The organism is Polaromonas sp. P1_F1 (genome assembly GCF_056405795.1).
Genome location: NZ_JBFUBJ010000002.1, coordinates 341,526 through 694,580 on the forward strand (window position 1 = coordinate 341,526; position 353,055 = coordinate 694,580).

The 353,055-nt window shown below is 62.0% G+C and carries 308 protein-coding genes, 2 tRNA genes, 1 other RNA gene, 1 pseudogene and 1 riboswitch (1 of these 313 cut by a window edge); of the genes and pseudogenes, 188 read left to right on the forward strand and 124 right to left on the reverse strand.

Translation table 11 applies throughout. The features are described 5' to 3' along the window. The 5 genes from AC1DZE_RS07745 to moaD all read left to right on the forward strand — a co-directional run. Nucleotides 1-169: the 3' portion of a homoserine dehydrogenase gene (locus tag AC1DZE_RS07745; RefSeq protein WP_477669608.1), read on the forward strand. The gene continues 1,154 nt to the left of window position 1, outside the view; the window shows 169 of its 1,323 coding nt (coding positions 1,155-1,323); the start codon falls outside the window, past its left edge; it ends in the stop codon at nucleotides 167-169. Beyond that, nucleotides 169-1,584, forward strand: a complete 1,416-nt coding sequence (gene thrC, locus AC1DZE_RS07750; protein WP_477699927.1) for a threonine synthase — start codon at nucleotides 169-171, stop codon at nucleotides 1,582-1,584. Before AC1DZE_RS07745 ends, thrC begins: the two co-directional genes overlap by 1 nt. A gap of 95 nt (nucleotides 1,585-1,679) precedes the next feature. Beyond that, nucleotides 1,680-2,228 carry a molybdopterin-guanine dinucleotide biosynthesis protein B gene (gene mobB / locus AC1DZE_RS07755; RefSeq protein WP_457280427.1) on the forward strand — a complete coding sequence of 183 codons (549 nt, stop codon included), beginning with the start codon at nucleotides 1,680-1,682 and terminating at the stop codon, nucleotides 2,226-2,228. A 60-nt stretch (nucleotides 2,229-2,288) separates the two neighbouring features. Then, nucleotides 2,289-3,572 carry a molybdopterin molybdotransferase MoeA gene (locus AC1DZE_RS07760; protein WP_477673997.1) on the forward strand — a complete coding sequence of 428 codons (1,284 nt, stop codon included), beginning with the start codon at nucleotides 2,289-2,291 and terminating at the stop codon, nucleotides 3,570-3,572. Between the two features lie 22 nt (nucleotides 3,573-3,594). Next, a complete protein-coding gene (gene moaD / locus AC1DZE_RS07765; protein ID WP_457280429.1) occupies nucleotides 3,595-3,846 on the forward strand; it encodes a molybdopterin converting factor subunit 1 in 252 nt (83 codons plus the stop codon). A gap of 19 nt (nucleotides 3,847-3,865) precedes the next feature. Here moaD and dapA read toward each other — a convergent pair whose 3' ends face one another. Continuing rightward, nucleotides 3,866-4,777: a 4-hydroxy-tetrahydrodipicolinate synthase gene (gene dapA / locus AC1DZE_RS07770; protein ID WP_477673996.1), complete on the reverse strand. Its 912-nt coding sequence runs from the start codon at nucleotides 4,775-4,777 to the stop codon at nucleotides 3,866-3,868. A 318-nt stretch (nucleotides 4,778-5,095) separates the two neighbouring features. Here dapA and AC1DZE_RS07775 point away from each other — a divergent pair, with 318 nt between their 5' ends. The 4 genes from AC1DZE_RS07775 to AC1DZE_RS07790 all read left to right on the forward strand — a co-directional run bounded on the left by AC1DZE_RS07775 (nucleotide 5,096) and on the right by AC1DZE_RS07790 (nucleotide 10,368). Continuing rightward, nucleotides 5,096-5,668, forward strand: a complete 573-nt coding sequence (locus AC1DZE_RS07775; protein ID WP_477699928.1) for a molybdenum cofactor biosynthesis protein MoaE — start codon at nucleotides 5,096-5,098, stop codon at nucleotides 5,666-5,668. A 184-nt stretch (nucleotides 5,669-5,852) separates the two neighbouring features. Further along, nucleotides 5,853-6,254 (forward strand): hypothetical protein, encoded by a 402-nt coding sequence (locus tag AC1DZE_RS07780; RefSeq protein ID WP_457280432.1) that lies wholly within the window; start codon nucleotides 5,853-5,855, stop codon nucleotides 6,252-6,254. A 305-nt stretch (nucleotides 6,255-6,559) separates the two neighbouring features. Continuing rightward, complete coding sequence (clpB, locus tag AC1DZE_RS07785) at nucleotides 6,560-9,160, forward strand: ATP-dependent chaperone ClpB (protein WP_477699929.1); 2,601 nt, start codon at nucleotides 6,560-6,562, stop codon at nucleotides 9,158-9,160. Nucleotides 9,161-9,435: 275 nt separating this feature from the next. Next, the gene (locus AC1DZE_RS07790; RefSeq protein WP_477699930.1) at nucleotides 9,436-10,368 is read left to right on the forward strand and encodes a histone deacetylase family protein; all 933 of its coding nucleotides are present in this window, start codon (nucleotides 9,436-9,438) and stop codon (nucleotides 10,366-10,368) included. A 36-nt stretch (nucleotides 10,369-10,404) separates the two neighbouring features. Here the strand turns inward: AC1DZE_RS07790 and AC1DZE_RS07795 are convergent, their stop codons facing one another. The 7 genes from AC1DZE_RS07795 to AC1DZE_RS07825 all read right to left on the reverse strand — a co-directional run bounded on the left by AC1DZE_RS07795 (nucleotide 10,405) and on the right by AC1DZE_RS07825 (nucleotide 17,357). Beyond that, nucleotides 10,405-11,118: a YebC/PmpR family DNA-binding transcriptional regulator gene (locus AC1DZE_RS07795; RefSeq protein ID WP_457280435.1), complete on the reverse strand. Its 714-nt coding sequence runs from the start codon at nucleotides 11,116-11,118 to the stop codon at nucleotides 10,405-10,407. Nucleotides 11,119-11,406: 288 nt separating this feature from the next. Continuing rightward, nucleotides 11,407-13,326 (reverse strand): PAS domain-containing hybrid sensor histidine kinase/response regulator, encoded by a 1,920-nt coding sequence (locus AC1DZE_RS07800; RefSeq protein WP_477672979.1) that lies wholly within the window; start codon nucleotides 13,324-13,326, stop codon nucleotides 11,407-11,409. Nucleotides 13,327-13,357: 31 nt separating this feature from the next. Further along, on the reverse strand, nucleotides 13,358-14,077 hold the full coding sequence (locus AC1DZE_RS07805; RefSeq protein ID WP_477672978.1) for a glutathione S-transferase N-terminal domain-containing protein: 720 nt from the start codon (nucleotides 14,075-14,077) through the stop codon (nucleotides 13,358-13,360). Nucleotides 14,078-14,187: 110 nt separating this feature from the next. Then, a complete protein-coding gene (locus AC1DZE_RS07810) occupies nucleotides 14,188-14,694 on the reverse strand; it encodes a CreA family protein (RefSeq protein ID WP_457280437.1) in 507 nt (168 codons plus the stop codon). A gap of 178 nt (nucleotides 14,695-14,872) precedes the next feature. Beyond that, nucleotides 14,873-15,973 (reverse strand): DNA alkylation repair protein, encoded by a 1,101-nt coding sequence (locus tag AC1DZE_RS07815; RefSeq protein WP_477672977.1) that lies wholly within the window; start codon nucleotides 15,971-15,973, stop codon nucleotides 14,873-14,875. Nucleotides 15,974-16,050: 77 nt separating this feature from the next. Continuing rightward, a complete protein-coding gene (locus tag AC1DZE_RS07820; protein ID WP_477699931.1) occupies nucleotides 16,051-16,365 on the reverse strand; it encodes a chaperone modulator CbpM in 315 nt (104 codons plus the stop codon). Continuing rightward, nucleotides 16,362-17,357 (reverse strand): DnaJ C-terminal domain-containing protein, encoded by a 996-nt coding sequence (locus tag AC1DZE_RS07825; protein ID WP_477672204.1) that lies wholly within the window; start codon nucleotides 17,355-17,357, stop codon nucleotides 16,362-16,364. Before AC1DZE_RS07825 ends, AC1DZE_RS07820 begins: the two co-directional genes overlap by 4 nt. A 211-nt stretch (nucleotides 17,358-17,568) precedes the next feature. Between AC1DZE_RS07825 and AC1DZE_RS07830 the strand changes: the two genes are divergently transcribed. From AC1DZE_RS07830 to AC1DZE_RS07845, 4 genes are all read left to right on the forward strand, one after another. Then, nucleotides 17,569-18,993: a coniferyl aldehyde dehydrogenase gene (locus AC1DZE_RS07830; RefSeq protein ID WP_477699932.1), complete on the forward strand. Its 1,425-nt coding sequence runs from the start codon at nucleotides 17,569-17,571 to the stop codon at nucleotides 18,991-18,993. Nucleotides 18,994-19,195: 202 nt separating this feature from the next. Beyond that, complete coding sequence (locus AC1DZE_RS07835; protein WP_477669152.1) at nucleotides 19,196-19,420, forward strand: hypothetical protein; 225 nt, start codon at nucleotides 19,196-19,198, stop codon at nucleotides 19,418-19,420. Continuing rightward, nucleotides 19,417-19,779: a carboxymuconolactone decarboxylase family protein gene (locus AC1DZE_RS07840; RefSeq protein WP_477669153.1), complete on the forward strand. Its 363-nt coding sequence runs from the start codon at nucleotides 19,417-19,419 to the stop codon at nucleotides 19,777-19,779. The genes AC1DZE_RS07835 and AC1DZE_RS07840 overlap by 4 nt, the downstream gene beginning before the upstream one ends. Before the next feature lie 63 nt (nucleotides 19,780-19,842). Next, a complete protein-coding gene (locus tag AC1DZE_RS07845; RefSeq protein ID WP_477672202.1) occupies nucleotides 19,843-20,589 on the forward strand; it encodes a hypothetical protein in 747 nt (248 codons plus the stop codon). 27 nt (nucleotides 20,590-20,616) lie between these two features. Here the strand turns inward: AC1DZE_RS07845 and AC1DZE_RS07850 are convergent, their stop codons facing one another. Next, nucleotides 20,617-21,432, reverse strand: a complete 816-nt coding sequence (locus AC1DZE_RS07850) for a CAP domain-containing protein (RefSeq protein ID WP_477669155.1) — start codon at nucleotides 21,430-21,432, stop codon at nucleotides 20,617-20,619. 330 nt (nucleotides 21,433-21,762) lie between these two features. On the opposite strand from AC1DZE_RS07850, the gene AC1DZE_RS07855 reads away from it, so the two are divergent. After that, nucleotides 21,763-22,341, forward strand: a complete 579-nt coding sequence (locus AC1DZE_RS07855; protein ID WP_477672201.1) for a hypothetical protein — start codon at nucleotides 21,763-21,765, stop codon at nucleotides 22,339-22,341. A 75-nt stretch (nucleotides 22,342-22,416) separates the two neighbouring features. Here the strand turns inward: AC1DZE_RS07855 and AC1DZE_RS07860 are convergent, their stop codons facing one another. Then, a complete protein-coding gene (locus AC1DZE_RS07860; RefSeq protein ID WP_477669157.1) occupies nucleotides 22,417-23,262 on the reverse strand; it encodes an AraC family transcriptional regulator in 846 nt (281 codons plus the stop codon). 141 nt (nucleotides 23,263-23,403) lie between these two features. Between AC1DZE_RS07860 and AC1DZE_RS07865 the strand changes: the two genes are divergently transcribed. The 10 genes from AC1DZE_RS07865 to phnD all read left to right on the forward strand — a co-directional run bounded on the left by AC1DZE_RS07865 (nucleotide 23,404) and on the right by phnD (nucleotide 34,935). Further along, nucleotides 23,404-24,639 (forward strand): MFS transporter, encoded by a 1,236-nt coding sequence (locus AC1DZE_RS07865; RefSeq protein WP_477672200.1) that lies wholly within the window; start codon nucleotides 23,404-23,406, stop codon nucleotides 24,637-24,639. A 112-nt stretch (nucleotides 24,640-24,751) separates the two neighbouring features. Further along, nucleotides 24,752-25,537: a MipA/OmpV family protein gene (locus tag AC1DZE_RS07870; protein WP_477669159.1), complete on the forward strand. Its 786-nt coding sequence runs from the start codon at nucleotides 24,752-24,754 to the stop codon at nucleotides 25,535-25,537. A gap of 216 nt (nucleotides 25,538-25,753) precedes the next feature. Continuing rightward, nucleotides 25,754-26,440: a response regulator transcription factor gene (locus tag AC1DZE_RS07875; protein WP_477669160.1), complete on the forward strand. Its 687-nt coding sequence runs from the start codon at nucleotides 25,754-25,756 to the stop codon at nucleotides 26,438-26,440. Continuing rightward, entirely contained in the window at nucleotides 26,437-27,492 is a 1,056-nt protein-coding gene (locus AC1DZE_RS07880) for a sensor histidine kinase (RefSeq protein WP_477669161.1), read from the forward strand. Before AC1DZE_RS07875 ends, AC1DZE_RS07880 begins: the two co-directional genes overlap by 4 nt. Beyond that, nucleotides 27,485-28,528 carry an ABC transporter ATP-binding protein gene (locus AC1DZE_RS07885; protein WP_477672198.1) on the forward strand — a complete coding sequence of 348 codons (1,044 nt, stop codon included), beginning with the start codon at nucleotides 27,485-27,487 and terminating at the stop codon, nucleotides 28,526-28,528. The genes AC1DZE_RS07880 and AC1DZE_RS07885 overlap by 8 nt, the downstream gene beginning before the upstream one ends. A 61-nt stretch (nucleotides 28,529-28,589) precedes the next feature. After that, nucleotides 28,590-29,612 carry an ABC transporter substrate-binding protein gene (locus AC1DZE_RS07890; RefSeq protein WP_477669163.1) on the forward strand — a complete coding sequence of 341 codons (1,023 nt, stop codon included), beginning with the start codon at nucleotides 28,590-28,592 and terminating at the stop codon, nucleotides 29,610-29,612. Nucleotides 29,613-29,701: 89 nt separating this feature from the next. Beyond that, nucleotides 29,702-31,906 (forward strand): ABC transporter permease, encoded by a 2,205-nt coding sequence (locus AC1DZE_RS07895; RefSeq protein ID WP_477669164.1) that lies wholly within the window; start codon nucleotides 29,702-29,704, stop codon nucleotides 31,904-31,906. 154 nt (nucleotides 31,907-32,060) lie between these two features. After that, a complete protein-coding gene (locus tag AC1DZE_RS07900; RefSeq protein ID WP_477669165.1) occupies nucleotides 32,061-32,762 on the forward strand; it encodes an HAD family hydrolase in 702 nt (233 codons plus the stop codon). Between the two features lie 108 nt (nucleotides 32,763-32,870). Beyond that, the gene (locus AC1DZE_RS07905) at nucleotides 32,871-33,917 is read left to right on the forward strand and encodes an ABC transporter ATP-binding protein (protein WP_477669166.1); all 1,047 of its coding nucleotides are present in this window, start codon (nucleotides 32,871-32,873) and stop codon (nucleotides 33,915-33,917) included. A 13-nt stretch (nucleotides 33,918-33,930) separates the two neighbouring features. Beyond that, entirely contained in the window at nucleotides 33,931-34,935 is a 1,005-nt protein-coding gene (gene phnD, locus AC1DZE_RS07910; protein ID WP_477669167.1) for a phosphate/phosphite/phosphonate ABC transporter substrate-binding protein, read from the forward strand. Nucleotides 34,936-34,968: 33 nt separating this feature from the next. On the opposite strand, the gene AC1DZE_RS07915 is transcribed toward phnD, so the two are convergent. From AC1DZE_RS07915 to AC1DZE_RS07950, 8 genes are all read right to left on the reverse strand, one after another. Beyond that, nucleotides 34,969-35,847 carry a sugar phosphate isomerase/epimerase family protein gene (locus AC1DZE_RS07915; protein WP_477671854.1) on the reverse strand — a complete coding sequence of 293 codons (879 nt, stop codon included), beginning with the start codon at nucleotides 35,845-35,847 and terminating at the stop codon, nucleotides 34,969-34,971. A gap of 32 nt (nucleotides 35,848-35,879) precedes the next feature. Continuing rightward, nucleotides 35,880-36,770 (reverse strand): NAD(P)-dependent oxidoreductase, encoded by an 891-nt coding sequence (locus tag AC1DZE_RS07920; RefSeq protein WP_477669169.1) that lies wholly within the window; start codon nucleotides 36,768-36,770, stop codon nucleotides 35,880-35,882. 4 nt (nucleotides 36,771-36,774) lie between these two features. Continuing rightward, the gene (locus AC1DZE_RS07925; protein WP_477671855.1) at nucleotides 36,775-37,476 is read right to left on the reverse strand and encodes an SDR family NAD(P)-dependent oxidoreductase; all 702 of its coding nucleotides are present in this window, start codon (nucleotides 37,474-37,476) and stop codon (nucleotides 36,775-36,777) included. 11 nt (nucleotides 37,477-37,487) lie between these two features. Continuing rightward, a complete protein-coding gene (locus AC1DZE_RS07930; RefSeq protein ID WP_477699933.1) occupies nucleotides 37,488-38,453 on the reverse strand; it encodes a Bug family tripartite tricarboxylate transporter substrate binding protein in 966 nt (321 codons plus the stop codon). A gap of 153 nt (nucleotides 38,454-38,606) precedes the next feature. Next, complete coding sequence (locus tag AC1DZE_RS07935) at nucleotides 38,607-39,788, reverse strand: dihydrodipicolinate synthase family protein (RefSeq protein ID WP_477671857.1); 1,182 nt, start codon at nucleotides 39,786-39,788, stop codon at nucleotides 38,607-38,609. 63 nt (nucleotides 39,789-39,851) lie between these two features. Continuing rightward, nucleotides 39,852-41,015: a Gfo/Idh/MocA family protein gene (locus AC1DZE_RS07940; RefSeq protein WP_477671858.1), complete on the reverse strand. Its 1,164-nt coding sequence runs from the start codon at nucleotides 41,013-41,015 to the stop codon at nucleotides 39,852-39,854. Between the two features lie 93 nt (nucleotides 41,016-41,108). Next, a complete protein-coding gene (locus AC1DZE_RS07945; protein WP_477699934.1) occupies nucleotides 41,109-42,089 on the reverse strand; it encodes a Bug family tripartite tricarboxylate transporter substrate binding protein in 981 nt (326 codons plus the stop codon). 160 nt (nucleotides 42,090-42,249) lie between these two features. Next, nucleotides 42,250-42,900 carry a TetR/AcrR family transcriptional regulator gene (locus tag AC1DZE_RS07950; protein ID WP_477669175.1) on the reverse strand — a complete coding sequence of 217 codons (651 nt, stop codon included), beginning with the start codon at nucleotides 42,898-42,900 and terminating at the stop codon, nucleotides 42,250-42,252. 145 nt (nucleotides 42,901-43,045) lie between these two features. Here AC1DZE_RS07950 and AC1DZE_RS07955 point away from each other — a divergent pair, with 145 nt between their 5' ends. Beyond that, nucleotides 43,046-43,354: a hypothetical protein gene (locus AC1DZE_RS07955; protein WP_477669176.1), complete on the forward strand. Its 309-nt coding sequence runs from the start codon at nucleotides 43,046-43,048 to the stop codon at nucleotides 43,352-43,354. 161 nt (nucleotides 43,355-43,515) lie between these two features. Further along, nucleotides 43,516-45,219: a thiamine pyrophosphate-binding protein gene (locus AC1DZE_RS07960; protein ID WP_477669177.1), complete on the forward strand. Its 1,704-nt coding sequence runs from the start codon at nucleotides 43,516-43,518 to the stop codon at nucleotides 45,217-45,219. A gap of 32 nt (nucleotides 45,220-45,251) precedes the next feature. Here the strand turns inward: AC1DZE_RS07960 and AC1DZE_RS07965 are convergent, their stop codons facing one another. The 8 genes from AC1DZE_RS07965 to yedA form a co-directional block, all read right to left on the reverse strand. Next, nucleotides 45,252-47,477, reverse strand: coding sequence for a DNA/RNA non-specific endonuclease (locus AC1DZE_RS07965; RefSeq protein WP_477669178.1), 2,226 nt, complete (start codon nucleotides 47,475-47,477; stop codon nucleotides 45,252-45,254). Between the two features lie 239 nt (nucleotides 47,478-47,716). Beyond that, nucleotides 47,717-49,354 (reverse strand): ABC transporter substrate-binding protein, encoded by a 1,638-nt coding sequence (locus tag AC1DZE_RS07970; protein WP_477669179.1) that lies wholly within the window; start codon nucleotides 49,352-49,354, stop codon nucleotides 47,717-47,719. Nucleotides 49,355-49,490: 136 nt separating this feature from the next. Next, nucleotides 49,491-50,498: a peptide ABC transporter ATP-binding protein gene (locus AC1DZE_RS07975; RefSeq protein WP_477671861.1), complete on the reverse strand. Its 1,008-nt coding sequence runs from the start codon at nucleotides 50,496-50,498 to the stop codon at nucleotides 49,491-49,493. Beyond that, nucleotides 50,495-51,511, reverse strand: a complete 1,017-nt coding sequence (locus AC1DZE_RS07980) for an ABC transporter ATP-binding protein (protein ID WP_477671862.1) — start codon at nucleotides 51,509-51,511, stop codon at nucleotides 50,495-50,497. The genes AC1DZE_RS07975 and AC1DZE_RS07980 overlap by 4 nt, the downstream gene beginning before the upstream one ends. A gap of 10 nt (nucleotides 51,512-51,521) precedes the next feature. Next, complete coding sequence (locus AC1DZE_RS07985; RefSeq protein WP_477671863.1) at nucleotides 51,522-52,436, reverse strand: ABC transporter permease subunit; 915 nt, start codon at nucleotides 52,434-52,436, stop codon at nucleotides 51,522-51,524. After that, complete coding sequence (locus AC1DZE_RS07990; protein WP_477646562.1) at nucleotides 52,433-53,443, reverse strand: ABC transporter permease subunit; 1,011 nt, start codon at nucleotides 53,441-53,443, stop codon at nucleotides 52,433-52,435. The genes AC1DZE_RS07985 and AC1DZE_RS07990 overlap by 4 nt, the downstream gene beginning before the upstream one ends. 424 nt (nucleotides 53,444-53,867) lie before the next feature. Beyond that, a complete protein-coding gene (locus AC1DZE_RS07995) occupies nucleotides 53,868-54,326 on the reverse strand; it encodes an SWIB/MDM2 domain-containing protein (protein WP_122956824.1) in 459 nt (152 codons plus the stop codon). A gap of 110 nt (nucleotides 54,327-54,436) precedes the next feature. Then, entirely contained in the window at nucleotides 54,437-55,360 is a 924-nt protein-coding gene (yedA, locus tag AC1DZE_RS08000; RefSeq protein ID WP_477669183.1) for a drug/metabolite exporter YedA, read from the reverse strand. 92 nt (nucleotides 55,361-55,452) lie between these two features. Here yedA and AC1DZE_RS08005 point away from each other — a divergent pair, with 92 nt between their 5' ends. Both AC1DZE_RS08005 and rraA read left to right on the forward strand, forming a co-directional pair. Further along, nucleotides 55,453-55,944, forward strand: a complete 492-nt coding sequence (locus AC1DZE_RS08005; protein ID WP_007873193.1) for an Lrp/AsnC family transcriptional regulator — start codon at nucleotides 55,453-55,455, stop codon at nucleotides 55,942-55,944. Continuing rightward, nucleotides 55,941-56,453 (forward strand): ribonuclease E activity regulator RraA, encoded by a 513-nt coding sequence (gene rraA, locus AC1DZE_RS08010; protein WP_477669184.1) that lies wholly within the window; start codon nucleotides 55,941-55,943, stop codon nucleotides 56,451-56,453. The genes AC1DZE_RS08005 and rraA overlap by 4 nt, the downstream gene beginning before the upstream one ends. Before the next feature lie 201 nt (nucleotides 56,454-56,654). Here rraA and fdhF read toward each other — a convergent pair whose 3' ends face one another. The 6 genes from fdhF to oxc all read right to left on the reverse strand — a co-directional run bounded on the left by fdhF (nucleotide 56,655) and on the right by oxc (nucleotide 66,224). Beyond that, entirely contained in the window at nucleotides 56,655-59,492 is a 2,838-nt protein-coding gene (gene fdhF, locus AC1DZE_RS08015; RefSeq protein ID WP_477699935.1) for a formate dehydrogenase subunit alpha, read from the reverse strand. A 31-nt stretch (nucleotides 59,493-59,523) separates the two neighbouring features. After that, a complete protein-coding gene (locus tag AC1DZE_RS08020; RefSeq protein ID WP_477673442.1) occupies nucleotides 59,524-61,221 on the reverse strand; it encodes an NADH-ubiquinone oxidoreductase-F iron-sulfur binding region domain-containing protein in 1,698 nt (565 codons plus the stop codon). 52 nt (nucleotides 61,222-61,273) lie between these two features. Further along, nucleotides 61,274-62,521: a formyl-CoA transferase gene (gene frc / locus AC1DZE_RS08025; RefSeq protein WP_477669187.1), complete on the reverse strand. Its 1,248-nt coding sequence runs from the start codon at nucleotides 62,519-62,521 to the stop codon at nucleotides 61,274-61,276. A gap of 126 nt (nucleotides 62,522-62,647) precedes the next feature. Beyond that, the gene (locus AC1DZE_RS08030) at nucleotides 62,648-63,094 is read right to left on the reverse strand and encodes a PAS domain-containing protein (protein WP_477673967.1); all 447 of its coding nucleotides are present in this window, start codon (nucleotides 63,092-63,094) and stop codon (nucleotides 62,648-62,650) included. 111 nt (nucleotides 63,095-63,205) lie between these two features. Then, the gene (frc, locus tag AC1DZE_RS08035; RefSeq protein ID WP_477673966.1) at nucleotides 63,206-64,477 is read right to left on the reverse strand and encodes a formyl-CoA transferase; all 1,272 of its coding nucleotides are present in this window, start codon (nucleotides 64,475-64,477) and stop codon (nucleotides 63,206-63,208) included. A gap of 28 nt (nucleotides 64,478-64,505) precedes the next feature. Continuing rightward, nucleotides 64,506-66,224, reverse strand: a complete 1,719-nt coding sequence (gene oxc, locus AC1DZE_RS08040) for an oxalyl-CoA decarboxylase (protein WP_477669188.1) — start codon at nucleotides 66,222-66,224, stop codon at nucleotides 64,506-64,508. A gap of 184 nt (nucleotides 66,225-66,408) precedes the next feature. On the opposite strand from oxc, the gene AC1DZE_RS08045 reads away from it, so the two are divergent. Then, nucleotides 66,409-67,017, forward strand: coding sequence for a Crp/Fnr family transcriptional regulator (locus AC1DZE_RS08045; protein ID WP_477646571.1), 609 nt, complete (start codon nucleotides 66,409-66,411; stop codon nucleotides 67,015-67,017). A gap of 68 nt (nucleotides 67,018-67,085) precedes the next feature. On the opposite strand, the gene AC1DZE_RS08050 is transcribed toward AC1DZE_RS08045, so the two are convergent. From AC1DZE_RS08050 to AC1DZE_RS08060, 3 genes are all read right to left on the reverse strand, one after another. Continuing rightward, on the reverse strand, nucleotides 67,086-68,615 hold the full coding sequence (locus AC1DZE_RS08050; protein WP_477669189.1) for a tripartite tricarboxylate transporter permease: 1,530 nt from the start codon (nucleotides 68,613-68,615) through the stop codon (nucleotides 67,086-67,088). Between the two features lie 48 nt (nucleotides 68,616-68,663). Further along, complete coding sequence (locus tag AC1DZE_RS08055) at nucleotides 68,664-69,185, reverse strand: tripartite tricarboxylate transporter TctB family protein (RefSeq protein ID WP_477669190.1); 522 nt, start codon at nucleotides 69,183-69,185, stop codon at nucleotides 68,664-68,666. A gap of 111 nt (nucleotides 69,186-69,296) precedes the next feature. Next, nucleotides 69,297-70,319, reverse strand: coding sequence for a Bug family tripartite tricarboxylate transporter substrate binding protein (locus AC1DZE_RS08060; RefSeq protein WP_477669191.1), 1,023 nt, complete (start codon nucleotides 70,317-70,319; stop codon nucleotides 69,297-69,299). 308 nt (nucleotides 70,320-70,627) lie between these two features. On the opposite strand from AC1DZE_RS08060, the gene AC1DZE_RS08065 reads away from it, so the two are divergent. Further along, nucleotides 70,628-71,524, forward strand: coding sequence for a hypothetical protein (locus tag AC1DZE_RS08065; protein WP_477669192.1), 897 nt, complete (start codon nucleotides 70,628-70,630; stop codon nucleotides 71,522-71,524). 136 nt (nucleotides 71,525-71,660) lie between these two features. On the opposite strand, the gene AC1DZE_RS08070 is transcribed toward AC1DZE_RS08065, so the two are convergent. The 6 genes from AC1DZE_RS08070 to gcl all read right to left on the reverse strand — a co-directional run bounded on the left by AC1DZE_RS08070 (nucleotide 71,661) and on the right by gcl (nucleotide 77,875). Continuing rightward, nucleotides 71,661-72,671 (reverse strand): 2-dehydropantoate 2-reductase, encoded by a 1,011-nt coding sequence (locus AC1DZE_RS08070; RefSeq protein ID WP_477669193.1) that lies wholly within the window; start codon nucleotides 72,669-72,671, stop codon nucleotides 71,661-71,663. A gap of 23 nt (nucleotides 72,672-72,694) precedes the next feature. Beyond that, nucleotides 72,695-73,462: a fumarylacetoacetate hydrolase family protein gene (locus AC1DZE_RS08075; RefSeq protein WP_477669194.1), complete on the reverse strand. Its 768-nt coding sequence runs from the start codon at nucleotides 73,460-73,462 to the stop codon at nucleotides 72,695-72,697. A 9-nt stretch (nucleotides 73,463-73,471) separates the two neighbouring features. Then, nucleotides 73,472-73,852, reverse strand: a complete 381-nt coding sequence (locus AC1DZE_RS08080; protein ID WP_477669195.1) for an HAD family hydrolase — start codon at nucleotides 73,850-73,852, stop codon at nucleotides 73,472-73,474. A gap of 450 nt (nucleotides 73,853-74,302) precedes the next feature. After that, nucleotides 74,303-75,229 carry a 2-hydroxy-3-oxopropionate reductase gene (gene glxR / locus AC1DZE_RS08085; protein WP_477669196.1) on the reverse strand — a complete coding sequence of 309 codons (927 nt, stop codon included), beginning with the start codon at nucleotides 75,227-75,229 and terminating at the stop codon, nucleotides 74,303-74,305. Nucleotides 75,230-75,259: 30 nt separating this feature from the next. After that, on the reverse strand, nucleotides 75,260-76,039 hold the full coding sequence (gene hyi / locus AC1DZE_RS08090) for a hydroxypyruvate isomerase (protein ID WP_477669197.1): 780 nt from the start codon (nucleotides 76,037-76,039) through the stop codon (nucleotides 75,260-75,262). 39 nt (nucleotides 76,040-76,078) lie between these two features. Then, nucleotides 76,079-77,875: a glyoxylate carboligase gene (gcl, locus tag AC1DZE_RS08095; protein ID WP_477669198.1), complete on the reverse strand. Its 1,797-nt coding sequence runs from the start codon at nucleotides 77,873-77,875 to the stop codon at nucleotides 76,079-76,081. A gap of 144 nt (nucleotides 77,876-78,019) precedes the next feature. Between gcl and AC1DZE_RS08100 the strand changes: the two genes are divergently transcribed. Together AC1DZE_RS08100 and AC1DZE_RS08105 are read left to right on the forward strand one after the other, a co-directional pair. Then, nucleotides 78,020-78,928 (forward strand): LysR family transcriptional regulator, encoded by a 909-nt coding sequence (locus AC1DZE_RS08100; protein ID WP_477672765.1) that lies wholly within the window; start codon nucleotides 78,020-78,022, stop codon nucleotides 78,926-78,928. Between the two features lie 109 nt (nucleotides 78,929-79,037). Beyond that, nucleotides 79,038-79,997, forward strand: a complete 960-nt coding sequence (locus AC1DZE_RS08105) for a LysR family transcriptional regulator (protein WP_477699936.1) — start codon at nucleotides 79,038-79,040, stop codon at nucleotides 79,995-79,997. A gap of 11 nt (nucleotides 79,998-80,008) precedes the next feature. On the opposite strand, the gene AC1DZE_RS08110 is transcribed toward AC1DZE_RS08105, so the two are convergent. The 4 genes from AC1DZE_RS08110 to AC1DZE_RS08125 form a co-directional block, all read right to left on the reverse strand. Further along, a complete protein-coding gene (locus AC1DZE_RS08110; RefSeq protein ID WP_457280493.1) occupies nucleotides 80,009-80,809 on the reverse strand; it encodes a sulfite exporter TauE/SafE family protein in 801 nt (266 codons plus the stop codon). Nucleotides 80,810-80,901: 92 nt separating this feature from the next. Continuing rightward, a non-coding RNA gene (ssrS, locus tag AC1DZE_RS08115) (6S RNA) lies at nucleotides 80,902-81,081 on the reverse strand. Nucleotides 81,082-81,147: 66 nt separating this feature from the next. Continuing rightward, entirely contained in the window at nucleotides 81,148-81,483 is a 336-nt protein-coding gene (locus tag AC1DZE_RS08120; protein WP_477674747.1) for a cell division protein ZapA, read from the reverse strand. Further along, nucleotides 81,480-81,719 (reverse strand): DUF904 domain-containing protein, encoded by a 240-nt coding sequence (locus AC1DZE_RS08125; protein ID WP_477646586.1) that lies wholly within the window; start codon nucleotides 81,717-81,719, stop codon nucleotides 81,480-81,482. Before AC1DZE_RS08125 ends, AC1DZE_RS08120 begins: the two co-directional genes overlap by 4 nt. A gap of 46 nt (nucleotides 81,720-81,765) precedes the next feature. After that, a riboswitch (cobalamin riboswitch) is annotated at nucleotides 81,766-82,051 on the forward strand. An 84-nt stretch (nucleotides 82,052-82,135) separates the two neighbouring features. Here AC1DZE_RS08125 and AC1DZE_RS08130 point away from each other — a divergent pair. From AC1DZE_RS08130 to AC1DZE_RS08225, 20 genes and pseudogenes are all read left to right on the forward strand, one after another. Continuing rightward, nucleotides 82,136-84,046 carry a TonB-dependent receptor domain-containing protein gene (locus tag AC1DZE_RS08130; RefSeq protein WP_477673723.1) on the forward strand — a complete coding sequence of 637 codons (1,911 nt, stop codon included), beginning with the start codon at nucleotides 82,136-82,138 and terminating at the stop codon, nucleotides 84,044-84,046. A 22-nt stretch (nucleotides 84,047-84,068) separates the two neighbouring features. After that, complete coding sequence (locus AC1DZE_RS08135; RefSeq protein WP_477673724.1) at nucleotides 84,069-85,409, forward strand: cobyrinate a,c-diamide synthase; 1,341 nt, start codon at nucleotides 84,069-84,071, stop codon at nucleotides 85,407-85,409. Continuing rightward, complete coding sequence (locus tag AC1DZE_RS08140) at nucleotides 85,406-86,254, forward strand: ABC transporter substrate-binding protein (protein WP_477669203.1); 849 nt, start codon at nucleotides 85,406-85,408, stop codon at nucleotides 86,252-86,254. The genes AC1DZE_RS08135 and AC1DZE_RS08140 overlap by 4 nt, the downstream gene beginning before the upstream one ends. Continuing rightward, nucleotides 86,251-86,835, forward strand: coding sequence for a bifunctional adenosylcobinamide kinase/adenosylcobinamide-phosphate guanylyltransferase (locus AC1DZE_RS08145; protein WP_477699937.1), 585 nt, complete (start codon nucleotides 86,251-86,253; stop codon nucleotides 86,833-86,835). Before AC1DZE_RS08140 ends, AC1DZE_RS08145 begins: the two co-directional genes overlap by 4 nt. A gap of 140 nt (nucleotides 86,836-86,975) precedes the next feature. Beyond that, nucleotides 86,976-87,845 (forward strand): ABC transporter substrate-binding protein, encoded by an 870-nt coding sequence (locus AC1DZE_RS08150; protein WP_477669205.1) that lies wholly within the window; start codon nucleotides 86,976-86,978, stop codon nucleotides 87,843-87,845. Then, entirely contained in the window at nucleotides 87,842-88,921 is a 1,080-nt protein-coding gene (locus AC1DZE_RS08155; RefSeq protein WP_477689412.1) for a FecCD family ABC transporter permease, read from the forward strand. The genes AC1DZE_RS08150 and AC1DZE_RS08155 overlap by 4 nt, the downstream gene beginning before the upstream one ends. Nucleotides 88,922-89,013: 92 nt before the next feature. After that, nucleotides 89,014-89,436 (forward strand): annotated as a pseudogene (locus AC1DZE_RS08160) (ABC transporter ATP-binding protein); the annotation flags it as partial. Nucleotides 89,437-89,730: 294 nt separating this feature from the next. Then, nucleotides 89,731-90,300 (forward strand): cob(I)yrinic acid a,c-diamide adenosyltransferase, encoded by a 570-nt coding sequence (gene cobO, locus AC1DZE_RS08165; protein WP_457280977.1) that lies wholly within the window; start codon nucleotides 89,731-89,733, stop codon nucleotides 90,298-90,300. Nucleotides 90,301-90,445: 145 nt separating this feature from the next. Then, complete coding sequence (locus AC1DZE_RS08170; RefSeq protein WP_477669207.1) at nucleotides 90,446-91,300, forward strand: ABC transporter substrate-binding protein; 855 nt, start codon at nucleotides 90,446-90,448, stop codon at nucleotides 91,298-91,300. A 23-nt stretch (nucleotides 91,301-91,323) separates the two neighbouring features. Further along, complete coding sequence (gene cobW, locus AC1DZE_RS08175) at nucleotides 91,324-92,385, forward strand: cobalamin biosynthesis protein CobW (protein ID WP_477674321.1); 1,062 nt, start codon at nucleotides 91,324-91,326, stop codon at nucleotides 92,383-92,385. A gap of 168 nt (nucleotides 92,386-92,553) precedes the next feature. Then, nucleotides 92,554-96,372 carry a cobaltochelatase subunit CobN gene (gene cobN / locus AC1DZE_RS08180; RefSeq protein WP_477699938.1) on the forward strand — a complete coding sequence of 1,273 codons (3,819 nt, stop codon included), beginning with the start codon at nucleotides 92,554-92,556 and terminating at the stop codon, nucleotides 96,370-96,372. After that, a complete protein-coding gene (locus AC1DZE_RS08185) occupies nucleotides 96,369-97,457 on the forward strand; it encodes a magnesium chelatase ATPase subunit I (protein ID WP_477699939.1) in 1,089 nt (362 codons plus the stop codon). The genes cobN and AC1DZE_RS08185 overlap by 4 nt, the downstream gene beginning before the upstream one ends. 80 nt (nucleotides 97,458-97,537) lie before the next feature. Continuing rightward, a complete protein-coding gene (locus AC1DZE_RS08190) occupies nucleotides 97,538-98,149 on the forward strand; it encodes a vWA domain-containing protein (RefSeq protein WP_477673817.1) in 612 nt (203 codons plus the stop codon). Between the two features lie 9 nt (nucleotides 98,150-98,158). Continuing rightward, on the forward strand, nucleotides 98,159-98,563 hold the full coding sequence (locus AC1DZE_RS08195) for a DUF1636 family protein (protein WP_477673816.1): 405 nt from the start codon (nucleotides 98,159-98,161) through the stop codon (nucleotides 98,561-98,563). Nucleotides 98,564-98,629: 66 nt separating this feature from the next. Continuing rightward, complete coding sequence (locus AC1DZE_RS08200) at nucleotides 98,630-98,821, forward strand: CbtB domain-containing protein (RefSeq protein WP_457280507.1); 192 nt, start codon at nucleotides 98,630-98,632, stop codon at nucleotides 98,819-98,821. A gap of 25 nt (nucleotides 98,822-98,846) precedes the next feature. After that, nucleotides 98,847-99,686: a CbtA family protein gene (locus AC1DZE_RS08205; protein WP_477669213.1), complete on the forward strand. Its 840-nt coding sequence runs from the start codon at nucleotides 98,847-98,849 to the stop codon at nucleotides 99,684-99,686. A gap of 104 nt (nucleotides 99,687-99,790) precedes the next feature. Beyond that, nucleotides 99,791-100,411 (forward strand): 5,6-dimethylbenzimidazole synthase, encoded by a 621-nt coding sequence (gene bluB / locus AC1DZE_RS08210; RefSeq protein WP_477699969.1) that lies wholly within the window; start codon nucleotides 99,791-99,793, stop codon nucleotides 100,409-100,411. A gap of 49 nt (nucleotides 100,412-100,460) precedes the next feature. Further along, nucleotides 100,461-101,450 (forward strand): adenosylcobinamide-phosphate synthase CbiB, encoded by a 990-nt coding sequence (gene cbiB, locus AC1DZE_RS08215; protein ID WP_477699970.1) that lies wholly within the window; start codon nucleotides 100,461-100,463, stop codon nucleotides 101,448-101,450. Beyond that, nucleotides 101,447-102,478 (forward strand): aminotransferase class I/II-fold pyridoxal phosphate-dependent enzyme, encoded by a 1,032-nt coding sequence (locus tag AC1DZE_RS08220; RefSeq protein WP_477672609.1) that lies wholly within the window; start codon nucleotides 101,447-101,449, stop codon nucleotides 102,476-102,478. The genes cbiB and AC1DZE_RS08220 overlap by 4 nt, the downstream gene beginning before the upstream one ends. Then, a complete protein-coding gene (locus AC1DZE_RS08225) occupies nucleotides 102,475-104,013 on the forward strand; it encodes a cobyric acid synthase (RefSeq protein ID WP_477699940.1) in 1,539 nt (512 codons plus the stop codon). Before AC1DZE_RS08220 ends, AC1DZE_RS08225 begins: the two co-directional genes overlap by 4 nt. Nucleotides 104,014-104,027: 14 nt before the next feature. Here AC1DZE_RS08225 and AC1DZE_RS08230 read toward each other — a convergent pair whose 3' ends face one another. The 4 genes from AC1DZE_RS08230 to AC1DZE_RS08245 all read right to left on the reverse strand — a co-directional run bounded on the left by AC1DZE_RS08230 (nucleotide 104,028) and on the right by AC1DZE_RS08245 (nucleotide 109,432). Continuing rightward, nucleotides 104,028-104,522: a hypothetical protein gene (locus tag AC1DZE_RS08230; protein WP_477672607.1), complete on the reverse strand. Its 495-nt coding sequence runs from the start codon at nucleotides 104,520-104,522 to the stop codon at nucleotides 104,028-104,030. Nucleotides 104,523-104,681: 159 nt separating this feature from the next. Further along, a complete protein-coding gene (locus tag AC1DZE_RS08235) occupies nucleotides 104,682-106,610 on the reverse strand; it encodes a sensor histidine kinase (RefSeq protein ID WP_477672606.1) in 1,929 nt (642 codons plus the stop codon). Beyond that, complete coding sequence (locus AC1DZE_RS08240) at nucleotides 106,576-107,277, reverse strand: response regulator (protein WP_477672605.1); 702 nt, start codon at nucleotides 107,275-107,277, stop codon at nucleotides 106,576-106,578. Before AC1DZE_RS08240 ends, AC1DZE_RS08235 begins: the two co-directional genes overlap by 35 nt. A gap of 157 nt (nucleotides 107,278-107,434) precedes the next feature. Next, nucleotides 107,435-109,432, reverse strand: a complete 1,998-nt coding sequence (locus AC1DZE_RS08245; protein ID WP_477672604.1) for a sensor histidine kinase — start codon at nucleotides 109,430-109,432, stop codon at nucleotides 107,435-107,437. Between the two features lie 449 nt (nucleotides 109,433-109,881). On the opposite strand from AC1DZE_RS08245, the gene AC1DZE_RS08250 reads away from it, so the two are divergent. The 3 genes from AC1DZE_RS08250 (at nucleotide 109,882) to AC1DZE_RS08260 (ending at nucleotide 130,272) form a co-directional block, all read left to right on the forward strand. Then, the gene (locus AC1DZE_RS08250) at nucleotides 109,882-118,689 is read left to right on the forward strand and encodes a YDG domain-containing protein (protein ID WP_477699941.1); all 8,808 of its coding nucleotides are present in this window, start codon (nucleotides 109,882-109,884) and stop codon (nucleotides 118,687-118,689) included. Between the two features lie 423 nt (nucleotides 118,690-119,112). Further along, a complete protein-coding gene (locus AC1DZE_RS08255) occupies nucleotides 119,113-121,674 on the forward strand; it encodes a two-partner secretion domain-containing protein (RefSeq protein ID WP_477672666.1) in 2,562 nt (853 codons plus the stop codon). Between the two features lie 591 nt (nucleotides 121,675-122,265). Further along, nucleotides 122,266-130,272, forward strand: coding sequence for a YDG domain-containing protein (locus tag AC1DZE_RS08260; RefSeq protein ID WP_477699942.1), 8,007 nt, complete (start codon nucleotides 122,266-122,268; stop codon nucleotides 130,270-130,272). 180 nt (nucleotides 130,273-130,452) lie between these two features. On the opposite strand, the gene AC1DZE_RS08265 is transcribed toward AC1DZE_RS08260, so the two are convergent. Continuing rightward, the gene (locus tag AC1DZE_RS08265; RefSeq protein ID WP_477672914.1) at nucleotides 130,453-132,384 is read right to left on the reverse strand and encodes a sensor histidine kinase; all 1,932 of its coding nucleotides are present in this window, start codon (nucleotides 132,382-132,384) and stop codon (nucleotides 130,453-130,455) included. A gap of 54 nt (nucleotides 132,385-132,438) precedes the next feature. Next, nucleotides 132,439-133,134, reverse strand: a complete 696-nt coding sequence (locus tag AC1DZE_RS08270) for a response regulator (protein WP_477672913.1) — start codon at nucleotides 133,132-133,134, stop codon at nucleotides 132,439-132,441. A 393-nt stretch (nucleotides 133,135-133,527) separates the two neighbouring features. Here AC1DZE_RS08270 and AC1DZE_RS08275 point away from each other — a divergent pair, with 393 nt between their 5' ends. The 4 genes from AC1DZE_RS08275 (at nucleotide 133,528) to AC1DZE_RS08290 (ending at nucleotide 141,972) form a co-directional block, all read left to right on the forward strand. Further along, complete coding sequence (locus tag AC1DZE_RS08275) at nucleotides 133,528-138,678, forward strand: two-partner secretion domain-containing protein (protein WP_477699943.1); 5,151 nt, start codon at nucleotides 133,528-133,530, stop codon at nucleotides 138,676-138,678. Between the two features lie 114 nt (nucleotides 138,679-138,792). Further along, nucleotides 138,793-139,074 carry a hypothetical protein gene (locus AC1DZE_RS08280; RefSeq protein ID WP_477671895.1) on the forward strand — a complete coding sequence of 94 codons (282 nt, stop codon included), beginning with the start codon at nucleotides 138,793-138,795 and terminating at the stop codon, nucleotides 139,072-139,074. Nucleotides 139,075-139,593: 519 nt separating this feature from the next. Beyond that, entirely contained in the window at nucleotides 139,594-141,279 is a 1,686-nt protein-coding gene (locus tag AC1DZE_RS08285; RefSeq protein WP_477671896.1) for a ShlB/FhaC/HecB family hemolysin secretion/activation protein, read from the forward strand. A gap of 495 nt (nucleotides 141,280-141,774) precedes the next feature. Further along, complete coding sequence (locus AC1DZE_RS08290) at nucleotides 141,775-141,972, forward strand: hypothetical protein (protein ID WP_477665830.1); 198 nt, start codon at nucleotides 141,775-141,777, stop codon at nucleotides 141,970-141,972. A gap of 35 nt (nucleotides 141,973-142,007) precedes the next feature. Here AC1DZE_RS08290 and AC1DZE_RS08295 read toward each other — a convergent pair whose 3' ends face one another. The 3 genes from AC1DZE_RS08295 to AC1DZE_RS08305 all read right to left on the reverse strand — a co-directional run bounded on the left by AC1DZE_RS08295 (nucleotide 142,008) and on the right by AC1DZE_RS08305 (nucleotide 143,823). Next, nucleotides 142,008-142,295, reverse strand: a complete 288-nt coding sequence (locus AC1DZE_RS08295) for a pentapeptide MXKDX repeat protein (protein WP_477671897.1) — start codon at nucleotides 142,293-142,295, stop codon at nucleotides 142,008-142,010. A gap of 96 nt (nucleotides 142,296-142,391) precedes the next feature. Continuing rightward, nucleotides 142,392-143,183 carry a molybdopterin-dependent oxidoreductase gene (locus tag AC1DZE_RS08300; RefSeq protein ID WP_477671898.1) on the reverse strand — a complete coding sequence of 264 codons (792 nt, stop codon included), beginning with the start codon at nucleotides 143,181-143,183 and terminating at the stop codon, nucleotides 142,392-142,394. 43 nt (nucleotides 143,184-143,226) lie between these two features. Beyond that, nucleotides 143,227-143,823: a cytochrome b/b6 domain-containing protein gene (locus AC1DZE_RS08305; RefSeq protein WP_477669225.1), complete on the reverse strand. Its 597-nt coding sequence runs from the start codon at nucleotides 143,821-143,823 to the stop codon at nucleotides 143,227-143,229. Nucleotides 143,824-144,048: 225 nt separating this feature from the next. On the opposite strand from AC1DZE_RS08305, the gene AC1DZE_RS08310 reads away from it, so the two are divergent. Then, complete coding sequence (locus tag AC1DZE_RS08310) at nucleotides 144,049-144,615, forward strand: TVP38/TMEM64 family protein (RefSeq protein ID WP_457280523.1); 567 nt, start codon at nucleotides 144,049-144,051, stop codon at nucleotides 144,613-144,615. Nucleotides 144,616-144,617: 2 nt separating this feature from the next. On the opposite strand, the gene AC1DZE_RS08315 is transcribed toward AC1DZE_RS08310, so the two are convergent. From AC1DZE_RS08315 to AC1DZE_RS08340, 6 genes are all read right to left on the reverse strand, one after another. Next, nucleotides 144,618-145,034, reverse strand: coding sequence for a hypothetical protein (locus AC1DZE_RS08315; RefSeq protein ID WP_477665833.1), 417 nt, complete (start codon nucleotides 145,032-145,034; stop codon nucleotides 144,618-144,620). Nucleotides 145,035-145,037: 3 nt separating this feature from the next. Continuing rightward, nucleotides 145,038-145,565, reverse strand: a complete 528-nt coding sequence (locus AC1DZE_RS08320) for an O-acetyl-ADP-ribose deacetylase (RefSeq protein ID WP_457280525.1) — start codon at nucleotides 145,563-145,565, stop codon at nucleotides 145,038-145,040. Nucleotides 145,566-145,634: 69 nt separating this feature from the next. Continuing rightward, complete coding sequence (locus AC1DZE_RS08325; protein WP_457280526.1) at nucleotides 145,635-146,366, reverse strand: amino acid ABC transporter ATP-binding protein; 732 nt, start codon at nucleotides 146,364-146,366, stop codon at nucleotides 145,635-145,637. Then, entirely contained in the window at nucleotides 146,344-147,111 is a 768-nt protein-coding gene (locus AC1DZE_RS08330) for an amino acid ABC transporter permease (protein WP_457280527.1), read from the reverse strand. Before AC1DZE_RS08330 ends, AC1DZE_RS08325 begins: the two co-directional genes overlap by 23 nt. A gap of 18 nt (nucleotides 147,112-147,129) precedes the next feature. After that, a complete protein-coding gene (locus tag AC1DZE_RS08335; protein WP_477671900.1) occupies nucleotides 147,130-147,897 on the reverse strand; it encodes a basic amino acid ABC transporter substrate-binding protein in 768 nt (255 codons plus the stop codon). 177 nt (nucleotides 147,898-148,074) lie between these two features. After that, entirely contained in the window at nucleotides 148,075-148,965 is an 891-nt protein-coding gene (locus AC1DZE_RS08340) for a dienelactone hydrolase family protein (RefSeq protein ID WP_477699944.1), read from the reverse strand. Between the two features lie 311 nt (nucleotides 148,966-149,276). Here AC1DZE_RS08340 and AC1DZE_RS08345 point away from each other — a divergent pair, with 311 nt between their 5' ends. The 4 genes from AC1DZE_RS08345 to AC1DZE_RS08360 all read left to right on the forward strand — a co-directional run bounded on the left by AC1DZE_RS08345 (nucleotide 149,277) and on the right by AC1DZE_RS08360 (nucleotide 154,802). After that, on the forward strand, nucleotides 149,277-150,083 hold the full coding sequence (locus AC1DZE_RS08345) for a DUF2726 domain-containing protein (protein WP_477671902.1): 807 nt from the start codon (nucleotides 149,277-149,279) through the stop codon (nucleotides 150,081-150,083). A 67-nt stretch (nucleotides 150,084-150,150) separates the two neighbouring features. After that, a complete protein-coding gene (locus tag AC1DZE_RS08350) occupies nucleotides 150,151-150,438 on the forward strand; it encodes an HNH endonuclease (protein WP_477671903.1) in 288 nt (95 codons plus the stop codon). Next, a complete protein-coding gene (locus AC1DZE_RS08355) occupies nucleotides 150,435-153,206 on the forward strand; it encodes a 7TM diverse intracellular signaling domain-containing protein (protein ID WP_477699945.1) in 2,772 nt (923 codons plus the stop codon). The genes AC1DZE_RS08350 and AC1DZE_RS08355 overlap by 4 nt, the downstream gene beginning before the upstream one ends. 9 nt (nucleotides 153,207-153,215) lie before the next feature. Continuing rightward, nucleotides 153,216-154,802, forward strand: a complete 1,587-nt coding sequence (locus AC1DZE_RS08360; RefSeq protein WP_477671905.1) for an alkaline phosphatase D family protein — start codon at nucleotides 153,216-153,218, stop codon at nucleotides 154,800-154,802. Nucleotides 154,803-154,973: 171 nt separating this feature from the next. Here the strand turns inward: AC1DZE_RS08360 and AC1DZE_RS08365 are convergent, their stop codons facing one another. From AC1DZE_RS08365 to mfd, 3 genes are all read right to left on the reverse strand, one after another. Further along, nucleotides 154,974-156,830 (reverse strand): ABC transporter ATP-binding protein, encoded by a 1,857-nt coding sequence (locus AC1DZE_RS08365; RefSeq protein ID WP_477671906.1) that lies wholly within the window; start codon nucleotides 156,828-156,830, stop codon nucleotides 154,974-154,976. Nucleotides 156,831-156,945: 115 nt separating this feature from the next. Then, nucleotides 156,946-157,656 (reverse strand): phosphoserine phosphatase SerB, encoded by a 711-nt coding sequence (gene serB, locus AC1DZE_RS08370; RefSeq protein ID WP_477671907.1) that lies wholly within the window; start codon nucleotides 157,654-157,656, stop codon nucleotides 156,946-156,948. Further along, complete coding sequence (mfd, locus tag AC1DZE_RS08375; RefSeq protein WP_477699946.1) at nucleotides 157,653-161,153, reverse strand: transcription-repair coupling factor; 3,501 nt, start codon at nucleotides 161,151-161,153, stop codon at nucleotides 157,653-157,655. The genes serB and mfd overlap by 4 nt, the downstream gene beginning before the upstream one ends. Nucleotides 161,154-161,310: 157 nt before the next feature. Between mfd and ispD the strand changes: the two genes are divergently transcribed. Further along, the gene (gene ispD, locus AC1DZE_RS08380; protein ID WP_477673854.1) at nucleotides 161,311-162,078 is read left to right on the forward strand and encodes a 2-C-methyl-D-erythritol 4-phosphate cytidylyltransferase; all 768 of its coding nucleotides are present in this window, start codon (nucleotides 161,311-161,313) and stop codon (nucleotides 162,076-162,078) included. A gap of 43 nt (nucleotides 162,079-162,121) precedes the next feature. Next, complete coding sequence (ispF, locus tag AC1DZE_RS08385) at nucleotides 162,122-162,604, forward strand: 2-C-methyl-D-erythritol 2,4-cyclodiphosphate synthase (RefSeq protein WP_477669234.1); 483 nt, start codon at nucleotides 162,122-162,124, stop codon at nucleotides 162,602-162,604. 101 nt (nucleotides 162,605-162,705) lie between these two features. On the opposite strand, the gene AC1DZE_RS08390 is transcribed toward ispF, so the two are convergent. Together AC1DZE_RS08390 and ompR are read right to left on the reverse strand one after the other, a co-directional pair. Further along, on the reverse strand, nucleotides 162,706-164,082 hold the full coding sequence (locus AC1DZE_RS08390) for a sensor histidine kinase (RefSeq protein WP_477669235.1): 1,377 nt from the start codon (nucleotides 164,080-164,082) through the stop codon (nucleotides 162,706-162,708). A gap of 348 nt (nucleotides 164,083-164,430) precedes the next feature. Continuing rightward, nucleotides 164,431-165,168, reverse strand: coding sequence for an osmolarity response regulator transcription factor OmpR (gene ompR / locus AC1DZE_RS08395; protein WP_007866319.1), 738 nt, complete (start codon nucleotides 165,166-165,168; stop codon nucleotides 164,431-164,433). Between the two features lie 362 nt (nucleotides 165,169-165,530). On the opposite strand from ompR, the gene AC1DZE_RS08400 reads away from it, so the two are divergent. Then, on the forward strand, nucleotides 165,531-166,247 hold the full coding sequence (locus AC1DZE_RS08400) for an SIMPL domain-containing protein (RefSeq protein WP_477669236.1): 717 nt from the start codon (nucleotides 165,531-165,533) through the stop codon (nucleotides 166,245-166,247). Here the strand turns inward: AC1DZE_RS08400 and AC1DZE_RS08405 are convergent. After that, a complete protein-coding gene (locus tag AC1DZE_RS08405; RefSeq protein ID WP_477669613.1) occupies nucleotides 166,216-166,764 on the reverse strand; it encodes a multidrug/biocide efflux PACE transporter in 549 nt (182 codons plus the stop codon). The genes AC1DZE_RS08400 and AC1DZE_RS08405 overlap by 32 nt on opposite strands. A gap of 122 nt (nucleotides 166,765-166,886) precedes the next feature. On the opposite strand from AC1DZE_RS08405, the gene AC1DZE_RS08410 reads away from it, so the two are divergent. Further along, a complete protein-coding gene (locus AC1DZE_RS08410) occupies nucleotides 166,887-167,795 on the forward strand; it encodes a LysR family transcriptional regulator (RefSeq protein ID WP_477673617.1) in 909 nt (302 codons plus the stop codon). A gap of 143 nt (nucleotides 167,796-167,938) precedes the next feature. Here the strand turns inward: AC1DZE_RS08410 and AC1DZE_RS08415 are convergent, their stop codons facing one another. Further along, nucleotides 167,939-168,562 carry an outer membrane beta-barrel protein gene (locus AC1DZE_RS08415; RefSeq protein ID WP_477673618.1) on the reverse strand — a complete coding sequence of 208 codons (624 nt, stop codon included), beginning with the start codon at nucleotides 168,560-168,562 and terminating at the stop codon, nucleotides 167,939-167,941. A 214-nt stretch (nucleotides 168,563-168,776) separates the two neighbouring features. Between AC1DZE_RS08415 and AC1DZE_RS08420 the strand changes: the two genes are divergently transcribed. From AC1DZE_RS08420 to AC1DZE_RS08430, 3 genes are all read left to right on the forward strand, one after another. Next, nucleotides 168,777-169,622 (forward strand): N-formylglutamate amidohydrolase, encoded by an 846-nt coding sequence (locus tag AC1DZE_RS08420; RefSeq protein ID WP_477669239.1) that lies wholly within the window; start codon nucleotides 168,777-168,779, stop codon nucleotides 169,620-169,622. Between the two features lie 72 nt (nucleotides 169,623-169,694). Next, nucleotides 169,695-170,741, forward strand: coding sequence for a histone deacetylase family protein (locus AC1DZE_RS08425; RefSeq protein ID WP_477669240.1), 1,047 nt, complete (start codon nucleotides 169,695-169,697; stop codon nucleotides 170,739-170,741). Between the two features lies 1 nt (nucleotide 170,742). Then, on the forward strand, nucleotides 170,743-171,837 hold the full coding sequence (locus AC1DZE_RS08430) for an NAD(P)/FAD-dependent oxidoreductase (protein ID WP_477672700.1): 1,095 nt from the start codon (nucleotides 170,743-170,745) through the stop codon (nucleotides 171,835-171,837). Between the two features lie 6 nt (nucleotides 171,838-171,843). Here the strand turns inward: AC1DZE_RS08430 and AC1DZE_RS08435 are convergent, their stop codons facing one another. After that, the gene (locus tag AC1DZE_RS08435) at nucleotides 171,844-172,626 is read right to left on the reverse strand and encodes a 3-hydroxybutyrate dehydrogenase (protein ID WP_477649166.1); all 783 of its coding nucleotides are present in this window, start codon (nucleotides 172,624-172,626) and stop codon (nucleotides 171,844-171,846) included. A 118-nt stretch (nucleotides 172,627-172,744) separates the two neighbouring features. Here AC1DZE_RS08435 and AC1DZE_RS08440 point away from each other — a divergent pair, with 118 nt between their 5' ends. The 5 genes from AC1DZE_RS08440 (at nucleotide 172,745) to rimO (ending at nucleotide 178,517) form a co-directional block, all read left to right on the forward strand. Further along, the gene (locus tag AC1DZE_RS08440; RefSeq protein WP_477669242.1) at nucleotides 172,745-173,656 is read left to right on the forward strand and encodes an alpha/beta fold hydrolase; all 912 of its coding nucleotides are present in this window, start codon (nucleotides 172,745-172,747) and stop codon (nucleotides 173,654-173,656) included. An 82-nt stretch (nucleotides 173,657-173,738) separates the two neighbouring features. Then, nucleotides 173,739-175,997, forward strand: a complete 2,259-nt coding sequence (locus AC1DZE_RS08445; RefSeq protein WP_477672699.1) for a RelA/SpoT family protein — start codon at nucleotides 173,739-173,741, stop codon at nucleotides 175,995-175,997. 90 nt (nucleotides 175,998-176,087) lie between these two features. Further along, nucleotides 176,088-176,164, forward strand: a tRNA-Val gene (locus AC1DZE_RS08450). A 273-nt stretch (nucleotides 176,165-176,437) separates the two neighbouring features. Next, the gene (gene phaR, locus AC1DZE_RS08455; RefSeq protein WP_477649198.1) at nucleotides 176,438-176,929 is read left to right on the forward strand and encodes a polyhydroxyalkanoate synthesis repressor PhaR; all 492 of its coding nucleotides are present in this window, start codon (nucleotides 176,438-176,440) and stop codon (nucleotides 176,927-176,929) included. 178 nt (nucleotides 176,930-177,107) lie between these two features. After that, the gene (gene rimO / locus AC1DZE_RS08460) at nucleotides 177,108-178,517 is read left to right on the forward strand and encodes a 30S ribosomal protein S12 methylthiotransferase RimO (RefSeq protein WP_477672698.1); all 1,410 of its coding nucleotides are present in this window, start codon (nucleotides 177,108-177,110) and stop codon (nucleotides 178,515-178,517) included. A 130-nt stretch (nucleotides 178,518-178,647) separates the two neighbouring features. Here rimO and AC1DZE_RS08465 read toward each other — a convergent pair. Then, nucleotides 178,648-178,732 (reverse strand) — tRNA-Leu (locus tag AC1DZE_RS08465). A 167-nt stretch (nucleotides 178,733-178,899) separates the two neighbouring features. On the opposite strand from AC1DZE_RS08465, the gene rnr reads away from it, so the two are divergent. Both rnr and AC1DZE_RS08475 read left to right on the forward strand, forming a co-directional pair. Beyond that, nucleotides 178,900-181,224 (forward strand): ribonuclease R, encoded by a 2,325-nt coding sequence (gene rnr, locus AC1DZE_RS08470; RefSeq protein ID WP_477672150.1) that lies wholly within the window; start codon nucleotides 178,900-178,902, stop codon nucleotides 181,222-181,224. 75 nt (nucleotides 181,225-181,299) lie between these two features. Then, nucleotides 181,300-181,869, forward strand: a complete 570-nt coding sequence (locus AC1DZE_RS08475) for a YggT family protein (protein WP_477672142.1) — start codon at nucleotides 181,300-181,302, stop codon at nucleotides 181,867-181,869. A gap of 20 nt (nucleotides 181,870-181,889) precedes the next feature. Here AC1DZE_RS08475 and AC1DZE_RS08480 read toward each other — a convergent pair whose 3' ends face one another. The 3 genes from AC1DZE_RS08480 to AC1DZE_RS08490 all read right to left on the reverse strand — a co-directional run bounded on the left by AC1DZE_RS08480 (nucleotide 181,890) and on the right by AC1DZE_RS08490 (nucleotide 186,218). Further along, nucleotides 181,890-183,419: an NAD(P)H-hydrate dehydratase gene (locus tag AC1DZE_RS08480; RefSeq protein WP_477699947.1), complete on the reverse strand. Its 1,530-nt coding sequence runs from the start codon at nucleotides 183,417-183,419 to the stop codon at nucleotides 181,890-181,892. A 71-nt stretch (nucleotides 183,420-183,490) separates the two neighbouring features. Then, nucleotides 183,491-184,750 (reverse strand): D-amino acid dehydrogenase, encoded by a 1,260-nt coding sequence (locus tag AC1DZE_RS08485; protein WP_477699948.1) that lies wholly within the window; start codon nucleotides 184,748-184,750, stop codon nucleotides 183,491-183,493. Between the two features lie 121 nt (nucleotides 184,751-184,871). Next, a complete protein-coding gene (locus AC1DZE_RS08490; RefSeq protein ID WP_477672145.1) occupies nucleotides 184,872-186,218 on the reverse strand; it encodes an amidase in 1,347 nt (448 codons plus the stop codon). A 162-nt stretch (nucleotides 186,219-186,380) separates the two neighbouring features. On the opposite strand from AC1DZE_RS08490, the gene rpsB reads away from it, so the two are divergent. From rpsB to AC1DZE_RS08590, 20 genes are all read left to right on the forward strand, one after another. Beyond that, a complete protein-coding gene (gene rpsB, locus AC1DZE_RS08495; protein WP_457280556.1) occupies nucleotides 186,381-187,133 on the forward strand; it encodes a 30S ribosomal protein S2 in 753 nt (250 codons plus the stop codon). A gap of 127 nt (nucleotides 187,134-187,260) precedes the next feature. Further along, complete coding sequence (tsf, locus tag AC1DZE_RS08500) at nucleotides 187,261-188,175, forward strand: translation elongation factor Ts (protein WP_457280557.1); 915 nt, start codon at nucleotides 187,261-187,263, stop codon at nucleotides 188,173-188,175. A gap of 61 nt (nucleotides 188,176-188,236) precedes the next feature. Continuing rightward, nucleotides 188,237-188,947, forward strand: a complete 711-nt coding sequence (gene pyrH / locus AC1DZE_RS08505) for a UMP kinase (protein WP_036838012.1) — start codon at nucleotides 188,237-188,239, stop codon at nucleotides 188,945-188,947. Nucleotides 188,948-188,999: 52 nt separating this feature from the next. Continuing rightward, nucleotides 189,000-189,560, forward strand: coding sequence for a ribosome recycling factor (gene frr / locus AC1DZE_RS08510; RefSeq protein ID WP_457280558.1), 561 nt, complete (start codon nucleotides 189,000-189,002; stop codon nucleotides 189,558-189,560). 26 nt (nucleotides 189,561-189,586) lie between these two features. Continuing rightward, nucleotides 189,587-190,327, forward strand: a complete 741-nt coding sequence (uppS, locus tag AC1DZE_RS08515; protein WP_477669250.1) for a polyprenyl diphosphate synthase — start codon at nucleotides 189,587-189,589, stop codon at nucleotides 190,325-190,327. Continuing rightward, entirely contained in the window at nucleotides 190,327-191,187 is an 861-nt protein-coding gene (locus AC1DZE_RS08520) for a phosphatidate cytidylyltransferase (RefSeq protein WP_477669251.1), read from the forward strand. Before uppS ends, AC1DZE_RS08520 begins: the two co-directional genes overlap by 1 nt. 13 nt (nucleotides 191,188-191,200) lie before the next feature. Then, nucleotides 191,201-192,388, forward strand: a complete 1,188-nt coding sequence (ispC, locus tag AC1DZE_RS08525) for a 1-deoxy-D-xylulose-5-phosphate reductoisomerase (RefSeq protein WP_477672148.1) — start codon at nucleotides 191,201-191,203, stop codon at nucleotides 192,386-192,388. 1 nt (nucleotide 192,389) lies between these two features. Continuing rightward, a complete protein-coding gene (gene rseP, locus AC1DZE_RS08530; RefSeq protein ID WP_477699949.1) occupies nucleotides 192,390-193,763 on the forward strand; it encodes an RIP metalloprotease RseP in 1,374 nt (457 codons plus the stop codon). A 13-nt stretch (nucleotides 193,764-193,776) separates the two neighbouring features. Beyond that, on the forward strand, nucleotides 193,777-196,074 hold the full coding sequence (bamA, locus tag AC1DZE_RS08535) for an outer membrane protein assembly factor BamA (RefSeq protein ID WP_477698992.1): 2,298 nt from the start codon (nucleotides 193,777-193,779) through the stop codon (nucleotides 196,072-196,074). Further along, a complete protein-coding gene (locus tag AC1DZE_RS08540; protein ID WP_477669255.1) occupies nucleotides 196,074-196,580 on the forward strand; it encodes an OmpH/Skp family outer membrane protein in 507 nt (168 codons plus the stop codon). Before bamA ends, AC1DZE_RS08540 begins: the two co-directional genes overlap by 1 nt. Before the next feature lie 48 nt (nucleotides 196,581-196,628). After that, nucleotides 196,629-197,693 carry a UDP-3-O-(3-hydroxymyristoyl)glucosamine N-acyltransferase gene (gene lpxD, locus AC1DZE_RS08545; RefSeq protein ID WP_477669256.1) on the forward strand — a complete coding sequence of 355 codons (1,065 nt, stop codon included), beginning with the start codon at nucleotides 196,629-196,631 and terminating at the stop codon, nucleotides 197,691-197,693. Beyond that, complete coding sequence (gene fabZ / locus AC1DZE_RS08550; protein WP_477669257.1) at nucleotides 197,690-198,130, forward strand: 3-hydroxyacyl-ACP dehydratase FabZ; 441 nt, start codon at nucleotides 197,690-197,692, stop codon at nucleotides 198,128-198,130. The genes lpxD and fabZ overlap by 4 nt, the downstream gene beginning before the upstream one ends. Nucleotides 198,131-198,285: 155 nt before the next feature. Beyond that, nucleotides 198,286-199,080: an acyl-ACP--UDP-N-acetylglucosamine O-acyltransferase gene (gene lpxA / locus AC1DZE_RS08555; RefSeq protein WP_477669258.1), complete on the forward strand. Its 795-nt coding sequence runs from the start codon at nucleotides 198,286-198,288 to the stop codon at nucleotides 199,078-199,080. A 92-nt stretch (nucleotides 199,081-199,172) separates the two neighbouring features. Next, on the forward strand, nucleotides 199,173-200,309 hold the full coding sequence (gene lpxB, locus AC1DZE_RS08560) for a lipid-A-disaccharide synthase (protein WP_477669259.1): 1,137 nt from the start codon (nucleotides 199,173-199,175) through the stop codon (nucleotides 200,307-200,309). Further along, nucleotides 200,281-200,898: a ribonuclease HII gene (gene rnhB / locus AC1DZE_RS08565; RefSeq protein WP_477669260.1), complete on the forward strand. Its 618-nt coding sequence runs from the start codon at nucleotides 200,281-200,283 to the stop codon at nucleotides 200,896-200,898. The genes lpxB and rnhB overlap by 29 nt, the downstream gene beginning before the upstream one ends. Next, nucleotides 200,895-201,686, forward strand: a complete 792-nt coding sequence (locus AC1DZE_RS08570) for a TrmH family RNA methyltransferase (protein WP_477669261.1) — start codon at nucleotides 200,895-200,897, stop codon at nucleotides 201,684-201,686. The genes rnhB and AC1DZE_RS08570 overlap by 4 nt, the downstream gene beginning before the upstream one ends. A gap of 391 nt (nucleotides 201,687-202,077) precedes the next feature. Continuing rightward, nucleotides 202,078-203,262 carry a glutamine-hydrolyzing carbamoyl-phosphate synthase small subunit gene (gene carA / locus AC1DZE_RS08575; RefSeq protein ID WP_477669262.1) on the forward strand — a complete coding sequence of 395 codons (1,185 nt, stop codon included), beginning with the start codon at nucleotides 202,078-202,080 and terminating at the stop codon, nucleotides 203,260-203,262. Next, complete coding sequence (carB, locus tag AC1DZE_RS08580; protein ID WP_477685610.1) at nucleotides 203,262-206,492, forward strand: carbamoyl-phosphate synthase large subunit; 3,231 nt, start codon at nucleotides 203,262-203,264, stop codon at nucleotides 206,490-206,492. The genes carA and carB overlap by 1 nt, the downstream gene beginning before the upstream one ends. A gap of 133 nt (nucleotides 206,493-206,625) precedes the next feature. Continuing rightward, entirely contained in the window at nucleotides 206,626-207,102 is a 477-nt protein-coding gene (greA, locus tag AC1DZE_RS08585) for a transcription elongation factor GreA (RefSeq protein WP_477649842.1), read from the forward strand. 92 nt (nucleotides 207,103-207,194) lie between these two features. Further along, complete coding sequence (locus AC1DZE_RS08590; RefSeq protein WP_477669264.1) at nucleotides 207,195-207,632, forward strand: DUF4149 domain-containing protein; 438 nt, start codon at nucleotides 207,195-207,197, stop codon at nucleotides 207,630-207,632. A gap of 77 nt (nucleotides 207,633-207,709) precedes the next feature. Here AC1DZE_RS08590 and folD read toward each other — a convergent pair whose 3' ends face one another. The 3 genes from folD to AC1DZE_RS08605 all read right to left on the reverse strand — a co-directional run bounded on the left by folD (nucleotide 207,710) and on the right by AC1DZE_RS08605 (nucleotide 211,903). Then, nucleotides 207,710-208,576, reverse strand: a complete 867-nt coding sequence (folD, locus tag AC1DZE_RS08595; protein ID WP_477699950.1) for a bifunctional methylenetetrahydrofolate dehydrogenase/methenyltetrahydrofolate cyclohydrolase FolD — start codon at nucleotides 208,574-208,576, stop codon at nucleotides 207,710-207,712. A gap of 83 nt (nucleotides 208,577-208,659) precedes the next feature. After that, complete coding sequence (locus AC1DZE_RS08600; protein WP_348047552.1) at nucleotides 208,660-209,286, reverse strand: response regulator transcription factor; 627 nt, start codon at nucleotides 209,284-209,286, stop codon at nucleotides 208,660-208,662. A 49-nt stretch (nucleotides 209,287-209,335) separates the two neighbouring features. Beyond that, the gene (locus AC1DZE_RS08605) at nucleotides 209,336-211,903 is read right to left on the reverse strand and encodes a PAS domain S-box protein (protein WP_477649845.1); all 2,568 of its coding nucleotides are present in this window, start codon (nucleotides 211,901-211,903) and stop codon (nucleotides 209,336-209,338) included. Between the two features lie 352 nt (nucleotides 211,904-212,255). Here AC1DZE_RS08605 and aceE point away from each other — a divergent pair, with 352 nt between their 5' ends. The 5 genes from aceE (at nucleotide 212,256) to AC1DZE_RS08630 (ending at nucleotide 221,136) form a co-directional block, all read left to right on the forward strand. Next, nucleotides 212,256-214,979 (forward strand): pyruvate dehydrogenase (acetyl-transferring), homodimeric type, encoded by a 2,724-nt coding sequence (gene aceE, locus AC1DZE_RS08610; RefSeq protein ID WP_477672814.1) that lies wholly within the window; start codon nucleotides 212,256-212,258, stop codon nucleotides 214,977-214,979. 44 nt (nucleotides 214,980-215,023) lie between these two features. Next, nucleotides 215,024-216,691 carry a dihydrolipoyllysine-residue acetyltransferase gene (aceF, locus tag AC1DZE_RS08615; protein WP_477669267.1) on the forward strand — a complete coding sequence of 556 codons (1,668 nt, stop codon included), beginning with the start codon at nucleotides 215,024-215,026 and terminating at the stop codon, nucleotides 216,689-216,691. A 13-nt stretch (nucleotides 216,692-216,704) separates the two neighbouring features. Next, nucleotides 216,705-217,295 carry an MFS transporter gene (locus tag AC1DZE_RS08620; protein ID WP_477649687.1) on the forward strand — a complete coding sequence of 197 codons (591 nt, stop codon included), beginning with the start codon at nucleotides 216,705-216,707 and terminating at the stop codon, nucleotides 217,293-217,295. After that, complete coding sequence (lpdA, locus tag AC1DZE_RS08625) at nucleotides 217,292-219,160, forward strand: dihydrolipoyl dehydrogenase (RefSeq protein ID WP_477669268.1); 1,869 nt, start codon at nucleotides 217,292-217,294, stop codon at nucleotides 219,158-219,160. Before AC1DZE_RS08620 ends, lpdA (AC1DZE_RS08625) begins: the two co-directional genes overlap by 4 nt. Nucleotides 219,161-219,714: 554 nt before the next feature. Beyond that, nucleotides 219,715-221,136: a reverse transcriptase family protein gene (locus tag AC1DZE_RS08630; protein ID WP_477669269.1), complete on the forward strand. Its 1,422-nt coding sequence runs from the start codon at nucleotides 219,715-219,717 to the stop codon at nucleotides 221,134-221,136. 60 nt (nucleotides 221,137-221,196) lie between these two features. On the opposite strand, the gene AC1DZE_RS08635 is transcribed toward AC1DZE_RS08630, so the two are convergent. The 12 genes from AC1DZE_RS08635 to AC1DZE_RS08690 all read right to left on the reverse strand — a co-directional run bounded on the left by AC1DZE_RS08635 (nucleotide 221,197) and on the right by AC1DZE_RS08690 (nucleotide 232,181). After that, nucleotides 221,197-221,991 (reverse strand): bestrophin-like domain, encoded by a 795-nt coding sequence (locus AC1DZE_RS08635; RefSeq protein ID WP_477669270.1) that lies wholly within the window; start codon nucleotides 221,989-221,991, stop codon nucleotides 221,197-221,199. Nucleotides 221,992-222,349: 358 nt separating this feature from the next. Next, nucleotides 222,350-223,261, reverse strand: coding sequence for a polysaccharide deacetylase family protein (locus AC1DZE_RS08640; protein ID WP_477669271.1), 912 nt, complete (start codon nucleotides 223,259-223,261; stop codon nucleotides 222,350-222,352). Between the two features lie 7 nt (nucleotides 223,262-223,268). Then, complete coding sequence (locus AC1DZE_RS08645; RefSeq protein ID WP_477669614.1) at nucleotides 223,269-223,634, reverse strand: nuclear transport factor 2 family protein; 366 nt, start codon at nucleotides 223,632-223,634, stop codon at nucleotides 223,269-223,271. A 110-nt stretch (nucleotides 223,635-223,744) separates the two neighbouring features. Beyond that, entirely contained in the window at nucleotides 223,745-224,725 is a 981-nt protein-coding gene (locus AC1DZE_RS08650) for a Bug family tripartite tricarboxylate transporter substrate binding protein (RefSeq protein WP_477699951.1), read from the reverse strand. A 346-nt stretch (nucleotides 224,726-225,071) separates the two neighbouring features. Continuing rightward, nucleotides 225,072-225,743: a sulfur oxidation c-type cytochrome SoxA gene (gene soxA, locus AC1DZE_RS08655; RefSeq protein ID WP_477669273.1), complete on the reverse strand. Its 672-nt coding sequence runs from the start codon at nucleotides 225,741-225,743 to the stop codon at nucleotides 225,072-225,074. 98 nt (nucleotides 225,744-225,841) lie between these two features. Beyond that, entirely contained in the window at nucleotides 225,842-226,165 is a 324-nt protein-coding gene (gene soxZ / locus AC1DZE_RS08660; RefSeq protein WP_477669274.1) for a thiosulfate oxidation carrier complex protein SoxZ, read from the reverse strand. A gap of 183 nt (nucleotides 226,166-226,348) precedes the next feature. Then, nucleotides 226,349-226,822 (reverse strand): SoxY-related AACIE arm protein, encoded by a 474-nt coding sequence (locus AC1DZE_RS08665; protein WP_477669275.1) that lies wholly within the window; start codon nucleotides 226,820-226,822, stop codon nucleotides 226,349-226,351. A 4-nt stretch (nucleotides 226,823-226,826) separates the two neighbouring features. Next, nucleotides 226,827-227,273 (reverse strand): sulfur oxidation c-type cytochrome SoxX, encoded by a 447-nt coding sequence (gene soxX, locus AC1DZE_RS08670; RefSeq protein ID WP_477699952.1) that lies wholly within the window; start codon nucleotides 227,271-227,273, stop codon nucleotides 226,827-226,829. Beyond that, nucleotides 227,270-229,477, reverse strand: coding sequence for a xanthine dehydrogenase family protein molybdopterin-binding subunit (locus AC1DZE_RS08675; protein WP_477699953.1), 2,208 nt, complete (start codon nucleotides 229,475-229,477; stop codon nucleotides 227,270-227,272). The genes soxX (AC1DZE_RS08670) and AC1DZE_RS08675 overlap by 4 nt, the downstream gene beginning before the upstream one ends. Then, a complete protein-coding gene (locus tag AC1DZE_RS08680; RefSeq protein ID WP_457280590.1) occupies nucleotides 229,474-229,977 on the reverse strand; it encodes a (2Fe-2S)-binding protein in 504 nt (167 codons plus the stop codon). Before AC1DZE_RS08680 ends, AC1DZE_RS08675 begins: the two co-directional genes overlap by 4 nt. Before the next feature lie 165 nt (nucleotides 229,978-230,142). Continuing rightward, complete coding sequence (locus AC1DZE_RS08685; RefSeq protein WP_477673938.1) at nucleotides 230,143-231,267, reverse strand: winged helix DNA-binding domain-containing protein; 1,125 nt, start codon at nucleotides 231,265-231,267, stop codon at nucleotides 230,143-230,145. A 2-nt stretch (nucleotides 231,268-231,269) separates the two neighbouring features. Further along, nucleotides 231,270-232,181, reverse strand: coding sequence for a glycosyltransferase family protein (locus AC1DZE_RS08690; RefSeq protein WP_477699954.1), 912 nt, complete (start codon nucleotides 232,179-232,181; stop codon nucleotides 231,270-231,272). Between the two features lie 531 nt (nucleotides 232,182-232,712). Between AC1DZE_RS08690 and AC1DZE_RS08695 the strand changes: the two genes are divergently transcribed. Together AC1DZE_RS08695 and AC1DZE_RS08700 are read left to right on the forward strand one after the other, a co-directional pair. Further along, nucleotides 232,713-234,416, forward strand: coding sequence for a ShlB/FhaC/HecB family hemolysin secretion/activation protein (locus AC1DZE_RS08695; protein ID WP_477669281.1), 1,704 nt, complete (start codon nucleotides 232,713-232,715; stop codon nucleotides 234,414-234,416). 41 nt (nucleotides 234,417-234,457) lie between these two features. Then, a complete protein-coding gene (locus tag AC1DZE_RS08700) occupies nucleotides 234,458-239,377 on the forward strand; it encodes a beta strand repeat-containing protein (RefSeq protein ID WP_477699955.1) in 4,920 nt (1,639 codons plus the stop codon). Between the two features lie 101 nt (nucleotides 239,378-239,478). Here the strand turns inward: AC1DZE_RS08700 and AC1DZE_RS08705 are convergent, their stop codons facing one another. Further along, on the reverse strand, nucleotides 239,479-240,198 hold the full coding sequence (locus AC1DZE_RS08705) for a C40 family peptidase (RefSeq protein ID WP_477669283.1): 720 nt from the start codon (nucleotides 240,196-240,198) through the stop codon (nucleotides 239,479-239,481). 222 nt (nucleotides 240,199-240,420) lie between these two features. Here AC1DZE_RS08705 and AC1DZE_RS08710 point away from each other — a divergent pair, with 222 nt between their 5' ends. Continuing rightward, complete coding sequence (locus AC1DZE_RS08710) at nucleotides 240,421-241,581, forward strand: PQQ-dependent sugar dehydrogenase (protein ID WP_477672640.1); 1,161 nt, start codon at nucleotides 240,421-240,423, stop codon at nucleotides 241,579-241,581. Nucleotides 241,582-241,589: 8 nt separating this feature from the next. On the opposite strand, the gene AC1DZE_RS08715 is transcribed toward AC1DZE_RS08710, so the two are convergent. Genes AC1DZE_RS08715 through AC1DZE_RS08725 form a run of 3 tightly spaced genes read right to left on the reverse strand, consistent with a single transcriptional unit; the run spans nucleotide 241,590 to nucleotide 243,168 of the window. Beyond that, nucleotides 241,590-242,066 carry a RidA family protein gene (locus AC1DZE_RS08715; protein ID WP_477669284.1) on the reverse strand — a complete coding sequence of 159 codons (477 nt, stop codon included), beginning with the start codon at nucleotides 242,064-242,066 and terminating at the stop codon, nucleotides 241,590-241,592. 49 nt (nucleotides 242,067-242,115) lie between these two features. After that, nucleotides 242,116-242,763: a LysE family translocator gene (locus tag AC1DZE_RS08720; protein WP_477669285.1), complete on the reverse strand. Its 648-nt coding sequence runs from the start codon at nucleotides 242,761-242,763 to the stop codon at nucleotides 242,116-242,118. Between the two features lie 48 nt (nucleotides 242,764-242,811). Further along, entirely contained in the window at nucleotides 242,812-243,168 is a 357-nt protein-coding gene (locus AC1DZE_RS08725) for a hypothetical protein (RefSeq protein WP_477669286.1), read from the reverse strand. Between the two features lie 198 nt (nucleotides 243,169-243,366). Here AC1DZE_RS08725 and AC1DZE_RS08730 point away from each other — a divergent pair, with 198 nt between their 5' ends. Further along, on the forward strand, nucleotides 243,367-244,836 hold the full coding sequence (locus AC1DZE_RS08730; RefSeq protein WP_477699956.1) for an aminotransferase-like domain-containing protein: 1,470 nt from the start codon (nucleotides 243,367-243,369) through the stop codon (nucleotides 244,834-244,836). Nucleotides 244,837-244,926: 90 nt separating this feature from the next. Here the strand turns inward: AC1DZE_RS08730 and AC1DZE_RS08735 are convergent, their stop codons facing one another. Continuing rightward, entirely contained in the window at nucleotides 244,927-245,577 is a 651-nt protein-coding gene (locus AC1DZE_RS08735) for a LysE family transporter (protein ID WP_477669288.1), read from the reverse strand. 124 nt (nucleotides 245,578-245,701) lie between these two features. Here AC1DZE_RS08735 and AC1DZE_RS08740 point away from each other — a divergent pair, with 124 nt between their 5' ends. From AC1DZE_RS08740 to AC1DZE_RS08755, 4 genes are read left to right on the forward strand one after another with little or no spacing between them, the layout of a single operon-like run. Next, a complete protein-coding gene (locus AC1DZE_RS08740) occupies nucleotides 245,702-246,508 on the forward strand; it encodes an MlaE family ABC transporter permease (RefSeq protein ID WP_477669289.1) in 807 nt (268 codons plus the stop codon). A 29-nt stretch (nucleotides 246,509-246,537) separates the two neighbouring features. Then, on the forward strand, nucleotides 246,538-247,563 hold the full coding sequence (locus AC1DZE_RS08745) for an MlaD family protein (protein WP_477669290.1): 1,026 nt from the start codon (nucleotides 246,538-246,540) through the stop codon (nucleotides 247,561-247,563). Then, nucleotides 247,560-248,243 (forward strand): hypothetical protein, encoded by a 684-nt coding sequence (locus AC1DZE_RS08750; protein ID WP_477669291.1) that lies wholly within the window; start codon nucleotides 247,560-247,562, stop codon nucleotides 248,241-248,243. Before AC1DZE_RS08745 ends, AC1DZE_RS08750 begins: the two co-directional genes overlap by 4 nt. Nucleotides 248,244-248,276: 33 nt before the next feature. Continuing rightward, entirely contained in the window at nucleotides 248,277-248,582 is a 306-nt protein-coding gene (locus AC1DZE_RS08755) for a hypothetical protein (RefSeq protein ID WP_477669292.1), read from the forward strand. 21 nt (nucleotides 248,583-248,603) lie between these two features. Here AC1DZE_RS08755 and AC1DZE_RS08760 read toward each other — a convergent pair whose 3' ends face one another. Then, entirely contained in the window at nucleotides 248,604-248,843 is a 240-nt protein-coding gene (locus AC1DZE_RS08760) for a hypothetical protein (RefSeq protein WP_477669293.1), read from the reverse strand. 224 nt (nucleotides 248,844-249,067) lie between these two features. On the opposite strand from AC1DZE_RS08760, the gene AC1DZE_RS08765 reads away from it, so the two are divergent. After that, nucleotides 249,068-249,502, forward strand: coding sequence for a nuclear transport factor 2 family protein (locus AC1DZE_RS08765; protein ID WP_477669294.1), 435 nt, complete (start codon nucleotides 249,068-249,070; stop codon nucleotides 249,500-249,502). 18 nt (nucleotides 249,503-249,520) lie between these two features. Beyond that, nucleotides 249,521-249,979, forward strand: a complete 459-nt coding sequence (locus AC1DZE_RS08770) for a MerR family transcriptional regulator (RefSeq protein WP_477669295.1) — start codon at nucleotides 249,521-249,523, stop codon at nucleotides 249,977-249,979. Here the strand turns inward: AC1DZE_RS08770 and AC1DZE_RS08775 are convergent. Then, on the reverse strand, nucleotides 249,976-250,554 hold the full coding sequence (locus AC1DZE_RS08775; RefSeq protein WP_477673909.1) for a TetR/AcrR family transcriptional regulator: 579 nt from the start codon (nucleotides 250,552-250,554) through the stop codon (nucleotides 249,976-249,978). The two genes, AC1DZE_RS08770 and AC1DZE_RS08775, sit on opposite strands and share 4 nt — an antisense overlap. Nucleotides 250,555-250,682: 128 nt before the next feature. Here AC1DZE_RS08775 and AC1DZE_RS08780 point away from each other — a divergent pair, with 128 nt between their 5' ends. From AC1DZE_RS08780 to AC1DZE_RS08790, 3 genes are all read left to right on the forward strand, one after another. Beyond that, complete coding sequence (locus tag AC1DZE_RS08780; protein ID WP_477673910.1) at nucleotides 250,683-251,150, forward strand: nuclear transport factor 2 family protein; 468 nt, start codon at nucleotides 250,683-250,685, stop codon at nucleotides 251,148-251,150. 121 nt (nucleotides 251,151-251,271) lie between these two features. Then, on the forward strand, nucleotides 251,272-251,790 hold the full coding sequence (locus AC1DZE_RS08785) for a hypothetical protein (RefSeq protein WP_477673911.1): 519 nt from the start codon (nucleotides 251,272-251,274) through the stop codon (nucleotides 251,788-251,790). Further along, nucleotides 251,751-253,046 (forward strand): Hsp70 family protein, encoded by a 1,296-nt coding sequence (locus tag AC1DZE_RS08790; RefSeq protein ID WP_477699957.1) that lies wholly within the window; start codon nucleotides 251,751-251,753, stop codon nucleotides 253,044-253,046. The genes AC1DZE_RS08785 and AC1DZE_RS08790 overlap by 40 nt, the downstream gene beginning before the upstream one ends. 29 nt (nucleotides 253,047-253,075) lie before the next feature. On the opposite strand, the gene AC1DZE_RS08795 is transcribed toward AC1DZE_RS08790, so the two are convergent. Then, the gene (locus tag AC1DZE_RS08795) at nucleotides 253,076-253,936 is read right to left on the reverse strand and encodes a LysR substrate-binding domain-containing protein (protein WP_477699958.1); all 861 of its coding nucleotides are present in this window, start codon (nucleotides 253,934-253,936) and stop codon (nucleotides 253,076-253,078) included. Nucleotides 253,937-254,056: 120 nt separating this feature from the next. Between AC1DZE_RS08795 and AC1DZE_RS08800 the strand changes: the two genes are divergently transcribed. The 4 genes from AC1DZE_RS08800 (at nucleotide 254,057) to AC1DZE_RS08815 (ending at nucleotide 258,238) form a co-directional block, all read left to right on the forward strand. Then, nucleotides 254,057-255,406, forward strand: a complete 1,350-nt coding sequence (locus AC1DZE_RS08800; RefSeq protein WP_477669301.1) for a class-II fumarase/aspartase family protein — start codon at nucleotides 254,057-254,059, stop codon at nucleotides 255,404-255,406. Between the two features lie 18 nt (nucleotides 255,407-255,424). Beyond that, nucleotides 255,425-256,399, forward strand: a complete 975-nt coding sequence (locus tag AC1DZE_RS08805; RefSeq protein ID WP_477669302.1) for a tripartite tricarboxylate transporter substrate-binding protein — start codon at nucleotides 255,425-255,427, stop codon at nucleotides 256,397-256,399. Between the two features lie 168 nt (nucleotides 256,400-256,567). After that, a complete protein-coding gene (locus AC1DZE_RS08810) occupies nucleotides 256,568-256,894 on the forward strand; it encodes a helix-turn-helix domain-containing protein (RefSeq protein WP_477669303.1) in 327 nt (108 codons plus the stop codon). A 3-nt stretch (nucleotides 256,895-256,897) separates the two neighbouring features. After that, nucleotides 256,898-258,238, forward strand: coding sequence for a type II toxin-antitoxin system HipA family toxin (locus AC1DZE_RS08815; protein ID WP_477669304.1), 1,341 nt, complete (start codon nucleotides 256,898-256,900; stop codon nucleotides 258,236-258,238). Here AC1DZE_RS08815 and AC1DZE_RS08820 read toward each other — a convergent pair. Beyond that, nucleotides 258,231-258,998 (reverse strand): glutathione peroxidase, encoded by a 768-nt coding sequence (locus tag AC1DZE_RS08820; protein WP_477669305.1) that lies wholly within the window; start codon nucleotides 258,996-258,998, stop codon nucleotides 258,231-258,233. The two genes, AC1DZE_RS08815 and AC1DZE_RS08820, sit on opposite strands and share 8 nt — an antisense overlap. A 231-nt stretch (nucleotides 258,999-259,229) precedes the next feature. Here AC1DZE_RS08820 and AC1DZE_RS08825 point away from each other — a divergent pair, with 231 nt between their 5' ends. Then, nucleotides 259,230-259,682: a DUF2721 domain-containing protein gene (locus tag AC1DZE_RS08825; protein WP_457280618.1), complete on the forward strand. Its 453-nt coding sequence runs from the start codon at nucleotides 259,230-259,232 to the stop codon at nucleotides 259,680-259,682. Nucleotides 259,683-260,066: 384 nt separating this feature from the next. After that, on the forward strand, nucleotides 260,067-260,618 hold the full coding sequence (locus tag AC1DZE_RS08830; protein ID WP_477669306.1) for a hypothetical protein: 552 nt from the start codon (nucleotides 260,067-260,069) through the stop codon (nucleotides 260,616-260,618). Here AC1DZE_RS08830 and AC1DZE_RS08835 read toward each other — a convergent pair. Beyond that, nucleotides 260,615-261,598, reverse strand: a complete 984-nt coding sequence (locus tag AC1DZE_RS08835; protein ID WP_477669616.1) for a LysR family transcriptional regulator — start codon at nucleotides 261,596-261,598, stop codon at nucleotides 260,615-260,617. The genes AC1DZE_RS08830 and AC1DZE_RS08835 overlap by 4 nt on opposite strands. 91 nt (nucleotides 261,599-261,689) lie before the next feature. On the opposite strand from AC1DZE_RS08835, the gene AC1DZE_RS08840 reads away from it, so the two are divergent. The 18 genes from AC1DZE_RS08840 (at nucleotide 261,690) to AC1DZE_RS08925 (ending at nucleotide 275,634) form a co-directional block, all read left to right on the forward strand. After that, the gene (locus AC1DZE_RS08840; protein ID WP_477669617.1) at nucleotides 261,690-263,102 is read left to right on the forward strand and encodes an acyclic terpene utilization AtuA family protein; all 1,413 of its coding nucleotides are present in this window, start codon (nucleotides 261,690-261,692) and stop codon (nucleotides 263,100-263,102) included. Then, complete coding sequence (locus tag AC1DZE_RS08845) at nucleotides 263,099-263,470, forward strand: AtuA-related protein (RefSeq protein WP_477669307.1); 372 nt, start codon at nucleotides 263,099-263,101, stop codon at nucleotides 263,468-263,470. The genes AC1DZE_RS08840 and AC1DZE_RS08845 overlap by 4 nt, the downstream gene beginning before the upstream one ends. Nucleotides 263,471-263,553: 83 nt before the next feature. Then, on the forward strand, nucleotides 263,554-264,561 hold the full coding sequence (locus AC1DZE_RS08850) for a Bug family tripartite tricarboxylate transporter substrate binding protein (RefSeq protein ID WP_477669308.1): 1,008 nt from the start codon (nucleotides 263,554-263,556) through the stop codon (nucleotides 264,559-264,561). 266 nt (nucleotides 264,562-264,827) lie between these two features. Further along, entirely contained in the window at nucleotides 264,828-265,451 is a 624-nt protein-coding gene (locus AC1DZE_RS08855) for a TetR/AcrR family transcriptional regulator (protein WP_477674572.1), read from the forward strand. Between the two features lie 42 nt (nucleotides 265,452-265,493). Further along, nucleotides 265,494-266,117 (forward strand): isochorismatase family protein, encoded by a 624-nt coding sequence (locus AC1DZE_RS08860; RefSeq protein WP_477669310.1) that lies wholly within the window; start codon nucleotides 265,494-265,496, stop codon nucleotides 266,115-266,117. A gap of 103 nt (nucleotides 266,118-266,220) precedes the next feature. Further along, on the forward strand, nucleotides 266,221-266,637 hold the full coding sequence (locus tag AC1DZE_RS08865; protein WP_457280626.1) for a hypothetical protein: 417 nt from the start codon (nucleotides 266,221-266,223) through the stop codon (nucleotides 266,635-266,637). A gap of 62 nt (nucleotides 266,638-266,699) precedes the next feature. Then, a complete protein-coding gene (locus AC1DZE_RS08870; protein ID WP_477669312.1) occupies nucleotides 266,700-267,062 on the forward strand; it encodes an energy transducer TonB in 363 nt (120 codons plus the stop codon). Between the two features lie 354 nt (nucleotides 267,063-267,416). Then, a complete protein-coding gene (locus AC1DZE_RS08875) occupies nucleotides 267,417-267,632 on the forward strand; it encodes a hypothetical protein (protein WP_477669313.1) in 216 nt (71 codons plus the stop codon). A gap of 365 nt (nucleotides 267,633-267,997) precedes the next feature. Continuing rightward, the gene (locus AC1DZE_RS08880; RefSeq protein WP_477669314.1) at nucleotides 267,998-268,306 is read left to right on the forward strand and encodes a hypothetical protein; all 309 of its coding nucleotides are present in this window, start codon (nucleotides 267,998-268,000) and stop codon (nucleotides 268,304-268,306) included. A gap of 129 nt (nucleotides 268,307-268,435) precedes the next feature. Beyond that, nucleotides 268,436-268,636 carry a hypothetical protein gene (locus tag AC1DZE_RS08885; RefSeq protein ID WP_477669315.1) on the forward strand — a complete coding sequence of 67 codons (201 nt, stop codon included), beginning with the start codon at nucleotides 268,436-268,438 and terminating at the stop codon, nucleotides 268,634-268,636. A gap of 122 nt (nucleotides 268,637-268,758) precedes the next feature. After that, nucleotides 268,759-269,277 carry a DUF2199 domain-containing protein gene (locus AC1DZE_RS08890; protein WP_477669316.1) on the forward strand — a complete coding sequence of 173 codons (519 nt, stop codon included), beginning with the start codon at nucleotides 268,759-268,761 and terminating at the stop codon, nucleotides 269,275-269,277. 200 nt (nucleotides 269,278-269,477) lie between these two features. Continuing rightward, nucleotides 269,478-269,825, forward strand: a complete 348-nt coding sequence (locus tag AC1DZE_RS08895) for a hypothetical protein (protein ID WP_477669317.1) — start codon at nucleotides 269,478-269,480, stop codon at nucleotides 269,823-269,825. Between the two features lie 175 nt (nucleotides 269,826-270,000). Next, complete coding sequence (locus AC1DZE_RS08900; RefSeq protein WP_477672564.1) at nucleotides 270,001-270,513, forward strand: DinB family protein; 513 nt, start codon at nucleotides 270,001-270,003, stop codon at nucleotides 270,511-270,513. 91 nt (nucleotides 270,514-270,604) lie between these two features. Continuing rightward, entirely contained in the window at nucleotides 270,605-271,000 is a 396-nt protein-coding gene (gene arr / locus AC1DZE_RS08905; RefSeq protein WP_477669319.1) for an NAD(+)--rifampin ADP-ribosyltransferase, read from the forward strand. A gap of 119 nt (nucleotides 271,001-271,119) precedes the next feature. Beyond that, complete coding sequence (locus AC1DZE_RS08910) at nucleotides 271,120-271,791, forward strand: glutathione S-transferase family protein (protein WP_477669320.1); 672 nt, start codon at nucleotides 271,120-271,122, stop codon at nucleotides 271,789-271,791. A 105-nt stretch (nucleotides 271,792-271,896) separates the two neighbouring features. Continuing rightward, the gene (locus AC1DZE_RS08915) at nucleotides 271,897-272,319 is read left to right on the forward strand and encodes an SgcJ/EcaC family oxidoreductase (RefSeq protein WP_477672563.1); all 423 of its coding nucleotides are present in this window, start codon (nucleotides 271,897-271,899) and stop codon (nucleotides 272,317-272,319) included. A gap of 392 nt (nucleotides 272,320-272,711) precedes the next feature. Beyond that, nucleotides 272,712-273,689, forward strand: a complete 978-nt coding sequence (gene acuI / locus AC1DZE_RS08920; RefSeq protein ID WP_477672562.1) for an acrylyl-CoA reductase (NADPH) — start codon at nucleotides 272,712-272,714, stop codon at nucleotides 273,687-273,689. Beyond that, a complete protein-coding gene (locus AC1DZE_RS08925) occupies nucleotides 273,676-275,634 on the forward strand; it encodes a propionate--CoA ligase (protein WP_477672561.1) in 1,959 nt (652 codons plus the stop codon). Before acuI ends, AC1DZE_RS08925 begins: the two co-directional genes overlap by 14 nt. Nucleotides 275,635-275,675: 41 nt before the next feature. Here the strand turns inward: AC1DZE_RS08925 and AC1DZE_RS08930 are convergent, their stop codons facing one another. The 5 genes from AC1DZE_RS08930 to AC1DZE_RS08950 all read right to left on the reverse strand — a co-directional run bounded on the left by AC1DZE_RS08930 (nucleotide 275,676) and on the right by AC1DZE_RS08950 (nucleotide 279,150). Then, the gene (locus tag AC1DZE_RS08930; protein ID WP_477669324.1) at nucleotides 275,676-276,236 is read right to left on the reverse strand and encodes a DUF3885 domain-containing protein; all 561 of its coding nucleotides are present in this window, start codon (nucleotides 276,234-276,236) and stop codon (nucleotides 275,676-275,678) included. Nucleotides 276,237-276,318: 82 nt separating this feature from the next. After that, nucleotides 276,319-276,882 carry a hypothetical protein gene (locus tag AC1DZE_RS08935; RefSeq protein ID WP_477699959.1) on the reverse strand — a complete coding sequence of 188 codons (564 nt, stop codon included), beginning with the start codon at nucleotides 276,880-276,882 and terminating at the stop codon, nucleotides 276,319-276,321. A gap of 258 nt (nucleotides 276,883-277,140) precedes the next feature. Continuing rightward, complete coding sequence (locus tag AC1DZE_RS08940) at nucleotides 277,141-277,617, reverse strand: hypothetical protein (RefSeq protein WP_477674543.1); 477 nt, start codon at nucleotides 277,615-277,617, stop codon at nucleotides 277,141-277,143. Beyond that, the gene (locus AC1DZE_RS08945) at nucleotides 277,601-278,014 is read right to left on the reverse strand and encodes a hypothetical protein (protein WP_477669327.1); all 414 of its coding nucleotides are present in this window, start codon (nucleotides 278,012-278,014) and stop codon (nucleotides 277,601-277,603) included. Before AC1DZE_RS08945 ends, AC1DZE_RS08940 begins: the two co-directional genes overlap by 17 nt. A 260-nt stretch (nucleotides 278,015-278,274) precedes the next feature. Beyond that, on the reverse strand, nucleotides 278,275-279,150 hold the full coding sequence (locus tag AC1DZE_RS08950) for a lysostaphin resistance A-like protein (protein WP_477669328.1): 876 nt from the start codon (nucleotides 279,148-279,150) through the stop codon (nucleotides 278,275-278,277). Nucleotides 279,151-279,370: 220 nt separating this feature from the next. Between AC1DZE_RS08950 and AC1DZE_RS08955 the strand changes: the two genes are divergently transcribed. The 3 genes from AC1DZE_RS08955 to AC1DZE_RS08965 all read left to right on the forward strand — a co-directional run bounded on the left by AC1DZE_RS08955 (nucleotide 279,371) and on the right by AC1DZE_RS08965 (nucleotide 283,088). Continuing rightward, nucleotides 279,371-279,835, forward strand: a complete 465-nt coding sequence (locus AC1DZE_RS08955) for a (2Fe-2S)-binding protein (RefSeq protein WP_477669329.1) — start codon at nucleotides 279,371-279,373, stop codon at nucleotides 279,833-279,835. Nucleotides 279,836-279,846: 11 nt separating this feature from the next. Further along, nucleotides 279,847-281,997 carry a xanthine dehydrogenase family protein molybdopterin-binding subunit gene (locus AC1DZE_RS08960; protein ID WP_477669330.1) on the forward strand — a complete coding sequence of 717 codons (2,151 nt, stop codon included), beginning with the start codon at nucleotides 279,847-279,849 and terminating at the stop codon, nucleotides 281,995-281,997. A 62-nt stretch (nucleotides 281,998-282,059) separates the two neighbouring features. Next, nucleotides 282,060-283,088, forward strand: coding sequence for an XdhC family protein (locus tag AC1DZE_RS08965; RefSeq protein ID WP_477669331.1), 1,029 nt, complete (start codon nucleotides 282,060-282,062; stop codon nucleotides 283,086-283,088). A gap of 102 nt (nucleotides 283,089-283,190) precedes the next feature. On the opposite strand, the gene AC1DZE_RS08970 is transcribed toward AC1DZE_RS08965, so the two are convergent. Next, nucleotides 283,191-285,356: an O-linked N-acetylglucosamine transferase family protein gene (locus AC1DZE_RS08970; protein ID WP_477699960.1), complete on the reverse strand. Its 2,166-nt coding sequence runs from the start codon at nucleotides 285,354-285,356 to the stop codon at nucleotides 283,191-283,193. 86 nt (nucleotides 285,357-285,442) lie between these two features. Here AC1DZE_RS08970 and AC1DZE_RS08975 point away from each other — a divergent pair, with 86 nt between their 5' ends. Continuing rightward, entirely contained in the window at nucleotides 285,443-286,459 is a 1,017-nt protein-coding gene (locus AC1DZE_RS08975; RefSeq protein WP_477669333.1) for a glycosyltransferase, read from the forward strand. 20 nt (nucleotides 286,460-286,479) lie between these two features. Here AC1DZE_RS08975 and AC1DZE_RS08980 read toward each other — a convergent pair whose 3' ends face one another. The 3 genes from AC1DZE_RS08980 to AC1DZE_RS08990 form a co-directional block, all read right to left on the reverse strand. Beyond that, nucleotides 286,480-287,799, reverse strand: coding sequence for a FecR family protein (locus AC1DZE_RS08980; protein ID WP_477669334.1), 1,320 nt, complete (start codon nucleotides 287,797-287,799; stop codon nucleotides 286,480-286,482). A gap of 65 nt (nucleotides 287,800-287,864) precedes the next feature. Beyond that, a complete protein-coding gene (locus AC1DZE_RS08985) occupies nucleotides 287,865-289,289 on the reverse strand; it encodes a FecR family protein (RefSeq protein WP_477674423.1) in 1,425 nt (474 codons plus the stop codon). A 39-nt stretch (nucleotides 289,290-289,328) separates the two neighbouring features. After that, the gene (locus AC1DZE_RS08990) at nucleotides 289,329-290,660 is read right to left on the reverse strand and encodes a surface lipoprotein assembly modifier (protein WP_477699961.1); all 1,332 of its coding nucleotides are present in this window, start codon (nucleotides 290,658-290,660) and stop codon (nucleotides 289,329-289,331) included. Between the two features lie 254 nt (nucleotides 290,661-290,914). Between AC1DZE_RS08990 and AC1DZE_RS08995 the strand changes: the two genes are divergently transcribed. From AC1DZE_RS08995 to AC1DZE_RS09060, 14 genes are all read left to right on the forward strand, one after another. Beyond that, nucleotides 290,915-291,298 carry an ArsR/SmtB family transcription factor gene (locus AC1DZE_RS08995; protein ID WP_477669337.1) on the forward strand — a complete coding sequence of 128 codons (384 nt, stop codon included), beginning with the start codon at nucleotides 290,915-290,917 and terminating at the stop codon, nucleotides 291,296-291,298. An 18-nt stretch (nucleotides 291,299-291,316) separates the two neighbouring features. After that, entirely contained in the window at nucleotides 291,317-292,651 is a 1,335-nt protein-coding gene (gene soxC, locus AC1DZE_RS09000; protein WP_477669338.1) for a sulfite dehydrogenase, read from the forward strand. Beyond that, nucleotides 292,638-293,825: a c-type cytochrome gene (locus AC1DZE_RS09005; RefSeq protein WP_477669339.1), complete on the forward strand. Its 1,188-nt coding sequence runs from the start codon at nucleotides 292,638-292,640 to the stop codon at nucleotides 293,823-293,825. The genes soxC and AC1DZE_RS09005 overlap by 14 nt, the downstream gene beginning before the upstream one ends. A gap of 148 nt (nucleotides 293,826-293,973) precedes the next feature. After that, nucleotides 293,974-294,441, forward strand: a complete 468-nt coding sequence (gene soxY / locus AC1DZE_RS09010; RefSeq protein WP_477669340.1) for a thiosulfate oxidation carrier protein SoxY — start codon at nucleotides 293,974-293,976, stop codon at nucleotides 294,439-294,441. 50 nt (nucleotides 294,442-294,491) lie between these two features. Beyond that, complete coding sequence (gene soxZ / locus AC1DZE_RS09015) at nucleotides 294,492-294,803, forward strand: thiosulfate oxidation carrier complex protein SoxZ (RefSeq protein ID WP_457280652.1); 312 nt, start codon at nucleotides 294,492-294,494, stop codon at nucleotides 294,801-294,803. A gap of 62 nt (nucleotides 294,804-294,865) precedes the next feature. Further along, nucleotides 294,866-295,672 carry a sulfur oxidation c-type cytochrome SoxA gene (gene soxA / locus AC1DZE_RS09020; RefSeq protein WP_477669341.1) on the forward strand — a complete coding sequence of 269 codons (807 nt, stop codon included), beginning with the start codon at nucleotides 294,866-294,868 and terminating at the stop codon, nucleotides 295,670-295,672. An 18-nt stretch (nucleotides 295,673-295,690) separates the two neighbouring features. Further along, complete coding sequence (gene soxX / locus AC1DZE_RS09025; RefSeq protein WP_477669342.1) at nucleotides 295,691-296,350, forward strand: sulfur oxidation c-type cytochrome SoxX; 660 nt, start codon at nucleotides 295,691-295,693, stop codon at nucleotides 296,348-296,350. 106 nt (nucleotides 296,351-296,456) lie between these two features. Beyond that, the gene (soxB, locus tag AC1DZE_RS09030) at nucleotides 296,457-298,175 is read left to right on the forward strand and encodes a thiosulfohydrolase SoxB (RefSeq protein WP_477669343.1); all 1,719 of its coding nucleotides are present in this window, start codon (nucleotides 296,457-296,459) and stop codon (nucleotides 298,173-298,175) included. Between the two features lie 276 nt (nucleotides 298,176-298,451). Beyond that, nucleotides 298,452-301,340 (forward strand): 2-oxoglutarate dehydrogenase E1 component, encoded by a 2,889-nt coding sequence (locus tag AC1DZE_RS09035; protein ID WP_477669344.1) that lies wholly within the window; start codon nucleotides 298,452-298,454, stop codon nucleotides 301,338-301,340. A 57-nt stretch (nucleotides 301,341-301,397) separates the two neighbouring features. Then, on the forward strand, nucleotides 301,398-302,666 hold the full coding sequence (gene odhB, locus AC1DZE_RS09040; RefSeq protein WP_477651148.1) for a 2-oxoglutarate dehydrogenase complex dihydrolipoyllysine-residue succinyltransferase: 1,269 nt from the start codon (nucleotides 301,398-301,400) through the stop codon (nucleotides 302,664-302,666). Nucleotides 302,667-302,674: 8 nt separating this feature from the next. Beyond that, complete coding sequence (locus AC1DZE_RS09045; RefSeq protein WP_477669345.1) at nucleotides 302,675-303,148, forward strand: hypothetical protein; 474 nt, start codon at nucleotides 302,675-302,677, stop codon at nucleotides 303,146-303,148. A 6-nt stretch (nucleotides 303,149-303,154) separates the two neighbouring features. Continuing rightward, nucleotides 303,155-304,582 carry a dihydrolipoyl dehydrogenase gene (gene lpdA / locus AC1DZE_RS09050; RefSeq protein ID WP_477673927.1) on the forward strand — a complete coding sequence of 476 codons (1,428 nt, stop codon included), beginning with the start codon at nucleotides 303,155-303,157 and terminating at the stop codon, nucleotides 304,580-304,582. A 19-nt stretch (nucleotides 304,583-304,601) separates the two neighbouring features. Then, complete coding sequence (gene zapE / locus AC1DZE_RS09055; RefSeq protein ID WP_477665908.1) at nucleotides 304,602-305,705, forward strand: cell division protein ZapE; 1,104 nt, start codon at nucleotides 304,602-304,604, stop codon at nucleotides 305,703-305,705. Then, entirely contained in the window at nucleotides 305,702-306,361 is a 660-nt protein-coding gene (locus AC1DZE_RS09060) for a hypothetical protein (protein ID WP_477669347.1), read from the forward strand. Before zapE ends, AC1DZE_RS09060 begins: the two co-directional genes overlap by 4 nt. Here AC1DZE_RS09060 and AC1DZE_RS09065 read toward each other — a convergent pair. Then, nucleotides 306,350-307,135, reverse strand: coding sequence for a PP2C family protein-serine/threonine phosphatase (locus AC1DZE_RS09065; RefSeq protein WP_477669618.1), 786 nt, complete (start codon nucleotides 307,133-307,135; stop codon nucleotides 306,350-306,352). The genes AC1DZE_RS09060 and AC1DZE_RS09065 overlap by 12 nt on opposite strands. 83 nt (nucleotides 307,136-307,218) lie before the next feature. On the opposite strand from AC1DZE_RS09065, the gene AC1DZE_RS09070 reads away from it, so the two are divergent. Both AC1DZE_RS09070 and AC1DZE_RS09075 read left to right on the forward strand, forming a co-directional pair. Further along, a complete protein-coding gene (locus tag AC1DZE_RS09070; protein ID WP_457280662.1) occupies nucleotides 307,219-307,422 on the forward strand; it encodes a DUF465 domain-containing protein in 204 nt (67 codons plus the stop codon). Next, entirely contained in the window at nucleotides 307,422-309,428 is a 2,007-nt protein-coding gene (locus AC1DZE_RS09075) for an ATP-dependent DNA helicase (RefSeq protein WP_477669348.1), read from the forward strand. Before AC1DZE_RS09070 ends, AC1DZE_RS09075 begins: the two co-directional genes overlap by 1 nt. Here the strand turns inward: AC1DZE_RS09075 and AC1DZE_RS09080 are convergent. Continuing rightward, a complete protein-coding gene (locus AC1DZE_RS09080; protein ID WP_477669349.1) occupies nucleotides 309,391-310,215 on the reverse strand; it encodes an outer membrane protein assembly factor BamD in 825 nt (274 codons plus the stop codon). The two genes, AC1DZE_RS09075 and AC1DZE_RS09080, sit on opposite strands and share 38 nt — an antisense overlap. Before the next feature lie 17 nt (nucleotides 310,216-310,232). Here AC1DZE_RS09080 and AC1DZE_RS09085 point away from each other — a divergent pair, with 17 nt between their 5' ends. From AC1DZE_RS09085 to AC1DZE_RS09195, 23 genes are all read left to right on the forward strand, one after another. After that, nucleotides 310,233-311,267 (forward strand): RluA family pseudouridine synthase, encoded by a 1,035-nt coding sequence (locus tag AC1DZE_RS09085; RefSeq protein ID WP_477669350.1) that lies wholly within the window; start codon nucleotides 310,233-310,235, stop codon nucleotides 311,265-311,267. Between the two features lie 124 nt (nucleotides 311,268-311,391). Next, a complete protein-coding gene (scpB, locus tag AC1DZE_RS09090) occupies nucleotides 311,392-312,165 on the forward strand; it encodes an SMC-Scp complex subunit ScpB (protein ID WP_477669351.1) in 774 nt (257 codons plus the stop codon). Between the two features lie 3 nt (nucleotides 312,166-312,168). Beyond that, nucleotides 312,169-313,779 carry a pseudouridine synthase gene (locus AC1DZE_RS09095; RefSeq protein WP_477669352.1) on the forward strand — a complete coding sequence of 537 codons (1,611 nt, stop codon included), beginning with the start codon at nucleotides 312,169-312,171 and terminating at the stop codon, nucleotides 313,777-313,779. A 124-nt stretch (nucleotides 313,780-313,903) separates the two neighbouring features. Continuing rightward, nucleotides 313,904-314,329 carry a nucleoside-diphosphate kinase gene (gene ndk, locus AC1DZE_RS09100; protein ID WP_477669353.1) on the forward strand — a complete coding sequence of 142 codons (426 nt, stop codon included), beginning with the start codon at nucleotides 313,904-313,906 and terminating at the stop codon, nucleotides 314,327-314,329. A 79-nt stretch (nucleotides 314,330-314,408) separates the two neighbouring features. Further along, on the forward strand, nucleotides 314,409-315,557 hold the full coding sequence (rlmN, locus tag AC1DZE_RS09105; RefSeq protein ID WP_457280669.1) for a dual-specificity RNA methyltransferase RlmN: 1,149 nt from the start codon (nucleotides 314,409-314,411) through the stop codon (nucleotides 315,555-315,557). Then, entirely contained in the window at nucleotides 315,554-316,363 is an 810-nt protein-coding gene (gene pilW / locus AC1DZE_RS09110) for a type IV pilus biogenesis/stability protein PilW (RefSeq protein WP_457280670.1), read from the forward strand. Before rlmN ends, pilW begins: the two co-directional genes overlap by 4 nt. Beyond that, nucleotides 316,356-317,366 (forward strand): RodZ domain-containing protein, encoded by a 1,011-nt coding sequence (locus AC1DZE_RS09115; protein WP_477669354.1) that lies wholly within the window; start codon nucleotides 316,356-316,358, stop codon nucleotides 317,364-317,366. The genes pilW and AC1DZE_RS09115 overlap by 8 nt, the downstream gene beginning before the upstream one ends. Continuing rightward, a complete protein-coding gene (ispG, locus tag AC1DZE_RS09120) occupies nucleotides 317,366-318,643 on the forward strand; it encodes a flavodoxin-dependent (E)-4-hydroxy-3-methylbut-2-enyl-diphosphate synthase (RefSeq protein ID WP_477669355.1) in 1,278 nt (425 codons plus the stop codon). The genes AC1DZE_RS09115 and ispG overlap by 1 nt, the downstream gene beginning before the upstream one ends. 5 nt (nucleotides 318,644-318,648) lie before the next feature. Further along, nucleotides 318,649-319,998 carry a histidine--tRNA ligase gene (gene hisS, locus AC1DZE_RS09125; RefSeq protein ID WP_477699962.1) on the forward strand — a complete coding sequence of 450 codons (1,350 nt, stop codon included), beginning with the start codon at nucleotides 318,649-318,651 and terminating at the stop codon, nucleotides 319,996-319,998. A gap of 92 nt (nucleotides 319,999-320,090) precedes the next feature. Then, nucleotides 320,091-320,783: a YfgM family protein gene (locus AC1DZE_RS09130; protein ID WP_477669357.1), complete on the forward strand. Its 693-nt coding sequence runs from the start codon at nucleotides 320,091-320,093 to the stop codon at nucleotides 320,781-320,783. Then, nucleotides 320,780-321,934: an outer membrane protein assembly factor BamB gene (gene bamB, locus AC1DZE_RS09135; protein WP_477669358.1), complete on the forward strand. Its 1,155-nt coding sequence runs from the start codon at nucleotides 320,780-320,782 to the stop codon at nucleotides 321,932-321,934. Before AC1DZE_RS09130 ends, bamB begins: the two co-directional genes overlap by 4 nt. A 29-nt stretch (nucleotides 321,935-321,963) precedes the next feature. Continuing rightward, nucleotides 321,964-323,307, forward strand: a complete 1,344-nt coding sequence (der, locus tag AC1DZE_RS09140) for a ribosome biogenesis GTPase Der (protein ID WP_477699963.1) — start codon at nucleotides 321,964-321,966, stop codon at nucleotides 323,305-323,307. Between the two features lie 51 nt (nucleotides 323,308-323,358). Beyond that, nucleotides 323,359-323,628 carry an RNA chaperone Hfq gene (gene hfq / locus AC1DZE_RS09145; protein WP_411883131.1) on the forward strand — a complete coding sequence of 90 codons (270 nt, stop codon included), beginning with the start codon at nucleotides 323,359-323,361 and terminating at the stop codon, nucleotides 323,626-323,628. Beyond that, nucleotides 323,625-324,806, forward strand: coding sequence for a GTPase HflX (gene hflX, locus AC1DZE_RS09150; protein WP_457280985.1), 1,182 nt, complete (start codon nucleotides 323,625-323,627; stop codon nucleotides 324,804-324,806). The genes hfq and hflX overlap by 4 nt, the downstream gene beginning before the upstream one ends. Nucleotides 324,807-324,863: 57 nt before the next feature. Further along, the gene (hflK, locus tag AC1DZE_RS09155; RefSeq protein WP_477669360.1) at nucleotides 324,864-326,288 is read left to right on the forward strand and encodes an FtsH protease activity modulator HflK; all 1,425 of its coding nucleotides are present in this window, start codon (nucleotides 324,864-324,866) and stop codon (nucleotides 326,286-326,288) included. 11 nt (nucleotides 326,289-326,299) lie between these two features. Then, the gene (gene hflC, locus AC1DZE_RS09160) at nucleotides 326,300-327,202 is read left to right on the forward strand and encodes a protease modulator HflC (protein WP_457280677.1); all 903 of its coding nucleotides are present in this window, start codon (nucleotides 326,300-326,302) and stop codon (nucleotides 327,200-327,202) included. A gap of 6 nt (nucleotides 327,203-327,208) precedes the next feature. After that, nucleotides 327,209-327,397, forward strand: a complete 189-nt coding sequence (locus AC1DZE_RS09165; RefSeq protein WP_457280678.1) for a DUF2065 domain-containing protein — start codon at nucleotides 327,209-327,211, stop codon at nucleotides 327,395-327,397. Nucleotides 327,398-327,526: 129 nt separating this feature from the next. Further along, a complete protein-coding gene (locus tag AC1DZE_RS09170; RefSeq protein WP_477669361.1) occupies nucleotides 327,527-328,717 on the forward strand; it encodes an ATP phosphoribosyltransferase regulatory subunit in 1,191 nt (396 codons plus the stop codon). A 45-nt stretch (nucleotides 328,718-328,762) separates the two neighbouring features. Then, nucleotides 328,763-330,103: an adenylosuccinate synthase gene (locus AC1DZE_RS09175; protein ID WP_457280680.1), complete on the forward strand. Its 1,341-nt coding sequence runs from the start codon at nucleotides 328,763-328,765 to the stop codon at nucleotides 330,101-330,103. Nucleotides 330,104-330,178: 75 nt separating this feature from the next. Beyond that, nucleotides 330,179-330,703 (forward strand): phosphoribosyltransferase, encoded by a 525-nt coding sequence (locus AC1DZE_RS09180; protein ID WP_411877599.1) that lies wholly within the window; start codon nucleotides 330,179-330,181, stop codon nucleotides 330,701-330,703. Between the two features lie 39 nt (nucleotides 330,704-330,742). Next, nucleotides 330,743-331,360 (forward strand): hypothetical protein, encoded by a 618-nt coding sequence (locus AC1DZE_RS09185; RefSeq protein WP_477669362.1) that lies wholly within the window; start codon nucleotides 330,743-330,745, stop codon nucleotides 331,358-331,360. A 120-nt stretch (nucleotides 331,361-331,480) separates the two neighbouring features. After that, on the forward strand, nucleotides 331,481-332,671 hold the full coding sequence (locus AC1DZE_RS09190) for a PLP-dependent transferase (RefSeq protein WP_477669363.1): 1,191 nt from the start codon (nucleotides 331,481-331,483) through the stop codon (nucleotides 332,669-332,671). Between the two features lie 67 nt (nucleotides 332,672-332,738). Further along, nucleotides 332,739-332,924 (forward strand): hypothetical protein, encoded by a 186-nt coding sequence (locus AC1DZE_RS09195; protein ID WP_477669364.1) that lies wholly within the window; start codon nucleotides 332,739-332,741, stop codon nucleotides 332,922-332,924. Between the two features lie 147 nt (nucleotides 332,925-333,071). On the opposite strand, the gene mnmH is transcribed toward AC1DZE_RS09195, so the two are convergent. Continuing rightward, nucleotides 333,072-334,139: a tRNA 2-selenouridine(34) synthase MnmH gene (mnmH, locus tag AC1DZE_RS09200; RefSeq protein WP_477669365.1), complete on the reverse strand. Its 1,068-nt coding sequence runs from the start codon at nucleotides 334,137-334,139 to the stop codon at nucleotides 333,072-333,074. Further along, complete coding sequence (locus AC1DZE_RS09205) at nucleotides 334,136-334,741, reverse strand: arylesterase (RefSeq protein ID WP_477673677.1); 606 nt, start codon at nucleotides 334,739-334,741, stop codon at nucleotides 334,136-334,138. Before AC1DZE_RS09205 ends, mnmH begins: the two co-directional genes overlap by 4 nt. A 103-nt stretch (nucleotides 334,742-334,844) precedes the next feature. Here AC1DZE_RS09205 and AC1DZE_RS09210 point away from each other — a divergent pair, with 103 nt between their 5' ends. Then, nucleotides 334,845-335,591, forward strand: a complete 747-nt coding sequence (locus AC1DZE_RS09210) for an ABC transporter ATP-binding protein (RefSeq protein ID WP_477669366.1) — start codon at nucleotides 334,845-334,847, stop codon at nucleotides 335,589-335,591. Between the two features lie 113 nt (nucleotides 335,592-335,704). Here AC1DZE_RS09210 and AC1DZE_RS09215 read toward each other — a convergent pair whose 3' ends face one another. Both AC1DZE_RS09215 and AC1DZE_RS09220 read right to left on the reverse strand, forming a co-directional pair. Next, complete coding sequence (locus AC1DZE_RS09215; protein ID WP_477699964.1) at nucleotides 335,705-337,984, reverse strand: protein kinase domain-containing protein; 2,280 nt, start codon at nucleotides 337,982-337,984, stop codon at nucleotides 335,705-335,707. Nucleotides 337,985-338,043: 59 nt separating this feature from the next. Next, nucleotides 338,044-338,922, reverse strand: coding sequence for a c-type heme family protein (locus AC1DZE_RS09220; protein ID WP_477669368.1), 879 nt, complete (start codon nucleotides 338,920-338,922; stop codon nucleotides 338,044-338,046). A 159-nt stretch (nucleotides 338,923-339,081) separates the two neighbouring features. Between AC1DZE_RS09220 and rlmB the strand changes: the two genes are divergently transcribed. Both rlmB and AC1DZE_RS09230 read left to right on the forward strand, forming a co-directional pair. After that, the gene (gene rlmB, locus AC1DZE_RS09225) at nucleotides 339,082-339,834 is read left to right on the forward strand and encodes a 23S rRNA (guanosine(2251)-2'-O)-methyltransferase RlmB (protein WP_477649216.1); all 753 of its coding nucleotides are present in this window, start codon (nucleotides 339,082-339,084) and stop codon (nucleotides 339,832-339,834) included. Further along, nucleotides 339,831-340,982 (forward strand): NAD(P)/FAD-dependent oxidoreductase, encoded by a 1,152-nt coding sequence (locus AC1DZE_RS09230; RefSeq protein WP_477699965.1) that lies wholly within the window; start codon nucleotides 339,831-339,833, stop codon nucleotides 340,980-340,982. The genes rlmB and AC1DZE_RS09230 overlap by 4 nt, the downstream gene beginning before the upstream one ends. Nucleotides 340,983-341,000: 18 nt before the next feature. On the opposite strand, the gene AC1DZE_RS09235 is transcribed toward AC1DZE_RS09230, so the two are convergent. From AC1DZE_RS09235 to AC1DZE_RS09250, 4 genes are all read right to left on the reverse strand, one after another. Further along, a complete protein-coding gene (locus AC1DZE_RS09235) occupies nucleotides 341,001-341,585 on the reverse strand; it encodes a chromate transporter (protein ID WP_477649214.1) in 585 nt (194 codons plus the stop codon). Beyond that, nucleotides 341,582-342,157, reverse strand: a complete 576-nt coding sequence (locus AC1DZE_RS09240) for a chromate transporter (RefSeq protein WP_457280691.1) — start codon at nucleotides 342,155-342,157, stop codon at nucleotides 341,582-341,584. Before AC1DZE_RS09240 ends, AC1DZE_RS09235 begins: the two co-directional genes overlap by 4 nt. Before the next feature lie 164 nt (nucleotides 342,158-342,321). Continuing rightward, nucleotides 342,322-343,311, reverse strand: a complete 990-nt coding sequence (locus tag AC1DZE_RS09245) for a bifunctional helix-turn-helix transcriptional regulator/GNAT family N-acetyltransferase (protein WP_477669370.1) — start codon at nucleotides 343,309-343,311, stop codon at nucleotides 342,322-342,324. Nucleotides 343,312-343,392: 81 nt separating this feature from the next. After that, on the reverse strand, nucleotides 343,393-343,749 hold the full coding sequence (locus tag AC1DZE_RS09250) for a cupin domain-containing protein (RefSeq protein WP_457280693.1): 357 nt from the start codon (nucleotides 343,747-343,749) through the stop codon (nucleotides 343,393-343,395). Nucleotides 343,750-343,848: 99 nt separating this feature from the next. Between AC1DZE_RS09250 and AC1DZE_RS09255 the strand changes: the two genes are divergently transcribed. Further along, nucleotides 343,849-344,706 (forward strand): AraC family transcriptional regulator, encoded by an 858-nt coding sequence (locus tag AC1DZE_RS09255; RefSeq protein WP_477669371.1) that lies wholly within the window; start codon nucleotides 343,849-343,851, stop codon nucleotides 344,704-344,706. Nucleotides 344,707-344,708: 2 nt separating this feature from the next. Here the strand turns inward: AC1DZE_RS09255 and AC1DZE_RS09260 are convergent, their stop codons facing one another. The 5 genes from AC1DZE_RS09260 to AC1DZE_RS09280 all read right to left on the reverse strand — a co-directional run bounded on the left by AC1DZE_RS09260 (nucleotide 344,709) and on the right by AC1DZE_RS09280 (nucleotide 350,078). Further along, nucleotides 344,709-345,059, reverse strand: a complete 351-nt coding sequence (locus tag AC1DZE_RS09260; protein ID WP_477698099.1) for a hypothetical protein — start codon at nucleotides 345,057-345,059, stop codon at nucleotides 344,709-344,711. Nucleotides 345,060-345,194: 135 nt separating this feature from the next. Next, nucleotides 345,195-345,938 carry a 3-oxoacyl-ACP reductase FabG gene (gene fabG, locus AC1DZE_RS09265; RefSeq protein ID WP_477669373.1) on the reverse strand — a complete coding sequence of 248 codons (744 nt, stop codon included), beginning with the start codon at nucleotides 345,936-345,938 and terminating at the stop codon, nucleotides 345,195-345,197. A 64-nt stretch (nucleotides 345,939-346,002) separates the two neighbouring features. Continuing rightward, the gene (locus AC1DZE_RS09270; RefSeq protein WP_477669374.1) at nucleotides 346,003-348,150 is read right to left on the reverse strand and encodes a 3-hydroxyacyl-CoA dehydrogenase NAD-binding domain-containing protein; all 2,148 of its coding nucleotides are present in this window, start codon (nucleotides 348,148-348,150) and stop codon (nucleotides 346,003-346,005) included. A 118-nt stretch (nucleotides 348,151-348,268) separates the two neighbouring features. Next, on the reverse strand, nucleotides 348,269-349,477 hold the full coding sequence (locus tag AC1DZE_RS09275; protein WP_477669375.1) for an acetyl-CoA C-acetyltransferase: 1,209 nt from the start codon (nucleotides 349,475-349,477) through the stop codon (nucleotides 348,269-348,271). Nucleotides 349,478-349,673: 196 nt separating this feature from the next. Next, nucleotides 349,674-350,078: a GFA family protein gene (locus tag AC1DZE_RS09280; RefSeq protein WP_477669376.1), complete on the reverse strand. Its 405-nt coding sequence runs from the start codon at nucleotides 350,076-350,078 to the stop codon at nucleotides 349,674-349,676. A 60-nt stretch (nucleotides 350,079-350,138) separates the two neighbouring features. On the opposite strand from AC1DZE_RS09280, the gene AC1DZE_RS09285 reads away from it, so the two are divergent. Next, nucleotides 350,139-350,654: a MarR family winged helix-turn-helix transcriptional regulator gene (locus AC1DZE_RS09285; protein ID WP_477669377.1), complete on the forward strand. Its 516-nt coding sequence runs from the start codon at nucleotides 350,139-350,141 to the stop codon at nucleotides 350,652-350,654. A 22-nt stretch (nucleotides 350,655-350,676) separates the two neighbouring features. Here the strand turns inward: AC1DZE_RS09285 and AC1DZE_RS09290 are convergent, their stop codons facing one another. The 3 genes from AC1DZE_RS09290 to AC1DZE_RS09300 form a co-directional block, all read right to left on the reverse strand. Beyond that, nucleotides 350,677-350,847 carry a hypothetical protein gene (locus AC1DZE_RS09290; RefSeq protein WP_457280702.1) on the reverse strand — a complete coding sequence of 57 codons (171 nt, stop codon included), beginning with the start codon at nucleotides 350,845-350,847 and terminating at the stop codon, nucleotides 350,677-350,679. A 103-nt stretch (nucleotides 350,848-350,950) separates the two neighbouring features. Further along, a complete protein-coding gene (locus AC1DZE_RS09295; protein WP_477669378.1) occupies nucleotides 350,951-352,129 on the reverse strand; it encodes an ROK family protein in 1,179 nt (392 codons plus the stop codon). A gap of 15 nt (nucleotides 352,130-352,144) precedes the next feature. After that, entirely contained in the window at nucleotides 352,145-352,924 is a 780-nt protein-coding gene (locus AC1DZE_RS09300; protein WP_477669379.1) for an ATP-binding cassette domain-containing protein, read from the reverse strand. Nucleotides 352,925-353,055: the final 131 nt, after the last annotated feature.

The following is a 353,055-nucleotide window of genomic DNA, read 5'->3' on the forward strand; positions in this document are numbered from 1 at the left end:
GCAGCGCGAAGCTGATGAAGTGGGCGGTGAGGGTTCCACGCACACCGACCTCATCATCCTCACGCACGAGTGCGTGGAAGCAAAGATGAACGAAGCCCTGGCGCAAATGCAGGCGCTGCCCACGGTGCTGGCGCCCATCACGCGCATCCGCAAGGAGGAGCTGGCCTGATGTTGTACATCTCCACTCGCGGCCACGCCGACCGCAAGCGTTTTTGTGAAATCCTGCTCGAAGGTCTCGCGCCTGATGGCGGCCTCTACTTGCCCGAGCAATATCCGCAGGTGGATGCTGCCACGCTGCAGAAGTGGCGCAGCCTGTCTTACGCTGAACTGGCGTTCGAGGTTCTTTCGCTCTACGTCGACGACATTCCCGCCGCCGACCTCAAAGCCATCTGCAACAAGACCTACACCGAAGAGGTGTTCGGCACAAAAGCCATCGTTCCGCTGAAAAAGCTTGAAGACGGCCTCTACCTCGAAGCCCTGTCCAACGGCCCCACGCTGGCCTTCAAGGACATGGCCATGCAGCTGCTGGGCAACCTGTTCGAATACGAACTGGCACGCCGCGGTGAAGAGCTCAACATCCTGGGCGCCACCAGCGGCGACACCGGCAGCGCGGCCGAATACGCCATGCGCGGCAAAAAGGGCGTGCGCGTTTTCATGACTTCGCCCAACGGCCGCATGAGCCCTTTCCAGCAGGCGCAAATGTTCAGCCTGCAGGATGAAAACATCCACAATATCGCGGTTGACGGCGTGTTCGATGACTGCCAGGACATCGTCAAGGCCGTGTCCAACGACCTGGCGTTCAAGCGCCAGTACAAGATCGGCACGGTCAACTCGATCAACTGGGCGCGGCTGATGGCGCAGGTTGTGTACTACTTCGCCGGTTATTTCCAGGCCACGAGCAACAACACCGAGAAGGTCAACTTCACGGTCCCTTCAGGCAACTTCGGCAATGTCTGCGCTGGCCACGTCGCCCGCATGATGGGCCTGCCCATAGCCAAGCTGGTGGTGGCCACCAACGAAAACGACGTGCTCGACGAGTTCTTCCGCACCGGCGTTTACCGCGTGCGCAGCAGCGCCGACACACACGAAACCTCCAGCCCGTCCATGGACATTTCCAAGGCTTCGAACTTCGAGCGCTTTGTGTTTGACCTGCTGGGCCGTGACGGCGCCAAGACCAAAGCCTTGTTCCATGACCAGCTCGGCAGCCAGGGCTACTTTGACCTGAGCGCGGAGGCAGCCTTCAAGTCGGCCGCGCAGCGCTACGGTTTTGTGAGCGGCAAGAGCACCCATGCCGACCGGCTGGCCACCATCCGCGACACCTACAAACGCTTCGGCACCATGATCGACACCCACACCGCCGACGGCGTGAAGGTGGCGCGCGAGCAGTTGCAACCCGGTGTGCCCATGATCGTGCTGGAGACTGCGCTTCCCATCAAGTTCGCGGCGACCATTGAAGAAGCCCTGGGCCAATTGCCCACGCGGCCGGCGAAGTTCGAAGGCATTGAGGCCTTGCCGAAACGCGTCAAGGTGCTGCCGGCCGATGCAGCCGTGATCAAACGCTACATTGCCGACAATGTGCATTAAATCGGGCTGTAGCCCATATCTGACTTGCGCAAGCAGCTATATTTTTAATAGCGGCCTGGGCGTCTTCCGGCCTTTCTTTCTGTGAGAGCGACATCATGAACGTGGTCGGATTTGCCGGGTATTCCGGTTCGGGCAAGACGACACTGGTCGAAAAGCTGATCCCGGCACTGAAGGCCAGAGGCCTGCGCGTGTCGGTGGTCAAGCATGCGCACCACAAGTTCGACATTGACCATCCCGGCAAAGACACTTTCCGGCATCGCCAGGCCGGTGCCTTTGAAGTGGTCGTGGCCTCGCCAAACCGGCTTGCGCTGATGCGTGAATTTGAAAAGCCGTCCGAGCTCACCGTTCACCAGCTGATCGCCGAGCTGTATGGCGGCGTGGACTGGGTGCTGGTAGAGGGCTTCAAGAGCAGCGACCTGCTCAAGATCGAAGTCTGGCGTGCGCCTTCGGCCGACTACGCCGGCAAGCCCCCGCTCTACCCGGACGACGACTTCATCGTCGCCGTCGCCACGGATGCACCCGGCAAGCTGCCCCAAGCAACCTTGCGCCCGGTGCTGGATTTGGACGACGCCGACGCCGTGGCGGAGTACCTGGTCAACAATCAGGAACGCTTCGCCTATTCGTTTGAAGACCGTTTCGGTTAAACATTCGCCAAAGCAGGCTTTTTTCGTTCCGTTCATGTTTTTGTTCCGGACACCCCGACCATGAGTTCTGTTTCCTCCGCGCCCGCCGGCCCGGCGCTTGCGCCGCAGCCCGGCCGGGCCCCCTTGAAGCCGCTGGACCAGGCGCTGGCCGAGTTGCTGGGCCGCGCGGCATTGCTGCCCGGTGCCGAGACGGTTTCCACCTTCGATGCCGACGGCCGGGTGCTGGCCCAGGACCTGGTGTCCAGCCTCGATGTGCCGGCACACGACAACAGTTCCATGGACGGCTATGCGGTGCGTGTTGCCGACTGGTCGGCCGATGCGGTGCTGCAGGTCAACCAGCGCATTCCGGCCGGCAGCAGCGGCCACATGCTCGCGCCAGCCTCTGCGGCGCGCATTTTCACCGGCGCCCCCATTCCGCCGGGCGCCGACGCGGTGGTCATGCAGGAAGACTGCGAGACGGTCAACGCCGGCAGCGAAAGCCAGGCCGGCGTGCGCATTCAGACAACGCCCAGGGCTGGCCAGTGGATTCGCCGTCGGGGCGAAGACGTCGCTGCCGGCGCCGTGGTGCTGCACCGTGGCGAGCGCCTGACGCCGGCCTCGCTTGGTCTTGCCGCCAGCATCGGCTTCGACAGATTGCAGGTGGCGCCCCGGGTGCGCGTCGCCCTGTTTTCCACGGGCGACGAACTTGTCATGCCTGGCGAGGTTGCACCCGCCGACATGAAGCCCGGCGCCATCTACAACTCCAACCGTTTCTTTTTGCGTGCGCTGCTGCTGCGCCTGGGCTGTACGGTCACTGACCTGGGCATCGTGCCCGACCGCCTGGACGCCACCATCGCCGCGCTCAAGGGCGCCAGCGAGCAGCACGACCTGATCCTCACCAGCGGTGGCGTGTCGGTGGGCGAAGAAGACCATATCAAGCCTGCCGTGCAGGCGCTGGGCGAACTGGCGCTCTGGCAGATCGCCATGAAGCCGGGCAAGCCCTTCGCCTACGGCAAGATTGCAGGCTCCCACTTCATCGGCCTGCCTGGCAACCCGGTGTCCAGTTTTGTGACCTTCCTGGTCCTGGTGCGGCCCTTCCTGCTCAAGTTGCAAGGGGCTGTGCAAACCGCCGTCAGCCCGATTGCGGCGCCGGCCCATTTCAATTGGCCCAAAGCCGACAAGCGCCGTGAATTCCTGCGCGTCAAGCGCAACGCGTCCGGCGGGCTGGAACTGTTCACCAACCAGAGTTCCGGCGTGCTGACCTCGGCGGTCTGGGGCGACGGCGTGATCGACAACCCGGCAGGCCAGACCATCGCGCACGGGGACGTGGTGCAGTTCCTTCCGTTTTCAGCCTTGATGTCGTGAGGGCATTCCCGGTAAGACCTTTATGAAAATCACCGTCAAATACTTTGCCTCGATCCGCGAAGCCATAGGGCAGGGCAGCGAGTTGCGCGACACTTCTGCCGCTACGCTGGCCGCGCTGCGCGATGAGTTGCTGGCGGCCACGCCCGCGCACGCTGCAGCGCTTGCGCGCGGCAAATCGGTGCGCATGGCGCTCAACCAGGTCATGAGCGATGAGTCGGCTGTACTCAGCGAGGGCTGCGAAGTCGCCTTCTTTCCCCCCGTCACCGGCGGTTGATTCACTCACTCTCGGCGGCTCAAACCACCAGCGCATCCAGCTTCACAAGCCGCTCCACCAGCGCCGCAGACGCGCGCGTCATCGGGCTGCGCAACTCGTCACTCAGCAAACTCTGTCGCGCCAGCAATGCCTTGAGCGGGCCCGGATTGGGTTCTGCAAACAGGGCTTCAATCAGCGGCGGCAGCGGTCTCCACAAAGCCTCGGCCCCAGCTACGTCACCCGCTCGAAGGCACTGAACAATTTCCGCAAATCGCGACGTATGCAAATGCGCCGCTGCCGCGATAGCGCCCCGGCCGCCTGCTGCCACAGTCGCGAAGATGTTCGCATCCTCACCGGCCAACACCTGCAATTGCCCATCGGCGATCAGTGCCCGCGTTTTTGCCGGGTCACCCCCGCAATCCTTGACGGCCTGTATGCGCGGGTGCGCCGCCAGCGCCCGGATGGTCTCAAGCGCCATCTGGCTGCCCGTGCGGTAGGGGATGTCGTAAAGCACCACCGGCACCGCGCTGGCATCGGCCAGGGTGGTAAACCACTCGACCAGGCCCGCCTGCGAGGGCCGGATATAGCTGGGCGCCGGCAGCAAGATGCCCGCGAGGTTCAGTGGGCTCAAAGCACGAACGCGCGCCACTGTTTTGCCCAGGTGATAGCCCGACAAGCCCATGATCACCGGCAGGTCGGGGGCTTCTGCCATCACGGTTTGCAGCACCTCTAGTTGCTCTTCATCGCTGAGCGCGGCAGCTTCACCCGTAGAGCCGCATACCACCAGCCCGGCGATGCCGCTGGCCCGGTAATGCGCCACCAGGCGTTTTAAAGCGGGGTAGTCGACCTTGTCCTGGTCAAACGGGGTAACAAGCGGGATCCACAGTCCCGAGAAATCGTGAGTTGCCTGAGTGGCTTGATTTGCCTGATCGGCATTGAGCACTGTTTGCATGAATACACATCCCAAAAAACTGACCGGCTAAAAAGGCCGTCATCAGAACAAGAGAAGGTGTCCGCAAAAGACTCTGAAAAAGTAACCGGCGGCTCCATCGCTCATTCGACGACGGAACCGCAGCCCCGGTCAAATGAGCAACGGTTTTTTCGATTTGCTGGCGCACGCCTCAAAGCCGCGGGCGCTGTCGTGCGTCCGGTTGGCAAGAAGGTGAATGTGGCCAGTCATGCAGCCATATTACTTGAGGGGCCGGGCTGTGGCACTGTTTCGGCGTTGAATATGCACCGGCCTGGTTGGCCCAGTGGCAAAATTGCCACTATGGCCCAGTCTCCCCCCCGCGTCCTCATCACCACCGACGACTTCAACCTCGCCGATGAAGTTGCCGCGCTGCGCGCAAACGACAAGCGCGTCGGCGCCGTCTGCACCTTCACCGGCACGGTTCGGGACCGCAATATGGCCCCCACGCCCGGCACTGGCGTGTCCTCGCTGCCCCCCGAGGGGGCTGAACTTGCTCGGGGCGGCCCTTCGCTGCGTTCGTCGGCCGGCGCGGGAGAAGTACTTTCCATGGAGCTCGAACACTACCCCGGCATGACCGAAAAAGCCATCGAAGCCATGATCGATGAGGCGATGTCGCGTTTTGATATTTTTGGCGCCCGCGTCATCCACCGCGTCGGCCTGCTGCAGCCGCTGGACCAGGTGGTGATGGTGGCCGTAGTGTCAGCCCATCGCGGCGAAAGCTTTAAGGCCTGCGAATTCCTGATGGACTACCTGAAAACACAGGCGCCGTTCTGGAAGAAAGAAGAAACGCCGGAAGGCGCCCGCTGGGTGGATGCCCGCGTCACCGACGATGCGGCGCTGGCCAAATGGGGAATTTCGGCCCGAAACGCTTAGCCCCGCAATTTTCTGATTTCTCTGGAAGGTATTTATGTTTCGTTGTTACAGAGTTCTATCGCTGTTTATCTGCTTCATAGGCTTGGCTGGTTGTGCAAGCAATATCACGCGACAAACACCCGATGTGCAGACCAGGCGGGTAAGCAGCGCCGAAGTTGTGTGGGTCAATCCTGGCGCCATACCCATGGCCGTCACCGTTTCCACTTACGGCTATTCCCCTCCGCCTGTCAGCGGCGCATATGTCGTATCTGCCAGGAAAGAGGTCGAAGAGCTGCTGACTGAAATCCGGGGGCAAATGACTGCCCAGATTGAAACAGCGCTAAAAGACGGCGGTGCAACGCGCGGCGATGATGCGCAGATTCGTATCCGGGTCACTGGGACTCACCACACCATAACGGGTCCAGGGGCTGTTCTGGTTGTTTCCGTTCACTTCAAGGAATCACCGCCAGGCACAAAGCCTTGGTCCGTTGAAATCAAGGGAGGTACGCCCATCGGCAGTGACAGCAAAAGCGTGGCGGGCAAATTTGCAAGAACGGCTGTTGCGGAGCTGGCTGCGGCAGGAATTATCAAGGTCAGGGCGCAGTAGTTTGGCGGTTTTCAAGTTCAGGTAGCAGGCCGTTGCGCTTCACGCAAGCAAAAACACCTTGATCTCTGTGACCGGCAGTGGCTCTTTTCCCAAGGGCAGCGAGGCGTCTTTGGCTGGTGGATCCCGAAGCCGCTGGACAAGGTGGTCCGGCAACGCCTGAACCGGGCGGGCTTGACGCACATCAAACGCGGCCCAATGGCTTGCCTTGCTTGCTGCTAGATGACTTGAAAAGGGGCGTAAAAGCCCCAAACTCGGCAATAACCGCTCCTTTGTGAGCCCGGAGCCCCTTTGCGGAGTCAAATTCAATGCGACAAGACAAACTAACCACCAAATTCCAGGAAGCCCTGAGCGATGCGCAGTCCCTCGCGCTGGGTAACGACAACGGCTATATCGAGCCGGTTCACCTGTTGGCCGCCATGCTGCGCCAGGAAGACGGTCCGCGTGCCCTGCTTGAAAAAGCCGGCGTCAACGTGGGCGGCCTCACGCAGGCAGCTGATGCGGCCGTTAAAAAACTGCCGCAGGTGCAGGGCCAGGACCAGATCCAGGTCAGCCCCGACCTCGCCAGGCTGCTGCAGGCCACTGAAAAAGAAGCCATCAAGCGCAACGACCAGTTCATTGCAGGTGAACTCTTTTTGCTGGCTGTGGCCGACAGCAAGAGCGACGTGGGCCGGCTGGCCAAAGAAAACGGCCTGACCCGCAAGGCGCTGGAAGCGGCGATCGACGCCGTGCGCGGCGGGCAGGGCGTGAACAGCGCCGACGCCGAAGGCCAGCGCGAAGCCCTCAAGAAATACTGCATGGACCTGACCGAGCGCGCCCGCCTGGGCAAGCTCGACCCGGTGATCGGCCGCGACGATGAAATCCGCCGCGCGATCCAGGTGCTGCAGCGCCGAACCAAAAACAACCCGGTGCTGATCGGCGAGCCCGGCGTCGGCAAGACCGCCATCGTAGAAGGCCTGGCCCAGCGCATCGTGGCCGGTGAGGTGCCGGATTCGCTCAAGGGCAAGCGTGTGCTGAGCCTGGACATGGCCGCACTGCTGGCCGGCGCCAAGTTCCGCGGTGAGTTTGAAGAGCGCCTGAAAACCGTGCTCAACGAACTCGCCAAGGACGAAGGCCAGACCATCGTCTTCATTGACGAGTTGCACACCATGGTGGGCGCCGGCAAGGCAGAAGGCGCCATGGACGCGGGCAATATGCTCAAACCTGCGCTGGCACGCGGCGAGTTACATTGCGTCGGCGCCACTACGCTCGACGAATACCGCAAGTACATCGAAAAAGACGCCGCACTGGAGCGCCGCTTCCAGAAGATTCTGGTGGGCGAGCCGAGCGTGGAGGCGACGATTGCCATCCTGCGTGGCCTGCAAGAGAAATACGAAGAGCACCACGGCGTGCAGATCACCGACCCGGCCATCGTGGCCGCGGCCGAGCTGAGCCATCGCTACATCACCGACCGGTTCCTGCCCGACAAGGCCATCGACCTGATCGATGAAGCCGCGGCCAAGATCAAGATAGAGATGGACTCCAAGCCCGAGGTCATGGACAAGCTCGACCGCCGCCTGATCCAGCTACAGATCGAGCGCGAAGCCGTGCGCCGCGAAAAAGACGAGTCTTCGAAAAAGCGCTTCGACCTGATTGAAGAGGAGATCGCCAAGCTGCAAAAGGAGATATCCGACCTCGATGAAATCTGGCAGGCCGAAAAAGCCCAGGCGCTCGGCTCCAAGGACGTGATGGAAGAAGTCGGCCGCATCCGCTTCCAGATCGAGGAATTCACCCGCAAGGGCGACTTCAACAAAGTCGCCGAGCTGCAATACGGCAAGCTGCCCGAGCTGGAAAAGCGCCTCAAAGAAGCGCAGGCTAGCGAAGCCAGCAAGGGAAAGTCCAGTGCGCCTACCTTGCTGCGCACCCAGGTCGGCGCTGAAGAGATCGCCGAGGTCGTGGCGCGCGCCACCGGCATCCCCGTCAGCAAGCTGATGCAGGGCGAGCGCGACAAGCTGCTGCTCATGGAAGGCAAGCTGCACGAGCGCGTGGTCGGCCAGGACGAAGCCATCGGCGCCGTGGCCAACGCCATCCGCCGCTCGCGTTCGGGTCTTTCCGACCCGAACCGGCCTACGGGGTCTTTCCTGTTCCTCGGCCCCACCGGTGTCGGCAAGACCGAGCTGTGCAAGGCGCTGGCGGGTTTCCTGTTCGACAGCGAAGACCACCTGGTCCGCATCGACATGAGTGAGTTCATGGAAAAGCATTCCGTGGCCCGCCTGATCGGCGCGCCTCCGGGCTACGTGGGCTACGAGGAGGGTGGCTATCTGACCGAAGCCGTGCGCCGCAAGCCCTACAGCGTGCTGCTGCTCGATGAGGTGGAAAAAGCCCACCCCGACGTCTTCAATGTGTTGCTGCAGGTGCTGGACGATGGCCGCCTGACCGACGGCCAGGGCCGCACCGTGGACTTCAAGAACACCGTGATCGTGATGACCAGCAACATCGGCTCGCCCATCATCCAGTCCATGGTGGGGCAGCCCTATGAGGATGTGAAAGAGGCGGTAGAGGGCGAGCTGAAGAACTACTTCCGGCCCGAGTTCCTGAACCGTATCGACGAGACCGTGGTGTTCCATTCGCTCGACGCGAAAAACATCGAGTCCATCGCCCGCATCCAGCTGCGTACGCTGATAGCGCGTCTGCAGAAGATGGACCTCAACATGGAGGTGTCGGAAGCGGCGATTGCCGAGCTCGCCAAGGTCGGGTTCGACCCGGTGTTTGGCGCGCGCCCGCTCAAGCGTGCGATTCAGCAGCGCATTGAAAACCCGCTGTCGAAGTTATTGCTTGAGGGCAAGTTCCCGCCCAAGAGCACCATCCCGGTGGATGTGGACCCGATCCAGAATCCGGGGGTGTTCAGCTTCGAAGCGGCGGCCGGGTGAGGCCGGGCTGAGCGGCGCCTGCAGCTTGCTATCGGATTGATAGCTGCTCGCGCTTACCAGCGGGGGCTGGTGGCCATTATTGATGTGAAAAAGACAAAAACCCGTTCCTGCGCACGCAGGCAACGGGTTTTTTCTTGCTCGCCGTCTGGGGCGGCAGGCAGAGCCGCTTGCGGCCATGATCCGTTAAAGTCATTCACGAGACCGCACAAAAACCCGCAGCCATCAAAACCATCGACTGCATGGCGGCGCCGGCGCTGCAAAGGAGACAAACGCCCATGAGCACCCTGATCTACACCCACGAAGCCTGTTTCGACCATCGTCCCGGCCCGCACCACCCGGAGTCGCCCGAGCGTCTCGAAGCCGTGCTGCGGGCACTGAAGACGCCGGAGTTTGCGAAGGCGCTCTGGCGCGATGCGCCGCTGGGCTCGTTCGATCAGGTACTCCACGTGCACACACCCGGCTATGTGGAGCAAGTGCAGGCTGTGTCGCCGGCCGAGGGTTACCGCGCGCTCGATGCCGGTGACACCATCCTGTCGCCGGGCTCGCTGGAGGCGGTGATGCGTTGCGTGGGTGCGGCCTGTGCCGGCGTGGACGATGTGGTGACAAGGGAGGCGAGCAACGTTTTTTGCGCTACCCGCCCCTGCGGCCACCATGCCGAGGCCGACCAGGCCATGGGTTTTTGCGTGTTCAACCAGGCGGCCATTGCAGCGCTGCATGCCCGCGAGCGGCACGGCATCCAGCGTGTTGCGGTGGTGGACTTCGACGTGCACCACGGCAACGGCACGCAGAACTCGTTCTACGACGACCCGGACCTGTTCTACGGTTCCTGCCACCAGTCCCAGTTTTACCCCGGCACCGGCGCGCGCCATGAAACCGGCGTGGCTGGAAACATCGTGAATGTGCCGTTTCCGCGGGGCACCGGGTCTGCCGCCTTCCGCGCCGCGATGACCGACCAGTTGTTGCCGGCCCTGCGCAAGTTTGCGCCCGGGCTGCTGATCATCTCCGCGGGCTTCGATGCCCATCATCTGGATCCGCTGGGTGGCCTGAAGTTCACAGACGACGATTACCACTGGATCACCCGGGAGCTGATGAAGGTGGCCGATGAAACCGCCGACGGCCGCGTGGTTTCCGTCCTCGAGGGAGGCTACAGCATGGAAGGCCTGGCCAGCGGCACGGCGGCGCATGTGCGCGCGCTGATGGGCTACTGATCCGGGACGCGCCCGGGGAACGCAAACAGACAGGCCCTAGCTGCCCAGGCCCGCATAAATGGTCTGCACATCGTCATTGGCATCGATGGCGGCCAGGAAGGCTTCGACTTCCTCGAGTTCGGCGGCGCTGAGGGTTGCCGGATCGACCGGGTTTTTCGGCTTGTAGCCCAGCTTGGCCGACAGCACGCTGAAACCCTGGGCCGGCAGTGCGCGGCTCACCAGGTCCAGGTCGACTGCGTCGGTCAGGAACAGGGTGGTGCCTTCTTCTTCGCCCGGCTCAAAGTCCTGGGCGCCTGCTTCAATGGCGGCCAGCTCGGGGTCGGCGCCTGCTGCGGCAGGTTCGGCTTCAATCATGCCCACGTGGTCAAAATCCCAGGACACCGAGCCGGAAGTGCCCAGCTGCCCCTTGCGAAACAGCACACGCACTTCGGATGCGGTGCGGTTCAGGTTGTCGGTCAGGCATTCGACCATGACCGGTACGCGGTGGGGGGCAAAACCTTCGTAGATCACGTGTTCAAAATGAACCGCATCGCCCGTGAGGCCCGCACCTTTTTTGATGGCGCGCTCCAGTGTGTCCTTGGGCATGGAGACCTTGCGGGCCTGCTCCACCACCAGCCGCAGGCGGGCGTTCAATGACGGGTCGGCACCGCTGCGCGCGGCCACCATGATTTCCTTGGCCAGTTTTCCAAATACCTTGCCCTTGGCATTTGCGGCCAGTTCCTTGCCTTTTGCTTTCCACTGCGCGCCCATGTTTGATCTTCCTTGGTGTGTCGTGGCGCCCGATGCGCCCGGCTTGATGCTTATTGATGTGAGGTGAGCGGCCACGCGCGGGATGAGGAAAAAGCGCGGGACCGGGGGCTCTGGTTATACACCCATGGCCGCGGCGGCCTGCCGGCGGGCCTTGCGGGCGAGCTACACACATTGGCATTCCTGAAATTGCTATCTATTTGATAGCTGCTGGCGCACGATGTTATTAGGCTGCAGACATTTTTGATGCCTGAAAAGGGGCAGAAACAGCCTTCCTGGCCGCCCAAACGCTCAAACCACCACGCCGGCGGTCTGTAGAAATGCCTGCAGGGCGGTGAAGTCCAGCGGCTTGGTGAGGTGCTCGTCGAACCCGGCGGCCAGCGCGCGGCTTTTGTCTTCGTCCGTGCCAAAGCCGGTGAGGGCCGCGACCGTCACCTGCTCGCCGCCGTGCAGGGCGCGCAGGGCTGCCAGCACCTCGTAGCCGTTCATTCCCGGCATGCCGAGGTCCAGCAAAACGGCCTGGGGTGCCTGCTGGCGAAACATCTCCAGCGCTGCGGGGCCGTCATAGGCCACTTTCACCTGGCAGTCCATCAGCCTGAGAATCTCCGCCAGGCTATTGGCTGCGTCGCGGTTGTCGTCCACCACCAGGATGGCCGCGCCCGGACCGCTTGCGTCATCGGTGCCGTGCACGCCTGTCTGCGCATTGGGCAGGAAAAAAGTGAATGTGCTGCCGCGGCCGGGGCCCTCGCTTTCAGCATGCAGTGCGCCGCCGTGCATTTCCACCAGGGAGCGTGCCAGCGTCAGGCCGATGCCCAGCCCGCTTTCCCGCGCGGCTGTCTGCGCGTCGCCCTGGGAGAACAGCTCGAAGATCTGGCTGAGCGCCTGGGACGACAGACCCAGCCCGTTGTCGCGGACCGAGGTGTAGAGCTGCGAGCCCTCTTGCCAGACTTTCAGCTCGATCAGGCCCGCCTCGGGGGTGTACTTTGCGGCATTGACCAGCAGGTTCTGCAGGACCTGGGCAAGCCGTGTGGCGTCTCCCTGCACCAGCGGCGACGCGGCCGGGATGTCTGCCTTCAGGCGGTGGCGCCGCGCATCAAACAACGGGCGCACGGCCTCAATGGAGCGGGCCACCACCTGGTTGTAGGAAACCTGCTCCGCCTTGAACCGGATTTTTCCGGTGGTCAGGCGCCCGACATCGAGCAGGTCGTCGACCAGGCGTGTCATGTGCGTGAGCTGCCGGTCAATCATGTCGCGGCTGCTTCGAACCAGCGGGCTGGGGGAGGGTTCCAGTTGCAGGATGGTGATGGCGTTGCGGATGGGGGCCAGCGGGTTGCGCAGCTCGTGCGCCAGCATGGCCAGGAACTCGCTCATGCGCTTGCTGGATTTTTCCAGCTCGTGCAGGCGCCGCCTTTCGGTCATGTCGCGTGTGACTTTGACAAAGCCGCGCAGTTGCCGGCCCGTGTCATACACCGGGGCGATCACCACATTGGCCCAAAACACCGAGCCGTCCCGCCGAACGCGCCAGCCTTCTTCTTCAGCCCGGCCATGCTCCAGGGCCGCCTTCAGTTCGGCTTGGGGTTTGCCGGCCTCCAGGTCTTCAGGACGGTAAAACAGGCTGAAATGTTTGCCGATGACTTCGCTCGGACTGTAGCCCTTGATGAGCTGCGCGCCGCTGTTCCAGCTCTCGATCACGCCGTCGGGGCTGAGCATGAAGATCGCGTAGTCCCGCACCCCTTCGATCATGAACCTGAAGCGTTCCTCGCTCTCGCGCAGCGCTTCCTCGTGAGCCCGGCGTTCCGTGAGGTCGCGTGTGACCTTGCCGAAACCGGCGAGTTGTCCGTTCTCGTCCCTGAGCGCGGTAATGACGACATTGGCCCAAAAACGGCTGCCGTCCTTGCGGATGCGCCAGCCTTCTTCCTCGAAGCGCCCATCTCTTTCCGCGCGGCGCAATTCCTCGGCGGGCCATCCGGCGGCGACGGCCTCAGGGGGGTAAAAGGTGGAGAAATTGCGGCCGATGATCTCGTCGGCCCGGTACTGTTTGATGCGCTGGGCGCCGATATTCCAGGACATCACGTTGCCCGCGGTGTCGAGCATGAAGATGCCGTAGTCCTGCACCGCATCCACCAGCAGGCGAAAGCGATCCGTTGTAATCTGTTCCGGGCTAGGAGCTGGCTTGGCGGACATGCCCGCCATGATAGCCAATTTGACCATCCGGCCTGTCCGCCGTATTCGCGTGGGGGTGTCAGCCGCGCGCGGGTATGCCCAGCCCCTTGACGACCGCAGGGCGCGCCACAAATGCGTCAAGCACGCGCGTCACGTTGGGAAATTTCTGGATTTCCACCAGATCACCGGCGCCATAAAACCCGATCAGGTTGCGCACCCAGCCGAAGGTGGCGATGTCGGCAATGGTGTAGTCGTCGCCCATGATCCAGCTGCGGCCTTCGAGCCGCTGGTTCAGCACACCCAGCAGGCGGCTGGATTCGGCAACGTAGCGGTCGCGCGGGCGCTTGTCTTCATAGTCCTTGCCGGCAAACTTGTGGAAAAAGCCGAGCTGGCCAAACATCGGGCCGATGCCGCCCATCTGGAACATCAGCCACTGGATGGTTTCGTAACGGGCAGCTGCGTCCGTTGGCAGGAATTTACCGGTCTTCTCGGCAAGGTAGATCAGGATCGCGCCGGACTCGAATAGGCCCAGCGGTTTACCGCCAGGACCGTTCGGATCGAGGATGGCCGGGATCTTGTTGTTCGGGTTGAGCGACAGAAATGCCGGCGACATCTGGTCGTTGCTGCCAAAGTCGACGAGGTGCGGCTCGTAGGGCAGGCCGCACTCTTCCAGCATGATCGATACCTTGACGCCATTGGGCGTGGGCAGCGAATACAGCTGGATGCGGTCAGGGTGCTGGGCGGGCCATTTCCGGGTGATGGGGAAATCGCTCAGGGAGGTGGCGGTGGTTTGGGTCATGGGTCGGAATTCTGTTGTCAAAAGCGAAAACGCCGATGGCACAGTACGCTAGTCCCGCTGGCCAGCGGGGGTATTCAGACCCGCCAGCCGCGAAGACCGTAGCCGGGCCTTTACTTCACCGGAATCACCGTGCCCGCCGGCACCGGAACCGCTGTCACGCTGTTCTGCGGCGAACCTTCGATCACGCGGTCGGAATAGGTGAGGTAGACGAGGGTGTTGCGTTTGGTGTCCACCATGCGCACCACACGCAGCTTTTTGAAGACCAGCGAAATGCGTTCGCTGAACATTTCTTCCTGCTTCTCGATCGGTTTGCCTCCCGGGAAACTGATCACGCTGGTCTGCCGGCAGGCTATCGAGGCTTCGGCCTTGTCTTCGGCCACGCCGAATGCGCCCTTGATACCGCCCGTCTTGGCGCGCGAGACATAACAGGTGACGCCGCTCACCTTGGGGTCGTCATAGGCTTCCACCACGATCTTGTGGTCCGGCCCGATGAATTTGAAGACCGTGTCGACCGCGCCGATCTCTTCACCGCCGGCGCCTCCGCAGGCGGACAGAAGCAGCACCAGGCTGAGGGCGCAATAGGCGGGGCTGAATCGTTGCAGGGTGAGTTGGCGCATGAACATGTCCTTGGTGCTTGGTATGGGAATCGGAAGGGCGGCGGGAGGGCGTCAGGTAGCTACTGTACAAAGCCCGCCGCCAGGTGCCTGGGCTGCGCGGCCCTGCGACAAGGTAGTATATTGGATTGCTATATATTTGATAGCTGCTTGCGCTTGTCTTTATTGGGCTGTAGCCATTTCAGGTCTTCACCAGGTCAAAATGCCCGCTCGCAAGGCGTTCCCCATTGACCATGATGTCCACCGCGTGCCGCCCGGCATGGTGCACACGGGTGGTGAAGTCGCGCACGACCTGGCTGCGCGACAGCTGCACGCTTTCGCCGGCGGCCAGCGTCAACTCCTTGAGTTTGAATACCTTGGCCGAGCTGCTGCCCGATTTCTTGACGTAGTGCACCGCGTAGTCCACCACCAGCCGCTGGCTTTGGCGCGAGGTGGATTGCAGTGTGAACGACAGTGACATCCGCTCGCCCAGGGTGAGTTTCTTGGGGGTGATGGACAAACCGGTGATGCCGACGTCCGCCTTTTTACCGGCGCCGATCACACCCAGCGCCTGCCTGTCGCCCTGCTTGATCAGTGTGCGCAGCGCGTGCCGGGCAATCCACGCGGTGTGCGGGTTGTCCAGTGGCCAGCTCTTCAGGCGCTCCAGCACCCAGTCGGGGTGCAGCTTGGTGACGTCGTTGAGGTGGTTGGCCACCGACTTGCGTACGTAGAGGCTGCTGTCGGACTTCAGCGATTCCAGGATGGGCGCGGCAAGTTCGGGGTCGGCCATCAGCGCATCCAGCCTGAAAGACCAGGGCAGGCGAGGGCGGCTGCCTTCGCTGGCCAGGCGCCGCACGTGCTCGCTTTCGTCCCTGGCCCAGGTCTTCATCACGGCCAGCGTGCGCGCAGGATCCTGGCGGACGAATTCGCGGATCGCGAACTCCGAGGTCCCGAAGGCGGTGAAAAACTTCAGCGCCTCCATGGAGGTGTCGAAATCATCGCGCCCATACAGGCCCACATAGTCAGGCAGCACCAGGGTGACAAAGCCGCTGTTGATGCGCGGGGCCAGCTTGCGCAGGATGGCAATGGTTTTCGGGTAGTCGTCGGGCAGCGTGGCGTGCAGGCATTCGCTGGTGCGGCGCAGGCGCTGCATCAGCGAAAGGTCGTCCAGGCCGGGCAGCGCGAGCGAGAGAAACTTTTTGCTGTCAAAACGTGGGTAGACCACGGCGGTTTCTGCCGCGATGTGGCGATAGCGCGCCTTGTCAAAGATGTTTTTCAGGGCGGGCGCTGCTTCGGTGGACATGGCGCGAATTCTCCCATGCTGCTTTGGCAGCGAGCGCCATGATCTGTCCTATATAAAAGATTGCCCGCGCCGATGAGTCAGTTGTCCTGCAGCCGGTGCAGCTGTCGGCGCAGACTGTCCAGCTCGTCCATCAGTTCCATTGCCAGCGCCGCACCTGCTGGGTTAACCCCCAGGTCGCGCTGCAGGCGCACAGCCACGGTGGCCCGGTGCAAGTGCACGCCGGTGAAGCGCCAGACCTCAGGAGCCTCTCCCATAGGCGCCAGCAGGCCTTCGTGTACCAGGTCCACGATGAGCTCCGACTGCGCGGAGCAGGCCCGGCAGAGATCGTCAAGGGTGAGTTCATCCTGGTCTTCCAGGATGAAGCCGGCGAGGTAGCGGGTGGGGGTGTTCATGCCTTGGCTCCCGAGGTTTGCAGGGCGGTGCGCGGCCTGAAGGCCTTGAATGCCGCCGCCATGTCTTCGTACGCTTTCTTTGCCGCATCCGTGTCCGCGGCCGGCAGGACCACCTGCAGCACAAAATAAAAATCTCCCGGGGTCTTGCCCGGCAGCCCGCGCCCCTTGAGCCTGAGCTTGCGCCCGCCGGCAGAGCCCGCCGGGATTTTCAGCTCCACCTCGCCGGTGGGCGTGGGCACTTCCACCTCGGCGCCCAGCGCGGCTTCCCATGGCGCGACGGGCAGATTCATGTACACGTCATGGCCCTCGGCACGGTACAGGGCATGCGGCAGAAATTCAACATCCAGGTAAAGGTCGCCCGGGCTGCCTTGACCCATGCCAGGAGAGCCCTGGCCCGCCAGGCGAATGTGCTGGCCTGCGCGTATGCCCTTGGGGATGACGAACTCGATGCTGCGGTCCTGCATCGTCACGCCGGCTTCACTCTCCATCGGCATGCGCAATTGCAGTTTGCGCGTGGCGCCGCTGTAGGAGTCGCCGATGTCTATCTGGATTTTGGCGTGCTGGTCCTGGCCATGCATGTCAAAGCTGCGGCCGCCGCGCATATCGTCAAAACCAGCCCGGCCTTGTGGCCCTCCGCCCATGCCGCGGAAGATCGCGTCGAAAAAGTCGCTGTGGTCAAAACCTTCGGCTCCGCCAAAATGGGGAGCGCCGGTGGCACCCCCCGAGGCCTGCCCCGGGTTCCAGCCCGGCGGCGGGCGGAAGTCCTGCCCGGCCTGGTAATTGGCGCCCAGCTGGTCGTAAGCGGTGCGTTTCTCAGGATCGCGCAACACCTCGTAGGCTTCGGCGATTTCCTTGAAGCGTGCCTCGGCGTTTTTTTCCTTGCTGACGTCGGGATGGTATTTGCGTGCCAGCTTGCGGTGTGCCTTTTTGATCTCGTCGGGCGTGGCGCTGCGCTCTACGCCCATGACCTTGTAGTAATCCTTGAATTCCATGAAACACTTTCATCAGGGATGGTTTACCTGCCAACCACCATAGCGGATAAGTGCCGGCGCGATTGTCAGCCAAATGCCTGAGAACCCGTTTAGACCGTCAACAGGTTCTGCATCAGGTCTGTAAATGGGGTCAAGTGCCTCAGGGTCAACCCGCAGTGCTGCTGGAGTTGCGTCCCTACTGCTCTGCCCCTGTGGCCCCTATCATGGCCGCATGAGTTCCAGCACACCTCCGTCCGTCCTTCGCACATTGTTCGAAGCCCAGCACCAGGCCAGCCGGGCACAGACAGAGGTTCCGCTGGCCTTGCGCCGTGACCGACTGCTGCGTATTCGTGCTTTGCTGGATGAGCACGGCAGCGCGCTGGCACAGGCCGTCAACGCAGACTTTGGCGTGCGGTCGCCCCAGCTCACCGAAATCGCCGACATCTTTGTGCTGCGCTCGCTGCTGTCCAGTACCCTGCGGCATTTGCCAAAGTGGATGAAACCCGTGAAAGTGCGCACGCCGCTGTACCTGCAGCCCGCGCGGGCCTACCTGCAGCGCCAGCCCTTGGGCGTGGTGGGCGTGGTGTCGCCGTGGAACTACCCGGTGCAGCTGTCGCTCGGGCCGGTCATCACCGCGCTGGCGGCCGGCAACCGCGTCATGCTCAAGCCCAGTGAGCTGACGCCGAAAACTTCGGCCTTGCTGGCGGCCCTGATTGAGCGATCCTTCGCACCTGATGAGCTCTGCGTGGTGCAGGGCGACGGCGCCCTGGCCGCCGAATTTGCCGGGCTGCCGTTTGACCACCTGTTTTTTACCGGCTCCACCGCCGTGGGCCGCAAGGTCGCCGAAGCGGCGGCCGCCAACCTCACGCCCACCACGCTGGAGTTGGGCGGCAAATCGCCCTGCATCATCGACGCGTCCTGCGACATCGACAAGGCTGCCATCAAGATTGCCCACGGCAAATTGCTGAACGCCGGCCAGACCTGCATCGCACCCGATTACGTGCTGCTGCCGAAAGGCAGCGAGACGGCCTTTGGCGAAGCCTTTGCGCGCGCCGTGTCCACGCTGTTCCCCACCATTGCTGGCAACCCCGATTACGCCGCCATCATCAGCCCGCGCCACCATGAACGCCTGCAGGCGCTGCTGGCCCAGGCCGAAGGCGAGGGCGCGCGGCTGCAAACCCTCCAGGCTGGTGCACCCGGCGTGGGCGTGGCATCGCGGCAGATGGCGCCGGTGCTGGTGTTCGATGTACCCGCCGGCTCGAAACTGCTCAGCGAGGAAATCTTCGGCCCCATCCTGCCGGTGATTCCCTATGCGTCGATCGATGACGCGATTGGCTATGTCAACGCCCGCCCCAGGCCGCTGGCGCTGTACTGGTTCGGCACCGACACCGGTTCTCGCGACCATGTGCTGGCGCGCACCGTGAGCGGCGGCGTCACTGTCAACGACACGCTGATGCACATCGCGCACGAGAACCTGCCTTTCGGCGGCGTGGGCGACAGCGGCTGGGGCAGCTACCACGGCGAAACCGGTTTTCTGCGGCTGACGCAGCAAAAGCCGGTGCTGGTGCAGTCAAAGTGGGCGAGGGGAGACCTGTTTTATCCGCCTTATGGAAAACGGTTTGACCAGGTGATGGGCTTGCTCAAGCGCCTGATCTGAGGTTTGACCTGAAGGGATTGGCGTTCTGGTGACGGCGCCGTTCAAATTTCTTTGAGGAAACCCGAATCCTTTTGCCGAATGCGGGCCTCTTTGCCGGTATCAACCACCGACAAGGAGCTCCTGATGTTTTTTCCGCAACGAAATCTTTCCGCCTGTGCGCGGGGCGGCACCATGGGTGGCACCGCATCCACCGGAGGCGCCCGTGTTCTGTAGCACTTCGGTCACCCAGCATGTGTTGCGCGGGATAGGCGCGCTGGCCCTGCTCGCATGTGCCGCCCTGGTTTTCCAGGTGCATCCCCTGTGGGCGGTGCTTCCTCTGGCGGGTGCGCTGGTGTTGATGCGCGGCTGCCCCATGTGCTGGCTTGTTGGCCTGTTTGAAACCATCGCACGGCGCCACAGGCCAGCGGACAGCAAAGGCCAGCCATGAGCGCCGGTTACCAGTCACCCCAAGACCTGCAACTGGCGCCAGCCTTCGTGCGGCTGGCACCTGTGGAAGCCCAGGCTTTCCTCGCGTTTGACCATGCGGCCAAGCGCGAAGGCGGCCATCTTGAGCCACGTGTGCGGGAGCTGATTTCGTTGGCCGTGGCGCTTACCACCCAATGTGGCTATTGCCTGGACGTGCACACCCGTGCGGCCAGGCGGTTGGGCGTGACCCGCGAGGAGCTGGCGGAAGTGGTTCTGATTGCGGCGGCTGTGCGGGCAGGCGCCAGCGTGGGGCACGGCCTGCTCGCCTTGCGCCTGTTCGATGGCGACGGGGACGAGACAGTGCTTCCTGCTGGTAACTGAAAGGTCTGGCCCATTCCTTGACGCCCCTTTAGAATCCCCCAAAAATAACTGGAGGGATGGGCCATGCCTTTTGTTGGACTGGGACTTCATTTCATTGTGGCGGTGTTCTTTGCCGTCCATGCCTTGCGCAGCGGCCAGCAGATGTACTGGCTGATCATCCTGTTTTCGTTTCCCATGCTGGGCAGCCTCGTTTACTTCCTGGCGGTCTACCTGCCCGACTCGCGGCTGGAGCGCGGCGCGCGCAAGGTCGTGGCCGCAGCCGCAAAAACACTGGACCCGACGCGCGAGCTGCGGGAAGCACACGCCGCGTTTGACTACACGCCCACCGCGCAGAACCAGATGCGGCTTGCCTCCGCGCTGCTCGAAGCCGGCCAGGCGCTGGAGGCTGCGCAGAGTTACGACGCATGCCTCAAGGGCCCGTTCGCCTCCGACCTGGAAATCCGGCTGGGCGCCTCAAGGGCCTATTTCGCCTGCGAGCGTTATCCCGAGGCGATTACCCACCTTGAATTCATCCGCAAGACCGACCCCGCCTTTCGCGCGGAGCTGGTGTCGCTGCTGCTTGCCCAGGCGCTGGGCGGCGTCGGCAGGGGTGTGGACGCGAAAGCGGAGTTTGAATCCGCCGTGGACCGTTTCGGCAGCTTTGAAAGCCGCGCTGAATACGCCATCTGGGCCGCGATGAACGGGGATACCGCCACCAGCGCACGCCTGCAGATTGAGCTGCAGCGGTCCATGGAGCGCTGGAACAGGCACACGCGCGAGCTGAACAAGCCCTTGCTGCGCCGCCTTAACGCGGCGTTTGAAAAACGCTGAAAGCTGCGGGCCCCGGGCAAGGGCGACTTACCGCTGCGCCCCGAATACCTGCACCCAGTAAATACCGGCGCTGCTTTGGATGTTGACCGCAAAGGCCGTGCCCATCTCGGTATACGCCGGCGCCATGATGTTGGCGCAATGGCCGGGGCTGTTCAACCAGCCCTGCACGGCGGTGTCGGCCTGCATCTGCCCCGCGGCGATGTTCTCGCCGATGGCTTTCCAGCCGTAGCCTGCGCGTGTTGCGCGGCTGGCCACATCGCTGCCATCGCGCCCGGTGTGGCTGAAGTAGCTGTAACGCGCCATGTCTGCGGCATGCCCCCCGGCGATGCTGTACAACACGGGGCTGTATTGCAGCGGCCCTGCGGCCGCGAAGGCCTGCGTACCGCAACGGCGTGGCCTGGAGCGCGCTTCATTGACCAGTGCCAGCACCCGTGCCTGTACATCGCCGGCCTGGGCCGCAGCCGGGGGCGAGAAGGGCGCGGCCAGCACCACCCAGGTTTGCGCCCCGCGCTGGTAGAAGCCGGCTTCAGCGAGCTCGGCGTGCATCACCGCGCTGCATGATTTGCCCAGGGTCCTGCGCGCGAGCGCTGAGGGGCCCGTTGCGCCGCGTACGGCAATCTGCGCGGCCCGCACCGCGCGGTAGTCGACAGCTTTCAGTGCCTCGTCCATCGTGCGGCCGCTGGCCATGAGCTGCGCCGCCCGCGACAGGACGCTGTTTTCACGCAGCAGGGAAACCTTGGCGCCGCGCCCGTCGCAACCGTCCTCCCGTACCCGGTTCAGTTCGCGCAGCAGCGTGGGGTGCGGCTCGGCAGGCGCCTGGGCATGGCCTGTGGTTGCAAACATGACAACAGCCATTGAAGCCGTCGCGTGACCCCATCTCCTGCCGGTTTTTCTTGCTGCGCTGAGGAAGTTCATCGGGCCATGATAACCAGCCGGGCCCGGTGGCGTGCTGTTGTACGGCTGACGTGGAGTGCTATTGTTTTGATAGCCGCTTGCGCTCATCTCCAAGGGCCGGAAGGTGAATTTAGTTCGCAATTGGGAGGATGACTTTTCACCGCTGAACGGGCCGCTAAACTTCGGTCACCTGACGCCGGTCAGGATTTGCGAAACATCCTGACTGCCTGTACTCAACGCCTGCCCAATGCCTCAAACCTGCCGCTTGACCTGCTTCGCATGCGCCTGAGTCGTCCTTCCTTCAAAGTTCGCCTGCTGGCCATGCTGGCGCTTGTACCGGTAGTGGCGTGGTTTGCCGTCAGGCCCGTGCGGGTGATCGCGCCGGAACTGTCCGGTGTTTCATGCTTCAGCACCTCGGTGTGTGTGGACGACAAAGCCCGATTTGAAGAGGCTGCCCGGCTGCATGCGGAGGGCATGGCCTTCGTGTCTGCCAGGGTCGGTGCGATCCAGGGTATGCCGAAGATGGTCTTTTGCTCAACACAGGCGTGCGCCGATGCTTTCGGCCTGGGGATGCGTTCGGCCGTCACCCTGGGTACTTTCGGCACCGTTGTGGGGCCGCGCGCCTGGAAGCCGTTTTACGTTCGGCATGAGCTGATCCACTATTTGCAGGCCGAGCGTCTTGGCACGCTCTATCTGCTGCTCAAACCTCAATGGTTTGTCGAAGGCATGGCTTACGCGCTGAGCGAGGATCCGCGGTCGCCGCTGGGTGAGCCTTTCGAAAGCCACCGCCAGAAGTTCCTCCTGTGGCTTCCCACGATCGGCTCGCTAACCCTCTGGCAGGCGGCCGGGGATCTGTAGGTTGCGAGCCAACGCACTGTCGGTTACTTGAAGGTGCTACTTTTTTGATAGCTGCTTGCGCTTGCCCTCATTGCCTTACAGCCTGTTTTTACTTTGAAAATGACTGGGTGGCTGGCCCATGGCGGCTTTGAACATCGCGGTGAAGGCGCTGTCACTGGCATAACCGCTGGCCGCCGCCACGGTGCTGACCGATTGCCCGCGTGTGAGCAGGGGCAGGGCGTGGGCAAGGATGGCCTGCTGGCGCCATTGCTGGTAGCTCAGGCCCAGTTCGTCGCGAAAAAGCCTGGCCACCGTGCGTTCGCTGGCGCCAGTATCGGCGGCCCATTCGGCCAGCGTGGCCCGCTCTGATGGTGCGCGCAGCACGGCTTCACACAGGGCGCGCAGCCGCTTGTCCCCGGTTTGCGGATGCGGCATGGGCACGCCGAGCGCCTGGGTGTCGGCGCCTGCGAGCTCGTCCAGCACCAGGCTGGAAAGAAGTTGTTCGCGAGTGGCCGGCAGCGGCCGCTCCGGGGTGGCCGCGTCGAGCGCGTGGATGGACTCACGCAGTAACGGCGAAACCACCAATACGCGGCAACCGGTCCAGCCCTTCGGGGTGGCGCTTGCGTCGAGGTACAGCGTGCGGAATTCGGCGGCCTCCAGCACGGTCACGTGATGTTGCGCGCCAGGGGCGATCCACACCGCGCGGGAGGGCGGCACGATGTAGGTGATTTCGCCGCCCGCATGGCCCGACTGCTCAGCCGTGACCTGCAGCACCCCCGTGGAGCAGTAGGCCAGTTGCGCCCAGGCGTGGGAATGGGGCTTGAAATGCGTGTCTGCTTCCAGCGTCCGCGCCCGCACGCGCACTGGCCGCTGGCGGCTGGGCGTGAAGTTGTCGGTGTCGCCCACCGGCACGAAATGAAGCGGGGCTTTACGTTGCGGCATCTGGCGTGTCGGAAGGTCTATCCACCTGAATCAGATGATGTGATCGCAGGGACGAAGGTCATTAAGCGGTTTGTCCGAAATTCGATGAAACATGGCTTTATGTCGCATTTCAGAAGGCTTGGCCAATACTACGATAGCGCCATGAATACTTCAAGTACGACCCTGAACGCGCCCGCTGCAGTCCCTTTTCGCACCGACGCCAGCGTGATCGGCCTGGTGGGCCTGGCGCACATGATCAGCCATTTCAGCCAGCTGCTGCTGGCGCCCCTGTTTCCCTGGCTCAAGGACGAGTTCAGCGTCAGCTATGCGGAGCTGGGGTTTTTGATGACGATCTTTTTTGTGGTGTCGTGCGCGGTGCAGGCGCTCTCGGGTTTTGTCGTCGACCGCTTCGGCCCGCGCCCCATATTGTTCGCCGGCCTGAGTTTGCTGGGCGTGGCGGCTTTTGGTTATTCCATCAGCACCAGCTACTGGATGCTGGCCGGCTTTGCTGTAATTGCCGGTGTCGGCAATGGTGTGTTTCACCCGGTGGACTACACGCTACTGAACCGCAAGGTCAGTGCGCCGCGCCTGGGCCACGCCTACAGCGTGCACGGCATCACCGGCAGCCTGGGCTGGGCGCTGGCCCCCGCAGTGGTGGTGACGCTGACGTTTGCTTATTCGTGGCGTGTGGCATTGGCTGCCGCCGGTGTGCTGGCTTTTGCCGTGCTGGCGGTGCTGGTGATGAACCGCGACAAGCTCACCCTCACGATGGCGGCGCCGGTCAAGGGCGCGCCCGCGGCCGACAGCAGTCTGGGTTTTCTGAAGATACCGGCCGTCTGGATGTGTTTTTCTTTCTTCTTCTGGTATGCCATCGTTCTCAGCGTGGTGCAGGCTTTTGCACCTGAAGCTGCGCGCCACCTGCATAACGTGCCGCTCGCACTGGTGGCTATCTGCCTGACGGTTTATATGGTGTGCAGCGCGGGCGGCATGGTTTTTGGCGGCTTCCTGGCATCGGATCCCGCGCGCTGCGAGCGCATTGTGGGCATCGGGTTTGGTGCGGCGGCTGCCGTGGCGGTGCTGCTGGCCGCAGGCAGCTATCCCGCATGGGTCGTGCCTGTGCTGTTCGGCATCATGGGCTTCGCCACCGGCATCGCCGGGCCGTCGCGTGACCTGCTGGTCAAGCGCTCAACCCCCGAAAACGCCTCGGGCCGGGTTTACGGCGTGGTGTATGCAGGCCTGGACATCGGCCAGGCCGTGTCGCCGCTGATCTTCGGCGCGATGATGGACCATGGCTATTACCGCGGCGTCCTGCTGGGCCTGGCGCTGATGCAGGCGGTGCTGATCGCCAGCGCCTTCAATGTGCGCCGGGTGCGCCGCACGGTACTCGCCACGGCCTGAGCATTCCGGGCTCGATGTGTCGCGGCCCCGCGACGCGCCTGCAGGACGGATGCGCAGTTTTTCCTGCCCGGTCCTATACTGGATCGCATCATCTCCGGAAAGAAGGCATGCGATGAAACGTCTTACCCGGGCTTCTTCTCCTGCTTCCCAGGCTGTGGTCCTCATTGCGTTGGCTGGGTTGGCATTTATGGGCATGGTGCAGGCACAACCCGCCCCGTTCAAATACCAGCTGACGGGCGACATCGGCGGCGCCGTGTATGGCACACAAAGCGTGATTCGCAGCAAGAGCAACGACACCGTCTTGCTGCCCTATGCTTATGCGGACTATGGCCGCTTCTTTGCGCGTGTCGACACGCTGGGCATCAAAACCGCAAGGATGGGCTACGGCTACCTGGAATTTTCCGGCCGCATCAGCCAGGACGGCTGGCGCGCCGATACCGCCGCGCTGTCGGGACTCAAGGACCGCAAGCGACCGATTCCGCTGGGCATAGGCACCTTTCAGGAAACGCCTTACGGCGGGTTTTTCGTGAACGCGTTTGTGGACGCCAACAAATCGCACGGTGCATTGCTGGAAGCCACATACGCGGCGGAGTTCAAGGTCGGCAGCTGGTCGTTCTTTCCGCAGGTGGGGCTGGAACACACCAGCGCCAAATACAACAACTACCTCTACGGTGTGACCCCGGCCGAGTCAGCCGCCAGCGGGTTTACAAACTACAACGCCGGCGCCTCGACAGCGCCCACGCTGGGCCTGGGGGTCGATGTGCCGCTCGGTGATCCCTGGATGCTGACGATGCAACTGCGTCGCAAGTGGTTGGGGTCTTCGGTTCAGGGCAGTCCCCTGGTCAGCCGCCGGACGCAGGACACCGGGTTTATCGCCGTGTCGTATCGGTTCCGCTAGCCCGGCGTCCGGAGTCATCCGGCCGCAGACGTGAAAAGCTGGCGCCTGTTTCCCCTGTAGGGCGTGTTTTTAGCGGCGCAGCTTGCCGGTGCATGCTGCCGGGAGTGCCGGCGCACCGCATTTTTGCGTTTTGCCTCCCAGCTTTCACCGAGCTTTCACCAGGTGTCGGCGTTTCCTCGGTGGTTTAGCCGTCCGTCCTCCCGCATTATTCGTTCCATGAATATCCTGCTGGTTGAAGACGACCTGAATCTGGTGGACGCCCTCAGCCGCATGCTGGTTGCCCGCGGGTTCCACGTCGTTTGCTGTGCCGACGGGAAAGAGGCGCTGGTGATGGCACGGCATCGTCCGTTTGATGCGGCCCTGCTCGACCTGAGCCTGCCCGGCATGGATGGCCTGGATTTGCTGCAGCACCTGAGGGACGAAGGTTCCCGGCTTCCCGTACTGGTCATGACGGCGCGTACCGCGGTCGAGGACCGGGTGCTGGGATTGAACTCCGGCGCGGACGACTACCTGATCAAGCCTTTTGATGTGGAAGAACTGGTGGCCCGCCTGAAGGCGCTGGTGCGCCGCAGCCTGGGCGTGGAAGATTTCCGCTGTGGCACCCTGCGCTTGGACCTGGACAACGGACAGGTATTTCGCGGCGCACTGCCGCTTGAAATGTCGGGGCGTGAACTAGCCCTTCTCAAGGCGCTGATGATGCATCCCGGCAAGGCTGTGGCCAAGGATGACCTGCTCCAGACCGTCTTTGGTGACGAAGGCTCGGCTGGTGCGGATGCCATTGAGGTGCTGGTGCACCGGTTACGCAAACGCATCCTGGGGTCCGGAGCCAGTCTTGTCACCCTGCGGGGGGTTGGCTACTACCTGATGGATGATGCCCTGGCTGAAAGGCAGGATCAGCCGTGAAAACAGTGAGCCTGTTGCGGGGAAAGTCATGGACGGTCTGGCGCCCATGGCGGGCCCGGCGATCAATCCGGTTGTTTGTCTGGGCCTGGTCGCTGGGGCTGCTGTTGGCCTGGTGCTTTTTGAACTGGATGGGCGCGGCGTATCCCCAGACACTCTTTGGATTGCCTGCAGGACTTTGGTGGCTGTTCAAGGTATTGGCGTTTGCTGCCGGCCTGTGGTGGGTTTTGCGCCAGGCCTTCAAACCCGTTGTGGTGTTGGGGCAAGAGCTCGACAGCCGCCGCACGGAAGACTTGCGGCCGGTCACGAATCAGCAGCCGGTTGAGCTGCAGCAATTGGCCAGGACGGTCAATTGGCTGATGCAGCAGCAGCAGGAATCGCTGGATCAGCAAAAGAAGTTTCTGGCCGATGCCTCCCACCAGTTGCGTACGCCCTTTGCGGTGCTGCGCACCCAGCTGCAGGGCGCCATGTCCGGGCAGCTGGACGTGCGGGAAACGCTGCCCAAGATGCTCAATACCGTGGACCGTTCCAGTGAGCTGGTCCGCCAGTTGCTGTCCGTCGCCAAGATGGAACAGTTGGTACGCCGGGCCAACTGGGTTGAAGTGGACCTGGCCACAACCGCACGTGATGTGGTCATGGAATTTGCGCCCTTGCTGGCCCGCAAGAAACTTGATTTCTCGATGCAGGCCATTCCGGTGCGCCTGATCACCGATCCCTGGTTGTTGGGAGAGTTGATCCGTAACCTGATGTCCAACGCTATTCAGCACACGCCCAAGGGCGGCGCTCTGGGCCTGGTGATTCGGGCTTTGCCCAGCGAAACCGAACTGCTGATCTGGGACAACGGTGGCGGCATGGATGAAGCAGTCCAGGCCCGCCTGTTCGAGCCTTTCCAGTCATCGTCGGGAACCTCTGGCGTCGGCCTGGGGTTGTCAATTTGCCGCCAGATTGCACTGTCGATGAACGCCGGAGTGGATTTGTTCAACCGCGTGCAAGACAACCATGTGGTGGGGGTGGATGCTGTCGTCCGGTGGCCCCAGGAAGTGCCCCATGAGTAGCGCCGTCCAGTTCCAGTCCATCAGCAAGACCTTTCCCAATGGGGTCCGTGCCCTGTGCAATATCCACTTGCGCATACCGTCCAGGCAACTGACGACCTTGCTGGGGCCGTCCGGTTGTGGCAAGACGACCCTGTTGCGAATGGTGGCGGGACTGGCACGGCCCACCTCGGGCCGGGTCCTGCTCGACGGGGTGGATGTGACCGACATGGGCGTCGAACAACGTCCCATCAGCATGGTGTTCCAGAGCTACGCCTTGTTTCCGCATCTCAACGTACTGGACAACGTGCGTTACGGGCTGCGCATGCTGGGACTGCACCCGCGCGAGCGTGACGAGCGCGCGCGGGCTGCGCTGGGCATGGTGGGGCTGCAGACCAGCGCCGGGAGCAACACCGCTGTGTTGTCCGGGGGGCAGCAGCAGCGTGTGGCCCTGGCCCGGGCGCTTGCGTTGCAGCCGAAGGTGTTGCTGCTGGATGAACCGCTGTCCAATCTGGATGCGGGTTTGCGGCGCCAGATTCGGGAGGACATACGCGCCCTTCAGCAAAACCTGGGGCTGACCGTGCTGTACGTGACGCATGACCACGGCGAAGCCATGGCGGTCAGCGACACCGTGGTGGTGATGCATGAAGGACAGGTCATGCAGGTGGGCACACCGCAGGAAGTCTATGAGACGCCGCACAGCGAATTCGTTGCGGCCTTCATGGGAGACGCCGTGATGTTTGACGCCCAGGCTGATGCATCCGGCGCGATTCAGCTGGGGCCCCTGCGCATCGCGCCCGGACTGACGCGGCGGCAGGGAAAAGTCCGCCTCGTGGTGCGCCCGCATGCCTGGCGGCTGGCACCCGCCAGCGGAGAAGGCCTGCCCGGAAAAGTTCTCTCACACGCCTACCTGGGGCGCAACACCGAGTACCACGTGCTGACCGCACTGGGGACATTGATGGTCCTGGTGCAAAGCGAGACACTGGTCCGCCAGGTGGGCTCGCCGGTCAGCGTGCATCTGGGCGCACAAGGGGTGAGTGTGGTGATGCCCTTTGACTGAACACATCAACACATTGCACGCATTCAATCGGGCCTCGCCGCCCATCCTTCAGGAGATTAACGTGAAAAAGACAGCACTCTTCGCAGCTCCCTTGCTGCTGGCCCTCGGACTTCCGGTGTTTGCCCAGGAAGGGGAGGTCAATATCATCTGCGCCGCCCAGGCGGACTGGTGCAACCTGATGCAAACCACCTTTGGCAAGACCAGCGGCATCAAGGTCAACATGACGCTGAAAGGATCGGGTGAAGCGCTGGCGCAGATCACCGCCGAGCGTGCCAACCCCAAGACCGATCTCTGGTTTGGTGGCACGGGTGACCCGCATATGCTGGCCGCGGAACAGAACCTGACGCTGGAATACAAGTCCCCGTCATTGCCCCAGTTGCATGCCTGGGCGCAAAAACAGGCGGAGCAATCAGGCTTCAAGACCGTCGGCGTTTACTCCGGGCCACTGGGCTTCGGCTACAACACCGAACTTCTGGCCAAAAGAAAACTGCCGGCTCCCAAGGTTTGGGCGGATCTTCTCAAGCCGGAATACAAAGGCGAGATTCTGGTCGCGGACCCCCGTGCCAGCGGAACGGCCTACACCATGATCGCCACGCTGGTGCAAATGATGGGGGAGGAAAAAGCATTCGAATATCTCTCGGCACTGCATAAAAACGTGAGCACTTATCCACGCTCGGGCGTGGGGCCCATCAAGGCGGTTGCCCGTGGCGAGGCATCGGTTTCCATCAGTTTTGTCCATGACGTCACCGGTGAAAAGGCGCAGGGCTTTCCGGTGGATGCCGTCACGCCCGCCGATGGCACCGGCGTCGAGGTAGGCTCCATGTCCATCATCAAGGGCGCGCGCAATCTGGCGAATGCCAGGAAATTTTACGAATGGGCTCTCACGCCGGGCGCGCAGCAATTTGGTGCCGCAGTCAAGCAGTTCCAGTTGCCCTCCAACAAGGCAACTCCCATGGACCCCCGTGTTCCCGACTTCAAGAAAATCAAGCTGATTGATTACGACTACGCCAAGTACGGGCAAGCGGCGGTTCGCCGGCAACTGATCCTCAACTGGGAACGCAAGGTCTTCAACCAGGCCAAGTGATCTACGCGGCAGCGACGTGACGCTGACAACCTTCAATCTAAAGAGCTGCCGATCCAGCTCGAATCTTTGCCACTATTTTTGCCACTCCCATGCCAGTCCAATTCACTGAACGAACCCAGCGGACGATTTACGTCTGGGTGCTCATCGGCTTAGCCGCTTACCTGGCGCTGCCGTGGTACTACCTGCAAAGTGGCTCGCTGCTCTTTGCCTTGCCCAGGCTTTTTACCGAACCTGTGACGGCCAACGGGCTGACGCAGGCTGCCATGCATGGCCGGGACTGGCTCTGGACCGGCGTGGCCGGTCTGCTGGTGGCGGGATGCGGCGCCTTGATGCCTGCCAGCAGGCGCCAGGGCGCTGTGCTGGTGGCAGGCGCCGTAACCGGCCTGCTGGGTTTGGGTGTGAGCGGTTTCATGATCGGGGCCACGGGGTGGTCGTATGAATGGCTCAATGCGGCTCTGGGCACGCTCCCGCAGGGGCAATTTGGCATCGGCTGGGGCGGTTTTGTGGTCCTGGTCTGTCTTGTCATGCTGCTGGGATCCGGCATCGCGCGTCTGGGCTATTTCCGTGGCGACGTGTTTGTGGCCGCCGCGGTCGTGGGATGCGCGGCACTGCTGTGCCTGTTTGTGGTGTTTCCGGTCGCCAAGTCCTTGTCCGCTGCCTTCTATGCCGAAGACGGAGGCTTTGCCTTGGGGGCCTTGTGGGAGCGGGTCGGTACTGCGCGCGTGTGGGGTGTCGGGTGCCTGGGTGGCGGGACCAGTTGCGGCGTGGCATGGAACACCTTGTACCTGGCGCTGCTGACCGCGGCTGGCACGACCGTGCTGGGAACCATGATCGCGCTCATCGCCGAGCGCAGCGCCGGCAAGCGACTGCAAAAACCACTGAACGCCCTGGCCATGCTGCCCATCATCACGCCACCGTTTGTCGTGGGCCTGGGTTTGATCCTGCTGTTTGGCCGCGCCGGCATCGTCAACCAGTTGATGGAGTGGTCTTTCGGCGTTACGCCCACCCGCTGGTTCTATGGTGTATTTGGCGTCTGGCTCGCGCAGCTGTTTGCTTTCACACCCATTGCCTTCATGATCATGCGTGGCGTGGTGCAGGGCATCAGCCCATCCCTGGAAGAGGCGGCGCAGACCCTCCGCGCAAGCCGGATGAAAACCTTCCTGACCGTCACGCTGCCGCTTCTGGCGCCTGGCCTGGCCAATGCGTTTCTGGTGGGGTTTATCGAAAGCATTTCCGATTTCGGCAACCCCATCATTCTGGGTAGCGGCTATGCAGTCCTTTCAACGGAAATCTTTTTTGCCATTGTGGGTGCGTCACTGGACCAGGGTATGGCCGCGGCCCTGGCCCTGGTGCTGACGACGTTTGCGTTGACGGTCTTCTTCGTGCAGCGGCGCATCCTGGGTAAAACCAGCTTCACCACCGTTTCCGGCAAAGGCGACGCCGGCGTGCCCATGGCACTGCCGACAGGGGTGCGCCGCCTGTGCACCTGGGTCGCAGGCCCCTGGCTCGCCTTCACGATGGTGGTCTATTTCTTCGCCTTCGCGGGTGGGTTCGTCAAAGTCTGGGGGCGCGATTACACGCTAACCCTGATGCACTTCAAAACTGCGTTTGACATGCAATGGGGTGAGCATGGCCTGCTTTGGGCAGGAACTGCCTGGGCGTCCCTGTTCAATACCATCACGCTTTCGGCCATTGCGGCCCCGGTTTGCGCGAGCATCGGCTTGCTGATCGCCTGGTTGCTGGCGCGGACCGAATTCAGGGGCAAGGCCCTGTTTGAATTTTCCGCCTTGTTGACGTTTGCCATTCCCGGCACGGTGCTGGGTGTCAGCTACATCCTGGCTTTCAACGTGCCGCCGGTGGAGCTGACGGGTACCGGCCTGGTCATTGTCCTGTGCTTTGTGTTTCGCAATCTGCCGGTCGGGGTTCGGGCCGGAACGGCATCGTTCAAGCAGCTGGACCGGTCCCTCGACGAAGCCTCTGTCATGCTGCGGGCCAGCAGCCTGACCACCTTGCGCCGCGTGGTGCTGCCTTTGCTCAAGCCGGCCCTTGTTGCCGCACTGGTCTACAGCTTCGTGCGCTCGATGACCACGGTTTCCGCCGTCATTTTTCTGGTGACGGCCGAGTACGAGCTGGCCACCACTTACATCATTGGCAGGGTAGGAACTGGCGACTATGGCGTGGCGCTGGCGTACTGCACTGTGCTGATCGTCCTGATGTCTATGGCCACGGCATTGATCCAGTTCCTTGTTGGCGAACGCAAGCTGGGGCGGCGCACGGTAGGTGCCAACCGGTAGTCCACCGTCAATGACATTCCAGACCGCCTCCTTTTGCGTACAACAAGGATATTTACCAATGACTCAGGCAGGCACTGATTTCAAAAGCATAGCCAGGCGTTATGGCGGATTCAACGTTTCATTGATCAAAGCGTCTTTGAGACAGGAGTAACTGATGACCCTACAAGCCCCGCTCGGTGCATCTGGAACTGACGCACTGATCTTTGACATGGATGGAACCATGATCGACTCCATGCCGTGGCATGCCAGGTCGTGGAGCGAGTTCGCGAGGCGGCACGGCGTCCAGATGGCGCTGGCTGACATCCTCAGGCGCACCACCGGGCGCACCGGCACCGAGTCCATGAACCAGTTATTCCAGCGTGACATTGAACTTTCAGAGGCGCGGCTGCTGGTTGCGGAAAAGGAAGCCATTTATCGAGAACTCTTCGCGCCGGTGTTTGCCGAGGTTGCGGGCTTCAAGGCCTTTGCCGGGCTGGCGATGGCGCGGGGGTTCAAAGTGGGTGTGGGAACTGCGGGTGACCAGCACAACATCGCGTTTGCGATGGCCGGGCTTGCCATGGTGTCCCCGCCTCATGCTGTTGTAGGTGGCGACGAAGGCCTGGCAGGGAAACCCGAGCCCGCCATATTTCTGGAGGCTGCACGACGCATGGAGGTTGCGGCCGCCGCCTGCGTCGTGTTTGAAGATGCGCCCTTTGGCATAGAAGCCGCGCGGCGGGCCGGCATGCGGGCTGTGGCGGTTTGCACCAGCCATAGCGCTGAAGAGCTCTCGGGGCCGCACGTGATTGCCAGCGTGCGCGACTACAACGAACTTATCGCGAGTGATTTTTTGGGAAAGCTCCATGCGGCGGTTGCGTGATGGGCAGAAGCCGTCAGCGGAACAGCTGTCCGCCGGCATCGCTTTCACCTTGCTATTTTTATCCTCTTTGTCTTCTTTTTCTTTCACATCAACAAAGAAAGTCTGCACATGAGCCAACTCGGCATTGAATTCAAGAACGTGCAAAAACGTTATGGGAGCGATCCATCGCCCTTGGTGGTCAAAGGAATCAGTTTTACCGTTCCCAAAGGCACGCTGACGACGATTCTGGGACCTTCGGGCTGCGGAAAAACCACGACCCTGCGCATGATTGCCGGGCTTGAGACGCCCAGTGTGGGCCAAATCCTGATCGACGGCCGTGACGTGACCCATCTCGGACCCGCCGAACGCAACGTCAGCATGGTGTTCCAGAGCTATGCCTTGTTCCCGCATATGAGCGTGCTGGAGAACGTGGGTTATGGCTTGAGCGTCAGTGGTGTCCATGCCAAAGAGCTGCTTGAGCGCGCGCAGGTCGCCATGTCCGCGGTCGGTTTGTCCGGCTATGACGATCGGCTGCCCAGTGAGCTGTCCGGCGGGCAGCAGCAGCGTGTAGCCGTCGCCCGTGCCTTGGTGCTGGAGCCGTCCGTACTGCTGTTTGACGAGCCGCTCTCGAATCTGGATGCACGGCTGAGGCGCTCCATGCGTGAAGAAATCCGCGGGTTGCAGCAGCGCCTCGGACTGACCGTTGCTTACGTCACCCACGACCAAAGTGAGGCCCTCGCTGTAAGCGACCAGATCATTGTCATGGACCAGGGGGTGATTGCCCAGGCAGGATCCCCGTCGGAGCTTTACGAGCGTCCCAACAGCGAATTTGTTGCTGGATTCATGGGTGAGGCCATGCTGTTTCCCGGCGAGGCATTTGCGGACGGCCGGATCCAGGTGGGAGCGCTGCGTGTGAAAGCCCTGCATCCCGTCGAGCCTGGTGCGGTGAAAGCGGCCATTCGTCCTGAAGCCTGGACGATTGCACCGCCCGGAGATGAAGGTTTGCCCGGTGTGGTTTCCAAGAAAGCCTATTTGGGTAGTGTCCGCGAGTTCACTGTCGACACCAGCTTGGGCCCCATCTTCGTCGTGTCCCCGGACGCGGCATCCGACTGGTTCCAGGGTGATGCCGTAACCCTTCACCTGCCCGAACGGGGTGTTTCTGTTGTTTCAGCCTGATGGAGAAAATGATATGAGCCTTCAACGTCGAATTGTCCTCCACGGCCTTGCCGGGCTGTGCGCCGGGCCACTGCTTGCTTCACCAGTGATGGCGCAGCCTGCTGCAGAGCCGATGCTGACATTTGGTTTGATCTCGCCCAGGGCGGCTGCGGAGACCCGCGCGAGCTGGGAGCCCTTCGTCAAACTCCTGGGCGCGGCCATCCGCCGTCCGATCGATCTGCGTGTCTATGAGTCGCAGGGCGCGCTGGTAACCGCCTTCATTGGTGGGGAAATAGATCTGGCCTGGATGGGCAATGTTCCTGCTCTGGATGTGGTGGCCTCCGGCGCGGGTGGTGTTTTTGCGCAGATGGTCACGGGGGACGGCAGCGTGGGCTACAAATCGATCCTGGTGACCCATCGCAGTTCGCAAATCGAGGCGCTCAAGCCGCTGATTGAAAATGCTTCCGGCCTGCGCTTTGGCGATGGCGATCCCAAGAGTACGTCCGGGCATCTGGTGCCGCTGTATTTTGCTTTCTCCAAGAATGGCGTGAGCAAGCCCGCGGAAATTTTCAAGTCAGTGGAGACTGGGAGCCACCAGCAAAACCTGCTGAAGGTATCGAAAAAGCAAATTGATGTGGCGACGGCCAACAATGAAGAGCTTGCATTCTTTCAGCGCGACTTTGCGGACCTTGCCAGGGAGGTAAAAGTCATCTGGGAATCACCCCTCATACCGCAATCCCCATTGCTCTGGAAGGCAACGCTGCCGGACCCGTTGAAGGCGTCCATCCGGAAGTTCGTCGTCGGGTTTGCAGAGAGCGATCCTGGCGAAAAGCGCATCCTCCTGGCTGTCAACGGCTTGTCCCGGTTCCGGTCTTCCAGTAACCGGCAACTGATCCCTATTGCCGACCTGGAAATGTTCAAGACCCGCCAGGCCATCAACGACGACAAGACACTTTCTGCAACTGAACGGCAGGCCCGGATTGCGCAGGCCATAGAGCGAGGTTCGCGTCTGGAGCTCCGCCTCAAGATGGTCGTTTAGCAGCCCGTCTGCCAGCAGAATGAAGAGGCCTGTTTACACTGCGCTGCGGTGCCGGGCAATGCAGGTGTCCAGCACCTCGCCGGTTTCGCGCTGCCACCAGTTGCTGGTGGAAAAGATCTCCACCTCGCTGTAACCCGCGAACCCTTGCGCTTCCATCCAGCCGCGGATTTTCGGGATGTCAATCACACCGTCTCCCATCATGCCGCGGTCGTTCAGCAAATCGGCCGTGGGCGTCAGCCAGTCACAGGTATGGAAGGCGAGCAGGCGCTCCTTGCCTGCCCGTTCGATTTGCGGCTGCAGTTTGGGGTCCCACCACACGTGGTACACGTCCACCGCCACACCGAGCGCGCCGCTCTTTGAGGGGTCGAGCGCGTCGCAGACGTCGAGTGCGTGCTCCATGGTGTTGATGCAGGCGCGGTCTGCCGCATACATGGGGTGCAGCGGTTCGATGGCCAGCGGCATGTTGCAGCTTCTGGCGTATTCGAGCAATTGGGCAATGCCGTCGCTCACCTGGCTGCGCGACAGCGCCAGGTCCTTGTGTGCCGCCTTCCCTGCCAATGCGCCGGGTAAACCGCCCACCACCAGCACCAGGCAAGCGGCCTTGAGCTCGCAGGCTTCATCGACGGCGCGGCGGTTGTCGTCGTGGGCAGCCTGCAGGCCGGCGGCGTCGGCTGCGGGGAACATGCCACCGCGGCAGTAGCCGGAGAGTTCAAGCCCGTGGTTTTTGACGAGTTTCGAAACAGCGGGCAGGCCGGCGGCCGCGACCTGGTCGCGCCACGGCGAAATCGCCTTGATGCCGCGCTGCACGCAGGCTTCGATGATGGTGGTCAGCGGCTGCTCGACGCCGCGGCTTTTGCGCACGGTTGCGGTGTTGATGGAGAGCCAGCGGTGGTCCTGGGAAAAATTACGCATGCGGTAAAGGTAGGGGTGTAGTTTTAGTGAAGTCAGTTGGACGGTGGCGCGGTTTTCTGCCGGCGCAGTTCGCGGATGATGGCCGCGTTGTCGAGCTCGCCATCGCCGGCGGCAATCGCTGCGCGCATCAGCGCTGCATGGGCTTCGGACAAGGGCAGTTTCTGGCCTTGGGCCGCGGCACTGTCAATCATCAGCCTGACGTCCTTGAGATGCTGGTGGATGCGCGACTGCGGCGTAAAGTCCCCGTCCACCATCATCCGGCCCTTGGCCTCGGCCGCGCCTGACGTGGCCGGGCTGGCCAGCACCAGCGCCAGGAATTGCTCGGGGGGAATGCCCATGTTTTCGGCGAAGACCATGCCTTCGGCCAGTACTGCGCGGTTCAGGCCTAGCACCAGGTTGGTGGCCAGCTTGGCTTTGGCACCCATGCCGGCGCCACCGACGTGGATGCGTTGGTCTGAAATGGCGGCCAGAACGGATTCGCACGCCTGCAATGCCCCGGCCTCGCCACCCAGCAGCAGGGTGGCTTCACCGGCGGCGATCTGCTGGCTGGAGCCCGAGAGCGGCGCTTCGATGAAGTTGATGCCGCGTGCTGCGAGCCGCGCGGCCAGGGCTTCGAGTTCGTGAGGTGTGCCGGTGGAGCAGTCGATGATGCTGCGAACGCCGAAAACGGACAGCAGGCCACCCGGCCCTTCGACCACCTTGAGCACATCGTCGGTATTGAAGACGGCCAGAACCATGCAGGAAGCCGCATTGGCAACTTCGGCCAGGGTGCCGGCAGCGCGGCCGCCTTGGGCGGTGAGGGCCGCGCGGGCTTCTTCGCGCAGGTCGAAGCCGGTGACCTGGAAGCCGGCGGCCATCAGGCGCTGCGCCAGCGCGGTGCCGACGAGGCCCAGACCGACAATGCCGACAGCGTTTGCGGCCATGCCTTCACGCCGCAAGCGACGCGCCTCCGCAGATCTGGATCTCCTGGCCGGTGATGGCCGCGGCGTCGGGTGAGAGCAGGAAGGTGACCAGCGCGGCGATCTCCCGCGGCTGGATCAGCCGGCCCAGCGGCGGCAGCTTCGGCGGGACCGTCGTTCGCGCCGGGTCGGCAAGCATGGCTGTTTCGGTGGCGGCCGGGGACACCACATTGACGGTGACACCCGAAGCCACGGTTTCAGCAGCCCAGCTGCGCGCCAGCGCCACCAGCGCGGCCTTGGTGGCCGCATACTGGCTGCGGCCCGCCATGCCGCGCGCCACGCGGCTTCCGACCAGCACCACACGGCCTGCGCCAGCCTGCGCCATGGCGGGAACCACGAGGTTGGCGATGCGCGTGACAGCATCCACGTGAAGCTGCCACATCAGCGCTGAATCTTCGTTGCGCAGCGCACCAAGCTGGCCCACGCGCAGCACGCCGGCGGCGTGGATGAGCGCCTGCACCCCACCAGCCGCACGCACGGCGCGCTCCGTGGTTTCGGTATTGCACAGATTGACTTCGGTGGACGAAAACGCCGGATGCACAATGCGCGCAGGCGCCAGGTCCAGGCCGACCACGTCCCAACCCTGGTCCAGCAGGGCTTGCGCAATGGCCAGGCCGATGCCTGAGCTGCTGCCCGTGACCAGGGCGCGTTTCACATCTTCAGTGACCATGGTTGTGCATGTTATTCGACACGGATGTTGCCGTCCGTGATGATCTTCTGCGAGCGAGCCATGTCACTGCTCTGGAACTTCGCGAAGTCTTCGGGCGTGCCGGGTGTCAGCACCAGGCCTTGCTGGAGGAGCTTTTCACGCATGTCGCTGGCGAGCGCCTTGTTGGTTTCGGCGTTGAGTTTCTGCGTGATGTCTGCCGGCAATTTTGCCGGGCCCCACAGTCCGTACCAGCTGTAAAACTCGTAGCCGGGAATCGTCTCGGCCACGGTTGGCACATCAGGCAGGTTGGGCACGCGCTTGTCGCCGGTGATGGCAACGACGCGCAACAGGCCGCTCTTGTGGTACTGCAGCGAGCCAAGGATGGGGTCGATGAAGCCGTCGATCTGGCCGCCGATCAAATCCTGGAAAGCCGGCGCCGTGCCCTTGTAGGGCACCACGGTGTATTCGATGCCGCCGGCGCGTTTGAGCAGTTCGGTTGACAGGTGGCCGGCCGACCCGATGGAGCCGACCGCAAACGTCATCTTGCCGGGGTTGGCCTTGGCGTGGGCAATCAGCGACTTCACGTCGGTGATCGGCAGGTTCTTGTTGATGGCAATCGACAAGGGCGCCTTGGCAACCAGCGAGACGGGCGTAAAGTCTTTCACCACACCGTAAGGCACCGACTTCATCGTCATGGGTGCGGTGGTGAAAGTAGAGGCATTGAAGAGCAGGGTATAGCCGTCTGCTGGCGCCTGCGCGACCACGTGCGCACCGATGGTGCCGTTGCCGCCCGCACGGTTTTCCACCACAAAGGGCTGGCCCATCTGCTCACCGAGTTTTTGCGCCAGCTGCCGGCCCACCGCATCCAGCGTGCCGCCGGGCGGGAAGGGAATGATGACCTTGACCGGGCGGCTGGGATAAGCCTGCGCTGCGGCGCCGAAGGCGACGGCTGCGAGGCCGGCGGCCAGGCTGGCCTTGAGGAAAGTGCGTGTCTTCATGTTGTCTCCTGTTAAATTTATTCAGCGATTTGAGTGGAAGCGCTCGGTAACATTTCAAGCGGGCGCCGCGGAACCGGCTTTGCCGGGCCGCCAGCGCCGCCCCCTTGAGGGGGGAGGCCGCTACACGCAGTGAGCCGGCAACGGGGGGAGCCATTACATGCCGTGTAGCGCCAGTAGCGTCTTCATGCGCTGGGTCGCCAAGTCCGGTTGTTCAAGCAGGTTGGCGGCATCGGCCAAGCGGAACAGTTCGGCGAAGTGCTGCAGCGAACGCGTGCTCTGTTGCCCGCCGACCATCGTGAAGTGCTTCTGGTGGCCGTTAAGCCAGGCCATGAAGACGACGCCAGTTTTGTAAAAACGCGTGGGCGCGGCAAAAATGTGTCGCGACAGCGGCACCGTGGGGCCGAGGATGGCGTGGAATTTCTCGACATTGCCTTGCGCGAGCTCGCCCAGCGCGGCGCTGGCGGCCGGTGCGATGGCGTCGAAGATGCCCAGCAGCGCATCACTCTGGCCGTGCATCGCTTCCTTCCCGAAACCGTCACCGGCAATCAGCTCGGCATAGTTGAAGTCGTCGCCTGTGTACATGCGAACGCCCGTGGGCAATCTGCGGCGCATCGCGATTTCCTTGTCCTTGTCGAGCAGCGAGATCTTGATGCCGTCGACCTTGTCGGGGTGGGCGTTGATGATGCCAAGGGCCGTGTCCATGGCTTTTTCGACATTGCCGCTGCCCCAGTAGCCAGCCAGTGCAGGGTCGAACATGTCTCCCAGCCAGTGCAGCACCACCGGTTGTTTTGCCTGCCTCAGGATGCGGTCGTAGACGCGCTCATAGTCGGCCGGCGATTTGGCGACGCGCGCTAGCGCGCGGCTGGCCATCACGATCAGCTTGCCGCCGAGCTTTTCAATCGCGGCCATCTGCTCTTCGTAGCCGGCGATGACTTCATCGACGCTCTTGACGTTTTCCAGCACCAGGTGGTCGGTGCCGCAGCCTGAAGCCACCAGTGCGCCCGGCACGTCTTTGGCGGCATCGAGCGAACGGTGGATCAGCTCCAGCGAGGTCGGCCAGTCCAGGCCCATGCCGCGCTGCGCCGTGTCCATCGCTTCGGCCACACCCAGGCCCAGCGACCACAGGTGACGGCGGTAGGCGATGGTCGTGTCCCAGTCGATCGCGCAGTTGACCCAGGGATCCACTGCGGCCAATGGGTCGGCCACCACGTGAGCTGCCGAATAGGCGATGCGGTTGAATTTGACGCCCGGTGCGGGCTTCACCGGTGTGCGGCCTTGCAGCGTGTAAGGCCGCAGGCCGCCCGCGGCGACAGGCAGGGAAAGGGTTAAAGCCATGAATCTACCTTTTCTGTATGAAAAATGTGCCTGTAGCCCTTATCTGATGGGCGCGAGCAGCTATCAAACTTGTAGCGCTGGAACGTCCACCCAGCGGCGTTCTTTCCAGCTTTCGAGCGCGGCTTCGACCAGCTGCACGCCTTTGGCGCCTTCGGGCAGCGTCCATTTGTAGGGCTCGTTTTCCACCACATGGCGGATGAAGTGCTCCCACTGGATCTTGAAGCCGTTGTCGTAGGTCTGGGTGTCCGGCACTTCCTGCCACTGGTCAGAGAAATTCATCGTCTGCTTCTCGTCCGGGTTCCAGACCGGGCGCGGCGTGTTGACGCGCGACTGGGCCTTGCAGGAGGAGAGGCCCGCAACGGCCGAGCCATGCGTGCCGTCGACGTGGAAGGTGACCAGGTCTCCGCGGTTCACGCGGGTGGCCCAGGACATGTTCATCTGGGCAATCACCGGCTCGCCGCTGTGGCCGATGAGTTCGGCGGTGGCGTAAGCCGCGTCGTCGGCGGTCGCCTTGTAGGGCTTGCCAGCCTCGTCCCAGCGCTCGGGAATGTGGGTGGCACCAATACAGGAGATCGACTTGACCTCGCCGAACAGGTTGTCCAACACGTAGCGCCAGTGGCACATCATGTCCAGGATCATGCCGCCGCCGTCTTCGGTGCGGTAGTTCCAGCTCGGGCGCTGGATAGGCTGCAGGTCGCCTTCGAAGACCCAGTAGCCGAACTCAAGCCGCACCGACAGCATCTTGCCGAAGAAACCGGCGCGGCGCAGCATGTCGAGCTTGCGCAGGCCGGGCAGGAAGAGCTTGTCTTGCACGGCGCCGTGTTTCAGACCCGATTTTTCAGCCAGGCGGGCGATCTCGACGGCCTCGTTGAGGTTGGTGGCAATCGGCTTTTCGCAGTAGACGTGCTTGCCGGTGCGAATGGCCTTGGCCAGCAGGGTCGGGCGCATCTGTGTGGTGCCGGCGTCGAAGAAGATGGTGTCGTCCTTGTTCTTCAGCGCCTCGTCGAGGTCGGTGCCCCAACGCGCGAGGCCATGGGCTTTGGCCAGGGCTTCGATTTTTTCGGCGTTGCGGCCGATCAGGATCGGGTCGGGCATCACCTTGTCGCCGTTGGAGAGCGTGACGCCGCCCTGTTTGCGGATCGCGACGATGGAGCGGATCAGATGCTGGTTCATGCCCATGCGTCCGGTGACGCCGTGCATGATGATTCCTAGTCGTTGAGTAGCCATGGGATCCTTTGAGGAGGTGAAAAATGCGGCGGCCTCACCTTGGCCCGGCCACGGGTATTGGAAGGAGGGACGCTGCGGGGAACTGGGCGGAAGTTACTGGGTGGGCTGAAGGCCGGCAGCTTTGACCAGTACGGCATTGCTCTTGATCTCGTCCTTGATGTAGGCGTCGAACTGCTCGGGCGAGAGTGTCCAGGCGTCGGCGCCCAGGGCGGCGAAGCGTTCCTTGACTTCGGACGTGTTCAGGGCTTTGATCACTTCGTCGTGCAGGCGGTTGACGATGTCGCGCGGTGTTTTCGCGGGGGCCATCATGCCGATCCAGAAGTTGAACTCTGAACCCGGAACGCCGGCTTCCGCCGTGGTGGGAACCTGGGGCAGGGCGCTGGCGCGTTTGGGTGAACCGACCGCGAGAGCCACGAGCTGGCCGTTCTTGATCTGGCCGATGACAGGTGCGATCGGCGAGAAGTAGTAGTCGACGCGGCCGGACATGACTTCGGTCACCGCTTCGCCAGATCCCTTGAAGGGAATGTTGGTGGCTTCGATTTTGGCGGCGAGCTTGAATTTTTCGGCATTCAAGTGGGTGGCGCTGCCCTGGCCGGCCGAGGCGAAGTTCATGCTGCCGGGTTTGGCGCGCGCCGCGGCCAGCAGTTCCTGCAGCGTCTTGATGTTTTTCGACGGCGACATGACCAGCACATTGGGCGTGCTCGAGATCGGCGTCACACCCGTGAAGTCACCCATGGTGTCGAAAGGCAGCTTGGCGAAGGTCGAGGGGCTGACCGTGTGCGAGGACGAGTGGATCATGATGGTGTAGCCGTCCGGCGCGGCCGTGGCCACGGCCTGCTGGCCGATGGTGCCGCTGGCGCCGCCGCGGTTGTCGATCACGAGCGTCTGGCCCATGCTCTGGCTCATCTTGTCGGTGATGGCGCGGGCAATGATGTCGGTGGTGCTGCCTGCGGCAAAAGGCACGATGACACGAATGGGCTTGTTGGGGTAGGCGCCCTGGGCGCTGGCCACCAGGGGTGACAGCGCCGCCATGCAGGTGAGGCTGGCCAGTGCTGCGCGACGTGTGAATTTCATGTGCTTTGTCTCCTGAAAGGGGTCATTGAAGGACTGCGAAAGACCTGTGCATGCCGCCGGTGTTATTGGGGTACCGGAATGCAGTTTACTCGTAATTCACCATTAAGTGAATTACGAATTGTAAAAATGGCCTCGTCGCTGCGTCAATGACCGCTCAGGATCAGTTTCTAAGGACATACCCTAGGATGACTTCGCACATGTGCGAGAGCCGCTCATGGCGGGCTTTGGGCGTCATGAGATCGCGCCCGAAGATGGCCGACAACGTGTGGTTGTTCGACAGGTAGAAATACGACATTCCGGCGATGGATACGTAAAGCTGTACCGGGTCGATGCCGCCGCGAAACAGCCCGTCTGCGCGCCCGCGCTCCAGGATTTCCGCCAGCGTCTGGACCAGCGGCGAGTTCATTTCCTGCACGCGGCTGGACATGGCCAGATGCCGCCCCTGATGCAGGTTTTCACTGTTAAGAAGCGTCAAAAACTCCGGATGGGCAATGTAGTATTCCCAGGTGAATTCCGTGAGCCGGCGGATGGCTTGCGCCGGATCCATGTCGCGCAGATGCAGTTCTGTTTCCGCGGCGCGGATGTCGGCATAGGCGTTTTCCAGCACCGCCAGGAAGAGTTCGTCCTTGCTCTTGAAGTAGTAGTAAATCAGGCGTTTGTTGACGTCGGCGCGCTCGGCTATCCTGTCTACCCGCGCACCGCCCAGGCCGTGTTGCGCGAACTCGTCGCGGGCCGCCAGCAGGATGGCCAGTTGGGAGCGGTCGGCATCGCGTGAACGGGGTTCGGCGGGCTTTGTTTTAGGGGTCGGCATGGCGAGAATTTAACTATTTGGTGAATTAAAGCAAGAATACCCGAACGGCATCGTTATTGGATGACAGACAGCGGCCAAGGGTACCTCCATAATGAAGCAGGTACCGGCCGCCCGCGCCGGTGCCCTTGAGGCAAAGGAGATGGCCATGAACAATTCAGACACGCCGAAAGATGGCGACTTCGCAAACTGGGTAGACCAGAAGGCCGAGGCGCTCAAATTTGAACTGGGCGAAAAATTTCCGGTACCGCCATCCGAACTGCATTCTCCCTCGGTGCATATAGAGACCGGCCGGCAGAAGCTCGAAGAGGTGCTGCTCGAACACGAGCAGCCCACGGAAGAGTTTCTCGAAGAACTCAGGGCCCTTGAAGGAGCGCCACCGCTGAGTGACGAAGAGCTGGCGCGACAAGCCCTCGAGGCTGGCGGCGGCGATGGCGACGCGGCTACGCCTGAATAATTGTTCCACCCCCGTCCAGGCTCACTGCGTGTAGCCTGTTCCCCCCTCAAGGGGGCGGCGCCTGCGGCCCGGCAAAAGCCGGTTCCGCGGCCCCTGCTTGATTGAAGAGCCCCATATTCAGTCGCTGCGCCAGTGTCTGTTCCAGCGGCACAATAGGCTTCATGAATTCCCAACTCGCTGGCCACCTTCTCGTCGATTGCCTTCTGGCCCAAGGCGTTACCCATGCGTTTGGCGTTCCCGGTGAAAGCTACCTGGCGGTGCTTGACGGCCTGCATGCGCGTCAGGACAAGATTCAGTTCGTCACTTGCCGGCAAGAGGGCGGCGCGGCCTTCATGGCCGAGGCGCACGGCAAGCTGACAGGGCGGCCGGGCGTGTGCATGGTCACGCGCGGGCCGGGCGCCACCAATGCGTCCATCGGCGTGCACACGGCCTTCCAGGATTCAACCCCCATGGTGCTGCTGGTGGGGGACGTGGCCAGCGACTGCCGCGACCGTGAAGCCTTCCAGGAGGTGGACTACGCCAGTTTCTTCGGGCCCAGCACCAAGGGCTTTGCCAAGAGGGTGGAGCGCATCGATGAGGCCGACCGCATCCCCGAATATGTGGCGCGTGCCTTCGCTACCGCCATGAACGGCCGGCCTGGCCCCGTGGTGCTGGTCTTGCCTGAAGACATGCTGACGCGCATGACGGCCGCGCAGCCGCTGCCGCGTGTGGAGGCCGTGCAGGCCTGGAGCGACCCGGGCTCACTGCGTACGCTGCGCGAGATGCTGCTCAAGTCCGAGCGCCCGCTCGTTATCGCCGGTGGCGGCGGCTGGACGCCGCAGTCGGCGCAGGCGCTGCAACGCTTTGCCGAAAACTGGAAGTTGCCGGTGGGCAATGCCTTTCGCTTCCAGGACACCTTTGACAACCACCATCCGCTCTACGCGGGCGACGTGGGTATCGGCCTGAACCCGAAGCTGGCCGCACGCGTGAAGGCCAGCGACCTGATCATCGCCATCGGCCCGCGCCTGGGTGAGATGACGACCGGTACTTACACGTTGCTGGAGGCGCCCCGGCCCAAGCAAAAGCTGGTGCATATCCATTCGAGCGCCGAGGAGCTCAACCGCGTCTACCAGGCCGATCTGGCCATCAATGCCACCATGAACGCGGCTGCGCGATCGCTGGAGGTCCTCACGGCGCCGGTGTCTGTGGCCTGGGAAGCCTGGACCACATCCGCGAACGAGGACTACCTGGAAAACCTCAAGCCGACACCTTCCGCGAACCTGCCGGGTGATATCGACATGCCCGCCATCGTCGGCATGCTGCAAAAGCACCTGCCGGCGGATGCAGTGCTGACCAACGGCGCCGGCAACTTTGCCAGCTGGGTGCATCGTTTCTTTCGGCATCACGGTCTCGTCAAAGGCCACAAGACGCAGCTGGCGCCCACCGTGGGCGCGATGGGTTATGGCGTGCCGGCCGGTATTGCTGCGGCCATCACGACAGGACGGATGGCTTTCACCATCGCGGGTGACGGCGACTTTTTGATGAACGGCCAGGAGCTGGCCACTGCCGTGCAGCACGGCGCCAAAAGCATCATCGTGCTGCTCAACAACGGCATGTACGGCACGATCCGCATGCACCAGGAGCGGGAGTATCCAACACACCAAAGTGGTTCAAGCCTGAACAATCCGGATTTTGCGGCGCTGGCGCGAGCCTACGGTTACGCCGGCGTGCGCATCACGCGCACCGCGGAGTTTGAGGCGGAATTGCTTGCGGCGCTGGCTCGCAAGGAGGGCACGGTGATTGAGGTCACGCTGGATCCGGAAGTCATCACCACGCGTGGCACCTTGTCGGCGATTACGCAAAACGCTCTGGCCAAGGCGCCGTAACCATTGCAGCAATGCGGGCCGCTGCCGGATAGCTACTGGCCTGCGTACTGATCCGCGGCGACGATTTTGGGGTCGAACTTCAAGCCGGCCAGTTCCTCGATATCCGCGATGGCGACCTGGTTGCGTTCGAAGGCCGGCATGTCTATCGACTCATAGGTGTCGCCGAACTGCCTGATCGGTTTTTCCTGACTGAAGACGAAACCATAGGCCAGCAGCTTCGCGCCGCGTTTTTGCGATTCGGGCACGACCACGACCTTCCAGAATTTTTTGGGGATTTTGACCTTGCCGGTTCCCCAGTTTTTGGACTCGAAAAATTCGGTGAGCACCGGCCCCGCGAACAGCACGGCGCGCCCGCCCGACTCCTGAACCTGGTCGGTGAGCAGGCGCTCAAACTGGCCCCAGATACCGACCACCCCGCCTTCATAGACGCGCTGGCCGCTGCGGTCATTGGGGTTCTCCTGGTTGAAGGCCTCATGCTGCGGCGTGCAGTTGGGCCAGTGGTAGCTGTCGGCGTTCGCGAATTCGGTTTCGTCCGCGTCGGCGCCCCAGCAGTTGTCTTCGCGGCGGACAATGTGCCCGCGGTCAATCCGTTTGGCCGGGCCGTAGACGTCCTTGTTGAGCAGCTGGTATTCCAGCGGCAGCCGCGGGTCTTCTCGCCAGTTTTCCCCTCCGAAATCCGCCCGCTTCCGCGGGTCCGTGCGCGATTTGGGGCGGTAGTCGTAGTTTGAGGCGGTCCACAGACACATGCGTGTCGGCTTGTGCATTACGAGGGAAAAGTGGTGGTAGTCAAGCGGTAGCGGATCGGCCGGCGCCAGGTGGCCTGTCTTCACTGCGGGCACGTCGTCCACACCGGCATTGAATTCCTCATAATCGGCAACCGAATAGAGGGCACCATCCCATCGCGACTGGGCCACAGGGGCAGGAACCTCCTGGCCGAGGAATTTCGGGTTGTATCCCTTGCGGCCCGCGTAGTTCTCGTCGAAAACCAGGGATTTTTCCTGAAAGGCGGTGAAGAGGCCATCCGCCGAAGGCGCACCGGAACCATCAGGCAAACGAACTTGCGCGGGCGCCGCGGGTGCAGGCACCGACACGGGTGCAGCGGCGGCAGGCACGCCGGGCTGAAGCGCCTGCCCGCCATAGACGTGCAGGGTTACTGGCCCCGAGAAATTGAAGGTGTTGCCGCCTCCGGGCCGTGAGGCGAGAGGTAAGAGGGATGACGAGGCGGTGCCGGCCGGCACGCTCTCTGTGCCGGTGAGCGGGTCTGCCGTGGTCGCCAGCAATTGCCGGGCGATCATGCGCATGGATTCTGGAATCGACATGGATTTAAGCCTTTCAACGATGAAACTGACGCGCGCGCCCTCATTGGCGATCCACTGGATGTCGTCGTCGCTTTGCGACTCCGGGTCCCAGGGGGCGCCCCGTTTGTCCAGGATCCGGCCGTCCCGCATCGCCGGCACGCCGCAGTGGTGCAGCGCCACCAGTTCCCAGTCTGTGTTGTAGACCGGGGAGCCGGAGGAGCCCGGCCGCGTGTCCGTCTCATAGTGAAGAAAGCCGGTGGGCAGGATGTCCATCAACTTGTTGTCGCTGATGGCGAAGGCCCGCGGCCCGCCGGCGGGGTGCTGGATGATATTGACCGGAGCGCCCGTCAACACCTTGCCCGTTGCCTCGATCAGCCGCGTCCAGCCGCATGAGGCAATCTGGTCGCTCTCGCGGCTGCGGGGCTGCACCGCCACGATGGTGAAGTCGAGGGCCGGGTCGGTAACAAAGAAACGGTCTGGATCGAAGTCGTAGTACTTGCCGTTGTTGATGCCGTACTCATCGCGCACGTAGAAAAAATTCGCCGCGTGGCCGTCGACGTCAATCTTTGAAGGAAACACGTGATGATTCGTCAGTAGCAGGTCGAACCCGATCAACAGGCCCGTGGCCACGCCGATGGGCGTATGGCTGGCGCTGCGCTGCTGGACGATGCGGGCCACGGGTTTCGCGGCGTCCGAGGCCTGGACGCTGGGCGCGTATTCCACGGGATTCCACGCACCAATGACACGCTCGGGGAAAAGGGGAAAGCCGCCCGCGGCCCTGGTCAATTGGCGGGCTGTCCATTCCGCTTGGCGCTTGGGTGTGTCGGCGGCGCCCGGGCCCTGGTTCCGGATTTTTTCAAGGCCGGTTTCGCGCTGCTTCATGCGTTCTTCCCAACGCCGGGCCGCATCCGTCAGGATGCCCTGTTGCCTCGTCTTGACCGCTCCGAGTGTCTGTCCCATTTCTTGTTCCTTCGCCGGCCTTCGGCCTGCAGAATTCGGGGAAATGGATATTCCTCCATTCCACGGAAAAATGCACCCTCCAGTCGGAGGAGACTTCACAAGCCGGTTTAGTGCAGACCTGTAAAGACGTACAGCGGCCCGCGAAAAAACAAGGCGCCACAATGAAAAAACCCTCCTTGAAGAAGGAGGGTTTTGAATGGAGGCGGCTTTATGACAAAGCCGCTTCAAGCCATGAAGGATTATTCCTTGATGTCGACAGCGTAGAAGTTGTGGCGGCCGAACGGGCTGTTCTTGTAGCCGATCACGCTCTTGCGGATGGGCTTGAGCTGCACCGCGTGGGCGATGGTGAACCAGGGAGCCTGTTCCTTGAAGATGACCTGGGCCTGCTGGTAGAGCTTGATGCGCTCCGCAGGATTGGTCACGGTCTTGGCTTTCAGAACCAGGTCTTCATACGGCTGGTAGCAGAACTTGGCGATGTTGGAACCGCTGGCGGACTGGGCTGAAGCGCAGCCGAGCAGGGTGTACATGAAGTTGTCAGGATCGCCGTTGTCGCCGGTCCAGCCCAGCATCCCCATCTGGTGTTCGCCAGCCTGCAAACGCTTGCGGTACTCGCCCCATTCGAAGCTCTTGATCTCGGCGGTCACGCCGACCTTGACCAGGTCAGCCTGCATCAACTCGGCGATGCGCTTGGCATTCGGGTTGTATGGGCGCTGCACGGGCATTGCCCACAGGTCGGTGGTGAAACCGTTGGGGAAACCGGCCTGGGCCAGCAATTTCTTGGCGGCTTCGGGGTTGTACTCGTCGTCCTTGATGGCGTTGTTGTACGCGGCCATGGTTGGCGGGATCGGGTTCTTGGCGGCAACACCGGTGCTCAGGTACACGCCGTCAACAATGGCTTTCTTGTTGATCGCCATGTTGATGGCCTTGCGCACGCGCACGTCGTCAAACGGCTTCTTGGTCGTGTTGTAGGCGAGGTAGCCCACGTTCAGGCCGGCCTGCTCGACGATCGTCACGTTGGCGTCCTTGCGGATCGCGTCGAGGTCGGCGGGGTTGGGGTAGGGCATGACGTGGCATTCGTTCTTCTGCAGCTTGGCCCAGCGGACCGAAGCGTCAGGCGTGATCGAGTACACAAGGTCGTCGATCTTGGCCTTGCCGCCCCAATATTGCGGGAAGGCCTTGTAACGGATGACCGCGTCTTTCTGGTACTGCACCAGGTAGAAGGGGCCGGTGCCGACCGGGTCCTGGTCGATTTTTTCCGGCGTGCCGGCTTTCAGCATGGCGTCGGCGTATTCCTTGGACTGCACGGCCGCGTAAGGCATGGCCAGGTTGGCGAGGAATGGCGCTTCAGGCTTGTCCAGCGTGATCTTGACGGTGAGGTCGTTGACCTTTTCCACCGATTTCAGCAGCTTGGGCATGCCCATGTCGCTGAAGTAGGAGTGGTTGGGGCTGGTGACCTTGAAGAAGGCGTTGTCTTCTTTCCACTGGCGTTCGAACATGAACAGCACGTCGTCGGCGTTGAAGTCGCGCGTTGGCTTGAAGGCCTTGTTGCTGGCATGCCATTTCACGCCCTTGCGCAGGTGGAAGGTGTAGGTCAGGCCGTCGGCGGAAATGTCCCATTTTTCGGCCAGGCCGGGAACGACCTTGGTGCCACCGTATTCGAATTCGACGAGGCGGTTGTAGACGGGTTCGTTGGCATCAAACGACGTACCCGTGGTGTTGACGCCAGGGTAGAAGTTTTCGGGGCTGCCTTCAGAGCAGAACACCAGCGTCTTCGCGGAGACGGGTGAAAGTGCCAGCAGCGCTGGCAGGGCAATAGCGCACAGCAATGCGCGCTGGACCGGGCGCAGCCGGTTTGCACTTGGTTTGGTCTGAATCATTTGACGATCCCTTTGGAGGTTAATGCTGCTTTTGCAGCGGGGGCTTGCGGCCAGATTGCACAACATTTGTGACGTTGTGCGCCCTGGTCATTGAAAAACGTGGCCTGAAACCGGTGCTTGAGCGCATGGTTTCAGGTCACGCAGTGAGAAAGTTTTCAGCATAGTGGCACGCAACCTGCCGCTCTGCAACTTCGCGCAGCTGCGGCCTTTCGGCGCGGCAGCGGTCGGTGACGTGCGGGCAACGGGTAGAGAACACGCAGCCGGTGGGCGGGTTAAGCGGCGAGGGCAGCTCGCCCTTCAGGACGATGCGCTGCTTGACGCCGGTGCCGGCCAAGCCGGGTGTCGAGGCCAGCAGGGCCTGGGTGTAAGGGTGCAAGGGGCGGTTGAACAGGGCGTTCTTTTCGCCTTGCTCGACCGCATGGCCCAGGTACATCACCAGCACGTCGTGGGCGATGTGGCGCACCACACCCAGGTCATGCGAGATGAAAAGATAGGCCAGACCCATGGACTGCTGCAGGTCGGCCAGCAGGTTGAGCACCTGGGCCTGGATGGAGACGTCAAGGGCCGATACCGGCTCGTCAGCTACCACCACCGTGGGGTTGAGCATCAACGCGCGTGCAATGGCAATGCGCTGGCGCTGGCCGCCCGAGAACATGTGGGGATAGCGGTCGTAGTGCTCGGGGCGCAGGCCCACCATGGCCAGCATGGCGCGGGCCTTGGCGGCGCGCTCTTCAGCTGTCAGGCTGGTGTTGATTTCCAGTGGCGCCTCAAGGATGGCGCCGATTTTCTTGCGCGGGTTGAGCGAGCCGTAGGGGTTCTGGAATACCAGCTGCACGGCCTTGCGAAGGCCCTGGCGCTCTTCCTGACCGCCGTTCACCGCGTCGATTCCGGTGATACGCAACTCGCCGCCCGTAGGCGTTTCAATGAGCGAGACCATGCGGGCCAGGGTGGATTTGCCGCAGCCCGACTCGCCGACGACGGCCAGTGTCTTGCCGGCATGAACCGAGAAAGAGACGCCGCCGACGGCCTGCAGGTGGTCGGACTTGCGCATGAAACCGCGGCGGATTTCATAGACCTGCTTGAGATTTTTTGCTTCAACGACGGGCTCGGTCGGCAGGGTGGTGGAAGTGGTGGCGGTGCTCATTGCGTGGCCTCCACCAGTGGGGTGTCGTGCTCGATGTTGGCCTCGCGGCTGGGATCACCCAGCGGGTAGTGGCAGCGAACCATGCCGTCCTTCCAGGCGCGCAGCAGCGGACGTTCGTTGCGGGAATGTTCGGTGGCATAGGCGCAGCGTGGGGCAAACAGGCATCCGGCAGGGCGGTCATAGAGGCCGGGCACCATGCCGGGGATGGTCGCCAGGCGGGAGCTGCCGTCGCTGCGCTCAGGCAGGGCCGAAAGCAGGGCTTCGGTGTAGGGGTGCTGGGGCGTGTTGAAAAGGGCGTGTGCGCTTTGCTCTTCCATGATCTGGCCGGCGTACATCACCGCGATGCGCTGTGCCATTTCGGACACCACGCCCATGTTGTGTGTGATCAGCACCAGGGCCATGCCACGCTCCTTTTGCAGGCTGCGCAGCAGGTCCAGGATTTGCGCCTGGATGGTCACGTCAAGCGCCGTGGTGGGCTCGTCGGCGATCAGCAGGCGCGGGTTGCAGGCGATCGCCATGGCGATCATCACGCGCTGGTTCATGCCACCGGAGAGCTGGTGGGGATAGGCCTTCAGGCGGCTTTCGGGTGAATTGATGCCGACCTGCTCGAGCAGTTCGATGGCCTTGCGTGTGGCGGCCTTTTTATCCATGCCCAGGTGCAGACGCAGGGTTTCGGTGATCTGGAAGCCGACGGTGAAGCAGGGGTTCAGGCTGGTCGTGGGTTCCTGGAAGATCATCGCCACGTCTTTGCCGATGAGCTTGTTGCGCTCGCCTTGCGACAGCTTGAGGAGGTCGTGTCCGGCAAACCGCAGTTTGTCGGCTTTCACGCGGCCGGGGTAAGCCACCAGGCCCATCAAGGCCATCATGGTGACGCTTTTGCCGGAGCCAGATTCGCCGACGATACCGAGGACTTCGCCTTCTTCCAGCGACAGGCTGATGCCGTCAACGGCGTGCATGATGCCGTTTTGCGAGGGGAACTCGACGGAGAGGTTTTCTATTTCTAACAAAGCCATACGGAATCTTTCAGCGCTTCAGCTTGGGGTCGAATGCGTCACGCAGTCCGTCGCCGAGCAAGTTGAAGGCCAGCACAGTGATCAAAATTGCGAGGCCGGGGAAGGTGACCACCCACCAGGCGCGCAAGACAAATTCGCGGGCATCGGCCAGCATGGTGCCCCATTCGGGTGAGGGTGGCTGGGCGCCCAGGCCCAGGAAGCCCAGGGCGGCGGCGTCCAGGATGGCGGTCGACACGCCCAGTGAGGCCTGGACGATCAGCGGCGCCGTGCAGTTGGGCAGGATTTCGCTGAACATCAGGCGGATACGGCTGGCGCCGCTCATGCGCGCGGCCGTCACATAGTCGCGCGAGGTTTCGGCGATCACCGCAGCGCGGGTGATGCGCACGTAATGCGGCAGCACGACGATGGCAACAGCCAGCATGGCGTTCATCAGCCCGGGGCCGAGGATGGCGACGATGACGATGGCCAGCAGCAGGCTGGGCAGGGTCAGGATGATGTCCATGAGGCGCATCACGGCGATCTCGAAGATGCCGCGGAAAAAGCCTGCCAGCAGGCCCAGCACCGTGCCGACAACCACCGACAGCGCCACCACGGCCAGGCCGATGACCAGCGACAGGCGGGCGCCGTACATCAGGCGCGAGAGGATGTCCCGGCCGATGGCGTCGGTGCCCAAGGGGTAGGTCCAGGAGCCGCCCGTCTGCCAGGCCGGTGGCTTGAGGAACACGGCGTTGTTGGTGATGTTGGGTGCGTGCGGCGCCAGCAGGGGCGCAAAGAGCGCCAGCAGCAGCACGCCAATCACGATGACCAGGCCGATCACGGCGCCGTTGTTGGCGCTGAAGTAGTTCCAGAACTCGCGCAGAGGGTGCGGTGGCGCCGGGGGCGTGCCCGGTTTCGGGGTGGCGGATTTCAAGGTGGCCGTGCTCATCGCTGGTGCCTGATGCGTGGGTTAATGATGCCGTAGGTGATGTCCACCAGCAGGTTGACGGCCATGACGATGGCGCCCAGCAGCAGGATGCCGCCCTGCAGAACGGGGTAGTCGCGGCGGCTGATGGCTTCGATCAGCCATTTGCCGACGCCCGGCCAGGAAAAGATGGTTTCGGTGAGGATGGCGCCCGTGAACAGTACGCCGACCTGCAGGCCGATCACGGTGACCACCGGGATCAACGCATTGCGCAGCGCATGCAGGGCCACCACGCGCAGGTTGGAAAGGCCTTTGGCGCGTGCGGTGCGGATGTAGTCTTCGCCCAGCACTTCCAGCATGGCCGAACGCGTCATGCGCGCGATCACCGCCAGCGGGTTGGTGCCCAGCACAATCATGGGCAATATCAGGTGGGAAGCGGCCGACCAGAAAGCACCCTTGTCTTCCGAGAGAAGTGAGTCGATCAACAGAAAGCCTGTGGTGGGCTCAATGAAGTACTGCACCGACAGTCGGCCCGATACGGGGGTCCAGCCGAGCTGCACCGAGAACAGCAGAATCAGCAGCAATCCCCACCAGAAAATCGGCATGGAATACCCCGTGAGGGACACCCCCATGACGCCATGGTCGAGTATGGAGTTTCGCTTGACCGCCGCCAGAATGCCCGCGGGGATGCCGATCAGCAGTGCAAACAAAATGGCGCACACGGCGAGTTCGATGGTGGCCGGAAACAGCGTGAGGAATTCGCGCAGTACAGGCTCCTGTGTGATCAGGGACTTGCCCAGGTCGCCTTTCAGGACCCGGCCGATGTAGATGCCGTACTGCACCATGACGGGTCGGTCCAGGCCGTATTCCTTGAGCAATTGCGCGTGGCGCACCGGATCGATGCCGCGCTCGCCCGCCATGGTTTCGATCGGGTCGCCGGGCACCATGCGGATCAGGAAGAAAGCCAGCAGAGTCATCCCCAAAAAGGTGGGAATGATCAGACTCAGTCGGGTAAAAATAAAGCGCAGCATTATCGCGGGATGCTAAGGCAGGACTTGACGCGGGCTGGCGAGTGCCCGTCGCGGTGGCGACAGGCAGGGCACGCGGGGTTTTCCGCCGCCCCGGTTTTTGAATGCAGTAGCTGCAATGGCATCAACATGGGTCTGTTCTATCTGGTCTGGTGCGGGCGGTGCCGCAAGGGGGATTTTTATCTTAGCAACAATAGCGTCGTTTTTCGACTGTGCCGCTGGTGGCGGGCTACCGAGTAACCCTATGGCATTAGCATACGTTTCAGGAGGCTTTGGACGTTAATGGAAGAGGGTGGCATGGCGCGGGAGCATGCGAGTGCAACGCAGGAAGCGTGCCAGCGGTTGGGGGTGCGGTAGGTGCCCTCTTACCAGCCGCGCATAAAAAAAGGCCGGTGCAAACCGGCCTTTTGATATCGGCGGGAGCCGATTACTTGACGTGCTTGCCGATAAGGCCAGCCATCTCGAACATCGACACTTGCGCCTTGCCGAAAACGGCACGCAATTTTTCGTCGGCGTTGATCATGCGCTTGTTGACCTTGTCCTGCAGGCCCTTGGATTTGATGTAAACCCACAGCTTGCTGACGATCTCGGTACGTGGCAGAGGCTTGTCGCCCACCACAGCTGCCAGTGCCGGGCTCAAGGTCAGTGCCTTCATGAACGCTGCATTGGGCGTGCGCTTTTTGGCAGGCGCTTTTTTCGCTGCTGGCTTTTTGGCCGCAACTTTTTTGGCGGGAGCTGCCTTCTTCGCGGCTACCTTTTTCGCAGGAGCTGCTTTTTTCGCAGGAGCCTTCTTTGCAGGAGCTGCTTTCTTCGCAGCTACTTTCTTTGCCGGAGCAGCCTTTTTTGCAGGCGCTTTTTTAGCCGGTGCTTTTTTTGCAGTTGCCATGATTGATTTTCCTTCTAGAAGTTGATAAATCACCACACGGATAACTACTCTTCCTTGTGGCAATGCGGATGCTACTGGAGAAAAACGCAGTTTCCTAGTGCAAACGCACTTTATTTGCGCCTGGATGTTGCAGATTTACCTCTGAAAATCAGGAAAACGCCCATGAGAATCACGCCGCAAGCGGCCCATTCGCCCCCAGTGACGTGCTCTCCGGCGAAGAATGCACCCAGAAAAATCGCGATCAAGGGGTTCACAAAGGCATAGCTCGTGGCTACTGCAGGTGAGGCATTGGCCAGCAGATAGAGGTAGGCGCTGAAGGCGATGAGCGAGCCAAACACCACGAGATAGAGCCACGCAAGCACGGCTTCAGGCTGCGCGGGCCAGTTGGCAGCGGCTTCGCGGTGCTCACCCAATGCAAGAGAAATCGCCATCAACACCGCGCCGCCACACAACATTTCGCTGGCAAAACCCGCGGGGCCATTCGCCAGCGGCAGCCGGGTGGTGGACAGCACCGAGCCGAGTGACCACAGCAAGGTCGCCCCCGCAATGCACGCCATGCCGACGGGAGCAGCGCTAAAGCTGGCGCCTTGCACCAGCATCAGCACACCTGCCAGCCCTACCACCATGCCCAGGAACTCCAGCCTGCTGGGCCGCTGGCCCAGCAGGAGGCCCCAGGCCGACACCATCATGGGAACCACCGCGATGAAGGTGGCGATCAGTCCGGAGCCGATGTGAAGTTCAGCCGATGCTGTCAGCCCCATCCCGCCGCCCAGCATCAGGGTGCCGATGACGGCGGCGCTGGCCCACTCGCGCCTGCTGGGCAGCTTGTGCCCGCGTATCAGCACCCAAGCCATCATCAGAAGGCCGGCCGCCAGGAAACGCGTGCCCATCTGGAAGAAAGGCGGAAAACTGATCAGAGCAAAGCGGATTGCCAGGTAAGTGGAGCCCCACACCAGGTAACAGGCGAGCAGGGCAGGGATCAAAAGCGCCGGCGCTTTGCCGGTGGCGGAGGATGAAATGAATGTGGAGGTCATGCCTGCATGGTAGGTTGCCAAACGCCCTCAGACTATGCAAAACTAACGGCAAAACTGCAGCTGGCCTTTAAATTTAAAGCTTGAAAAGCGATATGACCGAAACCACCGAATGGGACCATTACGACAGCCGCATCCTCGGCGAGCTGCAGCGCGATGCGCGGATCACCATGGCCGAGCTGGGTCGCCGCGTTCACCTGAGCCAGCCGGCAGTCACGGAGCGTGTGCGCAAGCTCGAACTGGGCGGCGTGATCAAAGGTTACCGGGCCGAGGTTGACCTGGCGCGGCTGGGTTACGGCATACGCGCTATCGCGCGGGTAGGGCGGGTCGAGTACGCCCGGGTGGTCAAGCTGATCGAGCAGACGCCCGAAGTGATCAATGCCTACAACGTCACCGGCGAGGACAGCTGGGTGCTGGAAATCGCGGTGATCGACGTGGCGCACCTGGACGCGGTGGTGACCAAGTTCTGCATCCTCACCGAGACCTCGACCTCCATCGTGCTGAACGCCCCCCGCGAGAATGCGGTGGTCTTGCCCGCCCGGCGCGAAGACATCAAACCCGTCATCAAGAAAGTCACCGGAAAATGAGCCAAGACAATCTCGCCTCCTTCGCCACCTGCGATCTCTGCGACCTCCACAAAGGCGACACCTCGGGTCATTTCAGGGTGCTCCCGCCTGTTTTCAGGAGCTATGGCGGCCTTCAGAAGTTCAGCGGTCCCGTCGTCACGGTGAAATGCTTTGAAGACAACACGCCGGTCAAGGCGGCGGTGGAGTCGCCCGGAGAGGCGCGCGTGCTGGTGGTGGACGGGGGCGCCTCGCTGCGCCGCGCGCTGCTGGGCGGCAATCTGGGCGCCGCCGCCGCCAAAAACGGCTGGGCAGGGGTGCTGATTGACGGTTGCGTGCGCGACGTGGCGGAGCTGGCGCAATGCCAGACCGGAATCCGCGCCCTGGCAAGCATGCCGCTGCCCACGGAAAGGCGCCAGGCGGGCCTGCGTGACATCGCTGTGCAGATACAGGGCGTCTGGGTGCGGCCGGGCGACTGGCTCTACGCCGACGAGGATGGGGTGGTGGTGATGCCGGCGCCTGCGCAAGCGTAGACGCAGGGCGCTTGTAATCCAGGCGCTCTATCGCCGGGCACAGAGGTTTGCAGCGGGGGCTGGATGGAATATTGGAAAAATCGGCCTCAACCCCAATAAAAAAGGGCGTAAGCAGCTATAAATTTAATAGCACTCACGCGCTGTCTTTGAGCAGCAGAGGCGGCCGCTCATGCCCTGCTTCTCATTGCTGCCAAAAAATACTCAGAACCCCGCAAGAGCGATCGAGTTCTTCAGCGCCTGTCCGCCACCGTAGCTGTCCTGCTCGGGTGGCACGCCACCCAGCGACACGCGGATCGCGCAGTATTTGAACTCCGGGATCTTCGCAAACGGGTCTAGCGCGGCATTGGTCAGCTTGTTGATGGCTGCCTCGTAGTAACAGAAAGGTACAAAAACTGCGCCGCGTGGCGAGCTTTCGTCGGCGCGGGCGTACAGCTCCACCTTGCCGCGGCGTGACTCGATGGTCACCACGTCGCCGGGCTTGCCGCCCATGGCGGCAAGGTCGAGTGGGTGTACCAGGGCGACAGGATCAGGCTCGATCGCATCGAGCACCGTCGCGCGCCGTGTCATGCTGCCGGTGTGCCAATGCTCCAGCTGGCGCCCGGTAATCAGCACCATCGGATATTCGGTGTCCGGGCGCTCGTCGGCCGGGATGATGTCGGCCGGCACGAACTTCGCGCGGCCGCCTTCGCGGGGGAAGTCATCCACAAACACGACCGACTGGCCGGGATCGCCTTCTTTCATGCAGGGGTAGGTGACCGAATGCTCGCGGTCAAGCCGGTCCCAGGTGATGCCGCCAATGCTCGGCATGGTGTGGCGCATCTCGTCGAAGACTTCGCTGACATGGTTGTAGTGCCAGCCACAACCCATGCGGTTGGCGATCTGCGTAATGATCCAGAGGTCCTGGCGTGCATCGCCGGGCGGGTTGATCGCCTTGCGGCCCATCTGCACGAGGCGGTCGGTGTTGGTAAAGCTGCCGTCTTTTTCCGGGAAGGCACTGGCCGGCAAAATCACGTCCGCCAGATAGGCGGTTTCGGTCAGGAAGATGTCCTGCACCACGAGGTGCTCGAGCGCAGCCAGGGCTTCGCGCGCGTGGTTGGCGTCCGGGTCGGACATGGCCGGGTTCTCGCCCTGCACATACATCCCCTTGATGCCGCCCTTCTTGATGGCGTGCATCACTTCGACCACCGTCAGGCCGACCTGGTCGTCCAGGGAGCCGGGAGCGACGTTCCAGGCCTTCTCGAAGCTGGCGCGGACCTCGGGCTTGGACACATGCTGGTAGTCTGGCAGCATCATGGGGATCAGGCCCGCGTCGGATGCGCCCTGCACGTTGTTCTGGCCGCGCAGAGGATGCAGGCCGGTACCGGGGCGGCCGATCTGGCCGGTCATCAGCGAAAGGGCGATCAGGCAGCGTGCGTTGTCAGTGCCGTGCACGTGCTGCGAAACGCCCATACCCCACAGAATCATCGAGCCTTTGGAGGTGGCGAACAGGCGGGCGACATAGCGCAGCGTCTCGGCGTCGATACCGCAGATGGGTGCCATCAATTCGGGCGTGTAGCCTTCGACGTTCTTGCGCAGTTCTTCGTAGCCGATGGTGCGGCTGTCGATAAAGGCCTGGTCCACCAGGCCTTCGTTCACGATGACGTTCATCATCGCGTTGAGCATAGGCACATCGGTGTCGGGCTTGAACTGCAGATGGCGGTGCGCCACGCGGGTGAGGTCGGAGCGGCGCGGATCCATCACGATCAGCTTGGTGCCGTTCTTCACGGCGTTCTTGATCCAGGTGGCGGCCACCGGGTGGTTCACCGTCGGGTTGGCGCCGATGATCACAACGACGTCGGCCTTGGTGACATCCATGACGGGGTTGGATACCGCGCCGGAGCCTATGCCTTCCAGCAGGGCGACGACCGAGGACGCATGGCACAGGCGCGTGCAGTGGTCCACATTGTTGCTGCCGAAACCGGTGCGCACCAGCTTCTGGAACAGGTAGGCTTCCTCGTTGCTGCCCTTGGCCGAGCCAAAGCCGGCCAGCGATTTCTTGCCGTGCTGGTCGCGGATGGCCGCGAGTTTGCCGCCGGCGAATTCCAGCGCTTCTTCCCAGCTGGCTTCGCGGAAAACATCCATCACGCGGTCTGGGTCCATCGTGAAGTCGCCGGTTTTCGGCATGCCTTCGCGGCGAATCAGCGGCTTGGTCAGGCGCTGCGGATGGTGGGCGTAGTCAAAACCGTAGCGGCCCTTGACGCACAGGCGCTCGTGGTTGGCGGGGCCGTCGCGGCCTTCCACAAAAAGAATCTTGTCGTCCTTGACGTTGTAGGTCAGCTGGCAGCCGACGCCGCAATACGGGCAGACCGACTCGACCTGCTTGTCCGGCACGGTGAGCGCGGCCTCGCGGGCCGGCATCAACGCGCCGGTGGGGCAGGCCTGCACGCATTCGCCGCAAGCCACGCAGGTGGACGCACCCATCGGGTCGTCCATATCGAAGACGATCTTGGCCTGGTCACCGCGGAAGGCCAGCCCGATCACGTCATTGACCTGCTCGTCACGGCAAGCGCGCAGGCAGCGTGTGCACTGGATGCAGGCGTCCAGGTTCACGGCGATGGCGGGGTGCGATACATCCTGGCGCACCTGTTGGCGTGCCTTGAAACGGGGTTTGCCGACGCCGATCTTGGCCGCCCATTGGTCTACCTCGTTGTTACGGGTGTATTCCTTTTCGGGCATGTCTGACAGCAGCAGCTCGAGCACCAGCTTTTGCGAGGCCACGGCGCGTTCGCTGTCGGTGACGACCTTCATGCCGGCTGCAGGTGCCCGGCAGCATGAGGGAGCGAGTACGCGCTCACCGTTGATTTCAACCATGCACGATCGGCAGTTACCGACAGCTTCCATGCCTTCCTTGAAGCACAGGTGCGGGATCTCCACGCCTTCGCGCTTGGCGACCTGGAGCAGTGATTCGGTGGCGCGGCCCTGGACCTCACGGCCGTTGAGGCTGAAGCTCACAAGCGGTGCGTCGAGTTCGGCGAGTTCCTGGCGGGTAATTGCATTCATCGTGGTGCCTCTTGTCTTGTTGACGCGGTGCTCAAGCCAGCTCGTGTGGGAAGTACTTGATGACGCAGTCCATGGGATTGGGAGCCGCCTGGCCGAGGCCGCAGATCGATGCGTCGCGCATGACCAGGGACAGGTCTGCCAGCAGGGCGAGGTCCCACTTCGGCTGTTCCATAAGGTGTGCTGCTTTGGCTGTGCCCACACGGCACGGCGTGCACTGGCCGCAGGACTCATGGTGAAAGAAACGCATCATGTTGCGCGCGGCATCAGTGGCCGTGTCCTTGTCGGAGAGGATCATCACCGCAGCCGAGCCGATAAAGCAGCCATAGGGTTGCAGCGTGTCGAAGTCCAGCGGAATGGTGTTCATCGTGGCCGGCAGGATGCCGCCCGACGCGCCACCGGGCAGGTAGGCGTAAAACTTCTGGCCTTCCAGCATGCCGCCGCAGTATTCGTCGATCAGTTCCTGGATGGTGATGCCGGCCGGCGCCAGCTTGACGCCGGGCTCTTTGACCCGTCCGGACACCGAGAATGAGCGCAAGCCTTTGCGGCCGTTGCGGCCGTGCGAAGCGAACCACTCACCGCCTTTTTCCAGGATGTCGCGCACCCAATACAGCGTCTCGAAGTTGTGCTCAAGCGTCGGCCGGCCGAACAAGCCCACTTGTGCGACGTAGGGGGGGCGCAGGCGGGGCATGCCGCGTTTGCCTTCGATGGATTCGATCATGGCCGACTCTTCGCCGCAGATGTAGGCACCGGCGCCACGGCGCAATTCGATCTCCGGCATGCCGATCATCAATGGGTCCAGCCGCAATCTGGCCAGTTCGGCCTCCAGCATGCTGCGGCAGCCGTGGTATTCATCGCGCAGGTAAACGTAAACCTTCTCGATGCCGACAGCCCAGGCGGCGATCAGCATGCCCTCGAGGAAACGGTGCGGGTCACGCTCCAGGTAGACGCGGTCCTTGAAGGTGCCGGGCTCGCCTTCGTCGATATTCACCGCCATCAGGCGTGGGCCTTTTTCGGCACGCACGATGCGCCACTTGCGGCCTGAAGGAAAGCCGGCGCCACCCAGTCCACGAAGGCCGGAGTCTTCCATGGTCTTGAGAACCGATTCGACATCGCGTTCGCCCGAAATGCAGTGCTTGAGCAAAGCGTAACCACCGGCTGACTGGTAAGTGGGCAGGTCGATAAAGCCCTCAGGAACGTGCTGCACAGCTGCTGCTGCGACGGTCGCCATTACGGTCTCGCAGCTGGCATTGGGTACCGGGTTTTGTCCCACCACGACTGCTGGCGCCTGCTCGCAGCGGCCTATGCAAGGTGCGGCAATGATCCGGACTTCGCGGCCGAGCAGGGCAGGGAGCTTGGCCAGCAGGTCCCTGGCGCCAGCCATCTCGCAAGAAAGGCCATCGCAGACCCGCACCGTGAGTGCGGCTGGAGCGGCTTCACCTTCCTTGACCACGTCGAAGTGATGATAGAAGGTTGCCACCTCATAGACCTCGGTCTGGGCCAGCCGCATCTCCTGGGCCAGCGCGGCCAGGTGCGCTGCCGACAGGTGGCCGAACTCGTCCTGGATCTTGTGCAGGTGTTCGATCAGCAAGTCTGGCCTGCGCGACTCGGAGCCCAACAGGCGTTGCACGTCGGCCAGCGCCTGCGGGTCAACGCGGCGACCCTTGGGCGCCTGGCGTTTACGCTGCTTGGAGGCGTCGATGACGGCGATGGGAATGATGGGATGGTTCATGAAGCGTAGTGGCTCGCTGTATGGCTGGCGTGGGTGGCGTGGGCTGCCCGACCTAGATGACGCGCTCGGCGCGTAATTCGGCGATGTAGTCGGCGCCGTAACCCAGTTGCGTCAACACTTCGTCGGTGTGCTCGCCCAGCAGGGGGGAGCGCGTGACTTCAGTGGTGCTGTCGGACATCTTGATCGGATTGCCCACGGTCAGGTACTTGCCGCGTGTGGGGTGGTCGACTTCAACAATGGTGCCCGTTTCGCGGAGCCCGGGTTCTTCCGAGATCTCTTTCATCGACAGGATGGGACCGCAGGGAATGTCGTACTTGTTCAGGATTTCCATGGCCTCGAACTTGGTCTTGGTCATGGTCCATTTCTCGATGCGCGCGAAGATGGGCTTCAAATGCAGCAGCCGGGCTGCCGGCGTCGCGAAAGCTTCGTCGTCAATCCAGCCTTCTTCGCCGATCACTTTGCACACGGCTGGCCACACGGCGCCCTGGGTGATGAAGTAGATATACGCGTTGGGGTCGGTCTCCCAGCCCTTGCATTTCAGGATGGAGCCCGGCTGGCCGCCGCCGGACGCATTGCCGGCGCGCGGCACGGCCTCACCGAACTTGCCGTCAGGGTACTGCGGGTATTCGTGCATGGTGCCGGTGCGCTCCAGGCGCTGCTGGTCGCGCAGCTTGACGCGGCACAGGTTCAGCACGGCATCCTGCATGGGGGCCAGCACTTTCTGGCCGCGTCCCGTGGTGTTGCGTTGATAGAGGGCCGCGACGATGCCCAGTGCCAGGTGCAGACCGGTTCCGCTGTCGCCAATTTGTGCGCCGGTGACCATGGGTGGGCCGTCATCAAAGCCGGAGGTGGAGGCTGAGCCGCCCGCACACTGGGCAACGTTCTCGTAAACCTTGCAGTCTTCGTAGCGGCCGGGGCCGAAACCCTTCACCGAGGCGACGATCATCCGGGGATTGAGCTTCTGGATGTGCTCCCAGGTGATGCCCATCCGATCGAGTGCGCCAGGGGCAAAATTCTCGACCAGCACATCGCACTCCTTGATCAGGGTATCCAGAACCTCTTTGCCTTTCGGCTTTTTGGTGTCCAGCGTGATCGAGCGCTTGTTGTGGTTGAGCATCGTGAAGTACAGGCTGTCCACACCGGGAATGTCGCGCAGCTGCCCGCGTGTCGCATCGCCTTCGCCGGCACGCTCGACCTTGATGACGTCGGCGCCGAACCAGGCCAGCAATTGGGTGCACGTCGGCCCCGATTGAACGTGGGTGAAATCAAGAATGCGGACACCGTCTAACGCTTTGCTCATGAAAGTTCCTGCCGGGAAGTTGAAAAGTGGTTGTTACACACGGTTTGATCCGTGCTCAGGGCTTACTCTGCCCTGTTCAACCTCTATGGTAATCACTGCTCCAGTGGTGTGTCTGTACGGTTTGGGTTAGGGTGTATTACCCTGAGGAGCAAGCTGCATTTCAAGCTCGGTCAGGCGTTTCTTCAGATTTCGTTCTTCGGCAAAGCGGGCGGTTTCGTCGCGGATCACCGCGACGATGGCCGAAACCTTGTTGTCCGGGGTATGTAACAGGGCGACGGTAAAGGCGATAGACAGCCCATGCCCGTCCTTGTGCACGGCCGGCACACGCAGAACGTCGTTGCCATACCGCGTTTTTCCGGTTTCCATGGTCTTGTGGTAGCCGTCCCAGTGGCGCTGCTGCTGGCGCTGCGGAATGATGATGTCCAGCGACTTGCCCAGGGCTTCCTCTTCCGTGAAACCGAACATCCGCGTAGCGGCCGGGTTCCACAAGACGATCGCCCCGCCGGCATCAGAGGCAACAATCGCGTCGCCAACGGCTTGCACGAGCTGTTTCAGGTCGGTTGTTGTTTGCATAGGTCCACTCCTGGTGCTGGCAATAGGCTGGCTGAGGCTTAAAAAAAACGGCGCTCAAACTGAACGCCGTTTTTTGCGGGCCATCAAGGCCGGTAAGGCAGAAAACTGCGTTTAAACCGCTTTTGCCGTGTGCATGGCTGCGATCTGGTCCTTGCTGTAACCGAGTTCAGACAAAACTTCATCGGTGTGCTCGCCCAGCAGGGGCGATGCCGTTACTTCGGGCTTGGTGTCAGAGAACTTGATCGGGCTGCCCACGGTGAAGTAGCTACCGCGCACTTTATGCGGGACTTCAACGATGGAGCCACTGGCGCGCAAGGATTTGTCATGTAACAACTCCTTCATCGACAACACGGGCGCGCAAGGAATATCAAATTTGCGGAAGACGTCCACGGCTTCGAACTTGGTCTTGTCGGCGATGAATGCTTCAATCGTCGCGAAGATGTCCATGATGTGCGGCTGGCGTGCCTTGGCCGTGGTGTAGGCCGGGTCGGTTTTCCACTCGGGTTTACCCAAGGCGTCGCAGATCGGCTCCCAGGCATGCCCCTGGACCGTGAAATAGATGTAGGCGTTGGGGTCGGTTTCCCAACCCTTGCATTTCAAAATCCAGCCGGGTTGTCCGCCACCGCCGGCATTGGCGCCGCGCGGTACCACGCCGTCTTTGAAGGCTTCCATTTCATGCGGGTATTGCGGGTACTCTTCCAGGTAGCCGAGGTTGTCCAGGCGTAACTGGTCGCGCATTTTGACGCGGCACAGGTTGAGCACACTGTCCTGCATGGACACGGCGACTTTTTGGCCCTTGCCAGTCTTCTGGCGGCCGATATAGGCCGTCAAAATACCGATGGCCAGGTGCATGCCGGTATTGCTGTCGCCCAAAGCAGCAGACGAAATGGTGGGGCCTGAGTTCTCGCCTTTCCAGTAGCCGGTGGTGGACGCTGCTCCGCCTGCGCACTGGGCCACGTTTTCGTAAACCTTCAGGTCTTCGTAATGGTGGCCGTCAGAGAAACCCTTGACGGATGCCAGAATCATTTTCGGGTTGAGTGACTGGATGTGTTCCCAGGTGAATCCCATACGGTCCAGCGCACCGGGACCAAAATTCTCGACCATCACATCTGATTCCTTGATGAGCCTCTCCAGCACTTCCTTGCCTTCAGGCTTTTTGGTATCCAGCGTCAGGCCGCGCTTGTTGCTGTTGAGCATGGTGAAGTACAGCGCGTCAGCGCCTTCGATGTCTCGCAACTGGCTTCGGGTGACGTCGCCAGAGCCAGGACGCTCGACCTTGATCACGTCAGCGCCGAACCAGGCGAGCATCTGAGTGCAGGCAGGGCCTGCCTGCACGTGCGTGAAGTCGATGATTTTGATGCCTGCGAGTGGTTTGTTGCTCATTTTGATTTCTCCTTGGGATGGCTTTGGATTACTTCTTTGCTGCAGCACTCTGCGGATTCAGGCTGGTGATTCGACCACTTTCGGTCCCTGCGGTTTCGTCGATGATGGCGTTGATCAGGGTCGGCTTGCCAGATTTAACGGCTTCGTCCAGCGCCTTCGCCAATTCGGCTGGGGTGTTGGCCAAAACGCCCACCCCGCCGAAAGCCTGCATCATCATCTCGTATCGCGCATTCTTGACGAACACGGTGGGTGCTACGTCGCCGCCCAGCGGATTCACGTCGGTCCCCTTGTAAATGCCGTTGTTGTTAAAGACGATAACGCAGACGGGGAGGTTGTAGCGGCAAATCGTCTCGACTTCCATACCGCTGAAACCGAAGGCGCTATCGCCTTCGATCGCGATTACGGGTTTACCCGTAGTGACGGCGGCGGCAACGGCAAAGCCCATGCCAATGCCCATGATGCCCCAGGTGCCGACGTCAAGGCGTTTGCGCGGCTCGTACATATCGATAATGCTGCGCGCGAAATCCAGCGTATTCGCGCCTTCGTTGACAACGATGGCATCGGGGCGTGCTTTAACCGCATTGCGGATGACGTTCAGCGCGCTATGGAAGTTCATTGTCGGCGGGTTCAGCGCCAGGGTTGCCGCCATCTTGGACAGGTTCTTGTCCTTGCGCTCAGCGATCCCCTGAGTCCATTCGGCCGGTGGTTTTGCCCACTTTGAGCCCAAACCTTCCAGCAATGCCGAGACGCACGAGCCGATGTCGCCGACCAGCGGTGCGGCGATCGGTACGTTGCTGTCCATCTCGGTCGGCGAGATGTCGATCTGGATGAACTGCCGGGTGTCGGCGTTCGGGCCGCCCCAGGTCTTGCCTTTGCCGTGCGACAGCAGCCAGTTCAGGCGCGCGCCGACCAGCATCACCACGTCGGCTTCTGCCAGTACATGGGAACGGGTGGCGGATGCCGACTGGGCGTGCGTATCGGGTAGCAGGCCTTTGGCCATCGACATGGGCAGGTAGGGAATGCCGGTTTTTTCGATCAGGGCACGGATTTCGGCGTCGCACTGTGCGTAGGCTGCGCCTTTGCCCAGCACGATCAGCGGCCGTTTGGCACCTTTGAGCAGGTCGAGCGCGCGTTTGACCGAATCGGGCGCCGGGATCTGGCGGGGAGCGGGGTCCACAACTTCGATGAGCGACTTTTTGCCGGCTGCAGCATCCATGGTCTGCCCGAACAGTTTGGCCGGCAGGTCGAGGTAGACACCGCCAGGGCGGCCGGACAGCGCCGAGCGGATGGCGCGCGCGATACCGACGCCAATGTCTTCGGCGTGGAGGACGCGAAATGCTGCTTTGCACAATGGCTTGGCAATTGCCAGCTGGTCCATTTCTTCGTAGTCGCCCTGCTGAAGATCCACAATCTCGCGCTCGCTTGAGCCGCTGATCAGGATCATCGGGAAGCAGTTGGTCGTTGCGTTCGCCAATGCTGTGAGCCCGTTGAGGAAACCGGGCGCCGACACCGTCAGGCAAATGCCGGGCTTTTGCGTCAGGAAGCCGGCAGCCGCGGCGGCATTACCGGCATGCTGCTCGTGGCGGAACGAAATCATGCGGATGCCCTCAGCCTGCGCCTTGCGCGTCAGGTCAGTGATGGGAATGCCGGGCAAGCCGAAGATCGTGTCAATGCCGTTGAGCTTGAGCGCGTCGATCAGCAGGTGAAATCCATCTGTCTGCTCTCCGGATTGGGTGTCTTTTGTCATTTGAAATGTCTCTTCGTTTGACTTGGGTAAAAATTGAGCAGGCCTGGCTGTCCATTGGCATGCACGAGGGTCATTTGCATCGTCGGGTTATCATAGGAATTGATTCAGGTTTCACCCTTGACCGAGGTCAACTTTCTCTGTATTTGGACCGCACAAACGTGTCAGTTCCGCACCCTCCCAACCCATGTTGTCCATACAAAACCATCCAGATAGAAATGTCATTCGTGTTCAGCTGGCACAGAACATAGTTCTGAAGGGAATTACGACGGAGCAAAGCGCTGAACTGGAGCCGCATCTGGTGATTGTTGATGGTCAAAAGGGTGACTCGCTCCTGCATCAGGGTGTTCATGAAATGGAACAGTATTTCATCCTCGAAGGCATCCTGAAGCGGGTGGTAACCAATGAGCAGGCCAAGGAGATGATTCTTCGTTTTGCCGACGAACGCGACATGGAAACCAGTTATGCCGCGTGGCGCCTCGGTACGCCCACGCCTTACAGCACCGTTTGCGTGACCAAGGTCCGGGTGGCAAAGCTGCCGCTGCAGGAGTGGGTGGCATTTCTGGAGCGTCACCACGAAATCAAGCAGTCTTTCGAGTATTACGTAATGCGCTTGATGAGCGAAATCATGGCCCATACCATTACGCTGCATTTGCTGGATGCACCGGGCCGTGTCAAGCGGTTTCAGCGCAAGCATCCCGAACTGTTTGACCGTATTCCCAAGAAAGAATTAGCGTCCTACCTGAACCTGTCGGCAGAAACCCTAAGTCGACTCAAGCAGCGTGGCAAGATCTGACGGAAGACCGAAGCGGAAATAAAAAGGCCGGGTGATATACCCGGCTTTTTTATTATGGGCTCGAAGGTTCAGTCCACAGGCTGTTCCGCTGCAAATTCAGTCTTCTTGGGCGGACGAATTTTGGCCAGAACACGGGAGATCAGTGGCCACAGCAACAAAACCAGGGCAAGTGTCGTGATGCCACCCACCAGCGGGTTCGACCACATGATGGACATTTCGCCTTGCGACACGAGCATCGCCTGGCGGAACGAGTCTTCGGCCTTGTCTCCAAGGACCAGCGCGAGCACCAGCGGTGCGAGTGGATAGTCCAGTTTCTTGAAGAGGTAGCCCACCACGCCGAACAGCATCATGAACCAGATGTCCAACATGGCGTTGTGGACGGTGTAGGCGCCGATGGCACAGATGACCACAATGATGGGAGCAATGATTGAGAACGGGATGCGCAGGATGGATGCAAACAGCGGGACCGTGGTCAGCACAACGATCAGTCCTACGAGATTGCCCAGGTACATGCTGGCAATCAGTCCCCAGACAAAGTCTTTTTGCTCAACAAACAGCAGTGGCCCGGGCTGCAGGCCCCAGATCAGCAAGCCGCCCAGCAAAACGGCTGCGGTGGGCGAACCCGGAATCCCCAGTGCCAGCATGGGCAGCAGGGCGCTAGTGCCGGCAGCGTGCGCTGCGGTTTCGGGAGCAATGACACCTTCGATCTCACCGGTGCCGAACTTCGGGCCGTTCTTCGACATTTTCTTGGCAAGGCCGTAACTCATGAATGAGGCCGGTGTTGCGCCGCCAGGGGTGATACCCATCCAGATGCCGATCAGCGAGCTGCGAACCGACGTCATCCAATACTTCGGCAGCTTTTTCCATGTCTCCAGCACGACCTTGGGGTCGATCTTGGCGCTTTTGCCCGAGAACGCCAGTCCTTCTTCCATGGACAGAAGAATCTCGCCGATGCCGAACAGGCCGATTACCGCGATCAGGAAATCGAAACCGCGCATAAGGTCCGGGATACCGAAGGTCAGGCGCAGCTGGCCGGTTACGGTGTCCATGCCGACGGACGCCAATGCAAAGCCGAGCGTCATGGACGCGAGGATCTTGAACGGAGAGCCTTTGCCCATGCCCACGAAACTGCAGAAGGTCAGAAGGTAGACCGCAAAGAACTCAGGTGGACCGAACTTGAGTGCGAACTTGGCCACCAGGGGTGCCAGAAAGGTGATCATCACGACGGCAACAAAGGCACCGACGAAAGATGAAGTGAACGCAGCTGTCAGCGCGGCGCCCGCCTTGCCTTGTTGAGCCATCGGGTAGCCGTCAAAGGTGGTTGCTACCGACCAGGGCTCTCCCGGTATGTTGAACAGGATGGAGGTGATCGCACCACCAAAAAGCGCACCCCAATAGATGCAGGACAGCATGATGATTGCCGAGGTGGGCGACATCGTGAACGTGAGGGGCAGCAAAATGGCGACCCCGTTGGCGCCGCCCAGGCCGGGCAGCACGCCGATCAGCACGCCCAGAATGATGCCCACGAACATCAAGACGATGTTCATCGGCGTCAGGATGACGCTGAATCCGTGAAAAAGCGAGTTTAGTTCTTCCATTTCGATATCCGGTAAAAGTTCAGTGGGCTCGATGCGGGTATAGATGACTCAGTAGCCGAGGAAGCTCAGCAAGTCGAACTGGCCTTTGAACAAGGGAACCTTGAACCAGACCTCGAACATGAAGAAAAACAGCGCGATCACAACGAAGGAGGTGATCACGCTTTTGATCGGGGAGAATTTCCCCAGGATGATCATGAACAGCGCGATGTATACAGCGGACGCCACGTAGAGGCCAAAAAACTGGACAGCCAGCACATAAACAATGGCAGGAAGCAAAACGGCAAGTACCCGCTTGAGTTGCTCTCTGTCGACAAATACCTCGGTATTCCTGTTCTTGCCGAACAAGGCTTGGTAGAGGGTGCCGAGGCCTGAAATACACAGGATGATGCCGATATAAAACGGGAAGTAGCCTGAACCGGGGCCATCGGTGGTCCAGCCGGACCCCAGGGCCCAACTGCCCTGGATGACCACGGCACCCAGGATGACAATACAGGTGGCTACGATCGCTTCAACAACATAGGTCGCGACGCCCGAGCGGGCTTGCGCGCCGGATTCTTGGTTTGGCTCCATGAGCAACTCCGTTGGATTGAGTGCCCTGTACCAGGGCGAACTTGATTGATTGTGGGGCTGACACTTGGCCAGCCCGCAGGAGAAAACCCGTCGAACGGGTTTTCTTTATCGTTACTTCGCGATGAAGCCGGCTTCCTTCATCAACTCACGATGGCGCTGCTCTGCGCCGCCCAGCCATTTTCCGAACTCGTCGCCGGACATCGACGTCTGGTTGAACGCACCTTTTTCCATGTAGTCTTTCCACTCGGGGGTCTCGCGGACTTTCTTGAGCAGGTTGACATAGAACTCGAGCTGGTCTTTCGATACGCCAGGCGCCATGAATATGCCGCGCAGCATGGTGTAGTCGGTGGGCACGCCAGCTTCCTTGCACGTCGGGATGTCGGCCCATGACAGGGTGTCGGTGACTTTGGTCTTGTAGGGCATGCGTTTGTCGTCGAAGACGCACAGAGCCCGAAGCTGGTTGGCGCGCCACTGGGCGACGGCCTCGATCGGGTTGTTGACGGAAGAGTCGACGTGCTTACCGACGAGCTGGACCGCGACTTCACCGCCTCCCTTGAATGGGACATAGATGAATTTTGTGCCTGTGGCCTGCTCAATGCCGACAGTGATGATCTGGTCTTCCTGTTTGGAACCCGTGCCGCCCATCTTGATTTTGCTGGGGCCTGCGGCTTTTACGGCTGCCAGGTAGTCCTTGGCGGTCTTGGCGGGGTTTTCTGCGTTGACCCATAGCACGAACTGGTCGAGCGCCATCATGGACACGGGCGTCATGTCGCGCCAGTTGAAGGGAACACCTGTCGCCAGAGGTGTGGTGAAGAGGTTGGACAGCGTGATAATGATCTTGTGTGGGTCACCTTTGGCGCCCTTGACTTCGAGGAAGCCCTCCGCGCCAGCACCGCCGGATTTGTTGACGACGATCAGCGGTTCTTTCATCAGCTTGTGCTTGATGATGATGCCTTGCATCAGTCGGGCCATCTGATCGGCCCCGCCGCCGGTACCCGCAGGGACCACGAACTCCACTGGCTTGGTGGGCTCCCAGGCTGCATGGGCGGGGAAGGCCGTCAGCGCCGCTGCCGCGATGGCGCATGTCCCCGCTGCAGTCAATTTATTCCTGATGCTCGCAAATCTGGTTTTCATCACGTTGTCTCCTGTATTGGGTAACTCTGTTTGGGCTTGGAACTTCTTTACTGATTCCCTGGCCGGAGCATATTGCACGCGTATGGTCTTACCAAGTGGACGAAAAACTCTTGACAGGGGTCAAGTTTGTGGGATTTTCGATGCCCTCTAGGGTTTGTCCCGAGCTGTTTTGCTCCATGGCGGGCGCTTGATAGCGTATCTCCCTAGGAGGAAAGTGTCACATCGCCGATACCATGAATTTCAAAAGGGCTGGCGCTTCGTTCCGTGGCGATGACTGGGACACAAAAATGTTTTGAAAGGTAATAGCCATGAAAAACTCATTGTTGCTGATGGCTTTGTTTTTTTTTGGTTTGACCGCGCAGGCGCAGCAGTGCGAGGGCGGTCTTTACCTTAATCCGCAAGTGATCCGGGGCGAGGGAGCCTCGCAAACCGAAAGTGCCCTGAAAGAACTCGTTGACTTTATCCGCCCCACGGGGCTGTCGGTCACGCCGGTGCTCAACATCCGGGAGACGCAGGATGTTTTGACAGCCGTCAAGAAACCGGCGCCACCATGCTGGGTCTATGGCAACCCCGTGGTCGGTCTTGCCTCGGGCTATAAGCCGGTGGCTGTCAACATGGACCCGATCCAGTCGGCTGTACTGATTCTGGCTGACATCGGAACGGTCAAGGACGGCAAACCGGTCGAGTTGAAGACGCTCCCTCCCGCTGATCAAGCTAAAGTGCTCGCCAAGCTCAAGACGACCAGTTGCTTTGGCATGAAAAGCGGTGTGACCACATCGCTCGTAAAAGCCGAGAATTTTTGCGGCACGGTGGTCGAAATATTGCCTCAACAAGGGCTGGGGCAAAGCTACTTGCCGACCAAAGCGGCATTTCATTGGCAAGCGGACCGGTGGGCCGGTCTGATTACCCGGCTACAGAGCGCACAGGCTGCCACCATGAAAAGCCACCACGGTACCGATGAGCGCATCCATATGGCGCAACTGGTCATTGTGCCGACCGCCAACGCGAGTTGGGGCTACGGGCTGTATGTTCACCCTGGCGCTCCAGCAGATGTGACTAAAAAAGCGGCTACTCTGTTCGACTCCCTCAAGAACGCAAACCCACTCCTGTTAAAGGCGTTGGACCTTGGGGCCAAGTTCGATTTCGACACTCCTTCGGACGCGGTGGTTGAGGCCATGAAGAAATCGTTGGCCTTTGGACCTTGAGTCGGATCGTTTTTTAGGCTTGCCGCAGCTCGCGGCACCAGGAAAAGCCGTTGTGCGCCGCAGCAATTAGATGAGGCCTGATTGGCTGTCACAGTCCTGTCGGTGCCAAACCCAAAGCCCGGCCGTTACCGGGCAATCAGGCCGCGAGCTGAAGGCGCACCTGTCCGCGCTCTTCGTCCATGGTTTTTGCGAGCAGCTTGACCAGGGCATATACCGTGTCGATGTGCGGCGTTGGTGTTTGCGTAAGACGTCCCAGTTCGACTACTGAACCCACCAGGGCATCGATTTCCGGGGCTCGGCCGGCTTCGATGTCCTGCAGCATGGATGTTTTGTGCTTGCCTACTTTCTCAGCGCCGGCGATACGCTTGTCCAGCGTGACGCGAAACTCGATGCCCAGCTTGTGCGCGACTTCCTGCGCCTCGCGCATCATGTTGGCGGCCAGGTCGCGCGTCAGCGGATACTGGCAGATGTCCACCAGTGTGGAATGGGCCAGGCTGCTGATGGGGTTGAAAGTGAGATTGCCCCAAAGCTTGAGCCAGATCTCCGATCGGATGTTGTCCAGAACGGGCGCCTTGAACCCCGCGTTGCCAAAACATTCTGAAATTCGCGTGACACGTTCGCTGATTGAGCCGTCAAGCTCGCCGACCGGAAAGCGGTCGCCTTCGATATGTTTCACGACACCTGGCGCCACAAGTTCAGAGGCCGGGTAGACGACACAGCCGATGACGCGCTGCGGAGGGATCATTTTTGACAGCGTACCGCTGGGGTCCACGCTATGGACCTGGCCTCCTTCAAACGGGCCACCATGATTATGGAAGTACCAGTAGGGGATGCCGTTTTGCATGGTGACGACTGTGGTGTCACGCCCAAACAGCTTGGGAAGATCGTTGGCTACAGCCTCTACCTGATGTGCCTTCATGGCCAGGATCACCAGATCCTGCGGGCCGGCTTCTGTGTAATTGTTGGTCGCCTTGACATTTTCCGCAACGTGTTCGGTGCCATCGTGCATGATCAGCTTCATGCCCTTTTTACGAATAGCATCCAGGTTGGCGCCCCGTACGATGAAGGTCACGTCCTCACCGGCCAAAGCCAATTTCACACCCACATAACCGCCGATGGCCCCGGCCCCAATGATCGCAATCTTCACACCCGTACTCCTGGTAAAAAACGTTATTCGAATCGGTTGCTGAGCCTGCCGATACCGGCAATCTCCACTTCGATCGTGCTTCCCGGTTTCATGGATCCCACGCCGATTGACGTACCGCACAGGATGATATCGCCTGCATAGAGTGTCATGTCCTGGGATATCAAGCTCACCAGCTGCTTCACTGAAAAGCGCATGTCGCTGATGGGATAGTCCTGGCGGATCTCGCCGTTGAGGATGGTTTTAACTACCAGTTTGTCTGGATCAAGACCTGTGGCCACGACGGGACCGAAGGGGCAGAAGGTATCCAGCCCCTTGGCGCGTACCCACTGGGCAAACGAGGCATCACGGTTCAGTATGTCGGCGACCGTTACGTCGTTGGCGCAGGTGTAGCCGAACACATGATCCATCGCATCGTGCTCGGGAACCTGCTTGCATGTTTTGCCGATCACGATGCCCAGTTCGCCTTCAAAAACTACTTTGCCATTGCATGGGGGCTTGAGGATGGTTCCGTTTGGATCCAGGTAGGAGTTCGGCGCCTTGATCAGGTAGAGCGGCTCGGCTGGCACAGCCAGGTTGAGTTTTTGACCCAGGGCGTGGAAGTTGTTCCACATCGCGATGACTTTGCTTGGCCGTACCGGCATCAAGAGCTCGACGCTGGTCAGCGGCAGCACCCGGTCCGTGGGTGTCGCACCGGAGAATATGTCGCCCTGGCAAACCCGGATGTTCTCTCCCTCGAGAGTTCCGAAGCCGGTTGAATTGCCTTCCCTGAAACGTAGCCAACGGTTAGACATTCCGGCCCTTCACGTGTACAGCGCACTCGGCGTGAACCGGGGTGCTGGCGTGGTGTTTTTTGGCCGGCTATTGGCTGGCGTGAGTGAATGGCTGGACCAGCCGGCATAAGGAGCCGGGTTTGCCCGGCTGGCGACCATGCTGGCATGGCAGCGGGCCTTGGCCGCTTCGATGGCCTCAACCAGGAAATCTGCTTCGTAGGCTCGCAGCAGATGCGCCTGCTCGGTCTCCAGATAGGTACGCACGGCATCGCGGCCTTGGGCCTGCAATCGGGCATAAGTGGGTGCATCCCAGTGCCAGGTCAAGCCGAGCTCTTCGAATGCGGCGTTGTAGGCGTGGCGGGTCTGATCGGTCCGGTCGGCGGCAGTGTTGTCAAGCGAGGCGTTGAGCATGGAGGTCTCCTTTGATGGGTGGATGCTCTGGGGGCACTTTTCGATGCGTGATGCACCGGGCTTGAGACAACTGTAGAAAGAATGAATGATTAATGATAGTTAAAGTATTTCATATAAATGATTATCTATGAGTTATATATAAATAATGCCCGGCGCGAAGGGTACGGTTCACGCAGGTGGGTAAGAGTGCAGTGACTTTCCGGCGCGCCTGCGTGCGCACGCCAATCCCGAACAAGTGGGGGTGAGAAATGGAGGCTGGAGTTTTTTCGGCAGTTCCATCACGGAATGCGATCCGGCCGCATGGGATTTTTTCTTCGGCTGGACCAATAACAGGCCCAATGCCGGCTGCATGAGCGGTGCGGTGCGACTTTGGGGACTGTTAACTCCCGGTGCAAACGGACGCAACGCAAAGACGCCGGATCCACGCTTGTGCGCGCGTTCCGGCAACGATCACCCGGCCTGCTGGCCAATCTCGAAGTTGGCCAGTTTCTCCAATGCGCGCACCATTGCGGAGTGGTCCCAGGTTTTGCCGCCGTGTGCGACGCAGGAGTTGAACAGCTCCTGCGCGGTGGCCGTGTTGGGCAGCGAGATGCCGAGCAGGCGCGCAGTCGAGAGCGCCAGGTTCAAGTCCTTCTGGTGAAGCTCGATGCGAAAACCCGGGTCAAACGTGCGCTTGACCATGCGTTCACCATGCACCTCCAGAATCTTCGATGACGCGAAGCCGCCCATCAAGGCCTGGCGTACACGCGCCGGGTCAGCGCCGGCGCGGGCGGCAAACAGCAGCGCCTCGGCCACCGCTTCGATGTTGAGCGCCACGATGATCTGGTTTGCCACCTTGGCGGTCTGGCCGTCACCGTTACCGCCAACCAGCGTGATGTTCTTGCCCATCAATTCAAACAGCGGCTTGATGCGTTCAAACACGGCTTGTGGGCCGCCGACCATGATGGACAGCGTCGCATTTTTGGCACCGACTTCGCCGCCGGAAACCGGTGCGTCAAGGTAGTCGCAGCCCAGTGTGTTGATTTTCTGCGCAAAGGTTTTGGTGGCTATGGGCGAGATGGAGCTCATGTCGACGACAACCTTGCGTTCACCTGCGTCTGCGGCCGAACCCTTCAGACCGGCTGCGATACCGCCTTCGCTGAACAGCGCAGCCTCCACGTCAGGGGTATCGGGCACCATGATGAAGATGATGTCCGCGCGCTCAGCTACGCCACGGGAATTCACGCATTGCGTGGCGCTGCCACTGGCAATTGCATCGGGCATCTTGCCGAGGGTATGGACAAACAGCTGATGCCCAGCCTTGATCAGATGGCCGGCCATGGGAGCGCCCATGATGCCGAGGCCGACGAAGCCGATTTTCAGGGCGTTGGAGGTCATGTAAACGTAGTCCTTGTGAGATGGTGCGGGTCAGCTTGTCAGGCGCTGGCGCCAGCCCAGTCCTGCGTCCGTCGTGCTGGCAGGTTTGTATTCGCAGCCTATCCAGCCGCCATAGCCAAGGCGGTCCAGGTGCGTGAACAAAAATGCGTAGTTGATCTCGCCGGTGCCCGGCTCGTTGCGGCCGGGGTTGTCGGCCAGCTGGATGTGGGCGATGCGTGCCAGATGTTTTTGTATCGTCGCCGCCACTTCGCCTTCCATGCGCTGCGCGTGGTAGATGTCGTACTGCACGAAGGCGTTGTTGGCACCGACCTCGTCCAGAATGTCCAGTGCCTGAGCCGTGCGGTTCAGGTAGAAGCCCGGAATGTCAAAGGTGTTGATCGGTTCGATCAGTAATTTGAGGCCGGCCTTTTTCAGTTCGATGGATGCATAGCGCAGGTTATTGACAAAAGTCGTGCGCAGAACGGCATCACTGGCACCCACTGGTGTTTTGCCGGCCAGGCAGTTGAGTTGACCTACACCGAGCACCTGGGCATACGTGATGGCTTGGGTCACACCGGCACGGAATTCCTCCACACGATCAGGGTGACAGGCAATGCCGCGTTCGCCGGCCTCCCAGTCGCCGGCGGGCAGATTGTGCAGCACCAGCTGCAGACCGTTGCTGTTGAGCCTGGCCTTGATATCGGCGGCACTGAAGGCGTAGGGGAAAAGAAACTCTACCGCCTTGAAGCCGGCCTTCGCAGCCGGTTCAAAGCGGTCGAGGAACGCATGCTCGGTATAGAGCATGCTGAGATTGGCGGAAAATTTAGGCATGATTTCTTTGCTGGTGGGGCGTTGGCCGTTGCTAGGGGCTTACTCAAGCAAGCCGGCCAGTTCCAGGCCTTCACGGCCCTTGGGGTGGCGGCAGTCGATGTCTTCGAACTCGTTGACCTTGTCGATCTCCGTGCCCATGGCGATATTGGTGACCTTTTCGAGGATGACTTCCACAACCACCGGCACCCGGTATTTGCGTGCCATCACCTGCGCCTCGACCATGGCGTCATTGATCTTTTCAGGATCGGTCACGCGCAATGACTTGCAGCCCAGGCCTTGCACCACAGCCTGGTGATCCACGCCGTAACTGCGCAGATCACCTTCGCCTGCCGGTACGTTCTGGTTTTCGAAAGCAAGCTGTACGCAGTAGTCCATCTCAAAACCTCGCTGGGCCTGGCGGATCAGGCCCAGATAGCTGTTGTTGACCAGCACCTGCACATAAGGCAGGTTGAACTGCGCACCCACGGCCAGCTCTTCCATCAGGAACTGAAAGTCGTAGTCGCCGGACAGCCCGACAACGGTACGTGTCGGGTCGGCGGCCACTACACCGAGGGCCGCGGGGATGGTCCAACCCAGCGGCCCCGCCTGGCCGCAGTTGATCCACTGGCGTGGCCCGTACACATTGAGAAACTGCGCGCCGGCAATCTGGCTCAGGCCAATGGTTGTCACGTAAATGGTGTCGCGCGGGAACACCTTGTTCATTTCTTCATACACGCGCATCGGTTTGATGGGGGTCTCGGTAAAGTGGGACTTGCGGTGCATGAGCTTTTTCCGCTCAGCACAGCGGGTGGCCCAGTTGCCATAGTCGGGCAGGCTCTTCGCCATCTTGCGTTCGCGGGCGACCTGCACCAGCAGTTCCAGTGCGGCTTTGGCGTCGCTGACAATGCCAAAGTCCGGATTGAACACCCGGCCAATCTGCGTCGGCTCGATATCGACGTGCACAAAGGTGCGGCCTTTGCAATACACCTCGGGCGAACCGGTGTGGCGGTTGGCCCAGCGGTTGCCGATGCCGATGACGAAGTCGCTGGCCAGCATGGTGGCGTTGCCGTAGCGGTGGCTGGTTTGCAGTCCGCACATGCCGGCCATCAGGGGGTGATCGTCGGGAATGGTGCCCCAGCCCATCAGCGTGGGGATCACCGGCACACCGGTGAGTTCGGCAAACTCGACCAACAAATCGGAGGCGTCGGCATTGATGATGCCGCCGCCGGCGACGATCAAAGGCTTGCTGGAAGCAGCAAGCATGTCGAGTGCTTTTTCGATCTGTTTGCGGCTTGCAGCCGGCTTGTAGACCGGTAGCGGCTCATAGGTGTCAATGTCGAATTCAATTTCGGCCATCTGCACATCAAAAGGCAGGTCGATCAGCACCGGGCCGGGTCGTCCCGAGCGCATCAGGTGAAAGGCCTGCTGGAAGGAACGCGGCACCAAGGCCGGCTCACGCACAGTCACGCTCCATTTAGTGACCGGCTTGGAGATGGATTCAATGTCTACTGCCTGGAAATCCTCCTTGTACAGGCGCGCACGGGGCGCCTGCCCGGTGATGCACAAAATGGGGATGCTGTCGGCAATTGCCGAGTACAGCCCGGTGATCATGTCGGTACCGGCTGGGCCGCTGGTGCCTATGCACACCCCGATGTTTCCGGCCTTGGCGCGTGTGTAGCCTTCGGCCATGTGCGATGCGGCCTCGACGTGCCGCGCCAGGATATGCGTGATTGACTGGCGCTCACGCAGTGCGGAGTAAAACGGGTTGATGGCTGCGCCGGGCACACCAAAAGCTTGCGTGATGCCTTCTTTTTCCATCACCAGAACGGCGGCCATGGCGGCCTTCATTTTTGCCATTGAAGTCTCCTAGAGGGTTGCTGATCGTTGGACGGATGGTCGCGGCGTTGATGGCTGCGGGGAAGCCCCATCCCGTGCATTACGCTTATTCCAATTTGGAATAAATGATTGCCTGGCCGATGTCGCCGTGGTCTACTTGCGGCCATGGACCGCATTCAAGCCATCCGGCTTTTCATTCGCGTGGTTGACCTCGGCTCTTTCAGCAAGGCTGCTGCCGATATGGGTATGGGCCAGCCGTCGGCCACCAAGCTGGTGGTGCAACTGGAAAAGCAGCTGGGTTCACGGCTGCTCCATCGTTCGACCCGTGGCGTGACGCCCACCGAGATCGGCGCACTGTATTACGCCAAGTGCAAGCTGATCGCGCACCATGTCGAAGAGGCCGAGACGGTGGCGGCGCTATTGCAGTCGCAGGTCCAGGGCGGCCTGCGAATCACTACCTCCGTAGCTTTCGGACGGCGCGTGCTGGTGCCGCTGGTCATGCGTTTCATGCAGATGCACCCCAAATTGCAAATCGAGCTGAACTTTGAAGACCGTTATGTCAACCTGGTTGAGCAAGGCATTGACGTGGCGATCCGGATGGGGCCGCTCGCTGACTCGACGTTAGGGGCGCGTTACCTGGGTATCAACCCGTGGGTGGTCGTGGCCTCGCCCGATTACATCAAGAAGCGCGGTGCGCCGGCCGATCCTGCGGATCTTGTCACGCACGATGCGCTGATCTACAGCACGGTGCAAGGCGATGCGCGCTGGCATTTCAACGGAGCCGAAGGCCAAGCGCGTCAGGTCTCGGTCAGTGGGCCGCTGCGCTCGAACAATCTCTCGGCGCTGCTGGTGGCAGCGCGCGGCGGTATGGGCGTGGCTGCCTTGCCCCGGTATGTGGCGCATGAGTCGGTGCGCAGCGGTACTCTGGTGCCCCTCCTGAGCGGCTGGGTGCTGCCATCGCAGGAAATCCATGCTGTTTATCCTTCGCCCCAATTGGTGCCGGCCAAGGTCAACGGCTTTGTCGGCTGGCTGCAAGGCCAGTTCGGCGAGTCCTGGTGGGCGGACCAGAAATAGCTACGGGCGAAAGCTTGCCCAGGTCGACCGGCCTGTAATGAATGATTATTCATTGCTAACCCATTTGATACCATGAATTACTTATGAGTTATGGATTAAAGGGGCCGAGATGAAGAATGCGACGTTGCGCCAGCTTAAGGTGTTCGAGGCTGTGGCCCGCAACTTGAGCTTTTCGCGAGCCGCCGAAGAGCTGCACTTGACACAGCCGGCGGTGTCCATCCAGGTCAACAAACTGGAAGACCACGCAGGCCTTCCACTGTTTGAGCAGCTCGGAAAAAAAATTCATCTCACGCCGGCGGGCATTGAGATGCTTCACTCCAGCCGGATCATCATCCAGCAGTTCAAGGAGGTGGAAGAAGCCATGGCGCAGTTCAAGGGCATCTCCGGCGGCAAGCTGAATGTTGCGGTGATCAGCGCCGGCGATTATTTTTTTCCGCGCCTGCTCGTCGAGTTCGCACGGCGCCACTCGGGCGTGACGCTGGACTTCGGCGTCTGCAATCGCGAGGAACTCTTGAGCCAGCTGACCGATAACCTGACGGATCTGGCCGTCATGGTGCGCCCGCCGCTGGATATGGACACAGTGAGCGAACCTTTCGCCCCGCACCCTTATGTTGTTGTGGCGGCGCCCAACCATCCGCTGGCAGCCAAAAAGCGCATTCCGCTATCGCGCCTGGCCAGCGAACCCTTTGTTGTGCGTGAAAAGGGTTCCGATACCTGGAATTCGATGGAGGAGGGCTTCGGCGCGCACCTGGCCGACCTCAACATCGCGATGGAGATCAAGAGCACGGAAACCATCAAACAGGCCGTGATCGCGGGCATGGGGGTGAGTTTTCTGTCGGCGCATACCATCAGCCGCGAACTTCAGGTGGGCAGCCTGACCGTGCTCGACGTGCAGGGTTTTCCGTTGATGCTGAATTGGTATGTCGTGCACCGCCGCAACAAGCGGCTGACGCCGGTAGCGCAGGCGTTCAAGACTTTTTTGATGACGGATGGCGGGGTGTTGATCGAGCAGACGATTGGTTTTCGCCCCAAAACGGCACAGCCCCGGCGTGCTGTCACCCGCCGTTAGCACAACAAGGGTTAGCGCAGCAGGAAATAGGCTGCCAGGATATACAGCACGACCGCGAAGACTTTCTTTAGCGGCTGGATGTCCATGCGATGCGCCGTGCGTGCGCCCAGCGGCGCTGTGCAAATACTGGCCACCGAGATGATGACCAGCCCTGGCAGGTACAGAAAGCCGATGGAGCCGGGCGGCATTTGCGGGAGATTCTGGCCGGCCCAGATGTAGCCCAGGGTGCCGGCCAGCGCGATTGGAAAACCAAGGGCTGCCGAGGTTCCCACGGCGTCATGGATTTTCACGTTGCACCAGGTCATGAAGGGCACCGAAACGAAGGCGCCGCCTGCACCCACCAGTGAAGACAGCATGCCGATGACACCACCCATGCCAAAGGTGCCCAGGCGGCCGGGCAGGGTGCGGCTGGGTTTGGGTTTACGGCCCAGAAACATCTGGGTGGCTGAAAACGCCACAAAAACGGCAAACAGGATGCTGAGGATCTTGCCCGGCAAGGCCACTGCCAGTTGGGCGCCAATCAATGACCCCAGCAAAATGCCGGGCGCCAGCAGCCGAACGATGGGCCACAGCACGGCCCCGCGCCGGTGATGCGCACGCACTGATGACAACGAGGTGAAGCAGATGGTGGCCAGCGAGGTGGCGACCGCCATTTTCACGGTGTATTCCTGCGGGTAGCCCTTTGCCGTAAGGATGAAGGTGATGAACGGCACCATCAGCATCCCGCCGCCGATGCCCAGCAGGCCTGCAAGAAAACCGGTGCACAGACCCAACAAGAGAAGTTCGGCAATAAGTTGGGGTTCGAGAGACATCAGATCTGCTGTGGCACGGCGGGCTGGGCCCACAACCGGCTATTGTTTTTGTTCGCGGCCTGGATTCCGTTCGGATCCGGGACAAGAAAAGAAAGGTGTCTGCGAGTGCCACTGGACCGTCATCCTGAACCGGGGTTCAGGTGGGCGAGGKCAGTCAGGTTTCGGGTTCGTCTGACGCGAGACGATCACACCTGCCGGACAATTTACCAAGCCCGTGCTCGAAGAGCATTGGTTCAAGGAAATATAAAGCCCAATGCGCATCGCAGACATGTTCATTGTAGGCCTTTGCGGCCCTCGCGCGCGAAGTAGGGAGTGATTTACCGCAGGGGTGCGCGGGCTTAAAGCAGGCGGCCGTCAACGCCCAGGGCCGTGTCAAGCCGCTGTAGCAAGGCTGTGAGTTGCGGATGCGTTGTTTCGCCAGCACTGGCGGTTGTTTCCGCTGTTGCCGCGGCGGGTGTGGGCGTAGCGTTTGGCGTGCGCTCGGGGAGCTCAAAGGCGAGATTGAGCGCCGCCAGAACGGCAATGCGGTCACGTGCCTTGATTTTCCCGGCATCGCGAATCCTGCACATGGCCATGTCAACACGGTTCACGGCGTCCAGCATTCGGGCGTCGCCATTTTCGGGGCAGCCCAGCAAATAGCTTTGGCCCATGATCTGCACTTCGAGCTGTTTCATGACTCGGTTCCCACAGTGTTTTTGACGGCGTGCCCGTTGGTTTCGGGCAGGCGCTCCAGCAGTGCATCCACACGGGCGCGTGCCGCGCCCAGCCGCGATTTGAGGGAGTCGCGTTCGTGCGTCAGAACGCCGACCTGCTCCACCAGGAGCTCGTTGGTACGCTGCAGCTCCTCATAGCGCAGCAGGAGCCGCTCAACGCGTTCGACGATCTGGTCGATTTGGGTTTGGTTCGACATGGCAGCTCCGATTGTAGGGTTTGCGGCCGGACATGGGGAAGGCCCGCGTAGAATCTGCCCTGTTGGTGCCCGCAGTGTGGTTCGCACGCTGCAGTTCAACGGGAAGCAGGAGGGGGTCAAAGCCATGCATCAGGTCAACCTGATTCGCTGGCGCCGAGACCTTTAACCTGCGCTGCCCCCGCAACGGTAATACGGACGAATGGGCTCCTGACGTCAAGTCAGAAGCCCATTCAGCTTTCATCACTAGCCACTGAGCGTTTTGAACACACGCTTGGGAAGGCGATGGAGGCAGTTCCGTCAGCCCGGATACCGGCCAACAAGGTGAACGCGCACGTCCATGAACTGGCATGAGCGTTTGTAACGCTCATGCACTGGCGGGGAAGCCAGTGAGGGTATTTTGTTGATTGTCTGATTCCATGAAAACCTGTGTTTTCCACACACGCCTTGCCGTGCTTCCGCTGGCTGTGGCCGCTGCATTTCCCGCCTTGTCCCAGACTGCCCCGGCGGCTCAGGCCGGCGCGGCGCCACAACTCAAGGAAATGGTGGTAACCGCTACGCGCAGCGCCCAACCCATCGGCGATGTCATTGCTGATGTCACGGTCATTGACCGTGAAACCATAGAGCGCGCCGGCCCGGTGGGGCTGGCTGACGTTCTGGTTCGCGTGCCAGGCATACAGATCACCCGTAACGGCGGTATCGGCAGCAATACAAGCGTTTTTGTGCGTGGCGGTGAAACCCGCCACACCCCGGTTTTTGTAGACGGCGTGAGGGTGGAGTCGCAGACGACGGCTGGAGCCGCCTCCTGGAACAACATTCCCCTCTCGCTGATTGATCGCATTGAGATCGTGCGCGGCCCCAGCAGCGCAGTCTATGGCTCCGACGCCGTGGCCGGCGTGATCCAGATTTTCACCAAGCGCGGCCAAGGCCGTTTTTCGCCTTCCGTGACGGTCGGCTACGGCTCCTACAACACCAGCCGGGTCGAGCTCGCCGCCAGCGGTTCAGCGGGCGGCTTTGACTATTCGCTGGGCTTGACGCAGGGACAAAGCGATGGCTTCAATGCCCGGACCATCCCGGCTCAAAACCCCGATGCCGACGGCTACAAAAGCCAGAGCGCCAATGCCAAACTGGGTTTGCAGATCAACCCTGACCACCGCATTGAAGCCAATGTGTTGCAGAGCCATATGGATGCGCAGTACGACGGCGGCCTCACACGCGACTTTCGCCGCATCAGCGACCTGCAGACCCTGGGCCTGCAGTGGGAAGCCAAATGGTCTGGCCAATACAGCACCAAGCTGACGATCACGCAAGGTACCGATTCAGGTGAAGAAGGCCTGAACGGCTCGACCCCGCAGATTTCTTACGACAAGAGCACCATCAGCACGTTGTTGTTCCAGAACGAATACCGCATTGGCGCGCATCTCCTGAGCGCCACACTGGAAAGCCGTCGCGATGTGTTCCTCCTGGTTGGCTCCTCGGCCGTGCCGGCTGGCATGAGCACCCTCAACGGGAACCGTTCGCTGGATGGCGTGAGCCTGGGCTACGGCTGGAGCGGCGGCGCGCACACGGTGCAGTTCAACGCCCGCCATGACACGGACAGCGAATTCGGCGGAAAGACCACCGGCTCCGCCGCCTATGCCTTTGCGCTCACGCCACAGTGGAAAGTGTCCGCATCCGCCGGCACCTCCTTCCGGGTCCCCACGCTGTACCAGCGTTTCAGCATTTACGGCACCTCGACCTTGAAGCCCGAATCCGGCCGCAGCGTGGAAATGGCGCTCAAATACAGCCAGGGGACTGCCCAGTACGGTGTCACCGCTTATCGCAACCGCCTGACCAACCTGCTGAGCTTCGTCACGGGCAACGGTCCCTGCATCAATGGCGGCCCGCCGACGGTGCAGAGCAATCGTTCCTGTTATGCCAATACGGCCCAGGCGCAGTACACAGGGCTGACATTCACGGCTGCCGAGACGCTGGGCAATGTTCACATCCACGGCTCGCTGGATCTGCAGAATCCCAAGAACCTGGTCACCAACCGAACCCTGCAGCGCCGCTCCCGCCAATATGGCACGCTGGGCGCCGAGATGCCGGTGGGCGGCTGGCAACTGGCGACCGACCTGGTGATGGCCTCGCACACCTTCGACAGCGACACCAGCAACGTCGTGCTGCCAGGCTACTCGCTCGTGAACCTGAGCGCCACGACGGCGCTGTCGCGCGACTGGAAACTGGTCGCCAAGCTGGACAATGTGACCGACAAGGCCTACCAGACTGCCGGCACTTACGCCAATGGCCGGCGCTCTGTGTACGTCGGCCTGACCTGGGCGCCCCAGTAAGTAAGCCTCATCCACACCAGCCATGCAAACCTCCGTCCGTTGCCCTGCCATCCTCATCGCCGCCCCGGCTTCCGGCCAGGGCAAGACGACGGTGACCTGCGCGCTGGCGCGCCTGCATGCGCGGCAGGGCCGCCGGGTTCGGGTTTTCAAGTGCGGGCCGGATTTTCTGGACCCGTGCTGGCACGCCCTGGCCAGCGGCACGCCGGTGTACCAGATGGATCTGTGGATGACGGGCGAGGACGATTGCCGCGCGCGTCTCCATGCGGCGGCGCTGGAGGCCGACCTGGTCATTGTGGAAGGCGTGATGGGCCTGTTTGACGGTGAGCCCAGCGCGGCCGACCTGGCGCAGCGCTTTGGCTTGCCGGTGCTGGCGGTGGTGGATGCATCGGGCATGGTGGCTACCTTTGGCGCGCTGGCCTTTGGCCTGCAGCACTATCGCCCCGACATGCCCTGGGCCGGGGTGCTGGCCAATCGCGTGGCCAATGTGCGCCATGCGGGCATGCTGCAGGCCAGCGTGGCGCCGGACCAATGGTTGGGTGCAGTGCTGCGCAATCCCGCCATGAGCCTGCCCAAGCGCCACCTGGGCCTGACCGTGGCGACCGAAGTGGCAGATGCCATGGAAAGGCTGGACGCCGCAGCCGATACGCTGGCCACCACGCCGCTGGGTCAGATGACCCTGGACGACTTACAGCGATGGGCGGTGGACTTCGCGGCGCCGGAAGCCTCTGCGCCCACTGCTCCCATGCTGAAAGGCAGAACCATCGCTGTTGCGCACGATGCCGCTTTCTGTTTTATCTACGCGGCCAACCTCGATACCCTGCGCGCGCTGGGTGCTGAGCTGGTGTTTTTTTCGCCGCTGTCTGGCGCGGCGCTGCCTGCATGCGACGCGCTGTGGATTCCCGGCGGCTACCCTGAGCTGCACGCAGAGGCGATTGCCGCTAACACCCCTATGCGGGAAAGCCTGGCCGCACACATTTCCGCAGGCAAACCTGTATGGGCCGAGTGCGGCGGCATGATGGCTCTGTTTGAGACGCTGGTCACGCTGGATGGCCAACACCATGTGCAATGGGGTGTGCTGCCTGGCGAAGTGACCATGCAAAAGCTGCTGGCTGGCCTGGGCCCGCAGCAGCTGGCCCTGGAAAGCGGTACCTTGCGCGGCCACACTTTCCATTACTCGACCACGGCCACGCCGCTACAGCCCGCGGCACGCACCTCGCGGCCGGGCACCGCGCCTGCGCCGGATGCGGGCGAGGCCGTATGGCAGCAAGGTGCGGTGCGCGCCAGTTACTTCCACGCCTGGTTCCCGTCTTGCCCCGAAGCGGTGGCGGAGCTGTTCACGGCACCTGTAGAGGTGACTGCATGACGGACTTGCTGCACTACCAACCCGGCCCGCAGCGCATCGTCTGCCTGACCGAGGAGACCACCGAATGGCTTTACCTGCTGGGCCAGCAGCAGCGCATTGTGGGCATCTCGGGCTACACCGTGCGGCCCAAACGCGCGCGCGATGAGAAGCCGCGCGTCAGCGCCTTCTTGAGCGCGAAGATCGAGAAGATCATGGAACTGCAGCCCGACTGCGTGCTGGGCTTTTCGGACCTGCAGGCCGATATTGCGTCTGACCTGGTCAAGCGCGGCGTGCAGGTCACGATCTTCAACCAGCGCAGCGTGGCCGAGATTTTCTCCATGCTGTTCCAGCTGGCCGCCATGGTGGGTGAGGCGGAGCAGGGCGCGCAGCGCATTGCACAGTTGCAGGCCGATTTGCGTGCCATGCAGGCGGCCGTCGCGGCCAGGGTCGCCAAGGGTGCGCGCCGCCCCAAGGTGTATTTTGAAGAATGGGACAGCCCGCACATCAGCGCGATCCGCTGGGTGTCGGAGCTCATCGGCATCGCGGGAGGTGACGATTGCTTTCCTGAGCTCGCCGCCGAATCGCTGGGCAAGAACCGCATCATCGCCGACGGGGCCGAGATCGTCCGCCGTAACCCGGATCTCATACTGGGCTCCTGGTGCGGCAAGAAATTCCGGCCCGAGAACGTGGTGGCACGCGAGGGCTGGGGTGCGGTGAATGCGGTGCGTCACAACCAGCTGTTTGAGATCAAGTCCCCCGACATCCTGCAGCCCGGCCCCGCTGCGCTGACCGACGGCGTGGCCAGGATGCACCAGATCATCCTGCAGTGGATGGACGCTGACCAAGCCGGAGCATTCCGATCATGAGCACGATGACGATTGCCAAAAGCGAATTGATTCTGGGTGGCCAGAAAAGTGGCAAGTCACGCCGCGCCGAACTGCTGGCGTGCCAGTGGCTGGACCAGAGACTCGGCCACCGCGCCGCGCTGATTGCCACCGCACTGCCTTGGGACGAGGAGATGCGCCAGCGCATCGCCCGCCATCAGGCGGATCGCGCCGAGCGCGTGCCCGGCATGACCACGGTGGAAGAGCCGTTGGCGCTGGCGGAGGCGATTCAAAAACACAGCCAGCCCGACACCTTGGTGGTGGTGGACTGTCTGACGCTGTGGCTCACTAACCGGCTGATGCCCGTGGATTTTGAGTCAAATAAGCCTGTAGCCCTCATGGACAGTGCGCCAGCAGCTTCTCTTTTGATAGCAATTTCCAAAGCCCCTGGCCCTGTGGTGTTGGTGGGCAATGAGATTGGCCTGGGCGTGATTCCGATGGGGCGCGAGGTTCGCGCCTTTGTGGATGCCTTGGGCAAACTGAACCAGGATGTGGCCGCTGCGTGCCAGCGCGTGACGCTGATGGCGGCAGGGTTGCCGCTGACTTTGAAGGATGCGGCATGAAGATGGACCTCCGCCGCTTTCATAGACTTTTCCCGTTGCACAGACGCGGGGTGGCAGAGCGTTTTGCTCCGTGTCCCCCGCCCGCTTTGCAGGCTCCTCCTTTACCTGCGCAAAACGCTCTGCCGCCCCGCGTCTTGGTAATGCTCGTTTTTGCGTTTGCCTTTACCTTTGGTCTGGCGGGTGTCGCTCGTGCCTTGCAGGTCACCGATGACCGAGGGGTCACCGTCACCTTGCCCGCCGCGCCGCAGCGTATTGTCAGCCTGCTACCTTCGCTGACGGAGACCGTGTGCGAGCTGGGCCAATGCCAGCGTCTGGTGGGGGTAGACCGCTATTCCAACTTCCCGGCCAGCGTGCAAAAGCTGCCTCAGGTCGGTGGCGGGCTGGACCCGAATATCGAGATGATCGTGGCACTCAAGCCCGATGTGGTGCTGATGGCCACCTCGTCGCGCGCGGGCGAAAGGCTACAGGCGTTGGGCATCAAGGTAGTGGCCCTGGAGCCCAAGCGCCATGCCGATGTGCAGCGTGTGATGCTCAAGCTGGGCCAGTTGCTCGATGTGCCCGATGCCGCGCGCATCTGGCGTGCGATTGACGTCGGTGTCTCCGCGGCGGCCCAGTCGCTGCCGGTCAGCGTGCGCAATGTGAAGGTCTACTTTGAGGTCAACCAGGGCCCGTATGCGGCGGGCGAGTCGTCCTTTATTGGTGAAACGCTCACGCGCCTGGGTGCCAAAAACATCGTGCCGGCCAAGCTCGGGCCGTTCCCCAAGCTCAACCCCGAATACATCGTTCGCGCCAACCCTGACCTGATCATGATCGGCCAGCGCAGCGCCGGCGGTTTGACAGCCAGGCCCGGCTGGCAAAGCATCCGCGCACTGCGCGAGCAGCGGGTCTGCATCTTTCCACCCGACGAGGCTGACATGCTGGTACGCCCCGGTCCGCGCATGGCTGAAGGTGCGCGCCTGATGGCCCAATGTCTGCTGAAAAATGCGCCCGCCCCGGGAGCCAAACCATGATGCAAGCTCGCGTTTTCTGGCTGGTCTGGGCCGGTGTGCTGGGGGCATTGGCTTTGGTGGCGTTGGGCATCTGTGTGGGCAGCGCGGGGCTGGAGAACCTCATTCGTCCGCTGCTCAACCCCGCACAGGACCCGCAGCAAACCGCCATGGCACAGCAAATCATCTGGCAGATCCGCCTGCCGCGCACCTTGGGTGCCTGGGCCGCCGGCGCCTTGCTGGGCCTGGCCGGTGCCGTAGCCCAGGGCCTGTTTCGCAACCCGCTGGCGGATCCGTATTTGCTGGGCAGCGCCTCGGGTGCTTCGCTGGGCGTGGCGCTGGCATTGGCCGCTTTGGGTGGGGGCGCCGGCATGTTGGGCGGCAGCATGATGAGTGGCGGCATGGCCGTCAGCGTGTTCTCCAGCAGCTTGTGGGTGCGTCTGGGGCTGACCGGTGCGGCGTTTCTGGGCGCGGTGTTCGCGGTGATGCTCACGCTGGTGCTGTCGCGCGGTGTGGGCCACACGCTGCGCCTGCTGCTGGCCGGTGTGGTGGTGGGCGTGGTGCTGGGTGCCATGACGCACCTGGTGCTGCTGTTCTCGCCCGAATCGTTGCAGGCCATGCAGGCCTTCATGCTGGGCTCGACCGCCTTTGTCGGTTGGACCTCGTGCGTGCTCATGGCCAGTGTCTGGGGCGTGTGTGTGCTGGCGGCGTGGCTGTTGGCGCGCGTGCTTGATGGTTTGAGTTTGGGTGACGCTACGGCGATCAGCCTGGGCCTGCCGGTGGCGCCTATGCGCGCGGCGCTGGTGGCGGTACTGGCGCTGGCTACGGGTACCGCGGTGGCTCAAACCGGGTTGATCGCTTTTGTAGGCCTGGCCGCACCGCACCTGGTGCGCTCGGTGGTGAAGACTACCCATGCGCACCTGATGCTGCTCTCCAGCCTGATGGGCGGCGTGCTGCTGATGGCGGCCGACACGTTGGCACGCTGGCTGATCGCGCCGCAGGAGCTGCCCGTGGGCATGCTCACCGCGGTGCTGGGCGGCGGCTATTTGTTGTGGCTGATGCACCGCAGCAGCAGCCTGGGCGGAGGGCGTGCAGCATGAGAAATGCTATGAATTCAATAGCTATCGGCGCAGACTCCATAGGGGCCAGCCTCGGAAATGGCTTGCAAAAGCAACACGTGCTGCACGGCATCAGCCTGGACATTGCTGCGGGTCGGTGGACCAGCATCGTCGGCCCCAACGGCGCAGGCAAGTCCACCTTGCTCAGGGCGCTGGCCGGTGTGCTGCCGCACAGCGGCAGTGTCACGCTGCTGGGCCAGCCGATGCAAAACCTGCCGCATCGTGAACGTGCCCGCCAGCTGGCCTGGCTGGGCCAGAACGAAACCTCTGCCGATGATTTGACGGTGTGGGACGTGGCCATGCTGGGCCGCCTGCCGCACCAGGCCTGGCTGGCGCCGCCCAGCGCCGCCGACCGTGCTGCGGTGGAGCAGGCTCTGCGCGCCACCCGCGCCTGGGACTGGCGCGAGCGCGCCCTGGGGCAGCTGTCGGGCGGCGAGCGCCAGCGTGTGCTGCTGGCCCGCGCGCTGGCAGTGCAAGCTCAGGTGCTGCTGATGGACGAACCCCTGGCCAACCTCGACCCGCCGCACCAGGCCGACTGGCTGGACGTGGTGCGTGCCCTGGTGGCTGAAGGAAAAACCGTGGTGAGCGTGCTGCATGAGATCACCATGGCGCTGCAAGCCGACACCATGGTCGTGATGGCTGAAGGCCGCATCACCCACCAAGGCGCCTGCGCCGATCTGGCCACCCACCGCGCACTGGAAGACGTATTTGACGGACGCATTGCCGTCCACCCCTTGCAAGGGCAGTGGATTGCGCTGCCCAAAGTGAACCATCCTGCAAAGAGAGCCCCCATGCAAATTGAAACCCCACCCGTCGATTACGAACGTGTCGTTCCCACGGCCGAGCGTCGTGGCCTGATCATGATCAATACCGGCCACGGCAAGGGCAAGAGCACGGCGGCCTTTGGTCTGGCCCTGCGTGCCCACGGCCGGGGCAAGGCCGTCAAGGTCTACCAGTTCATGAAGGTGCCTACGGCGCGCTTTGGTGAGCACCGCTTGTTCGAGCAGTTGGGTATTCCTATTGAAGGCCTGGGCGACGGCTTCAGCTGGAAGAGCCGCGACCTGGACCATTCGGCGCAACTGGCGCTCGACGGCTGGGCCAAGGCAGAAGCCACCATTCGCGCCGGCGAGCACTTCATGGTGGTGCTGGACGAAATCATGTACCCGCTGCGCTACGGCTGGATTCCGCTGGAAACCATCCTGACCTGCCTGCGCGAGCGCCCGCCGCATGTGCACGTGGTGTTGACGGGCCGCAATGCACCGGGTGAGCTGGTGGACCTGGCGGATACGGTGACGGAGATGACTTTGATCAAGCACCACTTCAAGGCGGGCGTGCCCGCGCAACGTGGCATTGAAGATTAGAAATATGGCCCCCACGCTTTTCACTTCGCCTTCGGCTCCGTGTAATGCGCTGCCCCCCGAGGGGGCGCTGCGCCTGCGGCCCGGCAAAGCCGGTTCCGCGGCCCCGGCTGGTGAAGAGGAATTCCGCTCACGTTTTGCTGCACGTATGGCATTGCGCCTGCTGCCCACGGTCTCGTTGCTGGCAGTTCTCGGGCTGCTCTGCAGCTTCGCGATGGCGCAGAGCTCGCAGCCGGTGTCGCGCATCGTCACGCTCGCGCCCTCGCTGACCGAAGCCGTGTGTGCGCTGGGCCGCTGCGCGCAGCTGGTGGGCACCGATCGCCACTCCACCTGGCCCGTTCCGGTACTGGCGCTGCCCAAGGTGGGCGGGCTGGAAGACGCGCAGGTCGAGCGCATTGTGACCTTGCGTCCCAATCTGGTCTTGCTGGGTCCGCGCAGCCGCGCGGGGGAACGCCTGCAGGCGCTGGGCGTGCCGGTGATGATGCTGGATGCCCGCACCCATTCGGATCTGAAACGCATGCTGGTGAAGCTGGGCGACACCTTGGGTGAACCGGCCCGCGCCAACGAACTGATAGTCCGTATCGACACCGAACTCGACATCGCCGCGGGCCGCATGCCCGCCGCATTGCGCGGGCGCAGCGTGTATGTGGAAGTGGGGGCAGGGTCGTCTGCCGCCAGCGAAAAAAGCTTTATTGGCGAGACCGTGGCCAGGCTGGGCCTGGTCAATGTGGTGAGCGGCGACCTGGGCCTGTTCCCCAGGATCAACCCCGAGCTGCTGCTGCGCCGCCCCCCCGATCTCATCATTGGCCCGCGCGCCACGCTGGCCAATCTGTCAGACCGCCCCGGCTGGAGTGCACTGCCGGCAGTGCGCCAGCAGCAGCTGTGCCTGCTGGATACTGAACGCATGGACCTGCTGTCACGCCCTGGCCCCCGCCTGGGCGAGGCCGCCCAGATGCTGGTGGAGTGCCTCAAGGCCCTGCCTCCCCGTGACGCGCCCCGTTAATTTTCTTTACCCGAGAGACTCTTATGCAAACCCGAAAAATTCCCGCCACCATCGTCACCGGCTTTCTGGGCAGCGGCAAGACCACGCTCTTGCGCCACCTGCTGGCCAACGCGCAGGGCCGCCGCATCGCGGTCATCGTCAACGAGTTTGGCGAACTCGGCATCGACGGCGAACTGCTGCGCGGCTGTGGCATTGGCTGCGACGAGAACGGCGAGGAAAACGGGCAGCTGTATGAGTTGGCCAACGGCTGCCTGTGCTGCACGGTGCAGGAAGAGTTCGCGCCCGTGATGGAGCAGTTGGCCAAGCGCCGCGACCAGATCGACCACCTGATCATCGAGACCTCTGGCCTGGCACTGCCCAAGCCGCTGGTGCAGGCCTTCCAGTGGCCCGCACTGCGCAATACCTTCACCGTGGATGCCGTAGTGACCGTGGTGGACGCGCCTGCGGTTGCCGCGGGAGACTTTGCCGACGACCCCGTGGCCGTGGACGCCCAGCGCCGCGCCGACGACAACCTGGACCATGACTCGCCCTTGCACGAGCTGTTTGAAGACCAACTGGCAACGGCCGACCTGGTGATCGTGCACAAGACGGATGGGTTGACGGCCGAAGAATTGGTGGGTGTGGAAGCCGCCATCCGCGCCGAAACCTTGCCCGGTGTGAAGCTGGTGCATGCGCAGCATGGCCGCATCGATATTGGCGTGTTGCTGGGCCTGGAGCGCGCAGTGGAAGACCAGATCGACCAGCGCAAGACGCATCACGACGAGGAAGAAGACCACGACCATGATGCGTTTGCCTCGGTGCAGGTGGCGCTGGACGTGACCGGCCGCGAAGCATTGCTGGCCGCGCTGCGCGATGTGGTGGGCCGCCACGAGATTTACCGCGCCAAGGGTTTTGTGGCCTTGCCCGGTGTGGCCATGCGCCTGGTGGTGCAGGGCGTAGGAACGCGTTTCGATAGCTACTTTGACCGCCCCTGGCGTGCGGATGAGGTGCGCCAGTCGCGCCTGGTGCTGATTGGTTCCGAGCTCAATGCGGCTGTGTTGCAGGCTGAGTTGAGTGCGGCGCTGGCGGTACCCGTCGCGGCTTGAATCCAAATGCACGCTGAAGCTTTAGTTTTGTGGCGGGCACAGCCCGACGGGGCACTCCGCTCCGCGGCTGTCCTCCGCCCTGCGGGCTCCTCCTTTATGCCGCTGCGCAGAGCGCCCCATCGACCTGCGCCAGGATGGGCTGTTCAACCTTACCTTGTGAAATAAAACATGCATTTGCTCTCCACCCGCCCCGGCGGCCACGTTGAAGACGGTGGCCAGGGCGTGGTGCGCGTGGAGCAAACGCCGGGCGACATCGTGGTGCTCAGCGCGGCGGATACCACGCTGTCGCTACTGGCCGATGCAGCGGGGGCGTTGCCCGAAGGCTTTCCCGCGGTGCGCCTGGCTAACCTGATGTGGTTGCGGCAGCCCGCGTCGGCGGACATGTATGTAGACGAGGTGTTGCAACATGCGCGCGTGGTGGTGATTGACCACCTGGGCGCTGCCAGCGACTGGGCCTATGTGGTGGAACGCGTGCGCGAACTCGCACGCGAACGCGGCCAGTGGCTGGCGCTCTTCTCGGGTGACGCGAGTGAAGACTTGCAACTGTTGTTGCGCAGCACCGCCCCGCATGAAGACTGCCGCCAGCTCTGGCGCTGCCTGCGCGAAGGCGGCCGCGACAACGCCCGTAACTTTTTTGAATTGATAGGCCATTCCGTGTTTGGCCTGGGGACTCGGCCCACACCGCCTACGGTGTTGCCACCGGCCATAATTTACGAATCGCTGGGTGCCCAAGCGTGGCAAGACGGCGCGCCAGTGGCATTGCTGCTGTTCTACCGTGCCCATGTGCAGGCCGGCAACACTGCGGTGTTTGATGCGATGCTGGCCGCATTGCACGATCAAGGGCTGAACACTGTGGCCGTGGCCGTGGATTCGCTCAAGAACCCTGCTAGCCTGGAGCTGTTGCAGTCGCTGGCCGCGCAACACGGCGTAGGCGTGGTGCTCAACGCGACCAGCTTTGCCATCACCGCACTCGATGGCGACGATGTGGACAGTGTGGACGGCGCGCAGATGGCACCATTGGCTGGTGATGCACCGGTACTACAGCTCATCACCGCGGGCTGTTCCCAAGAGCAGTGGCAAGAAGACCCGCATGGCCTGGCCCCGCGCGACCTGGCGATGCAGGTGGTGCTGCCCGAGGTGGACGGCCGCATCGGCACGCGCGCCATCAGCTTCAAGGGCCTGGCCTGGCGCGATGAACGCACCGAGGTGGACGTGGTGCGTTACCAGCCCGAACCCGAACGCATGGCCTTTGTGGCTGAGCTGGCGCGCCGGTGGTGCGTACTTCGCGACAAGCCAAATTCTGACAAACGCGTCGCGCTGATCCTGGCCAACTACCCCAACGATGACGCGCGCCTGGCCAATGGCGTGGGTCTGGACACCCCGGCCTCCACGGTGGCCCTGCTGCGCGCCATGCAGGACGCAGGTTATGTCACAGGTGCCTTGCCCGAAGGCGGTGACGCACTGATCGCCGCGCTGATGGCAGGCGTGACCAACAACCTGGACGCGAACGATATCCGGCCGGCAGGCCAGAGTCTTGCCATGGCCGACTACCTGCAGGACTTCAACCAACTGGACGCTGCCAGCCGCGACGCAGTGAACGCGCTGTGGGGCTCCCCCGAACAGGACCCCATGGTGCGCAGCGGCCGCTTCATGGTCTCCGGCCTGCGCCTGGGGAATGTGTTTGTCGGCATCCAGCCCGCGCGCGGGCGAGACCTGGATTTGGTTGCCACGTATCACGACGCCGACCTGGTGCCCACGCACAACTACCTGGCGGTTTACTTCTGGCTACGCCGCCAGTTTGCGGTCGACGCGGTGGTGCATGTGGGCAAACACGGCAATCTGGAATGGTTGCCCGGCAAAAGCGTGGCGCTAGGCGCCAACTGCTGGCCCGACGCCATCCTGGGCCCGCTGCCGCACCTGTATCCCTTCATCGTCAACGATCCCGGCGAGGGCAGCCAGGCCAAGCGCCGCACGCAGGCCGTCATCATCGACCACCTGATGCCGGCCCTGACCCGCGCCGAAACCTACGGCCCGCTGCAAAAGCTGGAGCGGCAGATGGACGAGTATTACGAGGCCCTGTCACTGGACCCACGCCGCGCCCAACGCCTGCGCGTCGACATCCTGGAGCGCGTGCTCAGTGAAGGCCTGCATGCGGAGCTGGGTTTTGCCAAACCCACTGATGACGCCAGCCGTGAGGCGCTGCTGCTGCGGCTGGACGCCTACCTGTGCGAGATCAAGGAATCTCAAATCCGCGATGGGCTGCACATCCTGGGCACATCACCACAGGGCCGCCAGCAAATCGACACGCTGGTGGCGCTGGCGCGTTTTCCAGGTGGTACGGCCGCCGGCCAGCGCAGCTTGCTGATGGCATTGGCTCAGGATTTGAAGCTGGATAGTGTGGGCGGCTTCAGCGTGTTGAGCCCCGAATGGGCCGCACCTTGGGGCGGCCCATTCCCTCCGGTGTTGCAAGACATGAGTACCGAAGCCTGGCGTCACGCCGGCCATACACGCGAGCGGCTGGAGCTGCTGGCCCGCCAGCTTGTCGCTGACTACGTGGTGGCCCATGCACCCTGGGATGCCACTGCCTGGCCGCACACCGCCCCGGTGCTGCAACGGATGCGCCAGGTGCTGCGTCCGCGGCTGGACGCCTGCGGCCCGCAAGAGATTGCTCAATGCCTGCGCGGCCTGTCAGGCAAGTTTGTGTCTGCCGGCCCCAGCGGTGCACCCTCGCGTGGCCGGCCTGACGTGCTGCCCACCGGCCGCAACTTCTATTCGGTGGACACGCGCGCCGTGCCCACACAGACCGCCTACGCCATGGGCGCCGCGGCGGCTGAGCGCGTGATTGAGCGCCACCTGCAAGACCATGGCGAGATGCTGCGCTGCCTGGGCCTGTCGGTGTGGGGCACCAGCACCATGCGCACGGGCGGCGAAGATATTGCACAAGCCTTTGCGTTGTTGGGTGTACGGCCCAAGTGGGCCGACGGCAGCAGCCGGGTGGTGGACATTGAAGTGCTGCCCATGGCCATCAGGAACCGTCCGCGCGTGGATGTGACTTTGCGCGTGTCGGGTTTCTTTCGCGATGCCTTTCCCAATGTGATTGACTTGTTCGACACTGCGGTGCGTGCCGTGGCCGCGATCAGCGAAGAGGACGAGCCCGACGACGTGAACCCCATCCGCGCCCGTGTGCAGCGCGAAGCCGCTGAGGCAGAAGCCAAGGGATTGAGTGCGGAAGACGCCCAGCGCGAAGCCACCTGGCGCGTATTTGGCCCGCGCCCCGGCGGTTATGGCGCTGGTCTGCAGGAGGTCATGGCCAGCGGCCGCTGGAACGACGGCGCCGACCTGGCCCAGGCTTATCTGCGCGCCGGTGCCTTTGCCTACGGGCAGGGCGAGCATGGCGCACCAGCGCGCGGCAGCTTTGAGCAGCGCCTTACCGGTCTGGACGCAGTACTTCACAACCAGGATAACCGCGAGCACGACGTGCTCGATTCGGACGACTACTACCAGTTCCAGGGCGGCATGGCGGTGGCAGTCGAACACCTGGCGGGCGCACCGGCCACGCTGTACCACGGCGACTTCAGCGTGCCCGGTGCGCCGCGTATCCGCACGTTGGGCGAAGAAGTGGCGCGCGTGGTGCGTTCGCGCGCCGTCAACCCCAAGTGGCTGGAGGGCGTGCGCCGCCATGGCTACAAGGGGGCTTTTGAGATGGCCGCCACGGTGGACTACCTGTTTGCATTTGACGCCACCACAGGCGTGGTGGGCGACCATCAGTACGCGCTGGTGGCCGATGCTTATTTGCACGACGACACCAACCGCGCGTTTTTGCAGCAGCACAACCCCGGCGCACTGCGCAGCATTGGTGAGCGCCTGCTGGAGGCCATGCAGCGCGGCCTGTGGGAGGCGCCAGGCGAGCACCGCGAACGCATCGAAGACCATTTGCTGGCGCTGGAGCGCCGGCTAGAAGAACACGGAGAAGGACCCTTGCCATGAACACGACCATGAATATTCCTGAACTGAATATATCCGTTGAGCCCGCCACCCGTGCGGCCTTTCCCTTCACCGCGCTGGTGGGCCAGCCGCAGTTGCAGCGCGCGCTGCAACTGGCCGCCATTGACCCCGGCATTGGCGGTGTGCTGATCAGCGGCCCACGCGGCACAGCCAAGTCCACCGCGGCCCGTGCGCTGGCCGCGCTGCTGCCCGGTGCGCCCTTTGTCACCTTGCCGCTGGCCGCCAGCCTGGAGCAACTGGTGGGCACGCTGAATGTGGAAGACGTGCTGCGCGACGGCCAGGTGCGCCTGGCGCCCGGGCTGTTGGCGCGCGCCCACAACGGCGTGCTCTATGTAGACGAAGTCAACCTGCTGCCCGACGCGCTGGTGGATGCGCTGCTGGACGTGGCCGCAAGCGGTGTCAACACGGTAGAGCGCGACGGCATTTCACAGCAGCATGCCGCACGTTTTGTGCTGGTGGGCACCATGAACCCGGAGGAGGGCGAGCTGCGCCCGCAACTGCTGGACCGCTTTGGTCTGTCGGTGGCGCTGGCCAATCCGGTGGATGCTGCAGAGCGCACCGCCATCCTGCGCGCGCGCCTGGGTTTTGATGAAACCCCCGGGGCCTTGGGCGCGCAGCATGCGGAAGAACAACGCGCGCTCAGTGCCGCGCTGGTGGCGGCCCGTGCTGCGTTGCCAAGCTTGGCCTGGCCTGACGCGGTGCTGCACCATGCAGCGGCCTGCGCCATGGCGGCAGGCGTGGACGGCATGCGTGCCGACCTGGTGATGCTGCGCGCCGCGCGTGCGCTGGCAGCGCTGGAAGGGCGCAGCGAAGTGACCGTGGACGATGTGGACGCGGTGGCCGAGCTGGCGCTGGCACATCGCCGGCCCGAGGGCAGTGCGGGGCAGGCACCGCGAAATAGCAACGGATCATCCCAACCAACAAACAATCCAGAGCGCTTGCAAGACCAGCCGTCTGCGTCATCTTTACCGCCTGCGCCCCAAGGCGACTGGGGCGCGTTGCCTGCCCAGCCCGAAGGCACCACCAAGGTCCACGCGATAGCCGGGTGGCCGCCAAAAAAAGCCTAGGCCACCCCAGCCGCCGCCCGCGCAACGGGCCTGGCAGCTGGCGGTGGCCTCCACCCCAACGCATTCCTTCATCAGGCGCCATGGCACGTGCCCACAGCGCGCCGCAGCGCAGCACGGCCATTGCCTGGCTGCCTACGGTGGTGGCCAAGGGGCCTGCGCCGCTTCAACGCGAACACCTGCGCCACCAGCCCGTGGCGCTGCGCAGCAGTCGCCTGCATTGCATCGTGCTCGACACTTCGGGCTCCATGCGCCAGCGCGGCCGCTTGGCGCTGGCCAAGGGCCATGCGGCCTTCATGATTGAGCAGGCCGCGCGGCAGGGCGACGATGTGGCGCTGTTGCGCTTTGGCGGGCAGGGTGTGGAGCTGCTGCTGCCCCCTGGCCGCGCGCGTGCCGCCGGCAGCCAGCGCCTGCGCCCAGTGGGCGGTGGCGGTGGCACGCCGCTGGCCGAGGCGCTGTTTCAGGCTGACCGCCTGCTGCAACGCACGCTGCGCAAGAACGGCCTCACGGAGTGCTGGCTGTGGCTGCTGACCGACGGCCGCACGCTGGAGCAACCGCAGGCGCCGTTGACCCCGCAGCATCTGGTGATTGTCGATTTTGACGATCCGAAAAAGAACCTGGGCCGCTGTGCCGCCTGGGCCATGCGCTGGGGCGCGGAGCACCGCCTGGCCATGGCTCCGGATTACCAACCGTAAAAGATCGTCATGTCCGACACCGAAATCATTGTCTGCACCACCTGCCGCCCGCCGGGCGCATCGCGTGAGCTGCCCGCCCATGGCCTGGCCTTGTTCGAAGCGGTTCAGGAAGCGCTGCTGGTGTGTGAGCTGGACACCGGGCTGCACAAGGGCCTGCAGGTGCGCGGCCAGGCGTGCATGAGCGGCTGCACCCGCGCCTGCACCGTGACCTTGCAAGCCCGGGGCAAATTCAGCTACTACTTTGGCGACCTGGCCCCCGATGCCGAGACCGCAGCCCAGGTGATTGCCTGCGCGCAACTGCACGTGCAGAGTGCCGACGGCAACCTGGCCCGCAACGCACGGCCCGATCGCCTGCGCAGCGGTATCCTTGCCCGATTGCCCCCTGTTGGTTTGAACGGCCTGGGCTCGACATGAGCGGCCAAATGCACTAAGTTTGTTTTTTTCACCACCCACCTTCCCACTTACCCCAAGGAGAACGCCATGACTGAACCAACGACGCTGACCCACAACCCTTCTCACACCCTGAATCCCGGCCTGGCCGTGCTGCGCCCGCTGCTGGGCGCCGCCGCGCTGGGCCTGGTGGTGCTGTACGGCGTGGCTTTTGCCGAGAGCCCGCTGGCCCACAACGCCGCGCACGATGTGCGCCACATCACCGTTAAACCCTGCCACTGAGCAGCACTTTCACCGGGAGACAGCTATGGTTTTTCAACGATTGATCTGGGCGGCGCTGGCCACTGCCGTGGTGGTGGGTAGCGTGCAAACCGGCGTGCAGCGCTGGCAAGCCGCCCCGCTGATTCTGGCTGCCGAGGTGTACGAGGAGCAAAAGGCAGAGGCTCCGGCGCCCGCCGCCGCTCCCGCTGCCCACGTGCATGCCGAAGGTACGGCGCCGCATGCGCATGAGCACGGCGTTGCCAAGGAATGGGAACCCGCGAACGGCGCCGAGCGCATTGGCTGGACCTGGGTGGCCAACATGCTGCACGCCTTCAGCATGGCGCTGCTGGTGTTTGCGGTGATGGGCGTGTGGCTTTACAAACGTGACGCACAACGCGGTGGCGTGGTGGCTTCACTGCGCCTGGCCGGCGTGGTGGCTGCAGCTGGCTGGTTGAGCTTTCACCTCTGGCCTTCGCTGGGTTTGCATGCGGAAGTACCCGGCATGGAAGCCGCGCCGCTGCAGGCCCGCCAGGTCTGGTGGGTGCTGGCAGTGAGCAGTGCGGCGGGTGCCTGCGCCATAGCCGGTTTTGTGCGCGCATCCTGGCGCTGGCTGGTGTCCGCAGCCTTGCTGGCGTTGCCATTTGTGGTGGGTGCGCCCAAGCTTCAAGGTGATGCCCTGGCCGGTTTTGGCCCCGAAGCCCATGCCGCTCTGGAACAACTCGGCACGCAGTTCATCTGGGCCACAACCTGGGTGTCTTTGTCGTTCTGGGTGAGCCTGGGTCTGGTCAGTGGTTTGGCCTTCCAGCGCTGGGTGCGTCCGGCTTTGCTGGTGGTACTGCAGCGTGCAGACGTACCCGTAGCGGGTGCGGTGCAAGCTCCTCAGTGAATGGTGTGACGGGCTTTGTCTCCGCCGTCGGGGCGGGCCCGGCCGATGCGGCCCGACCCGGCCACGCCTTCAGCGACACCGAGCAACAGGCGGTCTACCGTGCCATCTTCGAGCGGCGCGACATGCGCCACTTCAGCGGCGGCACGGTGGCGGACGATGTGATGCAGCGCCTGCTCTCGGCCGCGCACCACGCGCCTAGTGTGGGCTTCATGCAGCCCTGGCGCTTTATTCGCGTGCGCAATCGGCCCTTGCGCGAAGGTATTCATGGGCTGATTGAGCAGGAACGTGTGCTCACGGCCCAGGCCTTGGGCGAGCGCGAAGACGAGTTCATGAAGCTCAAGGTGCAGGGCGTGCTCGATGCTGCCGAGGTGTTGGTCGTGGCCTTGCCACCGGGGCGCGAACAGCATGTCTTTGGCCGTCGCACCCTGCCCGAAATGGACCTGGCCTCGGCGGCCTGCGCCATCCAGAACCTCTGGCTGGCCGCCCGTGCCGAGGGCCTTGGCATGGGTTGGGTCTCGATTTTTGACCCGCAGCAGCTGGGCGGGCTATTGCAGATGCCTGAAGGCAGCAAGCCGATTGCGGTGTTGTGTCTGGGCCCGGTCCAGGCCTTTTATGACCAGCCCATGCTGCAGGCTGAAAAGTGGGCGCGCCGTGCCCCGCTGGCCGACATGGTGTTTGAAGACTGCTGGGGCCAGATTGCCCGGCATGAGCCGGGAGCTGGCTGAGATGTTCGCGCATTGGGCCAGCTTTCATGCCTTTGCCGTTCCTGCGTCCATGGCCGGGCACACGGCGTGCGTGCTCGGTGTAGTGCTGTTGCTGGCTTTGTGGGTAGACAAATCTTTCGGTGAGCCACCCACAGGTGTGCATCCGGTGGTCTGGATGGGCAACTACCTTCGGGCCTGCGGAAGTATTACCGTGCGCTGCCCGCCCGGGCCGGCTTTTTTCCTCGGCACACTGGCCTGGTGGATGGGTGTGGCGCTGGTGGGTGCAGCGGCTTGGGGTGTGCAGGCACTGGTGTTCTGGCAGCTCGCCGGCTACATCAAGGCGCCGGCCTGGGGCGCCGCCATCGACACTGCGCTGCTGGCCGTGCCGATGGCCTGGTTGCTCAAATGCATGCTGTCATGGCGCATGCTGCGCGAAGAAGTCGGCGCGGTCGAACTGGCGTTGGGCCAGTCGCTGGAAGCAGGGCGGGAGCGCCTCTCCTGGCTGGTCAGCCGCGACACCGCCCAGCTCACTGAAAGCCAGGTGCGGGAAAGCGCGATCGAATCGCTGGCCGAAAACCTCAATGACTCTGTGGTAGCCCCGGTTTTCTGGTTTGCGTTGCTGGGTTTGCCGGGTGCGGCCATTTACCGCTTTGCCAATACGGCAGACGCCATGTGGGGTTACCGCGGCATCTACCGCGACAAAAATTGGGAATGGGCGGGCAAGTGGGCGGCACGCGCGGACGACGTGCTCTCCTGGCTGCCGGCGCGCCTGACGGCGCTGTTGCTGGCACTGGCGGCAAAGGGCCTGCAGCTCAAGGCATTGCGCGAAGAAGCCCGCAAGACCCCGTCGCCCAACAGCGGCTGGCCCATGGCGGCCATGGCGTTGGCGCTGGGTATCTCGCTCGGCAAGCCGGGCGTATATACCTTGAACCCCCAAGGGCGGCCACCTGAAGCATCGGACACGGCCCTGGCCCAAACCCTGGCCTCGAAGGCGGTGTTCTCCCAGACCCTGGTTGCCGCCCTGGCGATGCTGTTGATGGCGCTGGCGGTATCGGCATGAGCACCAGCCTCGTCACCACGCGCATTCACGGCGGACCCGACGCGCTGGGTGTGCCGCTGTACGACTTTTCCACCAACAGCAATGCCTGCGGGCCTTGTCCTGCAGCGCTGGCTGCCGTCCGCCAGGCTGACGCTACCCGTTACCCCGACGCCGGCTACACACAGTTGCGCAGGCAGCTGGCGGTCTTTCACCGTGTCGATGAGGCGCGTGTATTGCTGGCGGCCAGCGCCAGCGAATTCATCTTTCGCATGACCACGCTGGCTGTGCTGCAGGGCGCACGCGCGGTGTGGCTGCCGCCGCATAGCTACGGTGACTATGCGCAGGCGGCTGTTGCGCAAGGCCTGGTGGCGGCAAGCCGGCCGCACGATGCGCAGCTGCTCTGGGCCTGCGAACCTTCCAGCCCGTTGGGTGCTGCACATCGCGGCCTGGGTGAGCTGGTTGACGGCCGGAAAGTGGTGGAAGTGTCAGCCCTTGTCGTGCTGGACCGCGCTTACGAGCCCTTGCGGCTCAGCGCTGCGCCTACGCTCACGCCGCAGCAGCTGCAAAACACCTGGCAGCTCTGGACGCCGAACAAGGTGCTGGGGCTGACCGGCGTGCGTGCAGCCTATGCGATTGCACCGATGGAGCAAACGGACAACGCTGCTGCGCTGGAGCGACTCTGCCCCTCATGGCCGCTGGGGGCGCATGGCGAGGCCATGCTGCAAGCCTGGGTAAGCAAAGAGGCGCAGGACTGGCTCGCCGGCAGCCTCAACACCTTGCGTGAATGGAAAGCCCGGCAGATCAGTTTGTGCGAATCAATGGGGTGGCGCTGCCAGCCCAGCGACGCCAATTTCTTCTGCGCTCAACCGGCCTTGCCCGAAGACCTGAGCTTGCAGCAGGCGCTGTCCGCACTGCGCACCCAGGGCATCAAGCTGCGCGACACGACATCATTCGGTTTGCCCGGCCATGTGCGCCTGGGCGTGCAGCCGCCAGCCGCGCAGGATGCCCTGCACAACGCGTGGCAACAACTCTCCAGGACAAGTTCATGAGTGCAAAAAGTGTCATGGTGCTGGGCACTACCAGCGGCGCCGGTAAAAGCTGGCTGACGACAGCGCTGTGCCGTTACTACGCGCGCCAGGGTTTGAAAGTCGCGCCCTTCAAGGCGCAGAACATGAGCAACAACGCAAGGGTTGTAGCCCCCACGCTCCGCACTGGCGTGTCGTCGCTTTCCCCCGAGGGGGTTAATTTTCCTTGGGGCGGCCCGGCGGAAAATTGGGTGCCCGGCGGCGAAATCGGCAGTGCCCAATACTTCCAGGCCCTCGCCGCCAGAGCCGTACCCGACGTGCGCATGAACCCGCTGCTGCTCAAGCCCGAAAAAGACACACAAAGCCAGGTCGTGTTGATGGGCCAGGTCAATGCCGAACTCTCCCGCATGGAATGGCGCGGCCGCAGTGCCTCGGTCTGGCCGGTGGTGTCGCAGGCGCTCGATGAGTTGATCGCCGAAAACGACGTGGTGGTGATGGAGGGTGCGGGCTCGCCCGCCGAAATCAACCTCAAGTCCAGCGACATCGTCAACATGCGCTCGGCGCAGCATGCCAACGCGGCCTGCCTGCTGGTGACCGACATTGACCGCGGCGGCGCCTTTGCCCACCTGTATGGCACCTGGGCCATGCTGGACGAAGCCGAGCGCAAACTCATCAAGGGCTTTGTGCTCAACAAATTCAGGGGCGACGCCAAACTGCTGGCGCCCGGCCCGCAAATGCTGCAGGACATGACAGGCATCCCCACGGTGGCCACGCTGCCGATGTGGTGGCAGCATGGCTTGCCCGAAGAAGACGGTGTCTTTGACGACCGCAGCACCGCAGCAGGGGAAGTCTCTACCACCGTTGCCGTGATCGCCTATCCGCGCATCAGCAACCTCGACGAATTCCAGCCCCTGAAAAATGTGCCCGGCGTACGCTTGAAGTGGGTGCGCAGCCCGGTTGACCTGGCCGGCGCCGACTGGATTGTCCTGCCTGGCTCCAAGCACACCAGCGGCGACCTGGCCTGGCTGCGCGCGCAGGGGCTGGACCTGGCCATTGCCGCCCACGCAGGGCAGGGCGGTGCGGTGCTGGGCATTTGCGGTGGGCTGCAGATGCTGGGGGAGGCGCTGATTGACCCGCATGGCATAGACGGCAACGCGCCGGGGCTGGGCCTGCTGCCGGTGGTCACCGTGTTTGAAGAAGATAAAACGGTGCGGCAGCGGCAAGCCCGCTTCGGTGAGGTAGATGGCGCCTGGGCAGCCTTGTCAGGCGTGGCTCTGCAGGGTTATGAAATTCACCATGGACAAACCGCGCAGCACCCGGCGCTGGCCGCTGCGGGCGATACGGCCAGCGCGGTGATGGCAGAAGGCCTGGCCTGGCAGAACATTCGCGGCAATGTGCTGGGGCTGTACCTGCACGGCATGTTTGAAGATCCGGCGGTGCTGCAGGCGCTGTTCGGCGCCACGGTGCCCACGCTCGACTCGGTGTTTGACGGCCTGGCCGACTACATCGGCGAGCATTTCGCGCCCGGTGTTTTGCAGTCGCTGATCAGCGGCCGCTGAGCGCCCACAAGACGCTAGCCCGGCATCCGCTTCAAAGGCCCGAAGCAGGCCTGCAGCGACTCGGCCTTGCACACAATGAACTGGTCCTGCCTGGGGCTGAACTGGATGAAGCGCACCACCGGCGGGTCCGACGCTTCATGCAGGTCGCCTGAGCAGTCCCGCTTGCCATTGCTGTCGGTCACGGTGTCGGTGAGCCGGTAAAACCCCTGCGCACTCGGCGCTGCGGATATTTCGTAGTCGCCTCGCGTGACTTCTTCGCCGCTGGTGTTAAGCCGGGTGCCCTTGGCGCTGTATTGCCAGGTTTCGGTGCAGGCTTTTCCTGCCAGCGTCCAGCTCCAGGTGCCCACGAGAGGTTGGGGCGAGGGTACTGACGCTGGGGCGGGTGGTGTGGGCTTGGCCGTCTGCGCAGCGGCAAGGCCGCAGAACAAGGTGGCAAGGGCCAAACCCGTCAGCTTGCGCAAGGGGTGGCTCCTGGCCATGGAGTGGGGATAGCGGTGTGAAAACGTCATGGGGTGATTATGAAGAGGCCGCAGCGCGGCTTCCCGCGCGCCGGGTCGCCTCTTTGTCGCCAGGTGTTATTTCTTGAGGAAAACAAACCCTGAGCCCAATGGGGACGAGTGCAAGCAGCTATAAAAATCATAGCAAAAAAAGGGGCTTACGCCCCGCCGTCAACCCGGCGGGCGTTTCTCCGGCAGCCACAAGGTGACACGGGTGCCGCGGCCATCAGAGTGCCAGTGGATCTCGCCGCCGATTGACCGCGCCCGGCGCTGCTGGTTTTGCAGGCCCTTGCCGCCTTTTTGCAAGGCGCTTTCCAGCGAAAATCCCTGCCCGTTGTCGCTGATGACGACACTGACCCCACCGTTTTCAATACCGGTGCCGACGCGGATTTCGCTGGCCTGGGTGTGCTTGAGAGTGTTGGTGAAGGCCTCCTGCAGGATGCGCAGGATGTGCAGCGCGTTGCGCGGGTTCAGCCAGTCCAGTGGCGGCACGTCGGAAACCTCCCAGCGCAGCGACACACCGGCACCCGCCAGCCGCGGGCCCAGGCGAAAGCGCAGGGTGGCCAGCAGCAACAGCAAATCGGCCTCCACCGGCTCCATAGAATCGATGGTCAGCTTCAGGTCGTCGATGCAGCCCTTGAGAACTTCCGCCACATCGGCCTCGCTGAGCTGGCCTCCTTCAACCACGCGCAGCGCACTGACCAGCGAGGAGCCCAGGCCGTCGTGCATGTCCTGGGTCAGGCGCTGGCGTTCCTGGCTCAGCGTTTCGCGTTGCTCGATCTCGCGGAGCTTGTCGTAGCTCACCGCCAGTTCGGCTTCACGGCTTTGCAGCCGCTCTTCCAGGCTGGCGTTCAGCTGCTCCATTCCGTCAAGGGCGCCCACATACTGCCGGAACATGATCACGACGAACACGCCGAACAGCGCCATGGCTGCATAAGGTGTGAGGTAATAGCTTTCCAGGTCCAGCACGTACTTGAGCCGGGCCCAATCGTAGATGCCGAACACATAGTTGAGCAAAAAGGCGATTGACAGCATTTTGGCGTCCAGTGACCGGCTGCGCCATGAATGCCACAGCCCGACCGCCAGGATCACCGTGGCCATGCCGATCAGCAGCAGGTGGGCGTAGGGCCGCAGTGCCAGCAAGCTGGGGAAGACAGAAGCAAAGGGCAGCGTGACGACTGAGAAAACCACCGCCATTCCCAGCATCACCCGGCTCAGCCAGCGCATGACCCGGCCGTGCAGGAGCTGCATGAAGTAGTGCAGGGCCAGTGATTGCCACATCAGGGCGTTGAGGGTGAGCCAGATAAACCAGGCGTCGCTGACGATCAGTTTTTCCGGTCCCAGCTGGAAATGCCAGCGCCGGGTCGCACTCAGCACGGCAATCGCAAACAGGTAGAGGCTGGCGGGCTGGCGGCGTACCACCCACACGGCCAGCGAGAAAATCCCCACCGCCAGGAAAGCCGCGCTGCACATGAAGGGCAGTTGGTAAGCCAGCCATTCCCGCCTGGCGGCCATCTCGATCAGGCTGTTGGAGTCGCCCGCGTAGAAGGACGAGATCGCAGCCTCGGGCGAAGGCAGGCTGTCCAGGCGTATCAGGAGGGTCTGCGGCGGTGGGCTGTCGGCGGCCAGATTCAGTGGCAGCAACAGCGCGGGGTGGTTGAACAGATTCCAGACCGGGCTGCCCGTGGAGCGAAAGCGTAGTTGGCCATCGGCATACACCGCGATCTGGCCGGCTGCCAGCCAGCGGGTCAGGTAGAAGTGCGTAGGGCTTTTCATGCCCTGCAGTTCATCGAGCCGTATGCGCAGCCAGATTGTGACGACAGGGGGCTTGCCGCCGTTTGAAGCCACCGGTTTTTGAATGACAGAAGGCAACTTCACCTTTGTCCAGGGGCCCGGCAAGGCGGCTTCGTCCACCGCAGCAGCCAGCGGCTTGAAGCTGGCCGCCTCTTCGCGGATCATCTCGGCTTCGGTGTAATGCACAACCGGCCCCGCGGCCCAGGCGGAGGCACCGCAGGCCAGCAGCCAGGCACCCAGCAGCAGCCAGCGCGCCAGGCCCTTGCGCACCTCAGGCCGCCAGAATGCCCTGGTGCCTGGCTTCATAAATCGCTTCGGCCCGCGAATTCACATTGAGCTTGCTGTAGATGCGCCGCACATAGGTCTGCACGGTGTGCTGCGAGACCTGCATCAGCCGGGCGATTTCGTCGGCGGTAAACCCTTTGGTGATCAGCTCCAGCACTTCCTTTTCGCGGCTGGACAGCGCGGGCTGTTCATTGGCAGCCGCAACCAGTGCCACTGCGGGCGCGGCAGCCGGCGCCACCGAAGGTGTGGCGCGAAAGCGCATCAGGATCTGCCGGGCAATCAGCGGGCTGATGGGGCTGCCGCCGCCGTGCAGGCTGCGGATCTCGTGCAGCATGTTCTCGGGCTCGCTGTCTTTCAGCAGGTAGCCCGAGGCGCCGGCCTCGATGGATTGCAGCACATGCGCTTCATCACCAAATGCCGTGCACACCATCACGGCGCAGGTGGGCCACTGCACATGCGCGGCGCGGATCACGTCAATGCCCGAGCCGTCGGGCAGGCCCAAATCCACCAGCAGCACGTCGGCCGGTGCACTTTGCAGCGACTGCAGGCCCTGCGCGCGTGTGCTGGCCAGGCTCATCAGCCGGATGTCGGGCGAGGCCGCGATGGCGGTCACGATGGCGTTCTGGAAGTGAACGTCGTCTTCGACAAGCGCCACATGGATGGGCGGCGGGTTTGAACTGGACTGCATGTCGGTTCCTGCGTTGGTGCCTGCGCGGTTTTCGCGTGGGCTTTTTTGCGGCCACCTTGTATGGGCTATACGTAGCCGAAATATGCCATTGTGCGTCAATGTACGGCTTGTGCGTGTCCCCATATTTAGCGACATGGCGACGCTTCGGCCGCCCGGTTCAGGCTGCCGTGGGGCGGCTTCGCGGCAAGCGCAGGGTCAGCCGGGTGCCGGCCGCCGAAGATTCAAACGTCACGTCGCCGCCTATGGCCTGCGCGCGGCGCTGCTGGTTCGACAACCCCTTGCCACCGCTGCCCAGCGCTCGCTCCACGGCGAAGCCCCTGCCGTTGTCGGTGATGCCGACGCAGACCCAGCCATCAGCCGCGCCGGTGGTCACACGTATCTCACTGGCCTGGGCGTGCTTGAGGATGTTGGCAAAGGCCTCCTGCAGTATGCGCAGGATGTGCAGCGCGTTGCGCGGGTCCAGCCATTCCAGCGTGGGCACGTCGCTGATCTCCCAGCGCAGCGTGATGCCGGTGCTCTCCAGCCGGCTGCCCAGGCGAAAGCGCAGCGTGGCCAGCAACAGTAACAGGTCGGCTTCGATGGGCTCCATCGAATCGATGGCCAGCTTGAGGTCGTCGATGCAGCTCTTCAGAACCTCGGCCACCTGCACGTCCTGCAGCCGCCCGCCCTCGACCACGCGCAGGGCGCTGACCAGCGACGAGCCCAGGCCGTCGTGCATGTCCTGCATCAGGCGCTGGCGCTCCTGGCTCAGCATCTGCCGCTGCTCGACCTCACGCAGCAGGGCATGGCTCCGGTTCAGCTCGGCCTCGCGCGCCTGCAGGCGTTGCTCCAGACCGGCGTTGACCTGGCGGGCGTCCTCGATGGCGCGTGTGTAGCGCTGGAACATGATGTACACGAAGATAAAAAAGGCGCCCACATTGGCATAAGAGCCGAGAAAGCTGCCTTCCACGCTGACGTGGTTGTTCTGCAGCAGCCAGTCATAGGCGCCCATCGCCAGGCCCAGCAGGCTCCAGCCGGCCAGCAGCATGCCGTCGCGCGACCGTGCGCGCCGGGCATTCGCCAGGCCGCAGCCGAAGGCCGTGATGCCCATGGCCAGCAGGAAGAGGTAAACCAGCGGCGCCAGCACCGTGGCGCCCGGCCAGCCGCTCGCGAACACCGGCAGCGTCAGGATGCCGATCACCGCCGCGAGAGCCAGGACGGCGCGGTTCAGCCACTGCTGCGGCCGTCCGTGCAGCCGGACCAGGAAGAAGTGCGCCGCAGCGATCAGCCAGACGAGCGAGTTGACGGTGAACCAGCCAAACCATTCATCGGACACCGGCAACCGGTGCTGGCCCACGTAGTAGTGCAGGCAACGAATATAGGAGACCACCGAGATGATGAAGAACAGCAGGTACAGCGAACCTCCTTCGGGCGAAGCACCCTCTGAAACCCGCCTTTGCCGCAGCCATACCGACAGCGCGAACATACCCACGGCCAGAAAGGCCGCGCTGGTCATCAGCGGCAGCTGTATCTGCAATGCATCGCGCACCCGATAGCGCCAGCCGATGGCGGCCTCGTCACCCAGCCACAGGCTGGAAATGGCGCCGCCGGTGGCGCGCAGCCGTTCGATGCGCAGAGCTATGGTTTGCGGCGGCGCCGCACCGGCGGTTTCGTCGAGCGCAATCCACAGCGGATGATTGGAACCGTTCCACAGCGCGTTGGCGTGCGATTGATAGAGCAGCCGGCCGTCGCCATACACCGCGATCTGGCCGTCGGTCTTCCAGCGTGGGATGTAGAGGTAGCGCGGCCCGGGTGAAGGTGCAAGCGGTGGCACCTGCACGCGGTACCAGGTCACCACGGTTTGGGGGCCTTGTGACTCCTCCTCCATGCCTGCTTCGCTCGCCTGGTTCAGGGGAATCAGCTGGGGCGGCAAGGCATGCGGAAGCGCCACCGTGGTCCACCGGCCCTGCGGCATGCCGGGCTCAAGAGCATAGGGCGGCGGTGAAAAGCCGCGGCCATCTACCGCCAGCAGTTCTGCCGCGGTGAAGTGCAACGCCGTGGCGGCACGCGCTTGCAGCGGCCATAACGCGGCCAGCGCCACAACCGCCAGACACCCTGCCAGCAATCCCGCCCGCCATCGGCACTGAAGCCTTCCGCGCAATGAAATGAGGGGCAAATCGGTCTCCAGCCCAGTATCAACGGGCGCAAGCAGCTATCAAAAACGTAGCGAAAGGTTGGTCCACGTCAACCTGCTGACGTCTATTGCCGATTTTGCGGTGAGTGGTCTTGCAGGCGTGTCCCCAAAACTGGGGACAGACAGCCGCCTGTTTCGCCGCTCTGCATTGGGCGTATTGCCATGCAACGAGCCGCGACGCGGCCTTGCTTCCTCGTACATGCATCTCTTCACGTCCTGGGACGTTGTATGGCAGCGCTTGTGCGGTGACCGGAAGTGCGCTTCAGAGGGGATTATTCCCCTCGGCGTTACAGCCCTGTCCCTAGAACTGGGGACATACAGGTGCCCGCACCGACCCTACGATTTGCACGTTTTGTAACCATTGCGCGCGCCACCTTTGGGGTGCGCGCAGGCGCTCCCAAACCGCCCGTTTTTTCCAGAAAGTCACTGCCATGAAAAGCCACGCCAGCATGAACCGCATTTACCGTCTTGTCTGGAACGCCGCCTTGAGCCTGTGGGTGGCCGTGGCGGAAAACGCCAAGGGCAGAAGCAAAGGCGGCTCGTCGCGCAGCAGCGTGCTGTTCGGGTCGGCCCCTGGCGGAGGGGCTGAAGGCGGAAGTGAAGGGGCAGGCTTTACGCTCAATACGGCCTGCCGTGCTGCGCTGGTGCTGCTAACTTCCCTGGCCGTGGTTACGCACGAGGCTCGCGCGGCCGATGCGGCCAACGCCAGCGTAACTGCCGGCGCGGGCAATGTCTCCACGCTCGGCAACACCACCACCATCAACCAGGCCAGCCAGCGCCTGGCGATCGACTGGACCAGCCTCTCCACGCGGGCCAACGAGGCGCTGGTGTTCAGCCAGCCCAATGCTTCAGCGATAGCCCTGAACCGCATCATCGGCAGCAGCCCCAGCGAATTCCTCGGCAGCCTGACGGCGAATGGCCAGGTGTTTATCCTGAACCCGAACGGCGTTCTGTTTGGCGCCGGGTCGCAAGTGAACGTCGGTGGTCTCGTCGCCTCGACGCTCAATATGAGCAACGCCGACTTCATGGCCGGCAATAACGTTTTCACGAATTCGGGCGGCAGCGGTTCGGTGGTCAACCAAGGGACGATGACGGCGGCGAACGGCGGCTATCTCGCCCTGCTGGCCCCGGAAGTGCACAACGAAGGCGTGATGACTGCGTCGCTGGGAACAGCCCTGCTGGCTGCCGGCAACAAGGTCACCCTGAATCTAGATAACGGGTCTTTGCTGGGCTACAGCATCGACCAGGGGGCCATCAATGCGCTGGCCGAGAACAAACACCTGATACAGGCCAACGGCGGGCAAGTGTTGCTTTCGGCCAAGGCCATGGACAGCCTGACGACGGCCACGGTGAACAACACCGGCGTGATTGAAGCGAAGACGCTGCAGAACAAATCAGGCCGCATCCTGCTGATGGGCGACATGGAAACCGGTACCGTCAACGTGGGCGGAACGCTGGACGCGAGCGCACCGGATGGAGGCGACGGCGGTTTTGTTGAAACCAGCGCAGCGCATGTCAAGGTGGCCGACAGCGCCCGGGTCACCACGCTGGCTTCCGCCGGCAACACCGGGAAATGGCTGATAGACCCCAATGACTTCACCATCTCCGCCACGGGCGACATGACGGCAGCCGACGTCGCGAGCGCCCTGACAAGCACCAATTTCGAAATCGCCACCGCCACCATGGGCACGGCCGGCGGCAACGGCGACATCCACGTCAACCAGGCGATCAACCGGACGGACAACAACACCTTCACGCTGACTGCCGAGCGCGACATCAACATCAATACCGGCGCGAACATCACCAAAACCAATGCAGGCGCGGCCGGTATGACCATGACCGCCGGGCGCAACATCCTCCTCAACGGCAATATCGGTGTGGGCGGGCCTTCCACAACTCTTTCTGTGACGGCCAACGCTGCCGGCGATATTACCGGCACGGGAACCCTGAATCTGAATGGCGGCGCGCTGGACATGACGGCCGGCGGCAGCATCGGCGGCACCGACGGCCTGGGGCAGGTCTTTGCCGGCAGCTTGAAGATGAAAGCCACCACGGGTGACGTGATCGTGAATAGCGGCGTCAGCTGGATGGCCAGCTCCTTTGACCTGTACGCGGGCACCAATATCCGGGGTAGCAACCCCGGCTCCGCCGTCGAGGCCAGCATGAGTGCCCCCGGCGGCAGCTTCACTGCTTCCGCGGGCAACGCAGGCAACGGCAGGATACGCGTGAACACCTACGGCTACGCCATAGGCACGCTCAACCTGACCACCCAGGGCACGGGCGGCGGTGGCCAGATCGACTTCATCAGTAACGCAGCAGTGAGCAATGCGACCATCACTGCTGCGCACGACGTGAATGCCTCAACAACGGGCAATTTCAATGTGGCCAGCCTCAACTTGACGGGCTCCTACCAGTCGGTCAGCCTGGCTGCCAACGGCGGTACGCTGAGCCTGCCGACGATCAATATTGCAGATATGACGCTGACGGGCTCCGGTGCCAATGTCGCCCTCAATGGTGCCTTGACAGCGGCAAACGTGACATTCAACGCCATCGGCAACATCGCCCTGGCATCAGATATCAACACCACGGGCTCACAAACCTACAACGGCAACCTGAATATCACTGGCCCCGTCACTCTCGCCGCCGGCGGTGACATCGGGCTGGGCGGACTCACAGGCGTGGGTCAGAGCGTGACGCTGAATTCCAGCGGCACCATCACCAATACCGGCGCCACCAACGTTGGCACCTTCACCCTGGCGGGCGGCACCTGGCGCCAGATGGGCAGCGTGCCGGCATTTTCTGCGACGGATTTCCGCATCAGCGGCGGCACTTTCATTCGCGCGCTGGGCGGTGACGGCCTGAGCGCCGGAACGGCTTACCAGCTCACCGACGCTTACGGCCTGCAAGGCGCGGGTTCCGCCGGCATGGTGGACAAGAGCTACACCCTGGCCAACGACATTGACGCCAGCGGCACGGCAAACTGGAATAGCAACGCAGGATTCGACCCAATCGGCAATGCGTCCAGTCACTTCACCGGCCGTTTCGACGGCCTCGGCCATGCCGTGTCCAGCCTCACCATCAACCGGATCGGGATAGCCCCCATCGGTCTGTTTGGTGTTGCCAGCGGTGCGCAAATCAGCAACGTAGGGGTGGTTGGCGGCAGCGTCAGCGGCGGCGACATAGTCGGTGGACTGGTGGGATCAGCCGATAACGTCACGATCATCAATAGCTACGCCACAGGCAGCATTAACGGCGACAACTTTGTCGGTGGGTTGGTGGGATCTGCCGGCAACAGCACGATCAGCGACAGCTACGCCACAGGCAACGTTACCGCTACCGCCGACATGGTCGGAGGTTTGGTGGGGGATGCCACCAACAGCACGATCAGTTACAGCCACGCCGGCACGGGTAGCGTCAGCGGCCGCAACTATGTCGGCGGCCTGGTGGGACGAAACTCTGTCATGGGCGGCTATAGCAGTGTCATTAACCGTAGCTTTGCCACTGGCGGCGTCACCGGGTTCGACCGTGTCGGTGGGCTGGTGGGATCCAGCGTCAACAACGGCGGCGCGTCCAACGCCATCACGATCAGCGACAGCTACGCCACGGGCAATGTCAGCGGCGGCGACAACAATATCGGTGGGTTGGTGGGGGAGGCCAACAACAGCACGATCAGCAACAGCTACGCCACGGGCAATGTCAGCGGCGGCAACAACAATATCGGTGGGTTGGTGGGGTACGCCTACAACAGCACGATCAGTGACAGCCACGCGGGCACAGGCAGCGTCAGCGGCCTCATCCGTGTCGGCGGCCTGGTGGGAGTGAACAACGCAAGCACGATCACCGGCAGCTACGCCACGGGTGATGTCAGCGGCAATAGATCCGTCGGCGGATTGGTGGGGGAGAACAGCGGCGGCGCGATCACCGGCAGCTACGCCACGGGTGATGTCAGCGGCACTGACTATGTCGGCGGGCTGGTGGGGTACAACAACTTCGGCAGCGTGATCAGTAACAGCTATGCCACGGGCAATGTCAACGGCCTCGATCAATATGTCGGCGGGCTGGCGGGGTACAACAACAACGGCGGCGCGATCAGCAACAGCTACGCCACGGGCAATGCCAGCACCGGCGGCTTAGATGCCGATGGATTGGTGGGACTGAACATCGGCACGGTCAGCAACAGCTTCCACAGTGCCACCGCCAACCCGGGGCTGCCAGACGCCCTCGGCAGCGGCAAGACCGATGGCGAGTTGAAGCAGGCCAGCACCTTTGTTGGTTGGGACATTGCCAGCACCGGCGGCAGCACGGCGGTGTGGCGCATTTACGAAGGTCAAAGCATGCCGCTGCTGCGCAGCTTCCTGAGTGGGCTGACGGTGGCCGACACCGTGCTCACCTACAACGGTGTGGTGCAAACCGGCGCCAGCACGGCGGCGGTTGGTGTTCTGGGGGCGGCTTCCAGTGGGCGCAATGCCGGTACCTACAACGGCTATTATTCCGGCCAGCAGGGTTACGACATCAGCGGCGGTACCCTCACTGTTACGCCGGCCAACCTGGTGCTGACTACCACCAACGTCAGCAAAACCTACAACGGCCAGCTCGACGCTGCCGGCACGTTCACCGCCACCGGCGGCACCCAACTGCTTGACACCGACACCACCACCGGCGGCAGCTTTGCCTTCCTCGACAAAAACGCAGGCACCGGCAAGACGGTGACAGTGGGCGGCGCCACGCTGAACGACGGCAACGGTGGCGGCAACTATGTGCTCAGTTATGTCGACAACACCAGCAGCACCATCAACCAGGCCAACCTGACGGTAACGGCCACGGGTGTGACCAAGACCTACGACGGCACACTGGGCGCGACAGGCGCGGGCTCGGTCGGTACGCTGGCAGGAGCGGCAGCCGGCGAAGTGGTCAATGCCGCCGGCAGCCAGGCCTTCCTGGACAAGAACTTTAGCATCGGCAACAAGACGGTGCAGGCCAGCGGAGTGACCATCAAGGACGCAGGCAACGCTGATGTGACGGGCAACTACAACATYRSCTAYGTCGACAACACSRCCAGCACCATCAACCAGGCCAACCTGACGGTGACGGCGACTGGTGTGACCAAAACTTACGACGGCACGACCAGCGCAACGGGAACGGGCACCGTCGGTGCGCTGGCAGGCGCCGGAGCGGGAGAATCGGTCAACACCGCTGCCACACAGCTCTTTACCGACAAGAACTTCGGCATCGGCAACAAGACGGTGCAAGCCAGCGGCCTGACCATCAAGGACAGCGGCAACGCCGACGTCACAGGCAACTACAACATTGCCTATGTCGACAACACCACCAGCACCATCAACAAGGCCGACCTGACGGTGACGGCCAATGCGGTGACCAAGACCTACGACGGAACCTTGGGCGCCAGCGGTACGGGTACCGTTGCCGCGCTGGCTGGCGCGGCAGCGGGCGAGGTAGTCGATGTCGCTGGCAACCAGGCTTTCCTCGACAAGAATTTCGGTATCGGCAACAAGACGGTGCGCGCCGGCGGCGTAACGATCAAGGACAGCGGTAATGCCGACGTGACGGGCAACTACAACGTCAGCTACGTCGACAACACCACCAGCACCATCAACAAGGCCAACTTGAGCCTGTCGACCACCGACGTCACCAAGACCTACGACGGCACGACCAGCGCAGCCGGCACGGTCACGGTGACAGCGGGCACGGTGTTTGCGGGTGACAACACCACGGGCGGCACATTCGCCTTCACCAACAAGAATGCCGGTAGCGGCAACAAGACGGTCACGACGACCGGCGTGACGGTGGGCGACGGCGTGAACAACGCCAACTACAACGTCAGCTATGCGGACAACACCACAAGCACCATCAACCAGGCCAACCTGACCTTGTCCACTTCGAGCGTCACCAAGACCTACGACGGCGGCCTCTCGGCGGCTGGTACTGTGGTCGTGACGGCGGGCACGGTGTTCGCGGGTGACGGCACCACGGGCGGCACATTCGCCTTCACCGACAAGAATGCCGGCAACGGCAACAAGACAGTAACGGCGGCGGGCGTGACGGTAGGCGACGGGGTGAACAACGCCAACTACAACGTCACTTACGCCGACAACACCAGCAGCACCATCAACAGGGCCAACCTGACGGTCACCGCGACCGGTGTGATCAAGACCTATGACGGTACGCTCAGCGCCACAGGCACGGGCTCGGTCGGCGCGCTGGCCGGCGCCGGTGCAGGTGAGTCGGTCAACACCGCCGCCACGCAGGTCTTTACCGACAAGAACTTCGGTGTCGGCAACAAGACGGTGCAGGCCAGTGGGCTGACCATCAAGGACAGCGGTAACGCTGACGTGACCGGCAACTACAACGTCAGCTACGTCGACAACACCAGCAGCACGATCAACAAGGCCAGCCTGACGGTCACGGCAACGGGTGTGACCAAGACCTACGACGGCACGCTGAACGCCACCGGAACGGGCACCGTCGCGGCGCTCGCGGGTGCGGGCGCAGGCGAGCTGGTCAATGCCGCCGGCAGCCAGGCCTTCCTGGACAAGAACGCCGGTACCGGCAACAAGATGGTGCGCGCCAGCGGCGTGACCATCAAGGACAGCGGCAATGCCGACGTGTCGGGCAACTACAACATTGCCTATGTGGACAACGGCACCAGCACCATCAACCAGGCCAACCTGACGGTGACGGCCACGGGTGTGACCAAGACTTACGACGGCACGCTGAGCGCCACGGGCACGGGCTCCGTGGGTACGCTGGCCGGTGCCGGTGCAGGCGAAGTCGTCAACGCCGCCGCCACCCAGCTCTTTACCGACAAGAACTTCGGCATCGGGAACAAGACGGTGCAAGCCAGCGGCCTGACCATCAAGGACGCAGGTAACGCTGACGTCACCGGCAACTACAACATTGCCTATGTCGACAACACAGCCAGCACCATTAACCAGGCCAGCTTGACGGTCACCGCCAACGCGGTGACCAAAACCTACGACGGAACACTCAATGCCACAGGCACAGGCTCTGTTGGCGCACTGGCCGGTGCAGGCGCGGGTGAGTCGGTCAACACCGCTGCCACACAGCTCTTTACCGATAAGAACTTCGGCATCGGCAACAAGACGGTGCAAGCCAGCGGCCTGACCATCAAGGACAGCGGTAACGCCGACGTGACGGGCAACTACAACATTGCCTACGTGGACAACACGACCAGCACCATCAATAAGGCTAACTTGACAGTCACCGCCACGGGCGTGACCAAGACCTACGACAGCACACTCAATGCCACAGGCACGGGCTCTGTTGGCGCACTGGCAGGCGCCGGTGCGGGCGAAGTGGTCAACACCGCCGCGACGCAGGCCTTCACCGACAAGAACTTCGGTATCGGCAACAAGACGGTTCAGGCCAGCGGCCTGACCATCAAGGACAGCGGCAATGCCGACGTGACCGGCAACTACAACATCGCTTACGTCGACAACACCAGCAGCACCATCAACAAAGCCAATCTGAGCCTGTCGACCACCGACGTCACCAAGACCTACGACGGTGGTTTATCCGCCAGCGGTACGGTGGTGGGGACGGCGGGCACGGTGTTCGCAGGCGACAACACCACAGGCGGTACGTTTGCCTTTACCGACAAGAACGTCGGCAGTGGCAACAAAACGGTGACGACTGCGGGCGTGACAGTGGGCGACGGCGTGAACAACGCCAACTACAACATCGCTTACGTGGACAACAGCACCAGCACCATCAACCAGGCCAACCTGACCTTGTCCACGGCCAATGTGACCAAGACCTACGATGGCACCTTGGCCGCATCGGGCACGGCCACTGTCGCGGCGGGTACGGTATTCAGCGGTGACGGTTTGAGCGGCGGCACGTTCGCCTTTACAGACAAGAACGCCGGGGCGGGCAACAAGACGGTGACTGCGGCCGGTGTGACGGTGGGCGACGGCGTGAACAACGCCAATTACAACGTCAGCTATGTGGACAACACCACCAGCACCATCAACAGGGCCAACCTGACGGTGACGGCCACAGGCGTGACCAAGACCTACGACAGCACGACCAGCGCTACGGGTACGGGCTCTGTCGGCACGCTGGCCGGCGCCGGCGCGGGCGAATCGGTCAACGCCGCCGCCACGCAGGCCTTCACCGACAAAAACTTCGGCGTCGGCAACAAGACGGTGCAAGTCAGCGGCCTGACGATCAAGGACAGCGGCAACGCCGACGTGACCGGCAACTACAACATCGCCTATGTTGACAACACCACCAGCACCATCAACAAGGCCAACTTGAGCCTGTCGACTTCCGATGTCACCAAGACCTACGACGGTGGCCTCTCGGCTGCTGGCGCGGTGGTGGTAACGGCCGGCACGGTGTTCGCAGGCGACAACGCCACCGGTGGCAGCTTCGCCTTCACCGACAAGAATGCCGGCACAGGCAACAAGACCGTCACGACTTCGGGCGTCACGGTGGGCGATGGCGTGAACAACGCCAACTACAACGTCAGCTACGCTAACAACACGACCAGCACCATCAACAAGGCCGACCTGGCAGTGACAGCCGCTGGCGTGAACAAGGTGTATGACGGTACAACGGCAGCCACCGTGGGTTACGCCGACAACCGCCTGGGCAGCGATGTACTCAGCGTCACGGGTGCCGCATCCTTCGCCGACAAGAACGCCGGCACGGGCAAGGCGGTCGGCGTGAACGGCATCGCTATAGGCGGCACCGACGCCAGCAACTACAACCTGCTGAACACCACGGCAACGACCACGGCCAGCATCACACCCAAGGCGCTGACGGTGACGGCCAACAACGACAGCAAGAACTATGACGGCACGGCTTACAGCGGTGGCAACGGCGTGAGCTACAGCGGTTTTGTGGCGGGTGATACGTCGGCGGATATCGGCGGAACCGTGGGCTATGGCGGATCTTCTCAGGGGGCCGTGGCCGCTGGCAGCTATGTGATCACGCCTGGCGGGCTGAACTCGATCTCCGGCAACTACGCACTGGGCTTTGCCAACGGCGCGCTCAGCATCAAGACCTCCGACGCCGGCACCGTGGCGCTTGGCAGTGAAGCACTGGTCGGCGCCTATGACAGCGCGCTGCAGGCTGTGGCCGGCCTGGGCGGTTCGTCCGGCGGTGGCGTAGGTGGTGGTGGATTCGGCGGCAGCGCTGCAGCCGACGCGCTGGCGGCCGCCGCAGCAGAAGCGGGCAATACCGACGAAAACTAGACTCACCCCCGTTCAGACTCACTGCGTGTAGTCTGCTCCCCCTCAAAGGGGGCGGCGCCTGGGGCCGGCGAAGCCGGACCCTCGGCCCCTGCCTGGCTCGTCGGGCGGTGGTGGTTTTGGCGGCAACGCCCGCGGCTGATGCGCTCGCAGCAGTCGTTTGGGCTCCTGCACCAGGATTGATGGCGAAATCAGGCTGCAGCGCAATAAAGACAGGCGCAAGCAGCTATCAAAACTGTAGCAAACAAGGGGCGCAAGGCTGCGTCGTGCGTGAAACCCAGGCTATCGCGTCGGTCCGGGGCGTCGTAATATGGCACTTGTCATGCGCGGCGCATGGGCCTGTGGCCCCAGATGACAGGCCATCGCCGGCAGGAAAAGAGAGATCTTTGGGGGCTTCGCCGCCCGTCCTGTCCCGAAAGGCTACACATGAAAAGCCATGCCGGCATCAACCGCATTTACCGCCTGGCCCGACGCGGCGCCAGTGCAACGGGCGGGTTCACACTCAACGCTGCCTGCAGCGCTGCATTGCTCTTGCTTGCCGGAGGTGCCCAGCAGGCCGAGGCCGCAGACGCCGCCAGCGCCAGCGTGTCTGCGGGCGCCGCCAGCCTGGCCACGGTGGGCAACACCACCACCATCAACCAGTCCAGCCAGCGTGTGGCGATTGACTGGACCAGCCTGTCTACCCGTGCCAATGAAGCGCTGGTGTTCAACCAGCCCAACGCCCAGGCCATTGCGCTGAACCGCATCACCGGCAGCAGCCCGAGCGAACTGCTTGGCAGCCTCACGGCCAACGGCCAGGTGTTCATCCTCAACCCGAACGGCGTGCTGTTTGGTGCGGGCAGCCAGGTCAACGTGGGCGGACTGGTGGCTTCAACCTTGGGCATGAGCAATGCCGACTTCATGTCCGGCAACCATGTGTTCACAGGCTCGGTCGGCTCGGTTGTCAACCAGGGCACGCTGAACGCGGGGCAGGGTGGCTACCTCGCCTTGCTGGCGCCCGAAGTACGCAATGAAGGCGTGATGACGGCATCGCTGGGCACGGCGCTGCTGGCCGCCGGCAACAAGGTCACCCTGAACATCGATAACGGCAGCCTGCTGGGTTACAGCATTGACCAGGGTGCGATCAGGGCGCTGGCGGAGAACAGGCATTTGATCCAGGCGAACGGCGGGCAAGTACTGCTTTCCGCGAAAGCCATGGACAGCTTGACCACGGCCACGGTGAACAACACCGGAATCATCGAAGCCAAAACCCTGCAGAACAAGGCCGGCCGTATCCTGCTGATGGGCGACATGGACACCGGCACGGTGAACGCAGGTGGCACGCTGGATGCATCGGCGCCCACTGGCGGTGATGGCGGCTTTGTCGAAACGTCCGCGGCACACGTCAAGGTGGCCGACGGCGCTGTCATCACCACGCTGGCCTCTGCAGGCGGTGGCGGCAACCACGGCACATGGCTGATAGACCCGACCGACTTCACCATCGCCGCGGGCAGCGGTGCGCTGACCGGCAGTGGCATAGGCGCGGGCACGCTGGCCGCCAGCCTCAACCTGGGCAATGTCGCACTGGCGACCAACAATGCCGGCGGTACGGATAACGGCGACATCCACGTCAACGCGGCCTTCACCTGGAACGCGGGCACCACGCTGACCTTGAGCGCCTGGCGCAATATCAACATCAACGCGTCCATCACCTCGCAGCACGCCAATGGCAAGCTGGCACTGGAATACGGACTGGGCGCCATCAATGCGGGGAACACTGCAACGTACAACGTCAGGGCCCCGGTCAACCTGCGGGCCGGCGACAACTTCAGCACCCGGCTGGGCAGCGACGGCGTCACGGACCCGTACAAAGTCATCACCAGCCTGGGCGTGGCAGGCAGCACCACCGGCACCGACCTGCAGGGCATCAACGGCAATCCCACCGGCAACTACGTGCTGGGCGCCGACATCGACGCGAGCGACACGGTGAACTGGAACGCCGGCGCGGGTTTCGATACCCTGGGTGGCGTTGGCGCACCAGGTATTTTTGAGGGCCGCTTCGACGGCCTCAACCACAAGATCCGCAATCTCTTCATCAACCGTCCGGGCGACAACTTCGTGGGCCTGTTCGGCCTTACGCAGAGCACCAGCATCCAGAACCTCGGGCTGGTGGGCGGCAGCATCACCGGCGCCGACTTTGTGGGCGCCATCGCGGGGCAGGGCTGCTGCACCACCTTCAGCAATGTCTACAGCACGGCAACGGTGCAGGGCATTGACGAGGTTGGCGGCCTGGTGGGCGAACTCAGCCAGGGCGGCATCACCGACGCGTACGCCAGCGGCGCCGTGAGTGGCGACGACAAGGTGGGCGGGCTGGTCGGCAGCTCGCTGGACGGCATCATCACGCGCGCCTACAGCACCGGCCGCGTCACTGCTACCGGTATGGCAGGCGGGCTGGTGGCCGAACAGGTCGGAACGGCCGCGACAAACAACAGCTATTGGGACGTCAACACGTCCGGCCAGGGCAGCAGCGCAGGCGGCACCGGCAAGACCACCGCACAGATGATGCAGGCGGCCACCTTCACCGGCTGGGACATCACCACCCAAGGCGGCTCCACGGCCTCGTGGCGCATTTATGAAGGCCAGACCGGCCCGCTGCTGCGCAGCTTTCTGCAGCCGCTCACGCTGCCCGACACCAGCGTGGCCTACAACGGTGCGCAGCAGTCGGGCGCCGGTGCGCCGGGCGTCACGGCCGCCAGCGGCACCAACCCCGGCAGCTACTTCGCCTGGTCGGGCCAGGAAGGCTATGACATCACGGGTGGCACGCTGACGATCAGGTCGGCCGGCTCGGGTGGCAACTTCCTGATCGACGAGGCCTACCGCAGCGCGATGATCTACCTGGCCGGCGTGAACCGCTCCGCGAACCCCCGCATCGGCCCCAGCCCCGATGCGCAGGTCGATGCCCTGAGGGCAGCCGCTGCCGAAGCCGGCAGCACGGGCGAGAACGAGTAACTCTCAAGCGCATGCAGCGGCTTCCTTGGCTTCAGACCAGCAGGGGCCGCAGGCGCAGCGCCCCATTGGGAGGGGCAGTGCATTACACAAAGTGAAAAGCGTGGGGCTTTTCAGGTACAGGCGCTGACTGCCAGGCCGCCGTGCCGTCGAGCGCTGTACGCATAGCTCTGAATGCTATTGTTTTGATAGCTGCTTGCGCCCGTCTGTATTGCCTGAAGTCCTGGTTTCATGCTTAAAAATCGACCAAAAAATGCCTTTTTTGCATCTAACGAACCCAATGGGGCCGGAAAAACGGTGAAAAACTGCTTTTCAGGCAATTTTGGCTATTTTTTTTAGCATTAAAAGTGCCTGTAAGGCAATGCAGATGGGCGCAAGCAGCTATTAAAAGCATAGCAAAATTTTTTGCCAGTGGGGCCCTGTGCCCGCATGGCCAGGCCGGTGTTCCGAAATGCCACACGCCGCCTTTTAACCATACATCCGGACGTTCAATTGGTGGATACTTATGGTTACATGCGCGAGCTGGCTGCTCGTCTTTTTTCCACCGCTCGCCCAGGCGGTAGCCGGATTTCCTGACCTTCCGAAAAGACTCTCATGAAAAGTCACGCCAGCATCAACCGCATCTACCGCCTTGTCTGGAACGCAGCGCTGGGCCTGTGGGTGGCCGTGGCTGAAACCGCCAAAGGCCGAAGCATGGGCGGCTCAGCACGCAGCGGTGTTGAAGTTGCTTCCGCCGGTTCCCGTGGGGGCCTCGTTTTTGTCCTGCATGCACGGTGCCGCGCCGCCGTGGTCATGCTGCTGGCGATGTCCGTCTTTAACTTGCAGGTGCACGCCGCAGACGCGCTGAATTCCACCGTGGTGGTGGGCAGCGGCAGCGTCAGCACCAGCGGCGCCACCACTACGATCAACCAGACCAGCCAGCGTCTGGCGATCGACTGGACATCGCTGTCCACGGCAGCCAATGAAGCGCTGAAATTCAACCAGCCCAATGCGCAGGCCATCGCGCTGAACCGCATCACCGGCAGCAGCCCCAGCGAATTCCTGGGAAGCCTCACGGCCAACGGCCAGGTGTTTATCCTCAACCCCAACGGCGTGCTGTTTGGCGCCGGGTCTCAGGTCAACGTAGGCGGACTGGTGGCTTCGACGCTGTCCATGAGCAACGCCGACTTCCAGGCCGGCAACCATGTTTTCAGCAACAACGGCACGAGTGGCTCTGTCGTGAACAAGGGCACGTTGACGGCTGCGAATGGCGGCTATGTAGCTTTGCTGGCGCCCGAGGTACGCAACGAAGGCGTGATCGCCGCCAGCCTGGGAACCGCATTGCTCGCGGCCGGCAACAAGATCACCCTGAACCTGGATAACGGCAATTTGCTGGGCTACAGCATCGACCAGGGCGCGATCAATGCCTTGGCCGAAAACAAGCTGCTGATCCAGGCGAATGGCGGGCAGGTGCTGCTGTCCGCAAAAGCCATGGACCAGCTGACCACGGCGACGGTGAACAACACCGGTGTCATTGAAGCGAAGACGATTGCCAACAAGGCCGGCCGCATCCTGCTGATGGGCGATATGGAAACGGGTACGGTCAATGTCGGCGGCACGCTCGATGCTTCGGCCCCCGATGGCGGCAATGGCGGCTTTGTCGAAACCAGCGCCGCGCATGTCAAGGTGGCCGACAGCGCCCGGGTCACCACGCTGGCTTCCGCCGGCAACACCGGGAAATGGCTGATAGACCCCAATGACTTCACCATCTCCGCCACGGGCGACATGACGGCCGCAGCCGTCGCGGCCGCTTTGACTGGTGGCAACTTTGAAATCCAGACCGCCACCATGGGCACGGCCGGCGGCAACGGCGACATCCACGTCAACCAGGCGATCAACCGGACGGACAACAACACCTTCACGCTGACTGCCGAGCGCGACATCAACATCAATACCGGCGCGAACATCACCAAAACCAATGCAGGCGCGGCCGGTATGACCATGACCGCCGGGCGCAACATCCTCCTCAACGGCAATATCGGTGTCGGCGGGCCTTCCACAAATCTTACTGTGACGGCCAACGCTGCCGGCGATATTACCGGCACGGGAACCCTGAACCTGAATGGCGGCGCGCTGGACATGACGGCCGACGGCACCATCGGCGGCACCGACGGCCTGGGGCAAATCTTTGCCGGCAGTTTGAAGCTGAAAGCCACCACGGGTGAAGTGGTCATGAATAGCGGCGTGGACTGGCAGGCCAGCTCCTTTGACCTGTACGCGGGTACCAACATTCGGGGAAATGCCGGCGCCGTCAATGCCACCATGACTGCGCCCGGCGGCAGCTTCACCGCATCTGCGGGCAACACGGGCAATGGGCGAATACGCATCAACAGCTTCTCCAATGCCATAGGCACGCTCAACCTGACCGCCCTGGGGACAGGCGGAGGTGGCCAGGTCGACTTTTTGAGTGCCTCAGCCATTGGCAACGCTTCCATTACGGCAGCCCAGGACGTGAACGTCAGCGCGACTGGCAGCCTCAACCTCAATGCCCTGACCCTGACGGGCGCCAACCAGAACGTCAGCCTGGCGGCCAGTGGCGGCACGCTAACGACGCTGGGCGCCCTGAACACCGGCCCAAGCAACCTGACCTTGTCGGGCGGCTCTCTCTCCCTGGGCGGCGCCTTGAGCGCCAACAACCTCAGCCTGACTGCAACGAGCGGCCTGAACATCAACCGGGACCTCACGGCGACGGGCAACCTGACGCTCATTGCAAACAATACCGGCGTTCAGCAAACCGCCGGCGTCCTGATCGCGGGCGGCACGACGACCGTCAATGCCGGCGTGGGCCAGGTCAGCCTGACAGGCGCCAACAATTTCACCGGTGCGGTCAGCGTTACCAATTCCGGTGCAAGCAACGTCGCGATCAACAATGCGGGCGGTGCGCTGACCCTGGGCACTGTGTCTGTCGGCAGCGGCACGCTGAGCCTGAGCGGCAACAACATCGCGCAGACGGGCGCGATCACGCAGGCCGCCGGCGCGGGTGCGGTGACCATCAACGGCGGCGCCGGCGTGATAAACCTGAGCAACGCGGGCAACAATTTCACGGGTGCGGTTGGGCTCAATAATTCCGGCGTCAATGCAGTGACCATCCGGAATGTGAACGACCTGGTGCTGGGCCCATCCACCGTGGGCGGCAGCCTGACGGCGACTTCCAGCACCGGCTCCATTTCGCAGGCCGGCGCATTGAATGTGACGGGTGCTTCCACGTTCACGCTCAACGGCAGCAGCAAGGACGTGCTGCTGGGCACTTCGGCCAACACCTTCGTCGGTGGCGTGACGGTGAACGGCAGTGGCAGCGTCAGAGACATGGCCTTCCGTTATGGCAGCGGTTTTGCCTTTCCCACCACGCCCAGCTACTCCGGCACCCTGACGCTGATCAAAGACACCGGGATCATCAACCTGGGCACACAAACCTTCAGCGGCGGACTCGCGCTGACGGCGGGCGGCGGCATCAACCTGTTCGGCGGTACGCTGCAGACGGGCGGCGCACAAACCTTCAACAGCGCGGTAACGGTTGCCGGCACCGTCAGCCTGGTCAGCACCGCCGGCGGTATCACATTCGCCAACACGGTCGATGGCGCGAACGCACTGAGCACCACGAGCGCCGGGGCCACCAATTTCAATGCGTCGGTGGGCGCCACCACGGCGCTGACCAGCTTGAGCGTCACTTCGGGCGGCGCCATCAACGTGCAGACCGGCGCCACGCTGCGAACGGGTGACCTGATGCTGACGGCGGCAGGCGGCATAGGCAATGGCATCGGCGGTGCAGCGGCTATTGATGCGGCGCGCCTGAGCGCCATCAATTCAGTCGGCGGCCATATTGCACTGTCGCACACCGGCACGGGCACGCTGGTGGTAACAGACCTGGGGCAGGGCGATGGCATACAGAACAGCGTCGTGGGCGGCAACGTCAGCCTGGCAGCGGCCAATGGCAGCATCCAGGTGCTGGGCAGCAAGGTCAGTGCGGCCGGCGGCAACGTCGTGCTCAGCGCGGCAGGCGCCAGCACTACGCATTCGCTGGAGATCGTGAACAACGGCGCTACCCAATCGAACGTTACTACCACCGGCACAGGCAACATCACCATCAACGGCGACTTGACGAGCGGCGGCGCCAGCGCCACCGGCGGCTCGGCGGGCGGCGTGGTCATTACCAATTCCAACATCACCGCAGGCAACGGAACGATCACCATTTCGGGCAACGCGGGCGTGCCGTCCGGTTTGGCGCAGGTTTCACGCGGCGTGCGCCTGGATTCGGGCGCGAAAGTTACCGGGGCCGGCAACATCAGCATCACGGGCCGGGTCGGCACCAGTTCACTGGCCACCAGCGAGGGTTTGCAGTTGGCTGGCGGGGCGGAGGTCTCTAGCACAGGTGGAGACATTGCGTTCACCGGCACGCTGAACAATCCATCCATCTTTGCCGGAACGGGCCTGCATGTCAGCGGCAAGGTGCAGTCCGGCGCCAGCAAGAAAATCACGCTCACCGGTACGGCGACCGTGGGCGGTTCCTCGGGCACCGGTATATTGATCGATGGGGCAGCAGAGCTGCTCGCCGGCACGGGTGGTTTGACCATTGTGGGCACCGTCAACTCTTCGACGACTGCCACCAACGTCATTGGCACATCCATCGTCGCCTCCAGCCCCGGTGCCAGCCCCATCATCAGCTCTACAGGCGCAATAGATATTACTGGCGCCATGAGTGCCAACTCCGCTTCAGGCAACAGCGCTTTACGCATGGAGGGCGGCACCATCAACTCCAATGGCGCGAACATCGTCTTGCGTGGCTCCGGCGTGCCTGCGCCAGCGCCTGTGGCTGCCCGTGATGTCTATCTCGGCGGTACGACGGTCGCCAGCAGTGGCGGCGAAATCCAGATTATTGGCAACCGGGTCGAGATTCTCAGTGCGGTCAATGCAGGGGCCGGCCGGGTGGTGATTGCACCTTTTACCTCCAACCGGGAGATCAAGCTCGAGTCAGGTGTGGGGGGTATTGAAGCCATGACACTGAATTTGGCGGCCTCTGAGTTGGGCTTAATCACGGCCGGTGTGTTGCAGATTGGCACCCTGACGAGCACAGGCGGTATTGAGATCGCTGGCCCCATCACGGCTGCGCCAGGGCCTTTGCCGGTCATCAGCCTGCTCAATGCCGGCAGCATCAGCCAGACGGGAGCAATCAGTGTGGGCAAGCTCAACGCGGTAGGTTCCTCCGTGACCCTGACCAACGCCGGCAACCAGATCGACGAAATCAGCGGGCGCTCTATCACCGGCGCATTCGCCGTTACCAGCAGCAAGGCTGCGCCGCTCACGGTTGGCACGGTTGACGGGTACGCCGGCATCAACTCGGGCGGCAACCCCACCGCGCTCACCAACCTGAACGGCGCCATCGCGCAGACCCAGGCCATTGTGGCCAGCAGCTTCACCGGCAGCGGTGCAGGTGGCGCCAATCTCAACCTGGCTGCCAACCAGATCGGCGCCTTTAATGTCGACAACAGCGGCGCGGGCGATATCGTGCTGCGCAACGGCATCAACACCACACTCACGTCCCTCACCAATACCGGCGCTGGCCGCATCGACGTCGACAACATCGGCACGGTCACGCTGGCGTCAAGCGGCATCACCAGCAGCGGCACGGCCACGGGTACTGCCGCCGGCACAGCGGCGGTGCGCATCAAAGGCTCGCAGGGCATTGTGGCCAGCGGTGCGGCCCCGCACATCAGCAATTCTGCGGGCGGCTCGGTTTACCTCGACGGCGGCGCAGGCAGTGTGGGCACCAGCCCCGCCGGCGCGGTGGGTATTTCCGCTGCGTCCGTCAGTGCGGTGGCGGCAGGCGGCGCCTCGCAAATCAACCTGAGCCTGGCCAACGGCGGCACGCTGGAAAACATCTTCGCGGCGGGCAGCGTCAATGTCACGGCCACTGCCGGTAGCCTGGCGGTCAAGACGGTGTCAAGCAACTCGGTCAGCCTCAGCGCCGCAGCCGGTGCCATCACCGACGCCAACGGCGCGGCGAACAACGTCAGCGGGACGTCGCTGACTGCTTCCTCACAAAACGGCATCACGCTGGGCACCAACGTGAGCGGTGCGCAGGTGCTGAGTACCACGGGCGCAGCCGGTGACATCAGCATCACCGCCGCCAATGCCATCGACACCAGCAACTTCAGCGCGAGCACCAATGCGGGTTCCGCCCAAACGGTCAGCCTGGCTTCGAATGCCGGCATCACGGTGGGCGGCGCGTTCGGCAACAGCCAGGACAAGCTCAAGCTGATCGCGACCGGCGGCAACATCGCCATCAACGGCGCGCTGACGGCCAGCGAACTCACGCTGAACACCGCCGGTACCAGCACACAGAGCGCGGCGATCACTGCCACGGGCCTGGAACTGCTGGGCACCGGCAGCCATACGCTGAACAATGCAGGCAACGCGGTGACCACGCTGGCAGGCAATACCGGCAGCGTCGACTACTCGCAGGCCGGCGCGCTGGCCGTCGGCACCGTCAACACGGCAGGGTTGACTGCCAGCGGCAAGGTGCTGGTGCGCGCCACCGGCGCTGCGGGTGACATCACGCTGAACAACACCGTGACTTCCGGCAGTGCCGCCAATGATTCGCTGGTGCTGGCCGCCGGGCGCAACTTCATCAACAACGCCGGCGCCACGCCGCTGAACCCGGGCGCGGGCCGCTTCCTGGTGTATTCGACCGACCCGACGGCCAACACCTTTGGCGGCTTTGCCTCCACCGGCAACGCTTTCAGCCGTACCTACGCCGCCAATGCTCCCACCGATGCGTCCATGACCTCGCTCAGCGGCAACCGCATGGTCTACAGCGTCACGCCGGTTCTGAACGTGAGCGGCGACAACAAGACCAAGGTCTACGGCGCAACCGATCCGGCGCTGAGCTATACCCTGAACTCCGGCCTGGTGGCGGGCGACACGGCAGGCAGCGCGCTGGCCGGCTTGCTTGCCGCGCCGACCGGCTTCTCAGCATCCGCAGGTACACACGCCATCACGCAGGGCACGCTGGCGGCGGCCCTGGGTTACGGCATCGCCTATACCAACGGCACGCTGACGGTGGACAAAGCCACGCTGACCGTGACCGGCATGGCGGCCAATAACAAGACCTACGATGGCACCGCGACAGCGGCCTTGGGCAACATAGGCACCCTCGCGGGGCTGGCCTACAGCGAGGCACTGACCCTGAGCTCCACGGGCGCCAGCTTCAGTGATGCCAACGCAGCCGCCGGCAAAACCGTCACGGCCACCTACAGCCTGGCCAACGGGGCAGGGGGGCTCGCCAGCAACTACCAGCTGGCTGCGGCTCCCGTCACGGCGACGGCCGACATCGGCAAGGCCACGCTGACTGTCACCGGCATGGTGGCTGACAACAAGACCTACAACGGCAGCACCGCGGCAACCCTGAGCAACATCGGCACGCTGACGGGCCTGGTCAGCGGCGAGGCATTGACCTTGAGCTCCACGGGCGCGAGCTTCGCTGACGCGAATGCCGGCACAGGCAAAACCGCGACGGCTACCTACAGCCTGGCCAACGGCGCGGGCGGGCTGGCCGGCAACTATCAGCTGGCGGCGGCGCCTGTCACGGCAACGGCCAACATCGACAAGGCCACGCTCACCGTGACCGGCGTGGCAGCCAACAACAAAACCTATGATGGCAACGCGACGGCCACACTGAGCAACGCAGGAGCCCTGAGCGGCCTGGTCAGCGGTGAAGCCCTGACCTTGAACTCCACCGGCGCGAGCTTTGCCGACAAGAATGCCGCCACGGGGAAAACCGTAACGGCCACCTACAGCCTGGCCAACGGGGCAGGTGGTTTGGCCAGCAACTATCAGCTCGCGGCCGCGCCCGTTACCACGACCGCCAACATTGCCCAGCTCGGCATCACCGTCAACGCCACGACCGCCAACAAAACCTATGACGGCACCACCGCCAGCAGCAGCACGTTGGCCAGCAGCGGCGTTCTGAGTGGGGATGTCGTCAGCTTCAGCGGCAGCGCGCTGTTTGCGGACCAGAACGCGGGCACGGGCAAGACCGTCAACGTCACCGGTATCGGCGCCGGCGGCATCGATGGAGGCAACTACAACCTGCTGAACACCACGGCCAGCAGCACCGCCGACATTGCCAAGGCCAGCCTGAGCGTTACCGCCAACAACGACAGCAGAACTGTCGGCGCCGCAGCCTATGCCGGCGGCAACGGTGTGAGCTACAGCGGTTTTGTGGCCGGTGAAACAGCCGCCGTGTTGGGCGGCACGCTGACTTACGGCGGCAATTCACAGGGTGCCAGCACCGCAGGCAGCTACGCCATCACGCCTGGCGGCTACAGCGCCGGCAACTATGCGCTGACGTACCTGGACGGCGCACTGACCATCAACCCTGTAGCAACGCTGGTGCCGGTATTGCCGGGCGGCAGCCCGGCAAGCGACGCCTACCTGAGTGCGCTGCGGAACATCGCGAGCCTTGGCGCTTCAGGTGACGGTGGCGGCGCGCAGGGAGGTGGTGCAGACCCCAGTGACGCCCTGAAAGCTGCCGCTGCCGAAGCCGGAAACACGAACGAGGAATAAGCCCACCCCCGTCCAGCCTCACTTCGTGTAGCCTGTTCCCCCCTCAGGGGGCGGCGCCTGCGGTCTGGCAAAGCCAGTCCCGCGGCCCCCGTTTGTGCGCACAGAACTCTTCAACCGGCATGAGCCGTGGAACCGGCTTTGCCGGGCCACAGGCGGGCGGCCCCCTCGGGGGGCAAGGAACTACACGGAGTGAGTGACTGTGGGGGCCAATGGAAGCCACAAGGTAAAGCGCGTGCCCGCCGGCCCCGATTGCCAGTTGACCGTGCCGTCAATGGTTTGCGCGCGGCGCCGCTGGTTTTGCAGGCCTTTCCCCGCGGCGTCGCCAAAGGCTTGGTCGACATCAAAGCCCTGGCCGTTGTCTTCGATGATGACCTGCACCCCGGCGCCTTCGATGGCAGTGCTAAAGCGGATCTCGGTCGCATGCGTATGGCGCAGGATGTTGGCCACGCTTTCCTGGATGATGCGCAGGATGTGCAGCGCGCTGGAAGGGTTCAGCCAGTCCAGCGTGGGGAGTACCTGCACTTCCCACAGCAGCGTGACGCCGGTGCCTTCCAGCCGGGGTTCGAGCCGGAAACGCAGTGTGGCCAGCAGCAGCAACAGGTCGGCCTCCACCGGCTCCATCGAGTCGATGGCGAGCTTCAGGTCGTCCATACAGTCCTTGAGGGTCTGCGTCACGCGTTCGTCGCTCATGCCGCCGCCTTCGATGGAGCGGATGGCGCTGATCAGCGTCGAGCCCAAGCCGTCGTGCATGTCCTGCATCATGCGCTGGCGTTCATCGCTCAGCATCTGCTGCTGGGCAATCTCGCGCAGGCTGCGGTGGCTGGCTTCAAGTTCGGCTTCGCGTGCCCGCAGGCGCTCGGCCAGGCTGGCGTTGACCTGCTCGACTTCCGCAATGGCGCCGGTGTAACGGCGGTACATCACGTAACCGAAGACGCTGAAGGTGATCGCGTTGGTATGCGGGCCCAGATACCAGTTTTCGGGGCTGATGAAATTGTTCTGTACCAGCCAGTCGGTCGCGCTAAAGAGCGTGGCCAGCACCGTCCCGATGGCCACCACCATGGCGCTGCGAGAGCGCCCCCAGGCGTTGATGACGCCCGCCGCGCTGACGCTCACGCCCATCAGTGCGGCCACCACATACAGCACTGGTGTGGTCCTCGGCGTGTTGGGCAGGGCCGACCACAGGGGCAGGGTCAGCAGGGCCATCAGCACGGACGCGGTGATCAGTGCCCGCGTCAGCCACAGTTGCTGGCGCCGGTGCAGCAGGCCGATTGAAAAGTGCACCACCGTGACCAGCCAGAACAGCGAGTTGACGGTGAACCAGGCAAACCAGTCATTGGCAATCGGGAAGCTCACATAAAAATGCAGGCCCCGCATGAAGGACATGGCCGCCAGCACAAAAAACAGCAGATAGCCCGGCTCATGCCGGCGCCGCAACCACACCAGCAAGGCGAAGATGCCGACCGCGAGGAAAGCCGAGCTGAACATCCCCGGCAATTCCTGCTGCAGCCATTGGCGGCCGTGGTAGCGCCAGCTGATGGCATCCACCGGGCCCAGCCACAGTGATGACAGCGCCACCTGCGTCGCAGCCGTGTGCTCGATGCGCAGCGTGATCTCGTGCGGCGGCCGGCCATCGGCTGATTTCTCCAGCAGCACCCACATCGGCGTGTGCGGGCTGTTCCATAACGGGCCTTGCTGCTGTGCGGTGTGTACCAGGTGACCGTCGGCATACACCGCGAGGGTGCCGTCGGTGCGCACGCGGGCCGCATACAGCGCCAGTGGCGTGGATGATGCCGGGGCTTGCGGCACGGTCAGTCGAAACCAGCTGGTGCGTGTGACGGGGGCCTCGCCGGCGGATGCTGCAGCCCGGGCCTGTCCCAGCAACGCTATGGGCAGGGCATGCGGCAGCGTAACGGGTTGCCAGCGGTCCAGCAGGATTTGGCCGTCGAGGGTGAGCGGTGGCGAGGTGAAGCCCGCATCGGTTTGCACCTGCCAGTCAGCCTGGGTGAGATGCAGGGCCGCTGCGCTGGCGGAGCCACCCGCGCGGGTGCCTGCAGAGTCACAGGCGACAAGACCCGTCAGCACCGCAGCCGCTGCCAGCAGCGCTACGGCCATGCGGGGCGAAAAACGCAGGAGGCGGTGGTGATGAAAAGGCATTCGCGCGGGCAACTACTGCGCCAAAATGCCCTGGTTCCTGGCTTCGTAGATCGCTTCAGCCTTGGAGGTAACCTTGAGTTTGCTGTAGATGCGCCGCACAAAAGTGCGCACCGTGAAGTGCGACAACTCCATCAGCCTGGCGATTTCCACGGCGGTGAAGCCTTTGGTGATGTAGTCCAGCACTTCCTTTTCACGCGCCGACAGCAGCGATGGTGCGTCGATATCGGCGGGCGTCGTGCCGGCGCCGGCTGCGGTGCTGCGGCGAAAGCGTGCCAGCACCTGCCGGGCGATGATGGGGCTGATCGGGCTGCCGCCGCTGGCCAGGCTGCGGATCTCGGCCGCCATCTTCAGCGGTGAGCTGTCTTTCAGCAGGTAGCCGGCAGCGCCGGACTCGATCGACTGCATCACATGCGTCTCGTCGCCAAAATTGGTGCTCACCATGATGCTGCAGGCCGGCCACTGTCGGGAAGCCGCGCGGATCACGTCGATGCCCGAGCCGTCGGGCAGGCCCAAATCAACCAGCAGCACATCGGCCGGCGGCTGCATCAGCATCTGCAAGCCTTCGGCACGGGTGCCTGCCGCGCCCACCAGGCGCATGTCAGAAGCGCCTTGCACCACGCGACTCAGGGCTCCGCGAAAGCCCGGATCGTCCTCGACGATGGCGACATGGATCACGGGCAGATCTTGTTCAGCGGGAGGTGCATTCATCAGGCAGACATTTTGCGACGGTTTCGGGCGCGCGACTCGCTATTTGTGTAGATCGTTTGTTCTACATGCAATCCGGTAACGGGTGTCTGGTCACCGGCAGGGCCTGTTTGCTGCCCGTCGGTGCTGATCGTCATGCCACCCGAACAGCCGGTTCGCTATATTTTTGATAGCTGTTCGTGCCCATTCCTTTTGGTCTGCAGCCCGACATCCTGTCCAGGACGCGGCCCCTCAAGGTATCTGGCGTAGCGCATATGTGCTACAGACAGCGGCTTTCGTGATTCGTACGATGACGGCCAGTCGGCCAGAGCGTTCCATAACAGCCGGGGCGCGGGCCCGGCTGATTGGCGAACCGCCTGGTCCGCTGCAAGTTCCGCCCGTCAACGAAAGTCTTCCATGAAAAGCCACGCCAGCATGAACCGTATTTACCGCCTCGTCTGGAACGCGGCTTTAGGGTTGTGGGTGGCTGTGGCTGAGAACGCCAGAGGCAAAAGCAAGGGCGGCTCTGCGCGTAGCAGCGTGCTGTTCGGCTCGGCACCGGCCGAATCGGCTGAAGGGGGTGGCGAAGGCGCGGGCTTCAGGCTCAATACCGCCTGCCGCGCAGCGCTGGTATTGCTCACTTCTCTTGCCGTGGTCACGCACCAGGCGCGTGCTGCCGATGCGGCCAATGCCAGCGTGACCGCGGGTGCGGCTGGCATCACCACGGTCGGCAACACCACCACGATCAACCAAAGCTCCCAGCGGGTAGCCATCGACTGGACATCCCTGTCTACCGCAGCGAACGAGGCGCTGAGATTCAACCAGCCCAATGCGCAGGCGATTGCGCTGAACCGCATCACCGGCAGCAGCCCGAGCGAGCTGCTGGGTAGCCTCACGGCCAACGGCCAGGTCTTCATTCTCAATCCCAACGGTGTGTTGTTTGGTGCGGGTTCTCAGGTCAACGTCGGCGGCCTGGTGGCTTCTACCCTTTCCATGAGCAATGCCGACTTCATGGCCGGCAACAACGTGTTCACGGGTTCCGGTGGCTCAGTGGTGAATCAGGGCACGCTGAACGCCGCGCCCGGTGGTTACCTGGCGTTGCTGGCCCCCGAAGTGCGCAACGAAGGCGTGATGACCGCGAGCCTTGGAACAGCGCTGCTGGCTGCGGGCAACAAAGTCACCTTGAACCTCGACAACGGTAGTTTGCTCGGCTACAGCATCGACCAGGGTGCGATCAACGCACTGGCAGAGAACAAACACCTCATCCAGGCCGATGGCGGGCAGGTGCTGCTCTCGGCCAAAGCCCTGGACAGCCTGACCATGGGCACCGTCAACAACACCGGCATCATTGAAGCGAAGACCATCGCCAACAAGGCCGGCCGCATCATGCTGATCGGCGACATGGAACACGGCATGGTCAACATCGGCGGCACGCTGGATGCCAGCGCCCCCGATGGCGGTGACGGCGGCTTTATCGAGACAAGCGCCGCGCACTTCAAAATCCTGCCGGGCCTCAGGGTGAACACGCTGGCGCCGCGAGGCAAGACCGGCACCTGGCTGCTGGACCCGGCCACGATGACCATCGCGGGCGGCACAGGCGGGGCCGCCGACACCATTTACGAAGACACGATTGAAGCGATGGGTTCCGACGTGGTTATCGAGGCCACGGATTCGATCAACGTCGCGGGCACCTTCGGCAATGCCGATGTGGAGCTCCTCAGTGGCCGCAATCTCACCATCAGAACCACAGGCCCCACCGGTACCGGCATCGACCTCACGGGCAGCACGCATGGCGCCGGCCTGACGTTCAAGGTTTCCGGCGGGGGCTCGGCGAGCGTGACCACAGCCGCGGCCAGCCAGGCCATCAAGACCTCCGCAATTTCCGTGACCGGCGGCGCCGGAACGATCAATATCAACTCCGCCGGCGCGCTGGATATCAGCAACACGGTCCTGCAGACCAGCGGAGGCGCGATCACGCTGTCCGGGGCGGGCCAGGCCGGGAGCTCGGGCGTTCTGGTGTCCCAGAGCACCGTGAACGCCGGCACCGGCGCCCTCACCATCAACGGCACCACGACAGACCAGTCGCAGTATGGCGTGTTGCTGGACCGCTCCACGCTTACCAGCGGCAATGCCAACATCAACAGCGTCGATAGCGCCGTGAAGCTGGCGGGCACCAGCGTGGCAAGCACCGGAAACATCACCGTCGAAGCGTCGGGTGCCAGGACGAGCCACCACGCGCTCGAGCTCGTCAATGAAGGCGCCACGCAAACCAACATCGGCGTCAGCGGGGGCGGAACGATAAACATCACCGGCAGACTGGTGAATGGCGGTGGCAGCGCCACGGGCGGCTCTTCGGGCGGCGTGGTCGTCACCAATTCCAGCGTGACCGGCGGCACCGGCACCGTCACCATCGCCGGTGACGTAGGCATGACCGGGGTCATCGCTCAGGTGGCCCGCGGCGTACGGCTGGATTCTCTGGCCAGGATCACAGGTGCGGGCAATATCGACATCACCGGGCGTACAGGGTTGTTTTCCCTGGCAGGTACTGCCGGCGTGGAACTCGGCACCGGCTCGGAGGTATCCAGCACCGGCGGCTATATCACCGCTACCGGCCGGGCCGGTGTCAGTAGTGCCGCCACCGAGGTCAAGGGCCTGATAGCAAGAGGAAAAGTGCAGTCCGGCACCTTGCGCAGCATCACGCTGGACGGATCGTCCTCGTTAAATGCTGCCGGGATCAGCGGCTCCGGCGTCCTCATCGATGCCGGCRCAGACATCGTCGCGGGCAGGCTTGGTTTTAACAGTACGGGTTTGTTCAGTAGTTCGAACGGGGGAACGGCGAACATTACCGGCATCTCCATGGTGGGCGGCAGCATCAACTCGACCGGCGAGATCACCATGATCGGCAACCTCGGTGGGACAAGCTCTATGGGCGGGGGTCATGCCGTGAGCCTGACCGGCGGCAGCATCAACTCCAACACGGCGGCCATGACGCTGCGCGGAATGAATTTTCCTACGGGTGCAATTGCGCCGGCCGGCAGCTACGCCCTGAACATCGACGGCGCCAGCATCACCAGCGGAGGCGGTGCGATCACGCTGCTGGGCGACCGCATCAACATCGGCTCCGCCGTCAACGCGGGCGCGGGCAAGGTGCTGGTCAACACGGACATCTTCAGCGCCAACCAGCCGATCACACTCGGCGGCGCATCAGAAACCGCCGCCATGAACCTGAGCAACGCCGAGCTTAACCGGATCACCGCGTCGGTGATCGCGATCGGCAGCACTTCCAATACAGGCGGCATAGTCATCGGCAACACCGGCGGCGCGATCAACCTGGCCAGCGCACCCAGCTTGAGCCTGATAAACAGCAACGCTGCAGGTTCGGGCATCTCGCAAACAGCGGCATTCACGGTTGCCAACCTGAAGGCCGATGCACAAACCGTCATCCTGGACAACTCACTCAACCAGATCAGCCAGGTCAGCGGTCGCGCCTACGGAACGAACAATTTCGAGGTTAGCTCCTACTCTGCCTTGTCGGTGGGGACGGTGGACGGAACGGCCGGCATCACCCAGTCCGGCACCGGTCTTGTTGCGCTGCTAAGCCGCGGCGCGCTGTCGCAAACCCAGGCCATCGTCGCGAACACCTTGCAGGCCACCAGTTTCGGGGGCATGACGCTGGCCAACGCAGGCAACCAGATCCAGAATTTCGGCAGACTTAACAACAGTACATCGGGCGACATCACCCTTCGCAACACCGCCGCCACCGCCAGCTTCCAGGGCAGCTTCAACAGCGCCGGCCGCGTCGATATCGCCAACACGGGCAATATCTTGATGGTGGGCTCCTACATGCCTTTTTTGAGCAACGCCACGGGTACGACTGCGGGCACCGCCGGCTTCAGCATGGTGGCCACGGGCGGCATCAGTACGCAAACTGTCCAGACCAACATCAATCCCCTCTCGGGTGGCTCGGTCTACCTGGAGGCGGGCAACGGCAGCATAGGCGCCAGCACCGCCCGCCCCATCACCATTTACACGACCGGCCCGGTCGTTGCGGTGGCGAGCGGCGCCGGTTCACAGGTCAACCTGGACCTGGCCAACGGCGGCACCCTGGAAAACGTCAGTGCAACGGGCGCGGTGAACGTCACCGCTGCCTTCGCCCTGGCGGTCAAGACGGTGTCCGGCAGCTCGGTCACTCTCAGCTCCTCGCTCGGAGCCATCCTTGACGCCAATGGCGCGGCCAACAACATCACCAGCACCACGCTTAACGCGACCGCACGGGAAAGCATCACGCTGGGCACCAATGTGACCGGCCTGCAAACGCTGGCGACCACAGAACCTGGCGCTGCGGGCGACATCAGCCTCACTGCCGCCAATGCGCTGAGTACCAGCAATCTCGCCATCAGCACTAACGCCGGGTCTGCGCAGACAGTCAGCGTGTCATCCGCGGCCGGCATCACGGTCGACAACGCCTTCGGCAATGCGCAGGACAAGTTCAAGCTGATCACGACCGGTGGCAACATCGCCATCAACGGCGCGCTGACGGCCAGCGAACTCACGCTGAGCACCGCCGGTACCAGCACACAAACCGCGGGCATCACGGCCACCGGCCTGGAGCTGCTGGGCACGGGCAGCCACGCACTGACCAACGCCGCCAATGCGGTGACCACGCTGGCCGGCAACACAGGCAACGCCAGCTACTCGCAGGCCGGTGCGCTGGCCATTGGCACCGTCAACACAGCAGGGCTGACTGCCAGCGGCAAGGTGTTGGTGCGCACCACAGGGGCGGCCAGCGACCTCACTTTGAACAACACCGTCACCTCCGGCAGCGCGGCCAATGATTCCCTGGTGTTGGCCGCCGGGCGCAACCTTGTGAACAACGCCGGGGCTGGCGCGCTCAATCCTGGCGCGGGCGGCCGTTTCCTCGTGTATTCGACCGATCCGGCTGCCAGCACCCTGGGCGGCCTGGTTTCCACCGGCAACGCCTTTGGCCGCACCTATGCCGCCAATGCGCCCAGCGATGCGTCAATGGCCTCTCTCACCGGTAACCGCTTTGTCTACAGCGTTGTGCCGACGCTCAACGTGAGCGGCGACAACGTGAGCAAGGCATACGGCGGCGCCGACCCGGCCCTCACCTACACCGTCAACAGCGGCCTGGTGGCGGGCGACACCGCGGCAACTGCGCTGAACGGTGCGCTGTCGGCGCCCACAGGCGCTGCCACGACCAGCCCCACACATGCCATCACGCAGGGCACGCTGGCATCGGCCCTGGGTTACAACGTCGTCTATACCAACGGCACGCTGACGATGACCGGTACGCCGCCTTTGCCTGCATCCCTTTTCGGCGTGACGGCAGCGCTGGATGGGCCTTATGTGACCGCGCTCAACACCATTGCCGGCACGGGCAATGCCATGGGTGGCGTCACGGGTGGCGCCGATAGCGCCAATGGAGATGGCACAGGCAGCATATCGAGCGCGGTGGACGACGATCCGTTCAACATACTGGATGATGGCGCGCGCATGAAGGCGTTGAATGCCGCCGCAGAGGCAGCCCGCCAGGACAGAGGCGAATAGGCGGCAGCTTGGGGAGGAGGCGGGGTAGGCGAGGCCCTGGTGGGCCTGCGGTGAGACTCTGCGCAGGCAGCCTGCACGGGTGTGGTTACCTTGCTGGCCACTGGCTTGCCTTTGGTGACTGCCAGTAAAGGCAGTACTACGCCCGGCACGCCAGACACAGTGCAGTACAGGATCGCGCTGCAAACCATCTACCAAACCAGCCGCGAGACGGTCAACAGCGGCCCCGCCAGCTTCATTGAGCCCGACAACCGCGACGATGAGGCGGGCGGGAATGGCAACGGCAGTAACGGCAACAGCGGTGACAGCGGCAACGCCAGGCTGTCGAACTCGCTGGTCAGTATCGTCAGCTGCGGTTTATTGATGCCCAAAAGCGTTAGCCGTGCCACTTGTGAATAAACCATTTTCATGGCTCTTCATTAGCTCAGTCGGGCTGTAGCCATTTATGGGCGGGCGCAAGCAGCTATTAAAAATGTAGCAATGACTCCGCGAAAGCCAAGTCGTCCCCCAACGATGGCAAGCTGGACGCGCGGCCTGGCCATTTCGGAGCCTGCAGGGAATCCCTGGTTGGGCTGAGCGCTTACATCAATTGGGGCGCCGTTGGGCGACGGATTAGGGTGGGCCTCATAGCGCATTTGTGCTACAGGCAAAACCGGCAGATATAGTTACGATTGGTTTCATGTCCCTAAAAATGGGGACATACAGGATGAGCGGTCTCTGCGACATTGCCGGAGCGGTCACGCTGGACGTACTGCATCCGCAGTATGGCTGCATGAGAGTCGGGTACACACAATTGCAGGATGTCGCCCGGGGCATCGAAGCCATGGCCCGGGGGGCGATGGGGTGTATGGATGGTCAGCTGCCATGAAGGAGCAGTGGCTTGTGTTGGATGAGTATTAAGAAAAGTAGAGCGAAAAAATGAAACAGGATTCGTTACCCCTTTCCGCGCTGGCTTCAGCCCTGTTGGTAGCTTTGCATACCGGCGCCTGGGCGCAGACTGCCCCAGCCCCTGACGCCGGTCAGGTGCTGCGCGACCTGCAGCAGGCGCCCGCCTTGCCGCCGCCACAGAGCGTTCCGCTGCAGCGCATCGAAGAGTCAGCCGACCTCAGCCAGAAGGGCGAGGCGAAGGTGCTCGTCAAGTCCATCACCATCACCGGCAACCAGGAGATCCCCAGCGCGCAGCTGCAACCCCTGGTGGCCGGCCTCATAGGTGCCGAGCAGTCCTTGAGCCAGCTCAGTGCCGCCGCCCGCCGCATCACCGCGTATTACCGCCGCCAGGGTTTTGCCGTGGCTCGCGCTTATTTGCCCGCGCAGGACATCACCGATGGCGCTGTCACCATCAGCGTGATTGAAGGGCGCATTTCCAGCCACAAGATCAACAACCAGTCATTGCTGAGTGACGAGCGCGCGCAGGCCTACCTTGGCCAGGTCAAAGACGGCGACGTCATCAAGTCCGACCAGATTGACCGCGGCCTGCTGCTGCTGCAAGACACGCCCGGCGTGAGCAGCTCGCGCGCCACGCTGCAGCCCGGCGCCAGCGTGGGCACGTCCGAGCTGCTGATTGAGGTCAACCCGGCCAAGCCCTACAGCGGCAATGTCGTGGTCGACAACTACGGCAGCCGCTACACCGGCGAATACCGCGTGGCCGGTACGTTCAATCTTGTCAGCCCGCTGAAGATCGGTGACCAGCTCACCGTCAATGCGCTGACCAGCGGCCGCAACCTGAACTTCACGCGGCTGGCCTATCAGTTGCCTGTCGGTAGCGACGGCCTCAAGGTAGGCGCCGCCTACTTCGACACCCGCTACAAGCTGGGCCAGGAGTTTGAAACCCTGCAGGCCCATGGCACGGCCACCTCCGCCAGTGTGTTTGCCGCTTACCCCTTCATCCGCAGCCAGCTTAAAAACCTGAACGGCACCGTGTCGGTGGAAGACAAGCAGCTCAAAGACTATGTAGACGCCACCTCTACCTTCACACCCAAGAAAGTCCTGGTCACCACCTTCGGCCTTTCAGGCAACCTGCAAGATGCCCTGGGCGGCGGGGGCATCACCGGCCTGGACCTGTCGGTGGCGATGGGCAACCTGCGCATCAACTCGCCCACCGCATTGGCCATTGACGCGGCCTCGGCCCAGTCCAGCGGCAGTTACACCCGTGTTTCTTATGGCGCCAACCGTCTGCAGCGCTTTACCGACAGCACCTTCCTGGCCGTGTCAATGACGGGCCAGCTGGCCAGCAAAAACCTGGATTCGTCCGAGAAGTTCTCATTGGGCGGCGTCAACGGCGTACGCGCCTATCCGCAGGGTGAGGCTGGCGGCGACGAAGGTTACCGCGGCACGGTTGAGTTGCGCCACAACGTGATGGCCAATGTGCAGGCTACCGTGTTCTATGACTGGGGCAAGGTCACCATCAACCGCAACCCTTTCGGCGCGGCGGCTTCCAACAGCCGCCAGCTGGCCGGCGCGGGTTTTGGCCTGAATGCCAGACTGGCGGGTGTGCAGCTGCGTTCTTCGCTGGCCTGGCGCACCGACGGCGGCCTGCCGACTTCCATCCCGGCCTCATCGGCCAAACGGCCCACGCTGTGGCTGCAGGCGTCCATGGCGTTCTGATGGGCCTGGTATCTGAAGCCTGCCGGCGGTTCTCAAATCTCCCAAGTAAATCGGGTTTTTGGCTAATAAGGACGGGCGCAAGCAGCTATCAAAAACATAGCGCCATCGTGGCGCCGCCTTGCAAGTTGCTGTGTGAAAGCATCGCGGCCTGGCGATCTGGGACGCGGTGGAACAAGGGGCGCAAACTATCGCGCGCTGGACGCGCTGAAAAAATAGCGCGCCGAGGTTTCCAGGACGCGCAAGGCGTTTGCCCGGACATCGCTTGAGAGCTGCTTCGGGGCTTGTACGTAAAACGGCCAGTTTGCAGAGGTGCGGCCCTGTGTTGGCCGGGTGACCGGAGTGACTGGCGTGGCCAGGGTGACAGGGGTGAAGGGTGGCCTGGTGGGCGGGTCATGTAGAAGCTGCATGTCAGTCTCTGGGTTGGGTTGTTCTATGGAATCACTTTGAAGAACAATGGTACTGTACATATATACAGTCTTCAACTATGATTTACCCATGGACACAAACACCCCACCCGAATGGATTGCCCGCTGCGCTGAAAGGCTGCACCAGCGATGGCACACCGTCGGGCCTGACCAGCTTGAAGAGGTCGCAGCAGTCATCTGGCAGGACGTGAACCTGCGGCGCATGGCGCCCGCTGACGCCGCGGCGCTGTGGCTCAAGCCGGTTGTGCCGGCCCCAGATGGGACATAGCGGGCCGGCCGCAAGCGGCGCGGCGCGCAGCGGCCTTACTTTTTCATTTCGTCCTTGCCCATGGCGTCCTTGGCCATGGGGTCTTTTTTCATCTTGTCCTTCTTCGCCATCTTGTCGCCTTTCTTCATGCCATCTTTTGCCATGGCGTCCTTCGCCATGGCATCTTTCGCCATCGGGTCCTTGGCCATCGCATCTTTTTTCATGCCGTCCTTGGCCATGGCGTCTTTGCCCATGGCATCCTTTTTCATCGCGTCTTGCGCCATGGCGCTGCCGCCGGCGAAGAGCATGCAGGCAGACAGGAGGGAAGCAGTCAATTTGTTCATGGTGTTGTCCTTGAGTGGTAGTGAATGAATGGATGGGTTGAATGAAAAAGGCAATCGTTAAATGATTGCCCGCGTTGCAGGGTCTCTGAGCGGTGCTCAGCTACCTCCGAACCAGTTGTAGCCCTGGTCTTCCCAGTAGCCTCCAGGGTAGGTGTTGGTGACAAAAATCGCCTGGATGTGTTTGGGGTTCTTGTAGCCCAGCTTGGTGGGCATGCGCAGCTTCATCGGGAAGCCGTATTTGGGCGGCAGCGGCTGCCCGTCGTAAGTCAGCGCCAGCAGGGTTTGCGGGTGTAGCGCGGTGGGCATGTCGATGCTGGTGAAGTAGTCGTCGGCGCATTTGAAGCCGACGTACTTCGCGCTCAGGTCGGCGCCCACATGACGCAGGAAACTGCCGAAGTGCACGCCGCCCCATTTGCCGATCGCACTCCAGCCTTCCACGCAGATGTGGCGGGTGACCTGGTCCACCTGTGCCATGGCGCGCAGCTCGGGCAGGGCCCATTTGCGCCTGTCGGCCACCATGCCCGTGACTTCCAGCCGGTAGCTGCTTTCCTCGATTTCCCGGATTTCGTCCTCGCCGTAGTAGGCGTTAAAGGGGAAAGGCCGGGTGATCATGGATTCGGGGTAGGTCGGCGCCAGGCGGTTGGGATCAAACAGCAAGCCCTGCACTTCGTCGTTGATGCGCGAGATCTTGCCGAGAGCGGTGTTGACGCTTTCGCTGTCGTCCAGCATGCAGCCGGTCAGCATGGAAAGGCCACCCAGCGTGAGCGAGGTGCGTAAAAAATTGCGGCGTGCCGTGCCGAGCTTGCGGGTGTGGGCAATGCGTGCAACGGCTTCGCCCAGCACGGCGGCGCTGTCGATGTCCATACGGGGAGGGGGCTTGATGATCATGGGTAATCCTTGCGGCTTTGCGGCGATTAGGCAGTTCGTCGGGTCAGCGGCCGCGAACCATGTAGACGAGGGTGCGCGGCACCAGCGCCACCATCACCAGGTGAACCGCGACGAATGCGGCCAGCGCGGCCATGGCGAAAAAGTGAACCAGGCGCGCACCTTCGTAGCCGCCCATCAGTTCGCGCAGGAGCGGAAACTGCACAGACTTCCAGAGCACCAGGCCCGAAACGACGAGCAGGACACTGTCCACCATGACGAAGAGATAGGCCAGGCGCTGAACGGTGTTGTAGTGGCTGGGGTCGGCATGGGCCAGCTTGCCCTTGAGGGCCGCCAGCAAGTCGGCGACCAGTGCCCTGGGTGAAAGCGGAAAGAATTTGTGAAAGAGCCGGCGCGTGACGATGTTGAACGCCAGGTAGAGCAGGCCATTAAAGAACAGCAGCCACATGGCCGCAAAGTGCCACTGCAGCGCGCCGCCCAGCCAGCCGCCCAGCGTGAGGTCTTTGGGAATGCTGAAGCCCAGGAAGGCCGTGGCGTTGTAGATGCGCCAGCCGCTCATCATCAATACCACCACGGCCAGCGCGTTGAGCCAGTGCATGGCGCGCAACCAGCCGGGGTGGATGATCTGCCGGGACGTGTTCATGAAATGCTCCTCTTGTGCTGGCCGCAACGCCCGGATTTCCAGTGGATTGCCGGGATTTCCGCCGCAGTCTTGCTGCGTGTTGCTGTTTGGTCGGGCCGGGCGGGCGCTTCTTACAGGCTGATGGCATTTATTTGCAAAAAGGGCCCCGGGCTGGCTGGATGGCCATGGGTTGGCTGGCGCCTAAAATCGGCCGGTGTCCCTGCCCAAACCCGCAATAGAGTCAAGATGCACCGCTACAAAAGACTGATCGCCGTGGTCGCGTTTCTGGGGCTGCTGCTGGCGGTGTTCCAGCTTTCCGGTTTGCGCGACAACTTCAGCCTGGTCTTCTTGCACCAGAAATTCCTGGACAACGAAGTCAGCGGCTTGCTGATTTTTATCGCGCTGTTTGCGCTGGGCAACCTGATCCAGATCCCCGGCTGGATTTTTCTGGCCGCGGCTGTGCTGGCGCTCGGCGAGATGTGGGGTGGCCTGGCAACTTACCTCGCAGCCGTGATCTCATGCGCCTTCACCTTCTGGCTGATTCGCCTGATGGGCGGGGACGCTTTGCGGCAGATCAAGGGTCGGTGGGCTCAACGCACGCTGGCTCAGCTGGACGCGAGGCCGGTGGCGAGCATTGTGGTGCTGCGCACGCTGCTGCAGACCGTACCGGCGCTGAACTATGCGCTGGCAATGTCTGGCGTGAAGTTTCGTGACTATCTGGTGGGCACCCTGCTGGGCCTGCCGCTGCCGATTGCGCTGTACTGCGTGTTTTTTGATTACCTGGCGCGGGTGTTGAAGGTGCCGGGGTACTGAACCTAAACGGCGTTGCCTGCCATGCGGGCAAAGAAGGGCAGCGCAATCGCTGCCGCAAGAGAGAAGAAAAAAACCAGCCCATAGGTCATCAGGGCGAGCAAGGCTCCGCCTTTCAATTCAAGGGGTGCACCCGCCCTTGTTCTGGCTCGCGAGCCGAGCCACCATGCACCCAGACCCAGTTGTGCCGCCAGTCCGGTGGCCAGGTCCACAAGGGATTGGCGTATGGGGTCCGAGCCGGCGCCCAGCGACCTGACAACAGCACCGACGGCGAACAGAACCATGAACAGGACAACACCGAAAATGAATGCGTGTTTCCAGCTCAGTTGCGTACGGCGATAAAGCCAGGCCGCCAGTTTGACGCAGACAACATACGAAAAAATGGTGAATGCAATCGGGACAAGGCCGGGAAGTTCTGGCATGCGTCAATCTCCGCAGTCAAGGGCCTTGCCCAGCACATGCTGGTAGACCGCCAGGTCTTGCGCCGAAAAGCAGCAGAACACCACTTCCGTCAAGGAAGAGGGTTGCTGCAGAGCCTGGCGCACGCTGGCCACTGCGACCTGGGCAGCCAACTCAATCGGGTAGCCGTAAATGCCGGTGCTGATGCTGGGGAAGGCCATCGACGTAACGCCTTTGGCTGCCGCGATTTCCATGGCGCGCCTGTAGCAGGAGGCCAGCAACTCAGGCTCGCCGTTGCCGCCACCGCGCCAGACCGGACCCACCGTGTGGATGATGAACTTCGCCGGGAGCCGGTAGCCTTTGGTGGCTTTGGCCTCGCCGGTTTTACAGCCGCCCAGCAGGCGGCATTCATGGACCAGTTCAGGCCCTGCAGCGCGATGAATGGCACCGTCGACACCGCCGCCGCCCAGCAGCGATGAATTGGCAGCGTTGACGATGGCGTCAAGCTGCAGTTTCGTGATGTCGGCCTGGACGGCCCGGAGGGTTGCAGGCATGGCGACCTCTCTGGATGGCTGAACCTTGTTGGGAGAAACGCGTGCCCGCAGGAGCGGGCGCGCGCTGTCTCACAACACCTTGCTCAAAAAGCGCTTGGTACGCTCTTCCTTGGGGTTGTCAAAGATCTCCGCCGGTGAGCCCTCTTCGATCACCAGGCCTTCGTCGATGAACATCACGCGGTCGGCCACCTGGCGGGCAAAACCCATTTCGTGGGTGACGACCACCATGGTCATGCCTTCTTCGGCCAGGGCCTGCATCACGGCCAGCACTTCGCCGACCATTTCAGGGTCGAGCGCTGAGGTGGGTTCATCAAACAGCATGATGCGCGGCTGCATCGCCAGCGCACGGGCAATTGCCACGCGCTGCTGCTGCCCGCCCGAAAGCTGGTTGGGGTAGGCGTCGATCTTTTCGAGCAGCCCGACCTTGACCAGCAGTTCACTGGCACGGTTGCGCGCCTCCAGTGCCGTCAGCTTGCGCACCTTGGTGGGCGCCAGCGTGATGTTTTCCAGCACGGTTTTGTGTGGAAACAAATTGAAGCGCTGGAACACCATGCCGATTTCCGAGCGCAGGGCATCGACGTCGGTCTTGGGTTCGTGCACCGACACGCCGTGCACCAGAACCTCGCCGCCGCTGGCGTCTTCCAGTCCGTTCAGGCAGCGCAAAAAAGTGCTTTTGCCCGAGCCGGAAGGGCCGATGACGCAGACGACTTCGGTGGCCTTGATGGCGCAGTCGATGCCGCGCAATACCGGCGTGTGGCCAAACTGCTTGGTCAGCCGCTTAACGCGAATCACCTCGTCCATAACGAGCCTCCAGTTTTTTGACAAGGTAAGCCAGGCCCAGCGTCAGCACCCAGTACATGAGGGAGATGGTGAGGTAGGGCTCCCAGTAGCGTGAATAGGCGCCGGCGACGGTGCGCGCGGCGTAGGCCAGTTCGGCCAGACCAATCGCCGAGATCAGCGACGAGTCTTTCAGCAGCGAGATCGCGTTGTTGCCCAGCGGCGGCAGCATGCGGCGAAAAGCCTGCGGCAGCACGACGTGGTACATGGTGCGCGGAAAAGACATGCCCAGCGAACGCGAGGCTTCGACCTGGCCCTTGTCGATGGACTGGATGCCGGCGCGGAAGATCTCGGAAATGTAGGCGCCGGCATTGAGCGTGAGCGCCACGATACCGGACAGGAAGGCGCCGTAGTTCTGCTTGATGTCGCGCGCTGTCTCGCCCGAGATGATCAGGCCGTCAGTCGGGTTGATGAACAGCGGCAGCACTGCGAAGTGGATCAGCAGGATCTGCACGAACAACGGCGTGCCGCGGAAAAAGCTGACGTAGACGGTAGAGGGCCAGCGCAGGGCGTATTTGCAGATCGCGCGCGCGGGCGAGTGGCGCGATTCGGCCACGCGCGCCATGCCGACCGCCAGGCCCAGCAAGGTGCCCTGCACGATGCAGATCAGTGTCACCATGATGGTCATCTGCAGGCCGCGCCAGAACAGCACGCTGTACTCGGCAATGATGTCGGCCCGGAACCAGCCGAACCAGAGGACGTGTTCCATAAGGAGGTGTCCTGGTGGTTACTGGGCGGGCAACGCGGGAGCGTCGGCCTGGAACCATTTCTTGTAGATGGCGGCGTAGCTGCCGTCGGCCTTGACGGCGGCCAGGCCTGCGTTGAGTTTGTCCTGCAGCGCCTTGTTGCCCTGTTTCACGACGATGCCGAAGTATTCCTTGGGAAAGCTCGCGTCGCTGACGGTCTTGAGCTGTTTGTGTTCCTGGGCGCGAAAGGCGATCACGCCGTTGTCGCCGATGGCGGCGTCCAGGCCGTTGTTGGCCAGCTCGGAGATCACGACCGGGGTGCTTTCAAAGCGGCGGATGTCGGGGTTGGTCTTGCCGAATTCGCGCGAGGCCATGTCGTCGCCGGTGCTGCCGGTGACCACGCCGATTTTTTTGCCGGCAAGGTCTTTCAGGCTCTTGGCCGTGCTGTTGCTGTGCACGGCGATCAACTGGCGGGCTTCGAAGTAGGGGGCGGTGAAGTCGTAGGACTGCTTGCGCTTGTCGTTGATGGTGACGCCCGAGATGACCAGGTCCACGTCGCCGTTGTTGAGGGCCGCAAAGATGCCGGTCCAGGGGGTGTTGACGATCTTGATCTGCAGGCCGGCTTTCTGGGCGATGGCTTTGATCATGTCCACGTCGTAGCCGACAATTTCCTTGGTCGGGCTCTCATAGGCAAAGGGACGGTAGGTGGCGCTGGAGCCGACGACCAGCTCCCTGTTTTGGGCCTGGGTTGCGCCCAGCGCACAGGTCAGCAAGCCGGCTGTCGCGGCAATTTTTTGCAGAATGTTCATGGTTGTGTCCAGAGGATCTGAGTGAGGGAAACGCTCGCCGGCTCACGGACAGGCCGAAAAGCGAAAGTAGCCAATGGTAACGCGTGCAAAAGCCGTGCCTGGTGCGTTCCGGGCAGGGTTTTCGCGGGGGACGATGCTGGGATGGGCGGGCAGCGGGCCCGCGATGCCTGCCCGGTTCTAGGCCCTGAGCTGTTTGTTGAAAAACGCCAGGGTGCGCTCCCACGCCAGCTTTGCCGCGGCGGCGTCATAACGCGGCGTGGTGTCGTTGTTGAAGCCGTGTTGCGTGCCCGGGTACTGGTAGGCGGTGTAGTTCGCACCTGCCGCCTTGAGTGCCGCCTCGTAGGTGGGCCATGCGGCATTGATGCGCTCATCCACCGCGGCGAAATGGATCAGCAGCGGCGTCTTGACTTTGGCGGCATCTTCCGCTGCCGGCAGGTTTCCGTAGAAGGGAACGGCTGCGCTGAGCTCCGGCAGGCGCGTGGTGAGGGTGTGCGACATACCTCCGCCATAGCAGAACCCGACCACACCCTGCTTGCCGGTGCAGTCGTCCCGGCTCTTGAGCCAGGTGGTGGCCGCCACGAAATCCTCCACGCACTTTCGCTGGTCCAGTTTGGCGAACAACTCGCGCGCCTTGTCTTCGTCGCCGGGGTAGCCGCCCAGGGGGGTGAGTGCGTCGGGTGCGAAGGCGATGAAGTTGTCCAGCGCCAGTCGGCGGGTGATGTCTTCAATATGCGGGTTGAGGCCGCGGTTTTCATGAATGACGAGCACGCCGGGCAGTTTTCCCGTGGCATTGGCGGGCCTGGCCAGATAGCCTTTGACTGTGCCTGAGCCGGCGGACGACGGATAGCTGACCATGTCGGTCTTGATGCGTTTGTCATCCCGGGCAATTTGCTGCCCCGCGGCAAAATCGGGGCTGAGGGCGGCCAGCAGGGCTGTCGCGGTCAGGCCGGCGGTGGCGAATTTCTGGGCGCGCTCCAGAAAGCCTCGCCTGTCGATCGTGCCATGGACATAGGCATCAAACAGAATCAGCAGTTCCTGGTCAAAATCCTGGGCGGTCTTGCGTGGCATGTTGGGCTCCTGCAAAAAATCGAGCATACCGATTCGTGGCCTGCGTGGCAAAGGTCATCGTCAACCCGCAGGGCCGCGTGTTTTGCAGCGCCATCCGGATGCTATGAAAAATATAGCTGCTTGCGCACGTCGGGGTTGGGCTGGAAGCTCTTTTGTGCCCCAGATTCCTGGAAAACCGGTAAAACCTGTTTTAATAACGCACCGGGACGCTGGCCTGAATTGACAGGGCGTCCGTTCTGTGACTCACTGGGGTCGCTGTTCGTACTGCCTGGCTTCGGCGGCATCCCCAATCGATAGAGGAGAACTACATCTTGAACCTGATTTCATGGCTGATGACGTTGCTGGGCGTCGCTGTGGGCGCGCTTGCAGGTGTTTTGCTGTATGCCGCCTGGCTGCGCAAAAGCGCGAGTGCGAAGCTGCGGATACCCCACAAATGGCCGCTGCGTGCCCGTGGGGTGGTGACCAACGATGAATACGAGGTATGGAAATGGCTGCGAAGCACTTTCCATGACCATGCGGTGATGGTCAAGCTGCCGGTGCTGCGCTTTACCATTCCGCTGGAAAAAGACAAGGAAAAGGAAAAAGACAAGGAAAAAACCGAACGCCTGCTTGAGCTGCTCAATGGCGTCTATACGACTTTCACCATCTGCACCCTGGATGGCAAAGTCGTCGGTTGCGTGGATTTGCGCGGCAAGCGTGATGTGAGCAAGGCCACCCGCCAGCTCAAGGAGACACTGTTGTCGGATTGCGGCATTGCCTACACCTCCATCAAGGCCGGCCGTCCGCCCACGGTCAGCGCCATGCGTGCCGCCTTCCTGGGGGAAATTCCGGAGGAGCTGGTGCAGGAGCACCAGGAAACCCGCGGCGGCGACAGCAGTTTCCACGCCGACCTGGAATCTTTCACCCGGGAACGTGTCAAGGCCGCCAAGGACGCCGCGCTCAAGGAACTCAACAAGGACAACCAGCCCGAATCCCCGCGAGCCACGGCTACCCGCAATGTCGGTTTCAACCCCGATGGCACCGGCGGCATTCGCATAGACAAGAACGACCGTTTTGCCACGCAGTGGGAAGACTCCTTCACCCAACCCGCCGACGCGCGGCCGGCCAGGATCGAATAGGGAGCGCGGCAATGAGCGCTGCGCAAAGGCAGCTGCCCGCGAGCGGCGGTCAGAGGAAAACGCTGCCGTGAGCAGGCTGGGGCATACCCGGGACAAGATCTACAAAACTGTGGCACGGCAGCTCCACGGGGTGGTGCCGTGCTGGGTGTGCGGCGAACATGTCACGCCCCAGGCCGCCACCCTGGAGCACATCCTGCCCCTGAGCGAAGGGGGCAACAGCCATGCAGAAAACCTGGCGATCAGCCATGAAGTCTGCAACGGCCAGCGGCACGCTGCAGGCGCCGTTCCGGCTTCTGCCGCCTCGCCGGGGCAGGTGCAAAGGCGCAAGTCCCTGCTTCTTGCCGCCAACCCATGACGTCTTGCTTCCGGTACCTGTTTCGGGTTGTGCTTGCCCTGCTGCTGGTGGGTGCCGGGCCATTGGTTCGGGCGCAGCCGCAGGAGCCCGCGCAGGAGCGCACCGAAGCGGGTGAGATCACCATCGGCAGTGACGGCAGATATGTACTGTCGCAGTCGTTTACCTACCTTGAAGACGCCGGCGGCGAGCTGACGCTGGCCGACCTTTTGAAACCGGATGTCCAGGCGCGTTTTCAGCCGGTGCCGCAAACCGGCTCGGCCACCAATTTTGGTTTGACCAGCTCGGCCATCTGGCTGCGTGTGAACCTGCGGACCGAACGCAGCACACCCGCAGACTGGATGCTGGAGCTGGCCTATCCGCCGCTGGACCGGCTGGAGCTGTATTCACCGGACGGCAAGGGCGGCTTTGTGTGGCAGGTGGGCGGTGACCTGTTGCCTTTTGCCGATCGGGCCGTGGTGCACCGCAACCATGTGATGCCGGTGCGTCTCAAGCCCGGTGCCGTCAATACGCTCTACCTTCGGGTGACGTCGGACGGCACGGTGTCTGCGCCCGTTCGTCTCTGGCAGCCTGCAGCGCTGTGGCGGCACGACCAGGCTGAGTACGCCACGATCAGCCTCTACTTTGGGTTGCTGGTCGGGCTCTTTTTCTACAACCTGCTGCTGTTTTTCTCGGTGCGTGACCGGGCCTACCTGATCTATGTGGCATTTGTCGGCTGCATGGCCATCGCGCAGGCCGCGTTGACGGGTTTTGGCGCGCAATTCATCTGGCCGGGCCTTACCTGGTGGAACAGCATTTCGCCCCCTGCGGGCATGGCGGCGACCGCCTCATTCGGCATTTTGTTTGCACGCAGCTTTCTTTCCAGTGCACTCAAGATGCCCCGCATGGACCGCTTTATAAAGGCGCTGGTGGGCGGCTGGCTGCTGACCCYGCTGGCCGCTTTTACGATGCCTTATGTGGTGTCGTCATGGATGGTGACCGTGCTGGCGGTTCTCAGTGTCACCACGCTGGTCGCGGTGGGTTTGCTGAGCGTGCGCATGGGGCATCCCGGGGCCCGGTATTTCCTGGCGGCCTGGGCCTTGCTGCTGGTGGGTGTGGTGACGCTGGCGTTGCACAACACGGGTGTCCTGCCGTCGAATGTGCTCACGGCCAATTCGCTGCTGATCGGGTCGGCGCTGGAAATGGTGGTGCTGTCGTTTGCGCTGGCGGACCGCATCAACGTCACACGGCAGGAAAAAGAGCAGGCCCAAGCCCGCATCATGGCTGAGCAATCCATGGTGGAGGCCTTGAGCGTTTCCCAGGAAAATTTTCGCACCCTGCTGAAAGAGCGCGAAATGATCCTGGAAAATTCCATTGTGGGCATTGCCTTCCTGACACCGGATGGCCGCTTTCGCTGGGCCAACCAGGCCATGCTCAAAGTATTCGGTGCAGGCAGCAATCCGTTGACTTCGATGGAGCCGTTTTACCTGTCGCGTGAGCAGTACCTGCAGGTGGGCGGTGAAGTGGCCGCCTGCGTGAGCCGCGGTGAAAACTACGAAGGCGAGATCCAGGTCCGGCAGTTTGACGGCACCTTGATCTGGGTGTCGCTGTCGGGCAAGTCCGTTGCCGAACGCGACCTTTCGCAGGGCACGGTATGGGTGATCATCAACATCACGCAGCGCAAGGAACTGGAGGCCAAGCTGCTGCGCACCTCCTCGGAGCGCGAAGCCATTCTTAACAGTGCGCTGGTGGGTATTGTGCTGTCGGTGAACCGGCGCCATGAGTGGGTCAACGAGAAATTCGCCCAGATGATCGGCGGCCCGCGCGAAGAACTGATGGGGCAGTCTTCCAGCTATATCCATCCCGACCTTGCCACCTGGGAGCAGTTCGGCAAGGAAGCGCGTGAGATGCTGATTGCCACCGGCAGTTATATCAATGAACGCCAGCTCAGAAGGCGGGACGGACAGCTCTTCTGGGTGCAGATGGCCGGCAGTTGTGTTCAGCCCCATGACCCTGATTCAGGTGTGATCTGGGCGTTTCTTGACATCACCGAACGCAAGAAATCAGAGGAAGACACACGCGAGGCCCTTGAGCAGCAAAAGGCGCTCAATGAACTGCGCACCCGCTTCGTGGCCATGACCAGCCATGAGTTCCGTACACCGCTGTCTGGCATTCTTTCCGCCGAGGAATTGCTCAGGCATTACGGCAGCCGCTTGCCTGAGTCGGAAAAACTGGAGATTCTGGACAGCATTGCTGCCGGCGTGAAACGCATGACGGGCATGTTGGACCGCGTGCTGCTGCTGGGCAAGGCCGATGCCCAGATGCTGGAGTTTGAACCGCATCCGCTGGACCTGCACAGGCTGTGCCATCAATTGGTGGAAGAGGCGCGCACCCAGCAACCGGACAGCCTGTGCGAGTTGCAGCTGGATTATTCCGCCGGGGCGGGAGAAGGCCTGTACGACGAGAAGCTCCTGCGCCACATCTTCAGCAACCTGCTCTCCAATGCGGTCAAGTACTCGCCGCTGGGCGGTCTTGTGCGGTTCACCGTGAGCATCGATCAGGACATGACCGTCATGGAGGTGGCGGACGAGGGCATCGGTATTCCAGAGGACGAGTTGCCGCACCTGTTCGAATCTTTTCACCGCGCCAGTAACGTGGGCACCATCCAGGGCACCGGCCTGGGCCTGGCGATTGTGCGCAACGCGGTCGACATCCACGGCGGCACCATCGATGTGCACAGCAGCGCCGGCTCGGGAACCACGTTCATCGTGCGCCTGCCAGCCAGGCACTGAGCGATCCACATGACTCCCGTAATCCACAGGCGCCGGTTGCTTCAGTCGCTGGCGGCGGCGGGTGCTGGTTTTTACCTGCCACCCAGGGCATCGGCCCAGCAACGGCTGACCGGCAATCCTTTCACGCTGGGCGTGGCCAGCGGCTCACCCACCCATGACTCGGTGGTGCTCTGGACGCGGCTGCTTCTGGACAATGATGCGGCCATGCGCTTGCAGCCGGCGCCGGTGGCCGTACGATGGGAGATTGCGCACGACGATCATTTTTCGCGCATCGTGCAAGCCGGCCAGACCCATGCTGTACCCGGTCTGGCCCACTCGGTGCATGTGGAAGTGCAGGGCCTGGAGGCCGATCGCTGGTATTTCTACCGCTTTGCGGTGGGCGAGGCGGTAAGCGCCACCGGCCGCACCCGCACCTTTCCGGCACCCGATGCCGCTGTGGGGCGGCTGCGGCTGGCCTATGCCTCTTGCCAACGCTGGGAACACGGCTACTACAGCGCCTACCGCCATATGCTTGCTGAAGAGCTTGATCTCGTGCTCTTCCTGGGCGACTACATCTACGAGTACCCCAACGCCGGCCAGCCGGTGCGTGTGCCCACGGGCGGCTGGGTGCTCACGCTGGACGACTACCGCCAGCGCTATGCCTTGCACAAGGGCGATGCCGACCTGCAGGCCATGCACGCAGCCTGCCCGTGGATGGTGACCTGGGACGACCACGAGGTGCAAAACGACTACGCGGGCGCCACACCCGGCAACAGCGGGCCGCCGGCGCCGGACTTTGCCGCCCGCCGCGCTGCCGCTTACCAGGCGTTTTATGAACACATGCCCGTGCGCGCTTCGGCGCTGACGCGGGCCGTGGCCGGCCTGGCAAGCGGCGCTGAAATGCGCATTTACCAGCGCGTTCCCTACGGCCGCCTGGCCTCGCTCTACATGCTCGACGCCCGCCAATACAAGGATGCGCAGGCCTGCACGCGTGACGGGAAAACCGGCTCCAGCACACTGAGCCCCGCCACCTGCGCTGCGTGGAAGGATCCGGCCCGCAGCATGCTGGGTTCGCAGCAGGAAAGCTGGCTGGACGCCGAATGGGGCCGGGCCGCCAGCAAGGATAGCGGCTGGAACGTGGTCGGCCAGCAATCGCTTTTTGGCCAGCGCGACTTTCGCCGTGGGCCTGAGCAGGTTTTCTGGAACGACGGCTGGGACGGTTATGCAGCGGCGCGTACACGCTTCACGGATTCGCTGCGCAAGCACGCCGTTGCGAATCCGGTCATCCTGGGCGGCGATGTGCATGAAAACTGGGTTGGCCACATCAAGGCCGACTACGCGGATACTTCCAGCCCGTCCGTGGGCACCGAGTTTTGCGGCACCAGCATCACGTCCCGCTCTGCCGGCAACGCGAAAATTCCGGACTACCTCGCCGAGAACCCGCACTTTGTATTTGCGGACTCAGAACGCAAAGGCTACGGCGTGGTGGAACTGACCCCGCGCAAGCTGACCACCACCTTGCGCGTGGTGAGCGACGTGACGCGTGCCGACAGTGGTGTGCAAACACTGGCGCAGTTTGCGGTGCAGGCGGGGCGCCCGGTGGTCGAGAAAGCCTGAATCCGGCATGAGTGCAGCAGGCTCCGGGTTCAGGTATTTTGAGGCTTTTTCGTAAGCAAAATCGGGCTCTAGCCCTTTCATTACATGCGCGGGCAGCTATTAAAACAATAGCAAACGAGTGCCCGCCCAGATGAGTACCTAAGGCGCGGGCACCCGGCGCGGCCAGCAGCGTCAAGCCGCCAGCTCTTCTTCTTCCAGGTTGTCGCTGAGGAAGCCACCGCTTTGGTGCGCCCAGAGCCGTGCATACAGGCCGCCGTTGGCCAGCAGGCTGCGGTGGTCGCCTTCTTCGACGATGCGCCCCTGGTCGAGCACGATCAGCCGGTCCATCGCGGCGATGGTCGAGAGGCGGTGGGCAATCGCAATTACCGTCTTGCCCTGCATCAGGGTGTTCAGGCTGCTCTGGATGGCGACTTCCACTTCGGAGTCGAGCGCGCTGGTGGCTTCGTCCAGTAGCAGGATGGGCGCGTCCTTGAGCATCACACGCGCAATCGCGATGCGCTGGCGCTGCCCGCCTGAAAGCTTCACGCCGCGCTCGCCCACGTGGGCGTCGTAGCCGTGGCGGCCGTGCGGGTCGGTCAGGTCGGCGATGAAGGTGTCGGCCTCGGCACGCCGCGCGGCCAGGCGCATGTCGTCGTCCGTGGCGCCGGGGCGGCTGTAGGTGATGTTGTCGCGCACCGAACGGTGCAGCAGCGAGGTGTCTTGCGTCACCATGCCGATGTGGCTGCGCAGGCTGTCCTGCGTCACGGTGGCAATGTCCTGGCCGTCGATCAGGATGCGCCCGCCGTCGAGGTCATAAAACCGCAGCAGCAGGTTGACCAGCGTCGATTTGCCTGCGCCGGAGCGTCCGATCAGGCCTATCTTTTCGCCGGGCCTGACGGTTAACGTCAGCTGGTCGATGACCGGCTTGTTCTTGCCGTAGCTGAAGTTCACGGCTTCAAAGCGCACTTCGCCGCGCGGCACGTCCAGTGCGGCCGCATTGGGCGCGTCCACGATGGTGTGCGGCCGCGAAAGCGTGTTGATGCCGTCCTGCACGGTGCCCACGCTTTCGAAAAGGCTGGTGGTCTCCCACATGATCCAGTGCGACATGCCCTGCAGGCGCAGCGCCATGGCAGTGGCCGCGGCCACCGCACCCGCGCCGACCTGGCCCAGGTGCCAGAGCCATAACGACGTGCCGGCCATGCCGAGGATCAGGCCCATGCTGAGCGTGTGGTTGACGATCTCGAACGCGCTGACCAGGCGCATCTGGGTGTAGCCGGTCTTCATGAACTCGCTCATCGCGTCGCGCGCGAAGCCGGCCTCGCGCCGGGTGTGCGAGAACAGCTTGACGGTGGTGATGTTGGTATAGGCGTCGGTGATGCGGCCTGTCATCAGCGACCGGGCGTCGGCCTGCTGCTTGCCGATGCGGCCCAGCCGCGGCACGAAGTAATAGAGGCTCGCGATGTAGAGCGCCAGCCAGACCAGGAAGGGCGCTACCAGTTTCGTGTCGAAGGCGGCGGCCAGAACCGTCATGGTGGCGATGTAGACGCCCATGGCCACCAGCACGTCGGCCAGCACGAAGAGCGTGTCGCGCACCGCCAGTGCGGTCTGCATGACCTTGGTGGTCAGCCGGCCGGCGAATTCGTCCTGGTAGAACGACATGCTTTGCCCCAGCATCAGGCGGTGAAAGTTCCAGCGCAGCCGCATCGGGAAGTTGATGGCCAGCGTCTGGTGCTTCACGGTGGTCTGCAGCGCCACGGCGGCGATGCTGGCCACCACGATGAAGGCGAGCCAGCCCAGTGCGTTGCCGTGCTCGACCCACAGGTTGGCGGGCGCCGTCGCGCCCAGCCAGTCGACGATGCGGCCCAGCATGGCGAACAGCAAGGCCTCAAAAACCGCCATGACCGCCGAGAGCAGCGCCAGCTGAAGGATGTAGCTGCGTGCGCCTTCGGTGCAGGCCCACAGAAAGGCCATGAAACCCTTGGGCGGCAAGGAAGGGTCAGCGTCAGGGTAGGCGGGAAGCTGGCTTTCGAATCGTTTGAAAAAACCCATGGATGTCGTTTGTCTTTGGTTCAGGTGTCTGCTTATAAGGTGTTATGGCTGTGGGATCGTTGACTTATTTCGGAGTGATTGATGCGCCGGCTGTGATGCCGGCAACACCGGGGCTTCAGCTGAAGAGCTCCAGCAGGCGGTCCAGGCCGCCTTCATTGATGGCCACCATGGCCTGCTCGCGTACGCGCGGCTTGGCGTGATAGGCCACCGAGAGGCCGGCCACGCCCATCATGGGCAGGTCGTTGGCGCCGTCGCCCATGGCGATCGCCTCAAGCGGGTTGATGCCAAGATTGCCGCAGGTCTCAATCAGCATCTTGCGCTTCTCTTCGCCGTCGCAGATGTCGCCCCAGGGCTGGTCGACCATCTTGCCGGTGAGAAAGCCGTCTTTCATCTCCAGCACGTTGGAGCGTGTGTAGTCGATGCCGAGCTCGTCACGCACGCGATCGGTAAAAAAGGTGAAGCCGCCGCTGACCAGCAGCACTTTCATGCCGGCCTCTTTGCATGCGTGCACCAGCTCGGCGGCCCCGGGGTTGAGCTTGAGGCGCTCGTGGTAGACCTGTTCCATGCTGGCCACGCTCACGCCCTTGAGCAAGGCCACGCGCTGGCGCAGGCTTTCCTTGTAGTCGGTGATCTCGCCGCGCATGGCGGCTTCGGTGATGGCGGCTACCTCGGCCTTGCGGCCCGCAGCGTCGGCGATTTCGTCCACACACTCGATATTGATGAGCGTGGAATCCATGTCAAAGGCGATCAGCCTGAAATTGCTGAGCTTGAGGTCTGGCGTAGAGACGTTGACGACGAGGCCGGGGGAGATTTCAGCGGGGGTCATGCGGGCGTTGCTTCTGTGGTGGAGGGGGTTTTGGGTTGACCGAGAGAGCGCAGGATGTCGCGCACCATTTGCGCGCGGTCTTTGGGTTCGGGGAGCTCGCGCTCGATACGCAGCTTGTCGTTGCCGGCCAGCTTGATGTGCCGGTTCTTCTGGATGAGGTGCATGATGGCCATCGAATCGATGGGCGGGTCTTTCTTGAAGGTGATGTTGATGCCGCCGGGCGCGGCATCGACCTTGACCACGCCGTAGGGACGGGCAATCACGCGCAGGCGGTGCACGTCGATGAGTGTCTGTGCCTGCGGCGGTAGCTTGCCGAAGCGGTCGACAATTTCCTCCAGCAGCGCATCGATCTGGTCGGTGTTTTTCGCGGTGGCCAATTTTTTGTAGAAGGACAGGCGCAGGTGCACGTCGCCGCAGTAGTCGTTGGGCAGCAGGGCGGGGGCGTGCAGGTTGATCTCGGTGGTCACGCTCAGCGGTGACAGCAGGTCCGGCTCGCGCCCGGCCTTGAGCGAGGCCACGGCTTCGCTGAGCATCTCGTTGTAGAGCTGAAAGCCGACTTCGAGCATGTTGCCGCTCTGGTTTTCACCCAGCACTTCGCCGGTGCCGCGGATTTCCAGGTCGTGCATGGCCAGGTAAAAGCCCGAGCCGAGTTCTTCCATCTGCTGGATGGCTTCGAGCCGCTGGCCGGCCTGCTTGGTCAGGCCCTCGATGTCGGGCACCATCAAATAGGCGTAGGCCTGATGGTGGCTGCGGCCCACGCGGCCGCGCAGCTGGTGCAGCTGTGCCAGGCCGAACTTGTCGGCACGGCTCATCACGATGGTGTTGGCGGTCGGCACGTCGATGCCGGTTTCGATGATGGTCGAGCACAGCAGCAGGTTGTAGCGTTGGGCGATGAAGTCCTTCATCACGCGCTCAAGCTCGCGCTCGGGCATCTGGCCGTGCGCCACTGCGATTCGCGCTTCAGGCAGTATCTCTTCGAGCTTTTCGCGGCGGTTCTGGATGGTCTCGACCTCGTTGTGCAGGAAGTAGACCTGGCCGCCGCGTTTCAACTCGCGCAGCACTGCTTCCCGGATCACGCCGTTGTTTTCGCTGCGCACAAAGGTCTTGATGGCCAGGCGCCGCTGCGGCGCAGTGGCGATCACGCTCAGGTCGCGCAGGCCTTCAAGCGCCATGCCCAGCGTGCGCGGGATCGGCGTGGCGGTCAGCGTCAGCACATCGACCTCGGCGCGCATGGCCTTCATGGCTTCTTTGTGGCGCACGCCAAAGCGGTGCTCTTCATCGATGATGAGCAGGCCCAGGCGCTCGAACTTCACGTCCTGGCTGAGCAGCTTGTGCGTGCCGACCACGATGTCGACCGTACCGTCGGCCAGGCCCTTGATGGCGGCGGTAATCTCTTTGCCCGAGCGGAAGCGGCTCATCTCGGCAATCTTCACCGGCCACTTGGCAAAGCGGTCCACCAGCGTCTGGTAGTGCTGCTCGGCCAGCAGCGTGGTGGGCGCCAGCAGGGCGACCTGCCGCCCGCCGGTGACGGCGATAAAGGCTGCGCGCAGGGCCACTTCCGTTTTGCCGAAACCCACGTCGCCGCAGACCAGGCGGTCCATGGGCCGCGGGCTGATCATGTCCTGGATCACCGCATGGATGGCGGCGCGCTGGTCGGCGGTTTCTTCAAAGCCGAAGTCGTTGGCAAAGGTTTCGTAGTCGCCGGGCGAATAGCGGAAAGCATGGCCTTCGCGCGCGGCGCGGCGGGCGTAGATGTTGAGCAGCTCGGCGGCCGAGTCGCGGATCTGCTCAGCGGCCTTGCGTTTGGCTTTTTCCCACTGGCCGCTGCCCAGCCTGTGCAGCGGGGCTTCTTCGGCGCTGACGCCGGTATAGCGGCTGATCAGGTGCAGCTGGCTGACGGGCACGTACAGTGTGGCGCTGTCGGCATATTCGAGGTGCAAAAACTCCTGCAGCAGCGGCGTGCCGTCGGCATTGGTGCCCTGGCCCAGGTCCATGTTGATGAGGCCGCGGTAGCGGCCAATGCCGTGGGCGCTGTGCACCACCGGGTCGCCCACGTTGAGTTCCGACAAGTCCTTGATAAGCGCTTCAACGTCGCTGACCTGTTCCTGCTTTTTGTTGCGGCGGCGCACGGTGGCGCCCGCGGCAAACAGCTCGGTCTCGGTGATGAAGTCAATGCCTTCTTCAAGCCAGCTGAAACCGGTGTTCAGCGCCGCTGTGGCGATGCCGAGTTTTTCGTCGCTGGTCTGGAAGTCTTCAAGCGAATCAAACGCCGGCGGACTGACGCTGCTGGCGCGCAGGAAGTCCAGCAGGCTTTCGCGCCGGCCGTCGCTTTCGGCCAGCACCAGCACCCGGTGGGCCGTGTTGCGTACGTGGCCCTTGAATTTGGCCAGCGGGTCTTCGGCGCCACGCACCACGGCCATTTCGCCGAGTTTTTGAAACTGCGCGTTGTCGGCCACGTCTTCGACCGTGGCGCGTATGGCCAGTTGCGCGTAGTCATTGGCGCGAGCGTAAAACTGCTCGGTGCCCAGAAACAGTGACTCCGGCGGCAGTGCCGGGCGGTCGGGCGCGTCGCGCACCAGGCGGTAGCGGTCTTTGGTGTCTTGCCAGAAGCGCTGGAAGGCCGGCTCCAGGTCGCCGTGCAACACCACAGTGGCACTTTCGCCCAGGTAGTCGAACACCGTGGCCGTTTCTTCAAAGAAAAGCGGCAGGTAGTACTCGATGCCGGCGGTGGCTACGCCGTTGCCCATGTCTTTGTAGATGCGGCTTTTGGTCGGGTCGCCGTCCAGCAATTCGCGCCAGCGGCTGCGGAACCGGGCGCGCGCTTCGTCGTCCATCGGGAACTCGCGGCCGGGCAGCAGGCGCACCTCGGGTACGGGGTAGAGGCTGCGCTGGCTGTCGGGGTCAAAGGTGCGGATGCTGTCGATCTCGTCGTCAAACAGGTCAACGCGGTAGGGCACCGGGCTGCCCATGGGGAAGAGGTCGATCAAACCACCGCGCACCGCGTATTCGCCGGGGCTCACCACTTGCGTCACATGGCTGTAGCCCGCTAATGTGAGCTGGGCTTTGAGCCGCGTTTCGTCAAGCTTTTGTTTGACCTTGAACTGAAAGGTGTAGCCCGCCAGGAAGCTGGGCGGCGCAAGGCGGTACAGCGCCGTGGTGGCCGGCACGATGACGACGTCGGCGCCGGTTTCCTTGTCGCGCTGCTGGATTCGCCACAGCGTGGCCAGGCGCTCGCTGATCAAATCCTGGTGCGGCGAGAAGGTGTCGTAAGGCAGGGTTTCCCAGTCGGGGAACAGCGCGCAGCGCAGGTCAGGCGCAAAAAAAGCGATCTCGTCCATCAGGCGCTGGGCCGTGGTGGCGTCTGACGTGATGATGGCGGTGAGCTTGCCGGCGGCTTTCTCGCGGATGCCCAGGCGTGCCAGCAGCAGGGCATCGGCAGAACCGGCGGGCTGGGGCAGGGTGTAGCGTTTGCCGGTGACGAGTGAGGGTAGGTGCATTGATCGGTGCGCTGGCGAGTGTGTCGTTTCAAACAATCAGGAAAGAGGAAGGCAGGAAAGGCCAAAATTCAAACGACAAAAGCCAGACACCCCAAACCATCCGGAGTGGGGTGCCTGCATGCGTTCAGGCATCGATTTTAGAATCTATGATGAAGTTATGACGACAAGCCCCGCCAATAACCGTTCCGAACCCCGTTTTTTTGTGCTGATTCCCTGTGCGGGGCAAGGTAGCCGGGCCGGAACGCCTCAAGCCAAGCAATACCAGGTGATTGACGGCATCCCTATGGTCCGCCATACCGTAGAGGCATTTCGGGCGCTTCCAGGCACTTTCGCCGGTTTGTGGGTGGTCATTTCCCCGTCGGATGACGATTTTTTGAAGGTGTTTCCCGATTTCGGCAACACGAACGAAACCCTGTGGGTTGGCGGCGGACTGACCCGTGCGGCCACGGTGCTGAACGGCCTCAAGGCGATGGTGGCGCGGCGACCCGACGGCGCGGCCCTGACCGACTGGGTGCTGGTGCACGATGCGGCGCGCTGCCTGGTCACAGCCGGGCAGATCAAGGCCCTGATCCATGAATGCCGCAATGACGCTGTGGGCGGCCTGCTGGCTCAAAAGCTGCCGGACACGCTTAAAACCGAACGGGACGGCCGCGTGGCCGCCACTGTGGACCGTAGCGACAAATGGCTGGCGCAAACGCCGCAAATGTTTCGTATCGGCGCGCTGATCGATGCGCTGGAGCACACAGGAGACGCTGTCACCGATGAATCCAGCGCCATGGAAGCAATGGGCGTATCGCCCAGGCTGGTCAACGGCAGTGCGCAGAACTTCAAGGTGACCTATCCGGAAGATTTCGCTCTGGCGGAAGCGATTCTCTGGCAGCGCAGACGCAGCGGCGAAGTGGCTGGTTTTGCCGGCAGCCCTTGAATGCCGCCTGACTATTCAAACCATCTTATGAAAGCCCTCATCCATGTCCCTCGTGAATTTTCGAATCGGTGAAGGCTGGGACACCCACGCGTTGGTGCCTGGGCGCAAGCTCATCATCGGTGGTGTGGACATTCCCCACACCGTCGGCCTGCTTGGCCATTCGGACGCCGATGTGCTGTTGCACGCCATCACCGATGCGTTGCTGGGCGCTGCCGGGCTGGGCGACATCGGCTCGCATTTTCCGGACACCGACGCGCGCTTCAAGGGCGCTGATTCGACCGTCTTGCTGGCGGAGGTCGGGCGCTTGCTGGCAGAGCGTGGCCACAAGATCGGCAACATCGACAGCACAGTCATTGCGCAGGCGCCCAAACTTGCGCCTTACATTGCGGCAATGCGCACGCGCATCGCAGAAGTGCTGGCGCTGGAAGTGGGACAGGTGAACGTCAAGGCCAAGACCGCCGAAAAGCTCGGCCCGGTAGGACAGGGCCTGAGCATGGAAGCCCGGGCTGTTGTTCTGCTTTTTTAGTGCTATCGTTTTGATAGCTGATCGCGCACGGCCTGCCTGGTCGGAGGGGTGATTTCTCTTTGAGGCCGGCTGCGGAGCCGGGCAACCGTCCGCAAGGGGAATCAGCTCCTGCGCAGCTTGATATGCGCGGCGAGCCCACCGGAGCCTGTGTTGGCCAGGCCAAACACACCGCCCATGCGGTGAATCGTCTTTTCGACAATCGCGAGACCCAGGCCCGCGCCGGTAGCGGCCGTGCGTGCGGCGTCTCCCCGGAAAAACGGGCGGGTGAGCTTGGACAAGGTCTCGGGCGCCACGCCCATGCCGTGATCCCGTACCTTGATCAGCACCCACTGGTCACGGCCTTTGGCCGCAATATCAACCAAGGCAATGCCGGTTTCAGGTGTCTTGCCGTAGCGCCTGGCATTTTCCAGCAGGTTTGAAATCACGCGCGACAACTCGACCTCGTCGGCCAGCACCGCCATGTCGTCCGGGATGGTCACCGTGACCCGCATGTCTTCATAGTCGGCGATGGCGTATACGGCGGCATCGACCACCGCATTGAGTGACACCCGCTCCAGCCGCGGTGGCTCGGGCCGTGCGTAGTCAAGGAATTTGTCGATGATGGCGTCCAGCTGGGTAATGTCGGCCGCCATGTGCTCGCGTGCATCCATGTCAGTGACGCTCATCTCGGTTTCCAGGCGCAGCCGGGCCAGCGGGGTGCGCAGGTCATGGGAAATCCCCGCCAGCATGATGACCCGGTCCTGCTCGATTTTGGACAGCTGCTCGGCCATGCGGTTAAAGCCGATGTTGACCTCACGGATTTCACTGGTCGCCACTTTTTCATCGAGCAGGCTGGCATCGAAGTCGCCGTCCCGCATCCGGCTGGCCGCGAACGACAGCTGCTTGAGCGGCCGGTTGATCAGGCGGGCAATAAAGGCTGCCCCGGCCAGCGACAGCGCTGCCGCCGTGATGAGCCAGATGATCCAGGTGCTGTTGCGCGAGGGCCCGATCTTGGAAGGGTCTGTGAGCAGCCAGTACGCATCGCCGTCGATGGTAAAGCCCACCCACAGGCCCTTCTGGCCGTTGACGCTGCTGGCCACCACCGTGCCGTTGCCCAGCCGCGCCTTGAGTTCTTCGGCGGTGCGCTCGCCCAACTCGTCGCTCTCGAACAATTCGAACTTGTCCTTGGGTTCCCTCGGCGTAATGCGTACGCGCTCCTCGTCCGCCAGGGTCTTGATCAGCGATACGCGGGCGATGGAGTCGGAATACCGGAGCGCGGCGCGGCTGAGATTGACCAGCGAGGCCAGCTGCTGCGCACTCTGGATGGCCCGCGGCTCGGATTCGAGTGCCCGGAAGGTCTGCAGCCAGGCAACGATGGAGCCGAACAGCAGTAGCGCCAGGAAAAAGAAGGTCCGCCAGAACAGGCTGAAACCCCTGCGCGGGCGCATTTCCAGCGGGGCCGGGGCGGTTTCGAGCGGAACTGGGTTGGTAGCGTCCATAAGGAAGTGGGGTACGTGGGCGCGAGCGCTGTGATCAATGGACGTTAGCACGATAAGCCCGCGCTACCGCAGTCAAGCTGTTGCCGCCTGTTGCAGGCCCGCCATACTTGCCCCCACGGTCGCTCACTTTGTGTAGCTCCCTGCCCCCCGAGGGGGCCGCCCGCCTGCGGCCTGGCAAAGCCAGTTCCGCGGCTCATGCTGGGTTGAAGAGTTCAGCGGGCAGGACCAGCGGAAGGAGTCTTTTACCAGCATGAGCCGCAGGGCCGGCTTTGCCGGACTGCAGGCGGGTGGCCCCCTCGGGGGGCAGCGCATTACACGAAGCCGAAGGCGCAGTGAAAAGCGTGGGGGCTAGTTCGTTCCGTCCGGCACAAACACGTAGCCGATACCCCAGACCGTCTGGATGTAGCGGGGCACCGCAGCGTCCACTTCGATCAGTTTGCGCAAACGCGACACCTGCACGTCCAGGCTGCGGTCAAAGGGCTCGAATTCGCGTCCGCGTGCCAGCTGTGCCAGTTTTTCGCGGGACAGCGGCTGCCGCGGGTGGCGCACCAGGGTTTTCAGCATGGCGAATTCGCCGGTGGTCAGCGGCAGCTCTTCGCCGTTCTTGTGCAGGGTGCGCAAGCCCATATCGAAGGAAAACGGCCCAAAGGTAATCACTTCCTGGTCGCTGGACGGCGCACCCGGCACTTCAGCCGTCGGCCGGCGGCGCAGCACGGCGTGGATGCGGGCGAGCAATTCACGGGGATTGAACGGTTTTGCCAGGTAATCGTCGGCGCCGACCTCGAGGCCGACAATGCGGTCCACGTCCTCGCCTTTGGCGGTCAGCATGATGATGGGCGTACGGTCATTGGCGGCGCGCAGGCGGCGGCAGATGGAAAGGCCGTCTTCGCCAGGCATCATCAAATCCAGGACGATCAGGTCGACGGCGTCGCGCAGCATGATGCGGTTCAGCGCTTTGCTGTCTTCGGCGAGGATGACCTCAAAACCTTCCTGGGCCAGGTAGCGGCGCAACAGGTCGCGAATGCGGGCATCGTCATCAAGGATCAGGATTTTGTCGGCACGGGCGTTGGGTTGAGCTTGGGTCATAGTCATCTGGTAATTTGTAACAGAGCCATTTTGAAGGCTGAAAAGGCGGGATGTCGCATTTTTCAGTCGGTTTGACACACTGTTACAAAAGTTGCGGCCACATGCAAGTGTGCGTGTTGACTATGGCAATGCGCCTACATTCGATTGAAAAAACACATGTAAAAATAAGCGGCCGCTCCCTGGGCACCGCGCTGGCGGGCCCTTGTAAGAGCAATGCCGGGCGAATGCGCCTGGTTACTTGCGGTGAACAGGCTGCTTGATTTGCAGCGTTCCGGATGTTCACCATGATTTCCCCCTCCATTTCACGCTTGTCTTTTTTAGCCAGAAGCGGCTGAAATTCACCACCCCGAAAGGTAATTCCGATGCGAGCTCCAAAATCGATCGCTTTGTGTGTCCTGTTGGCAGGCGCAGTGCTGGGTAGCCATGCCATGGCCCAGACCAACTTCCACGAATCCCTGCAGAACGTGGCCCAGTTATCGGTCAGTGGCTCGGTGGAGGTGCAGCAGGACCTGTTGTCGATTTCATTGACCACAACCCGTGATGGTGCTGACGCGGGCGTCGTGCAAAGCCAGCTCAGGCAGGCGCTTGAGACTGCGCTGACCCAGGCCAAGCAGGCGGCGGCGCCCGGCCAGATGGAGGTGCGCACCGGGAATTTCAGCCTGTATCCGCGCTATGGCAAGGACGGCAAGATCAATGGCTGGCAGGGCTCCACCGAACTGGTGCTGGAAGGCAAGGACTTCCCGCGCATCACCAGCACGGCGGGCAAGATCCAGACCCTGACCATGGGCAACGTCAGTTTTGCATTGAGCCGCGAGCAGCGCGCCAAAGTCGAGGGCGAGGCCCAGGCGCTCGCAATTGAGCGTTTCAAGGCCAAGGCCAGTGAGGTGGCGCGCAGTTTTGGTTTTGCCGGCTACTCGCTGCGCGAAGTCTCGGTGAATGCCAACGACCAGGGCTCTCCACCGCGTCCCCGCATGATGGCGATGTCGGCCAAGGCCGAAATGGCCGATGCATCAGTGCCTGTGGAAGCCGGCAAGAGCACGGTATTGGTCATCGTGTCGGGCTCTGTGCAGATGAAGTAAGGCACTTGCCGGCGGCAGGCGCTGCACAAAGCAGCGCGGGCGCCGGCTGCTGCCCGCCGGCCGTGCGGCTGGCCAGCTGGGCTTTGCGCGCGTGGCGCGCCACCACCCGTGAGCGGACATGGTCGTAAGCCCAGTTAAAGCAGAAGGTATAGGGCAGGAAGAACAGCACGATCGCAATGTCCAGTACAAAGGCTTCCCACAGGCCGATGTCCAGCCACCAGGCCGCCAGCGGAACCACCGCGATGATCAGGCCGATTTCAAACAGCACAGCATGCACGGCACGCGCCGCCAGCGTGCGCTGAAAGCCCATGCGGCGCTGCGCCCGGTCAAACAGGGCGTTGAACACCATGTTCCAGCTCATCGCCATCAGCGAAACCATCAGGGTCAGCAGGCCCATGTGCGCCAGCGAATAGCCGAGTAGCCAGGCGCCTAGTGGTGCGCAGATGGCGATGGCCAGGATTTCAAAGCCGAGGGCGTGGAAAAACCGTTCTTTCAGGGATTTTTGGAGGCTCATGATGCGCGTTCTAGATGATTTATCGACCGTTGAGGCGAGATGCCTTACTGTCATGACTGTATTTTCATCGCTATTTCGAATACATTAAAATCAATAATCATCGAAAAAATAGATGGAAGACTGCCATGCGCCATTCCCCGGAAGCCTTGACCGCTTTTGCAGAGGCTGCGACCCTGGGTTCGTTCTCGGCTGCGGCCCGCAAACTGGGCAAAAGCCAGTCGACGGTGAGCAGTGCGATTGCCAACCTGGAAATCGACCTTGGCCTGAACCTGTTTGACCGGAGCAGCCGAAAGCCGGCACTGACGGAACACGGACGGGTCATGCTGGGCAAGGTGCAGGAAATCCTCGCTGCCAGTGACCGGCTTGACCGCGCTGCCAGCCAGCTTGGGGGCGGCCTTGAGCCCAGGCTCAGCGTGGTCTGGTCGGACACCTACCAGTCAGACCGGTTTGAAGAAATGCTTTCGGCTTTTGAGAAAAGCTTTCCCGACCTGGAGTTTGAGTGCCTGATTGCCGAACACGGCGACCTGGTGTCGCTGGTGCAAACAGGGCGGGCAAACATTGGCGTGGTAGCAGCCCAGGGCGCTTATCCGCCGGACATCGGTTCGGCCACGATTGCCGAGCAGTCTGAAATCACCCTGTTTGTGGCGGCCGCCCACCCATTGGCCAGCATGAAAGACATCACGCCCGACGTTCTGGTCAATTTCAGGGAGCTGCGGCTGGATACCTATATAGAGATGGAGCAGGGTGCGCAGGGAGTCCGGGGCTCACATGGGGCGCGCCAGTCGCGCCGCGCCTGGTCCGCTCCCAGCTATCTCATGCTGCTGGAAATGGCGGTGTTGGGTTTTGGATGGGCGGCCATTCCGCGCTGGATGGTGGCGCGCTTTGCCGCTGGCAAACTGGTCGAACTTCATGCGCGCGGCTGGCCGCGCAGGGTGCCTGTGGACGCCGTATGGTCACGCCAGCGCCCCTTGGGCCGTGCCGGAACCTGGCTGTTGCAGGAGATGCTGGCACCGCACGTGCACGCGGTTTTATAAGAAGAAAATGCTTGAAAGCAAAGAAGAACGGGCGCAAGCAGCTATGAAATTGATAGTGAGTGCGAAAAGCGAAAATGTGAAAAAAGCCCGCATGCCGTGAAAGGTGCGGGCTTTGGGCTGGTGGCTACGCCGCCACAAACGGCCTAGAAGCGGTAACGCAGGCCTATGCTGGTGGTACTGAGGCGTTCCTTGCTGCCGCCGGGGTACTTCATGTCATGTTCGTCCCACTGCAGCACCGCCGACAAGGTAGGGGTGAATGCCCATTCGGCCCCCAGGCCATACGACACGCCCCAATTGCTTTCGCTGCCTGTGGCAATGCCGGACGCAGGTGCGGCGGACACGTGGCTGCGTCCATAGGTCGTCCCCAGCTTGCCCAGCAGATTGAAGGAGTTGCTCATTGGCAAACGGCCGACCAGGCTCAGGTTGATGCCTTCTGCATCGGTCTGCCCGCCGCCACGGTTGATCTTGCCGAAATCGGTATAGCCCAGTTCCAGGCCGAAGTTGTTGTTGAAATAGCTGCCGCCGTAGATGTTGTACGACGTGTCCCTGTTGTCGGAAGGAAAACCGCCGGCACCGCTTGGCAGGGAAAAGTCTGAGCTGCCCACGTTCAGGCCGAAATAGCGCGAGCCCGGTGCGTAAAACGAATAATTGCTGCTGGACGTGGTGTTGGACGATGTCGAACCGCTTTGGGCGTTGGCCCCTGCGGCCGCAGCCAGGGCAGCAGCAGCCAGCACGGTTGCGGAGAGTTTGCGGGTCAATGATGGCATGGTGGTTCCTTCAATCAATGAATTTTCGGAATGCACTTTTTCTTTTGGAAAAAGCGGTTTAGCGGGCTTTCCGCTGTGAAATTTAAGGGCCGCACCCACACGCTGTTGTGGGGCTAAAAGTTAAAACCCTGTAGGACAAACGGAAGTTTGCGAAAGGGCTGAACCTTGGGGCGCCACCGTCCGTTTGCCAATGTGCTGCTGCTAAAGTCAGTGCATGCCCTCCATTACCTACCTGCCCGGAAGCACTCCGCTGGTTCTTGATTCCCCGCACAGCGGGACGGTGTATCCGGCTGATTTCGGGCATGCCTGCGAGCTCGCCGTGCTGCGCAGCGCAGAAGACACCCATGTCGAAAAACTGTATGACTTTGCGCCGGCATTGGGTGCGCATTGGGTTGAGGCGCATTTCCCCCGAAGCTACCTGGACGCCAACCGCAACACCACCGAAATGGATGTGTCCCTGCTGGAAGCGCCCTGGCCCGAACCGGTAGACGATGATCCCCAGGTCATGTCCAAGGTCCGCCTGGGCAAGGGGCTGATCTGGCGCACCACCGACGAAGGCGTGCCGCTGTATGACCGCAAACTGGGGGTGGCGGAAATCCAGGCGCGCATCGAGCAGTGCTGGAAGCCCTACCACGCCGCCGTGGCGCAGGCGATTGATGCCGCCTGGCGGCAGCGCGGCTACAGCATCCACATCAATTGCCACTCCATGCCGGCAGTGGCTTCGGGCAGCGCCACCGATTTTCCTGGTGAGGCGCATGCGGACTTTGTGGTCGGCGACCGTGAAGGCACAACTGCCAGCAAGGCGTTGTCGACACTGGTGTGTGAGCACCTGCGCGCGCAGGGTTACAGCGTGGCCTACAACCACCCCTACAAAGGCGTGGAACTGGTGCGCCGCTACAGCAACCCGGCCGGGCACCGGCACAGCATCCAGCTGGAGATCAACCGCAAGCTGTACATGGACGAAACCACGCTGGAGATGACACCGGGCGCCGGGCCGCTGAAGGCGACGTTGCGCTCATTGGTCGAGGTGTTGCTGAAGACCGACCCGCGCACACTTTGATGGCGGCGCGCTGCGCTGTTCGGGTAACCACCATCACCTCCTTTTCATGAACGAACCAAACCATTCGCCACCATGCTTACTTTTTTCAGCGACAGCCACCACGATCACGCCCCTGCGTTCGAGTTCTACCGCGGTGAGCGCGTGCCGTGTTTTGAAACCCCGGCGCGCGCCGAGTACGTCAAGGCCCGCCTGAGCGAGCGCGGCCACGAGCTGCGCACGCCCCAGGCCGACAGCCGCACGCTGTTGGCCAAAGTGCACAGTGCCCGTTACCTGGCGTTTCTCGAGCATGCGTGGCGCGACTGGGTGGCGCTTGAAGAGGGCAACGACCAGCGGCAGCCTTTTCCCTCTGTCTGGCCCGTGCGTACTTTGCGCAGCGATGTGGAGCCCGTCAATTTCACCGCACGGCTGGGGCTTTATTCGATGGACAACGGGTCACCGCTTTCCGCGGGGACCTGGACAGCCGCCAAGGCTGGTGCAGATGCCGCCGCCAGCGCTGCCGCTTTGCTGGCGACCGGCCAGTCCGCTGCGCGCGGCGTGTTCTGCTGCAGCCGTCCACCCGGCCACCATGCAGGGGCCGACTTCATGGGAGGCTACAGCTTCCTGAACAACGCTGCAGTCGCTGCCCAGGCGTTTCGGGACGGTGGCGCCGCGCGCGTGGCGGTGCTGGACGTGGACTACCACCACGGCAACGGGACACAAAGCATTTTTTATGACCGCGCTGATGTGCTTTTCGTGAGCCTGCACGGCGACCCCTTGACCGAATATCCGTTCTACCTGGGCTATGCCGACGAAACCGGAGCGGGCGAGGGCGAAGGTTTTAACCTGAATCTGCCGCTGGCCGCCGGTTGTACCGTGCTGCGCTGGTTTGAGGCGCTGGAAGCGGCATGCCTGCGCATCAAGCAGCACCGCGCCGACGCGCTGGTGGTGTCGCTGGGGCTGGACACCTTTGCCGAAGACCCCATCTCCAAATTCGCGCTGCTGCCTGGCGACTTTATCCGCCTGGGCGAACGCCTGGGCAAGTTGGGGTTGCCCACGGTATTTGTGCTCGAAGGCGGTTACGCCGCCGCGGCGCTGGGCACCAATGCCGTCAACGTCATTGAAGGTTTCGAGGGCGTCTGATATGGACCAGGTCGACTGTGTGGTGATTGGTGCAGGCGTGGTGGGCCTGGCGGTGGCGCGTGCGCTGGCCTTGCAGGGCAGGGAGGTAATGGTGCTGGAAGCCGCCGACGCGATAGGCGCAGGCACCAGCTCGCGCAACAGCGAGGTGATTCACGCCGGCATTTACTACCCACAGGGCTCGCTCAAGGCGCGGCTCTGCGTAGAAGGCAAGGGCCTGCTGTACGACTACTGCGCGGAACGCGGCATAGGCCACAAGCGCTGCGGCAAGCTGATCGTAGCGACCAGCGAGGCTCAGGTGGCGCAGCTGCAGGCCATCCGTGAAAAGGCCGCCGCCAACGGCGTGAACGACCTGGTACTGTTGACCCGCGAAGAAGCCCGGGCGATGGAGCCGCAACTCGAATGCGTGGCGGCGCTGCATTCGCCCAGCACCGGTATTGTCGACAGCCACGGCCTCATGCTGGCGCTGCAGGGCGATCTTGAGAATGCAGGCGGGCTTGTGGTGCTTAATTCGCCCCTGGCCCATGCGGAGTGTGCGCAAGCAGCTATTAATTTAATAGCAAAAGACGGTACGGAACTGCAAGCCAGGACCGTCGTCAACGCCGCCGGGCTGCAGGCCCAGCACCTGGCCAGCCGCTTTGCCGGCTTTCCGGCGCAGCATGTGCCGCCCAGCCATTACGCCAAAGGCAACTACTTCACCTTGCCCGGCCGTTCGCCCTTCAGCCGCCTGATCTACCCCGTGCCCGAAGCCGCCGGCCTGGGCGTGCACCTGACCATCGACCTGGGCGGCCAGGCCAAGTTCGGGCCCGATGTGCAATGGGTCGATTCACCCGACGACCTGGTGGTGGACCCGGCGCGCGGCGATGCTTTTTATGCCGAAGTACGCAAGTACTGGCCCGCATTGGCCGACGGTGCGCTCATGCCGGGTTATTCGGGCATACGCCCCAAGATCCAGGCGCCTCATGAGGCTGCCAAAGATTTTCTGATCCAGGGACCGCGTGATCACGGCGTGGCAAGGCTCGTCAATCTTTTTGGTATTGAATCGCCAGGGCTGACAAGCTCACTGGCAATTGGCGACTACGTCAGCCGGCTGCTGTAAAAACTGTTACTGCGCCGCCCAGCCGCCATCCATGTTCCAGGCCACGCCGCGCACGTTGTTGCCTGCGGGCGAGCAGAAAAACACCGCCAGCGCGCCCAGCTCTTCGGGCGTGGTGAACTGCAGCGAAGGCTCTTTTTCGCCCAGCAGTTGCTGCTTGGCGGCTTCGTTGCTGATGTTGCCAGCCGCGGCTTTGGCGTCCACCTGTTTTTGCACCAGGGGCGTCAGCACCCAGCCGGGGCAGATGGCGTTGCAGGTCACGCCTGTGGTGGCGTTTTCGAGGGCGGTGACTTTGGTCAGGCCCACAATGCCGTGCTTGGCGGCAACGTAGGCGGATTTTTCGGCAGAGCCCACGAGGCCGTGGACCGACGCCACGTTGATGATGCGTCCCCAGCCCTTGCCACCGTTGGCAGCCAGCATGGCAGGCAATGCCAGGCGGGTGGCATGAAAGGCGCTGCTCAGGTTGATGGCGATCACGGCATCCCATTTTTCGACCGGGAAGTTCTCCACGCGAGCCACGTGCTGGATGCCGGCATTGTTGACGAGGATGTCGACCTGGCCGAATTGCGCGGCAGCGAACCGCATCATGTCCTCGATGTCGGCGGGCTTGCTCATGTCGGCGCCGTGGTAGGCCACGCGCACACCCAGCGCTTCGATCTCGGCCTTGGGGCCGTCCACGTCGCCGAAGCCGTTAATGACGATGTTGGCGCCTTGCGCTGCCAGCGCCTTGGCGATGCCCAGGCCGATCCCGCTGGTCGAGCCGGTGACGAGAGCTGTTTTACCTTTGAGCATGATGTTTCTCCGGATGATTTACGATGGTTGAGCTGGGATTCTGAACAGCGCGCGGTGCAGGCTGCGCATCGCCGATTTTTCAAGCAATTATCAAGCCTTTGAATTGAACTGCCGCACCATGACCCAACCTACGCTGAACTACGTAAATTGCCCGGACGCCGCAGGCGGGCATCGCATGGCGTACTGGCAATGGGGCCAGCCGGACAGCACGCACGTTGTGGTGTGCGTGCATGGCCTGTCGCGGCAGGGCCGCGATTTTGACGTGCTGGCGCGCACGCTCTGCGAGCAGGCGCCGGACGGCATTCGCGTGGTCTGCCCCGACGTGGTGGGCCGTGGGGAAAGCGACTGGCTCAAAGACCCCATGGGTTACCAGCTGCGAGGCTATGCCGCCGACATGCTGGCGCTGCTGGGCCAGCTGCACGCGCAGGCGCCTGTGGTTTCGCTGGACTGGGTGGGTACCAGCATGGGCGGCCTGATCGGCGTGGCGGTGTGTGGGACGCCTGGTCTGCCCTTGCCCACGGCGGTGCGCCGCCTGGTGCTCAATGACGTCGGGCCGGCCATCCAGTGGCAGGCAATCGTGCGAATCGGCACCTATCTGGGGCAGGCCGGTCACTTCGGGTCGGTGCAGGAAGCGGCCGATGCCATGTGGGCGATTTCCCAAAGCTTTGGCCCGCACACGCCCGAACAGTGGCTGGCGCTGTCGCGTCCCATGCTCCGGCGCGTCTCGGACGCCGCCGATGCCAAGTGGCGCCTGCATTACGACCCGGCCATCGCTGTGCCGTTCAAGCAGGAGACCGAGGACTCCGCGCGCCAGGGTGAAGCCGTGCTCTGGCAGCTCTACGACAATATCAAGGCCGAAACGCTGGTGATCCGCGGCAAGCAGTCGGACTTGCTGAGCTCCCAGACGGCTCAGGCCATGACGGCCCGCGGCCCGCGCGCGCGCCTGGTGGAGTTCGACGGGGTAGGCCATGCGCCCACGCTGATCGCTGCGGACCAGGTGGCCGCCGTGTCGGGTTTCCTGCTTGGGTAGCACCCGGGTATTGAATTGGGTAATGCTGGGTAAGTGCCGCAATGCGGCGCTGCCAGCCTCGCAACTATTTGACTGAAGTTTCATGAAAAGCAATGTGGTCGGGCCCGGTAGCCCGACAGCCTCCCAGGGGGCGAACGCCTCCATCGTGACCGCTACGGCCGACAGCCTGCCGGACCAGCCGCATGCGCTGGCCCGTGCCCGGGCGTTTGCCGAGCCTCTGATCGCCAGCGAAACGCACGACACGGGTGAAAACATCCTGGCGCATGCCGACGCTGTGGCTGCCATCCTGAAAAACATCGGCGGTTCGGAAGCCATGCAGGCCGCGACCTACCTGGTGTATGCGTGCCAGCACCTGAACAAGCCGCAGGAAGTCATCACCAAGGCCTTCGGCGCCAACTACGCTGCACTGGCGCTGGAGACCACCAAATTGGTGCAGGTGCAGCGGCAGGCTCGTACTGCCAATGCCAAGGCGCATCTGCTGGACGACCCGGCCGCGCAAACCGAAAACGTCCGCAAGATGCTGCTGGCGTTTTCGCGCGACTTGCGGGTGGTGATGTTGCGGCTGGCGTCGCGGCTTCAAACCCTGCGCCATTACGCGGCCACCCGGCAACCTGCCCCTTTGCCGTTGGCGCACGAATCCCTGCATGTGTTTGCGCCGCTGGCCAACCGCCTGGGCATCTGGCAGATCAAATGGGAAATGGAAGACCTGGCTTTCCGTTTTCTGGAACCCGATACCTACAAGCAGACAGCCCGCCTGCTGGATGAAAAGCGCGTGGAGCGCGAAGGCTTCATGGAGGCCTTGCGTGCGCAGCTGGAGCGCGAACTGAACCAGAACGGCATTGCCGCGTTGGTGCAGGGCCGACCCAAGCACATCTACAGCATCGTTAAAAAAATGCGCGGCAAGTCGCTCGACTTCGAGCAGGTGTTTGACATCCGTGCCTTGCGTGTGATTGCCGCCGACGTGAAGGGCTGTTATGCCGCGCTCGGTTTTGTGCATTCCCGCTTCACGCCGGTGGACGGCGAGTTTGACGACTACATCGCCAAGCCCAAGTCCAATGGCTACCAGTCATTGCACACCGTAGTGCGTGACGATGGCGGGCGGGCGGTGGAGATACAGGTGCGCACGCAGGCCATGCATGACCATGCCGAGCACGGCGTGGCTGCGCATTGGGCCTACAAGGAGGCGGGTGCCAAGGGTTACGCGGGCGTGTCGGCCAGCAGCGAATATGACGCCAAGATCGCCGTGCTGCGGCAACTGCTCGCGTGGGAGAGGGATCTCTCGGGCCCGGCCTCCCAGCGTGCACGCGACGCCAAGCAGGGCCTGTTCGAAGACCGTATCTATGTTCTGACGCCCGATGCCGCCATCGTGGAGTTGCCGCAGGGCGCGACGACGGTAGATTTTGCTTACAGCGTGCACACCAGCCTGGGACACCGTTGCCGGGGCGCGCGCATTGACGGTGTCATGGTGCCGCTGAATACGCCCTTGCAAAACGGCCAGACGGTGGAAGTGATCACCGTGAAGGAAGGCGGACCTTCGCGCGACTGGCTTAACCCCGAGCTCGGTTTCTTGTGCAGCCACCGTGCAAAGTCGAAAGTCCGCGCATGGTTCAACGCGTTGGCCATGGAGCAAACCGTGGCCCGGGGTCGCGAGGCCGTGGAAAAACTGCTTCAGCGCGAGGGCAAGACCGCCATGAAGCTGGACGACCTGGCGGTGCAACTCGGCTTCAAGGCGGCGGATGATTTGTTTGAAGTAGTGGGCAAGGACGAGTTGTCACTGCGCACGATTGAAAACATGCTCAGGCCGCCCGAACCGGTGTTGAGCCAGGACGACTATGTACTGGCAAAAAAAGCGCGCCCGCCGAATCAGAAATCCAAAAGTGGCGGCGGCGTCTTGGTGGTCGGCATGGGTTCCCTGCTGACGCAATTGGCCAAATGCTGCAAGCCGGCGCCGCCGGATGAAATCCTAGGTTTCGTCACCAAGGGCAAAGGGGTCAGCATCCACCGCAGCGACTGCAGCAATTTTCGCAACATGGCCAGCGGCAGCCCCGACCGCGTGATTGAGGTTGAATGGAACGCACCCAAGACGGCGGATGGCGCGGTGTATCCGGTGGATGTGGCCGTGGAGGCGGCGGACAGGCAGGGCTTGCTGCGCGATATTTCCGAGGTATTCGCCAAGGAAAAAATGAATGTGATTGGTGTGCAGACACAGTCGGTCAAGGACAACCGCGGCGGCACGGCGTGGATGACATTCACCGTTGAAGTTGCGCAATCGGGCCGGCTTAACCAGGTGCTGGCCGTCGTGGCCGAGGTGCCGGGCGTGCGGTCCGCGCGGAGACGTTGAACCCGGCTGCAGGACTTTTTTCGGCAAATTTTCGGGGCGAAGCAAGATAGCCGTTTTGCTTTGCTACAATACGAGCTTCGAACAGTCCTTAGGCGCGTAGCTCAGCTGGTTAGAGCACCACCTTGACATGGTGGGGGTCGTTGGTTCGAGTCCAATCGCGCCTACCAATTCCCTCGACGGTTCCTGATCCAGGTTCTGCATTCTTTGTAATGCGGACTGGCACACAGGGTAAACCAAGGGGATTGAGTACATCAGAATTCCTAGAATGTATTGAGTCCCGGCGTTTCGACGCCGGTCGTCATTCAGAGGAGAAATCAGTGCCAAAAAGCAAATCCACCAGCCCGTCATCCGGCACGCCGCCTTTACAGGGCGACGCCTCTGCCGACGGCACTCCCGGTGCCAAAAGCGGCCGGGCTGCCGGCAAGGCTGCGGCTTCACGAGTGATCAAGAAGTACCCGAATCGCCGGCTGTACGACACCGAGACATCGGCCTATATCACGCTCACGGAAGTCCGCCAGCTGGTGATGGACAGCGCTGATTTTGTGGTGCGCGATGCCAAGACCAATGAAGACCTGACGCGCAGCATCCTGCTGCAGATCATTCTCGAAGAAGAAACCGGCGGTGCGCCGATGTTTACCGAAGCCGTGCTGGCCAACATCATCCGTTTTTACGGGAATGCGATGCAAAGCTTCATGGGCGCCTACCTCGAGAAGAACGTGCAGAGCTTCATGGACCTGCAGGTCAAGATGGCCGAGCAGTCCAAGGGGTTGAGCCCCGAAATGTGGGCCCAGTTCATGAATGCGCAATCACCCATGATGCAGGGCATGATGGGTACTTATGTGGAGCAATCCAAGAACGTTTTCACGCAGATGCAGGAGCAAATGCAAAAACAGAGCGAGCAGATGCTTCAAGCCTTTGGCCTGAAGCGCTAGGAGCCGCATAAACCCAATTTCCGGGCACATGGCTGCGTTGCGCGGTGCTCGGAATCCTCATGCACCCAAGTGCATTCCGGTTCCTGCGCTCCGGGCGCCTTGCCCTGTATCCCGGCAATTGAATTTCTGGCGGCCCCTAGAAGCCCATAGAAATCAGGGACCTGAGACAATACACCCCATGAGCGAAGTTATTTCCCCCCCTGTTTCCGTGAACACCAAGCCCGCGCCGCGCGTTGGCTTTGTCAGCCTGGGCTGCCCCAAGGCGCTGACCGATTCCGAATTGATCCTCACGCAATTGAGCGCCGAGGGCTACCAGACCTCCAAGACCTTTGAAGGTGCGGATCTCGTCATCGTCAACACCTGCGGCTTCATCGACGACGCGGTCAAGGAAAGCCTGGACACCATTGGCGAGGCGCTGGCCGAAAACGGCAAGGTCATCGTTACTGGCTGCCTGGGCGCCAAGGCGGGCGAGGGCGGTGGCAACCTGGTGCGCCAGATGCACCCGAGTGTGCTGGCGGTGACGGGCCCGCACGCCACGCAAGAGGTGATGGACGCGGTGCACCTGAACCTGCCCAAGCCGCATGATCCTTTCGTGGACCTGGTGCCGAATGCCTTTGGCATTGCCGGCATCAAGCTGACGCCCAAACATTACGCCTACCTGAAGATCAGCGAAGGCTGCAATCACCGCTGCACCTTCTGCATCATCCCGTCCATGCGCGGCGACCTGGTGTCACGGCCTATCGGCGACGTGCTCAACGAAGCGCGCGCCCTGTTTGAAGGCGGCGTGAAGGAATTGCTGGTGATCAGCCAGGACACCTCGGCCTATGGCGTCGATGTGAAATACCGCACCGGCTTCTGGGATGGCAAGCCCATCAAGACGCGTATGCTGGAACTGGTGCAGGCACTGGGTGAAATCGCCGAGCCGTATGGTGCCTGGGTGCGCTTGCATTACGTTTATCCGTACCCAAGTGTGGACGAAGTACTGCCGCTGATGGCCACCGGCAAGGTTCTGCCCTACCTGGATGTACCGTTGCAGCACAGCCATCCGGATGTGCTCAAACGCATGAAGCGGCCGGCCAGCGGCGAGAAGAACCTTGAACGCATTGCGCGCTGGCGCGAAATCTGCCCCGAAATTGTGATTCGCAGCACCTTCATCGCCGGTTTTCCCGGCGAGACGGAAGCAGAGTTCGACCATCTGCTGGACTTCATGCGAGAGGCCAAAATCGACCGCGCAGGCTGCTTTGCCTACAGCGCAGTAGAAGGTGCGACGGCCAACGATATTCCGGGCATGCTGCCGCTGGCGTTGCGTGAAGAGCGGCGCGCCCGCTTCATGGCCGTGGCCGAAGCGGTGTCCAGCCAGAAACTGCAGCAGCGCGTAGGTGCAACCATGCAGGTGCTGGTGGATTCGGCGCCGGCGCTAGGCCGAAAGGGTGGCACCGGGCGCTCTTATGCCGATGCGCCGGAGATCGACGGCATCGTCAAGCTGTTACCGCCCGAGAAAATCAGCAAGACGCTGAAAGTGGGCGAGTTCACCCGGGCCCGCATCGTCGGAACCCAGGGCCACGACCTGGTTGCTGTACCTGTTTGATCAAGGTTGCGGACGAAACGCCGAACCTGAAGAGTGGGTCGGCCACAAAAAAGCCACTGGGTCACAGTGGCTTTAATCTTGCTTTATTCCAGAGCTCGTTTCAGAGTCTGGCAAAGCTGTTTGGTGTATCTGGTGCCCGGGAGAGAACTCGAATCTCCACATCTTGCGATACACGGACCTGAACCGTGCGCGTCTACCAATTCCGCCACCCGGGCACAGCTAGCAGTGTACCATTACTTCAATGCTTTCTCAGGCCCGGGCCTTCAAATTTTCCTGAAATATTTCGGCTGCATACTTAAACCCGGCAGCCTCCAACGAAAAGAGACTTTCTATCAAAACAACTCACTCCCATCCCGGCGGATCGTCCGCCCATTCATCCGGCTTGCTCGCTGAATTCGAGGGCACCGTTTCCGGCCACCGCGACGGCCATGGTTTCGTATTGCGCGATGACGGCGAAGCAGATATTTACCTGCCGCCCAACGAAATGCGTGCAGTCCTGCACAAGGACCGCGTCAAGGCCCGCATCGTGCGGCACGACCGCAAAAACCGGCCCGAAGGCCGTGTCACGGAAATCGTTGAGCGATCCTCGAATCCCATCATCGGCCGCCTGCTGCAGGAAAGCGGCGTCTGGCTGGTTGCACCCGAAGACAAGCGCTATGGCCAGGACGTTCTGATCCCCAAGGGCGCTACCGGCACGGCCAAGGCCGGCCAGGTGGTGGTGGTGCAACTCACCGAGCCGCCGGCGCTGTTCGGCCAGCCCGTAGGCCGCGTCAAGGAAGTACTGGGCGAGATCGACGACCCTGGCATGGAGATCGAGATCGCGGTGCGCAAGTACGGCGTGCCGCATGAATTCAGCGACGAAGCGCTGGCCCTGGCCCGAACCCTGCCGGACGCCGTGCGGCCTGCCGACAAAAAGCACCGCGTTGACCTGACGGACGTGCCGTTGGTCACCATCGACGGCGAAGATGCCCGCGACTTTGACGACGCCGTGTATTGCGAGCCCGCCAAAGTGGGCCGCGGCAAGGGCTGGCGTCTGCTGGTGGCGATTGCCGATGTGAGCCACTATGTGGAAACCGGCAGCGCCATCGACATTGACGCCTATGACCGCGCTACCAGCGTGTACTTTCCGCGCCGCGTGATTCCCATGTTGCCGGAAAAATTGTCGAATGGCCTTTGCTCGCTCAACCCGAATGTCGAGCGCCTGTGCATGGTCTGCGACATGCTGGTCAATGCCAAGGGCGAGGTTCACGCCTACCAGTTCTACCCGGCGGTGATGTTCAGCCAGGCGCGCTTTACCTATACCGAAGTGGCCGCCATCCTGGCCAATACACGCGGCCCTGAAGCGGCGCAGCGCAAGGCGTTGGTGCCGCACCTGCTCGACTTGCACGACGTGTACCAGGCGCTGCTCAAGGAGCGTGGCGAACGCGGGGCAGTGGATTTTGAAACCACCGAGACCCAGATTGTTTGCGACGAAGCCGGCCGGATTGAAAAAATCGTGCCCCGCACGCGCAATGTGGCGCACCGCCTGATCGAGGAAGCCATGCTGGCTGCCAACGTCTGCTCGGCGGACTTCATCTCACAAAGCAAGCACGTGGGCCTGTACCGCGTGCACGAAGGCCCAACGCCCGAGAAGAAGGAGATGCTGCGCAACTACCTGAAGGCGGCCGGCATCGGCATGACCATCACCGATGACCCGGCGCCCGGCGAATTCCAGAAGATCGCGCTGGCCACCAAGGACCGGCCTGACGCACAGCAAATCCACTCGATGCTGCTGCGCTCCATGCAGCAGGCCATCTACACACCGATGAACAGCGGCCACTTCGGCCTGGCGTACGAGGCCTACACGCACTTCACCAGCCCGATCCGGCGTTATCCTGATTTGCTGGTGCACCGTGTCATCAAGGCGGTGCTGAACAAGGCCAAGTACCAGTTGCCGACCCTGCCCACCCCGGGCGAGGCCGAGGCCAAGCTGTCCAAACGCCTGGCTGCGCGCGTCAAGGAGCCAACGCAAAAGCCGAAAAAAGCCAGCGCCGACGAACTCGCCTGGCAGGCGGCCGGCCTGCACTGCAGCGCCAACGAACGCCGCGCCGACGAAGCCAGCCGCGACGTGGAAGCCTGGCTTAAATGCAAGTACATGCGCGAGCATCTCGGTGAGGAATTCGGTGGCGTCGTCACCGCGGCCACGGGCTTCGGCATCTTTGTCACGCTGGATGCGATGTACGTCGAAGGCCTGGTGCACATCACCGAGCTGGGTGGCGAATACTTCCGCTTCGACGAAGCCCGCCAGGAACTGCGCGGCGAGCGCACCGGCATCCGATATGCCATCGGCACGCGGGTGCGGGTGCAGGTCAGCCGGGTGGACCTGGACGGCCGCAAGATCGACTTCCGGCTTGTCAACGAGGGCCAGGACCTGGTCGGCCGCGCCATGAAGGACAAGACAGGCGGCCATGCGGCGGAACTGCCGGCACAGGAACGCGGCGCTTCGCGCCATGCGGCCGAGCCTCGAACCGGCGGCAAGGCGGGCAGCAAGAGTGCTGGAAAACGCTCGGAGTCGCGCTCAGGCGGCCGCGGCGGCGGCACAGCCAGCCGCAGCGCCAGCAGCAGCGAAAGGGCGCCCAAGTCGCCCATCCAGGCCCTCAAGGCGGCTGTCAAGAAGGCGGCAGGCAATCCGCCGGGCCGCAAGCAGGGCAAGAAGCCGCGCCGTTAGGCGCCAGGACACCATGAAATTTCCGCACAACACCTTTTCCCTGCCTGCGCTTCGTACGCACAAGGCACGCTGCCCATGCTGATGCGCGTATTGGCTTTCCTGCTTGAAACGCTGTTCTTCCTGTTGATTGCAGCGGCTTTGCTGCGAGCCTGGATGAACTGGGTCCGGGTCAACATGACGGCCCAGCCCGGCCGTTTTGTGATGGCCGTGACCGACTGGCTGGTCAAGCCCTTGCGCCGCGTGCTGCCCAGGCCGGTGATGCAGTCCCGGGTGGACTGGGCCAGCGTCCTGGCGGCCGTGTTGCTGGCACTGGCTTATGCGTTGCTGTGGGGCCTGTTGTTTGGCCTGCTGCTGGGGGGCACCCTGTGGACTGCCGGGGCTGCACCTGTAGCCTTGCTGACGCTGTTGTCGTTTGCGCTGAAGATGCTGATCCGCGTGGCGCTGCAAACCCTGTTCATCCTGGTGCTCGGTTTTGCCATCCTGTCGTGGGTGCAGCCTGGCTCACCCGCGTATGGTTTGCTGGGGCGCCTGACCGAGCCCCTGCTGGCACCCCTGCGCCGCGTGATCCCCACGGTGGGCGGCGTGGATTTGTCCGCGCTGGTGCTCATCGTCCTGATCCAAATCGCCCTGATGATCCTGGTGTAAGGCCCTCGTCGGCGCGTCTGTCAGTTGCTGCCGCCTTGTGCATGGGCCAGTTCCGAGGCTGTCAGGGCCGGGGCCGTCCATTCGTCGGCCAGACGGCCATGTGCCCATACGGCGCTGCAGGCCGCGTCGAAGGCATCCAGCCCGGCCGCCATCCGTGCGCCCACCATGCCCGCCAGCACGTCGCCGGTGCCGGCCGTGGCCAGCAGGGCGTTGCCGGTGCTGTTGATGGCGCTGCTGTGGCCCGGCGCCGCGATCACCGTTCCCGAACCCTTGAGCACCACCACACACTGAAACTGTTCGGCAAGCTGCCGGGCCGATGCCAGCCGGTCGGATTGAACCGCGGCCGCTGTGGTGGCGGCCAGCCGGGCAGCTTCCAGTGGGTGTGGCGTCAGCACCGTGCGGTAGCCGCGGCCGTGACGTGCAATGAGCTGCGCCTGGAACTGCGTGTCCCCTGCAATGGCATTGAGTGCATCGGCATCCAGCACCAGCCGCCTGGCAGTCGACAGCACCCTGGCCAGCACGGCCTTGACGGCCTCGCCGCCGCCGCAGCCGCACACCACCACCTGCTGCGCGAAGTCCAGCGCCTCGGGCGTGCGGAACATCAGTTCGGGTTGTTGCGGATCGACCGCGATGGCCGGGCTGCCGAGCAACGCCACAAATACCCGGCCGGCACCGGCATGCAGGGCGGCACGCGCCGCCAGCAGCGCGGCGCCCGCCATGTGGCTGTGGGCGGTGGACTCTCCCCCGAACACGGCCACGTCGCCAAAGCTGCCTTTGTGGCTGGCATGCGCGTTGCCTGAACGGGGCGGCTGGCCGGCATGGTCGGCGCCCAGCAACCAGGCGTCGGTCTGGCTTGGGGTTGCCTCCTGCGTTTCGCGGACGCCGAGATCGTCAAACCAGACCTGGCCCGCCCAATCCCGGCCGCCGGCGGTGAACAGCCCCGGCTTCAAGGTTAAAAGGCTTAAGGTAAAAATGGCTGTAGCGTCCGGTGAATGGGCGCAAGCAGCTATCAAATGTGTAGCAGATCCGGTGTCCGCATCCAGGCCGGTCGGTATGTCTACCGCCAGCCGCGGCGCACTGCCGGCTTGCATTCGCGCCAGCCACTCCAGCATCAAGGCCGTGCCTGGGCGGTCGGGGGCCAGCGCGCCGCCTATGCCCAACAGGGCATCGATGCAGAAATCAAAATCATCGGGCGGTTGCGCCGCCATGGGCACGCCCGCGGCGATGGCGCGCTCGCGCGAGGCATGGGCGTCGGGCGGCAGGCTGGTTTTTCCGGCCGGCAAACCGGTCCAGGTTACGGTGACATTTTTGCCCCATTGGTGCAGATGCATGGCGGCCTCAAAACCGTCGCCGCCGTTGTTGCCGGGCCCACAGGCGATCCAGATGCGCTGCGCATGCGGCGCCAGGGCCAGCGCCAGGCGTGCCACCGAGAGGCCGGCCCGCTGCATCAGCGTGTGGGGCGCAAGCCCGGCGGCGGCACGCCGTTCAAGTTCGCGCGTCGCCGCCACGCTGTGAAGCGGCTCGCTGCGGGCGCTGGAAATTTTTCGCATGGCCTGATTGTGCGTCCCCGCAAAGCAAAAAGCCCGGCAGGCCGGGCTTTGGGCATAAACGCGGGGTGGTTTCAGCCCAGGCGGGCCACGCCCAGGCCTTCCATGTCGATGTCGGCGGTTTTGCCGGCCATCAGGTCGGCCAGCACCCGCGCGCTGCCGCAGCTGAGAGCCCAGCCGCTGGAGCCATGCCCCAGGTTGAGCCAGAGGCCGGGAATGCCGCTGTCGCCGATGATGGGCGGCCCATCGGGCAGCATGGGACGGGCGCCTTTCCATTCCTGCACGCTGGCGCCGGTATTGGAGAGCTGAGCCGCACCCGGGAACCAGTCGTGCAGCACCTTGTACAGCGTCTGGATGGACGATGCCCGCTTGTTGTCAAGCGTGCCGCCGATTTCGGCGCTGCCCGCCACACGCACGCGGTTGCCCAGGCGGGAAATCGCGACCTTGTAACGTTCGTCCATCAGTGCGCTGCGCGGTGCATTCAGCGGTTCGCGGATCGGCGCGCTGATGGAGTATCCGTAAACCGCCGCCATGGGAATCTTCAGGCCCAGCGGCCTCAGGAGCTCCGCGGAGGCCAGGCCGGCGCACATGACCACCCGGTCGTAGCTGCGGGGGCTGGCCTCGCCTGCTATCAAAATACTAGCAGGTTGCGCACGTTCCAATTGGGCTACAGCCGTATTGAACTCAAAATTCACGCCGATGCGCTGGGCTTCGTTCTTCAGCAGCAGGGCAAACTGGCGGCAATTGGCCACCTCGTCGTTCGGCAGGTGCACGGCGCCCAGGAAGTCGGTGTCAGGGCTCAGTGCCGGCTCGATCTTGCGCACCTCGTCGGGTCCGATTTCCCTGAACACCACGCCGGCGTCGCGCAGCACGGCCAGGCCCGGCTGCACCAGCTTGCTGTCTTTTTCAGAGCGCAGCAGCACCATGTAGCCGGGGCTGCCGTCGTACTCAAGCTCCAGTTCGGCGGTCAGGTAGTGCAGCCTTTCGCGGCTGTAGAAAGCCAGGCGCTGCATGCGTGCGCGGTTGGCCAGGTAGGTTTCGAGCTTGCAGGCGCGGAACCACTTCCACATCCAGGCCAGGTCGCGGCCCGACAGGGGCAGGCCGAGCTTGACCGGCGCGTGGCGGTTGAACAGGTGGCTGATGACCTTGCCCGGCATGCCGGGGGCAGCCCAGGGCGTGACATATCCGGGCGCTACCAGGCCGGCGTTGGCAAAGCTGGTCTCCTCGGCCGCCGCGCCGCGCCGTTCGAAGACGGTGACCTCGTGGCCGTCCAGGGCCAGCTCGTAGGCGGTGGTGATGCCGATGATGCCGGCGCCAATGACGGCAACCCTCATGCGAGGCTCCCGCGGTCATGTGGGGCAGGCACGGGGCGCGGGGCTGGGGAGATGTTTTTGTACATTTTTATAAGAAAAAGGCTTTTAAGCCAATGGGAATGAGCGCGAGAAGCTATCGTTTTTATAGCGAATTCGACAGGGCGGTCTCCACCTGCAGGGCCAGGTCCAGCACCGCGTCGTCATGCAACGCCGCATGCCAGAGCATCAGGCCCACGGGCAATTGGCCGGGCGTGTGGCAGGGCAGGGAAATGGCGCAACCGTCGAGCATGTTCACCACGGAGGTATTGCGCAGCAGCAGGCCGTTGACCCGGAAAAATTCGGCATCGTCGTCCAGCAAACCGGCGATCGGCGGCGCGACGATGGGGACGGTGGGCGAGAGCACGGCGTCAAAGCCTTGCAGGCGTGTTTCCATGCGGCCCATCCAGGCCTTGCGGGCGGCCAGCAGGTCGATGTAGTCGGCCGCACTCATGCCGGCGCCGCGCAGGATGCGCAAGGCCACGCGCGGGTCGTATTCGGCCTGGTGTCTGGCGATCAGCGTGCGGTGCCAGGCGTAGCTTTCCGCCGCCGAGAGGCCGCCGGTGGCATTGATGGCGGCCAGCTCGCCGATCTCCTCCAGGCCGATTTCCTCGATGTGCGCACCCGCCTGGCGAAGGATTCGCAGGCTGCGCCCAAACGCTTCGGCGACGGTGTTGTCCAGGAGGTCCTGCATCACGGTGTGGGCGACGGCCAGGCGGCAGGAGGCGAGCGGCTTGCCGGTCAGTTGGACCTTGCGTGCCGCCAGAACCTCATGCACGGTGACCGCGTCGCGCACCGAACGGGTGAGGGCGCAAACGGTGTCCAGGCTGGTGGACAGGGGAAGGGCGCCCTCCGTGGGCACCAGGCGCGCAGTGCTTTTGAAGCCGACGATGCCGCAAAGCGCCGCCGGGATGCGGATCGATCCGCCGGTGTCGGAGCCGAGCCCGACCAGGGCTGCGCCCGTGGTTACCGAGACCGCCGCACCGGAGGACGAACCCCCGGGAATACGTGCCACCTTCGGGTCGCCCGGGTTGACGGGGGTTCCGTAGTGCGGATTGATGCCGACACCGGAGAAGGCGAACTCGACCATGTTGGTGCGCCCCATGAACGTGGCGCCGGCAACACGCAGACGTGCCACGGCGGGGCAATCTTCTGCGGCAGGCGCGGCGCCTGCCAGCACGGTGGATCCGGCTGCGGTGGTCTGGCCGGCCACGTCGAACAGGTCCTTGACCGACACCGGAATGCCGGTAAGTGGAAGCCCTGCAGCGTCCGCAACGGGGTTTTCCGCCATTCCGGCGTGGTTTTGCGGGCTCCCCGGCATGAAAACGTGGCGGCAGGCGTCACTTTGGGCCGTGGCCAGGGCCTGTTCGATAACCTGCCGGGGAGAGGTCTGGCCGGCCGTCATGGCCTGGCGAGTGGCATGGAGGTCGCCTGAAGGGGGCATCTGGCTCATGGGGTGGGAGGGTGTTATACTCGACAGGCTTTGCAAATGACGATTTTGTTGTTTGCAAGGCAAATCGCAAATCAGCCACTCAAGGTGTTGCCCCGGAAATCTCGAAAGAGGCCAACGGGACGATAAGCGCTGATTTTAGACACAACCTTTTGGAGTATTCCTATGTCGACCACTATGCGCGAAATGCTGGAAGCAGGCGTTCATTTCGGACACCAAACCCGCTTCTGGGACCCCAAGATGGCCCCGTACATCTTCGGCCATCGCAACCGTATTCACATCATCAACCTGGAAAAATCGCTTCCGATGTACCAGGAAGCGATGAAGTTCGCGAAGCAGCTGTCTGCCAACCGCGGCACCATCCTGATGGTAGGCACCAAGCGCCAGGCTCGCGACATCGTCGCCACCGAAGCCAAACGCGCCGGTGTTCCCTATGTTGACCAGCGCTGGCTGGGCGGCATGCTGACCAACTTCAAGACGGTCAAGACTTCCATCAAGCGCCTGAAGGAAATGAAGGCCCAGCAGGAAGCCGGCCTTGATTCCATCAGCAAAAAAGAACAGCTCACCTTCAAGCGCGAAATCGAAAAGCTTGAAAAAGACATCGGCGGCATTCAGGACATGAACGCCCTGCCGGACGCCATTTTCGTGATCGACGTGGGCTTCCACAAAATCGCGATCCTGGAAGCCAAGAAGCTCGGCATTCCACTGATCGGCGTGGTTGACTCCAATCACTCGCCTATCGGCATCGACTACGTGATTCCCGGCAACGACGACTCCTCCAAAGCTGTCGCCCTGTACGCCCGCGGTATCGCCGACGCGATCATCGAAGGCCGCGCCAATGCCGTGAACGACGTCGTCAAGGCGGTTTCGGCTGAGAGCTCGGATGAGTTCGTGGAAGTGGAAAACGCAGCCGCCTGATAGTTTTCGGCTCTGCGCCAGACGCGAAAAAGGGGCTCGCGTAGCCCCTTTTTCACAACCTAACGAAAAGCTGGATGCGAATTGATCGCTTCCAGCGTGTCAAAAACGACAAAACGGAGAATCAAAGATGGCAATTACTGCAAGCATGGTCGCTGAACTGCGCGCCAAGACCGACGCCCCCATGATGGAGTGCAAGAAAGCACTGACCGAAGCTGAAGGTAACTTCGAAAAAGCCGAAGAAATCCTGCGCGTCAAGCTCGGCAGCAAGGCCGGCAAGGCCGCTTCCCGCGTCACCGCCGAAGGCGTTGTGGCTGCGCACCGCGAAGGCGATGTGGGCGCGCTGGTGGAAATCAATTGCGAAACCGACTTCGTGACCAAGAACGACAGCTTCCTGGCCTTCACCAAGGCAGTGGTCGAAGGGATTGTCAAGAACAACCCGGCCGACGTGGAAGCCGTGGGCGCCATGCCTTTATCGCTTGACGGCTTTGGCCCGACGGTCGAAGACGTGCGCAAGGGCCTGATCGGCAAGATCGGCGAAAACATGAGCGTGCGCCGCTTCAAGCGTTTCTCGGGCAGCAAGCTGGCCTCTTACCTGCACGGCACGCGCATCGGTGTGGTCGTGGAGTTTGAAGGCGACGAAGCCGCCGCCAAGGATGTCGCCATGCACGTGGCCGCGATGAAGCCCGTGTCCCTGTCCAGCGCTGAAGTGCCTGCCGAACTGGTCGCCAAGGAGCGCTCGGTGGCTGCAGCCAAAGCCGCTGAAGATGCCGCCAAGGCACAAGCCGAAGGCAAGGCCGTCCAGTCCGCTGAAATTGTTGCAAAGCGTATCGAAGGTGGCGTGCAGAAGTACCTGAAGGAAGTCAGCCTGTACAACCAGACTTTCGTCAAGAACGACAAGCAGACCGTCGAGCAGATGCTCAAGGAAAAAGCGACGACGATCAAGTCTTTCACGCTGTATGTCGTGGGTGAAGGCATTGAGAAAAAGGTGGACGATTTCGCTGCCGAAGTCGCCGCCCAGGTCGCCGCAGCCAAAGCTGCTTGAGCATTTCAGTCCAGCCGGAAGGCCGCTAAACTTCAGACAACCCAACAAAGAAAGCTCTCACATGCCAGCCTACAAGCGAATCTTGTTAAAACTGTCAGGTGAGGCCTTGATGGGGGATGATGCCTTTGGCATCAACCGTGCGACCATCGTGCGCATGGTGGAAGAGATTGCCGAAGTCACCCGTATGGGTGTCGAAGTGGCGGTCGTGATTGGCGGCGGCAATATCTTCCGCGGTGTGGCCGGCGGTTCCGTCGGCATGGACCGCGCCACTGCCGACTACATGGGCATGCTGGCTACTGTGATGAACGCCCTGGCCTTGGGCGACACCATGGACAAGGCCGGGTTGATCGCTCGCGTGATGTCGGCCATCGGCATTGAGCGCGTGGTTGAGCCTTATGTTCGCCCCAAAGCCCTGCAGTACCTCGAAGAGGGCAAGGTCGTCATCTTCGCGGCCGGCACCGGCAACCCGTTCTTCACCACCGACACGGCAGCCGCATTGCGCGGCGCGGAGATCGGCGCCGAGATCGTGCTGAAGGCCACCAAGGTCGACGGTGTGTACACTGCGGACCCCAAGAAAGACCCGAAAGCCACGCGCTACACCAACATCACCTTCGATGAAGCCATGGGTAAAAACCTGGAGGTCATGGACGCCACCGCTTTTGCGTTGTGTCGCGACCAGAAACTCCCCATCAAGGTGTTCAGTATTTTCAAGCATGGTGCGCTCAAGCGCGTCGTGCAGGGCGAGGACGAGGGAACCCTGGTTCACGTCTGAGCCTCCTGTCCCAGCTTGTTCTTTTTCGCTATAAAAATCCGGAGATTCGACCATGAGCATTGTTGAAGTCAAGCAGCAGGCAGAGCAAAAGATGCAGCAGTCTATTGACTCGTTCAAAAATGGCCTGACCAAGATCCGCACGGGCCGCGCCAACCCCGGTTTGCTCGATACCGTGCATGTTGACTATTACGGCTCCATGGTGCCGATCAGCCAGGTGGCCAATGTGTCGCTGCTCGACGCCCGCACCATCAGCGTCTCGCCCTGGGAAAAAGGCATGGGCGCCAAGATCGAAAAGGCCATCCGTGATTCAGACCTGGGACTCAATCCGGCCGCGCAGGGTGACCTGATCCGCGTGCCCATGCCGGCCATGACCGAAGAGCGCCGCCGCGAACTCACCAAGGTCGTGCGCGCCGAAGGGGAGCACGCCAAAGTGGCTATTCGCAACCTGCGCCGCGATGCCAATGATGGCGTCAAGAAACTCGTCAAGGACAAGCTCGCTTCTGAAGACGACGAACGCCGTTCGCAGGACGATATCCAGAAGTTCACGGATCGTTTCATTGCCGAAGTCGACAAACTGGTCGCCGGCAAGGAACAAGACATCATGGCGGTTTGACGCCTCGTCGTCTGGCCTGATTCACCATGGCCACCACCCATCCCATAGTCCCGCACCACGTTGCCATCGTTATGGATGGCAATGGCCGGTGGGCGACCAAACGGTTTTTACCCCGCATTGCGGGCCACAAGCAGGGCGTTGATTCGCTCAGCCGCTGCGTTCGCGCATGCCTGGACCGCGGCATCGGCGTCCTCACGGTTTTCGCTTTTTCTTCGGAGAACTGGAACCGGCCGGCAGAAGAGGTGTCCGGGCTGATGGAGTTGCTTGCCTATTCTCTTTCCAAGGAAGTCCCCAGCCTGAATGCCAACGGCGTGCAACTGCGTTTTGTCGGAGACCGCCTGCGGCTTTCCGAGAAAGTCCAGGCAGGGCTGGCGCAAGCTGAGCTCGACACCTCGACCAACCAGCGGCTGGTTTTTAATGTGTGCTTCAACTACGGTGGTCGCTGGGATATTGCCCAGGCTGCCAACAGATTGGCCAGCCGCGGTGAAGCCATTACCGAGCTGTCGCTGGACAGGGAGATGGCGCTGGCGCACGTGCCGGACCCGGATCTGCTGATTCGCACAGGCGGTGAGTTGCGGATCAGTAATTTTTTGCTGTGGCAGGCAGCTTATTCAGAGCTGCATTTCTCCGACAAGTTGTGGCCTGAATTTGACGAGGCGGCGCTGGACGAGGCGATAGCCGTCTTTCGGACTCGCGAACGACGCTTCGGCAAGACCTCCGCCCAGGTCAGTGGCCGCAGTACCAATGAAAATACAAAGGCTGCCTGATGCTTAAACAGCGCGTGATCACAGCGATTGTCCTTCTGGCTATTTTGCTGCCAGCCCTTTTCTACAAGACGCCAGAGCCCTTTTGTGCCGTCGCGCTGCTGCTGATTGCTGCGGGTGCCTGGGAGTGGGGCCGGCTGAACGCACTCGGGCAGGGGGTCTCACTGGGGCTCGCCGCCGTTTGTGTCGGGCTGTGCGCGCTGGCATGGTACGTTGGCCTGCTCGCAAAGCCCCTGCCGCTTCTTTGGGCTGCTGCAGGTGCCGCTTGGGTGCTTGCCGGTGGCTGGTTGTTGCGCAATGGTGTGGCGGGCTGGCCGCGTGTACCCAAAGTAATTCGCCTTCCGGGGGGGCTGGCTGCGTTGTTGGTTGCATGGCTGGCTGTGGCCCAGGCTCGTGTGGCGGGCATTGACTTTTTGCTGTCCGTTCTGCTGCTGGTCTGGGTGGCCGATATCTTTGCCTATTTTGCAGGCCGTGCCCTGGGAGGCCGGTTCAGCAAGGGCAAGCTGGCTCCTTCGATCAGTCCTGGTAAAAGCTGGGAGGGCGTGTGGGGCGGCATGGCCGGTGTGGTGGCGCTGTCGCTGGCCTGGGTCTGGCTGGGCCGTGCGGGCATTGGCGGTGGCTTCTGGGCTGACGCCACGCTTTACAGCCGGCTGGCTGATCATCACGGCATGGCCGTCATGCTGCTGGCGGTTATTTTCCTGGCCGCCATGAGTGTGGTTGGCGATCTGGTCGAGTCTCTTATCAAGCGCAGTGCCGGGGTTAAAGACTCCAGCGGCCTGTTGCCGGGCCACGGCGGCGTGCTCGACCGGGTCGACGCGCTATTGCCCACGCTGCCCCTGGCGATGATGCTGGTTACCCTTTAGGCTTTGCTCCCGTATGTCCTTTGAAAAGCAGCGTGTGACCGTTTTGGGCTCCACGGGGTCCATTGGTGTCAACACGCTTGATGTCATCGCCCGCCATCCTGAGCGCTTTGAGGTGTTTGCCCTCAGCGCGGCAACCCAAACGGACTTGATGCTGGCGCAGTGCGCCCAGTTCAAACCCCAATACGCGGTTATGGCCAGTGAGCGCCATGCCCGTTTGCTGGCCGAGAAGATCAAGACAAATCAGCTACCGGTGCAGGTTCTATGGGCGCAAGATGCTCTCGAAATGATAGCGTCGCACGAGTTGGTGGATACCGTGATGGCCGCTATTGTGGGCGCTGCCGGGTTGGGTCCGTGCATGGCGGCCGCAAAGGCGGGCAAGCGCTTGCTGCTCGCCAACAAGGAGGCCCTCGTCGTCGGCGGCGAAGTGTTTATGCGGGCGGTTCGTGAAGGGGGGGCCCGGTTGCTGCCTATTGACAGTGAGCATTCGGCCATTTTCCAGTCGTTGCCCGAAGACCCGGCGGTGTGGCCCCGGCGCATCGAAAAAATCATGCTGACCTCGTCGGGCGGTCCTTTTCGCGCCCGTGATCCAGCAACTTTGCGCGACGTAACGCCCGAGCAGGCCTGCGCGCACCCTAATTTTTCCATGGGCCGCAAGATTTCGGTGGATTCGGCCACGATGATGAACAAGGCTTTGGAGGTGATCGAGGCCAAGTACCTGTTTGGTGTCGTGCCGGAGCAGATCGAGGTGGTGATCCATCCGCAGCAAATCATCCATTCGATGGTGCAGTTCCATGACGCATCGGTGATGGCCCAGCTGGGTACGCCCGATATGCGGGTGCCGATTGCCTATGGCCTGTCCTGGCCGGAGCGGATCGAAAGCGGCACGGCGCGCCTGGACTTCGCCCGCATGGCCGCCATGACATTCGAGGTCCCGGACTTTCAGCGCTTTCCCTGCCTGCCTTTGGCCTGGGAGAGTTTGCGTGCGCCGCCGGGCACTTGCGTGGTGCTGAACGCAGCCAATGAGGTTGCTGTGGCGGCGTTTTTGGACCGGCGCATCCGCTTCGACCATATTCACCATGTAAATCATGCAACTTTGGAGGCCGCGGCAGTCTCTCAGGTGGACGACATAGAAGGCTTGCTGGCGCTGGATGAGCAGGCCCGCCGCGTTGCCACTCAAATCACCCAAGGTCTGGAGTCCTGAGATGCTGACACTGGTTTCTTTCGTTGTGACTCTCGGTATCCTGATTGCCGTGCACGAATACGGCCATTACCGCGTCGCAGTGGCGTGTGGCATCAAGGTCCTGAAATTTTCCATCGGATTCGGCAAACCTATTTACACCTGGAAGCTCAAAAACAAGTCGACAGAGTTTTCCATCGGCATGCTGCCCCTGGGCGGCTACGTCAAGATGCTGGATGAGCGCGAGGCCCCGGTGGATCTATCCGAGCGTCATCTGGCTTTTAATACCCAGCCGCTGAAATCGCGGGTTGCCGTGGTGGCCGCCGGCCCGGCCGCCAATTTGCTGCTGGCCATAGTGCTGTATGCCGTGGTCAACTGGACTGGCTTGCAGGAGCCCAAAGCCATTTTGGCCAGCCCGGTAGCAGGATCGCTTGCCGAAAAGGCTGGCCTGGGTGGCGGGGAAATGGTTCAGCAGGCGGCTTTTGAAGGCGGCGACCTGGAGGTCGTTCATTCTTTTGAAGACTTGCGCTGGAGGCTCACTCAAGGTGCACTGGATGGTCGCGACCTCACCTTGGTGCTTGGCAGCGATGGCGCAGCGTCAGGGCAGACTGTGCGGTTGCTGCTCAGTACGCTGGGTGCACCCGAAGCAGATGCCGATCTGTTCAGGAAAATTGGCATTCTCGGCCCCTGGACCCGTCCGGTGATTGGCACTGTCATGCCCGGGGGCGCCGCAGAAAAATCCGGCCTGCGTGCCGATGATCTCGTGCTTCGCATTGGCGAGACAGCGATTGTGGATGGGCAACAGCTGCGCGAGGTGATACGTACCTCTGCCCGCTCGACCGGAACGGGTGCTGCCGTTGTCCCGCAGACATGGCAAATCAGCCGTGCTGGCGCATCCCTGGCGCTGCAAGTGACGCCTGAACTCAAGGCAGTGAACGGGGTGATGGTGCCCCGGATTGAGGCCTATGTGGGAGCCCCTCCCGAGTTTGTCACGGTGCGTTACGGCCCTGTCGATGGCTTGTGGCAAGGTGCCGTACGTACCTGGCAGGTTTCGCTGCTCACACTGAAGATGATGGGGAAAATGGTCATAGGCGAGGCGTCGCTTAAAAACCTGAGTGGCCCGCTCACGATTGCGGACTATGCGGGGAAGTCGGCCAGCCTTGGGTGGAGCAGTTATCTGCTATTTTTGGCCCTTATCAGCGTGAGCCTTGGCGTCCTGAATTTACTGCCGCTGCCGGTTCTGGATGGGGGGCACCTGATGTATTATCTTTGGGAGGGGATCACCGGCCGGGGCGTGTCTGACGCCTGGATGGACCGGTTGCAGCGCGGTGGCGTTGCTATCCTGCTGGGCATGATGTGCGTTGCCCTGTTTAACGATGTCACCCGGCTTTTGGGCTAATTCCTTACATTTCATGCAAAAACAAATAAATCGCTTCAAAGTTCGTGCAGTTTGCGCTATCGCCGCCGGTCTTTTTGCAGCCAGTTCGGCTTGGGCCGTTGACCCTTTCACGGTGCGTGATATCCGGGTTGAAGGCTTGCAGCGCGTTGAGCCCGGAACCATTTTTGCCTCCTTGCCCTTTCGGGTCGGCGAAACCTATAACGACGACAAGGGTTCCACCGCCATTCGTGCGCTGTTTGGGCTGGGCCTGTTCAAGGACGTGAGACTTGAAGTCAGTGGCGACGTATTGGTGGTGATCGTTGAAGAGCGTCCCACCGTCGCTGACGTGGACTTTGTGGGTGCCAAGGAGTTCGACAAGGACGCGCTCAAGAAAGCACTCCGCGAGGCCGGTGTTGCGGACGGCCAGCCGTTCGACAAGGCGCTCGCCGACAAGGCGGAGCAGGAGCTCAAGCGCCAGTACATCAACAAGAGCCTGTACGGCGTTGAAATTGTCACCACCGTCACGCCGATCGAACGCAATCGGGTCAACCTGACTTTCAGTGTGACCGAAGGCGATGTCGCGAAGATCAAGGAAATCCACATTACAGGCAACAAGGCGTTCAGCGAGTCAACCCTCCTGAGCCTCTTTGACCTTGATACAGGTGGCTGGCTCAGCTGGTACACCAAGTCGGATCGCTATTCGCGCACCAAGCTCAACGCCGACATTGAAACGCTGCGCTCCTACTACCTTTCGCGGGGCTACCTCGAATTCAAAATCGACTCTACCCAGGTTGCGATTTCCCCGGACAAACAAAGCATTGCCATCACCGTCAACGTGACCGAGGGCGAGCGTTTTGTTGTTTCGGGTGTCAAGCTTGAAGGCAACTACCTGAACAAGGAAGAAGAGTTCAAGACACTCGTGAAAATCACGCCTGGTGAGGCCTACAACGCGGACGAGGTCGCTGAAACGACCAAGGCGTTCAGCGACTATTTCGGTACTTTTGGCTACGCTTTTGCCCGCGTCGAAGCGGTGCCGGAAATTGACCGTGTCAATAACCGCGTGGCATTTGTGCTTCAGGCAGAACCATCCCGCCGTGCTTATGTTCGGCGCATCAACGTGGCCGGAAACAATCGCACGCGCGATGAAGTCGTGCGTCGCGAGTTCCGCCAGTTTGAGTCGTCCTGGTACGACGGCGACAAAATCCGGCTTTCCCGCGACCGTGTCGACCGTCTGGGTTTCTTTACCGATGTGAATGTAGAAACGCAGGAAGTGACCGGTACAAACGACCAGGTCGACATTACGGTCAATGTGGTTGAAAAGCCAACCGGTAATTTGCAGCTTGGTGCGGGGTATTCCAGCGCGGACAGCCTCTCACTGGTATTCGGTATCAAGCAGGAAAACGTTTTTGGCTCGGGCAATTACCTGGGTGTTGAAGTCAACACCAGCAAGTCCAACCGCCAGATCGTGCTCAGCACTATTGACCCATATTTCACGGCCGATGGTATTTCGCGCACCATTGATGTCTATGACCGCACGTCGAAGCCTACCTCGGGCCAAGGTGGTGACTACAGCCTGAAAACGCGGGGCGCAAGTATTCGTTTCGGTGTTCCGTTTACCGAGAATGACACCGTTTATTTTGGCAGCGGTTACGAGCAGTTGACGATTGTGCCGGGCACCAATCTGCCGGTTAGTTATCTGAACTATGCGAACCAGTTTGGCTACAAAAGCAACTCGATTCCGTTGACAGTGGGTTGGTCGCGCGACAGCCGCGACAGCGCGCTGGTGCCTACGTCGGGCCTCTATCAACGGGTTTACGGTGACTGGGGTGTCGCTGGCGACATCAAATTCGTGCGAGCGAACTACCAGGCCCAGAAATACATTCCGCTCAACAAGCAGTTCACGATCGCGCTTAACGGCGAGTTTGGCTGGGGCAAAGGCCTGAATGGCCAGCCTTATCCGCTCTTCAAGAATTACTATTCGGGCGGCCTGGGTTCTGTGCGTGGATTTGAGCAAGGCTCACTGGGCCCGCGCGATGCGTCTGATCTTGCCATCGGTGGACCGAAGAAGCTCACCCTCAATGCCGAACTCATTGCGCCGTTTCCTGGTGCAGGCAATGACCGTACCCTGCGCCTCTATGGGTTTGTGGACGCAGGCAATGTTTTTGGTGAAAATGAGCGTTTTCGGGTAAATGACTTGCGGGCTTCCACAGGTATTGGTATCAGCTGGATTTCCCCAGTGGGTCCCTTGCGCATCGCTATTGCGACGCCGCTGCGCAAAATGCCAGGCGATAGAATAGAGCGGTTGCAATTCCAAATTGGTACATCTTTCTAATGAAGCATTTTTCAATCAAAATTTTCCTGGGCGTTGCCATTGCACTGGCGGGGTTCTCCGCAAGTGCGCAGGAGTTCAAGGTCGGGATTGTCAATCTGGACCGGATTTTCCGGGAGGCCAATTCCGCGAAAGCCGCCCAGACCAAACTTGAGCAGGAATTCAGCAAGCGTGAAAAAGAGCTGAACGATCTGGCGACCCAGCTGAAAACACTCTCCGACAAATTTGAGCGTGAAGCCCCGACGCTTGCGGAGAGTCAGCGCGTTTCACGGCAAAAGCAGCTTGTTGACCAGGATCGGGACTTCCAGCGCAAGCGCCGTGAATTCCAGGAAGACCTGAACACCCGCAAGAATGAAGAACTCCAGCAGGTCATCGAACGTGCGAACAAGGTTGTGAAGACGCTGGCTGAGACGGAAAAGTACGACCTGATTCTCCAGGAATCGGTCTATGTCAATCCCAAGCATGACATCACCGACAAGGTGATCAAGGCGTTGAACGCTGCCCGTTGATTGCGGGGTGTTCACCACGATCACCATCGTGAAAATGGCAGGCGCAGTGTGACACTCCGTCTTGCCGATATCGTTGAATCCCTGGCCGGTGCAGTACAGGTCGAACTGGTCGGCGACCCCGGCCTGCAGATAGAGCGGCTCTCTACGTTGGAGGCTGCCGGTCCAGCGGACCTGAGTTTCCTCAGCCACCCCAAATACTTGTCCAAGCTCGCGCAGTCCGAGGCTGTCTGCGTCATTGTGGCGCCCGCCGCGCGCGAGGCCGCAGTCAAGCGTGGCGCCTGCATCGTGACAGACGATCCCTACCACGCTTTTGCGTTGGTCACTCAACTCTGGAAGCGGTGGCATTCCCCGCAGGTGGTTCCGCACATTCATCCCAGTGCCTATATCGATCCCTCTGCCACTGTGGCGTCCGGCGTTTCGATCGGTGCATTTGCCTGCATTGGCCAAGGCGCGGTGATTGGCACGGATGCGCGGATTGCGGAGCATTGCGTCGTCGGGCGGCATGTGCAAATCGGTGCGAACACCCGGTTGTCGGCGCGCGTGACCGTGGCCGACGGCTGCCGCGTGGGGGAGCGCTGTATCGTGCACTCCGGCGCGGTGATCGGCGCTGATGGTTTTGGCTTTGCGTCGCACCAGGGACAGTGGGTGAAGATCGAGCAACTTGGTGGTGTGCAGATCGGCAATGATGTCGAGATCGGTGCCAACACCTGCATTGACCGCGGTGCGCTGCAGGATACGGTGCTGGAAGACGGTGTGAAGCTCGATAACCTGGTCCAGATCGGCCACAACGTCCGGGTTGGCAAACATACCGCCATGGCCGGCTGTGCCGGCGTCGCGGGCAGCGCCACGATTGGTGCGCATTGCACGGTGGGGGGCGGCGCCATTGTGCTGGGCCACCTGACGCTCGCCGATGGTGTGCATGTCTCGGCTGCATCGGTGGTAACCCGATCCATTTTGAAGCCCGGGCATTACACCGGGCTCTTTCCCATCGACGACAATGCTGTCTGGGAAAAAAATGCCGCTACGCTCAAGCAGCTTCATACGCTTCGTGAGCGTCTCAGGGAGGTCGAAAAAGCCATCCTGCACTCAGGACACACTCAAGAAAAATCATGATGGATATCCACCAAATTCTCAAACAGCTGCCGCATCGTTATCCCATCCTGCTGGTGGACCGGGTGCTGGAAATCGAAAAAGGCAAACGCATCAAGGCGCTCAAAAACGTCACGATCAACGAGCCCTTTTTTATGGGGCACTTTCCCCATCACCCGGTGATGCCGGGGGTATTGATACTGGAAGCCATGGCGCAGGCGGCCGCGCTGCTGGCCTTTGCGACGCTGGGCGTCACGCCCGACGACAAGACGGTCTATTACTTCGCCGGCATCGACGGTGCACGCTTCAAGCGCCCCGTTGAACCTGGCGACCAGCTGATCATGGACGTCACACTGGACCGCATGAAGGCCGGCATTTTTAAATTTAAAGGGGTCACCAGGGTAGGTGAGACCATTGCCTGCGAAGCCGAATTGATGTGCACCATGCGCACGATCGCGTGAATGGCCCCCACGCTTTTCGCTTCGCGTAATTCGCTGCCCCCCGAGAGGGCTGCTGCGCCTGCGGTCTGGCGGAGCCAGTCCCGCGGCCCCGGTGTGAAGGGGGACTTGCCCATACGGCTTTTGGCCGACCTATTCGCTGAACAGTTGATTTCGTCATGACGGCTATACATTCCACTGCACTTATTGATCCGCAAGCCCAGCTCCATGAGTCGGTGAGCGTCGGTCCCTATACGGTCATTGGTCCGCACGTGAAGATTGGTGCCGGCACCACCGTGGGTGCCCACTGCGTGATCGAAGGACACACCACCATAGGCCGTGACAACCGGATTTTCCAGTTCAATTCACTGGGTGCAATTCCGCAGGATAAAAAGTATGCGGGTGAACCTTGTGAACTGGTGATCGGCCACCGCAACACCATTCGCGAGTTCTGCACCTTCAACATCGGCTCGCCGGGCGACACTGGCGTGACCCGTGTGGGGGATGACAACTGGCTCATGGCCTATGTGCATCTGGCGCACGACTGCGTGGTGGGCAACAACACCATTTTTGCCAACAACACCCAACTGGGTGGCCATGTGCATGTCGGCGACTGGGTGATTCTGGGCGGCTTCACCGTCGCGCACCAGTTCGTGAAAATCGGTGCCCACAGCTTCACCGCCATGTGCTCGCTGCTGTTTGCCGATTTACCGCCTTTTGTCATGGCGCAGGGACAACCGGCCGAGGCGCGCTCCATGAATTTTGAAGGGCTGCGGCGACGGGGCTTTTCACCGGAGCGAATTTCCGCTGTCAAGGCCATGCACAAAGCGCTGTACCGTGACGACCTGACCCTGGATGTATCGCGCGAGCGCATTGCCGCTCTGACGGAAAAGTACCCGGATGCCGCGCCTGATGTGCAGATGATGCTTTCATTTCTGGAACAAACCTCGCCGCAGCGCGGCATTGTCCGGTAAGACCTATGTCGTTGATGGAGCCAAGCCCTCTGCCAGCCCGTAGAGAGGCAGGCCTCCCCGTTGCGGACTCCCTGAGAGCCCGTTCCCCTTGCGTGGCGATGGTCGCGGGCGAAACCTCTGGAGATTTGCTCGCCGGCCTGCTGCTCGATGGTTTCAAGGCCCGCTGGCCGGCACTGACGTCAAACGGTATCGGCGGCTCACAGATGGCAAGCCGCGGTTTTAACGCCTGGTGGCCCAGTGAAAAGCTGGCGGTACGCGGGTATGTTGAGGTATTGCGGCATTACCGCGAGATCGTCGGCATACGCGAACAACTGAAGCAACGCCTGCTGGATCAGCGCCCAGACCTTTTCCTTGGCATTGATGCACCCGACTTCAATCTTGACCTGGAGGCGGCGCTCAAGGTTCAAGGCATCAAGACCGTGCATTTTGTCAGCCCCGCCATCTGGGCCTGGCGTGCCGACCGTGTTGAAAAGATACGGCGCAGTGTGGACCACGTGCTGTGCATCTTTCCTTTTGAGCCTGCGCTGCTGGCTGCTCATGGCATTGCCGCGACCTATGTGGGTCACCCGCTGGCCAATGTCATTCCCCTGCAGCCTGACCGCGCAGCGGCCCGGCGCAAGCTGGGTTTGCAGGATGAAGACACCGTGGTGGCCATTCTTCCCGGCAGCCGGAAATCCGAAATCCAGTACCTCGCGCAACGATTCTTTAAGGCTGCAGCCCTTATTCAACATGCGCAACCAGCTATCAAATTTATAGTGCCGGCCATTCCCGCGCTGAAGGGCGTGATTGAGCGCCATGCGGACGTGGAAGGAATGAAACCCCATCTGCAGATCATCGAGGGCCAGTCCCACAGCGCGCTGGCGGCATGTGATGTAACGCTGATAGCGAGTGGCACCGCCACGCTGGAGGCGGCGCTTTTCAAGCGGCCCATGGTGATCGCCTACAACATGAACTGGCTGTCATGGCAAATCATGCGGCGCAAGAAATTGCAGCCATGGGTGGGCCTGCCCAATATCCTCTGCCGGGAGTTTGTCGTTCCGGAGCTGCTGCAGGACGCGGCCACGCCTGAGGCGCTGGCAGCGGAAGTGCTGAAATGGGTTGACGCAAAGTCTTCGGCACCTGACAAAATAGCGGCTGTAGAACAACGATTTACCGCGCTGCATGCGGAACTGCAGCGGGACACTTCAAAACTGGCGACAGATGCGATCCAGCAAATTCTTGAAAGCTGAGCAAACACCCTTGTCATGGGATACGCCTGGCCTTGTGGCTGGCGTGGACGAAGCTGGCCGGGGACCATTGATGGGCCCGGTGGTCGCGGCCGCCGTCATTCTTGATGAGCTCAATCCCATTCAGGGGCTGGCCGACTCCAAGAAGCTCACGGCCTTGCGCCGCGAAAAACTCTATGACGAAATCCGCGCCAAGGCACTGTGCTGCTCGATTGCGCTGGCAACCGCCGAGGAGATCGACAGCATCAACATCCTGCAGGCTACTTTACTGGCCATGCGGCGCGCGGTGGAAGGCCTGCGCCTCAAGCCCAACAAGGTGCTGGTCGACGGCAACCGGCTGCCAACACTGGTGATCCTGTCCGAGGCCATTGTGGGTGGTGACGCGCTGGTGCCTTCGATTTCCGCAGCGTCGATTCTGGCCAAGGTTTACCGCGACCGTTGGTGCGCGGAGTTCCATCTTGAGTATCCCCAGTACGGGTTTGCCGACCATAAAGGGTACGGCACGGCCGAACATCTGGCTGCGTTGCGCGAACACGGCGCCTGTCCCCAGCATCGCAGGTCCTTTGCGCCGGTGGCTGAGGTCTTGCGGTGAGTTCCGGCTTCTCCGGATCCTCCGGCTCCGCCACGTACATCACTTCGCGCGACAACCCTCTGATCAAGGACCTGCGCAAGCTCTCGCAGGACAGCACCGCGTACCGCAAACAGGGGCGCGTCTGGCTGGAGGGGGACCATTTATGCCGTGCAGCGCTGGCGCGCGGCCTGCAGCCTGCCATCGCCGTTTTTTGTGAATCATTTTGGTCTGCAAGCCAATCTGAATGGGCGCAAGCAGCTATCAAAAACATAGTAATTTCCGATGCACTGCTGCCGGAAATCAGCGGCCTGGAGTCACCCGCTCGCATGGGTTTTGTGCTGGATTTGCCGGCGCCCGCCAGCCCGCAACCCCATGCAGCCTCGGTCATCCTGGACCGTGTGCAGGATGCCGGCAACGTGGGCTCCATCCTGCGCAGCGCAGCGGCCTTTGGCTTTGGCCAGGTTCTTGCCCTCAGGGGTACGGCGGCGCTCTGGTCGCCCAAAGTGCTGCGTGCCGGTATGGGTGCCCACTTTGCACTGCAACTGGTGGAAGGCCTGGAGCCCGAGGCTCTGGCAGCATTGACCGTGCCCATCGTTGTCACCAGCTCGCACCAAGGCAGCTTTTTGCATCAGCAGAAGTTGCCTGTGCCGTGTGCATGGGCCATGGGCCACGAAGGGCAGGGCGTTAGCGACGACCTCATGAGCCGGGCGGCGCTCAAGATCCGCATCGACCAGCCGGGGGGCGAGGAGTCGCTTAATGTGGCAGCCGCGGCCGCAATTTGCCTGTACGCAAGTTCGCTGAAGATATAGACCCACCCCCGTCCAGGCTCACTGCGTGTAGCCCGTTCCCCCCTTCCGGGGGGCGGCGCCTGGGGCTGGCAAAGCCGAACCCGCGGCCCCCACTGGTGAAATACTCCCCTGCATTCGCCCTGAATCTTCAAGCCAGCATGAGCCGCGGAACCGGCTCTGCCGGGCCGTAGGGCGGGCAGCCCCCTCGGGGGGCAGGGAGCTACACGAAGTGAGCGACCGTGGGGGCCACATCCCTAGGCTATAATCAAGGGCTTTTCAAAACACAGCTTCGCCCGAGCGCAGACAAAGCAAACACCCTCACAAAAGCAGCCAACTAAGGCAGCCAGCAAGAGTCTCCCTGAGACGTTTCTTGTGCACGCTTGGGCGAACCGTAACCAACCCGGAGAACCCAGTGCTTTTGTCTCTACAGGGATCACGCGAAAAATCCCCACACGCCATACTGGCGCTCGCAGACGGCACGGTCTTTATCGGCAATTCCATTGGAGCCGCAGGCTCCACAGTCGGCGAGGTGGTGTTCAACACCGCCATGACCGGCTATCAGGAAATCCTCACGGATCCGAGCTACTGCCAGCAGATCGTCACCCTCACGTACCCGCACATCGGCAACTACGGCATCAATGCCGAAGACGTCGAAGCTGAAAAAGTCCACGCGGCCGGCCTGATCATCAAGGACCTGCCGCTGCTGGCCTCGAATTTCCGCATGACCATGACCTTGTCCGAATACCTGGTCAAGGAAAACACGGTAGCCATCGCCGGCATAGACACCCGGCAGCTCACACGCCACCTGCGCACCAAGGGCGCGCAAAACGGCTGCATCCTGGCACTGCCTGCGGGCGAAGAAGTCAGTCAGCCCGCGATCGAAAAGGCCGTTGCGGCCGCGCGCGGCGCCCCCAGCATGGCCGGGCTCGACCTGGCCAAGGTCGTCTCGGTCAAGCAAACCTACGAATGGACGCAGACCGAATGGAAACTCGGCGCGGGTTATGGCGTGCAAATCACGCCCAAATTCCACGTCGTGGCTTTTGACTTCGGCGTGAAGAAAAACATCCTGCGCATGATGGCCGAGCGCGGTGCGCGCATCACCGTGGTGCCGGCACAAACGCCAGCTGCCGACGTGCTCAAGCTCAAACCCGACGGCATCTTCCTGGCCAATGGCCCGGGCGACCCTGAGCCTTGTGACTACGCGATTGCGGCGGTGCGTGAACTCATTGAGACCGGCATCCCGACTTTCGGTATCTGCCTGGGCCACCAGATCATGGCGCTGGCCAGCGGCGCGAAGACCTTCAAGATGAAGTTCGGCCACCACGGTGCCAACCACCCGGTGAAAGACCTGGACAACGGCCGCGTCAGCATCACCAGCCAGAACCACGGTTTTGCGGTGGATGAAAAAAGCCTGCCCGCCAACCTGCGGCCCACGCACATCAGCCTGTTTGACGGCACGTTGCAAGGCCTGGCCCGCACCGACAAGCCGGCGTTTTGCTTTCAGGGTCACCCGGAAGCCTCGCCTGGCCCGCACGATATTTCGTATCTGTTTGATCGTTTCACAGCCCTCATGGAACAGCATGGAGGGAACAAATAATGCCAAAACGTACAGACATCAAATCCGTCCTCATCATCGGCGCCGGCCCCATCATCATCGGCCAGGCTTGCGAGTTCGACTACTCCGGCGTGCAGGCCTGCAAGGCGCTGCGCGAAGAGGGCTACAAGGTCATCCTGATCAACAGCAACCCCGCCACGATCATGACCGACCCGGCGACCGCCGACGTCACCTACATTGAGCCCATCACCTGGCAGACAGTCGAAAAAATCATCGCCAAGGAACGCCCTGACGCCATCCTGCCGACCATGGGCGGACAGACTGCGCTCAACTGCGCGCTCGACCTCTGGCACAACGGCGTGCTCGACAAGTACAAGGTCGAGCTGATTGGCGCCAAGCCCGAAGCCATCGACAAGGCCGAAGACCGCCTGAAATTCAAGGACGCGATGACCAAGATCGGTTTGGGCTCAGCCCGCTCCGGCATTGCGCACAGCATGGATGAAGCCTGGGCAGTCCAGAAAACCGTTGGTTTCCCGACCGTGATCCGCCCAAGCTTCACGCTGGGCGGCACCGGCGGCGGCATCGCCTACAACTCCGAAGAATTCGAAGTGATCTGCAAACGCGGCCTCGAAGCTTCGCCCACCAATGAGCTGCTGATTGAAGAATCGCTGCTCGGCTGGAAAGAGTACGAGATGGAAGTCGTGCGCGACACCGCCGACAACTGTATCATCGTCTGCTCCATTGAAAATCTGGACCCGATGGGCGTGCACACCGGTGACTCGATCACCGTGGCACCGGCCCAGACGCTGACTGACAAGGAATACCAGATCCTGCGTAACGCCTCGCTGGCTGTGCTGCGGGAAATCGGCGTGGATACCGGTGGTTCCAACGTGCAGTTCTCCATCAACCCGGTCGACGGCCGTATGGTCGTGATCGAGATGAACCCGCGCGTCTCGCGCTCATCGGCGCTGGCCTCCAAGGCCACGGGTTTCCCGATTGCCAAGGTCGCGGCCAAGTTGGCGGTGGGCTACACGCTCGACGAGCTGCGTAACGAAATCACGGGCGGCGCAACCCCAGCGAGCTTCGAGCCCAGCATCGACTACGTCGTCACGAAGATTCCGCGTTTCGCGTTCGAGAAATTCCCGGCTGCTGATTCGCGCCTGACCACGCAGATGAAGTCTGTGGGTGAGGTGATGGCCATGGGCCGCACTTTCCAGGAGTCCTTCCAGAAAGCGCTGCGCGGCCTGGAAGTCGGCGTCGACGGCATGAACGAGAAGACGCAAGACCGTGAAGTGCTTGAGAAAGAACTCGGCGCGCCCGGCCCCGACCGCATCTGGTATGTGGGTGACGCGTTTGCGCTGGGCATGAGCGTCGATGAAGTCTTTGCGCTCACCAAGATCGACCCGTGGTTTCTCGTGCAGATCGAGCAGATCGTCAAGATAGAACTTGAACTCGAAACCACCTCGCTCGACAAGATCGACGCCGTCACGCTGCGTGCGCTGAAGCAAAAAGGCTTCTCCGACCGCCGACTGGCCAAGCAGCTCAAGACCACCGACACGGCCATTCGCGAAAAGCGCCGTGCGCTGGGCGTGCGTCCGGTCTACAAGCGCGTGGACACCTGTGCCGCCGAGTTTGCCACCAACACCGCCTACATGTATTCGACCTATGAGGCCGAAGGCAGCGAGTGCGAAGCCGCTCCGACCGACAAGAAAAAAATCATGGTCCTCGGCGGCGGGCCCAACCGCATCGGGCAGGGCATCGAGTTTGACTACTGCTGCGTGCACGCGGCGTTGGCCATGCGCGAAGACGGCTACGAGACCATCATGGTCAACTGCAACCCTGAAACCGTCTCGACCGACTACGACACCTCGGACCGCCTCTATTTCGAACCGCTGACGCTCGAAGACGTGCTCGAAATTGTCGACAAGGAAAAACCGTTGGGCGTGATCGTCCAGTACGGCGGCCAGACGCCTTTGAAGCTGGCGCTGGATCTGGAAGCGAACGGCGTGCCCATCATCGGCACTTCGCCCGACATGATTGACGCGGCGGAAGACCGCGAGCGCTTCCAGAAGCTGCTGCACGAGTTGAAGCTGCGCCAGCCGCCCAACGCCACGGCGCGCACCGAGCCCGAAGCGCTTGAAAAAGCCGCTGCGCTGGGTTACCCCCTGGTTGTGCGCCCCAGTTATGTCCTGGGCGGCCGTGCCATGGAGATCGTGCACGAGCAGCGTGACCTTGAGCGCTACATGCGCGAGGCTGTCAAGGTCAGCCATGACTCGCCAGTACTGCTGGATCGCTTCCTGAACGACGCCATCGAGTGCGACGTCGATTGCCTGCGTGACCCCGAAGGCCGCACTTTCATCGGGGGCGTGATGGAGCACATCGAGCAGGCCGGCGTGCACAGCGGCGACTCCGCGTGCTCTTTGCCGCCATATTCCCTGAGCGCGGAAACCGTCACCGAAATCAAGCGCCAGACCGCCGCGATGGCCGAGGCACTGACGGTGGTGGGTCTCATGAACGTGCAGTTCGCGATCCAGAACATTGACGGCAAAGACGTCATCTACGTGCTGGAAGTCAACCCGCGTGCCTCGCGCACGGTACCCTTTGTCAGCAAGGCCACCGGAATCCAGCTGGCCAAAGTGGCAGCACGTTGCATGGTGGGCCAGTCGCTGGCTTCGCAGGGCATCAAGGACGAAGTCACACCGCCTTACTTCAGTGTCAAGGAAGCGGTGTTCCCCTTCGTCAAGTTCCCCGGCGTGGACACGATTCTCGGCCCCGAGATGAAATCCACCGGCGAAGTCATGGGCGTGGGCAAGACTTTCGGCGAAGCCTTCGTGAAGTCCCAGCTCGGCGCGGGCACCAAGCTGCCGACCTCCGGCAAGGTGTTCCTCACCGTCAAGAACAATGACAAGCCGCGTGCCGTGGAAGTCGCGCGCAAGCTGGCGGCCCTGAAGTTTGAAATCGTGGCCACCAAAGGCACTGCGGCCGCCATCCAGGCCGCGGGTATCGCCTGCACTGTGGTCAACAAGGTCACCGAGGGCCGGCCGCACGTGGTGGACATGATCAAGAACAACGAAATCGCCCTGGTCATTAACACGGTGGAAGAGCGGCGCAACGCGATTACCGATTCGCGCCAGATCCGCACCTCGGCGCTGCTGGCCCGTGTGACGACGTACACCACCATTGCCGGCGCCGAAGCGGCCGTGGAGGGCATGAAGTACCTGGATAACCTGCCGGTTTATTCCGTGCAGGAGTTGCATGCGCAGCTAGGCTGACAGCCTGACGCCCCGGGTTTTTTCCGGATTTCAGCAGATCCGATTTGCATTAAACTTGTTTGATTGAAACTTTGGATTCAAGCGCCGCCGCCAGGTGACTGGTGGCGGTTTCGCTTTTGAGAGGAGCAAAAACATGGCAACCATTCCCATTACCAAGCGTGGCGCGGAAAGCCTCAAGGCCGAACTGCACCAGCTGAAAACCGTTGACCGGCCCTGGGTCATCAATTCCATTTCCGAAGCGCGTGCGCAGGGTGACCTGAGCGAAAACGCCGAATACGACGCCGCCAAAGACCGTCAGGGCTTCATCGAAGGCCGTATTCAGGAAATCGAAGGCAAGCTTTCCGCTGCCCAAATCATCGACCCGTCCGAACTGGACGCGGGCGGCAAGGTCGTGTTCGGTTCCACCATCGAACTGGAAGATGAAGATACCGGCGACAAGGTGACTTATCAGATCGTGGGTGAAGACGAGGCCGACATCAAGGCGGGCCGGGTCAACATCAGCTCGCCGATTGCACGTGCGCTGATCGGCAAAGACGAAGGCGATACAGCCGAAGTCCAGGCGCCAGGCGGTATCAAACGCTACGAAATCATCGCGGTGATGTACATCTAGAAAATGTGGCCCCCACGCTCACTCACTGTGTGTAGTTCTCTGCCCCCCGAGGGGGCTAATTTCCCCAGGGGCGGCCCATCGGAAAATTTCCAATGAAGCAACGCTTCAATGTGATGGTGGCGGCTCTCTGGTGGGGCAGCCTGACTGGTTTGGGATTCGTGGTGGTTCCCATGCTGTTCGCCAATCTCGGCACGCCCGCTGTTGCCGGTGCCATGGCGGCCAAGCTCTTCACTGCGCAGACCTGGCTCAGCACGGGCTGCGCCATGCTGTTGCTTCTGGTTTTTAACAAAAAAGACGATACAGCCCTTGCGCAGCAAGCGCAAGCAGCTATCAAATTCATAGTGACTGGCTTGTTGCTGGCCTTGCTGGTGGAGTTCGGTATCGCGCCGCGCATCGTCAGTGCGCGTGCCGAAGGCGGCAACCTCAAGCTTTGGCATGGCCTGGGTACGGCGCTGTATGTTGTGCAGTGGCTGTGCGCCGGCCTGGCGCTGTGGCGCTTGAGTCGCTCGACGGTAACCGAAATCACCTGAATTTCCCCGGCAAGCAGGGGCCGCGGGACCGGCTCTGCCGGACCGCAGGCGCAGCGGCCCCCTCGGGGGGCAGGGAACTACACGGAGTGAGCGACCGTGGGGGCTCGTTCAGCCGCTTCCAGCGTATTGACCAGCAGCATGGTGATGGTCATGGGGCCGACACCGCCGGGTACCGGTGTGATGTAGCCCGCCACTTCCTTCACGCCGTCAAAGTCCACGTCGCCGCAAAGCTTGCCTTCATCGTTGCGGTTCATGCCCACATCTATCACGACGGCGCCCGGTTTGACCATGTCGGCCGTCAGCACGTTGCGCTTGCCGACAGCTGCCACGATCACATCGGCCTGTAGAGTCATGGCCTTGAGGTCTTTGGTTGCGCTGTGACAGATGGTGACGGTGGCGTTCTTTTGCAGCAGCATCAGCGCCATCGGCTTGCCGACGATGTTGCTGCGGCCGATGACCACAGCATGCTTGCCTTTGAGGTCGTAGCCGATGCTTTCCAGCATCTTCATGCAGCCATAAGGCGTGCAGGGCCAGAAGCCCGGCTGGCCGACCATGAGCGCGCCGGCGCTGGCGACGTGAAACCCGTCAACGTCTTTCGCGGGCGAGATCGATTCGATGACTTTTTGCGCGTCGATATGGGCAGGCAGCGGAAGCTGCACCAGGATGCCGTGGATGGCCGGGTCATTGTTGAGCGCCTCTACCCGTGCCAGCAGATCTGCTTCGCTGAGGGTGGCAGCGTATTGCTCAAGCACCGAATGCAGCCCGTTGTCTTCGCAGGCCTTGACCTTGTTGCGCACATAGACCTGGCTGGCCGGGTTTTCACCCACCAGCACCACGGCCAGGCCCGGTGTGACGCCGCGTGCGCGCAGGGCGGCGGCGCGTTGGGCGACTTCAGCGCGCAGTTGTTTGGAGAGGGCGTTTCCGTCGATCAGCTGGGCAGTCATTTTTTATCGATTTTCAAGTAAAAACGCCCGCAAATCCAATCATCACGGGCGCAAGCAGCTATCAGAAAGATAGCGGAAGGAGGTCAGCCTTTGGGTGCGTTGGATCCCAAGGCTATTTTGAGCAGGTCGGCCACGGTATTGGCGTTGAGCTTTTCCATGATGTTGGCGCGGTGCGCCTCCACTGTCTTGATGCTGATGCCCAGGTCGTCGGCGATCTGCTTGTTGAGGCGGCCCGCCACGATGCGCTCAAGCACCTGGGCTTCGCGTGAGGTGAGCTTGGCGAGCAGGGCGTCGCGGCTGGCGGACTGCTGGTAGTCACTGAAGGCTTCTTTGGCCTGCTCTAGCATGCGCTCGACCAGGTTGACCAGGGCTTCTTCCTGGAAAGGCTTCTGGATGAAATCCATAGCGCCTTTTTTCATGGTGTTGACCGCCATGGGTACGTCGCCGTGGCCGGTGATGAACACGATGGGAAGCGGTGACTTGCGCTCGACCAGGCGGTCCTGCAATTCGAGACCCGTCATGCCGCCCATGCGGATGTCGACGATCAGGCAGGCGACTTCGCGCGGGTCGTAACGGGAGAGAAAGGTTTCGGCCGAGTCGTAGCAGCGGACGCGGTAGTCCTTGCCTTCGAGCAGCCACTGAAGGGAGTCGCGCACGCCCTCGTCATCATCAACGACGTAGACGGTACCTTTTTTGGGAATCAAGCTCATGCCAAACTTTCTTTCGTGAACTTCTCGGGAGACTGTTCTTGAAGGGGTTTCAATGAACGCCGGTATCCTTGGTTGCTATGGTATCGCTAGCAGGCGCCACCGGTGCCAGCAGGGGTGTCACGGGGATCCAGAAGGTAAACCGGCACCCCACCACTTCGTCCCCATTGTAGAGGTTCTGGGCCTCCATTCTTCCCTGGTGGGACTCGACAATACTGCGGCAGAGTTTGAGGCCTATGCCCATGCCCTCGGCCTTGGTCGAATAGAAGGCTTCATACAGCCGGCCCATGACTTCAGGCGACAGGCCACGCCCCGTATCGAGCACCGAAAACTCCACCACGGCCTGGTCTTCAATCTGCTTGGGCACCACGCGCAATTCGACGCTGCGCCGCGCTGTCGGCAGGTGCGCCTGTTCAATCGACTCAGCCGCGTTTTTCATCAGGTTGATGAGCACCTGCTCGATCAGGATGGGGTCCACCATGATGTCGGGCAGGCGGGCTGCGATGTAGTGGCTGAGCCGCACGTGATGGCGCCGCAGCTCGATGTCGGCCAGCTCCATCGCATTGCTCACGATGGTCGCCACGTCGGCGGAGCTGCGGTTGGGCTCACTGCGTTTGACGAAGGACCGTATGCGCTGGATGATCTGCCCGGCGCGGTGTGCCTGTTTGGCGGTTTTCTCCAGCGCCACCAGCAGGTCTTCGTTGCTGATCTGCTGGCCCTTGATGCGCGACACCATGCCGTTGCAATAATTGTTGATGGCCGTCAGCGGCTGGTTGAGTTCGTGCGCCACGCTGGAGGCCATTTCACCCATGGTGATCAGGCGGCTCGCAGTCTGGGCCCGCTCGTTCTGCTGGGCTGCCTGCTCTTCGGCATGGCGCCGCGGCGTGATGTCGGTAGCAATCACCATCTGGGCCAGACGGCCGTCCACCCACGTGAGGTAACGCGAACGAACTTCCAGCCACTTGCTGAGTTCGGGCACAAAAATTTCGGCGTTTTCCGTCTGCGCCGCCGTCAGCGTGTCGGTAGGGAAGCCCGCCAGGCCATCGACCGCATCCAGCGCATCTTCGGTGGGTACGGCGGAGGGCACGCCCGCTTGTGCAATCAGGTTCAGATGGCCGGAGACTTCACCGCCAAACCACGAACGGTACAGCTTGTTGGCAAACAGCAGCTCTTCACTGCCCAGCGGCGCCACGGAGACGGCCGCGTCCAGCCCCTCAAGTACCGTGGTGAAACGTTCGTAAGAAGCTGTGAGTTCTTCGCGGATGCGTTTGGGCTCGGTGATGTCGGTCATGGACGTCATCCAGCCGGTTTGCTGGCCGCGCGGATCAATCAGCGGCGAGACATACATGCGCGCGTCAAAAATCTGGCCGTTCTTGCGCTTGACGCGCACCTCGAAACCACCGGGCGGCGTGCGGCCGTGCAGCTCATCGTCCAGCCGCTGCATCAGGGTCTCGATCTCGCCTTCCGGCCAATGCGGGAAGGGCGGCGTACGGCCCACCAGGTCGCCTTCAGTGAGGCCCGTCATCTGGCAAAACGCCGGGTTCACATAGGTGATGCGGCCCTGCAGGTCCAGCGCGCGCATGCCGGTCAGCATGGAGTTCTCCATCGCACGGCGAAAGTTGGTTTCAGAAATCAAGGCCTGCTGGGCCTGCACGCGACGGCGCGTATGGCGCCAGGTGCCCAGCAGCATCCACACCGTCAGTGCGCTCAGGGCGCTGACCAGCCAGAAAAAGCCGCTGCCCACGACTCCGAGTGAGGCCCGATAGCCTTCCGCACGAATCAGCAGGCCGTTGCCTACCGGTGAAACCGGTATTTCATATTCAGCGGCGGCATCGGTCCAGGGCAAAAGCCGGGCCGCGGGGTTGCGGGGCGGCGGGAGGTTGCCCGCCAGCACCGTGTTTTTGTCGTCGATCAGTGTGACCGCGTATTTGGCCGTCACATCCGTCGGCACGCCAAAGCGCAGCAGCCCGTCGATGGAGTATTCGCCCATGATGACGCCGGCAAATTTCCCCTGGTCATCGAGCGGCACCTGCAACTGCAGGGTAGGGGTGTTGTAGCCGCTGGCTTCCTTGGTCACCAGCGGGCGTGAATACACCGGTTGCCGCAGGTCTCTTGCCAGGTCGTAGGTGCCGTCTGTTTCGCCGACCTTGAGCTGCTCGCCGGCGCCGCGCAACTGGCTGGCGTTGGCGCTGGGCGATACATAGGCCACCTTGATCCGCCGCCTGCTGTCCACCCAGGTGACTGCCATGAGTTCGGGGTACTGGTTGACCAGGGATTCGGCCTGCGAGATGAATTCTTCCGTATCCACTTCCTTGTTGGAGACATCCCGCCCGATGCGCATGAGCTGCTCCTGGCGTTCCAGAAGGCGCAGGCGCAGGCGCTGCTGGGCGTATTCCACATCGCGCTTGACGGCCTGTTGCTCGCGGTCGATTTCTTCGATGCGCAGGTAACCGAAGGCTGCGATCACGGCTGCCAGAAACAGCACCACGGCCAGCAGGGGCCCCAAGGTGATGAAACGGTCCTGGCGCGACGGCGACTGCTTGCGCCACCAGCGCCTCCACAGGGCAAAGGTGGCGGAGTTCGCCATCGTGTCGGCGGGGGCAGGGGCTTGCTGGGTCATAGGGATGATGCAGTTTAAGTGAGATGCCCCTCTGTGGTCAGGGTTGACCCTGATCTTTTAAGGTGAGGCTGTGGGCTGCGCTGTCACATCGCTGGTTTCGATAAAGCAACCGGTATTTGCCAAGGGCATTTCCCCGCAGGTATCGATTTGCTGAACTTCCGTGAAATTTCTTAATGTGAAATCAATAAGCACTATTTGAAATTTAACAAATATTGTGAGAAACTAGGGTCTTGAATCTAATTTGCGTTTAAAACACGCTTAGGCGCAATTGGACACAGGCTCCGCGCACAGCCCGACAAGAGGCTGTATTGCGGATTAACAAAGCTTTATCAGGCTACTCAGGAGACAAAAAATGGCTGCCATTCCGAACCAAGCGGGCGACAACTTGCGCGCTGCCGCCAACGACGCGCTGGACAAGGACACCCAGGAAACCCGTGAATGGATGGACGCCCTGTCCGCCGTCATCGAAAGTGAAGGTCCCGAGCGCGCCCACTTTCTGCTCGAGCAACTCCTTGAGCACGCCCGCCAGAAAAGCATCGACATGCCTTTCTCGGCCAATACGGGCTATGTCAACACCATTGAAACCGACCACGAAGAGCGCTCTCCTGGCAACCTCGAGATCGAAGAACGTCTGCGCGCCTACATGCGCTGGAACGCCATGGCCATGGTAGTCAAGGCCAACCGCCTGCATCCGGCAGATGGCGGTGATTTGGGCGGCCACATCGGCTCCTTTGCCTCGCTGGCCAGCCTGTTCGGCGCCGGCTTCAACCATTTCTGGCATGCCGAGAGTGAAAACCACGGCGGCGACTGCCTTTACATCCAGGGCCACGTGTCGCCCGGTGTCTATGCCCGCGCCTACCTTGAAGGCCGCCTGACCGAAGAGCAACTGCTCAACTTCCGCCAGGAAGTCGATGGCAAGGGCCTGTCCAGCTACCCGCATCCCAAGCTGATGCCTGAGTTCTGGCAGTTCCCCACCGTCTCAATGGGCCTGGGCCCATTGATGGCGATTTACCAGGCGCGTTTCCTCAAGTATCTGCACGCCCGCGGCATTGCCAACACTGAAAACCGCAAGGTCTGGGTCTTCTGCGGCGACGGCGAGATGGACGAAGTCGAATCGATGGGCGCCATCGGCCTGGCCGCGCGCGAAAAGCTCGACAACCTCGTCTTTGTCATCAACTGCAACCTGCAGCGCCTCGACGGCCCGGTGCGCGGCAACGGCAAGATCATCCAGGAGCTCGAAGGCGAGTTCCGCGGTGCCGGCTGGAACGTCATCAAGCTCATCTGGGGCAGCAACTGGGATCCGCTGCTGGCCCGCGACAAGGACGGCGCGCTCAGGAAGGTCATGATGGACACGGTCGACGGCGACTACCAGGCCATGAAGGCCAACGACGGCGCCTTCGTCCGCAAGCACTTCTTCGGCAAAGACCCACGCACGCTCGAGATGGTCGCCAAGATGAGCGACGACGACATCTGGAACCTGCGCCGTGGCGGCCATGATTCGCAAAAGGTCTATGCGGCCTTCCACGCGGCCGTCAAGCACGAGGGCCAGCCCACCGTCTTGCTGATCAAGACCGTCAAAGGCTTCGGCATGGGCAAGATCGGCGAAGGCAAGAACAACGTCCACCAGACCAAAAAGCTGGCCGACGAAGACATCAAGGCCTTCCGCGACCGCTTCAACATCCCGATTCCCGACAGCCAGCTCGCCGACATCCCGTTTTACAAGCCGGCCGACGACACGCCCGAGATGCGCTACCTGCACGAGCGCCGCAAGGCCCTGGGCGGCTACCTGCCGCATCGCCGCGTCAAGGCCGACGAGCAGTTCACCGTGCCAGCACTCGAGACCTTCAAGTCGGTGATCGAGCCCACGGCCGAAGGCCGCGAAATCTCGACCACGCAGGCGTATGTGCGCTTTCTCACGCAACTGCTGCGCGACCAGGCCCTGGGCCCGCGCGTAGTGCCCATCCTGGTCGATGAAGCCCGCACCTTCGGCATGGAAGGCCTGTTCCGCCAGATCGGCATCTACAACCCTGACGGCCAGCAATACACGCCGGTCGACAAAGACCAGGTGATGTACTACAAGGAAGACAAGCAGGGCCAGATCCTGCAAGAGGGCATCAACGAAGCTGGTGGCATGAGCAGCTGGATCGCAGCCGCCACCTCGTACAGCACCAACAACCGGATCATGATCCCGTTCTACGTGTACTACTCGATGTTCGGCTTCCAGCGTGTCGGCGACCTGGCCTGGGCGGCCGGCGACATGCAGGCGCGCGGTTTCCTGCTGGGCGGCACTTCGGGCCGCACCACGCTGAACGGCGAAGGCCTGCAGCACGAAGACGGCCACAGCCACATCCTGGCCGGCACCATTCCCAACTGCATCAGCTACGACCCGACCTTTGCCCATGAAGTCGGCGTCATCCTGCACCATGGCCTCAAGCGCATGGTCGAGAAGCAGGACAACGTGTACTTCTACCTCACGCTGCTGAACGAAAACTACGCCATGCCCGGCCTCAAGCCCGGCACCGAAGAGCAGATCATCAAGGGCATGTACCTCTGCAAAGAGGGCGCCAAGCTCACGCCGCGCGTGCAACTGCTCGGCTCCGGCACCATCCTGCGCGAGTCCATTGCCGCGCAAGAGCTGCTTGAAAAAGAGTGGGGCGTTGCCGCCAACGTGTGGAGCTGCCCGAGCTTCAACGAACTGGCCCGCGATGGCCAGGACTGCGAACGCTGGAACCTGCTGCACCCGACCGACAAACAGCGTGTGCCGTTTGTGGCCGAGCAGCTCGAAAAGCACACCGGCCCGGTGGTCGCATCCACAGACTACATGAAGGCCTATGCCGAGCAGATTCGCTCCTTCGTACCCAAGGGCCGTACCTACAAGGTGCTGGGCACCGACGGTTTTGGCCGCAGCGACTTCCGCAGCAAGCTGCGTGAGCACTTCGAGATCAACCGCCACTACATCGTCGTGGCGGCGCTCAAGGCGCTCAGCGAAGAGGGCACCATCCCAGCGGCCAAGGTTGCCGAGGCCATCAAAAAGTACGGCATCAACGCCGACAAGATCAATCCGCTTTACGCTTGAGTTAAAACCCTGACGTAGCACCTGTAGCAACCGGAGACAAGAATATGGCAGTGGTAGACATTCAAGTTCCTGATATCGGGGATTTCGACGAAGTGACGGTGATTGAGCTGATGGTCAAGCCCGGCGATACCGTGAAGGCCGAGCAGTCGCTCATCACCGTGGAGTCCGACAAGGCCTCCATGGAAATCCCCTCCAGCCACGCGGGTGTGGTGAAGGAGCTCAAGGTCAAGCTCGACGACAAGGTCAAGCAGGGCTCCGTGGTCCTGACGCTGGAAGTGTCCGGCGCCGAAGCCGCCCCGGCTTCAACAGAAAAACCGGCTGCAGCGCCCGCTGCGCCAGCGCAAGCAGCTAGCAAATCTGTAGCAGCGTCGGCGCCTGCACCCGCAGCGGCCCCGGCAGCCTCCGGTCCGGTGGAAGTCCGTGTGCCCGACATCGGCGACTTCAAGGACGTGTCCGTCATTGAAGTCCTGGTCAAACCCGGCGACACCATCAAGGCTGAGCAGTCGCTGATCACCGTCGAGTCCGACAAAGCCTCGATGGAAATCCCGTCGTCCGCCGCAGGTGTGCTCAAGGAGCTCAAGGTCAAGATGGGCGACGTTGTCAACATCGGCGACCTGCTGGCCATCCTGGAAGGTTCTGCGGCTGTGAGCGCATCGCCTGCGCCCGCACCGGCCCCCGCTGCGGTGCCTGCCGCGGCATCTGCTGCTGCCCCTGCACCGGCAACCTCATCTGCTCCCGCGAGCCAGCCGGCCCATAACCCCACCACTGCGCCTCAGGGCAACCTGCCGCATGCATCGCCCTCGGTGCGCAAGTTCGCGCGCGAACTCGGCGTGCCACTGGCAGAAGTCAAAGGTAGCGGCCCCAAAGGCCGCATCACGCAAGACGACATCCAGGCCTTCACCAAGTCGGTGATGGACGGCAGCGTTCGCACCCAGGCGCAGGCCGCCAAAGCACCCGCATCTTCGGGCGGCGGCGCAGGGCTCGATTTGCTGCCATGGCCAAAAGTTGACTTCACCAAGTTCGGCCCGGTCGAGCGCAAGGACATGTCGCGCATCAAGAAGATCAGCGGTGCCAACCTGCTGCGCAACTACGTGATGATTCCGCACGTCACCAACCATGACGATGCCGACATCACCGAACTGGAAGCCTTCCGCGTTTCGACCAACAAGGAAAACGAAAAAGCCGGGCTGAAAGTCACCATGCTGGCTTTTCTGATCAAGGCCAGCGTTGCGGCCCTGAAGAAATACCCCGAGTTCAATGCCTCGCTCGACGGCGACCAGATCGTCTACAAGCAGTATTACCACATCGGTTTTGCTGCCGACACGCCCAACGGACTGGTCGTTCCCGTGCTGAAAGACGCCGACAAAAAAGGCGTGCTGCAGATCAGCCAGGAAATGGGCGAGCTGGCCAAGAAGGCGCGTGACGGTAAATTGACGCCAGCCGAAATGCAGGGCGCCAGCTTCACCATCTCTTCACTGGGCGGCATTGGCGGGCGTTACTTCACGCCCATCATTAACGCGCCGGAAGTCGCCATCCTCGGCGTGTCCAAGAGCCAGATGGAGCCGGTGTGGGACGGCAAGGCCTTCCAGCCGCGCCTGATGCTGCCGATGTCTTTGGCCTGGGATCACCGGGTGATCGACGGCGCAGGCGCTGCGCGCTTTAACGCTTACCTGGGCCAAATCCTCGCCGACTTCCGCCGCGTCCTCCTCTAAACGGGGCGGAACCATGACAACACTTGTAGTCGTCAAAAAGGCGGGGCAGGTCGCCATTGCGGCCGACACGCTGGTGACCTTCGGCGACACCAGCCTGGGCCACCGGTTTGAAGCCAACAGCAAGATCTTCAAGGTCGACACGCCTGCCGGCATGAGCTTTGTGGGCATGGCTGGTACGGTGGCGCATTTTCCGGTGCTGCGCAAGGCCATGGCGGCCTTGCCCAAAGAGCAGCTCAAGCTGGGTTCGCGCGACGAGGTGTTCGACACCTTCGTCAAGCTGCACCCCATGCTGAAGGAAACGTTTTTCCTGCAGACCAAGGAAGACGACAACGATCCCTACGAGTCCAGCCAGTTCACCGTGGTGATCGCCAATGCCAGCGGCATTTACGGTCTTTACAGCTACCGTGAAGTTTTTGAATTCAAGGAATTCTGGGGCATCGGCTCAGGCCGCAGCTTTGCGCTCGGCGCCATGCATGCCGCGTGGGACAAGGCCAAGACCGCACGCGAAGTGGCCATGGCCGGCCTGAATGCGGGTTGCGAGTTCGACAAGAACTCCGCCGGACCCGTCGACATATTCACCCTTAAATTGAAAGCCTCCAAATGAGTGCATCTCCTGTGATCGACATCAAGGTACCGGACATCGGCGACTTCGACGAAGTGTCCGTCATTGAAGTGCTGGTCAAGCCCGGCGACACCATCAAGGCCGAGCAGAGCCTGATCACCGTTGAAAGCGACAAGGCCTCGATGGAAATCCCGTCTTCGTCGGCCGGCGTGGTCAAGGACATCAAGGTCAAGGTGGGCGACAAGGTCAAGCAAGGCTCCGTCGTGCTGACGCTGGAAAGCACCGGTGCCGCCGCTGCGCCCGCCACAGATGCGGCACAAAAGCAGGCTGCAGCGCCCGCAGCACCTGCGCAAGCAGCTCCTAAAACTGTAGCAAGTCCTGCCGCAGCACCAGCTCCGGTTGCGGCCAGTTTCACCGGCTCGGCCGACCTGGACTGCGACGTTCTGGTGCTGGGCGCCGGCCCTGGCGGCTACTCCGCTGCCTTCCGTGCCGCCGATCTGGGCCTGAAGGTTGTGCTGGTAGAGCGCTACGCCACGTTGGGCGGCGTCTGCCTGAATGTCGGCTGCATTCCCTCCAAGGCCTTGTTGCATGTGGCCGCCGTGATGGACGAGGTCAAGCATTTCGACGCCCTCGGCGTGAGTTTTGGAGAGCCCAAGCTCGACATCAATAAATTGCGTACCCATAAAGAAAAGGTCGTCGGCAAGCTCACCGGTGGGCTGACGGCCATGGCCAAGATGCGCAAGGTCACCGTCGTGCGCGGTTTGGGCCAGTTCGTTGGCGCCAATCACCTGCAGGTTGAAGAAACCAGCGGTGCCGAAGGCCAGGAAAAAACCGGCAAGAGCCAGACCATCGCATTCAAGAACTGCATCATCGCAGCTGGTTCGCAAGCTGTACGCCTGCCTTTCATGCCAAACGATCCACGCGTGGTGGACAGCACCGGGGCGCTGGCGCTTAAAGAGGTGCCCAAGCGCATGCTGATCCTGGGCGGCGGTATCATCGGCCTCGAAATGGGCACCGTGTATTCCACGCTGGGCGCACGCCTCGATGTGGTCGAAATGATGGATGGCCTGATGCAGGGCGCCGACCGCGACCTCGTCAAGGTCTGGCAAAAGATGAATGCACCGCGTTTTGACAACATCATGCTCAAAACCAAAACCGTGGGCGCCAAGGCCACCAAGGCAGGCATCGAAGTCACATTTGAGTCCGCGGAGGCAGGCGGCAGCGCCCCGGCCCCGCAGACCTATGACCTGGTGTTGCAAGCTGTGGGCCGGACACCCAATGGCAAGAAACTGGCTGCCGAAAAAGCCGGAATCACGGTCTCCGACCGCGGCTTCATTCCGGTCGATATCCAGATGCGTACCAACGTGCCGCACATCTTCGCCATCGGTGACATCGTGGGCCAGCCCATGCTGGCGCACAAGGCCGTGCACGAAGCACACGTGGCTGCCGAAGTCATTGCCGGTGAACTGCAAGGCAACAAGGAACTGGCCAGTGCAGCCTTCAACGCCCGCGTGATCCCCAGCGTGGCTTACACCGACCCCGAAGTCGCATGGGTCGGCCTCACGGAAGACCAGGCCAAGGCCGAAGGTATCAAGGTCAAGAAGGGCCTGTTCCCCTGGACGGCTTCCGGACGCGCCATCGCCAATGGCCGCGACGAAGGCTTCACCAAGCTGCTGTTTGACGACAGCCCTGAGGCGCACGGCCACGGCAGGATCCTGGGTGGCGGCATTGTCGGCACGCATGCCGGCGACATGATCGGCGAGATCGCACTGGCCATTGAGATGGGTGCCGACGCCGTCGATATCGGCAAGACCATACACCCGCACCCGACGCTGGGCGAAAGCATCGGCATGGCGGCGGAAGTGGCGCACGGCAGTTGCACCGATTTGCCGCCAACGCGAAAGTAACGCTGAAAAGTTGCCAGAGGCGCTACGAAATCAGTAGCTGGCCGCGCAGATTCCTGAAGGGCTGCGCGGCTTTCTTATTGCTGAAGTTTGAACGCGACCTGGAAAAGCCTTGCGTAACCCAAGGCCGACGTTTAGCTGGAGCCTTGCATGCGCTAGTGCTTCCCATAACCGATCTGCAGGTAAGAATGCCTCTGACCCTTATCAGGTGAGCGCAAGCAGCTATTGAATTGATAGCGCGTTGCGTTCTCTTGGTTGGCATTCTTTTTGACATGTGCGGGCCGCGTAGACGTACATCTAAAGCATTCCCTGTTGTTTTGGCACCTTCACAGCGCGGGACAACAGCTCGTTGCCGAGGGCAAGCCATTAGAATTTCGACGACGCCAGCATTCCAAGTGTTGCGAGCGGGACGCGATTCGTTGCTGCCTGTCCGCGCCATGGGGTACCCCCATGGTTTTTTTGTACTTTGCGATTTCGGCGCGTGAGCGGACTGCGCATTCTGCGCACCCAGCTCACGCATGACCTGCTGGTTGGGATGCCGGCGTCAACCCAATTCCATGCGCGAAGCCAGCTTCCGACATTTGATTGCACGCGGCCTGGCTCGCGCACTGCTCGCCGACGCGGACAAGGCGGGCGGCACTGCCTTGGGCGCCCTTCAGGCAAGGGCCGCAGCAGCCCTCGGGCAGCGACCCGCGTGGCTTCGGGAGTTACTGGAACCGCTGACCTTGCTTTCGACCATCACCTGGCAAAAATTTGACGTCACTTCGCTGGCGCGGCGGCTGGAGGCATCGCATGCTTTTGATCTGGCCTTTGGGGAGGAGGACGACGACGAAGACGGAGAGCCCAATGACTCCAGTGAGCCGCAAGCCTCGCAGCCAAGCGATGACCGGGATGACCCCGAGCCGGAAAGGCCACCGCGAATTCGCCGGTTAATCCTGCGACCGGCGGTGATGCGCCCCCGGCCGTTGGGGCTGGAAGCTTGTGTCTTGCCCGACATCCCTACGGATGCCGATCTGGCGCGCTGGCTCCAGCTCTCCCGCGAGCAACTGCGCTGGCTGGCTCCGGCGACGCCGGCAGTTGTTGAACACTATCGCTACAGCCTGCAGCCCAAGCAGACAGGTGGCCTGCGTTTGCTGGAGACGCCCAAGGCAGAACTCAAGCGTGTGCAACGTCACATCCTGCATACGCTGCTCAGTCAGGTGCCGGTGCATGAAGCCGCGCACGGCTTTACCGTCGGCCGCTCAGTCAAAACCCATGCGGCAGCTCACGTCGGGCAAGCCGTGGTCATCCGTTTTGACTTGCAGGATTTCTTTGGCAGCGTAGGGGCGGCCCAGATCAATGCAGTCTGGCGCACGCTGGGTTACCCCGAAGGCGTGGCGCGAAGTCTCACCGCGCTCTGCACACACCGCACGGCGGGGATGGTGATCGAGCGTCTGCGCGACGATGGCGGGCTTGACTGGATAGGGGCCAAGCGCCTTGGTTCCGCGCATTTGCCGCAGGGCGCGCCCACCTCCCCGGCGCTGGCCAACCTCTGTGCTTTCAATCTCGATTTGCGGCTTGAAGGCTTGGCCTGGGTGTTCGGCGCGAGCTATACGCGCTATGCCGATGACCTGGTATTTTCAGGCCCCGAGTCGCTGCGACGGCAGTTTCGCGCCTTGCACGCCTGGGTTGCAGAGATCGTTCGCGACGAAGGTTTTACCCTGCATCCGGACAAGACGCGTTGCCTGCCCCGGCATCAGCGGCAGCGCGTGACCGGAGTCGTGGTCAATGTGCGACCAAATGTTCCGCGTGATGATTTCGACCGGCTGAAAGCGTGTTTGCATCAAAGCGTGCTGCATGGGCCAGCCTCGCAAAACAAGGACGGGCTTGCCGATTTTCGATCACACCTGCTGGGCCGGATTGGTTGGGTCGGGCAATTCAGCATGACGCGGCAGGCCAGACTCATGCGCCTGTTTGGGCAGATCAACTGGTCGATCTGAGGGTTGCCATGGCCGCGGAGGTGGCACACGGCAGCTGCATTGATCTGCGCCGGCGCGGCGCTAGCGCGGGGACGGCATCAGCCGCTCCTGAATCAGCTTCAAGGCTTCCGGCGAAACGCTCTCTTCGCCGCGGAAGGGGTTGTCCATCGCGGCGATGAAAAACAGCATCAAGCCGACAAAAGTCGCCAGGATGCCCGACAGCACAAGGTGTAGCGCCAGCCGGTCCATGGAAAACAGCCACAGCAGCGAAAAGTTCAGCGCTGCACCCAGACATACCACCCACCACAGCACACCCGAGAGGGAGGTGCTGACGATCTGCAGGCGCGCATACCGGGCCTCCAGAAAGCTGTTGAATTGCCGCAGTGTTTCGGCATGCAGGATTTCCTGTGTCCGGCTGGCGGGCGCAAATGACAGCAGTTGGCGGTGAATGTCTGAAACGCGCGTGGTTCCACCAGGATGCAGCCTTCCTTGCCGTTGTTCAGCCCAGGCTTCGTCGATCAGAAAGCGTACGTAGTCCCTCATCCCGCCTTCCAGCGTGGCGCGCGCTGGCTCCGGATAGTTCGACAGATCGCGGTACAGCGCCGCAATGGCGGTTGCCTCCTTGCCCACGGCTTTTTCCGCATCCGCGAAGTTCTGGTAGGTGGCAACCGCGATCAGACCCAGCATCAGCCCGTAGAACACCCCATAGGCCGAAAGAAAATAGCTGACAAAGTCATTGGCGTCTGGCTGCGGACCGAGCCACTTGCGCACCAACGGCCGCAGCAGAAGCAGACCGCCCCACGTGTAGGCCAGGCAGACGGCGCAAAAAAGCAGCGCCAGCACCCAGTTGGGTATGTCGTAAATCCAGTAGAACATGGCGCCTGCCCCTCTTGTTATGTCGAACTCCACTCCGAAGTGGATGATAACCAAAGGCCGCATGCCGAAAGTTTTCGGCACCGGCTGCCCGGCAAAACGCGGCCAGCGGTGCGGCAGAGGCTCAATACCCGATATACCGAAGTAAAAATTGACTGCAAGGCCAGTAAATACTGCGCAAACAGCTATCAATTTAATAGCCAACTCGCTTTACGTGAACCTCAGGGCGTACACCGGGCGACTCCAGCGCTGTGCCTTTCGCGCGGACATTCAGCTCAAGCTCCACCAGCTCCTGCGCGTAATAAGCAAAAGCCTCTGCCCGCGCTCCGGCGCGCACACGAGCGCCTCTTTCAGGGGCCGCTCACGCGGCCATCTGTACGGCGTGCCGGAAGATATCGCCCGGCGTGCTCATCCAGACCTGGCCCCGGTCACGTGCGGCGGCGACATGCTGAAGCGCGCGCCGCAGGTGGCGCAGGCGGTAAGGCTGGCCGACGATGTAGGGGTGCAGTGCAATGCCCATCACCAGTGGTGCTGAACTGCTGGCCTGCGATTGCTCCAGCATCTCATCAAGCTGATCGATGATCATCTGCGCAAAGTCTTTGCCGTCCATCTGACGCGCAATGATCATCGGGATGTCATTGAGTTCCTGCGGGTAAGGCACGGCCCACAAAGCCTTTCCGCTGCGGGTGCGCATTGGCAGCGGCTGGTCGTCGTGGCACCAGTTCAGGGTGTAGCCGTAGCCGCTTTCAGCGAGCAGGTCAGGGGTATGCAGGCTTTCCGAAATCCACGGTGAAAGCCACCCGGCGGGGGACTGGCCGCTCTCCTGTTGCATGCGCGTGCGGCACTGCACCAGCAGGCTGCTTTCGTCCGCTTCACTCATGGCGGCCTGGCGTTCGGCGTTGGTGTGGCCATGGCCGACCAGTTCATCGCCGCGCGCTACGCAGGCAGCCACCAGCTCGGGGCAGTGTTCATACAGTGCGGTGTTGATCAGGGCGGCCGCCGGCAGGCCCAGGCTGTCAAACAGCTCGAGGCAGCGCCAGCTGCCCACGCGGTTTCCGTACTCGCGCCAGCTGTAGTTCAGGACATCCGGCTGCGGGCTGGCCGGGCCGATGGTGGCACCCATGCCCTCGCCGAAGGCAAAGTGCTCGATGTTGAAACCCAGGTAGACAGCCAGACCAGCGCCGTTGGGCCAACGATAAGGTTTGCGCTGGTTGATCGCCTGGTAGTCAAAGCGATTGTGCGTCGGCAGGGCGCCGCTGTAGCTTGCCGCCATCAGCTGATCACAGCACAGCCAGGCCTGCCCGCACCAGCAGCCATTCGGCGCTGTCGTTCCACACGTCCATGTGTGTGATCAGCCCGCTTTTGACGACATAGCGGTCCACATAGCGGTTGCCTTCGAAAGGCGTTCCGTCAGGCCATTCTCCATACAGGGTTCCCAGGCTGTAGACCACCGCTTCGTCGGGGGCGGAGCCGCTAGAGCCGGCGGCAACCGTTTCGGTGCGCTCAATCCTTTTTTTCACCCATTTGTAGCGCGATGCATTAAATTTGGTGCACTCAGCGGGGGCGCTCATGGCCCGGCCACCGGTGAAAAGAATCTTCATGCCGGGTGCCGTGAACCGGCTGGCGGCCACCGGGTCAGGAAGCATGATGAGCCGGAGAAACTCATTGACCACATCGGCAGCGCTTGCCGTATCGCTGGAAAAGGCCTTGGTGCTGTTCAATCAGGGTGCTCCTGCGGCTGTCGTTGCCGGAAAAATCATGTTATCACCTCGACGTTGGCCAGCTTGGCCACGCTGCGCCAGGTGTCGATCTGCGAATTGATCAACTGAACGAACTCGGTGCCGACCACCGCATTCTTGCGCGGCAGGGTCTGAATTTCTTCCAGTCTGGCTGCGATGTCCGGTTTGGCGAGAATTTCAGGGATCAGTGCCGTCAGCCGCGCAAGTACGGGCGCAGGCAGGCCTTTGGGTGCTGACAAGCCCAACCACTGGGACCCCGTCAGCTTGGGAAAGCCGAGCTCGGCAAAAGTCGGAATGTTGGGAAGTGCCGGCAGGCGGCTGGGGGTGGAGACAGCCAGCGCGCGCAGGGACCCGGCCTTGAGCTGGGCCACGTTGGTGGTGATGGGATCGAGCAGGCTGTCGATCTGCCCGCCCAGCAGGTCTTGCATGGCCGGTGCGCTGCCTTGGTAGGGGATGTGGTCGTGTTGGGGCGCCTTGCCTTCAATCTTGAGCATTTCACCAAACAAGTGATTGGCAGAACCGATGCCCGATGAGCCATAACGCACAGGCCGGGTTCTGGCGGCAGCCAGGTATTGCTCCAGCGTCTGGAAGGGCGACTGCGCCCGCACCAGCAGCACCATGGGCGCTTCAACCAGCATGCCCATGTGAGAAAAATCATTCACCGGGTCAAAGGGCATGACTTTGCGGGTGGCTGTGGCATAGATGTGCACCGACGCATGGCTGGCCAGCAGGGTGTAGCCGTCGGCGGGCTGCTTGGACACGTAGTCGGTGCCGATCAGGCCACCCGCACCCGCGCGGTTTTCCACCACGACGGTCTGGCCCAGCGCCTGTGACAGGTGCGGCGCCATCATGCGTGACACGGTATCAACCAGACCGCCCGGTGGGAATTGCGCGACCAGTCTGATCGGCCCACGCGAAGGCCAGGCGCTTTGGGCGCTTGTCCATGCTGGAGCGGTCAGGGCAGAGATGCCGGCGGCCAGGACGTGACGACGTTTCATGGAGTGCTCCCGAAGGGCTGAAGGCTGCATTGGCAACCATCAACAGGATTGAAAGCGGGGAAGCGGCTGATGACATCTGGCGATCAGCAACTTGTGTGCCAATTCGACTGTTCAGGCATTCGCGCTTTGGAGCCGGGTTTTCTTTGTGCCCTCGACGCTGGCAGCAGGAGGCGCCTTCCTCACTCGGCCCAGGTCGTGTGACGGCATAAGCCTCATGTGACGGAAAGCCGGCACTGACCCGAACGGCACGGGTCCGGTTTTGAGATGATAAAAAGCGCAGCAGCCCTTCGCCGGATTTGCTCAATATGCTATGTAATTGATAGCACCCGCAGTACTGCCGCTCAAATCACGGCCGCACGCCCGGCGTCTCCATTGCCATGCCTTTTGCACGGGCATTCAGGTAAAGCTCCAGTTCCACCAGCTCCTGCACGCCATAGGCAAACGGCTCGGCACGCACCCCGCTCATGCAGCCGCGGATGCGGCGCTGCAGCGAACCCAGCGTCTGCCATTCGAGACGGTACACCGGGTAGCCCGTGGGATGTGCCTCGGGAATCAGGCTGCTGGCCAGACGCCTGCCGGCCAAACCGTCATGGCACTGCGCGCAGGACAGGTTGAGCTGGCCCATGCGCTGCGCGAAAAGCTGCTGCCCGCGCTGGCGGAAAGGCTCCAGCCGGGCATCATCGGGCGGCGATACCGGCAGACCGCGCGACTGCAGCGCCACATAGCTTTCCAGGCTCAGCAGATCCTGGCTTTCGGCGCGCAGCGGTGCGGCCTGCTGGTGATGCTGGCGGCACTGATTGATGCGCTGGCTCAAGGTGATGGGCCGGCCGAGTTGAATGTCAAACGCCGGGTATCGCGCCGACACGCCGCGCATGCTGTCCGGCGTTGTGTGGCAGCTGATGCACGCCTTTCCGTTGGCACCTGTTGGCTGCTTCCACAGCGCTTCGCCGTCCTTGACCCACAACATGCCGGGATTCAGCGCATCGTCTTTCTGCATGGCCTGGGTGGATGCGCTCATGTCCTCAAAGCCTGAACGGCGAAGGTCTTTTGGCGGCGCGGTCTGTGCGCCGGCATGGCATGCCAGCACGAAAGACAAAAGGCCCGCGGGGATGCGCGTCATCCCGTGACGGCCAGGTTGATGCTTTCAGTCTGCGCAAAACCGTTGTCGCCTTCCCAGCGAAGCACCAGCGTGCCGCTGTCGGTCGCCACGGTATGGAAGGCGAGGTAGGGATTGGCTGAGACAGCCGAAAACAGCTCAGCGCTGAAGATCAGTTCACCGTTGTAGCGGCAGCTGAAGGTCTTGATGATGTTGCGCGGCAGGACCTTGCCGTCCTCACCGGCGCGAAAGCCGGTTTCCATCGGGTGGCCTATGGTCGCGCGTATCTCGATGACTTCACCGCGTATGGCGCTGGCGGGTGCGTTGATGAGCGTGCGAGTCATATCAGTGATCTCCCAAAGAGCCACGCCGCGAAGGAGGCAGGGAACTGCAGGCGAGAGGCGGTGAGTGACCGTGGGGGCTCTTTTCTTCGCCAGCAGGGGCCGCGGGACTGGCTTTGCCAGACCGCAGGCGCAGCGGCCCCCTTGGGGGGCAGGGAGCTACACGAAGTGAGCGACCGTGGGGGCTCACGTATCGCCTTCAATACAAGCCGCCAGGGTCACGATGACATTGACGGTGTGCGACCAGTAGCTGCCGTCGCTCATCTGTGCGACGGCCACAAGCTGTTGTGAGGTAGCCAGGCGTATGCGTGTTGTCACGCTGGCCTTGCCGGAGCGAGGCCCCAGCGTGAAGCGGGCCACATCGCGCTGGGGGTTTTTCTCGTTGAAGACGGCAATGCTTTTCACGTGGTCGGCCGCCGTCATGGGACTCTCGACCGTGACGGTGATGGGCACCACATTGCCGTTGTCGACCAGCTCGGCTATATCAAGCTTGATTTTGCCCGCTCGTACCGGAGCGCTTTGGGTATAGGCCGCCACCGCTGCCGCCAGCTCACCGGCCTGCGCCGCTGCGGGACGCAAAACGACGCTCAGGCCCATGCTGGCCGCGCCCGCCAGAATATGGCGCCGATTAAAAGAAATAAAACGGCCTGCTGTGGTCATGAGGTCACTTCAGCGTGAGCAGAAAGGCCACCACGTCTTCAATTTGCTGGGCGTTCATGATGGGCTTGCCCTGCCAGGCCGTACCTACGCGCACCAGGCCGTCGTTGCGGTAGTAGGCGGGCATGATGCTGGCCGGATTCAGGCGCTGCGCGTCGGCAATGCGCAGGCGCAGCTGGCCTTCGCTCCAGCGCGTGCCCGCGCCCACCAGGTCGGGCGCCAGGTTTCCCTGGAAGCGCTCTTCGGGAATGGGGCCGGTATGGCAGAGCAGACACAGGCCGTGTTGGCGGCTCGCGACGATGGCACGGCCGCGCGCTGCGTCTCCGGGCGTTGTCGTCAACGCCTGGGGTATTGCGTCGCCAACAACCTGCAGCGGCGGGACGGGTTGCAGCGCGAAGCCGGTCCAGGGCGCCAGCATCATCAACCCGCCGGCGATGGCACCATGCCGGTTCATGCTTTCTTGAGGTCGTGATTCTTCAGCGGCAGGTCACGTATACGTTTGCCCGTCGCCGCGTACACGGCATTGAGAACGGCGGGCGCGGCGACCGCGATCGTCGGTTCGCCGACGCCGCCCCAGAACCCGCCCGAGGCGACGATGATGGTTTCCACCGCCGGCATGTGCTGCATCTGCACGACGGGGTAGGTGCTGAAGTTGTCCTGCTCCATACGTCCGTCTTTTTGTGTGCATTCGCCGAACAGCGCCGCCGACAGGCCGTAAGCAAAGGAGCCCTCGACCTGCGCCTCGATCTGCTGCGGGTTGACCGCATAGCCCGGGTCGGTGGCGGCTACGATGCGGTGGACCTTGAGCACGCCATCGCTGCTCACCGACACCTCGGCACAGGCCGCCACGTAACTGCCAAAGCCCATGGTCTGGGCCAGGCCCCGGTAGACCTTCTGGCCGCCGACGTCGGGCGGCGGCACGTTCCACTTGACGCGATCGGCAACGGCATTCAGCACGGCCAGGTGCTTGGGGTGATTCGTCATCAGCTTGCGCCGCAAGGCCAGCGGGTCCTGCCTGGTGGCAACTGCGATTTCGTCGATGAAGGACTCGAGGTAAATCGTGTTCTGGTTCAGGTTTACGCCGCGCCAGAAGCCAGGCGGCACGCTGGGGTTTCGCATCGCATGGTCGATCAGCAGGTTGGGGAAGCTGTAACCAATGGAGGCTTCAGGTCCTGGTGCGTTGAGGCCCTGGAACTGCACCGGGTCCAGCCCGTTGCGCACGTTCTGCGGCGCCACGCCGGCCAGGATGGACTGGCCCGAAATGCGCATGTGCAGCGCGGTGACGTTACCCTGCGCGTCCAGTCCGGCCTGCAGCTTGCACTGCGTGACCGGGTGATAGCGGCCGTGCAGCATGTCTTCTTCGCGCGACCACAACAGCTTGACCGGCACACCCGGCATTTGTTTGGCAATGTCCACGGCCTGGCGCACCCAGTCGTGCACCGCGCCGCGCCGCCCGAAGCCGCCGCCCAGGTGGATTTTGTAGACCTCACATTTGCCGGCCGGAAGCCCTGCCGCTTCCGAGGTGGCCGCCAGAGCCGCTTCACCGTTTTGCGTGGGCGTCCAGACTTCGCAGTGCTCGGGCGTCCAGCGTGCCGTCGCATTCATGGGCTCCATGGTCGCGTGGTTCTGGTGCGGGTAGGAATACACCGCTTCGATGCGTCTGGCTGCTGAGGCCAGCGCTGCTTTGGCGTCGCCGTTCTGATTGCCGACAGCTGCGTCGGGCGCGTCCAGCCCGGCCTTGAGCATCTGGGCCACGCCGGCACTGGAATTTGAAGCGTTGGGGCCGTTGTCCCATTCAATGGGCAGCGCGTCGAGTGYGGTCTTGGCGCGCCACCAGGTGTCGGCCACGACGGCCACCGCGCTGTCTCCGACCGCCAGCACCTTCTTCACGCCGGGGTGCTTTTCAATCGCGGCGGCATTGAAGCTCTTGACCTTGCCGCCGAACACCGGACAGTCCTTGATGGCCGCATTGAGCATGCCGGGCAGTTTCAGGTCCGCGCCGTACACCTGCTTGCCGGTGACCTTGTCCAGCGTGTCCAGCCTTGCCAGGCGCTTGCCCACGAGCTTCCAGTCTTTCGGGTCTTTGAGCTTGACCTCGGTGGGGGGCGCCACCTTGGCTGCCGCAATCGTCACTTTGCCGTAGGTGGTTTTGCGGCCCGATGGCGTGTGAGTAATCACGCTGCTGGCGGCTGTGCATTCGGCCGCCGGCACCTTCCATTCATCGGCTGCGGCTTGCACCAGCATCATTCGGGCGGTGGCGCCGCCCTTGCGCACATAGTCGTGCGATTCACGGATCCCGCGGCTGCCGCCGGTGGAGAAGTTGCCCCAGGCCCGGTTGCGCGCCAGGTTCTGACCGGGTGTCGGGTATTCGGTGGTGACTTTGGCCCAGTTGCATTCCAGTTCTTCTGCCACGAGTTGCGCGAGCCCGGTCAGGCTGCCCTGGCCCATTTCAGAGCGGGCGATGCGGATGACCACTGTGTCGTCGGGGCGCACAACGACCCAGGCATTGATCTCCGGCGAGGCTGCGCCCTGGGTCGCCGCCGTGCCGGCGAACGGAATGTGAAAACCGACGATGAGGCCGGCCGAGGCGCCCGAGGCCAGGAAGCGGCGGCGCGAGAGACGCAGAGGGTTTGCGGAGGGCAGGGGGATGGCGCTCATGTCGTGCTCCCGTCGGTGTGCTGAATGGCGAGCGCCGCGCTTTTGGTGTTGCCACCTGCGGCAACAACCTTGATGGCGGCGCGGATGCGGTTGTAGGTGCCGCAGCGGCAGATGTTGGTCATCGCCTCATTGATGTCGGCATCGGTCGGGTTCGGTTTGGCCTTGAGCAGCGCCGCCGCCGTCATCACCATGCCGCACTGGCAATAGCCGCACTGCGGAACGTCCAGCGCGACCCAGGCCTTCTGTATGGGGTGCGAGCCGTCCGGCGACAAACCTTCAATGGTCACGATTTTTTCGGTCGCACTCACCGTCGAGACGGGGCGCACGCAACTGCGTGTAGGCACACCATCGATGTGCACGGTGCAGGCGCCGCAGGCCGCGATGCCGCAACCGTATTTGGTGCCGGTCAGCCCGAGCTGTTCGCGGATGACCCACAGCAGCGGTGTGTCGTCCTCCACTTCAAACTCACGCACGGTACCGTTGACGTTCAGTTTTGCCATGGATGCGCTCCTCAATATTTGAAGGAAGGATGGGCCGGATGACTGGGGATAGTAGCGCTGGTGCATGTCAAATGCACCCGGCAATGCTATACCTGAGTAATGTGCTGACTTGCGCTTGGCAATAAAGTTCGGCCGGGTAAACCCTTGTGAGACCGGCGCTTTTCGTCAGTGAACTTCTGCCAGCGGCAGGCCAGTGAAAGCCGCGTAGCGTTGAGCGGCAAGCCGCAGTGCGCCGGCGCTGCCGCGCGGCAGCGGCGCGAAGGGCGCTGTGCTGATACTGAGCGCGCCTTTTTTTACCTCCGCCTGCCAGGTGCCGGCCACGCGCCCACCGACCAGCAGCGCCGGGCGGAACAGGCCATTGGGCGTCATGAGCTTGCCGGCGTGTTCGCTGTCGATGATGGCTTTGCGGTCCGTGTAGCCCAGCACGTATTCGTCGAAGCCGGCGAGTAATTGAAGCGCGGGCTTGCCAGCCGGCGGTAAAGGCGTGCGTTTGAACCACCACACGGTGTTCCCGTCAAACAGTGCCTGTGCCAGGCCGGCTTCGGCCATCTCCAGCGCCGCCCTGGCTTCGCCGGCGGCCAGCCCTGACCACCAGGAAAAATCGGCCAGAGTGGCGGGGCCATGGCTGGCAAAGTAGCGCTGCGCCAGTTGTTTGAGTGCGTCCTCGCGAGGCAGCTCCTTGCCTGCTTCGAGTCCGGGAGGCAGCCATTCATCAAGCAGTGTGTAGGTGGCCTGCTTGCCGCGCGGATCGCCCAGACAGATCAGCCCAACTTGGGCCGCGCGGTACAGGATGCGCCCCCCGCGATGGCCTTCAGTGTTGACGCGATGCTGCGCGAGCGCAGCAAAAAGTTCCAGGCGTGTGAGCTGCCGGCCGCCTTCCAGGCACTGCCGGATGGCCGGAAGGATTTTGCGGAAGGCCGCCTCATCCAGCTGAACCTCACGGTAGGCTGCCGCGGTGCGGGTCAGCAAAGCCGGCGCGGCCAGGGCCAGCAGCCAGCGCAGGTCGGCGGCCGCTACCAAGTGCAGTGTGCCGCGCAGGACCCAGCTGCGGACCACCTTGCGTTGGGACAGTGCCTGTTCAATCGACGCGTCAGTGATGGCCGCAGCGGTTGCGAGGCGCGAGCCAACTGCCCAGCGGGCGTGGGCATATTCCTGTGCCTGCACGGCGCCAAACCACTGCACGGCCTGATCGACGCGTTTGAAATTTGAGGCCACAGGCGGGGCGGTTGGCACAAGGCGCTGGCTGGCCTGCCGCAGCGCGAGCAGTTCCTGCCGCGAGATCTCCGCCATGCTCAGGCAACGTTTTCAAGCATGGCGAGCATGCGGCTTTGCCAGGCTGCGGGAGAGAACCGTTCGCGCAGCAGTTGCTGCGACGCCTGCACCATGGCCTGGCGACGGGGTACGTCTGCCAGCAGGTCGGCGCATGCCAGGGGCATGTCCTTGAGGTCTGCCATGACCAGGTGAACGCCCGGCTCGATGCCGAAATCTTCGCCACCCTCAAAGATGTCGGAAACGACGGCCGTGCCGGCCGCCCAGCTTTCGAATGTCCGGAACTGGTCGAAGTAAGTGTGTTCCGGGTCGGCATGGATGTTCAGGTTGATGCGCGCACCGGCGCGGCAGGCGTCGCGCGCGGCGCCCCACAGGCCGCTCCAGACGAACTCGGCCTTCAGGGTGGGCGCCGTGCCGGCGAAGTATTGCTCGGCATCCCGCCGCCGGGGCGTGTCGCCGCCCAGCATGATGATGTCGCGGGTTCTCTGCGCTTCGGGAAGGGGCGTTCGCACATGTTTGCCGGCCACCATATAGGGCAGCTGGCAAGTGGCAAGTGCCGGGAAATGCTGTGCGAGGTAGCGTGCTATGGAGGAATCCATCGCCAGCACAGCGTGCAAGCCGGGTGCGATGGCGTCGAAAAGATCGGTCTTGTACCGATGTACGGTAGCCAGTGCATTCTTTGTCAATGGATCAAACATCCACAGCACGTGCTTGCCGTTGCGCGGCAGGCCCTGCACGGAAAAACGGGGCAGTGCATAAATTCCGGCAATCAGCAGGTTGACGTCGCAGTGGCCGACATCGGGCAACGGCGCGTCGGTGCTGGTGCCCAGGTCAATGAACTCCACGTCATGGCCAGCCTTCACCAAAACGTCCATCCACAAGCGCGAAGCGTTGCCAAACAAGGTGTCGATGTCGGTGTAGATGTGGATTTTCAACGCGTCTTCCTGCGGCTTCTTTGTGTTGCTCTTCAGCTTATAGCGCAAGGCGCCAAGGTGGCCAGGGCCAAGCAGGCGTTGGCGATCCGCAAATAGACCGGGAGTCATTGCCGCTGTGATCTGTTGTCATCGCCGTTCGACGGTCCGAATGGCGGCGCTTGCCGTTCCGGCAATGCCATCCGTGCGCGGTATCGGGGACCTGCGGCAAAACTTTACACAACGCACCTGGATTTCCTGGGGAATTCTTCACCGGCAAGAAAGATTTTCAGTAAGTCAAAGGTAACTGAATGTATGTATTCCTGACGCTAAATGTAACCAATAGGGCCGCGTAATGTGGGCAGAAAAGCCCTTTTGGCAAAAACTGGGGCGAAATCATTACATAAGACCGTTGGTAATTAATCACTTTTTCTCCCTTGTATCAGGTTTCACAATTGGTTACCGTGAATTAGTTCACAAAAAATACAGCCCGCAAGTGTCGAATCACAACACCTGCAGGCACTTCGGAAACCTTGATTTTCAACGGGGCTGGCGATGAAGCGTATCGATCATGTGGGCGTGCACAGCATGTGGACTGGTGCTTTTTCTGTGCTCATGGTCATTTCGACAACTGCGCTGGCGCAGCAGGCCCCATCCACCATTGACCCCGGCCGGGTTCGCGAGCGTTTTGACTTCCAGCCCGAGCCCGGCGCCTCAGCGGCACCTCCGGAAATCAGGACCGAGCCAACAGGGCCTTTGCCTGAATCACTCAGGGCCATCAGGGTCACGCTCAGGCGCATTGATATTGAAAGCAGCACCGTACTGCCCGGTGGCGTCCTTCAGGCGAATGCGGACAGCTATACCGGACGGGAGATTTCCGGCAGCGAGATTCTGCAACTCGCGTCTTCGCTCACCGCGATGTACCGTAACGCAGGCTACATCCTGTCATTGGTGGTGGTGCCGCCGCAGTCTCTCGCCGACGGTACGCTCACCCTGCGTGTGGTTGAGGGCTACATCGACAAGGTGAACATTCGGGCGGGGGACGATGTCAGTGCCCATGTGAAGGAGCAGCTCGCAGCCATCGGCGAGAAGATCAGGGCGTCGCGGCCCATTCAGGGCCCCGTGCTTGAGCGGTACCTCCTGATCGCCAATGATTTTCCGGGTGTCGAGTTGCGCAGCGTGCTGGCCCCTGCGCATGCGCCGGGTGCGGCTGACCTCACACTGATCGCCAGCGTGAAGAAAGTCGAGGGCTTCGCTGCCGCCGACAACTATGGGTCGAAATACCTCGGCCCCGCCGAGATCGGCGTGGAAGTGAACATCAACCAGTTGCTGGGCGTCAACGACCAGTGGCGCTTTCGGGGCATGAGCAGCGGCAACTCCGAGCTGGCCTATGCACAAATTTCCTATAGCCAGGTAGTCACGACAGAGGGTCTCAAACTGTCCGCTGCCGTGTCCAGGGCTCGCACACGTCCGGGCGACATCCTGACGCCGTTTGATATGCGTGGCAACGCGGACACGACGACGGTCTCTGCTGCGTATCCGCTGCTTCGGACCCGCAATGAGAGCGTGACTGCAAGGGCAACGTATGAGCACACCGACGTGCAAACCGATGTGTTGGGCACCCGGGTAATTGAAGATCATCTCCGTGTGCTGCGCCTGGGGCTTGGGTGGCGAGTGCTTGACCGCCTGGGCGGGCAGAACTCGCTGGATGTGGATTTCAGCCAGGGACTGGGTGGCACCCAGGAATCCGATCCGCTCAAAAGCCGGGCAGGGGCCAAAGGGGTGTTCAACAAACTTACCTTCGATTACGAGCGTACCCAGCCTCTTGCTTCGAACCTTGCACTTACGCTGGGCCTGAGCGGGCAGTGGGCCAACACCCCCCTGCTTTCGTCGGAGCAATATGCGGTGGGCGGCCGGCGGTTTGGGCGGGCCTACGAGCCTGCTGAACTGGTGGGTGAGCGCGGGCTGGCGTTTCGCGCCGAACCTCGTTATTCCGGTTCCTCGGACTTCGCGGGCTTCAGGTCATGGCAGCTCTTTGCCTTCTATGACATCGGCAAGGTCTGGACGGTGGGCTGTACTTGTGTGGGCATGCCCAACAGCCAGAGCCTGGCATCGGCAGGGCTGGGGACTCGCCTCTTCCTTCCACGGAACGTGGTGGCTGCGGTGGAGATCGCCTGGCCCCTGACCAAACCCATCGCGAGTTACCAGCCCCACGGAAAAGACCCCCGGCTGCTGGGCACGCTGCTGGTGCGCTTTTGATGATTTGTTCAATGACTTTTCTTTGCCTCAAGAGGTGATCCATGAACGCTAAGCTGAACTCCCCGAGTGCTTCCACTTCCGGCCGGCGCCGGCGATCTTTTGCGCTGAAGGCCCTTCCGGCGGCGGTCGCCATGCTGTTCTCGCCGCCAGGCTGGCCGGTTGACATCGCCGGTGGCGCAGGCCTTCCCCAGAACGGCACGGTGTTTTCCGGCACGGCCTCAGGCTCGGTTTCGGGCAACCAGCTCACCATCAACCAGGGAACCGACCGCGCCGTGGTTAACTGGGGCTCGTTCGACATCAACCCCGGAAAGATGGTGCAGATCAACCAGCCCAACGCAAGCTCGGCCATGCTGAACCGCGTGACCGGTGACGCCAGCCCTTCCCAAATACTGGGCAGCCTTTCGGCCAACGGAACAGTGATGCTGATGAACCCCAATGGTGTGATGTTCGGGCAAAACGCCGTGATCAATGTGGGCTCGCTCATTGCCACCACGGGCAACATTGATGTCAACAACTTCATCAACACCGGCGGCGCACAGATCACCGGGGCCGTCGGCAGTATCACCAACCATGGCAGCATCACCGCGCAAAATGCCGGCCTGGTGGCTTTGGTCGCGCCGTCGGTCACCAACCACGGCAGCATCACCGCCACCGGCGGCACGATTGCCCTGGCCGGCTCAACCGCCGCCACGGTCACCGTGTCGCTCAACAGCGGACTTTATGAGTTCGCCATACCGGGCGGTGCAACGGGTTTGAGCGTGTCCAATATGAACCATGCCAGCCTGAACGGCGAGACCCTCTTGCTGGGCGTTGGCGATGCCGCCAACCTGCTGTCCGGCGTCATCAACCTGGAGGGCATTCAGCAAGCCAGCAATGCCATCGTGGTCAACGGCCATACGGTGGTTCTCAAGTCGGTACTGGACGCAACCCAGGTCAGCGGCAATGCAGGCCAGGTCGATGTGTACAGCGGGGCACGTATCCAGGACGCCGTCAACATTTCAAAGACAGGCACACCAGGAGCGGGGGGCTCTGTAGATGTTCACGGAGGCGCTTATGCCGAGCAGGTCACCCTGAACAAGGCCAACCTGACACTGACAGGCCTGGACGGCGCAAAAATCGTGGTCCCCGATGCCGGGCAGGTTAACGGCATCAGCATTACCGCCAACAATGTGACGGTCACCGGGATGGAGATCGCCGGGCCTGTTAACCAGCCGTACACAAGTTATGCGTGGGGCTCCAATATCAGCCGCGGCATTGCGGTGGCCAATGGCGTCACCGGTTTCACGATCAGCAACAACAACATCCATGACGTGCGCAACGGCATCCTGATCGACGGGCGCAACACGGGCAGTGTGACAGGCAACCGGATTGAAAATACCAAGAGCGCCATCTCCGTGCAGTACACCGACGGCAGCGGCATTGGCATGGCCGGCAACAGCCAGGGCCCGGTGGGCAACGAGTGGGGCCTGAACCTGCACCTGAACGGGCACGTGGTTGGATCGAATCCCAACCCTGTCTCCAACAGCACGCCCATCGCTGCCGCTCCTACCCTGTCACAGCAGCAGTCTCTGCTGGACCTGAGCGCGGCCAATGGCGGCTGGTCCGTGCAGGACCAGGCGTACACATCGTCCAACCGCACGCACGTGACGGTGGCTACCACGGGCTCTTCGGGCGCACAGGGCAGCGTACTCACCCCGCTGGGAAGCATCCAGGGCGGCGTGGATGCCGTGGTCACGGGCGGCACGGTGAACGTGGCGGCCGGCAACTACAGCGGCAGCGTCAACATCACCAAGTCGCTGACGCTGGACGGCGCGGGGGTGGGGCAGACGGTGCTGCAGTCCGCCGCCGCAGGCAGCGGCGACGCGGTCACTATCAACAATGCTTCCAACGTGACGCTCTCCGACCTGTCGATTGCCGACTACCTGTACGGCTTGCGCATCAACGGTACATCCAACGACGTGACCGTCAATCGCGTGGCTTTCAACAACAACACCTTCGGCATGCGCAACGGCACCACGACCCGGGCCGACAACTTCCGCATGCTCAACAGCACCATCACCGGCGGACAGATCGGTGTGCAGACCTACAACGGTTACCAGATGGTCGGCGGCGCTCCGGTGGCCACGGGCTCTTTTGAGAACGCATTGTTTGAGAACGTCACGGTGGACGGCCCCAGCTTCAAGGGCTTTTATCTTGAAACCGCGAACAACCTGACTCTCAGGAACGTCGCCGTCCTGAATGCCGGCAACTATGGGGCGCCTGCATCTTCATCGCTGCATAAACGTTATGGCGCCGGCATCGACATCAATCTGAAATACGACAACTTCAATGCGATCAATTTTGACAACGTGACGGTCAAAAATTCTGGCGCGAGTTCGGGTGATCCGACGGCTGCGGCGGTGGTCATCAAAACACGCGGAATCGCCGGTGACAGCGCCGATTACACGGCCGCACCGGCCAGCCTGCAAAGCGTCAACATCTCCGGCGGCAGCATCGAGGGTTCCAGCCGGACAGGCATACGCTTTGAAACCATGAGCAATGGCCATGGCGGCCAGCCCACGGTCGCCATCAGCGGCGGCACCCAGTTCAAGAACAACGGGCAGGACATCTCGGTGGACGCTGTTGCGGTTGATGCTCGCGGCGCTGTCTTCGACGGTGCGGCCGACGGTTTTGCCATCGAAGACCGCGTGACCCATGCGCTCGACACCACCGGGCGAGGCCTGGTGACATGGACGGACGGCAATGTCTATGTCACGCAGGCCAGCGGCAGCATCCAGAGAGGCGTCAATGCCGTGGTTGCCGGCGGCACGGTCAATGTGGGCGGCGGCACTTATGTGCAGCCCTCCACGCTGGTGGTCGACCGTAGCGTGACGCTGGCCGGTTCGGGCCAGGGATCGACCGTGATCGACGCACGCGGCGTCAGCGGCTACGGTATCAACGTGACAGCCGACAATGTCTCGCTGAAGGACTTCACACTTTACGGCCCGAGTGCCAACGTAGCCGGGTCCTACGGCATCAAGGTAGCACCCGTCGGAGACGCATCAGCGCGGCTGCGCAACTTCTCCATCAGCAACGTCACCAGCCGGGGCGCGGGCCGGGCCGAGCTGGACCTCAATGGCGTTGACGGCGCGCTGATCGACCGTGTGACGGCCGACGGCGCCCCGGTGGGCAACAACACCGGCAGCACGCAGGGCGCCGGCATCCAGCTGACCGACAGTGCCAACGTCACCGTCAGCAACTCGACCACCCGCAACAACGCCTGGGGCGGCCTGGCGCTTTACCAGGCCAACCGTCATTACAACCAGCAGGTGAAAAACATCACGGTGGCGAACACCAACTCTTTCACCGAACGCAACCCGGTGTACATGCAGGATGAATCAGCGAGCCTCAACTTTGGTGCGCTCAACATTCAGGGCTTTGACTTTGCTGTACGCAATGCCGGCACGGCGGACAACAACTACCAGTACACCTGGCTGCAGGCTTCGCAACAAAATGCACTGGACTATGCCGTCAACCTGGGTAGCGCGGGTTCCAGCTACGTCCAGGGCTGGAACGGTGCGCAGGCCACGCAGGACTTCCAGGTGGGTATTGGCAACCTTCTGGGCGGCGGGACCCAGGCACTGTCCATCGGGACGGCCATGGGCAATGCGGCAACCGGCGCCAATATCCGCGTAGGCGCCGGCACCTATGCCGAGGACGTGGTCGTAAACAACCCCTACAACCTGTACTTCGGCGGCTCGACCCTGCACGGCCTGACGCTCAATGCCGGCGCGGGCGGCTCCGGCGTCAGCGGCAACGTCACAGTGGACGGTGCGGGTGGCATCCTGTTCAATGCCCCGGTGAACCTGCTGGGCGACACAACGCTGGCAACCCTGGGCGCCAACATTACGCTCAACGGCGATGTGCAAAACGCCGGCAGCGCAGCCCGCGCGCTGCGGCTCGTCGCTGGCTCGGGCAGCACCCGCGGCAATGTGCACATGGTGACGGGCGGCACGGAGACCAACGCGCTCGGCCGGTTTGAGGTTGTGGCCAGTGACTTCAGTCTGGACAGCACCTTGTGGGTAAAAGGCTACGGCATTGACGCACTCGGCAGTGTTGCCCTGAGCAACCACACGCTGCGCGGGCAGGACGCCACACAGTCCAACACTCTGAACGCCGGCGGCGACGTGAGCGGCTCCACCATCAGCCTGGGTGCCGTCCAGGTCACCAGCGGCGGCGATGTCTCGGCCAACGTCACCGCCAGCGAAGTGGCGGTGGCCGCCGTAGGCGACGTAAGCGGCACCACCACCAGCCAGGGCAATGTGCAGATCAGCAGCAGTACCGGCGACATCAGCGGCAACATCACCGGCAACAACGTTGTCGTGCAGGCTCAGGGCGACGTAAGCGGCACTACCACCAGCCAGGGCAATGTGCAGATCAGCAGCAGCACCGGCAACGTCAGCGGCAACATCAGCGGCAACAATGTGGTGGTGCAGGCGCAGGGCGACGTGAATGTCGTGGTCACTGCCAGCAACTCGGCATCGCTGGCCGGCGACACCGTGGTGGCCAACGTGGTTGCGCCCATCATGGCCGTGGAGGCCGTCACCGAGGTACAAATTTCCGGCACATCCGCCCAGGTGAGCATTGATTCGCCAAAAGGCAGCGTTAGCGGCAGCTTCGGCCAGGTGACCAATTCGGGCAGCGGCCTCGTCAATGTCAACGGCAAGCCGCAGGGCAATCAGCAACTTTCGTCTAATGCGGAAAATAACCGTGTGATTCCGGCCGGCAATAACGTGGCTGACAACGCCGGGGCCGGGGCTGACGGTGCAGGGGCAGCTACGCCGACGCTTCAGCTGGCGCTGGCCGGTGAAGGTACGACTTCTCTGGTTTCGAGCACCCCTGCCAAAGCGGGCGACGCCATCGATAGCGGCCAGGCTGTGGAGCTGGACATGTCACCAGGCAATGGGAGAGATAAGGATTGAGGGCTGGCCGGTGAATGGCCGGGCTGGGGCCTGAGCTTGACTTGACCCGGAGATTAGCGTCGATGCGACGCCTGTGCCCTTAACTCCGGTTTAACTCCGGTTTAATTCCGGTACTGTTCCTGCTGCATCAGCAGCTCAGCCTGCCGCGCAACCGACACCTGCGGGGCTGCCGCCTGAGCTGGCGGCTTGTCCGATGCGGTAGCTTGCGGCTGTTGCGGGCGGGCGGGCAACGCGGCCGCGCGGGGTGTGGCCTCTTGCGCCACCCCGTTGGATGGCTGTACGCGGCGGGCGCCGTCGAAGCGGCGCTGCCAGTAGCTCACACCCATGCTTTCGACGCGGACTTCAGCGCCGGGCTTGGGTGAGTGGATGAACTTGCCGTCGCCGATGTAGATGCCGACATGGCTGAAGGCCCGCTTCATCGTGTTGAAAAACACCAGGTCGCCGGGCTGCAATTCGGTCTTGTCGATGCGCTGGGTGGCGGCGGCTTGCTGTTCGGCGCGGCGGGGCAACAGCAGCCCGACGCTTTGCTCGTAAATGGCGCGTACAAAACCGCTGCAGTCAAACCCCGTTTCAACGGTGTTGCCGCCGCGCTTGTAGGGCACGCCCAGGAAACCCATGGCGTTGACGACCAGCTCGGAAGCCTTGTTGGTGACGCTGTGGCGGACGTTGTCAATCTGGGTCAGCAGGCCCTTGTCGGCGAGCAGTTTGTCCATGTCGTTGTCGCCGCCTGAATTGCCGGGTGCTGCATGCACGCTGGCCGCCAGCAGGGCGGCAGAGGCAATGACGAGGGCAGGGGCAATCATTCGCATGGCGCCAAGCATACTTGACGGATTAGTCCTACGTCAACTCATGTTGTTTCTTGATAACGTTGACAACCCATTGATTTGTAACGAATTTGTAGGGGATTACCCGATTTATTACCCCCGTATGCCATGTTTTACACCGCCTTGGCCCGGCTTGGGAATGATCAAAAGGCGGTTTTCCCGGTCAAATGGGCGTGACGGGCCGATTCATGTGCTTTCACGTTTTTTTTAGAGTGAAATATGGCTTTAAACCAATACCGGCGTGCGCAAGCAGCTATATTTTTGATAGCGGCCAGTGTGATGTTCCAGCCCGCGCAGGCTCAAAGCGTTCGCCCTGAAACCGTGGCGGCCGGCCTGGAAAACCCCTGGGGCGTGGCTTTTTTACCGGGCGAGCGTTTTCTGGTCACGGAGCGCCCCGGCCGCCTGCGGGTCGTCGGGCCGGGCGGCAAGTTGGGCACGCCGGTGGCCGCCCTGCCGGAGATTGCCGCCAGCGGGCAGGGCGGCCTGCTGGACGTGCTGGTCGACAGCGACTTTGCCCGCAACCGAACGCTGTATTTCTGCTTTTCAGAGCCTGCCGCCACCGGTAGTGGCAACAGTACGGCGCTGGCGCGCGCCACCCTGAGCGCTGACGACACCCGGCTGGAAAACCTCAAAATCATCTTCAGCCAGAAGCCCAAGGTGGCCAGCACGGCGCATTTCGGCTGCCGCATTGTGGAAAGCCGCGCGGCACCGAACGGCGCGCCCGATGGCAAGCTCTTTCTCACGCTGGGTGAGCGCTTCAGCCGCAAGGAAGACGCCCAGAAGCTGGACAACCACCATGGCAAGATTGTCCGCATCAACAAAGATGGCTCGGTTCCCCAGGACAACCCCTTTGTCGGCAAACCAGGGGCTTTGCCTGAGATCTGGAGCTACGGCCACCGCAACGCCCAGGGCGCGACGCTGGCGCCCGACGGCACCTTCTGGATGCATGAGCACGGCCCGCAGGGCGGCGATGAAATCAACCTGCCCAGGCCCGGGGCCAACTACGGCTGGCCGGTCATTACCTACGGCGAAAACTACGGCGGCGGAAAAATCGGCGAAGGCCTGACGGAAAAGGCCGGCATGCAGCAACCGCTGCATTACTGGGTGCCATCCATCGCGCCTTCCGGCATGGCGTTCCTGACCAGCGAGCGTTATGGCAAGTCCTGGCGCGGCAACCTGTTTGTGGGTTCGCTCAGGTTCGGCTACCTGGACCGGATCGAACTGGCGTCGCCGTTCGCCGGCAAGGTGGTGCGTGAAAGCAAGCTGCTGTCTGAAGCCGGAGAGCGCATTCGCGATGTGCGCCAGGGGCCGGACGGGCTGCTTTACGTGCTGACCGACAGCAACAACGGCAAGCTGATACGCCTGCTGCCCGGTGGCTGAATGCAGGGCTAGCCGGCTACTGCAATGAGATCGATTTCGACCGACGCACTCTTGGGCAGCTGAACAACGCCGACAGACGTACGCGTGTGGGCGCCGGCCGGGCCCAGTACTGCATACAGCACCTCAGACGCGGCATCGGCGACTTCGCTCTGCTGGGTGAAGTCCTGCGCCGACTGCACAAACACCGTGATGCGCAGAATGTGCTTCACGTGGTCCAGGCTGCCGAGGCTTTGCCGCAGCAGCGCCAGCGCGCGCATGGCGCAGATTTTTGCCGCCAGCTGGGCCTGCAGAACAGACGTTTCTGACCCCACGCGGCCGGTAACGACCACGGTATTGCCGACACGCGGAATCTGCCCGCTGACAAAGACCTGGTCGCCGTGCTGCACGACAGGCACGTAATTGCCGCCTATCTTGATCTCACCGTCAAAGCTGTAGCCGAGTTCGGCCTGCACTGCGGCGAACCGGGTGTCGCGTGAATCTTCCATGGACAGGAATTCCTCTTGATGTAGTTGGATGGAGCGTGATGTGGGTGTTTCAGGCAGGGCTCTTCAACCGTAGCAGGCTCAAGCCCAGCAGGCCAAACGCACCGCCGCAGAGGCGATTGAAAATGCGGGCCCGGCGGGGCGTGCCAAACCATTGGTGGGTGTGTTTGGCCAGCAGCACATAGGTGAAGTGGGAGACCAGCACGCACGCAGCGAAGGCGCTGGTCAGTGCCAGGAATTGCGGCAGCATCGGCGCCTCCGGGTGGATGAACTGGGGGAACAGCGCGGTGAAGAACAGGATGCTTTTGGGATTGGTCACCGCCACCAGCAGGCCTTGCCGGAACAATGCTGCATTGCTTTTTCCGGCGGATGTTCCGGCGTGTGTCCCGTCAGACAGGGGCGTGTCGAACATCGAGGTCTTGCTGGTCCACTGCCGCCAGCCCAGGTACATGAGGTAGACGGCGCCCACGGCCTTGAGCACAGCGAACAGCCAGGCCGACGTGTGCAGCAAAGTGCCCAGGCCCGCCATGGCCGCGGTGGAGACGGCGAACACGCCGAGCACATTGCCGGTGGAGCTCCACAGCGTCTTGCGCGGCCCCCAGGCCACGGCGTTGGAAACCGCCAGCAAAATGCCCGGCCCGGGGCTGAGCGCGGTGACAAGTGAAATGGTGATGAAGAGCAGCCAGGCGGAAGTGGTCATGGTGAGATCAATTAAAAAATGATGGGGGCAATTTATTTCCGGCGGCGCCTATGCAGCCTCGGCGCTACGCAGCCAGCTGCGCACGGCCTTCACGATTCCTGAAAAGTACCTTAAAAGCACGCTTCCCGTCTGGCCCGGGGCTTTTGCCGAGGCTTGGTTCAGCACGCATGCTGCGCCCCCGTGCTGGGCGGTCACCGTGATCCATCCGGTCTGGGCGACGGTATGCGACTGTCCCGCCTCCAGCGGCATGCTGTCGCGAAAGACCTGCTCGCCAAGCCAGCGCGGGGTGCCGGTCACCAGCAGCGTGCCCGAGGTGCTGATCAGGGCGCTGCCCGCCTTGGTGTGAAAAAACAGGGACTCACCGGCGTCCAGTTGAAGGTGGCGAGGTGCAAAGTGCTCTTTCATGGCGGCTCCATTCATGGGTTGGTGAACTGGAAAAACGGGGGAAGGAGACATCAAGGTTAAAGAGACCGGCACTTCCCCGACAGAGCCAGGCAAGTCCTTTCTGTATCGGTACAGATGACTGTTTATTCATCTGTTATGGTCTGATTTCGCCCCATCTGTGGCTGTGTCCCGGCTTCCCCTTCACGGATCATTCGGTTTATGGACCTGCAACCCTCGCCATCCCTGTCGCAACCGCTGTATTTACAGCTCTCCAGCCATTACCGCCAGGCGATCCAGTCCGGCGTTTTGATGCCGGGGCAGCGCATGCCGTCCGTCAGGGCGCTGACGCGGCTGCACCAGGTCAGCCTGTCGACGGCGGTGGAGGCCTGCCACACGCTGGAAGACGAAGGCCTGCTGGAGGCGCGGCCGCGTTCGGGCTACTTTGTGCTCAAGCGTCGCCGGATGGATATCCAGCCGCCCAGCGAGCCGGAATGCGGCCACAGGCTGGATCCGGCACAGTACGTCGGCATCCATGACCGGGTGTCCGATTTCGTCGCCAAATGCGATGTCTACCCGCTGGTGACCAACCTGGCAGGCACCTACGGCTCGCCCGAGATGTACCCGGCCGAGGCCCTCAAAAACGCCGCCACGCGCGCGTTGCGCAAGCACCCGCAACTGCTGGTGAACCCGCCGGACTTCCTCAACGATTCACCGCTCAATGCCGTGCTGGCCAAGCGGGCGCTGGAGGCCGGCATGCGGCTGTCGGCAGATGACATCCTGGTCACGCACGGCTGTATTGAATCGCTGAACGTTGCCTTGCGTGCGGTGGCTCGGCCGGGGGACACCGTGGCCGTCGAGTCACCGACGTACCATGGCCTGCTGCAGATCCTCGAAAGCCTGGGTCTGCGCGCGCTGGAGATTCCCACCAGCCCGAAGCTGGGGATTTCCGTGGAGGCGCTGGATTTGGCCTTCCAGACGCACGACCGCATACGCGCCGTGGTGGTGATCCCCAATTTCCACAATCCGCTCGGCAGCGTGATGCCCGACGCCGAAAAGGAAAAGCTCGTCGCACTGTGTGATCGCCAGCAGGTCGCGCTGATTGAAGACGATACCTATGGCGCGCTGGGGCCCGACGACATTCCGCTGAAGGCGGCCAAGGCCTGGGACCGAAGCGGCTCGGTGATTTACTGCGCATCGCTGCGCAAGACCCTGGCGCCCGGGCTGCGTCTGGGCTGGGTCGCCGGCGGACGCTGGCAGGCGCGCATCAAGATGCTCAAGTACGCGCAAAGCCGCGCCAACGACATGGTGGGCCAGCTGGCCGTGGCCGAGTTYATGGCCTCCAGCGCCTATGACCGCCACCTGGCCAGGCTGCGCCGCATGCTCAACGTGCAGCGCGAGCAGATGGCCGAGGCGATTGCGGCGCACTTTCCCGCCGGAACCCGGTTGTCGGTGCCCCGTGGCAGCATGATGCTCTGGGTGGAGTTGCCGGCGGGTACCTCAGCGCAGGCGGTATTCGACATCGCCATCCGGCAGGGCATACGGGTGGCGCCCGGTTCCATGTTTTCCAACTCGAACCGCTTTGACCACTTCCTGCGCATCAGTTGCGGCTCACCGTTTTCCAGCGAGACCGACAGCGCCCTGCGCAAGCTGGCGGGCATTGTGTCGCAAGCTGGGCCCCGGCCGGCTTGAGGGCATGGCGCTGCTATTTTGAGGGTTTTAGGGCTCCAGCCCTTTAGGGGTATGCGCGAGTAGCTACTGTTTTGATAGCGATCGACGCGTCTAATGCGCCGCAGCGTGGCTGCGTTTGACAAAGAACAGGCCCGCACCCACTGCCATCAACATGCCACCGAACAGCCGGTTTTGCAGCCGCACCGCACGTGCGTTCCTGAACAGCTTTTGCAAACGGCTCGCGGCAAATGCGTAGCCGTGCATCACCACGGTGTCGACCGCCACAGTCGTGAGCGCCATCACCAGCAACTGGGGCCACAGCGGCCTGGCGGGGCTGATGAACTGCGGCAGCACTGCGACCATGAAAAGAATGCCCTTGGGGTTGGTGACGTTGGTCAGCAGGCCGGTGAGAAAGCGCCTGCGCGCTGAAATACCGTTCGCATCGGCTGCGGGGCCGGCATCTTCCGCTGCTATACCGTTCGATGAGCGCCACTGCGACCAGCCGATATAGATGAGGTAGAGCGCGCCCAGGATTTTCACGATGCTGAAGGCCAGCTCGGACGCCACCAGCAATGAGCCCACCCCCGCCCCGGCCACCAGCAAAATCACCACCAGCCCGATCTGCAAGCCCGCGATGGTGGCACGCGTGCGCCGCATGCCGTAGCTCAGGCCATGGCTCATGGCCAGCACCGCGCCCGAGCCGGGTGAGAGCGCGATCAGGATGGAGGCGAGGAAGTAGGCGGTCCAGGTGTCAATGGCCATGATGAAACGGTGACGAAATGAAGAAAGAAGGATGGCGGTGATCGTGGGCCGGGAGCTGGCCCACGCCGCGCAAAACGCCTGCCATCCTACATCGACGGCAATAGCCCGCGGGTATCATGGCCCAATGGCTTCAACAGCATCATCCTGGCAAGGCCGCCTCTCGCAAACACGCCGTACCGCCCAGCACTGGCTGATCGAATGGTGGCGCCTGGTGAAATTGGGCGCGATCATCCTGGTGCTGACCCTCTCGCCTTCCAGCTACAGCCCGCAAAGCCGCACGGTGCTGTCCCGCCACATCTACATCAACACGGCGCCCATCCTGCTGGGCTTTACCTTGCTGTGCGCGCTGGTCACCGTGGTGCTCACGCGGATCGTGCTGGTGACCGCGCTGAGCTACGGCTTGTCGCAGTACGCGTTGCAGGTCGTGATCCGCGTGCTGGTGCTTGAACTTATTCCGCTGACGGCGGCGCTTTTTGTGGCGCTGCGCTGCACCATCCCTGATGGCGCCGAACTCACGGCCATGCAGGCCAGCGGCGAACTCGACGAGATGCGCGAGCGCGGCATCGAGCCGGTGCGGCGCGAGGTGCTGCCGCGCGTGGTGGCGGGCATGTTCTCCGGCATCACGCTGGCTGCGCTTAGTTGCGTGGTGGCGCTGGTGGTGGCTTATTTGGCAACCTACGGCTTCGCCTTGTCGGGCCTGGCGGCCTATACCCGGCTGTTCGGTCAGGTCTTCAGCCCTTCCGTCACGCTGATCTTTGTGCTCAAAACCCTGTTCTTCTGCCTGGCCGTGTCGCTGATCCCCATGGCCTCGGCGCTTTACGGCATGGGCGAAGCCAGCGTGCGCACCAGCGCCGAGATGCGCGGCCTCGTGCGCATGTTCGCCGTGATTTTGCTGATTGAAGTGGCTTCGCTGGTCGGCAACTATTATTGACCGCCTCAATAAATACCAAATAACAATCCATGAGCTCACCCCACGACCCTTCATCCCCTGAGCACGGCCGGCCGGATCCGCTCCAGCCCGCGCGGGAGCCGGAGTCTTCGCCGGCGGAAATCGCCAACCTGGAATTCAAGGCCCGGCTTCTCCTGATCTTCATGCTGCTGCTGGTGGTGGGCTCGGCCCTTTATGTGATGTATGCGCGCGGGGCCTTTGAGTCCACCCAGCGGCTGGTGCTCATCGCCGAAGACTCCGAAGGCGTGGTGGTCGGCATGGACCTGACTTTCTCGGGTTTCCCGATAGGCCGCGTCAAGCGCATCGAGCTGGCCAGCGACGGCAAGGCCCGCATATTGGTGGATGTGGCCGCCAAGGACGCCCACTGGCTGCGCACCACCAGCGTCTTCACGCTGGTACGCGGCCTCGTCGGCGGCACCAACATCCGCGCCTACACCGGCTTGTTGAACGACCCGCTGCTGCCCGACGGCGCGGAACGCACGGTGCTGCTGGGCGATGCGGCCGGCGAAGTGCCCAAAGTGATCGCTGCCGCCAAGGACCTGATTGAAAACCTCAACACCCTGACGGGAAGCGGCGGTGCGGTGGGTACCAGTCTGGCCAACCTGCAGACGCTGACGGAGCGGCTGAACGGGCCGGGCGGTGCGTTGACAGTGTTGCTGGGCAGCGAGGCCGAGGCCAAAAAGTTTGCCGCCACGCTGGAGCGCACCAACTCGCTACTCACCAAACTCGACGGGCTGGCCGCCAAGACCGACACCCAGGTGTTCGGCGACAAGGGACTGATGCCCGAAACCCGGGCCACCGTGGTTCAGCTCAACGCCATGCTGGGCGAGGCCCGCACCAGCCTCAAGAAAGTGGATGCATTGCTGCAGGACGCCCAGGCCGTCACCCGCAACGCCAAAGATGCCACTGACGACCTGGGCGTGCTGCGCGCCGACGTGGAAGCCAGCCTGCGCAAGGTTGAGGGGTTGATCAACGAAATCAGCCGCAAATGGCCTTTCGCCAAAGACGCCCGCGATGCGGAGATGAAGCTGCCATGAAGAACATCTTTACGTATGCCGCCGCGCTGACTTCGGCCTTGCTGCTGGCCGCCTGTGCCGGCGGCCCGCAACCGCCCGACTGGCAACTCGAGGCCAAAGGTTCGATGGACCGCTCTGTGGCCGCCTACATGGAAGGCAACAGCCGCGTCGAGATGGCCGAACTCGGGCGCGCCCGCACGCAGCTGACACGCTCCGGCCGGGCCGAACTGTTAGCCACCGCCGAGCTGCTGCACTGCGCCACCCGGGTTGCCAGCCTGGTGCTGGACGAGCCCTGCACCGGTTTTGAGAAACTGCGCGAAGACGCCACCGACGCCCAGCGCGCCTACGCTGATTACCTCAAGGGTCAGGTGCAGCCGCAGGGCATTGCCTTGCTGCCTGAAGCGCAACGCCGGGCGGCGGCTGGTGACGTCGGTGCTGTGGCGGCCATTGCCGACCCGTTGTCGAAACTGGTGGCTGCCGGCGTGATGCTGCAGGCCGGTAAAGCCAGTCCTGCCGTGATCACCCAGGCGATTGATACGGCGTCTGTGAAAGGCTGGCGCCGGCCGCTGCTGGCCTGGCTGGGCGTTCAGCTGCGACGGGCAGAGCAGGGTGGCGACACCCAGGAAGCTGCAAAGCTGCGGCGCCGCATCGAGCTGACGCAGGGCATGCCTCCTGCACCGGTGAAGTCGCAAACGCCCTGATCCTTGTCCCGTTTTGCCTTGAGAGAAACAACCGTGAGCTACCGCCTCAGGCTTTACGCCTATGAAGACGCCTCCGCAGAAGAGCTGCAGGCCGCTGAGCAACGCTTCCGAACGGCGGTGGAAACCGAGCTGGGAGACGAAAGCCTGGTCTGGCCGGTGTACGCGGCCTACATGAAACTGGTGGCGACTTACGGCGAAGCGCCGGCCGAAGATGTCCTGTCAAGCGACGAACTGGAAATCTTCAACCAATGGCAGGCGGCCGAGCTGGCTGCCGTGACGGCCGCGCTGGGACCGAACCGGTATATGGGCGACGCGCAGTTTGAAATCCGCCCCGCCTGAAAGGGAGCGGACCTGAAGCGTTCAGGGCGAGCGGCTCAGCCGAGGCGAGGCCAGCGCCCGCAACTGGTCGGAAATGGCGGTGTCAACGCTCTTGAGCTGTTTGAGGAGTTGCGCTTTCTCCAGCGCGGCGTGCAATTGCTGCAAGTCCTTGCTGCTGGTGGTGGCCTTGATCTGGGCCAGCGCTGCCGGGGTGTTGCCGGTTTTCAGCACCGCCAGCATCTTGCTGACCCATTCACTCGTTGCAGGCTTTTTGGGGTTCATGCGCCATTGTAGGTTTGCTATTAAAAAAATAGCTGCTCGCGCTTGACCACATTGCGCTGGCGGCCGATTTCATGGTGGATTTTGCGGGATTCTGCCTCCAGGGCTTGACCTTGAGTGCACTCAAGGTATTCCAATCCTTTCAGGGCCCTGGCAATGTTGCCGGCCTTTACCCACTTCATACCCACTTCGCAGTCGATGCGAAGAAGCCTTCAAGGAGTTTCATCATGAGTGCAGCACCCACCACCGACATCACAGCGGCCAACCGCCTGCGCATGCAGGAGGTCATGGCTGAACTGGACAAAGGCAACGGCCAGGCATTTGTCGACGCCATGGCAGACGATTTCTGCTGGACCCTTGAGGGCAGCACGCCCTGGTCGCGCACCTACCGCGGCAAGCAGGCCGTCGTCACCGAGCTGCTGCGGCCGCTGTTTGCCCAGTTCGCCACGCCCTATGTCAGCACCACAGAGCGCGTCATGGCCGACGGCGACATGGTCGTCATCGAGTTCCGCGGGCAAGTTACCACCCATGCCGGCAAGGCCTACAACAACCGCTATTGCTATGTTTGCCGCATGGAAGGCGGGCAAATGAAAGAGCTGACGGAGTACTTCGACACCGCCCTGGTGAGCGCTGCGCTGGAGGCGCCCGCGTTGGCCGCCTGAGCCGTTATACAGTCGGGCATGGCTGAAAGTTTTCTGATCGGGCAACTTGCCGCACGCACCGGGCGCAGCGTGCACACCATACGCTGGTATGAGGCACAGGGTCTGATCCCCGGCGTGACGCGCGACGCCGGCGGCCGACGCGTCTATGGCGATCTGCACATCAGCTGGCTGGACCTGATGGACCGGCTGCGGCGCACCGGCATGTCGATTGCCGAAATGCGGGAGTACACCGCGCTGGTCAAGCAGGGCAGCAGCACGCTCAGGCAGCGGCAGGCGCTGCTGGCCGCGCACCGCGCGCAGGTCAAGGACATGATTGCCGAATGGCAACTGGCACTCAAGCTGCTGGACAGCAAGATCGACTTTTACGGCGAGTGGGTGGCGTCGGGCAAACGCCCCGCCGTGAAGGTGGCTGAGCGTGCGGGTGTTGCGCTTGCGTCGCGGCCCAAAGAAAAATCGCGCCGGCCTGGAAAAACCTAGCGGCCGCCCGCTTTGCCGGCCGGACTGTCCAGCCCGTTCAGCAATAGGCGCAGGCCCGCCAGCGCCGCGTCAGCGCCGTCCATCTGCGCCCGTACGATGGCGCCGTCCACTGCCAGCGCGGCTGCCCGCGCCGCCTCTGCCTGGCCCGCGCCACCGGGTAGCAAATCGGCAATGACCTGCTGCATGTCCTGCTTGTGCCGGCGTGCAATGTCTGCCACGCCCGGCTGGGTGCCACCCACTTCCGCCACGGCGTTGATGAAAGCGCAACCGCGAAACGCCGGATCGGCAAACCACTCGGCCATGGCCTGCACCAGCGGCGCCAGCCCACCGCCGGGTTGTGCACCATGGCGGCCCAAGGCGTCGACAAACCAGCCCATCCAGCGTTCATGCCGGTAGTCCAGGAAGGTGCGGATCAATTCGTCCTTGCTGGGAAAGTGCCGGTAGAAGGTGAGCTTGGCCACGCCCGATTCCGCAATGATGCGGTCGATGCCGGTCGCGCGCAGGCCGTCGCGGTAGAAAAGTTCGTGTGCCGTGACGAGGATTCGCTCGCGTGCGGGGAGGGTGGAGAGGTCCATGGCGTCATTGTAGATGCGACATAGACAGATCTGTCTACATGTGACAGAATTTCATCAAAGTAGACAAATCTGTCTACATCTGGTTTTCTGCCCATTTCGCCCATTTTGTTCAACCCCAGGAGATCCCCATGGAATCACGGCCGCCGCTTCCCCCTTTTACGTTTGAAACCGCCGTGCAGAAAGTCCGTGCCGCCGAAGACGGCTGGAACACGCGTGAGCCTCAGCGTGTTTCCATGGCCTACACGCCGCAAAGCAAATGGCGCAACCGCGCCGAGTTCGTCACGGGGCGTGAGGAAATTGCCGCGCTGCTGACGCGCAAATGGGTGCGTGAACTGGACTACCGCCTCATCAAGGAGCTCTGGGCCTTTGGCGGCAACCGCATCGCGGTGCGCTTTGCCTATGAGTGGCATGACGATGCGGGCAACTGGTTTCGCTCCTATGGCAATGAGAACTGGGAGTTCGACGAAAACGGCCTGATGGCCGTGCGCCACGCCAGCATCAACGACCTGCCCATCAAGCCCGCCGAACGCAAGTTTCACTGGCCGCTTGGGCGCCGGCCCGATGATCACCCGGGTTTGAGCGACCTTGGGTTGTGAGGGGTTTGGGGGAGGGGCTGTAAAATCCGCTCCCCCTGCGCGCCGTGGTGTCTGAAGTCGGTGCGTGACCTGAATTTGCCCCCGGCTCCTTGCCGGGGCGCTTCACCCGAGTGACCGCGTTTTGACTGACTCCCGCACCCCGGCCGGCCTGGCCGATGAATCCCCCAACGACACTCAACCCATCCAGGAGCCCAGGCTTTGGTGCGGCGACGGCTGGACGGCCAAAGTCATCAAGAACGAAGACGACGACGGCTGGGCTGTCGCGATGATCAAGGACGGCGAGCCCGAGCCTGCGCTGGTGGGGCCTTGGACCATGGGGCGCGACAAGAAGAACCCCAAGCCGCTGGATGGCCCGGCCTTCAGCACGCTGGTCAAAACCGCTTCCGAATTTGTGCGCCGGCATGAGCAGCAGCTGCATGCCACGCTGCACCAAAGCATCACCGTGACGGCGAATGCGGGGCGCATCACGGTTTCGCTCGACATTGTTCCTGACGAAGACAACCCGCACGGCTTGCTCAGTGCCAGCGACGAGGCGGGTGAGCAGCTGGCGCAGGTGCGCGTCGCGCCTTCCTTCAAGCTCAATCGCGCCAGCGCCGTGGCGTGGGCCGACAACGGCTTCGCCAGGCCGGCCGGGCGGTGAGCGCCGCGTCCAGCGCCTGCGGGATCGACTTCGGCACCTCCAACTCCACTGCGGGCTGGAGCCGGCCCGGGCAAGCCGCGCTGCTGACGCTTGAAGACGGCAAACCGACGCTGCCGTCGGTGGTGTTTTTCCATGCCGAAGACGAGCATGTCAGCTATGGCCGGGCGGCGCTGGCCGATTACCTGGCCGGCCATGAAGGCCGCCTGATGCGTTCGCTCAAAAGCCTGCTCGGCACGGCCATGATTGATGAGCACACCGAGGTCGCCGGCCGCGCGCTGCCGTTTCGTGTGCTGCTGGCGCAGTTCATTGGCGAGCTCAAGCACCGCGCTGAAAAAGCTGCAGACCAGCCCTTCAACCAGGCCGTGCTGGGCCGCCCCGTATTTTTTGTGGATGACGACGCTGCGGCTGACAAACGGGCTGAAAACACGTTGGCCGAGATCGCGCACGCGGTGGGCCTCAAAGAAATTGCCTTTCAGTACGAGCCGATTGCGGCGGCGTTCGACTACGAGTCGCAGATCAGGCGTGAAGAGCTTGTGCTGGTGGTTGACATTGGCGGCGGCACCTCGGACTTCGCGCTGGTGCGCCTGTCGCCCGAGCGTGCCCGCAAGGCAGACAGGCGTGATGATATTTTGGCCAGCGGCGGCGTGCACATAGGCGGCACTGACTTCGACAAATACCTGAGCCTTGCGAGCGTGATGCCCACGCTGGGCCTGGGCAGCCTGCTTCACAGCGGGTTGCAGGTGCCGTCGGCCCAGTACTTCAACCTGGCAACCTGGCACACCATCAACCAGGTCTACAGCAAGAAGTCGTGGACGCAGATCAGCGATATCCGGCGCGGCGCAATCGAGAAAGACAAACTGGACCGCCTGCAAAACCTGGTGCGCGAACGGGCAGGGCACTGGCTGGCCATGCAGGTGGAAGCGGCCAAGATCGCGCTTTCTGACGCGCCTGAAACCACCATGGACCTGGGGCGCATTGCACCGGGCGAGACCTTGACCCTGCACCGGCCCGATTTCGACGCGGCCATCAGTGAACTGGTCGGCACCGTGGCGCGTACCGTGATGGGGCTGGTCAAGGACGCGGTTGTTAACGCCGACGACATTGATACCGTATTTTTCACCGGCGGCTCCAGCGGCGTGCCTTTGCTGCGTGAGCAAATTTCAGCATTGCTGCCGCAGGCACGCAGTGTGGAAGGCGACCGTTTCGGCAGCATCGGCGCCGGGCTGGCGCTGGATGCAGCGCGCAAATTTGGTTAGGGGCTGTGTTCTGATGCCATGCGCTTGGCTTACAGCAGGTTCATGAATTGCTGCAAGGCTTCGCCGGGATGCTCGTCGCGCCGGCGGATAAAAAGTGTTTTGACGGCGTATTTCTTGCCGGTCGATGGATGGCAGCGTAAGGCGGACCTGTTGGCCGCGTTTTCGACAATGGACCGTGGAAGCAGCGAGATGCCGACCTCTGCGGCAACACAGCCCAGGATGCCTTCCAGTGTGCCCATTTCAAGCCGGGTGTACCTGGGCCAGCCGCGCTCGCTCAGAAGCTGTTCGAACCGCTGGCGATAAGAGCAGCCGGTCTTGAACATGATCGCCGCCGCGCCGTTTTCCAGGCGCCTGCCGAGCTCACTGGGGCGCACCCAGCCGGCAGACGAGACGAGTACCAGTTCTTCTTCGAACGCGACCAGGCTGACCAGCGCATGGTTGTTGAGCGGGCCGGCGATGAACGCACCGTCCAGGCGCCGCGTGAGCACGGCCTCGATCAGTGCCGCTGTCGGGCCGGTTTCCAGCGTGATGGCCACCTGCGGAAGCACGCGGCGGTATGCGGCGAGCAGCGAGGGCAGCCGGACCGCAGCGGTGGTCTCCATCGAGCCGATTGTCAGGACAGCTGGAGCGTCTTCCTCCCCTTTGGCCGCGGCCTGCGCTTCATCCATCAGCGCCACGATGCGGTTGGCATAGGGCAGCAGCCGCTGGCCTGCCCGCGTCAGTTCCATGCCCCGGCTATGGCGCTTGAAAAGCGCCAGGCCCAACTCCGATTCCAGCATCCGGATGCGCTGGGTGATGTTGGATTGCACGGTGTGCAGCGTTTGCGCGGCAGAGGTAATGCCGCCCTGGCTGGCGACGGCGGCAAACGTTTTCAGGCCCAGAACATTCATGGTCAACCCATCGCTAAAAGAGAACGGAGGGATCACAACAAATCGTTTTTACCGAGACATCATATTGGATACAGTTTGTTTCACCTAGCAACATCTGTGGCAACGCAAAGGGCCTGACGAATGAACCAGCTCTTCAGTGATTTGCATGACGGCGGGGCCATCGCGGGCATTTTTTCGGAGCGGAATTTTGTCGACCGCTGCCTTCGTTTCGAGCGTGAACTTGCCGCCGTGCAGGCTGAACTGGGTGTGATTCCTCAGGATGCGGCTGATGAAATCTGTCGCGTTGCCCACGTCGAAAACATTGATTTTGCGCAACTCAGGCAGAAGACACGCATGGTCGGCCTGCCCATGGTGGGGCTGGTGAACCAGGTGGTCAAGCTGTGCCGCGGTGACCTGGGCCAGTATGTCCACTATGGCGCAACGACCCAGGACGTGATGGATTGCGCACTGGCGCTTCAGATGCAGGAAGCGTTCGCACTGATCGGCGATTCGCTGGCGCAATTTTCGGGGGCGCTGGGCGCATTGGCCACGGCCCACCAGCGCACCATCCAGGCCGGACGGACCAATCAGCAGCATGCGTTGCCCGTCACGTTCGGCTTCAAGGCTGCGGTCTGGAATTCGGGCGTGCTGCGGCAGATGGACCGGCTTGCAGAGGCTGTGCCGCGCGTGGCGACCGGGCAGCTGGGTGGCGCCGTGGGCACGCTGGCTTCGTTCTCCGGCGCGGGGCATGAAACACGCCGGCGCCTGATGCAAAAGCTGGGGTTGAATGAACCGGATGTTGCGTGGCATTGCATGCGTGACGGCCCGGCCGAGGCGGTGCTTCTTTTGTCGCAGATCGCTGCGACGCTCGGAAAGATCGGCCGGGACCTGCTGATGCTTTCCAGCACGGAAGTCGGTGAAGTGGCTTTTGCCGCTGGCAGGGGCGCCAGCAGCACCATGCCGCAGAAAAACAATCCGGTCGCGGCGTCGTCCGTCGTCGCCCTGTCGAGAATGCTGTTCCACACGGCTCCGATGATGCTGGACGCGGCGCTCGTGGAGAACGAAAGGTCGCTGGACGCCTGGTATGTCGAGCTGCATGCAGTGCCGCTGTGCTTCTCCCTGATGGGAGCCCTTCTGGCACAGGCCACGACCATGCTGGACGAACTGGTGGTGGACTCCGCAAGGATGGCGCGCAATGTGGCCCTCACAGACGGGGCGATCGTCACCGAGACCGTGCAGATGGCGCTGGCCAGGCGCATCGGCCTGAACCGCGCGCATGAACTGGTTGCCCGTGCCTGCCAGAAGTCCAGGGTGGAGGGCGTATCGATAGCGGCTGCCCTGGTGGGCTTGCAGTGCGGGCTGGACGAAGCCGCAGTGAATGCGCTGCTTGATGTGAACGAACACCTGTCTTTTGGTGCGCGCGAGGTGGACGCATCGCGCAGGCCGCCGCCTGCCGCCGGGGGCCTGGCAACGCAATCCGTATCCGTTTAACCAACCCGAGGGGGATTTATGACCAGAGCCATCTGCATTGCCTTCATGCTCGCCTTCTGCGCTGCGTCTGCGTGCGCTCAGGAGGCCTATCCCACCAAACCGGTCACCCTGATCGTGCCCTTTGCGGCCGGGGGGCCCATGGACAAACTGGCCAGGGAGCTTGCCGTGCCCATGCAGGCCCAGCTGCGCCAGCCTGTGGTTATCCAGAATCTGTCCGGCGCCGGCGGTAACCTCGGCACGGTCATCGCCATGCGGGCTCCAGCCGATGGTCACACGCTGCTGATGGGGCACATCGGCATGGCGACTTCACCGGCGCTGTACCGGAACCTGGGCTTCAAGCCGGATGTGGATTTCGCGCCGCTGGGAGTGGTGGTCGACACGCCTCTGGTGCTGGTTGCGCGGCCGCAGGTGCCCGTGGACTCCTTGGTGAGCCTCATCCGCTGGATGGCCCGGCAGCCGCAGGTGAGGCTGGCGCACGCCGGTGTGGGCTCGTCATCGCACCTGTGCGGCTTGCTGCTCCAGTCTTCATTGAAAGTCAGCATTACGACCGTGCCCTACCGTGGCAGTGCGCCCGCAGTGGCGGACCTGCTTGGCGGGCATGTGGACATGATCTGTGACCCCACCCCTACGACGGTCGGCCATATCCAGGCCGGCAAGCTCAAGGCAATTGCCGTGACCTCCGCCAAACCCCTGACCGGCACGTCGCTCGCCGCCGTTCCGACCATGGCACGGTTCGGTATTTCGGGTGTCGAGCTGAGCATCTGGTTTGCCCTTTATGCGCCGAAGGACACGCCACCGCACATCCAGCAACGGCTCAATGATGTGCTGCGGACGGCCATGAAAACACCTGCCTTCAGGCAGGCGCAAATTGCCTCAGGCATACAGGTCGTGGAGGATGACCGTGCCACGCTGGCCGGGCACCGCAGCTTTCTGGGCAACGAAATTGCCCGGTGGGGGCCCATCATCAAGGCGGCCGGTGTTTATGCCGACTAGCTGTGCGTGCTGTCCCATGCATGCGGCGACGCTGCAGGGATTAAGTCAGTCTCTCGGTAATAGATAGTTAAGTATTGTTTTTGTATGAAACGCTAGTTTAGTATTGATATTTGTTGTTTGATTAGATAAAATACTATCGTTTTAACAAGAAACGATATTTTTCTATCTATGAAAACATTGTCTGAAGTTGCAGCCAACCTGGAAAGCCAGCGCCAGCGCCTGGGGCTGGATTACCAGGCCGTTGCCGAAAGCACGGGGCTGACGCCTTTGTCGGTGCGCAGCGTTTTGCAAGGCAAGACGGCGCCACGCGTGACCACGCTGATGGCCATTGCCGACCAGCTTGGGCTGGAGGTGCTGCTGCTGCCCAAGGTGGTGGCTGCAGGGCTGCAGGCGCAAGCCGCCGAAGGGCCGGCGCCGGCCTTGTCGCGGGTGGACCGCATCGTGGCCGAAACTTCCCAGCTCGCTGGGGCAAACATCAAGAACGTCAGGCCCTAATCCATGAACGTTCTGGCGCTCGATATTTATATCGGCACCTTGCGTGCCGGCCTGCTGTTCCAGTACGGCACGGGCAGCAGCGCGCTCACACGTTTCATTCCAGACGAGGTTTTTTGGTCCAACCCGGATTCGCCGGTGTTCTCCTGGGCTGCCACCGACGACGACCCACAGCGCCGGGAGATTTTCTGGCGCAGTTATGTGAACACGCCATTCTTCAATGCCGAAGGCGGGCGCCTGCCGGCCTTCTTCCAGAACCTGCTGCCCGAAGGGCCGCTGCGCCGCCACCTGGAGCAGTTGCGCGGTTGCGGGCCGAACGACCATTTCGACATGCTGGCTGCCTGCGGCACAGACTTGCCGGGCAATGTGTATGCCTATCCCGCGCACCTTGATGCCGATGCGCTGGCAGGGGTGGTGACACAGCACAACGATGCGCTCGAAATGTCCGTCACGGCCGATCCTTTGCCCGACGCGACATCGCTGTCGGGCGTTCAGCCCAAGCTGGCGCTGGTGCAGCAGCCGGGTCGCTACGTGGCGCGCACCCGCGACGCGCAAGGCATCCACATCATCGCCAAGCTGCCCACAGCCGAATTTGCCCTGTTGCCCGAAGTGGAAGAGCTTTCCCTGCGGCTTGCGCGGGCAGCCGGCGTGAACGTGTGCCAGGCCTGGCTGGCGCCCATGGACGAGATCGTCGCCGAGCAACCCTTTGTACTTGGCGAAAGCCGGCATTTCCTCGCCGTCAAGCGCTTTGACCGCGGGCCTGAGGGCCACATTCATTGCGAAGACTTTGCGCAGATCCTGCGCATCCAGCCGGAAGAAAAATACACGCATCCCGCTGCAACCTACGCCGCCATGGCCCGGACGTTGCGTGAAGGCATGAGCCTGGAGGCGCACCTGGGTGAGGGCGCTGCAGAAGAATTGATCCGCCGCGTGATGGTCAATGAAATGCTCGGCAACTATGACGCCCACGTCAAAAACTTCGGTGTGGTGTACCCGGGTGGCCGCACGCCCGAGCTGTCTCCGGCCTACGACGTGGTGGCGTACGCGGCCTACCTGGGCGGCAGGGGCCACGCGCTGCGCTTTGTGCCCGGTGGTGAAAAGCAGGCCAGGCTGACCGCCAAAACGCTGCGCAGTTTTTGCAACGCCACGGGCATGTTTGAAACGCGCGTGCGCGGTGTGCTCAATGAAGCAGTGGGAAAAGCGTGTGAGTCATGGCCGCAGATGATTGCCGCCAGTTCGCTGCTCGAGCGGCAAAAGCAGAACCTGCTCAAGCACTTTGACGCCTGCGAAGCGGTGGTCAGCTGGCGCGCCCGGCGCAGGGCGAAAGTGCTGCAGCCGGCTAGCTGAGAAACTGGCGTGGTTCCGGCTCTGGTCGGGACTCTTTCAACCAGGCTTGCAGGTCCTCCGACCCGCCGATTTTTTTCCCGCCTGCGAATACTTGTGGCGCCGTTCCCGCGCCTGCAACCGCTTGCAGCGTGCTGGTGGTGATGCCCTGGCCCAAGGTGATCTCCTCGTAGCTAAGACCTGCTTCGTCCAGCATGGCCCGGGCTTTCGCGCAAAACGGGCAGCCCGGCTTGCTGAAGAGGGTGATGGGCTCGGGCGCCACGGCTTGCGGTGCAAGGTACTTGAGCATGGTGTCGGCGTCCGAAACCTCGAAGGGGTCGCCTTCCTTCTCGGGCTCGATGAACATCTTCTTGATCACGCCATCGCGCACCAGCATGGAATAGCGCCAGGAGCGCTTGCCGAAGCCGAGATCGCTTTTGTCGACCAGCATGCCCATGCCTTTGGAGAAGTCGCCATTGCCGTCCGGAATCAAGGTGATATTGCCGGCCTCCTGCGCCTTGCCCCATTCGTTCATCACAAAGGCGTCATTGACCGAGAAGCAGACCACGTCGTCAATGCCATGGGCCTTGAAGGTATTGGCCAGCGCATTAAAGCGCGGCAAATGGGTGGAAGAGCAGGTGGGCGTGTAGGCGCCGGGCAGCGAAAAAACCACGACGTTTTTCCCGGCAAACAGTTCAGTGCTTTTCACGTCAACCCACTGGTCGTTCTGGCGTGTCTTGAAGGTCACGTCAGGGACGCGCTGTCCTTCGTTATTGGCGAGCATGGGAAATCCTTTGGTGGAAATAATTCGGTGCTGTGCCGCGATGGCGGTCGCAGGGAAAAAGGCAACGCGGGCACTGCCTTGGAGTTCATTGTGGGGACGACCGCACACCGCGGGCTGTCGGACAGCGACGACATCCGTGTAGGGCATCGTCCGCAAAGGCAGGCGACCGGCAGGCCTGCTGGCCTGATGTTTGCATGACAATACCCGTTTCATGAACCCCCGGAGCCCCGCATGAACTTTGCGCCCGACCTTGCAACGGTCACCCACGGTATTCAACTGGCAGTGGCGCCGGTGTTTTTGCTCACCGCTGTTTCGGGAATGATCGCCGCCGTCGCCGGGCGGCTGGCGCGCATCATCGACCGCGCGCGTTTCCTGGAGAACCGGCTGGAGACCGGCGGCGTGGAAGAGGCCCGCGCGCACCGCATGTATGCCGAACTGCGCGAGTTGCGCCAGCGTGGCTGGTTGGTCAACATCTGCATCGCCTTTCTGACCTTTTGCGCCATGCTGATCGGCACTACCATCATCCTGCTGTTTTTGGGTGAGACGAGTGAGTTGCCGACCCTGCGCATTGCCACTGTCTGTTTTCTGTCGGGCGTGGTGTGCTTTCTTCTCGCGCTGGTTTGTTTCCTGGCTGAAACGCTGCTGGCCACACGCCTGCTCAAGTTTGCCGAGCCGAAAAAATAGCGCGGTGATTTGAGGTTTGATTGTTTTGCAGGTCTTAAATGCCTGCAGGCCAATTGGAACAAGCGCGAGAAGCTATAAAAAATATAGCAGTCAGGTTTTTCTCCTGTCGTAATTGTGGCCGGCAGAAAACGCCAGACCTCCAGATACGTGACAACGTATGACTGTGAAACAGCTTGTTTCCTTACATCCCCATGCTGTGTTTCGCCGCCAGAATTGTGCAGCTCTGCGTGTAGCGGCACGCCCGTGCGGACGTGCCCGCAGCGTGCAGCGCGGCAGGTGAAAGTCCTGTCAACGGTAACCGCAGGCCGTCGTTGAAAAGGGGATGCTGTGCACTTGTTGCCTGTGCCCGGCGAGCCCTGTATAGAAAACCACTGGAGAACCACGATGACAACAACACACACACCGACAACAGGTTTGCGCCTGACCGGCCGCAGCCTGGCACTTTTGATGGCAGGCGCGCTGATGTGCTCCGCGAGCTTTGCCGAGAAACCCGAATGGGCCGGCGGCGGCAAGAACAAGGACAAGGGCGGCAAGCACAGCCAGGTGGAGCAGTCAGACCAGGACGACCACGGCGGCAAAAAAGACAAAGGCAACAAGAAGCACCGCGAAGACGTCAAGGTCGGCGGCTATTTTGTTCCCGAGCAGCGTGTGGTGCTCCAGGACTACTACGGCAAGCAATTCAAGTCCGGCCATTGCCCCCCGGGCCTTGCCAAGAAAAACAACGGCTGCATGCCTCCCGGCCAGGCCAAAAAATACGCCATCGGGCAACCGCTGCCTGCCGGCGTGGTGTATTACCCGGTGCCTGCATCGGTGGTGGTGCGTCTGGGCCCTCCGCCCTCGGGCCACAAGTATGTGCGTGTCGCCACCGACATCCTGCTGATTGCGCTGGGCACCAGCATGGTGGTGGATGCCGTCCAGGACCTGGGGTCTCTCTAAGGCCTTCCGGGTTTGCGGCGCTTCGGCTGCGGCCCGGGTTGCCACGCTTTCATGCGTTCCATGACCAGGTCATGCAATGCCTGCGCCGCCACGGACAGGCTGCCTTCCTGCCGGCGCACGGTATAAATTTTTCGTGACAGGCCAGGCGTGGCCAGCGGCCGCGTCAGCAGGTTCTTTCGCTCGAAGTGAAAGAGCGTGAGCGCCGGCACCACGCTGATGCCGATGCCTGCCTCAACCATACCGGTAACCGTCGCCAGCTGGTCGACTTCCAGCACCGTATGGGTCTGCAACGGGTGCAGCGCGGCGTCCAGAGCCTGGCGCACGCTGCTGTTGCGCGACATATGGATAAACGGGAAGGCTGCCAGTTTCTTCAGTGTCAGTACTTTTTCCGTGGCCAGGGGATGATCCGTGCGGCAGACCAGGTGAAAGCGGTCGGTGCAAAGCAGCTGCGTGGTCAGGCCCGCGTGCGTGGCGCCCGTTGAGGCAAGCGCGAAGTCGGCCTTGCCGCTGCGCACCAGCTCGATGCAGGCGTCAGACAGCAGGTCGCTGAGTTTCAGGTCAATACCGGGCGAGGCCTGCCTGAACTCCGCAAAGATGGAAGGCAGCCAGCCTGCCGCAAGCGAGGGCAGGGCCGCCACATGCACGCGTCCCTTGCGGCGCTCGACGTGATCGCTCAGTTCACCCACCGCGGCGCTGAAGTCACCCAGCAATTGCCGCGCCGGCGTTTCAAACAAGCGTCCTTCGGCCGTCAGCTGTACGCTGCGTGTGTCGCGGTCAAACAGCCGGGTGTTCAGCTCCGCTTCCAGGGTCTGGATCAGCGCGCTGAACGCAGGCTGCGACAGGTGGCAGGCGGCAGCGGCCCGGGTAAAGCTGCTCAGCTCCGCCAGCGCCAGGAATGCCCGCAGCTGGCGTGTCGACAGGTTGGGGCTGCGTGCGGGCAGGCGGGCCGCATTTTTCGGGGTGGTGGTGGATGCGGCCATTAATCTGATTTTCAAGTCAATCGATAGGAATTTTGCATTTTACAAATAAAAGGCGGGGGCTTAAATTCATGGCATCCACCGCTTGGCCATGATGATCCCTGCCGCCCTCGCTCCCCACACCGCCACACCGCCCGCCAGCCTGCTGATCGGTTGCGCGGCCGGCTTTTCGGGTGACCGTGTGGATGCGGCCGGCCCGGTGGTAGACACCCTGATCGCGCGGGGCGGGCCGGCCTTCCTGATTTTCGAGACGCTGGCCGAGCGCACGCTGGCGCTGGCGCAATTGCGCCGCCGTGCCGACCCCGGCGCGGGCTTTGAGCCGTTGCTGGACGACATGCTGCGTCCCGTGCTGGCGCGCTGCCTGCAGCACCACATCCGCATCGTCAGCAACTTCGGTGCGGCCAACCCGATGGGCGCGGCGCGGCATATCCAGGCCATGGCCCGGGAGCTGGGTTTGCCTGCACCGCGTATTGCGGTGGTCGAAGGTGATGACCTCTCGGAAGAACGGCACCGCGAGCTGCTGCGCACCCAGCTGGGCAGTGCGATGGACGGCATCCGCATGGTCAGTGCCAATGCCTACATCGGTGCTGAAGCGATTGCCGCTGCGCTGAACGCCGGCGCGCAAATTGTGGTGGCCGGCCGCGTGGCCGATCCATCGCTCGCCGTCGGGCCTGCCATGTCGCACTTTGGCTGGCGTGCCGATGATTGGGACCTGCTGGCACGCGCCACCATGGCCGGCCATTTGCTGGAGTGCGGAGTGCAGGTTTGCGGCGGTTATTTTGCAGACCCCGGCTACAAGGACGTTCCCGATTTGCACGCCGTCGGCTACCCGATTGCCGAAATCAGCGCCGACGGCAACTGCATCATCGGCAAGGCTGCCAACACAGGCGGGCTGGTGAACCTTGCCAGCGTCAAGGAGCAGTTGTTGTATGAAGTGCATGACCCTGCCGCCTACCTCACACCCGATGTGGTGGCGGACATCAGCGCAGCGCAGATTGAACAGCTTGGCCCTAATCGCGTGGCGCTGAGCGGTGTGCGCGGCCATGCCCGGCCACCCAGCCTGAAGGTCAATCTCTGCCATGAGGGCGGCTGGCTGGCCGAAGGTGAAATCTCTTACGCCGGCCCGCGCGCCGAGGCCCGCGCCCGGCTGGCGGCCGATGTGCTGCGCCGGCGCCTGCCGGCCCTGGCGCTGCGGGTAGACCTGATAGGCGCGCTCAGCGTCATGGGCGACGACGCCGGCAGCCTCCTGGCCGCAACACCGGCCGGTGACGCGCGCGATGTACGCCTGCGCGTGGCTGCCACACACACCGACCGCGCTGAGGCCGAGCGGCTGACGCGGGAAGTCACCGCCCTGTACTGCTGCGGACCGGCCGGCGGCGGCGGCGTGCGCACGGCACTGACACCAAGGCTCAACACCTTGCCCTGCCTGGTGCCCCGAGACGCTGTGAAGGTGTCGTTCAGGATGCTCGATACCGCAGCGCTGGCTACCGCAGGGGAGGCCGCATGAGCCAGGCCATGATCACGGTCCCGCTGTACCGCGCCGCGCACGGGCGAACCGGCGACAAAGGCAACCGGTCCAACATCAGCGTGATTGCCTGGCACCCGGACCTTTATCCCGTGCTGCGGGCGCAGGTGACGGAGGCCGCCGTGGCGCGCCACTTTGCCCACCGCAAGCCCAGTCGTGTGCAGCGGTTTGAGCTGCCTTTGCTGGGCGCCCTGAACTTTGTGCTCGACGACGTGCTCGACGGCGGCGTGAATGACGCGCTCAACCTCGACACGCACGGCAAGTCGCTTTCATTCTGGCTGCTGGATTTACCTATCGAAGTGCCAGCAGCGCTGGCGGGCCTGCTCGCCGGGGGAGACCAAACTTTTTAACGGAACCGATTCACCAGGACACCAGGACACCAAGACGAGATCAACAACGTCAGATACGCCTCATCACAACATCAGGAGACAACATGAAAACCGCCACTCAAAAATCCATACACAGCCGCATCCGCCCCGCCTTGCTCGGCATTGCCGCGCTATGGGCCATCGCGCCCCTCGCCGTGCCCATGGCGGCTCAGGCGCAGGGCTTTCCTGAAAAGCCGATCACCTTTGTCGTGCCGTTTGCGGCCGGCAGCGCAACCGACCAGCTGGCGCGCGCCATCGGCCAGGCCGTGACCAATGACAGCAAAGTCAGCGTGGTGGTGGACAACAAGCCCGGCGCCAACAGCTTCATCGGCGCCCAGGCAGCCGCCAAGGCAAAGCCCGACGGCTACACCGTGTTCATCACCACCAACACCACGCAGTCGGCCAATGAGCACCTGTTCAAAAAACTGCCTTACGACCCGGTCAAGGACTTCGCACCGCTGACCGCGCTGGGCCGCGGCGGGCAGATCATGGTGGTCAACCCGTCACTGCCGGTCAACAGCGTGGCGGAGTTCATTGCGCTGGCCAAATCGAAACCCGGCAAGCTGTCTTTTGGCAGCGGCAGCTCGTCCAGCCGCGTGGCGGGTGAGCAGTTCAAGCAGATGACGGGCACCTACATCCTGAACATTCCCTACAAGAGCAATCCGCCCGCGGTGACGGACCTGCTGGGCGGCCAGATCGACATGATGATCACCGACATGGCGACCGGCCTGCCGCAGGTCAAGGGCGGCAAGCTCAAGGCGCTGGGTGTTTCCACCCGGCAACGTTCACCGCTGGCGCCCGAGGTGCCGACCATCGCAGAAGCCGGCGTCAAGGGTTATGAAATGACCTATTGGTTTGCCGCCTACGCGCCCGCCGGCACGCCCGCCGATGTGGTGGCAAAGCTCAGCGACATGCTGGTCAAGGCAGCCCGCAGCCCTTCGGCCGCACCGTTTTACCAGTCCAGCGGTACCGAAATCTTCACCAGCAACCCGGAAGACTTGCGCAAGTTCCAGGCGGTGGAAACGCTGAAATGGGGAAAGATCATCAAGGCCGCGGGAATCGAGCCTGAATAACACCTTGTTGGGGCTGGATTTGAATTAAATGCGCCTCCGGCCCTTTGTGGGCGGGCGCAAGCAGCTATCAAAAGAGTAGCTGATCAGGCTGGCCGGCTTGGCGACAGGCGAGGCCAGACGGGCCATGTGACGAATGAAGCTGCGATGGTGGCAGCTCTTCTGGCGTCATCCAGTGAATTTAAACAACGTTTAATTTTTAGAACAAGCGTTAATTTTCACCGGAAATCGCACCCTGGATAGACGTCTTTCACGCCTATATTCTGGCGATGCAAACCCGAATAGACCGCCAGCAGGTCCAAAACGATTTACGCCGAACCCTGATGCTGGACGCCGCCCGATCCGTCTTCGAACGCCTGGGCATCGACGGCGCCAGCATCCGCGAGATCGCCAAGGAAGCAGGCTATACCGCCGGGGCCATCTATTCCTATTTTGAAAACAAGGAAGCCATTTACGGCGCCTTGCTGGCCGAGTGCCTGGAGCGCCTCAATGGCGTGGTGGCGTCTGCGGCTGAGGCGCGGGGCGGCCCGGCTGAGGTGCTGGAAGCCAAGGCCAGTGCCTGGTTTGGTTTTTTTGCGGCCAACCCGCGCGACCTGGACCTGGGTTTTTACCTCATGCAGGGCATGCGCCCGCGCGGCTTGGGCACCGAGCTGAACCAGCAGCTCAATGACCGCCTTCACGATGCTTTGCGGCCTTGTGAAACCGCCTTGCGGGCCATGGGTTTAGGCGCCGACGATGCATTGCGCGAAAATACGGCCTTGTTCGCGCATGGCATGGGCTTGCTGCTTCTCCAACATACCGGTCGAATCCGCATGTTCGGGCAGGACGCCACGCTGCTGTTCGATGCTTATGTGATCGGCCTGGTGGAGCGCCTGCAGCGCAGCCCGGCCTGATCTTCTTTCCAGAACGCCTCCAGAATTTCCCCAGGACCCCCGATGCTGCTTGACGCCGACGACTCCCAACTTGTGCTGGTCGACTACCAGACCCTTTTGATGCCCGCCATTTTTGAAGGCAACCTCGTCATGGCCAATGCCGTAAAGCTGGCCCGCATGGCCAAACTGCTGGACGTGCCGGTGTGGGGCACAGAAGAAAACCCCGAAAGCCTGGGCGCCACCGTGCCCGAATTGCAGGCCGCCATTGAAGCCGCCAGTGGCAAGACTATGGACAAGATGTTTTTCAGCGCCGTGGCCGACGGCCTGGGCGACCTGCTGCGCCCACCCGTGCGCAAGGCGCCGACAGGCGGCAACGCCCGCAGCCTGCCCAAACACCTGCAAAAGCCGGCGCCCGAGCCGGAAGAGGGCAGAAGCACCATCGTCATCGCCGGCTGCGAAGCCCACGTCTGCCTGATGCAGACCGCGCTTGATTTGCTGGAAGAAGAGTTCGAAGTCTGGGTGGTAACCGACGCCTGCAGTTCACGCACCGAGCGCAACCGCGATGCCGCCTTTGACCGCCTGGCCGGCAACGGCGCCGAACTGGTGACGACCGAGATGGTGGCGTTTGAGTGGCTGCGCACGGCTGAGCATGAGGTGTTCAGGGATGTGCTGGGGTTGGTGAAGTAGGGTGCGGACCAAACACACCTGATACAGATAAGCCCGCCCGGTCTGCCGTTGGTTCGCTCAAAATGTCGAACGTTCAGGTCAAGGGTGGATAACCAGCCACTGAGTGCCGACCACCTTCAGCGCCACCTCCATCCCAACTCAGGCCTCAATGAGAAATTACGCATTACCGGTAGCCATTCGGCTCCTGGCATTTATAGCGCCACTACTCTTTTTGCAACTGTATTCACAAAGAGCGTTCGAGTACGCACGCACACAAGAGCGTCACGGAGATACTGGCCTGGGGATCGCCATTCTTCTTGGTTTCATGACCTTCATCATGCTGGGCGCGTTCCTGATCGATCTCATCATCCAGATCCGAAAGAGACGGCCTTTCGCCTATTTGACTGACGCTTTCATCTTGCTGATGCTGCTCATGCCGTTTGGCTGGTTTGCGTGCAGTTGGTTTGGGTTGCACAACAGTCTTGCTTGCAGGATTCCCATGGTATTTTTCAGCCAGGTTCTAAGCTGGCTTGATCTGTGAGGCTTTTTGGCTGCCTGGAAGGCGTTTGAGTTTTGTCCAGTTGCAATCCATACCCGGTACCAATGAAATACCTGCTTCGCGTTTTCTGCATCTTCTTCCTTTTCCCTCTGTCGATGGCGCTGACAGCTTGTGTCACCGGCCCGGATGAAATTGTGCGGCCCGCCAGCCAGGCCGATTCGCCAAGGCTTGCGTATCCAGCGCGTGCCAGGCGCCTTGACGAGCAGGGCGTTGTCAGGTTGCGAGTGGAAGTTTTGGCGAACGGCAACGCCGGCGAGGTGCGGCTCCGTCAAAGCTCGGGTTCTGCCACGCTGGATGCGGCCGCAATCGAAGGCGTGAAAAAGTTCAAGTTCAACCCGGCCAGAACAAAGTCGGGCCGTGCCGTGGATTCCTGGGTGGAGCTTCCGATCAAATACGCTCTTGAGTAGCTGGCCGGGTTGGCGTGTGATTTTCCCGCTAAAGATACTCAACTTCCGTGGTGCCCCTGTCGCGCGGATGCTTCAAGTCATGCCTGTGGAAAAAAAACGTAACCGGTACACGCAAAGCTTCCCGGTGCTGAGGCTATAGTGCAAATATCAAATCCGCTCCCTCAGCTGATCAGGCAGACAGATCAACTGCAGTGGGAGCAGGGCTTCATGGGATTATTTGTACAGGCATAAAAATCCAGCGTATTTGCTGCAATGCCAAAAACAAGAGGGTTTGGGAGGATTCGATGTCCAAGTTAAACCATAGCAGTCAAGTTAGACCGCAGCTTTTGCGGTCTGAATTGCGTTAGGCATCTCATGGCACTGCTTTTAAAAATCATTGTCGTGCTGTTTGGCCTCGCATCTATCGTTGCGGGCGTGAAGAGTGTCTTGCGCCGGGAAGCTAAATTCACATGGAATGAAGATAGCAATGAGCAGCGTATCGTTGAAGGGCTTCCAGCGATCCTCATCGGCCTGGGCGAGATCGCCTTAGGCCTTTACATCCTCTTCTCTCTACGTTCTCATGCAAGCTGAGATATTCACATCGGACCGCTTGGCCATCGCCGATGTCGCCTGACCTCTCCTTCAAACGGTCACCTTGCAGAGCGCTTATGTCAAACGTCAGGCTCCTACCCTCCCGGGTTGTCGCGGGTTGTTTCAGGTTCGAGGGACCATTCTCTGAAAGTGACCAATTGCATGCCGCCTGATCCTTCCATCGAAGAGGCAACCGCAGCCCACTTGGGCCGACCCCTCATGCCAAACGTCGGGCTAATATGACTTCTGCAATCCACCTGAATCTGTCTGTCGCGGTCTTTGCCTTCGCAGTTCTTACTTCATCGTCAGCCTATGCATCTCCCTGCATGCAAGGTGCGAGATACGAAAGGAAAGATGGGGCCTATATGTCCATCGACACTCCAACCGAATCATCCGATGGGTTGGATCGAGCCCACTTTGAGCTGCAATCGTTGGGGAAAATGATTGCTGGAGCACCTACGGTTGGTAACCTGGAAGGTGAGCTGACAATTACACGAGACTCTTGCGCAGGATTCTTCTCCAGTCCGGATATTCCCTGCGCCATAATCGCAACGTTCAATGGAAATCGGGCGCAGGTTTACCAAATCGGACACTGCTACTCTGGTGCAGGCGCATACGCTGATGGTGTGTATATCAAGTCGAAGGCCAAGCCATTAAAGGCTCTAACCAAGTAGTGGAAGTCAAGGTATGAAGCCTAACCGATCGGCCGATGCGGACACAGCTGCAGGTTGCTGTTTCGCGACTAGTGTTGGTTGCCGGTGACCGCCAACGGTAGGCTTCGTTCCATGGTGCTGAGCAAGTTCGTGAAACTCATTCTCATTTTCTTGGGTGGCCCCTTGATCGCCTTTGCCATTCTCTTCGTCGGCTGCGAAGGAAARCATCCTGCACTTGGCGTCATGTGTGGCCACAATATTCTCATGTCGCTGGTACTTTTCACGTTCGCGGCCTGGTTTGTGCTGGGTACCATCTCAGTCTTGATCGGTGTTCCAAGAGGACACGAATGAGTAAATTCGCTGCGGCCTGCTTACGGCCCGACTTGCCAATCGACACGAACCCACAACAGCAGCAGGCAGCTCTGCCGCAAGTGTTAGTCGTCCGGTCATCTTTACGCTAGGCCACTAATTCCATGGCAGCGATCTTTGCATTCAAATGTTCATGCTGCGGTGAGTTGCATGAGGGCTCGCCGAGTTTTGCATTTCAGGCGCCAGATCCATACACCTGGCTAACAGATGAACAGAAACAAGACATCGGGCGGCTGTCCGATGACCTTTGCGTTATCCGTCATACCGAAAGAACCGACTATTTCGTCAGGGCTGTTTTGGAAATTCCAATACATGGCGTAAGTGAGCCCTTTGTTTGGGGGGTGTGGGTTTCTGCAAGTCAACAGAGCTTTGAGCGCTATGTTCAAACCTTTGACACCCCGCTGGAAGGTGACGGCTTCTTTGGCTGGCTCTGCAACCGGATCAACCTGTATCCAGCCGAGCAATCCAGGTCCGCAGATGTCTTCATACAGCTGGGAGGTTTTCGGCCCAAAGTTGTCTTGCATTCCACAGTCAATGAGACTGATCAACTGGCAGTTGATCAGCTTTCGGGTATTACAGTTGAACGTGCCCAGTACCTGGCAGAGAAGGCTATGCACCAATGAGAAGGCGGACTATGGTCATGTTCGGTTTGGCCCACATCCATTCCTGCTGGACCTCTTCTTCGATAGGAGCAGCGGGCTGCCGTTGTGGTGCAGGTCCAGCAGAAATCCGCGCTGCGGCCGCACAGGATTAACAGCGAAGCCATTTCCAGCGAAGTCCCGGCGCGCCGGTATCATGGCGAGCCCCAACCCCTGAAAACCGCATGACCATCCTGCTACTCCCCCTCGTCCTCTTTGCTCTCATCACCCTGATGCCTGTGAAATGGGCTGCCGGGTTTGTCGACGCTGGCAACACCAGCTATGGAGCCGCTGCCGTTGCGGCGATCACCGCGCCCGCTGTGAGCCTGGTGGTCTTCAAGCTGTCCGGCGGGTTCATGGGCTTCGTGTTTGCCTTTGCGGCCGGGATTGCGGTGTACGCCGCGATTCTCCGCGTGCCGGGCCGATCCCTCATCGGTTTTTCCATCATGGTCGTTGCCTTGCAGGCTGCTGTGCTGTTTGTCTTTGTCTCATTTGGCGTCAAGACGGGGCAGGGGCTGGTTCTGACGCTCTAGGTGCGTCTGGTGCATGAACGGGTTCTTGCAGGCCGGATTTGCGGGTACATAGACTGATCCGAGGTTTCGTCTCGTGCTGTATCGCGTCAGCGGGGCTCTCTCATGTCAAAACGTCAAGCGTCAGAACCGGCTTCGCAGCGTGCGCATACCAAACTTAAAAGGAGCCCCACTTGCCATGAACACCATTCTCGTTTCACTGTTCGAGTACAAGGCCTGGGCGAACACCGAGCTCCACGCCGTCCTCGAAAAGTTTGATGCGCAGCAGCATCCCGATGAATTTCGTGCCATGCTTCACACACTCGATCACGCCAACGTTGTGGACCAGATTTTTCAGGGCCATCTGACCGGCGCCGCCACGCAGCGCTTCAAGGCAACGCACTCTGAACCTGCGCCGGGCTTGCCGGAGTTGCGGGAGATCGTGAGATCCACAGACGACTGGTACCTGCAGTTCGTACGCGGCGTCAGCGCCGAGCGTTTGAAACATCGGGTGCGTTTCACATTCACTGACGGTGACAGCGGCGCGATGTCGTGTGAAGAGATGCTTCTCCACGTCATTACGCACAGCGGCTATCACCGCGGGAGCATCGGCCAGATGCTTGAAGACTTGGGCACCGACTCTCCGCCAGACTCCCTGACAAAGTTTTTGCACAGGCATGAACCGGAGCGTCGACTCGGACCCAAGGGGTAGCGAGACGGGCGCACGGCAACGCATGCAGTAACGATGGCTAACTCTTCGTTCAATTCCCCTTGGCATCAACCCCGTTTGCACTTAACAACTCATGGCAACTTTGGACACCGGCCCTTTTTTTCACGGCACGAAAGCCGAATTGCAGGTAGGCGATCTACTGACATCAGGCTTTAAATCGAATTACGACGACAGCGTCGTGATGAATCACATTTATTTCACAGCCCTCTCCAAAGGTGCCGGGCTTGCCGCAGAAATAGCCAAAGGCAGCGGCAGGCCGCGAGTCTATATCGTTGAACCGACAGGGGAATTTGAGAACGACCCCAACGTCACAGACAAGAAGTTCCCAGGCAACCCGACGCGGTCCTATCGAAGCAAGCTGCCTGTAAAAGTTGTTGGCGAACTCGAAAGCTGGGAACCCTATGACTCACAGTTCATTCAACAACTGAGAAACCGCATAGAAAATGGCATGGGAAAAATCATCAATTGATGTGAGACAGCCCTGTGAAAAGAGCATCCAGTCGTGGCGATAGGGCCCCTGACGCGGTTTCGCCGCAAAGTGATAGTCTGGTTGTTTTTACGTGAGGCCGCACAGTCATTTGCTTTGCCATGTCATCAACCCTAACTCTTTATGGCTTGCCGCGCAGCGTGTATACGCGGATCGCCCGTCTAACGCTCGAAGAGAAAGCCGTGCCTTATCGAATCGAAGAGGTCGACATCTTCGGGCCAGGTGGCGTGCCTGCCGCCCACACCAAGCGCCATCCGTTCGGACGGATCCCCGTGCTGTGTCACGGAGAGCTGTCGATCTACGAGACGGCGGCAATCTGCCGTTACGTAGATGAGGCATTCCCCGGCCCATCGCTGCAACCGCCAACGCCGAGTGAGCGGGCGCGTATGGCGCAAGTAATCGGGCTGCTTGACTCCTACGCCTATCGGCCGATGGTGTGGGGAGTCTTTGTCCAGAGGGTTCGCCTGCCCATGACAGGCGGCTCCACCGATGAATCTCTGGTTGCCAAATCATTGAAAGAGTCCCGCATCGCCCTTGAAGCGCTTGCGGCTCTTGTCGGAGATTCACCGTTCCTTGCCGGCAACACCCTCTCTCTCGCAGATCTGCACGCCTATCCGATCCTCCGCTACTTCTCCCTTGCCCCTGAGGGACAAACAGCCATTGGCGAACATCGTGCTGTGGCGGAGTGGCTCGCGAGGCTTGGCACCCGCGCAAGTGTGCAACGTACCGTAACTCAATATGAGCCGCATGCTTTCGGCAGCAGTGCGGCCTAATCCTTCCATCGAGGGGAAGTCTTCCGGCAAGCTTCACTTGCCTCCAGCCGCCCCCATGCCAAATGCCTTGCGCCGTAGCAATCCGGGAGACGCAGGACTAAACCCATGACCAGGATGAAAAAACCTGAAGATGCGCCCGGTGCATTTCAAGCCGCCTGGAATGGCCACGACATGACGGCTCTCGGTGAGCTGTTCGATCAGGACGCAACGTTCGTGAATCGCTTCGGGCACTACGTGCGGGGCGTTGAGGAGATCGTGGCGCTCCACGTTCCGATTCACGAAACAATCTACCGCGACTCCACACTCCAGAACGAACTCATCGATGTCGCCCATATTGCCGACGGGGCGGCGGTCATCCATTTCTGGAGCCGCCTGGCTGCCGGCGCCAGCCACCCGGCCGGGCCCCATGTGGTGGATACGCTGATCCTCGCCGTGCTGACGAGACAGAGCGATATCTGGCGCATTCGGGTGCTCGAAAATGTGACCCTTGTGAACCCGCGGACAGGTGAGGCGATCTTGCGCGACTAGCGCAGTCTGGAGCTGACAGAGCGCCTTCTGTCAGTCGAGTCTTTTGCTATTAAAAGAGTAGCTGCTCGCGCTGGCCCTTATTGGATTGCGGGCTAATTTCGTTCTGAAAAAACGGCAAACTCTGCCTTCAGATGTTCCCCTGAAGCCCAAAAGCAGTCCAAAAAGCACCCAAAACAACTCCCGGAAAGGCAAAACACACATTATTCAGGTGCAAAAAGTAGCTGTAGGCCAATAAGGGTAGGCGCAAGCAGCTATTAAAACAATAGCAGATCTCGGCGTACCAAGTGCATCGTCAGCCTCCTGAAAGCCCGTTATCCATAATTAAGAATTCAGTTTCGCGGGTTTTCCAGCGTTTCTGGCCTTGCGACAACAACCCATCCGGAGACAACGCCGTGTTCAAGTCCCTTCTGCTCACCAAGTCCGACGCCGGCTTTTCAGCGGCCATCACCGACACCGACGAGGCCCAGCTCCCCGCCGGTGACGTGCTGGCGCAGGTTGAATATTCCACCCTCAATTACAAGGACGGCCTGGCGATTACCAACAAGGGGCCGGTGGTGCGCAGCTGGCCCATGGTGGCGGGCATTGACGGCGCGGGTACCGTGCTGGAATCCACCCACCCCGGCTGGAAGGCCGGCGACCGCTTTGTGCACAACGGCTGGGGCTTGGGTGAAACGCGCTGGGGCCTGATGGCTGAGCGGGCGCGCTTGCAGGGAGACTGGTTGGTGAAATTACCGGCAGCCTTCACCACCCGCCAGGCCATGGCGATTGGCACGGCGGGCTACACCGCCATGCTCAGCGTGCTGGCGCTGGAGCAGCACGGCGCCAAACCCGGCGACGGCGAGGTGCTGGTGACGGGCGCGACCGGTGGCGTGGGCAGCGTGGCCGTTGCCTTGCTGGGCAAGCTGGGCTATACCGTGGTGGCCGCCACCGGCAAGGCCAGTGAGGAAGCCTATCTGAGGCAACTGGGCGCCAGCAGCGTGATCGATCGGGCCGAGCTGTCTGCCCCCGGCAAGCCGTTGCAAAAAGAGCGCTGGGCCGCGGTGGTGGACGCCGTCGGCTCGCACACGCTGGCCAATGCCTGCGCGCAGACGCGCTATGGCGGTGTGGTCACGGCCTGCGGGCTCGCGCAGGGCGCGGATTTCCCGGCGACGGTGATGCCGTTTATCCTGCGCAGCGTCACACTGACTGGCATCGACAGCGTGATGGCGCCCCTGGCCAAACGCCAGCAGGCCTGGGACCGGTTGGCAAAAGACCTGGACACTGCCAGGCTCGAGGCCATGGTGGAAGAGATTTCGATGGCGAAAGCGGTAGAAAAGGCCGCCGACTTGATGTCGGGCAAGGTGCGCGGCCGCATCGTTGTCAAAATCTGAGCACGGCCCCAAAAAGCAAAAACGGAGACGAGACATGACGAGCTACGCAGACTTCTACCGCCAGTCCATCGACCAGCCCGAGGCCTTCTGGACCGAGCAGGCCCAACTGATCGACTGGCACAAGCCCTTCACCCGCGTCTGCAATGACGACAAACCGCCGTTTGCCCAGTGGTTTGAGGGCGGGCAAACCAACCTGTGCCACAACGCGGTAGACCGGCACCTGAAAGACCGGCCAGACCAGCCCGCGCTGATTTATGTCTCCAGCGAAACCGGTATTGAAAAAACCTACACCTTCGCCGAGCTGCACGCCGAGGTGCAGCGCATGGCCGCCAGCCTGCTGGCCATGGGCGTGGTCAAGGGCGACCGCGTGCTCATCTACATGCCCATGATTGCCGAGGCCGCCTTTGCCATGCTGGCCTGCGCGCGCATAGGCGCCATCCACTGCGTGGTGTTCGGCGGCTTTGCCAGCGGCTCACTGGCTTCGCGCATCGACGACGCCACGCCGCGCGTGATCATCAGCGCCGACGCCGGCTCGCGCGGCGGCAAGGTGGTGGCGTACAAGCCGCTGCTCGACGAAGCCATCCGCCTGTCAAAACACCAGCCTGAAGCCGTGCTGCTGGTTGACCGCGGCCTGGCGCCCATGTCCATCGTGGCCGGGCGCGATTTGCATTGGGAGACCTTGCGCGCCAAGTACATGCACGCGCTGGTGCACTGCGTGTGGCTGGACTCCGCCGCCATCAGCTACACCATCTACACCAGCGGAACCACCGGCAAGCCCAAGGGCGTGCAGCGCGACACCGGCGGTTATGCCGTGGCGCTGGCCGCCAGCATGAAGCACATCTTTGACGGCCGCGCGGGCGAAACCTACTTTTCGACCAGCGACATCGGCTGGGTCGTAGGCCACAGCTACATCATCTACGGCCCGCTGATTGCCGGCATGGCCACCATCATGTATGAAGGCCTGCCCACGCAAGGCATGGACAAGCAACCCAACGGCGCCATCTGGTGGAGCCTGGTGGAAAAGTACAAGGTCACCGGCATGTTCAGCGCGCCCACCGCGGTGCGCGTACTCAAAAAGCAGGACCCGGCCCTGCTCAAAAAACACGACCTCTCAAGCCTGCGTGCCTTCTTCCTGGCCGGCGAACCGCTCGATGAGCCGACAGCCCGCTGGATCAGCGAAGGCCTGAACGTGCCCATCATCGACAACTACTGGCAGACCGAATCCGGCTGGCCCATCATCACGATTGCCAACGGCGTTGAAAAGAAGGCCAGCAAGTTCGGCAGCCCCGGCGTGCCCATGTACGGCTACAAGGTCAAGATCCTGCACGAGTCCACCGGCGAAGAGCTGACGCAACCCCATGAAAAAGGCGTGGTCGTCATTGAAGGCCCGACGCCGCCCGGCTTCATGCAAACCATCTGGAAGGACGACGCGCGCTTCGTCAACACCTACTGGAAGAGCGTGCCCGGCAAAATGGTCTACAGCACTTTCGACTGGGGCATACGCGACGAAGACGGTTACTACTTCATCCTGGGCCGCACCGACGACGTCATCAATGTCGCAGGCCACCGCCTGGGCACGCGCGAGATTGAAGAAAGCATTTCAGGGCACGCCGGCGTCGCCGAGGTGGCGGTGATCGGTGTGGCCGATCAGCTCAAGGGCCAGGTGGCGATGGCTTTTGCTGTGCCGAAGGATGCGAACGTGCTGGCCGACAAGGTGGCGGCCATGAAGCTTGAAGGCGAGATCATGAAACGCGTGGACGGCGATCTGGGGGCTGTCGCCCGACCGTCACGCGTGCACTTCGTTTCAGCCCTGCCCAAGACCCGCAGCGGCAAGATGCTGCGCCGCGCGATCCAGGCCGTGTGCGAGGGCAGGGACCCGGGGGATTTAACGACGATGGATGACCCGGCGGCGTTGCAGCAGATTCGGGATCGGGTGGCAGGGTAAGGCCGCAGTGCGGGGGCGTTTGCGGGCGTTCTAGCCCGTATTCAAAGACCGTCAGGGCGATCTGACAACCAGGATTGAAACATCTGCCTGGTTCGGTGAGCATCTTCCTCAGATTTGAAGAATAGATCGGCGCCGCCATCGTAGGGCGCAAACGCTGTTTGGCGCTCCGGATTGAAAATTAGAACGGGGCCGGTTTTGTCATCAGCTACCGCGCTTAACAGCAGGTCGAAGTCTCCAGATCGCCAGGTAATGTTGGCCGCAACGAACTGCATTGCATCGTCTTCTTCGCTATCGGCCATCACGTGGGTGAGCGGAAGCTGGTCGAGCGGGCCTTGCTCATCCGGATCCCATGATCGCTTTTCACCGAACTGGGTTGCAAACAGCACGCAATTACTGTCTTGCCCCAGAAGTTCTTGCGCTGTTTCGTTGTAGCGGCGAAGTACTTCCATTCGCTCTTTGTCGGAGTCGGCATATCGCTTTGCCTCCGGTAGGCTGTGTATTCGGACCCACCGCAGTGGGATCGCCTGGCGGCAGAGGAAGCCCGCGGGGCTTGCGTGCGGAAATGCGGTCTTCCATGCGCGCAGAACGTGATCTGGATTCATGCTGGACTTAAGTTGGACACGGTCGGCGGGCGCTGGCAGTCCGCATGGAGGAGAGTATTCGCATTGTTAGGGAGCCGCTTTGTTATTCGCTGAGTGGGTCACCGCTGAAGAAGGACGCGTCCGTTACAGGCCTGCCGAAGGGTTTACCGTTAAAGGTGTGAGTGCAACACCGGCAAAGCGGCGCCATCTTTTCAGGTCCCAGATCGGGGTTGACGATTGCAAGAAGCCCTTTCTCATCCACATACAAGCCGCTGAAGTAGCTTGACTCTCCCATGCGAACAAAGTCTTTCTTCTCGTGTTCATGAAGTGCGACTAGCCAGAAAATCGGCTCGGGTTTGTCTAGCCGGCTTACCGCCTCACGATGCACAGAGTTCCAGTCGGTGCCGATTTTTGACAGAAGAAACCTGAAAAGCGGTGTGTAGTCCAGGCCGCGTTGCTGCTTGCCATGCATGGAGCTGCGCGTCGCCTCCGATTGCACTTCTTTTTTGGTATTTCTCTCGTGGCGAAAATCACCCCCAAAGTGGTGATGTACGCCACGGGCAGTCGTGTTTACTTTGCGAAATAACGGTTCTTTTTGCATTTTTTGGAAGAGGCGTGAAATCTGCCGAAGCCGCTGAAAACGGAAGTACGCGTGTTGGGAACGCATAATTTTATGCGCCTATCGGCAATGTCTCATCTTGATGAAAAATGTGTTGAGACTTTGCTTTAGCGCTGCCAAAAACCCGCAGCGGCAAGATGCTGCGCCGCGCGATCCAGGCGGTGTGCGAGGGCAGGGGCCCGGGGGATTTAACGACGATGGATGACCCGGCGGCGCTGCAGCAGATTCGGGATCGGGTGGCTGGGTAGGTCGCCCCCACGAAGGACCGTGCGTCACAAAATCATCGGATACGCTTATGCAGGCGCTTCACAATTTCGTATCCCGCAGGGTGAATATCGCTTCGAAGTGAAGGTCTTTGCAGCGCCCGGCCAGTTGCGACAACACGGCTTTACCCAGGGCCGAGCGCGCCCTGGGATGCGTGATAAGTATGCGAATCCCCAGATCGGCTTTGGCGTGAGGAAAAGCTTTGCCGAGCTCTGCGCTATGCACCCATTCCGAATAGGCATTGAGTTTGCGGATGGCGCGTGGTTTGGTCAGGCCGTCTTCCAGTGGCCGGTCAATGACCAGAACCAGCGTAATGGTGCCTGATTTGTCATCTACCTGAATGCCGTCCAGCTGGTGTATGTCGTTGACTCCCAAGCCAGCCGCAGGCGCGAATTTTGTGCAAAGAAGCAGCAGGCTGATGAAAGAAATACGCCAAAACAGAGATCGCATAAGGGGTTGGTAATTCGCAGTTTTAACTTTGGCAGAGACGTGAAGGGCGTTGCTAGTCCGGTAAGGCAAGCGCCATGCCTTCCATCATGCCTTTCGCTTCTGGCTCCAGGGATTCTGTCCACACGCGATTCCCGTTGGTAGCGGTGGGGCGGTTAAGGGTCTCCTGAACAAGAGCGCCGAGCAAACCAAAAAACTGGCCAAAGTCACCCGCCGGCCGTGAAAAAGTCGCGAGCAGGTAGAAAAACCGCCGTTCATCCGCCTGCACGCTGATCTCGGTAATGCGCTCCTGGCCTGCGGGGGTGGCGGCGGTGAGCCGCCGGGCACCGGGCGCGACGCCGATGGCTGTATAGCTATTCGGTGGCATGGTGGCCACTTTGACGCCATCCACCAGCACGGTCACTGTCTCCATGTCTCCGGAAATTCTCACCAGATACAGCAGCGCTTGCCCCGGCATGGGGTCTTGCAACTGTATTTCTTTTGGCTGCGGTGTGGCCGTAGCTGCGGGGGGATTGGCCCAGGCGCAGACACTCGCAAGCAAAAGTATCCCTGACAGTGCACGTCGGATCATCTTGGCCTTCAAGTTCGGGTGAATCGAGCCGTAGCGGCTGCGTAGCGCTGCTGATTCTAGAGGGTCGGGCGAACAAAAATGCCTCGGAGGGCTGAGTGTTGACGCTTGCACCCCCTGTCTCTGCTGAATGAGCCCTATGGTGAAGTTCGATGCTGACACTAGGACGACAAGGTTCTGTCACGAAGCATGAACTGGAGCGCGGATGCGCCTACAAAAGCCAGAAAAAAAGCGCCAATCCAGATCGAGAGTGGCAAGTCACTGAAAAAGGCTATGTTGCCGGATTTGTCACTGAAGTTTTGACAGAAGAATGAAATCGTCGAGTTGTACATGCAGTGAAGGGCAATGCATGGCCATAAGGACCTGCTTCGTTCGTAAAGCCAGGCAAGAACAGATCCGACAATCAATCCCACCATGAACTGGTAAATATTCAGATGAGCGGCACCAAATAACGTCGCTGAGGCAAAAATAGCGAATTTCCTGGGGCATTGCGCCAGAAAACTGCGCACGATAATGCCGCGAAAAAGCATTTCCTCCAGAACGGGGGCCAGGATACAAACCGTGATGACAGACATGGGATCGTTCGTCATCATTCTCTGGAACATCATTTCCTGTGCTCTTGACAAAGGGAATGCCGAAACCATCACCGCATCCACTGACAGCATGGCCAACACCAGTGCAGGAATCAGCATGGCGATAGGAAGCATCAACAGCATGATGGTGACGCTTGCCGAATTTCGGGACGCATGAAACAAGGCCCGGTAGCTCAGCTGCTTGTGATGCAGCACAAGGCTGAAGACGCCGGCATTTCCAAGAACTGTTGCGATGCCCCATACGCCATTGAGTGCATCTCCGCGCAACCCGAGCATATCGGCAAGCGCCACCAGCGCGACATATTCAAACAGAAATAAGGCGAGAACGATCAGCGCGGCCTGGCCCAGGGTTGGGAAGCTTGTGTACTTTTCTGTGACCCTATTCATGCCGCCAACCTCGGCCGGCTTCTGGTCGCGAAACTGCGGGGCGATGCGGTGCGCCATCCATTTTGTGGTCCTCCCAAACTCTTGTAAGGCATGAGTTATATCAGTTGTCTCATCTTGAGAAAAAGTGTTGAGACTTTGTTTCAGCCAAGGGTTTCTACCCGGATACCCCTTAAGGCGCAGTCGTAGCATGAGTCCCGCAAGGCCTTCGGGTAGTAGCTGACTTTTGGGGGCCTGCCCGATCCTGTGATGACAGTGATTCAACAAAAGGGGACTCCACATGACAACAAAACTCAACGTGAACGGCCGCGCCGTTTCCGTCAACGCTGAATCTGACACACCCCTTTTGTGGGTGATACGCGATGAGCTGGGCATGACCGGTACCAAGTTCGGTTGTGGTGCGGCCTTATGCGGCGCGTGTACCGTGCACCTCAATGGCAAGCCGGTGCGGTCGTGTCAGACGCCGTTGTCTGCCGCTGCGGGCCAGAAGGTGGCGACGATTGAAAGCCTTTCACGCAACAACACGCACCCGCTGCAGGTGGCGTGGATCAAGCACGATGTGCCGCAGTGCGGCTACTGCCAGTCGGGCCAGTTGATGAGCGCGGCGGCCTTGCTCACGGGCAACAAGAACCCGAGCGACGCGGACATTGACGCCGCGATGAGCGGCAACATCTGCCGCTGCGGTACCTACCCGCGTATCAAGGCGGCGATCAAGGATGCCGCTTCCACCATGCGCAAAGCCTGAGGAGAACGATCATGACTGCCAACACACTGGTCTCCCTCGATCGCCCTGATCGCCGTACTTTCCTCAAAGCCTCATCAGCCGTCACGGGCGGGTTGATGATGGGCGTCACGCTGGGCCTGCCGCTGGCAACCCAGGCCGCGGGCACGCTCTACACCCCCAATGCCTGGGTGCACATTGCCGACGACAACACCATCACGCTGCTGTCTGCGCGCTCCGAGATGGGGCAGGGCGTGTATACCTCCATGCCGATGTTGATTGCCGAAGAGTTGAATGTGGATTTGCGCAAGATCAAGGTGGCGATTGCGCCTCCGGGCAAGGTCTATACCAACGCCTTGCTGGGCGCACAGATCACCGGCGGCTCGACCTCGGTGCGTGACGGCTGGGAAAAGCTGCGCATCGCCGGCGCGCAGGTGCGCATGATGCTGGTGTCGGCGGCTGCTGCGAAGTGGAATGTCGATGCGTCGACGCTGAAGGCTGAGAACGGCATGGTGATCGGGCCGAACGGCAAGAAGGCGACTTACGGTTCACTGGCCGAGGCGGCATCGAAGCTGCCAGTGCCGGAAAAAGTGGTGCTGAAAGACCCGAAAGATTTCACTGTGGTCGGTAAACCCACCAAGCGGCTGGACACACCGATGAAGGTCAACGGCACAGCCGAATTCGGCATTGACGTGAAGCTACCCGGCATGGTCTACGCCAGCCTGCAGCAATGTCCGGTGATCGGCGGCAAGGTCACCAGCTTTGACGCGGCCAGGGCCAAGGCCATGCCGGGCGTGATCGACGTGGTGCAGATTCCCGATGGCGTGGCCGTGGTGGCCGACAGCTACTGGCATGCGTACAAGGCGCGCCAGGCATTGACGGTGCAATGGGACGAAGGCCCGGTCGCGGCCATCAGCAACGCGAGCATGCTGGACGGCATTCGCAAGGCGGCCGACAGCGGCAAGGTGATACCCATCATCGCGCCCAAGGGCGATACCGCCGGCGCGATGAAGGGTGCGGCCAAGACCTTGAAAGCCGAGTACGTGTCGCCGTTGCTGGCGCACGCCACGCTGGAGCCGATGAACTTCACGGCCGACTACAAGAACGGCAAGATCCTGCTGATCGGCCCCACGCAGTTCCAGCAGGGGGCTGAAGGCAGCGTGGCGGCGGCCCTGGGTATCAAGCCCGAAGACATCACGCTGAAAACCACCTTCCTGGGCGGCGGCTTTGGCCGGCGGCTGGAGCTGGACTTCATCGTACAGGCGGCGCAAATCTCCAAAGCCGTGGGCAAGCCCGTCAAGCTGCTCTGGAGCCGCGAGGACGACACCACGCACGACTTCTACCGGCCCATGGCCGTCAACCAGCTTTCGGCCGGGTTGGGAGCCGACGGCAAGCCGGTGGCGCTCAATTTCAAGGTCACCTCGCAGTCCATCACGCAGCGCGCCTTCGGCCTGCCCAAGGACACGCTGGACCCCTTCATGGCCGAAGCCGGCGTGATGCCATACGACATCCCGAACACGCAGTACGACCTGGTGATCCACGACAGCGGGCTGCGTGTGGGCTACTGGCGCTCGGTGAGCCACGCGCTCAATGCCTTTGCCAATGAAAGCTTTGTCGATGAGATGGCGCTGGCGGCGGGCAAGGACCCGTATGCCTACCGCATGTCGCTGCTGGAAAAGCAGCCGCGCTTTGCCAATGTGCTGAAGATGGCGGCCGACAAGTCCGGCTGGGGCACACCGCCGCCCGCAGGGCGTAGCCGCGGCATCGCGCTAATGGAGGGTTACGACACCTACATGGCGCAGGTGGCCGAGGTGTCGGTGAAGGACAACCAGATCACGGTGCACAAGGTGACGGTGGTGGCCGACCTGGGCCGCATGGTCAACCCCGACACGGTGCAGGCACAGATCCAGTCGAGCATTGTGTTTGGCCTGTCAGCCGCGTTGAATAACCAGATCACGCTAGACAAGGGCCGGGTGCAGCAGACCAATTTCGGCGACTACCCCGTGCTGCGCATGCATGAGTCGCCGGTGATGGACATCACCCTGGTGCCCAGCACCGAGAAGCCGGGCGGCATTGGCGAGCCGGCCACGGCGCTGGTGGCGCCCGCGGTGGCCAACGCGGTGTTTGCCGCCACCGGCAAGCGGGTGCGCACGCTGCCGCTCAATGACAACCTGGCGAAGGCTTGAGGCCGCAGGGCTTTGAGGCCGGGCCGAGGCAGAAAAAACTGCGGGCTGCTAGCATTTGACGCATGGATAACATTGACCTCGAAGTTCTGAAGACCTCATCGCAGTGGCTGGCCGCAGGCCTGCGCTGCGAACTGGTGACTGTGCTTAAAACCTGGGGCTCCAGCCCGCGGCCTGAAGGCTCCATGCTGGCCATCTGTGAAGACGGCCGGGTGGTGGGTTCGGTGTCGGGCGGCTGCATTGAAGACGACATGATCGACCGGGCCCGCCGCGAGGGCCTCAGCCAGACGCAACCGGCCATCGTCACTTATGGCGTTTCAGCCGACGAGGCGCGCCGCTTTGGCCTGCCTTGCGGCGGCACCATTGAGCTGGCCATAGAACCGTTGTCAAAAGCAAGCCGCATCGATGAATTGCTGCAGCGTCTGCAGGCCGGTGAGCTGGTGGCGCGCCGCCTTGATTTGCACACGGGCGCCGTCACACTCAGCGCGGCCCAGCCCAGCCAGGGCATGCAGGTGTCTGAAGCCGCGCTGGTGACCTTGCACGGCCCGCGCTGGCGACTGCTGATCATCGGCGCCGGGCAACTGTCGCGCTTTGTGGCGCAGATTGCGCAGGGCATGGACTACGCCGTGACGGTGTGCGACCCGCGCGAGGAATACCGTGACAGCTGGCAGGTAGAAGGCGTGGAGCTGGCCACCGGCATGCCCGACGACGTGGTGCAGGCCATGAAGCTGGACGCCCGCTGCGCGGTGATTGCGTTGACGCATGACCCCAAGCTGGACGACCTGGCGCTGATGGAGGCTTTGCGCTCTGAGGCGTTTTATGTAGGCGCCATCGGCTCACGGCTGAACAACCAGCGCCGCCGTGAAAGGCTGGCCGAGCACTTCGACATGACGGCCGAAGAGCTAGGCAAGCTGCACGGCCCGATCGGCCTTTACATCGGCAGCAAGACGCCGTCCGAGATTGCGATTTCCATCCTGGCGGAGCTGACGGCCGTCAAGAATGGTGTGACGTCAGGACAGATGGCCAATGTCGCCGCTGCCAAGAGCCAGCTTGGTTTGCCGCCGACCGGCGAAGTCTGCGCTATCACGCAGTAGGTAGGGCCGCAGTTTGGCGGGTCAAGCCGCAAATTCAGAAGAAAAAACGCCTGCAGGCCAATAGGGGTGTGCGCAGGCAGCTATTGTATTGATAGCAAATAATCAGGTGTCGACGGCCTGTGCGGCGCTCGCGTCGAACGCCACCGGCGGCGAGCCTGCGCGCGAGCGTTCCGCCATGTGGGCCCAGGCGGCTTCCCGGTCCTTGACACGCGCAGCCGCATCAAACAGGGGAGGGGGCGGTGTTTTGTTCCGCGCTGTGTGCAGCCTGGTTTTCAGCTCCTGCAACGCCTCAGGATTGCGGCCTAGCCGCACAGCCTCCGCAACATAAGCCTGCGGGCTTTCCAGAATGCATTCAGGCAGGCCGGCAGCCTGCAGAATGCTTGCACCCATGCGCGCGGCCATGCTGCTGCCGGGGCAGGTGAGCGCGGGAACGCCCTGGCGCAGCGCCTCTTCCAGTCCGGGCGAGGCATTGAGGCGCAACGTGTCCAGGAACAGGTCGGCACAGCCCAGGTGGGCGGGTATCTCGGGCCAGGCGGCAAGGGCTGAAAAGATCAGCCGCTGTACACCCACGCCCGCAGCCTGTGCTTCGCGCACGAGGTTGGCGGCGGCCCGGCTGCAAAAAGGCAGCCACAGTACGGCGTCGGGCAGCGACCGCAACACTTTCATCCAGCTGGCGAAGGTGGCTGCATCCAGCAGGGGCGGCAACAGGCATGAACACAGCACCAGGGCGTCCGCGGGCAACCCGGCTTTTTCGCGGGAAGGGGTCGTGGGCTCGGCATCCATGCCAAAGCTTCCCGGCCAGCAAGTTTGCGGAAGGCGGCCGATGGGGCCGGCTTGCTCCTCCACCTGCGGGTGGATGAAGTGATCGGACACGGTGTAGTCCCATGCGCCGGGTACGTGATGCCTGTAAAGGCCAGGCTCGCGCAGCTGCACGGGCGCGACTCGCATCAAGGCGATTTCCTGCCGCGTCCAGGCCGGGTTCAGGGCCTGTTCAATGTAAATATCAAGCCTGTCCAGGCGGATGCGCCCCACCGCTTCGAGGTCAGTCATGTGCCCCAGTTCATTCACACTGGCCGCATGGCGGCGCAAAACCTCAAGGTGCTCCGGCTGCGGGCGCCCCGTGAAGGCATAGACTTGGATGGCAAAGCGGCCACTGTCGTGCAGCGCGAGTTGCTGCTCAAGTGCCCGCATCTGCCGGGTGTCGGCCAGGCTTTGCACGGCGAGGCCGACGTGGATGCGGCTGTCGCTCTGGAGGCGGCGTGTGCGCGAATCGCGCTTGAACGGCGGGCAGGGTTTGAGCCGGCTTTTCACTGCGTCGAGAGTTTGCCGGCGCATCTGCTGCAGCGCGTCTTCATCCATGGCGAGTACCAGTCCGTGGAAAGGCGCATCGCCCCAGTCGCGGGGTTTTTGGGTGGCAAGGGATTCAGCCAGGGCCTTCTGCAGGATATCCGTGAGCTTGTGGTGATGCCGCCAATCGCCGATGGCCATATTGCGGAAGGCTTGCCGGGTGTGGATTTGCAGCGCGTCGTCCGCCACGTGGTCGATGGCCTTGCCCTGGATGGTGCCCTCCAGCGCAGCACCTTCGGCGGTTTCCAGTTTCAGCAGGAACTCACCCAGCAGGTTGCGGGTGTTGCCATCGAGGTCTTTCAGGGCAGCGTCGGCTTTTTCGAGCTCACCGGTGAAAGCCAGAAGCGCGAGGTGCCGAAGTCTCAGCTCGGCATGTTCAGGAAATTGCGCCAGGGCAAGCCTGGTGGCTTCCACGGCCTCGGCGTAGCGCCGCGCGCCTGAGAGGTATTCGGCGAGGTTGGCGTGGTAAGGCGGGTGGCCGGGCTGAAGATCAAGGCACTTGCGGGCCAAGTGAATGGCCAGGTCCCACTGCGATGAGCCAGCCGCCAGGATGGCGACGTTGTTCAGGGAACGCAGGTGGTCGGGGTTGAGTTCCAGGGCCCGTGCGTAGGCCGCCTGGGCCTTTTCAAGGTCACCGCAACCCTCTGCTGCAATCGCCAGGTTGGCTGCGCCGTCGGCGTCCTGCAGCAGTGATGCTTCAACGCCCAGCAGCGTTCGGTAGGCGGCCTGCGGGCGATCCAGCACGCTAAGCAGGGTGGCGCAGGCAGATGCCGAATTGACGTCCGTCGGCGAGAGGGCGTGCGCCTTTTCAAAAGCCGCGAGCGCCAGTTCGGGCTGGCCGGTGCTGTCCAGCTGGCTGCCTTGCGACATCCAGGCCTCGTGATCTGCCTCACGGTTAGAGGGGCGGGGGTTTTTATCCATCGCAACTGTGTCGCCGTCGTGCATGCAGGAATTATGTGGCACGGTGGGTTCGGGGACTCAGGCGGGCGCGGAGATAATCGCGGCTAATGACCCAAGGCCTCACTTTCACCGACCTCGGCGCGCTGCACCTGCTAGGCCGGTTCGGCGAGTTGTACACGGGCGCGGAGCGGGAACTGCTGGACCTCGCGCGGCTTCTGGCCGGCAGGCGCGCGGTCAAGCTGTGGTCCGATGTGCCGGTGCACCCGGCGTACGCGCCCGAGGGCATTACCGCCGTGCAGCCCTTTGCGCACCAGTTTCCCAGGGAGGGTACGCTGCTGATAGGCGGCGTGCATCTGCAGCCGGGAATCTGGCTGAAATACACGCGGTTTCAACGAATCATTCTTTTCCACAACATTTCACACCAGGGGCAGCTGTTTGCCATTGTCGAAGGCGTGCGGGAATACACCGGCCTCGACCCTGAGATTGTTTTTGTGTCCGACTGGCTGCGCCGCACTGCGGCATTGACCGGGCGCGTCATTCCCAGCCTGCTCGACCTCACGCCCTTTTCAGCGGTTGCCGTTGAACGTTTTGCCCGATGGCCGCATGGTGGAGCCCAACCGCGGCCTTTCACGGTTGGGCGTGCCAGCCGTGATCTGCTGGAAAAGCACAACCCGCAGGACCTTTCGCTTTACCGCATGCTGGCCAGCCGCGGCATACGGGTTCGCGTCATGGGCGGAACCTGCCTGGCGCCGGGTTTGGCCGGAACCGAGGGCATTGAGTTGCTGCCTGCGGGTGCGGAGTCTGTGCCGGATTTTTACCGTTCACTGGATGCGATGTTCTACCGCACCGGAAACTTTTTCGAGGCGTATGGACGGGTGGTGCTGGAGGCCATGGGTGCCGGTTTGCCGGTAGTGGCCCACGTGAACGGCGGCTACGCCGAAGTGATCGAGCAGGGCATCTCGGGTTTTTTGATCCGCTCGCAGGAGCAGGCATTCGATGCCCTGATGTCGCTCAATGATTCGGTGGATTTAAGGCTTCAGCTGGGCATGGCAGCGCAAGAGCGGGCCAGCCAGGTGCACGGCCCCGACGCAACGGAGCGCGACCTGGCGTTCTATCTCAAGTGAACGGTGACCGGCCGCCCCCATCAGGGCGCGGCAAATGCTGCTGCGCCTGAATAGCGAATGTTTCCGTTGGTGCCGGTGTAAACCATGCCGGCACGGCTTGCATTCACCCCGGTGAAGAAACCGTCCACGGTGAAAACCGGTCCACCGTTGGAGTAGCTGAACTGCCCGCCTGCAACACTGATATTGGATGCCGCAAAACCGCCAAGTGTCGTGACCACGCCCATGCTCAGCTTGGCCGTGCCGAAGTTGACGCTGAACGTTGCGGATGTCAGGGTTCCGGAGGCCACTGCCGCCTGTACGGAGGTGTCGTAGCCCGTGACTGGCGTCTGGCCGATCAGGTTGTAGCTGAGGGTGCCCGTTGTGGGCATCACCAGGGTAGGCTGGCCGATGATGTAGTGGAGATCATTGATGTTCGTGCCGCCTGGGTTGCGTGTGCCCGTGGTCCACGAACCCCAACCGATAAAGTCGCCCGCGTCGGTAGAGCCCGCCGAGCCTGCAAAGGCGTTGATGGTGGGGGTGAAATCCTTGCCATTGGCGCTGAGCGCGGTCAGTTTGCCGGTGTCAATGGTTGCGGAAGTGCCCGTGGCAACAGGCGAAATGGTGGAAGGTCCGAAATTGCCCTGCGAGTGGTAGGTTGCGGTTGACTTGAAATTTGTGAACGTGCCTGTGTTGACTGGCTTGACATCGGTCACAACCGCTTTATTGATGATGATGGGCTCTATTGGAGGTTCGGGTGTGGGTATGGGCGGGCGTACATTCGTTCGTTTCGGCGTGTCTGTGTTGTTGACCACCCGGACAGACTCACCTGCCGTCAGCCCGACACATCCCCCCGCATTGCAGACCTCAATCGCATCCAGCTCGGTTGTCACGCTCAGCGAGCCGTCCGGGTTGTACCCAGCATTGAAGCCAGAGCCGCGGATACCAATGGTGGCCGTCGTGGTGGTGACACGGTAGTTTTCACGGTTGCGTTTGCCGATCAATCCGGTGATGGCCCGCATGCTGCCGCGCAGCAGGTCGACCAGAAAGCGGTCTTCCTTCGGGTCGGCCTTGTCTACATAGTTGGCGACCTTGAACTCTGTTCCCGGCTGCAGCGAAACGACACCGCCATCGGAGAACTTCACCTGGGCGCGGCCATCGAGGCCGGTAATGATGGCCTGGCCGCTTTCGATATCCTTGCCTTTGACCAGCGCGTCGGTCTTGCCGTCCGTGCGCCGCAAACTGACTTCGCCGGTGGTGAACTGGGCCACGCCCGCGGAAGGCGCTGCCAGGGTCTGCAGTGGGTAAATGGCGGCCAGCGCCATGGCCAGGGCGGTGTGCTTTAGTTTGAACTGCGGGGTCATGGTGGGTTCTCCGGTATTTTTTAAGGGGTACGCACTGGGCTGCTGTGGGGCTGGGGACGGCCCGTTTAAAGGGGGGGTCTTACGACCAGGCTGGTCTGCTGGAAAACGGCCGCACCGGAAACCTGGCCCGCGCTGGGGCCCGCGCCGGTAACCGATGAGGCGCTGTAGACCAGTGCGGCACGGCTGGCATTGTTGCCGGTGAAGAAGCCGGTGACATTCGCGCCCGAGGAGTTAGTGATTTTGGCGTTGTTGATGTCGATGCTGCTGCTGGCGCCATAGTCATTGCCGCCGAAGCGCGTGGTGAGGTCCAGGTTGCCATAGCCCTGGCCTGGGCTGTAGGCGCCGAAATTGGCGACCAGCGAACCGCTTACAAGCTGACCCGCACCCAGCAGGCTGGAGAAGGCGGTGCCGCCGGCGAACTGGTAGGTGCCCTGCATGTTGTCGGCCGGCATCTGAGCCGTCGGCGTCGGCCGGCCCATCACAAAGTGAACGGATTCAATCGCGCTGGGCGAGCCTCCCACGAACTTTTGTCCCGTCACCCAGCTGCCCCAACCGACGAAGTCGGGATCGGACGGCGCACCCAGCGCGCCCTTTTCCATCGTGGTGAGGCCGGGCGTGCTGCGGAACTGGGTCAGGACGTTGCGGCTGTCGAGGCTGTCGACATCGATGGGTTTGCCGCTGAGGAAGCTGGTCAGCACAGCGGTGCCGGCCTCGGGGTAGTAGCTTTCGACCACCGGGTTGGCCGCGCTGTCGGTGAACGCAATCGCGGCGGCCAGGTCGGTGAACACCTGTTTGACGGGTGTGGTGGGGACAATGGCGGGCTTGCCATCGGACGTGGTCTGGTTCCCCGCAACGACCACCTCCTGGACGGGCGGCGGCGTCGGCACGTTGGCCCGTGTATTGGTGCGAACTGGCGCCTCGGAGCTGTTAATGACTCGCACCGACTCGCCGGCCGTCAGGCCGACGCAGCCACCGGCGTTGCAGACCTCAATGGCGTCCAGTTCCGTCGTGATGCCCAGTGATCCGTCCGGGTTGTAGCCCACGCTGAAGCCGGAACCGCGTATACCTATGGTGGCCGTGGTGGTAGTGACCTTGTAGTTCTCGCGGTTGCGCTTGCCGATCAGGCCGGTGATGGCCCGCATGCTGCCGCGCAACAGGTCGACCAGGAAACGGTCCTGCTTGGGGTCAGCCTCGTTGACATAATTGGCGATTTTGAACTCGGTATTGGGCTGCAGTGACACCAGGCCGCCATCCGAAAACCGGACCTGGGCGCGACCCGCGGTGCTCGTCAGTATGGATTCGCCGCTTTCCAGCGGTTTGCCCTTGGTCAGCGCCTCGGTTTTGCCGTTCGCACGCAGCACGTTGACGTCGCCGGCGATGAACTGCGCCACGCCGGCCGATTCGGCGGCGAATGATTGCGCGGGGAAGGCCGCCGCAATCACGACCGACAGCGCGGCGTGTTTGAGAGAGCTTTCCCGGATGGTTTTCATGGGGTGTCTGGCGGGGCGTGTTCAGTCGGCACGGCAGGTTTAGAAGTCGCGGCGCACGGTCACGGAGAAAAGGCTGCGGTTGTAGTCGGAAATGGCAATGTTTGACTTGACGGAGGTCAGCGACAACTGCGGCGTCACGCGCCAGAGTTTGGCGGGGACCCAGTTGAGGCCAAGGTTCAGATTGAGCTGCCTGTCGGTGCGGGTGACCAGGAACAGCGGATCGGTGCCACCGTATTTGCGGTCTTCATAACTGATATTGCCAAAAAAGGCGAGGTCGTCCCTGATGGATTTCTGTGTACCCAACCGGATGCCGAACAGGTGGTGGCCCATGTGCGGAACGCCGCTGGCTTTTTCCTTCTCGGCACCCACATAAATGCCCCCGAAGACCAGCAAACCGTCGCGGAATGCATGGGCGTAGGACGTACCCAGCACGGTTCGGTCCGTATCACGAAGCGATTGGCCCGGATAGCTCAACTGGCCCCATTGCAGGTAAGTGCTCCACTGGCGGAAGCCGTCGATGCGGTAGGTCCATTCGCCGACCAGGCCTTGCTGGTCGCGCGCGCGGGATCCGGCGACGGTATAGCTGCCGGCCTGCACGACACCGGTGAATTCGTGCTTTTCGTAGCGGTAGCTGGCACCGGCGTTGACATCAACCTGGCCGGTGTTGAAGTCGTTGTACTTGGCATTGATGCGCGAATTCCCGCTGGCGTTCGCGATCAACGACCAGCGCGGGTCGACGACGTAACGGGCTGACAGCCCGCCGCCCAGGGTCATGAAGGCATCTTTGGTCTCAACACCCGAAGCATTGAGGGTGAAAATTGCGCCGCCAAAAAGCGGAACCGCGACATTGGGATTGCCGGGGCCGCTGTTGACATTGGTGTCGTAGCCGACGCTGGCTTCCAGGTACGGTTTGACGGACGAGCGGGCGGCTTCTTCCGTGCGATCAATGGCTTGCAGGAACTGGTCGATGGTGGCGGCGGCCTCCGTCGGGATGTTGTCTTGTTTGGCTTCCAGTAACACCTTGCGCGAGCCGGCGTTGTCCCCGACGGCAAAAAGTGCCCGTCCAAGCTCCGCGCGCGCACGGGAGTTGGCCGGCTGCACCGCCAGCACGCGTTCGAGCGCGAATATGGCGCGGGTGAATTGCCCTGTGTCGTTGGCGGCGATACCCAGCACCGTGTCGAAGTCGGGGTCGCCTGCGCGTGCGGTTTCCTGGGGCTCAAGCAGATCGAAGGCTTTTTGTGCCTGGCTCTGGTCGAGCAGCGTACGCGCCTGACTGACCAGTGCATCGACTTCCGCATGCGCTGCAGCGGCCATCATGACGGCGAGAAGGATGCCGGTACTTTTGAAGATGAAGGGTTTTTTTGAAGACATAAGTATTGGGTTTTACCGGTCCCGGGTAACAACTCGTAAGTAACAAAAGTTTTATATCACGATGAGGGGTCTTTCAACGCTTTTTTACACCTTTGCCGCCCTGCGCAAGTGCATGGAGGCAACACCTTTTCGGCGTTTGGCGGGTCGGTTGGTCATATTTACGTGTTCGCCTTGCGTGCCTAGGGTATTTACGGGTTTTTTGAGGCGGCTTCAGGCTTAATATCAGCAATTACTTATATTAAGAATAAATCGCTATGAACGAGATGATCCAGACCAGTGCGCAAGTCGAGAGGGGCCGTGTGTTTGAGCTGGCGGCCGAGTTGTTCGCTGTGCTCGCGACGCCGATGCGCTTGCGTGTCTTGAGCGCCCTGTGCGAACGTGAAAAGTCCGTGAATGAGTTGCTGGCGGAGATCGACACCACCCAGCCCAATCTTTCCCAGCATCTGGCCGTGCTGTACCGCACCGGTGTGCTGGCCAAGCGCAAGGAAGGCACCCAGGTGATTTACCGCGTTCAAAGCGAAAAAGCCGTGGCGCTGTGCCGCAGTGTCTGCACCCAGATCGCCATCGAGCTGGATGAGCCGGGCGGATTGTCGCCGGCCGAAAGCCTGTCGCCGCGATCCGCCTCCCAAGACGCCTGAACCGAAAGAACGCCCTTTATGCTGAGCCGTTTTTTACAGCGCGCGCCGGAGAATTTCCTCTCAGGGGCGCAAATAGCGGACGTGCGCGCCGGGCGCCGCGGTTTTCTGGCCGGCGCGTTTGCAGCTGCGTCAGCCGGGGTGGCGGCGGTGGGTCAGGCCCGGGCAGCGACTCCGGAGGGCGATGCCAATATCCTGAACCTTCCCGCCCACAGCAAGGGCCTGGGCCAGCCCGTGGCGGCCCGTGGTTACGGCCTGCCCAGCGAATGGGAAAAAAACCTGCAGCGCCGCGAGAGCCCGGGCCTCACGCGCATCGGCCAGGCCAGCGTGAGCTTTTGCCCATTGCAGGGCCTCTTCGGCATCATCACCCCCAGCGGCCTGCACTTTGAACGCCACCACCAGGGCTGGTGGGACATCGACCCATCGAAACACCGGCTGATGGTCAATGGCTCCGATGACGCCATGCTCAAGCGCCCCATGGTGTTCAGCATGGATGAGTTGATGCGCCTGCCGAACGTCAGCCGCATGCACTTCATCGAATGCGGCGCCAACACCGGCATGGAGTGGGGCAACTCGGCGGTGCCAACGGTGCAGTACACCCACGGCATGCTGAGCTGCAGCGAATTCACCGGCGTGCCCTTGCGCACCCTGCTGGAGCTGTGCGGTGCCGACCTCAAGCGCGCCAAATTCATTCTGGCCGAGGGGGCCGACGGCTCAGGCATGACCCGCACCATCCCCATGAGCCTGGTGATGAGCGGTGAGGTGCTGGTGGCCTATGGCCAGAACGGCGAAATGCTGCGCCCTGAAAACGGCTACCCGTTGCGGCTTATCGTGCCGGGCGTGCAGGGCGTGAGCTGGATCAAATACCTGCGGCGCATCGAGGTGGGCGACATGCCTTATGGCACCAAGGATGAGACGATCCATTACGTCGACCTGCAGCCCAGCGGCCTGCACCGGCAATACACCAGCATCCAGGAAGTCAAAAGCGTGGTGACCTCGCCCAGCGGCGGGCAGGTACTGCTGCAAAAGGGCTTTCACAACGTCACGGGGCTGGCCTGGAGCGGCCGGGGCAAGATCAAACGTGTGGACGTTTCCGTGGACGGTGGGCGCAACTGGGCGCCGGCGCGCCTGGAGGGGCCGGTGTTGGCCAAATGCCTGACGCGTTTTAATGCCGATTTTGTGTGGGACGGCAAACCCGCCATTTTCCAGAGCCGCGCTGTTGACGAGACCGGCCAGATCCAGCCGACGTACAACGAACTGCGCAAAGTGCGAGCGTCCCGCAGCATTTATCACAACAACGCCATCCAGTCGTGGTCGCTGGAAGAAAACGGCGAGGTGAAAAATGTCCAGATCTAAGGCTTTGTCCGTTTCTCATGGCGTCCGCGTTGCGATGGGCTCGCTGCTGCTGGCGGGTGTTACCCAATGGGCTGCGGCTGCTGATAAACCGGTGATTCTCTCCAGCATCGGCCGCACGGCGACACCGGCGGAAGTCAAAGCCTGGGACATTGACGTGCGGCCCGACTTCAAGGGCCTGCCCAAAGGGCAGGGCTCGGTACGGCAGGGTGAAGTGATCTGGGAGGCGCAATGTGCGTCCTGCCACGGCAGTTTTGCCGAGTCGTCCGAAGTGTTCACGCCGATTGCCGGCGGCGTCACGGCTGAAGACATCAAGAATGGCCGCGTGGATGGTCTGATGCCTGGCTCCAACCAGCCGAACCGCACCACATTGATGAAAGTCTCCACGCTGTCGACGCTCTGGGACTACATCAACCGCGCCATGCCGTGGAATGCCCCCAAAACATTGACGGCCGACGAGGTTTATGCCGTCACTGCCTACATCCTGAACCTGGGCAATATCCTGCCCGACAACTTCACCTTGTCGGACGCCAATATCCGCGAGGTACAGGCCCGTTTGCCCAACCGCAACGGCATGACGACGTCGCACGCGATGTGGCCGGGCAAGGAGCTGGGCGGCACGGCGCGCCCCGATGTCCAGGGCTCGGCCTGCATGAAAAATTGCGCCGGCGAGGTGGTGGTCAAAAGCTTTTTGCCAGACTATGCACGCAACGCCCATGGCAACCTGGCCGAGCAGTCGCGACTGGTGGGTGCCAGCCGGGGTGTGGACACCACCCGGCCGCCCATGGCCGGAATATTTGAATCAAATACGGCCCCAAACCAGACAGGACGTGCGCAAGCAGCTCCTGAAAAGATAGCAAACTCCACGCCGGTTGTTGCTGTGCAGCTGCCAGCTGTCGTTAAAACCGCCGCGCCCGGCGTTGCGTCCGTCATGCCGTTGCTGCAAAAAAATACCTGCACCGCCTGCCATGGCATGGACAGCAAGATGGTGGGGCCATCCTTCAAGGATATAGCCAACAAATATAAAGACCGCGCCGACGCGACGGTTTACCTCTCGGGCAAAATCAAGGCCGGAGGGCAGGGTGTCTGGGGCGCAATCCCCATGCCGCCGCAGGCACTGAGTGCGGCGGAGTCGGCGCAGATTTCCCAATGGCTGGCTCAGGGCGCGTCAAAATGAGGCACATGGAAATTGACGATGTCGAGACAGCCGGCTTTAACTTTTTCACAGCGTGGTCGGGATAAGTACCGTTCCACGGCTTGACGTTTTTGTGTCCAATCGTTGTTAGTTTTTCAGACATTCAAGTTATATAAAAAAGGAGTTCACCATGGAACGTCGTGATTTTCTGGCCAGCAGTTCAGGCGCCACTGCGCTGGTGCTGGTAGCGGCCACCGGGCTGAACCCGGCACACGCGCAAAACGCGCCAGGCTGGAACAAAGCCGCTTTTGACAGCAAGTCCCTGGCAGATGCCGCCAAGGCCATGGGCGCGACCAGCGCTCCGGTTGAAAGCAAGGACCTGCTGCTGCAGGCGCCCGAAATTGCCGAGAACGGCAATGTGGTGCGTGTCGGCGCGCAAAGCAACATTGCCAACACCACCCAAATTGCGCTCGTTGTCGAAAAGAACCCCAGCGCGCTGGCTGCCGTGTTCGAGATTCCCGCCGGCACCGACGCCAACGTCTCGACCAACATCAAGATGGGCCAGTCATCCAATGTTTATGCACTGGCCAAGGCCGGTGACAAGTACTTTTATGCGGTCAAGGAAGTGAAGGTGACTTTGGGCGGTTGCGGCGGTTAAGCCGTCCCGACTTCGACAACCACCACAACCCTTGAAATCAGGAGAAAAAAATGTCAGAACCGATGCGAATCCGGGCACAGGCCCAAGGCGATAAAACCACCGTGCGCGTGCTGGTGAGCCACGAAATGGAAAGCGGCCAGCGCAAGGATGCGGCCGGCAAGACCGTCCCGGCCTGGTTTATCCAGAACATCAGCGCCACCTGGAACGGCAAGACCGTGATGAGCGCGCAGTGGGGCACGGCCGTTTCCAAGAACCCTTTTGTGCAGTTCAGCTTCAAAGGTGGCAAGGCTGGCGACAAGATCGCGGTCAGCTGGGTCGACAACCACGGCGACAAGCGTACCGACGAAGCCGTCATTGCCTGAATCCCGACGGTTTCCCGCCGCGCCCCCTTTGCTGCCCCACAACGATATTTGAGGAGTCCACGATGAAGTTGAGCCTGTTTGGGCTGGCGGCCCTGGCCGCCACGGCCATCTTGTCATTGCCTGCTGCGGCGCAGAAGAGCACCGCTGAAGGTATTGCCGAATACCGCGCCATGCTGGCCGACGGCAACCCGGCCGAGCTGTACGAAGCCCGTGGCGAGGCACTCTGGAAACAGGCGCGCGGCCCCAAAAATGCCTCGCTTGAAAAATGCGACCTGGGCAAGGGCCCGGGCGTGGTGAAAGGTGCTTTCGTCGAGCTGCCGCGCTTCTTTGCCGACACCCAGCGGGTGCAGGACATGGAGTCGCGCCTGCTGACCTGCATGGAGCAATTGCAGGGTTTTAATGCCGCCGAGATCGCCAAAACTCCTTTCGGTGCGGGTGAGCAGAAGTCCATCGAGTCGCTGGTGGCCTATATCTCGGGTGAATCGCGCGACATGACCTTCAAGGTGCCGCAGTCGCACGCCAAGGAAAAGCTGATGTACGAGGTCGGCAAGAAGGTGTTTTACCTGCGCGGCGGACCTTACGACTTTTCCTGTGCATCCTGCCATGGTGAAGACAACAAGCGTGTCCGCCTGCAGGATTTGCCCAACCTCACCAAACAGCCCGGCGCCGGCAACGGTTTTGGCGCCTGGCCGGCCTACCGGGTCTCAAGCGGGGATCTGTGGAGCATGCAGCGCCGCCTGAATGACTGTTATCGCCAGCAGCGTTTCCCTTTCCCGGGCTACGCCTCCGACGCCACCATCGCCCTGGGCGTGTTCATGGGCGTCAACAGCAAGGGCGGTGCTTCCATTGCGCCGGCCCTCAAACGCTAATCAGGCAGGAGAGAACTGATGAACACGATTTACACCAAAGCCGCCCTGTCTTCCGCCTGCCTGGCATTGACCGCCTTTTTCCTGTCCAGTTGCGCCATTGCGCCTACGGCGCAGGAGGTAGACGAAGCCACCCAGCAGGTGCTGAAAAGCTCCTTCCGTGAGCAGGGCATCGCGAAGATGGACCGCCTGACGCTGGACGCTTCCAACCAGGCCTGCTCGGAAGCCGCCGGCAAGCCGCTGGAGGAAAAAGCAGCCAAAGCCATTGAAGAAGCCAACCTCAAAACCGTGAAACTGCCTTCCGATGGCAAGTACCTCGGTAGCTGGAGTGAAGGCGAAAAAATTGCGCAGAACGGCCGCGGCCTGACCTGGAGCGACAAGCCCGGCGAAGCCAATGGCGGCAGCTGTTACAACTGCCACCAGATCAGCAAGGCCGAGCTGTCTTTCGGCTCCATCGGCCCCAGCCTTTACAACTACGGCAAGCTGCGCGGTGTAAGCAATCCGGCGTCACCCGAGAGCAAACCCATCGTGGAGTACACCTGGGGCAAGCTGTGGAACGCCAAAGCCTACAACGCGTGTTCCGACATGCCGAGGTTCGGCCATGCCGCCATCCTGAACGAGCAGCAGATTCGTGACGTGATGGCGCTGCTGCTGGATCCGAATTCGCCTGTCAACAAGTGATTTGAGTGTTTTGTGCCGCCAGGCCAATAGTGACGAGCGCAAGCAGCTCCTGAATTGATAGCAATCTGATGCTTTGCCTGGGTAACCGGGCAGGATGACCAACGCCATGAACCTGTCCCGCCGAGAGTTTGCAAGTGTCATGGCCGCTGCGCTGGCCGCCGGTTTTCCCCTTCAGCGTGAGGCCGGCGCCGCCCAGGCTGCGGGCCTGTACGAGCTGCCGCGCACCGGCAATGTGCATCTGCTGCACATGACCGATTGCCATGCCCAGCTGCTGCCGATCTATTTCCGCGAACCCTCCGTCAATCTGGGTGTGGGGGCGATGCGCGGGCAGGCGCCGCACCTGGTGGGCGAACATCTGCTCAAGGCCGCCAGCCTGAAGTCGGGTACGCCCGAGGCGCATGCGTTGACCTTCCTGAACTTTGAGCGGGCCGCGCGCCAGTACGGCAAGGTGGGCGGCTTTGCACACCTTGCAACGCTGGTAAAGCAACTGAAGGCTGGCCGGCCGGGTGCCTTACTGCTCGACGGCGGTGACACCTGGCAGGGCAGCGCCACGGCGCTCTGGACACAGGGCCAGGACATGGTGGATGCAGCCAGGCTGCTGGGCGTGGATGTGATGACGGGCCATTGGGACTTCACCTATGGCGAAGAGCGCATCAAAAAAATCGTCGAGCAGGACTTTGCCGGCAAGATTGACTTTATCGCGCAAAACGTCAAAACCAGCGACTTCGGCGACCCGGTGTTCAAGCCCTACGTCATCAAGGAAATGAATGGCGTGCCTGTTGCCATCGTCGGCCAGGCTTTTCCCTACACACCGATCGCCAATCCTGGCTGGCTCACGCCGAACTGGACTTTCGGCATCCGCGAAAGCGAGATGCAGGAAACGGTGAATGAGGCGCGTGCCAAAGGAGCGCAAGCCGTGGTGCTGCTCAGCCACAACGGCATGGATGTGGACCTCAAGATGGCCTCGCGTGTCACGGGGATCGACGTGATTCTGGGCGGCCACACCCATGACGGCGTGCCGGTGCCTGTCATCGTCAAAAACCCCGGCGGGCAGACCATCGTGACCAACGCTGGCAGCAACGGCAAGTTTTTGGGCGTGCTGGACCTCAACGTCAAGGACGGCAAGGTGGCCGGTTTCAACTACCGGCTGCTGCCGGTGTTTGCCAATCTGTTGCCGGCCGATGCGGCCATGAATACGCTGATCGACAAGGTGAGGGCGCCTTACACCGCCAAATTGGGTGAAAAACTGGCTGTGACGGAAGGCACGCTGTACCGCCGCGGCAACTTCAACGGCAGCTTTGACCAGCTGATCCTGGACGCCCTGATGAATGTGCGTGGCGCCGAGATCGCGTTTTCGCCCGGATTCCGCTGGGGAACCTCTCTGCTGCCCGGCCAGGCCATTACGCGCGAGCACGTGATGGACCAGACTGCGATCACGTATCCCTGGACCACGCTGACGGACATGCGCGGCGACATGATCAAGACCATCCTGGAGGACGTGGGCGACAACCTGTTCAACCCCGACCCGTATTATCAGCAGGGCGGCGACATGGTGCGTGTGGGCGGTTTGACCTACACCTGCGAGCCCGGCGCCAAAATGGGTGAACGCATCCAGGACATGCGTCTGGGCGGCAAGCCCATCGAAGCCGGCAAGACTTACAAGGTGGCCGGCTGGGCGCCGGTGGCCGAGGCCAGCAAAAATGCCGGTCCCCCGGTCTGGGAGGTGGTGGAAAGCTATCTGAAGGCCAAAAAGGTCATTCAACCTGTCAAACCCAACACTCCGCGGCTTGTGGGTGTGACCGGCAATCCGGGCCTTGCCGTCTGACTTTCAGCCCCCAAATGCAGCAGTAGCTTCGAAGCATGTGAGAGCATGTAAGAGGTATGTGGGAGCGTTGGGCGTGCGTAGAAGCCATGGCCTTTTCGGGTATGGTCATGAGCACCGTCTTTCCGCTGTCACAGTTCGGTGGCACAATCTGGGTTGTTTCTGAAGGCCCTTCCTGCCACAGTCGCATCCGCTAATCGGTCCAGCCGTGTTGCGGAAGGTTAATTAACCAGCTTTAACCAGCTAATGTTTCCCCAAGGGAAACGGAGGTCAGCGGATATGAGTTCCATCCCGACGGCATCGTCCGTCTATTCAGCCTATCAAGGCAACACCTATCTCTTCGGCGGCAACGCGCCCTATGTCGAAGAGATGTACGAAAACTACCTTGCCAACCCCGGCAGCGTGCCCGACAACTGGCGCGAGTATTTCGACGCACTCCAGCACGTTCCCGCCGTCGACGGCAGCAATGCCAAGGACGTTCCGCATCTGCCGGTCGTCAACGCCTTTGCCGAGCGCGCCAAGCAGGGCCAGACCAAAGTTGTGGTCGCCAGCGGCGCCGACTCCGAAATGGGCCGCAAGCGCACGGCCGTCCAGCAACTGATCGCCGCCTACCGCAACGTCGGCGCACGCTGGGCCGACCTGGATCCGCTCAAGCGTGCCGAACGCGACAAGATTCCCGAACTGGAGCCGTCTTTCTACGGTTTCAGCGACGCCGACCAGGAAACCGTGTTCAACACCAGCAACACGTTCTTCGGCAAAGACACCATGAGCCTGCGCGAGCTCATGAACGCGCTGCGCGAAACCTACTGCGGCACGATTGGCGCCGAGTACATGTACGCGACCGACCAGAACCACAAGCGCTGGTGGCAGCAAAAGCTCGAATCGATTCGCAGCAAACCCAATTTCACCAAGGAAAAGAAGCTCCACATCCTGGACCGGCTGACCGCAGCCGAAGGCCTGGAGCGTTTCCTGCACACCAAGTACGTCGGCCAGAAGCGCTTTTCGCTGGAAGGCGGCGAAAGCTTCATCGCCTGCATGGACGAGCTGATCCAGCAGGGCGGTATCAAGGGCGTGCAGGAAATAGTGATCGGCATGGCCCACCGCGGCCGCCTGAATGTGCTGGTCAATTCCCTGGGCAAAGTCCCCGCCGACCTGTTCGCCGAGTTCGACCACACCGCGCCTGAAGACCTGCCAAGCGGTGACGTCAAATACCACCAGGGCTTCAGCTCCGACGTGACCACCCCTGGCGGCCCGGTCCACCTGACTTTGGCTTTCAATCCCTCTCACCTGGAAATCGTCAATCCCGTGGTTGAAGGTTCGGTACGCGCCCGCATGGACCGTCGCGCCGATCCCAAAGGCCTGCAGGTACTGCCGGTGCTGGTGCACGGTGATGCCGCTTTTGCAGGGCAGGGCGTTGTGATGGAAACGCTGGCGCTGGCCGAAACCCGCGGTTATTTCACCGGCGGAACGGTCCACATCGTGATCAACAACCAGATCGGTTTCACCACCAGCGACCCGCGCGACAGCCGCTCGACGCTGTACTGCTCCGACGTCGTCAAGATGATTGAAGCGCCGGTGCTGCACGTCAATGGCGACGACCCGGAAGCCGTGGTGCTGGCTACCCAGCTGGCCCTCGAGTTCCGCATGGAGTTCCAGAAGGATGTCGTGGTCGACATCATCTGCTTCCGCAAGCTGGGTCACAACGAACAGGACACGCCTGCGCTGACCCAGCCGCTGATGTACAAGAAGATTGCACAGCACCCCGGCACCCGCCGCCTGTACGCCGACAAACTGACGGCACAGGGCATGGGCGACACCCTGGGCGACGACATGGTCAAGGCCACGCGCGCCGCGCTGGATGCCGGCAAGAGCACCTTTGATCCGGTTCTCACCAACTTCAAGAGCAAGTATGCGGTTGACTGGGTGCCTTACCTGGGCAAGAAGTGGACCGATGCCGGTGACACCGCGATCCCGATGGCCGAGTGGAAGCGCCTGGCCGACAAGATCACGGCCATTCCCGCGACCGTGACGCCGCATCAGCTGGTCAAGAAGGTGTATGACGACCGCGCAGCCATGGGCCGCGGCGACGTCCCTGTGGACTGGGGCATGGGCGAGCACATGGCGTTTGCCTCACTGGTGGCAAGTGGCTACCCGGTGCGCCTGTCGGGCGAAGATTGCGGACGCGGCACGTTCACGCACCGCCATGCCGTCATTCACGACCAGAATCGCGAAAAGTTCGACACCGGCACCTATGTGCCGCTGCAGAACGTGGCCGACAACCAGGCTCCGTTCGTTGTCATCGACTCCATCCTGTCGGAAGAGGCCGTTCTGGCGTTTGAATACGGCTATGCCTCGAACGATCCGAACACGCTGGTGATCTGGGAAGCCCAGTTCGGCGACTTCGCCAATGGCGCGCAGGTCGTGATCGACCAGTTCATCGCTTCCGGTGAAGTGAAGTGGGGCCGTGTCAACGGTATCACGCTGATGCTGCCGCACGGTTATGAAGGCCAGGGCCCGGAGCACAGCTCGGCACGCCTGGAGCGTTTCATGCAGCTGTCGGCGGACACCAACATGCAGGTGGTGCAACCGACGACCGCCAGCCAGATCTTCCACGTGCTGCGCCGCCAGATGGTGCGCAACCTGCGCAAGCCGCTGGTCATCATGACGCCGAAGTCGCTGCTGCGCAACAAGGACGCCACCTCGCCGCTGTCCGAATTCACCAAGGGTGGGTTCCAGACCATCATCCCCGAGACCAAGGATGACATCAACAAGAAGGCAGACAAGGTCAAGCGCATCATCGCGTGCTCGGGCAAGGTGTATTACGACCTGGCCAAGAAACGTGAAGAAAAGGGCATTGACGATACGGCCATTATTCGTGTTGAGCAGCTTTATCCGTTCCCGCACAAGGCTTTTGCGGCCGAGCTGAAAAAGTACCCGAACGCCACCGACATCGTGTGGTGCCAGGACGAGCCACAAAATCAGGGTGCCTGGTTCTTTGTGCAGCACTACATCCACGAGAACATGTTCGAAGGTCAAAAACTGGGCTATTCCGGCCGTGCTGCTTCGGCATCACCGGCTGTGGGTTATTCGCACCTGCACCAGGAGCAGCAAAAGGCGCTGGTGGACGGCGCGTTTGCCAAGCTCAAGGGCTTTGTGCTGACCAAATAAGGTCGCCCCTCCCCGAACCAAGAACACGAACACAAGAACGAACCCGAAAGAATCAACATGGCTATCGTAGAAGTCAAAGTCCCCCAGTTGTCCGAGTCCGTGGCCGAGGCCACCATGCTGCAGTGGAAGAAAAAAGTCGGTGATGCAATCGCTGTGGATGAAATCCTGATTGAGATCGAAACCGACAAGGTGGTGCTGGAAGTGCCGGCGCCTTCCGCCGGCGTGCTGACCGAGCTGGTCGTCGCGGACGGCGGCACGGTGGTGTCAGATCAGGTGATTGCCCGGATCGACACCGAAGGCAAAGCGGGTGCCGCTGCTCCTGCAGCCGCCCCGGCGGCCGCCGCTGCAGCACCTGCCGCTGCTGTGGCCTCCGCACCTGCTCCCGCAGCCGGTGGTTCCATGGCTGGCGTTCCCATGCCCGCTGCAGCCAAGTTGATGGCCGACAATAACCTGGCTGCCGGCTCGGTGCCCGGGACTGGCAAGGATGGTCGCGTCACCAAGGGCGATGTCCTCGGTGCGGCTGCTGGCGGTGCCAAGCCGGCCGCTGCTGTTGCCATTCCCACAGGCGTGCCTACTGCGGCCTTGCCGCAGGTTGCTGCTTCCGCCAAACCTTCCGATCTGGGTGACCGCCCTGAGCAGCGCGTGCCCATGAGCCGCCTGCGCGCGCGTATCGCCGAGCGCCTGCTGCAATCGCAGGCCACCAACGCCATCCTGACCACGTTCAATGAAGTGAACATGGCGCCTGTGATGGAAATGCGCAAGCGTTTCCAGGAAAAGTTTGAAAAAGAACACGGCGTGAAGATCGGCTTCATGAGCTTCTTCGTCAAGGCCGCTGTGCATGCGCTGAAGAAGTACCCTGTACTCAACGCATCGGTTGACGGCAATGACATCGTTTACCACGGCTACTTCGATATCGGCATCGCCGTCGGTTCCCCGCGCGGCCTGGTGGTGCCCATTCTGCGCAATGCAGACCAGATGAGCTTTGCCGACATCGAGAAGAAGATTGCCGAATACGGTGCCAAGGCACGCGACGGCAAGCTGGGCATTGAAGAAATGTCCGGCGGTACTTTCTCGATCTCCAATGGCGGTGTTTTCGGCTCCATGTTGTCCACGCCCATCATCAACCCGCCGCAGTCGGCGATCCTGGGCGTGCATGCGACCAAGGACCGCGCCGTGGTCGAAAACGGCCAGATCGTGGTCCGTCCGATGAACTACCTGGCAATGAGCTATGACCACCGCATCGTCGACGGTCGTGAAGCTGTGCTGGGCCTGGTGGCGATGAAAGAAGCGCTGGAAGATCCTGCACGCCTGTTGTTCGACATCTAAGGCTGTCGATGCGCCGCCTCGTCGCCTGCCTGGCCTGCACGTTGAGCGTGGGCCTGGCTGCGGCTGCTGCGTCGGCTGGCGACAACTGGAGCGGTTACTACGGACTGCAATGGGTCAGCGTTTCGCAGGCGGGGTCCCGGCTGGTACTGGCGAAGGCGCCGGATGCTGATCCGGGGAAGCTGGTTGAAAAATACCAGATGGACCTGGCGCGATGGACCATTGCCGATGTGCGGACCCCTACGGAAACCGTATCCCTGCGCCGCTTTCTCGCGGAGGAGTACGAGAGCTTCGGCTGGGCCGCGCTGCATGCCGCCGGCGGGATTGAATGCCTCGATGCCAGGCATCTGTTTGTCTGCAGCACCGCGCCCGGAACGACCGTGAAAATTGGCCGCGAAGGTCCCCAGCAGGAAAGCCTGCAGGCGCGCACCGGTGTATTTGGAATCGTCCTCCACGCGGGGGCGTTTGAACTCAAGAAGGAATAAAGAAATATGTCTAAACAATTCGACGTCATCGTCATCGGTGGCGGCCCCGGCGGCTACATTGCCGCTATCCGCGCCGCCCAACTGGGTTTCAACGTCGCCTGTATCGACGAATGGAAGAACGCCAAAGGCGGCCCGGCCCTGGGCGGCACCTGCACCAACGTCGGCTGCATTCCGTCCAAGGCGTTGCTGCAATCGTCCGAACATTTTGACCATGCCAGCCACCACTTTGCCGATCACGGCATAGAGGTCAAGGGCCTGGGCCTGGATGTCACGAAGATGCTTGCCCGCAAGGACACTGTCGTCAAGCAGAACAACGACGGCATCGTCTACCTGTTCAAGAAGAACAAGGTCACCTTTTTTCACGGCCGCGGCTCCTTTGTCGCTGCAAAAGACGGCCTCTATGACATCAAGGTCGCCGGTGCCGCTGAGGAAACCATCTCCGGCAAGCACATCATCGTGGCCACGGGTTCCAACGCCCGCGCGCTCCCGGGGGCACCATTTGACGAGGAAAACATCCTGTCGAATGACGGCGCACTGCGCATAGGCGCCGTGCCCAAGAAGCTGGGCCTGATCGGCTCCGGCGTGATCGGCCTGGAAATGGGCTCGGTATGGCGCCGCCTGGGTGCAGACGTGACGGTACTGGAAGGCCTGCCGACGTTCCTGGGCGCAGTCGATCAGCAGATCGCCAAGGAAGCAAAGAAAGCATTCGACAAGCAGGGTCTGAAAGTCGCGCTCGGCGTGAAGGTCGGCGAGATCAAGAGCGGCAAGAAAGGTGTGAGTGTTGCCTACACCGATGCCAAGGGTGAAGCCCAGACCCTGGAAGTGGACAAGCTCATCATCTCCATTGGCCGGGTAGCCAACACCCAGGGCCTGAACCCCGAAGCCGTTGGCCTGAAACTCGACGAGCGCGGCGCCGTGGTGGTGGATGATGAATGCAAGACCAGCCTGCCTAATGTCTGGGCTATCGGCGACGTGGTGCGCGGCCCCATGCTGGCGCACAAGGCCGAGGAAGAGGGCGTTGCGGTTGCCGAGCGTATTGCCGGGCAGCATGGTCACGTCAACTTCAACACGATTCCCTGGGTGATCTACACCAACCCTGAAATCGCCTGGGTGGGGCAGACCGAAGAGCAGCTCAAGGCTGCCGGCCGGGCGTACAAGGCAGGGACTTTCCCGTTCATGGCCAACGGCCGCGCACGCGCGCTGGGTGACACGACTGGGATGGTGAAGATGCTGGCCGATGCCGCGACGGATGAAATTCTCGGCGTGCACATCGTCGGTCCGATGGCCAGCGAACTGATCGCCGAATGCGTGGTGGCCATGGAATTCCGGGCCAGCAGTGAAGACATTGCCCGCATCTGCCATGCCCATCCGTCCCTGAGCGAAGCGACCAAGGAAGCCGCGCTGGCAGTCGACAAGCGCACCTTGAACTTCTGAGCACGCAGGCAAGAAGTCGGTGAATCAACCGGTGCGCTCGGCGTACGACGCCGAACTTGCGGCGCGGGGCTATCAAAGCGATCCTGCCCAGTTGCGGGCAGTCGAAGCGCTTGAACGTTGCGCCTCTGAGTGGGCGGCGTTCAAGGAGCAGCGCTCCAATGCCATCAAGAAGCTGATAAACCGGCCTGATATCCCTCGTGGTGTGTACATGCACGGAGGCGTTGGCAGGGGGAAAAGTTTCTTGATGGACTGCTTTTTCGGGGCTGTCCCGCTCAGGCGCAAGGTGCGGCTGCACTTTCACGAGTTCATGCGCGAGGTGCACCGGGAGTTGCAGGACCTTCAGGGTACGGCGAATCCGCTGGATGAGCTGGGCCGGCGCATTGCGAAGCGATACCGGCTCATCTGCTTTGACGAGTTTCATGTGGCGGACATCACCGACGCGATGATTCTTCATCGTCTGTTGTCGGCGCTGTTTGACAATGGAGTCGGCTTTGTCACAACTTCCAACTTTCAGCCGGACGAGCTGTATCCGAATGGCATGCATCGCGACCGTGTTCTCCCGGCCATTGAACTCCTGAAGGCCAAGCTGGAGGTCATCAGTGTTGACAACGGGACGGACTACCGCGGGCGCACGTTAGCCCAGGCGAAGCTCTATCACACCCCGCTAGGCCTTCAGGCCGATGCTGAAATGACTGAAACTTTTAATGCGCTGGCAGAGTCTCAGGATGAGAACCCGGTATTGCAGATTGAGTCCAGGCAAATCCAGGCCAGGCGCAAGGCGGGGGGAGTCGTCTGGTTTGACTTCAAGACGCTGTGCGGTGGTCCGCGTTCGCAAAACGATTACCTGGAAATAGCCACGCAGTTTCATACCGTACTGCTAAGCGATGTACCGCATATGCCGGTGCGTATGGCATCGGAGGCACGGCGGTTTACCTGGCTGGTGGATGTGCTGTATGACCGCCGGGTCAAGTTGATCATGTCGGCAGAAGTCGCTCCTGAGGCGTTGTACACCGAGGGGCCGCTGGTACACGAATTCCCCCGTACGGTTTCCCGGCTCAACGAAATGCAGTCAAAGGAATTCCTGGCGCTTGAACGCAGAAACGTGGACACAACACTCACATGAAGCATCTGGTTACCGCCTGTTTTCTCATCGCTTTAAGCGTGCTCGCGAATGCGCAGTCCACGGTCGAGACGGCTGCACCCGCTGACCAGATGCGAAGCATTGATGCCGAGCGGACGAGAATCAGCGTCGAACGCAACAGGCTGGAGGCAGGATTTTTGGCTGAGGATGCTGCCTGCTACGACCGGTTTGCCGTCAACAGTTGCCTGGGAAAAGTCAATGACCGGCGGCGCGAAGCCATGGCAGACCTTCGCCGGCAAGAGCTGTCGCTCAATGACGAGGAACGCCGCATCAGGGGTGCGGAGCAGATCCGTAAAACGGAAGAAAAATCGTCACCGGAGAAACAGCAGGAGGCTGCGGATCGTCGGGCGAAAGCTCTGGAAGACTCCCAGTCTCGTCTTGAGCGAGAAAAAAAGAAAACCGAAGACCGCGCTGCGGCCAAGGCAGGTGAGCAAGGTAGTAGCGACGCGAACGCTGCCAGATTAAAAAGCGGTCAGGAAAAATCCCAGTCCAGAAGCGAAAAGCAGGCCGTTGCAGCGGAAGAGGCTAAAAAATTCAACGACCGCCAAAAGGAGGCGCTGGAGCGCAAAGCCCAGCATGAAAGAGATCGTCTGAAGCAGACCAAGCCGCCAGCGAAGTCCTTACCCTTACCCGACTAAGCGGGTCGGTGGCTCAGCGGCCAAAGGCTCGAGTTTGACAATCACCAGCGAGAGATTGTCACCGCCGCCTCGCGCGCGGGAACGTGCTTTCTGAATCAGGAATTCAGTGGCTTCACGGGGTGACAGCATGGACAGGGCTGAGCCCATTTCACTGGTGCTGAAATAGTGCCAGACCCCATCGCTGCAAGCCAGCAGGACGTCTTCAGGCCGGAGTTGCGGGATGAAATGATGGGTAATAGGTGGCGCATCCTCCGTACCCAGGCAACCCATCAGGATGTTTGACTGCGGATGGACATTGGCTTCTTCCTCAGTAATCTCGCCTTTGTCCACCAGAGTCTGCACATACGAGTGGTCCACCGTCCTGTGTACCAGTTTGCTGCCCTGGTAATGGTAAATCCTTGAATCGCCGGTATGTACCCAGTGACAGTCCCCACCCGGGTTGATCAGAAATGCCGCCAGCGTGCTGTGCGGTTCCTGCTCGGCCGAGATCGCCGTCAGTTTGATGACGATATGGGCTTCTTCGATGACCTGCTTGAGCATCGCAGGCGCATCGTCCGTTTCCGGGGCATAACGTTCAAAAAGCTGCTTGGCCGTCAACATGACCTGATCGGACGCCTTCCGTCCTCCGCTACGGCCTCCCATGCCGTCAGCCACGATACCCAGCATACAGCCGGGAATGCGTGAGTGACTGAACAGATTGACCTGATCCTGCTGGTAGTCCCGATCGCCTTTATGGATACCGGTGGACGCTGTGATTCGATAACCTTTGGACATTGTGTGGTCGTTCAAGCGCGAGCTCGATTTATGGTCGCAATCGACGTATTATCAAGCGAAGCAGCGTGTACGGATAAAAAACCTTGGACTTAAATCTACATTCCCCGGAACGCCAGCTGATCGAACTCAAAATGGAGCACGCCGATCTCAATGCGCTGGTGGACCTGACCGCGCACGCCTTTCCCATTGACGAGTTGTTGCTCAGGCGCCTCAAAAAGCGACGTTTGCAGCTTCGTGACCAGATTGCACAGCTTGAGCTGTCGCTGGATCCCCCAGAGCCTGCTTGATGACCCTTGCGATTGAAGTCGAAGAGGCCTTCGCGCCGGGAGGCGTCCTGTCACGCGCCGCCGAGCATTTTGTGCCTCGCAGCGGCCAGACCGAAATGGCCCTGGCCGTGGCACGTGCCATCGAGGGTGCATATCCCTTGGTGGTCGAGGCCAGCACCGGCGTCGGTAAAACTTTTTCCTACCTGGTCCCCGCTTTGCTGAGCGGCGAGCGTGTGTTGTTGTCGACGGCGACCAAGGCCTTGCAAGACCAGCTTTTCGGTCGTGATTTGCCGCGGCTGGTGGAGGCGCTGGCTCTTCCGGTCAGCACGGCGCTGCTCAAGGGGCGGGCCAGCTACCTGTGTCTGCACCGCATGGAAATGGCGCGCCAGGAGGCTTATTTGCCCGACGGCGTTTCCGTGCGCGCCTTGGCCAAAATTGAAGAATGGTCCAAGCTCACGCGCACCGGCGACCTGGCCGAACTCCCGGGGCTGGATGAACGTTCGCCGATGATTCCTCTGGTGACCTCCACGCGTGAAAATTGCCTGGGCGCCACCTGTCCGCGTTTTCGGGCCTGTCATGTGAACCTGGCCCGCAGGGAAGCCATGGCTGCCGACGTGGTGGTGATCAACCACCACCTGTTTTTTGCCGATCTGGCGGTGCGCGAATCCGGCGTCGCTGAGTTGCTGCCTTCCGTACGCATCGCCATCTTCGATGAAGCGCACCAGCTCAACGAGACCGGCGTGCAATTTCTGGGAACAAACCTGACCACGGGCCAGCTTCTTGATTTTGCAAGGGACATGCTGGCAACCGGCCTGCAGCTGGCCCGCGGGCTGGTGGATTGGCAGGAGGTGGTGTCGGTCGTCGAGCACGCTGCGCGCGAGCTGCGTCTGTGTGCCGGGAAACAGTACCCAGGCACCAAACTGCGATGGGTGGGTGAGTCTCCGGAGGGGTTGAATGCGGCTGAGTGGAACAGTGCGTTGCAAGTCATTCACACGTCCTGCGAGCGGGCTTGTGTCGCCCTGGATACGGTCAGTGAAATCGCGCCTGATTTCGTTCGCCTCCATGAGCGTGCCGAGGAACTGGCGGAACGCGCCCAGCGTTTCGTTCATGCATGCGAACCGGGCTGYGTGCGCTGGGCGGACGTGGGAACCCAGCTCCGGCTGGTCGAGTCGCCACTGGATATTTCGAAGGCGGTGAAAAGCAAAGTGCTGGGTGCCTCCGCCGGCTCGGCGAAGTCCTGGATATTCACCTCCGCCACACTGGGAGATGACGACAAGCTCAGCTGGTTTACCAAGCCTTGCGGACTGGAAGATGCCGAGGTCTTGCGGGTAGGAAGTCCTTTTGATTACGAGAGGCAGGCGGCATTGTATGTGCCTGAGGTGTTCCCCAAACCGGGAGACCCGGCGCACACCATGAAAGTCGCCGAAGCTGCAGCGAGATGGTCGGGACGTCTCGGGGGGCGCACCATGGTTTTGACGACCACACTGCGGGCTTTGCGCACCATTGGTGATGCACTCAGAGAGGTTTTTCTGAATTCGCCGGACATGGAGGTGCTGGTTCAGGGGGCCATGCCCAAGCGTGTGCTGATTGAACGCTTCCGAGCAGGTAATGCCAATGGCGGCAAAGGCTGCGTGCTGGTGGCTTCGGCGTCATTTTGGGAGGGCATTGACGTGCCTGGCGACGCGCTGCAACTGGTTGTCATTGACAAGCTGCCTTTTCCGCCTCCGAACGACCCGCTGGCAGAGGCGCGCTCAAAGCTTCTCGAATCACAAGGACGCAGCGCTTTTAACGACTATTTTCTGCCTGAGGCGGCGGTAGCTCTCAAGCAAGGTGCCGGTCGCCTGATACGCCGAGAAAGTGACCAGGGGGTGTTGGTGGTGTGCGACAGCCGCCTGACAACCATGGGTTATGGGAGGCGTTTGCTGAGAGCTCTTCCGCCGATGCGGCGGTTGGCATCCGAGGAGGAGCTGTTCGACCGGCTGGAAGCTCTTACCAGAACTTGTACCAAGGATTGTCTCCCGACTTGAATCCCTTGCTCAAGTATTCGCTTTGCGGGTAGCTTTTTTCGAGGATACGGCGGGTATCGTCACGCAATTCGACCATACCCAGCGCTTCGTAGGACTTATAAAGAATGAAGGTAGCCTCTTCCAATGCGGGTACATCGCGGTAGTCGGCGATAGCACTCTGCGCACGGTTGATTGCCGCCACGTAGGCACCCCGTGAATAGTAGTACCGCGCGACATGCACTTCGGATTGGGCTAGCGAGTTCACGATATAGCTCATCCGCAGACGGGCATCCGGCGAGTATTTTGACTCAGGAAAGCGAGTCACAAGGTCCCTGAATGACTCAAAGGATTCCTTGGCTGCTTTTTGGTCCCTTTCGGACAAGTCCTGACGGGAGATAAACCCGAAAATGCCGAGATTGTCATTGAAGTTCACCAGGCCTTTGAGGTACAGCGCATAGTCCAGGGCCGGGCTGGCCGGATGCAGTCTCATAAACCGGTCCAATGTCGCGATGGCCTGGGCTTGTTCTCCTCCCTTGTACTGGGCATAAGCTTTCTCAAGCTGCGCTTGCTGGGCGAGGGGGGTACCTGCAGCACGGCCTTCCAGTTTTTCGTACAGCGGGATTGCCTTGTCATAGGCCCCGCCACTGGCCTCATCCTTTGCTTCGGCGTAAATCTTGTTGGGGCTCCATGTGGCAGTCTTGTCGGGCGCAGGGGTGCTCGAGCATCCGGCAATCAGAAAAGATAAAGCGCAAACGGCTGCAAAAAGCGGCATTGCATTGGGAACAACCGATAATTTGGTGGAAAACATTGCAATCGACCTTCTTGATGACTGATTCAGAACAAAGCAAATTGATTATATCGGGCGCTACTGCACCTGAGGAGGTGCCCGATGAGGCGCTGGAGGAGGGCGATACGGCTGTCGAGGTGGAGTTGCGGCAGGTAGCTGTCCCGGTCGAAAGCCATGGCAGCCGTCTCGACCGCGCGTTGGCCGCCATTGTGCCCGAGTTCTCGCGCACGTATCTTCAGCAGTTGATCGACTCAGGCATGGTGAAACTCGGGGGCTCTACAGTCACCAAGACATCCACGAAGGTCAAGGCTGGTGATGAACTCGCCATTGAGTTGCGTCCGACGCCGCAAAGCCAGGCATTCAGGCCTGAAGCGATGGCGCTGGATATCGTGTTCGAGGACGCTTACCTGATGGTGATCAACAAACCTGCCGGGCTGGTTGTGCATCCGGCGCCCGGCAACTGGAGCGGGACCTTGTTGAACGGCTTGCTCGCGCATGATCCGCAGGCCGTCTTCCTGCCACGCGCCGGCATTGTTCACCGCCTTGATAAAGAAACCAGCGGTTTGATGGTGGTCGCCCGGCAGCGGACGGTGATGGACCAGTTGGTCGGCCTGATCGCCGCCCGCGACGTGAGCCGGGAATATGTCGCACTGGCCCACGGTGCCTGGCTGGGCGGGAAAACCCGGCAGGTAGAAGCTGCCATTGGGCGGGATCCACGCAACCGGTTGCGAATGGCCGTGGTGGACCTCGATAGGAACGCCGGGAAGCCGGCCTCCACCGTGGTATCGCTGTCCCAAAGCACCGGTAAGCACTGCCTGGTCAGATGCAAGCTGCACACTGGTCGTACGCACCAAATCCGGGTCCATATGGCCTTCATTGGCCATCCCCTGGTATCCGACGAGTTATACGGGGGGGCTCCTGCTCTTGGGCTTGGGCGTCAGGCGCTGCATGCGTGCCGGCTGGCATTCGAGCATCCGGTGACTGGCAAAGTGATGGAGTTCCGGTCAGACCCTCCGGCCGACCTTCAGGCCGCTATTGCCGGTTTGGGCCTGATATACAATCAAATCCAGTAGTTTTCAGCTACCTGCACCATGGCATCCTGATCAGGAGATTGCGTATTGGGTGCCCTGCGCGCCAAGCGCCGAACCCACGTTTTCCCGGCCTTTTTTTCCGCTTTTTTTCGGAACGACCACAATCATGAATACGACGGATGCAAAACGCGTCCTCGAAACAGCACTTATTTGCGCGCAGCAACCATTGCCCCTGCGCGAAATGGGAGTTCTGTTTAACGGGGTATTGACTGCGGACAGCCTCAAGCTGGTGCTTGAGGAGTTGCAAAGCGATTGGTCTGGTCGTGGCGTGGAACTTGTTCACGTGGCGACGGGATGGCGTTTTCAAAGCAGGCCGCAGATGCGTGAATATCTGGACCGGCTGCACCCCGAAAAGCCCCCGCGCTATAGCCGTGCCACACTGGAAACCTTGGCCATCATTGCTTATCGTCAGCCGGTGACGCGCGGTGACATGGAGGACATCCGGGGGGTCACCATCAACAGCATGATCCTCAAGCAGCTCGAAGACCGCGGGTGGGTGGAGGTGATCGGCCATCGGGAAACTGTCGGCCGCCCCGCACTTTATGCCACCACCCGGCAGTTTCTTGACGACCTTGGGGTCGAGTCGCTGGACCAGCTTCCTGTGATGGACGGCAGCCCGAATCAGCTTCCGATGCTCGAGCAGATTGAGTTTGGCATCTCTGAACTTGCGGGCAAGCCGGAGGTGGACATGGATGGTACAGATGTTGAGCGGCTGGAACCTGCTGTGCCGGAGCCCGTATCAGGCACGGCTGAAGAGCTTGAGATTGGTGAGATCGCCGAGGCGCCAACTCTGTACACGCAACCACAGGTCGCTGACGACAGTGATACCGAGCCTCTTGAGAACAATGAGGCCGGTGGCGATGAGCCCACCCGAATGTAAATCATGACCCAACAAGACCCTCCTGCTTCCGAATCTGTGGACACACCTCGTGAGCCGCAGGACAAAGTGCTCATAGAGGAGCAAGCCGTGCAAGATTTGCCGGAAGCAATAGCACCCTCCGAGTCCGGCCCCGCGCAAGCCATCCGTGCTCCAGCGCCGCGGCCTTCAGCCGGCCGCAACGCCCCAGCCCCAGGTGCCATCCGATTTGAGGATGTAGTGACTGGGCAATTCGATGCTGATGAGGAAGACGTTGCGTTGGCACTGCCCAAGCGAGTGCTCGCGCCCCAGCCCGAAACCCCCAAGCTGCACAAAGTGCTTGCCCAGGCGGGACTGGGTTCACGGCTGGAGATGGAGCAACTGATTCTGGAGGGGCGAATCTCGGTCAACGCCGAGCCTGCCCATATAGGACAACGCATCCAGTTTGGCGATACGGTCAAAGTCAATGGCAAGCCAATCCGGGTGCGTATCGACCCGCCGCCGCCGAGGGTGATTGCCTATCACAAGCCCACCGGAGAGGTCGTCACACATGATGACCCGCAAAACCGCCCGACCGTTTTTCGTCGTTTACCCAAGCTGTTCCAGGGAAAATGGCAATCGGTCGGTCGCCTCGACTTGAACACGGAGGGCCTACTGCTGCTGACCAGTTCGGGTGAATTGGCCAACAAGCTGATGCATCCGCGTTTCGGCCTGGAGCGTGAGTACGCTGTTCGTGTGCTCGGTGCGCTAAATAGCGAAGAGAAAAAACGCCTGCTCGAAGGTGTGAATCTGGATGACGGCATGGCCCAGTTCAGCTCCATTGAAGCCGGAGGGGGGGAAGGCGCCAACTGCTGGTACAAGGTCACCATTTCCGAGGGGCGTAACCGTGAGGTCAGACGGATGTTTGAGGCAGTGGGGCACGCTGTCAGCCGCCTTATTCGCATCCGCTATGGGGCTATGGTTCTCCCGCGCGGCCTTAAGCGCGGCGCGTTTGTCGAACTCGATGAGCGCGATATCTGGGCCCTGACAAGCGCTTTGACCCGTTCTGAATCTCGCGCAATACCGGGGGGAGCGCAGGGTGCCGGCACTCATGGGGACGGGGTTGAACCACCGAGACGGGGACCGCGCAGAAATGAACGCCAGCGCGGCGACCGCGGGCGGCCGTCAGCGCCAAACAGCGAACCACCTCAAGCGCCGGCGCAAGGCGGATCGGAGGGCGAGCAGGGGATTCATGATCCACATGAGCTGCAACCGCCGCTGAATCTCAACGATTCTGCACCCCGTGGAAACCGACGCCGCGGTGGCAAGGGGCGTAACCAGGGTGGCAATCCCGGTGTTGGCTTCCGGACCGGCCAGCCGCAAGGCAACGGCAATGGTATGCAGGGGCAAAAACGGCGAGAGGACCGTGGTGACAAAGCTGCCGGAGGAACGCAGCCCGATCCGATGAAAACTTCATTTGGTTATATCGGTGCGGACACTTTTACCCGGCAGCGACAGGGGCAAGGCCAGGGTCAGCAGCGTCGCGGGGGCGGTGGTACGGGCGGAAACGGTACCGGTGGACCGCGCCGCGGCGGTGCCGGTGGTGGAAACCGGGGAGGCGGCAATCGCGGTGGTGGGAGTCGCGGTGGAAATCGATGACCCGCAGAGGCACCTCTAACCGCAAGGTTGATTTGAGCCAATACGCCTACAGGTTAAAATCATAGGCTTTATTCAAATTTTTGAATAATTTACGACTCCAAAAAATTTAAGTTAAGGAAATCTCATGGCAATCGAGCGCACTCTCTCCATCATCAAACCCGACGCCGTGGCGAAAAACGTCATTGGGCAAATCTATGCGCGTTTTGAAGCTGCTGGCTTGAAGCTTGTGGCCGCCAGGATGGCTCACTTGTCGCAAGGCGAGGCTGAGGCTTTTTATGCGGTGCACAAAGAGCGCCCATTCTTCAAAGACCTGGTTTCCTTCATGATTTCCGGCCCCGTCATGATCCAGGCGCTGGAAGGTGAGGGCGCCATCCTGAAAAACCGTGATCTGATGGGAGCTACCGATCCGAAGAAGGCTGCCGCCGGCACCATTCGTGCGGATTTCGCCGACAGCATTGATGCCAATGCCGTCCATGGTTCGGATGCCGCCGAAACGGCCAAGGCGGAAATTGCTTTCTTCTTTCCCGGCATGAACGTTTACTCGCGTTAACTATGTCTCGCCCCATGCTTTGCTACACCCAGCCAGGGCCGTCGCTTGCTTGGGGCAGTTCAGTCGGTTCCCTACTGCGATGACTGCCAACCTTCTTGACTACGATCTGGATGGTTTGGCGGCCTTTTGTGGGCAGCTTGGTGAAAAACGCTTTCGGGCCACGCAGCTTTTCCGCTGGATTCACCAAAAAGGAGTTGCAGATTTCGGGCAAATGACGGATTTGGCAAAATCCCTGCGCGACAAGCTGGCAGGATCAGCCCAGGTCGTAAGCCCCACGGTGGTTTCCCGCCACGATTCCGCCGATGGCACCATCAAATGGTTATTTGATGTCGGTGCAGGCGATATTATTGAAACTGTTTTTATTCCCGAAACCGACCGAGGAACTTTGTGCATTTCCTCGCAGGCCGGCTGTGCTGTCGGTTGCCGGTTTTGCTCCACGGGTCACCAGGGTTTCAGCCGTAACCTGACCACGGGAGAGATCGTTTCCCAGCTATGGTTTGCCGAGCATTTCCTGCGGCAGCATCTAGGCAGGGATGAACGGGTGATTTCCAACGTCGTCATGATGGGCATGGGTGAGCCCCTGCAGAACTACTCGCAGCTCCTGCCAGCCCTGAAGGTCATGCTTGACGACCATGGTTATGGCCTGTCACGCCGACGGGTGACGGTATCGACATCGGGCGTTGTGCCCATGATTGATCGGTTGGCCGGGGACTGCCCGGTAGCCTTGGCTGTATCGCTGCATGCACCGGAAGATGGGCTGCGCGACAACCTTGTGCCTTTGAATAAAAAATACCCCATAGCCGAACTGCTTGCGGCTTGTACCCGCTATCAGTCATCGGCACCCCGGGACTTCATCACGTTTGAGTATTGCATGCTCGATGGTGTGAACGACCAGCCAGAGCATGCGCGTCAGCTCGTATCGCTGGTTCGGGCCCAGGCGGCGCAAGGGCTCTCCTGCAAATTCAACCTGATTCCCTTTAATCCATTTCCGGCTTCGGGGTTGAAGCGTTCTGACATGCCGCAGGTGATGGCATTTGCGAAAATCCTGATGGATGCGGGTATTGTGACAACCGTCAGAAAAACCCGGGGGGACGATATCGATGCAGCTTGCGGGCAACTGGCTGGCGATGTACAGGACCGCACAGGTGTGGATCAGCGCATGGCGGCGCAGCGGCAAGGTATGCTCGGGGGAATCAAGGTCGTAGTGGCCAAAGGGATGGGTACATGAGATTTCGCGCCAATATGATCTGGGTTCCAGCCTGCTGGCTGGCAGTATTGCTCGCAGGATGCGCCAATCACGCAGGCGCTCCAGGGTCTCCGGGCAACCGCACTGACATTATTACGGAATCAGACGAACCTGATCAGCGCAGGCGTGCGCGTCTTCGGCTTGAATTGGCTTCGGGCTACTTCGAACAGGGGCAAACCAATGTTGCTCTCGACGAAATCAAGCAATCGCTGACCACGGATCCAACTTTTGCGGAGGCCTACAACCTGCGCGGACTGGTTTACATGCGTCTTAACGATATTCCTCTGGCTGAGGATAGTTTTCGCAGGGCTCTTGCATTGAATCCCCGCGATGCGGATGTTGCGCATAACTATGGATGGTTGATGTGCCAGCAAGGACGCTATAACGAGTCTTCTCGGTTCTTTGCTCAGGCCGTGGCGAACCCAACGTACGCAGGCAAGGCCAAAACGCTGATGGCGCAGGGGGTTTGTCAGGTTCGTGCTGGGCAGCATGCAGAAGCCGAGCAAAGCCTCCTGCAGTCTTATGAATTGGACGCAGGAAATCCTGTTACTGGTTACAACCTGGCTAGTCTTTTGAACGATCGTGGCGATCTGACTCGGGCACAGTTTTACATACGACGACTGAACAACAGTGATCTTGCAAATGCTGAAACCCTGTGGCTAGGCATCAAAATCGAGCGTAAATTAAACAACCGGGATACGGTACGGCAGCTCGGTGATCAGCTAAAAAAGCGTTTTGCGCAGTCCCGGGAGGCTGCTGCTTATGACAAAGGGGCGTTCAATGAGTGACGCTGACGTTGTTGCACCGGCTGGGGAGGCCACATCTGGAATGGCTGCGTCTGGCGTTGACCGGGGTACTGACTTCGAGCCCACGGCAGGCACACTGCTTCGTGAGGCAAGAGAGGCTGCAGGCATACATATCGCGGCCCTCGCCGTATCCTTGAAGGTTCCGGTAAAAAAACTCGAAGCGCTGGAGCTGGATCGCTTTGACTTGCTGCCGGATGCTGTTTTTGTTCGGGCCCTGGCTTCCAGCGTGTGCCGTAGCCTGAAACTGGATGCGGCCCCTGTGCTTGAACGCCTGCCTCAAACCAGCGCCCCCAAGCTGATATACCAAGGTGCTGGCATCAATGCACCGTTTCGCTCGCCAGGGGAAGGCCCCCGGCCTGCTGTGTGGACCCAGGTTTCGAAGCCTGCAGTGCTGGCCGGCCTGGCTTTGCTGCTTGGTGCTCTGGTATTGATTTTCCTGCCAGTCATCAAGCCGGATGTCACGAAGGGTCAGGGTGATAGTGAGATGCAAGCTGGCGGCGCCGAGGCCGCCAAACCGCTGCCCGCAGCTGTGGCGATGACGGGCGGAGGATTGGTAAACGACGTCAAGCCTGTTTTCCCCACAGAGCAGAGTCATGAGACTTTTTCAGGCGCCGGTGCTGCCACGGTTGCCGGCTCTCCCACCGGCCCTGCTGTGACGACAACTACCTCTCTACCTGGCCCAGCCGTTCAGCCTGCTCCGGTGCCAGTGCCAAGTGGTGTTGCTGCACCTGTATCGCCAGCGGCACCGGCGGGTATCGTGACTTTTCGCGCCAGGGGCGAATCCTGGGTGGAGGTGACGGATGCCAAGGGAACGGTTGTGCTGCGCCGTACCCTGACCGCCGGAGAAGTCGCGGGTGCGTCCGGGGCGTTACCGCTGGCCGCCGTAGTGGGTAAGGCAGATGTGACGCAAGTGCAGGTGCGCGGCCAGGCTTTTGATCTGAGCAGCGTGGCCAGGGATAATGTTGCCCGATTTGAGGTGAAATAATGTCGAAGGGTTGCCTTCCGATCGAGTCCGCTTTTCCCAAAGCGCGGCGCTCCCTCCAGTCACAGGTGTCATGGGGCGGCCGTATTTTGACTGTCGGCGGCGATGCGCCGGTGCGCGTCCAGTCCATGACCAATACCGACACGGTGGATGCCATTGGCACCGCGATTCAAGTCAAGGAACTGGCGTTGGCGGGTTCCGAGATGGTTCGCATCACCGTCAACACGCCGGAAGCGGCGCAGGCTGTTCCGCATGTGCGTGAGCAACTCGACCGGATGGGGATCGACGTTCCACTGATAGGGGACTTTCATTACAATGGCCATCGGTTGTTGACGGATTACCCCGCTTGCGCGGAGGCGTTGTCCAAATATCGCATCAATCCGGGAAATGTTGGCAAGGGCGACAAACGTGACCGGCAGTTTGGCCAGATGATAGAGGTTGCCATGCGCTGGAAAAAACCCGTGCGTATCGGTGTGAACTGGGGCAGCCTTGATCAGGAACTGCTGGCCAGCTTGATGGATGAGAACAGTGCGCGTGCAGTCCCTTGGGATGCCAGGCAAGTCATGTATGAAGCATTGATTACGTCCGCGATCGATTCCGCCCGGCGCGCTGAAGAAATGGGAATGCCTCGTAATCAGATCATCCTTTCCTGCAAGGTAAGCGGTGTTCAGGACCTGATTTCGGTTTATCGAGAATTGGCCCGGCGCACAGATCACGTGCTTCACCTAGGGCTGACGGAGGCCGGTATGGCTACCAAGGGCACGGTGGCTTCTGCCACGGCGTTATCGATCCTGCTGCAAGAAGGCATTGGCGATACCATTCGCGTTTCCTTAACGCCCCAACCGGGTGAGGCCCGCACCCAGGAAGTTGTTATTGCGTCAGAGATTCTCCAGGCGCTTGGTTTGCGGACCTTTGTGCCCAGTGTGACGGCATGCCCAGGTTGCGGGCGCACCACCAGTACGACCTTCCAGGAGCTGGCCAAGCAAATTGACGACTTTCTGCGTGCGCAGATGCCTGTCTGGCGCGAACAATATCCCGGCGTCGAAGGGCTCAAGGTTGCCGTCATGGGCTGTATCGTCAATGGACCGGGTGAAAGCAAACATGCCGATATCGGCATCAGCCTGCCCGGCTCCGGCGAGGCGCCTGCCGCGCCGGTGTTTATTGATGGTGAAAAAAGACTGACCCTACGTGGCGACAACATTGCGCAGGAGTTCCAGGTCATTGTTGAAAATTACATTGAAAAACGCTTTGGCACGCACACCGTCGCTGAAGCTGCGTAACGCCCATGGTTGAAAAAACAGCTGCCGGCCCGGTAGAAAAATCCGCCGTGGCCAAAATGAAAAAACTGACGGGCGTCAAGGGGATGAACGACATCCTGCCGCCGGAGTCGGCTCGTTGGGAGTGGTTCGAAGCCAAGGTGCGCGCATTGATGGCCCGCTATGCCTACGCCAATGTACGCACGCCGATCGTCGAGCCGACCGCGCTGTTTGTGCGTGGTCTTGGCGAGGTGACCGACATCGTCGAAAAGGAGATGTATTCCTTTGTCGACTCGATGAACGGCGATCGGCTCACGTTGCGCCCTGAGGCTACTGCCGGTATTGTGCGCGCGATGATCGAACACAACGCGCTGTACAACGGCCCGATACGGGTCTGGTCGGCGGTGCCGCTGTTTCGTCATGAGCGACCACAGAAGGGGCGTTATCGCCAATTTCACCAAATCGATGTTGAAGCGCTGGGCTTTGCCGGACCTGATGTGGATGCCGAGCAAATTCTCATGTGCCGAGCGCTGCTGCACGACCTGGGCATTCCGATGGAGCATGTGCGGCTCGAACTGAACAGCCTGGGCCAGCCCAGCGAGCGAATGGCGCACCGTGCCGCGCTGATCACGCACTTTGAGGCGCATGCCGGCGTGCTTGACGAAGATGCAAAACGCCGGCTGCACAGCAACCCGTTGCGCATCCTCGATACCAAAAATCCTGCCATGCAGCCCGTTGTGGAGGCCGCGCCGCAGCTCATGGGCTTCCTTGGCGAGGGTTCGCTGGCGCACCTGAACGCGGTGCGCGCAGTGCTCGACGCGGTAGGGCTGTCCTATCGCATTAATCCGCGCCTGGTGCGTGGCATGGATTACTACAACCTCACGGTGTTCGAATGGGTCACCGACAAGCTTGGCTCACAGGGTACGGTTTGCGGTGGCGGCCGTTACGACGGCCTGTTCGAGCAGCTTGGCGGCAAGCCAACGCCTGCGGTAGGCTGGGGCATGGGTGTGGAACGAATGCTGCTTCTGCTTGAGGCGGTGGGCGTGTTGCCGCCGGTGAGTGGCCCCGACGCCTACGTGATCGTTCCGTCTGCCGAGATGATGCCAACTGTGATGGCAACCTGCGAAGCCTTGCGCGCTGCTGGCATCAACGTGCAGATGCACGCCGGAACAGGCGATGGCATGGGCAGCATGAAGTCCCAGTTCAAGAAAGCTGACGGTAGCGGTGCGCGCTACGCCCTGATTTTTGGCGAAACCGAGTTCGCTCAAGGCTGTGTTGCCGTCAAACACCTGCGGGGCGAAAAAGACCAAGCCTTGCAGGCCCAGGCACTCCAGCCCTTGGGGGATGTCATGGCCTGGGCTCACAGCCTGCGCGGCTGAGCCGCCACGGCCGGCCATTTGGAGTGCTGGCCGGGCCTCTACAATCACCCCAACTCAATCCGCACCATTTCCGGGGCAGAACAAAGACTTTTATGGCAAAACATCTCGATTTGGAAGAACAGGAACAGCTTGACGAGCTCAAGCACTTCTGGAAGCAGTACGGTGACATGATCACCTGGGCCCTGATTGTGGTGCTCGGGGCCTTTGCCGCGTGGAATGGATACCAGTACTGGCAGCGTAACCAGGCAGCCCAGGCTTCGGTCATGTATGACGAAGTCGAGCGCGCTGTGCAGTCCGGTGACGTGGCAAAAATTGACCGCTCACTGGCCGACATGAAGGATCGTTTTGGCCGGACAACGTACGCTCAACAGGCGGGACTGCTTGCCGCCAAGGCATATTACGACAAAGGCAATGTCGACGCATCGCGTGCTGCTCTGAATTGGGTCGCTGAAAAAGCCTCTGATGAGGGCTATCAGGCCATTGCCCGGTTGCGCCTGGCGGGGCTGCTGATTGAGAAGAAGTCTTATGACGAGGCCCTGCAGCAGGTTTCGGGCCCATTTCCGAAGGACTTCACGGCATTGGTCGCCGACCGGCGTGGCGATATTCTGGCAGCGCAGGGTAAGAAGTCAGAGGCGAAAAGTGAATACGAAAAGGCTTACAAGGGGCTTGACGAGCGCTCCGAGTACCGGCGTCTGGTTGAGGTCAAGCTCAACGCGCTGGGGGTTGATCCCGGCGCAGAGACAACCAAGGCCGATGCGCCATCAAATAAAGAGGTGAAGAAATGATTTATCAATCTTTTAGGCCTCTGGTCCAAGCGGTGCGTGCGCCGGCAGCTATTGTTTTGATAGCGATTCTGAGTGGGTGTTCCTTTTTCGGTGGCGGTCCTGCAAAACCGCAACCCGCAGAACTTCAGCCGGTCACTGGGTTGGTGTCTGCGCGCCAGATCTGGACCACCCGCGTGGGGCAGGTGAACTTCCCGCTTGAGATGGGGGTTTCGGGCAACACCGTGGCAGTGGCCAGTGGTGACGGCACCGTGGCTTTGCTGGATGCCCAAACTGGTCGCGATTTCTGGCGCCTTGCGCTGAATACACCCCTGGCCGCCGGTGCTGGAAACGACGGCAAGGTCGTTGCCGTGGTAACCAAGGCCAATGAAGTCATCGCGTTGCAGGATGGCAAGGAACTCTGGCGTCAAAAGCTGGGCGCCCAGGCATTTTCCGCTCCCTTCGTGGCTGGCTTGAGGGTATTTGTCCTGGCCGCAGACCGTTCGGTCACGGCCTTTGACGGGCTGACGGGTCGCAAGCTTTGGGCGCAGCAGCGGCCCAACGAGCCCCTGGTGCTTCGTCAGTCCGGCGTCATGCTGGCGGTGGGCGATACGTTGGTCGTAGGTTTGGCCGGCCGCCTCGTGGGCCTTAATCCGTCCAACGGTAGCATCCGTTGGGAGGCACCGATTGCCACGCCTCGCGGCGTCAATGACGTGGAACGGCTCGTCGACCTGGTAGGACGTGTCAGCCGGCAGGGCGATATCGTTTGCACGCGGGCATTCCAGGCAAGCGTTGGATGCGTCAACGCTGTGCGCGGCAACCTGCTGTGGGCCAAGCCGGCCAACGGTGTACAGGGCATTGATGGCGACGATCGCCTGCTGTTCGGCACGGAAGCTGATGGCACTGTGAACGCCTGGCGCCGCACCGATGGTGAGCGTGCGTGGTCCACCGACCGCCTGCGCTACCGCAGCCTCACGGCGCCGGTGGTCGTCGGGCGCTCTATCGCCATGGGCGATTTTTCCGGCTACATCCACCTGCTTTCCCGCGAAGACGGCTCACTGCTCAATCGCCTGCCTACCGATGGCTCAGCCATTGCGGCAACGCCCGTGCTTGCTGGCAATACGCTGATCGCCGTGACGCAAAACGGTGGTGTTTACGGCTTCCAGCCTCAATAAGGGCCTACGGTCCTGCCAGAAACTGATTGATGAAACCTGTCATAGCGCTAGTCGGCCGTCCGAATGTGGGCAAGTCGACGCTTTTCAACCGGCTGACCAAGACGCGGGATGCGATCGTGGCCGACTTTGCCGGCCTGACGCGGGATCGTCATTACGGTAACGGGAAGCTGGGACCCCACGAATACATCGTGATCGACACCGGCGGATTTGAACCCGATGCGGCGTCCGGTATTTACAAGGAAATGGCCAAGCAGACCCGGCAGGCGGTCGCGGAAGCCGATGTGGTCATCTTTGTCGTTGACGCCCGCGCCGGCATCAGTGCGCAGGACCACGATATTGCCAAATACCTGCGAAAGCTGGGCAAACCCACCATCCTGACTGCTAACAAGGCCGAGGGCATGACTGAAGGCGTGCAGCTGTCCGAGTTCTTTGAATTGGGCCTGGGCGAGATGCTGGCGGTTTCCGCCTCACACGGCCAGGGCATGCGCACGCTGGTTGACATGGCCTTGGCGCCGCTCAATTTGCCGGATCCGGACGAAGAGGCTGAGCCTCAAGATCCTTCTGTGATTCGTCTGGCCGTGGCAGGACGCCCCAACGTGGGGAAGTCCACATTGATCAACACCTGGCTGGGTGAAGAACGCCTGGTGGCCTTTGATTTGCCCGGGACAACCCGCGACGCCATTTCTGTGCCTTTTGAGCGTGCCGGGCAGAAGTTTGAGCTGATTGACACGGCAGGTCTGCGCCGCAAAGGCAAGGTTTTTGAGGCCATCGAGAAGTTTTCCGTGGTCAAGACCCTGCAGGCCATCGAAAACGCCAACGTAGTGCTGCTGCTGCTCGATGCCACCCAAGGCGTGACCGACCAGGACGCCCACATTGCCGGCTACATCCTCGAAAGCGGCCGTTCGGTGGTGCTGGCCATCAACAAGTCGGACGCTGTGGACTCCTACCAGCGCGAGCTTCTCGAGCGCTCCATCGAGACCCGGCTGGGCTTCCTCAAATTCGCCGCCATCCACCCGATCTCGGCCATCAAGCGCCAGGGACTGGGCCCTGTCTGGAAGTCGATTGTTCAGGCCCATGCATCGGCCAATCGCAAGATGTCCACACCCGTGCTCACCCGGCTGCTGCTGGAAGCCGTGCAGTTCCAGCAACCCCAGCGCTCGGGTGTTTTTCGCCCCAAGCTGCGCTATGCCCACCAGGGCGGCATGAACCCACCCATCATCATCATCCACGGTAATTCGCTCGAACACGTCACCGAGTCGTACAAACGCTATCTGGAAGGGCGTTTCCGCAAGGAATTTGACCTGGTCGGCACGCCCTTGCGCATCCAGATGAAGAGCTCCCACAACCCCTTTAAAGACAAGGAAACGGCCTAGGACTACATGACCCGGGCCACGCCCTGTGGTAAGGTCAAGTTCTATTAACTTTTGAACACGGAAAATATCGTGAGCAATAACAAAGGCCAGCTCTTGCAGGACCCATTTCTCAACACCTTGCGTCGCGAGCATGTTCCTGTTTCCATTTATCTCGTCAACGGGATCAAATTGCAGGGCCAGATCGAATCCTTCGATCAATATGTGGTTCTGCTTCGCAACACTGTGACCCAAATGGTCTACAAACATGCGATTTCCACCATCGTTCCAGGTCGCGCCGTAAATTTCGCGACCAACGAGTCTGAAGAAAGCCCCGCCAGCTGAGTTCGTACGATGCTCCGGTGAGCCCGAAACCCCTGGTCCTTCTTGTAGGGGTCGATCTGGGGTTGCCAAACTTTGATGCTGATCTGCAGGAACTGGGTTTGCTCGCGCAAACAGCAGGCCTGCAGCCGGTTGCGCGCGTCACCTGCAGACGCAAGGCGCCCGACGCCGCGCTCTTCATCGGCAGCGGAAAAGCTGACGAAATCAAGCTGATGGCGCTGGATACCGGCGCCACGGAAATTCTGTTCGACCAGTCCCTCAGCCCGGCGCAGCAGCGCAACCTGGAGCGGCACCTGGACATGCCGGTCAACGACCGGACCCTGCTGATTCTTGAAATCTTTGCCCAGCGCGCGCGTAGTCACGAAGGCAAGCTGCAGGTTGAGCTGGCCCGGCTGCAATACATGTCTACACGCCTGGTGCGGCGCTGGTCCCACCTGGAGCGGCAAACCGGCGGCGCCGGTGTGCGCGGCGGCCCGGGTGAGAAGCAGATCGAGCTCGACAAACGCATGATCGGTGACGCGATCAAGCGCACCAAAGAACGCTTGCTCAAGGTCAAGAAGCAGCGGCAAACGCAGCGAAAGCAGCGCGAGCGCCGCAATTCCTTCACGATTTCCCTGGTGGGTTACACCAACGCGGGAAAATCCACGCTCTTCAATGCACTGGTCAAAGCGCGTGCTTATGCGGCCGACCAGTTGTTCGCAACGCTCGATACCACCACGAGGCAGCTTTATTTGGGTGACGCCGCGCGTTCCGTGTCGTTGTCGGACACGGTGGGCTTCATCCGCGACCTGCCGCACGGCCTGATTGATGCCTTTGCTGCAACGCTGCAGGAAGCAGCGGATGCCGACTTGCTGCTGCACGTGGTGGACGGCGCCAATCCCGACTACCTCGAGCAGATCGAGCAGGTCCAGCGTGTGCTTTCGGAGATTGGCGCGGCCGATGTGCCGCAAATACTGGTGTTCAACAAGCTGGACGCTATTGAAAAGGACAGCTTGCCCCTGCACCTGCAAGACATGTTCGAACTGAGGGACGCGTTTGAGGGCTCAAGCCGCAGCGTTGAACGGGTGTTCGTGAGTGCGCAGACAGGTGAAGGCCTGCCGCTTTTGCGGGCGCTGCTGGCTGGCTATGCGGTCAACCCGCCCGCCGACGAAATCCCCCAAACTGCCGAGGACCTTGCCTGATATGGCGGTTTCATTAGGCACAATGTCGGTGTAACGAAAAAAAGTGAGTTTGATCCCATGAATCTGAACCCCGTGCTGCAGACCTTGACGAGCTTGCCAGGCCGGCTCAAGCAACGCGCCCAAGGCATGTTCAACCTCAATGATCCGCGCTGGGGTCGGGATGACGACAAACCGTCTTCTGACGATGCCAAGCCCGAAGCTCCGCGGGAGGACAAGCAACCGACCCGGCCCGCCAACCGTCCGCAGGGGCAGGGGCCCAACCAGGGCCCACCCGACCTGGATGAACTCTGGCGCGACTTCAACCGCAAGCTGGGTGGCCTTTTTGGCGGTGGCAAGAACAACCCCAACCGTGGTGGATTTGGCCGCGGCAATGGCGGTGGGAACAACGGCGGCAGTGGCGGCGGCTTTCAGCCCGACATGAAGAGTGCCGGCATTGGTGTCGGACTGATTGCCAGTGTCGCAGTGCTGATCTGGCTGGGCACCGGGTTTTTCATTGTCCAGGAAGGCCAGCAGGCCGTCATCACCCAGTTTGGCAAATACCACTCGACCGTGGGCGCGGGCTTCAACTGGCGGCTTCCGTATCCTGTGCAGCGCCACGAAATCGTTGTGGTCACGCAGATCCGTTCAGTGGATGTCGGCCGTGACGTCATCATCAAGGCGACAGGCCTGCGCGACTCGGCCATGCTGACTGAAGACGAAAACATCGTTGAAATCAAGTTTGCCGTGCAGTACCGCCTGAACGATGCGCGCGCCTATCTGTTTGAAAGCAAGGACCCTGCAGCGGCGGTGGTTCAGGCTGCCGAAACAGCCGTCCGTGAAGTGGTCGGGAAAATGAAGATGGACCTGGCCCTGGCGGAAGAGCGTGACCAGATCGGGCCACGCGTGCGCGCCCTGATGCAGACCATCCTCGATCGTTACAAGGTCGGCGTTGAAGTTGTCGGCATCAACCTTCAGCAGAGCGGTGTGCGCCCCCCCGAGCAGGTGCAGGCAGCGTTTGACGATGTGCTCAAGGCCGGCCAGGAGCGCGAACGCGCCAAGAACGAAGCCCAGGCATACGCCAACAATGTGATCCCGCGTGCCGTGGGTTCCGCGTCCCGCCTCAAGGAAGAGTCTGAAGCCTACAAAGCCAAAATCGTGGCCCAGGCACAGGGTGATGCCCAGCGCTTTCGTTCGGTGCTGACCGAATACCAGAAGGCGCCCCAGGTGACCCGTGACCGTATGTACACCGACGCCATGCAGCAGGTTTATTCCAGTGTGACCAAGGTGATGGTCGAGTCCCGTCAGGGCTCCAACCTGCTGTACCTGCCGCTGGACAAAATCATGCAGATGACGACGCAGGGTGATGCTGGCAGTACCGCAGAGCCCGCGCTGGTTCCCGGCGCAGCGTCTTCGCCAACGGTGCCTGCCGCGCCTGTTTCCAGCTTGCCCCTTGATGCCCGATCCCGCGATGCTTCCCGCACGCGCGATCGTGAAACACGCTAAGGAAGACGATCGTGAATAGAGTTGGATTTATCATTTCTTCGTTGCTGGTGATCCTGGCATTGCTCAGCTCCACGCTTTTTGTGGTGGACCAGCGGCAGTTCGGCGTGGTTTATGCGTTGGGGCAGATCAAGGATGTGGTCACTGAACCGGGCCTGCATTTCAAGATGCCACCGCCGTTCCAGAACGTCTCTTACATCGACAAGCGCCTGCTGGTGCTCGACAGCGTCGACGCCGAGCCCATGCTGACGGCAGAAAAGCAGCGTGTCGTGATCGACTGGTACGTGCGCTGGCGCATCATCCAGCCCACCGACTACATCCGCAACGTCGGCCTGGACGAAAAAACCGGCGCCAACCAGCTCAACCGCGTGGTGCGCAATGCCTTCCAGGAAGAGATCAACAAACGCACCGTCAAGGACCTGCTTTCGCTCAAGCGCGAAGCCCTGATGGCCGACGTCAAGCGGGAAGTGCTTCAAGCCGTGCAGGGTGCGCAGCCCTGGGGCGTTGACGTGGTCGACGTGCGTATCACGCGCGTGGACTATGTGGAAGCCATCACCGATTCCGTCTACAAGCGCATGGTTGCGGAGCGCCAACGCGTGGCCAATGAACTGCGTTCTACCGGTTTGGCAGAAGGCGAAAAAATCCGTGCCGACGCCGACCGCCAGCGAGAAGTCACCATCGCCAACGCCTACCGCGATGCGCAAAAGGTCAAAGGCGAGGGCGATGCCGAAGCCGCTCGCACCTATGCCGAATCGTTCGGCCGCGACCCGCAGTTCGCCCAGTTCTATCGCAGCCTCGATGCCTACAAAGCCAGCTTCAACAAGAAGAGCGACGTGATGGTTCTTGACCCTTCGTCCGACTTTTTCAAGGCGATGCGCGGCCCAGGCTCCGGTAACGCCGCACCCGCCAAAAAATAAGCCGGCGTGGACGGCAACACCTTCTGGATGGCGCTGGCCCTGATGCTGGTCATCGAGGGCCTGTTGCCTTTCATCTCTCCCGGCGGCTGGCGCCGCATGTTCGAGCAGATTCTCACTCTGGGTAACGGCCAGATCCGCTTCTTCGGCTTGTGCAGTATTGCGGCGGGCCTGATCCTGCTGGCTGTGCTGGCCTGATTTCGCCTCCCTCGGCAAGCCGCTCACTGCCACGTATTTCCGCCAGAGTGCGTCATTGGGCCTTCAGCGGGCCGAAAACCCGCTTCAAGCCCGGTAAAATGCTGTTTTTAACAGCCCACGAAAATCACAATGCCCGCCTGGTCGTCATCATGGCAATTGCCCGATCAAATTGCCGATGTCCTGCCTTCCGAGGCGCGCCACATCGAAGAGCTGCGCCGTCTGTTCCTCGACACCGCCCGCAGCTATGGCTATGAACTTGTCATGCCTCCGCTGCTGGAGCACCTCGAGTCGCTCCTGACCGGCACTGGCGAGGCCCTTGATCTGCAGACTTTCAAGCTGGTGGACCAACTCTCCGGCCGAACGCTGGGCCTGCGTGCCGACACCACGCCCCAGGTAGCCCGCATTGATGCGCATTTGCTCAACCGCAGCGGTGTTGCCCGCCTGTGCTATTGCGGCCCGGTGCTGCATACCCGTGCCGACCGGCCTCATGCCACCCGTGAACCGCTGCAGTTTGGCGCGGAAATCTATGGCCATGCCGGCCTGGAGGCAGATCTGGAAGCCCAGCAGCTGGCGCTGGAAGGCCTCAAGGCGGCCGGCGTCACTGAACTGAGCGTGGACATGGCGGATGTCCGCATCGTCAACAGCTTGCTGGCTGGCGCCACCGTCAACGGCAAAACCCTGGCGCTCATCCATGCCGCGCTGGCGGCCAAGGACGCGAGCGAGCTCGGCAGCCTGATCGCCAGCCTCAAGGACGGCATTTCGGCTGCGGCGCGAGACGGCCTCAAGGCGTTGTTGCAGCTTTATGGTGACGAGAAAGTGCTGGCCGAAGCGGAAAAAATCCTGCCGCCCTCAACGGGCCTGAAAGCAGCGCTGCAAAACCTGAAATGGCTGGCCGCACACACCAGGGGTGAAAAAGGCGACGTCAAGGTCAGTTTTGACCTGGCCGACCTGCGCGGCTACGCTTATTACAGCGGCACCCGCTTTGCCATTTACGGGCAGGGCGCCGAACTGGTGCGCGGCGGCCGCTATGACGAAGTCGGTGCCGTGTTCGGCCGCAACCGGCCTGCAGCGGGCTTCAGCCTTGACCTCAAAGAGCTGGTCAGTGTGCTGCCTCCTCGGGCCCTCAAGGCAGCCATCCGTGCGCCCTGGGGCGAAGATATCGGCCTGCGTGCCGCCATCGCCCGCCTGCGCGCGGGCGGCGAAACCGTGGCCTGCGTGTTGCCCGGCCACGAACATGAAGTCAATGAGTTTGATTGCGACCGCGAACTGGCAAACGCTGCCGGTCAATGGGTGGTCCAGCCCCTTAAAAAAGCCGCTTGAGGGCCTGCGCCCGGCTTTATCCCGAAACCTTAACGAGAATTGAAGATGACAAACAAACAAACCGCAGCCGCGGGCCGTAATGTCGTGGTCGTGGGCACCCAGTGGGGCGACGAAGGCAAGGGCAAGCTGGTCGACTGGCTGACCGAGATGTCGCAAGGCGTGGTGCGCTTCCAGGGCGGCCACAATGCCGGCCACACGCTGGTCATCAATGGTGTGAAAACGGCGCTGCACCTGATTCCCAGCGGCATCATGCGCCCCGGCGTGAAGTGCTATATCGGCAACGGCGTGGTGTTGTCGGCCGCCAAATTGTTCGAAGAAATTGAGGGGCTGGAAAAAGCCGGCGTTGAGGTGCGTTCCCGCCTGCGCGTCAGCGAAGCCTGCCCGCTGATCCTGCCTTTTCACGTCGCGCTGGATGTCGCGCGCGAGGCTTACCGCGAGAAGGGTGGCACGACCAAGATCGGTACCACCGGCCGCGGCATCGGCCCCGCGTATGAAGACAAGATTGCCCGCCGCGCGCTGCGCGTGCAGGACCTGAAATATCCCGATCGCTTTGCCGCCAAGCTGCGTGAATTGCTCGACCTGCACAATTTCGTGCTCACCGGCTACCTGCATGCGCCGGCAGTCGACTTCGATACCGTCTACGCAGAAGCCATGCGCCACGCCGAGTTGCTCAAACCCATGATGGCCGACGTCTCGCGCGAGCTCAACGATGCCAACGAGGCCGGTGCCAACCTGCTGTTTGAAGGCGCGCAAGGCACCTTGCTCGATGTCGATCACGGCACCTATCCCTATGTGACCTCCAGCAACTGTGTGGCCGGCAATGCCGCTGCGGGCGCGGGCGTGGGCCCGGGCATGCTGCATTACATCCTCGGCATCACCAAGGCTTACTGCACCCGCGTGGGCGGCGGGCCTTTTCCGACCGAACTCGACTGGGAAAAGCCCGGCACGGTGGGCTACCACCTCAGTACCGTGGGCGCCGAAAAAGGCGTGACCACGGGACGTAGCCGTCGCTGCGGCTGGTTTGACGCTGCGCTGCTCAAGCGCTCGGCCCAGGTCAACGGCCTCTCGGGCCTGTGCATCACCAAGCTCGACGTGCTGGACGGCATCGACGAGCTCAAGCTGTGCACCGGCTACGAGCTTGACGGCCATATCACCGACATCCTGCCGATGGGCGCTGAAGAGATCGAGCGCTGCAAGCCGATTTATGAGACCTTGCCGGGCTGGAGCCAGAGCACCGTGGGCGTCACGCAATACGACAAGCTGCCGGCTGCCGCGCAGAAATACCTGCACCGGATCGAGGAAGTCACCGGTGTGCCGATCCACATGATTTCGACCAGCCCGGACCGTGACCACACCATCCTGCTGCGCAATCCGTACGCCGCCTAGCCAGAAAACCTCAGCAAAAAATGCACCCAACCCAATAGGGACGGGCGCAAGCAGCTATCAAATCAGGAGCATTTCATGTTGACAGAAGACGGCAAGCATCTCTATGTGAGCTACGACGAGTACCATAACCTGATTGAAAAACTGGCCATCAAGATCCACCAGTCCGGCTGGCAGTTCGACACCATCCTGTGTCTGGCTCGCGGTGGCATGCGTCCCGGCGACATCCTTTCTCGCATTTTCGACAAGCCGCTGGCCATCATGTCCACCAGCTCCTACCGCGCCGACGCCGGCATGACGCAGGGCAACCTCGACATCGCCCGCTTCATCACCACGCCCAAGGGCGAAATCGCGGGCAAGGTGCTGCTGGTCGATGACCTGGCCGATTCCGGCCACACGCTCAACGCCGTGATCCACCAGCTCAAGAACAACTACAAACCCATCACCGAGCTGCGCAGCGCTGTGATCTGGACCAAGGGCGTGTCTACTTTTCAGCCTGATTATTCGGTTGAGTTGCTGCCCACCAATCCATGGATCCACCAGCCTTTTGAAGGCTACGACTCGCTGTCACCCGCGCAGTTGATGGCGAAGTGGAAGATCTAGAGGCGTCGGATATCTCCGTTTGACGCCCATCAGCGCCGCATGACGCAAAGTCCGCCGGTCTTGCCGTCCACTGACGGGCCGCAAAACTGGAGGTCACTTCAAACCGAAGCATCTGCTGGTTTGGCTGCTTGGATACTCCTCATTTTGGCGGTTCCGTTGATGATTTGCAGCGGCGGTTTCATCGCGTTTTTGGGTCGCCGGGCACCAGAGCCGTGGTTGTCATGGCTTCTCCTTTGCACCGGTACATTCATGATGGTTGGCACCGTATGGTGGATGCTATGGACTTCCCAGCATGGCAGTTTCAATTTTGACGTCAATCAAAAGACAAAGCGTATTCGCGATTGGAAAACATCTCTCTTTCTCGGGAGAAGCTTCGACGAATACGATTTCGATGAATTCCGTGCGGTTCGGTCGGTGCAAAGATTCGGGGACGACGATATATATTGGGTGGTGGTTGAGCTACTTTTCAAAACGACGAGACCAGCGCTTGAAGTAGGACGCTTTGGTGCGGTGGCCCGTGGCGAATCCCGCTGGCAGAGATGTGCCAACACATTTCGCGGGTTACGCACCGAAGGCCCGGAGAGTGCGGCCTTGCGCCACGAGTTGGTGAAGTTGATGGGCATCGCGGACGCGGGCTATTTCGACAAGGAGCGATAAGGTCCTTGCCGATGCTGCCCGGAGGGTTGTTTTCTGCTTGCCAATTCCATGTCCCCTGGATGGCCGAATTACCCCGAACGAGGGTTGAGCAGCGCTGGAAAACTGCCGTAATATCGCTGCATGAGCGATTCTCCATCCGACATTTCCACCACCCTGATCCACCACCCCTACAAGCCCCCCGCCGGGTTTGACGCCATACCGCCCGGGGTCTACAAGGCCTCCACCATTGCCTTTCCGACAGTCGCCGCGCTGCGCAGCCGCGACTGGAAGCACAAGACCGGCTACACCTACGGCCTGCACGGAACCCCCACCACCTTCACGCTGGAAGAGCGCATCGCCACCCTGGAAGGGGGCAAATACTGCACGCTGGTGCCCAGTGGCCTGGCGGCAGTGGTGCTGGTTGGCATGGCGCTGCTTAAGGCCGGCGACGAACTGCTGATTCCCGACAATGCCTACGGGCCGAACAAGAGCTTCGCGCAGGGCGAGCTGGCCGCCTGGGGCATCACCCACCGCTTTTACGACGCGATGAACCCGGCCGACCTGGCCGCCAAGCTGGGCCCCAAAACCCGGCTGGTGTGGATCGAAGCGCCGGGCTCCATCACGCTGGAGTTTCCCGACATGCCGGCGCTGGTCGCCACCATCAAGGCGCACCAGAATGCCCACCCCGCCGGCATCGTGACCGCGCTCGACAACACCTGGGGCGCCGGCCTGGCTTTCAATGCATTTGACCTGGGGCTCGATATTTCGGTCCAGGCCCTGACCAAATACCCCAGCGGCGGTGCCGATGTGCTGATGGGCTCCGTCGTCACGCGCGACGAGGCGCTGCATCATCTGGTTCACTTTTGCCACATGCGCGTCGGCTACGGCATAGGCGGCAACGATGCTGAACTGGTGTTGCGCGGCCTGAACAGCATGGCCTTGCGTTATGCCGCGCAGGATGCCGCGACGCGGGAGCTGGCCGGCTGGCTGCAAACCCGGCCGCAAATCGCGGCCGTGCTGCACCCGGCCTTGCCCGGCTCGCCTGGCCATGAAACCTGGAAGCGCGACAGCAGGGGCGCCGCCTGCCTGATGAGTGCCGTCTTCAAGCCGGAGTTCACGCAGGACCGGGTGGACCGCTTTTGTGACAGCCTCAAGCTCTTCAAACTGGGCTATAGCTGGGCGGGCCCCGTGAGCCTGTGTGCGCCGTACGACATACCGGCCCTGCGCACCACGGCATGGCCGTACAAGGGGGGTCTGGTGCGCTTTTCGGTGGGCCTGGAGGCCGTTACGGACCTGCAGGCGGACATTGCCCAGGCGCTGGAAAAAGCCTGATCAAAGGCTTGGCATACCGTGACGGCAATGCAGTACAGTAAGGGTTACCTATTCACGAAAGCACGCAGTGGCAACTCCCAATTACTCTTACGAAAAGCGCCAGAAAGAGCTTGCGAAAAAACGCAAAAAAGAAGAAAAGCTCAAGCGCAAGGCAGAGGGCAAGCCGGACGATGCCGCTGACGACGGGACCGATACGCCCGATCCCGACGGTGAGGCGCCCGGTGGCCTCCCGCCTGTAGACCCGGCCCCCTGAGTCCCCGCGATTTTTAATGAAAAAAGGCTGCAGCCCTTTATGGACAAGCGCAAGCAGCTATTGATTTGGTAGCAACCAAACGCCGGGAAGAACGGCAGGCAATCAAAAGCCCGGCAATACCTGTAAAGGTCTGCCGGGTTTGTCGTTTCAGGGAGCGGAATTTTCAGCCCGCAGGGCTTGCGCCAGCGCGGCCATGGCTGCGGTGCTGTGGTCCTGCGGCGAAAGCACACGGGCCGTGGCATGCCCGGAAAAATTGCGCTGCATCGACTGGAGATAGCCCGGGTCGTAGTGTTGGACCAGCAGTTCACGCACCACCGAAGCCACGTCGCCACTGCGGGCGCGTGCCTGCCAGTCCTGCACAACGGCCTTGCCGCGTGCTTCCGTCAGGGCGCCCAGGCGTTCGCAGAAGAACGCGATGTCTTTCACGAAAAAGTCATAGTCTTCCAGCAGCAGCGCTACGCGTTCATCCTCCGGCAGGTCCAGCTGCAGGCAAGGGCTGGCCCGCATGGCGGTGATCAGGCCTTCCGGCACGGCCACATTGCCGACTTTCTTGCTTTCACTTTCAATGTAGACCGGCTGGGCCGGATCAAAACGTTTCAGCGCAGCCCAGATGCTGCTGTCAAACGCCTTCTGGCTGGGCTGCTGCACACCGGGGATGGCGCCCAGCACCGAACTGCGGTGGTTGGCCAGCGCTTCCAGGTCCAGCACCTGCGCGCCTTCGGCCGCCAGGGCCTGCAACAGCCGGGTCTTGCCCGAACCCGTGGGGCCGCACACCACCCGGTAGCTAAAGCGGCCGGCCAGCTGCGGCAAATCCGCCACCAGCGCGGCGCGAAATGCCTTGTAACCGCCGTCCACCAGCGTCACCTTGAAGCCGATCTGGTCCAACACCAGCGCCAGCGAGCCGCTGCGCTTGCCGCCGCGCCAGCAATACAGCAGCGGTTGCCATTCCCGGGGTTTGTCCAGCACGTCACGCTGGATGTGCTCGGCAATGTTTTTGGCCACCAGCGCCGCGCCCAGTTTTTTGGCTTCGAACTGGCTGATCTGCTTGTATTTGGTGCCGACGATTTTGCGTTCTTCGTCGCGCAGGCTGGGCCAGTTCACCGCGCCCGGGAGGTGGTCTTCGGCGTATTCGCCTTCGCTGCGGGCGTCAATCACCCCGGAATAACTCCCGAGCGTTTGGAGCGCCTCTTCGGCAGAAATTCGGTCCAGGCTCACTTGACCAGTTTCTTCAGTTCGGGACACACATTGGCAAGCATCTTCGCCTGCGACTGCTCGTTCGGGTGGATCCGGTCCGCCTGGAAGTTGGCCACCGGGTCGGCCGCGTCGGCAATGCCCTTGAGAAAGAAGGGCACCAGGGCTACTTTTTCCGCCTTGGCGATCTTGCCGAACAGCCCTGAAAACGTGGCCGCGTAGGCGCTGCCGTAGTTGGGCGGCACCTGCATGCCTACCAGCAGCACCCTGGCCCCTGTTTTTTTGGACGCCTGCGTCATCGTGACAAGATTCCTTTCGGTCATGTCCAGCGGCAATCCCCGCAGGGCATCGTTGCCGCCCAACTCAATCACCACCACCGCAGGCTTGTGCTGCGCGAGCAGCGCCGGCAGGCGCGAACTGCCGCCCGAAGTGGTGTCACCGCTGATGCTGGCGTTGACGACTTTGGCCGTCTTTTTTTCGCTGGCAAGCTGTTTTTCAAGCAGCGGCACCCAGCCCGTTCCGCGTTTCAGGCCGTATTCGGCGCTGAGTGAATCACCGACCACCAGAATGGTTTCCCCTTTGGGCACCGGCGTTTGCGCTATTGCCGCCGGAGCGCCGCCACCCATCACGGCGGCCACAAGCAGCGCCCCGAAAGGTTTTAGCAAACGCTTTGCCGCCGCAAGGGCAAGCTTGGTAAAGTCTGAATTCATATTTCCTGACAAGGCCGACATGTTTGAACCCGTGGTGAGTGGCGTGAATGATGGTTCCAGGGCTGCGGCTTCCGCTGTGCCCGCACCGTCCCCGACGTCTTCAATTATTTCCGTTGAGCATGTTTTCAAGTCGGTCACCGACTCCACCGGCACATTGGCCATTTTGCGCGATATTGACTTCGCCCTGGCTCCCCGGGAAACCGCCGCCATTGTCGGTGCGTCGGGTTCCGGCAAAAGCACCTTGTTGTCCATCATCGCAGGGCTGGATACCCCGACGCAGGGCACGGTCAGGCTGGCGGGGCAGGACATCTTTGCGATCAGCGAAGACGACCGGGCCGCCCTGCGAGCGCAGAAGGTCGGGTTTGTCTTCCAGAGCTTCCAGCTCATGGGCAATTTGACGGCGCTTGAGAACGTCATGCTGCCGCTGGAGCTGTCGGGCGCCAAAAACGCACGCTCGCTGGCCACCGACATGCTCAAGCGTGTCGGTCTGGGGGAGCGGCTGGGCCATTATCCGAAAGTGTTGTCTGGCGGCGAACAGCAGCGTGTGGCACTGGCCCGCGCTTTTGTGGTGCAGCCGGCGGTGCTGCTGGCCGATGAGCCGACAGGCAGCCTGGACTTTGCCACCGGCGAGACGGTGATGTCGCTGATGTTTGAGCTCAACCGCGAACTCGGCACGACCCTGGTACTGGTGACGCATGACCAGGCCATCGCGTCGCGCTGCGAGCGGCGCATCACCATTGATGCGGGGCGTGTCAGCCCGGAGTGATTTCGAAAATATCCCGGGCGAAAATCTTAAGGGGAAATGGCCTGGAGGCCTTTTTCATCGTGCGCAGGCAGCTATCAAAAGCATAGCGTATGCGAGGCTGAAAAAAGCTGCGCTCAGCGCCCCCCGTGCATTTTCTGCGCTACCGCCAGAAATTTCGCGCGGTCATCAGGCCGGTCAATCTGCTGGGCCAAGGCGTGGATCAGTGCCAGAAAGGTAAGTTGCCGGGCTGCTTCCTTGCGCACCAGGGTTTTGGCGAGCGGGCCGATATGCTGGCTGAGCGCGCGTTCCAGTTGCGCCTGCAGCTCCGCATTGAAATTCTGCACATTGATGGATGTGGAGGATGCCGAGGTCGTTCCGGATGTCGTTGCCGACGTGGACAGGGGCCTGCTCATGTCGCTGCGCAAGGGGCGGGAAAACGTCGAGGAAATGGGCCGGCTGTAGCTGCTGCTGCCGCCGGTGGACCGCAACGGGCCACTGGCGCCATGCAGCCCCGAATTCACCGTCGCGCTGGCGTGGCGCGGCTTCAGGAAGGCTTCGCGGGCTGTCGCATCGGGAATGGAAATGGCCAGCAGGTCGCGCAGCCCCTGGGCGCTGACCGTGCGCGGAATGGCCTTCTTGACCAGCACCTTGGCCAGAGGCCCGATGGCCTTGGCCAGCTCGTTTTCAATTTCCAGCGCGATTTCCGGGGTGAGCGACGCTAGCGCGGCAAACGATGCCGTGTGCTCGAACTCCATGTTGCGGGACATCGGCGCGGCCGGTGCGGCGTTCGGGTCCAGCACCGCATAGATCTCGTGCGAGCGCAGGTGCTTGTCCATGTGCGGGCCGAGGTAGTCGAAGAGGCTGGCGGCGCTGTCGGTGATGCGTGAAATCACGTCGTAATAGGCACGCGAGACCACGATCTGGTTGGGCCTGGAGAAGTCCATGATGCGCTGGGCCACATTGATGCCGTCGCCCACCACATTGACGCGGTTGTTGATGTCAAACACCATGCGGATCGGTCCCAGGTGCAGGCCCACCCTCAGGGACAGCTTGCGGCCGTACTTTTGTACCAGGAGGTCGCGCAGCAGCAGGGCCGATTGCAGGGCCTCTTCGGGGTCGCCCAGAAAGCAGATCGCCGCGCCGTCGCCGGTGTCGATCATGATCCGCGACGACTCCTTCACGCCGCCGATGGCCTTGGTGATGAGTTCGTTGAACAGGGTCTTCAGTGCCACCTGTTGGTCGACCGAATAGGTGGAGTAGGACACCAGGTCCAGGAACATGATCGTGCCCAGTACGTTCTTGCGCAGGTTTTCGGCACTGTTGAGCGGAATGGACTGGGAATTGGCCGCGTAGGCGAGCACGGCGCTTTCGGACAGCAGCTTGCTTGTCTTTGTGGTTGACGTATCGGTCTGCGGCGCTACCGTCGCTACCGGGGCAATGGCGGCTGTGTTGGACGACGGGTTGGCGGCGCGGATGGTCTGCGTCTTGAGAAAGTCCGAGCTGATCAGGGCCTGGCGCAGGGCTCCGACGTCCTGCGGGCGCTGTGTTTCGTTGGGCATCATGGCCCAGTCGATGGCGCGCAGCAGGGGCGCACCGAAGACCACCGCGCTGGCCGTGTCGGCCGCCTTGGGCATGGTGTCCTCGCGCACCCGCGAGGCCGACTCCATGGGCTTGTGGCCCGTCGTCATCCAGTACATCACCGCCCCCAGCGAATAGACGTCCGTCCAAGGCCCCTGGTGGCCCTTGCTGTGGTACTGCTCAAACGGTGCGAAGCCCGGGCTCACGATGTTGGTCATGTCGTGGTTGCCGGTCACGCGCCGGGCGGCACCGAAGTCGAGCAGCACCGGCGTGCCGTCGGCGCGGATGTAGATGTTGTCCGGCTTGATGTCGCGGTGCAGGAAATTCACCTTGTGCACCGCTTCCAGCCCGTCCATCAACGGGTAGATGATCTTCAGCAGGCCCTGCTGGTCCAGCGCCGGCTGCCTGGCCAGCCAGCGCTTGAGCGGGTCGCCGGACTCGTATTCCATGACGATGTAGGCGGTCCCGTTTTGCTTGAAGTAACGCAGCACCCGCACGATGTTCGGGTGGCGAAAGGACGCCAGCGCCCGCGCTTCGTCGAGGAAACGCTCCAGCCCCCAATTGAACTGGCCGTTGTTCGCGCTTGAGCGCACGTGCACCGACAGGTCTTCCGAACGCACGGCCAGGTCGCCGGGAAAGTACTCCTTGATGGCTACCGGCAGCTGCAGGTTGATGTCCTGCGCCAGATAGGTGATGCCGAAGCCGCCACCGCCCAGCATCTTGTCGATGCGATATTCAAAAACGGTTTGCCCCGGCAGAAGCGCAGCCGCGTCCTTGCCTTCGCCGCCTGTGGGACGCACGGGCAGGGCTTGCGTTGTTTCTTCCGGTTCTTCCATTCGTGGGATCGATTCGTGGGGGCTGAGGGTGCCTGTGAATTATTGAGCCCGGCTGGACATCAGGCGCCGTGGTCGATCATCTGCATGGCTTTTTCGAGGCTGCGCCGCATGCGGTTGAACGCGCCGCCGAGCACGGACACTTCGTCTTTGCCGCCGTCAGCGAATTCCGGTACATCAAAGTCACCGGTGCTCACCTTGTCGGCGGCCTGGGACATGCGGCGGATAGGCCGCACGATGAGCCAGCTCAGCATCAGGTTAAGTACGACAAAAACTACGGCGAAGACAGTTGCCAGCGAGGCCATGAAGGTCTTGAAGGTGCGGTCTGCGTTGCGGATGGGAATGTCCATGGGAACGGTGACAACCTGCGCGCCGATGATTTCGTTGTGTTTCCAGCCGAAGCCGTTAGCCTCGCCATAGACCTTGATCATGCTGGCGGGCGCATTGGCCGGTACGCTGTGGCACTGCAGGCACGCCGCGTTGGTGATCTGGATGGGCTTGGCAATGTACAGCAGGCGGCCCGTGGCGGCGGAACGCTCGGAAATCAGTTCTTTCGATTCGGCATTCTGGCGAAATTGCTGGACGATGTCCGCTTCCCAGTCGGTGGCGCGGTCGCGCGGGTTGGTCGGGTTCAGCGTGGCTTCCTTGTAGCCGTAGTCACGGTACTTTTTCTGGATGTGGCCCAGCGTTTCGGTGGCGGCGTAGGCCGGAACGGTCTGGGGCAGGAACACTTCCTCGAGTTGTTTGTCCAGGTGCGGCTTGATCTGCTCGACGGTGTAGGCCCGTACGGAAAGCGCGGTGTCCATCATGAGGCGGGCGTTGCGCAGCACCTCTTCGCGCGCATTGTCCTGCAGCAGCTGGCGCGAGATGTAGCCGGCCGCGGCAAAGCCGGCCAAAAAAACCACGACCAGCACCAAATTGAATTTCAGTCTCAAGCCCATAGCGCCTCCAGGTGCCCTGCAGTCAGCAGAGCGGGATTATTCAGCAGGTCCAACAAATTGTTACTATTTTAGTCCTGCCCGGGGGCCATTGTGCCCCGCTCGTCGCACCCGATACACCGGTAGTAATGCCAATTACGGCCAACAGTGATAATCGCTGCCATGTCTTCTTCTCCCAAAGTGCTTTTTGGCTTCCATGCCGTCGGCGTTCGTATCAAAACAGCGCCCCAATCCGTCCTGGAAGTGTTTTTCGATGTGTCCCGCCGCGATGCGCGCATGCGCCAGTTCACGGACCGGGCCCGGGAGGCGGGTGTGCGGCTGATCGAATCCGACGGTTTGCGCCTGGCAAAGATGTGCGGCAGCCACGGCCACCAGGGTGTTGTGGCCCGGGTCGACGCACTGGCGCAGGTCAAATCGCTCGACGAATTGCTGGAGCAACTCGAAGAAGCCGGTGTTGCCCAGCCGCTGCTGCTGGTGCTCGACGGCGTGACCGACCCGCACAACCTCGGCGCCTGCCTGCGTGTGGCCGATGGCGCCGGCGCCCATGCGGTGATCGCGCCCAAGGACCACGCGGCCGGTATCAATGCGACCGTCGCAAAGGTCGCCAGTGGCGCCGCCGAAACCATGCCCTATTTCATGGTGACCAACCTGGCCCGTACCCTCGGCGAGCTCAAGGAACGCAACATCTGGTGCATAGGCACCAGCGACGATGCGGAAAAAACAATTTACGACGTGGACCTGAAAGGCCCTGTGGCGCTGGTGCTCGGCGCTGAAGGTGAGGGCATGCGCCAGCTCACGCGCAAGACTTGCGATGAGCTGGTCAGCATCCCGATGCATGGCGCGGTGGAAAGCCTGAATGTGTCCGTAGCCAGCGGTGTGTGCCTGTACGAAGCCCTGCGCCAGCGCAGGGCATGACGACGCCGCAGCACTTCGACCTGGTCGTCATAGGCGCCAGTTTTGCCGGGCTGGCCTGCGCGCGCGCCGCGGCCAGAACGGGCCTGCAGGTCGCCATTGTCGAAAAGAAGACTTCTTCCGGCGACAAGCTGCACACCACCGGCATCATCGTGAAAGATGCCATAGACACCATCCCGTGGTTGCAGCAAGTGCCCGCGGCGCTGGTGCGGCAGGTGGACGGCGTGAGGCTTTATTCGCCCAATCTTCGCCATGTCGATCTGCACGCGCCCGGTTATTACTTCTGGGCAACCGACACGCCGGCCCTGCTGGACTGGATGTGTGCGTCCGTCGTGGCGGACGGTGTCACCTTGCTGGGCGGCACGCTGTTCGAGCAGGCTGCGCGAGACAGCGGCGGCTGGGCCGTGTCGGTCAAGTCGGTTGCATCGCAGGAGCCGATGGTGCTGCAGGCTCGCTATTTGGTCGGCGCCGACGGCCCCCATTCGCGTGTGGCCAAGGCTTTGGGCCTGTCGCTCAATACCCAGTTTCTCTTCGGCATCGAGCATGAATACGGCCAGGCCCGGCTGGATGCCAACCTGCTGCACTGCTTCATAGACCGCCAGCTCGCGCCCGGCTACATCGGCTGGGCTGTTGCGGGTGCCGGCATTCACCAGATCGGGCTGGCCAGGCGGATGTCCCCCTCAGGCGCGTCCGTGCCTGCCAAACAGGCGTGGATGGGCGCTTTCATGGAAAAAATCGCGCCGCATGTGGATGTCGGCAACGCAAGTCCGTTGGCGACGCGCGCCGGCATGATTCCCTGCGGCGGGGTGCTGAAGCGGGTGTCTGATGCACGCGTCATGCTGGTCGGTGACGCCGCCGGCATGGTGTCGCCCGTGACGGCTGGTGGCATCCACACGGCACTGCAGCATGGCGACGCGGTGGGCAGCGCGGTAGCCGCCTTTTTGCAAGGTGGTTCGGCCGATGGCAGCGACCCGGCTGATCCAGCGCAAGGGCTGGTGCGGCACTACCCGAAGTTCCGCGCCAAGCGCACGCTGCGCTGGCTGTTTGACCGCTTTCAGGCCGACTGGATCTTCAATATGGCCCTGGACACCGAACCCATGCGGCAGGCTGCGCGCATGGTGTACTTTCACCGGCGCGGCAAACCAGAGTAGCCGCCCCGAAACGGGTTGCTAGACCAGCCCATACCAGCCCAGCAATGCGCCAGCGCCCAGCAGCCACAGCAGATGGATTTTGCTGCGCCAGACAATCACGGCTGTGGTGGCCGCCAGCAGCCACACCGGCCAGTCTTTCAGCGAACTACCGTTGGCGGTGGCCAATATCCAGCTTGTCGCGATCAGCAAGGCCACCACGATGGGTCCCATGCCCTGCTTGAAAGCCCGCACCGCGCGTAGTTCGCGGTTGCGGTGACCCCACTGCGCGGCCAGGTAGGTGAGGGTGGTGCTGGGAATCAGGATGCCCAGCATCGCCAGGAAAACGCCCAGCAGCCCGGTCAGCATGCCCCCCGCGTTCAGCCCCACATTCCACCCCAGCAAAGCGATGAACAGCACATTCGGCCCGGGGGCTGATTGCGCAATGGCAATGGACGCGTTGAACTGCGCGTCGGTTAGCCAGTGCTGCTTGTCGACCAGGAAACGGTGCATGTCGGGTGCGGTGGTGATGGCGCCGCCGATCGACAGCAGCGACAGCGAGAGGTAATGCAGGAAGAGGTCAAACCATTCCCGAGCGCCGAAGACGAGGTGCAGCGACTCGGTCATGGTGCCAGCCTGCGGTAAGCGAGCACACAGGCCACGCCGCCCAGCCCCAGCAGCACGTAGGCCAGCGGAAAGCGCAGCAGGGCGATGGCCACAAAACAGGCCACACCGAACGCGGCGCACAGCTGCAGGCCCAGCACGTTTTTCTTGAGCGCGCCGAACAGCTTCAGGCCGGTCGCGCCGATCAGCCCTGCTGCCACGGCGCCCATGCCGCGCAGCGCGCCAGCCACGCCGGGATGCCCGGCAAACTGGGCATAGACCACGGCCAGCAGCAACACGAGCACCAGCGGTACCGTCAGCATGCCGGCCAGCGCTGCCAGGGCGCCCTTGAGGCCGAAGTAGCGGCCACCTATCATCAGTGAGATGTTGACTACATTGGGTCCGGGCATGATTTGCGCGACGGCCCAGTCTTCAATGAATTCCTCGCGCGTCATCCAGCGCTTTTTTTCGACCAGCTCGCGTTGCACGACAGCCAGTACACCGCCAAAGCCCTGAAGCGCCAGCAAGGTGAATGAAATGAAAAGGTCGGAGAGGGATCGGGGTTTCGGGTGGTCTTCGGCGGGAGGGGTGCTCATGCACCAATTATCGCCGCTTCATCGATGCACCACAGCCTGCGCACAGGAGACCAAGGACCGCCGTTTGCTATTAATAAGATAGCTGCTTGCGCCCGCCGAATATGCGCTGCAGGCCAAAATGGCATGAATTTCCGGGCCGGCGCCCGACATGCCCTGCATGGCGGCTACAGCCGCAGCTCCCAGGTTTCGCCGACCAGGTTTTTTTTCCCAAAGCCATGGTAGGGCTCGCTCCTGGTCAGCTTGAAACCACGCCTGGCGTAAATGGCGCGCGCTGCGTCCAGGCAGCTGTTGGTCCAGAGCACCATTTTTTTGTAGCCCTTGCTGCGCGCAAATGCGATGCACTCGTCGGCCAGTCGCCCGCCCAGGCCCAGTCCGCGCGCCTGCGGCGTGAGGATCAACATGCGCAGCTGGGCCACGGTGGCTGATTTACGCGCCACAAACACCGCGCCCGCGCGCTCACCGTCGACTTCGGCTATCCAGCACTTCTCCCATTCCGGCTGGTGGTTCTTGAGGTATTTGCCGGCAATATCGGCCACCAGGGCCTCGAACTCGCTGTTCCAGCCGTATTCACGCGCATAAATTTCACCGTGTTGCTGCACCACCCAGCCGATGTCGCCGGGCCCGGGGTCGCGCAACAGCACGGTTCGTGTCGCGGCAGGTTCCGTGCGGCTGGCCAAAAGCCGCTGCACCGTGGTCATGGCCGTCACCACCTTTTGCTGGTGGTCCGGCGCCAGCGCGGCCAGCAGGGCGGCGGCCTCGTCGCGGGAGCGCTGCTGCAGCGGCGCAAATGCAGCGTGGCCGGCCTTGGTCAGCTTCAGCAGGCTTTGCCGCGCGTCCGCCGGCGAAGACGCGCGCGCCAGCCAGCCTTGGCTTTCGAAGCGGCGCAGGATGCGGCTCAGGTAACCCGCGTCCAGTGCCAGGTCGCGCCCCAGCTCCGTGGCTGTGGGCTGGTCGCGGTGGGCCAGCTCATACAACACCCGCACCTCCGTCAGCGAAAACTCGCTGTCCAGATAGGGGTCCAGTACGCCGATGCGCTGGGTGTAGAAGCGGTTAAAGCTTCGCACGGCCTTGACGTGGGCTGTAGAAGCGGGGGGCGCTCCAGTCTGGAGCGGGGCAGGCGTGCTTGAGGCGGTGGTATTGATTGACGAGATCATGGTAGATATCGTCAATCAATTGATTGACAAAGTCAAGTATGTGGCATCTTCTGGCAACACATCTGGTTCGGCAGCCCGGCCTCAGATCACCCGGCGCGGCGCCGCTGTGGCTGCATCGCCGCTGTTGGGCGCGCCGGTCGGCTCAATCAGCAGCAGGTGCGCCTCTTGCGGCGCCCGCGGACGATGGCGCACCCCGCGAGGCACCACGTACAGCTGGCCTGGCTTGAGCGTGACGGTGGGCTGGCCGTCGATGTCGATGTGTAGCTCGCCCTTGAGCACCAGGAAGAAATCGTCGCTCTCGGGGTGCGAATGCCAGCTGAATTCTCCCTGGACCTTGACGACCATTACGTCGTGCCCATTGAACTCGCTCACGGTGCGCGGCTGCCAGTGGCCTTCAAAGGTCGCGAGCTTGGTCTGCAGGTCTACGGCTTCTTTCATGTGAACTCCTCTTTCATGGCGGTTGAGTGCGGTTGAAGAGGGAGTTTCCTTGTCCAGGGCTGCTGCGTCTTGTACGATTGTTTCCTTTACGATTGTTTCATGCACGACGCCCAGGCCCCCACGCCCAAAGACTGGGCCCGCTTTCGTCCCGGCGCACTGGCCGGCGTGACTCAGATGAACGCCCACTTCACTGAGCACACCTTCGAGCGCCACAGCCACGAAACCTATTCCATAGGGGTCACCGCCTCCGGTGTGCAGACCTTTCACTGCGGCGGCACGCTGCACGCCAGTCTGCGCGGCGATGTGATTCTTTTTAATCCCGACGAACCGCACGACGGCCAGCGCGGCACGCAGGAAGGTTTTGGCTACAGCATGCTGTATGTGTCGCAGCAGGTGGTGAACGAATGCCGTGACAAGGAAGCCGGCCTCGACATGGCGGCTTATTTTTGCCAACCTGTGGTGCGCGACGCCGCCATGGGCCGCGCGCTGGCGCGCGCCATAGGCGCAGGCGGGCAGGCGCAAGAGTCGCTGCGTGCCGAAGAGCTTACGCGCAATGTGCTGGTGCACTTGCTGCAGCGCTATGGCGAGCGGCGCTCAGGCGATGAAGTGAAGCCGGCTGGCGTTGCGCGCATGGCCCGCATTCGCGACTACCTGCGCAGCCACTTCGACCAGGACATCACCGTCGATGCCCTCGCAGGCGAGGCCGGCTTGTCGCGTGTTCATCTGACCCGCGCCTTCGCCCGGCAGTTTGGCGTACCGCCGCATATCTACCTCAATGCCGTGCGCATCGAACGCGCCCAGTCAGCCATGCTGGCCGGGCAGGGCCTGGCCGAGGTGGCTGCCGCCTGCGGTTTTGCCGACCAGAGCCATTTCAGCCGGCGCTTCAAGGGCAGTGTGGGTTTGTCGCCCGGGGCGTGGCTGCGGCAGATGAACCCTTCTGCCGTCACCATCGAGTGAATCTACTGCAGGTCGGTAAATAAGGACTCCCCGCGGTCAAGCGGGTCCACAACTACGTTATAGATTTCATTGATGCGCCAGATCGGGGTTTCATAGGCGGCCTGGCCCTGCACCCTTACCAGGAATGCGCTTTTCCTTTCGTGAGCAGCAAGGGTCAGCTCACAGGAGAACTCGATTTGCCCTGTGTCCGTCGAAATGGCGCTCACAAGTTCATGCGCGGCAAGCGAGAGGCGCTCGGCGCTTTCGTGCGGCAAGAGTTGATCAACCTCATAGGTTCGCAGCACGATCTCAGTGATGCGATCGATGAGGTCGTCAACTACGGAGTTCGGATTTGTGACCATCTGTGGGTGCATTTTGGGGATTCCCCCGTGTCTCCCAAAGAACTAAAAAGCTATATCTATATTGCAGATTGTCATGAGTGGAATTTTCGCTTGATTGTTCGGTCAAGCATGGTTCCCGACAGCGAAAGTCGCTTTCGCGATACCACCTTAGACCGACATCCCGCCAGAAACCTCAATCACAGCCCCATTGACATAACTCGCCTCATCGCTCGCGAGGAACGCATAGACATTGGCAATCTCCTCCGGCCTTCCCAGGCGCTTGAGCGGCACATGGGCTTCCATCTCCTTGAGCACCTTGTCGGGGATCGTGCTGAGGATGGGCGTTGAAATAAAACCGGGGGCCACCGCATTCACGCGCACGCCCTTGGGGCCCAGTTCGCGGCTCCAGGTTTTGGTGAAGCCGATCACGCCGAACTTGCTGGCCGCGTAATTCGTCTGGCCGAAGTTGCCGTAGATGCCGACGACTGAACTGGCGTTCAGTATCACGCCACTGCCTTGCGCTGTCATGGTGTCGGCCACCGCTTGCGCGCAGTGAAAGACGCCGCGCAGGTTCACGTCGATCACCTTGTCAAATTGCTCCAGTGTCATTTTCTGCAGCCTCGCATCCTGCGTGATGCCGGCGTTGTTGACGAGGACATCAATGCGGCCGAACTGGTCCTTGACCTCGCCGACCACTGCATCCACCATGGAGCGCTGGGTCACGTCCATCACATAACCAACGGCCTGCGCGCCCAGGGCCTGGCACTGTTTGACGGCTTCATCCACACCGGCTTGTTTCACGTCGCAGACGATGACGATGGCGCCTTCCTGGGCAAACTTGAGTGCGGTGGCCAGGCCAATGCCTTGGGCGGCGCCGGTGATGATGCTGATCTTGTTTTGGAGTCTTGGCATGAAGTGGATATTGGATATGGATCGATGAGATGAATGGGAGGAAGGGTGAGTTAAACGAAGCAGCTCAGTAAACCGGCTGATGTTGGCGGATCGCATCTTTGACCGCATCCGTCAGCGCAAAGCCGGGCCCGAATTTTTCGGCCAGTTCGTCGCAGTGCGAGACAAAGGCGTCAATCCCCATGCCGTAGATAAACTGCATCGCACCTCCGGTCCAGGCCGGAAAGCCGATACCGAAAATTGAGCCGATGTTGGCGTCATGCACGGTGGTCAGTACGCCTTCGCTGAGGCATCGGGCAGTCTCCACAGCCTGGCGGTAAAGCAGCCGGTCTTTGAGTTCGTTGATGTCCCAGGCGGCGCCGGGTTTTTCAAACAGGGACTTGAGTTCGGGCCACAGGTGTTTTTTCGCACCTGGCTCGGTGGGGTAGTCGTAAAAGCCACCGCCGCTGGCGCGGCCGGGGCGCTTCAACTCTTTCACCATGCGTTCGACCAGCAGCTCGCCGGGCGTGGCGGTGTAGGTCTTGCCTTCTGTGGTGAAGTCGGTGCGTGTCTGGTCCAGCACGTGCACGCTCAGTGACAAGGCGGTTTCGTCCAGCACGGCCAGCGGGCCGACGGGCATGCCGGCCTGGATGCCGGCATTTTCAATCGCGGCGGCGGGAATGCCTTCGCCCAGCATGGCCGCGCCTTCCATCACAAAGGTGCCGAAGGTGCGGCTGGTGTAAAAGCCGCGCGCATCGTTCACCACGATGGGGATCTTGCCCAGGGCCTGCACATAGTCGAAGGCGCAGGCCACGGTTTCATCGTCGGTTTGCTTGCCGCGAATGATCTCGACCAGCTTCATCTTGTCGACCGGGCTGAAGAAGTGGATCCCGATGAATTTTTCGGGCCTGTCGCTTGCCGTGGCCAGGCTGCTGATGGGCAGGGTCGAGGTATTGGACGCGAAGAAACCGCCGGGCGCCAGCAACGGCTCGGCCTCCTGCGTCACTTTGGCCTTGAGGTCGCGCCGCTCGAAGACGGCCTCGATGATGAGGTCGCAGCCGGCTAGTTCCGCAACCTGGTCGGTCGCGGTGATGCGAGAGAGCAGGGCGCTTTGCTCGGCGGCCGTCATGCGGCCTTTCTCCACACGCGGCGCGGTGATCTTGCTGCTGTAAGCCTTGCCGGCTTCGGCCTTGTCCTGGCTGACGTCCTTGAGCACGGTGGCAATGCCTTTGCTGGCCTGTGCGTAAGCGATGCCCGCGCCCATCATGCCGGCGCCCAGCAGGCCGACCTTGGCAGGCCTGAAACGCCCTACGCCTTTGGGCCGCGACTGCCCGCTCTTGATGGCGTTCATGTCGAAGAAAAAGGTGTTGATCATGGCCTTGGCATTGGTGCCCGTCATGAGTTTGGCGAGGTAGCGGCTTTCGATGCGAAAGGCGGTCTCCAGGTCCACCTGTGTGCCTTCCACCATGCAGGCCAGGATGGCTGCAGGCGCGGGGTAGAGGCCGCGCGTCTGCTTTTTGAGCATGGCGGGCGCGACGCTGAGCGCCGCGGCGATCTTGGAACTGGCCGGTGTGCCACCCGGGATTTTGTAGTCTCTGGCTTCCCAAGGGTGTTGGGCTTTGGGGTTGGTGGCGATCCAGGCAAGTGCTTTGCTTTGCAACCCGGCAGCATCAGGCACCAGCTCGTGCACCAGGCCCAGCTCAAGCGCCTCACGTGGGTTAAAGGTTTTACCCTCGACCAGATAGGGTTGCGCGCCCATCAAGCCAAGGTGGCGCGTCATCTTGGTCACGCCGCTGGCACCGGGCAGCAGGCCCAGCGTGACCTCGGGCAGGCCAAACTGCGTTTTACGGTCGTCCACCGCCACGCGGTAGTGGCCGACCAACGCGACTTCCCAGCCGCCGCCCAGTGCCGTGCCGTTAAGGCAACTAGCCACGGGGATGCCCAGCGTTTCCAGGGTACGGAAGTTTTTCTTGACGCGTTCGATCTCTGCGTAGGCCTTGGGCGCGTCGGCCGGTGTGAGGCGCATCACGGCCTTCAAGTCAGCGCCGGCAAAAAAAGTGCTTTTGGCGGAGGCGAGGATGATGCCTTTGAGGGCGTCCTTGTCTTTCACCACTTGGGCCGTGACTTCACTGAGATCGCCCTGCCATTGCAGGCACATGGTGTTGACGGGCGAGCCGGGCTCGTCGAACGTGATGGTGGCAATACCGTCACTCAGTTCATAGTGGATAGTTTTCATGGGAGAGGCTGGGAAAGGAGGGTTTTCACGGAAAACACCGCGGAACCGGCTTTGCCGGGCCGCTGGTGTTGCCCCCTTGAGGGGGAGGCGGCTGCGCAGCAGGCGCTTCGGGGGGGAGTCATATTCTTTCCACGATGGTCGCGATGCCCATGCCGCCACCCACGCACAGCGTGGCCAGGCCGTAGCGCAACTTGCGCCTGTGCAGCTCGTCGACCAGCGTGCCGAGGATCATCGCGCCGGTGGCGCCCAGCGGATGGCCCATGGCAATGGCGCCGCCGTTCACGTTGACCTTGTGGTGCGGCACCTTCATCTCTTTCATGAAGCGCATCACCACGGCGGCAAAAGCCTCGTTGACTTCGAACAGGTCGATCTGCTCCACCGTCATGCCGGCCCTGGCCAGCGCCTTGCGCGTGGCGGGCATGGGGCCGGTCAGCATGATGGTGGGGTCGGCGCCGCTCAGGGCGGCGGCCACGATGCGGGCGCGCGGCTTGAGGCCGTGGATTTTTCCGGCGGCTTCCGAGCCCACCAGCACAGCGGCCGCGCCGTCCACAATGCCCGACGAATTACCGGCGTGGTGCACGTGGTGGATGCGCTCGACCTGCGGATAGCGCTGCAGCGCCACGGCATCAAAGCCCATGCCGCCCAGCTGCTCGAAGGCCGGTTTGAGTGAAGCCAGGCCTTCCAGCGTGGTGTGGGGTTTGATGAATTCGTCTTCGGCCAGAATCGTCTGGCCCAGAAAATCCCTGACTGGTACGACGGAGCTTGCGAAGTGGCCAGCGGCGCGGGCTTGGGCAGCGCGCTGCTGGCTTTCGAGCGCAAAGGCATCCACGTCGGCGCGGCTGAAACCCTCCATCGTGGCGATCAGGTCGGCGCCTATACCTTGCGGCACAAACAGGGTGGCGCTGTTGGTCTCCGGATCTTGCGCCCAGGCGCCGCCGTCGGCGCCAATCGGTACACGGCTCATGCTCTCGACGCCTCCGGCCACCACCAGGTCTTCCCAGCCGGAGCGCACTTTCTGCGCGGCCATGTTCACGGCTTCCAGGCCCGAGGCGCAAAAGCGATTGACCTGAACGCCCGAGGCGCGGAAATCCCAGCCGGCCTTGAGCGCGGCCACCTTGGCAATCACCGCGCCCTGTTCACCCACCGGTGAAACCACGCCCATCACCACGTCGTCGATGGCCGCAGTGTCGAAGCCGCTGCGCCGTTGCAGGTCGGTCAGCACGTCGGCCAGCAGGTTGACGGGCTTGACCTCGTGCAGGCTGCCGTCTTTTTTACCTTTGCCGCGCGGCGTGCGGATGGCGTCGTAGATAAAGGCTTCGATGCTCATGATGGCTTTCCTCGGGAAGGCGGGAACGCAGGGCTGGCGGGGAGGGGCCGTTGAAGTATATGCATTTTGCAAAGCAGTCGCTTTGCATAAATAGACGAACGGAAAGCCGCGTTGCGTTGTAGTGGGCTAAGGCCTGACCTGACCTTCCTCAATTCCTGACCGACATCGTTCAGGGGAGGTGAATGCCCGCGATGAATCAGAGGTGCCGCGTCTCGGCAGGGGTGTTCCACCAGGCGTTGTTGCGCCCGTCCGAATAGTTGACCGGCGCGCTGATAAGTTCAGCCGGCTCGGCGTTGTCCAGCGCGGCGATGTTGATGGATACATAGTCGCCGCCTATCTGCTCCACGTAGCCCCGACCGAAAGGCCGCACGCCGCAGTGCCTGCAAAACAAATGGTGGCCGCTTTTGGTGCCGAACTGGTAGTCGCTCAGTTCGTTCTCGCCGGCCAGAAGCCGAAATGCGTCGGGTTTGATGATGGCGCCCCAGTTGCGGGTTTTGGTGCAGATGGAGCAATTGCAGCGGCCCGTGCCTTTGCTGAGGTCGATGTCGGCTTCAAAACGGACGGCGCCGCAGTGGCAGCTTCCGGTATAGGTCTTTTGCATGGGGCGACTCCTTGACGGTTGCAGGTTGTTGGGAAAATCCGGATATGACAGAATGTTGTCATGTCTGAAAGTATAGTTAAACGACAGCATGCTGTCAAATCGGGAATCGCCAACGAGGGGGTAGAGCGCACCCCGGCCGCCAGTTCCCTGAGCTGGCTGGTGGTGCAGGTGATGCAACTCAACGGCTTGTTGACGGCGGCCGGCGATGCGCTGGCGGCGCCGGCCGGGCAGACTTCGGCGCGCTGGCAGGTGCTGGCCGCAGTGGAAGACGCGCCGCTGTCGGTGGCACAGATCGCACGCGCCATGAACCTGACGCGGCAAAGCGTGCAGCGCGTAGCGGATTTACTGGTGGAAGAGGGGCTCAGTGCTTATGAAAACAATCCGGCCCATGCGCGCGCCAAGCTGCTGCGGCTTACGGCCAAAGGTCGCAAGGCCTTGCAAACCATACAGGCAGGGCAAAAAGTATGGGCCAATGCGTTAGCTGAGGGGATGAATGAGGCCCAGCTACGTGCCGCGAGCGCCGTGCTGGCGCAGTTGCAGCAGGCTTTGATGGTGCAGGAAGCGCCGCGGGAATAGTTGGAGTGCCGGCGCGTGCCGCTTAAGAGGGGTCTTTGCTGCGCGTGCGGCTCACGGCGCTGAAGATTCCAATCCCCAGGAAGATCAGCGCACCTATCCCGATGTACAGATGTGGCACGCCGGCCACCACGGCGCCCCAGATGACACCGGCCAGGAAAATCACGAAACCGATCATGTAAAGCGCAAAAGACATTTTCTTCTCCACGAAATGTTGTGGCCCCACTATGCGTGCCGTGGAGCCGCTGCTTTATCGGGTAGATGCGCTGATGGGTGTCAGCGAGGGCCTACGAATGGTTTCAGGAGGCTGCGGCCAATTCCGCCACCCCGGGCTTGAAGCCCTCCGGGAGGCCATTGCTTACGAGGCGGCCGCGCGGATGCATGGGACGCAGATATTGGTGAAGCACCAGGGCTGCAGCACCTACCGCTGAAGCCAGCAGGCCGTAACGCGCCACGCGCACCACCGGAGCGGTTACGCCGGCATGGGTGGCGTAGTTTTGCAGCGTCTCCTGGGCAACCCGCACCATGTCCGGAAAACGCTGGCAGGATGCGCCGCCCACCACCAGCACGCTGGGGTCGAAAGTGGTCCACAGGTTCTGCAGCAGCACACCCAGGTAGTGTCCCGACCGGTGAGCGTCCGCCAGCTGGCCCAGAGCACCCGAACCGATGAAGGCCTCCGCGCACCCACGCCGTCCGCAGGAGCACGCGGGTCCGTCGAGCTCCAGAATGCTGTGGCCGATCTCGCCGGCCATGCCCCGCATGCCGGTGAACAACCGGTCGTTGAGCACGATGCCCGCGCCCACGCCGACATCGCAGGTCACAAAAATCAGCGAGTCCTTGCCGTCGTTCTCCGAGAATTCGTATTCGCTCAGCGCGGCCGTGTCGGCTTCGTTTTGCACGTGCACCGGTACCGGAGGCAGGCCTGCATGAATCAGTGCCTGAGTGATCTGCGGCAAGAAGTCCACGTTGCGCCAGCCAAGGTTGGGGGCAAAGCGAACCACACCGGTGGTTTCGTCAAACGCGCCGGGCAGGCCGATGCCCACACCTGAAAGTTGCGCGCCGCGCAATACCAGCTGCGCCTGGGCCACTACTGTCAGGTCGGCAATCTGGCTGCAGACGTCTTGCGGCCGGGTGCCGCGCAAAGGTTCTTGCGTTGACCACAGCACTTGCCCCAGCAGGGACACGCTTACCACACGCAAGGTGTCGACTGCCACTTCCACACCAATCAGGCCGCGCGACCGGCAGTCGATTTGCAGGGGCGTGGAGGGCCGCCCCACACCGTTGACGGCGGCCATGCTGATTTCACTGAGCCAGCCTTCATCAATAAGTTCTCGCACCAGCAGGCTGACCGTCGACTTGGTCAACCCGCTATGGTTGGCCAGCTGCGCACGCGAGCGCCCCGGCTGGTTGCGCAGCAAGCGCATCAGCACACTGCGGTTGATGCGTTTGACAAGTTGCTGGTCACCTGTGGTTTTCATGGCCGATGGCATGGTTCAGGCAATGCGTTGCGGCGCCTGTGTTTTCCCTTCCGGCTGCTTGCCGGCGATGATCATGCCGAGAATCTGGTCTTCGTTCAGGTCGGCCGTGCGGTAAGTGCCGATCAGGCGGCCGTTTTTCATCACCGAGAGACGGTCGCTGAGCGAAAAAACATCCTGCATGTCATGCGTGATCAGGAAAATGCCCACGCCTTCGGCCTTGAGCTGGAGCACCAGGTTGGCGACCATGGCGGACTCCTCCGGCCCCAAGGCGGCGCAGGGTTCGTCCATGATCAGGATGCGGGCATTGAAATAAATGGCGCGCGAGATGGCCACCACCTGGCGCTGCCCGCCCGACAGGCGCCGCACCGGGGTGTGGATGTTGGTGAAGTTTTTATTCAGGCGGCCAAACACCTTGCGTGCCTGTGCCTCCATGAAGTAGTCGTCCAGCGTATTCCAGGCCGTCATTTTTTCACGGCCCAGAAACAGGTTGGCCACGGCGTCCAGGTTGTCGGCGAGAGCCAGTGTCTGGTAGATGGTCTCGATGCCCTGGTGTTGTGCATCGGCCGGGGTCCGGAGATTTACTTTCTGCCCCATCACATGGATCTCGCCCGAATCGATCGGGAAAGCTCCGGCCAGCATTTTCATGAGTGTGGATTTGCCGGCGCCGTTGTGGCCCAAGACGGCGACAACTTCGCCTGGGTACAGATTCAGGTTCACGCCGTCCACGGCATGAACGCCGCCAAAAGCCTTGCGGATGTCCTTGAATTCGACCAGAGGTTCGGTAGTGATTTGCATTTCAGTGATCCATTGCGCTGCGCGCCACCCGCGACACATGAAACCGCACGGCAAAGGCCAGGGACACCGCGGAACCGGCTTCGCCGGGCCGCTGGTGTGCCTTGCAGGCCGCGTGGCTGCCGGAGGCAGCC

Excerpts from the sequence above, each read along its gene's own strand:
- thrC (WP_477699927.1), top strand. The coding sequence starts at position 169 with ATGTTGTACATCTCCACTCGCGGCCACGCCGACCGCAAGCGTTTTTGT.
- mobB (WP_457280427.1), top strand. The coding sequence starts at position 1,680 with ATGAACGTGGTCGGATTTGCCGGGTATTCCGGTTCGGGCAAGACGACA.
- AC1DZE_RS07760 (WP_477673997.1), top strand. The coding sequence starts at position 2,289 with ATGAGTTCTGTTTCCTCCGCGCCCGCCGGCCCGGCGCTTGCGCCGCAG.
- moaD (WP_457280429.1), top strand. The coding sequence starts at position 3,595 with ATGAAAATCACCGTCAAATACTTTGCCTCGATCCGCGAAGCCATAGGG.
- dapA (WP_477673996.1), bottom strand. The coding sequence starts at position 4,777 with ATGCAAACAGTGCTCAATGCCGATCAGGCAAATCAAGCCACTCAGGCA.
- AC1DZE_RS07775 (WP_477699928.1), top strand. The coding sequence starts at position 5,096 with ATGGCCCAGTCTCCCCCCCGCGTCCTCATCACCACCGACGACTTCAAC.
- AC1DZE_RS07780 (WP_457280432.1), top strand. The coding sequence starts at position 5,853 with ATGGCCGTCACCGTTTCCACTTACGGCTATTCCCCTCCGCCTGTCAGC.
- clpB (WP_477699929.1), top strand. The coding sequence starts at position 6,560 with ATGCGACAAGACAAACTAACCACCAAATTCCAGGAAGCCCTGAGCGAT.
- AC1DZE_RS07790 (WP_477699930.1), top strand. The coding sequence starts at position 9,436 with ATGAGCACCCTGATCTACACCCACGAAGCCTGTTTCGACCATCGTCCC.
- AC1DZE_RS07795 (WP_457280435.1), bottom strand. The coding sequence starts at position 11,118 with ATGGGCGCGCAGTGGAAAGCAAAAGGCAAGGAACTGGCCGCAAATGCC.
- AC1DZE_RS07800 (WP_477672979.1), bottom strand. The coding sequence starts at position 13,326 with ATGGTCAAATTGGCTATCATGGCGGGCATGTCCGCCAAGCCAGCTCCT.
- AC1DZE_RS07805 (WP_477672978.1), bottom strand. The coding sequence starts at position 14,077 with ATGACCCAAACCACCGCCACCTCCCTGAGCGATTTCCCCATCACCCGG.
- AC1DZE_RS07810 (WP_457280437.1), bottom strand. The coding sequence starts at position 14,694 with ATGCGCCAACTCACCCTGCAACGATTCAGCCCCGCCTATTGCGCCCTC.
- AC1DZE_RS07815 (WP_477672977.1), bottom strand. The coding sequence starts at position 15,973 with ATGTCCACCGAAGCAGCGCCCGCCCTGAAAAACATCTTTGACAAGGCG.
- AC1DZE_RS07820 (WP_477699931.1), bottom strand. The coding sequence starts at position 16,365 with ATGAACACCCCCACCCGCTACCTCGCCGGCTTCATCCTGGAAGACCAG.
- AC1DZE_RS07825 (WP_477672204.1), bottom strand. The coding sequence starts at position 17,357 with ATGGAATTCAAGGATTACTACAAGGTCATGGGCGTAGAGCGCAGCGCC.
- AC1DZE_RS07830 (WP_477699932.1), top strand. The coding sequence starts at position 17,569 with ATGAGTTCCAGCACACCTCCGTCCGTCCTTCGCACATTGTTCGAAGCC.
- AC1DZE_RS07840 (WP_477669153.1), top strand. The coding sequence starts at position 19,417 with ATGAGCGCCGGTTACCAGTCACCCCAAGACCTGCAACTGGCGCCAGCC.
- AC1DZE_RS07845 (WP_477672202.1), top strand. The coding sequence starts at position 19,843 with ATGCCTTTTGTTGGACTGGGACTTCATTTCATTGTGGCGGTGTTCTTT.
- AC1DZE_RS07850 (WP_477669155.1), bottom strand. The coding sequence starts at position 21,432 with ATGTTTGCAACCACAGGCCATGCCCAGGCGCCTGCCGAGCCGCACCCC.
- AC1DZE_RS07855 (WP_477672201.1), top strand. The coding sequence starts at position 21,763 with ATGCGCCTGAGTCGTCCTTCCTTCAAAGTTCGCCTGCTGGCCATGCTG.
- AC1DZE_RS07860 (WP_477669157.1), bottom strand. The coding sequence starts at position 23,262 with ATGCCGCAACGTAAAGCCCCGCTTCATTTCGTGCCGGTGGGCGACACC.
- AC1DZE_RS07865 (WP_477672200.1), top strand. The coding sequence starts at position 23,404 with ATGAATACTTCAAGTACGACCCTGAACGCGCCCGCTGCAGTCCCTTTT.
- AC1DZE_RS07870 (WP_477669159.1), top strand. The coding sequence starts at position 24,752 with ATGAAACGTCTTACCCGGGCTTCTTCTCCTGCTTCCCAGGCTGTGGTC.
- AC1DZE_RS07875 (WP_477669160.1), top strand. The coding sequence starts at position 25,754 with ATGAATATCCTGCTGGTTGAAGACGACCTGAATCTGGTGGACGCCCTC.
- AC1DZE_RS07885 (WP_477672198.1), top strand. The coding sequence starts at position 27,485 with ATGAGTAGCGCCGTCCAGTTCCAGTCCATCAGCAAGACCTTTCCCAAT.
- AC1DZE_RS07895 (WP_477669164.1), top strand. The coding sequence starts at position 29,702 with ATGCCAGTCCAATTCACTGAACGAACCCAGCGGACGATTTACGTCTGG.
- AC1DZE_RS07900 (WP_477669165.1), top strand. The coding sequence starts at position 32,061 with ATGACCCTACAAGCCCCGCTCGGTGCATCTGGAACTGACGCACTGATC.
- AC1DZE_RS07905 (WP_477669166.1), top strand. The coding sequence starts at position 32,871 with ATGAGCCAACTCGGCATTGAATTCAAGAACGTGCAAAAACGTTATGGG.
- phnD (WP_477669167.1), top strand. The coding sequence starts at position 33,931 with ATGAGCCTTCAACGTCGAATTGTCCTCCACGGCCTTGCCGGGCTGTGC.
- AC1DZE_RS07915 (WP_477671854.1), bottom strand. The coding sequence starts at position 35,847 with ATGCGTAATTTTTCCCAGGACCACCGCTGGCTCTCCATCAACACCGCA.
- AC1DZE_RS07920 (WP_477669169.1), bottom strand. The coding sequence starts at position 36,770 with ATGGCCGCAAACGCTGTCGGCATTGTCGGTCTGGGCCTCGTCGGCACC.
- AC1DZE_RS07925 (WP_477671855.1), bottom strand. The coding sequence starts at position 37,476 with ATGGTCACTGAAGATGTGAAACGCGCCCTGGTCACGGGCAGCAGCTCA.
- AC1DZE_RS07930 (WP_477699933.1), bottom strand. The coding sequence starts at position 38,453 with ATGAAGACACGCACTTTCCTCAAGGCCAGCCTGGCCGCCGGCCTCGCA.
- AC1DZE_RS07935 (WP_477671857.1), bottom strand. The coding sequence starts at position 39,788 with ATGGCTTTAACCCTTTCCCTGCCTGTCGCCGCGGGCGGCCTGCGGCCT.
- AC1DZE_RS07940 (WP_477671858.1), bottom strand. The coding sequence starts at position 41,015 with ATGGCTACTCAACGACTAGGAATCATCATGCACGGCGTCACCGGACGC.
- AC1DZE_RS07945 (WP_477699934.1), bottom strand. The coding sequence starts at position 42,089 with ATGAAATTCACACGTCGCGCAGCACTGGCCAGCCTCACCTGCATGGCG.
- AC1DZE_RS07950 (WP_477669175.1), bottom strand. The coding sequence starts at position 42,900 with ATGCCGACCCCTAAAACAAAGCCCGCCGAACCCCGTTCACGCGATGCC.
- AC1DZE_RS07955 (WP_477669176.1), top strand. The coding sequence starts at position 43,046 with ATGAACAATTCAGACACGCCGAAAGATGGCGACTTCGCAAACTGGGTA.
- AC1DZE_RS07960 (WP_477669177.1), top strand. The coding sequence starts at position 43,516 with ATGAATTCCCAACTCGCTGGCCACCTTCTCGTCGATTGCCTTCTGGCC.
- AC1DZE_RS07965 (WP_477669178.1), bottom strand. The coding sequence starts at position 47,477 with ATGGGACAGACACTCGGAGCGGTCAAGACGAGGCAACAGGGCATCCTG.
- AC1DZE_RS07970 (WP_477669179.1), bottom strand. The coding sequence starts at position 49,354 with ATGATTCAGACCAAACCAAGTGCAAACCGGCTGCGCCCGGTCCAGCGC.
- AC1DZE_RS07975 (WP_477671861.1), bottom strand. The coding sequence starts at position 50,498 with ATGAGCACCGCCACCACTTCCACCACCCTGCCGACCGAGCCCGTCGTT.
- AC1DZE_RS07980 (WP_477671862.1), bottom strand. The coding sequence starts at position 51,511 with ATGGCTTTGTTAGAAATAGAAAACCTCTCCGTCGAGTTCCCCTCGCAA.
- AC1DZE_RS07985 (WP_477671863.1), bottom strand. The coding sequence starts at position 52,436 with ATGAGCACGGCCACCTTGAAATCCGCCACCCCGAAACCGGGCACGCCC.
- AC1DZE_RS07990 (WP_477646562.1), bottom strand. The coding sequence starts at position 53,443 with ATGCTGCGCTTTATTTTTACCCGACTGAGTCTGATCATTCCCACCTTT.
- AC1DZE_RS07995 (WP_122956824.1), bottom strand. The coding sequence starts at position 54,326 with ATGGCAACTGCAAAAAAAGCACCGGCTAAAAAAGCGCCTGCAAAAAAG.
- yedA (WP_477669183.1), bottom strand. The coding sequence starts at position 55,360 with ATGACCTCCACATTCATTTCATCCTCCGCCACCGGCAAAGCGCCGGCG.
- AC1DZE_RS08005 (WP_007873193.1), top strand. The coding sequence starts at position 55,453 with ATGACCGAAACCACCGAATGGGACCATTACGACAGCCGCATCCTCGGC.
- rraA (WP_477669184.1), top strand. The coding sequence starts at position 55,941 with ATGAGCCAAGACAATCTCGCCTCCTTCGCCACCTGCGATCTCTGCGAC.
- fdhF (WP_477699935.1), bottom strand. The coding sequence starts at position 59,492 with ATGAATGCAATTACCCGCCAGGAACTCGCCGAACTCGACGCACCGCTT.
- AC1DZE_RS08020 (WP_477673442.1), bottom strand. The coding sequence starts at position 61,221 with ATGAACCATCCCATCATTCCCATCGCCGTCATCGACGCCTCCAAGCAG.
- frc (WP_477669187.1), bottom strand. The coding sequence starts at position 62,521 with ATGAGCAAAGCGTTAGACGGTGTCCGCATTCTTGATTTCACCCACGTT.
- AC1DZE_RS08030 (WP_477673967.1), bottom strand. The coding sequence starts at position 63,094 with ATGCAAACAACAACCGACCTGAAACAGCTCGTGCAAGCCGTTGGCGAC.
- frc (WP_477673966.1), bottom strand. The coding sequence starts at position 64,477 with ATGAGCAACAAACCACTCGCAGGCATCAAAATCATCGACTTCACGCAC.
- oxc (WP_477669188.1), bottom strand. The coding sequence starts at position 66,224 with ATGACAAAAGACACCCAATCCGGAGAGCAGACAGATGGATTTCACCTG.
- AC1DZE_RS08045 (WP_477646571.1), top strand. The coding sequence starts at position 66,409 with ATGTTGTCCATACAAAACCATCCAGATAGAAATGTCATTCGTGTTCAG.
- AC1DZE_RS08050 (WP_477669189.1), bottom strand. The coding sequence starts at position 68,615 with ATGGAAGAACTAAACTCGCTTTTTCACGGATTCAGCGTCATCCTGACG.
- AC1DZE_RS08055 (WP_477669190.1), bottom strand. The coding sequence starts at position 69,185 with ATGGAGCCAAACCAAGAATCCGGCGCGCAAGCCCGCTCGGGCGTCGCG.
- AC1DZE_RS08060 (WP_477669191.1), bottom strand. The coding sequence starts at position 70,319 with ATGAAAACCAGATTTGCGAGCATCAGGAATAAATTGACTGCAGCGGGG.
- AC1DZE_RS08065 (WP_477669192.1), top strand. The coding sequence starts at position 70,628 with ATGAAAAACTCATTGTTGCTGATGGCTTTGTTTTTTTTTGGTTTGACC.
- AC1DZE_RS08075 (WP_477669194.1), bottom strand. The coding sequence starts at position 73,462 with ATGTCTAACCGTTGGCTACGTTTCAGGGAAGGCAATTCAACCGGCTTC.
- AC1DZE_RS08080 (WP_477669195.1), bottom strand. The coding sequence starts at position 73,852 with ATGCTCAACGCCTCGCTTGACAACACTGCCGCCGACCGGACCGATCAG.
- glxR (WP_477669196.1), bottom strand. The coding sequence starts at position 75,229 with ATGACCTCCAACGCCCTGAAAATCGGCTTCGTCGGCCTCGGCATCATG.
- hyi (WP_477669197.1), bottom strand. The coding sequence starts at position 76,039 with ATGCCTAAATTTTCCGCCAATCTCAGCATGCTCTATACCGAGCATGCG.
- gcl (WP_477669198.1), bottom strand. The coding sequence starts at position 77,875 with ATGGCAAAAATGAAGGCCGCCATGGCCGCCGTTCTGGTGATGGAAAAA.
- AC1DZE_RS08100 (WP_477672765.1), top strand. The coding sequence starts at position 78,020 with ATGGACCGCATTCAAGCCATCCGGCTTTTCATTCGCGTGGTTGACCTC.
- AC1DZE_RS08105 (WP_477699936.1), top strand. The coding sequence starts at position 79,038 with ATGAAGAATGCGACGTTGCGCCAGCTTAAGGTGTTCGAGGCTGTGGCC.
- AC1DZE_RS08110 (WP_457280493.1), bottom strand. The coding sequence starts at position 80,809 with ATGTCTCTCGAACCCCAACTTATTGCCGAACTTCTCTTGTTGGGTCTG.
- AC1DZE_RS08120 (WP_477674747.1), bottom strand. The coding sequence starts at position 81,483 with ATGAAACAGCTCGAAGTGCAGATCATGGGCCAAAGCTATTTGCTGGGC.
- AC1DZE_RS08125 (WP_477646586.1), bottom strand. The coding sequence starts at position 81,719 with ATGTCGAACCAAACCCAAATCGACCAGATCGTCGAACGCGTTGAGCGG.
- AC1DZE_RS08130 (WP_477673723.1), top strand. The coding sequence starts at position 82,136 with ATGAAAACCTGTGTTTTCCACACACGCCTTGCCGTGCTTCCGCTGGCT.
- AC1DZE_RS08135 (WP_477673724.1), top strand. The coding sequence starts at position 84,069 with ATGCAAACCTCCGTCCGTTGCCCTGCCATCCTCATCGCCGCCCCGGCT.
- AC1DZE_RS08140 (WP_477669203.1), top strand. The coding sequence starts at position 85,406 with ATGACGGACTTGCTGCACTACCAACCCGGCCCGCAGCGCATCGTCTGC.
- AC1DZE_RS08145 (WP_477699937.1), top strand. The coding sequence starts at position 86,251 with ATGAGCACGATGACGATTGCCAAAAGCGAATTGATTCTGGGTGGCCAG.
- AC1DZE_RS08150 (WP_477669205.1), top strand. The coding sequence starts at position 86,976 with ATGCTCGTTTTTGCGTTTGCCTTTACCTTTGGTCTGGCGGGTGTCGCT.
- AC1DZE_RS08155 (WP_477689412.1), top strand. The coding sequence starts at position 87,842 with ATGATGCAAGCTCGCGTTTTCTGGCTGGTCTGGGCCGGTGTGCTGGGG.
- cobO (WP_457280977.1), top strand. The coding sequence starts at position 89,731 with ATGCAAATTGAAACCCCACCCGTCGATTACGAACGTGTCGTTCCCACG.
- AC1DZE_RS08170 (WP_477669207.1), top strand. The coding sequence starts at position 90,446 with ATGGCATTGCGCCTGCTGCCCACGGTCTCGTTGCTGGCAGTTCTCGGG.
- cobW (WP_477674321.1), top strand. The coding sequence starts at position 91,324 with ATGCAAACCCGAAAAATTCCCGCCACCATCGTCACCGGCTTTCTGGGC.
- cobN (WP_477699938.1), top strand. The coding sequence starts at position 92,554 with ATGCATTTGCTCTCCACCCGCCCCGGCGGCCACGTTGAAGACGGTGGC.
- AC1DZE_RS08185 (WP_477699939.1), top strand. The coding sequence starts at position 96,369 with ATGAACACGACCATGAATATTCCTGAACTGAATATATCCGTTGAGCCC.
- AC1DZE_RS08190 (WP_477673817.1), top strand. The coding sequence starts at position 97,538 with ATGGCACGTGCCCACAGCGCGCCGCAGCGCAGCACGGCCATTGCCTGG.
- AC1DZE_RS08195 (WP_477673816.1), top strand. The coding sequence starts at position 98,159 with ATGTCCGACACCGAAATCATTGTCTGCACCACCTGCCGCCCGCCGGGC.
- AC1DZE_RS08200 (WP_457280507.1), top strand. The coding sequence starts at position 98,630 with ATGACTGAACCAACGACGCTGACCCACAACCCTTCTCACACCCTGAAT.
- AC1DZE_RS08205 (WP_477669213.1), top strand. The coding sequence starts at position 98,847 with ATGGTTTTTCAACGATTGATCTGGGCGGCGCTGGCCACTGCCGTGGTG.
- cbiB (WP_477699970.1), top strand. The coding sequence starts at position 100,461 with ATGGCCGGGCACACGGCGTGCGTGCTCGGTGTAGTGCTGTTGCTGGCT.
- AC1DZE_RS08220 (WP_477672609.1), top strand. The coding sequence starts at position 101,447 with ATGAGCACCAGCCTCGTCACCACGCGCATTCACGGCGGACCCGACGCG.
- AC1DZE_RS08225 (WP_477699940.1), top strand. The coding sequence starts at position 102,475 with ATGAGTGCAAAAAGTGTCATGGTGCTGGGCACTACCAGCGGCGCCGGT.
- AC1DZE_RS08230 (WP_477672607.1), bottom strand. The coding sequence starts at position 104,522 with ATGACGTTTTCACACCGCTATCCCCACTCCATGGCCAGGAGCCACCCC.
- AC1DZE_RS08235 (WP_477672606.1), bottom strand. The coding sequence starts at position 106,610 with ATGAAGCCAGGCACCAGGGCATTCTGGCGGCCTGAGGTGCGCAAGGGC.
- AC1DZE_RS08240 (WP_477672605.1), bottom strand. The coding sequence starts at position 107,277 with ATGCAGTCCAGTTCAAACCCGCCGCCCATCCATGTGGCGCTTGTCGAA.
- AC1DZE_RS08255 (WP_477672666.1), top strand. The coding sequence starts at position 119,113 with ATGAAAAGCCATGCCGGCATCAACCGCATTTACCGCCTGGCCCGACGC.
- AC1DZE_RS08260 (WP_477699942.1), top strand. The coding sequence starts at position 122,266 with ATGAAAAGTCACGCCAGCATCAACCGCATCTACCGCCTTGTCTGGAAC.
- AC1DZE_RS08265 (WP_477672914.1), bottom strand. The coding sequence starts at position 132,384 with ATGGCCGTAGCGCTGCTGGCAGCGGCTGCGGTGCTGACGGGTCTTGTC.
- AC1DZE_RS08270 (WP_477672913.1), bottom strand. The coding sequence starts at position 133,134 with ATGAATGCACCTCCCGCTGAACAAGATCTGCCCGTGATCCATGTCGCC.
- AC1DZE_RS08285 (WP_477671896.1), top strand. The coding sequence starts at position 139,594 with ATGAAACAGGATTCGTTACCCCTTTCCGCGCTGGCTTCAGCCCTGTTG.
- AC1DZE_RS08290 (WP_477665830.1), top strand. The coding sequence starts at position 141,775 with ATGGACACAAACACCCCACCCGAATGGATTGCCCGCTGCGCTGAAAGG.
- AC1DZE_RS08295 (WP_477671897.1), bottom strand. The coding sequence starts at position 142,295 with ATGAACAAATTGACTGCTTCCCTCCTGTCTGCCTGCATGCTCTTCGCC.
- AC1DZE_RS08300 (WP_477671898.1), bottom strand. The coding sequence starts at position 143,183 with ATGATCATCAAGCCCCCTCCCCGTATGGACATCGACAGCGCCGCCGTG.
- AC1DZE_RS08305 (WP_477669225.1), bottom strand. The coding sequence starts at position 143,823 with ATGAACACGTCCCGGCAGATCATCCACCCCGGCTGGTTGCGCGCCATG.
- AC1DZE_RS08310 (WP_457280523.1), top strand. The coding sequence starts at position 144,049 with ATGCACCGCTACAAAAGACTGATCGCCGTGGTCGCGTTTCTGGGGCTG.
- AC1DZE_RS08315 (WP_477665833.1), bottom strand. The coding sequence starts at position 145,034 with ATGCCAGAACTTCCCGGCCTTGTCCCGATTGCATTCACCATTTTTTCG.
- AC1DZE_RS08320 (WP_457280525.1), bottom strand. The coding sequence starts at position 145,565 with ATGCCTGCAACCCTCCGGGCCGTCCAGGCCGACATCACGAAACTGCAG.
- AC1DZE_RS08325 (WP_457280526.1), bottom strand. The coding sequence starts at position 146,366 with ATGGACGAGGTGATTCGCGTTAAGCGGCTGACCAAGCAGTTTGGCCAC.
- AC1DZE_RS08330 (WP_457280527.1), bottom strand. The coding sequence starts at position 147,111 with ATGGAACACGTCCTCTGGTTCGGCTGGTTCCGGGCCGACATCATTGCC.
- AC1DZE_RS08335 (WP_477671900.1), bottom strand. The coding sequence starts at position 147,897 with ATGAACATTCTGCAAAAAATTGCCGCGACAGCCGGCTTGCTGACCTGT.
- AC1DZE_RS08340 (WP_477699944.1), bottom strand. The coding sequence starts at position 148,965 with ATGCCACGCAAGACCGCCCAGGATTTTGACCAGGAACTGCTGATTCTG.
- AC1DZE_RS08360 (WP_477671905.1), top strand. The coding sequence starts at position 153,216 with ATGACTCCCGTAATCCACAGGCGCCGGTTGCTTCAGTCGCTGGCGGCG.
- AC1DZE_RS08365 (WP_477671906.1), bottom strand. The coding sequence starts at position 156,830 with ATGGGTTTTTTCAAACGATTCGAAAGCCAGCTTCCCGCCTACCCTGAC.
- serB (WP_477671907.1), bottom strand. The coding sequence starts at position 157,656 with ATGACCCCCGCTGAAATCTCCCCCGGCCTCGTCGTCAACGTCTCTACG.
- mfd (WP_477699946.1), bottom strand. The coding sequence starts at position 161,153 with ATGCACCTACCCTCACTCGTCACCGGCAAACGCTACACCCTGCCCCAG.
- ispD (WP_477673854.1), top strand. The coding sequence starts at position 161,311 with ATGACGACAAGCCCCGCCAATAACCGTTCCGAACCCCGTTTTTTTGTG.
- ispF (WP_477669234.1), top strand. The coding sequence starts at position 162,122 with ATGTCCCTCGTGAATTTTCGAATCGGTGAAGGCTGGGACACCCACGCG.
- AC1DZE_RS08390 (WP_477669235.1), bottom strand. The coding sequence starts at position 164,082 with ATGGACGCTACCAACCCAGTTCCGCTCGAAACCGCCCCGGCCCCGCTG.
- ompR (WP_007866319.1), bottom strand. The coding sequence starts at position 165,168 with ATGACCCAAGCTCAACCCAACGCCCGTGCCGACAAAATCCTGATCCTT.
- AC1DZE_RS08400 (WP_477669236.1), top strand. The coding sequence starts at position 165,531 with ATGCGAGCTCCAAAATCGATCGCTTTGTGTGTCCTGTTGGCAGGCGCA.
- AC1DZE_RS08410 (WP_477673617.1), top strand. The coding sequence starts at position 166,887 with ATGCGCCATTCCCCGGAAGCCTTGACCGCTTTTGCAGAGGCTGCGACC.
- AC1DZE_RS08415 (WP_477673618.1), bottom strand. The coding sequence starts at position 168,562 with ATGCCATCATTGACCCGCAAACTCTCCGCAACCGTGCTGGCTGCTGCT.
- AC1DZE_RS08420 (WP_477669239.1), top strand. The coding sequence starts at position 168,777 with ATGCCCTCCATTACCTACCTGCCCGGAAGCACTCCGCTGGTTCTTGAT.
- AC1DZE_RS08425 (WP_477669240.1), top strand. The coding sequence starts at position 169,695 with ATGCTTACTTTTTTCAGCGACAGCCACCACGATCACGCCCCTGCGTTC.
- AC1DZE_RS08430 (WP_477672700.1), top strand. The coding sequence starts at position 170,743 with ATGGACCAGGTCGACTGTGTGGTGATTGGTGCAGGCGTGGTGGGCCTG.
- AC1DZE_RS08435 (WP_477649166.1), bottom strand. The coding sequence starts at position 172,626 with ATGCTCAAAGGTAAAACAGCTCTCGTCACCGGCTCGACCAGCGGGATC.
- AC1DZE_RS08440 (WP_477669242.1), top strand. The coding sequence starts at position 172,745 with ATGACCCAACCTACGCTGAACTACGTAAATTGCCCGGACGCCGCAGGC.
- AC1DZE_RS08445 (WP_477672699.1), top strand. The coding sequence starts at position 173,739 with ATGAAAAGCAATGTGGTCGGGCCCGGTAGCCCGACAGCCTCCCAGGGG.
- rimO (WP_477672698.1), top strand. The coding sequence starts at position 177,108 with ATGAGCGAAGTTATTTCCCCCCCTGTTTCCGTGAACACCAAGCCCGCG.
- AC1DZE_RS08475 (WP_477672142.1), top strand. The coding sequence starts at position 181,300 with ATGCTGATGCGCGTATTGGCTTTCCTGCTTGAAACGCTGTTCTTCCTG.
- AC1DZE_RS08480 (WP_477699947.1), bottom strand. The coding sequence starts at position 183,419 with ATGCGAAAAATTTCCAGCGCCCGCAGCGAGCCGCTTCACAGCGTGGCG.
- AC1DZE_RS08485 (WP_477699948.1), bottom strand. The coding sequence starts at position 184,750 with ATGAGGGTTGCCGTCATTGGCGCCGGCATCATCGGCATCACCACCGCC.
- AC1DZE_RS08490 (WP_477672145.1), bottom strand. The coding sequence starts at position 186,218 with ATGAGCCAGATGCCCCCTTCAGGCGACCTCCATGCCACTCGCCAGGCC.
- rpsB (WP_457280556.1), top strand. The coding sequence starts at position 186,381 with ATGTCGACCACTATGCGCGAAATGCTGGAAGCAGGCGTTCATTTCGGA.
- tsf (WP_457280557.1), top strand. The coding sequence starts at position 187,261 with ATGGCAATTACTGCAAGCATGGTCGCTGAACTGCGCGCCAAGACCGAC.
- pyrH (WP_036838012.1), top strand. The coding sequence starts at position 188,237 with ATGCCAGCCTACAAGCGAATCTTGTTAAAACTGTCAGGTGAGGCCTTG.
- frr (WP_457280558.1), top strand. The coding sequence starts at position 189,000 with ATGAGCATTGTTGAAGTCAAGCAGCAGGCAGAGCAAAAGATGCAGCAG.
- uppS (WP_477669250.1), top strand. The coding sequence starts at position 189,587 with ATGGCCACCACCCATCCCATAGTCCCGCACCACGTTGCCATCGTTATG.
- AC1DZE_RS08520 (WP_477669251.1), top strand. The coding sequence starts at position 190,327 with ATGCTTAAACAGCGCGTGATCACAGCGATTGTCCTTCTGGCTATTTTG.
- ispC (WP_477672148.1), top strand. The coding sequence starts at position 191,201 with ATGTCCTTTGAAAAGCAGCGTGTGACCGTTTTGGGCTCCACGGGGTCC.
- rseP (WP_477699949.1), top strand. The coding sequence starts at position 192,390 with ATGCTGACACTGGTTTCTTTCGTTGTGACTCTCGGTATCCTGATTGCC.
- bamA (WP_477698992.1), top strand. The coding sequence starts at position 193,777 with ATGCAAAAACAAATAAATCGCTTCAAAGTTCGTGCAGTTTGCGCTATC.
- AC1DZE_RS08540 (WP_477669255.1), top strand. The coding sequence starts at position 196,074 with ATGAAGCATTTTTCAATCAAAATTTTCCTGGGCGTTGCCATTGCACTG.
- fabZ (WP_477669257.1), top strand. The coding sequence starts at position 197,690 with ATGATGGATATCCACCAAATTCTCAAACAGCTGCCGCATCGTTATCCC.
- lpxA (WP_477669258.1), top strand. The coding sequence starts at position 198,286 with ATGACGGCTATACATTCCACTGCACTTATTGATCCGCAAGCCCAGCTC.
- rnhB (WP_477669260.1), top strand. The coding sequence starts at position 200,281 with ATGCGATCCAGCAAATTCTTGAAAGCTGAGCAAACACCCTTGTCATGG.
- carB (WP_477685610.1), top strand. The coding sequence starts at position 203,262 with ATGCCAAAACGTACAGACATCAAATCCGTCCTCATCATCGGCGCCGGC.
- greA (WP_477649842.1), top strand. The coding sequence starts at position 206,626 with ATGGCAACCATTCCCATTACCAAGCGTGGCGCGGAAAGCCTCAAGGCC.
- AC1DZE_RS08590 (WP_477669264.1), top strand. The coding sequence starts at position 207,195 with ATGAAGCAACGCTTCAATGTGATGGTGGCGGCTCTCTGGTGGGGCAGC.
- folD (WP_477699950.1), bottom strand. The coding sequence starts at position 208,576 with ATGACTGCCCAGCTGATCGACGGAAACGCCCTCTCCAAACAACTGCGC.
- AC1DZE_RS08600 (WP_348047552.1), bottom strand. The coding sequence starts at position 209,286 with ATGAGCTTGATTCCCAAAAAAGGTACCGTCTACGTCGTTGATGATGAC.
- AC1DZE_RS08605 (WP_477649845.1), bottom strand. The coding sequence starts at position 211,903 with ATGACCCAGCAAGCCCCTGCCCCCGCCGACACGATGGCGAACTCCGCC.
- aceE (WP_477672814.1), top strand. The coding sequence starts at position 212,256 with ATGGCTGCCATTCCGAACCAAGCGGGCGACAACTTGCGCGCTGCCGCC.
- aceF (WP_477669267.1), top strand. The coding sequence starts at position 215,024 with ATGGCAGTGGTAGACATTCAAGTTCCTGATATCGGGGATTTCGACGAA.
- AC1DZE_RS08620 (WP_477649687.1), top strand. The coding sequence starts at position 216,705 with ATGACAACACTTGTAGTCGTCAAAAAGGCGGGGCAGGTCGCCATTGCG.
- lpdA (WP_477669268.1), top strand. The coding sequence starts at position 217,292 with ATGAGTGCATCTCCTGTGATCGACATCAAGGTACCGGACATCGGCGAC.
- AC1DZE_RS08630 (WP_477669269.1), top strand. The coding sequence starts at position 219,715 with ATGCGCGAAGCCAGCTTCCGACATTTGATTGCACGCGGCCTGGCTCGC.
- AC1DZE_RS08635 (WP_477669270.1), bottom strand. The coding sequence starts at position 221,991 with ATGTTCTACTGGATTTACGACATACCCAACTGGGTGCTGGCGCTGCTT.
- AC1DZE_RS08640 (WP_477669271.1), bottom strand. The coding sequence starts at position 223,261 with ATGGCGGCAAGCTACAGCGGCGCCCTGCCGACGCACAATCGCTTTGAC.
- AC1DZE_RS08645 (WP_477669614.1), bottom strand. The coding sequence starts at position 223,634 with ATGCTTCCTGACCCGGTGGCCGCCAGCCGGTTCACGGCACCCGGCATG.
- AC1DZE_RS08650 (WP_477699951.1), bottom strand. The coding sequence starts at position 224,725 with ATGAAACGTCGTCACGTCCTGGCCGCCGGCATCTCTGCCCTGACCGCT.
- soxA (WP_477669273.1), bottom strand. The coding sequence starts at position 225,743 with ATGAGCGCATCCACCCAGGCCATGCAGAAAGACGATGCGCTGAATCCC.
- soxZ (WP_477669274.1), bottom strand. The coding sequence starts at position 226,165 with ATGACTCGCACGCTCATCAACGCACCCGCCAGCGCCATACGCGGTGAA.
- AC1DZE_RS08665 (WP_477669275.1), bottom strand. The coding sequence starts at position 226,822 with ATGACCACAGCAGGCCGTTTTATTTCTTTTAATCGGCGCCATATTCTG.
- soxX (WP_477699952.1), bottom strand. The coding sequence starts at position 227,273 with ATGAACCGGCATGGTGCCATCGCCGGCGGGTTGATGATGCTGGCGCCC.
- AC1DZE_RS08680 (WP_457280590.1), bottom strand. The coding sequence starts at position 229,977 with ATGGCAAAACTGAACGTCAACGGTACCGTGCGTGAGTTTGAAGTGGAG.
- AC1DZE_RS08685 (WP_477673938.1), bottom strand. The coding sequence starts at position 231,267 with ATGGCGGAGATCTCGCGGCAGGAACTGCTCGCGCTGCGGCAGGCCAGC.
- AC1DZE_RS08695 (WP_477669281.1), top strand. The coding sequence starts at position 232,713 with ATGAAGCGTATCGATCATGTGGGCGTGCACAGCATGTGGACTGGTGCT.
- AC1DZE_RS08700 (WP_477699955.1), top strand. The coding sequence starts at position 234,458 with ATGAACGCTAAGCTGAACTCCCCGAGTGCTTCCACTTCCGGCCGGCGC.
- AC1DZE_RS08705 (WP_477669283.1), bottom strand. The coding sequence starts at position 240,198 with ATGCTTGGCGCCATGCGAATGATTGCCCCTGCCCTCGTCATTGCCTCT.
- AC1DZE_RS08710 (WP_477672640.1), top strand. The coding sequence starts at position 240,421 with ATGGCTTTAAACCAATACCGGCGTGCGCAAGCAGCTATATTTTTGATA.
- AC1DZE_RS08715 (WP_477669284.1), bottom strand. The coding sequence starts at position 242,066 with ATGGAAGATTCACGCGACACCCGGTTCGCCGCAGTGCAGGCCGAACTC.
- AC1DZE_RS08720 (WP_477669285.1), bottom strand. The coding sequence starts at position 242,763 with ATGACCACTTCCGCCTGGCTGCTCTTCATCACCATTTCACTTGTCACC.
- AC1DZE_RS08725 (WP_477669286.1), bottom strand. The coding sequence starts at position 243,168 with ATGAAAGAGCACTTTGCACCTCGCCACCTTCAACTGGACGCCGGTGAG.
- AC1DZE_RS08735 (WP_477669288.1), bottom strand. The coding sequence starts at position 245,577 with ATGGCCATTGACACCTGGACCGCCTACTTCCTCGCCTCCATCCTGATC.
- AC1DZE_RS08740 (WP_477669289.1), top strand. The coding sequence starts at position 245,702 with ATGGCTTCAACAGCATCATCCTGGCAAGGCCGCCTCTCGCAAACACGC.
- AC1DZE_RS08745 (WP_477669290.1), top strand. The coding sequence starts at position 246,538 with ATGAGCTCACCCCACGACCCTTCATCCCCTGAGCACGGCCGGCCGGAT.
- AC1DZE_RS08750 (WP_477669291.1), top strand. The coding sequence starts at position 247,560 with ATGAAGAACATCTTTACGTATGCCGCCGCGCTGACTTCGGCCTTGCTG.
- AC1DZE_RS08760 (WP_477669293.1), bottom strand. The coding sequence starts at position 248,843 with ATGAACCCCAAAAAGCCTGCAACGAGTGAATGGGTCAGCAAGATGCTG.
- AC1DZE_RS08765 (WP_477669294.1), top strand. The coding sequence starts at position 249,068 with ATGAGTGCAGCACCCACCACCGACATCACAGCGGCCAACCGCCTGCGC.
- AC1DZE_RS08770 (WP_477669295.1), top strand. The coding sequence starts at position 249,521 with ATGGCTGAAAGTTTTCTGATCGGGCAACTTGCCGCACGCACCGGGCGC.
- AC1DZE_RS08775 (WP_477673909.1), bottom strand. The coding sequence starts at position 250,554 with ATGGACCTCTCCACCCTCCCCGCACGCGAGCGAATCCTCGTCACGGCA.
- AC1DZE_RS08780 (WP_477673910.1), top strand. The coding sequence starts at position 250,683 with ATGGAATCACGGCCGCCGCTTCCCCCTTTTACGTTTGAAACCGCCGTG.
- AC1DZE_RS08795 (WP_477699958.1), bottom strand. The coding sequence starts at position 253,936 with ATGAATGTTCTGGGCCTGAAAACGTTTGCCGCCGTCGCCAGCCAGGGC.
- AC1DZE_RS08800 (WP_477669301.1), top strand. The coding sequence starts at position 254,057 with ATGAACCAGCTCTTCAGTGATTTGCATGACGGCGGGGCCATCGCGGGC.
- AC1DZE_RS08805 (WP_477669302.1), top strand. The coding sequence starts at position 255,425 with ATGACCAGAGCCATCTGCATTGCCTTCATGCTCGCCTTCTGCGCTGCG.
- AC1DZE_RS08810 (WP_477669303.1), top strand. The coding sequence starts at position 256,568 with ATGAAAACATTGTCTGAAGTTGCAGCCAACCTGGAAAGCCAGCGCCAG.
- AC1DZE_RS08815 (WP_477669304.1), top strand. The coding sequence starts at position 256,898 with ATGAACGTTCTGGCGCTCGATATTTATATCGGCACCTTGCGTGCCGGC.
- AC1DZE_RS08820 (WP_477669305.1), bottom strand. The coding sequence starts at position 258,998 with ATGCTCGCCAATAACGAAGGACAGCGCGTCCCTGACGTGACCTTCAAG.
- AC1DZE_RS08825 (WP_457280618.1), top strand. The coding sequence starts at position 259,230 with ATGAACTTTGCGCCCGACCTTGCAACGGTCACCCACGGTATTCAACTG.
- AC1DZE_RS08830 (WP_477669306.1), top strand. The coding sequence starts at position 260,067 with ATGACAACAACACACACACCGACAACAGGTTTGCGCCTGACCGGCCGC.
- AC1DZE_RS08835 (WP_477669616.1), bottom strand. The coding sequence starts at position 261,598 with ATGGCCGCATCCACCACCACCCCGAAAAATGCGGCCCGCCTGCCCGCA.
- AC1DZE_RS08840 (WP_477669617.1), top strand. The coding sequence starts at position 261,690 with ATGATCCCTGCCGCCCTCGCTCCCCACACCGCCACACCGCCCGCCAGC.
- AC1DZE_RS08845 (WP_477669307.1), top strand. The coding sequence starts at position 263,099 with ATGAGCCAGGCCATGATCACGGTCCCGCTGTACCGCGCCGCGCACGGG.
- AC1DZE_RS08850 (WP_477669308.1), top strand. The coding sequence starts at position 263,554 with ATGAAAACCGCCACTCAAAAATCCATACACAGCCGCATCCGCCCCGCC.
- AC1DZE_RS08855 (WP_477674572.1), top strand. The coding sequence starts at position 264,828 with ATGCAAACCCGAATAGACCGCCAGCAGGTCCAAAACGATTTACGCCGA.
- AC1DZE_RS08860 (WP_477669310.1), top strand. The coding sequence starts at position 265,494 with ATGCTGCTTGACGCCGACGACTCCCAACTTGTGCTGGTCGACTACCAG.
- AC1DZE_RS08870 (WP_477669312.1), top strand. The coding sequence starts at position 266,700 with ATGAAATACCTGCTTCGCGTTTTCTGCATCTTCTTCCTTTTCCCTCTG.
- AC1DZE_RS08875 (WP_477669313.1), top strand. The coding sequence starts at position 267,417 with ATGGCACTGCTTTTAAAAATCATTGTCGTGCTGTTTGGCCTCGCATCT.
- AC1DZE_RS08880 (WP_477669314.1), top strand. The coding sequence starts at position 267,998 with ATGTCCATCGACACTCCAACCGAATCATCCGATGGGTTGGATCGAGCC.
- AC1DZE_RS08890 (WP_477669316.1), top strand. The coding sequence starts at position 268,759 with ATGGCAGCGATCTTTGCATTCAAATGTTCATGCTGCGGTGAGTTGCAT.
- AC1DZE_RS08895 (WP_477669317.1), top strand. The coding sequence starts at position 269,478 with ATGACCATCCTGCTACTCCCCCTCGTCCTCTTTGCTCTCATCACCCTG.
- AC1DZE_RS08900 (WP_477672564.1), top strand. The coding sequence starts at position 270,001 with ATGAACACCATTCTCGTTTCACTGTTCGAGTACAAGGCCTGGGCGAAC.
- arr (WP_477669319.1), top strand. The coding sequence starts at position 270,605 with ATGGCAACTTTGGACACCGGCCCTTTTTTTCACGGCACGAAAGCCGAA.
- AC1DZE_RS08910 (WP_477669320.1), top strand. The coding sequence starts at position 271,120 with ATGTCATCAACCCTAACTCTTTATGGCTTGCCGCGCAGCGTGTATACG.
- AC1DZE_RS08915 (WP_477672563.1), top strand. The coding sequence starts at position 271,897 with ATGACCAGGATGAAAAAACCTGAAGATGCGCCCGGTGCATTTCAAGCC.
- AC1DZE_RS08930 (WP_477669324.1), bottom strand. The coding sequence starts at position 276,236 with ATGAATCCAGATCACGTTCTGCGCGCATGGAAGACCGCATTTCCGCAC.
- AC1DZE_RS08935 (WP_477699959.1), bottom strand. The coding sequence starts at position 276,882 with ATGCGTTCCCAACACGCGTACTTCCGTTTTCAGCGGCTTCGGCAGATT.
- AC1DZE_RS08950 (WP_477669328.1), bottom strand. The coding sequence starts at position 279,150 with ATGGCGCACCGCATCGCCCCGCAGTTTCGCGACCAGAAGCCGGCCGAG.
- AC1DZE_RS08955 (WP_477669329.1), top strand. The coding sequence starts at position 279,371 with ATGACAACAAAACTCAACGTGAACGGCCGCGCCGTTTCCGTCAACGCT.
- AC1DZE_RS08960 (WP_477669330.1), top strand. The coding sequence starts at position 279,847 with ATGACTGCCAACACACTGGTCTCCCTCGATCGCCCTGATCGCCGTACT.
- AC1DZE_RS08965 (WP_477669331.1), top strand. The coding sequence starts at position 282,060 with ATGGATAACATTGACCTCGAAGTTCTGAAGACCTCATCGCAGTGGCTG.
- AC1DZE_RS08970 (WP_477699960.1), bottom strand. The coding sequence starts at position 285,356 with ATGGATAAAAACCCCCGCCCCTCTAACCGTGAGGCAGATCACGAGGCC.
- AC1DZE_RS08975 (WP_477669333.1), top strand. The coding sequence starts at position 285,443 with ATGACCCAAGGCCTCACTTTCACCGACCTCGGCGCGCTGCACCTGCTA.
- AC1DZE_RS08980 (WP_477669334.1), bottom strand. The coding sequence starts at position 287,799 with ATGACCCCGCAGTTCAAACTAAAGCACACCGCCCTGGCCATGGCGCTG.
- AC1DZE_RS08985 (WP_477674423.1), bottom strand. The coding sequence starts at position 289,289 with ATGAAAACCATCCGGGAAAGCTCTCTCAAACACGCCGCGCTGTCGGTC.
- AC1DZE_RS08990 (WP_477699961.1), bottom strand. The coding sequence starts at position 290,660 with ATGTCTTCAAAAAAACCCTTCATCTTCAAAAGTACCGGCATCCTTCTC.
- AC1DZE_RS08995 (WP_477669337.1), top strand. The coding sequence starts at position 290,915 with ATGAACGAGATGATCCAGACCAGTGCGCAAGTCGAGAGGGGCCGTGTG.
- soxC (WP_477669338.1), top strand. The coding sequence starts at position 291,317 with ATGCTGAGCCGTTTTTTACAGCGCGCGCCGGAGAATTTCCTCTCAGGG.
- AC1DZE_RS09005 (WP_477669339.1), top strand. The coding sequence starts at position 292,638 with ATGTCCAGATCTAAGGCTTTGTCCGTTTCTCATGGCGTCCGCGTTGCG.
- soxY (WP_477669340.1), top strand. The coding sequence starts at position 293,974 with ATGGAACGTCGTGATTTTCTGGCCAGCAGTTCAGGCGCCACTGCGCTG.
- soxZ (WP_457280652.1), top strand. The coding sequence starts at position 294,492 with ATGTCAGAACCGATGCGAATCCGGGCACAGGCCCAAGGCGATAAAACC.
- soxA (WP_477669341.1), top strand. The coding sequence starts at position 294,866 with ATGAAGTTGAGCCTGTTTGGGCTGGCGGCCCTGGCCGCCACGGCCATC.
- soxX (WP_477669342.1), top strand. The coding sequence starts at position 295,691 with ATGAACACGATTTACACCAAAGCCGCCCTGTCTTCCGCCTGCCTGGCA.
- soxB (WP_477669343.1), top strand. The coding sequence starts at position 296,457 with ATGAACCTGTCCCGCCGAGAGTTTGCAAGTGTCATGGCCGCTGCGCTG.
- AC1DZE_RS09035 (WP_477669344.1), top strand. The coding sequence starts at position 298,452 with ATGAGTTCCATCCCGACGGCATCGTCCGTCTATTCAGCCTATCAAGGC.
- odhB (WP_477651148.1), top strand. The coding sequence starts at position 301,398 with ATGGCTATCGTAGAAGTCAAAGTCCCCCAGTTGTCCGAGTCCGTGGCC.
- AC1DZE_RS09045 (WP_477669345.1), top strand. The coding sequence starts at position 302,675 with ATGCGCCGCCTCGTCGCCTGCCTGGCCTGCACGTTGAGCGTGGGCCTG.
- lpdA (WP_477673927.1), top strand. The coding sequence starts at position 303,155 with ATGTCTAAACAATTCGACGTCATCGTCATCGGTGGCGGCCCCGGCGGC.
- AC1DZE_RS09060 (WP_477669347.1), top strand. The coding sequence starts at position 305,702 with ATGAAGCATCTGGTTACCGCCTGTTTTCTCATCGCTTTAAGCGTGCTC.
- AC1DZE_RS09065 (WP_477669618.1), bottom strand. The coding sequence starts at position 307,135 with ATGTCCAAAGGTTATCGAATCACAGCGTCCACCGGTATCCATAAAGGC.
- AC1DZE_RS09080 (WP_477669349.1), bottom strand. The coding sequence starts at position 310,215 with ATGTTTTCCACCAAATTATCGGTTGTTCCCAATGCAATGCCGCTTTTT.
- AC1DZE_RS09085 (WP_477669350.1), top strand. The coding sequence starts at position 310,233 with ATGACTGATTCAGAACAAAGCAAATTGATTATATCGGGCGCTACTGCA.
- scpB (WP_477669351.1), top strand. The coding sequence starts at position 311,392 with ATGAATACGACGGATGCAAAACGCGTCCTCGAAACAGCACTTATTTGC.
- AC1DZE_RS09095 (WP_477669352.1), top strand. The coding sequence starts at position 312,169 with ATGACCCAACAAGACCCTCCTGCTTCCGAATCTGTGGACACACCTCGT.
- ndk (WP_477669353.1), top strand. The coding sequence starts at position 313,904 with ATGGCAATCGAGCGCACTCTCTCCATCATCAAACCCGACGCCGTGGCG.
- rlmN (WP_457280669.1), top strand. The coding sequence starts at position 314,409 with ATGACTGCCAACCTTCTTGACTACGATCTGGATGGTTTGGCGGCCTTT.
- pilW (WP_457280670.1), top strand. The coding sequence starts at position 315,554 with ATGAGATTTCGCGCCAATATGATCTGGGTTCCAGCCTGCTGGCTGGCA.
- AC1DZE_RS09115 (WP_477669354.1), top strand. The coding sequence starts at position 316,356 with ATGAGTGACGCTGACGTTGTTGCACCGGCTGGGGAGGCCACATCTGGA.
- ispG (WP_477669355.1), top strand. The coding sequence starts at position 317,366 with ATGTCGAAGGGTTGCCTTCCGATCGAGTCCGCTTTTCCCAAAGCGCGG.
- hisS (WP_477699962.1), top strand. The coding sequence starts at position 318,649 with ATGGTTGAAAAAACAGCTGCCGGCCCGGTAGAAAAATCCGCCGTGGCC.
- AC1DZE_RS09130 (WP_477669357.1), top strand. The coding sequence starts at position 320,091 with ATGGCAAAACATCTCGATTTGGAAGAACAGGAACAGCTTGACGAGCTC.
- bamB (WP_477669358.1), top strand. The coding sequence starts at position 320,780 with ATGATTTATCAATCTTTTAGGCCTCTGGTCCAAGCGGTGCGTGCGCCG.
- der (WP_477699963.1), top strand. The coding sequence starts at position 321,964 with ATGAAACCTGTCATAGCGCTAGTCGGCCGTCCGAATGTGGGCAAGTCG.
- hflK (WP_477669360.1), top strand. The coding sequence starts at position 324,864 with ATGAATCTGAACCCCGTGCTGCAGACCTTGACGAGCTTGCCAGGCCGG.
- AC1DZE_RS09170 (WP_477669361.1), top strand. The coding sequence starts at position 327,527 with ATGCCCGCCTGGTCGTCATCATGGCAATTGCCCGATCAAATTGCCGAT.
- AC1DZE_RS09175 (WP_457280680.1), top strand. The coding sequence starts at position 328,763 with ATGACAAACAAACAAACCGCAGCCGCGGGCCGTAATGTCGTGGTCGTG.
- AC1DZE_RS09180 (WP_411877599.1), top strand. The coding sequence starts at position 330,179 with ATGTTGACAGAAGACGGCAAGCATCTCTATGTGAGCTACGACGAGTAC.
- AC1DZE_RS09185 (WP_477669362.1), top strand. The coding sequence starts at position 330,743 with ATGACGCAAAGTCCGCCGGTCTTGCCGTCCACTGACGGGCCGCAAAAC.
- AC1DZE_RS09190 (WP_477669363.1), top strand. The coding sequence starts at position 331,481 with ATGAGCGATTCTCCATCCGACATTTCCACCACCCTGATCCACCACCCC.
- AC1DZE_RS09205 (WP_477673677.1), bottom strand. The coding sequence starts at position 334,741 with ATGGGTGGCGGCGCTCCGGCGGCAATAGCGCAAACGCCGGTGCCCAAA.
- AC1DZE_RS09210 (WP_477669366.1), top strand. The coding sequence starts at position 334,845 with ATGTTTGAACCCGTGGTGAGTGGCGTGAATGATGGTTCCAGGGCTGCG.
- AC1DZE_RS09215 (WP_477699964.1), bottom strand. The coding sequence starts at position 337,984 with ATGGAAGAACCGGAAGAAACAACGCAAGCCCTGCCCGTGCGTCCCACA.
- AC1DZE_RS09220 (WP_477669368.1), bottom strand. The coding sequence starts at position 338,922 with ATGGGCTTGAGACTGAAATTCAATTTGGTGCTGGTCGTGGTTTTTTTG.
- rlmB (WP_477649216.1), top strand. The coding sequence starts at position 339,082 with ATGTCTTCTTCTCCCAAAGTGCTTTTTGGCTTCCATGCCGTCGGCGTT.
- AC1DZE_RS09230 (WP_477699965.1), top strand. The coding sequence starts at position 339,831 with ATGACGACGCCGCAGCACTTCGACCTGGTCGTCATAGGCGCCAGTTTT.
- AC1DZE_RS09235 (WP_477649214.1), bottom strand. The coding sequence starts at position 341,585 with ATGACCGAGTCGCTGCACCTCGTCTTCGGCGCTCGGGAATGGTTTGAC.
- AC1DZE_RS09240 (WP_457280691.1), bottom strand. The coding sequence starts at position 342,157 with ATGAGCACCCCTCCCGCCGAAGACCACCCGAAACCCCGATCCCTCTCC.
- AC1DZE_RS09245 (WP_477669370.1), bottom strand. The coding sequence starts at position 343,311 with ATGATCTCGTCAATCAATACCACCGCCTCAAGCACGCCTGCCCCGCTC.
- AC1DZE_RS09250 (WP_457280693.1), bottom strand. The coding sequence starts at position 343,749 with ATGAAAGAAGCCGTAGACCTGCAGACCAAGCTCGCGACCTTTGAAGGC.
- AC1DZE_RS09255 (WP_477669371.1), top strand. The coding sequence starts at position 343,849 with ATGCACGACGCCCAGGCCCCCACGCCCAAAGACTGGGCCCGCTTTCGT.
- AC1DZE_RS09260 (WP_477698099.1), bottom strand. The coding sequence starts at position 345,059 with ATGCACCCACAGATGGTCACAAATCCGAACTCCGTAGTTGACGACCTC.
- fabG (WP_477669373.1), bottom strand. The coding sequence starts at position 345,938 with ATGCCAAGACTCCAAAACAAGATCAGCATCATCACCGGCGCCGCCCAA.
- AC1DZE_RS09270 (WP_477669374.1), bottom strand. The coding sequence starts at position 348,150 with ATGAAAACTATCCACTATGAACTGAGTGACGGTATTGCCACCATCACG.
- AC1DZE_RS09275 (WP_477669375.1), bottom strand. The coding sequence starts at position 349,477 with ATGAGCATCGAAGCCTTTATCTACGACGCCATCCGCACGCCGCGCGGC.
- AC1DZE_RS09280 (WP_477669376.1), bottom strand. The coding sequence starts at position 350,078 with ATGCAAAAGACCTATACCGGAAGCTGCCACTGCGGCGCCGTCCGTTTT.
- AC1DZE_RS09285 (WP_477669377.1), top strand. The coding sequence starts at position 350,139 with ATGTCTGAAAGTATAGTTAAACGACAGCATGCTGTCAAATCGGGAATC.
- AC1DZE_RS09290 (WP_457280702.1), bottom strand. The coding sequence starts at position 350,847 with ATGTCTTTTGCGCTTTACATGATCGGTTTCGTGATTTTCCTGGCCGGT.
- AC1DZE_RS09295 (WP_477669378.1), bottom strand. The coding sequence starts at position 352,129 with ATGAAAACCACAGGTGACCAGCAACTTGTCAAACGCATCAACCGCAGT.
- AC1DZE_RS09300 (WP_477669379.1), bottom strand. The coding sequence starts at position 352,924 with ATGCAAATCACTACCGAACCTCTGGTCGAATTCAAGGACATCCGCAAG.